Raw genomic sequence first — 452,102 nt, forward strand, 5'->3', positions numbered from 1 at the left:
GATTCCGTCGCCGAGATCGCGGAATGCATCGACGCCGACGATCAGGCAGATGCCGGCCATGCCGGCGATCACCCCGAACAGTTCGCGCGGGCTAGCCGTCTCATGGCGAGTGATCGCGGCGGTGAACAGGAAGGTGAAGATCGGCGAGGCCGAATTGAGGATGGTGGCGAGCCCGGCATCGACGTAGCGCTCGCCCCAGGCGATCAGCGTCCACGGGATCACGCTGTTGAGGCAGGCCTGGAAGATGAAGCGGCGCCAGCTCGCGCCGTCGGTCGGCATCGTCACGCCGCGTAGGCGCATGATGACGAACAGCAGCACGCCCGCGATCGCGGTGCGCGCCGCGATCAGCGTGATCGGCGGGATGGTCGCGACGCCAAGCTTGATGAAGGTGTAGGAGCCGCCCCAGAGCGTGGCGAGCGCGAGCAGCAAGGCCAGCTCGAAGGCCATGCCGGGTTGGCGGGGTGTGGTGGTGGTCATGTTGCAGATTCCGTCTCGATGTTGAGACGGAGCCTACGTCGGCGGGAGGCAATGATACTTCGCTACGGGCCGAAGTATGAAAAAGCGATTCTCTTTCCGATCGTCGTCCCGGCCTAGTGCGCAATTGCGCACGGGAGCCGGGACCCATTACCACGGGGTTGTATTGTTGGAAAAAGGTGTGGCCCCAGCGTCGCGCAACAATGAAGATCGGTGGCTATGGGTCCCGGCTCCCGTGCGCAATTGCGCACTAGGCCGGGACGACATCGAATGTGTTGCGCCGCTCCTTCGTTACAGATCGAAGTGTGAAGATGCCGAACCGTCATCCTGAGGAGCCGCGCAGCGGCGTCTCGAAGGATGCACGTCCACAGTCGGGCCGTCGACCCTTCGAGAGGCGCGCAAGAGCGCGCTCCTCCAGCGACAAAGGCGAAGCCTTTGCGCGGGGGTGACGGGACTACCCCAGCGCCCCGACCTCGAACACTTCGCCGTCGTAGCCCGCTTCCTTGGGGATGCGGAGCTGGCGGCCGGTGGCGGTCTTGGTCATCACGGGCATCACCGCGACGATCGACTTGTCCTTGCTGTCGGCGAGCGCGGCGCCGACACTCGGCTGCTTGCCGAGCTTGATCAGGTTGCGCGTGGTCGGGAACGGCAGCTTGAAGCGGCCGGTCTCGCCGCCCTCCAGCGCTTCGCGCGGCGATACCCAGATCGAGTCGGTGGATTCCTTGCCGTCATGGGCGCCGAGTTGCTCGGGCGGTGCAGCGGCGAGGAAGAACCAGGTGTCGAAACGCTTCGGCATGCCCTCCGGCGTGATCCAGTGCGCGTAAGGCACGAGCGCGTCGAGCGCCAGCACCATGCTGTTGTCGGTGAGCACCTTGTGGAAGGTGATCTTGCCTTCATTCAGGGCCGCGCGATGCGCGGTCGCGATCTCGCTCGCGCGCCCGGCATCGACCAGGTCCTTCGAGCCCTGCGGCCGCGCCAGCAGAATGCCGCTTTCCTCAAAAGTCTCGCGGATGCCCGCGATTCGGAAGCCGAGCGCGTCGGCGTCGAGCCCTTCCCCGCCCGAATAGAGCGCGGGGTTGGCCGCGATCTCCTTGTCGTTCTTGTCGACGCTGCCGCCCGGAAACACCAGCGCGCCCGAGTTGAACTCGATCTGGTGATGGCGGACCATCATGAAAATTTCAATTTCACGCGCCGACGTACCGTCACGCAGCAACAGCACGGTCGAGGCAAGGCGCGGAGCAACGATCTCGGTCATGATTAGCCTGCTGCAGTGGATTGCGGTTGCAGATTGGCGCGGCGGTCGACCCGCGCCACACGGGAGAGCAGATAGTCGACCTCCGCCCTCGCCTGCGGCGTGATCACCGCCCCCGGCTTGCGCTGGGCGCTGGACGAGATGATGCCGCGCTTCTGCAGCACGTATTTGCGCACGGTGAGGCCGACGCCGGGCTGCTGCTCGTAGCGGATCAGCGGCAGATGCGCGTCGAACAGGTCGTGCGCGGCATCGCGTTTGCCCGCCTTGGACAAATTGACGACGTCGATCAAGAGCTCAGGGAAGGCATAGCCCGTCATCGCGCCGTCGGCGCCGCGCTCCATCTCGAAATCGAGGAACAAGCCGCCATTGCCGACCAAAATAGACAGCGGCCGCAGCGAACCGTCCTTCTGGAAGTTGCGCAGCGTCGAGATCTTCTCCAGGCCCGGCCAATCCTCGTGCTTGAGCATTACGCAGGATGGCGAATCCATCACGATCTTGCGGATCACTGCGGGCGTGAACACGACGGTCAGCGTCAGCGGATAGTCCTGCAGCACCCAGGGAATATCGTCACCGATCGCTTCCTGCGCCTGCTTGAAATAGCCGATGATCTGGTCGTCAGTGCGTAGATGCGGCGGCGGCGCGATCATGACGCCGGCGGCGCCCGCATCCATCGACTTCTTCGCCAGCGAGCGCATCGTGGCAAAGCCCGGCGCCGAGACGCCGACGATCACCTGCAGCTTCCTGGCGCGCTTGACGAAGCGCAGCGCGACCTGCTCGGCCTCGGCGGCATCGAGCTTCGGCGCCTCGCCCAGGATGCCCAGCACCGTGACGCCGTCGCAACCGACCTCGGTATAGAAATCGGTCAGCCGGTCGATCGACGCCTCGTCGATGCGGCCGTCGTCAAGGAACGGGGTCGGCGCGATCGCAAAGGTTCCTGCGGCCTGGGCGGTGAGTTTGGTCATGGGCGGGTCTATCCTCTTATCCGTCATTCCGGGGCGATGCGTCAGCATCGAACCCGGAATCTCGAGGTTCTACAATGCGCGATTGCGCATTGGGGTTCGTCGTTCGGACGCCCTGACTGTATATATCAGAACCGCCGCGCGCCCATCTTGATCTGCTGCTCGGAGAAGAAGATCTCCCTGGCGTGGGTGGCGATATCCTCGGCCTTCCAGCCGGTGAATGGCGGCTTCCAGCCCTCCATTTCCATCATCCGCATCTCGCGGACGCCGCGCGGGCCGGAGACGCCGAGAACCTTGCCGGTCTGGTCGCCCGACAAGTCGCTGACCATGTACAGCACGGCCGGCGCGATGCCATCAGGCCCGAGCGCCGCGCCCGGGTTCTCCTTGTAGCGGGGCAGGTCTGCGGTCATGCGGGTCAGCGCGCCCGGCGCCAGCGTCCAGATCCGGATGTTGTACTTGCGGCCCTCGATCGCCAGCACGTTGGAGAGGCCCCAGATGCCGCCCTTGGCCGCGCCGTAATTGGTCTGGCCGAAATTGCCGATCAGGCCCGAGGTCGACGACGTGTTGACGATGACGCCGCCGCCATTGTCGCGCATCCATTTGAACACCGGCTGGGTGCAGCAGAAGGTGCCCTTCAGATGCACCTTCATCACCCTGTCCCAGTTGGCTTCCTTGGCCTTGTGGAAGGTCTCGTCGAGCAGGATGCCGGCGTTGTTGACCAGGATGTCGGCGCGGCCGAAATGCTTGATGGCGTCGTCGAACACCGACTGGCCGCCGGCCAGCGTCGAGATGTCGGCGCCGTTGGCGACCGCGCGGCCGCCCTCGGCCTTGATCGCATCGACCACCTTGTCGGCCATCGACTTGTCGGAGCCCGAGCCGTCGCGCGGGCCGCCGAGATCGTTGACCACGACAGCCGCGCCCTCGCGAGCGAACAGTTTTGCATAGGCTTCACCGAGCCCGCCGCCGGCGCCCGTGATCAGCGCCACCTTGCCGTCGAGCAATCCCATCGTTTCTTCTCCCTTGTTATCGTGTCCGGACGCGATGCTGCGTGAGACGCTGCTTCGCAGAGCCGGGACCCACACCCGGCGACTGGGCCCCGGCTCTGCATCACACCGCTTGCGCGCTGCGCTGCGTCCGGGGCACGAGAGCTACGCCAGCACCGTCTTGCCGCTCTTGATCACGGTGACGCCGCGCGATTTCACCTTGGCTTCGAACGATACGACGTTGCCGTCCTTCCACAGCTCCATGGTCACGGTCTCGCCGGGAAACACCGGCGAGGAGAACCGCGCCACGTGCTGTTTGAAGGCGGATGGATCGTAGTCGGCATAGGTCTGCAGCACGCCGCGGCAGGTGATGCCGTAGGTGCACATGCCGTGCAGGATCGGCCGCGGGAAGCCGGCCTTCTTAGCGAACTCCGGATCGGAGTGCAGCGGGTTGCGGTCGCCGCAGAGCCGGTAGACCAGCGCCTGGTCGGGCCGCGTGGTGATATCGACGACCTTGTCCGGCGCGCGCTCCGGCACTTTGTGCGGTTCGGGCTGGCCGTCCGACGGGCCGCCGAAGCCGCCATCGCCGCGGGCGAAGCGCGACGCGACCAGCGTTGCGAGCTTCTCGCCCTTCTCGTCCTTCAGCACGGTCTGGTGACGGATCACCGCACCCTTGTCCTTGCCCTTGTCGAACACGTCGAGCACGGTCGAGTCGGCCGTGATATGGGCCGCGGTCGCGAACGGCTTGTGGAACGTGATGTCGCGCTCGCCGTCGACCACCATCACGCGGTTCAGATTCATCTCGCCGGGGCCGGCGCCCCACGCGGCGACCGAAGCGAATGTCGGCACCACCTTGAGCGGGCGCGGCGTCAGCACGCCCTCATTGACGAAGGCGAGTTCCTTCTCGTCCATCGGATCGGCGCCGAGGCCGATGCCATAGGCGTACAGCATCACCTCGCGGTCGCTGTAGCTGTATTCCTGGCCGAGATTTTTCAGGGCCATCAGCTGTTCGTACACGATCGGCATTGTTGTTTTCTCCCCGAATTGTTGTCTCTCTTCGGCGCTACCCGTTATTGCGCCCTCCCCCCTTGCGGGAGAGGGCTGCACCGACATCAAACACGAACTCGCTTGGGAGAGGGGTTATCTCCACAAACACATCTCTCGCGGAGAGAAACCCCTCTTCCGACAGCTGCGCTGCCACCTTCCCCCGCAAGGGGGGAAGGTACTTTTGAGGCTAGGCCGGCGTGAAGAACGGCAGCGGGGCGCCGTCGGTCGGCTTCCACACCACCTTCACCTTCTGGCCGATCTTCACCTTCTCCAGATCGCAATCGACGATGTTGGTCTGCAGCGACGGACCTTCCTTCAGCGTCACATAGGCGATCGCATAGGGACCGGTCGGCGACTTCCGCATCAGGCTGTAGGTGTAGACCGTGGCCTCGCCGCTCGATTCTTCCCACACCGTCTTGTCGGAGAAGCAGAACGGGCAGATCGCGCGCGGGAAGTAATGCGCTTCGCCGCAGGTGGTGCAGCGCTTGATCATGAACTTGCCCACCTTCGCCGCCTCCCAGAACGGCGCGGTCTCCGGGTTGATCACCGGGGCATTGTACTTCTTGGCTTCAGACATCACGCACGCTCCAGAATGCAGGTTGAGGCGGCGTGGCGAACGCCGAGCAGACCGCCGGTGCCGTGGGCGATCGCGAGGTCGCAGTTCTTCACCTGCACCTTCGGATGCGCCTCGCCGCGCAACTGGCGCACAGCCTCGAGGATTTTCGTCATGCCGCCACGATTGACGGGATGGTTGCTGCACAGCCCGCCGCCGTCGGTGTTGAACGGCAACTTGCCGACGCCCGAGATCAGATTGCCGTCGGCGACGAACTTGCCGCCCTCGCCCTTCTTGCAGAAGCCGAGATCCTCGAGCTGCATCAGCACGGTGATGGTGAAGCTGTCATAGATCGAGGCGTATTTGATGTCATCAGGCGTCACGCCCGCTTCCTCGAAGGCGCGCGGGCCGGACCACACGCCGGCGGAATACGTCAGATCGAGATCCTTGCCGCCGCGCGGGCCCTTCGCCGCCTCGCCATGGCCGATCAGCCGCACCAGCGGCTTCTTCAGACTCTTGGCGATCTCCGGCGTGGTGACGATCATCGCGCCGCCGCCGTCGGTGACGACGCAGCAATCCATCCGATGCAGCGGATCGGAGATCATCGGCGAGTTTAGCACGTCCTCGACGGTGACGACCTCCTTCAGCATCGCATGCGGATTGTATTGCGCGTGATGCGAGGCCGCGACCTTGATCCAGGCGAGCTGTTCGGAGGTGGTGCCGTAGTCGTGCATATGGCGCATGGCACACATGCCGTAGGCATTGTGCGTGGTAGCCCCGTAGGCGGATTCGAAATCGGCCTCGGCACCCGAGGCGCGCGGCGGCATCGGGCCGGTGCGCGGCTTGCCCGCCAGCGTGACCAGCGCGACCGAGCATTTGCCCGCGGCAATCGCCTCGGCGGCGTGGCCGAGATGGATCAGATAGGAACAGCCGCCGGTCTCGGTGGAGTCGATGTGACGCAGCTTCCTGGTGTTGAGGCCGAGATAATCGACCATCGGCCACAGCCCGCCCGGCGCGTCGCCGGCGCAGAAATAACCGTCGATGTCGTCCTTGGTGAGCCCGGCATCCTCGATCGCACCCTTGGCGACCTCGGCGTGCAGCTGTGCTGTTGATTTATCGGGTGCATGCCGGGTGGGATGTTCGTAGATCCCGGCAATGTAGGCCTTGCCCTTGATGGTCAAATCGCTCTCCGCTGGCGTTTCCTGGCTCCAGCGTTTTTCTGAACCGCCGTAGCGGCCTTGGCAAGCGCGGAAATATTCCGTCAGGCGAGACTGCGATGAGCGCACAATATGCGCGCCCCAAAACACGTGTCGTCCCGGCGAAGGCCGGGACCCATAACCACCGCTATTCGTCGCTGCGCGACGCTGGGGCCGCAGCTCGCTCTAACAACACGACCCTGTGGTTATGGGTCCCGGGTCGCGCTTCGCTTGCCCGGGACGACATTGAATGTGTGGTTACGCCTACTCCGCCGCCAATTGCCGCGGCGCCGGCGGCGGGTTGGCGAGGTCGGCGGCGAGTTGCGCGTAGCGAACCTTCGCCTCGTTGATCGCCTTGTCCTTCACCGGACCGTAGCCGCGGATGCGCTCGGGCAGCGACAGCAGTTCGACCGCGATGTCGTGATTGAGCGGCGACAACAGGCCCAGCACCGTCGCGACGTCCTTCTCGTAGCCCGCGATCAGGTCGCGCTCGAGCTTGCGGTCGGCGTTGTAGCCGAAGATGTCGAGCGGCGTGCCACGCAGGAAGCGGAATCTCGCCATCACCCTGAAGGCCGACATCATCCACGAACCGAAGGCGCGTTTCTTTGGACGGCCCTGCGCGTCGAGCCCGCCGCCGAGGATCGGCGGCGCGAGATTGAAGTTGAACTTGAACTCGCCCTCGAACTGGTCGCGCAGCTGCTTCTCGAAGCGGCCGTCGCTGAACAGCCGCGCAACCTCATACTCATCCTTGTAGGCGAGCAGTTTGGCGTAGTTGATCGCGACCGCGCGCGGCAGCGCCTCGCCATAGCCGCCCTTGGTGGCGACGTCGCGCACCTGGTCGACCAGCTTGCGGTAGCGTTTTGCCAGACGCGCGTTCTGATAGTCGGTCAGCAATCCCATACGATGGGTGATGATCTCGTCGAGCGACATCGCATCCAGCGTCTTCGGCGGAGCGACCTCGTCCTCGGACTTCATCATCCCGTTCAGCCGTGCCGGATCGGCAGCGGCCAGACGGCCAAGCTGGAACGCCTGCGTGTTCATCTTGATCGAGACGCCGTTGACCTCGATCGCCTGCTGGATCGCTTCCGCCGACAGCGGCAGCAATCCGCGCTGATAGGCAAAGCCCATCATCATGATGTTGGTGGCGATGCTATCGCCGAGCAGCGCCTCGGCCGGCTTGGTGAAGTCGAAGAAAGCGGAGTCCTTGCGCAGCTCGGTCTCCAGCACGCTGTTGACCTTGCGGCTCTGGAAGTTGAAGTCGCGATTGAGGATGAAATCCGCGGTCGGGATCACGTGGCTGTTGATGATGCCGACGGTGCGGCTCGCATCGCACAGCGTGATGGTGTCCTTGGAGGCCGCCACGACCTCGTCGGCGGCAAGCACCAGATCGGCGGTGCCGGTCACGATGCGCGAACAGGTCACATCAGCGGTGTGCTCGGAGAGCCGGACATGGCTCAGCACCGCGCCCCCCTTCTGCGCAAGGCCGGACATGTCGAGGATCATCGAGGCCTTGCCCTCGATGTGAGCGGCCATGCCGAGCAGCGCGCCGATGGTCAGGACGCCGGTGCCGCCGACGCCGCCGACCGCGATGTTGTAGGGCCGGTCGAGCGCGGGCTTCGATGCCGGCTCCGGCAGATCGCCGATCGCTCCCAGATCGGGCGGCGCGCGCCGCCTGAGCTTGCCGCCGTCGACCGTGACGAAGGACGGGCAGAATCCCTTCACGCAGGAATAGTCCTTGTTGCAGGTCGACTGGTTGATGGTGCGCTTGCGCCCGAGCTCGGTCTCCAGCGGCTCGACCGAGATGCAGTTCGACTGCACCGAGCAGTCGCCGCAGCCTTCGCAGACCGCGGGATTGATCAGCACGCGGCGCTGCGGATCCTCCATCAGGCCACGCTTGCGGCGGCGGCGCTTTTCGGCGGCGCAGGTCTGCACGAACACGATCGCCGAGGTGCCCTTGGTATCGCGGCACATCTTCTGGACGTTTTCGAGCTCATCGCGATGGAACAGCTTGACGCCGGGCGCGATGGTATCGGCCGGATAGGCGTCGGGAGTTTCCGAGACCAGATAGATTTCGCGAATGCCTTCGGCGTGGAGCTGGAAGGTGATCTGCTGCGGCGAGAGATCGCCGTCATGGCGCTGGCCGCCGGTCATCGCGACCGCGTCGTTGTAGAGGATCTTGTAGGTGATGTTGGCCTTGGAGGCGATCGACTGGCGGATCGCCAGAATGCCGGAGTGGAAATAGGTGCCGTCGCCGAGATTGGCGAAGATGTGGTTCTCGTTGGTGAACGGCGCGATGCCGACCCACGGCACGCCCTCACCGCCCATATGGGTGAAGGTCTCGGTCGAGCGGTTCATCCATAGCGCCATGAAGTGGCAGCCGATGCCGGCCAGCGCGCGGCTGCCTTCCGGCACCTTGGTCGACGTGTTGTGCGGGCAGCCCGAGCAGAAATACGGCGTGCGGGTGACGGGCGCGGTCGCCTGCATCTGGGTCGACTGGCGGCCGTTGAACCAATCCGCCTTGGCGCGCAGCATCTCGGCGATTTCAGGATTGAGATTAAGTCGAAGCAGCCGTTCGGTGAGCGAGCTTGCAAGCGAGGCCACGCTGAGCTCGGCGGCGAAGGTCAGGAAGCGCTTGTCGTGATCGTCCATCTTGCCGACGATGCGTGGGCGGACATCGTCGCGCCAGTTGAACAGCTCCTGCTTGACCTGGTTCTCGACGATCTCGCGGCGTTCCTCGACGATGAAGATTTCCTCGAGGCCGACGGCGAAGTTGCGTACGCCTTCCGGCTCCAGCGGCCACGGCATGCCGATCTTGTAGAGACGGAGGCCGATCTTGGCGGCGATCTCAGGCGTGATGCCGAGTTCGCGCAGCGCCTGGCGGATATCCTCATAGCTCTTGCCCGAGGCCATGATGCCGTAGCGCGCGTTCGGCGAATCCATCGTGACGCGGTTGACCTTGTTGGCGCGGGCAAAGGCGATCGCGGCAAAGCCCTTGTAGTCCTGCAGCCTGCGGTCCTGCTCGAAACGGTCATCGGGCCAGCGGATGTTGAGCCCGCCCGGCGGCAGCTCGAAATCGGGGGGAATGATGAACGGCGTCATCTCGTCGGTCAGGTCGATCTCGGCGGTGGTCTCGACCGTCTCGGTGATCACCTTCATGCCGACCCAGCAGCCCGAGTAGCGCGACATCGCGATGCCCAGGAGGCCCATCTCGATCATTTCATGGATGCTGGAGGGGTAGAGGTAGGGCATCAGCGCGGAGATGAAGGCGTGGTCGGACTGATGCGGGACGGTGGAGGATTTTGCGCCGTGGTCGTCGCCGGCAAGACAAAGCACACCGCCATGTTTGGCGGAGCCGGCCGCATTGCCGTGGCGGAACACGTCGCCGCAGCGGTCGACGCCGGGGCCCTTGCCGTACCAGATGCCGACCGCGCCATCATATTTGGCGCCGGGCGACAGGGCGAGCTGCTGCGAACCCCAGATCGCGGTGGCCGCGAGATCCTCGTTCACGCCGGGCTGGAATTTGATGTTGTACTGCTCGAGATGCTTGCGGGCGGCGAACAGCTGCTGGTCGTAACCGCCGAGGGGGGAACCGCGATAGCCGGAGATGAAGCCCGCCGTGTTGAGGCCTGCAGCGCGGTCGCGTCTGATCTGCGCCATGGGCAGGCGGACCAGCGCCTGGATGCCGGTCATGAAGACGTGGCCGGTGCCCTGGGTGTATTTCTGGTCGAGGCTGATAGGCCCTTGGTTGATTCCCATTTAGCCCTCTTTGCGCTGGTCGCGACGACTGCTTTTTAGCTAGTCATCCGAACTTGTTAGAACCAGTCTATGTCGGATTTTCTCGCCTGCGCAGCACAATTCTGGGCGACCAAGCCGGTCGCCTAAAAATCGCAACTTAGTGCCGGGAATATCGGAGCGCCGTTTCGGTTTCTGTCGCAGGACAGGCCCGCGGCGAAATGGCGTAACGCGTCTTGCGGACCGGAAGGTGATTGGATGCGGCGACGACATCGAGCGACGGGTGCGATTCTGGCCGTTGTGCTGTTGTGCAGTGCGTTCGCGGCCCGCGAATGCGCGGCTCAAGCCACCGACGACGTCATCGCCCGCGGCAAGGCGCTCACCATCGCCGGCGACTGCGCGAGCTGCCACACCGCCGACCCGGCCAAGCCGTTCGCCGGCGGCAAGCGGATCGACACGCCATTCGGCGCGGTGTTCTCGCCGAACCTCACCCCCGACCGCGATACTGGCATCGGCGGCTGGAGCGACGACGATTTCCTTCGCGCGCTGCGCAGCGGCGTCTCGCCTGGCGGGACGCATTATTATCCCGCCTTCCCCTATCCCTCTTTCACCAAACTGATCCGCAACGACATAATCGCGATCCGCGCCTATCTCGCGACGCTCGCGCCGGTCAGCAACAAGGCGCCTCCGCCGGAGCTGCGCTGGCCGCTGAACTATCGCGGGCTGATGCGGGCGTGGAATTATCTGTTCTTCACACCCGGCATCATCCAGCCGGATCAGAGCAAGGGCACTGAATGGAATCGCGGCCGTTACCTCGTCGAGGGCCTCGCGCATTGCGGCGCCTGCCACACGCCGAAGAATGCGTTCGGCGCCGACAAGCGCGACCAGGCGTTCGGCGGCAGCACAGTCCAGGGCATGTTCGCGCCCAGGCTCGATGGCGCTGCGCGCAGCGGGCTGAAATCCTGGAGTGCTGGTGACATCGCCGAATATCTGCAGAGCGGCCGCAACGGACACAGCCACGCCGGCCCCCTGATGTCCGAGGTGGTAGTCAATTCGACCTCGAAGATGAGTGACGCCGATGTGCGCGCGATCGCGGTCTATCTGAAGAGCCTGCCGGCCGGCGCACCGGAGCCTGCGGTCACCCCGCCCTCGCCTGCGCAGATGAGCAATGGCGAGCGGATCTATCGCGGGGCCTGCATCGCCTGCCATGAGCTCGACGGCTCGGGCGCGCCGCGGATCTATCCGCCGCTGCCCGGCAACGCCAATCTGCAATCGGCCAATCCGGCGAGCACACTACGCATCATCCTCGACGGCGCCCAGACCGTGACCACGCCGCGCGCGCCGAACGCAGGCTCGATGCCGGCCTATCCGAAGCTCACCGACCAGGAGGTCGCAGACGTCGCGACCTACATCCGCAATGCCTGGGGCAATGCGGCACCGGCCGTCACCGCAGACGAGGTCGCCAAGATGCGGACGAAATAGGTATCGTGTCCCGGGCGCGGCGCGAAGCGCTGCTCCGCAGAACCGGGACCCACCTGGCTCATCGGCTGACATGGGCCCCGGACGCAGCGCACCGCGAGCGCGCTGCGCTGCGTCCGGGGCGCGAGTAGCCAATCACCGCTCCTCGCCGCTGAACACGAATTTCGGCATCTCCCATTTGTAGCGGATCGCCAGCATCCGGAAGGTCAGGCCGAGCACGAAGGTCAGCACGGTCCAGACCGGTGGGTTGAGGTTCAGACCGAACGCGGTGGCATAGAACAGCCCTGTGACCACGGAGACGCTGGCGTAAAGCTCGCTGCGAAACAGCAGCGGCACCTCGTTGCAGAGGATGTCGCGCAGCACGCCGCCGGCGCAGCCGGTGATCATGCCGGAGACGATCACGATCGGCAGCGAGGCGTCGACCTGCCAGGCGATATCGCAGCCGGCCATGGTGAACACCACGAGCCCGATCGCATCGAGCACCAGGAAGGCGAGATTGAGCCTGACCACCAGCCGCGCCAGCAGGATGGTGGCGAAGGCGCCCGCCGCCGCGATCGCGAGGTAGATCGGGTGCTTGACCCAGAGCAGCGGATAATGCCCGAGCAGCACGTCGCGGATGGTGCCGCCGCCGAGCGCGGTGATCGCACCCAGCATGCAGACGCCGGCCCAATCCATGCTGCGCCTGCCGGCCGCCAGCGCCGCCGTCATCGACTGCGCCGCAACCGCGATGAACGAGAGGATGTGCAGCACCGAATCGGTGGGCGGCATGGTCCACATCGGAGAGGCCTCATGGAACAGGTTCGGAACCGTGGAATCGGCGGTTCCATCATGAACGGGTTGCAACATTGGCGCGGAACATCCTCGCGCGCCAGCAATTGTCTCCCGCGTCTAGCCTTTGTTTCTAGCCTTTGGGGGGCAAACGGAGGAACTTTGAAATGGCTTACCAACCTGACGATCCGTATCGCGCCAACCTGACCGATGAGGAAATCCGCCGTCAGGCGCGCTTCAACAGCCTGGACAACGAGCTGCAGCCGGATCCGGAACTCCAGGACGGACCGGCCAGCAGCACCAAGGTCACGATGTTCGCAGTTGCGGTGGCCGTGGTGCTCGGCGCACTGTTCTACGGGTTGAACAACACGTCGGTGCACGAAGCCGGCACGACGCCGTCGACGCAGACCGCGCAGACCCAGCCGGTCAATCCGGCCGCGCCGCCTCCGGGCATGCGCGACGTGACGCCGAAGTCGAACAGCCAGCCCGGCATGACCACGGGCGCGGCGCCGGCCAGCCCCGCGGCACCAGCCAACCCGCCGTCTGACATGAACAATTCGGACATGAACAAGCCGGCCGCCCCGCCGGCCGAGAATGCGAAGTAACGAGCGCCGATACTCACCAGGCGCGAGCAGCGGGCCCCAGCGGCCCGCTGCTTTTTTGTGACGGCTACTTGAACATCTTGTTGAGCTCGCCGCCGGGATAGGCGTTGGCGAATTCGGTGAAGGTGCCCTTCTCGGCCATCTCCTTCGCCGCCTTCATCACGCCGGTCCAGGCCATCCGCGCCAGTGCGCCACCGACGCTGATGCGGCGCACACCGAGATCGGTCACCGCTTGCAGCGAAAGCTCGGATGGGCCGCCGATCAGGAGATTGACCGGCTTCGGCCCCACCGCCTTCACGACTGCGGAGATCTCCTCTCTGGTCTTGATGCCAGGCGCGTAGAGCACGTCGGCTCCGGCGTCGGAATAGGCCTGCAGCCGCTCGATCACCAGATCGAGGTCCTGCTTGCCCCACAGGAACGCCTCGCAGCGGCCGGTGAGCAGCACGCCGCTGTTGTCGGCATCGATGGCCTTGCGCGCCGCCTTGATGCGCTCGACCGCGAGCTTGTGCTCGAACAGCGGGTTGGCGGCGTCTCCCGTGGAATCCTCGATCGACAGCCCGGCGACGCCGGTCTTGACGCCGCGCGCGACGTTGACGGCGACCTTGTCGGGCTCGACCGCAAAGCCGCCCTCGAAATCCGCGTTGACCGGAATATCGACCGCCGCACACACCGCGGTCAGATGATCGCAGACATCATCGACGGTGACGCGGTTGTCGGCCTTGGCGATGGTCCAGGCAAAACCCGCGCTGGTCGAGGCCAGCGCCTTGAAGCCGAGATGTTGCAATGCGCGGGCGCTACCGACATCGAACGGGTTCGGGATGATGAAGCATCCGCTCTCGTGCAACTTCTTGAAGGCGGCGCGTTTGTCAGCAGTTGGCAGTGGCATGGGTCGCTCCCTGATATCGTTGGCCGCGCAGAGATAGGCACGCACAGGGCAACACGCCAGTGTGCTCGGCGAAGCGCAATGGCTAAGCCCCGACCTTGCGCAAAAATGTCCGCTCCTCCGCGAGGATGAACCGGTGTTCCTCCGCGAAGCGGAAGTTCGCCATGCCCTCGCTGTCCTGGCGCAGCCGCGCGCGATAGGCCTCGTAGGCGGCGAGGCTTTCGAACGAGATCAGCGCGAAGCCGATGTTGTTGGTGCCCTCATGCGGCATCCAGTAGCCGAGCAGGTCACCGCCGCAGCGCGGAATGATCGAGAGCCAGTTCTTCGAATATTCCTCGAACATCGCGCGCTTGAACGGATCGAGCTGGTAGCGGATGAAGACGGTGATGGTCATTGGCGGCCTCCTGATTTGTCCGTCATTGCGAGCGCAAATGACGAGCCTGCTTCCGACGCTGACACTACCCGCTTGTCCGACACCAATGCTTCGGCTATCATCGAACTATGAAAGCAGGACCCGACATCTCCCGGATCGCCGCTTTGGTCGGCGATCCCGCACGCTGCAACATGCTGACCGCGCTGATGACCGGCCGCGCGCTGACCGCGAGCGAGCTCGCGCAGGAAGCCGGCATCACGCCGCAGACCGCGAGCTCGCATCTCGCCAAGCTCGAGGCCGGCGGGCTGATCGAGCCCGAGAAGCAAGGGCGTCACCGCTACTATCGGCTCTCTGACCCCGACGTCGCCGACGTGCTCGAAGGCCTGCAGGGCATCGCCGCCCGCGCCGGCCACATGCGGGTGCGCACCGGGCCGAAGGATCCGGCGCTGCGCCGTGCCCGCATCTGCTACGACCACCTCGCCGGCGATCTCGGCGTGCAGATGCTCGACAGCATGAGACGGCAGAAGCTGGTGCGCCAGAGCAAGCAGGCGATCGAGCTCACCGGCGAAGGCAAGCGCTTCATGGCCGAGGAGTTGCAGATCGACGCGGATGCGCTGACGCATCCGCGCCGTCCGGTGTGCAAGGCCTGCCTCGACTGGAGCGAGCGGCGGCACCATCTCGCCGGCACGCTGGGCGCCGCGATGATGGACCGCTTCACTGAGCTGAAATGGGCCGCGCGCGATGCTGCGCCGGGCAGCCGCGTGGTCAATTTTTCGCGAAACGGCGAGAAGCGGTTCGCCGCGCTGTTCGGCGCGGGCGAGTAGCATCGCGCATTCCAGCGGGCATGCGCGCACCGCCTTCGCGCCTGTGAAATATTTCGAATTGATGCTGAACCTGCTTGCGGCGCGCTGACGCAGCCGTGAGCTGCAACATTCATGTCGCATTCAGCCCGCAACATTAAGGTCGGCGACATCGGGCACGGCTTCTGCAATGATCCGGCCGGGCGAATCGGTAAGTAAAAGTTTGTTGCGGTGCCGCAGCGCGGCCCAATTAAAAAGGAGAAGACATGAAGTATCTTTTTGCAGCAGCAGTTTTGGTGACGACCGCATTCGCCGGCATCAGCGCCGCTGATGCTGCCGGTGGCTGCGGCCCGGGCTGGCACCGCGGCCCCTATGGCGGCTGCGTCAGGAATCGTGGCCCCGTCGTCGTCGCTCCGGGCGCGGTCGTGGTTGAGCGCCCCATCGTCGTCGCACCCGGCCCGGTCGTGGTCGCGCCGCGCGTCCGCGCCTGCCCCTACGGCTTTGCCTGGCGCTACGGCCGCTGCCGCCCGATCTGATCGCGGCGCACCTGCGCAAACAAAACCCCGCCTCGCGCGGGGTTTTTCTTTGATATCAAGTCAATGTCACCAGCGGCGCCAGTGATGATGACGCCAGTGATGCCGGCGCCAATGGCGGCGGCGCCAGCCCCAATGCCTGTGGTGCCAGCGCCTGTGATGCCAACCCCAGTGGCGATGATGCCAGCGCACCTGCTCGGGCTTCAGGCGATCGACCTCCTCGCCGGTGGTGACGGCCGAATGCGCATCACCAGCCGCTGGCGCACGTGCATCCTGATTGAGCGGAAGCGGCGCGAGCGGCGCGGCCTGCGCGGTCGCTGCGAACGTCACCGCACCGGCGGCGACACCGAAGGCGATCTTCAGAAAATCCCGGCGTTCCATGAGTGTTTTCCTTTGCTGCTGCGTTGGACCAAGGCGTCAGCCAGTTTTTTCGCCACGGCCTGAACGCTCGCTGAACCGCGCGTTCAGCTTTCGCGGAACCCTATGCGTCGCGGCTGCGTTCGCGATGTTGTGACGTCACATAACCATCACGCCGTCATCTCCTCCGCGAGCACGAGGAGATCGCGCGCGTCACGCTATCGCGTCGTGCCCGTCATGCCCATTCGGCCGGTTTCGCGCTGCATCGAACAGGACTAGCATCGCGGCACAAGACCATCTCCGGGAGGCCGCCATGAAGCCAGGACAACCGATCACGGATGCCAGCCACCTCTACGAAGTCGAGCGCCGCGCCCAGCACGCCGCCCGCCCCGGCTTCCGCATCACCGAGCTGCAGCTCTCGCCGACCCAGAAGGTGCCGTGGCACACCCACAGCAACATCCCCGACACGTTCTACGTGCTGGAGGGACAGATGCGGCTGTTCCTGCAGGAGCCGAAGGAGGAAGTGAACCTGAAGGTAGGCGAGGTCTACGCCGTGAAACCGACCCGCCCTCACCTCGTCACCAACGCCGGCACGACGTCGCTGACGTTTTTGGTGCTGCAAGGCGTCGGCGACTACGATTACGTGCCGCTGGCGTCGCATTAGGGGGACGCAACTCCCTCCGCTGTCGTCCCGGCCTAGTGCGCAATTGCGCACGGGAGCCGGGACGACCCATAACCACAGCGCTGCGTTGTTGAAGCAAGCTGTGGCCCCAACATCGCGCAAACGGCGCGCGCCGCACCGATAGTCCGGCCCCCGGATATCGCTGCGCTCATCCGGGCTACGATCATCGCGTCACATCAACTTCAGCGGCGCATCATGAACCAGGCGCAGGTCGATGGCCCCGATCAGACGCGCACGACGCGCCTCGGCGGTGCTGATCGCGGCCTCGGTCTGCCGCAACGTGCTGACATTCGAGCCAAGCGACACGATGCCGCCGAGCACCAGCGCAATCGATCCGAGCGCCGCGGTCTGACCGGCCCCGAACAGGCCAAGCAGCGCGACGAACAGCAATGCGAAGCCACCCAATATCGCGACCTTCGACCCGAGAATGATCCGCCGCGATCGTTCGGCGCTCTCGGCAAGCTCCTCGATCCGCGCTTCGATCTCAGAAATATCGTCGGTCGGATCGTCTTCGGTCATCGGACAGCCCTCGTTGCGACGTCGGCTATAGCGTCGACCTAGCTATTTCGAGTTGCGATGGGTTGCACTTCGCCAGCTTCTACGCATCAAGCTTCGGCACTAGTCCAACAACATAATTGATCAGTTCATCAAGAAATCTGTGATCATGTTCGACCAACCACTTGGTAAGTGCAACAGAGTGCAACGGCTTTCGGTAAATCTCCTTCGCGCCGGAGATATCTTGGAAGAGCTGCTCCAGCAACCGAGGCGCGTCGACTCGCGCGAGCCATTCCGGAGACAAAACTTCATACTCTTGCGCCTTTAGTCTCTCATCCTTCCCGTTCTCAAGTATCCATTCGTGCACTTGGCTTGCTGTCAGCACTCCTCCGAATGTCTCGGTCGCGTTGAGTACACTGCAAATCGCGACCGGATGGATGAGGTAATTTTCATAGCAGCGACGATCCAAGAAATGCAGCACACTCCCAAATGCACGTTCGAGATTTTCTTGGTCCTTTATACTTCGCTGATCTCCGTCCAGCGAAACTGCGACAGTAGTTGGAAGGATGGAATGAGCCGAGCTAAGGTTTCGATAGATGTCCGCGACGATCGCTCCGTGTCGACTTTCCAAGTCCCCTGTATTTCGGAGAGGAGCGAAGGTCAGTCCTGAGCCTGGTACACGTCCTCCTGCGGCCAAAAGAAGTGGGAAGCACTGAACTTCAGTCGGCCCCTCGACCCAGAGCACGTTGTCGGCACCAAATACGTCTGAAAGCTGCGCGCCTAACTCACTCAGGACCTGCTTGATACTGGCAAAGTCTGACCTGGTGACTTCGGTGACAACTGTTTTTTCCTTAGCGAACTTAAGTGAATAGAAGCGGTCCGGCTCCGACGACGCCAAAATTTCCGGAGAGTGCGTCGATATGATGTATTGATTTGACCTGTCTTCCTTCAAAATGCCCATCAGTGATTTAGCTGCCCGCGGATGAAGAAAGCTATTTGGCTCGTCAATGACGATGACATTGCCACTTGATCTCATAACCACATACAGGATCGATAGAATTTGACCGACCCCCGTTCCACACTCGGCCAGCGGGATGGCTAAATCATCTCTCTTCGTAGAGTCTGGAACATTCCAAATTCGAACTTCGACTTGGTTTCCGTGCACACTTGAGGGCGTCACGCTGATCCATTTCACAGCCGGAATGACTCGAGCTACAGCGTCAACGTACTCGGCAAAGGCTGTTCGATTCGCCTGCAGTACATTCAGCACTTCGGCGAGATTATCTGCATTGGAATTGAGTTGTGTTGACGAGCCGAAAGCATACTGGTTCCGCGGCACACGTTGGGCGTCAAAAAAATATATTGATTGCTCCAGTCTCGGTGCAATGCTGGCGGCAAAACTGTCATTCTGTCCGGGAGCGAGTTGCGTGGCGAGAATGTCATTCTTCTCCTGTTGTGCCACGACATGTAGAAACGCTGCGGTTCCCGGACCATCTAGCTCGAAGAGGTTTGTTGAAGGGAAAGGAGATTGAGTCCAACCGGGGCCATTCTTATCTCCGGCGATTGACCTCGCCGATACTGTAAGTTCCTCCATATTCAGCAGTCGGTCTAACACCTCCTTCTGCGACGCACCTGAAGCCCACTCCAAAGGGATTGGTACATCTAAATTCAGGTTGTACGCCAGAATGACGTCGCGCACCTCCCGACCCGAAACACAAAACCGGAAATCTACAGACGAAGTGGGATTAGAAGGCTCGCTCTTTCGCAGGGCAGAGCTCCTATGCGGTGCTCCGCGATATTTATTTGCGAGCGCACTCAGGAGTGCCGATTTCCCTGAATGATTTGCACCCACCACAACGTTCATATGCCGATCGAAATTGAGCCGACCGCTTTGTTCAAACGATTTGTAGTTCCTTATCTCGACAGACTTAATCCACACGCGCCCAGCCTTTCGGATCGGATGTTAGCCTACGAGCGCATCCCCCTCACAACGGCAAATTGTCGTGCTTCTTCGCGGGGATCTCGACCTTCTTATCCCTGAGCATCGCCAGGGCCCGCGCGATCCGGCGGCGGGTCGAATGCGGCATGATGACGTCGTCGATGTAGCCGCGCTCGGCGGCGATGAAGGGGGACAGGAAGCGGTCTTCGTATTCCTTGGTTCGCGCGGCGATCTTGTCGGGATCGCCGATGTCACTGCGGAAGATGATCTCCACCGCGCCCTTGGCGCCCATCACCGCGATCTGGGCGGTCGGCCAGGCGTAGTTCATGTCGGCGCCGATTTCCTTCGAGGCCATGACGTCGAAGGCGCCGCCATAGGCCTTGCGGGTGATGATGGTGACGAGCGGCACCGTGCACTGCGAATAGGCGAACAGCAATTTCGCACCGTGCTTGATCAGGCCGCCATATTCCTGCGCGGTTCCGGGTAAGAAGCCCGGCACGTCGACGAAGGTGACGATCGGGATGTTGAAGGCGTCGCAGAACCGCACGAAGCGCGCGGCCTTGCGTGAGGCATCGCTGTCGAGCACGCCCGCCAGCACCATCGGCTGGTTGGCGACGAAGCCGACGGTGCGGCCGGCGATGCGGCCGAAGCCGGTGACGATGTTCCGGGCGAAGGTCTCCGATATCTCGAAGAAGTCGCCCTCGTCGACGACCTTGAGGATCAGTTCCTTCATGTCGTAGGGCTTGTTCGGATTGTCGGGGATCAGCGTGTCCAGGGACGTGTCGACCCGGCCGATATCGTCAAAGCTCGGCCATTCCGGCACGCCGTCGGTGTTGTTCGACGGCAGAAAGTCGATCAGCCGGCGCATCTGCAAGAGAGCATCGACGTCGTTCTCGAACGCGCCGTCGGCGATCGAGGAGCGCGTGGCGTGCACCGAGGCGCCGCCGAGCTCCTCGGCGGTGACCACCTCGTTGGTGACGGTCTTCACCACGTCGGGGCCGGTGACGAACATGTAGCTGGTGTTCTTCACCATGAAGATGAAGTCGGTCATCGCCGGCGAATAGACGTCGCCGCCGGCGCAGGGGCCCATGATGACGGAGATCTGCGGGATCACGCCGGAGGCGATGACGTTGCGGCGGAACACGTAGGAATAGCCCGCCAAGGCAGCGACGCCCTCCTGAATGCGCGCGCCGCCGGCGTCATAGAGGCCGATGATCGGCGCCCTCGCCTTCATCGCCATGTCCTGCAGCTTGGTGATTTTCAGCGCATGGGTTTCCGACAGCGAGCCGCCGAACACCGTAAAGTCCTTGGCGAACACAAAGGTCTTGCGGCCGTTGACCGTGCCCCAGCCGGTGACGACCCCGTCGCCGGGAACCTTGGTCTTCTCCATGCCGAACTCGGTCGAGCGGTGCTCGACGAACATGTCGAATTCCTCGAACGAGCCCTTGTCGAGCAGAAGCTCGATCCGCTCGCGGGCGGTCAGCTTGCCGCGGGCGTGCTGCGCCTCGATGCGCTTTTCGCCGCCGCCCAATTTGGCGCCGGCGCGCCGCTCTTCGAGGGTGTCGAGGATGTCTTTCATTTGTTTCCGCCCGTGTTAGCTACAGTCCGCGTCCCGGCGCCAGCCGGGGTCCCGCTTCGTTCGGAAATGGCTTTAGCACGGCAATTTCGGAACCGGAAAGCCGCTTGTGGGCGGTATCGGGCGCAAAAACGGTAGGATTTTCCGACATGTGGGGGAGACAGCGATGACCGAAACAACCGTGACGGAGACCGGCACGGCAACCGGCGGGGTGCGCACCCTGCTCCGGCTGGAGGGCCTGGTGCTGTTCGTCGGGATGACCGTGCTCTATTACAAATGGGATGGGTCCTGGCTGGTCTATGTCCTGCTGTTCCTGGTGCCGGACTTAAGCTTTGCCGCCTATCTCGCCGGCCCTCGCGTCGGCGCCATCGCCTACAACGCCGCCCACACCTATCTGGCGCCGGTGGCGCTGATGACGCTGGGCTTTGCCGGCGAAGGGCCGCTGGTGCTGTCGATCGCGATGATCTGGCTCGCCCATATCGGGATCGACCGCGCGCTCGGCTATGGGCTGAAATATTCGGTCGGGTTTAGCACCACCCACCTCGGCCGGATCGGCAAATCGCCATAGCCCGGTCTATCCGGGAGGAGCTTGAAGCGATGACGTCCCGGCGAGCGATTTTGCCTGAACCTTTGCTGGGGCAGGCAGACCTATAACTGCCAGGGATTTTGCAACACCCTTCCTGGGGCTAGGACCAACGCCGCCCGCGGATATTTCAAGCGGACGGCGTTGTGTTGTGGGGCTGCGATTTGGCTCGTGGCGCCTGGCCCCCCCGGGCCTCCTCCACCCCACTCAAGCAAACCGGCGCGCGAACACGACGCAGACCACGACCAGCATGGTCGCTGTTATCATCGACCAGGCGACCGGCTCGTGCAGCAACAGCCCGGCCAGCGCGAGGCCGAAGAACGGTTGCAGCAATTGCAGCTGGCCGACGCTGGCGATGCCGCCGATGGCGAGCCCGCGATACCAGAACACGAAGCCGACCAGCATGCTGAAGATCGAGACATAGGCGAGCCCGAGCCAGGCCGGCGCGCCGATGCCGTCCCAATTCGGCGGCAGCGTCATGATCGTCATCAGCAGTACCACCGGCGCCGAGAGCACCAGCGCCCAGGAGATCACCTGCCAGCCGCCGAGCCGGCGCGACAGCGCCGCACCTTCGGCATAGCCGAGGCCGCAGACGACGATCGCCGCAACCATCAGGAGATCGCCGGTCAGCGACGCCGATCCGTCGCCCGACAATGCGAAGGCTGCGACCGTCGCGCTGCCGATGCAGGAGAACAGCCAGAACAGCGGCTTCGGCCGCTCGCCGCCGCGCAGCACTGCGAATACGGCGGTCGACAGCGGCAGCAGCCCGATGAACACGATCGAATGCGCCGAGGTGATATGCTGCAGCGCCAGCGCGGTCAGCAGCGGAAAGCCGATCACGACGCCGAGCGCGACGATGACGAGCGAGACCAGGTCCTTGCGCTGCGGCCAGGGCTGCCGCAGCACCGCGAGCAGCGCGGCACCGAGCAGCGCCGCGATCGCGGCGCGCGCCGAGGTCAGGAACAGCGGCGAGAACCCGGCCACGGCGACGCGGGTGGCCGGCAGCGAGCCGCTGAAGATAATCACGCCGAGCAGGCCGCTGCCCCAGCCCTCGATCGAAGCCTTGTCCATCACACCTTGCCTTCCGACCGCCGAACATAGCGGTCGGGGGCTCGCCAAGGCAGCTACAGATCAGTACAATATCGCAAAACTGTATGGATGAAGGTAGGCATACACTTGCAACAGCCATCCGATGCGCCGCAATCCGATCCGCCGAAGGCGACGCGGACCACCGACGTGATGAACGCGATCCGCGCCAGGATGGCGAGCCGGGCGCTGGTGGCTGACGACCGCCTGCCCTCGATCCGCGGCCTTGCCGCCACCATGGGCGTCTCGCCCTCCACCGTGGTCGAGGCCTATGACCGACTGGTGGCCGAGGGCCTGATCCGGCCCCGGCCCGGCTCCGGCTTCTATGTCTCCTCAACCGCACTGCCCCCGCTCGCTCTCGCAAAAGACCAGCCGCAGCGCGACCGCGCCGTCGATCCGTTCTGGGTGTCGCGGCAATCGCTCGATGCCGAAGACGGCGCGCTGAAGCCGGGCTGCGGCTGGCTGCCGGCCGAGTGGATGCCGACCGAAGAGCTGCGGCGCGCGTTGCGCGGCCTGGCGCGCGCCGACGACGCCGTGCTTTCCGACTATGGCGCGACCCGCGGCTCGCTGGCGCTGCGCCGCATCCTCATGGCGCGGTTTGCCGACGAGGGCCTCGAGGTGCCGCCCGAGCAGCTCCTGCTCACCGCGTCCGGTACCCAGGCGATCGATTTGGTCTGCCGCTTCCTGCTGCGGCCCGGCGACACCGTGCTGGTCGACGATCCCTGCTACTTCAATTTCCGGGCGCTGCTGCGCGCACATCAAGTCAAGATCGTCAGCGTGCCCTACACCGCTGTTGGACCCGACGTCGCAAGCTTCGAGGCGGTGCTGGCCGCCGAGCGGCCACGGCTCTATGTCACCAACTCGGCGCTGCATAATCCGACCGGCGCGACGCTGTCGCCGCAAACTGCGCACCGCGTGCTGAATGCCGCGGCGGCCCATGATGTGACGATCGTCGAGGACGACATCTTCGCCGATTTCGAGCCGGAGCCATCGGCGCGGCTCGCGGCGCTCGACGGGCTCAACCGCGTGATCCGGATCGGCAGCTTCTCCAAGACGTTGTCGGCCTCGGTGCGCTGCGGCTTCATCGCCGCTCGAGCTGACTGGATCGAGGATCTCGTCGACCTCCAGGTCGCGACCGGTTTTGGCGGCCCGAGCGCGGTCGCAACCGAGATCATCGCAAGCGTGCTGTCGAGCGGCTTCTACCGCAAGCATGTCGAGGAGCTGCGCCGCCGCCTCGCCCGCGCCCGTCGCGACGTCGGCGACAAACTGCAGCGCATCGGCATCGAGCCCTGGCTGATGCCGCGCGGCGGCTTCTATCTGTGGTGCGAGTTGCCCGACGGCCGCGACTCCGCCGACGTGGCGCGCGCAGCGCTCGCCGACAATGTCGTGCTGGCGCCCGGCAACGTGTTCAGCGCCTCGCAGACGGCCGCCGCCTTCATGCGCTTCAACGTCGCGCAATGCCGCGACCCGAAGCTGATGCCGGCCTTGCTGCGGGCGATCGGGCGGTAGCACGCACCCGATCGCCGCGGCGTTCGCTACTTCTCGCCGACCTTGAACGGCTCCTCCTTGCCCGGCGGCACGGTCTCCTCGGCCATCGCCAGGATCATCGCGACCATCACGTAATTGCCGGCGAGCGCGGTGAGGTCGACGATCTGCTGATCGTTGAACAGCTTCTTGGCCCGCGCAAAGGTCTCGTCGGAGACCTTCTTGGTCGTGGTCAGCTCGGTGACGAAATCGTACACGACGGCCTCGTCCTCGGCCATTTTCGACGGCCGGTTGCCGGCCTTCAGCTCGGCGATCACGTCCGCCGACAGACCTGCCTTAGCCGCGAGCGGCGCATGCGCGAACCACTCGACCTGCGAGCGCCATTGCCGGCCGATGATCAGGATCGCGAACTCGTTCAGCCTGGTCGGCACCGAGGTCTGCCAGCGCAAATAGTAGAAGAGATCGTAGAGCCGCTGGCCGAGCACCGGACTCCGGATGATCGGATTGTAGGGGCCGCCGATGCCGACGCTCGACACCTTCATGATCTGCTCGCCGAGCGGCTTTTGCAGGTCGTTGAGCTGCTCCATGGTGAGCTGCGGGAAGCGCGGCTCCTTGCTGGTGGCCGGCACTGAGAACATCGTGGCCGCGAGCCAGCCGCCGGCCGCGGCCAGCGTGAGCGACGACAGCCAGACGGATGCTGATTGCATGATTTCCTCCGGTTCTTGCTTTTGTCGGAGGATGCTAGTCGAGGCGCGCGGCCACGACCAGCCGCGGCGCGCGCAGGTCAGCCCGTCACAACGCGACGATATCGGTGAGGCATTGCTGCGTGACGCTCATCCGCGCGTCGATCTGCGCCTGGGTCTTGCAGTCCATGTTCATCGCGAACACCGTGACGTCACCGCCCTTCTCGGCCCAGCCGACCAGCCAGCCGAGCGAGCCGTGCTCCTTGTCGGTCAATCCGGTCTTGGCGCGAATGACGGCGTCACCGACTTTCGTCACCGGAAGGATGTCGCACACCAGTTGCTGGCTGCGCTTGCCGACCGGCAACACGCCGCGGCGCAGCCGGTCGAGGAAATCGATCTGCTGCACCGGATCGATCCGCAAATTGCCGGTCACCCAGAACTGATCGATGCCGCCGCCGATGTCGCGGTTGCCGTAGTCGATGATGTCGATGTACTTCTTCATCCGTTCCTCGCCGATCCGGCGGGCGATCTCCTGAAACACCGGAAATGCCGATACCGCGAGCGCCGAGCGCAGCGTGTGATCCTTGTTCCAGGCCTCGATGCTGCGGGTTGTGCCGTCCCACTTGAAGACGTCCTTGTCGGGGTCCTGCACCACGCCGGTCTCGAGCGCGATCAGCGCGTTCGGGATCTTAAAAGTCGAGGCCGGTAACTTGCCCTCGCCCGAGCGAACCTTGTCGCTCGCGATAATCAGATAGTCGTCGATCTTGTAGCCGACGAAGGTGCCTTCGGTGCCGAGATCGAAGAAGCGCTTTGCCAGATCCTCGCGAAACTCGCTGCGCTGGTAGGACACGTTGGCGAAGCTGCGCGACGGCAAGATGCAGGCGGTAGCAAGCAGACCGAGCGCATGGCGACGATGGATCACGACAGGACCTGAAACGGTTCGGGTTGACGACGATGCTGATGCCATCGTGGTGAAAGGATGGCAATAAGGCTTGCTTGTTTGACGCGTTTTCTTCACGCGGGCCGGTGCCCACTTCGCTCGAAGCGGCTAGCGCACCCGGCCCGAGAGCCGCAGCACGAACACCAAGACTTCGGCGACGGCCTTGTAGAGCTCGGCCGGGATCTCGTCGCCGAGCTCGACATTGGAGAGCGCACCGGCCAGGACCTCGTTCTCCTCGATCGGGATATCGTTGGCTTTGGCGACCTCGATGATCTTGGCGCCGATCGCGCCCTTGCCTTTGGCCACCACGCGCGGCGCGCCGGCGTGGTCGTAATGCAGGGCGACGGCGAGCTGGTTCTTCGCGTCGCTCATGATGCGCGGTCCAGAAAATGGCCGGCGCGCGCGGGCGCGGGTTGCGGCGGGCTGCCGTCGCGGATCTCGATATCGCCGGGCGTGAGCTCGGCCCTGGTCAGCGCCTGGCTCAGCTCGGATGCGCCGGCGCGCAATTGCGCGGCGGTCGAGGGACGCTCGGCCCACATCCGCACTGAGGTGCGCTCGCTGTTCAGCGAGACCAGCGCATGCACCGGGCCGGCCGGCTCGACGTCGAGCGTGAAGCGCGCCCGCCATACCCGCTTGGCCGCGTCGACCTCGCTGCCGCCGCCGTCGCGGGAAATCTCGAACTGCGCCATCGCCGTGCCCTGCTGGGTCAGGAACGGGATCTCGAAATTCCAGCGCGGCACCATCGCGTCGAGCTGCGGACGCGATGCGTCGCCGCGATCCGGCAGCGAGGCGACCTGGAGCAGCGTCTGCCGCGCCAGTGCCGCGTCGGTGTTTTCCAACAGGCGATGCGCGGCGGCAGCAATCGGCGTGCCCGGCGCTATCGACGGCTCGGCCACGGCCTGCGCCGACGGCAGCGCGCCGTGAAACGGCGGTGGCGGCGTGTTGCTGCGTGCGGGCACCTCGCCCGGCAGCATCTCCCTTGGCGCGGCGCCTTGTCGTGCCGGGTTGCCGAGCTCGTGCAGCGCTTCCTGGATGAGATTGAGCGCGCCGCCCGACGACGGCCCGGCATCGAGCGCATCCGCGAGCGCCCCGGCGAGCCCGGTGGCGCCGCGGCCGAGATCGTCGGCGATCGGCACGCGGGCCTGCGGCAGCAGGATCTCCTGAACGTCGAGGTCGGGCGTTGCCGGCGGCACGAGGCTCGGCGTCGTGCCGGCATTGGCAAGCGTCGGCCGCTCGAGCGGCGTGGATGCAGGCCTGGCGGTGTCGCCGGCACCAACCGACGTCAGCGCCTGGCGCAGCACGATCAGCGCGGCCTTCAGATCGGGCGCGCTGCCGCTTGTGGGCGCAACGCCCGAAGCAAGCGTCGCCTCGAGCAGCAGGCCGGATTTCTGGAAGCCGGTCTTGACGGCATCGCCGCTCAGATTCTCGTCGAGGCCGGTCTGCTGCGCCAGCACCTGTGCGATCGCGGCCTGAAGCTTTGGCGGCAGATTGGCGGAGGCGACCGCCGCGAGATTGGCAAACAGCGGCGCCTGGCTGCCCTGCACCGCCGCCGCGTTCTGGGCCGTTGCGGTGATGGTGACGCGCTCGAGTGGCGTCAGCACCGCCTTCGGCGCCGTGGCGACGGGCTGCGACGCGGCGCTGACGTCGGCCGCCCCCTGGACGCGCGGCGACAGCTGCACCGCATCGCCGTTGTCGGCGCCCGGCCCGACCAGCTGCAGGCGAACGCTGCCGTCACTGGTCTGCGAGACCGCAAGCTGCAGGTTCTGGCCCTGCTGCAGCGGCACCTCGGTCTGGACGTCGATCGACAGGCTCGCGATCGCGATCCGCACCAGATCGGCCGACAGCACCTTCAAGACCTGCGCATTGACGACGCTGCCCGCCTCGAGCGTGAGGTCTGGCGCAACACTGCCCGCCTCGTTCGAGGCAAGCACCGGCAGCACGGGATTGATGGCAAGTGCCATGTCGGAGGTCTCGGCCAGGCGGCAGGATCAGCCCGCAGGCTAGCCCGGCGCCGTAAACCCCTCGTTAACCGGCAGCCGGCTTGAGCTCCCTCAGGACGCCGGCGGCGGCCTTGAAGTCGACCCGCCGGGCGGCGCGGCGGGCAGCGACCTCCTCGTCGACGCCCCATTTCTCGATGTTCCAGTCCTCGTCGACATGCGCAGCGGCCCAGATCTGGTCCTCGTCGCGGACACCGTGCATCAAGGCCAGCGCCAGCAGCGCCGAGCCGGTCAGCGTCGTCACCACATGGAGCGCCGCGACCGACCATGGATCGGCCGGGAACGCCGCGCGCGCCGCCCTGATCGCGGGCTCGGGCTGGCCGACATGCATGACCCCCTCGGCCATCACGAAGTGGGCGCCGAGCGCATCGGCGGCCCAGAACAGGATCGGGTCCCAATGCCGGGCCTCGCGCGCCACCAGGGAATCCGGATGGCCGGCGCGATAGAACAGCAGATCGCTGCCGAGGAATTTTGCGGCGTCTTCGGCGACCTCGTCGACGCGATCGATCACCCCCTCGATCACGCTGTTGGCAAGCCGCGTCAGCGGCATGGTCATGGGATCGATGGTCTCGCCCTGCGCATTCCATTCCGCCGCGACCGCGTCCGCAATGGCGCGCGTCGGCACCACGATCGGCTTGCCGGACGGCGAGCGGATCTGTTTGCCGTCGAGCGTGATCGCAAATCCGCCGTCTGCGTCAGTGACGCCGGCGCCGGTGTAGAAACGCTTGCGCCGGGGCGTGCGGATGTGGCGCCGCACCGCCTCCTGCGGATCGAGCGGGGATTGTTCTGCGGGTTCGTCAAACAGTTCGCGCATCGCGCCGGCCAGCTTTCGTTCAGATGGATTTGCCCGCAAGATATGTCAGGGACAGCGGCAAATAAAGCTGATGGACGGATCAATATCCTCGCGGGTTTTTCGCCCGCCTCGGCGGTTTTCGAAGCAGCCACCGCCGATCCCGGGTTCCGTTGACCGGCCCGTCCGATGACCCCGGATTGTCTGGCAGAAGCGGATGTGGCTAAAGCCAGCCATCACGCTTGAAACGCGCATAGAGCAGACCGCAGGTGCCGAGGATACCGGCCAGCACATAGTAGTAGCCGTACTCCAACTTCAGCTCCGGCATGTGCTCGAAGTTCATGCCGTAGATGCCGGCAATCGCCGTCGGCACGGCGAGGATCGCGGCCCATGCCGCCAGCCTGCGGGTGATCGCCGTCTGTTGCGCCTGTCCGGCCATCATGCTGGCTTCGAAGACGAAGGCCAGAATTTCGCGGAGCGAATCGATATCCTCTTCGGCCCGCTTGGCATGATCGAGGACGTCGCGGAACAGCGGCTTCATTTCCTTGTCCATCGCGATCAGATCGGCATGCTCAAGCCGTTTGCAGACGTTGACCACCGGACCGACCGCGCGCCGCAGACTAAGCAGATCCCGCCGCAACCTGTACAAGCGGTCGAATTCCCGCCGGACGAGCGACCTCTGCAGCACTTCCTTTTCGAGCTCGTCTGCCTCGATCTGCACGCTTTCGATAACGGGTCCGTAATTGTCGACGATGAAGTCCAGGATGGCGTAGAGGATGTAGTCCTCGCCCTGCGAAAGCGAAGCCGGACACGACTCGCAGCGAGCCCGAACAGCCTTGTAAGAGCTCGATGCGCCATGCCGCACCGAGACGACGTAGCCGGTTCCGACAAAGATATGCGTCTCGCCGAATGCGATCTCGTCATCGACGATTTGCGCGGTGCGCGCCACCACGAACAACGCGTCGTCGTACTGCTCGACCTTTGGCTGCTGATGTGCAGTCGAGGCGTCTTCGATCGCCAGGGGGTGCAGGTCCAGCTGCGCCGCAACGCGCTCGAGCAGTGCCTTGTCAGGCTCATGCAACCCGATCCAGACCACATGGCCGGATTTCTTCGACCACTCGCCGGCTTCCTCGATCGAAATATCGGAAACCCGTCGCCCGCTGACGTAGACGCTCGCTGCCACTACGCCAGGCTCGCTCGGCGAGGCGCGCTCCGGCGCGGAATTGATTTCGACAGGTCGTAGGCGAGCCCGCTGTCTCAAGACTGTCGCTCCCTGCACGATTGAACTGCTGCAGACAAACGTCCGCGCCGCAGGTCTCGTTCCAGATGCATCAGATATGATCGCCCCGCAACCTGAATTCTGCAGGCTCCTATGTCATGCCTATACGGACCCCGGCCGATTCATATCGATTTCCTATAAGCAGGCTCGATACGGTGCCGATGAGAGCATTCTCGGGGCCGATGACCGGATTTGTTGACATAGCCGCCGTGGCCTTCGTCGGCTTTGTCACGACATCATCGACGATGCTCGGCGCGCTTCTTGGTCTCTGGGTGCGGATTCCAAAGAGTGTGCTGGCGACGCTGCTGGCTTTCGCGGCGGGCTCGCTGATCTGTGCGCTCGCCATAGAGCTTGCTCTTGAAAGCGTCCATGCCCTCCAGCATCAGCAATTCGGCCGGACCGAGGCCTGGCAATTCGTCGGCGGCGGCTTCGCGCTCGGCGCGGTGATCTACTATTGCGGCGCGATGTTCCTCGAGCAGCGCGGCGCGGCGGTCCGCCTGCCGACCCGCTTCTACGAATTCGCCGTCAATCAGAAGCGCAAGAGCTCGCAAGAGTTGATCGGACTGCTCAGCAAATCCGATCTGATGCGCCATCTTCCGCCGGAGCGCATCGAAGCGTTGCTGCCGTACATTGAAGTACGGACCTTGAACGCAGGCGACGACCCGTTTCGCGCGGGCGACAAGGGCGATGCGCTCTACATCGTCAAGCATGGCAACGTCGCCGTGTTGCCGGATCGCGGTGAGAACACCTCGTCGGCGGAAAAGCCGATCGCGCAGCTTTCGGAGGGCCAGATCCTGGAGGAGATGGCGCTTCTGACCGGCAATCCACGCAGCGCGACGATTCGCGCCACGATAACGACCGAGTTGCTGCGGATCGGCAAGGACGATTACGAGCGGCTGATCCACGAAGATCGTGACCTGGGAGCCGCCGTCAGGCGCCTCAGTCACAAACGGGCCATCAGCAACCTCAGCTCCAGTGGGGTCAATCCCGCGACCTGGGCCGCGATCGCCGCCAGCAACGTCCATCACCTCACCCGGCGCGAGTCGGACACGTTGCGGGTCAAGACCGGCCATGGCGCGGGATTGGCGATCGTGCTGGGCAACATCCTGGACACGATCCCGGGTTGCCTTGTGATCGGGGCCAAGTTCGATGGAATGCAGACGCTGTCGCTCAGCCTCATCCTCGGCATGTTCATCGGCGGCATTCCGGAGGCGGCCGCAAGCGCCGCGATACTTCGCAAGGCAGGGTATAGCGCAGGGACGGTGCTGTTGCTGTGGTCGACCGTTGTGGTCGCCGGCATCGTCTCGGCGGTGGCGGGGCATGACCTGATCGGCAACTCCCCGTCGCTGGTTTCGACCTTCTTGCAGGCGGTCGCCGGCGGAGCGGTACTTGCCCTCGTCGCGCACGCCATGATCCCGGAAGCGATCCATCAGGGTGGATCGGTCATCGTGCTGCCGACGGTCGCAGGCTTCCTGTTTGCGTTGTATTTTGCGCTTTCGAGTGCGCCGCTGTAGCCAGCATTACGCCGGCAGGCTTTCGCTCAGAAGGATTTCCCTGCAAGATATGTCAGCAGCAACGGCAAATAAAGCTGATGGGACGGGTCAATATCCTCGCGGGTTTTTCACTCGTTGCGGTGGCCTTCGGAGCCGCCGGCGCCGAGGCCGGGTTCCGCACACCGGAATCGCTGATCCGCAACGTCTACGCCCATTACGGACAGGGCAGCGCGGCGTTTTCCAATGGCCTGCCGCGCGACGAGGAAACCGCCCGGCAATTCTTCGATTCCCCCCTGCGCGCGGCCTGGACCGCCCTGCACGACGCACCCTACGATTTCCTGGTGCAGAGCCCGAGCTGGCGGATCGGCCCGATCTCGATCGCGATCCTGCGCAGGCAGTTCGACCGGACCGATGCGACTGTCACGTTCGACAATGAGGGCCGCGCGGTCACGCTCAATTTCATCGTCGTCAACGGTCCCGACGGCTGGGTGATCTCTGATGTCGAGAGCCCACATGATTCGTTGCGACTGTTTCTGACCCAGTTCAGGCGCTAGGCAAGCGTCTGCGTTGCTGTAGAAGCTATAGGGCGGTATCGACGCAGAGGGATGGATCGTGGCCAACGAACCTGACAGTTCCAACGACGGGCCGCTGGATCGGGCCATCGCGATCCTGGTCTTCGTTGCCGAACAGAAGAAGGCGTTGTCGGCTGCCGAGATCGCCGCCGCGCTCTCCCTTCCACTTCCGACCGCGCATCGGCTGATCGGCAATCTCGAAACCCGAGGCCTTATCCAGAAGGCGCTCGGGACCAAGCGCTACGTGGTCGGAAGCAAGCTGGTGACGCTGGCCGCCAAGACGATCGGCGCAGCGTTCCGCACCGTGCGCCGCCACGCTGTGCTGAGCGCAGTGGCCGACCGCATCGGCGAACAATGCGAGATCGGCGTCGTCCGCGACAACGTCGTGGTCTATGTCGACAGCGTTCGTTCCAAGCAACAGCAGGCGTTGCAGTTCAATCCCGGCGAAGCGGCTCCGCTCCACTGTACGTCGACGGGCAAGATCTACATGAGCCGGCTGCCCGCGAAGGTCCGCGAGCGGCTGGTCAAATCGCTCCCCCTCGTCCGCTACACGCCGACGACGATTGCCGACCCCGACGCGTTGTTGGCTTTGCTTGACGAGACACGGCGCAGAGGCTGGGCGAAGACCAACGAGGAATTCGTGCAGGGTGTCGTGGGTTGCGCCGTGCCGATCGTCTCGCCGGCCGGCGATCTGATCGCATGCCTGGGCGTTTCAGTGCCTGCCGCGCGGGTCGGCTTCGCAGGGCTCGATGCCTTCATCGCTCCATTGCAGGAGGCGGCAGCGCTGCTGTCCGAAACCATCCTACAGGATTATGAAGAAGACCTGATAGATTCTCACTTTTCGGAATGAATACTCTCATTTTTTGAATTTGAACTCGATCTCGGGCAAATCCTGTGTATCCTCTGGGCAGTTGATTGAGCTGACCACGATTGAGGCAGCTCTCTCCAAGTCTGCATCAAGGCCACTTCGCCATCACCAGCACTGATCGCCGCCGCCGGCTATCCGGCGGAATGTTTTGCCGTGCCCAAAGCCCATGCCCGAGTCACCGGAGTGATCATGCGCCAGCACTACGACCTATCAGCCGTTCGCAAGGCCTTTCCAGCCGCCGAGCACGTGGTCTATCTCGACAGCGGCTTTCAGACGCCCCTGTCCCGTCCGGTGAAGGAGGCTTACGAACGCTTTCTCTGGGAAGGCTTCGAGAATGCGGGCCCCAAGCAGATCTGGCTCAATCGCCTGGAAGAGACCCGCGCGAAAGTTGCTGCTTTCCTCGGGGCCAAGCCGCATGAGATCGCCTTCACCAAGAACACCTCCGAGAGCATGAACATCGCCGCCAACGCGCTGCCGCTTCGGGCCGGCGACAAGGTTCTGATGATCCACGGCGATCATCCCAACAACGCCTACGCCTTCCTCAACCTGCGAAAGAAGGGCGTCGAGATCATCTTCATTCCGATGACTGAAATCATCGACGCGGAGAGCTTCCGGCCGCATATCGACGACAGGACGCGCGCGATCTCGATGTCGCACGTCACCTTTCACGCCGGTCATCGCTTCGATGTGGAGAGCGTCGGCCAACTCTGCGCGCAGCATTCGCTCTACTTTGTCGTGGACGTGATGCAGGGCATCGGCGTGGTGCCGATCGACGCCAAGGCCATGAAGGCCACGTTCATCGGCTCCGGCACGCACAAGGGCCTGCTCGTGCCGCAAGGGCTCGGCCTGCTCTACTGGGACGCGACGCGGACCGAGCTGGAGCCGGCCTATCTCGCGGCGGCAAGCCTCGCCGAACCGCCGCTCGACTTCATCGCCAGGCCGGACAACATGGCCCTGCCCGCGACTGCGGGCCGTTTCGAGCTCGGCAATTTCAACCTTCCGGCCATCCAGGCCCTGGGCGCAGCGATCGATCTCATCAACCAGGTCGGGATCGAGAAGATCCAGCAGCATTGCTTCGATCTCGGCGATTACCTGATCGAACGGCTCGATCGGCTCGATGTCGGTCTGGTCGGCCCGCGCGAGCGGCAGCACCGCGCGCCGCACATCTATGTCATCGCCTTGCCGGCTGCCGAATGGCTGGATTACTTCACGCAGAACGGCATCCGCGTCTCGCCCGAGCGCGACGGCATCCGCGTCTCGCTCGCCATGTTCAACACCACTGAAGATATCGACCGCCTCATCGAGGCGATCCGCGCCCGCAACGCGCCAGCAAGCCAGGCCCGTACGGCCGTTCTGTCAAAGCTCGGTTAGCCGGATCGGCTCTCCGTTCAATCTCCTTGTTTGAGCATGATCTTGTCGGAAAACCGGTTTCCACTTTCCCGGATCATGCTCTAGCGGCACTCCGAGACGCCGGAACGGCGCGCCACAGCTCGGATGCCGCTACTCTCCGGTGGCGAAGGATCACGTCATGCAGGCAGGCAGCAAAGTCCAGACCCCGAACAGGCTGACCACGTACATCATGGTGAGCCTGTTTCTCGGCATCGCCGTGGGTTACGCGTGCAACGTTCTCGCGAACCCGGAACAAGCCAAGGCGATCGCCGGCTATTTCGCGATTGTGTCGGACATCTTCCTGCGCATGATCAAGATGATCATCGCACCACTGGTGTTCGCCACCATCGTCTCCGGGATTTCCAGCCTCGGCGCCAGCGGCGGTGCGGTGGGACGCATCGCCGTCAAATCGCTGGCCTGGTTCATCACCGCCTCGTTGCTGTCGCTCTCGGTCGGGCTGGTGCTCGCGAACCTGCTCCAGCCGGGACACGGTCTCGGTCTTGCGCTGCCCGATGCGAATGCCACGGCCAATGTCCAGACCAGCGCCTTGAACGTCAAGGATTTCGCCGCCCACGTCTTCCCCATCAGCGTCGTCCAGGCGATGGCCGGCAACGAGGTGCTGCAGATCCTCGTTTTCTCGATGTTCTTCGGCTTTGCGCTGAGTGCGGTCAAAGGCACGCTTGCCCCTGATATCGCGCGGTCGATCGATCAGATCGTTCCGGTGATGCTGAAGTTCACCGACTACGTCATGCGCTTTGCGCCGCTCGGCGTGTTCGCAGCCATGGCCGCGGTCATCACCACGCAGGGGCTCGGCGTCCTCGTCACCTATGGAAAGTTCGTCAGCGCCTTCTACTTCGGACTGGTGGTGCTTTGGGCGATCATCATCGGTGCGGGCAGCGTCGTGCTCGGCGGGTCGATCAAGGAATTGCTCCGCCTGCTCCGGCAACCGATGATGATCGCGTTCTCGACGTCCAGCAGCGAGGCCGCCTTCCCGAAGATGATCGAGCAGTTGATGAAGTTCGGCGTCTCGGAGCGGATCACCGGCTTCGTCCTGCCGCTCGGCTATTCGTTCAATCTCGACGGCTCGATGATGTACCAGACCTTCGCCGCCCTGTTCGTCGCACAGGCCTTCAACATCGAGATGCCGCTCACCACCCAGATCGCGATGCTGCTGCTCCTGATGATCACCAGCAAGGGCATCGCCGGCGTGCCGCGCGCGTCGCTTGTCGTTGCCGCCGCCACCCTCCCCACCTTTGGCCTGCCGGCGGGCGGCCTGGTCCTGCTGATCGGGATCGACGCCTTCCTGGACATGGGACGGACGATGACCAACGTCATCGGAAACGGCGTTGCAACCGCCGTCGTTGCAAAATGGGAGAACGAACTGGGCGAGCCCGTCGAGCAAGACGCCAACTTCCTGTCGACGGCCGCCGCGGGGTAGCGCGAGATTGCGGCCTCGGCGGTTTGCTGGAACCAAACCGCCGTCGGCACGACGGCACATGACAGAATCGGCGACGACGAAAAAATATCCGACGGCTGCCGGCGCGTCGCGCCTTCTCCGCAATTGCGTCGGCGAATGGTCCATCCGATTGATCGCTCAGCAAGTTTGAACATCCTGCTCGCGTTCTGCGTCGAAGTGCCGCAAGAAGCTGTCATCTGCGTGTTAAAAACCTGCCAGATTTCGGCAACAACGCGCGGCTAGCCTTCCGATACCAAACAGAAGCATTTGTCGACCATTGCGGTCGCAAGACGTGGACTGACGTCACGCATGGCGTCGGTTGCGCGTTTGCGCGCCTATGTCGACGTATTGGCAGGGCGGCGTGGCACGACGACTTTCGACAGCTTGTTGTGTCATCGCTGCGGCTTGCCTCGGGCTTGCTGCGAGCGGCATGACCGCCTGGCTCGGCGCAACGGGTTTGCAGGACGCGCCGCGAACGCAACAGGACGTTTGTGCACGGCCGGAGCCCGGCAGCGCGCTCGAGGAACCCGCCGAATTGCGCAGCCGCGACGGCGTGCTCGAAACCGACCTCAGTATCCACGATCAGAAGCTGCCGGATGGAACGAGCCGCTATTGCTACCTGACACCGGACGGCAAGCCATCGCCGACGTTGCGCGTGAGGCCGGGCGATCAGCTGGTCATCCATTTCAAGAACGACCTGGTCGACCTCGACACGGCAACGCCTGCGATCGACCGCCCACTCGCCGGCGCACCGATCTGCACGACGAGACCGAAAGCCGACGTTTGCGCGAGCGGCGCGATGACGCCGATTTCGACCAATCTGCACTTCCACGGGCTGACCGTGCCGCCGGTCTGCCACCAGGATGACGTTCTGAAAACCTCGATCCAGCCCGACGATGCGCCGTTCGAGTATCGCCTGCGCATCCCGGACGACGCGCCGCCCGGCCTCTATTGGTATCACCCGCATCTGCACGGTTTCAGCAAGACCCAGGTGCTCGGCGGCGCCTCCGGCGCGCTGATCATCGAAGGCATCGAGCGCGCCGATCCGTCGCTGGCCGGCCTCCCCGAGCGCGTGCTCGTGATCCGCGACCAGGATCTGGTCAATCCGGATGCACCGCCGTCGAAATTCGAGCCGGTCATGACCAAGAGCCAGCTCGACAATGATGGCGACGTCGCCAATTCCGGCACCGGATTCGGCAAGCCGTCGAAGGATCTCTCCGTCAACTTCGTGCCGGTGCCCTATCCGAACTATCCGCCGGCCGGGCTCACGATGAAGCCGGGCGAGCGGCAGCTCTGGCGCGTGCTGAACGCGTCCGCGATCACCTATCTCAACCTGGCTTTGCTGGTCGGCCGCGCGCCGCAGCAGATCGGCATCGTCGGGCTCGATGGGGTGCCGTTGCAGTTCGAGGGCAGCCCGTCGCCCTCGGTGCAATGGGTCAACCATATCGGCCTGCCGCCGGGCGCGCGCGCCGAATTCATCGTCGAAGGACCGCCGGCCGGCGCGCAGGCCTTGCTGGTGACGCGCGCGGTCGACACCGGGCCCGCCGGCGAGAACGACCCCAACCGCGCGCTCGTGGCCATCACGACCTCAGTCAATGCGAGCGAACCGCAGGCCGCTCTGCCCGCGCACGCCGAGCCGCTGCGGAAACCGGACCGACCGTGGGTCGGCGACGTCGCACCAGTGCGCGTCAGAAAACTGTTCTTTTCCGAGCAGCCGGAGAACCCGAACGACCCGAACAGCCCGACCAAGTTCTTCATGACCCTCGACGGAGAGACGCCGAAGCCGTTCGATCCGCAATCTGATATTCCCGACGTCACCGTGCGGCAGGGCGACGTCGAGGACTGGATCATCGAGAACCGCTCGATGGAGCTGCATGATTTCCACATCCACCAGCTTCACTTCCAGCTGCTCGACTGGTCCGGCGTCGCCGTCAACGAGCCGTTCCTGCGCGATACCGTCAATGTGCCCTACTACAACGGCCGGATGCTGAAGTATCCGAGCGTGCGCCTGCGCATGGATTTTCGCGATCCCAGCATCGTTGGCACCTTTGTCTACCACTGTCACGTCCTCGAACATGAGGACGGCGGCATGATGGGACGGATCAAGGTCGTGCCGCGAGACACTGCAAGTTCCACCAAACCGCCTAATCTGCAAAAAGGAGAGCTTTAATGCGCGACAAGCACAGGTCACGTTGGCTGCAGGGATGCCGCCTTACCCTCAGCGCGCTTGCGCTAGGTCAGTTCACCGCCGGCCCGGTGCTGGCGGAGGACTGGAACCATCACGGTGGACACGAGACCCGGTCGCCGATCAAGCACGTGATCGTCATCATCGGCGAGAACCGCAGCTTCGACCACGTGTTCGCGACCTATGTGCCTGAGCGGCACGAGGAGAGCGTGTTCAACCTGCTCTCGCAGGGCATCGTCAAGCTCGATCACAACAAGAACGCGATCCCCGGGCCTAACTTCGAAAAGGCGCATCAGCAAGCCGCGACCGATACCGGCCTGAACGATGCGTTCTTGCTGAGCCCACCGAAGCAGACCTTCCCCAGGGATCAATTGCCGGCTCCGCTGGTCGGCGGCCCCAAGGTCTCCTACATCCCCAACAAATGCGGCAGCTCGCCGATCACCAGCTGCGAGGCGTCGCTTGCGCTGGCGCAGCAATCAGAATCCGGCCTGCCGTCCGAGTATTACCAATACCTGTTGACCGGCGGCACCGGTCAGACGTCGGCGACCCCCGACGCACGCATCACCAATGTGAGCGCGCTGCCGGCCGGTCCGTTCCAGCTCACCAACAGCGACACGATGCCCTACGACACCTATTCGGCAAGCCCGGTGCATCGCTTCTACCAGATGTGGCAGCAGCTGAACTGCAACCACTCGGCGGCCAGCCGCGACAATCCGTCGGGCTGCGGCGGCAATCTGTTCGCCTGGGTCGAGGTGACCGTCGGCGCCGGCGCAAACGGCGCGGCGCAGCCCTCCAACTTCTCGACGGACTATTCGCCGACGGCGACGACCACGGGCGAAGGTTCGACGGCGCTCGGCTTCTACAATGTGCAGAAGGGCGACGTGCCGTACTTCACGTCTCTCGCGCAGAAATACGCGATGAGCGACAACTTCCACCAGTCCGTCAACGGCGGCACCGGTGCCAACCACATCATGTTCGGTCATGCCGACATGCTTTATTTCAGCGACACCTATGGCAACGCCGCCGTGCCGCCGAATGGCACGCAGGTGTTCGGCGGCACGCCTGACGCCGGCATCGTGCATCAGATCGAGAACCCGAATCCGGCCTCGGGCACCAACAACTGGTACACCGAGGACGGCTACGGCGCCGGCGGCAATGGTGGCTTCCCGGCACCCTACCAGACGAGTCCGGTGTCCGGCGGCGGTTCCTACAGCGACTGCTCGGATCCGAGCCAGCCCGGCGTCAAGCCGATCCTGGACTATCTGAAGGGGCTCCGGATCAACGCGAATTGCGAACCGGGCCACTACTATCTCCTGAACAACTACAATCCGGGTTATTTCGGCAACGGCAAGAACGCCTACACCGACACCAATCCGTCCAACACGGCGTTCACGATCCCGCCGTCGACCCGCAAGAGCATCGGCGACAGCCTGAACGAGCGCAGCATCTCCTGGAAGTATTACGGGGACCAGTGGAACAACTACGTCAACGATCCCTACCAGCTCAACTGGGGCGTGGCCGGTCCGAACGCGGACGAGTATTGCAACATCTGCAACCCGTTCCAGTACGACACCTCGATCATGTCGCACCCGGACCAGGTCGCAGCCCATATCAAGGACTCGTCTGACCTGTACTCCGACCTCTCCAAGCATTCGCTGCCGGCGGTCTCGATCGTCAAGCCGAGCGGCTTCACCGACGGTCACCCGTCGTCGTCCAAGCTCAACCTGTTCGAGGGCTTCACGAAGAAGATCGTCGACCAGGTCGAGGCCTCCGACTATGCGAAGGATACCGCGATCTTCATCACCTTCGACGAGGGTGGCGGCTACTTCGACTCAGGCTATGTGCAGCCGCTCGATTACTTCGGCGACGGCACGCGGATTCCGCTGATCGTGGTGTCGCCGTTCGCGCGGCAGGGCCACATCTCGCATGAATATGCCGATCACGTCTCGATCGTCAAATTCATCGAGCGGAACTGGGACCTGCAGCCGATCACCCATCGCAGCCGCGACAACTTCCCGAACCCGGTTGCGGCGCCCAATAATCCCTATGTTCCGGTCAACAGCCCGGCGCTCAGCGATCTCTTCGACTTCTTCGACTTCGACGGCGGCGACCATCATCATGGCGGCGGCTGGGATCACGGCGGCGGCTGGGACCACTGACGACCGCACCTCGCGACACACCAATCCGCCGGCCCGAAAGGCCGGCGGATTTCATTTTCACCCAGCTGGATGTCCATAGCCTGCGCGAGCCTGTAAGGTGTCCGACTTCGTCTCTGTGGAAATCCTGCTCAATGACATCAATCGCTTTCCGCCAGGCTCGACGCGCCGACCTGCCGGCGATCATTGCGCTCCTCGCCGACGACGTCCTGGGGCAGCAGCGCGAGGATGCGAGCTCGCCGCCGAACCCAAGATATATCGATGCATTCGATACCATCCTCGCCGATCCCAACCAGCTGCTGGTCGTGGCGACCGCGGATGACGAGGTGATCGGCACGCTGCAACTCACCTTCATCCCCGGATTGGCGCGGCTGGGCGCCTGGCGCGGGCAGATCGAAGCGGTCCGGATTGCGGAGACGCACCGGAGTTCAGGCGTCGGCCAGCAGATGTTCGAATGGGCGATCGCGCAATGCAGGGCGAGAGGCTGCAACCTCGTGCAGCTCACGACCGACAAGGCGCGCCCCGATGCGCACCGCTTCTATGAGCGGCTGGGATTCACCGGCAGCCACATCGGCTACAAGCTGATGCTTTGACGCAAAGCCGGGCCTGCTCTGTCTATTTGCTCCGGTCACCACCAAGAAGATTCTTGTAGACCTTCCCATCCTTCATGATGACCAGGAAGTTCTTTGCCGGGTCTTCTATCAGCTTGATGTTGTCGATCGGGTCGCCGTTGACCAACAGAAGGTCGGCCAGCGCGCCTTCCTCCACCACGCCTAGCCTGCCTGGATACGGATTTCGAGGCCCGGACAGACCGAGCAATTCGGCATTCGTCGATGTCGCCATCGTGAGCGCTTCGGCCGGCGTATACCATCGCGTGAGCGTCGTCAGCATGGCGCCTTGCCGGTCAGCAAGCGCCTTCGAGAACAAGACGTCGGTGCCGAATGCCGTCTTCAATTTGTACTTCTTCGCAAAGCCGTAGACCCTGTCGGTGCCGGCAACGACCTGTCGCATCTTGTCCTGCTCCGCAGGCCCAAGGGCGCTGGCGCCCGACAGATCGACGAAGGGCTGGGTGCTCAGCCAAATTCCCTTCTCGGCCATCAGGCGGGCCGTCGCGTCGTCCATCAGGTGACCGTGCTCGACACATTTGGCTCCCGCCGCGATCGATCGCTGGATCGCGACCGATGTATAGGCGTGTACCGCTACATAGGTCCCCCAGTTCTCGGCAGCTTCGACCGCGGCGCGCAACTCCGGTTCAGTGAACGTGGACACATCGAGCGGACTGAATGGCGACGCGACCCCGCCGCCCGCGGTGAGCTTGACCTGCGTAGCCCCCTGCATGAGCTGCTCGCGCGCGCGCACACGTACCTCATCGGGGCTGTCCGCGACCATGGCGCCGCCTATCCTCTCCATGCGGCTGAGCATGCCGCCGATCGTTCTGGGCAGTTCGGACAGCTGCCGGAAGTCGCCATGGCCGCTGGTGATGGTGATCATGGCACCGGACGGGTAGATGCGCGGACCGGCGACGAGCCCCTCGTCGATCGCCCGCTTGAGGGAAAAGGCCGGCCCGCCCATGTCGCGAACGGTGGTAAAGCCGCGCATCAGCGTGGCCGTTGCTTCCGCGGCCGCAAGGAGATTGGTGTAGCCGACATCACCGGCTATCGCAGCCGCCGGCGTCGGGCGTACCAGCATCGCATGCCAATGCGCGTCGATCAGCCCGGGCATCAGCACCCGTCCGTCGCCGGCGATCACCTGCGCGTCGGCCGTGATCGCCGCAGTCGAAATCTTCTCGATCTTGCTGTTCCGGATCAGCACATTCGACGGCCCGGAGAGCGCGCCATTCTTGCCATCAAAGACGCGGACATTCTGGAACAGCACGCCAGTATCCTGCTGAGCTTGCGCAGGCAGCGAGCCAAGAAGGCTCAACCCAATCGAGGCGATCAGTGCAGGCACCCCGAAGCTTTTGCTCAAATCTGACATGTCCACGCTCCGCCTATGGCACATCGCTCGAGATTATCATTGATCTCGCTGTGTACGAGGGGCCGACCAGATTGCGGCTGGAAGGGATTGACGGCCTACCGGGCTGCTCTGGCAGCAGGCTGCAAAGCGTAGGTCAGCCATCCGACGCCATGAGACAGCAGATCGATCCCCAGCAGCAACCCGAGCACCCACAGCCCGGTTGCCGGAAACCCGGTCAGAATGACGAGGCCTGCCAGGACGCCAAACAGCCCGGAGGCCAGCATGATCCAGCCGGACTGCTGCCAATGGCCGATGCCGACCAGCATACGCACAACCCCGGAGACCAACAGCGAGAGACCGAGGACATAGGTCAGGATCAGCGCACTCGTCACCGGCTGGCTCAGCAGGACGATTCCACATGCAAGGTAGAGGACCCCGAGCAGAAGCTGCCACACGAATCCGCCCTAGCCCTTGGTCCAGAACGCGTGCAGGATTTCGAACGCGCCGGCGACGATGGCCGTCCAGCCGATGAAGATGGCGCTGATCACGGTGAAGAGCACGACATCGCCCAAGACCAGAAGGCCCGCGGCGATCATGACGAGCCCAAGCAGCACGCACACCCATAACGGCGGGCCAGGCAGGCCGCGGAGCATCGTGGAACTGTTCTCATAGGTAGCCATGTCATCCTCCTCGATCCCAGGCAGCTGCGGCGCATCCCAACTAGGCCGATCGCTCGCCCCCGCCTGTCGCTCCGTCGTCCGGTATTTCTCCCGGCCGGTAATCCGGCAGCCGGCCCGCGGGAATGACTGCGAGCAAGGCGAGGCCGGCCATGATCAACAATCCGATCTTCAACGCACGCAGACGCGCTTCGGTGTTGACCCGCACCGCTTCCTCGACCTGCTGCGGCGTACCGCTGGTGCCTTCGAGCACACTGCGCAGCCGGTCATTGCTGACGAAAGTGATGTTGCCGAGATCGACCTGACTCTGAAGCTCCTTGGTCAGCACCGGACTGGCCGCGATCCTGCCGAGCGCGATCGTACTCAACAGACCGACGAGAAGAGCTCCGGCAACCGCGGTGCCGACTGCAGCCGCCAGATTCTGTGTGGTGCCGCGCAGAGACCCGACGTCCCCGGCCAACGCCTTGGGTGAGGACGTGACCAGAACGTTGAACAGCAGCGTCACCAGGGAGCCCTGGCCAATGCCGAACAGCACGAGTCCAAAGAGAACGGGAAACTCGCTCCAGTCGTTGCGCACGACGAACGCGAGCCATAGCAACGCGACGGTGCAGAGGCCAAAGCCGAAGCGTCCGATCTGGCGAGGCGTCAGTTTCTCGTAGAGATTGACAATCAGCATCGCCGACAGAAAAACGGTCAGATTGAAGGGCATCATCGCGATCGCAGTCGCAATTGGCGAACGTCCCTGCACGATCTGGATGTAGAGCGGCACGGTAAAGTTCAGGGCAGCCTCGAGCGCCACGACTGCGAACAGCGCGTAGACGGCGCACCTTTCCTCTGCAGAGTCGATCACTTCCAACGCCAGCAGGGGCGTCTTCCCTGCGGCCTGCTGCCGATGCGTCCACATCAGGAATGCCTGCCCGAGTACAATGCCAAGCACGATCAGGACCGGTGCGGGCGAAACGCCCAGCAAGTCGAACGGCGCGTTAGGCGTCGCCAGGATCACCCCCCAACCGTTCAGATTATTGAACCCGAAACTGATGAAGATGATTGCGCTCGCGGCAAGGGCGACGCCGATCAGATCAATCTGAACATCCGGGCGACCGCGGTCGGGCCGCAGACGGAAACTCAGAGCGAAAGCGATCGCCGAAGCAGCAATGAGAATTCCGAACGCGGGGCGCCAGCCGATATAGGTGCCGAGCAACCCACCGACGACAAAAGCCAGCACGCCGGCGGCAGCCCGCGCCGAGCCAAGCGCACCAAGGGCCGTCGCTTGCTGGCGTCCGGCATAATTCTCGGCAATCAGCGCCACCAACGAAGGCACGATCACCGCGCCCGCAGCGCCGCAAAGCGCCTGAGCGGAGATCATCACCGACGCCGTGGGGCTGAACGTCATCGCGATCTGAGATATCATGAAGAGCACGACGGCAACGCGAAAGACCTGCACCGCCCCGAACCTTTGGGCGAGTTTCGCGCCGAGCATCACGAACCCGGCCACCAGCATCGAGTAGGCCACGATTCCGGTCGCGACCGTGGTCGGGGGCACGCCGAAGCTGGCCACCATTCCCCCCATGGCAACCGGCAACGACGCGACATTGAACGACATGATCATCTGACCGAACGCAATCGCGATCATGGGCACCCATGATGCACGCTCTTCCTGATGAACGTCGCCGATCGAGATAGCTTGCGTTGCCATCGCGTCCTCCAACCTGCCTGGCGTTGCGATCGATCGAGCCACGGCCCTACCGATCCTCAGAGCATCTTGTTTCACTCGTCCGGTTGGGACACGAACAGATCCATGCCCAGTCTTTGCGACAGGAACTTCGCGGCGAGCTGCCCTCGCACGCTGTTGCCGGCCGCATCCAGTGGCGGGGCGAAGGTGCCGAAACCACCTTTTCCCGGCGACACCGCAACGATACCGCCACCGATGCCGCTTTTGCCGGGCAGACCGATGTCGTACAGCCAGTCGCCCGACGTCTCATACAGCCCAGCCGTGACCATGACGGCCAACGCATAGTGGCACACGGCCGCATCGACCACCCGCTGCCGCGTGACTGGATTCACCCCGCCGTCAGCCAGCGTCGCGCCCATCACGGCGAGATCCCTGGCGCTCACATTGAGGGAGCACTGCCGGGTGTAGAGATCGGTCGCCTGTCGAGCGTCGCAGTAGATCCGGTCATAGCTCTCCAGCAGCCGTGCGATACTTCGATTGCGAAAATTCGTCTTTGAGGCCGACGCGTAGACTTCCTCGTTGAGCGGGAGCTTGCGACCGGCAAAGCGTGAAAGGCCGTCATGGATCAACCGCCATCGCTCTTCCGCGCTCGCACCCGGAACGAGGCTGGTGGTCGCGATCGCACCTGCGTTCACCATCGGGTTGGTGCGCCCGGCCCCGTGCTCGATTGCCGCCAGCGAATTGAACGGCAGCCCGGTCGCATTCGCGCCCAGTCTTGCGCGCGCCTCTTCAGGGCCGATGGCCTCGCACACCAGCGCGAACACGAATGGCTTCGACACACTCATGATCGAGAATTCGTATTCGATATCGCCGGCACCGTAGATGCGCCCGCTGGCACCGGCCACGCAGATGCCGAACAGTTCACTCGGCACCCTGGCCAGGGCCGGATAAACCTGCGAATTGGTGCCTTCGCTGTTCGACTTGAAGCGCAGATGAGCTTGGGAAACCAGCTCCTGCACCATCTCGGGATCGGGCAAGTGCCCCGTCGAGATGTAAGGCCGGTCCGCCTGTTCAGCGATCGAAGGTGGCCACATTGGCTTTCCTTCCCGATTTCGACCTTGTTGTTTCAGGTCCTCTAGTCGGCAACCAGAAGTAGGCGCTCAAAAAAACATGGTGTCAACGACCCGCTCTGACGGCGCTTGCAGTGTTTGTGCTGGTCCAGAACACTTTACGACAAATGTGCTGAATGCATTGCTTGTCGCGGAATTGCCGCGTTGCGAGATGCGCCGTTCAATCTGTCCCTGCGGTGCTCCGGCGCTATCAGGTAAGCAGCATTGCCCAATCAGATGCGCAATTGAATCAAAGAGAAGTCATCGGGCCATCAACGAGATTCCCATCGCTGGCGCTCGAGAGTACCATGGCCGCGTGCGGATGTGAGCCCGCCGCCTGTCCAAACAACACCGGCCCGCGGCGATGGCGGCAATGACCGCATCACTTGAATGGTGAGGTTGATCATGGTGGCGCGCGCAAGCGACGGACAGCTTCTGCTGGTAAAGAAGCTGGGTGGGCTCTTTGCTATCGTTCTTGGCTGCCTGCTGACAGCAGTGGGTGTGACATTCGAATCCACCAGCACAATTGTCGTCGGCCTGCTGTTTCTTGTGCTCGGGGCGGTCTTGCTCACGCTCAAGATCATGAGACGAAATCAAACTGGCCCGTTTGGATAGCCTTCCGGCGAAATAGACCGACCCAGCCGGGGCAATTTCAATTGTGGGGACTCGGCCGCAATCGCAACTGGCGAGCACGCCATTGCGGTCGAGGGGACGCTTGCGCAATTTCGGTATATTGGAAATTTATCCCTGATTTGCCCGACGTGTCAAGTTGCCTTGTCGAACGCCGGCAGCCGCCAGCTACTTTGCATGGGGTTGTTTTCGATATTTTGGCAGCGCGCACCTGCGGCGGGGAGTTCCTCCACCGTCACCCGCAGTTATGCCGGCAAGGCACGATGCGCATCGTAGCAGGTGCTCGCGTTGCACTGCAGTGCGTTCTGCGGCCAGCCATCACGGCTTCCGATAGATCACATGACCCGCGCGGATGGTGGTGCTCACCTTCGCGAGATTGCCGACGTCGCTGAGCGGATCGCCGTCGAGCACCACGAGATCGGCGTCAAAACCCTGCTCCACCCGGCCCTTCTTCGCGGCCTTGAAGAACGTGGCCGGATTTGTGGTCAGCGAGGCCAGCACCTGACGCTCCGACAGTGCGCGATGCATCAGCTCATATTCCTGCGTGGTGTCGTATTGCGTGGTGAAGCCGACATCGGTGCCGAACAGCACCGTGCCGCCATTCTCCGAAAACTGCTTGAGCTGGTTGACGGTCGCGGCCACCATACGGTTGGTGACGTTGGGATCGAGCACGACGGTGGTGAACAGCGCCAGCGTCGGGATCAGCGCAGTCCCCTGCGCCTTGAACCGCGCCAGCTGGTCCTCGCTATAGGCGCGCTCGCCCGGCGTGGTGTGCGCAAGCACATCGACGTCAGCTACGATCACCGTTTCGACGCCGATCTTGTTCTGCGGGTGGGCGAACACCCGCCTGCCCTGCGCGTGCGCCGCATCGACGGCCGCCTTGGCGATCGCCGGATCCATGTTCACGACCGGCTTGTCGCCCATGAACGCGCCGGTGAACAGCTTGATGCCGTCCTCGCCCATCGCGAGCCAGTCGCGCGCCCACTTCGCAGCCTCCTCCGGCGTCGCAGCTTCCGGAAGCTGCAGCTCGGGCGGCAGGTACACAGGATGACCGCCTTTGGGGAAGACATTGCCGGCCAGCAGAATGTTGGGACCGGCGACCTCGCCCGCCGCGATGCGCCGGCGCAGCGAGAGCGTGTTGCCCGGATCGGAGCCGAGATCCCAGACCGTGGTGAAGCCCCAACGCGTCAGCATCTCCTGCATGTGCTGCGTCAGCGCCGCAGCGGGCGCAGCACCGGCATTGCGCCAGGAGTTCTGCGTGAAATGCACATGGCTGTTCCAGAACCCGGCAACAATGGTCTTGCCGCTGCAATCGATCACGCGCGCATCCGCGGGCACCTGGACATCGCCTGATTTGCCGACCGCGCTGATGACGCCGTCGGTCGTCACGACCACCGCATCCGGCAGCGCGGCCACATCGGGCGAGGCGTAAACGCTGCCGCCGCGCAGCACGACGGTCTCGGCATGCACCGCCACTGCGGCGAGAACCGAGCCAACAACAACAAGCGCGACGCGTAGCCAGGTCCCGATCATGGACAGCCCCTTTCAAGATTGCACGCCGGCAACGGCCGGCGCGCGGCAAGATAGAGGCTGCGCGCGGCGCGGTTTGATCGTTCTTGCTGTCTGAAACGGATTTGCGGGCGCCCGCCCGTCACTCCTCGGGCGCGTTCTCGATCGGGTCGAAGCGGTCGGCCTCGAGCCCGAGCAGATTCCAGGATTGCAGCATGTGCGGCGGCAGCGGCGCGGTGGCATCGATCACGCCGCCGCGCGGATGCGGAATCACGATGCGGCGAGCCAGAAGATGCAGCCGGTTCTGCAGGCCGCCGGGCAGCTGCCAGTTCTCCTTGTTGAAGTATTTTGGATCGCCCACGATCGCGTGATCGATATGCGCCATGTGGGCGCGCAATTGATGGGTGCGGCCGGTCACCGGCTTGAGCGACACCCAGGCGAGCTTGGTCGCCGAGGTCTCGACCACGGCATAATAGGTCACGGCGTGGCTCGCGCCCTCGTCGCCATGCGCTGCGATCCGCATGATGCTGTCCTCCTCGCTCTCCTCCTTGGCGAGGTAGGTCGAGATGCGGCCCTGCTTCGGCTTCGGCACGCCGACGACCAGCGCCCAGTAGATCTTTCGCGCCGAGCGATGGCGGAACGAGCCGGTCAGAGCGGTCGCGGCAAAACGCGTCTTGGCGATCAGCAGGCAGCCCGAGGTCTCCCGGTCGAGCCGATGCACCAGCCGCGGCTTCTGCCCCTTGGCGTCGCGCATCACCTCCAGCATGTCGTCGACATTGCGCGTGATACCGGAGCCGCCCTGAACCGCCAGACCTGCAGGCTTGTTCAGCACCATCACGTCGGCGTCCTCGAACAGGGTCATGTCCTTGAGGTCTTGAAGGGTCTTCTTGGCGGCTTCGGAGAGGCTGGCCGCGGCCTTCGGCGTATCGAGCTTTAGCGGCGGAATGCGGACGCTCTGGCCTTCTTCCAGCCGGTCCTTGCTGTCGGCGCGCTTGCCGTTGACGCGCAACTCGCCCTTACGAACAATGCGCTGGATGTGGGAAAAGGACAGGCCGGGGAAACGCGCCTCGAGAAAGCGGTCGACCCGCATGTTGTTCTCGTCCGCCGTCACAACCACGGTCTGCACCTTGGTCGGTAGCGGCGGTGGCTCGGCGACATGCTTCTCGGGCTCAGGCACGAACGGCTTCGGCGCACGCTGCTTGTCGCCAAGCCGCACCGCTGGCTTGCCGCCCGGACGATGCGCCGGCCCCCGCTCGGCCGCCGAGCCGCGATGGGGACGCGCACCCTTGGGACGCGCGCCCTTGGCGCGGTCGGCAGCGGGGCGGAGGGGTCTCTTGACGCGGCGGCTCATGGGGTTGCAACTCCGAAGTTAAGCCGTTGGGTAGCGCAAATGCCGCGAATCGTCACGGCGAAATCGGTATAAATCCCGCGCAACACGGCCAGTTTCGGCCGCACGCGGCAAGCGACGGAGAGCCCTGGAATGAGACTGGCGGTATCGGCTTTGGCGGCGGCCCTGATGCTGTCAGGCCCGGCGCTGGCCCAGGAGAGCCCGATGCCGGAAGATCTGGCCTGGAAGCTCCTGGAACTCGGCCGCGTCGTCGAGATGCCCAAGACGGCCGCGCTCTACGCACCGCTGCAACAGAGGGAGCCCTATCAGCGCGTCAAGGTCGAGCGCGACGTCAAGTATGGCCTCGCCGATCGCCATCTGCTCGACGTCTTCACGCCGGACACAGCGTCGCCGCCACGCCCGGTGCTGATCTACATCCACGGCGGCGGCCTCATTGCCGGCAACAAGCGCACGCCCGGCAGTCCGTTCTACGACAACGTCATGTTGTGGGCCGCCAAGAACGGCTTTGTCGGCGTCAACGCCACCTATCGCCTGGCGCCGGCGTTTCCCTGGCCGGCCGGCACGGAAGACATCGGCGCGATCGTGCAATGGGTCGCGGAGAACATCGCGCCCCGCGGCGGCAAACCCGAACGCATCTTCCTGATGGGCCAGTCGGCCGGTGCCATCCATGTCGCAAGCTATGTCTCGCATGCCGAATTTCACAAGGTGAAGGGCGGCGGCCTCCCCGGCGCGATCATGGTGTCCGGCATCTACGATCTGACAGCCTCGCCGGCCGGCGACGCCGAGCTCGCCTATTACGGCTCCGACTCGTCGCGCTACGCCGAACGCTCCTCGCTGCAAGGCCTGGTTGCGAGCCCGATCCCGTTCCTGATCACCGCGGCCGAGCTCGATCCGCCGCGCTTCGTGGAGCAATTCGAACTCATGAAGCAGGCCAGCTGCAAGCGGCCGAGCGGCTGCGCCCGCAGCTTCATGCTGCCGCAGCACAGCCACATGTCGGAGGTCTATGCGATCAACACGTCAGACACACGGCTGACGGATGAGATCATGGAGTTCGTGAAGAGCGTCAAGTGAAGCGCTAGCCGCCCCGCTCCTTGCGCAGCCTGTCCCAGTAATCCAGCCGCTTGCGGATCTCGCGTTCGAAGCCTCGGTCGGGCGGATCGTAAAAAGTCTGGCGGCCCAGCGCTTCCGGGAAGTAGTCCTGGCCGGAGAACGCATCGGGCATGTCGTGATCATACTGATAGCCGGAGCCGTAGCCCTCCGACTTCATCAGCTTGGTCGGCGAATTCAGGATGTGCTTTGGCGGCAGCAGCGAGCCGCCCTGCTTCGCGGTCTGCATCGCCGAGCCGAACGCATTGTAGACCGCGTTCGATTTCGGCGCGGTGGCGAGATAGACCACGGCCTGCGCGATCGCGAGTTCGCCTTCAGGTGAGCCCAGGAAATCATAGGCATCCTTGGCGGCGTTACAGACCGCCAGCGCCTGCGGATCGGCAAGCCCGATGTCTTCGACCGCCATGCGCACCACGCGCCGGGCCAGGAACAGCGGATCCTCACCGGCATCGAGCATGCGCGCGAGATAATACAATGCCGCATCCGGATCGGAGCCGCGCACCGACTTGTGCAGCGCCGAGATCAGATTGTAGTGGCCGTCGGCCGACTTGTCGTAGATCGGCGCGCGGCGTTGCAGGATGTCCTGCAACTGCTCGGCGTTGAACACCTCGCCCTTGCGCGCGGCGCGCCAAACCTCCTCGGCGAGCGTCAGCGAGGCGCGGCCGTCGCCGTCGGCCATCCGCACCAGCACGGCGCGGGCTTCCGCATCGAGCGGCAGGCTCTTGCCCTCGACCTTCTCGGCATTGGCGAACAGCCGTTCGATCGCGGCGGTATCGAGCGAGTGAAACACCAGCACGCGGGCGCGCGACAAGAGCGCCGCGTTGAGCTCGAACGACGGATTTTCGGTGGTGGCGCCGACCAGCACCACGGTGCCGTCCTCCATCACCGGCAGGAAGGAATCCTGCTGCGCGCGGTTGAATCTGTGCACCTCGTCGACGAACAGCAGCGTGCCCTTGCCGGTCTCGCGGCGGGCGCGCGCGGCATCGAACGCCTTCTTCAGATCGGCGACACCGGAGAACACCGCGGATATCTGTTCGAAATGCAGCTCGGTGGCGTCGGCCAGAAGCCGCGCCACGGTGGTCTTGCCGGTGCCGGGCGGTCCCCAGAACACCAGCGAGCCCAGCGTGCGCGTCTCCAGCATGCGGGTCAGCGCACCGTCGGGCCCGAGGATGTGATCCTGGCCGACGACGTCGGCCAGCGTGCGCGGGCGCAACCGGTCCGGCAGCGGGTGCGGAGCGTCCTGCTCCATCCCCGCCGCAGCGAACAGGTTGCTGGCCTCGCGCGGTTGCTTTGGGCTCACTTGGGGTTCATCCGCCGAGCGTCACGTTGATCTGCTGGCCGCCGCGCACCAGCGTGATGCGCCAGACCCGCGTCCCCGTCTTCGATGCCTTCTCGAGGTCGCTGGTCCGCGCGATCTTCTCGTTGTTGACGGCGAGGATGATGTCGCCCTTCTGGAAGCCGACATTGGCGGCGGTGCCGTCATCGGCGAGCTCGGTCACCACGACGCCCTCGGCGCCTGCGTCGAGATGCAGCTCGTCGGCCAGCGCCGGCGAGATGTTGGCGACCCTTGCGCCCTGGAACGGCGAGCGCGCAGTCAGCACGATCTCGTCACGGTTGGTATCGGGTGCGGTCTCCAGCGGCACGGTGAGCTTCACCGGCTTGCCGGCGCGCTGCACCTCGATCTCCGCGCTGCCGCCGAGCGGGCGGGTCGCGAAGCGGTAGTCGAACGCGTTGGGATCGTCGATCGCCTGGCCGTCGATGCCCACGATCAGGTCGGAGAGCTTCAGCCCGGCTTTCGCCGCCGGGCCGTTCGGCGCGACATTGGCGACCAGCGCGCCGGTCGGCAGCTTCAGCCCGAGCGTCTCCGCGATCTCCGGTGTGACCGCCTGCAGTCGCGCGCCGAGCCATGGCCGCTTCACATTCTTGCCACCGCCCTTCGCGGAGGCCACCACCACGCGCACCATGTTGGCAGGGATCGCAAAGCCGATGCCCTGCGAGCCGCCCGAGCGCGAGAAGATCGCGGTGTTGATGCCGGCGAGCCGGCCGGTCATGTCGACCAGCGCGCCGCCGGAATTGCCGGGATTGATCGCGGCATCGGTCTGAATGAAGAATTGATAATCCGTGATCCCGACTTGAGTGCGCGCCAGGGCCGAGATGATGCCGTGCGTCACGGTCTGGCCGACGCCGAACGGATTGCCGATCGCGAGCACGACGTCGCCGACCTGCAGCTGGTCGGAGTTCGCGAAATCCAGCGTCGCGAACTTCTCCTTGTTGGTCCCCTTCAGCCGCAGCACCGCAAGGTCGGTGCGGCTGTCCTTCAGCACGATCTCAGCCTCATATTCGCGCTTGTCGGCGAGCGAGACCTTCACCTGGTCGGCGCCCTCGATCACGTGATTGTTTGTGACCACGAGGCCCGAGCCATCGACCATCACGCCGGAGCCAAGCGAACGCTGCATCTGCTCGGGCTGCTGCCCGGGCACGCCGAAAAATCGACGAAAAATAGGATCGTCCAGGAATGGATTGCGGTTTTGCACGGTCTTGGCGGCATAGACATTGACCACCGCCGGCTGCACCCGCTGCACGATTGGCGCATAGGACAGCTGCAGCTCAGCCTGCGAGGACGGCACGCGGCGGTCCTGGGCCGCGGCCGGGCCGAGATTCCCGATGAAAGCCAACGTGAAGAGAGCGGATAGGGCAGCAAAGCGGACGGGTCGGAGCATTCTCACCTCTCGTGGAAAACGCCGGAATATAGGCGTGTTCGCCTGGCAATTGAAGGGCGCCGGGCCCGATAACTGCCCCCCGCCGCCGCGGTGCAAAACCCGTGGCAGCCGCGTTGAAGCGCGCCGCCAAACTTCTATGATGATTGTAATCTCACTGCGCCGCTCCGCTTGTTGCCCGCGGACAACAAGCGGAACTGCGATGCTAGGCAGCACTGTCGTGTGTCAGTCACGATCAACTCCTAGGACGTTTCAGTGAGTGAGTGGGGACTTCAAACACAACAGGGGTGCACAATGAGTGCGACAAAAGTTGGTGCAATCGCCATAGGGCTGGCAGGGGCGCTCGCCGCCTCGCCGGCCTATTCACAATCGGCCGGAGGCGGCAGCGATGCGGAGATCGCGCTACTGAAGCAGCAGTTGAAGATGCTCGAGCAGAAGCTCGACAAACTGCAGAAGCAGACCAATGCCAACACCGCGACGGCGGCCAGCGCAAACGCCAACGCGAAGGCCGCGGACGCCAAGGCTGCGCGGGTCGTAACCGCCAATGCCGCCATCCCGGTCAAGGGTCCGGTCGCGCCGTCCGGCGTCGTGGTGACATTGCCGAACAACCGGCCGACGATCTGCACCGCGGACGAACAGAACTGCATCGCGATCACGAGCCGCATCCACTGGGATGTCGGCGGTTACGACTATCGTCCGAACACCGCGGGCACGTCGCCGCAGAAGCTTGACAGCGGCGAGAATCTCCGCCGCGCCCGCATCGGCGTGATCGGCAAATTCTTCGGCGACTGGAATTACGCGCTGATCTACGACTTCGGCGGCTCGTCCGACGGCTTCGGTGGCACGGCGGCGGGATCGCTGCCCGGCGGCGGCACCTCCGGCGTCGAGAATGCCTATCTCAGCTATACCGGCTTCAAGCCGTTCGGCGGCAAGATGGCGATCGAAGGCGGCATCATGGATCTGGCCTGGACGCTCGACGAGTCCACCAGCTCGAACGACATCCTGTTCATGGAGCGCGCCTCGGCCGGCATCATCGCGCAGAACGTCGCGGCAGGTGACTTCCGTTCGACCGTCGGCAGCCGCTGGTGGAATGACCAGCTCTGGGTCGGCGCCTATGCAACCGGACCGACCACCGGCCAGATTCACTCGGCGTCCAGCGTCACCCCGCCCGGATCATCGGAGCAGTATGGCGCGGTCGTCCGTGTCGCCGGCAATCCGATCAGCGGGAATAACTATTCGGTGCATATCGGTGCCGACGCGGAATGGCTGATCCAGCCGCCGCGCAATCTGGTGACGCAGGCGCAGACGCTCACGCTCAGCGACCGGCCCGAGCTGCGCATCGATCCGACGACGCTGATTTCTACCGGTGCGATCGCCAACGTCTCCGGGGCGCAGGTCTACGGCGTCGAGGCGGCGGCGACCTATGGCCCGTTGATCGCACAGGGCGAGTACTACTGGTTCAACGTCGATCGCACTGCGAATACCGGGCTGCCGCCGTTCGGTGCGTCGAGCCTGAAATTCGACGGCGGTTACGCGCAGGTCGGCTATGTGCTGACCGGCGAGAATCACGCCTACAACCCGGCAACGGCCTCCTATGGCGGTATCAAGCCGCATGATCCGCTCTCGCTCGCCAGCGGCGGCTGGGGCGCCTGGGAAATCGCCGGCCGCGTGAGCCAGATGAACCTCAACGATCAGATCGGCCAGGCGGTCGGCATCGCCGGTGGACGGCAGACCGTCTACACCGCGGCGCTGAACTGGTACGTCAACAACAACGTCCGCTTCATGCTGAACTACCTGCACGGCGACGTCGCCAAGCAGGCGTCGGCGACTTCGACTGCGGATGTCGGCTCGAAGTTTGATGCGGTCGCGCTGCGCACGCAGGTTGCGTTCTGAGACGATCCGATCTGTCGTCAATAAACAGACGGCCGGGGCATCGCTCCGGCCGTTTTCATTTCAACTGCTCTCACGGCGTGGGCGCGCTACGACTGCCGCTCCAGCGTCTACATATCTAGACCGGCCTTATCCAGTTCGCTCCTCATTCGACCGGAAAAATCGACGATCTGCTGCTTGTCGAATCCGCAATATGTCGGAAGCGATTTCTCAGGGACATTTTGCGCGAGAGCAGCCCCGCAGCGAATTATGTATCTCAGCTCTTCTGGTGTTACCTTGATTTGCATCTCGTAATTCCCGGACAAAGGCATGGCATTGCTCACGCAGGAGCACGCTTCTACGCCGCGCGCTTGGACTTCTTCACGACGACCTCCGGCGCCGGCGCGCAGGACTGCCGCTCCTGATGGCCCTCGCCCCACGCCTTCAAAATATCGATCACCGGGCGCAGGCTCTCGCCGAGTTCGGAGAGCGTGTATTCGACCCGCGGCGGCACCTCGGCATAGACCTTGCGGATCACGAGACCATCGTCCTCGAGCGCACGCAGCTGCTTGGTCAGCATGCGCTGGGTGATGCCGGGCATCCGCCGCCGCAACTCGCCGAAGCGCTGGGTGCCGGCCTGCAGATGATACAGGATCACGCCCTTCCATTTGCCGTCGATCAGGTCGAGCGCCGCCTCGACGGCGCAGCCCGGCCGGCGCGCAAAATTCTTCCGTTTCATCGGTATTTTCCCAATAGTATACAAACAGGGACTAGTTCCCTGATTTTACAGTACTTGCCAAATGGACGCCAGCGCGACAGGTATCACGGCAGGCAATCGCCCACCACGGAGACAAGGCATGAAGGCCGTCGGATACCAAAAATCGCTGCCGATCGAGGCGGCGGATTCGCTCGTCGATTTCGAGATCGCCAAGCCCGAGCCGAAGGGGCGCGACATCAGGGTCGCGGTGAAGGCCATCTCGGCCAACCCGGTCGACTACAAGGTGCGCAAGCGCGCGGCGCCGACCGACGGCAGCTACAAGATCCTCGGCTTTGACGCGGCCGGCGTGGTCGACGCGGTCGGGCCCGACGTCTCCCTCTTCAAGCCCGGCGACGAGGTGTTTTACGCAGGCTCGATCCTGCGCCAGGGCACCAATTCGGAATTTCATCTGGTCGACGAACGTATCGCCGGCAACAAGCCGGCATCGCTGTCCTTCGCGCAGGCCGCCGCCCTGCCCCTGACCTCGATCACCGCCTGGGAATTGCTGTTCGACCGGCTCGGCGCGGTGCCGGGCAAGAGCCTCGACCCGCGTACGCTGCTGATCACCGGTGGCGCCGGCGGAGTCGGCTCGATCCTGATCCAGCTTGCCCGCCGCCTCACCGGCCTCACCGTAGTTGCCACCGCGACGCGGCCGGAATCGCAAAAATGGTGCCTCGATCTCGGTGCGCACGCGGTGATCGACCACTCGCAGCCGATGAAGGAGCAGATCGAGAAGCTGAAGCTGCCGCCGGTCGGCCTCGTCGCCAGCCTCACCTTCACCGACCAGCACTACAAGTCGATCGCCGACTTCATTGCGCCGCAGGGCAAGTTCGGCCTGATCGACGATCCCTCGGAGTTCAACGTCGCCGCGTTCAAGGGCAAGGCGGTGTCGGTGCACTGGGAATCGATGTTCACGCGCTCGTCGTTCCAGACGCCTGACATGATCGCGCAGCACCATCTGCTCAACGATGTCGCCGACCTCCTCGACAAGGGCGTGCTGCGCACCACGCTCGATCAAACCTTCGGCACCATCAATGCCGCCAATCTCAAGCGCGCCCACGCGCTGCTAGAGAGTGGCAAGTCGCGCGGCAAGATCGTGCTGGAAGGCTGGTAGTAGGATCGGGACGAATGCGTAGGGTGGTGGGTTAGGCGAAGCCGTAACCCACCACCTCTCCAAGGGCGGCGGGTGACGCTGACGCCAACCCGCCCCACCCGACTTCCCCACAGGCCGGCGCGTCGCTTTTGCCAAAGACGCGACATCACCTGTATAGTTTGCGCAACGATCACCCCGTCCTCAATCCGGCCAACGCGAGACGCGGCTGGAACGGTGGTGACGCCCACGGGGATGGGAGGAAGCCGATGAATTTGCTCACGGCCGATCCGTCGCGGATCGATCCGGAGTGGATGACGCGGGCGCTGCGCGAAGCCGGTGTGATCGACCAGGTCAGGGTCACTGATCTCGCCTGCAAGCCGGTCGGTAATGGCCTCGTCGGCGACTCCTATCGATTTCGTCTCACTTATGACGGAGAGGCGCCGAACGCGCCCCTAAGCGTCATCGGCAAATTCCCTGCCGCAGATCCCGACAGCCGCCGCTCCGGTTCCGCGCACATGCTTTATGTTCGCGAGGTCGCGTTCTATCGCGAGCTGGCGGCGACCGTCGCCATCAACACGCCGCGGCCGATCCTCGCCGAAATCGATCCGGCGACCGACGACTTCACGCTGATTCTCGAAGATCTGGCGCCCGCACGCCAGGGCGACCAGCTCGCCGGATGCTCGATCGCGGACTGCCAGACAGCGATGGCCGAGGCCGCCGCCCTGCACGCGCCGCGATGGAACGATCCGACGCTGGACGCGGTGCACTGCTTCGTGGTGGCCGCAGGCCGGCGCAAGGATTTCCACGCGACGCTGCCCGCCATCATCGGTCACTACAAGGAGCGATATCGTGGCGTGATCGAGCCGGAATTCCTTGATCTGATCGACCGGCTTCCGGACGCGGTCCCGCGCTACCAGTCGGAGCAATCGACGCCGCGAACCCTGCAGCATGCGGACTTCAGGCTGGATAACATCCTGTTCGACGTCCGCGGCAATACCCGACCGATGGCGACGCTGGACTGGCAGACGCTGACGGTTGGCCCTGGAATCGTCGACGTCGCCTATTTCCTGTCGGCCGGCATCGAACCGTCGGAACGGCGGCTTCACGAAGCCGATCTGGTGCGATCATATCATTCGGAACTGATCCGTCGCGGCGTGCGGGACTATGGTTGGGATCAGTGCTGGCGGGATTACCGGCGCTACACCCTGCATGGCATCATGATGGGCGTCGTCTCCGCGCTGAGCGTCCAGCGCTCCGAGCGCGGCGACGCGCTGTTCCTGAAGATGACCCGTGGCGCCTGCGCGCAAGCGCTGGATCACGACGGTTTTGCATACTGGCAGGACTAGGGAGTACCGAAAGGGATCCGCGTGCTCAACAAACTCGACGACTTCCCGATCCACCAGACGCCGGAACCGATCGCGGTTCCCATCACCAGCGACCGCAATGTCTACGACCGCACCTGGTTCAACGGCTACACCGCCGACGGCGCGTATTATTTCGGCATTGGCATCGCGATCTACCCGCACCGCAAGGTCCTCGATTGCGCGTTCAGCGTCGTCGAGCGCGGCGGACGGCAGCACTGCTTCTACGGTTCGCGGCGGGCGCCGATCGAGCGTACCGAGATGCAGGTCGGTCCTTTCAGACTCGAGGTGCTCGAACCGATGCTGCGCACCCGGGTCCTGCTCGACGACAATGCGACGGGGCTGGCCTGCGACCTGACCTTTTCCGCGCGCACCGCTGCGATCCAGGAAGCGCGCCAGACGCTTTGGTCGGGCGACCGCCGCGCCATGGACTCGACCCGGTTCGACCAGTTCGGCCGCTGGCGCGGCGTCATCAGCCACCCCGATGGCGAGATCAAGGTCGACGATCGCTCATGCTACGGCACCAAGGATCGCTCCTGGGGCGTTCGCAATGTCGGCGAACGCGATGTCGGAGGCGCGCCGATGCCGCCGCCGAGCGTGTTCTTCCTGTGGGCGCCGCTGGTCTGGGACGACCACATCTCGCACGCCATCTTCTTCGATGGGACGCGCGGCGAGGCGCTGGTCCGCGAGGGCATCATCGCGCCGCTCTACCGGAGCGAGGCCGAGATCCCCGGCGTCGTCGACGGGCTCGACCGCCGCATGGCGACCGCGCGGCACCGCGTGACCTACGTGCCGAACACACGCTTGGCGCAGTCGGCTGAAATCGACCTGGTCGACGTCGACGGCCACACCAGCACGATCGCGCTCGATCCGATCCTCAAATTCCAGATGAAGGGCCTCGGCTACGGTCATCCGCAATGGGGCCAGGGCATGTGGAAGGGTGAGCTCGAGATCGGCGGCGAATCGTTCGATCCTTCGACGCTCGACCCGCTGGCGCGCGAGAACGTGCACGTGCAACAGGTGGTGCGCGCCCGCCAGGGCGACCGGACCGGAATCGGCGTTCTCGAGCAATTGTGCTTCGGCCCCTACCGCCCGTCAGGCTTCAGCGAGTTCCTCGACGGAGCGAAAGGTTAGCTCGGCGGCACGCCCTCGACGAAGATCAGCCTGCGGTCGAGCGCAGTGCGGCGATGCTTGAGCGCTTCAGCGTATTCCGCTGAGGCGTACCACTCGCGCAGACGCGCCATCGACGGGAATTCGACGACGATGATGTTGTTCGGCGGCGGTCCGCCCTCAACCACGTCAGCAGCACCGCCGCGCACCAGATAACGCCCGCCATACTGCGCGATCGCCTTGGCCGCGATCGTGCGATAGGCCTCGAAACCTGCGGCATCCTTCACGTCGACCTCGGAAATCACGTAAGCTGACATGGCCGGACCTCATGCAATGGTGTTGACGATGCCGCCCTCGGCGCGCAGCGCGGCGCCATTGGTGGCGGAGGCCTGCTTGGAGCAGACATAGACCACGAGGTTGGCGATCTCCTCGGTGCTGGCAAAGCGCTGCAGCAGCGAGGTCGGCCGGTGCTGCTTGACGAAGTTGGAGGCCGCCTCCTCGACCGACTGGCCGTTCTGCTTCGCCAGATCCTTGACGAAGGTCTCGACGCCCTCGGACATGGTCGGCCCGGGCAGCACCGAGTTGACGGTGATCGCGGTGCCGCGGGTCAGCTGCGCCAGCCCGCGCGCGATCGCAAGCTGCGCGGTCTTGGTCGTGCCGTAATGGATCATCTCGGTCGGGATGTTGAGGCCGGATTCCGAGGAGATGAAGACGATGCGGCCCCAGTTGCGCTTCAGCATGCCCTGCATGTAGCCGCGCGACAGCCGCACACCGGACATGACGTTGACCTCGAAGAAGCGGCTCCAGTCCTCGTCGGGAATGTCGAAGAACGCCTTCGGCTCGAAGATGCCGGCATTGTTGACGAGGATGTCGACCTCGGGCAGCGCCGCCAGCAGCGCCTTGCAACCTGCCGATGTCGAGACGTCGGCGGCAATGCCGCGGAGCTTGGCGCCCGGAACCGCCTTGGCGATCGCGGTAACGGCTGCATCGACCTTGGCCTGGCCGCGGCCGTTGATGACGACCTCGGCGCCGGTCCCGGCCAGCCCCCTGGCGATGGCGTTGCCAATGCCCGCGGTCGAGCCGGTCACCAGCGCAGTTTTTCCGGAAAGGTCGATTTTCATGGCTTCATCTCCATTGATGCTGACCGAGATATCGGGCGCGGCATGATGCACCGCAATTGCATCTCACCGACGCGTGAGGAAGTAGAACACACCTCGTCGTCCTGGCTAAAGCCAGGACCCATTACCCCAGATGCGAATTGTTACGCGATGCTGGGGCCACAGTCTCTCCAACCCCAAATGTCGGTGGTTATGGGTCCTGGCTTTCGCCAGGACGACAAGAGATAGAACGCAGCCACCAACAAAAAACGGCGCCCGAAGGCGCCGTTCTCAAAACCTTGGCTCGAGACTGGCTTACGCCGCCTCGGCTTCCTTGTCCTGGGTCGGACCGGAGTCCTGGCCCTTGGCGTCGACGTCGCGATCGACGAACTCGATCACGGCCATCGCCGCGTTGTCGCCGTAGCGGAAGCCGGCCTTGATGATGCGGGTGTAGCCGCCCTGGCGGTCCTTGTAGCGGGTCGCCAGCGTGTCGAACAGCTTCCTGACCTGGTCGACGTCGCGCAGCTCCGAGATCGCCTGACGGCGCAGGGCCAGCCCGCCCTTCTTGCCGAGGGTGACGAGCTTCTCGACGATCGGCCGCAGCTCCTTGGCCTTCGGCAGCGTGGTGACGATCTGCTCGTGCTTGATCAGCGCGGCCGCCATGTTGGCGAACATCGCACGCCGGTGCTCGGCGGTGCGGTTGAGCTTCCGATGAACCTTGCCGTGACGCATTGACTTCTTCCTTCTTCAATTCTGCCGCGGTGGTTCAGCGACAAGTCTTGCAGGTGGGCATCCTGCGTTCGCCCATTAAAAAATCGTGGCCGGAGGTTTTCCGGCCACGACGGTGAAAATGGATCAGTAGTGGTCCTCGAAGCGCTTGGCGAGCTCGTCGATGTTCTCCGGCGGCCAGCCCGGCACTTCCATGCCGAGATGCAGACCCATCTGGGCCAGCACTTCCTTGATCTCGTTCAGCGACTTGCGGCCGAAGTTCGGGGTGCGGAGCATTTCCGCTTCCGACTTCTGCACGAGGTCCCCGATGTAGACGATGTTGTCGTTCTTCAGGCAGTTTGCCGAACGCACCGACAGCTCGAGCTCGTCGACCTTCTTGAGGAACGCCGGGTTGAACGCGAGATCGGGGATGATCTCCTGCGTGACTTCCTTGCGCGGCTCTTCGAAGTTGACGAACACGTTGAGCTGATCCTGCAAGATGCGCGCAGCGTAGGCCACCGCGTCATCCGGCGTGATCGCGCCGTTGGTCTCGATCGTCATGGTCAGCTTGTCGTAGTCGAGGATCTGGCCCTCACGGGTGTTCTCGACCTTGTAGGAGACCTTGCGGACCGGCGAGAACAGGCTGTCGACCGGGATCAGGCCGATCGGGGCATCCTCGGGACGGTTGCGTTCGGCGGCGACATAGCCCTTGCCGGTCGCGACCGTGAATTCCATGCGGATCTCGGCGCCGTCGTCCAGCGTGCAGATCTGCAGGTCCGGATTGAGCACCACGACGTCGCCGACGGTCTGGATGTCGCCAGCGGTGACGGCGCCCGGGCCCTGCTTCTTGACGACCATGCGCTTCGGGCCTTCGCCCTGCATCTTGATCGCAATGTCCTTGATGTTGAGCACGATGTCGGTGACGTCTTCACGGACACCGGCGATCGAGGAGAACTCGTGCAGCACGCCGTCGATGTGCACCGACTGCACCGCAGCGCCCTGCAGCGAGGACAGCAGGATGCGGCGCAGCGCGTTGCCGAGCGTCTGGCCGAAGCCACGCTCGAGCGGTTCGGCGACGACGGTGGCGAACCGGCTCGCGTCCGAGCCCGGCGTCACCTGCAGCTTGTTCGGTCGAATGAGTTCTTGCCAATTTTTCTGGATCGTCACTTTTTTCACCCTTTGCCAGTCGCAGGGCCAGTCGAATGGCCGAACCTGGCGTTGGAGATCGCGGAACAGTCCGCGCGGTCAATTCCAAAAACCATCGCAGGGCGGCAGACCGCCGCCCGCGACTTACAGATCAAACGCGCCGACGCTTGCGCGGACGGCAGCCGTTGTGCGGGATGGTGGTCACGTCGCGGATCGAGGTGACGGTAAAGCCCGCAGCCTGCAGCGCGCGCAGCGCCGATTCACGGCCCGAACCCGGGCCGGCCACTTCAACCTCCAGCGTGCGCATGCCGTGTTCCTGCGCCTTCTTGGAGACGTCTTCGGCCGCGACCTGCGCGGCGTAGGGGGTCGACTTGCGCGAGCCCTTGAAGCCCATGGTGCCAGCCGACGACCAGGCGATGGTGTTGCCCTGCGCGTCGGTGATGGTGATGGTCGTGTTGTTGAACGACGAATTCACGTGCGCGATGCCGGAGGCGATGTTCTTGCGTTCGCGGCGGCGTACGCGGGTGGCTTCCTTGCCCATTTCAAACCTTTCCTGTGATCTCAAGCGCCGCCGTAGTGCCAGCGGCTACACCTCAAAACGCAAATGGCGAGTAGCGAATTTCAATTCGCTACTCCCCACCTGCAATTCGCAAAGCTTACTTCTTCTTGCCGGCGATTGCCTTGGCCGGCCCCTTGCGCGTGCGCGCATTGGTGTGGGTGCGCTGACCGCGCACCGGCAGACCGCGGCGATGACGCAGGCCGCGATAGCAGCCGAGGTCCATCAGCCGCTTGATGTTGATGCCGACCTCGCGACGGAGGTCGCCCTCGACCAGATAGTCGCGGTCGATGACTTCGCGGATCTGCAGGACCTCCTGGTCGGTCAACTGATTGACGCGACGGTCCACCGGAATCTTGGTCTTCTCCATGATGTCGGCCGCGTTCTTCTGGCCGATGCCATGGATGTACTGAAGCGCGATCAGGACGCGCTTGTTGGTCGGAATGTTGACGCCGGCAATACGGGCCACGGACTTCTCTCCTGTCGCCGATCCATCACGGATACGGGCTGCTCAAGTTCTTGTTCTCTCGGGCTTGTGTCCACAAACGCGAACACGACGCCCTCCCCTCGTGTCCTTCGGGGCCCGGCATCGTCATAAAACTATCCAACTTGGATGCGAGGCTTATTAAAGGATTCATGTCGGTTTCGTCAACCGCTCCTAACGTTTAGCTCGCTTTTTCGTGAGCTTTTTTGCCGCCTTTTTGGCGGCTTTTGCCCCCTTCCGGGCATTCGCGGCACGAGAGGCCTGCTTTGCAGCCTGCCTTGCCGTCTTCTTGGCCGGTTTCTTCGCAGCCTTTTTGGCACCCTTGTTGGTACCTTTGGCCTTGGCGACCGCCTTTGAGGTCCCCTTGGCGGCCTTCCGGGCCGGCTTGGCGGCCGTTTTGGCCGACTTAGTTGCCTTCTTGGCCGGCTTTTTGGTCGTCTTCTTGGCCGTCTTGGTGGCCTTCGAAGCGCTCTTGGCTAGCTCGTCGGCCTTCGATTCGACGGCGCCGATCGCCGCCAGGATCCGGTTGATGTCACGGGTGACGTGCTCGATGGTCATCATGCCGTCGACCGTCAGGAGCTTCCGCCGCTCGGAATAGTAGTGAATCAGCGGTTCCGTCATCGACCGGTACTGCGCCAAGCGCTTGGTCAGCACTTCCGGCGTGTCGTCGAGTCTCACTTCCTCGCCGCGCGCGCGGGTCTCTTCGGCGCGCTTCTCAACACGCGCGAGCAGCGCGCTTTCGTTGACGCGCAGCTCGACAACGGCGTCGAGCTTGAGATGTCTTTTCCTGAGGAGCTCGTCCAGGGCCTCCGCCTGCGGTACGGTGCGCGGGAAGCCGTCCAGGATGAAGCCCTTCTTGGCGTCGGGCTCCTCGATCCGGTCGGCGATGATTCCCACTACAACCTCGTCGGGAACCAGGCCGCCATTGGCCATGATCTCCTTGGCCTGCAAGCCCACCGGCGTGCCTGCGGCAGCCGCGGCGCGCAGCATCTCGCCGGTCGAGAGCTGAACGATGCCGTGCTTGTGCACCAGCCGCTGCGCCTGGGTTCCTTTGCCCGAGCCCGGCGGCCCCAAAAGGATCAATCTCATATCTGTTTCGCCCCCCGGCTAGGTGGGCGAGGTCCGCACACCTGAGTTTTGAGTTTGAAGCCGCGCCGTGATCAGCGGCGACGGCCTCCCCTGAGCTTCGATTTCCTGATCAGCCCTTCATACTGATGAGCGAGCAGATAGCCCTGCACCTGCGACACCGTATCCATCGTCACGCTAACGACGATCAGGAGCGAGGTGCCGCCAAAGTAGAACGGGACCGAGGCGTAGGAAATCAGAATTTCAGGAATCAGGCAGACGATCGCGAGATAGATCGCACCGAGCACCGTGATGCGCGACAGCACGTAGTCGATATATTCGGCGGTGCGCTCGCCGGGACGGATGCCCGGGATGAAGCCGCCATGCTTCTTCAGATTGTCCGCGGTCTCGGTCGGGTTGAACACGATCGCGGTGTAGAAGAACGCGAAGAACACGATCAGCGCGAGATACATGAACAGGAACAGCGGCCGGCCGTGGCTGAGCTGCGTGGTGATCCATTGGAACCACTCCGGGCCCTTGCCGGCGTTGAAGTTCGCAACCGTGGTCGGCAGCAGCAGCAGCGACGAGGCGAAGATCGGCGGAATCACGCCCGAGGTGTTGAGCTTGAGCGGCAGATGCGAGGACTGGCCCTCGAACATCTTGTTGCCGACCTGACGTTTCGGATACTGGATCAGCAGCCGGCGCTGCGCGCGCTCCATGAACACGATGAAGGCGATCACGGCGACCGCCATCACGATGACGATCAGGATCAGGCCGGTCGACATCGCGCCCTGGCGGCCGAGTTCCAGCATGTTGGCGAGCGCCGACGGCAGCTCGGCGACGATGCCGGACAGGATGATCAGCGAAATACCGTTGCCGATGCCGCGCGAGGTGATCTGCTCGCCGAGCCACATCAGGAACATGGTGCCGCCGGTCAGCGTGATCGCGGTCGACAGGCGGAAGAACATGCCGGGGTCGCTGACGACATTGCCGGCGCCTTCGAGGCCGATCGCGATACCGTAGGACTGGAACGCGGCCAGGATCACCGTCAGGTAGCGGGTGTACTGGTTCAGCGTCTTGCGGCCAGCCTCGCCTTCCTTCTTGAGCGCCTCGAGCTGCGGCGACACAGTGGTCAACAGCTGCACGATGATCGATGCCGAAATGTACGGCATGATGTTCAGCGCGAAGATCGCCATGCGGTGGATGCCGCCGCCGGCGAACATGTTGAACATGCCGAGGATGCCGCCGGACTGGCTGCGGAACACCTGCTCCCAGATGTTGGGATCGATGCCCGGCAGCGGGATGTAGGTGCCCAGCCGATAAACAAGCAGCGCACCCAGGGTGAACCAGATGCGCTTCTTCAGCTCGTCGGCTTTCGCCAGCTGTCCGAAATTGAGGTTGGCGGCAAGTTGTTCGGCTGCTGAGACCATTTTCGGCTTTCTCCCGGAGCCCCCTTCGCCGACGCCCCCTTTGGGGAGTCGGCAGACACCGGACATTATCTGGTGCTCGGCCTCGATAAGTCCAATCATTCGATCTGCAGATTGCCCGCGCAGATCGCGGGCAATGACGCAGATGTTACGCCGCCTCGCCTTCTTCCTTGGCGGGGGCCAGGATCTTGACCGAGCCGCCGGCCTTCTCGACCGCGGCAATGGCCGACTTGGAGGCGCCGTGCACCTCGATCGTCAGCTTGGTCTTGATCTCGCCGCGACCGAGCAGCCGCAGGCCGTCCTTGGCGCGGCGCAGCACGCCGGCCCTCACCAGCGATTCGACGTTCACCGTGGCGGACGCGTCCACCAGCTTGTTGTCGATCGCTTCCTGCAGACGGTCGAGATTGATCTCGGCAAAGTCGAGCCGGAAGATGTTGTTGAAGCCGCGCTTCGGCAGACGGCGATGCATCGGCATCTGGCCGCCTTCGAAACCCTTGATGCGGACGCCCGAACGCGCGGTCTGGCCCTTGCCGCCGCGGCCCGAGGTCTTGCCCTTGCCGGAACCGATGCCACGGCCGACACGCATGCGCTTCTTGCGCGAGCCGGCGTTGTCGGCGATATCGCTGAGCTTCATCGCCCTTCTCCTTATCTCTGCTTACTCGCCGACGACGCGGACGAGATGCTGGACTTTGCTGATCATGCCGCGAACTTCAGGGGTGTCCTGAAGCTCGGCGGTGCGGCCGATCTTGTTGAGCTTGAGGCCGATCAGCGTCGAACGCTGCGAGTGATGGCGGCGGATCGCGCTGCCGGTCTGCTCGACCTTGATCGTCTTGCTGGCCTTGGCCATCGTCTTGAACTCCAGAAAGCGCTGGTCGCGCGGGTTATTCCGCCACCGCTTCGGCATCGCCGCCGACGCGGCGCGACTGCAGGGTGGAGACCTTGATGTTGCGGCGGGCCGCCACCGAGCGCGGCGAATCCTGATGCTTCAGCGCGTCGAAGGTTGCGCGAACCATGTTGTAGGGATTCGACGAGCCGATCGACTTCGCCACCACGTCCTGGATGCCGAGCGTCTCGAACACCGCGCGCATCGGGCCGCCGGCGATGATGCCGGTACCGGCCGGAGCGGCACGCAGGTAGACGCGGCCGGCGCCGTGACGGCCGGCGATGTCGTGATGCAGCGTGCGGCCTTCCCGAAGCGCGACGCGCGTCAGATTGCGCTTCGCCGATTCGGTCGCCTTGCGGATCGCCTCCGGCACTTCGCGCGCCTTGCCGTGGCCGAACCCGACCCGGCCCTTCTGATCGCCGATCACGACCAGCGCCGCAAAGCCGAAGCGCTTGCCGCCCTTGACGACCTTCGCCACGCGATTGATGTGGACGAGCTTGTCGACGAACTCGCTGTCGCGCTCTTCGCGATCCCTGCTCCGTTCGCGTCCGCCGCGTTCGCGTTCACCTGCCATGGTGTTTTCCAATCTCTAGGAGGCCCAAGCCTCTTTCCTTGTAATCGTTCGATTCGCTTAGAAGCTCAATCCGCCTTCGCGCGCCGCATCCGCGAGCGCCTTGACGCGCCCGTGATAGATGTAGGCGCCGCGATCGAACACGACTTCCTTGACACCCTTCTGCGCCGCGCGCTCGGCGAGCAGCTTGCCGACCGCCTTCGCCGCATCGATGTCGGCGCCGGTCTTGCCGGCGTCGCGCAGGTTCTTCTCCAGCGACGAGGCGGACGCGAGCGTCTCGCCCTTCTGGTCGTCGATGACCTGGGCGTAGATGTGCTTGGACGAGCGGAACACCGACAGCCGCGGACGGCCGCCTGCCGAGCGGCGAAGCGCAAGGCGCACGCGCTGCTTGCGCCGGGCATTCGTAACCTTGAGTGACATGACCGGCTCCGTTACTTCTTCTTGCCTTCCTTGCGGAAGATGAATTCGTTGGCGTACTTCACGCCCTTACCCTTGTAGGGCTCCGGCGGACGGTAGGCGCGGATCTCAGCGGCGACCTGGCCGACGCGCTGCGGATCGTTGCCGGTGATCGTGATCTCGGTCGGCTTCGGCACCGCGATGGTGATGCCTTCCGGGATCGCGTAGACCACGTCGTGGCTGTAGCCGAGCGCGAGCTGCAGGTTCTTGCCCTGCATCGCCGCGCGGTAGCCGACGCCGGTGATCTCGAGCTTCCTCTCGAAGCCCTTGGTGACGCCCTCGACGAGGTTGGCGACCTGCGCGCGCGCGGTGCCGTACATCGCCTGGGCGCGGTTGGTCTTGACGCGCGGAGCGACCTTGACCTGGCCGTTCTCGAACTTCACCTCGACGTCGTCATGCACCACGAACTGAAGCTGGCCCTTCGGCCCCTTCACCTTGACGGTCTGGCCCTCGACGGTCGCCGTCACACCCGACGGGATCGCCACCGGCCTTTTGCCGATACGTGACATCGTAAAATCCTTCCTCAGAACACCGTGAAGAGAACTTCGCCGCCCACGTTGGCGTCGCGCGCCTCGTGGTCAGCCATGATTCCCTTCGGCGTCGACAACACCGAAATGCCGAGACCGTTGTTCACGCGCGGCAGGTTCTTCACCGAGGCGTAAACGCGGCGGCCCGGCTTCGACACCCGCTCGATCTCGCGGATGACGGGCTCGCCGTCGAAATACTTCAGCTCGATCTCGAGCTCGCTGCGGCCCGAGGCATGCTCGACGCTGGCGTAGCCGCGGATGTAACCCTCGGACTTCAGCACTTCGAGCACGTTGGCGCGCATCTTCGAGCCCGGGGTCGAAACCTTGGACTTGGAGCGCATCTGCGCGTTGCGGATGCGGGTGATGAGATCGCTGATCGGATCGTGCGTAGACATGGTTCCGACCCTCCTTACCAGCTCGACTTCACGAGCCCGGGAACCAGGCCCTTAGAGCCGAGTTCACGCAGCGCGATGCGCGAGAGCTTGTTCTTGCGATAGTTCGAGCGCGGACGCCCGGTCAGCTCGCAGCGGTTGCGGATGCGCGTCGGCGACGAGTTGCGCGGCATCTCGGCGAGCTTCAGCGTCGCCGCGAAGCGCTCTTCCATCGGCTTGGTCTTGTCGGCGATGATCGCCTTCAGCTTCTCACGCTGCGGGGCAGCATTCTTCGCCATCCGCTTGCGCCGGTTATTCTTCTCGATCGAACTCTTCTTTGCCATGCTTGGCTCCTGGGTATCCGCGTTTGAGTGGCTTTGGCTCAGCTACTCACTGCCGGAACGGGAAATTGAAAGCGGCCAACAAGGCACGTGCCTCGTCGTCGGTCTTGGCGGTGGTGCACACCGTGATGTCCATGCCACGCGCTTCCGAGACCTTGTCGAAGTCGATCTCGGGGAAAATGATGTGCTCCTTGATGCCGAGCGAATAATTGCCGCGGCCGTCGAAGCTCTTCGGGTTCAGGCCGCGGAAGTCGCGGACGCGGGGCAGCGCCACGTTCACCAGGCGGTCGATGAACTCGTACATATGGGTCTTGCGCAGCGTGACCTTGCAGCCGATCGGCTGGTTCTCGCGCAGCTTGAAGGTCGCGATCGCGATCCGCGAATAGGTCACGATCGCCTTCTGGCCGGCGATCAAGCTCAATTCGGCAGCGGCGGTCTCGGCCTTCTTGCGGTCGTTGACGGAATCGCCGACGCCCATGTTGAGCACGACCTTGTCGAGGCGCGGCACCTGCATCACGTTGGCATAGCCGAACTTCTCGGTCATCATGCCGCGGATCTTCTTGTCATACTCCGCGCGCAGACGCGGCGTGTAAGCTGCTGTATCAGCCATCGATCTCTGCTCCCGAGCTCTTGGCAACACGAACCTTCTTGCCATCGGCCTGAATCTTGAACCCAATGCGGGTCGGCTTGCCGTCCTTGCCGACATACGCAACGTTGGACAGGTGGATCGGCATCTCCTTGGAGATGATGCCGCCTTCCTGGGTCTGGCTCTGCTTCTGGTGACGCTTCACCATGTTGATGCCGCGCACGAGAGCCTTGTTCTCGTCCGGACGCACCTCGAACACCTCGCCGGTGCGACCCTTGTCGCGGCCGGTGAGCACCATGACCTTGTCGCCCTTGCGGATCTTGGCAGCCATCACAGCACCTCCGGCGCAAGCGAAATGATCTTCATGTGGTTCTTGGCGCGCAGCTCGCGCGGCACCGGCCCGAAGATACGGGTGCCGACCGGCTCGGACTGATTGTTGATCAGCACGGCGGCGTTGCGGTCGAAACGGATGACCGAACCGTCGGCGCGGCGGATGTCCTTGCGGACCCGGACCACGACGGCCTTCATCACGTCGCCCTTCTTCACCTTGCCACGCGGAATGGCTTCCTTGATCGACACAACGATAACGTCGCCCACGGTGGCATAGCGGCGCTTGGAACCTCCAAGAACCTTGATGCACATGACACGGCGTGCGCCTGAATTATCGGCCACGTCGAGGTTGGTCTGCATCTGAATCATTGATGCACCTCGTCCTCTTTCTGCGCTTTAGCGCGCCCAAAATTTTCCTGAATTCCCTCGGCCAGGCCGAAGTGATCAGGCCGTTTTCTTGTGTTCGCCCCGGACCACGGTCCAGCGCTTCAGCTTCGAGATCGGCTTCGATTCCTCGATCCAGACCATGTCGCCCGGCTTGAACTGGTCGTTCTCGTCGTGCGCGTGGTAGTTCTTGGAACGGCGGATCGTCTTCTTGTAGATCGGGTGGGTGAAGCGGCGATCGACGCGCACCACGATGGTCTTGGCTTGCTTGTCGCTGACGACCACGCCCTGCAGAGTACGTTTCGGCATAGGCTTCCCTTACTTCTTCTTCGCGCGCAGCTGCGCGGCGATGGTCTTGATACGAGCGATATCGCGGCGGGCTTCCCGCATCCGCGAGGTGTTCTCCAGCTGCCCGGTGGCGCGCTGGAAACGCAGGTTGAAGCGTTCCTTCTTCAGGTTAAGGACCGCGTCTTCCCGCTGGTCGTCGCTCATCGCGCGAATGTCTTCAACTTTCATATCGGCCATGGCGATTACTCCGCAATGCGCGCAACGAAGCGCGTCTTGATCGGCAGCTTGGCGGCGGCGAGCGACAGCGCCTCCTTGGCGGTCTGCGCCGGCACGCCGTCGATCTCAAACATCACGCGGCCCGGCTTGATCCGGACCACCCACAATTCCGGCGCACCCTTGCCCGAGCCCATGCGGACTTCGGCGGGCTTCTTCGACACCGGCACGTCCGGGAACACGCGGATCCAGACGCGGCCGGCGCGCTTCATGTGACGGGTCAGCGCGCGGCGAGCGGCTTCGATCTGACGGGCGGTGACGCGCTCAGGCTCCATCGCCTTCAGGCCGAACTGGCCGAACGCCAACGTCGCGCCAGAGGTCGCAACGCCGTGGATACGGCCCTTATGCGCCTTCCGGAACTTCGTTTTCTTAGGTTGCATCATGGCTTTAAGCCCTCAAATTCCTGCTTTGCCTCAAGCGGCGTCGCGGCGCGAACGCGGGGTATTGTCGCCCTCGGCCATCTTCTTGTCCTGGGCCATCGGATCGTGCTCGAGGATCTCGCCCTTGAAGATCCAGACCTTGACGCCGCAGGTGCCGAAGGTCGTGAACGCGGTGGCAACGCCGTAGTCGACGTCGGCGCGCAGCGTGTGCAGCGGCACGCGGCCTTCGCGGTACCACTCCATGCGCGCGATTTCGGCGCCGCCGAGACGGCCCGAGCAGTTGATGCGGATGCCCTCGGCGCCGAGACGCATCGCCGACTGCACGGCGCGCTTCATGGCGCGGCGGAACGCAACGCGGCGCTCGAGCTGCTGGGCGATCGATTCAGCGACCAGGGTCGCGTCGAGTTCCGGCTTGCGGATTTCGACGATGTTGATCACGACGTCCGACGAGGTGATGTCGGCAACCTTCTTGCGCAGCTTGTCGATGTCGGCGCCCTTCTTGCCGATCACGACGCCCGGACGGGCCGAGTGGATCGTCACGCGGCACTTCTTGTGCGGACGCTCGATCACGATGCGGGCGACGGCCGCCTGCTTGAGCTCCTTGTGCAGGATCTCGCGGATCTTGACGTCCTCGTGCAGGAGCTTGCCGTATTCCTGCTTGCCGGCGAACCAACGGGAGTCCCAGGTCCGGTTGATGCCGAGACGCAGCCCGATTGGATTGATCTTTTGACCCATCGTCTTCTCCTGCGCCCTTCTTAGGCGCTTGCCTCGGCCTCGACCTGACGAACCACGATGGTCAGGTGCGAGAACGGTTTGAACACACGGCCCGAACGGCCACGGCCGCGCGGAGCAAAACGCTTCATCACGATGCCGTTGCCGACATGCGCCTCGGCAACGACGAGAGCGTCGACATCGAGGTCATGATTGTTCTCGGCGTTGGCGATCGCCGATTCCAGGCACTTCTTGACGTCGACCGCGATCCGCTTGCGCGAGAACTGCAGGTCGGCGAGCGCAGCCGCAGCCTTGCGGCCGCGGATCAGTTGCGCCACCAGGTTCAGCTTCTGCGGGCTGACGCGCAGCATGCGGGCGACCGCCTTGGCCTCATTGTCCGCGAGGCTACGTTCGCGCTTTGGTTTGCTCATCGTCTATTCCTCAAGCCTTCTTGGCTTTCTTGTCGCCCGAGTGGCCGTGGAAGGTCCGGGTCGGCGAGAACTCGCCGAACTTGTGACCCACCATTTCCTCGTTGATCGCCACCGGCACATGCTTCTGGCCGTTGTAGACACCGAAGGTCAGGCCGACGAACTGCGGCAGGATGGTGGAGCGGCGGCTCCAGATCTTGATGACGTCGTGACGGCCGGACGCGCGCGCGGCATCTGCCTTCTTGAGCAGAGAACCCTCGACGAACGGGCCTTTCCAGACTGAACGAACCATGTCCGGCGTTCCTTACTTCTTCCGCTTGTGGCGGCTGAGGAGAATGAATTTGTTGGTCGACTTGTTGGTGCGGGTCTTCTTGCCCTTGGTCGGCTTGCCCCACGGAGTAACCGGGTGGCGACCGCCCGAGGTACGACCTTCACCACCGCCGTGCGGATGGTCGATCGGGTTCATGACGACGCCGCGGTTATGCGGACGCCAGCCGAGCCAGCGGGTACGACCGGCCTTGCCGATCGAGATGTTCATGTGATCGGGGTTCGAGACCGCGCCGATCGTGCCGCGGCAACGGCCGTGCACGAGACGCTGCTCGCCCGAGTTCAGGCGGACGATCACGTAGTCCTGGTCGCGGCCGACGATCTGGGCGTAGGTGCCGGCGGAGCGCGCCAGCTGGCCACCCTTGCCGATCTTCAGCTCGATGTTGTGCACGATCGTGCCGACCGGCATGTTGCCGAGCGGCATGACGTTGCCCGGCTTGACGTCGACATAGTTGCCGGCGACGACGGTGTCGCCCGCCGCCAGACGCTGCGGCGCCAGGATGTAGGCCAGCTCACCGTCCTGATACTTGATCAGCGCGATGAACGCGGTGCGGTTCGGATCGTACTCGAGCCGCTCCACGACCGCCGGCATGTCCACCTTGTCGCGGCGGAAGTCGACGGTGCGGTAGGCCTTCTTGTGGCCGCCGCCGCGGAAGCGCACGGTGATGCGGCCGGTGTTGTTGCGGCCGCCATTGCCGAGCTTGCCCTCGGTCAGCGCCTTCACCGGCTTGCCCTTGTAGAGCGCCGAACGATCGACCATGACCAGCTGGCGCTGGCCCGGCGTCGTGGGATTGTAGGTTTTCAATGCCATCGTCGTTGCGCCTTATAGTCCGGTAGTCACGTCGATGCGGTGGCCCTCTTCAAGGGTCACGATCGCGCGCTTGGAGTCCGACTGCGAGCCGAGATTGCCGCGGAACACCTTGGTCTTGCCCTTGCGGACGAGGGTGTTGACGCTCTTCACCTTGACGTCGAACAGCTTCTCGACCGCTTCCTTGATCTGCGGCTTGGTCGCCTTGCCGGCGACCTTGAACAGCACCTTGTTGTGCTCGGAGGCGAGCGTCGCCTTTTCCGTCACGACAGGCGAGATGATGACGTCGTAGTGGCGCGGATCGATGTTCTTCATTTGAAGCGCGCCTCCAGCGCATCAACCGCAGCCTTGGTCAGCACCAGCTTGTGGCGGCGGAGAATGTCGTAGACGTTGATGCCCTGGATCGGCAGCACGTCGATGTTCGGAATGTTGCGGGCCGCGATCGCGAAACCGTTGTTCAGCTCCGCGCCGTCGATGATCAGCGCATTGGTCAGGCCGAGACCCGAGAAGTGCCCGATCAGAGCCTTGGTCTTGGCGGCCTCGAGCTGCGCATTGTCGATCACGATCAGCCCGCCGTCCTTGGCCTTGGCCGACAGCGCATGCTTCAGCGCGAGCGCGCGCACCTTCTTCGGCAGGTCGGTCGCATGGGAGCGAACCACCGGACCGAACGCACGGCCACCGCCGCGGAACTGCGGCACGCGGGCCGAGCCGTGACGGGCGCCGCCGGTGCCCTTCTGCTTGTACATCTTCTTGCCGGTGCGCCAGACGTCGGCGCGGCCCTGGGTCTTGTGCGTGCCGGCCTGACGCTTGTTCAGCTGCCACTGCACGCAGCGCTGAATGATGTCCTTGCGCGGCTCGAGACCGAAGATCTCGTCCGACAGCTGAACCGAGCCAGCTTCCTTGCCTTCAAGGGTGGTGACTTTCAGTTCCATCTCACACGCCCTCCTTCTCGGCCACAGCCTCGGCAGCTTCGCCACCGGCAACCTTGAACTTGCCGGGCTTCGGAGCTTCCTTCGGCAGCGGCTTCTTCACCGCGTCGCGCACCGAGATCCAGCCGCCCTTGGAGCCGGGAACGGCGCCTTCGACGAGGATCAGGCCGCGCTCGACGTCGGTCGAAACCACGCGCAGGTTGAGCGTAGTGATGCGATCGACGCCCATGTGACCAGGCATCTTCTTGTTCTTGAAGGTCTTGCCGGGGTCCTGACGGCCACCGGTCGAACCGATCGAGCGGTGCGACACCGACACACCGTGGGTGGCGCGCAGACCGCCGAAATTCCAGCGCTTCATGCCGCCGGCGAAGCCCTTACCGATCGACGTACCGGTCACGTCGACGAACTGGCCGACCACGAAATGGTCCGCCTGGATTTCCGCGCCGACCGGGATCAGCGCGTCCTCGGACACGCGGAACTCGGCGACCTTGCGCTTCGGCTCGACCTTGGCGACCGCGAACTGGCCGCGTTCGGCCTTCGGCATGTACACCGTCTTGCGGGCACCGGAGCCGAGCTGAAGGGCGACATAGCCGTTCTTCTCGGTCGTGCGGTGGCCCAGCACCTGGCAGTTGCCCAACTTCAGCACGGTCACAGGGATATGCTCGCCGGTCTCCGTAAAGACCCGCGTCATCCCGACCTTCTGTGCGATCACTCCGGAGCGCATCGGCGTGCTTCCTGTCTTTCTGTCCGCAAGCGGCGGACGTAAAAATCCAAAACCTTAGAGCTTGATCTCGACGTCGACACCGGCGGCCAGGTCGAGCTTCATCAGCGCATCGACGGTCTGCGGGGTCGGGTCGACAATGTCGAGGAGGCGCTTGTGGGTGCGCATCTCGAATTGCTCGCGGCTCTTCTTGTCAACGTGCGGCGAACGGTTGACGGTGAACTTCTCGATGCGGGTCGGCAGCGGAATCGGTCCGCGAACCTGCGCACCGGTGCGCTTCGCCGTGTTCACGATCTCACGGGTCGACGTATCGAGGATTCGATGGTCGAACGCCTTGAGACGGATACGAATGTTTTGGCCGTTCATTGCCGTATTCTTTCTTTAGTGAGTGGCGAGTAGCGAACAGCGAATGGATCGATCCACTCGCTACTCGCCATTCCCTATTCGCGTACTTACTCGATGATGGCGGCGACGACGCCGGCGCCGACGGTGCGGCCGCCTTCGCGGATCGCGAAGCGCAGCTTCTCTTCCATCGCGATCGGCACGATCAGGTGCACTTCCATCGCGATGTTGTCGCCCGGCATCACCATCTCGGTGCCTTCCGGCAGATGCACGACACCGGTCACGTCGGTGGTGCGGAAGTAGAACTGCGGCCGGTAGTTGGTGAAGAACGGGGTGTGACGACCGCCCTCTTCCTTGGTGAGGATGTAGGCCTCAGCCTTGAACTTGGTGTGCGGCTTGACCGAACCGGGCTTGCACAGCACCTGGCCACGCTCGACTTCCTCGCGCTTGGTGCCGCGGAGCAGCGCACCGATGTTGTCGCCGGCCTGGCCCTGATCGAGCAGCTTGCGGAACATTTCGACGCCGGTGACGATGGTCTTCTGGGTGTCGCGGATCCCGACGATCTCGATTTCCTCGCCGACCTTGATGATGCCGCGCTCGACACGGCCGGTGACGACGGTGCCGCGGCCCGAGATCGAGAACACGTCTTCAACCGGCATCAGGAACGGCTGGTCGATCGGGCGCTCCGGCTGCGGGATGTACTCGTCGACACTCTTCATCAGCTCGAGGATGGCATCGTGGCCGAGCGTCTTGTCCTTGTCTTCGAGGGCGGCGAGCGCCGAGCCCTTGATGATCGGGATCTTGTCGCCCGGGAATTCGTACTTCGAGAGCAGCTCGCGGACCTCGAGTTCGACGAGCTCGAGCAGCTCCGGATCGTCGACCATGTCGCACTTGTTGAGGAACACGACGAGCGCGGGCACGCCGACCTGGCGGGCGAGCAGGATGTGCTCGCGGGTCTGCGGCATCGGGCCGTCAGCAGCCGACACGACCAGGATCGCGCCGTCCATCTGGGCGGCACCGGTGATCATGTTCTTGACGTAGTCGGCGTGGCCGGGGCAGTCGACGTGGGCATAGTGACGGTTCTTCGTCTCGTACTCGACGTGAGCGGTCGAGATCGTGATGCCGCGCGCCTTCTCTTCCGGCGCTTTGTCGATCTGGTCGTAGGCGGTGAACGTCGCGCCGCCGGTCTCTGCAAGCACCTTGGTGATCGCTGCGGTCAGCGAGGTCTTGCCATGGTCGACGTGACCGATGGTGCCGATGTTGCAGTGGGGCTTGTTACGCTCGAATTTTGCTTTGGCCATTTGACTCTCCGTTCAGTCGTTAGTTGCTAACCAACGACAATCAAGCAAACTTTTTCTGGACTTCAGCCGACACGTTCGCCGGTGCTTCGGCGTAGTGATCGAACTGCATGGTGAAGGTCGCGCGACCCTGGCTCATCGAGCGCAGGTTGTTCACGTAACCGAACATGTTCATGAGCGGCACCATCGCGTTGATGACGTTGGCGTTGCCGCGCATGTCTTGGCCCTGGATCTGGCCGCGCCGGGAATTCAGGTCGCCGATGACCGAACCGGTGTAGTCTTCCGGGGTCACCACCTCGACCTTCATGATCGGCTCGAGCAGGACGGACTTGCCCTTCGTCAGCGCCTCACGGAACGCGGCGCGAGATGCGATTTCGAACGCCAGCGCCGACGAGTCGACGTCGTGATACTTGCCGTCGACCAGCTGCACCTTGACGTCCACCACCGGGAAGCCGGCAACGACACCGGAGCCCATCACGCTGTTGAGGCCCTTTTCGACGCCGGGGATGTATTCCTTCGGCACCGCGCCGCCGACGATCTTCGATTCGAACTCGTAGCCCTTGCCGGGCTCGTTCGGCTCGACGACGATCGACACTTCGGCGAACTGACCGGTACCGCCGGTCTGCTTCTTGTGCGTGTACTTGACTTCGGCCTTCTTGGTCACGCGCTCACGGAACGCCACCTGCGGCGCGCCGATGTTGGCATCGACCTTGTAGGTGCGCTTGAGAATGTCGACCTTGATGTCGAGGTGCAGTTCGCCCATGCCCTTGAGAATGGTCTGGCCGGACTCCTGGTCGGTCGACACGCGGAACGACGGATCCTCCGCGGCGAGCTTGGCAAGCGCGACGCCCAGCTTTTCCTGGTCGGCCTTCGACTTCGGCTCGATCGCGATTTCGATCACCGGCTCCGGGAATTCCATCTTTTCGAGGATGACCGGCTTGTCGGGATCGCACAGCGTATCGCCGGTGCGCGCTTCCTTCAGGCCAGCCAGCGCGACGATGTCGCCGGCATAGGCTTCCTTGATGTCTTCGCGGTTGTTCGCATGCATCAACAGCATCCGCCCGATCCGCTCCTTCTTGTCGCGGGTCGAGTTCACCACGCCGGTGCCCGACTGCAGGACGCCGGAATAGATGCGGCAGAAGGTGATGGTGCCGACGAACGGGTCGTCCATGATCTTGAACGCAAGCAGCGCCAGGGGCTCCTTGTCGTCCGCCTTGCGCACGACTTCGTTGCCGTCGTCATCAATGCCCTTGATCGCGGGCACGTCGACCGGCGACGGCAGATAGTCGACGACGGCGTCGAGCAGCGGCTGAACGCCCTTGTTCTTGAACGCGGAGCCGCACAGCACCGGATAGAATGCACCGGTGAGCACCGCCTTGCGGATCAGACGCTTCAGTGTCGCCTCATCGGGCTCCTTGCCGTCGAGGAAGGCAGCCAGAGCGTCGTCGTCGAGCTCTACGGCGGCTTCCACCATCTTCTCGCGATATTCCTTGGCCTGCTCGATCATGTCTTCCGGAATGTCGACATAGTCGAACTTCGCGCCGAGCGATTCATCGTTCCAGATGATGCCCTTCATGACGACGAGGTCGACGAGACCTTTGAAATTGTTCTCGGCACCGATCGGCAGCTGGATCGCGATCGGCTTGGCGCCGAGGCGGTCGACGATGTCGGCCAGGCATTTGAAGAAGTCGGCACCGGTCTTGTCCATCTTGTTGGCGAAGACGATGCGCGGAACCTTGTACTTGTCGCCCTGGCGCCAGACGGTCTCGGTCTGCGGCTCGACGCCCTGGTTGGAGTCGAGCACGCAAACGGCGCCGTCGAGCACGCGCAGCGAACGTTCGACCTCAATGGTGAAGTCGACGTGGCCGGGGGTGTCGATGATGTTCAGACGCTTGCCGTTCCAGAACGCGGTGGTCGCAGCCGAGGTGATCGTGATGCCACGCTCCTGCTCCTGCTCCATCCAGTCCATCGTCGCGGCACCTTCGTGCACTTCGCCGATCTTGTGGCTCTTGCCGGTGTAATAGAGGATGCGCTCGGTGGTCGTGGTCTTACCGGCGTCGATATGCGCCATGATACCGAAGTTGCGGTAGTTCTCTATGGCATGAACGCGAGGCATAGGCTGTTCCTTAAATTCCGTGTTTCGCCGTTACCAGCGATAGTGCGAGAAGGCGCGGTTGGCTTCCGCCATCCGGTGCACGTCTTCGCGCTTCTTGACGGCGTTGCCGCGATTGTTCGACGCGTCGAGCAGTTCGGCCGAGAGGCGCTCCGTCATGGTCTTCTCGTTGCGCTCGCGGGCGGCCGAGATCAGCCAGCGGATGCCGAGCGCCTGACGGCGCACCGAACGGACTTCGACCGGGACCTGGTAGGTCGCGCCGCCGACGCGGCGGGAGCGGACTTCGATGGTCGGCATCACGTTCTCGAGCGCCTGCTCGAACACGCCGAGCGGGGGCTGCTTGGTCTTGGCCTCGATCATGCCGAGCGCACCGTAGACGATGTTTTCGGCAACCGACTTCTTCCCGGCGTACATCACCGAGTTCATGAACTTCGTAATGATGATGTTCCCGAACTTCGGGTCCGGAAGAACTTCACGCTTCTCAGCAGAATGGCGACGCGACATCTGATCGTTTCCCGCTTACTTAGGACGCTTCGCGCCGTACTTCGAACGACGCTGCTTACGGTTCTTGACGCCCTGGGTATCCAGCACGCCGCGGAGGATGTGGTAGCGCACGCCGGGCAAGTCCTTGACGCGACCGCCGCGGATCATGACCACCGAGTGCTCCTGCAGGTTATGGCCTTCACCCGGAATGTAGCCGATCACCTCGAAGCCGTTGGTCAGGCGCACCTTGGCGACCTTACGAAGCGCCGAGTTCGGCTTCTTCGGGGTCGTGGTGTAGACGCGCGTGCAAACGCCGCGCTTCTGCGGCGACTGCTGCAGCGCCGGCACCTTCTTGCGCGACTTCTGCACTTCACGTGGTTTTGCGATCAGCTGGTTGATCGTCGGCATGCAGCCTTCACCCTTTAGTTCGCGCGAAAGCCTTGAATGGCTCCGCAAATTTCTTCTCAGGACTAGCCGTCCCGTACGGCCCGCTCGACGCGGAACAAGCAACCGCGCAAAGCGAAATCGCGCCAACCACTCATCGCTGAGCGGAAAGCGCATCGACGCCACAGAGGACCGCGATCCCGGACCGTTCAGCGTTCGCTGTTCGGTCCGCCACCGAGGTCATGCATCCGAATTCACTCTCAAGAGGACGTGCTCAAGAGAACTAAAATCGTCCTGGCATTGCCTAGCTATCATCGACAGCGTTTGAGCGGCATTCGTCGAGGTTGGTGCCCGTCCGGCTCCTAAAAAAGGGCCTTCGGGTGTTCCGTTCCGACGCTGGCGTAGCTCACCGCCTGTCGTTAAGTGGCCGCCTTGTATAATCGAGAGATAGTGAAGTCAAGCAAAACGACAAGCAAAGAAACGCCTCTGGCGCTTGCAGATTTTGCATTTCGCCGCGGCACGGCGCGCGACGGAATAGGACAGCCTGCGCACCTCCCCTCGCCCTTTGACCGAGTCGCGGGCCACCCGGCAGAATCATATTATACCCGGATAAAACAAGAATAGAAACAACTCTCCCCAACTTAGACCTGAAGGCAAACTTCGAAACTAAGCCTTTATTTGCCATTCGCGGCGCAAAAATCGGGGTCTACGGCCACGGAACTCACTCATGCGGTACACCGACATCGCGATCATCGGCGGCGGCCTTGCGGGCTCGATCGCGGCCGCCATGCTCGGCCGTGCCGGGATACCGAGCATCCTGATCGACCCACATCAGGTCTACCCGTTCGATTTCCGCGTCGAAAAGATCGCCGGCGACCTCCAGCTCGAGCGATTCGCCAGGACCGGCCTTGCCGAATCCGTCCTCCGTTCGGCGACGCTGGACGGCGAGAACTGGATCGCGCGATTCGGCTATCTGCTCGACCGGCAGCCGAGCCGGCAATACGGCATCATGTACGACGCGCTGATCGCGGCGATCCGGAACGAAATCGCGGGGCCGGCGGAATTCATCAGCGACAAGGTCGCCAATGTCGCGACCAGCTCCGAGCGGCAGAAGGTCGTGCTCTCCGGTGGCGAGGAGATCTCGGCGCGGCTCGTGGTGCTCGCCAACGGCCTCAACGTCGGGCTGCGCCGGACCCTCGGCATCGAGCGGCTGGTCACGAGCCACAGCCACTCGATCTCGCTCGGCTTCGATTTCGTCCCCGTCGGCCGCCCCGCGTTCCCGTTCGCGGCGATGACCTATTTCTCGGAGCGGCCGAGCGACCGCATCCCCTACATCACGCTGTTTCCGGTCGTGAACCGGATGCGCGCCAACCTCTTCACCTACCGTCAGGCCGACGATCCCTGGCTGCGCGCGATGCGGCGCAATCCGGTCGAGACGCTGAACGCCGCGCTGCCGCGGTTGCGCCGGCTCACGGGCGAGTTCGACGTCGTCGGCGACGTCAAGATCAGGCCCGCCGATGTCTATGTCAGCACCGGCTATCGGCAGGCCGGCGTCGTGCTGGTCGGCGATGCCTTCGCCAGCACCTGCCCGGTCACCGGCACCGGGACCGACAAGGTGTTCACTGACGTGGCCCAGCTCTGCAACGTCCATATCCCGGCCTGGCTTGCGACCGACGGCATGGGCGAGGATAAGATCACCACGTTCTACGACGATCCGGTCAAGACGGAATGCGACGCTTGGTCGAACGGCAAGGCATTCAGCTTCCGCGAGGTCTCGATCGGTACCGGGCCCTACTGGCAAGCCCAGCGCTGGGCGCGCTTCTTCGGCTATATCGGCCGGAGCTGGCTGCGCCGGCTGCACGGCCCACTGGCGGCATCGTCAGCAGCCCGGCCGGCCAATCGCTTCCGGCAGCGTCCGCACGCAGCCGACAGGGCGTAAGGGCCGGATCGGCTGAAGAGCGCGCCCGGACATCAGCGGCAAGGCGGCGTGGGCGTCACGCCTCCTCGTCTTCGCCCTCATCCTCCTCGTCGTCATCGTCATCGTCGTCCGCGTCGTCGTCATCCTCGTCGTCTGTGCCGTGATGTCCCTGGTCGTCCCACAGCTTGCGGTAGACGCCGTTCCTGGCCAGCAGCTCCTCGTGCGAGCCGCGCTCGATCGCCCTGCCGCTTGATATCACGATGATCTCGTCCATCTCGACCACCGACGTCAGGCGGTGGGTCGACCAGATCATGGTGCGGCCCTCGGCGACCTTGAGCAGCGTGCGGTTGATCGCCGCTTCCGTGGTCTGGTCGAGCGCCGAGGTCGCCTCGTCGAGCAGCAACACGGACGGGTTGCGGATGATCGCGCGCGCGATCGCGATGCGCTGGCGCTGGCCGCCCGACAAGGTATCGCCGCGCTCGCCGACCGGCGTGTCGTAGCGCTGCGGCAGGCCCATGATGTAGCGATGGATCTCGGCCTTCCTGGCGGCGTCCTCGACCTCGGCATCGGTCGCGCCTTCCTTGCCGAGCCGGATGTTCTCGCGGATCGACATGTTGAACAGCATGTTCTCCTGGAACACGACCGCCATGCTCGCCCGCAGCGATTCGCGCGTCACCCGGCGGATGTCGACGCCGTCGATCGCGACACGGCCCTCGTCCGGCACGTAGAGCCGCAGGATCAGGTTAATCAGCGTGCTCTTGCCGGAGCCGCTGGGACCCACGATCGCTATGCTCTTGCCGGCATTGAGCTTGAGGCTGAGATTGTCGAGCACCGGCGTCTGCGCCCCCTCATACTGGAAGGTGACGCGGTCGAATGAGATGTCGTTGGTGATCCGCGGCAGATCCGGCGCGCCGGGACGATCGGCGCCGCGGGTCGGCTCGTCGAGCAGTTCCTGGATGTGCCGCACCGCCGCCGCCGACGAGATCGATACCGGAATGAAGTGCATCAGATGGGCGATGTTGTACGACACCTCCCAGAACGCGCTCTCGAAGGTCACGAAGGTGCCTACCGTGATCTGCCCCTTGGTCGCGAGATAGGCGCCGATCGCCAGCACCACGAGGTGAAGCAGCAGCACCGAGATGGTGACGGTGCGCTCCACCATGGTCGACAGGAACATCGCCGAGGCGGCCTTGGCGCGGACGTCGCGGTTGCGCATCGTGAACCAGCCGAGCGCCCGGCGCTGCAGGTTGAACGCTTTGACCACCGCCTGGGCGGCGACGTTCTCCTGCACCATTCCGAGCAGCGCCGCCTCGTTCTGCTTCTGCTCGTAATTGGCCTGCACCGCCTTCGGCGTCAGGATGCGCGGCCCGATCAGCGTGATCGGAAACACCAGCAAGGCGACCGCGGCGAGCTGCCAGTTCAGGAACAGCATCAGGATGATGCCGGCGACCAGCTCAAAGCCCGGCAGCGCCGCGCTGTTGGCGAAGGTCTTGATCGAGCCCTCGAAGGCCGACAGATCAATCGAGAAGCGCGACAGGATCTCGCCGCGCTTGGTGCGTGCGAAATAGGCCGACGGCAGGTTCTGGACGTGGTCGAAGATACGGGTCCGCACATCGGCAATGATGCCGGCGGCAAGCCGCGCATCCCAGCGCTCGTACCAGACCGCGATGATCGAGGTGACGATGCCGGCCACCGCGAGCACGCCGAGAATCTTGTAGAGGGCTCCGAAATCCTCCTCGCCGAGGGCGTCGTCGATCAGGAATTTGAGGCTGAGCGGCATGATGACGTTGAACAACGTCTCGACCAGCACGCCGATGGCGACGAAGGCGAAAGGCTTCTTGTAGTCCGCCAGGATCGGCCTGACGAAGCCGAAGATCGTAGAAAGCGCGCCGGCGGCTTCCTTGGCGGTGAAGACGACGAGGTCCTCGTCATCATCATCGTCATCGAGCTCAAGCTCGTCGTCCTCATCCTCCTCGTCATCATCATCCGGCGCCGCGGCCGCTTTCGCGGAAGCCGCCGCCGCAGGCAGACCGGTCACGATGACGGGCTTCTTCTTCAGCTCGGGATCGCCGGCATCGGCCCGACTTGGATCGTCTGATGCAGGAGGTTTAGGCGCCATGAAACCAACCGATGCTCCACGGCCGGCATGACCGCAAAATCGAAACCGCAGCGGCGACGCTGCGGCGGCGATCCTAAGCGATCAGGATGCATTCGGCAAAGCGTTTGCAACGATCGCTGCGTGTTCGCACCGCCCGTCGATTCGGGATCGGAGCCATGCCGCCGTTTGACAGTTGTCTGACGCAAGGTGGCCGCCTTGCGCCGAATGCCCGCTCGTCGCTGCCGCTAGTCGTCGAGGTCGGCCTCGACCTTGTCGAAGAACGAATAGCGCAGGCTGTCGGAGTCGGCGTACCACTGCCCCGGCCCCTTGTTGGCGCCCAGCGTCAGCGCCCACAGCTGGTCGGTGCAATCGCGGCGGTGCATCGACAGGTCGAAGCCGTTGCCGAAGAACAATTCAGACCACTCCCACCAGGTGCCGAGCTTCTTCACCCCGCGCAGCAGGTCGTAGCGATCGATCACCGCCGGCGCCATGTCCGAGGTCACCGACGCGAACACGAGGCCGGTCTTGACCACGCGGTTGAGCTCGCGCACCGCGCGCACCACCTGCTTCTCGCCGAGATGGCACAGCGAGGTCTCGAACACGAAGTCGAACTCATTGGCCTTGAACGGCAGGTCGGCGATCGAGCCGAGCTTGTTGTACTTCTTCAGCGCCTTTTGCGTCTTGCCGTGGATGTAGCGGTTGTTCTCGATGCCCCAGGCATCGATGCCGCGCTCGCGCAGCGCGCCGACCAGCTCGCCGCTGGCGGAGCCGGCGATCAGGAGCTTGTAGCCCTTCGCCCTGCCCCACACCGTCTTGATCAGGTCGGTCAGATAGGCCGGGTCGGTGAAGTTGCGCCAGGCTTCGCTGTAGGGGCCGGCGCCGCGATAATTGCCGAAATAGCCGCGGTCGATCTTGTCGGAGACCTCGGCGCTTTCCTGCGCGCGGGCGCGCCGCAATCGCATCATCTCGGTGACGACGATGTCGGTCGCCGCATCGGAGGAATCGAGCAGCCCGTTCAGCGTCGAATCGAACAGATAGTCGCCGACCACCACGATGCCGGGATGCTCCTTCGGCTCGGGACGGTGGTTGGTCATGACGTCGCGCACCGGCAGGCCGCCCGGCAGCGCGTTGACCGACGACAGCCAGCGATGGATCTTGCCTTCGAGGAAATGCGCGCGGGCATCGCCGAGCGAGGCCGGCAGCGACTTCAGCGCGGCATCGAACAGTTCCTGGTCGCTGAGATTGGCGAAGGCGAGCGCGTCGGAGCCCGCGATCAGCCAGTTCAGCACGCCGTGCTTGCCGACGTCGTGGCGCGCGCCCTCATTGTAGACGCAGCAGCCGCCGAACGCTTCCGACATGAACCAGGCGCCCGGGACCTTCTCGCCCCAGAACGGCTCGTCGAACAGGATCGAGACGCGCAGATAGTGCGCGGGCCGGTCGAAATAGGCGACGTGCTTGACCATCGACTTGCGCAGCTGCTCGCCGTCCCAGCGCATGGTCGCGAGCCAGGAGTGCGGCAGGCAGACCAGCACGAGGTCGAAGTCGCGCGTCTCCGGCCCCTTGCCGTTCATCATGTTGAGCTGGTAGCGGCCGCTTGCGGTCTTGCCGACCTTGAGAACGCGATGGTTGAGCTGGATGTCGGCGTTGACCTCCGAGCGCAGGCAATCGATCAGCTGCTCGTTGCCGTTCTGGATCGAATACAGGCCGATATAGCCGTCGACGTCCATCACGTAGTTCTTCAGCGCGTTGAGGCCGTTGGTGTTGTGGCTCTCGGTCGCGATGTCGGAGCGCGCCATCACCTTGAAGAAGCGCCTGGCGGTCGCGTCGTCGACCTCCTCGTCGAGGATCTGCTCGGCGGTCTTGTAGGCCCAGGGGTGCTCGTTGTCGTGGGCGCCGATCCCCTCGTAATATTCGTGCGGCGACACCATGTCGCTGCAGCGCTTGCGGAACGCCTCGATCGCGGCCGCGGTCTTCGCGCCGTATTTGCGGCGCATGCCCGGCACGTCGGCGAGCAGTTCGCCGTCGAGCTGGACCTGCTCGGCATCCATCGGGATCGTCTGCAGGCCGAAATGCTGGATCAACTCGCGCAGCGGGTCGGGTCCCGTCATCGAGTAATCGTAGATCTCGGCAACGCCGGCCTCGTACATCGCAGGCGCGGTGTCGAATTTGCGCGTGACGATCTTGCCGCCGAGTCGGTTCGACGCCTCGAAGATGGTGACGCGGCAGAGATCGCCGAGTTTGCGTTTCAGATACCAGGCGCTCATCAGCCCCCCGGGGCCGCCGCCTACGATAGCCAAGTCGAGCATATGGATTCCGTCGTCTCCGGCACGAGCCAAACAGCCGGTGTCTAAGTCACCTTAGCAAAAGCACTTTTTTGCCTGAAGGAAAGATGAACAAACTGCGTCCCTGCACCGCAGCAGGGAAAGAAAGCAGCAAAAAGGCCGGCAAAACGCCGGCCTTCTCGCCATTACCGTAGTCTTGCGGATGCCTATTCCGCGGGCGGCAGCGCCAGCGGCTCCGCTTCCGGAGCCGTCGGCACGATCGCCGCCTGCTGCTTCTCGCGCTCGTCGAGGATCAGCTTGTCGCGCTTGACCGCGACTTCGCGGATCCGCGCCATCGAGGCGCCGGTGCCGGCCGGGATCAGGCGGCCGACAATGACGTTCTCCTTGAGGCCTTCGAGCGGGTCCACCTTGCCGTTGACGGCAGCTTCGGTGAGCACGCGCGTGGTCTCCTGGAACGACGCCGCCGAGAAGAACGAGCGGGTCTGCAAGCTCGCCTTGGTGATGCCGAGCAGAACCGGCGTACCCGTGGCGGGCTTCTTGCCCTCCTCCTTGGCCTTGGTGTTGAGCGCGTCGAACTCGATCTTGTCGACCTGCTCGCCCGAGATCATGTCGGTGTCGCCCTGGTCGGTGACTTCGACCTTCTGCAGCATCTGACGGACAATCACCTCGATGTGCTTGTCGTTGATGAGCACGCCCTGCAACCGGTAGACCTCCTGGATTTCGTTGACCAGATAGGCAGCGAGTTCCTCGATGCCCTTGATCGCCAGGATGTCGTGCGGCGCCGGATTGCCTTCGACGATGAAATCGCCCTTTTCGACGATGTCGCCGTCCTGAAGGTGGATGTGCTTGCCCTTCGGGATCAGGTACTCGCGCGGCTCCTCGGTCTTGTCCATCGGCTCGATCGAGATGCGGCGCTTGTTCTTGTAGTCGCGGCCAAAGCGGATCGTTCCCGCCGTTTCCGCGATGATCGCCGCGTCCTTCGGCTTGCGAGCCTCGAACAGTTCCGCCACCCGCGGCAGACCGCCGGTGATGTCACGCGTCTTGGCGCTCTCGGTCGAGATACGCGCCAGGATGTCGCCGGGCATGATCTTCGCGCCGATGTCGACCGACAGAATGGCGTCGACCGACAGCATGTAGCGGGCATCGCCGCCACGCGCGAGCTTCAGCACCTTGCCGTCCTTGCCCTTGACCACGATGGCCGGGCGCAGGTCCGAACCGCCGCGCGTCGTGCGCCAGTCGATGACCACGCGCTTGGCGATACCGGTGGACTCGTCGAGCGTTTCCGAGATCGACTGGCCTTCGACCAGATCCTCGAAACCGATCGTACCCTCGACTTCGCTCAGCACCGGGCGGGTATAGGGGTCCCACTCGGCGATGCGCTGGCCGCGCTTGACCGTGTCGCCTTCGTCGACGTGCATCTTCGAACCGTACTGAATACGGTGGGTTGCACGCTCGGTGCCGTCGGCATCGACGATCGCAATGACCATGTTGCGCACCATCGCGACCAGATTGCCTTCGCTATTGCGGGCGATGGCCTTGTTCCGGATCACGATCTTGCCGTCAAAGTTCGATTCGACGAACGACTGCTCGTTGAGCTGCGCCGCGCCGCCGATGTGGAACGTGCGCATCGTCAGCTGCGTACCGGGCTCACCGATCGACTGCGCCGCGATGACGCCGACGGCCTCACCGTGGTTGACCGGGGTGCCGCGGGCCAGATCGCGGCCGTAGCACTTGGCGCAGATGCCGTTGATCAGCTCGCAGGTCAGCGCCGAGCGGATCTTCACTTCCTGGATGCCGGCCTGCTGGATCGCGTCGACATGGGTCTCCTCCATCAACGTGTCACGCTTGATGACAATCTCGTTGGTGGCGGGATCGCGCACGTCATCGCAGGCCGTGCGGCCCAGGATGCGCGAGCCGAGCGAGGCGACCACGGTGCCGGCATCGACGATGGCGCGCATCTTGATGCCGAGCTTGGTGCCGCAATCGGTCTGCGTGATGATGCAGTCCTGCGCGACGTCGACCAGACGGCGGGTCAAATAGCCCGAGTTCGCGGTCTTCAACGCGGTGTCCGCGAGACCCTTGCGGGCGCCGTGGGTCGAGTTGAAGTACTCGAGCACCGACAGACCTTCCTTGAAGTTGGAAATGATCGGCGTCTCGATGATCTCGCCCGACGGCTTGGCCATCAGGCCGCGCATGCCGGCGAGCTGGCGCATCTGCGCCGGCGAACCACGCGCACCGGAGTGCGCCATCATGTAGATCGAGTTGATGTCGGCATCCGCCCCCGCCGCCGTCTTCTTGGTGGAGGAGATCTCCTTCATCATCGCCTTGGCGACTTCTTCACCGGCCTTCGACCAGGCGTCGACGACCTTGTTGTACTTCTCGCCATGGGTGATCAGGCCGTCATTGTACTGCTGCTCGAAATCCTTCGCCAGCGTACGGGTCTGGTCCACGATCTTCCACTTCGACGCCGGCACGACCATGTCGTCCTTGCCGAACGAGATGCCCGCCTTGAAGGCGTTGTAGAAGCCGAGCGCCATGATCCGGTCGCAGAAGATCACGGTCTCCTTCTGACCGCAGTGACGGTAGACCTGGTCGATCACGCCGGAGATCTCGCGCTTGGTCATCAGCTTGTTGATGATGTCGTACGAGATCTTGGTGCTCTTCGGCAGCAGATTGCCGAGCATGACGCGGCCGGCGGTGGTCTCGATCCAGCGCTTGGACAGCTTGCCTTCCTCGTCGAGGCCTTCCCACCGGTACTTGATCTTGGTGTGGAGGTGGATGACCTTCGAATGCAGGGCGTGCTCGAGCTCGGCCATGTCGCCGAAGATCTTGCCCTCGCCGGGCAGGCCTTCGCGCATGATCGAGACGTAGTAGAGGCCGAGCACGATGTCCTGCGACGGCACGATGATCGGCTGGCCGTTCGCCGGATGCAGGATGTTGTTGGTCGACATCATCAGGACGCGCGCTTCCAGCTGCGCTTCGAGCGACAGCGGAACGTGCACGGCCATCTGGTCGCCGTCGAAGTCGGCGTTGAAGGCGGCGCAGACCAGCGGGTGCAGCTGGATCGCCTTGCCTTCGATCAGCACCGGCTCGAACGCCTGGATGCCCAGGCGATGCAGCGTCGGCGCGCGGTTGAGCAGCACCGGATGCTCGCGGATCACCTCATCGAGGATATCCCAGACCTCCGGACGCTCCTTCTCGACCAGCTTCTTGGCCTGCTTCACCGTGGTGGACAGGCCCTTGGCGTCGAGCCGCGAATAGATGAACGGCTTGAACAGCTCGAGCGCCATCTTCTTCGGCAGGCCGCACTGGTGCAGGCGCAGCTCGGGACCGACCACGATCACCGAACGGCCCGAATAGTCGACGCGCTTGCCGAGCAGGTTCTGGCGGAACCGGCCCTGCTTGCCCTTCAGCATGTCGGCGAGCGACTTCAGCGGGCGCTTGTTGGCGCCCGTGATGACGCGGCCGCGTCGGCCGTTGTCGAACAGCGCGTCGACGGCCTCCTGCAGCATGCGCTTTTCGTTGCGGATGATGATATCGGGCGCACGCAGCTCCATCAGCCGCTTCAAGCGGTTGTTGCGGTTGATGACGCGGCGATACAGGTCGTTGAGGTCGGAAGTCGCGAACCGGCCGCCGTCGAGCGGCACCAGCGGACGCAGGTCCGGCGGAATCACCGGCACGACCGTCATGATCATCCATTCCGGCTTGTTGCCGGAGACGCGGAAGGCCTCGACGATCTTCAGACGCTTGGCGAGCTTCTTGTGCTTGATGTCGGAGTCGGTCTCCGCCATGTCGGCGCGCAACGTCGCCTCGAGCTTCTCGAGCTCGAGACCCTTGAGCAGCTCGCGGATCGCCTCGGCGCCGATCATGGCGGTGAAGCTGTCCTGGCCGTACTCGTCCTGCGCCTTCAGATACTCGTCTTCCGACAGCAGCTGACGGTCCTTCAGCGCGGTGAGACCCGGCTCGAGAACGACGTAATATTCGAAGTAGAGGATCCGCTCGAGATCCTTCAGCGTCATGTCGAGCAAGAGGCCAATGCGCGACGGCAGCGACTTCAGGAACCAGATGTGGGCGACCGGCGCCGCCAGCTCGATATGGCCCATGCGCTCGCGGCGGACGCGCGACAGCGTCACCTCAACCGAGCACTTCTCGCAGATGATGCCCTTGTACTTCATCCGCTTGTACTTGCCGCACAGGCACTCGTAGTCCTTGATCGGCCCGAAGATGCGCGCGCAGAACAGGCCGTCACGCTCCGGCTTGAAGGTGCGGTAGTTGATGGTCTCCGGCTTCTTGATCTCGCCGTACGACCAGGACAGAATCTTCTCCGGAGACGCGATCGAAATCCGGATCTGGTCGAAGACCTGAGCCGGCGTCGTCGGATTGAAAAGATTCATAATCTCTTGATTCATGGTCTTCTCCTCGCGTGCCGATCGTCACCGGCAGCAAATTCGAAACTTTTATTCAGCGCGCGCCCCGTCCAACGTCCGAGCGGAGTGCGAAGGCCCGGCGCGTTTTGCGCCGGGCATGATCACTGCGTTACTCGGCCGCTTCCGACGTCGTTCCCGGTCCCACCTTGGAATTGTGCAGGTCGACGTTGAGGCCGAGCGAGCGCATTTCCTTGACCAGCACGTTGAACGATTCCGGAATACCGGCCTCGAAGGTGTCGTCGCCGCGCACGATCGCCTCGTACACCTTGGTACGGCCGGCGACGTCGTCCGACTTCACGGTCAGCATCTCCTGCAGCGTGTAGGCGGCGCCGTAGGCTTCCAGCGCCCAGACCTCCATTTCGCCGAAGCGCTGGCCGCCGAACTGCGCCTTGCCGCCCAGCGGCTGCTGGGTGACGAGCGAGTACGGACCGATCGAACGCGCGTGGATCTTGTCGTCCACGAGATGGTGCAGCTTGAGCATGTAGATGTAGCCCATCGTCACCTTGCGATCGAACTGATCGCCGGTGCGGCCGTCATAGACGGTCGACTGGCCGGAGGCGTCGAAGCCGGCAAGCTTCAGCATCTCCTCGATGTCGGCCTCCTTGGCGCCGTCGAACACCGGCGTTGCGATCGGCACGCCGTGGCTCAGATTGCGGCCGAGCTCGACCAGCTCGTTGTCGTTCAGCGACTTGATGGTTTCATCCTCGCCATAGATCTTCTTCAAGGTCTCGCGCAGCGGCTTGAGATCCTGCTTCTGATAGTAGGCGTCGATGGTCTGGCCGATGCGCTTGCCGAGGCCGGCGCAGGCCCAACCGAGATGGGTCTCAAGAATCTGACCGACGTTCATGCGCGAAGGCACGCCGAGCGGATTGAGCACGATGTCGGCATGCGTACCGTCCTCGAGGAACGGCATGTCCTCGATCGGCACGATCTTCGACACCACGCCCTTGTTGCCGTGACGGCCGGCCATCTTGTCGCCGGGCTGGATCTTGCGCTTCACCGCGACGAAGACCTTGACCATCTTCATCACGCCGGGCGGCAGCTCGTCGCCACGCTGCAGCTTCTCGACCTTGTCGAGGAAGCGCTGCTCGAGGCCCTTCTTCGACTCGTCGTACTGCTTCCGCATGGCCTCGATCTCGGCCATCAGCTTGTCGTTCGGCGAGGCGAACAGCCACCACTGCGACTTCGGATACTCGTCGAGCACCGCACGGGTGATCTTGGTATCCTTCTTGAAGCCCTTCGGGCCGGCGATGCCCTGGCGGTTCTCCAGCAGCTCGGCGAGGCGGTTGTAGACGTTGCGGTCCAGGATCGCCTGCTCGTCGTCGCGGTCCTTGGCAAGACGCTCGATCTCTTCCCGCTCGATCGCCAGCGCACGCTCGTCCTTGTCGACGCCGTGGCGGTTGAACACGCGGACTTCCACGATGGTGCCCTGCACGCCCGGAGGCACGCGCAGCGAGGTATCGCGGACGTCGGAGGCCTTCTCGCCGAAGATGGCGCGCAAGAGCTTCTCTTCGGGCGTCATCGGGCTCTCGCCCTTCGGCGTGATCTTGCCGACCAGGATGTCACCGGCGCGGACTTCCGCACCGATGTAGACGATACCGGCTTCGTCGAGGTTCTTCAGCGCTTCCTCCGAGACGTTCGGAATGTCGCGGGTGATTTCCTCAGGGCCGAGCTTGGTGTCGCGTGCCATCACCTCGAATTCTTCGATATGAATCGAGGTGAAGACGTCGTCCTTCACGATCCGCTCGGAGAGCAGGATCGAGTCTTCGAAGTTGTAGCCGTTCCACGGCATGAACGCGACCAGCACGTTGCGGCCGAGCGCGAGCTCGCCGAGATCGGTCGACGGACCGTCAGCGATGATGTCGCCCTTCTTGACGATGTCGCCGACCTTCACCAGCGGACGCTGGTTGATGCAGGTCGACTGGTTGGAGCGCTGGTACTTCATCAGCCGGTAGATATCGACGCCCGACTTGGTCGGATCGAGATCCTCGGTGGCGCGGATCACGACGCGGGTGGCGTCGATCTGGTCGATCACGCCCGAGCGGCGCGCGGCAATCGCCGCGCCCGAGTCACGGGCGACCACGCCTTCCATGCCGGTGCCGACGAACGGCGCCTCGGCGCGAACCAGCGGCACCGCCTGGCGCTGCATGTTCGAGCCCATCAGCGCGCGGTTGGCGTCGTCGTTCTCGAGGAACGGGATCAGCGCCGCGGCGACCGAAACCAGCTGCTTCGGCGACACGTCCATGTAGTCGACCTTGTCCGGCGTCACCGGCAGCACTTCGCCGGCATGACGGCAGACCACCAGATCGTCGGTGAAGCGGCCCTTGGCATCGAGCGGCACGTTGGCCTGCGCGACGCGGTAGCGGCCCTCTTCCATCGCCGACAGATAGACCACCTCGTCGGTGACCCGGCCGTCCTTAATCTTGCGGTACGGCGTCTCGACGAAGCCGTACTTGTTGACGCGCGCGAACGTCGCCAGCGAGTTGATCAGGCCGATGTTCGGACCTTCCGGCGTCTCGATCGGGCAGATACGGCCGTAATGGGTCGGATGCACGTCGCGGACTTCGAAGCCGGCACGCTCGCGGGTCAGACCGCCCGGGCCAAGCGCCGACAGGCGCCGCTTGTGGGTGATTTCCGACAGCGGGTTGGTCTGGTCCATGAACTGCGACAGCTGCGAGGAGCCGAAGAACTCACGCACCGCGGCAGCCGCCGGCTTGGCGTTGATCAGGTCCTGCGGCATCACGGTGTCGATATCGACGCTCGACATGCGCTCCTTGATCGCGCGCTCCATGCGGAGCAGGCCGATCCGGTACTGGTTCTCCATGAGCTCGCCGACCGAGCGCACCCGGCGGTTGCCGAGGTGGTCGATGTCGTCGATCTCGCCCTTGCCGTCACGCAGATCGACCAGCGTCTTGATGACAGCCAGGATGTCTTCCTTGCGCAGCGTGCGATGGGTGTCGGGCGCATCGAGCTCGAGGCGCATGTTCATCTTGACGCGGCCGACCGCGGACAGGTCATAACGCTCACTGTCGAAGAACAGCGACTGGAACATGGATTGCGCCGAATCCAGCGTCGGCGGCTCGCCCGGACGCATCACGCGGTAGATGTCGAACAGCGCGTCCTCACGCGTCAGGTTCTTGTCGGCCGACAGCGTGTTGCGGATATAGGCACCAACATTGACGTGGTCGATGTCGAGCAGCGGCAGGTCCTTGTAGCCTTGCTCGTTGAGCACCTTGAGCGACTTCTCGGTGATCTCCTCGCCGGCTTCGGCGTAGATTTCACCGGTCTTCGGGTTGACGAGATCCTCGGCGAGATAGTTGCCGACCAGTTCCGCGTCGGACATCCGCAGCGCCTTGAGGCCCTTTTCCTGCATCTGGCGCGCGCTGCGCACGGTCAGCTTCTTGCCGGCCTCGAGCACCACCTTGCCGGTGTCGGCGTCGATCAGGTCGTTGATCGTGCTGTAACCGCGGAAGCGGTTGGCGTCGAACGGCACGCGCCAGCCTTCCTTGGTCCGCTTGTAGGTGATCTTCTTGTAGAAGGTCGACAGGATCTGCTCGCCGTCGAGACCGAGCGCATACATCAGCGAGGTCACGGGCAGCTTGCGGCGGCGGTCGATGCGCGCGAACACGATGTCCTTGGCGTCGAACTCGATGTCGAGCCAGGAACCGCGATAGGGAATCACGCGCGCGGCAAACAACAGTTTGCCGGACGAATGGGTCTTGCCCTTGTCGTGGTCGAAGAACACGCCGGGCGAACGGTGCATCTGCGAGACGATCACGCGCTCGGTGCCGTTGACCACGAAGGTGCCGTTCATCGTCATGAGCGGGATATCGCCCATGTAGACGTCCTGCTCCTTGATGTCCTTGACCGACTTGGCGCCGGTTTCCTCGTCGATATCGAACACGATGAGGCGCAGCGTCACCTTGAGCGGCGCAGCGAAGGTCATGCCGCGCTGGCGGCACTCGTCGACGTCATATTTCGGCTGTTCGAACTCGTAGCGGACGAACTCGAGCATCGAGGTGCCCGAGAAGTCCGAGATCGGGAACACCGAGCGGAACACCGCCTGCAGGCCCTCATCGAGGCGACCGCCGGCCGGCTCGTCAACCATCAGGAACTGGTCATAGGACGCCTTCTGAACCTCGATGAGGTTCGGCATCTCGGCGACTTCCTTGATGTGACCGAAAAACTTGCGTACGCGTTTGCGACCGGTGAATGTCTGCTGCGCCATCGTGGCCTCTCATTTTCGTCGCCTTTGTGGGGCGAACCTTCCGGGAGCGACTGCCATCGGCCCCGGGTTGAATTTTCGAATCGTCCCGAAGGAACGAAGCGCAAGGTCAGGAATTAAATCCCCAGCCCGGCCCCTATTTCCTCCAAAACGCAAAACGACGCGCGGGGCGCATCACTGCACCCGCTCGTCCAAACGCTCCGCTTTACGGACTGAAAAAGCCCGAAATCTGACTGTCTCCCAACGGCTTACGCCGAGAACCCTGCCGTTCTCGCCGCCGACCGTGTTTTTTTGCTGCCAACCCGATATGGGAAGGCAATAAAGGAGATTCGAGGGTTAAGTCCACGGATCCCCACACTTTCTTGTGTCCGGCGCGTCCGCGACAAGCCGCCGCACGCCGTTTGCATGGCCCGGGAGCGCCCTGCGGCGCTCCCGGATCGTGCATTACTTGAGCTCGACCTTGGCGCCAGCCTTCTCGAGCTGGGCCTTGACCTTCTCGGCCTCGTCCTTGTTGACGCCTTCCTTGACGGGCTTCGGAGCGCCTTCGACGAGGTCCTTGGCTTCCTTCAGGCCCAGGCCGGTGATGGCGCGGACTTCCTTGATGACTTCGATCTTCTTGTCGCCGGCAGCAGCCAGCACGACAGTGAACTCGGTCTTCTCTTCAGCCGGAGCAGCGGCAGCACCGCCACCGGCCGGGCCGGCCACCGCAACGGCGGCAGCGGCGGAGACGCCCCACTTTTCCTCGAGGAGCTTGGCCAGTTCGGCCGCTTCGAGCACGGTGAGGCTCGAGAGGTCGTCGACGATTTTCTGCAAGTCAGCCATTGATCTGTTTCCTTAAACGTTTGGTTCGAACCAGGTTTTGAGATTAGCGAAGGGTCAGGCCGCTTCGCTCTTTGAGGCATGAGCCTGAATGACGCGTGCGAGCTTGGCCGCAGGCGCGTTCGAGAGCTGAGCGAGCTTGGTCGCCGGCGCTACGAGGAGGCCCACGATCTTGCTGCGCAGTTCGTCGAGTGACGGCAGTGAGGCAAGCGCCTTCACGCTGTCGACATTCAGGACGGTCTTACCCATCGAGCCGCCAAGGATGACGAACTTTTCGTTCGCCTTGGCGAATTCGACGGCAACCTTTGGCGCCGCGACCGGATCGTTTGAAGTAGCGATCACAGTCGGCCCCTTCAGCAGGGAACCGATGGCAGCGACGTCAGTGCCTTCAAGAGCAATTTTGGCGAGACGGTTCTTCGAGACCTTCACCGACGCACCCGCCTGCTTCATCTGCATGCGCAGCTTCTGCATCTGGGCCACGGTGAGGCCGGAATAGTGAGCGACGATCGCAACGCTCGTGGCCTTGAAGGCCTCGTTGAGCTGTCCGACCGCCTCTTTTTTTGCCGCTCGTTCCACAGCAAGCTCTTTCCGGTTGGCGGCCTTATCCGCGAAGGCAGGACCGCCGGGTTGCACCCATCGTCCCGCCCTAAACCTGATCCTGGGGGCGCAAGACCCTTCGGACATGCCGGGCAAGACGACATCTAGAAGCCTGCCCTCCCAAAGCCTTGCGGCCATGGGCTGTCGAGGTTCGAACCAAACCCAGCCTCCCAGCCGCGACCAGGCCGCGACGTGGAGCACAAAATCCGGTCTTCACCCGTCTATGCAGGCCATGCGATTAAGCCGTTGAAAACACGAAGTTCTCGCGGGCGCCTGCAGTCTTGGACAGGATCGGGCTATCGGCCGAGGCCGAACGCCCTGCTCTCATTCCGTTGGAGGCGACGGGTTTCCTTCCTTTCGAGCATCCTTGCGGGCATGCGGAAAGGAATGATCTCCTATCACCTCAGGTTTTCGGAATGCGAGCACGGACCTGCCAGCAAGTGCCAGCACGCCCGGAAGGCGCTATGTAGCTGGTCCTGCCTCACTTGCCAAGAGCAAAATTCAGACCAGTTCACCGATCTGTCCCGGCCCAGCGAAAATTTCTCCTACACAACGTCACATGACGGCGGTGTGGCTCGTCTGGGCGCTGGAGGCTCGCATGAAACGATGGATTGCAGGAATTCTCGCCCTCTTCAACCTCGGCAATGGGCTGGCGATGCTGTCAGCCGGTTCCATCTGGTGGTCGCTGGTTCCCGGCGCCGCCGATACCGGCCCCTTCAACCCCCATTTGGTTCAGGACGTCGGCATCGCTTTCCTGGCAGCCGGGCTCGGTCTCGCCGCACGAGCCTGGCGGCCGGCCTGGTGGCCCGCAGCGGTCGCGGGCGCCGCGTTCCTGGCGGGCCATGGCCTGCTGCATCTTGCGATGATCGCCGGCGGCCATGACCGCCATGCCGCGTCCGACCTGATCGCGGTGATCCTGCCCGCGGCCCTCGCACTCTATTCCGCCCTGCCAAGCCCGAGAGAACAATCAGGAGAACACCATGCGTAGTTTCATCGCGCGCCGTATGCTGCGCGCCTATTCCAAGCGCTACGGTTACGACACCAGCTATCTCGAGATGATGCTGAAGCAATCGCCGACGTCATTCTTCACGTTCGCCGGCGCGATGAAGGCCGCAGCCTGCCGCGAGGTTGCGCCCGTCGAAGCCTGCTTCGCCGCCAAGCTCACCGGCGCGCTGGCCGAAGATTGCGGTCCCTGCGCGCAGCTGGTCGCCGACATGGCGATCGAGGCCGGGATGGCGGAGCGGCAGATCACGGCCGTGCTCAGGCGCGACGTTGACGCGATGTCGGCGGACACCGCGCTCGGCTTCCGCTTCGCGGATGCGATCGTGCAGCGTTCCACGGAGGATGACGCCTGCCGCGACGCGGTTCGCGCGCGCTGGGGCGAAAAAGGCGTGATCGACCTCGCCATGGCCCTGCAAATCGGACGTATCTTCCCCATGATGAAGTTGGCGCTAGGCTATGCTAGGGAGTGTCGCCGCGTGACCGTGGCCGGCCATCAGATCGATGTCATCAAGCAGGCCGCCTGAATCCGACCCGCTCGGCCCGTATCGGGCGCGGCTGACCGGGCTCGCCTATCGCATGCTCGGCAGCCGCAGCGACGCCGACGACGTGGTGCAGGACGCCTGGCTGCGCTTCGCCGCGGCCGACGGCGTTCACAATCCCGAGGCGTTCCTCGTCACGGTGGTGACCCGGCTCTGCCTCGACCGGCTGAAGAGCGCCCGCGCCCAGCGCGAGGTCTATGTCGGCGCATGGCTGCCCGAGCCGGTGTTCGACGAGAGCCTGTCGGCTGAAGCAGCGACCGAACTTGCCGACGATCTCTCCTTCGCCCTGATGCTTGCGCTCGACACCTTGTCACCGCTCGAGCGCGCCGCGTTCCTGCTGCACGACGTGTTCGACCGGCCGTTTGCGGAAGTCGCGCGCACGCTCGAGCGCAGCGAGGTGGCTTGCCGGCAGCTCGCGGCGCGCGCCCGGCGGACCGTGCGCGACAGCCGCCCTGACCCGGCGGCTCCGCCCGAGGGCCACGCAAGATTGCTGACGGCATTCTGCCAGGCCGCAGCCAGCGGCGACGTCTCCGCTCTGGCCGATCTGCTGCGCGAGGATGCGATCGCGATCACCGATGGCGGCGGCCGCAAGCTGGCGGCGCTGAACCCGATCAAGGGAGCCGAGAAGATCGTCCGCTTCATCATCGGCATTGCCGGCAAGAATGCCGGCAGCGAGGTCCGTGTCGAGCCGATGGTGGTCAACGGCAGCGCAGGCGCGCTGGTCCTGCTCGATGGCGAGATCGACCACACGCTCAGCCTGGCGATCGACGCCGCAACCAACCGGATCGCGGCGATCTACGTCGTCCGCAACCCCGACAAGCTGCGCCACGCGCCGCGCCGGAATTGACCGCCGGTCAGGACGCCGACGGCACCGGATAAGCGAGCGGCGTGCCGGCGAAGAACGCCTCGAGATTGGCGAGCACGCAGTCCTGCATCGCCACGTGGGATTCCAGGGTGTGGCCGCCGATATGCGGGGACAGCACGACGTTCGGCAGCGCCGTCAGTTCGTCGGGCGCGTGCGGCTCCCTGGCAAACACATCGAGCCCGGCGCCCGCGATGGACTGATCGGCAAGGGCCGCAACCAGCGCCTTCTGGTCGACGACGGAGCCGCGCGAGATATTGACGACGATCCCGCTGCTGCCGAGCCGGCGCAGGATGTCGGCATTGATGGCATGGACCGTATCAGCACCGGCGCGCACCGCGATCATCAGCACGCTGCACCAGTCGGCGAGCGCCTCGAGGCTCGGAAAATGCTGATACGGCACGTCCTGCCGTGACCGGCTGAAATAGCCGACCTCGGTTTCGAACGCGGCAACCCGCGCCGCGATCTTGCGGCCGATCTCGCCGAGGCCGTAGACGCCGACCTTGCGGCCGCGCATGCCGGCCTGCGGCCGCATCATCGGCGACGGCTTGGCGCCGATCCAGTCGCCGCTGCGGACGTAGTTGTCGGCGACCGGCAGGCGGCGGGCCGCCGCCAGCATCAGCGTCACCGCGATATCGGCAACGGAGGCGGCATTGGCGCCGGGGCTGTGGCCGACCGCAATTCCGCGCCTGTCGGCGGCGGCAAGATCGATCCCCTCATATCCGGTGCCGTAGCAGATGATCGCGCCGAGCTTCGGCAGCAGGTCCATCGCCTCACCGCCGAGCGGGGTACCGCCCGCCGTGATCATCGCCCGGATATCGCCAAGCTCCGCCGCCGAAAACACCTCGGTCAGCCGCCTGCCCGCGGCATTCAAAAGCTCGTAGCGCTCACCGAAGCGCACCAGTTCGTTTCTGGGAAAGCGCGAATAGACCAGGACCTTATCGGGCATTGTTGTTGTTTCCTGCGAGAGGCCTCACCCGGAGTCTTTTCCGTTCCGGTTGAATCGGAACGGGCTCTGGATTTTTGTTTTGACGCGTTTTCTTCACGCGAACCGGTATCCACCTCGCTCGAAAACGCTCTGGCAAAACAAAGGGGCGGAACCGGTTGCCCGATCCCGCCCCTCTTTATCTCGTCACGGCCAAAGACCTCAGCCGAGGATCGTGCCCGGCTCGACCTTCACGCCCGGGCCCATGGTGGAGGAGACCGCCACGCGCTGGATGTAGGTGCCCTTGGAACCCGCCGGCTTCGCCTTGGAGACCGCATCCGCGAGCGCCTTGACGTTCTCGACCAGCTTGTCCTCGGAGAACGAGGCCTTGCCGATGCCGGCCTGCACGATGCCGGCCTTTTCGACGCGGAACTCGACCGAGCCGCCCTTGGCGCCCTTCACGGCGTTGGTGACGTCCATGGTCACGGTGCCGATCTTCGGGTTCGGCATCATGCCGCGCGGACCGAGCACCTTACCGAGGCGGCCGACCAGCGGCATCATGTCGGGGGTGGCGATACAGCGGTCGAAATCGATCGCACCGCCCTGCACCTTCTCGACCAGGTCCTCGGCACCGACGACGTCGGCACCGGCGGCCTTGGCTTCCTCAGCCTTGGCACCGCGCGCGAACACGCCGACGCGCAGCGTGCGGCCGGTGCCGTTCGGCAGGTTGACGACGCCGCGGACCATCTGGTCGGCGTGGCGCGGATCGACGCCGAGATTGATCGCGATCTCGATCGTCTCGTCGAATTTCGACTTGGCGCGCTCCTTGACCATCTTGATGGCATCCGCGAGCGGGTAGAGCTTCTCGCGATCGACGCCCTCGCGGGCCTTCTTCAAACGCTTTCCGATTGCCATGGCCCGTTACCCCGCAACTTCCAGACCCATCGAACGGGCAGAGCCCTCGACCATCTTCATGGCCGATTCGATGGTGTCGCAATTCAAGTCCTTCATCTTCTTCTCGGCGATCTCGCGCACCTGCGCCTTGGTCACCTTGCCGGCCTTGTCGCGGCCCGGAGCTTTCGAACCGGACTGGATCTTGGCAGCCTGCTTGAGGAAGAACGACATCGGGGGCGTCTTCATCTCGAAGGTGAACGAACGATCGGCGTAGATCGTGATCACCACCGGGATTGGGGTATTCTTCTCTTCCTTCTGGGTCTGCGCGTTGAACGCCTTGCAGAACTCCATGATGTTGAGACCGCGCTGACCAAGCGCGGGGCCGATCGGGGGCGAAGGATTCGCCGCACCGGCCGGGACCTGAAGCTTCAGGTATCCGGTCACTTTCTTTGCCATTTATCACTCCTGTTGTGCCGGACGGTGCCGGCGGTTTCAGGTTCCGTGGTTCGGTTGAAGGGGCTGGCGACCGCCTCCTCCCTCCCACGGCCTCTCACTTGACGGGGGGCATATACCCCACGCCGTCCGGTCAGACCACCTTTTCGACCTGACCGAATTCCAGTTCCACGGGGGTCGCGCGGCCGAAGATCGACACCGCGACCTTTACGCGCGAGCGCGCCTCGTCGATTTCTTCCACCACGCCGGAGAACGAGGCGAACGGGCCGTCGGCCACGCGCACATTCTCGCCGATTTCGAACGACACCGACGCCTTCGGACGCTCCACGCCCTCCTGCACCTGGTGCAGAATCCGCATCGCCTCGGCTTCCGAAATCGGCATCGGCTTGTTTTCCGCGCCGAGGAAGCCGGTCACCTTCGGGGTGTTCTTGATCAAATGGAACGCCTCGTCGGTCAGCTTCATCTTCACCAGCACATAGCCCGGGAAGAACTTGCGCTCGGCGTCGATCTTGCGGCCGCGGCGCACCTCGGTGACCTTCTCGGTCGGCACCAGAATCTGCTCGAAGAGCTCTTCCAGCCCGCGCTGCTTGGCCTGCTCGCGGATCGATTCCTGAACCTTCTTCTCGAAGTTCGAGTAGGCGTGAACGATGTACCAGCGCTTGTCCATCAATTGGGTTCCCATGCTCATCAGTGGATGCCCAGGATCAGCGTGATCAGATAGCGGATGATCTGATCCGCGGCGAAAAAGAAGACCGAGGCCAGCGCCACCATCACGAACACCATGATGGTGGTGATGGTCGTCTCGCGGCGCGTCGGCCAGGTGACCTTGGCGGTCTCCGAGCGCACTTCCTGCAGGAATTTGAACGGGCTGAAAGCCATCGTGGGATCCGCGTCCGTGACCGGACGATTGTAACGTTTCAAGGAATCCGAACAGCCGACCTTACGGACCCAGCCCTCGTTTGAAGGTTGAGCCGATAAACGAGCTCGAATGTTCGGGGAATTAGGCCGCGCCGGATATCCGCCATCAAAGCGGGCCGGCTGCGAGTGCCGCGTATCTACTGCGGGACCGGCCAAACGTCAAGGTCGGCGAGGTCGCGCCCCACGAGGGCCAAGCGCGGGCCGAGCGGGCATTGATCCCTTCAGTTCAACGGCTTAGCCGGGGCGCCGGGGCACCTCCGGGACTTCCCGCCGGGGATTGGCGCCAAGAAGGAGCCCCTGTCGCGTGCGATAACGCACACCGCCCCGCTTCGTCTAGGCCAGGAGGGACTTCAGCGGCAACAGCATCGATACCCGCAATCCGACCGGCTCCCGCGGCTTCAGTTCGATGCTGCCGCCATGGCGTTTGGCAATATCCTGGGCGATCGACAGTCCCAGCCCAAAGCCGCCGCTATCCTGCCGCGCGCTATCAGCCTTGAAGAAGGGTTCGAACACCTTGTCGCGCAGCGCCGGCGGGATGCCGGGCCCGTCGTCAACCACCTCGATCTCAATCTGGTTCGAGTCCTTGGGACGGAGCGCGACCGCGACCGTGCTGCCGTGCTTGACTGCGTTCTCCACGACATTGGTGACGGCGCGCGACAGGGCGCGAGGCCGACAGGCATAGGGAAGACGCGGAGGCCCGGCGTAGGACACCGCGTGGCCCAAATCGGCGAACTCGGAACAGATGGTCTGCAGAAAGCTCGGCAGATCGATGGGCGAGACTGCCTCCGAGCGCGCATCGTCGCGAAGATACTCCAGCGTCTCGTTGATCATGCGCGTGATCTTGGCGATATCGCCCAGCATGGCCGGGCGCAGAGTATCTTCTCCGACACGCTCGGCGCGCAACCTGAGCCGCGTCAGCGGCGTCCGCAGGTCATGACTGATGGCGGCCAGCATGCGGGTGCGGTCGTCGAGCAGCGCGCGGATCCGGGTGCGCATGTCGTTCAGAGCGTCGGCGACCTGGGCGATTTCAAGCGGACCGCGCCGGCGTAGCGCCTCGGGAGCCCGCGGCGAGCGGCCGAACGAGGTGGCGGCGCTCGCGACTTCGGCCAGCGGCGCGATCACCCAGCGCACGGCATAGACCGACAGCAGCAGCATGGATATCAGCAGGATGATTGCCCCTCCGGCCGCCGGGCGGAGCAGAATGGACCAAAAGCCGCCATTGACCGCGACGTCGGCCATCAACGCGTGGCCGTTGTCGAGCTTCACGACCACCTGTGACGACGAACCTGCCGGATGGCGCAGCTCCTCCAGCAACTCAATTCCAGACTCGGCCGCCAGTTGCCGAAATGCTCTTATGGAAAACGGCCGCGTCTCTCCGGCCGTCCGCGGCACGAGTTCGCTCAAGGCGACGCGCCTGACGTCGAGACCGCCGCGCCTGGCCGCGGCCAGCAGTTCATCCGCGTCGGTTGGTGTCTTCGTGGAACGCAGCAGCTGCGCGACCTCCGAGACCCGCCCCGCAAGAAACTTCTGCGTGTCGTTGATCGAGGGAGAATCGAACAGAAAAATCACGGTCACCGCTGCGAGCGTGATGCCGATCAGTTCCGAGAGCGCGACGAGGCTCATGAGTTGCGCAGCGATGCTGCGCGGCATCAGCCGCTGCGCCCATCCCATCAGATCTGCTCGACCGCAGGCGTGAAGAGGTAACCGCCGAGCCGCACGGTCTTGATCATCGAGCGGTCCTTCGGATCCGGCTCGATCTTCTGCCTGATGCGGCTGATATGAACGTCGACGCTGCGCTCGACCGAGGCGATCAGGCCGCCGAAGGCCTGCTCGATCAGTTGCTCGCGCGACAGCACCTGCCCCGGATTGCGGCAGAACGCCAGCAGCAGATCGAACTCGGCCCCGGTCAGCGTGATGCGGACACCGGCGGGGTCATGCAGTTCGCGGGTGGTGGGGTTGATGCGCCATCCGGCGAAGGTCAAGGGACGCGGCCGCGAGCGCGACGCAGTGCCGCTCTCGACCCGGCGCAACAGTGCGCGGATGCGGGCCACCAGCTCGCGCGAATTGAACGGCTTGGTGACATAGTCGTCGGCGCCGAGTTCGAGGCCGAGGATGCGGTCGATGTCCTCGCTCCGCGCCGTCACCATGATGATGGGAATCGAGGAAGACATGCGCAGGCGCCGGCAGATGCTCAGCCCGTCCTCGCCCGGCAGCATCACGTCGAGCACGATGAGATCGAAGCTCGCGCGCTTGAGCAGCGCATCCATCTCGATGGCCGAACCGACCAGCATCGCTCTGAAGCCGTTGTCCTGGAGGACCTCGGCCAGCATGCGCGCGATATCGGCGTCGTCCTCGACGCAGAGGATGCGCGCGTTGGTGACGGGGAAAGCCACGAGGTCGTATTCCAGGATTTGCATCACGGTATTTTAGAGGCGCCGGCCTCACATGCGCAGCGTGCAAATATAGCGTTTTGTTAAGCCTGCACGTCCAAATGTGGCTCAAATAGGTCGCGCGGTTTCACGGCCTACATCTGACTTAATATCTCTTAATCCCGACCCGGGCGGCCCTGTTCTATCGTGACGTGCGATCGTTCGTGGGGTGAGCGGTCGTTCGAGGGGTGACATGAGATTAGAATTTCAGCCGGGCGTTGCGGCTGATGCGCAGGGCACGGGCCGGGCGTCGCGCGATGGCTTGCGCAATCGGTCATCCTCACTTGCCGGCGCTGCGGTTGCGATGGTGTTGTTGTCGGGCTGCGCCAGCGCTCCTATGACCCGAGGCGGATCATTGGCATCCTACGACAACCTCGCGCAATCCGACGGGCTGCTGGCGAAGTCGCTGGTTCGCGTCAACAAGGACGACGTCCTTGCCGCAAAGACCATCCATATCGTTCCTGCGACCTTCTCACAGGGCGCGTCACCTACGCTGTCGCAAGAGCAGAGGAAGCTGGTGGCCAATGCCATCGATCGTTCGCTCTGCGTCGGCCTGAGCGAGCGGCTTCAGGTCGTTGCGCTCGATCAGCCTGCGGATCTCACCGCATACGCGCGCGTCACGCAGGCGGCGCCCACTGACGAAGTCGCCGCGGGCGCTTCCAAGGTGGTCGGCATCCTGCCGACCGCGCTCGGCGCAGGCGTCCCCGTGCCGGTGCCGCGGTTGCCGGTCGGGCTCGGCAGCCTGACGGTCGAAGCCGAGGTGCGGGATCCGGCCAGTCGCCAGCAGGCGGCGATGATCTGGGCTCGCGGCGCAAATTCATTCACCAGTTCGCCGATGGTCTCGAGTGCCGGTGACGCCTACGAACTCGCTTCCTCGTTCAGTGACGACTTCAGCAAGCTCGTCGTCACCGGAGCTACGCCGTTCGGAAAGCCGCCGGACCTGCCATCGTTCGACAAGATCGGCGCGTCGTTCGGCGGCAAGCCGAAATACGCGGCCTGCGAAGCGTTCGGGCGCAATCCCGGCCTGGTCGGGATGGCCGCCGGCAAGCTCGGATTGCCGCCGGAGTGGTCGGACAAGGGAGCGCCGACGGCTGGCCAGTGATTGCGTTTGCCCTGACGCGCGCCGAAGCTTCGGATCATCCCCCTGCCCGTGTCCTAGCCGGCAAAGCTCTTTTGGACCGCCTGGTCCAGCGTAGCCCCGCCGAGATAGCGCTGGCGCAGCTCGCGCTTGAGCAGCTTGCCGCTCGGGTTCTTCGGCAGGCTGTCGACGAAGATGACCTGCTTCGGCACCTTGAAGTGGGCCATCGACGCCGCGCAATGCTTGATGACGGCCTCGGCCTCGAGGCTCGCGCCGGCCTTGACCACCACGATCGCGGTCACCGCCTCGATCCAGCGCGGATCGGGCAGCCCGACCACCGCCACCTCCGACACCGCAGGCAGCCGGTAGATCATCTCCTCGACCTCGCGGCTCGCGACGTTCTCGCCGCCGCTCTTGATCATGTCCTTCACGCGATCGACGACGGTGATGTAGCCACTGGCATCGACGGTCGCGAGATCGCCGGAATGAAACCAGCCGCCGGCGAACGCCGCTGCGGTCTTGACCGGATCGTTGTAGTAGCCGGACAACAGATGCGGCGAGCGGTGCACGATCTCGCCGACCTCCCCGACCCCGACGTCGGTCATGTCGGAATTCACCACCCGCGTCTCGACATTGATCGCGGGCTTGCCGGCTGATCCCGCCTTCGGCAGCTGGTCCGCCGGCGCCAGCACGGTTGCGAGCGGCGCGATCTCGGTCTGGCCGTAGAAGTTCCAGAACTTCACATCGGGCAGCCGGCGCTGCAATTCGAGCAGCACCTCGACCGGCATGATCGAGGCGCCGTAATAGCCCTTGCGCAGGGTCGACAGATCGGTGCCATCGAACGAAGGCGAGCGCAGCATCGCGATCCAGATCGTCGGCGGCGCGAAGAACGCGTTGATCCTGTGGGCTGAGATCAGCGCCAGGACATTGTCGGGCACCGGCTTGCCGGTAATGAGACTGGTGGCGCCGAGATAGATCGCGGGGCCCAGGAAGACGTCGAGCTGCGCGCAGTGATAGAGCGGCAGCGCATGCAGCACGGTGTCGTCGGTCGTCATGCCGCCGTCGATGATGCAGCTGACATACTGCCACATGACAGCTTCATGGGTGAGGATCGCACCCTTCGGCAGCGACTCGGTGCCGCTGGTGTAGATGATCTGCGCGGGATCGCGGCTGTCGACCGACACGTCCGGTGCCGACGCGTCGCTGTGCAGCAGGCTGTCGAGGGTCGTGATGCCTTCGGGCGCGGTGGCCGGATCCTCCCCCGGCAGCCAGATCAGGGTCTCGACCGCCGAGCCCTTGGCGGCCGCAGCGTGCGCGGTCTCCACGAAATCCGGCCCGACCGCGAGCAGTTTTGCGCCGGAATTGGCGAGGATGAAATTGATCTCGTCCGGATTGAGCATGAAGTTGATCGGCACCAGGATCGCACCGATCCGCGCCACCGCGAAGCGCAGCGCGGCGAAGCCATGCGAGTTGCGCGACAGCACCGCGACCCGGTCGCCCTTCGCGACGCCAAGCGCGAGCAATCCGCGTCCGAGCCGGTTGCAGATCGCGTCCATCTCCGCAAATGTCCAGCTCACCGCGCCGCAGATCAGCGCGGTCTTGTTGGGGTAGCGCTTGGCCGACCGGCGCAGCAGATCGCCGATGCTGTGCTCGCGGGCGCGCTGGATGGTTGCTGCGATGTCTCCGCTCATATGTCCCTCCCGAATGTGCTTGTTGTCGTTGTCTTGGCTTGGCGCCGCTGTCGCTACTGCCGTGCGGCGTAGGCGTGCTCCATGTAGGTGTGCTCGACCGAGCGATCGAGCGAGGCGATCTTTTCGAAGCCGCGCCGCCAGTCCTGCAAATGCCGGCGCGTCCACAGCACGCCGGCCTCCTTGTCGTGCCGCCTGATCGCATCGAGGATGTGGCGATGCGCCTCGACGAGGCGCGCGCCGCCCTCGGGCACGCCGCCGACGATCATCTCGGTGGTCGGAAAGAACAGCTGCGCGGCGGGCTCGCGGGCGAGCTGCAGCACGCGGTTCTGCGAAGCCTTGGCCATCAGCAGGTGGAATTCGGCATCGAGCTCGGCAAGATCAACCGGATTGCCGACCACCGCCGCGCTGCGTTCGAGATTGCCGGCAAGCTCGGCGATGTTCTCGTCGGTCGCGCGCTCCACCGCGCCTTCCACGCTCGCGACCTCCAGCGTCATCGACGTCTCGAACAATTCGCGAAACGTCACCTCGTGCAAGATCAGCGCACGCGACAGCCGGGTGGCGAGCTTGTTGTAGCGCGGCAGGCAGGCCTGCAAGCGTCGGCTGGAATCGCGGCGGATCAGCCCGCCCTCCTCGAGCACGCGAATGCCTTCGCGCACCGTCGAGCGGTTGACGCCAAACTGCGCGACCAGCTGCTGCTCGGTGCCGATCGGCTCGCCCGGCTTGATCCGGCCGTTGATGATCTCGCGTTCGATCGCGTCCGCGACCTTCTGATAGGCCGGCGCGACATCGATGCGCCGGAACAGCGGCGTGGCGGCCATCCTTGGCTCCCTCGGGCTCCCGATTGTCGTTTGTCGGACAAAGGATAGGCGAAGGCATATGGAGCGTCAAATAGGCTTTTCTGCTGTCTGAATGTCGCACCCGGCCGGCAAGAATTGACAGCGGAACCGGGCAAATCTAGCTTTGTCGGACAAACTTATAAGAACACCGAGCCGCTAAGAAAATCTGGGAGGTCCATCATCATGAAATCCATCGTCACGAGTCTGTCTGCCGCCGGCCTGATCGCAGCAGTGCTGGCGGGGCCAGCGCTCGCGCAACAGGCGCCGCTCAAGATCGGCGTGCTCACGGATTTCCAGTCGGTCTATTCGGACATCGGCGGCGCCGGGAATGTCGAGGCCACCAAGATGGCGATCGAGGAGTTCGGCGGCTCGATGTTCGGCAAGCCGATCGAGCTCGTCACCGCCGACGCCCTCAACAAGGCCGACGTCGCCGCCACCATCACCCGCAAATGGTACGAGGCTGAGAATGTCGACATGATCATCGACATGCCGACCTCGGCGACGGCGCTCGCCGGCATGGAGATGTCGAAGCAGTTCGAGAAGATCATGATCGTGACGGACGCGGCGAGCTCCGATATCACCGGCAAGTCCTGCTCGCCCTACACGCTGCATTGGACCTACGACACCTATGCCAACGCCCACACCGTCGGCAGCGCGATCGTGAAGAATGGCGGCGACAGCTGGTTCTTCATCACCGCCGACTACGTCTTCGGCCATTCGATCGAGCGCGACACCGGCGACGTGGTCCGCGCGGCCGGCGGCAAGGTGATCGGAAGCGCCCGTCATCCGCTCAACACGCCGGACTTCTCCTCGTTCCTGCTGCAGGCGCAGTCGTCGAAGGCCAAGATCGTCGGCCTCGCCAATGGCGGCGGCGATACCATCAATGCGATCAAGCAGGCCGCCGAATTCGGCATCGTCGCGGGCGGGCAGAATCTGGCCGGCATCGTGATGTTCATTTCCGACATCCACAGCCTCGGGCTGAAGCTCGCGCAGGGCCTGATCATCACCGAGGCCTACTATTGGGATCTCAACGACCGCACCCGCGCCTTCGGCAAGCGCTTCTTCGAGCGCATGAAGCGGATGCCGACGATGAATCAGGCCGCGACCTACAGCGCCACCCTGCACTACCTCAACGCGGTGAAGGCCGCCGGCACCAAGGAGACCAAGCCGGTGCTGGCGAAGATGCGCGCGACCCCGGTCCGCGACGCCTTCACCGACAACGGCGTGGTGCGCGAGGACGGCCGCATGGTGCACTCGATGTTCCTGTTCGAGGTCAAGAAGCCGGAGGAATCGAAGGCGCCGTGGGATTACTACAAGGTGCTCGCCGAGGTGCCCGGCGACCAGGCGTTCCGGCCGCTGAAGGACGGCGGCTGCCCGCTCATCAAGTGAGTGAAGACAATCATGGCCGGGGTCCGGGACCTCGGCCAACACCTTCAAATGATTAGGGAAAATCTGGCAGGAGTGGCAGGGCTCGAACCTGCGACCCCCGGTTTTGGAGACCGGGGTCACACCATTACCTGGCACCACCTGGCCTAACAATACCCCGGTATTTATCTGCAGAAACCCCTCGGTTTGCTGCCCTTGTTACCCTATGTTAGCCACTACGGGTAACATGGCTTAACGGCCCGTTGGCGTTACCCCGACGTTACCCCAGAGAGTAGGCCGCCGCCTTGCCAGTGCTCACCGCCGCAAGTATCGCGAAGTACAAGCCGCACCCCACCAAACGCCGCGAGATTTCCGACAGCAAGGCGCAAGGGCTGTACCTTGTCATTCAACCCAAACCATCCGGCAGGAAAAGTTGGGCCGTGCGGCTTCGCAGAGTAGTAAATGGCAAAATCAAAACAGCCAAGATTACTTTGGGCAGAGTTGACGACCCCGAAGTCGAGCCAACCGACGACCCGGTGCAAGGCGCGGCGCTGACCTTGCTACAGGCCCGCGCGCTTGCCAATGAGATCGACCGTAAGCGCGCCCGGGGCATTGACGTGGTCGCTGAGACCAAGGCCGAAAAAAAGCGCAACCGTACCGCTGCTGCCGATCGTGCCGCCAATTCTTTCGGGGCCATCGTTCGCGAGTTCTTCGTCGACTACCGGACCAAGCGGGATACCCGCCCCCGCCGCTGGCGCGAAGATGCGGGCGCTTTGGGGCTGCGATATCCGCCCGACAGCGATCCCGCGAAGGTAACGCCGGAAGTCATCAAGGGCGGGCTCGCCGAGAAATGGGCCGATAAGCCGATTGCGGAAATCGACAAATACGCCGTGGATATCGAAGTTGATGAAGCTCGTAAGCACGGCAGCACCGGCAGGGCGCGCAAGATGTATTCGGCGTTGAGCGTCTTGTTCAATTGGCTGCCGCTGAAATACGGTGTCGATATCAACCCGATGATCGGCACCAAGAGCAAACCGAGGACACCCGACCGTCGTAAGCGCACGTTAGACAAGGCTGAGATCAAACTCTTCTGGCAAGCCTGCGATAAAATCGGCGGAGTCTTCGGCCCGCTGTACAAGACGCTGCTGCTGACCGGGTGCCGATTGCGCGAACCGGCTGGAATGACGCGCGTCGAACTTGGCGACGGTGATTGGGAAGTCCCCCCTTCCCGCACCAAGAATAATCTGCTGTTCCTAGTGCCGCTGCCGCAACAGGCGCTTGAGATCATCAACAGCGTGCCAGCGCCGCCAGTGACGAAGAATGACGAAGCCTCTGGACATAATTTCGGGCTGGTGTTCACCACCAACGGCCGGTCGCCAGTCAGCGGCTTTAGCAAAATGAAGGAGGCACTCGACGCCGAGATGGCGAAGATCGCGGGGCAGCCGATCAAGCCTTGGCGCGTGCACGATTTGCGCCGCACCTTTTCCACCTTCTTGAACGAATCCCCGGATGACGGCGGGCTTGGTATCGCGCCGCATATCGTGGAGGCTTGTCTCAATCATATCAGCGGAGAAGCAAAGAAAGGCGTGGCTGGCACCTACAACGCGGCGAAGTACTTGTCGGAAAAGCGGGTGGCGTTGCAGCGGTGGGCCTCGCACCTACGGGATATGGTGGGCGACAAACCAACCAATGTCGTGGATCTCCCGAGCAAACCGCGGGGACGGTGATGAGAAAGCAACCCATCAAAAGTGTGAGCAAACGACACATCAAGACTGACGGCCTGTCTTTGGCCGATGTAATCGAGTTGAAAAACATTGCGTTTGAATGGGAGCGGCAGGACGCAATGTGGGAAGCTGAAAACGATTTCGGCTATACCGTGCGCTGGCCCGTCATGCCTGCGCCGATCACCGCCGTCGGACCGGTTCTTACCGAGGCGGATAGAGAAACATTGATAAAAGAAATGATCCTCGACTCACCGGGGGCAACGGGAGGTTGGGAAGAAGTTATCATTGTGCCCGGCGCCACGGTGGAGGAAAAGGCGGCGCACCTTGCCGCCCGGAAGGCGCAGATTCCGTCGCACGTATGGCCCAAGCTATTGCTTGATCTGGTTGTTGATCTCATACCCCCGCTCGAGTCGCGGCCCAAGACGTTGATCGCGCTGCTGCAGGACGAACTCGGCCTACCGAAAAATCACGAAGTGGGCTTTTGGCCAATGACGGCCGGAATGCGTGACGACCGTGGCGGGCGAGATCACGAGGCGCGGAACTGTGCCTCGGACATTGACTTGAATCACCTCGATCCACTGCTCACGCACAAGGACATAACTATACGCAGTAACGCCGCGCCGATGACGCTCAATGAGTTGCAGCGTAAGGTGAAGGCAAAGTTGGGACGCGCACCCGACAGGAAGACCTTACGCGAATGGCGCGAGAATTTAGATTATTGGAACTTAACACAGCGTCACCGGCAGGCGCAGCTCCGGGCGCGGGGCAAATGAATTTTATGCCCCATGGGGCGCAATAAACATCTGCCCCCGCCTTTTAAGGCCGCCCTGCATGGGCAAGTTTGGTACCGTTAACCACGGGACCACACACCATGCCAAAAACATCGCCGACAATCCCCGCAGATCAGCTAGTTCCCGACCCTGCCGTTGCGAAGGAGTTTTCGAGGTGTCTTATGACCCTCCACCGCTGGACGAAAGATAAGAAGCTGGAATTTCCCTCGCCGGTTAAGATCCGCAACAAGAATTATAGGTCGCGCCGCGCTTTGGAGGAATTTAAGGAGCGGATGACGCGTGAGGCCATCACCAAGCGTGCGGATGCGAAGTGATGGCAAACAAGATGAACCATGACGCCATATGGAACGCCTGTCGCGAAGCGCGGGATGCCGATGCGTCGCGAAAGGCGCGCGATGCTGCCAGAGTAAGTGCAGCGGCCCTTGCACTCGGACACTTCAAGCAAAACGAAAGCGGGCAATGGGTGTACGAGTGTCCCGACAAGCAGACATTGGCGCTGCGCAGCACCGTGAACGGCGATGTCCGTGCGTCTAGTTCTGGCGTGACGACCTGCCCTCTTGTGCCGCGGATTCAGCAATGGCTGCGCGACAATGGATTCCAGTCATGAAGGGATCCATCGCACGCAAAACCCCCGCCGTTCAAATGATGCGGTTATTTCCCGCCAGTCAGCGGGCGCATGCCACCTACATTCTCGACAAGTCCACGCACCAACGACGCGACCGCGACGGCAAGTTAGAGGTGCATTACAAGACGGTGCGCAAACCGGTCACGCTCTATCTGTGGAAGCGGCACCTGGCCGGAAAATGTCCGCTCGTTCTCAGCTTGGCCTGCGACGATAGCACGAGCGGCGTGAGTGTGGTTGATGTCGACCAATACGACATCGACGTTACTGACATCGTCAGAGCGATCAAGGGGCGCAAGCTCCCGTTCTATGTTCGGCTCTCCAAATCCGGTGGCGCACACGTTTATGCCTTTCACGAAAAGCGAATCCCGGTGGCAGAGGCGACCGCGGTTGCGGAGGGAATGGCCCGAAGCCTCAATCTCGCCAAGGTCGAGTTTTTCCCGAAGCCGCAGAACCCCGACCCCACCGTGCTGCCGAAGTCGCTGAGCATGCCCTATTTCGGCGGCGCTGGTGGTTTTATTCGCCCCGGTTCCAAGGTGGCGGACCAGATGCACGTGGAAGAGTTTCTGCGCAACGTCGCTCGCCTGACCGCCGAGCAGCGCGCCGGGTTGACTCGACTCGCCACGCCTCCGAGAAAAACATTAGCCCGCAAAAACAAGAACCATCACGTCCACGATCCGGTGCTGGCGGCCGTGATTGAGGCCGATGCGGGGAAGGGTTTATCGACTGATCCCGCTGACACCTTCCCGGATGATCCTGACCCCGAGTTGAAGATCAGGGTCGCGCTGTCCGTCATCCCCAGCGACGACTACGAGGTTTGGTTTCGCATCGGCGCAGCAATTTACGCGGCGCTCGGCGACGCCGGGTATGCCGCGTTCGACGAGTGGTCAAGGGAGTCGTCTAAGTATGAGCGGCGCGCATGCGAGCGCAAGTGGCGCGAATGCGCAAAGATGGGCTCGATCGAAGCCAGGACGATATTCTGGCACGCCGATCAGCACGACCGCGGCTGGCGCACATTATATCGGCGGCTGCTCAACCGCGAGGTGGCGGCATGAGCAAGCCATCAATCAAGTCAATCAAGCAGGCCAATGGGAAGAGCTACGAGTTGGTTTGCGCGAAGGATGTTATCATCAGGGCAAAGCAATGGGTCTGGCCCGGCCATCTCCTTCGTGGTGCGCAGGAGCTTCTCACCGGCATTCCGGGCCTTGGGAAATCGCAGACCCAAATTCATTTCATCGGTTGCGTGAGTGCTGGTCTCGCGTGGCCGGATGGTGCCAAGGCGTTGCCCCCTGCGAACGTGATCATGCTTACAGCGGAGGATGTCCTTCAAGATGAGGTGGTGCCAAGGCTGCTGGCCGCCAATGCCAACGTTGAGCGAGTGCACATTCTTAAGAAAATCAGAAAGGACGGTCAGGATCGTCAGTTTCTGCTCGGCGAGGATCTGGACATGTTGGCGCGGGCCGTTGCCGAGATCGGAGAAGTCGGCCTCATCACCATCGATCCAATCACTGCGTACATGGGGGGCAAGGTAGACAGCCACAGGACGACTGAGGTGCGCAGCCAGTTGGGTCCGCTAAAGGATTTCGCCGAGGGTCATAACATCGCGATTTCAACTATCACCCATCCGCCGAAGAGCGCGGGGCAAAAGGCCATCGACCACTTCATCGGGAGCCAAGCATTCATTGCCGCCGGACGAATTGGCCACGTGTGCGTCGGCGAGGTAGAGGAGGAAGCAGATGGCACAAAAACTCCGACCGGGCGCTATCTTTTTGCCAACGCAAAGAACAATCCTCACACCAAGATGCCAACGCTCGCCTATCGCATCGCCGAAACCGTCGTCGGCCGCGACGCTGAGACGCACGACAACATCGCTGCGCCGCATGTGGTGTGGGAAGGTGCGGTGGACATCACCGCTGATCAAGCGGTTGGCGCTGCGTCGCAAGGCGAGGGCAAGAAGAAGCAGCGCGGACAGCAGGAAAAAGTTCAGGCGTTCCTGCAGTCCATCATGAACCGCGCACAGCCGGAGCTGCTGGGTGGCGGTCCGACCGTGGATGCAAGGGTCGCAATCGCTGAAGCCGCGAAGCAGGGCATAACAGAGGAGCAGCTCAAGACCGCGCGCCAAAAGATGGGCATCAGCTCAACACAAACGCCAAATGGGTGGGTGTGGCGGGAGGAGGACTTCTGAACCGGACGGTCTCTTTAATGCCCATAGCCTCTCTGCCCTTCTGGCGGCAAATACAAACACTTAGTCGCAGGGGGGATTACCTTTCTGCCCCAGAAGGTACCTTCTGCCTCAGAAGGGCTGTTAAGTGTTTGTTTTTGTTATCAGAAGGGCAGAGGGTCTCTAAATGCTAATATGCCCCCTGCCGGACTCTTACCCCACCCCTGCTGTCCAGCCCTAACGGAGCGCTGCCCAGCGTCTTTGGCTGCCTAGCTAGCCCCACAAGCCCTGCCAATCGCGATAACGCACCCGGCGACCGCGCTACCAAGGTGCCGCGCCTCCGCAGGGGGCCGTGTCCCTGGGCCTGGCCTCCACATTTTTTGCGCCTGCATTGGCTCATGGTTCTTGGAAAATCCGCAACAAACCCATGGTTTTAAGAATATAATCCTTGTATATTGCCGGCTGGTAGCGTGCGGAAAGGCAACTAATAGTTGGCGTCTAGTTCCTTAAAATCCCATGGTCGCTCGCGGATCAGCAATGGATCATCGATCCTGCCCGGCGTCGATGGTCGCTTGGCTTGGGTGCGGCGGTTGCGCGATCTCATCGACCTGCATCTGTCCGATCTCGGTGGCGACGCCGCCGTGTCAGAGGCCGAGCGCTCGATCGTCCGTCGCTGCGCGACCCTGACTGTTGAACTCGAACGGATGGAGGTAGGCTTCGCGATTGCGGGCGAGGCACAGCCGGACCAGCTGGAGCTCTACCAGCGGACAGCCAACAGCCTCCGGAGGCTCCTCGAAAGTGTCGGCCTTGGACGCCGACCTCGCGACGTAACGCCGAGCCTGCACGAGTACATTGCGGGCAGGTCAAATTCGCGGGACGACGAGACGCACCCATGACCCCGGTGCGTCCACCGCTGACGATTCTCGACGCTGGGGCGGACGAAAAGTTGTTCGCGCCGTGGTTCAGGGATCGCGCAACGTGGAACGCGTGGTTTGCCTTGCTTGCCGCACTGTTCGGACTGCCGCTGACCGAGGAGCAGCTCGCAATCTATCGGGAATGCACCGGGCGCGACTCTCCGCCAACCGAACCAGCCAGCGAGGCCTGGCTGATTTGCGGGCGACGGGCTGGCAAGAGCTTCGTGCTGGCGCTCATCGCGGTGTATCTGGCGGCGTTTCACGACTATCGCAGATACTTCGCCCCGGGTGAGCGCGGGACGGTTCTGATCATTGCCACGGATCGAAAGCAGGCACGAACAATTTTCCGCTACATCCGCGCGCTGCTGACGGAAGTCCCGATGCTCGCAAGGCTCATCGCTCGCGAGGATCGCGAGACCCTTGATCTGAGCAATTCAGTCACGATCGAGGTGGGCACGGCATCGTTCAGGTCTGTGCGCGGGTATACCATCGTCGCCGCCCTCTGCGACGAGATGGCCTTCTGGCCGACCGACGACAGCGCCCAGCCCGACTACGAAATTCTTGACGCCTTGCGCCCAGGCATGGCGACGATTCCAAACGCGATGCTGCTCTGTGCCAGTTCCCCGTACGCGCGGCGCGGCGCGCTGTGGGATGCCCACCGGCGGCACTTTGGCAAGGATGGCGATCCGACGCTGGTCTGGCAAGCGTCCACGCGCACCATGAACCCGACCGTACCGCAACGCGTGATCGACGATGCGACGGAACGCGATTCCGCCAGTGCTGCGGCCGAGTACGGCGCACAGTTCCGCGCCGACGTCGAGTCCTTTGTTAATCGAGAAGCCGTGGAGGCTTGCGTTTCGGTTGGCGTGCTTGAGCGCCCGCCGATATCCGGCGTCACCTATTCGGCGTTCGTCGATCCGAGCGGCGGTAGTGCCGACAGCATGACGCTGGCGATCGGCCACCGGCAGGATGACGTTATCGTACTTGACGCAATTCGCGAGCGTCGGCCGCCGTTCAATCCCGAAGACGTCGTGCTTGGGTTCTCCAAACTCCTAAAAAGTTACCGTGTTTCACACGTGACCGGCGATCGATACGCAGGCGAGTGGCCACGCGAACGCTTTCGCGAACATGGGATTCTTTACAAGTTGGCGGAGAAACCAAAGTCGGATCTCTATCGAAACCTCTTGCCTGGAATCAATTCGCGAATGGTCGATTTACTCGAAGATGGGCGACTGTTTGCGCAGATCGTTGGCCTTGAGCGTCGCACTGCACGAGGAGGTCGTGACAGCATTGATCACGCACCGGGCGTGCACGACGATGTCGCCAACGCCGTAGCCGGTGTTTTCGATATGCTGATAGCCCACAAATCTGGATACAGCTCGATGTCGTGGGTCAGTGGCCTTTACGACGAATACCATGACGACAAAGGTCGTCCAGTGATCCGAACCCCGCGCGGGACGGGACGCGCTGATCGTGTCGCCTAAACGCGCTCGCCGAACCTCGCGGACGCCGTGGTGATGGCCTACCGGCCGGTCGAGCTACGGCGGCCCCGCGTGGGGTGTCTCGATGGATGTGGGACGCTTTAGGGCAACCTTTGGATTCTTCGCACCAGGGGCGCCAGCAACCGGCCTCCTGGCCCAAGTCGGGCGCCCCGTGGTGGCCACCGCCAACAGAGGCCCTTGTCGGTGCGCCAGGGGCACTTGTGCGGGCTTTCGCTGAAAATCTCCCACCGCAGCCCAAGGGCATTCCAGCGGCTCGCCTGCCCCGCAGAAAATTTCCAAAAAATCATTCAATTACAGTATGTTAGTCCCATTGCCGTGAGTGCCTGTAACACGCCAACGCCGGTTGCAGTGTTGCACGTCTTAGGATTATAGTCTCATGACCAAGACCGCCATTGCATACATCCGCGTTTCGACCGTGCGGCAGGGAAAGTCAGGCCTTGGACTCGAGGCCCAGCAAGCGGCGCTGGCCAGATTCGCTGAAGCCGAGGGCTACGACCTAATCCAGACCTTCAAGGAGGTCGAAACCGGTAAAGGTGCGGATGCCCTCGATCGCCGACCGCAACTCGCGGCGGCGCTGAAGGCGGCAAAGAAAATCAAGGCTCCGATCGTCGTTGCCAAGCTGGATCGGCTGAGCCGTGACGTTCACTTCATTAGCGGGCTGATGTCGCACAAGACGCCGTTTATCGTCGCAGAGCTGGGCGCTGACGCCGACCCGTTCATGTTGCATCTCTACGCCGCGCTGGCTGAAAAAGAGCGGGCGATGATCTCCCGACGCACTCGGGACGCGCTCGCGGCTAAAAAGGCTCAGGGCGTTAAACTGGGCGGGCTCAACGCAAGGGGCATCGCGAACCGCAACGAGGCGATGGAACGCGCCGAGCAGTTGCGTCCGATCCTGACTGAACTCGCTGGCCGGTCCGCGCGGGCCACGGCCGCGGCGCTGAATGAGCGCAAGATAGCGACTCCCACCGGCGGGAGATGGCACGCCGCTACTGTAATCCGGGTTCAGAAGCGAATTGGAGAACGGCCCCCAGCCTGTTGCGGCGCAGTTTAGTTCGTTCGCCAGCATGATCTTTTGTTTCAGTTTCGCGGCGTTGGAGATACCGCACCCTGGAGCGAACGGCGGGTCCGCGGTGTGTCGAGGGAGTGCTGGAATGATATTGGCGAGATGAAAACTGAGGATTGGAAAGCAAACAAAGCTGCCGCCGGCAATCGAGATCGTCGTTCGGCCCTGCGGCGCTCGTATAAAAGGTCGGTGATCTGTATTCGGCGGACGGTTTCACCCCTATCGGCGCCGAAATGTTGGAAGCCGATGACCGAGGGTCAAAGTTCGGCGCTTATTCACAGCTCCGTTCCTTCTCGGCATCGCTGCCGTTACACCGACATTGGCTTTTCCGGTTCCGGCGCTTGGGTGATAAGATGACAGCCCGTGGCGAAGGAAGCGAGGAATGGCGCCGTGCGCGGCGATACGTCGAATACGAGCCCATAACGTGGTGCAATCGATGAGCACGCCAGATCTGCCAGAGACGCACTACACCCGAAGCGGTGACTTGAACATTGCCTACCAGGTAATGGGCGACGGGCCGATCGATCTGATCTTCGTCCCCGGAATGATCACGCATCTCGAATTCATGCATGAGCTTCCCGGCTACACCGATTTTCTCCGGCGCCTCGCCGCTTTCGCGCGAGTCATTACCTTCGACAAGAGCGGTCAAGGTCTGTCCGATCGGTATCTCGGCATGCCGTCCTTCGAGCAGCGCGTCGACGACCTACGCGCCGTCATGGAGGCAGTCGGATCGAGGCGGGCGGTCCTGCTAGGCTGCTCTGAGGGCGGGCCGATCTCCATGGTCTTTGCTGCAACCTTTCCCGAACGGGTCTCCCAGCTAGTTCTGTTCGGCAGCTTCGCGCGATTTAGCAGCGCCCCGGGCTACTCATTCAGACCCTCGGGAGATGAGATAGTGGGCCGCGTAGACGGCGTTTGGACAGCCGGCTGGGGCACCGGCGTAACCGTCCGCCACTTTCTTCCGAGCCATGCGGATGATCCCGATGTTGCCCGACAGTACGCCAAGCTGGAGCGCTTGGCCTTCAGCCCCGGTGCTCTCAAGATCGCGGCTCGGTACAACATTGAAATCGATGTGCGGACCATCCTTCCTGCGATCCGCGTGCCGACTCTGGTGCTGCACCGTCAAGCCGACGTCATGTCGATCGAGAACGGCAAGTTCTTGGCGTCACAGATTCCCGGCGCCAAATTCTTGGCTTATGCGGATTGTAGCGATCATCTCATCTTTCCAGGCGACCGACCGCGCCTGTGCGGCGACATCGAGGAGTTCGTCACCGGGCACCGAGAGGCGACCGCGCCGGATTTCGACCGGGTGCTGGCGACCGTCTTGTTTGCCGATATCGTCGATTCAACACGGCGGGCGGCGGAAATGGGCGATCACGCGTGGCGTCGGATGCTCGACGAACACGACGAAGCGGCCCAGCGCATCGTGGTCCAGCATCGGGGAAATCTCGTTAAGACGACCGGCGACGGAATCCTCGCTACCTTCGATGGCCCCGGACGCGCGATCCGTTGCGCGCTGGCATTCGAAGCTGCAACGAGGCGCTTGGGCTTGCCAGTGCGAGCTGGCCTTCACACCGGCGAAATCGAACTACGCGATGGCGATATCGGAGGCATCGCAGTCCATGCGGCCGCCCGAGTCATGGCACAAGCGGGGCCGGACGAAGTTCTTGTCTCGCGAGTGGTTACAGACCTCGTCGCGGGTGCCGGACTGAGATTCTCCGATCGCGGAGCTCACGAGCTCAAGGGCCTGCCCGGACGCTGGGACCTCTTCGCGGCGAGCGCATAGAAAAATATCACCTCTGAATTTATCCCCACCGAGGACAAGATACCGATAAGACATCATTTAGCGTATCCCCCGGCTCGTCGAACACTGTACCGACCAAGGCCCTGCCTGAGGTCGACGACCGGCATGGCCCTGATGGCCCAAGGCAGCGCGCGCGAGTAGCATGAGCCGCGATCGACACGGTGACCGATCCTGCAGCCAGCCCAGACGATCAAGCCAACCGCAAGCGCAAGCTCATCAAGGGGCCTGAGGAATTTCAGAAGGTGCGCCGTGATCGAAACCGGAAATGAGCAATGGACGCGGCCGGCTGGTCGATATTGGGCTGATGGCGAAGCACTCGATTCGAGGTCCGCTATGAACCGATCCTCGCCAAAAGGTGAACTGTAGACGCACTACCAGCGCCTTTGCCCGGTCGAATGAAAGGCGAGGACGGTGACAACGCCCAATAGCGCAGCCCCGACCCAAAAGTGCTCAGCGATCATAATATCCGCCCCTCTCTTTACCATTTGGGAAGGCACAACACGTGCCAAGGAGGGTTAGCCGGCATCCGGGTTTCATGACGGTCCAGCCGATTGACGCGGCGAGAGCCCATACCTGCGTCTGCATTGGATGGCCTCCTTCGCATGAAACGAAGAGGCCGCTGGCGCTGGACAGCGGTTTCCCGGCCCGGATTGAAGATTTCTTGGTGGCAAAATCCTGCCCCGGGTCTTGCGCTTATCAAGCGCTAGTGCGGCGCCGTTGTGGAGTCGAAATGCTGGTTGCACTTAAGGGAACAAGTGTGACGTTGCGAGAGCGACACACCCCAGTGCGTTCGTCACGGCTTCCGACCCTGCATAAGCCTCACCACGGCCGACGCTACCAAAGCAAAAACGACGACAACGGCAAGCGCTTCAACGGACCATGTGCTCAAAACCTCCAACATCGGGCTGAGTCTCTCATCTGGCTATGCCGCCCTCCGTCAATTTAACCCATCAAAACGACTGCCCTCTGCGACAAATCGCATCGAGCGTCGCACGGCCACTCGTACCGTGTGTTTTGCTCGGGCCGATCCCGACAGCAAGCCTATAGAGAGCGCGTGAGAGCCTTGGCGACGACGTTGCCGGACGACACCCGCGGTGCGCCTGGCGCCAGATCAGACGGCGGCTGCGCCGAGCCAGCCCGATCGTACGGGGGCGTCTCGTTGCTGAACACGCGCGTAGGAACGTTCTCGAGCGTCGTAATGGTCGCAGCGATAAGCGCAATCGCGAGCGCGACCACAAATACGATCAAAGCAGTTCGGCGATTGGCCAGTGCAATGCACTCCAACGCAGACCGATTCAACGCCATCAAGCGTAGGCCTTACTGCAACTTCTTTTCGATCTCGAAGGTGAACTTGAGCTGCATCACAGGGCCCTTGTCGTCTCGGACCTCTATCGCCATGCGGTGGTTGTGTACGCGCTGAGACTGATACACGACGTCCCGGACCATATCTGCCACCGACTTAGCAGCCTCCATTTGCGCCGCCTGCATGCTGTTGAGTTCCAAGCCCTCCTCATCGGGGGCCAACTCCTCACCGTCGCGCAGATCAAAATAATAGCGCGTCATGCTTCGCCTTCCTGCGTTACTTTGTCAAAGCAGGCAGGCAGAACAGGTTCCTGACGCGAGGCTAATGCCTTTTAGGGGCTGGAACCGTCTCTATCGCTATCATGTCAGCATCCCGAAGTGTCACGCGCCGCCCGGTTGCAGCGGCGATTTTTCGAGCCACCATTCTCGCGGTTTCATCGTCGGCAAGGTCGAGAGCGAACACTTCCCGAGTCTTAATGTCGGGACTTACAACGTCTCTGATGATGGGACGCTGGTTCGTCCGCTTCACTTCGGGCTCTGCAGGCCGGCGGAGGAAAGCCATTCGCCTATATGTGAGGCGGTCTCCATCTGCCGGGCCTTTTTGAGCGCCGCCTCCTTGGCCGCGCCAACGGGCAGTTCGGTGGCCATCGCCCGCAGGCGCTGTCCTTCGTCACACAGACGTTCTTGAAGGGGTTGGTCTTGTTTGAAACGCCGCCGCTTGATGACCATGGGACGCTCCTTTCCCGTTCGAGGAAGGCGGGAGCGCTAACCGGGCGGTCTCATCACCGATAAAAGCCACTGATCCGGGCGGTGATAAAGGCTAACGCCCGCCCCTTGGCTGCAGTTCCAAAGGAACTTCGTTCACGGCTACGTGTCCCCGCCGCGGTGTCGCGAGTTGCATGGGATCGATCCCTCGGACGTTCGGGATGGCTAGTCATTTGGTCTATTGTCTGTGGTGATTGCTGACACGTCGCACCGTTCGCAGAACAGATCGATGCTAGCGAGATTGCTAGGCTGATTCACGACTTTAAAGCCTCGTGGAAGCTGCTCCACCATGGTTGTCTGGCCCGGCTCATCAAGTTCGGCCAAGTTGGCGACGCCGGTAAGCCCACAACGCGGGCACTTTAAATAAGCCTTGAAGTGATCCCTCGAGGTCATCCGCCAAATATGCGGTTCGAGGCATAGATTTTCCAGCCCGGACCCGCCATCGCCTCATGCCGCGATTGCTAGCGACTCCCATTAACCGTGCCCATCTTGGGGGGCGCGTCTACCGATCGAATGATAGAGCCTCGCTTGCCACAGACCGTGCAAATGACCGCGGCTCGAGATCTGACAGCCGCATCTCGTCCGGCCATCTCGCCGCGTCCATCTGGATGTTATGCGAGCACCGATAGCCTTTGCAAAAGACGATGATGCGCGTGGCGCCCGTTTCGCGCATTCGCCGAACGTGATCTTGATGGGGTAGTCGCTCATGGGGCCGACCACAGCCGCTTCGCGTGCCGACGGCAATCCCACGAAGCCTAGCGGGCCGCTATCGGTCCATCCACCATCCTCGGTCAAGGCAATCCGCCCGCAGCTATATCGCGCTAAAAATAAAACCCATGAGCAACAGCGCCAGCAGAACAGTTGCTCCTGCTATCTTTAGCACTTTGCCTGGTACTCGCAGCTTTGCGGGCTGGTTCATAGCTTGTCAGCCCGGGAACTGCGGCTGAATAAGCGATGCGATCATCATGGCCGCGATCAGAAACGCTGGCCCGCAGCTGACCAAAGCAGCTAGCCAAAGCTCCGAATCGCGAAACATCTCGTAATCGTCTTGCATGGCTCGGTTCTCCAACAGGTCGAATTATCAACGGAGGGATCTGGAGGGCGTTCCGCGGCCCGTTGCTACAGTTTGACTTGAGTTGTTGGCGGAACCTGTAGCGAGCGAAAAAATTGACTCGTCAGGGAGATTCCTATGACACAAAAAAATCGGACGTCACCTCGGCACGCAAGCGATATCGAGAAAACGCCAGTATTTGATCGAGCTGGTGTTGCGCCGAAAATCTGAGCGACGGTTCAGATGAGGCACTCGTTCGGCATTCCGCCCGCTGGTGACGATCGCGTCAGGAGAAAAGCGCGATTACGGGTCCTTGAGAACGACTCCTGAGTTTGGGATTTTCAGAGCGTCGAAAACACTGGACTGAACGGGTAACCTCGCTTCAACAGCGTAGCCCGGTGCGTCAAGATGGCGCCTCACGGCCTCTTCCGCATCTTGCCTGCCTGACACTCGAGAATAATAGGTCCGCGACGCTTCGAGATCACCAAACGAGCGTGATCTCACGTTGACCGCCCAGCCACTCGACATAAAACCTCCTAGGTTGACCGCCTCAAGCCCTTTCTCGGGCTCAATTGCCACCTCTCTCACGCAGCGGTGACGGAGCAGCGCCGCGCCTCGAAGACCATGCTGGCCCGATCGGCTAAATTCTATTCCTCGTAAAGGGGTTTGTTCCTAGCGGCTGCGCTGCGCACTTCCGCCCCGTCAGGTCTGCAGAAGCGTTGAAATAGTCGAGTCGAGGCCGCCAATCTTGCGGCGATCTGAAGCCAGGCTGTTAAAACCGTGACCACCCGGAGCCTGCTGGGCACCTGGTCTGGAGGGCGCGGGAGCACCAGGAGCGCCCGATCAGAACGCCACAGGAACCCAATTTTCGCAGAATGGTTTGCTCCTCAAGTGAACCCCTACGGAGGAAGCTATGGGCTTTTTTACAAAAGACATCAAAACCCTTGATGATCTCTTCGTCCACACGCTGCGGGACATCTATTACGCGGAGCAGCAGATAGCCAAGAACCTCCCCGACATGCTCGAGAAGGCGACCGACCAGTCCCTGAAGAACGGTCTTGAAACTCACCTCGCCGAGACCAAGGGCCAGATCGCCCGGCTTGAAAAGGTCTTCCAGATGCATGGCGTCGAAGCCAAGGGCGTCAACTGCCCCGCCATCGACGGCATCCTGAAGGAAGCCAGCGAAGTTGCCGGCGACGTTGACGATAAGAGCGTGCTGGACGCCGCGCTAATCGCGGCCGCCCAGGCCGTCGAACACTATGAAATCACGCGTTACGGCACCCTGATCGCATGGGCGAACATGCTTGGCCGCAGCGACTGCGCCTCCGTCCTGCAGCAGAATCTCGACGAGGAAAAAGCAACGGACAGCAAGCTGAACACGATGGCGCTGAAGAGCGTGAACCGCAAGGCAGCGTAGTAAAGCGTGTGAGAGGGAGAGCAAGGGCTGCCCGGCCCGGTCGGGCAGCCCTTCGTTTTGTAAGTAACGAGCGTATTAAGAACTTTTGCAGCTTGTCGCGGCGGCGATGGTCGCGGCGAACGTGAATGCACGAGGCTTCGCAATATTTACCATCGCGTCCATTGCGTAGTGGGGAGACGGCGTGCTCGAAGGCAAGTCGTCTCTTGTGATCCAGAATGCGTTCCTTCTATTGGTCAACACTGGGAGTCTGGCGCTGGCTACCCCGGGCCGAGAAAGAGGCAAAATGCACCGGTCACAAACGGGCGCGCTCATTGGTAAAGATTGAGAGGGGGCATGCCGCCCGCATATCGGACCGATCTCCACCCGCGTGGGAGGCAAGGCGGAAGCTTCGCCGGCGAAAGCAGCGCCAAGCAAAAACGCCAGCGCGCTGCGGCGCATGTTGCGAAGCTTCGGGCCGCCAACCTCCGCGGCCTAACGCGTCGTTAGATGCTCCCGCACCACATTTGCCCCGGTCCGGCCAGTTTCTTGCAGCCGCTCAAGAGTTTCGGTGCCGATATCGTTAACTTCCGCCTTAAGCGTGTCGGAGGCTTCGCGCACGCTTTGGGTTACCGCTTCCGCACGCGCATTCAGGTCCTCTTTGACGCTGTCGCTGAGCTCTCCGGCCCATTTGTTTTCGAATTCTGACCCACTGAAGGCGCCGGCAACCGCCGCTCCGACCGTCAAACCTATTGCGCCGATCAGAAGCGGTTGTCGCTCGAGCAGCGCCGAGAAGGACGATTGGACCTGTGCGATCGTCTCCTTTCGCGGCAGCGCATCGCCGAGCTTGCCCAAGTTTTCCTGTGCAAAGGTAACGCCTTCATCTAACCCTTGCTTGACCGCATCCGCGGCGCTCGACATGGCAGCCGACGCCGTGCTTTTCGCATGGCGCACGGTGTCGCCCAAGTGTTGTGATAATCCATTTTCCGTTTCCGGAGCGGTCGGCGGACTGCTCGTGAATTTTGACGCGCTCGGCCGCAGATTGGCTCCAATATCGGCGAGCGGTGCTGTTGCCCCACTCACCGATTTTGCCGCGTTCTTCAGCGTCTCGTTACCCAACAAGAGCCATATCGCGCCTCCGCCGATCAGCGCGGCGGCAAGCGGATTTTCCCGAACCGCGTCCCTCAGATTGTCCAGAAAACCTGTTTGCGTGCCGCTCATCTCACCATTTCCTTCACACTAATCTTGTCCTTCTCTAGCTGACGCATCGTTTCGCGAGGCGCCAAGCTGCGGGCGTCCAGGCGGTTCATGCCGACGGCGAACAACACGCCGGCAACCGCTGCCGCAACGATCGTTGAGATAAGGTATGAACCCGGCTGCGACCAGCCGGCCGCGATCAAGGCCGCTGACAGCGCAAAAAGCGCCATGACGAGCGCGGGAATGACCAGAACGGCGCCCGCAGCAAAGAAGCCTAAAGCGCCGCCGATCTGCTGCACCTTCTCGCCGGCTTCGGCCTTGGCGAGATCAATCTCATTCTGGAAGAGCTTGGCGAACTGTGAAAGCGCGTCGCCGAGGAGGGTCGAAATCGCCCGAAGATCGGATTGAGTGTTCATGATGCATCCTCACCGCCCGATGATGTCTGGCTCCCTGACGCTTTGAAGAAGCGTATTGCGGCGAAGCCTGCGAGCACCGATAATCCGAGAAAGGCGGCTGGCTGCCGTTTCGCGAAGTCGGATGCCCCGTCCACGAGATCGCGAAAAGTTCCATTGCGGATTTTCTCGGCAGCGTCTTCGACGTAGTTGGCGGCGGAATTGATGCCGCGCGCGGCAAATGGCGCGTCGCTTTCGAAAGCATGACCGGCTTGCCGAATGTTTCCGACGAGCCGAGTCACGAAATCTGCTCCGGAGCGCTGCTGCTCCTCGGCTTTGTCCTGGAAGCGATCCGCGGCTCCCTCCGCCACGTCTTTTGCCGCATCAGCCGCCTCCTTGAACTTGTCACGCGCGGCCTCAGTTGAGGCCCGCAGCGCATCGCCCGCGCGTTGCTTGACGTCGGCGCCTGCTTCGGCGATCTGGTCCTTCAGAGTGTTTGAGGAGGCCGAGTCCTGCGTCTGAGAAGAAGCGGCTTGCCGAACATGGGTATCAAATTCGCTCATGACGATTTCTCTTCGGTTCGAGAGGGATTGAATGCCGCCGTCACCATGTCGTCGGCTGCTTCCTTCAGTCTTTCGGACAAATCCCGGGTCATCCGGCTGGCGTGTTTGCCGAGATCCGCATCCGAGACGCTCTTGGCAGCGGCATCGGCAGCCGACAGTACCGCGTCCTTGGCCGTCTCGAATCCCGACTGAGCTGCCTTGCCTGCCGCACGTTTGACACCATCGCTCGCCTCGCCGATTGCAGAGGCTTCAGCCCTTGTGTTGGGAAGAGAGGCCGCAACAAACGCTCCGATCGCGACCCCCAAACCGGCGATTAAGGCCGCGTTGTCGTGGAAGACCTGACGCACGGATTCCGGGCTAGCGGTCACCTTTTCGCGCGCTGCGGAACGGGCTCGATCGATGCTATCTTTTGCCGCGTCCGAGGCGGTATCGATGCCTGCCTTCACTCGATCGACAGTCTGGGCTACCCGGTCTTTCAGGTCGCCGGCAAGCCCGGTCGCCGTAGCTTGGGCTTCGCTCGCCAGGTCGGCGGCCTTTCGCCCCATCGCGGATATCCCATCCACCGTATCTCTCCCGACGGATTGAGCGCGTTCGGCGGCCTCATCTCCTAATTCCTTGGCCTTTTCGATCGTTGGCGTCGCGCTCTCAAGGGCTCGGATGCGAACGCTCTTCGACGTCAGCGCAAGGCCGGCACCGATCATCAGAAGGGGAAGTGGAAAGCCCCGAGCCAGCCGCAGGACAGGCACCGCAACCGCAGTCCCCGCGGCGATTGTCTGCATCGGGTTTTCCATGGCTTGCTGCTTCAGCAAGTCGAGCCAGCCTTGGGCTTTTCGGCCGACGAAATCGGAGACTTCTGACTTGATCCCCTCCGGAGAGACCTTGTAGCGCAAGTCTTCTGCTGTATCGGTGATCTGCTCTCTTAACCGATCGACGGTCGCCGAGAGCTGCGCGCGGCTCCGCTCGGACTCGCGCCTCAATTCCTCAACGGATCTTGTCATGGCTGTCACCGATCTATCGTTCTTGTTTAAAAGCGAACTCACGCTTTGTTGAATCGTTCCTGCGAGAGGCGGCAGTTTACTGGAGTGCGCTTGTCAGGCTTGGTCGCTCGGCGAAAAGACTTCTCGGAGCGGAGGCACCATCCGTCCCAGATAAATGGAAATGAGCGATAGAGAGCGCGTTGTGACAAAATGCGCTCGGCCCGAGTCTCGCGAAACGCTATCGCGTGAATATCAGCGTTGGTCTCGGCATTGCATTCGATTCCGCGCGTATTACCTGCGCTAAAGAAATTCTCTTCGAGGCAGTGATAGACGAACGACGCCGCTCTCTGGGAATTTCACGCTTCCAGCTTGCTGTACGGGGTCAATCCACTTGTGCCATTCGGCAAACGCCGACTTATGTGGCGAAAGCCCGCCGTTGTGCTGCCATCTTGGCGAACAGTTCTTCCTCGGTCTTATTGGTCGCCGGCTTGCTGATCAGCTCGCGCTCTTCGGCCTCGACACGAAGTGTTCTAAGCGTGCTTGCATGTCCTTCAGGGACCGCTTCGGTTTGTGGGATTACAGAGAGCTACGGATTCCAATAGCCCTATAACAAATGATTAGGGCATAGCGCCTCCTCTTCGGACGATGGGTTAAGTATCACCGTCGTCGCGGATCGCATCAGATGAGAGCAACCCATGTGAATCGAAGTGGTAATATTACCACTTTTTCTCAGCCTTGCGGCGAGAGATCCGGTTCTTGCTTGTCTCGTCTCCGGATTCGGTATGCGATTAGATTGACCAATCTCCGTGGTACTACGAGCTGAAATAGCAGGCACCACCATGACAGGACCAGGACCAGCCTATTCCGTCTTCGTCGTTGAAGACGAGACGATGATCAGGATACTGCTTGCAGAAATGCTCGAGGTGCTTGGTCACACCGTCGCCGCCGAGGCAGGCCATCTCGAACAGGCAATTGAGCTGGCGAACCGCACCGAGTTCGATTTTGCCGTCTTGGACATAAATCTTGACGGCAGATTAAGTACACCGGTGGCCGAGATCCTCAGATCGCGTAAGCTACCCTTCATCTTCTCGACCGGTTACGGCGCGAGCGGAATTCCACCCGACTTTGCCGACGTTCCTTCACTCCAGAAGCCCTTCACTATCGAGACGCTGGGCCGCACCATTCATGAGCTCATGGGTGACGAGAGCCAGCGCTAGGACCTTGGTAGGACTTCGGAGGTGTAACTTCCAGAGGAGAAGATACACCCACCAATCGCCGATCCAGGTGATCATTCGCCAATCGAAACTGCGCTAGCTGGCTCCCCCGGAAGCGTCCCTGCTCACCGCAGGCCGCAATGAAAAAGGCCGCCAACTGAGGCGGCCTCTGATTGAGTGGCCCCAGCAAACCTTGGGGGCCTGTGTAAAGGCTGGTTGCTGGGGCCATCTAGCGGCCCGCCCGATGCATACGGGCCGATCTAGCCGTCAGTCTGCGAAGAACGCAAACGCCATGATTGCTATAGGACTAAAACCCAGGGTCACAGCGCAGATTCGGAAAAATAGGTCATTAGGCATGACACAACCCCACGTAGAGGGTTAGCCTACGCCTGGAAGACTCGGCAACCTAGTGCAGTTTGTGCCAAGCCGGAAGTTGGTTCAGTGTCAGGCACTTCGTGCGCTCACCCCCCGGATAGCTTTTTCGGCTACATCCTAAAGAGGACAATCAGGATCAGCACGGAAAGTGCGATTGAGGCGCAACCGGCTATCATTATCCAGTCCAGCTTCATGCTGTGAGTGCTGAGACCATGGCGCACCGCGATGTTGATTTGGGTCAAGGCTTTTTAAATTTGGCCTCCCGGATCCTTCGTGGAGCCATAGGGCCTGGCCGCGCATAGGAACGCCGCGGCGCGCGATCCGTTATCGCTTCGAATTTCGATGGAGCGATCAATGAACACGACGCGACCCTGCGTCGGCGACAACGGCAAGGTCTCGATGTGATGCCGATCGAGCCTCCCGAGATCCCACCATCAACGCCGGGCACGCCGAGCGAACCGCCGCCGGGCATTCCGCCGGGAAATCCGCAGCCTGAGATTCCAGCGCCGGTGCGCGAACCCGGTGAACCGCCGCGACCGGACGAGTTGCCCGGCAACACGCCCGACGAATTACCGGTGCGTGGACCGCCGGGACCATCCGGTCCACCACCTGCGACAGATCGACTGCGATGCGGTCGATGGGCAACTAAAACGCAGCGCCTTCAGCTGTGCCGATTTGGCGGCGGAGGCGGATTTTCGTACTGGTCTAGTATCGACCGCGCGATTGCTACAGCCTCTTTCGCCACGATCGCGAGGACGATCGGTTCACGGTCACCCAACTCGATTGTGAGAACAGTTGGCTTGCGAGAGCCATCTGCAACGAGTCCCGGACAGGTCGGGCTACCTGTGACGAGCCCGACCGCCAGTGTCCTGACACCCAGATGGCGTTGGATTGCGTGACCACTGCCGCTCTTCCTCTTTCAACCACTTATAATGCCGGCCGAGAAGGATCCTCCGCCTCCACCTGTATCGAAGGCGCCAACCAGGAGACCGATGCCGAACCGATCTTTTTGAGAGATCTGTGCTGCAAATGCACCCGTGTTGCGATTGATGGCGTAGCTGTTGCTTCCACTTTCAGAGGACTGGTGAGACGCAGCCGCCGCGCCACGACGAACCCGGCCGTTCTTCGGCGCCCTCGTACTAGGACGTGGACTCATTAGCGCCGAGCCATAGCCTGATTGACGCGAGTTGGACGAAGGCGAGGCAATTGGCGGCAAGCGCGTCGCCACACGACGACATTGTTTGATCCTGTTGAAGAACCGTTCGACCTGGTTGCGAGCGCGGTAGAGATAGGGGCTGAAGCAGATCGGATCGCTGCGATTGCTTTTCGGCGGGATGTTGGCCCATGCGCCTTTCTTGATCGCAAGTTCTCTAATCCAATCGGCATCGTAGCCACGGTCCGCCAGCAGCATCGATCCAGGCGTCATGCGAGACAGGAGTTTTCCGGCAAGCCGATTGTCGTGGGCTTCACCAGGCGTCAGCGCAAGTGGCACAGCCCCCAGTTTGGGAGTTTGAATCACAATTCGCAGCGCTGGCTCAATGTGAGCTTCCCGCCCAGGGATTTGGACGCTATCCGCCTGGCAGCAGACCTAATATGCTCATATTGAGTTTTGTCGAGTTTGACCCATTCTCCGACATCACCCTTCCGGCACCCCGGCTATGCGCATGCCCTCACAGAGGCGCTCTTGTCCAGCGAGATAAATCGGATTGTCGCTTATTTTGGCGGCGCGCAAGCGGCGGATGGTAAAGCCTGGGTTGAGCGCAAATCCCGATTTCGCAGCGGTTCGCGCCTCATACAGCGCGCCGAGCAAGCCCAAGGCAGCGGCGAGCGAAAAATAGGCGAGAGGATGAGTGCGGTTGGCCTCAATGCTTCGTCGTAGCCAATCGACGGCTTCGGCATCCGCGCCGAGCTGTAACTTGGCCACGCCCACAAAACGCATCAACCGGTAGGCACCGATATCGCGAGGGGACAGACGGAAAGCTTCGAGCACATGGCCTTCGGTCTCGCTGGGGCGACCCATATAGAGTTTGGCTAAACCAATAGCGCCATGAGCATAGGCAAGATTGCGATTGAGCGTTAATGCTTGCTCACATTCGGCAATCCCTTGCGCAGCGCGGTTTGTTACAATGTAGATGAGAGCCAGGATCATGTGTGCCCCTGCAGCGTCGGGGGCAAGTGAAAGTGCTTTGATCGCGTTCGCTTCGGCTGCCGAAAGGAGCGCGGCTCGTTCGTCCGTTAACAGGTCGGCCCCCATTGTCAGATCGATGTTTGCCATGCCGATCATCGCTCCGATCGCTCCGATACCTCGGGGATCGATCGCCAAGGCACGTTCAAAAAAGCCACGCGCCTGGGTAAAGTGCTCACGGGTCGTCGGCCCCTTATAGAAGCAAGCAGTCCCCTGAAAGCACAGGTCTATCGCATCGGGATGCGCCGAACGCTCCGCTTGTCGTGCCTCGGCTACAACGAGTTGGGCACCTAACGAGTGGGCGATCCTCGATACGATTTCATCCTGCATATCGAAAAGATCGGCGACAGCCTTTTCGAAGCGATCGGCCCAAAGATGTTTGCGGCTTTCGGCATCGATGAGCTGCACGTTCACTCGAAGCCGCTTGCCGCTGCGCTGCATCGAACCTTCAAGCACGTAGCGGACGTTCAACTCGCGGCCGACTTGCCGTACGTCGATTGCTTTGCCCTTGTACGAGAACGCACTGTTTCGGGCGATTACGAACAAACCGCCGATGCGCGACAAGTCCGTTGTTAAGTTCTCGGTTACACCATCGACGAAATAGTCTTGTTCGGGATCGCTGCTGAGGTTGGCAAAGGGCAATACAACTATGGAGAAACGAGGTGGCGAAGGTGACGATTGCGCTGTTTCGCCGCTTTGCGCCGAGCCGGCTGACGCAAATACTGGCATTTGCGCTTCCCGCACTGTGCCAACGAAGCGGAAGCCCTTGCGCGGCAATGTTTTTATTAGACGCTGCTTCTCGCCCGTGTCGCCGATTGCGCTCCGAGCGGCATTCAGGCGGGTCGTCAGCGCAGCATCGGAAACCACGCGTCCATTCCAAACGGCGTTGATAAGCTCGTCCTTGGTAACGACGCGCTCCCTGTTGCGGATCAGGTAATCGAGCAGGTCAAAAACCTGTGGCGTGACGGAGACAACGTCGCCCCCCCGCTGCAGCTCGCGCAGGCTGATGTCGAATGTGTATTCCTCGAACAGATACCGCAAGCTGCCAATTCCTTGGGTGGCCGCCGATCGTCCAGCATTTGCAACATTCTAAATGATTGGGCGAAGTAAGGCGATGTCGCTTGTTGGCCCTTCAGCGACCTGGGGAGATGTCCGCTTTATCGCCGCTGTTGGGGGTAGAGCGGACATCGGGCGGCCAGCCGCTTTATGAGTACACGGCCTAGCGGTGCGAGAAGACCGCGCGTGGCGGTACATCGGGCACGTCGGCATTGGCCTCAGCCTACACGGCACGCGCTCTAGGTTGAAGACTGCGAAGTCGCCCTTCCCCGACAAGGTAAAGGAAGAGCACGCCACCACCTGGGTCCGGCCGTCTCTGGTCGCTGAAGTGAAATTCGCGGAATGGACGAAGAACAGCGAGCTTCGCCAGCCCGTCTATCTAGGTCTCCTTCCAAGGTCCAGCCCAACCGTCACCCGCGCTCGGCGACGCGCTCAATGCCGGTTACCGCTATCTCGAGGTGAAGTGCCTTGGCTGCGAGTCGCATCAGACCGTCGCGCTCGATATCGTCAGGCGACCTAAGTGGACGCCGATCCACGAGCTGGAGCGGTACATGCGATGCAAGGAATGCTCGCGCCAACAAGGTCCCCCCTACAAGCGCAGTCACCTGGTGGCATTGCGAACCAGCAAGATTTCCGCCATGCACCCACCGTCAACGTGGTGGCCGGAAGCGCGCTGACGATAGCGGCTTCGCGAAGTTAGTTGGGTCCGAAGATCATACCAGCATCGTGCCTACACAGCTGTCCAGCCCTATCGAGGTGGCAACGGCCACACCTGTACTGGCATCGAACGGTCCTTTAAAATCAATGAAGCAAAACGAAGAGGCCGCGGGCGCTGGACCGCGACCTCTTGGACCCGATCTCAAATGAACGTCTTGGAAATAAAATCGCCGCCGAAGGTCCACCGTTGTTAGACAACGAATTCGCAGCACAGTGAAGTCAAAACACTTTCCATACTTGTGGAACTATCGTGACGTGGCGAGGACGACACACTTTCTTTCTTCGAGCTTCTCAACAGCCATCATCACTGCGGGTGCTACCGCTCCGGCACGACGTTTGATAGCGAAAATCCTGCTGGCCTTCGATTTCCTCGCCATGGATGCCAACGACCTGAGGGATCTGCCGCTGTCGATGCGCAAGACGAACCTGCAGCGGCTCCTTGCGCGCCGGCCAGAGGGCATCTTCCTGTCGGACTATGAGCAAGGGGAAATCGGCCCGAAACTTTTCCGCAAGGCCTGCGAGTTCGGCTTTGAGGGGCTGGTATCCAAGCCATCGGATCGGCCCTATCGAGGCGGCCGGTGCACACACTGATGGATTAAGGCGAAGAACAGGACGCATCCGGCGATGCATCGTGTAGCTTTGGCGAAGGCCCGATAAGTGTTCAAGTTGGACACTAATCGTCCTCCTGCGGCCTTTCTAGGGATGGTTACTTTCCCCAAACCGGTTATATTGGATCACAGATTCAACCTTTAGCATCGTCGGTCCCATCCCCATGCTGACCGCTTTTGTCTTCCTCGTGCTGGTTGCGCTGGCCGCTCTCTCCGTGCGCTGGGCTTACCAGGCCGGTTATAGGGACGGCCGCGAGCAGGGTCTGACCGACTCCTACCGGCTATATGGGGTCAGAGGACCGGACCCGGTAGCGAAGCCTAGCAACCACGAGCCTGAAAAAGTTGGGGCGTAAGATATCTGCAAGCAATCGGGTCGTGATCGGATCGACGCTGTTCGCCTTGGCGTCGAGTAGCTTCCTTTACCTCATTCCTCCGACCCCGATCGAGCACCACCGCATCCGCGGCATGATGCGACACTATCAAGGCCATGCGTATTTGGTGCCCTTCAAACACTTCGACAGCCCCCTTAAGCATGCCCACCTCTATGAAGACGATCGGTTGCTCGGGCCGGCGAATACTCCTCAGCAAGAAATCATCGACAAAGGCGCTGGGCGCTTTTGGCTCTATCGAGACGAAGGCAACTATTTCGGATCAGTCTTGATGTTCTCGTCTAGCGACAATACCGACCCAAACACGAACGGCCGAAAGTACCGCATCGAATGACAAAAAGCCCGACGCCGGTTAAGGCGCCGGGCAAGTCTTGGGAGGAAACAGCCTGAAGGCTCAGGCCTAGCAACCGCCTGTCCAGACGATCAGGCGAATTCTTTCGCCACTCGCGCCACTCTTGAACCGCGACGCAGATGGTGAGGATTGCGAGAACGACCATGAAGGCGGCGAGCCAGTTGACCCACCAAAGATTGCTGCTCAGTGCAGCCCCTTGGTCTGGATCAGACCAGTCAACGTCTCGGACGCCTGACGCAGGAGCGTCGTCGCCTCTTCAAGCTTTGCCTGCACTTCATGCAGGCGCGTTTCTTGGCTCGAGAAACCCTATCCCCCCGCCCATCGTCGGACCAAACACGGCGGAACTGGTTGAGGACCTAGATCATTTCTTTGCTCTGATCTCGTTCACGAGGGCGATGAGCGCGGTAGCGTTGCCATGGATGGCTTCAGCGATACGGTCCGCCGCGGCGATGCGCTCGTCGTAGCTTTCGGTCAGCAGGTTCTTGGGCATCTGAATGCAGGTGTCTTTTTTCTCTTCTCGCTTCTCGGACTTCAACAAAGCATCACCCACATCACGATAGCGATGAGACCGGGAGGGTCCCTCGCTTTAAGGTCTTCCTGAGCTATTTCCATGCGACTTCCCTAGCTGTCCCGCCGAATTGCTAGGATCAGTCCCAGCTTTCCACGCTCCTACTTTCAGACTTGCGTGCGGTTGAAGAACATGTGCCGGACCGCCATGACACGCCCGGTGCCGAAGATGCCGCCAAGTATGAGACCGGCCCAATCGGCAACGAGGCCTTTGATCGTTGGAGTGCCCGGATCAAAAGCTGCCGGGCGATCCAGCGAAGCGAGCCCTTGGGCGCAGAAGACTCTTGCTCGCTTTCGACAAGCGCCGCTTCCATCGTACGCATACGACGAGGACCGCGTGATGGACGCATGCGCGCGGGTACGGCGAGCTCTATGATGGCGTTGCGTGAAGGTCAGGCGGCCTGCTGATCGGCGGGCTTGTCGGCTTGGCGCAGGAGCTTCCATTCCCAGGGCAGCAATTCGTGCAGACGCGATGCGGGAAGATCGGCGATACGGGCGAGGACGTCGGCGAGCCAGGCTTTCGGATCGACGTCGTTGAGACGACAGGTCGTGATCATCGTCAGCATGATGGCGGCACGGTCGGCACCACGCTGGCTGCCGGCGAAGGTCCAGTTGCGCCTTCCCAAGGCGATGCCTCTCAATGCGCGCTCAGCACAATTGTTGGTCAAGCAGATCCTGCCATCGTCGAGGAAGCGGGCGAAGTCGTCCCAGCGCCTGAGCATGTAATTCATAGGCTTCAGGACCTCGGAGGAGCGAGAGAGGGTTTCGCGCTCACGCAGCAACCAGGCGTGCATGTCCCCGAGGAGCGGCTTGCTCTTTTCCTGGCGCACGGCGCGCCGCTCTTCGGCGCCGCAGCCGTTAATGGCGCGCTCGATCTCGAACAACACATCCAGGTGCCTGACCGCCTCCAGCGCGATCGGAGAGACCGGTTTACCTCTCTTGCCTTCGCGGGCATTCTTCTCGATGTCAGCCAGCTCGAAGAAGCCCCGCCGCGCATGGGCGAAGCAAAACGCCGGCGTAATCGGCAGCACCTTCTTCTGCGGGTCGAACAGCGGCTCGAAGCCGTTGTAGCAATCGGCTTGCAAGATGCCGGCGAAGGCGGCCAGATGCTTCTGCGGATGCTCGCCTCGTCGGTCGCTCGAGGCGTAATAGACCGCCGCCGGCGGCGCAGGCCCGGCAAAGGGCCGGTCATCCCGCACATAAGTCCAGATCCGCCCGGTCGTGCACTTGCCCTTCGCCAGGATACGGATGGTGGTATCGTCGCCATGAAGGCGCTCGGCCGCGAGCACATGGCGTTCGATCAAGTGGAAGAGCGGCATGACGGCGAAGGTCACGTGGCCGACCTGGTCGGCCAGCGTCGACAGCGGCAAATCGATCCTCTCGGCCTTAAAGCGCGCACTCTGGCGGTTGAGCGGGATATGCATGCCGAACTTGTCGAACAGGATCGTCGCCAGCAATTGTGGGCCGATGAAGCCGCGCGGCGTGGCATGGAACGGCGCGGGCGGCTGGCTGATCTTCTCGCAATCGCGGCAGGTGAACTTCTCGCGTACCGTCTCGATCAGCTTGAAGTGGCGCGGGATCTCCTCCAGCGTCTTGGTCACATCCTCACCGATCTTCGCCAGCCGCGATCCACCGCAGCAGGCGCAGGTCGTTGGAGCCTCAATGACGACGCGCTCGCGTTCGATGTCATCCGGCCATGGCTTGCGCACCGGCCGCTTGCGCATGAAGGGGCGGACGTTCTGCGTCTTCGCCGCTGCGGCCTGCGCGGCAAGCTCATCCTCGCTCGCCGTGGTGACGAGTTCTTCGAGCTCCAACTCCAGCTGCTCGAGCAGCCGTGCCGCGCGCTCGGAGCGCTGCCCGTACAGTTCGCGTTTGAGCTTCTCGATCCGCAGTTCGAGATGCGCGATCAGCGCCTCGTTGTCCGACAGCTCCGCCCGCGCACTGGCAGCCACCGCCTCGGCTCGCAGCCGCGCCTCACGCTCGGCCTGCAGCGCCGCCAGGGCACTCGCAAGGTCCGATGGAAGATCGTCCGGCTTCGATATCATGAAGCCATTGAATCAGATCAAGCAGCAGATTCAAACCGTAAAACGGCTATCCGACCCGCGTCGGGCGCTGGGTTTCTTGAGGGTTGCGCCAATCGATCCCGGACAACAGATAGCTCAATTGCGCCGGAGAGATCGTTACCGATTCACCGGCAACCGATGGCCAGATGAACCTTCCTCTCTCGAGTCTTTTGGTAAACAAGCATGCTCCCTGGCCATCGTGCCAGATCATCTTCACAAGATCGCTGCGGCGACCGCGGAAGACGAACAGATGACCGCTGAGCGGGTCTTTGCGCAACACCTCCTGCACTTGGAGTGCCAACGACGGAAAGCCTCTGCGCATATCCGTGTAGCCTGTCGCGAGCCACACTCGCGCGCCTGTCGGAACCGGGATCATCGGCGCACCAGGGCATCGAGAACTCGCCGCAGCGCGTCTCCATCAACGTCACCGTCGACCCGGATGCGGTGTCCGCTACCGAGATCAATCTCGATGATGCCCTGGCTCCTCCGTCGACGCGCCGGCGCCGTCGTCAATGGCGCTTCGGCCACATCCCGCGGCGGCACAGACGGCACAATCTCGACCGGCACCAACGGCGCTACACTCGTTTCACCGTGCTTGCAAAGCTCTTTGCGCCACCTGAACAGCTGGCTCACATGAAGGCCGGCCATGCGAGCCACCTCGGAAACAGTGGCTCCGGGCTCGAACGATGCTGCAACTAGCCGTTCCTTCTCATCCTGTGACCACCGACGCCGCCGCTCGACCGATGTGATCACCTCTGCCCGCGAAATCGTCATAGCGCTTCTCCTAGGATTACCCCTAGGACCTGCAGCGCTCGCGTCCGTCAAACAAGGCGGCCCTCAATGGAGGGATACCTTCCATCTTCAACGCGTCTCGGAACGGCTTATCCTTGTTTGCGGACCCAGCGGGGCGACCGGCCATATTTTATTACTCAAGTCTTGAAAGATTTGCGGACACAAGCCGCCCGGCGGGTGAAAGCTGCGAACCGGCCGCGATAACTACATACTGATTTGTCCAAGCCTGTCATTTGAGTTGTTTAAAGAAACTCATGTCCCAACTGCGTAACAACCAAAGGTATAATAATATAGACTGTTGGCAGGTGTTTTGTGAGCGACTACAAGCGTGATTCACACAGCGGCCGCGCAGGGCAATGACTTTCACATCCTGGCAATTTGCGATCTTCGTTGGCGTCGTTTTCGTCGCCTACTACCTGCCGATCTTCAGGCGAACGCAGGTCTACCTGCTTATAGCAGCGAGCATCTTTTTCTACGGATACGGCCAGCCCGAGTTGCTGCCGTTGCTCGTGGTCGCGGTGGTCGGTACCTGGGCATTCTTAGTTCTATCCTTTCGGCGCAGCTCCTATACTGCGGTCGGCATCATTTTTAACCTCGGCCTACTGGCCTTCTTCAAGTACAAGTTTCTGTTTTTCGCGCCGCCGGTGGCGACCGGCCATCCCCTCGGTAACTTCCTACTAAACCTGCCTCTCCCCATCGGCATCTCGTTCTTCGTCTTCCACAACATCAGCCTTCTGGTCGACCTGCCGAAGCAGAAGCGCCCGGCGACTGTTTGGGAGATATTCCTCTATGTGATTTTCTTCCCCCAGCTGATCTCGGGGCCGATCACACAAGCTAGGAACTTCTTCCCTCAGATAAAGCCGAAGGAAATTGCCGCGGTCCCATTTGTCGAAGCGGTGCAGTGGCTCGTATTGGGCTATTTCTTTAAGCTATACGTAGCCAACAACCTCAACGAAATGACGTTGTACATGGCCTACCCGCTCTTTGAGACGGTCAAGACTGCCGACAAATGGCTACTGCTTTTCCTCTACAGCTTTCAGATCTACGCCGACTTTTTCGGTTACTCGTCGATCGCGCTAGGCCTCGGGCTATTGTTCGGGTACCGGCTGCCAGAGAATTTCAACCGCCCATACATTGCGAGCTCTATCGCCGATTTTTGGCGCCGATGGCATATTTCGCTCTCAAGCTGGCTTCGCACTTACCTCTACATTCCGCTCGGCGGCAGCCGTCACGGCCCTACACGCACCTATTTCAACCTCATCGCAACCATGGGCCTCGGCGGCCTCTGGCACGGCGCAGGACTGAGCTACCTGGTGTGGGGCCTAATGCACGGCGTTCTGCTAGCTGCCGAGCGCCCGTTCTTCGACAAACTGGACCGGCTCAAATCACCAACGCTGACTGCATTGCGCGCTCTGATCGTGTTCCTAGCGGTATCGATGCTGTGGATTTTCTTCAAGCTTCCTGACTTCACCCACGCGGCCAGCTACTTCTCGGCGCTCTTCACCGAAAGTCACATCCAAAATCCGCCTAGGATCTACCGAACCTTGGCATTGGCCTATTCGCTTCCAGTCATCGTTCAACACTTCATCCGTCCAGGGCGGCCCCAAAAGGGATGGACACGTGCTTTGGAGCCATTTGCCTACGGCGCGCTGGTTGCACTTGCGTTCTCCGAAGCCGGCCCAGAGTCGGCCTTCATCTACTTCCAATTCTAGGATGCGATTATGGTTTGGATGCTGAAATTCGCAATCGCGGTGGTCGCTGCGATCGGGATCCTGAAACTTGCCGGTGGCCACGAAAGCTCGCCTCTCGCTACGACAACTGACGCGCTCAACTACGCAACTGCGGCCCGATATGTGAACAATTCCTCTCATAAGGCAGTCATCGTAGGGAGCTCACTTTCGGTCAGGATGTCGGATGACTATCTTGCGTCAGCGAATATCGAGAACCTAGCGCTCTCGGGTGAGTCGGCTGTGACTGGACTAAAGATCGCAGCCGAGGCGACGCCAGCACCAAAGGTCGTCCTCATCGAGGCCAATATTTTGGTGCGGCGCGTCAACAAGGACCTGATCGATAAGTTGGCAGATCAGACATCCGTCTTTCGACCGGTACGCGCCGTTGCGCAGTACTATGAAACTCTAATGCACGCGCCGAAAAGCAAAGAGGACGCTAGGGTAAGAGTCGACCGTTTGATCGCCAGTCCGCCATCCAGCAGCTCGGGTACCGAGCTCGCCCCGCAGATTTTAGCCGAAGCGCAAGCTGTTCCTCAGCAGGAAGCGGTGCACCGTACGATCGCCGACATCAGGAAGTTCAAGGCTATCCTGGAGTCGAATGGGGCAATCGTCCTGCTCTTTCACATGCCATGTTCACCAGAATACGAAAACACGCCCCTTGCCACAAGAAGCACCGAGCTAGCCTCAGACGCATTTCCAAGCACATCGGACTGGCTGAATATCGCTGTCGATCAGTCTCAATTGCGCTGGACCGACGGAATCCACCTGGACCCCAGATCGGCTGCGTTGGTTGCTCGCTTCATCGGGCATGAGGTCGATAAGTTCATGGCTTCCAAGACCGGATCATAGCTGCTGCTGTCTGCCATGCCGTTCGGTAGGATACGTTGCCGCCGCGCGCCTCGATACGCTTAGCAGCCTCCTCGAGCGTCTGTCGCACGATCTCGTCCTGACGATCTCCGTAAAGCTCCGCGGCGGCGGCGCGATCGCCGGCATCGGTTCAATCCTAAGCGGCCTCATGCAGCCCTCACGTTGCTCTCGCGCGTGTAGACCAACTCACGCCTGCCACGTGGAAGAAACTGCAACTTTCCGTTCTTGCGCCCGCGGACCGTTGTGAGCAAATCGGCGAACTCGCCCTCCATGAACTTTACGCGAGCAATTACTGCTTGGCCGAGAAGCTGACGAAGGAACAAGCCGAGCAGATCAAGCAGCGGCTGGCGACTTGGAACTCTCAGCCCACTTGAACTAGTTGACCGACGTCTTGGGCCGGAAGCATCACCGATGCGCTAGTTCTCGTGGGTCCTCGAGGAAGCCAGTGACGTGGCCTGCGACGTCGACGACAGGACAGTTTTGGACGCGGCCCTCATCGCCGCCGCGCAGTCTGTCGAGCACTACGAGATCACTCGATACGGCTCGTTGATCGCTTGGGCGAAGAAGCTCGGCCGCGACGACTGTGCCTCCGTCCTTCAGGAGAACCTCGACGAGGAGAAGGCGACGGACAGGAAGCTAAACGACATGGCAGTGAACGGCGTGAACCAGCGCGCCGCATGATGTCTGCTGGCACGGACGCTGGTCGCCCGCGAGGGCGACCGGCCATACGCAGGACGGGTTTCGCGCGTGCAGGTTGCCGGCGAGAGACAGTGCTAAGCGCATCACACCGGGATCGCGGCCTTCCTAGCGTCGCTAGTCTACATCCCTCAGCAAAGAAGGCCTGACCGCGCGACCTTTCGCTCGGCATGCTCGCGGCTCTCACCTTTGGGCTTTCCGGCCTACTGCGCCGAGACTAGTTCGTTGCGCGAACGATAGCGCATTTTGTTTTAATCGTTTTGGAACGGGTGTGTTTGCCAGTATCGGACTCAGAGAGCCTTGCAGCCAGCTGGGCCGAGAGTTGGTCATCTCAGCCAACTACCGTTGGTCTGCATTAGGTTCCTCCACCGAGACGCAGCGCCGAGTCCGCTGTATGCACTCACCCTTTTTGTTTCTCTTTTGCGCTTCTTCCATCGGAGCTTTTAGAGCGTTCTTCGAAGCGATCGGCTCCCTTAGCTAGATCGTGTCCCATCTTGCTCTCGGTTTTCGCTTCTTCCTTAGCAGTCGCCTCGCGCAAGCCTTCAGCGGCCCGTTCCCCAGCTTGTGATGATTTTGGTTCGTCATCCATGTGAAGCACCTTCCCTGATAAAACACGCTTCTCCGGGAACACTCCGGTTTCTATCCCAGCTACGCCGTAACAAACTTCAATCAGATCGCTGGGACATTGTTCCAGTTCCGTTGAGGCTGTGCACTACTGGCCGCCTCAGACGAGCCGCGCAGTCCATGTCCGCTAAAAAACGTAAGCGTCCGGCGTGGGCGTCGCCTTCGACGCCATGGCCTTCGAGCAGCAAAGCGCCATCGGCGCCTTAATCGATGCGAGGCCGGTCCCCCCGCCAGCGCTTGCTCCGCGATCTCTCGATGGCGTCGCGATATCAAGAAGTAGATGAAAGCGATAAGGATAAAGGCGATTGCGCCCGCGGTAAAGGTGAGCGAAAACGCGTTCAGCTTGATGAAACTCCGTTTCTCTTCGCGCAGCGGGCGAACCGGCCGGCTGCGCGACCTTTTTCCGGCTTTCGATCAGCAGAACTGAGAGCGCTCTATTGCATGCCGCACGCGCGCAATAAAGTCGTCCGCGCGTAGTCATCTAAGATCCACTCGAAGCTTCTATCTTCTTTTTCTTCTCACGCTCCCGCAGATCATGGGCAATCTGGTCAACTGAAGTCTCACGCGCAAGCTCATCGGGAGTACAATCGTCCGCGTCGTCCACGTCTAGCCTTTTTGCAATCCGTTGCAAGATTTGCAATGACCGGGTTGCTTCTCTCTCGGCGAGCAAATTGATCTGCAGCTCCAGGTGATCGCGCCGCTCCAGCGTCTGGTCAATGGTGCTCTGGCGGATCAGAACGCAGGAAGTGAGAAGAACAGCCTCAAGCGCCAGGATCATCGCCAGCAAGGGAAACGGATATTCATCGAAGGCCTGGTGAACAAAATTTAAATTGAAGACGATCCAGCATAATACGAACGCACACTGAAGAACGATGAACTGAACGGTGCCAACGAACCATCCGATCCAATGAAAGATTCGGTGGTGAACTGCGATCGCCTCTTCGTCCTGCTTTTCAACCCGCAGGATCGCGTCAATGTTTTCGGCAGGCGACGTTTCAGTTTTGTCCCCTGCCGCGGCGCGCATCAATTTGCAATCCTGTCGGCCGCCCGCCGCGCCGACTCTTGCGTTTTATCGAGTGTCTCGTCGCCCGCCTTTTCGGCGATCGCCCTTGCCTCGCATTTGTTTCGGATGTCTTCCAGCTCCTCATCGGTAAGGTGCTCGATGCCGACCAGCGAATTCCGAGCCGCACCGACTCGGATAAGCTCGTCAAGCTTGACCTGAATGGCCGCGCTGTCGCGGTTTTGCGAGTTTTGGATCAAAAAGACCATCAGGAAGGTCACGATGGTCGTTCCGGTGTTGATCACCAGCTGCCAGGTGTCGGAGAAGCCGAAGAGCGGGCCGCTGACAGCCCACAAGATGACGACCCCCGCCGCTAGAATAAAGGTCGATGCACGGCCCGCAGCGAGCGACGTCCTGTTGGCGAGTTCGCCAAAAAACTTGGAAACGCTCGAGGCCTCTTTAGCCTGCTTCTTACCGCTCATGTTTGCCCTATAGCCGGCGGGTAAAGCGGTCGGGGCGCAGAAAGTTCCAATGCCTAGGAACCGTTGCTCAACCTGCACATTATTTCGTCAGATGGCGCGAGGCGCCTCGTTTTGAGATTGAAATAGATGATCGATACTGTCGTGGTTGCCCCGGGAGATGCGTCGGGCTCGTCGCTTGCGGGTGTGTCCTGGCCTTCCATTGTAGCCGGGGCGGTCGCTGCCTGTGCAATGACTCTTGTGCTGCTCTCGTTCGGCGCCGGCCTCGGTCTCAGCATGGTTTCACCATGGGCGGGTTCAGGCGTTTCTGCCACCACCTTCAAGATCACGACGGGTCTCTACCTCATCGTTATCGCCATGATCTCCTCTTCGATCGGTGGGTACCTTGCCGGAAGGTTGCGGTCAGGATGGGACGGCGTCCACGGCGACGAAGTCTATTTCCGCGACACGGCGCACGGTTTTATTGCCTGGGCACTGGCTTCCGTGCTGGGCGCCGCCGTGCTCGCCAGTCCGGCCACAAGCCTCATCGGCGGCACCCGCGGCCGGCGTGAGCCAGGGAGCAGTGACGAGCGCCGCCCAGCCGAGCGGGGGTCCTATGGACGGGTACGTCGACACGCTGCTGCGAGGCGACCCTGCCACGCAGTCCGCGAACAGCAGTCCCGCTGACGCTCGTGGCGAAGTAACGCGCCTCTTCGTGCAAAGCTTCCGCAACGGCGGTGACCTCAAGGCCGCCGACCGCGAATACGCCGCCAAGGTCGTGGCTGCCCGGACGGGGCTTAGTCAGCAGGATGCGGACAAGCGGGTTAACGACGTCGTCACTCAGATCAAGGCTGACGCGGAGGCAGTGCGCAAAGCGTCGGCCTCACTCGCGTTTTGGATAACCGCTTCCCTGCTCCTGGGAGCTTTCTGCGCAAGTCTTGCAGCCACCGAAGGCGGCGGCCTTCGCGACGGCACCTGGAAACGCCGCCGGTAAAATTGAAAGGAATTACCATGCCGATTTTACTCTGGCTTCTCGGAATACCGATTCCACTGATCATTCTGATCCTTCTTCTGCGATGACAGGTGGCCTCAGTGGCGCGTCTTGTCGCGCCACTGATCTGGCAAATGAACGTCGCGGTCGGGCAAAAAACCCGGGAAAAACAATGCCATTAATTCCTGGCTGGCGCTCCCTAGGGGAATCGAACCCCTGTTTCAGCCTTGAGAGGGGGCGTCCCTGAGCTACTCGATCTGGCCCGCGTCGGCGGGACATACCCCAGGCGGACTGCGATTCCGCCAGTTCGACCGTGGGTCGATTCGTATTGCCCGGGTTGCCCCCAGGGAGGCCCAACGCCCTGCTGCTTGCGGAGGCTTCAGCCGGGCTGCACTCCCAATATATCATGCTCGGTGGCCCGCGGGAGGCCGCCCAAGGCGAGTTTTCCAGTTGGGCTATCCCCTTAACGGTAGCTCAGATGGGGGTTATTCCGGGGGTCAATCCTACTAAGAATACGTCAATAAATTCAATTACATATGGCGGAGAGAGTGGGATTCGAACTGCTGGTTCGCCTGGTTGGGCCGCTACAGGCTGCTCGCCTACGGAGAGCCCTCCCTCTGTCAGGCAGAGTGGGCAAAGCGACAGCGATTTGACGCACGGGTGGCCCCGGCTGCGCGACACAGGGTACTCTACGCAACGGAGAGGTATTGCCTGTGCGGCCGACTGCAATCGCCATTTGTTACCCCAAGCGTTACCCCAAAGCGGGCCCTGCGTGGTCTTATTTGTCTAATTTATTGATTTAATTGGCAGGAGTGGCAGGGCTCGAACCTGCGACCCCCGGTTTTGGAGACCGGTGCTCTACCAATTGAGCTACACTCCTGCAGGGAACCTGCGTCGCCGCCGGTTCGCGCCGTTTCAAGCACAGGGCATGGCCGGTTTGCAAGGGCGAAGCGGTGAAGCTTCTGTTCATTGCAAAACTTCTGCGCCAGACTTAGGCGATCACCCCGCGTCGGCGCTCCGCCGCAAGAATCAAGAACCAGGGAGAGACTATGAACGTCCAGACCGCCACTAAGCACGCCGCCAGCCAAACCACCCCATCCCTCCCCCTCGCCAAGCCCGAATCGATCGGACTGTCGAGCGTGCGGCTGCAGGCGCTGTCCAACACCTTCAAGCGCGAGGTCGACAAGGGAACCGTGCCCGGCGTGACGGTGCTAGTGGCGCGGCGCGGCCAGATCGGCTGGTTCGACGCGATCGGCCGGCAGAGCCCGGCGGCCTCGGCGCCGATGACGCATGACACGATCTTCCGCATCTTCTCGATGACCAAGCCGATCGTCTCCATCGGCATCATGATGCTGCTGGAGGACGGCCACTTCCTGCTCAACGACCCCGTCGCGAAGTTCATCCCCGAATTCGCCGAGACCAAGGTCGGCGTCGAGCGTGACGGCAAGCTCGAGCTGGTGCCTGTGCAGCGACAGATGACGATCCAGGACCTGCTGCGCCACACCTCGGGCCTGACCTATGACCACACCGGCAACGGGCCGGTGCAGCAGCTCTACCAGCAGTCGCGGCTGCGCAGCCGCAAGATCACCAATGCCGAGCACGCCACCATGCTCGCCGGCATGCCGCTGGTCTGCCAGCCCGGCGCCGAGTGGAACTACAGCCGCTCCACCGACATCCTCGGCCGCATCATCGAGGTCGTCAGCGGCAAGACGCTCGGCGCGTTCCTGACCGAACGCATCCTCTCTCCCCTGCAGATGACCGAGACCGCCTTCCACACCGGGGAAGCCAATGCCGGCCGGCTCGCCGAGGCCTTTGCCAACGACCCCTGGACCAACGAGAAGGTGCAGCTGTTCAACATGCTGGAGAAGCCGGCGATGGAATCCGGCGGCGGCGGGCTGGTGTCGACCACGATGGACTATGCGCGCTTCGCGCAGATGCTGCTCAATGGCGGCTCGCTCGACGGCACCCGGATCATCGGCCGCAAGACGCTCGAATTCATGGCGTCCGATCACCTCGGCGCCGGCGTCAAGATCCAGGGCACGCTGGTGTCGCCCGGCCACAGTTTTGGCCTCGGCTTTGCCGTGCGGATGCAGCAGGGCATCGCGCCGTTCTCCGGCTCGGTCGGCCAGTATTTCTGGAGCGGCATGGCCGGCACGTTCTTCTGGATCGATCCGCGCGAAGAGCTGATCGCGGTCTTCATGATGCAGGGCCCCGGCCAGCGCGAATATACCCGCTCGCTGGTGCGCAACGGCGTGTATGCGGCGGTGGAGTAAGTCTCGTGCCCCGGACGCAACGCAGCGCGCAAGCGGTGCGTTGCTGAGCCGGGGCCACCTCATCCAATCGTGCAGGTCCTCCTGGGTCCCGGCGCTGCGGAGCGGCGCTCTGCGCCGCACCGCGTCCGGGACACGAGAACATCCTCAGCTGATCGTCGCGCCGCCGTCGATCACCACGGTCTGGCCGGTCATGAAGTCGCCGGCGCGCGAGCCCATGAACACCGCGGCGCCCGCGATCTCGTCAGGCACGCCGATGCGGAGCAGCGGCGAGCGCGCGGTCGAGGCCTTCAGGTTGTCCGGATTGTCCCACAGCGCCTTGGCGAAGTCGGTCTTGATCAGGCCCGGCGCGATGCAGTTCACGCGGATATTGTGCTTGCCGTATTCGCAGGCGAGGTTGCGCGCGAGCTGCATGTCGGCGGCCTTCGAGATCGCGTAGGCGCCGAGGATGGTCGAGCCCTTCAATCCGCCGATCGAGGAGACGATGATGATCGAGCCGTCCTTGCGCTCGATCATCTGCGGCACCACCATCGAGATCAGCCAGTTGTTGGCGACGATGTTGTTGTCGAGGATCTTGCGGAACTGATCGTCGGAGATGCCGGCGAGCGGACCGTAATACGGGTTCGATGCCGCGTTGCAGACCAGCACGTCGATCTTGCCGAAGGCGCGGTTGCTCTCGTCGATCAGGTTCTGCAGGTTTTCCTTCGACGAGATGTTCGCCGCGATCGCAACCGCGGTGCCCTTGCCGTAAGCGTCGTTGATTTCCTTCGCCACCTGCTCGCAGACATCGGCCTTGCGCGAGGAGATCACGACCTTGGCGCCGTGCTCGGCCATGCGCTCGGCGATCGCGCGCCCGATGCCGCGCGTCGAGCCGGTGATGACGGCGACTTTTCCCTTCATGTCGAACAAGGTCATGTTTCTCTCCCACGATGTTGAAGTCTTGAGTGTTTGAATTGCGTTGAGCTTAGGCAGCGTTCCGGTGTTGCGATAGCAGCAATCACGCAAGCTTGCTCGCCGGCCGGACCTCCGGCCCGGACGGCTGATGCATCGCGGCGTGGCGTGGATCGGCGATCCAGGGCTGCTGGTTCACCATCGGCAACCGCCACACGGAGACGTTGGGCGCCGCGATGTGATCGAGCCGCGTTACCGAGACGTTGTCGATGTCGAAGGACAGGCCCCTGTCAGGCTGGCCGCCAAGCGCAAGACCGACCGCAGCCCTGATCACGCCGCCATGGCCGACCGCGATGATGTCGTTACCCGCTTCCACAGCCGTGATCCGCACGATCGTGCGACAGACGCGGGTGTAGAGGTCCATGAAACTCTCGCCGCCGGGTGCCGGCTCGTTGACGTCGGCGAACCAGAGGTTGCCCGGCGGACGGCTGGCGAGAAACGCGGCGCGGTTCATGCCCTGCCACCGGCCAAGATGCAGCTCGGCGAAGTCGCGTTCCTGCGTCATGCTTTCAGGCTTCGGAAAACCTGCGGCCCAGATCGCTTCCGCGGTCTTGTGCGTGCGCTTCAGATTGCTCGAATACCACACGGCGTTGCGCGGCAGCATCTTTGCGACCGCCTCGAACACTTCGACATCGCCGGTGTCGCAGTCGATATCCTCCTGCCCGTAGATGTTGCCGCCGTCGCTGCGCACCGGCGCGTGGCGAACCCACCACCACCGCGTCACCGTCACGTTAGGCTTCTCTGGATTGGACATCGGATGAGCCCTTCAATAGTGTCCCCCGTCGCTGTACGTCACGCCGCACATCGTCTCAAGTGCTTCGGACGTTTGAAATTTTGTTTGAATTCCGTCGCGCGGCAGACGCGCCACGGACCATGTGAACAGGGAGAACCTCATGGGCCGCCTCGAAGGCAAATCCGTCATCATCACCGGCGCTGGAAGCGGTATCGGCCGTGCGGCCTCGCTGCTGTTCACCAAGGAAGGCGCCAAGCTGATCGCGGTCGATCGCACCGATGGCGTCAACGAGACCGCCAAGCTGGTGCGCGACGCCGGCGGCACCGTCGAAGCCGTCACCGCCGATGCCGGCTCGGAGAGCGACGTGAAGGCCTTCATCGACAAGGCTGTCGCCAAATACGGCAAGCTCGATGCGATCTGGGCCAATGCCGGCGTCAGCGGCGGACTGGTGCCGCTCGCCGACCAGACCGTCGAGCACTGGCAGGAAGTGCTGCGGATCAATCTGATTGGCCCGTTCCTCGCGATCAAGCATTCTATACCGTACATGACCAAGCAAGGCTCCGGTTCGATCGTCTGCACCGCGTCCGTCGCGGGCCTGAAGTCCGGCGCCAGCGGACATCCCTACGGCGCGAGCAAGGCCGGCGTCATCAGCCTGGTGCAGACCACCGCCTACTCGCTCTCCGGCACCGGCGTGCGCATCAATGCGGTGTGCCCGGGCCTGATCGAAACCGGCATGACGAAACCGGTGTTCGATCGCGCCAAGGAACGCGGCACCCAGGACAAGATCGGCCAGCTCAATCCGCTGAAGCGTCCCGGCCAGCCGCACGAGCTCGCCGCGATGGGATTGTTTTTGGCGAGCGACGAGGCGTCCTACGTCAATGGCCAGGCGATCCCGGTCGACGGCGGCCTCACCGCGTCGATGCCGTATACGGGCAAGCCGATTTAGCGACGGCTCTTTCAAGGCCGTCGTCCGCGATAGCGACGCATACACCACTGTCGTCCCTACGAAAGCAGGGACCCATAACCACGGGATTGAGTTGTTGAAGCGCGCTGTGGCCACAGTGTCGTGCGAATAACTAGCGTTGGTGGTTATTGGTCCCGGGTCGCGCTTCGCTTGCCCGGGACGACACTGAATTTGTTATAGGGCCTGTGAGTCAAACATCCGCATTCTCGCGACGTGAATCGCCCGAGCTTTGCTGTTCGTTCCGCCCCCTCTCGCAGAGGGCGCAGGGAAAGCCGGGTGCCGATCGCACCCATGGGCCCCGTGCAAAGGTAGAAAGCACGGGGGTAGGACCACAGGTGTAACCGGAAACACTCCGGCTTTCCCTGCGCGATGGCTTACGGCTTATACGTGCTCTCCCCGGCGAGACTAGGCTTGTTTGTCACCGCCTTCGTAAGAACGCTGCGCGTTCTACAAGGGGACACCGGCCACTACCTAGGGCGTCAGGACCACACGACTTCACCGTCCGCCTTGCGTGCTCTCGTCAGTCACACGCTCGGCGTCCACCGCATCTCACACGCGTTCGTGACGATCGCGAAGCGCCCCTCGATCGGGTGAGACGGGCGAACCATACACTAAGTTGTAATTCCGATAAACAGAAATATTTTTGCTGCGAGGGCTTGACGCGTTTTGCTGAGTTGCCCGTCGTGTCGAATGGGCAACACTGGTCGGCATCACGATGTGCATCGTAGGATGGGTAGAGCGCAGCGAAACCCATCATCTCACCGCGCGGATATGCTTGTTGGGTTTCGCTTCGCTCTACCCATCCTACGCGCTGGATCATGGCCATCTCCCCGGTCGTTCAAGAACATGGGGCGGCAGCAGTGGACCGCAATACCGTCATGCAACGGCCCGAATATTGCTTTGCCCCAGCAGGCAAACCAGCTGTTATGCTGGGCAAGCCAGATCACCGGCGCCCTCTCAATCCTCACAAACGAACAGGCAATGCAAAATCAACGTCCCGACCGTATACGCAAGCTATTGGCCGACCTCGTCGCGTTCGACACCGTGAGCGACCGTTCCAACCTGCCGCTGATCGATTACATCGAAAAATATCTCGCTTCGCAGGGCGTCGCCGGACAGCGCATTGTCGATGACACCGGGCAGAAGGCCTCGTTGTGGGTCACGGTCGGCCCGGAGGACAAGGCCGGGCTGGTTCTATCAGGGCATACCGACGTCGTGCCGGTCGCCGGACAGGAATGGACCCAGAACCCGTTCGAGCTGGTCGAGCGCGACGGCCGGCTCTACGGCCGCGGCACGACCGACATGAAGGGCTTTGTCGCGGTCTGCCTCGCGATGGTTCCCGAGATGGTTGCGGCCGATCTGAAGACACCGATCCATCTGGCGATCTCCTATGACGAGGAGATCGGTTGCGTCGGCGTGCGGCCGATGCTGCGCGAGGTCGCACGCAAGGTGGTGAAGCCGCTCGGCTGCTTTGTCGGCGAGCCCACGCAGATGCAGGTGATCATCGGGCACAAGGGCAAGCATGGCGTGCGCGCGACCTTCCGCGGGCTCGCCCGCCACTCCTCGATCGCGCCCGACGGCGTCAACGCGATCGAATACGCCGCCGACCTGATCACCGAAATCCGCCGCCGCGCCGCGCTGCTGACGGCCGACGCCGAACAGGGCAGCCTCTACGACGTCCCGCACTCGACCCTGCTCACCAGCATCGTCCACGGCGGCGCCGCGCTCAATATCGTGCCCGACCATTGCGCGGTGGAGTTCGAATGCCGCGGCATCGGGATCACCGAGTCCCGGGAGGTGACGGATGCGATCGTCGCCTGGGCCAAGGCCGAGATCGAGCCGGCGATGCGCAAGCGGCATCCGGACTGCGGCATCGAGTTCGAGGAGATCCTCGATTACCCCGCGCTCGACACCGGGGCGGACGCCGCCATCGTCACGCTCGCCAAGCAGCTGGCCGGCCGCAACGACCACGCCAAGGTCGCGTTCGGCACCGAGGCCAGCCTGTTCGTCAGCATGGCGGACGTTCCGTCGGTCGTGGTCGGCCCCGGCTCTATCGCGCAGGCGCATACGCCGGACGAGTTCGTCGAGATGTCGCAGCTCGCGGCCTGCGGAGATTTCGTCGCGCGGCTGATCACGCATTGCGCGAAGTGATGCTGCATCGCATCGATGCCTAGGGTGGATTAGCCGAAGGCGTAATCCACCGTTTCAGTTACGCTGAACGAGCGGCGGATTACGCTTCGCTAATCCGCCCTACAAAGCCGCGGCGCCAGTCGCGTTGCGCGAAGTGATACTTTGCTACGTAGGGCGTGCGGACCAGCCGGTGAAACAGGAGCCCGGGACCATGTCGACCGAGAACCAACGTCAGCACGGCGGATTAGCGGAAACTTTCCGCGTGGTCTTCCATGCGCTGATCATCGCGCTCGTCATCCGCACCTTCCTGTTCCAGTCCTTCAACATTCCGTCAGCGTCGATGGAATCGACATTGCTGGTCGGCGACTACCTTTTCCTCTCGAAGTACAGCTACGGATACACGCACTACTCCCTGCCCTTCTCGCCGCCGCTGTTCTCCGGCCGCATTTTCGGCTCGGAGCCCAAGCCCGGCGACGTCGTGGTGTTCCGGCTGCCGAGCGACGACTCGATCGATTTCATCAAGCGCGTGATCGGCCTGCCGGGCGATCGCATTCAGATGATCGACGGGTTGCTGTACATCAACGGCACCGCGGTCAAGCGCGAGCGCGCCGATGATTACGTCGATCGCGACGAGGGGCCGCGGCCGGTCCAAGTCAAGCGCTGGCGCGAGACGCTGCCGAATGGGGTCAGCTACTTCACGCTCGATCGCATCGAACGGTCCGAATATGACAACACGCAGGTCTATGTCGTGCCGCCCGGGCATTTTTTCGCGATGGGCGATAACCGCGACAACTCGGCCGACAGCCGCGTGCCGCCCTCGCGCGGCGGCGTCGGCTACGTGCCGTTCGAGAACCTGATCGGCCAAGCCAGGATGATCTTCTTCTCGATCGGCGACGAGGCGCCTGCATGGCAAGTGTGGCGTTGGCCCGCTTCGCTGCGCTGGAACCGGCTGTTCATGATCATCCGATGATGTTCAGTGTGTAGTCGTGTAGCCCGCATGAGCGGAGCGACATGCGGGAACAGTTTCCCCGGCTATCGCTTCCGCCTTCGCTCTACGAGCTACGGCGGACAAGCCGCTCACCCGAGCTACGCGCTCTGTTCCGGATACCCCAAGATCGTCTTGAGCAATTTGGGAAAGCGCGCATTGATATCGGCTTCGCGCACCACATTGCGATGCTCGACGCCTTTTTTCGAGGTTTGAATCAAACCGGCTTCGCGCAGGACGCGGAAATGGTTCGACAGAGTCGATTTGGCCATCTCAGGACACGGCGCCGCCGCCGTACACGACATGCAACCGTCCTGCTCGAGCAGGCTTTTGACAATCCTCAGCCGCATCGGGTCCGCGAGTGCTGCCAGCACTCCGGCCAATGTGATGTCCTCACGCGACGGGTGAACGAATTGCACCATGGCGAAATATATAGCGCTGCCCTTGAACAACTTCAATAGTTCATTATTACTGAACTATTGAACCACTCGCGCATCCGCGCGGGCAATGGAGAACAAGATGAGCAAAAGACTCGAGGGTAAAGTGGCGCTGGTAACCGGCGCGTCAAAGGGCATCGGCGCCGAGATCGCGATCCGCCTCGCCGCGGAGGGTGCCGCGGTTGCCGTCAACTACAGCGCCAGCAAACCGGCGGCCGAGCGCGTGGTGGCTGCGATCACCGGCAAAGGCGGCAAAGCCGTCGCTGTGCATGGCAATCTCACCGACGCCGGCCACGTCAAGTCGGTGGTGGCCGAGACCGTCAAGGCGTTCGGTCCGATCGATATCCTGGTCAACAATGCCGGCATCTACGAGTTCGCGCCGCTGGATGGCATCACTGCCGAGCACTTCCACAAACATTTCGATCTCAATGTGCTTGGCCTGCTGCTGGTGTCTCAGGAAGCCGCGCGGCACTTCAATACGGTCGGCGGCAGCATCATCAATATCAGCTCCGGCGTATCGACGATCGCGCCGCCGAACTCCGCTGTCTATACCGCGACCAAGGCCTCGGTGGACGCGATCTCCTCGGTGCTGTCAAAGGAATTGGCGCCGCGCAAGATCCGCGTCAATACCGTCAACCCCGGCATGATCGCGACCGAGGGTGTCGTGTCCGCCGGCCTTTCCGAGGGCGACATGCGCAAATGGATCGAGTCCATCACGCCGCTGGCGCGGATCGGCAAGGTCGAGGAGATCGCAGCGGCAGTGGCTTTCTTCGCCTCGAACGATGCCTCCTACGTCACCGGCGAAACGTTGCACGTGACGGGCGGTCTTCACTGAGGCGGTTGTTTTCGCCATGCCCGGACATCGGGCGGTGAATTTGTGACAGGCCACAGGGCGGATCACGCTACGCGAATCCGCCCTGCACGCCTTTCCAATTGCGGTAACCCGCATGAGCGAAGCGACATGCGGGAGCAGGTTCCCCGGGTATCGCTATCGCTCACCCGGGCTACGGACTGGAAGGAAACTTTGCAGTGCGGTCTCGGGTTAGATTCGTAGGATGGGTAGAGCGAAGCGAAACCCATCACCTTATCCGCGGCGCCATGATGGGTATCGCGGAGTTTATCATTGGGCCGCGCTTTGCGCGGACCCATTGGCTCCACCCATCCTACGGACGACTACGTCGTAACAAACGAAACGGTCAATCCGTCAACGACCGACGGATGTCATGTCCGTTGATTGCGTAAATCTCGAGTACCCGGTCAAAGGTGACTCCGAGCCTTTGCTCGACCGCCAATGGGTGTTCAGTCGGTTCCAACGCGATCTGTGGCCGTTGGCGACCGCTCTTGAGATGTACCCTGCATTTGAGATTCAGCGTCTCGGGATAGCCGTGCAGGCAGTTCGAGAACCACCCGAACCACGGCCCCATGCCGTCCTGCCCGCCACTGTCGAAGCTCGCGACATACCGCTCGAAATTCTCGCGCGACAGCGTCGTCCACACGCCGAAGCCGAACCGCTTGTCGTCACTGCCGATGATCGGCAGTTCCAGCACGGAGCGCACGAAGAAGTGCTCACCCTCGAGCACGCAGAAGTCCTCCGAGAGAAAATCACCGTCAAGATCGAGGGCGCTATTGGGGGCCAATTCCTCGGGTCCGGGAAATTGCGCCGGCTTTCCGCATGCGAGATCAAAGATCCCATGGTGCTCATCCCCGCATGAATTGCAGCGCCAGGGCCGTTCCCACAGGCGGCGCCAACGAGGGTCATTGGACAAATCAAGGTCTGGCATGGTGAAGTCCTACCTCTGGTAGAACGAGCACGCAAGTTGCCCATGATGGGTTGAGCTCTTGCGAAACCCACCCTGCGTCTACGGTTGGATCATAGCCCGTCCGGCGGCAGGCCTGGTCCGGTCGCGGCCGGGCGCAGCTTGTCGCGTTTGCGCTCGCGGTAGAAAGCATAGAGGCCGGACGCCACGATGATCGCGGCGCCGGCGAGCATCTGAACGTCGGGCTTGTGACCGAAGGCGAGATAGCCAAGCAGCATCGCCCACAGCAGCGCGGAGTAGCGGAACGGCGCCACCGCCGAGATGTCGCCCGTGCGCAGCGACACGATGATGCATTGATAGCCGATCAGGATCAGCGCCGCGGCGAACACCAGCAGGCCGAGCGCGTGGCCGGACGGCGGCCGCCAGCCGCCGAGCGGCACCAGCACGACGGCGCCCGCCGTCGTCACCGTCACGGTCGTGAGCAGCGTGATGAACACCGTCGGCAGCTGTTTCGGGATGCGGCGCGTGGCGAGATCGCGCACTGCGCAGAAGCCGACCGACGCCAATGCCAGCAGCGAGGCCTGGCTAAAGCCCTCCGCGCCGGGCCGGACGATCACCAGCACGCCGATGAAGCCGGCTGCGATCGCAAGCCAGCGCCGCCAGCCGACCGGCTCGCCGAACACCAGCGCCGCGCCAAGCGTGATAACCAGCGGCAGCGCCTGGAAGATCGCCGACGCGTTGGCGAGCGGGATCTGCGCGATCGCCGAGAGATAGGTCAGCGTGCCGCCGATCTCGCCCATGACGCGCAACCCGACCGGCCAGATCAACAGCGCGGCAAAACTGCGCAGCGCGTCGCGGTACCAGGCGAGCGCTGCGACCAGCACCATCGCGACCAGGCCGCGGACCAGCAGGATCTCCGCGATGTTGAGCTCGGCCGCCACCGCCTTGGTGATGGTGTCATTGGCGGTGAAGCTGGCCATGGCGGCCGCCATGAACAGGCTGCCGCGAAGATTCGGAGAAAGGGGCAAGATGAGGGTGTCCGATCAGGACAAAAGGCGGGAGCGTTGACCGGACTGACTTGCCAAAGCGGCGCGGTGAACTCAAGTCACAGATGGCTACAATGCGGAAACATGCCGCAGTTCGCAGAAGCGACGCGAGCCTTTAAGGATCGCGCCGCTTTCGTATCAGGTTGCGCCGGCCTTCTGCGCGTATTCCCATGACGCCTGCGACAGCGGCACGGTGCGCTTGGCCGACTCGAGGGCCTTGGCATTCGCAGCGGTGCCGTCGCGGACTCGCCCCGCGATACCCTGCGTGATGCCGGCGAGGCGGAACAGGTTGTAGGAGAAGTACCAGTTCAGATCCGGCACAGCCATGCCGGTGACGTCGCAGTAGATCTTGGCGGCCTCATCCTGGCTTGGAATGTTCAACGCCTTGAGGTCGGCATTGGCGAGGCCCGGCATGGTCCACTGCATCAACAGATAGGTGAAGTCGGCCATGGGATCGCCGAGCGTCGACAATTCCCAGTCGAGCACCGCCTGCACCCGCGGCTCGGTGGCGTGGAAGATCATGTTGTCGAGGCGATAGTCGCCATGCACGACCGAGACGCGCTTCTGCTCCGGCACCGTCTTCGGCAGCCACTCCGCGAGCTTCTCGAATTCGGGAATGTGCTGCGTCTCGGAGGCGCGATACTGCTTGGTCCAGCGGTCGACCTGGCGCGCAAAATAATTGCCGGGCTTGCCGAAATCGCCGAGGCCGATCTTTTCGGGATCGAGCATGTGCAGCTTCGCCAGCGTCTCGATCTTGCTGGCGAAGATCTTGCGGCGCGCATCAGGCTCCTGGCTCGGCAGCGTCGGATCCCAGAACACCCGCCCCTCCTCCATCGACATGATGTAGAAGGCCGAGCCGATCACCGCATCGTCGGCGCACAGCGCGTAGGCTTTCGCGACCGGGAAATTCTGCTTGCCGAGTGCGGCGATGACGCGGAACTCGCGATCCACCGCATGCGCCGACGGCAACAATTTACCGAACGGACGGCGACGCATCACGTAATTGCGGCCGGGGGTCTCCAGCTTGTAGGTCGGGTTGGACTGGCCACCCTTGAACTGCAGGACTGTCAAAGGTCCTTGAAAGCCCTCGACGTGCTCCTGCATCCAGGCCGCGAGGTTCGCCTCGTTGATGCGATGGCGTTCCTCGACTTCCCTTGTGCCGGAAAATTCTTCGTCTTTCCTGACGCCGTCCGCCACGATGACGCTCCCTCAACTTCGTTGTCGGGAGCGCCGTCGGGCGCTCCCTCGATCAGGCTGTACGCCAGCCTGATCGCTTTTTTCATTCTGAGCACGATGTCCGCGCGAACGCCGTGCGTTCCGCATCATGCTCAGTGCGACGTGTTTGCATACTTCCGAAGTTCAAGTCTGGCAATGGCGCGATTGTGCACCTCGTCCGGACCGTCGGCCAGCCGCAGCGTACGGATATGGGCATAGTCCTTGGCGAGCCCGGCTTCGTCGGAGACGCCGCCGCCGCCATAGGCCTGGATCGCGTTGTCGATGATCCTCAGTGCCATGTTCGGTGCGGTGACCTTGATCATCGCGATCTCGGCCTGCGCGGTCTTGTTGCCGACCTTGTCCATCATGTCGGCGGCCTTGAGGCACAGCAGGCGATTCATCTCGATGTCGGCGCGGGCCTCGCCGATGCGCTGCTCCCAGACCGAATGCTCGATGATCTTCTTGCCGAACGCGGTGCGCGAGGCGAGCCGCTTCACCATCTTCTCCAGCGCCTCCTCGGCCTTGCCGATGGTGCGCATGCAGTGATGGATGCGGCCGGGGCCGAGACGGCCCTGCGCGATCTCGAAGCCGCGGCCCTCGCCGAGCAGGATGTTTTCCTTCGGCACGCGGACGTTCTCGAGCAGCACCTGGGCGTGGCCGTGCGGTGCATCGTCGAAGCCGAACACCGGCAGCATCTTCTCGACCTTGATGCCGGGGGTGTCGAGCGGCACCAGGATCTGCGACTGCTGCTGATGCTTGGCGGCGTTGAAGTCGGTCTTGCCCATCAGGATCGCGACCTTGCAGCGGGGATCGCCGACGCCCGACGACCACCATTTGCGGCCGTTGATGACGTAGTGATCGCCGTCCTTCTCGATCCGGGTCTCGATGTTGGTAGCGTCAGACGAGGCAACCGCGGGCTCGGTCATCAGGAAGGCGGAGCGGATCTCGCCGTCCATCAGCGGGCGCAGCCATTTGCGCTTCTGCTCCTTGGTGCCGTAGCGGATGAACACTTCCATGTTACCGGTATCGGGGGCGGAGCAGTTGAACACTTCCGACGCCCAGGAAATGCGGCCCATCTCTTCCGACAGCAGCGCGTATTCGAGGTTGCTCAATCCCGCGCCGTGGAATTCGTCGTCCTCGTGCGAGGATGGCGGCATGAACATGTTCCAGAGGCCTTCGGCCTTCGCCTTCTTCTTCAGATCCTCGAGGATCGGGATCACCTTCCAGCGCGGGCCTTCGGCGTCCTGCTTGTCATAGATCGGCACCGCGGGCCGGACATGCGCCTTCATGAAAGCCTGAACGCGCTCGAGCCATTCCTTCTGCCTGGCCGACATCGTGAAATCCATGGGACGCTCCTCGTTTTTTCCTAGACTTTGGGCCGCACTGTCCACCCGGCATCCGCTGGCCGCAAGGGCATTCGCTGATACGGCGGTGGTGGTGTGCCAGAATGCCGCCCACATTGTTGCGGATTGACATTTCCGGCCGTTCAAACGATAGTTTCATACAAATGTTTGAAATGCAACTCCCTGTCGTCTTCGTCATTCCCCGGCGCACCGCGGAATAACGGAAAGGCTCAAGGCCATGGCCAGCGATCAGACCCGATCCGCCATTCTCGCCGCCGCCGAGCGGCTCTATGCCGACCGCGGCTTCGGCGACGTCACGCTGCGCGACATCGTCGCGGAGGCGAACGTCAACCTCGCGGCGGTGAACTATCATTTCGGTTCCAAGGACGAGTTGATCGCGGAGCTGTTCGTCACCCGCAGCATCCAGACCAACCGCGAACGCCTCAATGAATTGAAGGCCGCGGAGGAAAAAGGCGGCGGCCGCGCCTCGATCGAGGACATCATGCGCGCCCTGGTCGGCCCGCCCCTGCGCGGCTGTCTCGGACCGGATCGCGAAGGCTCGACCGCGGCGCGCTTCATGATCCGCGCCTCGATCGAATCCGTGCCGCCGATCCGCCGCATCAAGAATCGCGAGGTCGATCATTTGCGCAAGTTCGCCGCCGCGATGCGCCGCGCGATGCCCGGTCGCGACGACACCGAGCTCTATTGGGGCCTGCACTTCGCGCTCGCGATGGCACATCACACCATCCGCGAGAAGGAACGCCTGCTGCGGCTGTCGGAAGGCAAATGCGACCTCGACGACGTCCGCGCCATCATCGATCGCGTCGTCACGGTCTCGGTGATGGCACTGACAATGGGCGACATGCCGGCAAAGCCGGCGGCGCGGCCGGTCGTGGTGCACGGCCGGCTGACGCGGCAGGATCTGTGAACCGCGGCGCCCTCACAGCATCGCGATGCAGTCGACCTCGACGTCGAACGGCCCGGTCCATTCCGGGATGCAGACGAAGATCCGCGCCGGCGGTTCGTGCGGGAAATACTTTGCGTAGACCGCGTTGAACGTGGTGAAGTGCTTGGCCGACGTGCAGAACACGTTGCACTTCATCACATTGTCGAGCGTGGCGCCGGCAGCCTCGAGGCACTGCTTGAGCTGTGCCATGACCAGCTCGCTCTGCCGCTCGATCGAGGCGCCGGCGGCGAACTCGCCGGTTGCGGGATCGAACGGCGGCAGGCCGGACACGAAGATCATGTTGCCGGCCCGGGTGACCGGCGAGGCCGGCGCCTTCCAGCGCTCGAGCCAGCTCGAGATCGGTTCGACGCGAACGACTTCCCGTTTCATGTTTGATGCCTTCGACGGAGGATCGATGGCGCCAGACTAGCAGGCTCGTGTCAATGATGCTTCGATACATATCGAAGTGTACTAGGAGCCGACTCCCTCTCCGACCGTCATCCTGAGGAGGCCGCGCAGCGGCCGTCTCGAAGGGTCGACGGCCACCAGCCGGGCCGTTCATCCTTCGAGACGCGGCCAAGGGGCCGCTCCTCAGGATGACGGAAAAGCGGCCGCGCTTGCCTTCAATACTTGCGCCTACAATATCCCCTGTGCCTTCAGGCCTTCGACCCTGGCGTCGTCATAGCCGATGGTCGCCAGCACGTCCTTGGTGTCGGCCCCTAACAGCGGCGGGGCGCGGTATTCGGTGATCGGCGTGCCCGAGAAGGTCAGCGCATTGCGGATCAGCGACAGGTTCGGCTCGTAGGGATGGTCGACGTTGACCCGCATGCCGCGCGATTGCACGTGCGGATCGCTGAACACCTGCTCGAAATCGTTGATCGGGCCCGACGGCACACCGGCCTCCTCAAGCTTTTCGAGCCAGTACGCGACCGGCTTGCGCAAGAACAGGCCGGCGAAGATCGCCATGATCTCCTTGCCGTGCACGACGCGGTCGTTGTTCTTGACGAAGCGCTTGTCGTTGGCGAGCTCGGGCTCGCCGAGCACGGCGCAGGTGCGCTGGAACTGGCCGTCATTGCCGACCACCAGCATCAATTCGCCGTCGGTGCAGCGGAACACGCCGGCCGGCATGCCGCCATTGCCCCAGGTGCCGCGGCGCGGCGGCATCTTGCCGTTGACGAGGTAGATCTGCAGCCAGTGCGACAGCGATGCGATCACGGTGTCGAACAGGCAAACGTCGATGTGCTGCCCTTCGCCGTTGTTGGCGTCGCGATGGTAGAGCGCCGAGAGAATCCCGATCGAGGTATTCATGCCGGTCATGTAGTCGACGATCGAGGGGCCGACCTTCATCGGGCCCTCGCCGGGCTCGCCGTCGATATGGCCGGTGACGCTCATCAGCCCGCCCATCGCCTGCAGGATCGCGTCATAGCCGGCGCGCGGCGCGTAAGGTCCGGTCTGGCCGAAGCCGGTGACCGAGCAATAGATGATGCCGGGGTTGAGCTGCTTGATGGTCTCGTAGTCGAGGCCGTAGCGCTTGAGATCGCCGACCTTGTAGTTCTCCATCATCACGTCGGCCGTTTTGGCGAGCTCGCGGATGATCGCCTGGCCTTCAGGCTTGGCGATGTTGACCGTGACCGACTTCTTGTTGCGGTTGGCGCAGAGGTAGAACGAGTTGTTGTTGTTCTGCTTGCCTTCGGGATCGGCGAGATAGGGCGGGCCAAAGGCGCGGGCGTCGTCGCCGCCGCCGGGCCGCTCGATCTTGATCACTTCGGCGCCGAGATCCGCCAGCATCTGGGCCGACAGCGGGCCCGCGAGCACCCGCGTCAAATCGAGAATCTTGATGCCCGAGAGTGGCAAAGCCGACATGAAGCATTCCTCCGATATCTTGCAAAATCTTGATTATCTGGCGCCGCCGGATCATGTCCTGGGCATGCCAAGGCTTGCGGATACACCATTTTGGTGCGGCGAGCACTGCATTGTCGGCATGAAGCCATCCGCCTGCGGCCTATGTGCGGCAGCGGTATTCGGCCGGAACCGGCCGGCCCCTGCCCCGATTGCCGCCACGCGAAATTGTGAAAACGGCCGACACCGATTTGCCGCAGCGCCAGCGGTATTTTGCCGCGACGAGGAGGACACCATGCGGACGATCACGACGGCCGCGCTGCTCACCCTGCTTGCGATCGCAATTCCGCCGGCGGATGCGCGCGGCGGCCACGGCCATGGCGGCGGCTTGCACAGCATACATACCGGCGGCGCAAATCGCGGCGGCGGATTTGCCGAGGACAAGCGCCGTGGCAACGACCCCTACACCAAGGCGGCCTCCGACGAGGAGGACCGCCTGCTCAACAGCAAGCTGAAGAGCATCTGCCACGGCTGCTAGAGCGAGCAGTGACAAATTCGCGATGTCCGCTTCCCCCCCCCCGGCAGCGGCGCAGGAGCGGACATCGCATAAGGCCGAAATGGGCCAACAGGAGACACGCTGGCCATCGGTCTTTGTCTGCCGCCGACGTCAATGCTCACGGTCGTCTCGCCGCTCGCTATGAACACTCAAGCACCCGCGGGCACGAAACAGGCCGCGGCCGTCCCGCGACCGTTCGTTGCCCAGACTTCGGCGGCGCCGCTGGCGATCACCAGCGATAGCCATACCCGCGATAGCCATACCCGCGATAGTACCCAGGGCCGTAGGCGTATGCGGGGCGAATAACGCGCCGGTACGCGGGACGAGCATAGTAAGAGCTGTATCCGCCGTAGTATGCGGGGGCGTAGCCGTAGTTGTAGTATGCCGGGGCATAGCCGCCGTAATACGCGGGGGCGTAACCCCCGTAATAGCCATAACCCGGTCCGCCGTAGTAGCCGTAACCTGGGCCATAGGCGTAGGCGCTGGAGGCTATGCCGCCAACCACCGCCGCTCCGATTAGTCCGGCCGCGAGTCCAGCACCCCAGCCACCACCACGCCACGCTTGGGCTGGTGATGGGGCCACCAAGACAGAGACACCGATGGTGGCAGCGGTCACTAACGCCAATGCTGCTTTGTTCATTTCCGAAGCCTCCGTTGTTCCCGGAACCTCAACCGACAATCCAGCGATAGTTTCCTCCGACCGCCGTTGGCGGAACGGTTTCCGTGAAACTTAATACTGATGAACGGCTTGGGAAAGCAAAACCACGGTGCCCAATGTCCGTGCCGGGTCAAGACCGGAAGCACTCAAGGTGAGCATGACGAGCCCGCTTCTGGGGGATAGCGCCCCAATTTCAGTGTTTGCGTTTCGCCTTGGCGCGGCTGCGAGGCGCGGAAACTCAGGACGCGATCGCCTGCCGCGGCTGCGCGGTTGCGGCGATCAGCTTGCCGATCTCGGGCTTGCAGCCGCCGCAATTGGTGCCGGCCTTCAGGCTGCGACCGATTGCCTCGACGCTGTTGGCGCCCTCCTTGATCTCGGCGGTGATCTGGTGCCGACCGACGCTGAAGCTGGAGCGGACATCGCATAAGGCCGAAATTGGCCAGACGCGGACTCATGCATCGCAGCAAGCTTGGTTCACGTCCAGCGAAGCCGCGCCAGGATCGCGCGGCCCATGATCCAGTCCTTGTCGCTTTCGGTGAGGAACGGAAGCTCCTCTGTGAATTCCGTCACGCGCTGCCGGTAGGTGGCCCGGGCGAATGAATTGGTTACATCGGTTCCCCAGTGGCAGCGCTCCGGGCCGTAGGCGTCGAATAGGCGGTGGATATGCGGGGTCACGTCACGGAATGGATAAGGCTCAGTCGAAATCAGCGGTACCGACGACAACTTCACCGACACATTCGCATATCTTGCGAGCGCCACCGACTGTGCAATGGCTTCAGGGACCGTGTTGTTTCCCACGGATGCCAATGAATCAGGACGAGGGCGCAGGCCCGCGCCGACCCCCATGTGGTCGATGATGAGTGTAAGTTGGGGGTGTCGCTCAGCGATGCGGGCGAACAGCGATGTCTGGCCCGACGTGAGAAACATCACAGGCAGGCCGGCCTTCTCCGCCGCCGGCCAGAACCAATCCGCGGTTCCGTCCGTCAGCCACGCCGCTTCGCCGGGGCCGAAGTTCAACCTCACGCCCAGCACGCCGGGCTGGTCGCGCCAAGTCGCAAGCCGTGCCGCGCGGTCGGGCTTGTCGAGGGCTACACGCGCCATGATGGCGAAGCGGCTCGGGTACCGTTTGACCGCCTCTTGGGCATAGTCGATGCGCTCGCCTTCGAGCGACACCGGCGGAACGATGACGACGCGATCGACGCCAGCCTCGTCCATCAGTGGAATTATTCGCTCGATGGTGAAGGGCTCCGGAAGCTGCGGTTTGGCACCGGGGAGCCAGGGTCTTTCCGGGGTGCTCGCCGGCCACAGGTGAACCTGCGAATCGACGATCACTCGCTTTTGCTGCGCGACTGTTGCCGCGGCGTGCTGCATTGACAGCGCGACACCGGTCGCGACGGTGCCGGTCAGAAAACCACGGCGTGAAGGCATGTGATGTCCTTCCTGTCTTATTATTGTTGTCACGACATGATGCTGATCGACACCGCGCCATCTGAGCGAGAAGACAGCAAATTGGCCTGCAATACTGAAGATCACATCAGGAAATTGCGACCATAGAAATAGGGTTCAATGGTCAATTTGCGCCGCAACAATCTTGAGCCGCGCCATCTCTCAGTTGGGTCAAGACCCGAAGCACTCAAGGTGAGCATGACGAGTCCGCTTCTGGACGGATAGCGCCCCAATTTCAGTGTTTGCGTTTCGCCCTGGCGCGGCTGCGACGCGCGGAAACTTACGACGCGATCGCCTGCCGCGGCTGCGCGGTTGCGCCGATCAGCTTGCCGATTTCTGGCTTGCAGCCGCCGCAATTGGTGCCGGCCTTCAGGCAGCGGCCGATCGCCTCGACGCTGTTGGCGCCCTTCTTGATCTCGGCGGTGATCTGGTGCCGACCGACGCTGAAGCAGGAGCAGACGATCGGACCGACATCTTCGCCCGCGCCGAACGGCCGTCCTGCGAGCAGCGCCATCCGCGCGTTCGCCGAGAGCTGCTGTTCCGCAAACAACCCGGTCAGCCACGCCCGCGACGGCAGCGTGTGGTCGGGCGCGATGAACACGCAGCCATCGAGCCGGCCGTCGCGCACCGCCGCGTAGCGGAACCGTCCCACGGCAGGATCGCGATAGGCGACCCATTCGATCTCGACGCCGTCGAGGCCAAGTTGCACGCGCGCCCAGTCGCGCCAGCTCTCCGGGCGGGCGTCGAGCGCGAGTTCCAACCGCCAGCAGTCGCCCGCCTTGCCGTGAACCCAGTAGCCGGCTTGCGGACGCTTGATCGGATTGCGGCTCAGGATGAAGGCGTGCCATTTCGGTGCGTAGGGATCGGCCTTCACCGGCGTATGCTTGGATTCCGGCTGACCGGACAGCGGATCGACGGCCGGACTGACCAGCGCGTTGACGCGGCCCTCGCCGGCAAATTCCTCATTCCAGTGCATCGGCACGAACACGCAGCCGCGGCGCTGGTCGGCGCTGACCACGACGCGCGCGATCATCTCGCCCCAGCTGCTGGTCAGCCGCGTCAGCCCTTCGTTTTCCAAGCCGGCCAGCCGCGCATCCTCGGGATGGAATTCGGCATAGGGCTCGAAGATATGCGATAGCAGCCGCCCGGTTTTCCCGGTCCGGGTCATGGTGTGCCACTGGTCTCTGATACGACCGGTGTTGAGCACCAGCGGATAGTCGCGGCTGGTCGCATGGCGCGCTGCGCGGGGCGCAATCGGAATGAAGCGCGCCTTGCGGTCGGCTGTGAAGAAATTCGGCGTCTCGAACATCCGCGCCGTGCCGTCTGGACGATCTGATGTCACCGGCCATTGCACCGGCGCCAGCGCCTCATAGGCGTGGTCATCGAGCGTCGACAGCGCCGAGATGTCGAAATCACGCCGGCCGTCGTTCTCATAACCGGACAGTTCGGCATGCTCGCGGAACACGGCGGCAACGTCAGGATAATCGAAGCCGGAATATCCCATGCGTTGCGCAACGTCGCAGATGATGCGCCAGTCCGCACGCGCTTCCCCCGGCGCGGGCAAGAACGTCCGTTGCCGTGAAATCCGGCGCTCGGAATTGGTGACGGTGCCGTCCTTCTCGCCCCACGCCAGCGCCGGCAGCAGCACGTCGGCATGGCGCGTGGTGTCGGTATCGCGCATGCAGTCCGTGACCACGACGAGCTCGCAGGCATCGAGCGCAGCGCGCGCGCGGTCGGCGTCCGGCAGGCTCACCACCGGATTGGTCGACATGATCCACACCGCCTTGATGCGGCCGTCGGCGATGGCGTCAAACATGTCGACCGCCTTCAGCCCGCCCTTCTCCGCCATCACAGGCGCGCGCCAGAACCGCTGCACAAGATCTCGATGCGCCGGGTTCTCGAGCTCCATATGCGCGGCGAGCTGGTTGGCGAGCCCGCCGACTTCGCGACCGCCCATCGCGTTGGGCTGACCGGTGAGCGAGAACGGCCCCATGCCGGGACGGCCGATCCGGCCGGTCAGGAGATGGCAATTGATGATGGCATTGACCTTGTCGACGCCGGTCGACGACTGGTTGACGCCTTGCGAATAGAGCGTGACGACACGCTCGGTCTTCGTGAACCAGTCGAAGAACAGCCCGACCGCGCCTTCGCTCAGCCCGCAGGTTGCCGCGGTCTGCGCCACGGTCTGGCCGGCGACCTGCTTGAGGGCGTCGACCACGCCCGTGGTCGAACTGCCAACAAAGCTGCGATCGACCGCATTGCTGCCGGCGAGGAACGCAAACAGCCCGTTGAACAGCACGGAATCGCTGCCCGAGCGCAGCGGCAGGTGCAGATCGGCGCCCTCGCAGGTCGCGGTGCGGCGCGGATCGATCACGACGATCTTGCAGGCCGGGTTCTTCTCCTTCGCCGCCAGCATGCGCTGGTGCAGGATCGGATGGCACCAGGCGGCGTTGGAGCCGACCAGCACCAACAGATCCGCCTGCTCGAGATCCTCGTAGCAGCCCGGCACGGTGTCGCTGCCGAAGGCGCGCTTGTGCCCGGCCACGCTGGAGGCCATGCACAGCCGCGAATTGGTGTCGATATTGGCGGTGCCGACAAAGCCCTTGGCGAGCTTGTTGACGACGTAATAGTCCTCGGTCAGGAGCTGGCCGGAGACGTAGAACGCCACCGCGTCGGGCCCGTACTCCCTGATGATCCGGCCAAAGCCATCGGCGACGCGATCAAGCGCGTCGTCCCACGCAACGGGCGTGCCGTCGACGACAGGCGCGAGCAGACGCCCGTCGAGATCGATGGTCTCGGCGAGCGCCGAACCCTTGCTGCAGAGCCGGCCGAAATTGGCCGGATGCTGCTTGTCGCCTTCGACCTGGATGGTGCCCGCCGCGTCCTTGGACGCGACGACACCACAGCCGACACCGCAATAGGGACACGTGGTCTTGACGGGCATGCCTGGCCCCTCAGCCCACCGCCGCCGCCTGCCGCACCGACAGCCAGACAACGCCGTTCTCGACCTTGGCCGGATGTGTATGCGTGCAACCCTCGTCGGGCGCGACCGCCTGCCCGCTCGCCAACTCGATGACGAAGTTATGCAGCGGACAGGTCACGCGCTTGTTGTGCACGATGCCCTGCGACAGCGGCCCGCCCTTGTGCGGGCAGCGGTCGTCGAGCGCGAACACCTCGTCGCTCTCGGTGCGGAACACCGCGATGTTGCCATGGGGCGTGCGGACCACCCGCGAACCGAGACGCGGAATGTCGGTAAGCGCGCCGATTTCAATCCAGCTGGTCATGCGAGCTCCAATTCGGCAATCGGGGCGAACTCGTTGCGGTCGACGCCCTGGCTGGCGCGCTCCGCCCAAGGATCGCTCTGCGAGAACTGCTGCGAATAGGCAAAGCGGGCAAACAGCGCCTTGCGGTTGGTGACGTCGTCGACCACCCGCTTCCTGATCTGCTCGAGACTGACGCGGTCGCACCATTTGTACATGCGCTCGAGATACCAGCCCTCCTCGCGATAGAGCTGGGTCAGCGCCACGATCACCTCGAGCGCCTCATCCTCGGTCTCGACCTTGGTCAGGAACTCGGTGCCCTTGATGTGCAGTCCCGCGGCGCCGGCGAAATGGATCTCGTAGCCGGAATCGACGCAGACCACGCCGACGTCCTTGCAGGTCGCCTCCGCGCAATTACGCGGGCAGCCGGAAACGCCGAGCTTGACCTTGGCCGGCGTCCAGGAGCCCCACATGAACTTCTCGAGCTTGACGCCGAGACCGGTGGAATCCTGGGTGCCGAAGCGGCACCATTCCGAGCCGACGCAGGTCTTCACCGTGCGCAACCCCTTGGCGTAGGCGTGGCCCGACACCATGCCGGCGTCGTTCAGATCGGCCCACACCGCCGGGAGGTCTTCCTTCTTGACGCCGAGCAGGTCGATGCGCTGGCCGCCGGTGACCTTCACCGTCGGGATGTTGAACTTCTCGGCGACGTCGGCGATGGCGCGCAACTCGCTCGGCGTGGTGACGCCGCCCCACATCCGCGGCACCACCGAATAGGTGCCGTCCTTCTGGATGTTGGCGTGGACGCGCTCGTTGATGAAGCGCGACTGCTGGTCGTCGCGATATTCGCCGGGCCAGGTCGCGAGCAGATAATAGTTCAGCGCCGGGCGGCAGGAATGGCAGCCATTCTGCGTCTTCCACTCCATGAAGCGCATGACGGCCGGAATCGTCTTGAGCTGCTGCTCGACGATGACGCGGCGAACGTCGTCATGGCTGTGATCGGTGCATTTGCACAGCGGCTTGACCTTCGGCGCCGCCGAATAGTCGCCGCCAAGCGTGAAGGCGAGCACCTGCTCGACCAGACCGGTGCAGGAGCCGCAGGACGACGACGCCTTGGTATGGGCGCGGACGTCGTCGAGCGTGAACAGCTTCTTCTCGCTGATCGCCTTGACGATCGCGCCCTTGCAGACGCCATTGCAGCCGCAGATCTCGGTCTCGTCGCTCATCGCGGCGACCGAGCTCTGGCCGTTGACGCCGCCATCGCCGAGATTGGCGGCGCCGAACACCAGGCGCTCGCGCATATGCGAGACGTCGGTGCCGTCGCGCAGATGCTGGAAGTACCAGGGCCCGTCGATGGTGTCGCCATAGAGCACGGCGCCGACGATCTTCTTGTCCTTCAGGATGATGCGCTTGTAGACGCCGCGATTGGCGTCCTGCAGCACGATCTCCTCCTTGTCCGGGCCCGGCGCGAAGTCGCCGGCGGAGAACAGGTCGATGCCGGTGACCTTCAGCTTGGTCGAGGTGACCGAGCCGTCATAGGTGGCAAAGCCCTTCATCGCGAGGTGGTTGGCGCAGACCTTGGCCTGGTCGAACAGCGGCGCGACCAGGCCATAGGTCTGGCGGCGGTGCTGCACGCATTCGCCGACCGCGTAGATGCGGCCGTCATAGGTCTGCATGGTGTCGGAGACCACGATGCCGCGTTCGCAATAGAGCCCGGCCTTCTTCGCCAGCTCGAAGTTTGGACGGATGCCGACCGCCATCACGACCAGATCGGCCGGCAGCTCGGTGCCGTCGCCGAAGCGCACGCCGGTGACGCGGTCCTCGCCCAGGATCGCCTGGGTCTGCGCCGGCATCTTGAACACCATGCCGCGCTCTTCCAGCGACTTGCGCAACAGACCGCCGGCCACCGGATCGAGCTGGCGCTCCATCAGCGTGTCGAGCAGATGCACGACCGTGACGTTCATGCCGCGCTTCATCAGCCCGTTGGCGGCTTCGAGGCCCAACAGGCCGCCGCCGATCACGACCGCGTTGCGATAGTCGGTCGAGGCCTTGATCATGCGATCGACGTCGTAGATGTCGCGGAAGCCGATCACGCCGGGCAGCTCCTTGCCGGGCAGCGGCAACATGATCGGATTCGATCCGGTCGCGATCAGCAGACGGTCGTAAGGAACGCGCGCGCCGGCCTCGGTGACGACCTCACAGGTGCGGCGGTCGATCATGGTGACCGTCTCGCCCTTGCGCAGCGTGATGTTGTTGTCCTCGTACCAATCGACGGTGTTGAGCATGATGTCGTCGACGGTCTTCTCGCCGGCGAGCACCGGCGAGAGCAGGATGCGGTTGTAATTGCCGTAGGGCTCGGAGCCGAACACGGTGATGTCGTAGAGATCGGGCGCGCGTTCGAGCAGCGCCTCCACCGTGCGGATGCCGGCCATGCCGTTGCCGATCACCACGAGCTTTTGCTTTGTCACTTTGTCGAGCATGGTCTGCCTTTCAATTCCGACGATGCTGCTCAGCGACGCGGCGTGCGTCGTTGATGGACACCGATAAAGGTTTGGAGTTGTAGGAAGCCCAGCCGCGGGCGCAGACCGTCTTCGATGACGACCGATGTTCCGTTACCGACTGATATTCAAGACGCGTGCCAACTTCCCGCCGGGGAATTTTGAAGCAAAATCAAAGCCTTCCAGACCACCCCCGAATCACCAGCCGGCGCCTGGGGTGGATTTTCCGGCCACATTTTTAGCCACGCCGATGATCTCTTGTGCAGCACAGCATCACGCGCACCGCGCGTTATCATGCGCGCGGCATCGATGCGCCCTTGCAAGTGAGTACGCGCGCCGCTCAAAAAAGCACCAGCCTGCGCGTTTGCGCGGCGGCATCTGCCGCCAGCGGCAGCACGCTGAGCCTTCACACGCGTTCGCCGACACAGCGGCAACGCCTTGCGATCGCTGACGAAGCGTCCGCATGCGATTCGATGGCACGGTAATTGCTGAACATTCGTCAACCAGGCGCGTCTCAACGACGAGTGCGCTCGCCTTTTCATTCACATCATGACTGTTTGCGCCGGAACTGACCGCGAGAATGCGGCTGCTCCGGCCGCATCATTGCGAGGTCGTTGCCAATGAAGTTCGCTGAATTCAAGAAGGCAGGTCACTGGCCGACGCTGCTCGCTGCATTCCTGTACTTCGACATCAGTTTCATGGCGTGGGTCGCGCTCGGCCCGCTGATCGTCTACATCGCGCGCGACATGAATCTGGCGGTGAACGAGAAGTTCACCCTGGTCGCCATTCCCGTGCTCGCCGGAGCATTGTTGCGCGTGCCGATGGGCATTCTCGCCGACGTCATCGGCGCCAAGCGCACCGGCATCATTGCCCAGCTCGTCGTGATCGCCGCGACCGTGTCGGTCTGGCAGTTCGGACTGAACAGCAAGTCCGCGATCGAGCTGTTCGGCCTGGCGCTCGGCGTCGGCGGCGCCTCGTTCGCCGTGGCGCTGCCGCAGGCGAGCCGCTGGTATCCGCCGCAATATCAGGGCGTCGTGATGGGGATCGCCGGCGCCGGCAATATGGGCGTCGTGCTCGACACCCTGCTCGCGCCCACGATCGCAGAGCATTGGGGCTGGCAGGCCGTGTTCGGCTGCCTGTTGCTTCCGATGCTGATGGTGCTGGCCTATTACATCGTGGCGGCGAAGGACGCGCCGGGTGAGCGCAAGCCGATCTCGCTGAAGGCCTATGGCGCGCTGCTGAAGGATTCCGACAGCCGCTGGTTCATGTTCTTCTACTTCATCACCTTCGGCGGCTTCGTCGGCCTCGCCAACGCGTTGCCGCTGTATTTCACCGTGCAATATCATGTCTCGGGCGTTGCCGCCGGCATGCTGGTGGCGCTGATCGTCGCGTTCGGCTCCGGCTTCCGTCCGGTCGGCGGCATGATCGCCGACCGCATCGGCGGCATCCGCTCGCTGTCGATCCTGTTTGGGGTCGTGGTCGCGGCCTATCTCGTGATCGCGTTCATGCCGGAGGGGCCGACCGCGCCAACGCAGGCCGGCTGGTCGCTGACCGAGCTGCCGCGCATCGCCTGGACCTCGGTGCTGCTGTTCTCGATCGGCGTGCTGGCGCTCGGCATGGGCAACGGTGCGGTGTTCCAGTTGATCCCGCTGCGCTTCCGGCACGAGATCGGCCTGATGACCGGGCTCGTCGGCTGCGCCGGCGGCGTCGGCGGCTTCTTCCTGGCGCAAACGCTCGGCACCGCCAAGGGCATGACCGGCGGCTTCGGCGCGGGCTTCCTGTTCTTCGGCGTGCTGGCGTTGCTTGGCTTCATCGGACTTGCCATGGTCAAGGTCCGCTGGCGCACCACCTGGGGCGCGGCGTCGGGAGCGCGCGTCTGACCGCCCGCCCCCGCGAGACGACGGGGCACCGACGTGGCGAACGGCTCGCAACGGGAATTGGGAGTGCGGCTCGGCTTCGCCAGCGAGACCGGCAAGCGCGCCGCCAATGAGGACTATGTCGCGGCGTGCTTCGGCACGCCGGGCACGCTGCACCGCGACGTCGTCGCGGCGGTCGCCGACGGCGTCGGTGGCCACAAGGGCGGACGCGAGGCCGCGGAGGTTGCCGTCCGCAGCTTCATCGACGCCTATTATTGCCTGCCCGAGACGCTCGGCGTCCGCCGCCGCGCCGCGCGGGCGCTCGAAGCCACCAACAGCTGGATCTATGGTCAGGGGCGCGTCGATGCCGCACGCAGCGGCATGGCGTGCGCGTTTTCCTCCGTCATCCTGTCGCGGCGGCAGTGCCATGTGATCCATATCGGCGACACCCGCGTCTATCGCCTGAGCGATGGACGCCTGGAACGGCTGACGCAAGATCATATCGCCGGCCGCGGCGATCTCGCGCACCTGCTCAACCGCGCCATCGGGTTCGAGGAGTTCGCCCGCTTCGACTACACCTCGGTCGGGCTGCGGCAACATGACCGCCTTCTGATCTGCAGCGACGGGGTGCACGGCGCGCTCGGCGATTCCCGCCTGCTGCATTTGCTCGAGGAGCGCACGCCGCCGGAGGAGTCGGCCAAGAGCATCGTCGAGGCCGCACTCGCGGCCGGCAGCAGCGACAACACCACCGCGCTGGTGCTCGACGTCGTCGACCTGCCGCCGGCGGATCGTGACGAGCTCACCCACTCGATCGCAACGCTGCCGATCGGCGATCTGCCGGAAAGCGGCGACATCGTCGACGATTTCGCGCTCGGCGACGTGCTGTCCGACGGACGCTACAGCCGCCTGTTCAAGGCGGTCGACAAGCGCGCCGGCCGCGAGGTCGTGCTGAAATTCCCGCATCCGCGGGTCGCCAGCGAGGGCTCCTATCGTCTCGCCTTCGTCCGCGAGGCATGGGTCGCCGCGCGGGTACGCAGCCTGTGGATCGGCGAGATCATCGAGGTGCCGGCGGAACGGCGGACCAGGCTTTATTCGGCGATGCCGCTCTATGACGGCGAGACGCTGGAGCAGCGGCTCAATCGCGCGCCGCGGCTGTCGCTGACCGAAGGGATCGGGATTGCCACCAAGCTGGTGCGCGCGGTGACGGCGCTGCATCGCGCCGGCATCATCCATCGCGACATCAAGCCCGACAATGTGATCCTGCTGAAGGACGGCGGCTTGCGGCTGGTCGATCTCGGGGTCTCGCGCGTGCCGCTGCTGGAGGATTTTCCGGCCGAGGACATTCCGGGCACCGCGAGCTACATGGCGCCTGAGCTGTTCGGCGGCAAGGCGGGCGATGAGGCGTCCGACCTGTTCGCGCTCGGCGTCACCGTCTACCGGATGTTCACCGCGAATTATCCGTTCGGCGAGATCGAGCCGTTCTCGCGCCCGCGCTTCGGCAAGCCGGCGCCCCTGTCGCGCTACCGCCCCGATTTGCCGGCCTGGCTCGATGCGGTGATCGGCAAGGCGCTCAGCGTCGAGCCCGCGCAGCGCTTCGGCGACGCCATCGAGTTCGCGCACGAGCTGGAGAACGGCGCGACCTGGGCCGGCCCCGCCGTCACGACCCGGAAATCGCTGCACGACCGCGATCCCGTGACGTTCTGGAAAGTGCTGTGCGCCATCCTGGCCGTGATCGTCGTGGTGCTACTGGCGCGGCACTAATCCGGCAGGCTGAGCATCCGCACCAAGACCCGGCTTGTGTCGCGATCAGGCAACCAGCAACGCTGCCGCCCGCGCAAGCGGAACGGCGTCGTCGCCGAGCACCAGTGCGATGGCGTCGCGTTCCCACGCATCGTCGGCCGGCGCCAGCGGGTCCTTCGCGGTCAGGCGATGCTCCAGCACGAACCGCGACAGCAACAGCCGTCGTGCATCGACCTCCGCCTGGCAGCCTTCCCAGGCCAGAACGATCGCCGACGCCGCATGGTAGAGCGCACTGGCCGCAAGCCGCGCCGCATGTTCCGCCGCGCGATCGGCCGCCACCTGCTCGGCAAAGCCGATCGCGCGGTCGAGCGCTGTGCGGAGGCGGTTACGAAACGGCTCCGGCAAGGCCTTCGCCTCGTCAAGCCGCGCATGCAGGGCCACGGCCAGCGCCCGCTGCGCGCCGCTCTTGCCGACGGCGCGCGTGATGATGTCGAGCGCGTTGATGTTGCTGGTGCCTTCCCAGAGCACGCCGACGTGGGCGTCGCGCACCAGCCGCGGCTGCACCCACTCCTCGATGTAGCCGTTGCCGCCGCGCACCTCCATCGCACCGGTGGCGACCGGAATGTTGTCGCGGCAGGCGCGGTACTTCAAGAGCGGCGTCAGGATGCGCAGCAGGTCCCTCGCCTGCGCCGAACCGGCATTGGCTTCGTCCATCGCGCGCGCGGCCACCAGCATCATCGACAGCGCCTCCTCGGTCGGCACGATCAACTTCATCAGCTGCCGGCGCAGCAGCGGAAAATCGATCACGCGCTGGCCGAACGCCACCCGCGAGGAGGCGCTGACTTTGGCCTCGTTGAGGCAACGCCGCATCATGGCCGCGGCGCGCACGCCGTGCGACAGGCGCGAGAGGTTGACCTGCTCCATCATCTGCTTGAGGCCCTGCTCGGGATCACCGACCAGATAGGCCACCGCATTGTCGAGACGGATCTCGCCTGACGCCATCGATTTGGTGCCGAGCTTGTCCTTGAGGCGGACGATCCGGTAGCTGTTGCGCCTGCCGTCCTTCAGGCGGCGCGGCAGCGCGAACAGCGCCAGGCCCCTGGTGCCACCTGGCGCGCCTTCCGGCCGCGCCAGCATCAGCGCGACGTCGGCATCGGCGTGGGAGCAGAACCATTTGTCGCCGGTCAGGCGCCAGACCTCGCCGTCGCGGCGCGCGACGGTCTCGACCGCACCGACATCGGAGCCGCCGGCGCGCTCGGTCATGAACTGCGTGCCCTTCCACAAGGTCGCCATGTCGTCGGACAGCATCTTTGGCAGCAGATAGGCCTTGAGTTCGTCGGAGCCGAATTTGCGGATCAGATGCGTCGAGGTGTCGGTGACGCTGATCGGGCACATCAGCCCGAACTCGGATTGCACGAACAGATACTGAAACACGTACTTGGCCACGGCCGGCAGCGGCCGGTCCATGCCGAGCACGCCGGCGCGATGGCTCATGGCGTGAAACTGGAAATCGGCGAAGGCGATCGCCTCCATCTCGCGATACGTGGGGTGATAGTCGATCCAGTCCTCGTCGCGGCCGTAAGCGTCCCGCGGATTGAGCACCGGGCCGTGCTTGTCGGCGATCCGCGCCAGCTGGTCGAGCCTGCCTCCCGCCAGCTCGCCAAGGCGGTGGAAATGCGGCTCCAGTTTCTCGCGATCCTCGCGCGACAGATAGAGGTTGAGCAGGCCGCGCAGGCCACGGTCGAGATCGTAGAAATTGAGGCCTGCGCAATCATGCGAGATGTGACGGGCCGGATCGGCCGGATTGGCGGCAGCGTCGGGGCTACGAAGATCGAGCGCGCTCATCTGCATCGGGGCTCTCCTTGTTCGGGATGGCGTCGCACCAGCCTTGCCGGTGTGCGGGATGTCATCCCCGTCTGTCTGCAACATCGAGAACCGTGGTTGCGATGTCCACCTCCGGACCCCCATGCGAGAATAATTTCAGATACGTGGAAGAAATGCCGTCCGCGCGCGGCGCGCATGCGGTCGATGCTGCACCGCGCACTATTGACCTCCGCCGGTTTCGCTGCACATTCGACAGTAGAAGGCGACACCACGAATGTTGCAGCGCACCCGGTTGGCGCTGCGCGCGCAAGGACATGAGCGGCAGCAGATGAAGGGAGCGCGCTCCGACAGCCAGTCCCCGTCGCGGCGCGGCCGCAGGCGCATCGTCGCCGAGCGGGTGCGCGCGCAACTCGACGATCCCGCGGCGACGGTGATCGAGGCCAACCGGCATGACGAGTTATTTCGCGCCGCCGACGGCAGCGCGGATCCGTCCGTCGTCAAGTCGGCGCACCGTGTGCTCCGCATCTTCGAATATTTTGCCGAGATCGAGCGGCCGGCGGCGATGACCGAGATCGCGCGGCGGCTGAACTACCCGCCGTCGAGCACGTCGGCGCTGCTGAAGAGCCTGGTCGAGCTCGGCTATCTCGAGCATGACCGGCAGGCGCGCACCTACCGGCCGACGGTCCGCATCGCTCTGCTCGGCGGCTGGCTCACGAGCGAGCGGCTGCCGGGCGCAACGCTCGATGCCATCACGCGCGAGCTGCACGAGGCGACACGGCTGACGACGTTCGTCGTGGCGCGCAACCAGCTCTACAGCCAGTACATCCGCGTGCTGCAGGGAACGACGCCGGTGCGCTATTATCTCGAGCCCGGTGCGCGGCGGCTGTTGACCCATTCGACCCCGGGCCGGGTGTTTCTCAGCCTGATGAACGACGAGGATGCGCGGCGGATCGTGCAGCGGATCAACGCCGAGGAAGCGCCGTCATCTGCGGTCCGCTTTCCGGATATCCAGCATGCGCTGGCCGTGATCCGCCGCCAGGGTTTTGCCTATACGCGCGACATGGGCACGCCCGGTCTGAGCGCGATTGCGATGCGGCTGACCGATACCGACCGGACGCCTCCGCTTGTCATCACGGTCGCTGGCCCAAGCGCGATCGTCTCCGCGGACGCCAGGGCGATCATCGGCAAGATGCGCGAGCTGGTCGAGCGTCAGTCGCCCGGCCTGCTCCCGCAGATCGACGTCGACGCGCCACCGATCGAGACCTGAGATCAGGACCCCGCGCGGCGGATCGTGATCCGGGTCTCGTCGGTCATGTCCTTCAATTCCTTGTTCGGCTCGCGATAGAGATGACGCTCGATCACGACGGTGCGGCCATCGGTGGTCTTGCTGCAGGTCTCGTCGACGAAGACGCCACCGACCTCCTGCTTGCCGCCGGCCGGCTCCGCGTTCGAGCAGGTCCAGCCGTCTTCGCCGTAGCGCGACCTCGCCTGCAGGCCGAGCAGGAAGGCCTTCTTGCGCAGATAGAGCCGTGCTTTCGGATCGGTCTCGATCGTCAGCGCCGCGATCTTGGCGTCCTGATCGATCATGACGGTCAGGATCGCCGGATGGCCGGCGACCATGGTGCCTTCCCGCGCGGTCTCGCGATCATACTCGAAGCGGATGCCGCGGAGCTGGTCCGGCCCGGCCGGGCAATTCGACCACTGCGCCCATTCAGCCAATCTGTGCGTGGTCTTCTCCCCGGCGCAGGTCAGGTTGATGTAGCCGGCGTCGGGAACGCTGCTGATCGCCATTCCGACATTGATGTCGCGCAGGTCGCCCGCGGTCGCCATCGCCGGCACCGCTGCGGTGACGGTGGCGGCGAAGACGAGGCCACGGATTGCCGATCGGTGCTTGCTCATGGCTTTGCCTTCTCGCTCTGGTCGGACGGCGCGGCGGCGTGGCCGGCGTCCTTGTAGACGTTGCAGACGCGCGAGCCATCGCCGAAGAAGGTGATGCACTCGTCATAGCTCGGCTCGCCCTTGCCCTTGACGTGGGCGAGCACGTAATCGGCGACCGCCTCGATCTCGTTGGGCCGCAGGAACACATTTGCCTCGGGCGGCATGCGGTCCGCGACATCCTGCCGGGTCATCTCGTAGCATTTCGTGGTGTCATAGGAGCCGCGCACGAAGAACGGCATGCCGGTGCCCGGCCGCCCGCACGTCACGGTCTCGATGATCTGCTCGCGCGTCAGCTCGGTCTTGCGCAGCGACAGCGCGTCGCCGCCATAGCCGCCGCCGCCATTGCCGTGCCATTTGTGGCAGCCGATGCAATTGCCGCGCTTGAACACCGCCTTGCCGGCATCGGTCGGATCGCTCGCCGACTGTGCCTGCGCCGTACTCACAAATCCCGTCACGAGCGCGCAGCCAAGCCACGCGCCAATCAACCATCCTTGCTTCATTTGTTTTGTTTCTCTGGATCAAAAGTGACGCGGGAGGCCTCTCACCGAGGCCTCCCGCGCGTGCGACGTCAAAGGGCGAACACGTAGAGCATCGAGCCCGGCTGCATCTGCTTCAGCTCGGGCGTGGCGTCGATGAACCACTTGTCCCAGGCACCGCCGAGGCCGACCAGGATCGCGACATACTGCTTGCCGTCCACCGAGAACGTCATCGGGGGCGCGTTGACGCCACCGCCGGTGTTGAACTCCCAGAGCTTCTGCAGCGACTTTGCGTCATAGGCGATCACCTCGCCGGACGGCTGTCCGGAGAACACCAGGTCGGGCGTCGCCAGGATGCCGCCGAGGTTCGGGAATTCCGTCTCCGCCTTCCCTGCCAACTTGCCAGTGGTGACGTCGATCGCGGTCACGCTGCCCGTAATCTTGAACGGCTGGCTCGGCCCGCCGCCGGTGAAGAACTCGCGCGCCTTCACCTTGTCCGGCGTCATCTCCTCGACCTTGATCCGGTTGCAGCTCTCGATCACCGGGATGTACCAGAGCTTCAGGTTCGGATTATACGCGGTCGGCGGCCAGTTCTTGCCGCCCATGTTGCCGGGGCAGATGTCCGTTTCCTTGTTGGTGCGGCTCGGCGTGACCGACGCGTTATACTTCTGCACGCCCTGCTTCGGATCATACTCCACCGGCTTGCCGGACTCGGGATCGAGACCCTTGGTCCAGGTCACCTTCTTGACGAAGGGCAGACCCCAGACGAACTTGCCACTGTTGCGGTCGATCGCATAGGCAAAGCCGTTGCGGTCGGCCTCGAGCGCGAGCTTCAGCGTCGTGTTGTTCGGACCGAGGACGTCGACCAGCACGTTCTCCGCCACGCTGTCATAGTCGTAGGGATCGTTCGGCGTGTGCTGGTAGTGCCACTTGATCTTGCCGGTGTCGGCATCGAGACCAAGCGAAGAGTCGGTGTAGAGGTTGTCGCCGGGCCGATACTCGTTGTCCCAGTCCGGTCCGGGATTGCCGATGCCCCAGACGATGGTGTTGGTCGACGGGTCGAAGCTGCCGGTGACCCAGGTCGATCCGCCACCGCTCGCCTTGGCGTTCTTGTCGTCCTTCCAGGTCTCGTGACCGGGCTCGTCCTTGCCCGGGATGGTGTGGGTGCGCCAGACTTCCTTCTGGCTCTTCAGGTCGGTCGCGGCGATCCAGCCGCGAATACCGTATTCGGCGCCCGCGACGCCCGTGATCGCCATCCCCTTGACGATCAAGGGTGCGCCGGTGATGACTTCGCCCTTGTCGGGATCGGCGACCTGGCGCTGCCAGGCAACCTGTCCGGTCTCCTTGTTGGTCGCGATCAGGCGGCCGTCGAGCGTGTGCGAGACGACGAGGTTATCCCACAGCGCGACGCCACGATTGTCGACGCCGCAGCAGGCGACCGCGCCGGCCCAGTCGTGGTCGGTCTTGGGATCCATCTTCCAGACCAGCACGCCTTTGCCGCCGTGGGCATCGATCTTGTAGACCGAACCCCAGCCGTCGGTGACGTACATGAATCCGTTCTCGACGATCGGAGTTCCCTCCAGGCCGCCATGCGACCAGATTCCGCCGCCCTCGACGCCGCCGAGATGCATGGTCCAGGCGACCTTCAGGTTCTTGACGTTGTCCTTGTTGATATCCGCCAGCGACGAGAAGCGCGTCGCCGAGTAGTTCTTGTGGTGGTGCAGCCAGTTGCCGGCTTCCTTGTCGGCATTGAGCAGACGCTCCTGGTTGACATCATCGGCGAGCGCGAAAGAGCCCGCGAAGGTCGCAGCGGATGCTACTGCCGCCGCGAGCATGTGCGATTTAACCCAATTCAACCTTGTCATAAGTTCATTTCCTCCGGATCTAGCATTCTTCATTGATCGAACCGCCCGTCACATACGGGCGATCGCGCGAGAAGCCTTGAGTCCCGACAGGTGACAGTCTCACCCGCCGCCTTCCGGTGGTCACTTCTGGACCAGCACCTCCGTCTCGATTGTTCCAGCCTTCTGGAAAACGATCGCGCATTTGAACGTCTCGCCGGGCGTGAGCGCCTGGCGCAGCTGCAGCAGCATGACGTGATAGCCGTCGCGCTTCAGCTCGAGCGTCCCCTTGGCCGGGACTGGTATATTGGATATCGAGCGCATAGCCGGCGCGCCTTCGCCGCGATCGACGATGTGACGCTCGGAAAAATTCGCGACCGGGCAGCGGACACGCAGCAGCACATCGGCGCTGTCGGCCTCGTTCTTGATCGTCATCGTCAAGGGAAGGTCCCCACCTTCTTTGTCGGCCGCCGGTACGCGCGCGTCCAAAATCTGCAAGGATTCGCTAGCGGCGGCGCGATGCATCACTCCGAACGTGCTGATCAGGCAGAATAATGGCAACGCGATCCATGATCTGCACTTAACGGTCTTGCACGCAACGGCGCAATGCAACCCCCGCTCGAACGACATCAAGTTCTCTCCCGATATGATTTTTGCGGCACTGTTTCATGCTTCGTCGCGCGCTGCCAGCAATAGATCGAGAACGCTGCATCAATGCGATTCCGGCACGCACAGCCGTCATGCTAGTTCTTTGTGCATGAGTGATCTCGATACACTTCCGCCTGTGCAGCGCGAAGCGGCGCATGCCGCACTGCGTGAAGTGATCGGCACGGCAACGATCGACGCCGTGACATCTGTTTCGGGCGGCGCCACGTCAGCGCAATTGTTCCGGATCGATGCGCGCGGCGAGAATTATTTGCTACGGATCGAGGGCATACCGAGCCCGCTGCGCAATCCGCATCAGTATGTCTCGCTTCGGATTGCCGCCGAGGCGGGCATCGCGCCGCGCCTCTATTATATCGACGAGACGTCGCGCGTCGCGATGATGGATTTCGTGCAGCGGCAGCCGCTCGGCCGCTATCCCGGCGGCCTGCCGGCGCTGGCAAGGGCGCTCGGCGAATTGCTGGCGCGCCTGCAGGCGACGCCGACCTTTCCGTCCTTCGTGCGCTATCCCGACATCGTGGCCCGGCTCTGGGCCCATGTTGGCCGCACCGGCCTGTTCGCACCCGGCGTGCTCGACCTGTGTAACGAACATCTCGAACGCATCCACGCGGCCTATATGTGGGATGACACGAACTCGGTCTCGAGCCACAACGACCCGCTTCCCGCCAACATCCTGTTCGACGGCGTCAGGCTCTGGATGATCGACTGGGAGTCCGCCTACCGCACCGATCCGCTGATCGATCTGGCTGTTGTCGGCGACAGCCTCGCACGGACGCCGGAACTGCAAGACATTCTGCATCGTGCCTGGCGCGGCCATCCGCTGAACGACGCGCTGCGCGCCCGGCTCGCGCACGTCCGCGCCCTCACCCGTCTCTATTACGCCGGCGTGCTGCTCAGCGCATCCGCCACCGCCCCGCGCACCACACCCGACACGAGCCTTGCGGCGCCGACGCTGGCCGAGCTCGCAGAGGCCACAAGCACCGGCCGGATAAAGGCCGGCACGCCGGCGGCCAAGCACGTGCTCGGGAAGATGTTCCTTGCCTCGTTCTTGACTGACGTTGCGACGCCCGGCTTCGATCTTTCGGTGTGACTAGCTGCAATTCGTGCGCGAGCCGCTGATCGGCTTCATCTCCGGCTCCGCAAGCACGCAGGTTGCGCTCAGATCGCCGTCGGGCGGCGGCACCTGGGACGGCAAGGTAAAGGTTCCGCGCGCACCGGCGGGAAGCCTGAGCTTCTTGGAGATCCTGAACTTGTCCGGCACCGTGAACGGCTTGAAGTCGCCATCGTTGATCCGAACGCCGCGGCTCATCCCGGTGACCATGAGCGCGCCGGTGTCAACCAGCTCCGCCAGACCTGCACGGCCCGGCAGTACGGAATAGTGGTTGACCGGATGCGCCGAGATCACCGCCTCGACGTCGATCTGCGCGATTCCTGCCGGGTAGTCCACCCGCACGTCGCGCCACAACAATTCTCCAAGGCCTTCCGTCGGCAACAGGATCGCGTTTCGAACCGGCCGGTCAGGAAAATGCCGCGCCGCCGGGACACGGAAGGTCCCCGCGCTCTGCTCGCCGCCGGTCTCATCCACGGCGCGTCCGAATAGCAGCGCCGCGATCTCTTCGGCACGACCATCCTTCATCGTTGCGTCCGTCGCTGGCACTAGGCATCCACTGTGTGCGGTAAAGTGGACCTTTTCGCGCGGCACGCCCATGACGCCGACAAGCGGCTTGCCACTGTGCTGCGGTCCCACACCGTTGGCGGCCGCGAACCGCTGCAGACGCGCGTCGCCCGCCTTGTCGACGGTCACGTCGGCATCGGCCACGACGCCGGCAATGCGTTCGGTCGCCCCGACGATGTCCCAGATCATCGCACCGCCGCTCGCCAGCGCGAGATAGATCGGCTCGGGTCCGGGCGCGATCTCGACGGTCGTCACAAAGGTCACCCGGTCCTGGTTGCCGACCCAGGCGTTCGAGAGCGCCTTGCCCTCCTGCGCCCCCAGAAGAATCAGACGCACCTCGCGCGGGACGGCGGGCACATCACACCCCGCCACCGCGGCTTGCAGCTGCTGTTTCCGGAGCTGAATCTCCCGCGCACGCTGCGCCGCCTGTCGGGCCTCGTTCAGGCGCTTGCCGAAATCCGCGAATTCGCCGGCGGATATCCGGCCATCGCGATCCTGGTCGATCGCGGCAAATTGGTCGCGCACGGCCGCTTCATATTCGGCGAGAGAGACGGCGCCATCTCCGTTCGCATCGAGCGTCATCGGGACGTACTGGGTCATGTTTTGCTGCCAGCTGACGCTGGCCTGATCGGCCTGCCGCTGGCCTTCCTGCCGGATTTCTGCGGCGCTGATGACGCCATCCTGGTCGGCGTCCAGCTTGAGAGCTTCGCTGACAAGCCTGTCGAGCTGCAGACGAACCTGCTCAGGCGTTGGCTCGAGCTGCACCCCGTTGGCGTGGATCATTTGCCGCGCCCGCGGCTGCATCACCGCGATGATCTCTGCCTTCGTGACGGCTCCGTCACCATCGAGATCGTAAGCCAGGACCTGCGTAACGACCTGCAAGCGCCGCTGCGCGGCCGCTATCTTGCGCAGATCGTCGATGCCTTGCGCGGTGACCCCGCGCTCGTCCGGATTGCTCTGATAGAACGCAGCCAGCATCTGCGACCTGACCTGCTCCCAGGTCACGTCCGCACGCATCGCGCCGCCCATCCTGTTGATGATCCATTCCGAATTGGCGCTGGCCGGCGCAGAGAAAACGCCAAGACACATCGCCGAAGCGCCCAGAAGGCGAACCAACCGCAACCGCATTTCATACTCCACTATTCCAGGTTGAACGATGTGGCGCAGGCGCATTAAATTTGCCGTCCCGGATTGCTTCAAATTTGTCCGGGTTGCAGCGACCCTGCGGGTTGCAACGCAGGCAGAGCGTCGCGGAAGATCGTCACTCCGGTGGATTGAACGTCCGCGCGAAGAACACCGGGGCCTTGGCTTTCTTCAACCGGTAGAGCTGCGCCGGCCGGTTCGGGCCCTTGCGCATCTTCGCAACCGGCTCGATCAGGTCGGCGGCGAGCATGCGCGTGCGGAACGCGCTCTTCTCCAGCGGGCGATCGAGCACGATCTCAAAGGTCCGCTGCAATTCCGGCAGCGTGAATTCCGGCGGCATCAGATAGGCCGGCAGCGAGGTGTACTCGACCTTGCTGCGCAGGCGCTGGATCGCGGCCTGCAGGATCTCGGCATGGTCGAAGGCAAGCTTCGGCCGCACCTTCTCGCCCTCGACCGCGAACCACTGCGCATCCGCGGCCAGCGCCCCGCCCGCGGCGTGCTCGCCCAGCAATGCGAAATAGGCGTGCGTCGCAGACCAGCCGCGCGGATCCCGCGTGGCGCTGCCCCAGCTGCCGAGTTGCTCCAGATAGGGGCTGACCACGCCGGTCTTGTCCTTCAGCTTGCGCGCCGCGCAGGCTTCGAGGTCGCGATCGCCGGCGATGTCGACGAAGCCGCCGGGCAACGCCCAAGCCGCTGGAAACGGCTCGGTTTCCGCTCTTGGGCGTTGAACCAAGAGGACCTGAAGCGCGTCCGACCTGATGGCGAAGATGACGACGTCGACCGTCGTCAGCGGCCGCGGAAAGTCGAGATCCGGCTTCTCGGGCATGCTCTCCCCTGCTCCTCTAGAGCTTCTTGTCTTGACGCGTTTTCTTCACGCGAACCGGTGTCCACTTCGCTCGAAAACGCTCTGGTGGCGTGAACCGTTTCGCGCCCCGGCTTGACAATAACATACTTAGTTGTACAGTCCAACTAATTTAGTTGCTCAGACACACTTACTATAGGAGTGCACGCCATGTTCGGTCTCCGCTTCATCAAGGCCCAGCCGACCACCTACCTCATGAAATTCCGCCGCGGCGCGGTGACCCAGCAAGGCGCTGGCCTGTCCGGCTTCTACTATGGGCCGGTCACCTCGCTGGTCGCGGTCCCGATCGGCAGCCGCGACGCCGCCTTCATCTTCCAGCAGATCGCCCGCGACTTTCAGGCGCTGACCATTCAGGGCCATGTCACCTATCGGATCAGCGAGCCGCAAAAGGCCGCCGCGATGCTCAACTTCACCCTCAAGGCCGACGGCAAGACCTACGAGTCCGACGACCCGGAGAAGCTGCCGCAGCGGATCCTCGCCACCGTCGAGGTGCTGGCGCAGCAGGCAGTGAAGGAGCTGACCTTGAAGGAGGCCCTGCAGGCCGCCGACCGCATCGCCGGCTTGATCGAGACAGGCCTGCGCGGCCGCGCCGGTATCGCTTCGCTTGGCCTGGAAATCCTCGGCGTCTCGATCCGCGGCATCAAGCCGACGCCGGATACCGCCAAGGCGCTGGAGGCCGAGGCGCGCGAAGGGATCCTCAAGAGCGCGGACGAGGCGATCTTCGCGCGGCGCAATTTTGCCGTGGAACAGGAACGCGCCATCCGCGAGAGCGAGCTCGACACCGAGATCGCGGTCGAGCAGAAGAAGCGCTCGATCCGGGAGACCCAGATGGATGCCGAGGCGAGCGTCGCCGCCAAGCAGGCCGAGCTGCGCGAGGCCGGCATGGTCGCCGACATCACGCTGGAGAGCAAGCGCAAGGACTTCGTCGGCCTCAATGCCGAGAACACCCGCACGCTGGCGGATGCCGAGGCCTATCGGGTCGGGGCGCTGATGAAGATCTTCGAGGGCGTCGACACCCGCGTGATCCAGGCGCTCGCCTCAGCCGGCATGCAGCCGGGACAGCTGATCGCGCAGGCCTTCAGCGGCATCGCCGAAAAGGCCGAGAAGATCGGCCAGCTCAACGTCTCGCCCGATCTGCTGAACGCGCTCTTGGAGAAGCCCGCCGCTGTGGAGGTTGCCCGTGCCCGCCGACAATGACCGCAAGATCGTCCTCGTCACCCGCAAGACGCGGCTCGAGGAACTGATCGCAAAATACCTGACCGCGGCGCAGGCCCGCTTCTATGTCGAGCATCTCGGCGCCGACTTCTCCGACTACCAGCGCGAGCACGATGTCTACCAGGCCGAGCGCCACGTCACCGTGCGGGCGCTGGAGCAATGGGGCCGCTACCAGATCATCGACCGGAGTTTTTTGCCGAACTTCATCTTCGGCCCTGCCGACATCGTGGTGGCGCTCGGCCAGGATGGCGTCGTCGCCAACACGATGAAGTATCTCGACGGCCATCCGCTGATCGGGCTCAACCCCGATGCGAAGCGCTATGACGGCATCCTGCTGCCGTTCGTGCCACGCGATCTCCCTGCCCTGCTGCGCGAGGTCGCATCCGACAGACGCGGCCACAAGGCGGTGACCATGGCCAGGGCCGAGCTCACCAACGGCCAGGTGCTCTACGCCGTCAACGACCTCTTCGTCGGCGCGCGCACTCATACGTCAGCCGTCTACGAGATCGCGCTCGCCGGGCAGAAGGAACGGCAGTCGTCGAGCGGCCTGATCGTGGCGACCGGCCTCGGCTCGACCGCCTGGTTCAAGAGCATCGTCACCGGCTCGCTCGCGATCGCAGGCAGCTTCGGCAATGGCGGCAGCGCCCCGCCCTATCTGCCGCAGCCGTGGGACGCGGGCGTACTGCGCTTTGCGGTGCGCGAGCCGTTTCCAAGCCGCACCTCGCAGGTCACGCTGGTCTGCGGCAGCCTCGACCGCGCCGAGCGCCTCAGCCTGCGCTCGCTGATGCCCGAGAACGGCGTCATCTTCAGCGACGGCATCGAAGCCGACCGGCTCGATTTCAATTCGGGGACGGAAGCCCAGATCACAGTCGCCGAGCGCGAAGGACGGCTGGTGGTGTGAGGCCGCCGGCGTTCGCGCGGCTGGTTCACTGCGGCACCGGGTGCAATTTCGCGAGCTGGTCGATCGACAGTGTGGCCTCGCGCTCCGTCAGCGGAAAGCGCACAATGATGTCCTGGCGGCCAAGCTGCCCCCACAGCCCGTCCGACGACCATTTCTGCGGCTCAGGCCCGCGTGGGCCATCAAGCCAAACGAAATACCATTCCGTCATCGCAATGTATCCAGACGCGATCCCTGGAAATTTGGGCCTTTGGCGATCAATCCGCAATGCCCAACCGCTGCCGCGTCCGTTCGGCTATTCGTAGGGCCTGCCGTCCTTGTGCAGGAAGCGGCCGTCGGAGCTCGGGCTCATCATGTCGATGTCGGAGCAGGTGATGACGTCGGCGCGCGAGCGCGAGCCGACCTCAAGATAGGTCGCCGTCATCTGCGACCGGTTGATCAGATGGTGTCCGTTGCCGGAGTTTTTCGGAAACGCCGCGCAATCGCCGGCGCGCAGCACGGTCTCGCCGCCGTCTTCCACCAGCACCACCTCGCCCGCGAGCACATAGACGAACTCGTCCTCGTCCGAATGCCAATGGCGCTGGCTCGACCAGTTGCCCGGCGGCAACCGCATCAGATTGACGCCGAAGTCGGCGAGCCCGCCGGCGTCGCCGAGACGCTGCCGCACGCGCTCGGCGCATGGCGCGGCAAACTCGGCCGGATAACCCGTCCCCTTGCGTTCCGGCACTTTTGTCAGGTCGATCTTCGGCATGGCTGTTTCCCGGGCGATGGCGGCAAGCGAATGCGCGACCTATGCGTGGACGTGCATCGATCGCAACGGCCCGCCGCAACCGGGGCGCTGCATCGCGCGCAGTCAGCCGCGCGCGACGAGATCCTTCGCCATCAGGATGTCGTCATAATAGCGACCGTCGATCTTCAGCGCGCGCTGCTCCAGCCCGTACTCGACAAAGCCCGCGCTGCGGTAGAGCCGATGGGCCTGCTCGTTGTGCTTCACCACCGCGATCAGCACCAGCTCGACCGTTTCAGCGGCAAGATCGAGCACGGCATCGATCAGAACGCGGCCGACGCCGGCGCGCCGTGCCGCCGGCCGCACATACATGCCGACCAGTTCGCCCTTGTGCCGCTGCTTCGGCCCGACGCCAGCGACGAAGCCGACGATGCCTGCGAGTTCGCCGCCGCGAAACGCGCCAAGTATCACCGCGCCGCGCTCCAGCCGCTCCGCGAACCAGCCTGTGGGATGGACACTCTCCGTCTCATAGGCGCTGCCGAACGCCTCCGGGCTCAAGCGCAACGCCTCGAGGCGGATGTCGCGATAGATGGCAGCGTCCGCGGGCAAGAGCCGGCGAATCTCGATGGATGGCACGCTCATTCCGAGTCCCTGCGATCGGGTGGATGTCTCACACCAGCGAATAGCAGGTTCCCGCCCTTGCCGCGATATCGGCGCGAGCGATCCTGCCGCCGGGCGGCGGTCGCGGCGGATCAACTCACGATGTTGAAGTTGGCTGCCGTGACCCTGTCTACCGTCGCACCGTTCTACGCCAAGGATAAGGCGAGCGGCGTTCTCGGCTCCTACTGTTCGCTAAGCCCTTGTCCGGAATTCACGTTGGCCAGATCGGTGCCCCGAACGCAGGCAGGTCAGCCCGATCTCGATCAGCCTTCTCTGGCTGATCGACGCGTCGCTCGTAGTGAGCGGCCAGCTGCAACAGGCGCTTCCTGATGAACGGGTCAGCTTGCTCTGCAAGCGCCCGCACGGTCCGCGCCCTCTCTCTGCAAAAATCGTCGTCCATGGTGTCCCGCTGAAATCACAGCGGGATAGTGTCAGCTAAGCGTGTGATGGCATGTGAACTAGCTTACACTGTCGTGGCATTTCCCCTCAATTCGAGGTTATCAACCACCCGCCCCTGTCATCCAGCAACGAATGCGACGCCAACCCATGCGCCTTTTCGCCAAACGACGTTGCACGAGTAAGTCTTGTTCGGTGGAACAATAAGCGTGAATTGGTCGGGAAGGGGTGACGGCGGATCATCCGCCTCCAGCGCCGCGCCATTCTCTGTGATGTCGCCGACGACACAGCACAGTGACATGTCGCCGAACCTGATTAGCGCATTGTCCAGCGATGGATTACGCACAGACTTGCGTCTGTCGGGAAAAGCAACCATTTCCGAGCCCATCAATAACTAATGCAAATTAGATCGATGCTGCGCGTGAAAGATTGCGTTTCTACTAACGATCGGGGTACCGCGCGCGCCGCGACCAGCGCGAAGCCGGCGCCGCTGCGTCACGCTGTGCGCCGGTTGGATCGGCTTTTCCCGCGGCGGCGCCGCGGCTTCTGACGACGGTTTCTGGGTAGATCAAGTGATCTTGCCGCATCCGTTGCCGGCTGCGCAGCGGGCTCGCCAGGCGGCAGATCGGCGGTCGATCGAGGCGGCTCTCTCCGAACGGCGACAGCCGTTTCGAGCGCGGAGAGGAATTGCCGACCTTCTTCTGTGATCGACCAGCCTTCAACATCACGGAGCACGAACCTGGCCGAGAAGATATTCAGGTCAGGCGCATGCGCGAGCAGCCGCTTCATGCGATCGGTCCAGTCTTTGCCGCTATTCATCAGGATTTCGACGGCATGCCGTACTTCGGCAACAGACGCCCGCCCGGCGGGTTGGCCGGCCAGCACTTTCAGGACGGTCAACTGGAACGACACTCCCCCATCTCCAGTCACTGGGTGTGCAGTTTCCGGCGCAAGGAATCAGCCACAAATGTGTGACGTCAATAACATGGCGCGGTTAACCTCAACTAAATTGGGCTAACCCGAGCGCAGGAGTTCCAGATTTAACCTCGCCGCGCGACATCAAGCTTAACGCGCGAGTTCGTTTGCCTTGATGCTCAGAAGCCCTCAGACATCAGCGTACCGGATATTGCCCTCCATCCGGGTCCACCATGGCGAAGCCGTCGCGCCAGGATATTCGGCGTGGCGGCTTCGTACATACGAACCGATCAAATTGACTGAAGAAGCTGCATGACGAAGCCTGACTGGATGTCGCTTTGGCACGTGTGGACTGTGATTGTCCCACGGCGAACAATTACGAGCGAGTTGGCTTGGGGGCGCGTCTGGCGACGGTTTGACGGACGATCGTGGATATACAAGCGGTTCGCCGAACTTGAAATCGAAGTGGACCGCTGATCCAAAGCGCCCGCAGGACTGCCACGCCCGCGGCTGCTAGGCGGTTCGTAATGAGCGGGCAGCCCCTTGGAACGGAGGCGCCGTGGGGGCACGGTGCCAACCGCGCTCAGACGCTAGCACGAACGCCATTGCAGCTCTTGTTAGTTGGGTCACAGTCGCGGCGACGGCCCTTCACGTGCCCCCTTGACCGCCATCCTCAGTCGAACTGGATCGGCTCCGATCCCGGATAAGCGTGCGCGACAAACTCGCAGAAGGCGCGGGCCGCCGGAGAAAGCCGCGCCTTGCTTTTCCAGGCAAGGCCGACGTCCATCGTGTGCACGTCATCGTCCAGCACCTTGACGTCGATACGGTGGCCCTCGAGGGACCAGGGCCGATAAACCATGTCGGACAGGATTGTGATGCCCATTCCGGTCGCCACCATGCTTCGAACCGCTTCCACAGACAACGTTCGGAAGGTCACGTTGGGGACATGCGGGGTACGCTGCCAGTAACGCATCGCGGAACGTTCGGCTTCGTCGACCGTCAACATCAGATACGGCTCGCCGGCAAGGTCGGCCAGCGTGACCTTGTCCTTGCGCAACAGCGGATGATTGGCGCAGGTCCAGAGCCGGCGCGGAGACCGCAGCAAGAGCCGTGAATGGATGCTGCGCCGATCATGCAAATTCGAGACAAGCATGATCGCGGCATCGACGCTGCCCTTCACCAGGCTCTGCTCGATGGCGTCGCGCTGAAACTCATGAAGCCGCACGGTAATGCCCGGAAAGGATCGCCAGAAGCGCGACAGCAGCGGCGGCAGGAAATATCCGGCCACCGTGTAGCTGACCGCGACGTCGACGGTGCCGTCGACCTGGGTGCCCCAGCGGTGCGGCCCCCGCATCGCATCCGACACGCTGGCTTCGACGGCGCGGGCGCGCTGCAGGAACTGCTGACCATCGACGGTGAGCGTGACGCCGTTGGAATGCCGGTCGAACAGCTTGTGGCCGAGGTCGGCTTCAAGCGCCTTGATCGATGCCGTGACGGCCGATTGCGTCACGTTGAGCGCAGCCGCAGCCGCCGAAACCCTCCCGGATTCCGCGGTGGCAATGAAGTGGCGGACCTGACGGAAAGTCAGGGTCATCAATTTTTCCGATATCAGTGACTACTTTTTCGAATTTTACAATCGCCCCGCGCGTCTAAAAAATCAATCGTTGCTTCGCGTAGGGGACGGCAGCTCGATGACTTCCCAAGGCTTGGAGTTGGTCGCTCGCGACGTCAGCGTCCAATTCGATGGCCTGAAAGCGCTGTCGAACGTGACCTTGGCTGTCCCCCGCGGCCGCATCACCGGATTGATCGGGCCCAACGGCGCGGGAAAGACCACACTGATCAACGTCCTGACCGGATTCCAGCCGGTCGGCACGGGAACTGTGGAGCTGGAGGGTGCCGCGATCGGCGGCATTGCCGCGCACAAACTGCGGCGCATGGGCGTCGCGCGCACGTTTCAGTCCGGGCGGCTGTTCCGCGATCTCCCTGTTCTCGACAACCTCGAGGTGACCGGCGTCGGCCTCGGCCTGAGCCGGCGCGACGCGATTGCGGAAGCCAGGCGCGTCTTGACCTGGCTCGGCATTTCGCCGCTCGCAGCCACAATTGCCGGCGCCCTGCCCTATACCGACGAACGCCGCGTTGCGATCGGCCGCGCCATCATGTGCACGCCGCGCTATCTGCTGCTCGACGAGCCCGCAGCCGGCATGTCCGAGCATGAGAGCCACGATCTGGCCGTGGTCATCAAGCGGATCGCGGGCGAGCTCGGCATCGGCGTTCTCCTGATCGAGCATAACATCGGGCTCGTGCTCGAACTGTGCGAACGCATCTTCGTGCTGGATTCCGGCGAGATCATCGAGGTCGGTGCGCCCGACCAGATCCGCCGCAGCGACGCGGTTCGCCATGCCTATATGGGCACGCAGCAGGACGAGGTCGTTCCGGCGCTCGCGGAAGAGGCCGCGGCGTCATGACCTTGCTGGCGGTCAACGACATCACCGTGAGCTATGGGCGCCTCACTGCCCTGCGTGGCGTCACGCTGACCATCGCCGAGGGTGAGATCCTGTTCGTGACCGGCCCCAACGGCGCCGGGAAGTCGACCCTGCTGAATGCGATCGCCGGCGTCGTGCCGACAGGCTCGGGCAGCATTACGCTGGACGGCGGGCGCGTGACCGGCGCAGCACCGGAAGAGATCGCACGGCGCGGATTTTCGCTGGTGCCCGAAGGACGCAACGTGTTCGGCGGACTGACCGTCGAAGAGAACCTGAAGGTCGGCACCGGCATGCGCGCCGACCGGAGCAAAATTGCTGGCGATCTCGAGTCCGTCTACCGGGATTTTCCGATGCTGGCAGAGCGCCGCCACACCACGGCCGGGATGCTGTCGGGTGGTCAGCAACAGATGCTGGTGATCGGCCGCGCCTTGATGGCGGCGCCCCGCATCATGGCAATCGACGAACCGTCGCTCGGCCTTGCGCCCAAGATCATCGACCAAGTCTACGAGATCCTGATGCGGCTGCGCGCGCAGCGCAAGCTCACGCTGCTGATCGTCGAGCAAAGCTCGACCCGCGCCAAGATGACGGGCGGGCGAATGGTCCTGATCCGGGGCGGACGCATCGTGCTGGAGGGTGAGGCCGCCGACATGGTCAAGGACGCACGGCTGAAACAGGCCTATTTCGGCTTCGGGGACCATTAGACCATGACTGCCGCCCTGCAAATCGTGTTCGACGCGTTGAGCCTGGGCAGCCTTTATGCGCTCGGCGCCCTCGGTATAGCGGCGGTGTTCGGGGTCATGCGCCTGGTGAACTTTGCGCATGGCGACTTCATCGCCTTTTGCGTCTTCGCCATGTTGTTGCCGTCGGTGGATGCCGCCGCGATCGTATTTGCCGGCCGGCTGCCGTTCTACCTGCTGATCCCCCTGCTGCTGCTGGTCGGCGCCGGGCTGTCGATGCTGTCGGAAGTCGTGGTCTTCCGCCGCTTCCGCAACGCCAATCCGGCGACCATGATGATCGCGTCCTTTGCGCTCGGCTTCGTGATCCGGCACCTGTTATTGTTGCTCTATTCGAGCCGCCCGAAGTCGATCACGCTGTGGCCGGGCCTCGGCCTGCCGGTGGAGTTTCTCGGCGCCCATATTCCGATGCTGCAGGTCGTGACCATCATCATCACGCTGGTGGTGCTCGCCGCGCTGGTGCTGTTCCTGAAGCGCACGCGCTACGGCCTCGAGATGCGTGCCGCCGCCGAGAATTTCACCATGGCCCGCATGCTCGGCGTACGCGCCAACGGCGTCATCCTGCTGGCCTTTGCCATCAGCGGCATGCTGGCGGCGGCGATCGGCCTGATCCTCGCCACCAATTCCGGCACCGCCGATATCGGGATGGGCGCCAATGTCATGCTGATCGCCTTCATCGCGACCGTGATCGGCGGGCTCGGCAGTGTGCCCGGCGCGGTCGCCGCCGGCTTCCTGATCGGGGCTGCGAGCGTCGTGTTCCAGGCCACCCTGCCGCACGATGCCCGCGTGTTCCGCGACGCCTTCGTCTATGGCGCGGTGATCGTGGTCCTGCTGGTTCGTCCGCAGGGCCTGTTCGCCCCCAAATCCGCCAAGCAGCGAGTCTGATTCATGTCGCGGCCGCCATCCGTCATCCGGCAAACGATCATCACCCCGATCATCCTGATCGTGGTGCTGCTGGCCATGACGGCCTTGACTTATCAGTTCGGCAGCCGCGCCTTCAATCGCACCGCGATCGAAATGTTCATCAACATCATGGTGGTGGTCGGCCTGTACGCCTTCGTCGGCAATTCCGGCCTGCTGTCATTCGGGCATATCAGCTTCATGTGCCTCGGCGCCTACATGACGGCATGGCTGGCGATCCCGCCGGTCATGAAGTCGATCACGCTCAAGGGATTGCCGGCCTGGCTGCTGCACACGCAATTGCCGATGTGGATCGCGACGCCGATCTCCGGCCTGTTTGCGGCGCTGTTTGCGCTGATCGTCGGGCGCATCATCATGCGCCTCTCCGGGATTGCCGCCTCGATCGCCACCTTCGGCCTGCTCGGCGTCGTCAACAACGTCTATTCGAACTGGGACTCGGTCACCGGCGGACAGGGTTCGATCGTCGGAATTCCCCCGACCATGAACGTCTGGGTCGGGTGGCTCGGCGCCGCGGTCGCCATCGCGATCGCCTATCTCTACTCGGTGTCGCGCTCCGGGCTCGCGCTGCGCGCGGCGCGTGACGAGGCCGTCGCCGCCAGCGCTTCCGGGGTCGATATCGTGCGTGAGCGGCTGGTCGCCTTCGTGGTCAGCGCCTTCATCATCGGTCTGGCAGGCGCGCTCTATGCGCACTTCCTGAGCATCGTCAATCCCGGCTCGTTCTACCTGCGCACCACCTTCATCGCGCTGTCGATGCTGGTGGTCGGCGGCATGTACAGCCTCAGCGGGGCGGTGTCCGGCGTGGTCGCGATGTCGGTGCTGATCGAGCTGTTTCGCAACCTCGAAAAGGGCTTCAGCGTCGGCAGCCTGACCGTTGGGTTGCCGAACGGCGCCCAGGAGATCGCGATCGGCATCATCACCATCATCATCCTGATCTACCTGCCGAGCGGTCTGACCCGCAACCGCGAATTCACATGGCGCGGCTGGCCGCTGCAGCGGCGCCTTGCACAGCCAGTACAGACTGCGCTGAAGGAAACCAACTGAAGTTCGTTGCATCATTGGAGGAGTGGATCATGCGTTTTACCAAGATACTGGGGATACTGGCCGGCGTGTCCACATTGTGGCTCACACCGTCCCACGCCGCGAACGAGATCGTGGTCGGGTTCGCGACCGCCGCGTCGGGCTTCATGCAGGCTTATGACAAGCCGGCGCAGGATGCCGCCCTGATCCGCATCGACGAGATCAACAAGGCGGGCGGCCTGCTTGGCAAGAAGATCAAGCCGGTGTTCGCCGACACCAAGACCGACCAGGCCGAAGGTGCCAAGGCAGGACTTGCGGTGCTCGACCAGGGTGCCGACCTCGTCATCGTCTCCTGCGACTACGATTTCGGCGCGCCGGCCGCGCTGCAGGCGCAGGCGGCCGGCAAGGTCTCCTTCTTCCTGTGCGCCGAATCGATCAAGGCCGGCATCCCCGGCGTCGGGCCGTTCTCGTTCTCGGCCTCGGTGCTGGCGCCGGTGCAGGGCGCGACCATGTCGGAATGGGCCTATACCAAGAAGAATGTCCGCAGCTTTTACCGGCTGCTCGACAGCTGGACCGTCTACAACAAGGGCATCTGCGACGGCTTCGACTGGATGCTGCCTCGTCTGAAGGACGCCACCCTCGCCGGCAGCGACACCTTCAAGAACGACGACGCCTCGATCGCATCCCAGATCACGCGGATCAAGAGCCTGCCCAAGGAACCCGACGCCATCATGCTCTGCACCATGATGCCGGGCGCCGTCTCTGCCATCAAGCAGATCCGCGCCGCCGGCATCAAATCGATGATCCTCAACGGCTCGGGCGTCGACGGCAGCTATTGGCTGAACGCCGTGCCCGACCTGTCGAACTTCTACGTCCCGGTGCAAGGCTCGGTCTATGGCGACGATCCGAACCCGAAGGTCAACGAGTTCAACAAGAAGTACAAGGAAGTCACCGGCGGCGATCCGTCCAGCCAGTACGTCTATCCGGGCTACGTCCTGATCGACGTCTGGGCCAAGGCGGTCGAACGCGCCAAGACGACCGACGCTGCGGGCGTGGTGGCCGAGCTCGAGAAAATGAACAACGAGTCGACGCTGTTCGGGCCGCGCACTTTCACCAAGGACATCCACCACCAGAACCAGGGCCGTTATCTGATCGTCGACACCGAGGCCGGCAAACCGAAGGTGATCGATCAGTGGACGATCTCGGAAAAAATCCCGGTCGACTATTTGATCTCCAAATAGGCTCGCCGCGCGCCGCGTGCGGATGCCTCGTCGCATCCGCAAGCGGGCCGGCCGATCGGATCACACGCAACAACCCGGAACAGGACAACGGGAGGAAAGTGAAATATGGTCGTCATCAATTGCGACATGGGCGAAGCCTACGGACTCTACAGGATGGGCGATGACAAGGCCCTGATGCCTCATATCGACGTCGCGAACGTCGCCTGCGGCTTTCATGCCTCCGACTTCAACCACATGCGCAAGACCGTGCAACTGGCCAGGCAGCATGGCGTCAAAGTCGGCGCCCACCCGTCGCTGCCTGATCTGCAGGGCTTCGGGCGCAGGGAGATGAAGATCGATCGCGACGAGCTCGCGAACTGCCTGCTCTATCAGATCGGTGCGCTCAAGGCGTTCCTCGATGCCGAGGGCATGCCGCTCAATCACATTAAACCGCACGGCGCGCTGTACGGCATGGCATCCCGCAACGAGGACATCGCGGAGGCAGTCGCCGACGCCGCCGATGTCTACAAGGTGCCGTTGCTCGGCATGAAGGGCACGCTGCATCAGAAGGTCTACGAGCGCCGCGGCCACACCTTCGTCGCCGAATACTATGCCGATCTCGACTACAACGCCGACGGCAGCCTCATCATCACCCGCGAACACGACGCCAAGGATCCCGTCGATGCGGCCTCACGCTGCACGCGCGCGGTGAACGAGGGCAAGACCCGCACGGTGGCCGGAAACGACATCATTGTCGGGGCCGATTCCATCTGCATCCATTCCGACACACCCAATGCGGTTGCCATCGCGGAGGCGGTTCGCGAAGCGGTGCGTCCCTATCTGACGGCGCCCTGACGCATCGCGCCACGACGATCGAAGCGAACACACGAGGACATTCCATGGCCACTCAGCAGATACTCTCGCCGCTACCGGGCATCTTCTACCGCAAGCCCGCCCCCGACAAGCCGGACTACAAATCTGACGGCGACAGCATCACGGAAGACGACACGATCGGCCTCATCGAGGTGATGAAATCATTCAACGAGGTCAAGGCAGGCGCAGCGGGCAAGATCGTGCGCTTCCTGACGGAGAACGAAGAAGCCGTGATGGCCGGCCAGCCCATCGCCGAGATCGACGTTTGAGCCGACCAGCATCCATGACGATCAAGAAGCTCCTCATTGCCAACCGCGGCGAGATTGCCGTGCGGATCAACCGCGCGGCCCGCCAACTCGGCATTGCGACCGTGCAGGTCTACAGCAAGGCCGACAGGGACTCGCTCGCCGTCCGCCTCGCCGACGAGGCGGTCGACATCGGTCCGCCGCAGGCCTCGAAATCCTATCTCAACCAGGATGCGATCCTCGCCGCGGCCAAGGCCACCGGTGCCGACGCCATCCATCCCGGCTATGGTTTCCTTGCGGAGAACGCGAGCTTCGCCGCGGCGGTCGCAGCCGCCGGCCTTATTTTTGTCGGACCCACCGCAGAATCGATCCGCCTGATGGGCGACAAGGTTGCCGCCCGCGAAGCGGCGGCTGCCGCCGGCGTTCCGACGGTCCCGGGCAGCCGCGGACGGCTGGAGGCCGCCGAGGCCGCCTTCGCGCTGGTCGAAACGACCGGCTTCCCGGTGATGATCAAGGCCGCGGCCGGCGGCGGCGGGCGCGGCATCCGCATTGCGCGAACCGCGGAGGAATTTCATCATTTGATGCCGCAGGCGCAGGCCGAGGCACTGGCGGCGTTCGGCGATGGCGGCCTCTATGTCGAGAAGCTGGTCGAAGGCGCCCGGCATATCGAGGTGCAGGTGCTGGGCGACGGCAACGACGTCATTCACTGCTTCGAACGCGAATGCTCGTTGCAGCGCCGCCGTCAGAAGGTGTGGGAAGAAGCCCCCTCGCCGTCGCTGACCCCAGCGGTGCGTGGACTGCTCTGCGCGTCAGCGGTCGCGCTCGCCAAGGCGGTGAACTATCGCGGCGCCGGGACGATCGAGTATCTCTATGACGACCGCAGCCATGAATTCTACTTCCTCGAGATGAACACCCGCATCCAGGTCGAGCATCCGGTGACGGAGATGGTGACCGGGATCGACCTGGTGGTCGAGATGATCCGGATTGCGGGCGGCGAACCGCTCCGCATCCGTCAGGATCAGGTGCAGGTCGACGGCCATGCGATCGAGGTCCGCATCAATGCGGAGGATCCTGCAAAGGGCTTCCTGCCAAACCCCGGCACGGTGAGCGCGCTCCGCATTCCCGGCGGAGACGGGGTGCGCTTCGACAGCATGCTCTATGCCGGCTACACGGTGCCGCCCTTCTACGACAGCCTGCTCGGAAAGCTGATCGTTCACGATCGCGACCGTCCGCGCGCCATCGCGCGGCTCATCCGCGCGCTCGCCGAGCTCGAGGTCGAAGGGCTGGCGACGACCAAGCCGTTGCACCAGGCATTGGCAGGTGACCCCGACGTACAGGCCTCGCGTTTCCACACCGCCTGGCTCGAACCGTGGCTCGCGTCACATGCCGAGGCCCTTGCGGCGGCAACGACGCCGCCGTCCGCGACACTCACTCCGACAACCGCACGATAACCCGCCCCGTCAGCAACAGGAGGCCGCAGTTCCATGCAAACCAGATTTTCCTACGGCGGCGACGAGCACATCTTTGCCGAAGTCGACGAAGCGATGTCGCTGGAGGCCTTTTTCAAGAGCCTCTTCGTCACCAACGCCGTGCGCGACGCCAGGATCAGGGGCGTGACCGAGATCTGCCCGGCCAACGCGTCCTACCAGGTCAAGTTCGATCCGGATCAGATCAAGCCCGACGACCTCCTCGCCGAGCTGAAGCGGCTGGATTCGTCGACCGAGAAATCCGAGCCGGTCATCAAGACGCGGATCATCGAGATCCCGGTGCTCTACAACGATCCCTGGACGCACGAGACCTTGATGCGGTTTCGCGAGCGCCACCAGAATCCCGACGGCACCGATCTCGAATATGCGGCGCGCATCAACAACCTCGATAGCGTCGATTCGTTCGTCAAGGCGCATTCCAGCGCGCCCTGGTTCGTCTCGATGGTCGGATTCGTTGCCGGTCTGCCCTTCCTCTACCAGATGGTCGACCGCAAGCGGCAGCTTCAGGCCCCGAAATATCTGCGTCCACGTACCGACACGCCGAAGCTGACGGTCGGACATGGCGGCTGCTTCAGCTGCATCTACTCGGTGCGCGGCGCCGGCGGCTACCAGATGTTCGGCATCACGCCGATGCCGATCTACGATCCGAACCAGAAGATCAGCTATCTCCGGGATTTCATGTGCCTGTTCAGGCCGGGCGACATCGTGAAGTGGAAGCCGATCGACCGGCCGGCCTATGACGCCGCAGTCGCCGATGTCGATGCCGGCCGCTTCGCGCCCGTGATCCGCAACGTCTCGTTCTCGCTGACCGAATTCAACCGCGACATCGATGCCTATAATCGCAAGCTCGAGGGGGTGCTCCATGCCCATTAAGGTCTTGAAACCGGGACTTGCGACCACCGTCCAGGATCTCGGTCGTCCCGGCTATTATCACATCGGCATCCCGCTCTCCGGCGGCATGGACCGTCACGCGCTCGCGGCGGCCAATCTGCTGGTCGGCAATGAGGAAGGCGCCGCCGTGCTCGAAGCCGTCTTCATGGGGCCCGAGCTTGAGTTCACCGAAGATGCCGTCGTCGCGGTCACCGGAGCCGAGTTGCCGCCGAAGCTCGATGGCGCGCCGCGCGAGAGCTGGACCAGCTTCAAGGTGAAGCGCGGTGAGAGGCTTTCGTTCGATTTCCTCAAACAGGGCGCGCGCGCCTACATCGCGGTCGCCGGCGGCATCGACGTGCCGCTGGTGCTCGGCTCGCGCTCGACTTACGCGCTCGGCGCGCTCGGCGGCTTCAAGGGACGCAAGCTCGAGGCCGGCGATGAATTGCCGGTCGGCGCATCAGCGGCGCCGGCCGAGGAAGGCCGCACGATCGCCAAGGAGTTGCGCGGGCTGCCGGCAGGAATGCCGACGGAGCTGCGCGCCATGCCGGGACTTTATTGGCACCGCCTCACCGAGACCGCCGGCAGCGGCTTCTTCTCCGATACCTGGAAGGTCGCACCGGAAGCGGACCGGATCGGCTACCGCTTCAAGGGCGGCAAGCCGCTCGAATTCGTTCCGCGCGAGCCTCCGTTCGGGGCCGGCTCCGATCCCTCCAACATCACCGACGCCTGCTATCCCTACGGTTCGATCCAGGTGCCCGGCGGCACCGAGCCGATTGTGTTGCATCGCGATGCGGTTTCCGGCGGCGGCTATTTCATGGTCGGCACCGTCATTGCGGCTGACATGGACCTGATCGGCCAGCTTCAGCCCAACACGCCGGTGAGGTTCGTCAAGGTCGGGATGGATCAGGCGCTTGCCGCGCGCCATCATCGCGCCGGACTGCTGACGCGGCTGCGCAGTTCCCTGGCGTAACAGCGCCGGGGCGGCTTCGACAACACGCAGCGTGTCGACCGGGTCCGTTCGACACGCTTGTCTGTGCGGCAGATGTCGTCATTCTGTGCGTCCGGCGCGTGATCCGATCGCGCAATGCGCGGAACATGACAAGAACCTATCTCCCGCGTTCGGGCACGGGAGTTGCAGGGGAATAGCAAGAAGGAAAGTCGCAGGAGCTGCGACGGGCCGACGGCCAACGCCGGAACGGACCGTGTCAGCAGAGATAAAGACAAGACAGCAGTCGACGGCAGTGACGGAGCGCAAGATGCAGACCACTTACGCGACAAACGACATTCCCGCGCAGCAACGCCGGCAGTACTGGCAGCAAGTCGTTTCCGACATCTACTTCTCGCTCGACCTTCGCTTTCTCGGAGGCCACGACTTCAACGGCAGTTTGGGTGCCTGGTCGCTCGGGCCGCTTTCGGTCTCCCGCAACGTGTCGGACGGCCTGCTCTACAAGCGGCACGAGCGCCATCTGCTCAATGAACGGGAAGAGTGTTTCCTGATCACGGTGCCGGAGCTTGCGGAAATCCGCTTCGCGCAGGACGGCAAGGAGGTGCTGTGCCGTCCCGGCGCTTTCCTGATCGAACGCAGCCATTTGCCCTACGAGTTCAGCCACCGCGATCCGACGGCGCTCTGGGTGCTGAAGATCCCGAGTGCCGTGCTGAAGGCGCGGATCTCGCGCCCCGAACGGCTCGCAACCCTGCAATTCGACTGCACCCGCAGCGTCGGCGGACTGTTCGTCGATACGCTGCGCCTTGCCGGGGAACGCATCGAAGAGATGGACGAGCCGGCGCGAGCCATGATGGGCCGGCACCTGATCGATCTCTTGGCGATGGCGGTCGAGTCCGACGAGCGCGTGCTGGCCGGGCATTCGTCCACGATCCGCAATGCCCATCTGCATCGCTGCGAGCACTTTATCCGCACTCGCCTCGACGACATGCGGCTGACGCCGCAGATGGTGGCGGACGCGTGCGGCATCTCGCTCAGATATCTGCACCAGCTATTTGAAAGCGAAGGCATCACCGTCAGCACCTACGTTCGCACTCAGCGCCTGGCGATGTGCGATGCCATGCTGCGCGATCCGCAGTGCCGCAAGAGCATCTCGGAGATCGCCTATCACTGGGGATTCGGCGACCAGGCCCAGTTCAGCCGCAACTACCGCAGCCGCTTCGGCTGCACGCCGAGCGAGGCGCGGGCTGCATCGCGCACGGCGCGTCCCTGACGCGTCGCCGCCTTGCTCCCGCTCCGCTTTGATCGCGCGTTAGGCTAGGCAGCAATCCAACGCCTCGTGCTCTCCAGCGCAAATCTTCCTGCGCTGAGCGTCAAGAGCTGAGCCCGCGGCCTGCCTACAATCCTCGCGACATCTGCGGAAATCCGCCGGTCGAACCGATCGTCTGAGCCAACCGGATCGTCGATCCGGCGCGCGCAGTCGCGTCACGACCTCGTCCGGCCCGGGCTCGAAAGGAAGTCGTATCGTGCAGAACCTTCGCGTTGCCGTCGACGTCGGCGGCACCTTCACCGACATCTGCATCATGGACGAGGCAAGCGGCCTCATCCGCATCGAGAAGACGGCAACGACGCGCGATCCCATCGAGGGCATCATGGGCGGCGTCTCCAAGGCCGGTATCGACCTGTCCAAAGTCGCGCTGTTCTCGCACGGCACCACGGTCGCGACCAATGCGCTGATCACGCGCCGGCTGCCGCGCACCGCCGTCGTGACCACGCAGGGATTCCGCGACGTCATCGAAATCCGCCGCGCCAACAAGGAAGACCTCTGGGACACCTACAAGGACGTGGTCAAACCCTACGTGCCGCGGCGTGACCGGCTGACCGTACCCGAACGCATCGATGCGGCCGGCAAGGTGATCGAGCCGCTCGATGTCGACGCCGCGCGCGAGGTTGCGCGCATCCTCAAGCGCCGCGGCGTTGCCGCGATCGCGGTGTGTTTCATGAACGCCTATCTCAACGGCGCGAACGAGCGCGCGATGCGCGACATCCTGCTCAAGGAAATGCCCGATATTCCGGTATCGATCTCCTCGCAGGTGCTGCCGGAAATCTTCGAGCACGAACGGTTCTCGACCACGGTCGCCAATGCCGTCGTGAGCCCGGTGGTCGTCAGCTACACCACCAGGCTCGGCGACCGGCTCGCCGATGAAGGCTATACCCGCGATCTGCTGCTGCTGCACACCGGCGGCGGCGTCATGACGCCCGCGAGCGTCAAGGATTTCGCCGCACGTCTGGCCGGCTCCGGAATTGCCGCAGGCGCCATCGCCAGCCGCTACATCGCCGGTCTGTGCGGCTTTCCCAATTCCATCGGCCTCGACATGGGCGGCACCTCGACCGACGTGTCGCTGGCCTATGAAGGCCAGTCGCGCATCACCAAGGACTGGTACATCGAGTTCGGCTATCCGATCCGCTTTGCCTCGATCGAGGTGCTTACCATCGGCGCCGGCGGCGGATCGCTGGCCTGGACCGATCCGGCGGGCTCCCTGCGCAACGGGCCGCAATCGGCCGGCGCCCATCCGGGGCCGGCCTGCTACGGCAACGGCAATACGCAGCCAACCAACACCGACGCCAACGTTACGATGGGCCGGCTCGGCACCAGCCTCGCAGGCGGCAAGGTGACGCTCGATCCCGAGCTTGCCCACCAGGCGGTCGAGGATGGCGTTGCAAAACCGTTCGGCCTCGGCCTGCACGAGGCGGCGGACGCCATTCTCAAGGTCGCCAACGCCAACATGTCGGATGCGGTGCGCCTGATCTCGATCAGCCGTGGCTACGACCCGCGCGATTTCGCGCTGGTGGCGTTCGGCGGCGCCGGTGCCCTGCACGGCGTCGACGTCGCGCGCGAACTCGCGATCCCCGTCGTGATCGTGCCGCCGAACCCCGGCGTCACCTCGGCGCTCGGCTGTCTGTTGGTCGACATGCAGCACGACTTCTCGCAAAGCTGCATGGTCGGCGCCGATGAAGCCGATGCCGCCGACATCGAGGCGCAGTTCGCCGTGCTAGAAAAGGAAGCGCTCGCGCGGTTGACCCACGAGGGCGTCGCCGCCCAGGACATCGTGCTGCAGCGGTCGATCGACATGATGTATCGCGGCCAGTGGCGCTCGCTCGCGGTAAGCGCGCCGCGGCCGATCGGCCCGATCAGCGATCTCGTCCAGAGCTTCCACGCCGAGCACAAGCGTGAATACAATTTCCGCCGGGACGACTCGCCGGTCAGCTTCTTCCGCCTCAATTTGAAGGCCATCGGCGTCGTCCCCAAGGCCGAATTCGCCGTGCACAAGGCCACCGGGGCGATCCCGGAGCCGGTCGATCGGCGCCGGGTCTGGTTCGAGGGCAACGGGCTCTACACGCCGGTCTATCAGCGCGACGACCTGCCCTGCGGTTTCAGCTTCCAGGGCCCCGCGATCATCGAGCAAGTCGACGCCACCACGGTGGTGCCACCGGGCGCCAGCGCCGAGGTCGACAAATACCTCAACATCATCATTCGCGTGAAGGAGTGATCCGATGGCCGGAGAACTTGCGCTCGACCCCGTCACATTCGAAGTGCTGAAGAATTCCTTCATCACCAGCGTCGACCAGATGGGCGAGCAGGTGCTGCGCACCTGCTACTCCTTCGTGATCTACAACCGCGACTTCTCGAGCGCCCTGCACGATGCCAAAGGCGAGTGCGCTGCCCAGGGCAATCAGGACATCGCCGTCCATGTCGGCACGTTGCATTTCACCTGCAAGGACGTCATGCGTCACTTCGAGGGCGACATGCACGAAGGCGACGTGTTCGCAATCAACGACCCCTATGCCGGCGGCACGCATTTCTCCGACGTACGTCTGATCCGGCCGATCTTCGCCGACGGAAAGATCATCGCCTTCAGCCAGTCGAACGGGCATTGGTCCGACGTCGGCGGCAGCGTGCCGGGCTCGTTCGACGTCGCCGCTCGTGAGATGTTCCGCGAGGGGCTGCGCATCACGCCGATCCGCCTGTTCGACAAGGGACGCTTCTGCAAGGACGTCGCGCATCTGATCGCCTCCAACACCCGCGATCCGGCGTCGATCATCGGCGACATCCAGGCGCAGGCCGAGGCCACGGCAGTCTGCGAGCGCGAGATCCTGCGCCTGGTCAACAAATATGGCCGCGACACCGTCGAGACCGGGCTTGCCGCGGTGCAGGACTATGTCGAGCGCTCGGCACGCCAGCGGATCGCGGCGCTGCCCGACGGTGAATGGGAGACGGTCGACTTCATCGACCGCGACCCCGCCGGCGGCGAAGGCATGATCCCGATCAGGATCAAGATGACGATCAAGGGCGATCGCGCGATCTACGATTTCACTGGAAGCCATCCGACCATCGGCTCGATCTACAATTCGGCCTTCGGCGCCACCTTCTCGGCGGTGGCGGCCGGCATGAAGACCTTCTTCCCCGATCTGCCGCTCAACTCCGGTTTCTACCGCTGCTTCGACATCATCGCGCCGGAGGGCTCGATCGTCGATGCCAAATGGCCGATCGCGGTCACCGGCTTCCTGATGCCGTTCGAGAAGATCATGAACTCGATCTACGAGATGTGGTCGAAGCTGATGCCGGAGCGCGCGCTCGCCTGCGCCTTCAACCTGGAATATCTGCTGACCGGCGGCCTTGACGCCCGCAGCTCCGACAAGCCGATCTTCATGTTCTACGACTGGCTGCCCGGCGGCTGGGGCGGACGCAACGGCAAGGACGGCAGCAACGTCACCACCGCCTGCTTCGGAACCGGGCTGATGTCGCAGCCGGTCGAGGGCCAGGAGCGCGCCAACCCGATCCTGACCACGAAGTGCGAGATCCTCACCGACTCGCCCGGGCCCGGCAAATGGCGCGGCGGCGCCGGCGTCGAGAAGGTGTCGCGCATGTTGCAGGCGGAGAAGACCGTGATCTCCTACATCTGCGACCGCGAGCGCGCCGTCGTCTGGGGCATCGAGGGCGGCCTGCCGTCGATGCCGCACGGCCTGACCTTGCATCGTGCCGGCAGCAAGCCTGCGGAACGGCTCGGCTCGATCTTCTCCGACGTTCCGATCGGCGAAGGCGACGTGTTCGCGCGGCCGACCGCTGGCGGCGGCGGCTTCGGCGACCCGCTCGAACGCGATCCGCGCCTCGTGATCGAAGACATCAAGGACGACTACGTCTCGGTCGCGCGCGCCGCCAAGGACTATGGCGTGGTGGTGCAGATCGTCGACGCCGAGCTTTGCGAATACGAGGTCGACAAGGCCGCGACCGATGCGCTGCGCTCCCGGATCAGGCGCGAGCGCGTCGCCAATGTGCGGCTCGATCCGGAAATCGTGGCGCAGCGCTACCGCAGCGGCGCGCTCGACGTCCTCGACGTGATCCGCCAGCACGCGGTGATCCTCGATTGGGGCAGCGGCGCGCTGCTTCCCGAATCCACGCGTCAGTTCCGCGAAGTGTTCGAGCGGCGCTCGGTCGCCAACTGGGCCGCGGACTGATCCGACCAGATACCGCGCCGCCCGTCGGCGGCACGGCGCGTGCATGCCTCACCTTCAATTCGAACAACGAGGACAGACCATGACCAACCATCCCGCCAGTCGGATACGACCGATCCGCTCCACCCTCGGCATCATTGCAAGCCTCGCCCTTGCCTCCGCGATCACGCCGGCGTCGGCCGAGACGCCGTGGTTTCCGATGAAGGTCTATGACGCTTCGTCCGGCACCCCGAAGCCGGCGGAGTACACGCCGCTGCCGAAGGCCGAGAAGCCCTACAAGCTGTGCGTGCTGTTCCCGCACATGAAGGACAGCTTCTGGGTCGCTGTCGCCTACGGCATCGTGAAGCAGGCCGAGACCATGAACGTTAACATGACGCTGTATGAAGCAGGCGGCTACGAGAACCTTCCCAAGCAGCTGTCGCAATTCGACGACTGCATGGCGAGCGGACCGGACGCGATCATCGTCGGCGCCATCTCCGGCGCGGGCCTCAGCAAGAAATTCGAGGAAGCCAAGGCCAAGGGCGTGCCGGTCGTGGGGGTCACCAACCCGCTGCCGCCCAACGCCCTGCCCGCAGCCAACTATGTCGACTTTGTCGCCATGGGAGAGGTCACCGGCGAAGGCCTGCTGGCGCAGACCAAGCCCGGCGACAAGCTCAACATCGTCACGTTCCCCGGTCCGGCCGGCTCGGGCTGGGCGGAATCTTTCAACGAGGGCGTCAAGAAGGCGGTCGCCAAGAACGCGAACGCCAAGATCCTGGCCGAGAAGTTCGGCGACTCTGGCGTCGCGGTGCAACTTCAGCTCATCCAGGACGCGCTGCAGGCCTACCCCAGCATGAACGTGATCTGGGGCACCGCTCCCACCGCGGAAGCCGCGATCGGCGCAGTCGCCGAAGCCGGACGAAATGATCTGAAGATCGTGTCGTCCTATGAAAACCAGGCGATGCTGGACGCGCTCAACCGCGGCGACATCCTCGCCTTCGCAACCCAGTATCCAGTCGGCGAAGGCGCGATCGCAATCGACCAGGCTGTGCGTCTCATCGAGAAGAAGCCGGTGATGGCGCTTGTGCAGCCGATCGCCGCAGTGATCGACAAGACTACCGTCCCGAAATTGCAGATGGACCTCGTGCTGGCGCCGGCAAGCTGGACGCCGGTCTATTCGGTCAAGGCCAAGTAAGCAGCAAGTAAGCGCCAAGTAAGCCCCGGCAACGCATTGCGGGCGGGAGCAGGATGCTCTCGCCTGCTTGTCGGACCTGCACGGAGAAGCAGATGGATGCCGATATCGACTTGAACCGGACCGAGCCGCTGCTCGCCTTGCGGGGCATCTCGAAGCGATTTGCCGGCGTCCGGGCGCTTGATCGGGTCGATCTCGATGTCCGCGCCGGCGAACTGCACGTCTTGTTCGGCGAGAACGGCGCCGGCAAATCGACTTTGATAAACGTGGTGTCGGGCACCTTTGCCGCCGACGAAGGCACGTTCCATTTCGGCGGCGAGGAAATCCGCCATCTCTCGCCGCAGCGGGCGCGCGCGATCGGCATCAGTCCGGTGTTCCAGGAATTTTCACTGGTTCCGAGCCTGACGGTGGAAGAGAACCTGTTCCTCGGTCGCGAGGTCTCGAACGGCGGCGTTTTGCGTGCGCGGGAGATGCGCAAGCGCGCCACGGCGCTGATCGACGAGCTCGGCTTCGACCTCGATCCTTCGCAGCGCGTCGACGATCTGTCGCGCGCGCACCAGCAGATGGCGGAGATCGCCAAAGCGCTGCTTGGCCGGGTGCGGCTGTTGATCCTTGATGAGCCGACCGCCTCGCTGACCGAGCGGGAGACCGGACGGCTGTTCGAATTGATTGCCCGGCTGAAGCGCCAGAATGTCGGGCTGATCTACGTCTCGCACCGCATGCGCGAGATCCGCGCGCTCGCCGATCGTGTGACCGTGCTGCGCGATGGCCGCCATATCCGCACCCTCGAGGCCGCCTCTTCGACCGATGGCGAGCTGGTCGAGCTGATGACCGGCCGCAAGATCGACCTGCTGTTTCCGGCGATCACGCACCAACCGGACAAGGTGATGGTCGATGTCGAAAACCTGACGCTCACCGATGGCAGCGTTCGCGACGTGAACTTCTACGCCCAGGCCGGCGAGATCACCGGCATTGCGGGCCTCGTCGGCTGCGGCAAATCGGAGCTGATCCGGGCGATCTACGGACTTGCGCCGATTGCCTCCGGCGTGGTCCGCCTCGACGGCCTGCCCTACGAATTCCCGGCGCCGCGGCGCAGCCTGAAACATGGCGTTGCCTATTTCCCCGCCAACCGGATCGCCGAAGGGCTGGCGCTGTCGCGCCCGATCCGCGAGAACGCATCGATGACCGCGCTCGACCTGCCCGCCTTCGCCCGCTTCGGCATGCTGCGACAGGCCGCGGAGCGCGTCACGATCGCCGGCATCATGGAGCGGTTGCAGCTCAGGCCGCCCAACATCGAGCGCACCGCCGGTGCGCTGTCCGGCGGCAATCGTCAGAAAGTGATGCTCGGCCGCGCCCTGACGCGCGAACTGACCGTGTTCCTGTTCGACGAGCCGAGCGTCGGCATCGACGTCGGCGCCAAGCTCGAAGTCTACGAGTTCATGAAACGCCTGGTCGAGGCTGGTGCGGCGGTGATTGTGGTGTCGTCCGAACTGCCGGAAGTGTTGGCACTGTCGAACCGGCTTTATGTCATGCACAACGGCCGGATCGCTGCCGAGTTGAAGGGCGCCGAGAAGACCGAGCAGAACGTGCTTGCGAGCTTCTTCAGGGATCACCTCACGGCGGAGGTCGCATGAACACGACCCTCGCCGCTGCCCGACCGCAGACATCGATCGGCCTTCAATCGATCGTCGGGCGGATCGGCTTACTGCCGGCGCTTCTGGTGGCACTCGTTGCCGGCATGTCGGCGATTGATCCCCAGTTCTACGGCATCATCAATATCCTCAACATCCTGCGCAACGCGTCGTTTCTGGCCATCGTCGCCTGCGGCCAGGCGCTGGTGATCATCGCAGGCGGTTTCGATCTCTCGGTCGGCGCCGTCGTTGCTCTGGCGAGCGTGGTGACCGCCAAGACCATGGCGATCACGGCGGCGGCGTTTCCCGGCAACAACGCCCTCATCATCGCAAGCGGCGTCGCTGCCGGGCTCGGCTGCGGGCTGGTGGTCGGGCTGGTCAGCGGCTTCTGCGTCGCGAAGCTCAAGGTCTCCGGCTTCGTGGTCACCTTGGGCACGATGTCGGCGACCGCAGGCGTCGGCCTCATGATCACGAGCGGCATCCCGGTCTACGGCATGCCGGAAGTCTTCGTGAAGGGCTTTGGGCGCGCCCAGGTGTTCGGCCTGCCGACCGCGGTCTATATCGCGCTCGCCGTCATCGCCGTCATGGTGTTCGTGCAACGGCGCACGCTGTTCGGCCGCTACGTCTACGCGATCGGCGGCAATGTCGACGCGGCCGTGGTGTCGGGCGTCTCGGTCCAGCGCCATATCGTCGGTACCTACGTCGTGTCCAGCGTACTCGCCGCACTCGCCGGAATCCTGCTCACCGCGCAGGTCGGCTCCGGCCAGGCAAGCTTTGGCGGCGACCGCATGATGTTGCAGTCGATCGCCGCCGCCGTGATCGGCGGCGTTAGCCTGCGCGGCGGGGTCGGCCGGATCGAGATCGTCGCCATCAGCGCGCTGTTCCTGACCATCCTCGGCAACGCGCTCAATTTGCTGCACATCGATTCCCGCCTGCAGCCGGTGTTCCTCGGAATCATCATGGTCGCTGCCGTGGCGCTGGACGAACTCAGCCGACGGAGGAAATCCCGTGTCTGACGTCGAGCTGTCTGTCGCAGCCAAAGATACGGGACTTGCAAAGAGGCTGCCGGCCCAATTGCTCTGGCGCGCGATGCTGCCGATTGCGCTGGTCATCCTGCTGCTCGGCTTTGCCGCGGTCGACGGACGCGTGCTCTCGCCCGCCAATCTGCTCAATATCGCACAGCAGACCAGCTATCTCGCGCTGTTCGCCATGGCGCAGACCGTGGTGATCCTGACCCGCGGCTTCGACCTCGCCCTTGGCCCGACGGTGTCGATGGTCAGCGTCGGCACTGCGCTGGCGATGGCGGGCGCCACGGCATCGGGCCACGACACGACCGCGGTGCTGCTCGCCGGCCTCGCCGCCGGCTTCGGCCTCGGCATCGCCTGTGGCCTGTTCAATGGCGTGGTGGTCGCGCTGCTCGGCGTGAACCCCTTTGTTGCGACGCTCGGCAGCTACAACATCGCGATCGGTGTCGCAACGACGCTGTCGGCGGGACGGCCGGTACAAGGCGTACCAAGCCTGTTCTCGCAAATCTTCTATGGCGGCAACGTTCTCGGCGTCCCCGCCGCCATCGTAATCACGATTGCGGTCGGGATCGTGCTGCACCTGACCTTGGTGCGCACCGTCTTTGGCCGCTCGCTTTACATCATCGGCACCAACCCGCGCGCGGCGGCGGTGGCGGGCTTGCCGGTGAAGCGGATCCTGACCTTGACCTATGTGCTGTGCTCGGCACTCGCCGCGCTTGGCGCCATCATGATGACGGCGCGCACCGGCTCCGGCGAACCGAATCTCGGTGGCTCGCTGTCGCTGCAGGCGATCGCCGGCGCCGTGGTCGGCGGAACCAGCCTCGCAGGCGGCCGCGGCGGCGTCGGCACTGCGGTGCTCGGCGCCCTGTTCGTGACCATCCTGTCCAACGGCATGAACCTCACCCGCATCGATGGCTACGTCCAGATGGTCGTGCTCGGCGCGATCGTCATCATCGGCGTGCTGCTCGATCGCCTGCGACAGGAGCGAAGCCAATGACGGCCGGGTCTCACGTGCAAGACGATCGGACAGCATCGATCTACGTTGCCCCCTCATTGCCGGCGGCGCTCGATGCGCTGGCCGACTACGGCGCTGCCGGTGCCCCCTTTGCCGGCGGCACCTGGATCATGCGGTCACCGATCCGGCACGAACCGCTCAGGCCAAATTATGTCGCGATCGGCAAGATCGGCGAGCTCAGTGCGATCCGGATCGGCAAGGATGCCATCGAGATTGGCGCGGCGGTGACGCACGCGGCGCTGGCGGCAGCCTTGGCCGGCCTTCCGGAATTCGGCGTGCTCGCGGCAGCTGCCGGCAGCTCGGCCAACCCGGCCGTTCGCGCGCTGGCAACGGTCGGCGGCAATCTGTCGGCGCTGGGTTTTTACGCCGCCGATTGCGTGCCGGCGCTGCTCTGTCTCGATGCCGCGGTCGAGATTGCAAGCCGTGACGCCGGCGAGCGCATGAGCCTGGTCGACTTTCTCAAGCGGCGATCGACATTGTCGCCTGGCCGGTTGCTCACCAGGATCATCGTGCCCCGGACAGAACGCAGGACCGCGCATGCCCGCCTGCCGCTGCGCAAATCAGGCGACTATCCCGTCGCGATCGTCAGCCTCTCCGTGAATGTCGATACCGCCAGCCATGTCCAGGCGGTCCGGATCGCCGTCGGTTCCGTCGAACAGACCCCGCGCCGTTGGGCGCGGCTGGAAGATGCCTTGCTTGGCGCAGTGCTCGATCCCGCGCGGGTGGCCGATATGGCCGCAGAACTGGCCGCGGAGTTCACCGGCCGGGACAGCGTCGAGGTGCCGCCCTGGTATCGCGTGAGCGTGCTGCCGAGCCTGGTGCGCCGCGCGGCCGCCACGGCACTTGCCAACTGACGAGATAAGGGAGGCAGCAGGCATGGTCTTCACCCTGAGCGTCAACGGCGATCGCCTCGCCTCGACCGCCGATCCCGTCACGCCTCTCGTCGACGTCCTGCGCGAGGAGTTTCACCTGACCGGCGCCAAGCCGGTCTGCCGCGAAGGTTTCTGCGGCGCCTGCATGGTGTTGGTCGACGGCAAGCCCGCGCCCTCATGCCTGATGCCGGTGGCGCTCGCAGCGGATCGCGAGATCCGCACGGTCGAAGGCCTCGCCGGCGGTGGTGCGCTCAACCCGATCCAGCAGGCGCTCGAGACCTGCGATGCAGTTCAATGCGGCATGTGCTTTCCCGGCATGGTGGTGACCCTGACGCATCTTCTGACGACCACATCAGGCGCAACGCGCGACGACATCCGCGCGGCGCTGACCGGCAACATCTGCCGTTGTACCGGATATGAGCGGATTATCGACGCCGCCGTGCTGGCGCTCGCGGCGACTTGATGGGAGGCGCAGCGATGGCCGATGTTTCAGCGACCATGGATCTCCGGCGCCGCGATGCAAGCGACAAGCTGCGCGGCCGCACGCGCTATACCATCGATCGTTACTTGCCCGGCATGCTGCACGCGGCGGTGCTGCGCGCCAGCGTTCCGGCAGGAAGGATCGTTCGCCTCGACACCGCTAAAGCAGCGCGCATGCCCGGCGTGCGCGCCGTCGTGACGGCTGCCGACGCGCCCGGCAAGATCGGCATCGGCATCGCCGACCACCCATTATTCGCGCGCGAGGTGATCCGCTACGACGGCGAGCCGCTGGCCGCGGTTGCCGCCGGCACGCTTGCCCAGGCGCAGGCCGCGCTGGCTGCGATCGAGGTCGAGATCGCGCCGCTGCCGGCCGTGCTCAGCATGGCCGAGGCGCTCGCACCCGAAGCGGCGCTCGTTCACCCCGATTGGCACGAGCATGAGATCCTGCTCGAAGGCGGCGCACGCGCGGGCAACGTCGCCTGGGAGGCGACCGTGGTCCGCGGCGATGTCGATGGCGCCTTCGCTCGGCCGGACGTCGAGATCGTCGAAAGCACGTTCCGCGTCGGACGCCAGAACCACGTCGCCTTCGAGCCGCGCGCAGTCGTCGCCGACTATGAGGACGGCCGTTTCCACATCGAGACGTCGACCCAGGTCCCATGGACCGTCCGCAATGCAACCGCGCGATTGTTGGGTGTTGCTCCATCGCAGGTGCGGGTCACGGTGCCGCCGGTCGGTGGCGGCCTTCGACCTCGCGATCGAACCATTCGCCGCCCTGCTCGCCCGCGCCAGCGGACGGCCGGTACGTCTGGTCAATTCGCGCGAGGAGGAAATGCTGACCTGCTTGTTCCGCGAGAATGCCGAGATCCGCATCCGGTCGGCCGTGACGCGCGACGGCGAGATCGTCGGGCGCGAAGCCGTCGTGCTGATGGACTGCGGAGCATATGGCGGCGAACAAATCTTCCTCACCACCATGACCGCGCACACACTCGGCGGCAACTACCGGCTCGGTTCGGTGCGGCTGGTGTCGCGTGCGGTCTACACCAACACCGCGCCGAACGGCGCGTTCCGCTGCTGCAACGGTGTCTACAACACCTTCGCGCTGGAGCGGCACACCGACGAGATCGCGGCGCGGATCGGCATGGATCCCCTTGCTTTCCGCCGCCGCAACGTGCTCGGCGACGGCGATCTCGGCGCCACCGGTCAGGTGTTCGAGGGCAGCGTGCTCGGGCCGATGCTGCAGCGGATGGACACGCTGCGGGATGCGGCCGCAGCGCCGCGCACGCTTGCGGATGGCCGGCTGTTCGGCCGCGCCACCACGGTCGGCACCTGGTTCGTCTTTGTCGGCCCGTCGGCGGCGACCGTGAACATGAATGCCGATGGCACGGCGACGCTGGTGACGTCGGGCGTCGAGATCGGTTCGGGCTCGATGATGCAGAGCCTGCCCCAGATCGTTGCCAGCACCCTCGGCATTGCCCCCGAAACCGTGATCGTGCGCGCCGCCGACACCGACGCCGCCGGCTATGATGTCGGCGTGGGCGGCGGCCGCACCACGGTCTCGCTCGGCGCCGCGAGCCTGTCGGCCGCGCAGGAGGTTCGCACCAAGCTGCTCAAGGTCGCCTCCGACTTGATCGAGGCGGCGCCTGAAGACCTCGTGATACGCCAGGGACGGATCGAGATCGCCGGCGCGCCGGGGTCCGGCCGCACCATCGCCGAGGTCGCGGCGCGCGCCCAGGCGCAGATCGGTCCGATCTCCGGCACCGGCGCCTTCACCGGAGCCGGCGTGCAGGCGATGCCGGGATGCGTTGCCGGTCACTTCATCGGCGCGATCGATATCCCGATCTTCGCCGTCCATGACTGCGAGGTCGCGGTCGACCCGGAGACCGGCCATGTCGAGGTGCTCGCCTATCGCGTCGTCCAGGATGTCGGCCGCGCACTGAACCCGCGCGCGATCCACGGCCAGATCCAGGGCGGCGTCGTGCAGGGACTTGGCTACGCCCTGCACGAGGAGGTGACGATCGGCGCCAACGGCCGGGTCTGCCAGAACGGCTTCGAGACCTACCGCGTGCCGCTGGCGCAGGACGTCGTCCCGGTCGAGATCAGCCTCTACGAGGGCGCGCCGTCGATCGGGCCTCTCGGCACCAAGGGCGCGGGCGAGGTTCCGATCCTGAATGTCGGCGCGGCCGTGGCATGTGCGGTGGCAAACGCGACGGGAAAGCGCGTCCAGGAATTGCCGCTGACGCCGCCGCGCGTGCTCGAGCTGCTGCTCGACAGCAAACAGGACCTCGCATTGACGCACATCGCAGCGGCCTGGGCGGACAATCTCGTCCGCCCTCACAACCAATCGGATCGCTCGTGAAAACTGAGTGAGCTCCAACCCGCGCCGTCAGGTTCGACCCGACCAGCGGCATTACGGAGAGACTGTTTCGGCCGATGGCAGGCTGATGATCCGCAGCGCGCCCACCTCCCGGGGCAATGGCGCCCCGAGCACAAGCGAGAGCTGATGCGATGCGTCGGTGAGGCGGGACGCCAGCGCCTGCAGGTCGGTCCGGCGGATACGTTCGATGGGGCCGCTCACCGTCATCGCCCCCATCAGCGCGCCGTCGTGTCCGAAGACGGCGGTGGAGAGCGAGGCCGTCACGGCGTCGTAGACTCCCGAACTGACGAACACATGCACACCGCTATTCGTGCGATCCGCAAAACGGGCGGTCCGCAGCACCTGTCCCGTCGAGGTCAAATCGAGCGGCGCAAGATTTGTCGGCCGCGCGACGTCGCGCACGAGCTGGGGCGAATCCACCCGAAACAGGCAGAGCCGGCTATCGCGCTCGCGCACATGGAACGCAGTGCTCTCCAACGTCTCCTGGCTTAGCCGCTGCAGCACCGGCAGCACGTGCTGTTCGAGATTGAAATTGGCCCGATAGGTGGTGCCGAGCTGGAAAGTCTTTGCACCGAGCGCGTAGCGGCCGTCGCTGAGGCGAACGACGTAGCCGGCTTCATCCAGCGACACCAGCGAGCGCATTACGGTCGGCTTCGCCAGACCCGTGATCCTGGCGATGTCGGCCAGGCTGCGCGACCCGGCTCCAGCGAAGGTATCCAGGATCGCCAGCGCGCGTTGCACGGCGGCGACCCCCTGCGTCTTGGGCATCGAAATCCCCTGTCTCGCCGATTCCGGGTTGACCTCGGCGCGTTGCCATTACACTATGCGTAACGGCGTTCCATTTTCAATGGGGTTCAGCATGGCCGTAGGGTTCAGGATCCTTTCCCGCACGCGGGTCGTCGCGGGCGAATGGGTCGAGCGGGCACGTGTCCTTCCGGTCGCCAATATCAGTGATGTGATGTCACGCATGGCCTCGGGCGGCGCCTCGCTCCGGCCGATGCATGCGGCTGGCGGCATGGCCGGTCCCGCTCTGACCGTGAAGACCCGCCCCGGCGACAATCTGATGGTCCACAAGGCGCTCGACTTGGCGGTTACCGGCGACGTCATCGTGGTCGACGCGGGTGGCGACCTCAGCAACGCAATCTTCGGCGAGATGATGCTCGCGCAGGCGGCCCGGCGCGGCGTCGCCGGTATCGTTATCCATGGCGCGATCCGCGATGCCGGCGCGATCCGGGCAAACCCGCTTCCCGTGTTCGCGGCGGGCGTCACCCATCGCGGTCCGTACAAGGACGGTCCGGGCGAGATCAACGGACCGATCGCGATCGGCGGCATCGTCATCCAGTCCGGCGATTTGATGCTGGGCGACGATGATGGCGTGCTGGCCGTCGCCGTCGACGATTGCCGAGCGGTGATCGAGGCTGCTGAAGCCAAGCAGACTGCCGAGGCCAAGCAAATGGCGGCGATCGAAGCCGGTACGCTCGATCGTAGCTGGGTCGATGCCTCGCTCCGCCGTCTCGGCTGCGAGATGCCAGAGGTCTAGCGATGGCCGGGCGCACGATCTCCGAGAAGATCCTCGCTCGAAAATCCGGGCAGGATGCCCGCGCCGGGGACCTCGTCGTCTGCGAGGTCGATTGCGCGCTCGGCACCGACGGTTCGGTTCCGATGGCGCTCGACTATTTCAAGGCGATGGGCGGGGAGAGCGTGCGCGAACCCACCCGACTGGTGTTCGCACTCGACCATTACGTGCCGCCGACGAGTCCGCAGACGATCGAACTGCATCGCGTGATGCGAGACTTCGCCAAGCGGTTCGGCGTCACATTACATGAGGCCGGCGAAGGCATCGGCCACCAGCTCATCGTCGAGACGGGCCGCGCGCTGCCGGGCGGTCTGGTCGTTGGAGCCGACAGCCATGCCGTGACATACGGGGCGCTGAATTGCTTTGCGACCGGGATCGGCTCGTCCGATCTCGCCGCCATCATGCTGTGCGGCCGGATCTGGTTGCGCGTGCCGGCTTCGATCCGCGTCGTTCTGACCGGACAACTGCCGAGCGGCGTCTATGCGAAGGATATCGCACTGGCGCTCGCGGGCATGCTCGGCGCTGACGGTGCCGCCTATCAGGCACTCGAATTCGCGGGCCCAGGTATCGCCTCGCTCACGCTGGAGGACCGCCTCGTCTTGAGCAATCTGGCGGTCGAGATGGGAGCGAAGACCGGCATCTTCCCGGCCGATGCGGAAACCGTCGCCTATCTGCAGGGCCGCACCGGCCAGGCTTTCGAGCCGGTCGCAGCGGATCCGGATGCGCGCTACAGCCGAACCGTGGAGATCGCGCTCGACGCGCTCGCGCCACAGATTGCGTTGCCGCATCTGGTGGATCAGGTGGTGGCGCTCGAGGATGCGGCCGGCACGCCGGTGCAGATGGTCTATCTCGGCACCTGCACTGGCGGCAGGTTACGCGACTTCCATGAAGCTCTCGCGGTGCTCGAGGCGGGTGGAGGCGTAGCGCCCGGCGTGCAGCTCGTGGTCACGCCGGCATCGCGCGAGGTCCACGACGCCATGGCGGCCGATGGCACACTCGAAGCCCTGGTCGGCTTCGGCGCGACGTTGGTCGAGCCGGGTTGCGGCTCCTGCTGCGGGACCTGCGGGGTGATCCCCGGAGACGGAGTTTCGGTGATCTCGACCGCCAACCGCAACTTCAAGGGCCGCATGGGCAACGCTAAGGCATCGATCTACCTCGCCTCCCCGGCTGCCTGCGCAGCCGCCGCGACACGCGGTGTCGTGACCGATCCGCGCAAGGTGTCGCGATGACTGTTTTGCGAGGACGCGCGCGACTGGTTGGCGACGACGTCAACACCGACTCCATCATCAGCTCGACCCGCAAGCGGGAGAGCCTCGACCCCGCCGTTCTCAGGCAATTCCTGTTCGAGCATGTCGACCCCGCTTTCGCGGCCTCAGTGCAGCCCGGAGACATTCTGGTCGCCGGCAAGAATTTCGGTTGCGGCTCGGCGATGGAGGTCGCGGTCACGACGGTGCTCGGAGCCGGCATTCCAGCAGTGATGGCGCGAAGCTTCTCGCGCACCTACTACCGCAACGCGATCAACAACGGCCTGCTGCCGCTGGTCTGCGATACCGGCGGGATTCGCGAGGGCGACATCCTGGTCTCCGACGGCAGCGGCGCGATCCGCAACGAACGCAGCGGCGAAACGCTCAGCCCGGAGCCGCTGCCGCCGATCATGCTGGCGATCCTGCGCGCGGGCGGCCTCGTTCCCTACATGCGTCAGAACGGTGACTTCAAACTATGACCACCACAGATACTCGTTCCGCCATCGCCTCGACGGGCTACCGTCTCAGGCTTCCCGGTCCAACCGAAGTGCCCGAGAGGGTGCGGCAGGCGATGGCTCGGGTGATGGTCAACCATCGCGGGCCGGAATGCCGGACTGCGATTGGCGAGGCGGAGGAGATGATCCGACCGATTCTTGGCACGACCAACCACGTGCTGTTCTTTGCCAGCTCCGGAACAGGCGTCATGGAGGCCGCGCTCGTCAACGTGGCCGGACCGGGCAGCCGGATCCTCGTGATCGAGCATGGTCAATTCGGTGAGCGTTTCACCACGATCGCCAAGGCCATGAACATCACCGTCGACACGGTCGCGATCGAGTGGGGCCAGCCGATCGATGTCGCCGCGGTGGAAGCTCGGTTGCGCGAGCACACCTATCGCGCCGTCGTCGTCGTGCACAATGAGAGCTCGACCGGGATCGTGGCCGATCTCGCGGCGCTCGGCGCGCTTATGCGCGACCGGCCAACGCTGCTCATCGCAGATTCCGTCAGCGGTCTCGGCGGCATCGAGATTCGGCAGGACGAATGGGGCGTCGACATCGTGGTCTCGGCCTCGCAAAAGGCCTTGATGTGCCCACCCGGCCTCGCACTTGCCAGCGTCAGCGCCAAGGCGTGGCGCGTGATCGGGCAGGACGAAGGGCGATCCGTGTTCTATTGGGATTTCCGTCGCGCGCTGAAATCCGCGGAGCAGAACGAGACCCCGTTCACGGCGCCGGTCAGCCATATCTATGGCCTGCGTGAGGCCTTGACGATGATGCATGAGGAAGGCTTCCCCAATGTACTCGCGCGCCACAAGAAGCTTTCGGGCGCGCTGCGCGCCGGCGGCGCGGCGCTCGGGCTTGCAGATTTTTGCCGCGAAGAGCCGCGCTCGAGCACGGTCGTGGTCTTCAAGGTCCCCGACGGGCACGAAGGCGGAGCCATCGTGCGACAGCTCTACCAGGATCACCGCACGGTGATCGCAGGCGCCCGAAACCGTCTCTCCGGCCGCGTCATCCGGTTTGGCACGATGGGTGCTTTGAGCGCGGGGACCATCCTGACCGACCTTCTGCATCTCGAGGACGCGCTCACGAAGCTCGGCCTGCCGATCGAACACGGCGCCGGGCTCAAGGCGGCCACCGAGTACCTCGCCGCAACCACATGAGCAACCGCTGAACCTGCAAGGGCGAACCACGATGAGATCTCCTGCCTCCATCCTCGCCCGAGTCGTGACGCTCGCGGCATCGCTGTTCGCGGCCGGGCTGGCCTCGGCCCAGCAGAGCGTCGTGCTCTATTCGGCTAACGACGACACCGTGAACAAGCTTGTCGCCGAAGGCTTCGCCAAGGCGACAGGAATTAAAGTCGACGTGGTCTCGACCGGATCAGGTGTGCTGGTGCGCCGCGTCGCCTCCGAGGCCGCCAATCCGCAGGGCGACGTGATCTGGGGTGTCAGTGCGACGCTGCTGCGGCTGGCGAGCCCGCACCTTCAGGCTTACCCAGCCAAGGACCGCGACGCCGTTCCGGCCCAATTCCGTGACCCAAACGACCTTTGGCTCGGCACCAACATCCAGGTGGTTGTGATCGGCCAGAACACCAAGGCGATCGACAAGGCCAGCGGGCCCAAATCCTGGGCCGACCTCCTCGATCCGAAATGGAAGGGCAAGCTCGCCTTTACCGACCCGGCCAATTCCGGATTCTCATATGCGGCCGCGACCACGCTGCTCTCGCTGTGGGGCGATGATGACGCAGCCTGGACCAAGATGGACGGGCTGCTTGCCAATGCGAAGGTGCTCAACCGCTCGACCCAGCTGTTCGACGGGATTGGCAGCGGCGAATATCCGCTTGGCATCACCCTCGAATATGCCGGCTTCCTGTGGGCCCATAATGGTGCGCCAGTGAGCGTCGCCTATCCGGCCGAGGGCACATATGCGGGCGTCGAGGGCGCGGCCGTCCTGAAAGGCGGACCGAACCCCGAGCCTGCCAAACGGCTGGTCGACTATCTGGCCAGCAAGGACGTCCAGGAGATGTTGCTGAAGGCGACGTTCCGGCGCCCTGCCCGTCAGGATATCGAACTCGAGGCAGTCGCACCCGGGATGCTGCCCTTCTCGGCGATCAAGGTGCTGCCCTATGACGACGTCAAATGGGAAGCAGCCCGGCGCGATACGCTCGCGCGGCTGAAGACCACGATCCAGAACACGCGCTGATCCGATGACCAGGATCCGGATTGAAAACCTGACCCGCACCTTCGGCGCGGTGCGGGCCGTGGACGACATCTCGCTCGACATCAGGCATGGCGAGCTGTTCACGCTGCTTGGGCCTTCGGGCTGCGGGAAGACGACGCTGCTGCGCATGATCGCCGGCTTCATCGATGTCGAATCCGGCTCTATTTCGTTCGACGACCGGCGCATCGATGCCCTGCCCGCGCATCGCCGCGACACCGGCATGGTGTTTCAGAACTACGCGATCTTCCCGAACCACACTGTCGCCGAAAACGTGGCCTATGGGCTGAAGGCCAGGAAGGTCCCACCTGCCGAGATCGCATCGCGCGTCGACAAGGCGCTCGAGCGGGTGCGCCTTGCAGGTTACGGTCCCCGCTCGCCACACCAGCTCTCCGGTGGTCAGCTGCAACGCGTGGCAATCGCCCGCGCGCTCGTGATCGAACCCGCCGTGCTGCTGTTCGACGAGCCCCTGTCCAATCTCGACGCGCAGCTGCGCACCGAAATGCGGATCGAGGTCCGACAGCTGCAGCAGGCGCTCGGTCTGACTGCGATCTACGTGACGCATGATCAGGAGGAGGCACTCGCCATCTCCGACCGCATCGCCGTCTTGCGTCACGGCAAGATCGAGCAAGTGGACACGCCGGAGCGCATCTATCGGATGCCGCAGACCGCCTTCGTCGCCGAGTTCCTCGGCTCGACCAATATGGTGCCGGGCATCGCGGGAGCCTTCGACGGCCGCAACACCAATGTCGCGGCAGCCGGAACGGAGTTCTCAGTCAGAGGCGAAGTTGCAACGCCGGGTGTACCGGTGTTGCTGTCGGTCAGGCCGGAGGCCTTGCGGCTGGGCGACGGCTCCGATGGCCCGCGTGTGCAAGCGCGTCTGGCGCTGCGCGAATTTCTCGGTCCAATGCAGCGTCTCCACGCAACCCTGCCGGACGGTACCCAGATTCGGATCGCGGCGCTCGGCGGCCAGGCGCTCGATGTTGCGCCCGGTGCGACGCTTTGCCACCATCGTGACGCTGGCGGCCCTGGTGCTGCTCGCGGTTTTCCTGCTCTACCCGCTGGCGCTCGTTCTGGATGCCAGCATACGGGTCGACGGCACGGGTGGCCTGACACTTGGGAACTACGCGGCGATTGTGAAGAGCCGCTACTATCTCGGCAGCATCGGCAACAGTCTGTTCTGCGCCGCGCTCGCGACGGCTTTCGCATGCGCGATCGGCATCCCGCTCGCCTTCTGTCTTGCCCGGATCGACATTCCGGGCCGCGCGCTGTTGCTTACGCTTGCGTCCCTGCCGCTGGTCCTGCCCTCGTTCGTCAGCGCCTATGCTCTGGTGCTGCTGTTCGGCCATGCCGGCGTCGTCACCACCGCATTGCGCGGCATCGGCATCCCGATCGGCTCGATCTATGGTGTGCCCGGCATCGTCATCGTGTTCACGTTGACGCTCTATCCCTACGTCGTCATGCCCGTGCTGGCCGGTTTCCAGGCCGTCGACGCCTCGATGGAGGAGGCAGCGCGCAATCTCGGCGGTTCACGGCCCTATGTGATCCGCACCGTGCTGCTGCCGATCGTGATGCCGGCGATCCTTGCCGGCGGACTGTTGGTGTTCATTGAGGCGCTGGAGAATTTCGGCGTGCCGGCCGTGCTGGCGGAGGACCGGCCGTTCCTGGCCGTCAACATCTTCAAGCTCTTCGCCGGCGAATCCGACGCCAACCCGGCCGCGGCGGGCGCGCTCAGCGTGCTCCTGATCGCCTGCACGGCGCTCGCGCTTCTCGTGCAACGGCACTATCTCGGCAAGCGCCGTTTCTCGACCAATGCGCGCAGCGCGCCCGCGAAATTGCCGCTGACGCCGGGACTGCGGCTCGTGGCCACGGTCGTGAGTTGGGGCATCGTGATCGTCTCGCTGCTGCCTTTCGCGGCGGTACTGATGATCTCCCTCCTCCGCTTCCGCGGCCCCGTCCTGACCTGGGAGTTCGGATTGGGCAATTACGCGACCCTGCTGTCGGGCTCCTATCGGCCGCTGCTCAACACGCTGACGCTCGCCAGCATCGCGGCCGTCGCCACCATGCTGATCGGTGCTCCGATCGGCTATGTCGTGGCCCGGCACCGCTCCCGCCTGTCGGGGTTGCTCGACTTCGTCGGCATGGTGCCGTTCGCGGTCTCGGGCACGATCCTGGCGATCGGGCTCATCATCGCGTTCAACAGCGGTCCTTTGGTTCTGACGGGCGGCTGGCTGATCCTGGTCATCGCCTATGTCGTCCGCAAGCTGCCGTTCGCGATCCGCTCCTCCTCGGCAATCGTGCATCAGCTCGATCCCTCGCTCGAGGAAGCCTCGATCAATCTCGGGGTCTCGCCGGCCAAAACCTTCGCGACCCTGACAGTGCCGTTGATGGCGAGCGGCCTTGTCGGCGGGCTGGTACTGGTCTGGATCACCGCCGCATCCGAGTTGAGCGCGACCATTGTGCTCTATGCGAGCGGCTGGGTCACCACGACCGTCGTGATGTACCATGCGATCGAGGGCACCGGCGCGGGTCTGGCGGCCGCCGCGGCGGCGGTGCTCATCCTGGTCACCGCAATCCCGCTGCTTCTGATCAACCGGCGCATCAACAAGCAGGAAACGACGGTGATATGACGGCAGGACAGGACAGTATGAACGAAGCAGCCCCGACGCTCCCGAATTTCCGCAGCGACAATGTCGCGCCGGTCAGCCCCGAGATCCTGCGGGCGATCGCCGAGGCCAATCGCGGCCCGGCCGCCGCTTACGGCGATGACGATTATTCGAAGTTGTTGAATGCGCGTTTCTCGGAGCTGTTCGAGACCGAGGTCACCGTATTCCCGGTCTCGACCGGTACGGCGGCCAATGCGTTGTCGCTCGCGAGCTGCGTGCGCCCCTATGGCGCCATCTATTGTCACGAAGAAGCGCATATCCACACCGCGGAAGGCGGCGCGGCCGAAGCCTTCACCGGCGGCGCGAAGCTCGTCGCCATGTCCGGCCGGAACTTTCGGATCGAGCCGTCGAGCCTGCGCGAGGCGCTGGGCCGGGCGGCCTGGGGAGTCCGCAACCGCTCCCAGCCCGATGCGGTGTCGATCACCCAGGCCAGCGAGTATGGAACGATCTATCCCCTCGCCGAGATCGCCGAGATTGGAGCAATCGCCCACGACAGGAATCTGTCGCTGCACATGGATGGCGCCCGGTTCGCCAATGCGCTGGCGCGGCTCGGCTGCAGCCCGGCCGACATGACCTGGCGCGCCGGCGTCGACATTCTGTCGTTCGGGGCGACCAAGAACGGGGCGATGTCGGCGGATGCGATCGTGGTGTTCGACCAGGATCTCATCGAACCCCTGTCCTATCGGCTTCGCCGTGCCGGCCAGACCTTCTCAAAGATGCGCTTTGCGGCTGCGCAGCTGCTCGCTTACATCGAGGATCGCCTTTATCTGCGGCTCGCGGCCAAGGCCAATGCCGTAGCCACCCGCCTCGGAGCGGGTCTCGCCGCTCTGCCCGACGTGCGGCTGGTTGCCCCGGTGGAAGCCAATCTGGTTTTCGTCAACCTGCCCGCTTTGGCCATCGACCGGCTCGCGGCGAACGGGTTGCAATTCGCGCGACGCGGCCAGGACGTGATCCGGTTCGTCGCCCGCTTCGACAGCACCGAACAGGAGGCGGACGAGGTCATCGCACTCGTCCATCGCGCGATCTCGGAAAGCTGAGAGCGATTATTCCGTAATCGCTTATTCTGGAGACCGATGCGCAGCCCTAAGTCAGGACGAAGCTGGTCGAACCATCCTGGCATTTCCGAGCAGCACGGCTTCAAAGTCGTCGGCGTCGCCGCTGACATTCACCTGCTCGAAGTATTCGTACCAACCCGACGCGGCGACCTGCCGCTCAAACTCGCGCTGAAACTCGACGTTCGGTACACGATAGACGCAAAAGAAATCGTACGGAGCACGACGATCGGTCGCAGGAGAGTTCAAACCATAGGCGACGACGTCGACACCGGCGGACTTCAGACCTTTGACCGCCTCGGCCACTTTCGTCACGAAGTCGGTTCTCTCGCTTTCCGGGCATTTGGCCCAGGCGGGACGGTAGTTATAGAGCTCGATGAAGATTTGCTGCATGACGCGCATCCTTCTGAAGAACGACGGTTTACACCACAGAATATCCGCAAACTACGGCACCGGACGAGACGGCCCCTAGAGCCGTCCCATCGTCGAACAGCGGGCTCTCACACCCTCCAACTCTTGAACCGGCATCAGCTGCTTCACGATTTCCGTCGTGTGAGCCAATGTTGCAGGATCGGCCAGTTCGGGGCGCCCGGTTCCGAAAGGAGGTCGCGGCGCGTACTCAAATGACAACTCGGCGACGCGGCCGACGGCCTCTCCGGCGATTTGGCCGATCATCGCAAGGCCGAAATCGATCCCCGCGGTCATGCCGCCGCCCGTCGCACGGTTGCGGTCGATGACGTATCTGGCGTCGGTCGGAATTGCCCCGAACAGAGCGAGATGCTCCCGCGTGTACCAGTAGGAGGCCGCCTTGTATCCCTTCAGGAGTCCGGCCGCGCCGAGCAACAGCGAGCCGTTGCACACGCTTGTGATCCACGTGGCGCGACTACCGACACCGGCGATGAAGTCGAGGGTCCGGTCGTCCTGCAGCTGCTTGAAAAGAGAGCGTGTGTTGCCAGGGACGAACAGGATGTCCGGATCCTTCCAGCAACTTCCAAAATCCTCCGTCGCCTGCACGCTGACACCGGCGTCGGAATCGACGATGCCCTTGTCCTGCCACACGATCTGCGAGGAGAATCCCGGAAGCATCATGAAGGCCTGCATCGGACCGGCCAGGTCGATGAATGTGAAGCCAGGAAAAGCAAGCGCCAGTACCTTCATCGCTACCTCGTTCGCCTGAATTTGTGAATTCGCGTTGAAATCCGGCGCAAGCTAGCCGAGAATGCTCATGTCAGAAATGACATATAAACGGCAAATCCTGCCATCCTGACCAGGTGCCGGTTGTGAGCATGGTCCGCTACAAGGAATCTCATGTCCGCGGAGATCAACCGACGTGTTTCGGTCCTGGTGTTCCCGGGCTTCGAGTTGCTCGACCTCAGCGGTCCCCTATGCGCCTTCAATCTGGCGTCGGAGATTCATCGTGCTCCCTATCGGCTCGAGGTGATTTCCGTCCATGGCGGCACAATCGCGAGCGCTTCCGGCGTGCCGATCCATACCTTGAAGGCTTCGCGAGGCAGATCCGTTGACACACTCTTGATCGTGGGAGGCGCCCCCGACAGCGCCGTCGACGGTGATGCCGACACCGTCGCGCTGATCAGGAAGTTGGCGCCGCGGGCGAGGCGCGTGGCGAGCGTGTGCACGGGAGCCTTCCTGCTGGCCGCCGCCGGCCTGCTCGATGGGCGATCGGTTACGACGCATTGGAGATATGCCGCCGGGTTGCAAAGGCGGTTTCCGCGCGTGCGCGTCGATGCGGACAAGATATTCGTGAGGGATGGCAACGTCTGGACATCGGCGGGGATCACGTCAGGCATCGATTTGACGCTCGCGTTGATCGAGGACGATTTCGGGATCGAGGTATCGAAGGCCGTTGCAAGGGACATGGTGGTCTATCATCGCAGATCGGGTGGGCAATCGCAGTTCTCGACGTTGCTTGAACTGGAGCCCTCATCCGATCGCGTCAGGGATGCATTGAATTTTGCGCGCGAGCACCTGCACGAACCGCTTCCCGTCGACCGCATGGCCGCGGCGGCCCGGATCAGCGCACGGCAGTTTGCCCGCCTTTTTCTGAAGGAGACCGGAGATACGCCCGCCCGGGTCGTGGAGCGGCTGCGTGCCGAAGCGGCGCTTCCGCGCATTCAGGAGGGAACGGAGCCGATCGACATCGTTGCCCGCAAAGTCGGCTTTGGAGACAAGGACCGCATGCGGCGCGCCTTCCTGCGGATCTACGGCCAACCGCCTCGCGCGCTCAGGCGTGCGACGACCGTTTCGAAAGCCGCGTCCCTCCCCGACTCCCGTGATCCCTTTGGTTCTCAAGCACCAAGGCGAAGCGGCACCAAATAGGAGGCTGGAGCGGGTGAAGGGAATCGAACCCTCGTATTCAGCTTGGAAGGCTGGACGCTCCACAACGAAAACAAGGTAGTTAGCTGCAAAACCGTCGATAATGGCACTCAAGACAATCAAGGGCTTACAGAGGAAACGCAAAACGCGCTGTTGCTGGGAAACACAGCGGCGTTGGTGCTCTACAACGACATAAACGCCTGCCAAAGCCCGGCGCAGCTCGATGCAGTTGTGCGTCTGATTTATGAGAAGTACGGCGCGGGCCTGCTTAATGACGATCAGGCGAGCTACCTGCACTCGTGCGTGACCCGCCGCCGGCCAGTGAGCCAGCGCACAATCACCGGCAAATTCGCCAAGATTGGCACCTTGAATGGCCGGGTCAGCCGCTTCCTGCCGCGCCAGCGCCAGCGCTCTCCCGATCGGAAGGCGTCACGAGACCGCCGCAGGATGCTGGGCGGCTCCAGCGCGCTCCCTGACAACCTGAGACACTACTACACGGAAGGCCAACGGGCGGTGCTTTGCATCGTCGCTGGCGAAATTAAGCGGCAGGGGGTGTGCGATCTCCCTATCGACAAGATAGCCGCCCTAGCTGGCGTTTGTCGGACCACGGTGCAGACAGCCATGCATGAGGCTCGCCGGCTGAGCCACATCAAGATCACTGAGCGCCCGGTCCGTGGTCGCAAGCACCTCTCCAACCTCGTCGAGATCGTCTCGCCTGAGTGGCGGACCTGGATCAAGCGCGGTCCCTCCTCCGCCCGCGCCATAGGGTCCAAACCTGTGATTTTGGTGAGCACCACGAAGAACACAGTAAGAAAGAAAGAAGGGCTTGGCGATGAATTGGAACGCGGCAGGGGCAGCGGACCACCTCAAACACTGATGAGGAGGTCAGCCTGATGCGCAAGTCCAAGCCTACTCGCAAACTCGCAACGCAATCACTTGGCGGCTGGGTCTCTGTTGCACCAATCCGGGATTGGACCGACGGCTCGGAGGTCTACGTTTTGGCCTATCGATCTAAATCGGGTGAACTCTGGTGGCAGTCGGCCCATATCGCTGATCGTCAGAACGCAGATGTCGCGGCAGCGACATTGGGCGACTTCCTTGGCGCACGGGTGCTGTTTTGAGTGATCCGTATTACAAGACGGCTCATTGGCGCCGGCTGCGTAAAGCACGACTGATGGTGGATGGCTTCACCTGTGTAGTGCGCGGCTGCGGCCAGCCTGCAAAGGTCGTCGACCACATCATCACGCGGCGCAAAGGCGGACCGGATACGGTCGAAAACACGCGCTCCCTGTGTGATTGGCACGATAGGCAAATCAAAGAGATGGGCGATGGTCGACGCCGCAACGGTGGCCGCCTCGTTGTGAAGGGTTGCTTTGCAGACGGAACGCCGCGCGATCCCAACCATCCTTGGCACACGGGGGGCAAGTGATGCCGCTGTCTGGAGACAATGCCTTGCCGAGCTGCTGCGCAACTAAGTCTCAAAGCCTGCGAGACATAAGAAAGCCTGCCGTGATGACGCAGGCGTATGGGGGTTCGAACAATACGAACTTTGGGGGTCTGGGACCGCTGGGGGAGATCGGGACACACTTACTTTTCAGAGCAATATCATGGGATTAAGAGGCATCGGAGCAAAGCCGGTCAGGACGGCCAGCAAGCCCAAGGGAAAGAAAAAATCGGATTTGGAAGCGTGGCAGGCCGAAGGATTGACGCGCGCGCAGCGCGTCGTGCGCTTTGTCGAGGGCTTGCGTATTACATCCGGCGTCTTCGCCGGCCAACCGTTCAAACTGCGGCCGTGGCAAACCGAAATAATCGAGGCAATCTATGCGGTCGATGAAAACGGCCGGCGCATCAAGCGCCAAGTGCTGCTTACGATCCCGAGAAAAAATGGAAAAACGCAGCTCGCCGCAGCGCTCGCGCTCTGTCATCTCGTCGGGCCGGAAGCCGAACAGCGCGGCCAGGTCTATTCCGCCGCCGCCGATCGGAAGCAAGCGGCGCTGATCCTGAAGGAGTTAATTGCATTCGTCCGCGGCGACCAAAAGCTCATGGATCGAATCATCATCCGCGAACACTCGAAAACGCTCGAAGATGTCGAGACGGGAAGCACCTATGAGGCGCTTTCATCGGACGCGAAGAAAGCGCACGGTCTCAACGTCTCGTTTGCCGTGATGGATGAGCTGGCTCAATGGCCCAAACGCGATTTGTACGATGCCCTGACGACGGGCGGCGCGGCGCGCGCCGAGCCGTTGTTTATGACCATCTCGACGCAGAGTCACGACAAAAACAGTGTGATGTCGGAGCTGGTGCAGTACGGCCGGCGCGTGCTCGACGGCACGATCGTTGACGATACATTCCTGCCAGTAATTTTTGCGGCACCCGATGACGCTGATCCGTGGTCGCCGGAAACGTGGCGGGCCTGCAATCCCGCGCTCGGCGATTTCCGCTCAATGGAGGAAATGCAATCGGCTGCAGAGCAGGCCAAGTCGCTGCCGGCGCGCGAGCCATCGTTCCGTTTGCTGTATCTCAATCAGCCGGTCGATGCGTCGGCGCGATTCCTCAACGCGAAAGACTGGAACGCCTGCAAGGTCGATATGACGGCGGGATTGTTCGGTCAGATGCAGTGGTCGAAACAACGCTGCATCCTCGGGCTGGATCTCAGCTCAACAACCGATCTAACCGCCCTCGCCGCGTGGTTTCCTGCGACCAACGATCTCATGGCGTGGTTCTGGATGCCGGCTGACAATTTGGAGGAAGCGGAGCGCCGCGATCATGTTCCGTACCGCCTATGGGCGCGGCAAGGTCATATCGAGACGACACCCGGGCGCGCGATCGACAAAACCTTTGTGGTTCATCGGCTGGGCGAATTGACTAAGGAATTCGACGTGCAGTTTTGCGCGGCCGATCGCTGGCGCCTAGACGAAATTAAGCGGCTGATGGTCGAAGATGGAATCAAGATGGAGCTCGTGGAGCACGGCCAGGGCTGGCGCGACATGGGACCGGCGATCGATGCCGTTGAAACCGCCGTGTTGCGTCGGCAGCTACGCCACCCCGGTCATCCGGTTCTCGACATGTGCGTGTCGAATGCCGTTACTGTGTCTGACCCGACTGGTGCGCGGAAGCTGGTCAAAGAGCGCGCGACTGGCAGGATCGACGGTCTTATCGCTGCCACAATGGCAATCGGCGCGGCCGTGAAGACCGCGCCGAAAGCAAAGAGCGTTTATGCTACGCGAGGGTTGCTATCAGTGGTCGCCCGTTGACGCCTCATGGCCGGTAATTCCGCGCACGGAGAGCGATCGACCACATCTCCTTAACCGCGGCGGCGTGGGCGGCGGCTGCAAGTTCAATCACCTTGAGCATGGGGTAGGCGGCGACCAAGGTTTCGCCGTTCGGTCGCGCTGCCTTTTGAAGTGCTTCCGCCACATACATCTGATCATTGAGCCGACTATAGAGATCGTCGATTACTCTGCGGAGCTCAGCCGGCCGAACGGTCGGCTTAGAAGCTGATTTGGCGCGTCGCTTCGTCCTCACGGTAGTGGTCATGACAAACTATCCCTTCCTTTGCGTTGATCGCGCCTAGGCGGGCAGCCGAACAGAGTTGTGATATGGATTGAGTCGGTCATCGGTGGCCCGTCTACGGCTGTTGATGGCAAGTCGCGGCCGGGCGGTGCAAACGCTCGGTCGCGGCGCTATGCTGCGCCTCTCGGGACTCTTTGGTCAAGGGGCGAACGCTCTATGGGTGATCCTGATTTCCTGTTCTACGACGAAACACATTTTCACTTGGACCCGCGCGAGGGCCGGGTTTTGATCGGGCTCAGTCGCGCCGAGACAGACGAATTTGCTCAACTGAATAGGGCAGCGTTCGAATATCTAATCAACAAAGTCCGACAGGGCACTATCCGCGAAAAACATGCTGCTACACGGAGGCGCAACGAACTGCTGAACAAACATCTCCAAGCGATGTTCGCTCTGCAGGCGCTCAATAGCGACGTTAAACCCGTAAGACACTGAAAATTTGAAGCAAATACCGGCCGTCCACAAGAAGTACCCATAAGAGTAATTTTCTCTTGCAGAAACGTTCCCATAGGAGTACGTACTGAAACGTACTCGCTGGAGAACGTTTCAATGAACGCGACCTTGGCTCGGAAGCTCCGCTTCTCGGACGCTGCCTACGCCATCAACACGACGCCTAAGACGCTTCGCAATTGGCTCCAGCGCGGCGTCGTGAACATCCACACGCCGCAGCAGGAAGGCGGCTGGACCGAGTACAGCTTCATTGACATCGCGATCCTTGCTCTTGTCCGCTCACTCGTGAGTTGGGGCGTAAGCGTTCCGACCGCCAGCAACATCGCCAACAAGATCATGACCGATTTTTTCCCGGATTTGCTCCGCTTGAAAGATCCGGAGAACATGCCGGCAGGCGTGTTGGCATCCATTTGGAGCAATCAGCGGCTTCATCTCGTTCAGGAGGGTGACGACTGGCGGATACGTCATGTCGCTCTCTACGACAGCAAGATCGACTCGATTCGCAACAAGGGTTTCAACCCCGGTCTGCCGAGCGGCATTGCCGCGTTGCGCCGGGAGATTGAGCCCGCACCGGTCTTTCTGACGATAGACGTCGAAACCATTCTCCGCACCGCCTTTGAGCGCGCCAACGAGAGCGTTAACGAGGGTCAGGACGATCAGGAGTGAATTTCTCTCGGCAAAATCGCGAGGTCGCGCGGCGCGGCCAACTTTATTCGGAAGCCGGGAGGATCGACCCGCGTCTGGGTACCTCAATTCCGAACGAAGACGCCGCAGCTATTCCCCGTCGTGATGACGGCAAAGCTCAGTGCCGGTTCGCCGGTCCGATAGAACTTAATCCGCCCGTCGTGATGACGGCACAGCTCAGAAAGATAGAGAATGCTTAAGCTACATGAACTGCAAGAGGCTCGCACTACCGCCGTCACCAATATGCGCGCGTTGGCTGATCTCGCCGAAACTGAGAAGCGCGACCTGACGCCCGCCGAGGAAAAGACCTTTGGCGATCTCAAAACGTCAATCGCCGATCTCGACAAGAAAATCGGCCGCGCCCAGACCTTGGCCGACGCCGAGCGCAGCGCGCCCGCGATCATGCATGGTCGCCTCGGCGACGGTCAGTATGAGGAGCGCGCCCGCGACTTCTCGATCACCAAAGCTATTCGTGGCCTGCTGCCGGCCGATCTCGGCGGCGGTGGTGTTGATATCGGTTTCGAGCGCGAGATCAGCGCCGAAGTCGCCAAGCGCAGCGGCCGGAAGTTCGAAGGCCTCGCCGTTCCCGATCAGGTGTTCCTGCAGGAACAACGAACCTTGCTTGTCGGCTCCAGCGCCGCCGATCTCGTGCCGAATCCGCACCGCGCGGATTTGTTCATTGATCGCCTGCGCAATTCGCTGGTGGCGCAGCGGCTCGGCGCAACGTATTTGGACGGTCTCGTCGGTTCGCCGATCGATATCCCGCGCCAGACCGGCTCCAGCTCCGCGCAGTGGGTCGCCGAAGATGGCTCGCTTACCGAAACTGATGCGAGCTTCGACGACGTGAACCTGACGCCGAAAACGGTCGGCGCGATGACTTCGTATTCGCGCCGGACGCTGTTGAATGCCTCGCCCTCGATCGAGCAGATCGTTCGGAACGATCTTGCTCAGATCATCGCCCAGGCGATCGACCAGAAGGCAATGACCGGCGACGGCACCAGCAACACTCCGACCGGCATCTTGCACGCGACCGGCGTCAATGACATGGCGCAGGATGGCACGCCGACGTGGGAGGATATTCTAGCCTTCATCGCGGCAGTGGAAGGTGACAACGCGCTTGGCGGCTCTCTGGGCTGGGTGATGAACCCCTATGTCAAAAAGAAGCTGCGGAGCACGGCGAAGGTCGCCAGCACCGATAGCGTCATGCTGATGGAGGCCGTCAACGAATTGGCGGGCTATGCTGCGTATTCGACCAACGCCCTGCCCGGTTCGGTCCCCGGCGATTCGCCGGCAGTCGGCGGCACGATCATCTTTGGCGACTGGTCGCAGCTCCTGATCGCGTCATGGACCGGCGTCGACATTCTCCTCAATCCCTACGAGACCACGGCCTACGCCAAGGGTCGCGTGCTGGTGCGGGCAATGAAGGACGTTGATGTCGCGGTCCGCCACGGCGAAGCGTTCGCGTTCGAAGACGGTGTTACAACCTGATCGGAGCAATGACCATGACGACGTTTGAGCGTCGGGTCGCCCTTGAACTTCGGGCCGGCGGTGACAAAAAATCGCCCCGGCTCGTCGGTCACGCGGCCGTCTTTAATTCACCGTCTCAGGATTTGGGCGGCTTCACCGAAATCATTCGACCGGGCGCATTCGCCCGGTCCCTGGCATCGGTCGACTACGATCAACTCGCGCTTGTCCAGCACATGCCGCAGCTCGTGCTCGGCCGCCGATCGGCCGGAACGCTGCGCCTATCGGAAGATCAGCGCGGACTAGCATTCGAGATCGATGTTCCCGAAACTAGCGCAGCCCGCGACCTGCTTGTCAGCGTCCAGCGTGGTGACGTGCGCGGCGCGTCTTTCGCCTTCTCGACGCCGAAGAACGGCGATCGATGGGAAGTGCGCGGCGAAAAGGTCATTCGCGAATTACTCGACGTGAACCTGCACGAGGTCACGATCACGGCTCAACCGGCTTACGTCGATACGTCGGTCGCACTGCGGTCCCTTGAAAAATTCCAGCAACCCGCCCGCCGCCTCGCAGTCAAAGCATTGCGGCGATTCTTGGAGACCGTCTAATGGAAGCCGCCGTCATTTCAACGGAAAAGCGCTCCGCTCCTACAACATGGGATTTGCTGCGCACGGGTACTGACTACGGCGCAGATGCCGGCGTCGCGACGACCGTTCACCTTGCAGAAAATCTTTCCGTGGTGACCGCGTGCACCACCGCGATCTCGGAAACGGCCGGCATGTTGCCGCTGCACGTATATCAAAAACTCCCGGACGGCTCGCGCGTCGAAGCGCCGGACCATCCGGTTGCGCGTCTGTTCTCCGATGGTCCGAACGAGTGGCAAACGGCGCCGGAATTTATCGAGATGATGACGGCGCATTGCCTTTTGCGCGGCAACAGCTACGCCGGCATTCGCCGCAACAATCGCGGCGAGCCGATCGGCCTTGATCCTTTCCATCCCGACCTTGTGTCGCTTGTCGAGATCCCGCGAACCGGCCGATATGCCTACGACGTTTCGCTACGCCAGGGCGGGACTAGGCGCTTCCTACCCGAGGAAATGCTGCACCTAAAGGACCGCAGTGATGATGGTATTGTCGGCAAGTCCCGGCTGGCTCGCGCACGCGAGACGTTCGGCAGTGCGATTGCGACCGAACGCTACGCCGCGTCGACCTTCAAGAATGGCGCCGCGATGTCCGGCATTCTTAGCCATCCCGAGGCGATCGGCGCGGAAGCCGCTGACCGGCTGCAGAAAGATTTCAAGCAAACATACAGCGGCGCCGACAAGGCTGGTTCGGTTGCCGTGCTCGAGGAAGGGCTCAAGTGGCAGCAAATTTCGGTCTCGCCGGACGACGCGCAAATGCTCGAGAGCCGCAAGTTCTCTACTATGGCTCTAGCGCGGATTTATCGGGTCCCGCCGCCCGTAATCGGCGAATTCGAAGGCGGCAACTATTCGAGCATCTCCGAGGTCGGGCGATGGTTTTACTCGCACACGATGCAGCCATGGCTCAACAAGTGGGAAAAGCTGATCTGCCACTCACTGTTCACTGCGATCGGGCGGCGGACCTATGAAGTCGAATTTGACTGCGATCTGCTTTTGCGCGGGGACATGCTGACACGGTTCCAAGCATACCGCATTGCCCGTGAGACCGGAATCTACAACGCAAACGAGCTCCGCAAGTTTGAAAAGGCAAACCCGCGCAAGGATGCTGGCGGCGACGAATATTTCGCCCCGGCCAACATGCAACAGGAACAAACCGGCCAGCCCGTGGCCGATCGCGGAGTCGCGCAGCCATGATCACGGTCACCACGCCGGCCACAAAATTCAACCTGATTGACGTGTCGACGGCGCGAAGCGCGCTTAGCATCACAGATAACAGTGATGATGCCGCGCTGACTGCGTTCGTTAATCGAGCCTCCGACGTGATCGCGCGGCATTGCCGGCGGACATTTGCGCTGGAAACAGTGACCGAACAGTTCCGGCCGGATAAATATCTCGGCGAGCTGATATTGTCGCGTTATCCCGTGATCGAAATCACGTCGATCACCGAGGGCGCAGATGCGCTTGCGAATACCGATTATGAAGTCGCGAACGACAGCGGCATTGTCAGCCGGCTTTATGGTGACCGGCCCTGCCACTGGTCCCGACACAAAATCACCGTCGTCTACAGCGCCGGCTTTGATCTCCCGACTTCCGCGCCGGATGCGTTGCAACACGCCTGCGTCCAGCTCGTGAAATCCTACTATATGTCTGCCGATCGCGATCCAATGGTTCGCTCGGAAATGTCGGACAACATTTCCAGCGCGAGCTATTTCGGCGGCAGCGATCATCTGCCGCCCGATGTGCGAGGGCTCCTCGTGCAATTCCGCAATTTCAGAACGAGGTAAGCCCATGCTCAATCCCGGCAATCGCGCACTTGCGCAACGCGCCGTTACGACCGCAATCACTGGCGAAGCGCAAACGGCGTTCACTGATCTCGGCGGCATCCAAGCCGCAACGATTGAAGCACAATTTCAATATGGCAGCGGTGGCACCACCGCGAAGGTTTGGGTCCAAGTGTCGCTCGACCTGGGGCAGACTTGGATTGACGTTGCTTGCTTTGCCTTCACGACGGCGAGCGCAACCAAGGTGATCAACCTTTCGGGAATGACGCCGGTCACCACGGCGATCACGCCGAGCGACGGCGCTATGGCTGATAACACCTATCAGGACGGCATCATGGGCTCCTCGTGGCGCGCGAAGGTCACCACGACCGGCACCTACGCCAACACCAATGTTGTCGTGCGCTTGGAGGGCCGATGAAAAACGCGCACCTCGCGCGCCTTGACCGACAATTGCGGCTGCGCGGCGAGGCAGTGCAGTTGCAGCGCCAGGTCGGCACCACGACGCAGAGCCTTACCAAGGCGGACGTGCGCGGCGTGGTGAAGACGCTTGGAATTCAGCAACTCATCGGCGGTATCAGCCAAACGAATTACACAGTCATCATTTCACCGACTGACTTGCGTCGTGCGGGTTGGCCGGGCGCAATCACGGCGGCGATCCCCTCGGGCCTCGTTTCGAATAAGGATAACGCGATTCCGACGATCAGCGACAAGATGTGGTTTCGCGGTGCGATCAAGACGATCAGTCGCGCGGATGCAATTTACGACGGTGACGAATGTGTTCGCATCGAACTAACGTGCACGGGATGAGAATGGCGCGCGGACCTTGCACGTTCAAACAACGGGACGCGACCCGTGCAGCGAGGGCAGCGATAGCCGCTGGCCTTGTGGTTCAGCGCATCGAGATCGACAAGGATGGTAAGATAGTGGTTGTGACAGCCGGTCAGGCATCAGCCGCGCCGGATGATTTGGACAAAGAATTAGCAGAGTTCGAGGCACGCCATGGTCAAAGTTGATTTGAAGGGCATCGCTAAGGTCACGTCCAAGGGGCAGGTTTATTACTACGCTTGGCGGAAGGGTCCGCGCCTTCGCGGCGAACCCGGCTCGCCGGAGTTCATGGCCTCGTACAATGAGGCTATTGAAAATCGCCGCGCGCCTGACACGGATCGTTTTCGGTCTTTGGTAACGCTCTACAAAGGCAGCGACGACTATAAGAAGCTGGCGGATTCCACTAAGCGAAATTGGGCGCCATGGCTCGACAAGATCGGGCAGCACTTCGGCGAACTACGCATCGCGCAATTCGATCGGCCAGAAAAAATCCGACCGATTATCCGCCGCTGGCGCAACCAATGGGCGGACAAACCGCGCACGGCCGATTATGGACTGCAAGTCTTGTCCCGCGTTCTCTCATACGGCGTCGATCCGCTGGGCAAGATCGCGGGCAATCCCTGCGAGGGCATCAAACAGATTTACAGCACAAATCGGTCAGAGATCATCTGGACTGAAACCGACATCGCGCTGCTCAAGCAAACGTGCTCGGCCGACGTCGGACATGCGGTCGACCTGGCTGCGCATACTGGCCTTCGGCTCGGCGATCTGCTGCGGTTGTCATGGTCTCACGTTGGCGAAGACGCCATTACGATTACGACGGGCAAGAGCAAGCATCGTCGCACCGCAATCATTCCGCTTTACGACGATCTGCGGCGCGTGCTGGCGAGCATTCCGAAGCGATCGACAACCATCCTGACGAACGTTCGCCGGCGGCCGTGGACCACCAACGGTTTTGGCACCGCATTTGATCGCGCCAAGATCGTCGCGAAGATGAAAGGGCACGATTTGCACTTTCACGATTTGCGGGGAACCGCCGTCACCAAGCTCTACATCGCCGGCATTCCGGAACGTGTGATCGCCGAGGTCATGGCGTGGTCGGAAGATGAGGTTGCGAAGATCATCCGGCGCTATGTCGGCCGCACGGCGGCGACCCAAGCGCTGATCCAACAAATCAACAAAAAGGGAACGTAACTTGCAAAACCGGCAGCAAAACCCGACTGGTGAAAGCGGGCTAAGTATTGGAGCGGGTGAAGGGAATCGAACCCTCGTATTCAGCTTGGAAGGCTGCTGCTCTACCATTGAGCTACACCCGCGTCAGGCGATCACCTAACACGGCCGGACGGCCGCCTCAACTGGTTCGGTTCGCGTCCCAATTCCCCGGTCAACGGAGCATATTTCTATAAATCCGGTCGGTTTCTGGCGCGGATGGGCCGGACGGCGGCCTTAACAGCGGCGGATTCGCCGCCTATATTGTGAGTCCCATCAACAAAGAAAGGAGGTGATCTAGTGTCTTGTCTCAAGCGCTGTCACCTCGCTGGGATCGCCCGCTAGGCTTTGAGTAATCAGCCTGGCATCGGGGCGCTCTCAGCCCTGACCAGCGAGACAACAAAAACGGGGCGCGGCGGAAGCAATTCCGCCGCGCCTTTTTTGCGGTCCGGGCTGAGCGATTAGCGCCCCCTGCCCCAAACGCGGACATCGAATCAGAGGCCGAAAAAGCGGAGCCAGCGCGGCAGCCAGCGGCGCCTCGCGGGATACCTTGTCGCACCACAAAAACGATCCGGTCCGCTACAAGGTAAATGTCGGCGTGGGTTGCCGCGAGACGTCCTTCGGCCTGCCGCATCAGAAATGAGGAGCACATAGATGCTTTATGCCATCCTGGCCTATCACGTCGAAGCCGAGGTCAAATCGTGGACCGCCGAAGAGGACGCCGCCGTGATGACGGGCCTGCGCGAGGTCCATCAACGGCTGAAGGGCCGGCTCGGCCCGGCCGTACGGCTCGGCGATACCCGCAAGGCCAGCACGCTGCGCGGGCCGGGCCACGGCATGGTGATCGACGGCCCGTTCTCGGAGACCAAGGAACAGCTGCTCGGCTTCTATGTGATCGATTGCGCCGATGAAGCAGCGGCGATCGCAGCGGCGCGCGACCTACGCAGCGTCAACCCGTCGGCAGTCTACGAGATCCGCGCGCTCAAGGTTTACATCCCCGGCGCGCCGTTTCCGGAGACCGCAGGGCCCAGCGACGCGTAGAGGGGTGCTCGATTCTTTTTGACGCGTTTTCTTCACGCGAACCGGTAGCCACTTCGCTCGAAAACGCTTCGGCTCAGCGGCTGGAGCGTTTCGACAGCTTCGGAAGCCTGCTCGGATCGAACTTCGGCAGCGGCAGATCCGGCGGCGGCTCGGGCGTCACCTCCTGGCTCGGAATCAGCGTCACCTCGAAGGCGAGATCGGGGATGGCATCCGCCCTGCCCGTGCAGGTCGCGATCGCGCCGCTGAAGACACCCTCGAGCCGCACCACGAGATCGTCGGTGCCGAACACGGTCGCATGTCCATCGGAGTGCCGCCTTGTGGTCAGAACCGCGGAGAAGCGCTCGCCGTCGACCTCATAGGTGCCGCTGTAGAGCATGATGGCATCGCTGCCCCACAGCCGGCCATCGGCCACGTGGACGATGCCGGTGCCATCAGCAAGCGACGTTCGAAACCACGCCGCATAGGTGCCGTTCTTGAGCATGGAGCCTGTTTCCATTTGCTCCGTTTCACCGCAAACGATCTGGGCACCGTTGCGTTAACAGGGCGTGAAGGAACCTGGATGTGAAGAATTTGGGCCCTGCGCTTATTGGCCGTCGATCTGCCGCCCCATGATCGCGATCGCCTTCTGATAGACCCCTGCGGCGTTCCACGCCTCGATCGCGGCGAAGTTGGGTTCCCCCGGCTGATAGCCGGCGCCGGCGCGCCAGCCATGGGCCCGCAGGAAGTTCGCCGTCGAGTTCAGCGCGTTGGCGGCGACGTCGAGATTGCCGGTGCCATAGGCGAGAACGTTTTTCGGCATGAACTGGGTCTGGCCGATCTCACCATGCATCGAACCGCGCGTGCTTCCCGAGAGCGTGCCTCGGTCGATCAGTTTCAGCGCGGCATAGAGCTGGTCGGTGAAGAATTCCGGACGGCGGCAGTCATAGGCAAGGGTTGCGATCGACGACAGCATGTTCTGGTTGCCGCGCTGGCTGCCGAAGCCGCTTTCCATGCCCCAGATCGCAATCAGCGGTCCCGGCGGCACGCCATAGCGCTGCTGGATCGAGGCGAACAACGCCGCCTGCGATTGCTTGAGCGAACGGCCGCGCGCCACGATGGTCGCAGAGCCCCGCTTGGCCATGAACTGCTCGAGCGACAGGCCGAAGCTGCGCTGGCCGCGATCCGCGGCAATCGTCGCGCTGGCGTAATGCGACTGCATCAGCGCGTCGATCGCCGTGCCGCCGACGCCCTTGGCCCTTGCCTCGCCGGCGAATTGCTCCTTCCAGGATTCGAAGCCGCCAGGTCCGTTGCCGCACTGCGCCGCGTTCGCCTCAACGCCCAGCGTTGCAACCATCGCGACAGCAGCGAACGCCGATGCCGCAATCAGCCAGCCCCTCACCATCCGAAACCTCCTCCGCAAATGTGCCGCCGCCCTCCGGGCGCGGCGCTGACGATGGCCGGATTTATATGACCCGGCGATGAACAATCCGCCTCAGATTCGGCCGCGGATCGCCACGATATGTCGCGAGGACCGGATTGGCCATCCCGGCCGCCACCGCCAGGCCGGGACATTTGGCCCCTGCGGCCGCCACTGCGCTTGACATTGACATTAATGACAAGGTGCTAGGCCGACCCTCGACAGGAGATCGCGATGAGGATTCAGGAGGCGCCGCGCCATCTTGGCGTGAGTGCCCGGGTGCTTCGGCACTATGAGGCAGCGGGGCTGATCGTGCCGCAGCGGATTTCGAACGGCTACCGAATCTACTCCGCAGCGGAGATCGAACGGGCCGCGTGGGTGCGAGACCTGATCGCTTCGGGGTTCTCGACCCGCGAACTTCGCAATCTCTTGAGCGCGCTGGAAGGCGGCCGGCGCGGCGCTCGCGTGAACTGCTCCGCAGTGATGCAGCAGAAGCTCGACCAGATCGATCGAGCGATTGCGGTGCTGCGCCAGCGGCGGCGCGCCTTGTCGCGCCGGTTGACCGAGCCGGATCGCAGCCGCAGCAACGCATGAGATGAGGACCTGGCGATGAAGATACTCAATATCCTGGCGAGACGTTACCTGCCGCTTGACGGTCTGGATGAGGCCGTGGCCTTCCATGAAGCCCTGATCGGCCAGACGGCGCGCCTTCGTTTCGACTATCCGGAATATGATCTGAGGCTCGCGCAGGTCGCCTCGATCCTGTTCATTGCCGGGACCGAGCGGAGCCTGAAGCCGTTCACGGCCACGCACCTGACGTTTCTGGTCGATGACGTCGACGCGTTCGCCGCCCACCTCCCCCGCGTCGGCGCCACGGTGCTGGAGGCTCCCAAGCCGGTCCCGACCGGCCGCAACATGCTGGTGCTGCATCCGGACCAGACTCGCGTCGAATATGTCGAGCATCGCGACAAGCATCCGGCCGATGTGCTGCCCTGAGCATTGCCGCCACGAGATCATGACGGACGGCCGCTCGCTACTCAGAACTGTCGGTCGTGCGTGAGCGAGACGGATTGGTCGGTGGTCTGCTCGCGTCCCGTTCAGTCAGGAGGGCCCCGTATTGTCCCGGATTTCCAATTGCCGGTTTTTCCTAGCTACAACTGGCATTCACGATCAAAATGGGGTTCCTTCAATCGGGACGTCTTGGCTGATCGCGTAACATGCTTCATCGATCTTTCCGGGAATACGGGTATGCAGATCAAGCCGGCACAGTGGACCACGGAGGACGAGCACCGGCTGTTGCAGTTGCTCAGAGAGACGCTGCTGACGCAGCGGGAGATCGCCCAGGAGCTTGGACGCACGGAGGCCGCTGTGAACTGCCGGCTGTCGGTGATCCGGAAACGGCTCGCAGGCGGCAGGCCGGACGAGCCGTCTCCATCATTGATGCGTCCACACCTATAATTTCACGGTGTTTCAAGGCTGTTGGGTAATGACGTAACGTAGCCCCGTTGATCCGGTGCCTGCTTCATATTTCGAATTGATTGCACAAAGAGGGGCCGCGAAAACGCGGCCCTTTCTTCTCTCCCCTCTCGATTTTGCAACGCCGGGGTCCGTCTCCGAAACGAGAACGGCAATCGGCGAGCGAACCTGCCGAGCCCAGCGACGAACGACCGGCCCCGGCGCACAAGGCGTCGGGATTTCGTAGGCGAGCACAATCCACACCCGTAATACAGCGGGCATTCCAATTGCCATTTCTTCCCGACTATAATCCACGCTCTGGGAGAAAACACCAAGGACGGGGACGGCTCCGGCGATCACGACATCTCGCCGGGGCCGTTCAACCCTGCCCCACGCAATACTCGCAAGCAAGTCATCGGATGACATCAACTGCCTGGGCGGCGTGCTATGGCACATCGCCTCGCCTGCGCGGGCCGACGGTTTGCGGCCGGTTGAGGAAGAATTCGCGGTTGCCGAGCGCGGCCTCCGCATACTGATCGATCGCCACGATGATCGCCTGCACGTGGTGAAAGCACCAGCCTTCCCGCGTTGCCCGGTGCCGAACCTCGGCCAGCGCCTTGATCCAGGGCGCGTGATCATCGCTGTCGTGGAAATACCGAAGCGGCTCTCTCATCTTTCCTCCGGCAGATCACGTCTTCCAGCTCGGCGCGCTTGCGCGACAGCAGAAGCTGCGCCGACGCGCTGTCGCGCCCGGCCCGCCTGAGCCGGTTCACGGATGCGTCGAGCTCGCGCAACTCGGCGCGCAGCCGCAGCATCCTGAGCGCGTCATCACGCACGCGCTTCGCTGGCGACCAGCGCTGGCCTCCCCGGGCGAATGGAAACGGGTGCCGTCGTGCGGCGCCGCGGCGCCACGCTCGCATGCACGATAATCGGCTCGCGGTCGCCAAGGACGCCGCGCTCCTCGACCAGACGGCTCATGACGAGACGCATCTTCGGCAGGTCTCCGGCCACGAAGGCGCAATCCTCGTCCCGGTTGAGCTGCTCGCGCATGATGGCCTCGGCCTCCAGCATGCTGACGCGCAGCGCCCTGATCTGCCTGCGAATTTCACTGATACGGTTGTCCATGGCGGCCTCCTGTTCACGGTGGAGGCAATTAGAACAAAACAAGAACATTGAGTCAAGCGGTACACCCGCTTATCATGGGACACGGTTGCCGAACTCGATCCGGCGAGTTCCTTCTGCCGGAACCCCGAGGGTGACAGTTGTCACGACTTCAACGTGGGGCTGTTGGGGGATGAATACCCTGATCGACAGAGGACGCGCACCGTCGCAAGCTCCTCAATCGTCACGCCCGCGTCGTCGGCGAACAGCCAACAAAGGCAGTGGAACAATGCGCCATCGAACTTGTCTACTCAAATAGACAAATTAAAATGACGGCGATTCTGTTTCGATCATTGCACAGTACATGCCCAAGTCCTCCAAGCTGGTCGCCGCGAAGCGCGGCAAGGTTCTTCTGGTACGACGCCGATCCGACGGCCTGTGGATGTTCCCCGGCGGGCGGCGGCGACCGCGCGAGACCGGCAAGGATTGTCTACGGCGCGAGATCAAGGAAGAGCTGCCGAAGCTCAAGCTCGGCCGGCTCAGCCTGTGGAAGGAAGTCACGGCCAAGAACAAGCGTTCCGGCCGCCGGATGAGCGACGCGATCTTCATCGCCAAGTTTGCCAAGGGCAGGCTGGCGATCGGCGACAAGAAGGAGATCGACCGCGCCGCCTGGCAGAAGCCGCGGGGCCTCCGCCTGACGCCGACCTCGCGCTACATCCGCGATCGGCTGTTTCCCAGAAAGCAGCGGCCTCGGAGATAGGCGGCGGAAGATTCGCTGTAGCGGGAGCTGACGTCCACGCTACGGATTGGCCTCTCTCCGAACGTCCCGGCCCTCACCCTTGAAATGCAAACAGCTCGATCGGCTCGCTGAAGCCGCGCACCGCGTGTTCGCCGACGCGTTCGAGCCGGAAATCGCGTTCGACGAGGTCGGCGAACGCACGCGACAGCAGCACGTTTTTTCCCAATTGCTTGGTGAGCGCTTCGAGGCGCGACGCCATGTTCACCGCAGGTCCGATCACGGTGAAGTCGAGCCGGGTGCGCGATCCGATGTTGCCGTACATGACGTCGCCGACATGGACGCCGATGCCGTAATTCATCGGCGCCCGGCCCATCATGCTGTTCTTTTCGCTCAGCGCCGCCATCGCCAGCCGCGCCTCGGACACGGCGTGCAGCAGATTGGCGCAGGCTTTTGGGTCGCTGAGCGGGAAGATGGCGAGCAGTCCGTCGCCGATGAATTTCAGGATTTCCCCGCCATGCCGCGCAATCGGCTCCGACATCGCGTCGAAATAATCGTTCAGGAGATCGATCACGTCGTCGCGCGGCCAGCTGTCCGATATCCGGGTGAAGTCCCTGAGATCGCAGATCATGATCGCGGCGCGCACCGTCGTCCCGCTGCCCCGCCGCGTCGCACCCGCCAGGATCAGCTCGCCGGCATGCGACCCGACATAGGTCTCGAGCAGCGTCCGCGCCAGGCGGTTCTTCATCCGGATTTCGCTGACCAGCGCCAGCACCGGCAGCAGCTTCGAGAGGCTGGCGATTTGCGCATCGTCGAAACCTCCGGGCCGGTCGGTCGCAAACGTCACGACATGCCGCTTGCCAAGCGTATGAAGCAGCGGCCACGCCACATAGTCCGTCAATCCCTGCGCGCGCATCTCGTCATAGAGCGCGTGCTTGCGGCCCGGCTCGCGTTCGAGCCGTTCGCGCACTTCGGTCGCCCCTTCATGGATTTCATAGACCGGACTGCCGATATATTCCGAGCGCTCCCTGACCTCGTAGTCGACCCGCGTGATCTCGGCCTCGCGCTTGCCGTCGGCCCAGATGATCCGGGCGCCAAGCCATTGCGGATGCTGGATCAGGAGATTCATCGTCGCGCGCTTGAGGGGAATGCCCGCACGCTGCAGCCGCAGGCAGAGCTCGGCGAAGATGTTGTCGATGAAGCGCTGGTCGCGCGTCTCGTTGGTCAGCCAGCGCACAATGTCGCCGTCAGACTGCGGAGCGACGGAATCGATGTTGGGCGCGTTCATTTCTTGCTCCGGAGCGGCGAGTGGGATCAGGCAGGCGGTATGTCGTGTGTCCGCCCGGCCACGTCAACGTTGCCAGCGGTAATGTGATCGTGCGCGTCTAGCGGTCGAGGCACCGCATGCGGGCCTGCCCAAGCCCCCTCCATGCCGACGATCTGTTACCTGTCTCTCCGAACGGCGTTACCCCTGCGATTGCGACCTTGCCCGGCGGCCTCTGACATGTGCTTGCGCACGGTACCGTGCCCAACGCGACTCAACTGGTTAGCGATCGATTAATTGCAGCGCGCGGACGTTGCATCGCGAGCACACCGCGCTCCGCTTCGTTGCCCACGATACAACCTTCATTTGTCAGCTCACAGTGAGTCACATAGCGTAACACACATCCGCTGTCGGCGAATGTTTGCCGGAATGCAACCTGCCGGGCAGCGGCAAGAACAAGGGGCCAAAGCACCATGCGCGAATGCATCGGGGCTGCGACGAAACAGCGACAGACGGATGACAAGCTTCGCCTAAGTGCGCGACGAACTGCATCACCATCCCGCGGACGCGTGCATTTCCAACGCCTGCTGTTGATGAGCGCTTCGGTAGCCGCGCTCGCGGCGCTGTCGCCGCGATCCGCGGCGGCGCAGGCGTGGACCGGCGCCACCAGCAACGACTGGACGGTCGGCTCGAACTGGAGCACGGGAACGGCCCCGGTCGCTGGCGGAGCGGTTGCCATTGGTTCGGGTGCAAACGTCGTCCTCGGCGTAGCCCCCGGGGCGACCGGCACGACAGGCAATTTCAGTGTTCGCCCCATAGCTGGAGCGACGGCCAATCTCACAATTCAAAACGGCGCGATATTGACCACCACCGGCGCCTCCCTTTCGATCGGCACTACCACTGGCACGACATCCACCGTGACCGTGACCGGAGCCGGATCGCGATGGAACATCAACGGCATACTTAATATCACCGCTGTTGGCACAAACACCCTCAACATCGAGAACGGTGCGACTGTTGTCACCGGAGGCAGGATCGTGGTCACCAGCCCTGCCGGCACCGGCTCAGGCACCCTCAACATCAGCGGCGGCACGCTGGAGACAAGCAACATCGCTATCAGCAACGCCGGGGGCCAGGTAAATTACGACAACGCCCTCGTCCGCGCCGTCGGCAACAACGCCAACTTCTTCGGCGGAACGGCCGCCCAGAACAACATCGCCGCGGGCGGGCTGACCTTCGACACCAACGGGTTCACTGTCATCGCTTCAAGCGCCGGCGGCCTTAGCGGCGTCGGCGGATTGACCAAGACCGGCGCCGGAACCTTGTTCCTCCGGGGCGGCAGCACCTACACCGGCGAGACGGTGATCCAGCAGGGCACGCTCTCGATTGGCGTCATCGCCGGCGCCAGCGATGCCCTCGCCAACTCAAGCCGGGTCGTCGCGAATGCAACCTTCGACATTTCGCGCATCGCCGATGCCGCCTCGCACATCCAGAGCCTCGCGGGCAGCAGCGCCGGCAGCGTCACGCTGGGCACCAAGGACCTGATCATCACCAATGGGCACGATACGTTTGCAGGCTCGATCAGCGGCACCGGCGGATTGCAGCTCACCGGCGGCACGCAGGCGCTGTCGAGCGTCCAGGCCTATAGCGGCGCGACCACGATCGGGGGAGGCACGCTGTCACTGACCGGCGGTGGCGATATTGCCGCCTCCAGCCAGGTGATCGCGAACGGCACGTTCAGCATCGCAGGGCTCTCCGGCGCCGGCACCAGCATCCAGCGGCTGTCGGGCACCGGCGGCGTCGATCTCGGCGCCAAGACGCTGACGCTGACGGCCGCGAACGACACGTTCGCCGGCGTGATCGGCGGCAGCGGCGGCCTGACGCTCACGGGCGGCACCGAGACGCTGTCCGGCGTCAACGCCTATAGCGGCCTGACCACGATCTCCGGCGGCACGCTGGCGCTTGCAGGCACGGGATCGATCAGCAATTCGAGCCATGTGGTGGCGAATTCGGTCTTCGATATCTCCGGACTCACCGGCGCCGGCACCAGCATCCAGAGTCTGGCCGGCAGCGGCAATGTCGCGCTCGGCGCCAAGACGCTGACACTCACCAATGCCAGCGACACGTTTGCCGGTGCGATCAAGGGCACCGGCGGGCTTGCACTCACCGGCGGCACGCAAATCCTGTCCGGCATCAACAGCTACAGCGGTGCCACCACGGTCAGCGGCGGTACGCTGCGCGCCGGTGCGGCCGATGCCTTCAGCTCGGTATCTGCCGTCACGGCCGGCGCCGGCACCACGATCGACCTCAACGGCTTCAGCCAGGTCGTGGGCGGATTCAGCAATGCCGGCACGTTGCGGTTCGGCACGACGCCCGGGACCACGCTGACGGTCGCCGGCAATTACGCCGGCAATGGCGGAACGCTGCTGTTCAACACCGTGCTCGGCGGCGATAGCTCAGCCACCGACCGCCTCTTCGTGCTGGGAAGCACTTCGGGCACCTCGACCGTGAAGGTCACCAATTTCGGCGGCGGCGGCGTGCAGACGGTTGACGGCATCAGGCTGATCGACGTCGCCGGCGCCTCGAACGGCACCTTCGCGCTGGCCGGCGACTATGTGCTGAAGGGCGAGCAGGCGATCGTCGCCGGCGCCTATGGCTACACGCTGCAGAAGAACGGCATCTCGACGCCATCGGATGGCGACTGGTATCTGCGCTCCAGCCTCGCCAATCCCAGCGATCCGACGACACCGCCCGTGATCGCAGGTCCGCTCTATCAGCCCGGCGTGCCGCTTTACGAAAACTATGCCGGGGTGCTGCTCGGCATGAACGAACTGCCGTCGCTGCAGGAACGCGTCGGCAACCGCTATTGGGGTGGCGGCGCCGGAGAGGCGATGGCGCGGATGGGCGTCACGCCGGCGGCGCAGGCGGACAGTTCGTGGACGCAGTCGGCATTCTGGGGCCGCGTCGAGGGCGGTCAATCCAGCCTGCGGCCGTCGAACACCACGGGCTCGACCACCAACAGCGATCAGTTCAAGGCGCAGGCCGGGCTCGACGGCCTTGCGCTCGAGAACAGCTATGGGCGCCTGATCGTCGGGCTTACGCTGCAATACGGCCTGACCACGGCCTATGTGAATTCGCTGTTCGGCAACGGCCGCATCCGCGCCGAGGGCACCGGCGTCGGCGCCACCGCCACCTGGTATGGCGACAACGGCGTCTACGTCGACGGCCAGATGCAGACCATGTTCTACCGCGGCGATCTCACTTCCGATCTTGTCGGCAACATGGCTCACGGCAATGAAGGCCTCGGTTATGCCTTCAGTATCGAAGGCGGCAAGCGATTCGATGTCAGCAACGGGTTTTCGCTGACGCCGCAGGCGCAGCTCGCTTATTCGAAGGTCGACTTCGACGGCTTCACCGACCGCTTCGGCGCGCTGGTCTCGCTCACCAACGCCGACAGCCTGCTCGGCCGCGTCGGTCTTATGCTCAATCACCAGAAGAGCTGGTATGACGGGACGAGCATCGTCCGCTCGGACCTCTACGCGATCGGCAATCTGCACTACGAATTCCTCGACGGCAGCAATGTCGATGTCGCGGGCACCGGCTTTGCCAGTGCCAACGATCGCCTGTGGGGCAGCATCGGCGGCGGCGGCAGCTACAGCTGGGCCAACGGCCGCTACACTTTGTTCGGCGAAGCGACCTATCGCGCCAGCCTGCAGGATGCCGGCGACAACCACAGCTACAAGGGCACCGCCGGCTTCCGCGTGGTGTGGTGAGAACCGAAGACTAAAGCACACTGAAGTCAGACTGAACTGGCTGCACCTCTCCCGCTTGCGGGGTCGAGACGAGCGAAGCTGCACGATTTCTGTATAATCGAATAATGCCGCTGAGTTGCCCGACGAGTCAAGCTGCCGTGTCCGCCGGCAGCCGCCGGCTACTTTGCATGGGGTTGTTTTCGATATTTTGGCATTACCTCCCTGCGACGGCAGGCTATCGCATCCGGCTATCAGCCTCGTCCCATAGCCCGGCCATGACAACGTGGACACCTCAGTTGCAGAAGCCCGCAAGCGCCATATGCGATCGCCATGCCGCACGCGGGGCGAGGTGACAAGGAGGCCCTACCCGCCCAGCCGATCGACCTCGGCCTTGCCGGCCTTCATGACAAGCGGGATGTGCTCGCCCTGGCCGAGCAGGCACGCCACGTCGCGCAGCGGATTGCCTTCCACCACCAGGAGATCGGCGAAGGCCTCCGGCACGATGCGGCCGAGCTTGCCCGCCATGCCGAGCACTTCGGCGCCGACAATTGTCGCGCTTTCGATCACCGCCTGCGCACCCAGCACCTCGGCGCGGATCCGGAACTCGTCGCTCTGCAGCCGCTGCGACGGTCCGAGCAGATCGGACCCGTATCCCATCCTGACGCCGGCCTCGCGGTAGATCGCGAGCGAGCGCAGCCCCGCATCGCGCACGTCGGCGACCTTGGCGACGCTCGCCGCCGGCAGGCCGTATTTCGCGCCCTCGGTGGCCAGCGCCTCATAGGTGACGAGCGTCGGCACCGCATAGGCGCCCTGCTCGGCCATCAGCCGCGCGGTCGGCAGATCGACCAGATTGCCGTGCTCGATGGTTCGCACGCCGCAACGCACTGCACGCTCGATCGCCTCGGCGGTGTAGGCATGGGCCAGCACATAGGTGTGACGCGCCCGCGCCTCCGCGACGATGGCGCGGATCTCGTCCTCGCAATAGCCGAAGGCACCGATCGGATCGGTCGGCGACGCGACGCCGCCGGACGCCATGATCTTGATCTGGTCGGCGCCCATCTGCAGCTCTTCGCGCACCGCCTTGCGCACGGCATCGACGCCGTCGACGACGCGTGCGATCGCGCCAACCCGCACGCAGCAGGAGCATATCGGATCGTTCAGATAGTCCGAGCGGGCGCGCCCGTCGCCATGTCCGCCGGTCTGGCTGAGCGCGCGGCCGGAGACGAACAGCCTCGGACCATCGGTCAGCCCGGTGTCGATCGCCTGCTTCAGCGCATAGCCGGCGCCACCGGCATCGCGGACGGTGGTGAAGCCGCGCTTCAGCATGCCGCGCAGCAGCATGGTCGAGCGCAGCGTCACCAGCACATTCGCCATCCGCGCCTGCTGCGACAGGTCGAGCTCGACGGCAACCGCATGCACATGCAGGTCGATCAGACCGGGCATCAGGGTCTTGCCCTTGAGGTCGATGACCCGGTCCGCGGCGGCCTCGATCGGCCGATCGGACACTTCCTTGATCAGGCGATCCTCGACCAGCACGTGATGGCCTTCGAGGAGATCTGGCCGCAGCGGATCGAGCAGCGCAGCATTCTTGAAGAGGATGGTGGACATGATGGTCTCCTTGTCAGGACGCGGCCTGCGTGATCACGCAGCTTCGGTTGCGATGTCTTCGAGCGATCGACCGCGCGTCGGCACGCCCATCAGCACGACGGTGACGGCACCGATCACCAGCACGGACGTGGTGACGCCGAACACGCCGGCAAAGCCGAAATTGGGATAGAGATAGCCGACCAGGATCGGCGCGATGATCGCACCGATGCGGCCGATCGCGGATGCGAGCCCGGCGCCCGTGGTTCGGATCGCGGTCGGAAACACCTCGGCGGTGTAGGCATAGACACCTGCATAGGTGCCGTTCATGAAGAACGACAGCACCAGGCCGGCCAGCATGATCTCGCCGTCGCTTTTTGCAAATGCGAGTCCCATCGCGCCGACGCCACCGAGCAGCATGTAGGATGCGATCGTGGCCTGCCTTCCGATCCGCTCGTTGAACCAGGCGGCGGTGAAATAGCCGGGCACCTGCGCGCAATACATCGCGAGCGAGTAGCCAAAACTCTTGGTTATGCTCATGCCGTTCTGGACCAGCAGGCCGGGAATCCAGACGAAGAACGAATAGTAGCTGAACGTGATCGACAGCCACATGATCCAGGTCATGGTGGTGATCCGCGCCTGGCGGCCGGCCAGGAGCGCCGCAAAATTGCTGAGCAGCGTCCCCGACGATGCGGCCGGCGTAGCGGGCTCCGCGACCGCAGGCGGCAGCACGCGGCCTTCACGCGCGAAGCTGGCCTCGATCTTGTCGAGCACCGCCTCAGCTTCCTGCACCCTGCCCCGGCTTTCCAGCCAGCGCGGCGATTCCGGCAGCGAGCGGCGCCACCACAGCAGCATCACGACCGGCACGGCAGTGATGACCAGTACGATGCGCCAGCCGTTCTCATAGGCGGGCACGATGAAATAGCCGAGCAAGGCGGCGGCGACGAAGCCGAAGGAGAAGAAGCCGGCGAGCGCGCCGGTGAAGCTGCCGCGGTAACGCCGCGCCACGAACTCTGCGAGGTATGGCGCGATGATCGCGCTCTCCGCGCCGGTGCCCATGCCGGCGACGACGCGTGCGGCGAAGAACGACGGCCAGCTGTCCACCGCCGCGCTCGCCAGCGAGGCCGCGCTGTAAAGCGCCAGCGCCGACATCATCACCGCGCGGCGGCCGATCAGGTCACCCAGCATCCCTGCGAACAGCGCGCCGAACAGATAGCCGACGAAGGTGCTGCTGCCGAGCACGCCGGTCTCGACATTGGTGAGCCCCCACGCGGTGCGCAGCACCGGCAGGATGAACGCCAGCACCGCGGCATCCATCGCGTCGAACAGATAGCCCAGGCCGCCCATCAGCAGCAGGTGAACATGGAAACGCGCGAACGGCAGGCGCTCGATGCGCGCCGATATCATCGACATGAAACATCCCCCTCGGCGCCCCACGGTTCGGCACGCGCCGCGGGGTCAATCGGGGAATGATAGACAAATCGACATTATGGCAATAATTTATAATTATTATCTAGTACATCACCAACGTGAATATTGCCGATGGCCTTCCGCACGCTCGACCTCAACCTTCTGAAAGTCTTCGAGGCGCTGATGACCGAGGGCAGCGTCACGCGCGCCGCGAGCGCGCTGACCATGACCCAGCCCGCGGTCAGCAACGCGCTCGCCCGGTTGCGTGACGCGCTCGGCGACCCCCTGTTCGTCCGCACCGCCAGCGGGATCCGCCCGACGCAGCGCGCCGTGGCGCTGTGGGAGCCGATCGGCGACGCCCTGGAAAACGTCCGCCACGCGCTCGACGAGGATGCCTTCGATCCGCGGCGCACCCAGGCTGAATTCAGCCTGTCGATGTCGGATTACGTCTCCTCGCTTGTGATGCCGCGGCTGCTGAACCGCTTTAATGATGTGGCGCCGTCCGCGCGCATCCACACCATGCCCAACACCATCCTGGAGATCGGCGACCGGCTCGAGGACAACCGGGTCGATTGCGTGCTGAGCGTCTATGTCAACGAGGCGCAGCATCCGCCGGCCGTGATCCGCTCACGCTCGCTGTGGACCGTCGAGTATGCCTGCATGATGCGGCGGGATCATCCGCTCGCCAGGCAGAAGCGGCTCAGCACGCGCGGCTTCCTCGCCGCCAAGCATGTCGATGTCAGCCTCGCCGGCAGGACGCTGCCGACCTACGACCAGTTTCTCGCCTCGCGCGGGCTGTCGCGCAATCTGGTCGCCACTGTCAATCACTACAACGCCGCCTACGAAATCCTGCGGCAGTCCGATTTGATCGCCGTGCTGCCGCGCGATCTCAGCGCGCAGTCCCGCCAAGCACCCGATCTGCACGCGATGCCGGTGCCGCTGCCGGCCCCGCCGCGCGTTGTCAGCCTGTTCTGGCACCAGCGCAACGACACCGTCCCCGCGCAACGCTGGTTGCGCGAGACGCTGGTCGAGCTGTTTGCGCGGATGGCGTGAGCGGGCGGGACGTCGGACGCCGCCCGCCTTCGCCCTTTGGGCTTCGGCGCGGCAGCCCTCGCCCGACCCCGTGTGCCGGAACTGCATCGGGGCCCGGTGCATCACCCAATTGGGTCTTTCCAACCGCCCCGCAATGCGTAACCTAAGGTTTTAATGAGCGCCCTCGTTGGCGCCATATTGCCGGAGTTGAGCATGGCCGTTTATACGATCAATCCTCATCCCGAACCGTTCATGTTTGCGTCGTTTCCCAACGGCGATCCGATTTGGCAGATCGTCGAACCGCAAACCGATTTTATCGCGGAACCCTGGGGTTTGCAGTTCGGCTTTGATCCCATCTATCCGAGTGGACTGCCCAGCTCCACCTACGGTCTGATCAACATCATCGGGACTGGGCTGACCTATAGCGGAAGCAGTCTGACAGGCGGTGTCGTCACCGGGATTAGCTGGACGTCCAGCGACGGGGCGTCGCTTTGGGAATCGATCACCGGGGTCAGCTACACCATCACGTCGAGCCTCGATATTTCAGGGCTGTGGCGCGCAATCCTGGCCGGCAACGATACGGTTCTGGCGAACAACCCCGCCAACAATTTTCTCTCGGGTGAAGCCGGCAACGACACCGTCGTCGGTGGCGGCGCGTTCGATTATCTGAGCGGCGGCCCCGGGGACGACGTCGTCTACGGCGAAGATGGCAACGACTCGCTGAACGGCAATTCCGGGAACGACATTGTCTACGGCGGCAATGGCAACGACTCGGTGTCGGGAGGCGCCGGAGACGATATCCTGCTCGGCGAAGCGGGTGCGGATTACATCACCGGCGATGCCGGCAAGGACGTCATCTACGGTGGCGTCGGCGACGATCAGCTGTGGGGCGACACACCCGGCTGGAGCTTGTATGGCGGCGATGGCGGCGACGCGGATTTCATCCACGGTGATGCCGGAAACGATACGATCAACGGCGGCAGCGGGGCCGACCAGCTCTATGGCGACGATGGCAATGACCTCATCTATGCCACGTCGAGTCTTGCGTTCACGGCAAGCACCGACGCCGACTCGCTCTACGGCGGCAACGGCGACGATCGGCTGATCGGCAATGAAGGCGGCAATCTTCTCGACGGCGGTGACGGCAACGACCTGCTTTACGGCGGCGACGGCGACGACACGCTCGCTGGCGGCGCAGGCAACGACCGGCTCTACGGAGCTAACGGCAACGATGCACTCGCCGGCGGCGCCGGCAACGACGTGCTTTACGGGGGGAACGGCAACGATACGCTCGACGGCGGCGCAGGCAACGATCTGCTTTACGGCGGCTCGGGGACCAAGACGTTCATCTTGAGCGGCGGCAACGATACCGCCTACGGCGACCCGCTTGCCCAGAATACGGCCACCTTCGCTGCACCGCTCAGCGCCTTCCAGATATCGCGCGGCAGCGGCAACTCCTTCATCCTCACCGACACACGCCCGGGATCGCCGCTTGGCAGCGCCACTCTGATTGGCGTCAATACGCTGCAGTTTTCAGACCAGACCTTATCGCTGGTGACGCTTGGAACGTCGGCGGCCGAGACGCTCACCGCGCCATCCTACGGCGGCTGGCTCGAAGGGCTGGACGGAGACGACACGCTGAACGGCAGCGCGGAAGGCGATACGCTGAGCGGCGGACCTGGAAACGACACCCTCAACGGCGGTGGCGGACTTGATCTCGCGGACTTCTCGGGCGCGACGGGCAATCTTCTCATTTATCTCACCAACCCGGTCGTCACCGCGCCCGGACTGGGCACGGATCAGCTCAATTCGATCGAAGGATTGGTTGGCGGCGCCTACAACGACGTGCTTGTCGGCACGTCCGACGCGAACATCTTCTATCTCAACGCCGGCAACGACTACACCTATGCGCGCGCTGGCGATGACACCGTCTATGGTGGCGACGGCCTCGATGTGCTGCTCGGCGAAGACGGCAACGATGTCCTCTACGGCGGCGCCGGCTTCAATTACCTGTTCGGTGGCGCGGGCGATGATTTGCTCGATGGCACTGGTGGAGCGTCGGCATCGGACGTGAATGTGATGTACGGCGAAGCCGGAAACGATGTGCTCTACGGCGACATGGGCACCAACTACTTCTATGGCGGCGCAGGCATCGATACGATGTATGGCGGCGCAGGTCTCAACATCTTCATCTCCTCGGGTGAGACCGACGGCAACGTCATTTACGGCGGTTCAGGGCAGAATTACATCTACGGCTCCAATGGCGGCGATACAGTTACCGGCGGCAGTAGCGTCGACGTCTTTCTGATGGGCACCGGTGCCGATGTGATCAATGGCGGCGGTGGCGTCGACTACGCTTGGGGCGGTGGTGGCTCCGACATATTCACTATCGACGACACGACGTCGGAAGTCATGGTCATCCAGGATTTCAATGCAGGCGGTGTCAATGACATCCTGAACTTCGCGGGTACATCGCTGCATTCGTTTGCCGATGTGCAGGCCGCCGAGACCTACGCCGCTGGCATCGCCTCGACCATCATCACCGATGCCGCAGGCAACGCGGCCTGGCTGATCGGGATCACACCGGGACAGCTCGACGCGAGCATGTTCAGATTTTCCTGAGCAGTCGCGCCGCGATCCTTGTTCTGGGCCCACGGGTCTCAGCTTGAGCGGATTGGCGTTGCGTCCAGATGAGCGCAGTTCGCGGTCCCCTGGAACAGGCTCGCGGCTGCGACAAACAGTCGAGACCAGCCGGTTGAACCTTCGCCACAGGAACTAACAACGCGCCCGTCCCAACTTCACGATCTGACGAGCATCGCTTGCGCATCGGGCGATGCGCACTCAATTCCGAGTTCACTATCAGGATGGAACTTCGCCTGGCGAGCCTGGCCGGTTGCCGGCACTCCCAGCCGCCCTGCTCAAAAGACAAAAATACAACTATTTCAACATCTTACAAGCCACTCGATATCGTTCGGATGCTCGCCATGAACCCTACACTCTTCCGTGTGCGCTTGAACGTCCTCCCTGCCCCGAACGACAACATCAGGAATGGATTAGACTCAAGATTGTTACTGTACGGAGGTAGGCCGGCGCGCTCGTAACGCTTGACGCAGTGGAGTCTGTGCGCGGCCATCTTCGATAAAGCTGCCATTGTTTCGGGCCGAATTCGGACGTTCGCCATGCGCTTGTGCACACACCTCAGAGTTTTTGTCCTTCTTGCTGCTTCAGTTCTCCTGGCGTCCCAGCCAGCTTGGGCGACGAAGCGAGTGGCTCTGGTCGTCGGAAACTCCAATTATCAAAACGCGCCGCTGCTTCCGAATCCTGCCAATGATGCTGCCGCTATCGCCGCGACCCTGAAGGGCGCCGGGTTCGATGTGGTAGAGTCCCGGCTCAACCTGGCCTCGAGCGACATGCGGCGGGCACTGAGGGATTTCGCCGATCAAGCCCGCGATGCAGACGTTGCCGTGGTCTACTATGCAGGTCATGGCATCGAGATCGACGGGACGAATTATCTGATCCCGACAGATGCCAGACTTGAACGCGACACCGATATCTATGACGAGGCCTTCTCGCTTGATCGAATCCTGCTGGCGATCGAGCCCGCCAGGCAGCTGCGCGTCGTGATCGTTGACGCCTGTCGCAACAATCCATTTGCCGACACGATGAAACGAACCGTCGCTTCGCGCGCGATCAGCCGCGGGCTCGCCCGGGTGGAACCCGCCGTATCCAATACGCTGATCGCGTTTGCGGCAAAAGCCGGACTGACTGCGCTCGACGGCAACAGCACGAACAGTCCATACGCGACAGCACTGGTCAAGTATATCGCAAAGCCTGGACTCGATTTGCGCAGGGCTTTCGGCTTCGTCCGCGACGATGTCTTGCAAGCTACCGGCAATCGACAGGAGCCATACGTCTACGGCTCGTTGGGCGGCGACGACGTTGCGCTCGTGCCAAAGGCAGAGGAACCGGCGCCGTCGCCGGCTAACGCCTCGTCGGAGACTCGTCGTGACTACGAATTGGCCCTGCAGGTCGGCAACAAGGCCGCCATGAGCGCGTTCCTCGCCCAGCATCCCGACGGCTATTACTCAAATCTGGCCAAGCTTCAGCTCAATCAGATCGACGCCGAGGACGCACGCGTTACCGCGACCAAGAAAGCGCAGGAAGCGGAGCAGCAGCAAGCTCGGCTTGTGTCCGAAGGTGCCCAGCGGGCCGAGCAGGAAAAAGCCGCCGCAGATTTCAAGGCTGCGGAGGATGCCCGGATCGCGGCTGAAAGAACAAAGCAGGCAGCGCAGGAACAAGCAACCGAGGCCGAACGGAAGCGGACTGCATCCCAATCCTCAACGGTCGCCATGCTTTCCCCGAACGGACCTGCCCTCGACAGCGCCAGGCCGGATGATCTTGCACCGGCACCCCCCTCCCAGACTAGCGAGGGCACGAAGGTTGCCGCCTTGAACCCGGCGGCGCCGCAGGAGGATCTTGCCAAATCAGTACAGAGCGAATTGAGCCGGGTCGGCTGTTTCACGGGCTCCGTCGACGGTGAGTGGAACGCGGCATCGCGTCGTTCCCTGACCCTGTTCAACCGGCACGCCGGGACCAAATTTGACGTCAAGCTCGCAAGCCTCGATGCGCTCGATGCGATCAAGCTGAAACCGGCCCGAGTTTGCCCGCTGATCTGCGAGCAAGGCTACAGGGCGGACGGCGATCAGTGCCGCAAGATCACCTGCGCCGAGGGCTCGTTCCTGAACGAGGACAACGAATGCGAGAAGCGCCGCGGGAAAAAGCCGGTGGCGAAGCGCAACATGGATGAGCGCCCGTCGCGCGCGTCGCGCTCGGATCGTTCGCTACGCGATATCTCCGAGCCGCAAGCCGATATTCCTCGACGACGACAGGCGACTGCAAGGCCCTCGGGTGGCAGCGGTCAGATCATGTGTGATGCATATCTATGCCGCCCGGTCCGTCGCGGATGTCATCTCGATTACCGTGGCGGCGGAGGTCCCGGCGGCGGTACCGGCAACGTTGAGGTCTGCAACTAGGACGGCATGCACGGCGGCGCGCCCGAGATCGGGTCGCCGCCTCTTCCCGCAATCGGTAAAGCTGGAATCTGATGGGGCGTGGTTTGGCGACGCCTGATGGCAACGGAGCTCAACCGCAGAGCGCTGCGTTGAAGAAGCTGAACGTCAGCCTCACCACATGATCGCGCGGGGCGGTCCTTCAGCCGCCTGAGCAAGCTGCAGCAACGCGATCGCTTACCTACTTGATGGAGTATGATTTGATGTCGAACGACCAATTGTTCGGCACCAGTTTTCCGCTGCCGCTGTCCGGTACACGCAGCTGACTGGTCCAATCCGACAGATAGCTCAACGTATCGGCCGGCCCCTGAAGCTTGCGCTGAATGTCTGGCAAATCGAGCAATTGCGCACGCCGCTCGCTCAGGATCGCAACGATCACAGCGGACCCGGCCGGCGGCGCGACGACATACTCAAATCCGCGTTGCTGTGCCGCCGGGGTCGGAACAATGAATTGGACGCCAGGCTTGACAAGATTCATGTCGGCTCCGACCGACTGTGCCAATAGCTCGGCAGTCGGAAAGATCTGGGACATGCGCCCTTCCGCATCGACATCCACCAGCATGAGATACCCAGGCTTCCTGGCGGTGACGCCGAATGACACCTTGCTGCCAATGTTGACAGTTGGACCCGGCAGGATTTCAAGCGACACGCTGGCGGCATTTGCCGGGCTGCGCGGGGCCTGTACGCGCCGGACCGATTGAGCGTTCGTCGCACCTGCAGATGGAGATGCCGATGGCAGCGGCGCCGCGCACGCGACCTCGCTTCCCGCCAGCACCAGCACGATCGCAAGCCATGATTGCTTGCGGCAAACCAGTTCCGCTGGCGACATGACCTGCTTTCCCAAGTTTGTCAGGGAACGCTGAAAAAGCCGATCGACGCGATCCGCGCGTCCGCCGGCAGGTAGCGCTCCAGACTCTTGATGACCTGCCCCGAGGCGCGACGCCGGTTGAGCTGCATCAGGACCGTCTCCAGGTCAACCATCCGCTGCTGCGAGGTCACCGCAACGATCTGCTCGGCACCGAACGGCTCGCCTACCCGAAGAGGAAGCCGCAGATTTGCCGATCGCGCCAGCGCGGCATCAGAACCCACCGGATACAGCATTTGGATAGTTCCATCACCGGACACGTTGAACAGCAGCACCGCGCGTGAACCGACGTCGGACAATTCGACCTCAACGGTCTGGCCGCTACGCTGCTGTCGATCATCCGGCCAAATACGCATCACCTGCGGCGACCGCGTCGCCATGCGCTTAAGCTCCCGAATGGCTGCAGTTCGGTTGACCACTGTCGTCAAGTCGCCAACGTCAACACCATAAGCGACCACATCGCCCCAGGCGATGACGTCATGCGACACGGGGTCCCAGATCAGGTCGGGATTATCAGTTGGTTGAACGGCCTGCACGCTGGCATCCTGCGGCTTGACGCCGGCGAAATAGTTCATCTTGCCGTCAAGCGCCGCCAAACGGATCGGCGTGGTGAGACGGAAGGGCGGCAGTGCGGCACTGGGCGCGGCCGGGCCGGTCGCGGCGACGCCGGTTGGAGCGGTCTGTGACGTGGCCGTAACGGCCGGCGGCGTGGGGGTTTGTTTCTCGGCGGGCGTAACGGTAGCAGCCTGACCGGAGGCAGCTCTCGCGGCCGTCCCCTGGATCAGCACCACGCCGCGCGTCAATTCGAAGGCGACGTCGGTTTCCGGCCTCTGCGTCGGCGACGATACCGTCACGATGTTCTGGCGTTGGTCGGACAGTTGATAGACCACCTGCCGAACATTGCTGAAAAGCTCCTTCAGAGTCACTTTGCCATCATGATTGATGTCCGCGCTGCCCTCCACTGCCCGCGCGACGGCATAACTCAGTGCGCCGCGCAGGCCATCGATCCCGGGGATCCGCACTTCCGGCGCCTTGGTGTTTCGATCGACGGCGGCGATGAACGCAGTGTGGTCGAGATCGAGTTCTGACTTCGGGTCGTCGCTGCTCGACACCGGCTTCAATTCATCAACCAGCAGCGTGTAGCGCGGCACCTGTCGAAAACTCATCTCTGCCGCACGCGGATCGATATCGCGCACCATTCCACCGCCGTGGCAGGTATCCGCAACGAAGATCACTTTCGCGCCACGCAATTCGAACTGCCGGATGAAATGGTTGAATTCGCTTCCCAGAATGCGCTCGGCCGATCCGGCTGGCGTGGTAGCGAATTCGGGCAGCAGGAACACGTTCTCCATTCCGTCGGGTTCGGAGCCCTTGATGCGCTCCGGCTCCTGCGTGCCGTGGCCTGCGATCGACAGGAAGATGAGGTCGTTGCTCTTTGTCCGCTCCACCAGTGAGCTGATCTCACGCAGCACGCTTGCCCTATCGACCTGTGCATTGGTCAGTTCGACCACATCGCTGACGCCCATGGTCCTCAGGCTGGACACGATGTCATTGGCGTCGGCGACCGCGCCCTTCAATTTGCGTACATGCTGGTAGTCGTCGACGCCGATGACGAGCGCCCGGAGGGCCGCACCGTCCGGGTTACTTATCGACAGTTCTCCCGCCGCATGCGCGCGCTGGAGTGGCAGGCCGACCAACGTAGCGAGCAGGATGGCGCTACACAGCCAACCGGTCTTTTGATCAAAGCCCTTGAGCCTTCGCATCGTGATCCACCTCGATATCAAGCAGGTCTGCCCTGGAACCACACCGGTAAGGTAGAGCGGCAGGATGCCGTCCAGACCTCCAGAAACCAGCCCGCAGGCAGTGATCCATGTTCATCTGTAGCCCGAGCAAGTTCCCAGGTTCAGCGCCGCTTGTTCGCTGTCTTGCGGCCTGCCGGCGCCTCGCTCTCCTGATAGGCGTTCGCGGAAACAGTCGTCTGATCATCTGCGAAGGCGCGAAAGCGGACCGGAACGTAGCCGCGCGCCAGCAGGCTTGCCAACGGATAGACGTTGCGGCAGACGCGACCGTTGCAGCCGCCCGTCGAGGATTCCATGACCTCCGCCTTGCGATCCGGCGTGAACCGCAGGAACAACATCACGTGGGAACCCGGCTTGTTCAGGGCGTCACCAGGCTTGAGGTCCCAGGGGTTCGTCACGGGTGCAGCGATCGCGGGGATGGCGGCGGTCGTGTAGTGGACGGAAAGTCCCCACGCGGCGCTGACGAATGCCGAACAGTCGACGCCGGCCACATCCGGCCGTGGCTCGTTACGGGTGCAGACATTGCCTGCCAGCGTCCCGCTTTCGATCCGCTGCCGGAAGTTCGCGAGCGAACCGTGGCAACCCCAGCAATAGGGCACGCCGCGCACTTCCTGGTTTACCTTGCCCTGCAGATACCACGGCCGGCGAATACGGCTGAAACCGGAGCATTGGCTGTCGGGATCGCTACCGTAGTTCGCCTGTGTCAACTTCCACTGGACACCCTCAAAGGCGAAGGCCGTCTCGATCGCCTGCTGGCGATTGGACGGCCGCACGGCGGCGGTCGCATTGAACTTGATATCCGGCTGCGCCGCCGGTGCGGCCGGAGTGCGCGATGGCCTGACGTCAATGACGGATACCTTCCCCATGGGCCGGAAGCCGACACCAACCACCTCAACGCCCTCCGGCTTGGTACGCAGAAAATAGACATCGCCGTCGCCTGAGACAGTGACGAACCGCCGGGTCACGGGCGTGTTCTCCAAGGGCAACTCGTAGATGCCCTCCAGGCGTCCGTTCGAGGCATAGCGTGCGACGAATGTGGAGGCATTCTTGCCCGACGGCGGAATGTCCTCGGCCAGCACGTAGAAGCGATCACTGTTGTCGATCTCGAGAAACTCCACGGTGCCGAGCTGGTTGCGCACACGCAGGCCGAGCTGACCGATGGTCTCGTTGCTGACCATGGTCTGGATCTCGACCCGAACGCTGGCATTGCCCTTGTCGGGAATAATATCAGCGATCACCGATCCCTTGCTGCGCGAGGCGATATACTGCCGGTCGGGCTGTCGCGTCGTCCTTACGATGGCCGCGCGGGTATTCTGATCGAGCAAGTCGGTTGGACTGCTCAGCGCCTGCGAGCCCATTTGGGCGAAGGCCGAAACGGCGACCTGGTCGTCCGTGCCGCGGGACGAAACTTCCTCAAGCTGGATCACGTCTCCACCTACCCCGCGCGTGGACTGTCCCGGTGCCGCCTTCAGCATCCGTACGCCGCCGTCCCAGACCATGATGTCGTCGTTACGGACGACGAGGTCGGTGGGCTGGACATCGCCAGGCATCTTGAGGATGTCAGGCGCAGTGTTCGGTTGCTTGGGGTCGAACTGCAGAATGCGGCCGTTGACCTGATCAAGCACAAACAGGTTTCCCTGCCCGTCAGCGCTGAGCGCTTGCGGGCCCCCGAGTTCGACGTCCTGGCCGGCCGGGACGATCCCTACCATGGAGGCAGCCGAACCGCCGGCAAAGCTTCGCACGACGGCATCGTCGGCCTTTGCACCGGTTGCAGCGAAGGCCGCGCCGACGATAGGGAGCCAGATCCAGCTAGATCGACGAAACATATCCGCCTCAATGTAACCGAACCGAATGCGGCGTCAGTCCGACTAATCCAAGACTGCGCAAGCGCAGCGTCAATTAGTGGCGAGCAACCCCAATCCCGTTCAACTCTTTCACTGGACGGTGATAGTCCGAACTCCTTCAGCTTGCAGTGCAAAATCATGGCCAAAAACAGATTTGAGCAAGTCAGCGAAATCCAGCCCGACGCGATTACTCTGGTTTTGAGGCGCGACGATGGGGGCGCCTCCGGGTCGATCGTGTTGCCAGCCGCCGCAAGCGGGGGACGCCTGAGCAGCGACCAGGTCAGCGCCCATATGCCCGCCCAGGACGCCTTTCGCGGCGCAATCCGGCTCGCCAACGACATGAAGCTCGCGATCGTGGTTTGCGACCGGGATGGCGTCTGGAAGCCGGAATGGGGAGAGCTTTACCAGGCGATCGATTGACCCCACACGGGCAGACGCTGCGGCGCCGCATGGAGGCCGGCATGGCAAATGGAGCGTTAAGCGGGCCGTCCTTGAGATCGCGCGCCCTGATGATCGCCCTGTTGGCCGCAACCAGCTGGCCCGCGCGGGCAAACGATTCCGCCGCCGAATTGTCCATCGGCGGGCTGCAATTCGTTCGCACCAAGGATGTGACCATGGCGAGCGAGGAGCTTCGTATCGGGCTGGACAAGGTCAGCGTTCGCTACCAATTCGTCAACCAGACGAGCAAGCCGGTTGCGCTCACTGTCGCTTTTCCGCTGCCCGATATCGACCTGTCCGAGGCCGAGAACATTGCGCTTCCATCGAGCAATCCGGTCAACTTCGTTGAGTTCGAGACCAGGATCGACGGCAACCCGGTGCCGCTGACCATCGACCAGCGCGCCATGGTCGGCAATAAGGATGTCACCGCCCTTCTCCGTCAGTTCAAGCTGCCCCTGCTGCCGCTCGGTGATCGGGAGATCCGGGTGGCCGACCTGCCGGCGACAACCCGCACGAAGCTGATCGATGACGGCCTTCTCATGCCTGCCGGCATGAGCGACAACGGCCGCCAGCAATACACGCCCGGCTGGATAACCAAGACTTCCGCTGTTCGCGAGCAAGTATTTCCACCCGCGCGTACCGTCATCGTCGAACATCAGTATCGCCCGAGCGTCGGCTCCAGCCCTGACACGGTCCTGCGCTCGGGTCTGCGTCGCAGCGCAGCGCTAGGTCCGGAAGTCGAGCGGTACAGGAAAGAGTATTGCGTCACGGATGCGTTCCTTGCCGAATTGGACAAGCGCACCGGCAACAGCCAGGACAACGCGGCAAAGCTGCAGGAGCGGCGCATTTCCTACGTGCTCAAGACGGGTGCGAACTGGGCGGGTCCAATCCGGTCCTTCACGTTGACGATCGATCCGGGCGGCGACGACCGTCTGGTCAGTTTTTGTCCGGGTCAGCTCAAGCCGTCACCTGCCAGCAACGCGCGTCAATTCACGGCAAGCGAATTCAAGCCGGATGCCGACCTGAAGATCTTGATGATCGGCAAGTTCTGAAGAACAGCTCAATTCGTGAGCATCACATAGCGTGCAGCCGCCGTGAGGGTCACATTGCCGCGCTGAGCTTCGCTGATCGCTTGCAGGAAGAATGTGTCGGCCGCCATCGGTCGCGGCTGGCGCAGCGAGTCCAGAACACGTGGGGCCGCAACGACCAACAGGAGCTGCGGACCGGTTGAGCGTGCCATCGGCAGGGCAAAAGAAAGCGAGTCGATGCCCGGCTTCAGGAGATAGGACAGGCTTTGCACCTCGCCTCGATCCGAGACCATGAGCAGTTCCACCACCCGGTTGGCAAAATTCTCGATGGTCCCGTTCAGGGTTTCGCCGGCCTTCAGCTCCGTCGCTGACAGGTTGATGCGCGGCGCACGCGCTTGATCGCTTCCGACCTGACTCAAGAATTTGACGGCCGGACATTGTGCTGGATTCACCTGCCTGACGCCGACCGAAGCCTCAAATCCCTGCTCCTTTCGAAACGCCTTGTCGAAGGTATCGAACGGGGCGGTCGAGGCGCCGAATCCCTCAATGACAGCTGCGCTTGCGCTCACTGCAACAGGCAGGATGAAGAAGCAGTCGCCGCCCGCATATTGGGCGACATATCTCCGGATGCGCTCGGCTCGACCCGGCCCATCGGGCGACGAAGACGGCGTCACCGTCGGCTGAGACGGCAGCTTCACCGGCTCCTGACGTGCTGGCTGTGGCGGAGCAGGCTCGATCCTCGGCGGCGCGGGTGTCGCGGCGAGTTTCGGCGGTGGCGGCAAGGCCGCCAGACCTGATGACGACCAGACAAATTTATAGAAGCTGTACCCACCGCCCCCCAGCAGAAGCAGCAGCCCTGCGACGCAGGCGCCGAGCCAGATGCGGCGAGAGTTCCGCGTGGTCGATGGCACCCGCTCCTGCTGCGCAGACGTCCCGGCTTCCGGCTTCCCCAATGGATCGAAGCCGTGGAGCGGTACGGCAGACGGCTGAGCCGAAGCCGCCGGCGCCCAGTTGGCGACCTCCGCCATGGTCGGGCGCAAGGCCGGGTCCGGATGCAGCATCCTCTCGAGCAGGGGCCTGATACGCAGATCCACTGCGCCGAGATCGGGCACACGCCGACGTTTCTCGACCAGTTGAAACTGGCTTCCGCCCATATCGAGCTTCTGCCCGGTCAAGGCTTGGAACAGCACGAGACCAAAGCTGTAGACATCGGACTTCGCGGTGACATCATTGCCGTACAAGCCGACCTGTTCCGGCGACGCGTAATTATCCTTGCCGGCGAAGCCGGAGCCGATGATGGTCTTGTCACCCATCTGGGTCGACCGAGCGATACCAAAGTCGATGATCTTCGCCCGCCTTATATCATCGAGCGGCACGATGATGTTGTCGGGGGAGACATCGCGATGGATAATGCCGTGCTCGTGAGCGGCCTGCAGGCCCGATGCGACCCGCTGCATCAACTTGATCAGCGCTTCGAAGGTCAGCGGCCCATCGTCGAGCATGTTCGACAGCGAGCGCCCGTTCACGAATTCCATCGCGAGATACGGGCGCTGCAGCACGGGTTCGACCGTGAACAGGAAGTAGCGAACGATCGCTTCATGCGGAAGATTGTGAAGTGCCGCCGCCTCCCGGCGGAACAGCGCAAGTGCCGCCTCGTTATCGACCATGTCGGGCAGCAACATCTTGACCGCAACGGGCGATCCGGTCTGGATCTCGCGGCATCGGTAGACTTCCCCCATACCGCCTGCCCCGATCATCGCTTCGATCTCGTAAATGCCGTTGAGCCGGGTGCCGGCCGGCACACCGCGGTAGGATGATCGAAACGGATCGTTCGCGGTCATGCTCGCGGCTCCTGATCGAGCGGCGTCCTCGTGGGCTCTGAGGATCGTGGCGCGAGCAATCGCACGATCACGATCGTAACATTGTCGAGCCCGCCGCGATCGAGCGCGAGCGCAAGCATGTCGTCGCATGCTGTCTGGGCAAGGCGAGTGGCCGCGTGCTGCTGAATCTCGTCATCCTGCACGTGTCGGGTCAAGCCGTCGCTGCAAATCACGAAGATGTCTTCCGGTTCGGCCGGACCGGTCACCACCTCGAACTCGGGGTCGGCGACAACGCCGACAGCCCGGGTGATGGCATTGTTCGGCCAATCCTGGACCTCTTCGCGCGATAGCGCGCCGCCGGCGATCAGTTCCTCCAACTCGCTGTGATCGTGCGACACCTGGGTGATGCCATGGCGGTTGATCAGGTACACCCGGCTGTCTCCCGCCCATATGCAGGCATAATGGTCGTCGCGTACGAGCAGGACTGCCGTTGTGGTCCCGACAGTGGCACCCTGCCTTGCCTGGCTGAGTGCCAAAATCTGCTGGTTGGCGCTGAACAGGCGCGCCTCGCATTGCGCCAACAGGTCCGCCGCGGAGTCCGGCGCGGCGATCGCATCAAGCGACTGTACCACGATGCGGCTGGCAAGATCGCCTGCCTCATGACCGCCCATGCCGTCAGCGACCGCCCATAGGCCGACGTCGGTTCTGACCAGACACGAATCCTCGTTCCGCGCCCGCACCCGTCCGGCATGAGTGACGCTACCGACATCGAACAAGGACGGGACGTGTACCATCGCGCGTCATCCCGTCCCGGCTACCGCGCGGCTGACGTCGCCGGTCAGCAGCGTGGAATAGTGAAACGGATCCGGCAATCCGCGGCAACAGAGTGCGATCGGCGGGAACCCTTCGCCTCCGGCGGTCCACCAGAAACTAGCCGCGGCATAGATTTGAGGGTTCGCGCCGCAGAGCGTGCCGAACGACTCGGCAAACCCATCGGCCGACGAAACCATTCCCAGCGTCGTGTCACTCAGCGACACGATTGGCGCTCCATCAGTCCCTGACGCCCGCAGACGCGGAAGCGCGAGACGATCCAGCGCATCGGAGATCTGCTCGAACGTCGCCGCCCGGTCCAGGGTCGAGAGCAGGAATGTCTCCACTTGCGCAAACCATTCGTCCTGCGGATCGATGTTCGGCGGCGGCAGCGCGGCGTCACCATCCAGCACCGCATGCAACGTCAACGGATAGTATCGCCCCACCCCGTCAAGCGACGGCATGATCGCTCCTGCGACGGTGGTGCCGCAGATCGCGCCGCCAAGCCAGAACCGCCAAACCGGCGCGGTCAGGAATGCTTCCTGCCAGGCGGAGCCGAGTTGATGGCGGCTCGCGGAGATGGCAGCCTGCACCCACGGCTCCCAGACTTCCAGGAAGCTGCGCGGCGTCGCGATCGCGATGAAATCGCGCTTCGCGCCGATCTTGCCGAATAAGCCGCATCGCATGGTCATATTCCGGTCGGGCAACGAAACTCGCGGAGCACTGACAGGTTTAGCGGATTGCGCAACGATCCGGTGGAAATCTGATAGTTGAGCTCACGTCCGGCAACAATGAAGGTTGCGCTGGCGGTTTCCGCCTTGGCGACCAGCGAGCCGGCCTCCAGCATTCGGAACAATGACCAGGGGCCGATGCGCTCAAGTACGGATGGCGAGCCGGACTCGTTGCTGACCGAAATTGCCGTCCGCGGCGATGGGCCGGGCCAGAGGACCGTCGTCGGCGAATTGCTCTGCGGCGGCGACGGAGCGGCGGGTTGCGGCGCGCCAAACATGGAGGGAGCTGCGGCTGGTCCTGGTGTGGTGGGGCTGTTGATCGTCGTGCCACCGATCTCGGTCTTGACTGTGATGCCCGGTCCGGCCGCAGCCGGCGGTCGGATCGCAAAGGACACTGCCGGCACGCCGCCTCCGGTCTGGAAAAACGCATCGCGGATATAGGCGGCATTCTGGAACTGCTTCAACGTGTCGGGCGAGAACGATCGTCCGACGGGGCTCTCCTTCCGCCAGACCCAGTCCGAGCGCGAAGTATCGGCATAAGGCGCCAGGAATTGGGTGAAGAACTTGTCCATGATGCCGTTCGGGCTGAACAGCTTGGCGAAATCAGCGAGCGGGACTTCCTGACCACTGCTGCGTACAAACGGGTAGCGGTTGGTCACCGTCTGCTGACAGACCGGCGTGACCTGATCGCGCAGCGACTGCAATATTTGACCGGCCGTGGAGGCGGCGATGCTGCCTTCGAACTCCGCGGCTGCCGCCCGCAGCATATCTGAAAATGGCGGCGGCATACGCGAGGCATTGTTGCGCAGCGCAGCAACCTGGGTCTGAAGCCCCGCAGTTGCCTGCGCCGTCAGTTGCGGATTCTCGATCATCAGCGTCAGATTTTGCGCAATGTCGTTCAGGTTTGCGATCGTCGAGTCGATCGGCCGGCGGGTGCTCTCCCCCTCAAGCGCTGCATGGTAGGGCTTGAACTGCGACTCAATCGTCGCGCCCGGTGTACCATCCTGGGCATTGTTGAACAGCGCCGGCGTGGTCACCGCAGGCGGCACGGCCGGCGTTCCGGTGCTCGCCGGCTTCGGGCGTTCCTTGGTCAGCATGGTCTCATCGCGCACCGATTCCAGGATTTGCCGCATCGGCGAGGTCGGCGCCGAAAGCGCCCTCAGCACCTCGTATTTCGGCTTGTCGGCGAGCAATTTCTTCAGACGCAGGCTGCCGAGCGCAGTACGCCACGCCGTTACAAAATCATTGGAGTAGATGCTGAGCAGATCGCCAGCCAGGTTGTCATACTGCTGGTCAATTGCCGACTGCTGGCCGGCGTCACCCAAGACCCACCGCTCCCGCTTCATGCGCTCCGACAATCCGGGCAGTCGAGCGATAAACTTCTGATTGAAGCCGTTATAGGTGAAGAACTCGGGCACCCGCACGTTGTCCAAGGGCTGCCCGGTCGTGGTTTCGAACACGACTGCGACATCAGGTCCGCCTCGGCGGCTGGCGATCCAGTCGCCAGCGGCCGATCCACGAGCCTCCGACTTCAGGAACTCGTAGGCACGTTGCGATACGCTGAGGCGCGCCAATGAATTCTGGGCCTGCTTGATCAGCCGGCCATCAAGCTCGACCAGCGGCGGTTGTTCGGTTTCGAGGTCGAACATTGCCATGAGATTTTCATCCAGCAGACGCCGTCCTTCCGCGTTGGTCGCGCCAGGATAAAGGTTGTCCGCCCAGTCGCGCTGCATCCAGGAGCGGATGAGCTCGCGGTCCGGGGATTGCAGGCCGCCGAGCATCAGGTAGACCTTCAGCGCCTCATAGACGAAGGCAGGCTCGGCGATGCGCGCATTGAGCTGCTCCTCCAAACGGTACAACAGCCGAGGCCTGAACATGCGCTCAAGCGCGGTGTGATAGGCCGCCTTTGCAGGCGATAACAGGCGCGCGTGCTGACTGAGCCCGTAGCGCGCCGAGAGTGCTACCGGCTCATTCCGTGAGGCGTAGCCCGCGGGGGCGTTCCGCAGCCGATAGAGCAGCGGCAGCACCTTGTCGAGATCGTGATCGGCGATCAGCGTTTGCTTGATGAGCGGCGCGCCGGCGGCGGCATACTCGTTGTCCGCCTGCAAGCTCTGCTCGATCAGGTCGGAGTTGCGCTTGTAGCTGGTCAGCCACGCACCGATCAGTCCGATCGCCACCAAACCGATCACCGACAGCGCCGCGGTCTTGAGGATCAGGGCGCGGCGCACCGCAGCACGGTCGGTCGAGACCCAATCAGCCTCACCGATGATGACCTTCGAAATCAAATCGGCGAGGAAATAGCTCTTGCCGGTTCCGGAGTAGGCTCCTGCACCGACTTCCTCCGCGCCGAATGTACGCGCCAGCGATCCGATCAATTGATCGATCGGCGTACCCTGCTGAGTGCCCGATGTGAAATAGAACCCACGCAGATTGGCGTTCACGTGATATCGCGTCGGCTCAAAAATCTGGTTGAGGAAATCGTGGATCTGCGGCTTGAGCCGCGCCATTTGCGCCGGGAAGCCAAACAACTGCACCCGGTGCTGCGGCGTCGGCTCGTCCTGCAGACGGTCGAGCGTTTCCTCGCTCAGGCGCTCCAGCAGGCGATCGAACTCGACCGGGACCTGCCCCACCAGGTTCTGGGTCTTGTCGGCGGTCTGGAAAGTGGCGCCCCAGACCTGGCGCCGGCCGGCCTCGCCGAGATACGCGAAATATTCGGTGAAGCCGGCGACGAGATCGGCCTTGGTGAACAGCGCGTAGACCGGGAAGCTCACTTTCAGCCGCTGATGCAGCTCGAGGAGCCGCATCCTAATGGCATCGGCATGAAGCGCGAGTTCCTGCTTCGGCAGCGTCAGCACGTCTTCCAGACTGATTGCGACGAGAACGCCGTTGATCGGCTGGCGCGATCGAGTTTTCTTCAGGATATCCAGGAAGGAGATCCAGCTTTCCTTGTCGGCCTTGCTGTTTGAATCCTGGGTTGTGTAGCGACCGGCAGTATCGATCAGCACCGCTTCCTCGGTGAACCACCAATCACAGTAGCGAGTGCCGCCGACCCCGGCGATCGCCGCCGGCGTTGCCCCTCGCGCGAGCGGAAACTTGAGCCCCGAATTCACCAGCGCCGTGGTCTTTCCGGCGCCGGGCGGGCCGATGATCACATACCAGGGCAGATCGTAGAGATAACCGGACTTGTTGCCGCTCGCAGTCTTAAGTGTTGAGAGCGCATCCTTCATGCGCTCCTTGAGCACCGGCTCGTCGCTGACAGCCTGATCCGCACCGCTGACGCCGTCGGCGATTTCCTTGGCATTCTTGCGTCGCTTGAAGAAATGAAGACCGGTGACACCTGCTGCCGCGGCGCCGAGCAGCAGGATCGCGATCTGGCGAATGATGTGGTTTTCCAACGGATGCCAGTCGCCGAAAGCAATGAAGGGACCGGCAAGGTAGATCACCGCCCCAAGCGAGCTGAGCCCGACTCCGTAGAGAACGATGCGTAGAATGTCCTTGGCGAGCATATTTACCGGTACCTGTCGCTTATCGCGTGAGCTTGTGACGTCCGCCTATTCGCTACGTTCGATGAAGATTTCGACCCGACGGTTCTTGGCGCGCCCCTCGGGTGTCGAATTGCTGGCAATTGGTGAATCCGAGCCCTTGCCGTCGACGTCGACGCGCGAACCATCGGCCAGGCCGGGTTTCAGCGCGGCGGCAACCGCCTTGGCGCGTTCCACCGACAATTCGAAATTCGAGGGGAAACGCACGGTGCGGATCGGCGAGCTGTCGGTATGGCCAACCACCCGGATTCGGCCGGGCTCCTTGTCGAGCGTCGCCGCAACCCGGGTCGCGATCGGCTTGAAACCATCCAGGATGGTTGCCTGGCCCGAGGCAAACAATGCGAGGTCGCAGACCCTGATCACGATGAAGCTCGCCGTCTGATCCGCCGTCATGGCGCAAGCCGTCTTCTCCAGTGCAAGCGCGTTGCGAATCCGCTGCAGCTGGGTGATGCGGTCCGGGGGTGGCGGCGGAGGCGGAGGTGGCGGCGGCGCAACGACCCGGCGCTTCAGCTCGATCGGATCGCCGGGATGCAGTGCCAGCGCGACTTCCGCAGCATTCTCTGCACGACCAGCCAGCAACGTCCGCAGGACAAAATAGGATCCCGTTAGCAACGCGGCGACCACGGCCGCCACCAGCCAAACGGGAACACGCAGGTGCTTCCGCCGACCGGCCAAGGCCTGTCCGCGCCAGTGCGGCGACAAATCGTTGGTCGGCTTGGGCCGAACCCGGCGCAGCGTTTCGTAGAGGTTGCGCTGGATCACCTGGAGGTTCGCAAGCCCGCCCGGCGACGTCCGGTGAATGCCCTGGAACCCGAGCGCAAGGCAGGCGTGCTGGAGTTCGAGCACCGGATAGTTGACCAGCGGATCAGTCTTCAAATGGTCGAGGATCTCGAAGAAGCGTACGCCGCCCACGCGTTCGCCGAAGAACCGGCTGAGCATCGAATATTGGGCCCAGACGTGTCGGTCGTCGGTCGGAATGTGCTGCACAATATCGTCGGCGGTGGCGCACAGGATATACTTCGCCGTATTGGCCTGGTGCTCGGAAATGCCGGCCGAGCGGATATCCTTCTCGAAGAACTTGATGGCGTCGGCGACCTGCTCCATCAGGCTCGCGAATGACGCCCGCATCAACGCTACTCGCAGCCGGCCAAGCAACTGCAGCAAAGGGCCGCCGGCGCGCATCACCGGATTGGCATTTGGCGCAACCAGATCGTCGACCCGCAAGGGCGGTCCGGGCGGCAAGAGTTGCGGCGCCTGAGCCTGCGCCGGTGTCGAAATCCATTCCTCGGACGGTTGGCTGGTCGGCGGGGCGGCGTAGCTTGCGCCCTGCGGTACAGGAGAAAATGACGGCGACGAAGGGGCACCAGGCGAAGCCACGGGCGATGGCGAATACGCTGGACGGCTTGCAGGTCCCTCGCCCGCCGGAGATTGAGGAGCCGGAGCCGGCGGCATCTTCCCGCCGGGGTTCGGACGGATGATGGTCCGCTCACCCCGACCGAAAGGATTAACCGGCTTGTCCCTGTCGGTCATGGCCGCTCTTCCAGGATGGCCCAAAGGTACAACTCAAGCTCCGGCCAGTCGCCGGAAAAATGCATCCCGATCGAGGCCGCAGTGCTGAACTCGGGCCACAGCGGCGACTTGCGATCGAGGTAGAAATAAACGTGGTCTGTGATGGCTCGGATGTGCGGTGGCGGCGTCGGCAGATGCACCAAGGTCAAACCCGGCAGGTTTGCGTGCACGATCTCGGTCATTTTGGTATTGGGCCCGACCTTGAACAGGTGCGGGAATTCGTTCTGAATCTCCACCAGTGGCCGCCGCGCGGCGACCTCCAGCACGAGGGTCGCATTTCGGAACAACGCGCGATCGCGGATCGGCGATACGAATGCGTTCTGGGCGCGTTCGATGATCTCCAGACGGATCGCCCGCCTGCCCAGCCGCGCGCTCAGGAAATCCTGGATGTCGCGCACCAGCGGCGTGAAGACGTATTCGAGGTTGTCGTGATCATATGCCGGGTAGTCCCGCGCGCGTCGTTCGGTCGTCGCGAAGGTCGCAAGCTCACCAGCAAACCTCAGTAGCTCTTCGTACAGCCGCTCGGGATGTACGCTGCCGGACCGCTTGAAATGAGTCAGTACGGGAATGGTCCGGTTCAGAACCTGCAGCACCAGGTAATCGACGCTCTGCAAACCGCCGCCGGACGAAGGATCGACCGCGTAGCGTGCAAGCTCGTCGAGTTTGGTCTCAACCCAGCCAATGATGCGATTGAGCCAGCCATCGACGACCGGATGTGCGGCGCAGACCAGCATCGGCGGCACAAACTTGTCGTCGAACAGGATATTCTTGTCGCGTACCTCGAGGATGCGGGCGATCCCGAGACCCATGTATCCCGGCTTGCTGGTCTTGCGTAGCTCGAACGACAGCCGCGGATAAACAATGTCGATCTCTTCCTCGATGCGCAGCGCCGAGGTCGAATCGATAAACGTTTCGGAAGTCCGAACGTAACGACTGGCGCTGTCGGTGCGATCCTCATCCACCTCCCGCGTATTGGGCGCCGCGACCGGCATCATCAGCCAGACGATCTGGCCTGCGGCCGAATCCGGCACTTCGATGGCTTCCGGGATCGGACTGTCAGCAGGGATATCGAACGGCGTTCCATCAGGCATGACGCCGGTCGCACTGCGCACGGCGAATTTGCTCTGTTGAGTAAGGTCGTTGTCGATCTCGAGCTGGGCAAAGCCCCACGGGTACGGTGTTGTGTAACGAACGCGCTTTTCCAGCAGATGCTCGAGATAGCGATCGTTCTGCTGCAGATGATGCGGCCGCAGAAACAGACCTTCCGACCAGAAAACTTTGCTGTACCAGGACATTCCTGCATCCACTTGGCAATGATCGGCGACGGCATCGTCACCGACAGTTCACTTTGACCCCGACTTGTCTGCGCGGTCGTAATATTCAGAGAAATGCAGCATGAAGGTATCGATCGGCGCGCTTTCGTCGCGACCGAGATGCGCCTTCCAGCGCGTCAGGAATTCATCCCACAACTTACTCTTATTCGAGCCGAAAAAGGATCTTGCGCCGCGCTGAAGCTCGAGCTCGCGCACCATTAGCGTCGGATCGATACTGGCGATCAGCCCGCTGACGGCATGCTGCATTGCCGCATAGGTCTTCAATTGATGGGATTTGAGATCCTTGAAGCCCTGCGCGAAGGCATGCGGCGCATCGAGGTAACTGCGCGTCGGCGGCCCGAACAGGATACGCATCGCGTCTTCCGCGGTCGGCGAGAACTTCAACGGATTGTTCTCGATGGCCTGGATGGTGGTTTGACTGGTGCTGCGCGTCAGCTGCTTGGCCTGGGTCCGCGCCTGCAGCAGAGCCATCAAGTTTTCCACGGTCATGCGCAGGATGATGCCCAGCTGCTCCGCGAGTTCGGCCTCGGTCTTGTCGGCAAAGAAATTGTCCGGCAGTCCCGCAGCACGTGCCACCAGGCGCGCAAACTCGGGATTGCCGATCGACGCGGCCGTGGCCGGTGCCGGCTCGACCATCTGCGGCCGCGGCGCTCCCGCATGCCCTGCCGGTGGCGGCGCCGGCGGTGGCGAGGCAGCCGCTTCATCATCGGCCCAGACCGATGGTCGGCGCGGCGTCGGCATCGCGTGCAGCACGTCGACCGGCGGTTTGGGCATGGCGGCGGGACCGGCTGCCCAGCTCATGTCGTCGCGCAGGGGCGACTCCCGTGGAAGCATCTGCGGCGAATGCCGGACGGGGTCGACGCCCGCCGGCGGAACGCTCGCCGCCCAGTCCAGGAATTCCGCATTGACCGGCCGCGCTGCTTCGCGCGGCTTTCTCAACTGCTGGGGGTCGATTGGCGGCGGCACGTCGCGACCGGGAGCCCACAGTTCCTGGTAATCGGCGTGCTGCTGCGCGGGCGGAGCTTGCTGCTGCGCGCCATGGCTCGGAGTGCCCTCGGCACGCTCGTCCAGGTCCAGCGAAACGCCAATGACATAGTGGCCGATGACGAGCCGATCGCCATTGCGCAGCCGATGCGCTCCCCGTATGCGCTGGTCGGCCCCATTGAGAAACGTGCCGTTGGTCGAGACGTCGTGCAACCAATAGCCGCCGTCGCGAAAATGGACCTCGCAATGCTTCCCCGAAATCATCCGAGACGGATCGGGCAATGTCCAATCGAGATGACGATCGCGGCCTATATCGACCGAGCGCCTTCCGGTGACCGTAAATGACACAGGTCCGCCATCGGGGAGGTTGGGCTCGTTCTCGATGTTGAAGCGAAGCACCATCACATCGTCTCGTCAGCGCAGAGGGCGCGGTTCGCCGCGTGCCAACTGAATACCATCCTCCAGGCAGGCCGTCATTATCCGGTCCCTGGACTCGCGGGTGAGCCGGCAAAGTCCGATCAAAAGAGCTGCGCGAACCGCCCGCGCCGTCTGATCTGGCTTGGCTTCGACCGGGGCAAATTCCGCTGGGACCACGCTTCCGCCAGACCAGCCCGCCGCCAGCGCCAGCCAAGTCGCCGGCTGCTCGGGATCGTTGGCATTGCCGACCGCCAACGCCTTGTTACGCGATTGCTCGTCTGGCTGGCGGACCCAGGTCTCCGCAAAGCCGAGCGACCTGCCTTCGTTGCCGTCGAAATGGTCGAACATCTGGCGCAACGAGCGACATCCCCAAGCGACGGCCACGCGCCTGGCGAGCAGATACGCGCAGAAGGATACAGCCTGGTGCCAGTTGCCTGCATCAGCGGCCTCCTGCAGGAAATCCAGCGACAACTTGTCCGCGGAGGCTTTGCCGACGTCGTAGCGCGCCAGCGGATAGGCTTCGAACAGATCGCGGACTGTGCTGAACCGAACCTGACCCATGGCCGTCAGCCGACAATGGTTGGTGTGCCGTGGGCAACCAACGGGCCGCCGGCCGCGAGTGCCATGGCGGCCTGCGCGGTCATGGTGATGGTCGGGGCGTTGATGACGATTCCGGCGGGAGTCAGGATGATCTGGCTGGGACCAACCTGGAGGGTGATGTTGACATTGGCCATGAGCGTGATGCTCAGCCCTGCATTGACGGACTGATCCATCGCCAGCTTGATGTGCTGACCACCCAATTCGATATCAAGCTTGTCATTGCCGTTCTTGAGTGTGGTCTTGCGGGTATCGCCGCCGAACGCGGCTTCACCGATGGTCCTGGTCTCGGTGTCGCGGACCGTTACGTCGTGGTCCTTTTCGGCGTGCAGGGTGATCTTCTCGGACCCTTTCTTGTCCTCGAAGTTCCATTCGTTATAACCGCCTCCTCCCTTGGTCGAGTCGGACTTCAATCCCGCAATCGTCTTCTTGGACGGCAGATCGTAGGGCAGCTTGTATTCATCGTTATACACCGTGCCGATCACCAACGGCCGGTCGGGGTCTCCTTCCAGGAATTCCACGACGACTTCCTGCCCGACGCGCGGGATGATCTGACCGCCCCAGCGCTTGCCGGACCAGACTTGGGCCACGCGCAACCGGCACGACCGCTTCTTCTTTCGATCCCAGAAAAAGCGAACATAGATTTCGCCCAGCGACTCGACGTCGATTTCCTCGCTCGAATTGTCGTCCTTGGTGACGACCTTGGCCGTCTGGATACCATTGATCCTCGGCTTCGGCGTCATCATGGGGGATCGAAACGGCCGATCGCTTGGCAGAAATTCGAAGCTGCCGAAGTAGACGTGCTGTCCGCCGTCGCCGGGACCGCCAGTGCGATAGGACTCGATGGAAAACGAGTGAGCTGCTCGTACGACGAGATATTCAACGTTCTGCGAGTCTTTCGAGTGCTTCTCGAGCTTGGTTAGTCCGCCGGGGAACAGGCTGACGGCGTCGCCGTTGCCGCGGCGGCGCCGATCCATCGCCTGCTCGGCCTGGAGTTGAATCTTGGCGTATCGCTCGCCGTCGGATTTCTCCTTGAACTTGCCGGGATAGTCGTAGACCTCCATCTCGGATCGTGTGTAGTGCTCGGAGCCCTTGGCGTCGCTGATCATCTGCGCGTTGGGTTTCTGGTAGTTGTAGTCGTTAAGCTCGAACTTGCCGGTGCGAAACCGGCGCTCGGAAACCCACTCATAAATATGCTGCTCCTCGCGACGGTCGGATCCGGTCAGCGGGATATAGGGTATCTTTGCGAGACCGTTGATTGGGCTGTGCGAGGACTTGGAGTCAGCCAGCACCAGCGTGTGCTTGCCACCCTCATGCTTGAAGAAGTAGTAGATGCCGTGCTGTTCCATCAGCCGGCACACGAAATCCAGATCGGTCTCGCGATACTGAACGCAATACTCGAGCTTCGGACATGAGCCCTCTTCGGTAAGCTTGGACTCATAATCCGTGAAGCCGCGCTCGTTGAAGACGTCCTTGATGATGTCGGGCGCCTTCTTGTCCTGAAAAATCCTGCAATCGGTGGTGCGCGACAGCAGCCATAACCAGGGCCTCAGCACGATCCGGTAGCTGAAATAGTCGTTCTTGACCCCGAGCCATTGCGCTTCCGTGAGGATGCCGCTGAACTCGCGCTCCTTCCCGTGCAATTTGATGGTGAGCGTGCACTGCTGGCCGATTGCGCGATCGAAGTCGAGATCGGCGTCCTCGCTGAGGCACTCGATACGATATTCGAACAGTTCACTCAGACCTTCAGAGGCCTCGAACCTGACAAAAACCAGAACGTCCTTGCCAAGGGGGGTCTTGAGCTCGCAAAGGCGGGTATCCTGGGTAAGCTGGCCCATGTGGGCGTTAAACTCCTTCGTTGACCGCACGATCCGCGCAACCGGCGCATCAGGTCGTCAAGCACGAAACAACCGAATCCGAGCCAGCCATCGGTGGGATGACCGACAAGTCCGCCCGGTGTCGCCCTCTCCTGACGCGCCAAAGGACGCGCCCGATGGAACCATCCCGGCACTCTTGTAGTCGGCTCCAAGAGCTTGTTGGTTCACGCGAAACGGTCGTGGCCGCCGGGAATGAACCGAGGTCATCGTTGATCTGACCTAACAGACAATAGGATCATGATCCCCGCCTGATCCGCCACATGTGACGGACTTGGCAAAAGGGGGCCAGGGCCCCGCAGACGGACCATCTTTGCATGCTCGATGTCACATCCCTGACCCAGCCCATAGCCCCGGACGATCCCTGCGGGCCTGACCTCGATGCGACCGGGGATGTCCAGTACCTGAACTTCTTCGCAGGTGCGGAATCGCTGCTGCCGATGTCGTATTTCGAGGTCGTCAACGCCAACGGAGAGCGCGGACGCTTCGACCCGAAGGCCATCGATATTGCCGGCCAGTTCGCCGCCGCGCAGCCCCTCCTGGCACGCACCCGCGATCTGCGGCTGACCATGCTGCTCGCCAAATTCTCCATCCTGAACCGCGATCTCGACGGCTTTCTCAGCTGCCTGAAGGCGACCACCTTGCTGCTCCGCGAACAATGGGAAGCGGTTCACCCGAGGGGCGAGGACGGCGACTATGCCTTTCGCGCCGTCACCGTCGAGGCGATCGACGTGTTTCCGACGGTGATCAACCCGCTCCAATTCCTCCCCCTGATCGAAAATCGCAGGCATGGCAGCCTCAACTACCGTGCCTATCAGATTGCCAAGGGCGAAATTCCCGCCGCTGACGCTGACGTCGACGCGCCTGACCTCGGAACCATCGAGCGCATCATCGGCGAGACCGACCTCGACACCCTCAAATCGTTGAGCGCCCGCTGTTCCGCGGTCGCGGCCGAGATTGCCGGCATCAAATCGGCTTGGCACGAAAAGTTGAACTCGGGGCAACCCGTCAGTCTCGACAGGCTTGCGGGTGTCGCGAATGGCATGGCCAACTGGCTCGCGGGCCTGGTCACAGCACGCGATCCAACCGCAGTTGCTCCATCTCCGGACGAAACTGCTCAAGACAACCAGCAGCTTCCCATTGAAATGGCCGGCGCAGTGACCTCACCGGGCCGGGCATCCGCGGCGCTGGCGGCAGCCGCCGACTATTTCGCTCGGAAGGAACCGTCGAGCCCGGCGCTCTTGCTGGTGCGGCAGGCGCAGGACATGGTTGGCAAATCGTTTATCGAAGTGATGCGGATGCTGATGCCCGCTCACGTCGAGAGCGCTGCCATCAATATCGGACGTGACAAGGTTTTCGACCTGCCGATCGAGCGCATGGCGGAATTCGCCACATCGCTCCCAGCTGCGGAAGAAAATGACCCTCAAGATACTGTTTTTGCGGCAGAAAACAGAGCGCAGGCGTTGGATTTGCTGACCAAGGTTGCGTCTTTCTTCCGCGCCGCGGAGCCGTCCAGCCCGATCCCGTTTCTGGTCGATCGCGCGCGCGAACTCGCACAACGAGATTTCCTCAGCCTGCTGAGTGACGTCCTGCCCGAGGGCGCTCTGAAGGCGATCGATAAATCGAATTGAACCCGCCTTCCGTTCGACGGGACTAAGAGAAGGAAGCTCCGCTGACGAAAGACCGAGGCACTTCCCGAGCCTGCGTCGCGCAAGTCGGCTTCCGCACAGATTTTGTGAAGAGGGCAACCCAATGGCAACCGACAGCGGACAAAAGTTCATTCGCCGAAACCGCGCACCGCGCGTGCACATCACTTACGAAGATCCCTACGACGCCGAGCGGCTGATCGAGCTGCCGTTTGTCATGGGCGTCCTGTCCGATCTTTCCGGCAACAACCCCGGCGTCGAGAAGGCGAAGGTCGAGGAGCGCAAGTTCCTCGAGTTCGACATGGACAATTTCGATAACCGCATGGCGGCGATCCAGCCCGGCGTGACGGCACGTGTCGCCAATCGTCTTAGCGACGGGTCTGACGAAAAGATCTCCGTCAACCTGAGCTTCAACAAGATGTCCGACTTCACGCCGGTGGCGGTCGCCCGCCAGGTACCGGCTACGGCCAAGCTGCTCGAGGCGCGCGAACAACTCGCCAACCTGCTCCGCTACATGGATGGCAAGGTGGGCGCCGAGGATCAGCTGAAGAAACTCCTCGCCGATCCTCAACTGATGGCCGCACTGCGCGAGCGCGCGACCAGCCAGTCAACCGAAGCCGACACCAACAGCTAACGGAAGGGATGGGGACCATGGCAAAAGAAGCAACTCACAAAGAGACCACCACCCAGGTCAAGACCGTCGAAGCTGACGAGTTTGCTGCCCTGCTGAAGCAAAGCTTCAAGCCGCGCACCGAACGTGCGGCGACCGAAGTCGAGAACGCGGTGTCCACGCTCGTTCAAGAGGCGCTGAAGGACACCAGCGTCATCAAGTCGGACGTGCTCGACACCATCGAGGAGATGATCGCGCGGATCGATCAGAAGCTGACCGCGCAGATGAACGAGATCCTGCACGCACCCGAATTCCAGGCGATCGAGAGTGCCTGGCGCGGTCTCCACTACCTCGTCTTCAATTCCGAGACCGACGCCAACCTCAAGATCCGGGTGATGAACGTCTCCAAGACCGAGCTGTATCGGAACCTGCGGCTTTATCCCGATGCGCGCTGGGACCAGAGCCCGCTGTTCAAGCAGATCTATGAATACGAGTTCGGACAGTTGGGTGGCGAGCCATTCGGCTGCCTGATCGGCGACTACTATTTCAGCCACCTCCCCACCGACGTGCAGTTGATGCGCGATCTCAGCAAGATCGCCGGCGCAGCACACGCTCCGTTCTTCGCAGGCGCCGAGCCGACCCTGATGGGAATGGATTCATGGACTGAGCTGTCGAACCCTCGCGACATCGGCAAGGTTTTCGACACGCCGGAGTATGCGGCCTGGAAGGGACTGCGCGACCAGGACGACTCGCGCTATCTCGGCTTGTGCATGCCCCGAGTGCTGGGCCGCCTCCCTTACGGCGCGAAATCGGAGCCGGTGGAAGAATTCGCCTTCGAAGAGGAGACCGACGGGCATACCGGGGACAAATACGGCTGGATCAATGCGTCCTACGCGATGGCTGTCAACATCAATCGCGCTTTCAAGGAGTTCGGTTGGTGCACGCGCATTCGCGGCGTCCAGTCCGGCGGCGAGGTGATCAATCTGCCCACACACACCTTCCCGACTGACGACGGCGGGGTGGACCTGAAATGCCCGACCGAGATTGCCATCAGTGACCGTCGTGAACACGAACTTGCAAAATCGGGGCTGATTCCGCTGATCCATCGCAAGAACACCGACAAGGCAGCGTTCATCGGTGCCCAGTCGCTCTACAAGCCGAAGAAATACTTCGGCGAGAAGGGTGTGGACGCAACCGCATCCGACAACCTGTCGTCACGTCTACCTTACATGTTCGCCGTGTCCCGCTTTGCGCACTACCTGAAATGCATGGTTCGCGACAAGATCGGATCCATGAAGGAGAAGGATGAGCTGACGGTGTGGCTGCAGACCTGGATCAACGAGTACGTTGATGCCAACCCAGCCCTGTCGTCAGAGGCGCAGAAAGCGCGCAAGCCGCTGGCCGCTGCGAAAGTCGAGGTCATAGCAAACGAGGAGAACCCGGGATACTACAACGCACGCTTCTTCCTCCGTCCACATTTTCAATTGGAAGCGATGGACGTCGGTCTCAGCCTTGTTTCGCGCCTGCCAGGCCCGAGCTCCTGACGCCGCGTTATCGCAACCGTCACTCTTCCAAGGCTTTTTGAAAGGACTATTCTATGGCTGTCGACATCTTTCTGAAACTCGATCCGATCAAGGGCGAGTCGCTCGACGACAAACACAAGGACGAGATCGACATCTTGAGTTGGTCGTTTGGCGAGAGCCAAAGCGGCACCTTCCACAGCGGCTCGGGCGGCGGCGCCGGCAAGGTCAACATGCAGGATCTCCACTTCACGCACTTCGTTGACAAAGCGACGCCCGAACTCTTCAAGGTCTGCGCCAACGGCAAGCACATCGATACCGCGATCCTCACTGTCCGAAAGGCCGGTGAAAATCCGCTGGAATATCTCAAGATCGAGATGAAGCACGTCCTGGTCGCCAGCGTATCGACCGGCGGATCGCATGGCGAAGATCGTCTCACCGAAAACGTGAGCTTGAACTTCGCGAAGGTGAAGATGATCTACAAGACCCAGACGGAAAAGGGCGGCGCCGGCGCATCGCCGACCTTCGGCTGGGACGTTCCGGCCAACAAGGAATGGGCCTGATCGCAAGCTTCCTGCTCGGCGCCGGCTGCCAATAGTGGCAATCGGCGCCGGCGGTATGGGGACCGTCGATGACCGTTACGCCAAAGAAGGACCGGCTTTCTCCTCCGTTGATGCTGGCCTTTCGCGCGGCCCACGAGGCTCGTGATTCGCGCAGGAAGATCGAGCTGCGCGATCAGTTCGGCGAGCGCGTCATAGCGGGGCGGCGCAGTGTCGGCCGTTTCCCGATCTCCGAAACGTTGCTGAGGCGAGAGGTCTCGCATGATCTCGAAACTCTTCTCAATACAATTGCTCTCGAATCGACCCTGGACTTGACAGGCCGCGACTGTGTCCGGACCTCGATCCTGAACTACGGCTTTCCCGATATCGCAAACCGGTCGATCGACGATGTGACGGACGAAGAGCTCAGCGATGCCCTGCGCACGTCGCTCACGACCTATGAACCCAGGCTCGACCGCAAATCCATCCGGGTCCGGCGCGATACCTCGGTCGGCCCCGAGCAGCTCAAGCTTCGCTTCATCGTGCACACCGACCTGAAGTGCGAGCCGCTCAACGTGCCCGTGGAATTCGTCGCCGACGTCGATCTCGACAGCGGCGATATACAGATCAATCGAATGTAGCATGAATCGCGAGTTCCTCGACTTCTACAACCGTGAACTGTCGCTGCTGTACGAGCATGCGGAAGACTTTGCCGAGGAATATCCTGGCATCGCGGAGCGCCTCGGCGGCCTGATCCGCGATCGCTCAGATCCAATGATTTCGGGCCTGCTCGAAGGCGCCGCGTTCCTTGCTGCTCGCGTTCAGCTCAAGCTCAAGCACGAATTTCCGGAGTTCACGGCAAACCTGCTCGAACAGCTGGTTCCGAACTATCTCGCGCCAACTCCGTCCGCCATGCTGGTCAAGGCACAGCCGACCTATGCCGATCCGGCATTGCGCGACGGCAGGAAAATCGCGCGGGGCGCCTACTTCGATGCGAGCTACCGCGAAAGGGAACGGAGCCTTGCCTGCCGTTTCCGGCTCTGCCGCGATATCGTGCTTTGGCCGTTTGACGTCACTGGCGCCGAATATTTTGCGACCGCGGGCGCATTGCAGGCCCTCGGGATTCCAGTTGGCGGAGAGGTCATCGCTGGGCTCCGGCTCTCCTTGACCCACCGTACCGCCGCACGGCTCGACGAAGAGCCGGCGGACGCGGAAGCTCGCAGCAAACCAGAGACCTGGTTCGCCGGCTGCCGCGCCAGCGAGCTGCCCATCTATCTGACCGGCGCCGAGTCAGACGCTATCGCACTTTACGAACAATTGACCTCGAACTGCGTCGGCCTCTATTTTCGTTATCTCGACGATTTCGGCGATCCGGTCGTCATCCGGGCTCCGAACGACTGTGTGCAGCAAGTCGGCTTCAGCGAGAACGAATCCCTGTTTCCGAACGACAACCGGGTCTTTCGCGGCTCGGAGTTGTTGCGGGAGTATTTCGTATTTCCGCGCAAGTTCCTTGGTGTCAATCTGACGGGACTTCGCGCCGTGATGCCGCGGTTGCGCAGCAAGTCAATCGATATCGTCTTCGCGTTCGATGAGCACAACTCACGGCTTGCCGCCTCTGTCCGGGCGGAGACTTTCAGTCTCTACACCGCCCCGGCAATCAACCTGTTCGAGAAAACCAGCGATCGCATCCCGGTCAAATCGAATACCCACGAATACCACGTGGTGCCCGACCGAAGCCGCTATCTCGAATACGAGCCGCACCAGGTGCTGGAGGTTTACGCGCACTTTCCGGCAGAAAAGGACAAGCGGCACGTGCGTCCGCTGTACTCCGCCGCCGTCGATCGGACAGCCGGATCGGTCGAGGGACTTTATTTTACCGTTCGTCGGCTACCGCGGCGCCGCACCGTCGAAGAGAAGACCTATGGCGCGTCCTCCGACTACACCGGGACGGACATGTTCCTTTCGCTGCTCGAGCCCGGCGACCTGAGCGGCGACGGATCCGCCGCCGAGCTGAGCGTCCGGGCGTTGTGCTCCAACCGGCATCTCACGGAACATCTGCCGGTCGGCCAGGGCGGAGCCGACTTTCGCCTGTTGGATGACACCTCGCTCGAGCTGATGTGCATAGCCGGTCCCACCCGGCCACGCGAACCGGTGGTGGCGCAGTTGCGCAGTCGCAGTGAAATCGCCAATAGCGGCGTTGTCAGTTGGCGCCTGATCAACATGCTGAGTCTGAACTATCTCGGCCTCGTGGAACGCAGCGGCGGCAAGAACGCCGGAGCACTGCGGGAGATGCTGTCATTGTTCGCCGACCAGTTCGACGACGCTACGGAACGCAAGATTCGCGGCGTGCGCAGCGTCGAGAGCAGGCCCGTGGTGCGGCGGGTGCGTGAGCGTACCGGCAGTGGCGCAGCGCGCGGCCTGGAGATCACCGTCACGCTCGACGAGAAGGCATTCGAAGGCAGTGGCGTGTTCCTGCTCGGGGCTGTGCTGGAACGCTTCTTCGCCGAATATTCGGGCTTCAACACCTTCACCCAAACCGTCATCTCGACTTCGGAACGCGGCGAGATCATGCGCTGGCCGGCCCGCATGGGCACCCGGAGGCCGCTGTGACGCTGATCGACCAGATGAAGGCCGAGCCCTGGCGGTTCGATTTCTTCCAGACGCTCCGCCAGCTCGAGCGATCCAATCCGGATCGGCCGCGGATCGGTGACAGTGCCGCGCGTCGCGAGGAATTTGTTGACCTCGGTCAAACCCCCTATCTGGAATTTCCCGCTTCCAATCTGAGCTCGGTCGACGACCGCGATGGCAGGCTCAGGATCCTGGTCAAATTCCTCGGTCTGCTCGGACCGCAAGGCGCACTGCCGCTGGCCACCACCGATGAGAGCCTCGGCTGGCAGTTGATGCGAGACGACGCTTTTCCGCGCTTTCTCGACCTTCTCAATGGACGCTTTCTGCAATTGTTCTTTCGTGCCTGGGCGGACGCACGGCCGATCGCGCAGCATGACAGGCCATCGGATGACCGCTTCATCGCCTATGTCGGCTCCTTTGCCGGCCTCGGCTCCGATATCTTTGCCAATCGAGACACGGTACCGGACATGGCGAAGCTCAGCTTCGCTGGACTGGTCTCACCCAGGGCGAAATCCGCGTCACGACTGGCCCGGCTGCTGCAGGGGCTGTTCGATGTCAGGGTCGAGATCGACGAATTTGTTGGCACCTGGCTCCCATTCGATCCGAGCCATTGCAGCCGCCTCGGCGCGGCGCACGCCAAGCTCGGCCACGACGCGCTTCTGGGCTCGCGGGTGTTCAGTGTCGAAGACAAGATCAGGGTTCGCGTTTTCGTGAAGGATTTTGCTCAATACGAGCAGTTCCTGCCCACCGAAGTGCCTAACCTGTCCGAGCCGCTGGCTGACGCGGTCTACTTCTATATCGGCGACGAACTCGAGTGGGAGGTGGAACTCGCCATTCCGGCGGGAGCGGTCGTCCCGATGAAGCTGGGACAGAGCGGACGCCTCGGGTGGACCAGCTGGGTTTCACCCAACTGGGCCTCGACCGAGGAATATCGCCGCGATGCTCGCTTTCACCTTGCCGAGCGTCTGAGAGCCCGGCGAAGCGCCGCGACAGACGCCCCGCCGATTTGAACCAATGCACCGGTCCGATTGTCCTAACATCATGGAATGCGCGCTAATTTCCACGATGAGCCGGGACATCGCCGGGGGAATTGAGCAGGAGGCCCCACCGTGACCGACATCAGCCTTGAGGCCGTGACTGGAAAACTGAACCGCGCTGGCTACGATGCCTTCATACAAGCCCTGCGCCACGCAAAAAGCGCGAGCAACCGCAACATCGAGCTCGCACACTGGCTGTTTCACATCCTGCAGCAGGAAAGGACGGACCTCAGCCTCGCGGTGGATCACTACAAGCTCGACCGCGCGCGGCTTCTGTCGGACCTCGCAGGCGTCATCAACGGCTTCCGCAAGAACGAAACCGACATGCCCGGGGTCGCCAATTCGGTCATCGATATTCTCGACCGGGGCTGGCACTACGCCACGCTGTTCTTTGGCGAGACCCAGATCCGCACAGGCCATCTCCTGGTCGCCGGACTGAAATCGAATGAGATCCGTCGTGCGCTCAACAACATCTCGCAGGAATTCGCCAAGATAAACGTAGACGCATTGGCTGCGGAGCACCGCGCTGTCTGGGCAGGCTCCGAGGAAGAGACCATGCGTCCGATGGACGGCTCCGGATTGGCCGGTGCCGGCACTGACGGCGCGGACCGGGCAAGTCCCAAAGGAACAACACCACTCGACCGGTTCTCCCAGGATCTCACCGCCAAGGCCAAGTCGGGCCAGATGGACCCGATCCTCGGTCGAGACGACGAGATCCGCCAATTGATCGACGTGTTGATGCGCCGGCGGCAAAACAATCCAATTCTCACCGGCGAAGCCGGCGTCGGCAAGACCGCCGTGGTCGAGGGTTTTGCGCAGCGCATTGCCGCTGGCGAAGTGCCGCCGCCACTGCGCAACGTCAGGCTCTGCGCGCTCGACATCGGCCTGATGCAGGCCGGCGCCTCGATGAAGGGCGAGTTCGAGCAGCGCCTGCGCTCGGTGATCGACGAGGTACAGAATTCCCCTACCCCCATCATCCTGTTCATCGACGAAGCCCACACGCTGATCGGCGCTGGTGGCGCGGCCGGCACCGGTGACGCGGCCAATCTCCTTAAGCCTCCCCTCGCCCGCGGCACGCTGCGTACGATCGCCGCCACCACCTGGGCAGAGTATCGCCAGTACATCGAGAAGGACCCCGCACTCACACGGCGCTTCCAGCCGATCCAGGTCGATGAGCCGGATGTCGCGACCTGCTGCATCATGCTGCGCGGCCTCCTCGGCCCGATGGAGAAGCATCATGGCGTTCGCATTTCGGACGCCGCGATCGTGACCGCGGTCAACCTGTCGCATCGCTACATTCCATCCCGACAGCTGCCGGACAAGGCGGTCAGCCTGCTGGACACAGCCTCGGCACGGGTAGCCATCAGCCAGAGCGCAACGCCGGCCCTGATCGAGGACGCTCGCGTCGCAATAGCGGCGCGCGAGGCCGAACGATCGGCGCTGGTCAGCGACGACGATCTCGGGGACGAGAACAGCGAGCGCATTACGGCAATCGACGGCGACATAGCGGCGCTGAAGGACAAGCTGACCGGCCTGGAGGCCGATTGGGCCAAGGAACAGGAGCTCGTCAAGGACATCCGCAGCATCCGCGAAATCCTCTCCGGGAGCGGAGACGAAGATCGGGCCACGAAACGCGTGGAGTTACGCGGCAAGTTTGAGACCCTGGAGGGCATCAATCCGGAAAAGCGGATGATCTATGCCCATGTGGACCAGCAGTCGGTGGCCTCTGTCGTGTCTGACTGGACTGGTATCCCGACCGGCAGAATGATGCGCGACGAAATCGAGACCGTCCTGAAGCTGCCCGAAATCCTCAATCGCCGCGTGGTCGGCCAGTCCCATGGACTGACGATGATTGCCAAGAGAATCGAGACCAGCCGCGCCAAGTTGGACAACCCGTCCAAGCCGATTGGCGTTTTCATGCTGGCTGGACCGTCTGGGGTGGGCAAGACGGAAACTGCCCTTGCGCTTGCCGAAACCCTTTATGGCGGCGAGCAGAACATGATCACGATCAACATGTCGGAGTTCCAGGAAGCGCACACGGTCTCGACCTTGAAGGGAGCACCTCCGGGTTATGTCGGCTATGGTGAAGGCGGTCGGCTCACCGAAGCGGTCCGGCGCAAGCCCTACAGCGTTATCCTGCTCGACGAGGTGGAGAAGGCCCATCCCGACGTCCACGAGATTTTCTTCCAGGTGTTCGATAAGGGGGTCATGGAAGACGGTAACGGTCGGCGGATCGACTTCAAGAACACGTTGATCATTCTGACCACAAACGTCGGCACTGATCTCATCATGGGTCTGGCGCGCGATCCAAAGTATCGCAACGAGCCGGAAGAACTCGCCAGGCTGCTGCGGCCCGAATTACTGAAGGTGTTCCCTGCCGCGTTGCTTGGGCGCATTGTTTCGATCCCCTACTTTCCGCTTTCCGACGAGATGCTTGCCGGCATCGTCAGATTGCAGCTCGACCGGATCGGACAGCGCCTCCGCGATAATCACAAGGCTGCCTTCGGCTACGACGATGCAGTCGTCGAGCACATCGTATCCCGCTGCAACGATCCGGACTCCGGCGGGCGGATGATCGATAACATCATCACCAACACGCTGCTGCCCGAACTGTCGCGTGAGTTCCTCAGCAAGTCTCTCGCCAAGGAGGAAGTCAAGCAGACGCGGGTCTCGATCGTGAACGACAAGTTTGCATATTCGTGGAACTGACTGCGATGAACATCCAGACCGAGCACCGCCCGCCGACCACCGGTACGACGCCATACGATGAGGTGTATTATCCCGGGCATGTCTACGGACACACTCATCCGAACCATCTGGCGGCAATCGCAACGGTCTATGGCATGCAGCCGGCTCCAGTCGAGCGCTGCCGGGTTCTCGAACTCGGCTGCGGCGTTGGCGGCAACCTGTTGCCGATGGCCTTTCAATATCCGGACAGCGAGTTCATCGGTATCGACCTGAGCGGCGCCACCATCGAGCGCGGCCAACGAAATATCGCCGCATTAGGCTTGAGCAACATCAAGCTTCTGCATTGCGACATCATGGATGTCGACGCCGACTTCGGACAGTTCGACTACATCATCGCGCATGGCGTGTATTCATGGGTACCCCCGAACGTGCGCGAGAAGATGATGGCCATCTTCAAGCAGAACTTGGCACTCCAGGGGCTCTGCTACGTCAGCTATAACGCGCACCCGTTCTCGCATCTCCGCGACATGGTCCGCGACATGATGCGCTACCACACAAGGCACATCACCGGCATGAAGGAAAAAGTGGGACAAGCTCGCGCCATCGTGAAATTTCTCAGCGAAGGATCGAAGCCCAACTCGGTGCACGGTGCAGTCATGCGCGACCAGTGCAACCGCGTCCTCAAGGCTCCGGACGAACTGCTTTTTCACGACGATCTCGATCAGGGCGCGACGGCCTTCCTGTTGCACGAAGTCGTCGAAGACGCTGGACGGCACGGGCTGCAATATCTGAGCGACTCCGATTTCTCGCGACGCTATCTGGCCGGTTACAGCGAAGAGGTCCGCGCCACGCTGCAACGCTTTCCCGAAAGCGAATTCATGGCGCGCGATCAGTATCAGGACTTCATCGACGGCAACGGGTTTCGGCGTACGTTGCTCTGCCACGAGGGCATCTCCCTTGCCCGCAAGGTCGATCTCGACTTCATCACCCGGTTCTATCTGCTGAGTTCCACCAGCCCACGTCGCCCCGACGTCTGCCTGACCGACGAGTCCGAGATGGAATTTGAGACTCAGGACGGCAGCCGAATCACGGTGACCAAGCCGCTCCTGAAGGCTGCGCATCTTTGTCTCGGCCGGGCTTGGCCGCGCGCACTCTCATTCACTGAACTGCTCGATGGCGCCCGGACGCTGCTCGAGGGCCGGCAAACAGGCGATGACCAACTCATATTGACGGAAGCGCTATACATCCTGGCATGCAGCGGAGAGGTGTCCTTTCTGAAATCTCCACCCTTTCTCGTGAAGGAAGCCACAGAACGCCCGCAGGCGAGCCTGCTCGCCCGCAGACAAGCGCAGACCGGCCCGCTGGTCACCAATCTGCTCCACCAGACCGTACAGTTGGAGGACGACAAGACGCGCCAGTTCCTGCAGTTGCTCGACGGCTCTCGGACGATCGGGCAAATTGCGGCCGAAATGACTGAACTCTTCGGACCAACCATCCAGGTCAAACAACTGGATGACGCCGGGCAGCCCGCCGAGCCGTTGCTGCTCTCGACCCGAGACAGCGTTGACCGTTCACTGGCGACAGTCGGAAAGCTGGGTTTGCTGGTGGCCTGACGCTTTCACCGCGTCGACCTCGGTAAGGAACTGGCGGCAGCGGGCCGGCCCGCCAGTTTGTGGAGCGGACGCAGCCCCGTCCCCTCAGCCATCGTGGGTGTATTGTTGGCCGAGGAGCCATCCGGTGAGAATGCCGCCGGGTCCGCTGGCATAGACCGAATTAAAGCCCACACCGGCGCGCAGCATCCGCCATTCATGTTCGCCGACCCAGGGAATGCCGGGATCACCCTTCTGATATTGCGACAGCAGCGTTCGGGCGACCTCTGCGGCATTGGCGTAGATCGGGCCATTCGCCCAGCGGGGTCGCGGTAGGCCTGTCATGCGGCAATAAAGCGCAGTGCAGACATAGGCGGACGCCTCCTCCGCATTGGCGTCAAGGCCGGTGCGCAGCAGATCGTAAGCCGCATGCAAGGCCTCATGGACGATATAGGCTTCGTCCATCCGCCCCGTCGCCGACACGACCTCCAGCGTATTCGCCGCGACGACGGTACCATCCGCTCGTGTTCGCGCGACATCGTTATATTGTGCCGCAACACCTGCCGCGAGGTCCGTCGGAACTCCGACGCTGACCTGTCCCAACCGGATCGCGCGTGCGACATGATGGAACGTTTGCGGTGCAATCGTCACGTGGCTGCCACGGATCGGAAACCGGAAGCGCATGCGCGCGACCGCCGGGCCGTTGAGCACGTCTAGCACCCTGCTCCGAAGTGACATCAGATCGTCCTTGCTCTTTACATTGCTCCACGAATGGTGGTCGGCCTTTCCGGTTGGGAGGTTCAGTTGAACCCGGCTCCGTCCGGACCAGACCAATCAAAGACTGGCTTTGACTCGAAGGGCGGCCCCGTGACGACCACCGATCCGACCACGACCGACACGTACCGGAAGATCGCCGCGCGGCTAACCATGCTTCGGCCACAGATCGATCTGTCGAAATATTTCGCGGGGCCGAATCCCAATGTCCGCCTCTATGACGAAAAGGCCTATATCCGACGTCAATTGGAGAAGTATGGCGTGGCGGCCGCGACGAGCACGCTCGACGGCGTGACGTTCCTGCCGAAGGATTGGGAAGACCTGATCAAGGTGTTGCGGATTGCCAAGACGTCGGACGGATTCGACGCCTTCGCCGAAGGGAAAAGCCCGGAGAAACCGTCGCATTGGGCCCTCGATCTGTCGATGGCAGCGACAATCGGCACCGGATTTCGGGAGATCTGGCGCCCAAAGCTATCCGACCGGCCGCTCTCGACGCGAGACCTTCCGGGCCGGCACGGCTTCGGGCTTGGGCGCGGCCGAGGGCAATGGAGCGACGACTATAGTGCGCAGTTCGGCAAGGACCCGCAGCCGCAAGACATCACGTCGCTGCATTTCGCAGTAGCACCCGACCGGGTCAACGTTCACATCGACGAGACGGGCTTCGTGTTCGAGGGCGCAGACGGCGCCCTCACGGTCGGACCGAATTTCGGGCACCACGCCGTCAATGAACTGTTCTGGAAGAGCAACCCTCACCTGCCGCGTTGGGCGATCGATCACATCGACCTGATCCTGCCGAACAGCGCCAACGATTTTTCGCGATTTGGCGTTTCGCTCGACATATTTCAACGAAAGAACTTTCGCGTTACGGTCACCGGGTCCTGCGGAATTTTCGGCGGATTCGAATGCTCGGGAACGTTGAGCGTCAGTGGGACGCACGATCTGCTGGGCTCCAAGCCGAGAGGCGAGCGCTGACGTTCCGCCACTGATGACGACCACATTGCTGGTGATCAGTCATGCCGCAATTGAAAGACAAAGTCGGTCGGTTTGCCGCGACGGGTCGCAGCTGCCAGAACTGGAAGCAAGACCAGGAGCTGGTCATTTCGCTGCTCAACAAGATCGCCATTTCCGACGGAGGCGCCGAGACCACGCTCAAACCGCAAATTGTCGTGACCGGTCACGCCAGCGACAGCCTCTACAGCTCGATTCTGTATTTCCAGCAGAAAAACTTCCCGGGCACGCCCGACGGCTATATTCGGCCTGGCGGGCCAACGTTCAGCCGGCTCGTTGACCTCGCGACAAAGGCGGCCGCCAAGCCTTCCCCTCCAAAGGGTCAATGGGATGCGATTTCTACGCCATCCGTCGATGCCGCGCTTCGCAAGGGCTTGCTCGACGATTCCAAGCTGGATTACGCGGAAGTGGTCGATATCATCAGGGCGACCGTCGCGGACGGCACGGTCACTTCATTCGAGCTGGACGACCTGACCACCATTGCGAGCACCTCCAGAACGCTCTCTCCGACTTCGAAAAAGCTCATCACGCTCTTCGTCGGCGACGAAAAGAAGAAGTGGCTTGGAGTTGGACCGTATGACCTCAATTCGGATCAAAAGAAGCTCGCCGCGGAGATGGTCTGTGATTTCCTCAAGAATACGAGGACCACATTCTTTCCGAAGCTCGACCCGCACCGCGTCGGGATCGGGATTCTCAGGCGCATTGCGAAGCCGAGCCTGATCGATCAGGATCAGGCAAGCATGTGTGGTCCATCCGCGCTGATGTTCAGCTACGCGTCCGACAAGCCGGGGCAGTATGCGCGGTTCGCCATCGACCTGTATCAGAAGGGGCAGGCGAGCCTCGGCCGCCTGCTGATCAAGCCGGGAAAGGACGTGAAGAACTACACGCCGCCCTACTCGCTGGATCACGTCGATTGGCTGACATGCGCCTCCATCCGCGACTCCGAAAATTGGTTCCTCGATTTTGACGACACCGGCAGAATAAGCGATGTCGCGGGGATCACGCTGCCGAGTGAAATGGAGCAATGGTTCCGCAAGGCGGGATACCGGGACGTGCGCGAGGAGACCAATCTGAAATTCAGCAAGGGCATCGACAGCGTCAACGAAGCCAACGCCCTGCTCGCCGGCGGATATCGCGTATGCCTTTTCATAAGCGCCAACATGATCGAGTATGACGACCAGTCGGATGAAGGCTCCGTGTTGACGAGGCACTGGGTCGTCTTGCGTGACAGGATACAAGTGTCGAACGGAAACGTGACGACGACGATCTTCACATGGGGCAAGGGAGATTACGCGATCCCGCATCCGGGCAAGGGCGGCGCTCAGAAGCCCCTCTCCATTGGGGACTTTGTTATGAATTATTACGGGTACGTCGCTGCCAAACCGTAACTGGCCCTCGCCGGTATCCGCGGTCTGCCGAGACGAGTCCCTCGGTCGTCCCGGCTTCTACAGGTGACATCGGGATCGCCGCGCAGCGCGGCGTCAGGCTTGCGGATCGACGGCCTTGGTCGACAGCTTCCGGCCCGCGTGACCAGCCAATCGCCCCATGCAAGTGGGGATCAGTCTTGCCGGGATCAGGAAGGGCGTTCTCGCAGCGTAGGCGTCATATTCGGGGAAAGCCAGCCGGAGAATCCGCTCTTCGTTGATCATGCGCCGGCATTGAATCGTCACAACCACAATCGCGATGAGCGCGGCGAGCGGTGAAAGCACCTGGAGTGTCACGCCGATCAGGGCAACCATCTCACAGAGGTAGAGGGGATGGCGGACGATTCGGTAAGGCCCGTTCGTCACAAGGCGCCTTGCCTCGGCCAGAATGCTGAAGGATTTGCCCAACCAGCGAAGGACCACAATACACAGTGAGGTCGCCACCAGGATCAGTGCCGTGGACAGGATCGACCAGATTGGACCGAGCTCCGCCTTTGGAAGGAACGCGAGCGCGATGCTTAGGAAAGTGCCCAACAAGGCTGATATCCGCGTCTCAATGCCCTTCGACTTCATGATGGGGACCAGGCGGGTCATGGTCGTCACTGCCACCAGGCTGAGAAAGAGCACGTTTGCCATGTGGGCAGCGACCATCAGCAGTTCGGGAAAGCTGTCCAACGGGAACAAGTGAGGGATACCAGCGGCTCCGACAACAGCAGACCCGCCGTAGATGATGATCACTGCGGTTCTCGCGGTCCAGTCCAGCCAGGGGTTGACGCCCAAATTGGCGTTCCCGTTGCTGGCTGTCGCGGGGGCCGTCTGGCCGAGCTTTACGTCAGTCACAGCACTGATCTCGCCCGAAAATCGCGATTACTAAAGGCCACGCTCCTGCGAAGGTCAATCGGCCTGGCCAGGGCACGCCATCTTGCCGGCCCGGTTCCACTTTCCGCATATCCCTTGCGGATCATCGACATTTGATTGAACCGTTTCGGTCGTGACGGCACATATCTAGACATTCATTTGAACAGTGGCATTGCCATGCGTGCACGCTGCTTTGTAAAACTGCGACAAATTTGCTTCTTTCTTATCGTGCTGCTGTGCTGTCAGCCGGCATCGGCTGCAAACCGTGTCGCCCTCGTTATTGGCAATTCTTCATACAAGAACGCGGCGCCCCTTTCGAACCCAGTCAATGACGCCCAGATTGTCGAGGCGACACTGAAGAATGCGGGTTTTGACGTGGTTCAAACTCGCCTGGATCTTCAGGCGGCCGAGATGCGACGTACGCTGCGCGATTTTGCCGACCAGTCTCGCGACGCGGATGTTGCTGTCGTCTACTATGCTGGTCACGGCATCGAGATCGAAGGCACCAACTATCTCATCCCGGTCGATGCCACCCTCGAGCGCGATACGGACATCTATGACGAGGCGTTTTCGCTCGATCGGGTGCTGCTGGCCGTTGAACCGGCAAGGCAACTGCGGCTTGTGATTCTCGACGCTTGCCGCAACAATCCCTTCTCCGACAAAATGAAGCGAACGGTTGGCTCGCGCGCGATCAGCCGCGGCCTTGCCCGCATTGAGCCCGCGACATCGAATACGCTCGTGGCCTTCGCCGCCAAGGCTGGCTCGACGGCGTCGGACGGCAACAGCAAGAACAGTCCGTACGCATCCGCACTGGTGAAGTATATCGGAACTCCCGGCCTGGATTTGCGCAGGGTGTTCGGTTTCGTCCGCGACGACGTAATGAAAGCAACGGGCAATCGGCAGGAGCCGTATGTGTACGGCACCCTTGGCGGCGACGATGTGCCGCTGGTGCCGGCCAAGGAAGTTGCCAAGGAAGCCACCAAGGAAATTGCCCGGGAAGCCGTCCCAGCGCCAACGCCGCGGTCCGAAATGCGGTATGACTACGAGCTCGCGCTGCAGATCGGCAACAAGGATGCACTGAACTTTTTCATCGCCCAGTACCCCGACAGCTACTACACAAATCTGGCAAAGCTTCAGCTCGCCAAGATTGATGCGGAGGAGAAGCGTGCCGCGGCGGCCGAAAAAGCCCGTCAGGCCGAGCAGGAACAGGCCCGGCTCGTCAACCAGGGCGCGCAACAGACGCAGCTCGCCAAGGCGGCCTCGGACCTGAAGGCAGCGCAGGAAGCCCGCGCCGCCGCTGAGGCAGCCAAGGAAGTCGCGCAACAACAAGCGACTCAGGCTGAACAGAAGCGTCTCGCGGCTGAGAGCGCCGCGACCCCCGCTAAGAGCACCGCGCCGGCGGCTCCTTCCGCGCCAGAACAACCGCGAGAGCCGAACGCAAATGCGGGTCCCAAGGTGGCCGCGCTGCCCAGTCCGCAGGCGACCGTGCAGCCAACAGCACCAGCCGCGGTTGCCAAATTGCTACAGACCGAATTGCGCCGGGTTGGTTGCTTCACGGGATCGCCCAGCGGGGAATGGGACACGGAATCGCGGCGCTCGCTGGAGCTGTTCAACCGGAACGCCGGCACCAAGTTCGACGCAAAAGCCGCAAACGCCGACGCGCTTGACGCGATCAAGCTCAAAACGGCGCGAGTTTGTCCGTTGATTTGCGGATCCGGCCTTAGGCGAGACGGCGATCGCTGTGTCAAGATTGCCTGTGCCGCAGGTTACTTCCTCAATGACGACGACGAATGCGAGAGGCGCAAGGCACGTCATGCCCCGTCCGCCAGGCTCGAGCGCAGGAGCGGGGATCGCGAGGCGGAGGTTCTGGCAAGACCCGCAAGGCCGAAGGCCGAGGCCAACGCAGGCAGAAGGGGCGACGGCGGAATGCCCTTCATGCCCTTCTTCTTTCCCTGATCTGTTGCCGCAATTGGTTACACGTTCATCCGGCGGTCGATAGCACCCGGTCCCGAGTGCGAGGTTCGATCTGACGACACAATTCACATCCGACTGAAGGCGCCTCCCCTGGTGACAGCGCCAGAACTGTTGGACCCGTACGATGCCTGGAAACAAGAGCGTGAGGCGCAAAAAGCTGCTGCCTCGCGTCGCGCGCGCGACCAAGGTCTCCGACGGTACCAGGCAAAAGTACTTCTACACTTGGCGCGGCGGTCCGCTGTTCAAAGGCGAGAATAACGAGCCCCTGCGGCCAAACGATCCGCAGTTCGTCGTCGCATACTTATGAATTATTGCGGGTGCTTTGCTGCCAAACCGTAACTGGCCCTCGCCGGAATACGCCGGTATCGGGCGAAGTCGGCGTGGGAAACAGAAAGGATGCAACGAGCGCAGCAGCGGCGGCGATGAACCATACTCCCTGCCACGCGGAGACATCGAGAACGAGCGGTATCACCAGCGGCGTCAGGAAGTAGGTCGAAAAGGCAAAGGTATTGCCGAGGCCGAGGGCCGCGCCGACATGCTTCATGCCCGCGATCGTCGCCAATTCTGTATAGGCAATACCGTGCCAAGTGGATGCTGCAGTGCTTCCGATGATCATCAGCACGACGGCAACGGCGATCGCAGGCCCCGCATAGCCTGGCGCAACTGAGGCCAAGGCGACAAGGAGCGCGAGTGATCCAAAGATCGCCGCTGTCGCCCGCGCGCATGCCCTGAGAAAACTTCTTCTGTTCCGATGCCGATCGGTGAATCGTCCACTCCACACCCGCGTAAAGGCGGCACCAAGCTGAAAGGTAACGATGCTGGCGCTGATGGCAGCCGTTCCAAGATGCCCGATGTCGTTCAAGAAAACTGCGGCGAATGTGACGGCAACGACCTGCGGAACGCACAGTGCACCAAGGCCGCAGACCGTACGCCAGATCTGGCCGTTGCTCAGAACACCCCGCGCTGGATTCGGCTCGGGCTCCGATTGCCTTGAGGCAACTGCCGGCGGCATCGGAGGTTCATGCAGCCAAATCCAGGCAAAAGCCGCAACGGCAAAACAGAGGATGGCAAGAACGCCGTAGACTGCGCCGAAACCAAGATACCTTGCCAACGCAGGAAGAATGAGTGCACCGACCGCACCGCCGGCCGGCACCGACATCTGGCGCAGACTCATCGCGAATCCCCGCTCGCCCTCCTGGAACCAAGCCATCGGCGCGCGGATTACCGAGCGTCCGCGGCAACCCGATCGTGACGATTCGCTGCAGAACATATGGAAGAGCACCCAGCAAGGTGAGCAGGATGGTGGCGGCGAGCCATTGCAGGTCCGTCATACGCAGGTTTTCCCTTGTCTGATGTCTTGATTGATCTTCACCGACGGACTGGCCACGGCGCGGCAGTTTTGATCCATGCCGTGCAGCCGGCGGCGGTCACCTCACCGATGAACGGGATATCGGCAGGCACACGGAGCCAACTCCATGGCTTGAGACGCTCGCCGCAGGCGTAGATCTCACCTGCGAGTATCAGCAGCTCCAGCCCGCCATGCATCGCGAAGTCGATGCCGGCGCGTTCAAATCCTTTGATGACCACGTGCTCGTCTGGTCCGGCGAACAGGGGCCGCGGCACCATGGCCACGCCTCCGCCGTTCGATGAAGGCGGCAAGTCCACGACATGCTGCTCGTCGTCGTCACGAAACTGCCGCAGGCGCACGAAGATGGTGCAGCCTTCGCGCGAGCGCGGTGCGTGGGCCGAGCCGGGCGGGTTTCGGACGTAGCTGCCGCTCGGATATCGCCCGTGCTCGTCTTCGAAAACGCCATCGAGAACCAGGAACTCCTCGCCTTGGGGATGGCTGTGTGAAGAAAACGCCGAGCCCGATGCATAGCGGACGAGCGAGGTCGCGATCGCCTGCTCGCCGCCCACGCGGTACAGCATGCGTCGCTCGACGCCCACGGAAGGGCTGGGCAACCACGGCATACTGGAAGCATGCACCACGGCCAGATTTGAGAGATCAGCGTTTATTTCCATCATCGTAACTCCGAAAATCCACCATCGACGACGATTTCGGCGCCCACGACGTAGCGAGACAGATCGCTCGCCAGATAGAGTGCAGCATTGGCGATGTCTTCGGACTCGCCGAGACACTTGAGCGGGATTCGCGCGGCAAGCCTTTCGTTTGACGCACGCACCTCTTCCTCGGTCGAGCCGCCACGCCTGCGGATCGGCGTGTCGATCGCCCCCGGGCTGACTGCGTTCACCCGAATGCCTCTGGGCAGAAGTTCTGCCGACAGTGTGCGGGCAAAGGAGCGTACAGCCGCCTTGGAAGCCGAAAGCAGCGACAGGCCTGATGTGCCGACCTTGCTGAGCCACGACGTGTTGAGGACAATGACCCCGCCCTGCCCCATCAGCGGGAGGACCGCCTGCACTGTGAAAAATACGCCCTTGACGTTGACGTCCATCAGCGCGGCGTAACGCGCTTCATCGGTTGTCTCGATCGGTGTTGAAAGCGCGACGCCGGCATTGGCGAAAAGGATGTCGAGCCGACCGAAATCACGAGCAAGCATGTCGCGCAGCGCGTCAAGGTCGGCCAGCGAGCGCACGTCGGCGCGTATCGCAAGCGCATCGGCTCCAACTTGCGCTCCCGCCGCCTTGAGCCTGGCTTCGTCGAGACCGGTGATCGCAACGCGTGCGCCATGAGACGCGAACAGTTTGGCGGTCGCGAGCCCTATTCCGCTCGACCCGCCCGTGACCAACGCTGTCCGGCCTTCCAGGTACATTTCTCAGCTCCTTGAACGGCCTCACAATGGGTCTTTCGCCGAGATCGCACGAGGCGTAAGACAGAGAGTGCCGACGAAGAAAAACTGCGTCGGTGCCATGCTTGAGGGTCTATGAGATCGCTATCGCGCCTCCGCTCGCTCCAAGCTTTCGAGGCCGCCGCCCGTCACGGATCCTTCACCGGCGCGGCCTCCGAGCTCGGGATCACCGCCACCGCTGTCGGCCAGCTGGTACGCGGGCTCGAGGATTGGACCGGCCGCCCCGTCTTCCGTCGCTCGCGTTCGGGCAAGGAGCGGCTCTCGGTTACCGAGGAGGCGGACGCCGCGCTCAAGGAGATCACCCGCGGGCTCGACGCACTGGAGGAAGGTGTAAAGCGGCTGCGAGGCTCCAAGGCGCGGGCCACTGTTTTGGTCACCGCTTCCCAGGCACTCGTCGCGAATTGGCTGATTTTCCGCCTTGAACGCTTCAATCGGAGCCATCGTGGCATCGACGTCCGTCTGGATGTGTCGGACCGATTGCTCGATCTCACCAGCGGCGAGGCCGACGTTGGCCTGCGCTGCGGACCTGGGACCTGGAAAGGCGTGACCGCCACCAAACTTATGGATGAAGAGGTGATCGCGGTTGCGAGCCCGCTGATCGTGCCGCGAGACCGAAAGAGCATCGGAAAATGGCTTGCGAGCCAAACACTGATCGACGACGCGACGCCTCATCGCGGGGCCGGACTTCCAGGCTGGGAGAACTATTTTTCCTTTGTCGGCGCGTCCTCCCACGATGGCAGGCCATCGCTGCGGATAAATGCCACGGCGGCCGTCGTGCAAGCCGCGGTCGCCGGCCAAGGTGTTGCGCTGGTGCGCCGCGCGCTTGTCTCCAATGAACTCGCTACCCACCGCCTTTGCGAGCTTTTTCCCCACCGCGGATGGCCAATTCGCTGGGCTTATTATGTCGTCGCGGCTCCACAGGCGCTTCGGCGGCGTGAAGTGGCGTCATTCTACAAGTGGCTGGTCGAGGACGTATCGGCGACGACCGCGTAGACATCGCGAACCGATTTGTCGCGTTTGTTGCAGCTCAACCTTGGTGCTGAAGCTGTCGTCCGAACCCCGCGGGCGCCTCGACGCAAGCCGGAATTGCGCCGCCGCGCATTTCCGTTTTGCAGCTGCTCTGACCCATCTCGGCGTACTGAACCAAGCGCTGTACAGGCAGGACTTGCGCTCGACCCGATCTTCAACATCCGCCGCTCGGCCTTCGCCATGAGCGACCATCCGGCGCGCTGACCGTGGCCTCGACGTGATGCCGAGAACCTTGCGGGCGTGAACTTCGCGCTCGAGGCCGGCGCCGGCGCTTTCTATCGAGCGATCTGCGCGTTCACTGACAAACCAGCACGGGGGTCTTCGCCTGCGTCAGCACCTTGTTTGTCACGCTGCCGATCAGAACTGCGGAGAGTCCGCTGCGTCCATGCGATGACATGACAATAAGGTCGCAGCCTTTGTCCTTGGCCGCTGCGATGATGGCCTGATGCGGTTGCCCGCTCTCCGCTTGGATCGTCTCGCAGGACACACCGGCCTCCCTGGCCGCACGAGCCGCGCCATCCAGCGCGCTGGTGGCCTGTTCCTTGCGTATCGCAGCATATCCGGCGAGCACCTCACGGTACCGTGCCCCTAGCTCTGAAAGGGGCTCCAGGACAAAGATCACCGATACCTTGGCTCCGAGGGATTTCGCGAGCGCTACCCCGTGCGCGACTCCGTGCTCCGCCAGTTCCGACCCATCTGTCGGAATGAGAATATGCCGGTACATGCTTCACCTCCTGCATGATCGTCCACGACGACCGAGCTTCGGCAAAGCCGGCCATGTAGGCTCACCTGTCGGCCTGGCTCTAATCGTCCTCATCCTCGGGTTCGTCGTCATGCTCTATTGCGTCTCGCATGCCCCGCATGACAGCAAACGATACGAAGGCCATTCTCCTCTTCTGATCGTCGCTCAACGTCTTGTAGAGTGGCTCCCAGGCATCCGCGAGCTTCTTGAGATCAGTCCCGCGTTGAATGAGCCGGTCCGCCCGTCGCTGCATGAGTTCAACCGGACTGCCGTCGCCGAGGGCGCCCATCGGGCCTTTCTCGTGCAATTCGGCAATCCGCTCCAACCGGACTTGCCGATTCTTCGCTCGCGCGCGGATGGCATCCTCGATGGCCGGCCAGTATTTCTCCTGGTCGGGCGTCAGTTGCAAGGCGGCCTTGACGATGCCGACGCGCATATCCGTCAAGGCTTTCAGGTCGGCGGCGCTGGGCTGCGCTGCTCCGGCAGTCGGAGATGTCTCCGCTGCGCAGGTGAGAGACGACGTCGTGAGCAAAAGTGCAATCGCTGCGGCAGCTGTAATCCTTGTCATCACAAACTCCTGGGCTGCTTCTCATTGATGTCGCCGAGAAGAAGCGCACAACCGGATCGGCCGCGGGTTGATCTAGGTCAAATGGCACGGAATCGGAAATATGGACACGCGTCTGACCATTCAGGAAATGCCACGCGACTTCAGGTCAGTCCACCTCGGGCTATGACCAGCGTAACGGCGTGTTCATCCATGCGATTTTCGCCATGACGCTGCATAGTGCCGCCTGGATCGCACGGTCCGATTTAAGCAACAACGGAACGCCTAGTCGCGGTTACGTTTGGGCCGATCCAGGCGCAGCCTCTGCGCTCTCATGCGCTTTATTTCTTCGTCGAGCGCACTCATTTTCTCCTCGTGGCGCTCGTCCTTCGACTTTGGCTTATCGCTATTGCGTAACTTTTCGAGCGCTTTCTCGACCGAGAGCTTTGGGGTGTCGGCCATTGGTCCTCCGAATCGATCTAGTCGTCGTTCAATGTGGCTGGCAGCGGTGTTGCCGGGGCTGGAGCGAGCTCCCCGTTCCTCCGGCATTTGGACAACGATCTGAGTGCCGCGTTACGCCTCTCCTCTGCCATCGAGTGATCGGCAACGGCTTACGTCCCGCTAGCCTCGATACCTCGGCTTACTGGCAGAGGTGTTGGCGGCCATCCTCGCCACGAAAATACGTGCCGGGTGTGCAGACAAAACCCTGACCGCTGGAAGGATAGTTATAATAGCCATAAGCGCCGGCCGCAGCCGCAGCTCCCACAGCAGCGGTTCCGACCACTGCCCTTCGTGTCTGGCGACGGGCGACACCCGCGACGCTGACCGGCGTCAAAGGGCGACCGACGCGCGCGACCGCGCTTTGGACAGAGATCGAGACACCGCTCTGCTCCGACCAGTCAAAAGACAGCAGCATGGCACACGCGAAGATCGACGTCGCTAGCGTGATCGTCTTCGAATTTGTCGGCATGGCTCTTCCTCCAATCTGCGGTCCTACCCGGTCTGGTTTGAAAGCCACGAACCCGGGGAGCCGTTGATCTGGATCAAGCTTTTCCAGATGCGTTTGGTCGGTACGTGGACCCCGGCTTGCGAAAGACTGGCGGAATTCGGGTCTGCGTTCTCGCCGATCTTGAAGACCTTAAAGCGGGAGCTCGCCCTGGCCGTTCGTCCAATCGATGAGATCGATCCGGAGCCCTCGCCTCAGCATCTCGGTCTCAAGATTGCTCGCATGCAGCTTCCATTCGGCCGTCGACCGGACCCGGAATTTTGGATCTTCACCAATAGCCTCGAACTCATCGTCGGCTTCGAGCGCGCCGCGAACAGCCTCGTACATCATCTTGAGGCTCGCGTCGGTGAACGCGCCGTACTCCATCGATCCTCTCCTTAAAGACTCAAACAGAGGAGCTAGCCACGACGGCGATCGCGGCGACCTTTTGCGTGCAACACATCCAAACGCGGTCGTGCTGAAGTGCGACCGGTTCTGATCAACGAACGTTGCGGAGCGACGGCTGAACTATCCACCACCGCTCAGCCGGATCAGTATTGATACTGGGACTGCGGGCAGACCATTTGACCGTACTGATCGTAATAGCAGCCTCGGTTTCCGTAATAGCCGTAGCTGCCATAGTATGCGCCGGCAGCGGTCGCGGCGCCGACGGCAGCAGCACCATAACCCCAGCCAGGGCGATAGTAACCTCTGCCATATCCGGGATAGCCGGCGACCGGGCGGCCAGGGCGACCTGCAATCGGCCGGCCCGGATAGCCCGGACGGCCGGCGATCGGGTGCGATGGCCGCGGGCGGCCGGCAACGCGATATCCTCCACCATGAACCCTTCCGCCACCTACATGCACACCACCGCCACGCATCCCGCCACCGTGAAACCCACCTCCGCCGCCGCGGAATCCGCCGCCTCCTCCACGACGGGCATAGGCATCATCGGGAAACACGCAGACAGCAACGAGAAGCAGAACTGCCGAAGCGGCGAGGATCCAACGAAGCATGGCGCGCCCTTTCTCTAACGAACGATTTGGCGAACGACGAAGCTGCGACTCTTTGGCGCCGCGAGATTGACGTAGATCAACGGAATGCAATCGCGTCGGAATAAAACTCACCCCCGCTGTGGCGCTTTCGAACGTCAGGTGTTTCCCGGCTCTCCGAACTGCAAGCAATGTTCCTCTGGCACGATTTGCACTTTGGCGACGACATGCGGCAATGGGGACGGGTTCGGGGATAGTGACGTTCTGGCCGTGATTTCTCATCTGCCATGTACGGCCAGCGTGTGCGGGCGCCAAGTTGCTTTGAGGTCGTCCTGAACACCAATCATCATCTTTCCAAGCCCGCGATGATCGGCAAGCTCGATGCTTCCGGAAGCTTCGATGTGGTTTGGCGGTCGATCAGCCCGATCAAGGCTTCGGTCTGGAGCAGATATCTTCCCGAGAACGCCAAACGCACAGCCGACATTTCCCTGGGTCTGCGTCGGATGTACCGAGCCGACTTACAAGGATTGGTGATAGTGTCGTTTCGATCGGTATATACCGATGCACAAGCCCTGTCGGTCGTGACGCAGACACAGCTAGGCTGGAGAGGATGCCAAGATGATCACGATTCCTCAACTGACCGCGCAAGCCCTTGGCTCCTTTCTTGCCAAGGAAACTGAAGGCCGATTCCGCTCCTCACATTCCGATTTGACGAAGCTGCTGCCCTTTGCCGCCAGGCTGACACTGGAGTGCATCGGTAACAGCGATGCACTCTATCACGATATCGAACACACCATGCTGGTGACCCTGGTCGGGAACGATATCTTGGCCGGAAGGGCGCTGCAGCGAACCACCACGGCCGACGACTACGCGAACTTCATTCTGGCCTGCCTTGCCCACGACATCGGATACGTCCGCGGCATCGTCGAGGGCGACGAGGATGATGCGTATGTCGCGGACCTCAGCGGCCGCACCGTCCAGTTACCGGTTGGATCGTCCGACGCCGCGCTTGCGCCCTACCATGTCGACCGCTCAAAACTGTTTGTGATTGAGCGGTTCGATGCCGTGGAGGAAGTCGATGCGGCCCGAATTGCCCGGGCAATCGAGTACACCCGCTTCCCCTACGCGACGACACCAAACATCGACACGGACGATCTCAACGAGGAGGAAGGGTTACTGTTGCGCGCCGCCGATCTGATCGGCCAACTCGGTGACCCCCATTACATGCGAAAGTCAAATGCGCTTTTCCACGAGTTCGAGGAAATCGGGCTGAACAAGAAGCTCGGCTACGCGACACCCGCCGATATCGTCTATAAATTCCCGCAGTTTTACTGGACCAATGTCGCACCACAGATCCAGCTTGCGATCCGCTATCTTAATGTGACGTCCAGCGGTCGCCAATGGATCGCCAACCTTCACAGCAACGTCTTCCGGGCTGAACGCGAGGTCAATCTGTCCGGGCCCCAGAGATAATCCCCTTTCCTGGTAGACGATGACGTCTGAGCGCGATTTGTCGGGCTCGTCTGCTGCCCACATCGGACAACGCCACAGCTTCGCGGATACAGCCCGCCTTCGCCTTCCGGGCTTCGGCGCGGCAGCCTTCGCTCACTTCGCTACGATGCAGTTTTGCTGGCTTGCCCAGCCGTAGCTCGCGAAGCGAGCGAAGGCTGGTGGGGGAGGCAGGACTCGAACCTGCGAAGCCATGAGGCGGCTGATTTACAGTCAGCTCCCTTTGCCACTCGGGACACTCCCCCGTCCAACAGCATCAGAACCGGCCGCGCGAGTGGCGGCGGACCGGGTCATCGAAATGACGCTGATAACCGGCCGACCCGAAGCGGGTGCGCGGTCGGGCGCGTTTATGGGCGAAGGCGGTCCCCAAAGTCAACCAAGCCGGCCGTCTATTTGGCATACTTTTGCGGGCTGGCGCGATCTCTGTTCCAAACCGGCATATGGGGGGGCTAGATTCTTGTTTTTTGACGCGTTTTCTTCACGCGAACCGGTCCCCACTTCGCTCGAAAACGCTGTGTAAATTGCCAATATTCGGGAGCCGTGACACAAGCCTCACATGAGCGATCGCGACCGCAAACCCAATTTCCGAGGCAAGGGCGGTAAACCCTTCCAAAAAGGGCCAAAATTTGCCCGTCCGCCGGCCTGGCGGGACCGCGAATCCGGTTCCGACGGGCCGGTGATTCTGTATGGCTGGCACACGGTGGCGGCGGCCCTGGCCAACCCGGACCGCCAGATCCGCAAGCTTTACCTCACCGAGAACGCGGCCAAGCGGCTGGCGGACGAGAACATCGAAACCCGGGTCACCCCGGAGATCGTCCGTCCCGGCGACATCGACCGGCGCCTCACCCCGGATGCCGTGCATCAGGGCCTTTTGGCGGAGGCCGATCCCCTGCCCTCGCCCGATATCGACACGCTGGCGCTGGAAGGCATCGTGCTGGTGCTCGACCAGATCACCGATCCGCACAATGTCGGCGCCATCCTGCGCTCGGCTGCGGCATTCGCGGTCAGGGCGATCGTCACCACCGCCCGCCACAGCCCCGAGGCGACCGGCGTGCTGGCGAAATCCGCCTCCGGCGCGCTCGAGCTGGTTCCTGTTGTCACCGTGCAGAATCTGGCGCGCGCGCTGAACGAATTGAACGAGCGCGGCTTCCAGACCGTCGGCCTCGACAGCGAGGGCTCGGAGGATCTCGGCAAGGTTCAGCTGCAGGCGCCGCTCGCGCTGGTGCTCGGCGCCGAAGGCAAGGGCTTGCGGCAACTGACGCGCGAGACCTGCCGCGTCGTCGCCCGTCTCGACATGCCCGGCGAGATCAAGAGCCTCAACGTCTCGAACGCCGCCGTGCTCGCGCTCTATATCGGCGCCAGCCGGCTCAACCTGATGTAGCAGCAGCGCCCGCTCGCGAGACGCGAACGGGCGCTAATGTCTTGGATCGATCGCCGGATCAGTAGTAGCGGCGCAGCACCGGGTGGCCGTAGCGATAGCCGTAGTGCGGACGATAGCCATAGTGATGGCGATAGCCGTAGTGCCGGTATCCATAGCCATAGTGGCGGCGATAGCCATAGCCGTACGGGCGACCATAGCCCTCGCGATAATACGGACGCGGCGCCCAGTTGCCCGGACCGGTGTAGGTCGGGCCCTGGTTGACGTAATAATACTGCTGCGCCGCGCTGGGATAAGCGGCATCCGGGTCGGGCAGACGTTCGACCGCGCCGTAACCGCCATAGCCATAACCGCCGCAACCGCCGCAGCCGTAATTCACGACGGGCGCGGAATAGCCGCAAGGGTTGAAGCCGCACGCCATTGCGGGAGCGGACACCATGACGGCCACCGCCGCAATCAGTCCTTTGATCATTTGACGCATTACTCTCTCCTGTGGGTCTCGTTGTCGTCGCGTAGCTCTTGATGGCTATGAAGGATCCCCGTTTGCGGGGCTCCCGATTTAGGGGCCTCTCGGTCGCAGTGGCCGCGGCACCGGTCCCGGAAGCCGCTGAGGCCCGTTGAATTGCGGCGCGTAGATCACCGGCGGCGGATCGACCGGCACATTGGATTGCGCCGGCAGCGGCGCGGAATGCGCCGACCATGATTCATGATAGCTCTCGGCCGGCTGCGGCAGGCGCCGGTTGGCCGGCGGCTCGATCTCGAGCCGGCCGTAACCCGGCATGCGGCCGAGGCTCGGATAATAGTGGCCGACATTCGGCACCGGATCGATCGGGCGGCCGCCATAGACGGTCGGCACCATCGAGTCGTTGCGGGCAAGGCCCATCGCGCTTTCGATCACCGCGTAGGAGGCGTCGACACCGTTGATGATGATGGGCACGCCCGGGCGCACGGGCACGACGATGTCGAAGCCGCCCCCGGCCAGCGCCGTCGAGGTCATCGCAGCCAATATCGCCAGCGCAAGACTTACGCGCATGTCACCCAGCGTCCCGAATTGTTCCATCCGCAGCCTAATCCAAGCCCTTGGCGGAAGGGTTAAGGGCGCGGGCCAAACTTCCGGTAAGCCTAACGCGTAAGCATCGGCATCCGCTCAATGCGGCGATGCGGAATCAGAAATCGTTAACGGCCGCTGGCGGATCAGGTGAACGCGTTCTCGACGATCGAATGGATCCCGATCGCGATCGTGACCGCGCCGACCGCGATTTGCAGCCCGCGATTGGCCCAGGTCAGCCAGCGCGCCGAGGCCGCCAGCGGCACCGCGATCACACTCGACAGCACGCCCATGCCGATCATCGAGCCGATGCCGAACAGCGCGACATAGCCAAGCCCGATCACCGGGTTTGGGGCCTGCGACACCGTCAGCACCAGCAGCGCCGCGGACCCCGCCATGCCATGCATCAGGCCGACCAGCAGCGTGCGCCAGCGGAAACCGTGCGCGTGGCTGTGGGCGGCGCGGGCATGCGGCAAGATTTCGCCGGCGTGGCTGTGGGCGTGGAAATGCGCGGTGCCGTCGCCATGCGAATGGCTGTGAAAGTGCACGCGGTCGCGCCACAGCCGCCACCACAGATGCGTGCCGAGGCCGACCAGCATGACGCCGACCGCGGTCTCGATCGGCTGCGCGACCGTCTCGGGGATCGCCCGCCCGAGCAGGATCGCTGCACCGGCAAAGATGAACAGTGTCAACGTGTGGCCGAGGCCCCAGGTCAGGCCGTGCTTGACGATGTCGCCGACATGGGTCCGGCGTGCCGCAATGCTCGATACCGCCGCGATGTGATCGGGCTCCAGCGCGTGCTGCATGCCGAGCAGAAAGCCAAGACTCAAGATTCCAAACATCGATCCCCCGCGCCCGCGCCGTCACTGCAGATCAAACACCACATCGCTGATCTTGTCAGGCCAGCACCTCGTCAAACAAGCACGTCGTCAAACAGGCCTTGCATCGCCGCCCAGGAGCGGCGATCGGCCCGCGCATCGTAGAGCGCGGATTTCATGATCGAGCCATCGGCGGTCGGGTTGGTGAAGCCGTGCAGCGTGTGCCGTAGCTGATCACCTGCCAGTCGGCAACCTTGCCGGCGCGCATCTCGTTCTCGAAGGCCACCACCTGATCGGGCGGCGCCAGCGGATCGTCGGCCCCCGTCAGCACCAATGCCGTGAGTGTCGCGAGCGCCGCACGGGACCGCGCGCGAAGCATGGCGGGGTTTGTGCGCAGGCCGCCGATCAGCGTCATCGCCTGCTGCAGATCGGCGGCTTGCCGCCGCTCGCCGAACATGTCGGCCGCGAGCGCGACATAGCCGTGCTCGGCCAGCCTGCGCGTCCGCTCCATCGCGAAATCGCCAAGCCCAAGCCCTTCGTGGAACACCAGCACGCCGGGACGCTTTACGCCGGCGTCGTTGAAGGCGAGATAGCCGCGCAGAGTGGCGTCGCCGCCGGCATAATCGATGTCGCGTGTGTGCATGCAATTCTCGTCAAACCGAGCATGATCCGGAAAAGTGGGCACCGGTTTTCCCGCGACAAACGCGAAGCGTTTGCGCTGAGATCATGCTCGAACAAGTAAATCGAGCGTGATCCGGAACGCATCATGCGCGAGCGTTGCGGAACTTCACACTGGTTTGAACGCAGGGCAAGGCCGCGCCGGAACAGGCGCCGCGCAGCGAGATTAGCCCCTCACGACGACGAGAGGAGATTTCGCATGACACAACTCAGGATTCATGGACGCTTCCTTGGCGCTGCAGCCCTGCTCGCATCAACACTGGCCAGCCCCGCGATGGCGCAACAGACCGTCGGCACCGCCGCCCGTTGCTCGAATGCCTGGCCCGACGCCCGATGCGAGAGGATGGCGCCTGGCACCACCGCCACCACCACTCGCGACCGCACCTATCGGCGGGATCGCGACTGGCAGGGCAGCTACAACCGGTATGACCCCGGGCCTGCCGACGTCGCGGCCGGTGTGGTCGGCGGCGCGGTCGGCACGGCAGCTGCGATCGCCACCGCCCCGTTTGGCGGTCCGGAATACGCCCGCACCCCGATCGGCGGCGAGGAATATGCACGGCAGAACGGCTTCGTCTGCACCCCCGGCACCTGGTTCCGCGGCAGCGACGGCCTCCGGCATCCCTGCCAGTAGCTCACGCAAAGCGCTGACGGCGGAAAAGGCGGCCTTCGGGCCGCCTTTTCCGTGCCCGTCCGGTCGAAGCGAGGGGATCGGTCCGCGCATTCAGGTTCTGGACATCGGCTCTTCAGGTTCTGGCCCTGACGCACCAAGTCTGCTATGCGAGCGCGCAAATCATTTCGCCGGCTTAGCTCAGCGGTAGAGCAGCAGTTTTGTAAACTGAAGGTCGGGGGTTCAATCCCCTCAGCCGGCACCAGTTGGTTTGGCCGACATTCCGCTCTTGTCCATTGGGGTGGAGGTTACCCCCATGGATAAGAGCGCCCGTGCGGCCTTTGGCGGTTCTACCAGGACCGCCAATCAATCCGGCTAGCCGTCACACCGGGCTTCCAGCCGATAGGGCTCCCCGGCCTTCCTACGCATAACCACGACGCTATCGACAAGCTCTCGAAAGCTCGCGGCCAATTCGCAGGTTACCCGGCCGTTGGCACCGGAAATACGTTCTAGGTTCTGCTTAAAACGCACGATCGCGGTGGGGTGCGGGTCGACGGTAGCAACAAGTTCCTCAAAAAATGATGATGTTGAAATTCCCGCGATCGGCGGGTCGATAGCAGCACAAATGAGTCCCGTCGCTGCGGCGGGTCAGAGTCGTGGGCTGTTTGGCGCAGCCGCCGCTATCGGTGTTGCGAACCACAGGTGCGGGATAGTCGGGAAACACGCCGAGACGCCGCCAACTGAGGCGGCCCAGACAAAGTTACGCCGCCCGTTTGAAATAAATACGGACGGCGCTCCCCTAGCCCCGAGAGGGTACGAACAAAATCCCGGATATTGCACTTCTCGAGTGCGATGACCTCTTTACTTGCGGAGCCTGTCCTTCTCCTTCTGCATGGCGGCAGCACTTCTGTTGATCTGTTTGCTCCAGAAGTGGTTCAGGGCGGTTCTAATTACCGTGTCGCTCTTGTTTGCCCATCGTCTGCGGAAATTAACTATTCTCTTCACGCCGATATCTGCATGGGATGGGTGTCGACCCATCACGTCGGCGCTCGCAAACCCGGCGACCGCTGCCACTCGCTCAAGTGTGAGCCGGTTTCGGCCAGACGAGCCTTGCGGACCAGGCGCTGGCGCTCGATGCCTGGGGGAGTCCCCCGGGCCTCCTTGCGGAGCCGCTCTGCCTGGATGCCAAGACGCTGTTCAAGTGATTGAGTGTGTATGAGATGTCGCTTCATGGACATGGCGCGCTCCATTCCGTTAGAGGAAGGCGGGAGCGCGATCGAGCGTTCTCATCACCGATATAAGCCACGGGTTCGGGCGGTGATGGACCTACTGTGTGCCTGTCTGGAGCGAATAGCGAGCTATTTATTTCAGGCTTATTGTCGCAACTCGCGCAATGATTAGCGCCCAACGAATGATGGGGCCGGAACGTTTGCTGTGGCTCTACGGTAGGCCGCCAACTGACCCAGCCTTACCCCGAGCGATCTGCCATCGCCTTATCGATTTCCACAGCCAGATTCCTAAAGTGGGCAGCGAGGCGTTCGTACAGTTCTCGCTTCTTCTGGTCTGTAGCGCTTCTGGCAATCTGGTCGGCACAGTCGGCTTCGGCGCGTAGTTTCTTTGCGCTGGCCTTCATCGGGAAGTGACCTCAGCTGACCGAGATCGTCCGTCGTCCACAGCAACCCCGCCAACTCGCGGGAGAATATGGCAGCTCCGAGCCTTGAGAAGCGAGCCTTGTCGCTGCGGAACTGGCTGGAGGATGGCTCTTCGACGCCGCCGCCGATGCAGTCCGCTCCTGCAAGTCTCTTGATGACCCCGTGAATGCCGACCGTCCTGCCGCCGTTGTTGCCTTCAAACCGAAGTGCCTGGGCATCGAGTCCTCCATCCAGATAGACTCGGCTTAAGCCGAGTTGTGTTGGACCAAGCCGAGCATTTATTTGCGGCTCAATCAAAGCGCCTTGCGGCTTACCCACAACGTACACAGGAGGCCGTATTTTCCCGGTCGTCAGGCGGCGCTTCACATCACCGATCGCGCTGACGACCCCCCGCTGCATGCTACGCGCCGACCGACGCTGAGCCGTCATACGAAACAATTACCTTCCGGCGATCCGCCTCACCGCGGCCATCTCAAGATTCCCGATTGCTGAGAAGGAGAACGCGAGTGTGGAGATCAGCTTTTGCAATCATGGTCATCGCCTGCATGATGTCGCGTGTCGCATCGGCGCAGGACATCTTCCTGCCGGACCCCCAGAAGATCGATTCCATGACCAGGAATTGTGTCTACAACAACGCGTTTTATTCCCAGGGAGCCCTCATCTGCCTCGGCGGGGGGCGCGGCCTCCAGTGCAGCAGCGGGAGTTGGGTCCCCACGCAGGATCCCACTGCCTGCAAGGATCAAGTCCCCACGCCATCCCCGCGGTGACCTTTCGCCTTCCCGTCTCGCTAACCAGCCAGTTCGATTTCTCGCCCGCGTGCTGTGCATCGTCCTGAACGGGAGCGCCAAGGCGCGATGGACAACGGCCAGCGCCACGCTGAATTGCAGGCATGCACCGCCAGACAAAAGACGAAGCAAGCATCGCGGCCTGCTGGCGAAGCCGCTGCGGCTGGTCAGCTTGGCGCCGTCGAGCGTCAGTGCACGTCGGGCAAATGCACTTGCTCCTACATCGCGTCGACCTGCAAGAGCTGGAATCGCACCCATGGCGGCGATCTCGCCGTCTGCGACAGCTACCGTCAGAGCTGCCTGCAGGGCGGCCGGTGGGACGACAGAAACCGCCATATCGAAATGGCGGTGAAGCGTTAGGCTAACTCGCCCTCCAGACCGGCCTTTGCCGGAGGGCCGGTTCGGAAACACCCGCGACGCCCTGCGCCTTGGCAGGAATCGTGGGATCATTCCCGTAGGATCACCCATCCTCCGCCTTGTTTCTGTCCTTGCAGCCGAGAATGGGGTATGCAGAATGCGGGATGGGACTCAGCCAATGACCTATTTGATCCTTGCCCGTGATGGCACCAGCCAAATCGTGCTGAAGCGCGACAGCGAAGATGCGGCCGAGAAGAAGGCGCGCGAGCTGAAGGAGATGGGCTGGTTCGAGGTCGAGGTCCGCGAGGACAAGGCTGGGCACGCAGCGGCGGCCGCGCTGACCGATCGCTCACAGACCCTTCAATAGCGCCTTCCCTTGAAGGACGCCTTCCCATCAATGACGGCTTGATGAACCTTTGCCTGATGGCCCTTACACATATGTGAGGAGCCATCCGATGTCCGATACAGCACATTACCGCTTCCAGTCCGATCAGGCACGACGGCTGGCCCGCCAGGTCACCGACGCCACGGTCCGCCAGCAGCTGCTCGAAATGGCCGAAGAGTACGGCCGCTACGCCGACCTGATCGAGGCCCGCAGCACCGAACCAGCGCCGGCCGCGGCGGCCGCGCACCAGACCGAGCCCCACCCCGTCGCGATGCTGCGCCCGCTGGCCGGCTCGTCCCCCGATCAGCACGCCCAAGGCCTTCAGGTCCGCTCCTGACGCGCTTTCTGAGCGCTGCGCCAAATCCCCGCGAAATCGTCTGAGGATTTGTTCGGAACATTATGCCCGCTCACGCGATTTTCCTCGCATGAGGCTACGCGAAGCCAACCGACATATGCTCCTTCTGGGCGCCTTCACGCTGCTGAGCGTGGCTGCCGCCGGCGCCGTTGCGGCGCTGGATCCGGCGCCCCCGCCGGCCAACGCCGCGGTTAGGCCGGCCCCCAATCAAGCGCCGGCCCCTGACCTGACGCCGGTCCGGATCGTCGGCACCCCGTTCGTCCCGAACACCAATCCCCGCCAACGCTGACCCGCCTCGCACGCCGGGTACGTCACAATTTTGTCACCGCGCCTGCAAAACAGGCGTCTTCGTCAACCATCATGATGGCGAGTGCTTGATTCCGCGCGGTTGCTCTGCTGCAATCCGCCCGCTCAAGGTGCGCCATGAAGTGGATGAAAGAACGCGATCTCCTGATCGCGCAAACAATGGCTTTCGTGGAGTCGGTGAAGGGCAAGCAGCCCGACGCCGGAATGCCGACGCCTGCCCCGCCGACATCTGCCCCGCGAACGACAGCGCCACCGGCCGCCCAGCAGACCGCCGCGCCGCCTGCTATTGCGCCCGCACCCGCCACACCGGCACTCGCCGCCGCTGCCGAGGCCCTGGCCGAGGCCATCGCCACATTCGACATCAAGCCCAAGCCTGCGGCCGAGACGCGGCCCGCGGTCGTGCCGCCGCCGCTGCCGGTGCCGACCGTGATCGAGGGCCTGCCGCCGGCTCCGCCGCCTCTGGCAGTGACCGTCGTCGAGGTCCCGCCGCCACCGGCGCAGCCGCCGCAATTCGCAAAACTCGACATCAGCGGCGACTTCGGCTCCGAGGTGCGGGAGCGGGTTGCCAATTTCCGCGCCCAGCAGCAGCGCTTCCTCAGGGAGCGCGAGGAATACTGCACCACGACGATGGCCAAGGTGCGCGCCGCGATCCGCGACAACAGCGACCTGCCGCGCTCCGGCAAGTAACCAGCGACCTGTTCACCTGATGGCCTTGCCCCCCGCGCTTGTCCGCCGGGGTCGATTGGACTTCAGCGCAGCGCGCCCGATTTCACCGGATCGGTCAGGAAGCGTCCGCTCGATCGCGTCAGCGCCGGCTCCTCCACTGCGTCGGAAACGGGCTGCTTTCCTTCCAGCATCGATCGCAAGCCGGCGATCGCCCGGGTCATGCGCTCGGCGTATTTGGCCAAGGCGCCGTCGACGAACGCCCTGTCCTTCGGCTTCGGCTTGGCGAGCCGCAGCTCCAGATGCGTCGTTCCGTCTGGACCGTCCAGAACGGCGCGGGTCATCACGATCCGCGGCGCGTCGGGGACCGGAAGCGTGATGCCCACCGTGAAGTAATCGGCCGGGTGCCAATCGAGCAGCTCTTCGACGACGGTATGGTTGCCGTGCATGCAGTGATTTTTGGTGCCGACACCGCGCCGTCCCTTGCCGGATTCCTCGACAATGGTGTCGGCGTCCCACCATTGCTGCCACTGCCCGGGCACGGTTAGAAACTCCCACACCGTCTGCCGGGGCGCGGCGATATCGAACTCCAGCATGGCGTGGGCGTCGGCGCGCGTCACCTCCATCCGCCTTTGCGCGTCGTCCTGCTGCCAGGCCGCCTCGAGATCGCGCACCCACAGCGTCACGTCGCCGATGATGTCGATGGTTTCGCGATGCGCGATGAGACCTTGCGCCACCGGATCGACGCCCATGGCGCGGATCGCCGCGTCGCTGTAGAGCGCGTAGGCGCACCCGCCGACCTTTTCGCAAACCGTGTTCTTGAGCAGCCGGTGGACCAGAATGACGTCGCGCCCGGCGAGCTCTTCACGCCCGCCCATCTTCTGCTTCACCATCTCGCCATGATGGACGACGAATTTGAAATCGAGATCGCCCATCGCGACGCAGGCCCGGCACTCGCACGCCGAGGCCTGGCTAACGCTGCGCAGGCGCCGGCGGAACTTGAAATAGGCGCCCTCGATCGCGTCCTGCAGCAACGAGCCGTCGATTGTCTCGGCGGTGGTGTAGACGAACGCGGCGTCGCCCTCGAACTTGGCGAGGCGAAATGGCGGGCGCAGCGCTTTCACCACCGCGTCCATGAAATCGGCGATGATGTCCTGGGCATGGTCGAGCTCGACCGCCGCGAGGAAGTTCGTATAGCCGGAGATGTCGGCAATCGCGAAATAGGCTGCTTCAGCTTTCGGAAGCATCGAGACCTCTTACGCAACCGGTTCACGCCAATCGTGCGGACGCGCAGTCTGTCACCCGCGCCGCCGGCGGTCGAGGGGCACAGCAGCGGTTCTGACGTGTTTCTCAGCGCGAACCGGTGCTCTGGCGGCCGCCGATCTTCTCCAGCACCGGCAGCAGATACTTCAGGAATTCGCCCGGATTCTCGCTCATCGGGAAATGGCCGAGGCCTTTCATGATGGTGACCTCGCTGCCGGCAATGCTGTTCGCCACCGCGACCGTCTCCTCCGGCGTGCAGGAATAATCGTACTCGCCTGACAGCAGGAACAGCGGGCAGCGTTTGGTGTCGATCTCGGCGATGCGGGCGCGGATATCGCCGTCGATCTTGTAGAAATAGAGGTCGCCCTTGAACACGCCGGGCCCGCCTTGCATGTAGTGCCACAGCGTTTCCCACTTCTCCTTGTTGGGCGCGTCGGGCCCGACCAGCCCCGAGACGATGGCAGCCGCGACCTCGCCGCCATGCACGTCCGGCCGGTGCAGGAAATTCAGGTCGTAATAGGGATCGACATGCGCGCCGGCCTGCAGGCCGATGATGGCGCGGAAGCGTTCGGGATGCTCGAGCGCGAGATGCAGCGCGATCCGCCCGCCGATCGAGCAGCCGATCACGATCGGCTTCTCCAGTTCGAGCGCGTCCATCACCGCCAGGATCATCGTCGTGTATTGCGTTGATGAGAGCTGGTATTCCTCGTCGTGCCAGCCCTGCGGCGGCGACGACTTGCCGTGCCAGGGCATGTCGAAGGCGATGACGCGATGGTTGCGGGTGACGCGCTCCTCGTTCATCAGGCCGCGATATTGCCGCCCGTCGGCGCCTGCGGTGTGCAGGCAGAGCAGCGGCGTACCCCCGCCCGCCTCCTCGACATAGACGCGGTGCGCCCGGCCGAACAGCTCGAGCTGCATGTAGCGGCCAATGATCGGCTCGAATGTCGCGCTCATGCGGCGGCTCCCTCGCGGCGCAGCTTCGCGAGCGCCTCCTTGAAGTAGCGCAGGTTCGCCATGAAGATTTGCAGCTCGCCCTCGGCTTTCAGCACGCGGCGCTTGATCAGCGCCATCAGGTCGTTGGAGCCCGGCGGCGGCCGCCGCTCGCAGAAGCGGCCCCACTCGGCCTCCGAGGTGCGCAGCGCAAAGGACGACGAGGGCATCACGAACGGCCCCTTGGTCACCGACACGATCCGGCCCTCATGGATCGCAATCAGCCAGGCGGCCGCGCCGATCTCGAGCAGGAAAGTCGTGGTGAGATAGCGGCCGCGCCGCACCAGGCCGGCGTCGCAATTGACCCGTTCCTTCAGCGTTTCGATCAATGTTCGCTCCCCGATGCGGCCCGTCCGCGCTGGCCGCGGCGGGCATTCGTTCTGCTGGCAATGATGGAAGGAATGCTGGGGCCGTCAATCGCTACAGCCGTCGCGCCGCCACGGCGTTTTCGCGTGGGTCGCTAGAGCCAAATTTCGCTAAAGCCAGGACCAGACCAGCGCCACGTTCGCGGCGCAGGCCGCGAACAGCGCGAGCGCGAGCACGAAGTGCACGCGTTCATGGGGGGTCTGAAGGATCGCTCTCATGGGGAAAGCATCCGGCGATTCTACCCGTGGAGTCCCGGGGATTCTTTTTTCCGGGGTTTACCACCCGTTAAGGACTCAGGGCCCTCAGCGAAAGGGCCGAAATGACTCATATTTTCAGATGCTTGGCCCGGGATCCCGCTCACGGTTCCGTGATTGGAACGGTGATATTGCCTGAAACCCGGGACGGGTGCTGGCGTTGTCGGGGATCGGGGAAAACGACGAATGCCATACGCGCTGTTCTATCAAGACGCCAAGCTGAGCAAGGCTTATCCAACCGAGGCCGATGTCTGGAAGCTCGCCAGGAAATCGGGGCTGGTGGTCGATACCGTCTCCGGCGAGGAGAAGTCCTCGCCCCGCCCGCTGCTCGAGAACAACTATGAGATCCGGCCTTGCCAGGCGGAGCCCGACGAAGACCCGGTCAAGAACAAGGCCGACGCCGATCGCGAGGCGCGCCTGGAGCCGCGGTTGAATTAAAAAACAGCAGACCGGCCGGCACGCATCGCGGCCGGATGCAAAAGCGGTCGTCCCGCCCTTACGGCGTCGCCGTCGCCAGCGAGGCCTGTTCGGCCGCGAGCGACACGCAGATCTTCCGCCGATGCAGACCCCGGATCGACCCGGTCACCTTCAGTACCTTGCCCGCGGTGCAGGACGCGTCCTGCACGAACACGACTTCATACGGCGCAAGCACGAGGGGTTCGGATTTGAGGATCGTCTGGGCAAGGCACGGCACAGCGACCGCAGAGAGGATCAGCCCTAACGCAAAGCTACGCATGTTCGTTTGTCCACCAGCCCCGGCGATCGCATAATAACGCATCACGATGAAAGTTCCGTGCAATGCAGGAATTATTGTTTGCATTGCACGATCCGGCGTGAATATCCGCTGAATAAGCAAGCGTCGGGCCAACAAAAAAGGCCGACCCGAAGGTCGGCCTTTGATCTCGATGCGACGATGACGCGATCAGTAGCGGGAGCCCACCGGACCGCCCCAGCCGAAGCGGTAGTTGACCCCGACCTTGACGGTATGCTCGTCGTTCCGGAAGCTCGTGCCGACAATGTCGGCCGGACCGCTGGTGAAGGTGGTCTTGCCGAAATTGTAGTACTGGTACTCGGCCTTCGCCGACCAGTTCGGGGCGAACATGTATTCGAGGCCCGCGCCAACCGTGTAGCCGTCCTTGTGGCCGCCGTCGGTCGTGAACGCCGCCGGCACGCCGCCGACCGACGCCGTGATGTTGTTGTTGTCACGCCAGGCGTAACCGCCCTTGGCATAGAGCAGCGTCGGGCCCCAGGTGTAGCCGAGGCGGCCGGTCACCGAACCGAGCTGGTCGGTATTCCCGGTCACGACCGTTCCGGCGGGGAACACCAGACCATTGTTCGACGAGCTCGGCAGCCAAGAGTACTGCGCCTCGACACCCATCACCCAGTTGGGGGCGAACTGATAGTCGAAGCCGCCCTGCACGCCACCCATGAAGCGCGCGTCGCTGCCCATCAGGTTGTTGCCGTCGGTGAACGCGCCGCCGACATGGCCGCCGATATAGAAACCGGTCCAGTTGTAGATGAGCGCCGGAGCGGTAGGCGGCGGTGCCTTGGTATAGGTGCGGGCCGGGATGTCGGCCGCAAACGCCGGGCTCGCAAGAGCGGCCAGCGCGACGGTGCCGAGCAAAAACTTCTTCATCTCTGATCCCCGTGACTTACGCTGCGCTGTTAAGACAAACAACGTGACGCCAATTAGGTTGCTTTGGGGCAATGCCAGACCTGGGATGTTTCCGAGCTGTGACAGGGTCGCAACAACGCCCGTTTGTTCCTTGGCACAGAAGGTTTTTTCACCGGTTAAGCAGCCGCATTTCGGCTGTATGGATGTCGCAAATGCCTAAGCTGAGGTTCAGCGCTCCCCGAAAAGTGATCGGGGATTGCTAACGATCCGGTCAGCTCCGCGACAGAGGCCGCCGCGGTCAGCGCGCCATCTTCTCCAGATCCTGAAATGGCGCGTAGGACGCGCCGGCGCAAGGCTCGGCGGAATTATCCAGGATGCGGTCGAGCCGGCCGTCGACGAACAGCACGCCGCGCTCGCGCGCCGGCCGGTAATTGCCGTCGGTATCCTTCGCGCTGTAGCGCAGGCACACCACGTAGCGCAGCCTGCCCCCGACCGTGCGCTGCGCCGGATCGGCGATTGCCGCCTCGCGCACCCCGACCGGATTGTTGAGGTAGGTCCGCATGAAGGCGAGGATCTGGTCGCGGTACCGGTCCGGAAACGGCTGGTTAGCCACGCCGCGATCATCGGTGAAGGTGGTCGGCCCGCTCCCGCTGTCATCGCTGGTGAGGCAGCCGGCGAGCGGAATCGAGAGCAGCAGGATCGCCGCCAGTTTTGATGATATCCGCAAACGTCGCTGTCTCATGGGTCCCCGGTCGCGTCTCATAGACCGCCGGGCGGCGGAAGGGCAACTCGGTTGTTACCGCTCGTAACGCCCAGAGCGTCTTCTGAAGTCCAAACGCACTCCGGCCCGCCGCCATTGGGGAAGCAATGGAGGGACGGGCCGGTTCTGCATCCTGAGGGCGCAGTGGGGGCAATGTGGAGCGGACTGCGCCCCTCGGATCAGGATCAGCCGCGCTTGGCCGGCGCGACGTGCTTGATCGCGACCTTCGCGTGGACGTGCTTGGTCGCATGCTTCGGCGACTTCACCTTCAGCATGCCCATGTGCTTGTGGTGGCGGTGATGGCGATAGTGCTTGTGGTGGCCCATCTTGGCGTTGGCGTTGCGCACCTTCGACGGCAGCTGCTCGCTCTTGATCACCGGGGCGGCCTTGATCGCCGGGACAGTCGTGGTCGCCGGCGCGGGCGTTGCGACCTTGCCGGTTTCGGCGGCGAGCGCGGGCGCTGCGATCACGGAGATGGCGAGCAGCGCGGCGGAAATCGTCTTGAACATGGTGGTCCTCCTGTTCGGGATCGAGAGGTCTCCGGCCGGATGGTCGGCCTCACCGATCAATGCACGTGACCTTATGGGCCGCGCACTGAACCCGTTCTGAAGGGCGCTGATGGAATTCATTCATGTGAATGACTTCTTTGTCATGTTGCCCGTGCCGGCGCGAGATCACGTAATCGTTGAAACGGCCGGGAATGTTCCGCAGCCCTGGGTGTTCAAGTCAGCAGGCTTCGGTGTAAGATTACCGAGCACGATCAGGAACGATCAGGAGCAACCAGGAATGAGCAAGACGCCGCAGTTTCGTTGGAAGTTTTTGGGCCTCGCAGTGCTCTCGATGACACTCGCCGCCGGGCCGGTCATCTCGGCCTACGCCGCAGGCAGCGACAATCCCTCGCCGCCGGCCTCCGACAGCAGCGCCAGCAAGGGCAAGAAGGCCAAGAAGGACAAGAGCTCCGCGATCGACGATCAGAAGTTCCTCGCCAGCTACCGCGCCGCCTATACCACGATCTACGACCAGCACGACTATACCGCCGCGATCGAGCAGCTGAAGGCGCTCGGCCAGGACGACCGTGCCGACGTCGCCAATCTGATCGGCTACTCCTATCGCAAGCTCGGCGACTACAAGGTCTCGCAGGTCTGGTACGAGCGCGCGCTCAAGGCCGATCCGGCGCATGTGCGCACCTGGCAGTATTACGGCCTCTGGCAGGTCGAACAGGGCAACCGCGATCAGGCGCAATATCATCTGAACCGCATCGCCCAGCTCGCCGGCACCAACAGCGACGAATATCGCTCGCTCGCCGCCGCGCTGGAAAAGCCGCCCGGCACCGGCCTGGTTTACTGAGCGGCCGATCGTCCTGACATCAAGCCGGCGCCGTCACGAGGACCGCGCCGGCTTTTTGCTGCTCTGTAGGATCGGTGGAGCGCAGCGAAACCCATCGCTCGCATCGGCGGTGTCGATGATGGGTTTCGCGGAGTTTATCATTGGGCCGCGCTTTGCGCGAACCCGTTGGCTCTACCCATCCTTGGATCTTCGAAACCTTACGACGTCGCGGCGATCCCGACCTCGCGCCGGCGGCGGCCGAGAATGGCGAGCATCACAAGTGCTCCGATCGAGCAGGCGAGCGCGAGCTCCAGCACGGCATTGCTGCCGGACCGCGTCAGCAGCCAGGCCAGCAGCGGCGGCGACGCCGCCGAGATCAGGTTCAGCGGCAGCGCGATATGCGAGGTCGCCTTGGCGAATTCGCTCTTGTCGTAGAACACCAGCGGGATGGTCGCGCGCGCGACCGCAAGCGCGCCGCTGCCGAGGCCGTAGATCAGGATGAAAGCCGCGATCGCCCAGTAAGTGCCGTGACCGACGATCAGGATCAGCATCGCGACCGGCAGCAGCGTGCCGGCGACGAGCCCGGTCGTGATGCCGTCCCAGCGACCGCCGCCGAGGAAGTCGATCGCGCGCGCCGACACCTGCACGACGCCGAGCGTCGAGCCGAACGCGATCGCCTGGGCCGCCGGCAGCCCCTGCGCCTTCAGAAGCTCGACCAGCACCGCGCTGAAGCCGAAACTGACGAAGGCGTTGAGCCCGATCGCCGCGACCACCAGAAAAAACGTGCTCCTGCCGGCCGGCGGCGGCGCACCCGACCTCTCCGATGGCGATGCGGATGCCGCCTCGCCGACCGCCCGGCGCGGCAGCCCGAAGCTGTAGAGCGGCAGGCAGACGAGAGCCATCGCCGCGGCATAGGCCAGACAGGTGCCGCGCCAGCCCAAGGCCTCCGCGAGAAACGCTGTCGTCGGCCAGAAGATGCTGCTGGAAAGCCCGGTGACCAGCATGAGCGCGCCGATCGCGCCTTTCGCGTTCCGCCCGGCCACCTCGTTCAGCATGATGTAGGCGGCCGTGCTCAGCGCCGCGCTGCCGGCAGCACCGAGGATGGTCCAGGCGATGAAATACAACACCGGCTCGCGCGCGCAGGCCAGTGCCACGAAGCCGAGCGCGGCGATCACGCTGCCGGTCATCATGACGCGCCGCGCGCCTAAGCGCCGGAAAGGCTCCGCCAGCAGCGGGCCGCACAGGCCCATGGTCACGTAGAAGGTCGATGTCCCCGCAAACACCGTGGGAAGGGCGATCTCGAGGTCGGCCGCCATCCGGTGGCCGACGATGGCCGGCAGGCCGAGGGTCCCCCACCCGAACACTTGCGCAATAGCCAGCACGAGCAGGACGCCGGCGATGTCTCGATCCATTCCCGGGAACCGTGCCCGGCCCGCCTTCGCCATTCCCACCCGCCGCGCTTCAACCAAACGCCTTCGCTAACCGATGTGGCATGACGATATCATGACCGGCGCCGTCCGGACCGGTTCGGGCCCGGCGACATCCCCAAGGATTCACGGATCAAGCGATTACGGATCAAGGGATTACGGATAATGCTCGAGGCGCCGGTCGGGCTTTGGCGGGCGGTTGGCACCCACCGTGTTGCCCGCCGCGGCGCCATCCGGCTTCGCGGGATGCGTCGCCCTCTCGGTCGGCGGGCCGCTGTCGCCGGTCTTCGTGTTGCTGTTCAGCGCCTGGCCGATGGTGGTCAAATTGGCCGCCTGCCCGGCCCCCGCCGAGCCGGTCGAAGGGCCGGAGCTCTGTGCCAACACGGTTCCCGATAGCACCAAGGCCGCCATCAGTATTGCCGCGTTGACTGTCATGGAGGGGGCCTTCTGCACACGAATGATGCACAGCAACGCGCGGCTGCTCCGGACGTTCCCCCGGCGCCCTCATTTAAGGTAAATGCGAGGCGAATTCTGTACCCTGTCGCGGCCAATGGCAGGGAGCACAGGCATTCGCGGCTCGATCAGCCGTGCGCCGCCGTCGGACCGCGCAACGCCCCCTCGCGATACTCGGCCCAAGCCTGCCGCAGGATCTGCACCGACGAGGTCAGGAATATGGCCGCCATCACGGCGGCAACCGCGAGATCGGGCCATGGCGTGGCCGTTCCCCAAACCCCCAGAGCCGCCACCATCACGATGAGGTTTCCGATCGCATCGTTGCGCGAACAGAGCCAGACCGAGCGGACATTGGCATCGCCGTCCTTGTACGGTAGCAGCAGCAGAACCGACCCAACATTGGCCGCGAGTGCCAACGCACCGATTGCGCCCATCACCTCGGCTCTGGGCACGCCGAGCACGAACGTCTGATAGACGGTCGAGCCGAACACCCACAACGCCATCAGGCTCAGCGACGCGCCCTTCAGCAGCGCCGCGGAGGCACGCATCCGCAAGCTGGCGCCGATCACCGCAAGGCTCAGTCCGTAGGTGACCGTATCGGCGAGGAAGTCGAGCGCATCCGCCTTGAGCGCCTGCGAGCCGGCCAATTGACCTGCGATCATCTCGGTCAGGAACATCGCGCCATTGATGCCGATGACGGTCCAGAGAATGCGCTTGTAGCGCGGGTCAAGGCCGTCGAAGATCGGAACGCCGCCCGAGCAGCCGCACGCATCCGCCGCGCGATTGCGTTCCCCCGCTCGCACGCCAGCTTTCATCGGAAGCGTCAGTGGCGGTGGCGCACAGCATTGGGAGGTCTTCTGCTCGCAGCAGTCGCTCATTGATCTTCCTTTCGGAGAACAGGATAGGACCGCCGATGCCACGGATTCAACCCTGTCCGCGTGGAACAGCGCCAATCCGCGCGTCACTCACCACCGCAACAATCGCGGACCCAGCGCCGCGCCTGCGATCGTACAGAACAAAATCGTTCCGCCGTACCAGACCGCGACAAAAGGCAGCGAATCGTCGGTGCAGTGAAGCGCATAGGCCAATGCGCTGATGCCGCCGGCGAGCAGGCCGGCGAATGCGCCCGCCCGGCGCAGATCGGTCGGCGCCGCCTGTCGCACCGCCCACATCGCCAGTGCAAACGGCACAACCGCAATCACCGGGATCGACACCAGGCACTCCAGCCACGCGTCACCTGCGACCATCCGATTCCAGTGCGAGGCAGGCGCCGCGCCGAGGCTGACAACGGCCAGCGCAACGATCAGCAGGAACGGCAGGATGACGAGCAGCGCACCCGGCTTCGACCCGCCGCCGGGGCGCGACAGCCTGATCAGGTCAACTGCCGCCACGCCGGCGACGGCTGCGGCAAGGGCGATCTTCACACCCAGCAGTGCACACGCGCCGGCGATGGACAGACCCGTGCGCGGCCCAAATCCGATCAGGATGGCCGCCACGGAAATGGCTGCTCCGGCAGCGACGGCCAAAGCGATGCGGCGGCCAACCACCCTGAAATCCACCGGGCCGATACCTGCGCTCAGTGCCGCAACAAGATCGTCGGTTTTCATCGGCTGCTCTCCGCCGGCGCCGGCCGTTCTGACGAACGCTGCCTTCGTCAAGTTCAAGTTCCCGTCTCTATCACAAGAGGCGCCTTCCAGCGCCTCTTTCGGCCAGCGCAGCAGGTTGCGGTCGAGATTGGTCGTCCGACGCCCGTGCCGATCAGCCAAGGGCCCCGCACTAGAAGCCGTGCGACGGCGGAACGGAGGATTTCGGACCGCCGGAATAGCGCCACGCATTGACTTCCCCGGCATGTCCGGCGGCGGGCTCGGCCGTCCAGCCGATCGCAGCGTAGGCGTCACGCGGCGCATGTTGCGCGGTGATCGGGTGGTAAACGCTGCGGCTTGCCGCGGACGTCGACGCCCCGGCATGCGCGGTCGCGGACATCGCCACAAGCGACGTCAGGAGTGAGATGGTGAGAATGGGCTTGGTAAACTTCGTCGACATTGTCTGCTCCGTTTTCATTTTGAATCGCGCTCCATGCGCGCTTCTGCAAGGGAATACGGGGCCCTTCTCCGGCCGGTTACACGATCACGCCGAGGTGAGGATGGAGGATTTCGGCGGCAACGCGGCATCGAGCCACGCAGGAAATTGAAAGGCCGCCGTCAGGCGTCGCGGTCCCTGCGAATGAAGGACGCCAGCGCCTGCAGGCCGCGGTGGACGCTGATCTTCACGTTGGATTCCGACATGCCGTAGCGCGCCGCGGTTTCCGCGACGCTGTTTCCCTCCAGCTTGACCGCCTCGATCGCCTGGCGCGTCTTGCGCGGCAGCCGGCCGAGCAGCTTCGCCATGTCGTGCGTGCTCTCTGTCGAGCTGTGATCGTCCGCCGCCATCAGATCGTTACGGTCGTCGATCGGAACATTCATCCGCGACATCTTGTTGGCGCGGAGGTAGTCGATCAGCTTGTAGCGCGCGACCGCGTGCAGCCAGGGCGTGAACAGCGCCCCGGGGTCGTAGGTGTGGCGCTTGAGATGAACAGCCAGCAGGGACTCCTGGACCAGATCCTCCGCTTCTTCCGCGCTGCGCCCGGCTCCAATCAGCCTGCGCTTGTAGTAGCCGCGAAGACGCGGCGCGAGCTTCGCCAGCAGCGCGCCGTGGCTGGCCGCATCGCCGCGCTGGCTCGCCAGCATCAGCGTCTTGAGCTCGATCTCATCGCTGGTCATGTCGGCTGTCCTGCCTCGCAGTTCGGCTCACCTAGGCGATGGGCTCGAGCGTGCGCGCGCGTGCCTGCGTAGTCTCGACAGCGGTCTCCGGCTGCAGCTCGCCGCTGTCGCCGGCCAGCGGCAGCCGAAAGCCCTTCACCATGGCGAAGATCGCGGGAATCACGATCAGCGTCAGCAGGGTCGACGAGATCATGCCGCCGATCATCGGCACCGCGATGCGCTGCATGATCTCGGAGCCGGTGCCGGTGCTCCACATGATCGGCAACAGCCCGGCCATGATCGCGACCACCGTCATCATCTTCGGGCGGACGCGCTCGACCGCGCCCTCGATGATCGCACGGTGCAAATCGTCGCGACGAATCGTGCGTCCCTCGGCAGCGCGCCGCGCCGTGATCTCGGCCAGCGCATGGTTGAGGTAGATCAGCATCACCACACCGGTTTCGGCGGCGACGCCGGCGAGCGCGATGAAGCCCACCGCAACCGCAACCGACAGGTTGAAGCCGAGCGCCCACATCAGCCAGAGCCCGCCGACCAGCGCGAACGGCAGCGACAGCATCACGATCATGGTCTCCGCCACCGAGCGGAAGTTGAGGTAGAGCAGCAGGAAGATGATCGACAGCGTCACCGGCACCACGATCTTGAGCCGCGCGGTGGCGCGTTCGAGATATTCGTACTGTCCGCTCCAGACCACGTAAGTGCCCGGCGGAAACTGGACGGCGGCCTGCACCGCGCGCTGCGCATCCGCGACATAGCCGCCGAGATCGCGCTCGCGGATATCGACATAGATGTAGGTCGCGAGCTGCCCGTTCTCGGTCCGGATCGTGGTCGGCCCACGCGCCGGCTTGATATCGGCGACCTCGCCGAGCGGCACCGCCCCGCCCGCCGGCATCGCCACCAGGATGTCGCTCGCGATCGCACCGGGATTGTCGCGCAAGTCGCGCGGATAGCGCATGTTGACGGTGAAGCGCTGGCGTCCCTCGACCGTCGTGGTCACGCTTTGGCCGCCGAGCGCGGTCGCGATCGTGTCCTGCACGTCCTGCACGGCGATGCCGTAGCGCGACAACGCCTCGCGGTTCGGCGTGATCTCGAGGTAATAGCCGCCGAGACTGCGCTCGGCATAGGCCGACGAGGTGCCGGGTACGCCCTTCAAGACCCCCTCGACCTGGCGGGCGAGCTTGTCGATCACGGCGAGATCGGGACCGATCACCTTGACGCCGACCGGGGTGCGGATACCGGTCGAGAGCATATCGATCCGCGCCTTGATCGGCATCGTCCAGGCGTTGGAGACGCCGGGAAATTGCAGCGCCTTGTCCATCTCGGCGATCAGGCCGTCGAGCGTGACGCCCTTGCGCCATTGCTCCTTCGGCTTGAGGTTGACGATGGTCTCGAACATCTCCGACGGCGCCGGATCGGTCGCGGTCGCGGCGCGGCCGGCCTTGCCGTAGACCGAGGCGACTTCCGGAAAGCCGCGGATGATGCGGTCCTGGGTCTGCATCAGTTCGGCCGCCTTGGTCACCGAGATGCCTGGCAGCGTGGTCGGCATATAGAGCAGCGTGCCCTCATTGAGGTCGGGCATGAACTCGGTGCCGAGCTGCCGCGCCGGCCAGACCGTGACGGCGAGTGCTGCGAGCGCCAGCACGATCACCAGCGTCTTGGCCCGCAACACGCCGTTGATCACGGGACGGTAGATCCAGATCAGGAAGCGGTTGATCGGGTTCTTGCGCTCGGGGACGATCCTGCCGCGGACGAAGATCACCATCAGCGCCGGCACCAGCGTCACCGACAAGAGCGCCGCCGCCGCCATCGCAAACGTCTTGGTGAAGGCGAGCGGCGAGAACAGCCGCCCCTCCTGCGATTCCAGCGTGAAGATCGGCATGAAGGACACGGTGATGATCAGCAGGCTGAAGAACAACGCCGGTCCCACTTCTGCCGCCGCCTCGATCAGGATAGCGACCCGCGGCCGGCCGGGCTCGGCGCGCTCGAGGTGCTTGTGCGCGTTCTCGATCATCACGATCGCCGCGTCGATCATGGCGCCGATCGCAATCGCGATGCCGCCGAGACTCATGATGTTGGAGCCGATCCCGAGCAGCTTCATCGCGCCGAACGCCATCAGGACGCCGACCGGCAGCATCAGGATCGCCACCAGCGCGCTGCGGACATGCAGCAGGAACACGAAACAGACCAGCGCGACCACGACGCTCTCCTCGAAGAGCGTGCGTTTCAGCGTCTCGATCGCCGCATAGATCAGGTTGGAGCGGTCATAGACCGGCACGATCTCGACCGACTTCGGCAGGCTGGTCGCGATCTCCTTGAAGCGTTTCTTGACGTTTTCGATCACGTCGAGCGCGTTGACGCCGAAGCGCTGCAGCACGATGCCGCTCGCCACCTCGCCCTCGCCGTTCAGCTCGGCGATGCCGCGCCGCTCGTCGGGGCCGAGTTCGACGCGGGCGACGTCGCGCAGCAGCACCGGCGTGCCGTTGTCGGTCTTCAGCACGATGTTGCCGAGATCGTTGATGTCCTTCAGATAACCCTTGCCGCGGATGACATATTCGAACTCGGATAGCTCGACGGTGCGGCCGCCGACATCGGCATTGCTGGCGCGGATCGCGTCGCGCATCCGCTGCATGGTAATGCCGCGGTCGCGCATCCGCTGCGGATCGAGGATCACATTGTACTGCTTGACGAAGCCGCCGACGCTCGCGACCTCGGCCACGCCCTCGGCTCTGGCAAGGGCGAACTTCAGGTTCCAGTCCTGGATCGTGCGGGTGTCCGCCAGGTTCAGCTCTTTCGACATCACGGCATACTGGTACACCCAGCCGACCCCGGTCGCGTCGGGGCCGATGGTCGGCGACACACCGGCCGGCAGCCGCGACGCCGCGCCGTTGAGGAATTCGAGCACGCGCGAGCGCGCCCAGTAGATGTCGGTGCCGTCCTCGAAGATCACATAGACGAAGGAGACGCCGAAGAACGAGAAGCCGCGCACGACCTTCGACTTCGGCACCGTCAGCATCGCCGTGGTCAGGGGATAGGTGACCTGATCCTCGATCACCTGCGGCGCCTGGCCGGGATATTCGGTGTAGACGATGACCTGGGTGTCGGAGAGATCGGGGATCGCATCGAGCGGCAGATGGAGCAGCGCGTAGAGACCCGCGGTGGCCGCAAAGCCGGTGCCGAACAGCACCAGCAGCAGGTTGCGCGCCGACCACGCGATGACGCGAGCAATCATGGCTTGCCTCCGCCCGTCATCTCGCCGTCGCCCGCCGCCTGCGCTGCGCCGGCCCCGCCAAAGCCCTTGATCGCCGCCTTCAGATTGCTTTCGGCATCGATCAGGAATGTCGCTGACGTGACGACCGCATCGCCCTCGGCGATCCCGTCGCGGATTTCGACATAACCGTCGCCGCGCCGCCCGAGCTTGACCTCGCGCGGCTCGAACCGTCCGTTACCCCGGTCGAGCAGCACGGTCTGCCGGCTCCCGGTATCGAGGATGGAGTTGTCAGCCACCGTGAGCACCGGCGCCGGGCTGCCGGTATCGATCTCGGCATCGACATACATGTCCGGCAGCAGCGCGAGATCGGCGTTTTGCAGTTCGATCCGCACCCGCGCGGTGCGCGTCTCCTTGTTGACCTGCGGGTAGATCATGGCGATCTGGCCCGCGAACGCGCGGCCGGGATAGCTGCGCGCGCGCACCGTGACCTTCTGGCCGACCACGATGTTGCCGAGATCGCGCTCGGCGACATCGACCAGCGCCCACACCATTGAGACGTCGGCGATCCGGAACAGCACCTCACCGGGCTGGGCGCGCATGCCCTCGATCGCGGCACGCTGCAGCACGATGCCGTCGCGCGGCGACGACCACGGAATTGCGATCGGAACCGTGCGGCTCTGCTCCATCTCGGCGATCACGGCCTCGGGCACGTCGAGGTTCATCACCCGCTGCCGCGAGCCCCGCCCGTATGGATCGATCCCCGCAGCCGCTTTCGAGCCGATGGTCGCAACATACTCGGCGGCGGCCGACGACACCGCCGGGCTGTAGATCTCCATCAGCTTCTGTCCCTTGGTCACGCGGCTGCCGGTCGTGACATCGGCGACCTTCTGCACATAGCTCTCGGCACGCATCGCGATCACGGAGACGCGCCGTTCGTCGAGCTGGATCGTGCCGGGGGCGCGGACCAACGTGCGGATGCGGCGCATCTCCGCCGCTTCGGACTTGACGCCGGTGCGCTGGATCTTGCCGGGCGACAGCGTGATCGAACCGTCGTCGCTGTCGTCGCCGTCATAGACGGGGATGTAGTCCATCCCCATGGTATCCTTCTTCGGCGCCGGCGAGGTGTCGGGAAGCCCCATCGGGTTGCGGTAATATTTGATCTTGCGCTCGCCCTTCGCGGCCGCGGTCTTGATGTCCGCCGGCCGCTCAGGCGCCCCGGATTGCGCATCGGCATCCGGAAAAACCGGCAGATAGTCGCGCCCGTCCGCCGTCTGCTTCGGCGTCGCCGCGTAGAACGGCTTGCCGTCGGGATCGCGGTAATAGATCGGCGCTGCGCTCTCCGCAGCCTGCGCGGCAGAGACGATGGCGGTCGCCGGCCGCGGCGGCAGGCCGTGACCGGTCCATGCGGCGCCTGCCGCTGCGGCAATCGCAGTGGCAGCGCCGGCCCAAGTGAGGGCCCACGCGAGGCGGCTCATTGCTCGGCCGTGACGACGAGCTTGTTCTCGACCGAGCCGGTCTCGCCCTGCACCTTGGCGCCGAGCGACAATTGCCAGCGGCCGGCCATGCCGAAGGTTGCCTTGAACCGGTAGGTGCCGGGCTCGGTGCCCGGCATCGGCGTCACCTTGGTGGCCATCTCCTGCATGCCGTCGGGCGCCATGTCGAGCCGGGTCGAGAAGATCACCGCGTCGGGAACGGCCTTTCCGGTCGTCTTGTCGACCAGCCGCACCGTGACGATGCGATCGTCCCCGGCCTTGACCGTCGGCTGGATGAGCTGGAATTCGTAGTTCTTGATCTCGGCGTGGGCGGGCGCACCGGCCAGGGCAACGCCGATCAGCGCGGCCGCAGCGGCCCGCGCGAGGTGGAAAGTCTTCATGGTTAAGATCCTCGATACGTCTGATGCACCGCGTGAGCGGCACGCGACGACACGCGCGCCATCAGGCGCACGCGTCAGCGATCAGGCGCTTGCGCGCCCGTCAGACGTCGGTTCGAGGCGGATGATCCGGAGGTTTGGCGCCGAGGCCGTCAAGCAGGCGGTCGTCGCGCGCGGCGAATCCGCCTTGCGATGGTTCGCGTGCGATCAGCGATGCGGCACCGGCAGGAAGCGGCAGCGAGACGCTCAGCATGCAGAGCGCAAGGAACGGACAGTCGTCGCAGCCCTTGCTCTTGGTCTGGTCCGGGCAGCACGGCATGTCGTCGGCCATCGCCTGCCCCGACATGGCCTGGTCGGTCATTGCCTGGTCCGACATGACCTCGTGGCCGGACATCGCCTGCATGGCGGTGGCCGATGCATCCGGCATCATCCTGGCAAACGCCGGCGCCACGGGCGCGAGCAACAGCCCGGCCGCGACGAGCAGCAGAATCCAGAGATTGGCGAGCCGCTTCACATGCATACCTGCTTGTCGCATGGATCAATGCAACCTGCAAATTCACGATTCCGCCAGCTTGGCCTCGCCCAGCGGCGTATCGGGACGTCCCCGGCACGAAGGAAGCCCTGCGGCTGTCGATTCGAATGCGTCCAGTCAGCGGGACTGAGCGTAGGGTGCAGCATTCATCAGCAGCACCCCAAAAAGAAGGACCAGATAGAGCATCGAAAACACGAACAAGCGACGAGCTGGCCGCCATTCCTTGTCGTGGCTCCGACGTACCTGCCATGCGAGAACAATCATGATCGCTCCCAGCACCGCCCCGGCCGCGCCATAGATGGCTCCCGCGAACCCCAGTGCACAAGGCAGCAGTGAGGTCAGAACCAGAAGCACGCTATAGAGGAGAATCTGGCGCTTTGTTTCGGTCTTGCCGGCTACGACCGGCAACATCGGCACACCGGCGCGGGCATATTCTCCAGCAAGATTAAGCGACAGTGCCCAGAAGTGCGGTGGCGTCCAAAGGAAGATGATCAGAAACAGGATGAGCGGCTCGAGCCCGACATTTCCGGTGACCGCAACCCAGCCGATCACCGGAGGGAGTGCACCAGCGGCACCGCCAATGACGATGTTTTGCGGTGTTCGGCGTTTGAGCCACATCGTGTAGACGACGACGTAGAAGAAAATTGTGAAAGCAAGCAGTGCAGCAGCGGCCATGTTCAGCAAGGTGCCGAGGGTCAGGACGGCGCACGCTCCGAGCATCAATCCAAAAACCAATGCTTCCGAGCGCGATACGCGGCCGCTCGGAATTGGACGGATGGCGGTACGCGCCATCACCGCATCGATGTCGGCGTCGTACCACATATTGAGCGCAGCTGCGGCGCCGGCTCCCGCAGCAATGCAGACGAGAGCAGCGACGCCGGTGACGGGATCGATGCCGCCTGGTGCGACCATGAGACCGACCAGTGCGGTAAAGACGACCAGCGACATGACGCGCGGTTTCGTCAGTGCGACGTAGTCTCCGATGTTGGCATAGCTCCGGCGAAGAATTGAACGATTGATTTGCACGAGATTGATTCCTCGTCAGTTCGATACTCAAAAGGCCATCGGTTGAAGGCCTTGGTTGCAGCACAACCGTCCTGCTTCTAGCTCGCTGACGCGAAAAACATGACCCGAAGCAGATGCGTATAGTCGGATTCGAACACCATGATCGCTACAAAAACCAGCACCAGCACCGGCGGCAACAGGATGGCGTAGGCCAACGCCAACCGCTCCCAGGCCATGTGCATGAACACAGCGACGATCAGGCCGGCCTTCAGCACCATGAACAGCAGGATCAATGACCAACGGAGATGGCCATGGATGCCAAAGAAGTCGACAAGGTATGAGCAGGTACTGAGCACGAACAACCATCCCCAGACCACGAGATAGAGCTTGATCGGGTGCTGCTGGCCCTCGGCGTGCGTGGCTCCCGATGCGACTGCGTCATGCACATAAGTGTGGAGCGCATGTTGCGTTGCCTGCCCTTCCACATGTACCGCTGCGTTTGTCATGCGCTTACCTCACCAGAGATAGAAGAAGGCAAAGATGAACACCCACACGAGATCGACGAAGTGCCAGTACAGGCCCATGATCTCGACGATCTCGTAATGCCCCTTCCGGCTCGTGAAGAAGCCACGCCGCTCGACGTCGAAATCGCCCCGCCAGACCTTGCGCGCAATCGCGATCAGGAAGATCACGCCGATCGTCACGTGCGTGCCGTGGAAGCCGGTTATCATGAAGAAGCATGAACCAAACTGCGCCGCGCCCCACGGGTTGCCCCAGGGCCGCACGCCCTCCATGATCAGCTTGGTCCATTCGAACGCCTGCATTCCGACGAAGGTTGCGCCGAACGCCGCGGTGGCCACCATCAAGGCCGCCGTTTTGACGCGATCGCGGCGATAACCGAAATTGACGGCCATCGCCATCGTCCCGCTGCTCGAGATCAGGATGAAGGTCATGATGGCGATCAGGATCAGCGGGATGTGCTGGCCCGCGATATTGAGCGCGAAGACTTCGCTTGGGTTGGGCCACGGCACGGTCGTCGACATCCGCGCCGTCATGTACGACAGCAGGAAGCAGCTGAAGATGAAGGTGTCGCTCAAGAGGAAGATCCACATCATGGCCTTGCCCCAGGACACGTGCTTGAAGGCACGCTGGTCCGAGGCCCAGTCAGCGGCGATACCTCGCCATCCGGGTATCGTTCCGGGCGGCGCGTTGGGGGTTGCCAGTGTGGTTTCCGTCATTACTTCCTGCCCTCGCTAGCTGAGCAACTGGCGACAGATGTCGACGATATTGTCGGTCCAGCCCGTCAGCAGACCGAGCAAGACCAGCCAGACCAACAACAGGAAATGCCAATAGATCGCGCAGAGCTCCACACTCAGGCGCACCTGCATCATCGGCGCGCCGCGCCACACCTTTGCGGTGGTCCTGCCGAGCGCAACCAGTCCGCCCGTCAGATGCAGTCCGTGCACCGCGGTGATCAGGTAGAAGAAGGAATTGGCTGGATTGGACGCCACGAAATAGCCGGCGACGTTCAGTTGCTGCCACACCCATAGCTGCCCGGCCAGGAACGTCATGGCGGATGCTCCGCCGATCAGCAGGCCGACGATCAAGCCGTCAATGTCGTCGCGTCGCGCGGCGATCAGCGCCCATTGCAGCGCCACACTGCTCATGACCAGGACGCCGGTATTGAACCACAACAGTCTGGGCAGGGGCAGCTCCCGCCAGTCCACCATGCTGTTGCGCATGGAGTAGGCGCTGATCAGGAGCGCGAACAACGAGCCGACGACCGCGAGAAACACGCCCAGTCCGATCTTCGCCGTCGGCACCGACGAACCGCTCTCACCGCGAAGATCGACGTCCACGCCCTGCTCCAGCCAGGGTTTGGCCGCCAGCCGCTGCTGCGAGAGCCACCATCCCGCGATCGCTGCAATTGTAGCAATGAACAGGATGATGGCGCTCACGGATGGGCTCCCTGCGCCACCAATCCGGCCGGCGGTTCATTCTGCGGCACAAAGTCCCTGGGGGCACCGGGCACGCTGTAATCGTAGGCCCAGCGATAGACGATCGGGAGTTCCTTCCCCCAATTGCCATGCCCGGGCGGGGTTTCCGGTGTCTGCCACTCCAGCGAGGCGGCTCCCCAGGGATTGCCGCCAGCCTCTTTTCCTTTGAACAGGCTCCAGATCATATTGAACAGGAAGACAAGCTGGGCGAAGCCGACGATCAGCGCCGCCACGCTCATGAACGCATTGAGGTCATGGGCGGATGCCGGGACGAAGGTTGTCTCGCCGATGTCGTGATAGCGGCGGGGCATCCCGAGCAGGCCGAGATAGTGCATCGGGAAGAACACGGCATAGGCCCCGATGAACGTCACCCAGAAGTGGAATCGCCCAAGCGCCTCGTTGAGCATGCGTCCGGTGATTTTGGGATACCAGTGATAGATTCCGCCAAACACGGCCATGATCGGCGCGATCCCCATCACCATGTGGAAGTGCGCGACGACGAACATCGTGTCGGACAGCGGAACGTCCACGACCACGTTGCCGAGAAACAGCCCGGTGAGACCGCCATTGACGAATGTGATGATGAACGCGAGGGCGAACAGCATCGGCGTCGTGAGATGGATGTCGCCGCGCCACAACGTCAGCACCCAGTTGTAGACCTTGATGGCGGTGGGGACCGCGATGATGAGCGTCGTGGTGGCGAAGAAGAAGCCGAAATACGGGTTCATGCCGCTCACATACATGTGGTGCGCCCACACGACGAAGCTGAGCGCACCGATGGCCACGATCGCCCAAACCATCATGCGATAGCCGAAGATGTTTTTTCGCGCGTGGACGCTGATCAGATCGGAAATGATGCCGAAGGCCGGCAAGGCGACGATGTAGACTTCGGGGTGGCCGAAGAACCAGAACAGATGCTGGAACAGGATCGGGCTGCCGCCGCCATACTTCGTCAGCTGGCCCATCTCGACCAGCGTCGGCATGAAGAAGCTGGTTCCCAGCAGGCGGTCCAGCAACAGCATCACCGAGGCGACGAACAGCGCCGGGAACGCCAACAGCGCCATCACGGTGGCCGTGAAGATGCCCCACACCGTCAGGGGCATGCGCATCAACGTCATGCCGCGCGTACGCGCCTGCAGCACCGTCACGACGTAATTGAGCCCGCCCATCGTGAAACCGATGATGAACAGGATCAGCGAGGCCAGCATGAGAACGATGCCCCAGTCCTGCCCGGGGGTGCCGGAGAGAATCGCCTGCGGCGGATAGAGCGTCCAGCCGGCGCCGGTCGGCCCGCCCGGCACGAAGAACGTCGCGGCCAGCACCAGCACGGCGAGCAGGTAGACCCAGTAGCTCAGCATGTTCACGTAGGGGAAAACCATGTCCCGCGCGCCGACCATCAGCGGGATGAGGTAGTTGCCGAAGCCGCCAAGGAACAAGGCGGTGAGCAGGTAGATCACCATGATCATGCCGTGCATGGTGATGAACTGAAGGTACTCATTGGCATCGATAAAAGAGAATGTACCGGGAAATCCCAGTTGCAGGCGCATCATCCACGACAGCACCAGCGCCACCATTCCGATCGACATTGCCGTCATCGAATACTGGACGGCGATCACCTTGGCGTCCTGCGAAAAGACGTACCTCGTCCACCAGCTCTTCGGGTGATAGAGCTCGACCTCACTCACTTCGGCGGGCGGTATGCCTGCGACCTGATCAAACGGGATATCGACCATCGGAATTCCCTCCTTGGTCTTCTGTTCAGCGACGAGTTCGCTTCACAATATCCGGCGCATCCTCGTCGGCACCTTCATTCGCTACCGGTCTTGTACGCGGCCTTCGCGACGCCGCGCTGGCCTGACAATTCCGCAAACGTCCGCTGCTTCTCGAGCCACGCGTGATATTCCTTCTCTTCCTCCACGACGACCTTGCTCCGCATCTGCGCGTGCGCGGCGCCGCATAGCTCCGCACAGAGGACGTCGAATGTTCCGGTACGCGTGGGCGTGAGCCAGTAATACGTCACCGAGCCCGGGATCATGTCCATCTTCGCCCGGAACTCGGGCACGTAGAAATCATGCAGAACGTCGATCGAGCGGAGCAGCACCTTCACCGGCTTTCCAATCGGCAGATGCAGATCCTCGTTTTGAACGACGACGTCGTCCTGTCCGTTCGGATCATTGGGATTCAACCCGAGTGGATTGTCGGAACTGATCAGGCGCGCATCTGACGTGCCGAGCCGGCCGTCCTTTCCGGGAAGCCGATAACTCCACATCCACTGTTGTCCGACGACCTCGACGTCGGTCGCGTCGTCGGGAACGGTGACGAACTGGTGCCAGACGACCAGGCCGGGCGCCAACATGGCGGCGACGCCGACCGCCGTCACGATGCTGAGCCACCATTCGAGCTTCTTGTTTTCGGGATTGTAGGCGGCCCGCCGTCCCTCCTTGTGGTGGAAGCGGAACACGCAATAAGCCATGAACGCGATGACCGCGCAGAAAACCGCCCCGGTGATCCAGAATGTCAGATTGATCGTGTCGTCGATGTAGCGCCAGTTTGAGGCGATCGGCGTCCACCACCACGGGCTGTAGATGTGAAACAGCACCGAGGCGACTGCAACCAGGAGCAGCACGAGCGCGACAGCCATCCCTCATTCCTCCTTGCCATTGAAGGCTGCGGAGACGAACGAAAGGGCGGAGCTCACGTCAAAGGTATGGTGTCAAGGTATGGTGCCACGTACACCATCACCGTGCCTTTTGCCTCGCCCATTCTGCCGGTCGCGACGCTGGGACATCATGACAAAGGGTCAACGTCACGACCGCAATCTCATCGGAGCTTGGGGGCGTTCAGTGCATTCAAGATGGTACTCGTCGAGCCCGGCGTCAATAGAGGAGTATGTCCCGCCTTTGTCCGGCGCGAGTTGGCGCGAATGCATTGCATGCCGGCGAGCACCGATCGGGACCCACCATCAGATGGTGCATCGCAAAACCTGGCTTGTGCGATTGCACAATTCTCGCGACCGCGTTCGCCACCTTGCTTCTGCCGCGCATCGGACTAGTTTGACTGGACCGGTTGCGACAGATGTCGTCCGGCAAGCTCCTTCTGGTTGAATCTGATTTGCCGGACTCGGTCGCGATTTTCGCGCATGAGGCGGATGTGCGTGTTTTGAGGGCGCTCCGTTCCCCTGCGACCACCAGCAAGGAGGCCGGAACCATGACCACAGTATTCGCACGGCCCAAACTGCAATTGTTTGGCGTCTCGACCGCTTACGTCGTTCGCAAGATCAGCATTTCCGACTTGGGCAACGCGCTGCGCCTGGGCTGGGAAGACTTCAGCGCAATCCCGACCCACGCCATCGTCCTGTGCGTGATGTATCCCATCCTCGGACTTGCCCTGTTCAGGCTTGTGCTTGGCTATTCGGTGCTGCCTCTGCTGTTTCCGCTCGCCGCCGGCTTTACCCTGATCGGTCCTTTCGCCGCACTCGGCCTCTACGAACTGAGCCGCCGCCGCGAGCGCGGAGAGCAACCAGGTATCTGGGATGCAATGCAGGTGCTGCGCTCGCCGTCGTTCGGCGCCATGCTCGAACTTGGTGTCCTCCTGTTCGTTCTGTTCGGAGTCTGGATCGCCGCCGCGGACGCGATCTACATTGCGACTTTCGGCTATGCTCCGGCTGCGACCATCCCTGATTTCGCAGAGCGCGTGCTGACGACGCCCGAAGGCTGGTCGCTCATCATCATCGGATGCGGCGTCGGCTTCCTTTTCGCCCTGGTTGCCCTGTGCGTCAGCGTCGTCTCATTTCCACTGATGCTCGACCGCCATGCGACAGCGATCGATGCGATCCGCACCTCGATACGGGCCGTGATGATGAATCCAATTGAGATGGCCGCGTGGGGATTGATCGTCGCGGTATTGCTGGCCGTCGGCTCACTGCCATTCTTCGTCGGTCTCTGCGTCGTTCTGCCGGTACTTGGTCATGCGACCTGGCATCTTTACAGGAAGGTGATCGAGCCTGACCCGAATCCTCCGCAAGAAGAGCCCCGCCCGCCGATCGGTCACCGCTACGCGGCCGATTTCCCGGCCTCTCTCTTCCCGTGGAGCCGTGAGCGTTAGTGATACCGGCGCGAGCCAGAGATTGACGAACCGCCTCAGATGCATGCCCGCTTGTCGGATCAATGCGGGGCGCAAATCCGCTTGGCTTCACGATCGCGCCAGCATTCCGTCACGCCCGGGCATAGCCGTCCGAAGGACGGCGTCGCTTCCGCTCGCCTATGCCCGGACATGACGGCCGGTAGCTTACGTTTGCTTCAACAATGCCGGGTCGACCGGCATCTTTCGCAGCCGCTTGCCGGTCGCCGCGAAGATCGCATTGCTGATCGCAGGCACGATGCCCGATGTCCCGGTCTCACCCATGCCGCCGGGCGGCTCCGAACTCGGCACGATGTGGACCTCGATGGCCGGGGCCTGATCGATGCGCAACATCTGGTAGCTGTCGAAGTTGGTTTGCTCGATGCGCCCGTCCTTCAGCGTGATCTCGCCATAGAGCGCGGCAGTGACGCCGAAATTGATGCCGCTTTGAAGCTGCGCCTGCACCGTGTCGGGATTGACCACGGTGCCGCAATCCATCGCGCAGACGACGCGGTGGACGCGAACCGAACCGTCCTTGGCAACCTCAACCTCGGCAACCTGCGCAAGGTAGCTGCCGAACACGAATTGCAGCGACACGCCGCGTCCACGCCCGGCAGGCAGTTTGCCGCCCCAGCCGGCCTTGGCCGCCACAAGCTCCAGCGCCGCCTTGGCGCGCGGCGACTTGCCGAGCAGCGCCTTGCGATAGTCGACCGGATCCTGCTTGGCGGCCGCCGCCATCTCGTCAATCACGCTTTCGGTGACGAACACATTGTGCGAGGGACCGACGCTGCGCCAGAACGCGGTCGGAATGCCGGGCGGCTCGACCCGGACATACTCGACGTGGAAGTTCGGAATGTCGTAGACGAGATCAATCGCGCCCTCCGTCGTGTCGGGGTCGAGACCATTGCGGAACGCCGGCGGCGCCCATCGCGCCAGCACCGACGAGCCGGCGAAGCGGTTGTTCCAGGCGATCGGCTTGCCGGATGCATCGAGTCCGACCGCAATCCGGTCGCACCAGTAGGGACGATACATGTCGTGCTGAATGTCCTCCTCGCGGGTCCACACCAGCTTGACCGGCGCATCGACCTGGTTTGCGATTTGCACGGCGCGAATGACACCATCGACCTCGAGCCTGCGGCCAAAGCCGCCGCCGAGCAGGTGATTATGCACCACGACCTTCTCCGGCGGCAGGTTCAGCACCTTCGCGGCCACCGCCTGGGCACGCGAGAGCGCCTGGCTGCCGACCCAGATCTCGCAGCTGTCGGGGCGCACGTGCACGGTGCAGTTCATCGGTTCCATCGTCGCATGGGCGAGGAACGGCAGCTGATAGGTCGCCTCGACTTTCGTCGCAGCGCCCGCCATCGCCTTGTCGGTGTCGCCGATGTTTTGCGCGACCGTGCCCGGCTTGGTGGTGGCGGCTTCGAGCTCGCGCGCGATATCTGACGTGGCGAGCTTGGCGTGGGGCCCCTCGTCCCACTCGATCACGAGCGCCGCGAGACCTTTCTTCGCCGCTCCCATATGATCGGCCACCACGGCGACTGCGTCATCGAGCTTCACGATCTGGCGCACGCCGTTGACGGCTTTTGCCGCTGCGTCATCCACGCTCTTCACCCGCCCGCCGAACACCGGCGACTGCGCCAGCGTCGCGATCTTCACCCCGGGCGGCCGTGCGTCGATGCCGTAGACCGCCGAGCCGTTGATCTTGGAGGGTGTGTCGAGCCGCTTGGCCGGCGTGCCGATCAGCTTGAACTCGGCCGGGCTCTTCAGCGTCACATTCTCCGGCACAGGCATCTGCGCCGCGTCAGTTGCCAGCTCGCCGTAACCCAGCTTGCGTCCGGAGGCTGCATGATGCACCTCGCCGTTCTCGGCGCGACACGAAGCGGGCTCGACGTTCCAGCGTTTCGCCGCGGCTGCGACCAGCATCGCCTTCGCGGTGGCGCCGGCTTTCCGCATCGGCTGCCAGCCGCCGCGCATCGCGTTCGAATTGCCGGTGGCCTGCACGCCAAGCAGCGGGTTGGCATACAGCTTGTCGCTCGGCGGCGCGTGCTCGAGTTGCACCTGCTTCAGCCCGATCTCGAGCTCCTCGGCGATCAGCATCGGGATCGAGGTGTAGGTGCCCTGCCCCATCTCGACATAAGGCATGGTCAGCACGACCTTGCCGTCGCCGCCGATCCGGATGAAGGCATTCGGCGCGAAGCCATCGGCGGCCGCGGCTTCGCTCTCGCGGCCCGCGAACGGCAGACTCACACTGAGCAGCAGGCCTCCGCCTGCGATCGCGCTCGCGCGGAGGAAGTTGCGCCGCGACAGATCGGCGGAGCGCTCAGACACATTGTCCATCAGCGTCATGATCAACCTCCCGACTGCGCGGCTTGCTTGATGGCTTCGCGAATGCGGACATAGGTGCCGCAGCGGCAGATGTTGCCCGACATCGCGTCGTCGATATCCGCATCGGTCGGCTGCGGCTTGCTCGCAAGCAAGGCTGACGCCGACATGATCTGCCCGGACTGGCAGTAGCCGCATTGCGGCACCTCATGCGCAAGCCAGGCGTCCTGGATCTTCTTGCCGGCCGGCGTGGTGCCGACCGCCTCGATGGTCGTGATCTTGGAGTCCCCGACGCTGTCGATCGTCGTGATGCAGGAGCGCACCGCGGCGTCATCGAGATGCACCGTGCAGGCGCCGCACAGCGCCATGCCGCAGCCGAACTTGGTGCCGGTCATGCCGAGCACGTCGCGCAGCACCCACAGCAGCGGCGTATCGCCGTCGGCATCGACCGAATGACTGAGACCATTGATCGTGAGCTGGAAAGGCATCGTGACACTCCTGTCCTGGTTCGAGACCCGCGCGGTCCGCGCCCCTCCGGGCGCAACCGGCCACATTCCAAAGCAATCGTACGCGCATTCGCGCTGATTGCTCACTCGTGGTAATAAATACAAATGCTGCGCCCTATAAGCGGCGCTTTGATCCGCAATGAAATAACCATTGGTTTATAATCATGGACCGACTGACCAGCATGTCCGTGTTCGCCCGCGTTGCCGATCTCGGCTCCTTCACCGCGGCCAGCCAAGGAGTTGCGGATGTCGCCGACCATGATCGGCAAGCATATCCGGTTTCTCGAGGATCGGCTCGGCTCGCAATTGATCAACCGGTCGACGCGGCGGCAGGGCCTCACCGAGCTCGGCCGCAGCTATCTCGATCACTGCAAGCACTTGCTGGAACAGGCCGAGGCCGGCGACGCGCTGGTCGAGGAGGCCTTGAGCGCGCCGCGCGGCAAGCTCCGCATCGCGACCTCGGTCGCCTTCGGATCGTACAGCCTGGCGCCCACGCTCGTCCGCTTCATGAAGAGGTACGCGGAGGTATCGGTCGACCTCGTCCTCAGCGACAAGATGGTCGATCTGCTCGAGGAAGGGCTGGACGCGGCGATCCGTGTCGGCACGCTGACCGACTCCACCATGATGTCGCGCTCGCTGTCGCCCTATACCGGCGTGGTTTGCGCCGCGCCGGGCTATCTGGCCGAACACGGCACGCCGACCCATCCGGCGGATCTCGCCGGCCATGAATGCCTGCGTTATCCCGGCTGGTCGGACGGACAGCGATGGACCTTCTTCGGGCCGGAGGGCGAGGTGCATGTCGATGTCGAGAGCCGCCTGACCATCAACAGCGCATTCGGCATCCGCTATGCGGCGCTCGCCGGCGCTGGCATCGTGCTGATGCGCGACGAGTTGCTCGCCGACGATATCGCCGCGGGGCGGCTGCAACTGCTGCTGCCGAACTACACGACGCAAAGCCGCGCGCGCCAGATCCTGTGGCCGAAGAACCGCAAGATGACCCCGAAGCTGCGGGCGCTGATCGACTTCATCGTGGAGACGTATGGGTGACGGGGTACGGCATGCCGAGTGCGCCCCGCGAATTCAATCACTGAGTTGCCCGACGGCGCAAGCCCGCCTTACAAAATATTTCGACTTTTCGGAAGCGCAGTGTAGTGTATGGTTCGCTCGTCTCACCCGATCGAGGGGCGCTTCGCGATCGTCACGAACGCGGTGTGGGATGCGGTGGACGCTGAGATCACGACGGACGAAGCGTGATTGAGGCGGACGGTGAAGTCGTGTGGTCCTGACGCCCTAGTGGCCGGTGTCCCCTTGTAAGACGCAATTGCGTCTTGCGAAGGCGGTGACAAACAAGCCAAGTCTCGCCGGGGAGAGCACGAAGTAAGCCGTAACCCATCGCGCAGGGAAAGCCGGATTGCTCCGGTTACACCTGTGGTCCTACCCCCGTGCTTTCTACTTTTGCACGGGGCCCATGGGTGCGATCGGCACCCGGCTTTCCCTGCGCCCTCTGCTCAAGAGAGGCGGAACGAGATGCAAGACTCGGACGATTCATGTCGCGAGAATGTAGATGTGTGACTCACTGGTAGCGTAACAAATTCAGTGTCGTCCCGGCGCAGGCCGGGACCCATAACCACCGAAGGTGATTGTTGCACGACGCTAGGGCCACAGCTTTCCTCACCAACCCAATCCTGGGGTTATGGGTCCCGGCCTGCGCCGGGACGACGACAACATTTGCGGCGGACAGCGCAATCCACGCAGCCATCCCCCCTCACCTCATCAGCGCCTCGGCCTCCTTGCGGAACGCCTGGCGGGAGCCGTCGCGGGAGTAGAACATGTGGCCGCCGGGATAGACCACGAGCCTGGTGCGGCTCGGGCCGGCAAAAGCCGGCAGCTGGTCGAGGATAATCTTCGAGGCGAAGTATGGCGTGGCGAGATCGAACAGGCCGTGGCCGATCAGGAGCTTCAGCTTCGGGTCGAGCGCCAGCATCTGGCGCAGCTGCGTCACCGACTCCGCCGGGCTGATGCCGTGACCGAACTCCCAGGCCTTGTTCACGTTCTCGCTGAGCAGATGATAGGAGCCGTCCGGCCGCCAGTTCAGCTTGCGCGTGGTGAGGTCGACGGCAGCGCTGGTCAAGGGCGCCATCAAGGGATCGCCGGACGGATCGTTGAAATGGAAGTAGCTGGAATCCGGATAGGGATCGAAGCCCTCGACCGAGGCGTCGTAGCGGCCGGTCACCTTGCCGTTCTTGCGATCGAACTCGCGGCGGAATTCGCCGATGTCGAAACGGCCGGCCAGCCTGCGGCTCACCGCCTGATCGATGCCGGTCAGGCTCGCGACCCTGTCGGCGAGCCGCGTGGTGGCCTCGGCATCGGCCTGGCCCCTGACGAGGTCGAGCAGGAAATCGCTCTGCGCATAGCGCTCGACATCGGCAAGATCCTCGCGCGTCACCGCTCCCTTGGCCTGCCGCGCAACCGCCGTCATGGTCGGCAGGCTCGCGACATATTGCAGAAGGCTGGAGCCGGTATATTCGCGGAAATCGAGCACCGGCGAGATCAGGATCAGGCCGCGCGGGCCGACGCCCTGCTGCATTTGCAGGTTGCGCACCACCTTGGGCCCGCGAATGCCGCCATAGCTTTCGCCGACGACATATTTCGGCGAGGTCAGCCGGTCGTATTTCTCGAGCCAGCGGCGGATCACCAGCGCGACCGAATTGGCGTCGCCGTCGACCGTGAAGAAGCGCTTGCGCGCATCCTCGGATGTCGTGACGAAGCGGCTGTAGCCGGTGCCGACCGGATCGATGAAGACGAGATCGGTGAAATCGAGCCAGGTGTCGGCATTCGCCTGCAGCTCGGGCGAGGCCGAGGACACCGCGCCGTCGCCATCGAACGGCAGCCGCCACGGCCCGACATTGCCGAATTGCAGCCAGGCCGACGCCGAGCCCGGACCGCCATTGAACAGGAAGGTCACCGGACGGCTCGCCTTCTCGGCGCCGTCGAGCTGGTAGGAGGTGTAGGCGATGTCGGCGAGCGGCTCGCCCTTGTCGTCGAACACGCGGATCGAGCCCGCGGTCGCGCTGAAGGCGAGCGTGCGGCCGGGCAGCGCGACGGATTGCTTTGTGGTGGAGTCCGGCGGCAGGCGATGCTGCTCGGCGGCGGGCGTGCTGGCCGCGGCGTTGGCGCCGGAGCCGGCCTCACCGCGTCCTCCCCGTCCCTTCTGGCCGCTGGGAGCCTGCGCGCTCGGCGACGGCGAAGGCTGCGGGGTCTCGTCATCGGCCCGCGCCGCGGTCGCAAGACAGGCCACCAACAGCGCCGCAGCACACCGTGTCGCAAAACTGTTAGCCATGTCGTTCACTCCGTAGGCCGGCGTTTACGCATTCCACCTGGAAATTGCGCTAGCTTGGCGGCACCTGTAGGGCATGCGGTCCGTTCCCGGACCATCTCGACAACGCCGCCCGGGATGTATAGACGAGCGCGGCGTATTCCGTGCCAAACGAGTTCGTGAGCGATGGCCAGCCCCAAGCGGTATGACAAGATCGCCTTCGTCGCCAGCGCGAGCGCGGAAGCGCAGTCGGCGCTCGGCGAGCTTGCCGCGATGTACGGCAACCATCCACCCGCCGAGGCCGACGTCGTGGTTGCGCTCGGCGGCGACGGATTGATGCTGCAGACGCTGCACGCCAACATGCGCAGCGGCAAACCGATCTACGGCATGCATCGCGGCACCGTCGGCTTCCTGATGAACGAATACTCGACGCATGATCTGCGCACGCGGCTGGCGGCCTCGCGGGAGTCGCTGATCAATCCGCTCCTGATGCGCGCGACCGACATCCACGGCGCCGTGCATCTGCATCATGCCATCAACGAGGTCGCGCTGTTCCGGCAGACCTACCAGGTCGCCAAGTTGCGCATTCTGATCGACGAGCATGAGCGGATGGCGGAGTTGATGGCCGACGGCATTCTGGTGGCGACGCCGGCCGGATCGACCGCCTACAACCTCTCCGCCCAGGGTCCGATCCTGCCGATCAACGCGGCGCTGCTGGCGCTGACCCCGATCAGCGCGTTCCGGCCGCGGCGCTGGCGCGGCGCGCTGCTGCCGAATTCCGCCTTCGTGGTGATCGAGGTGATCGAGGGCGACAAGCGCCCGGTCGCGGCGGTGGCCGACCATGACGAGGTCCGCGACGTCCGCCGGGTCGAAGTCTTGTCCGACAAGACGATCGCGATGCGGATGCTGTTCGACCCCGGCCATTCGCTGGAAGAGCGCATCCTGCGCGAGCAGTTCGGCTACTGACGACGGCCGCCTTCCCCTGCTCCCCTTGCCCGGCAACCAATCATTAACCCCGGGCAGGATATGGTTAACGTCGGGTAATACCGCATTTGGCCCGGTATGCCCGTTCGGGACCGGACCATGTATCGCATCGATTTCAACAAGCTGCGATTTTTGATTTGCGACGACAATCCGCACATGCGCCGCATCCTGCGGACGCTTTTGCATTCGTTCGGCGCGCGCGAGGTGTATGAGGCCGAGGACGGCGCCACCGCGCTCGAGATGTACACCCATTACGTGCCCGACATCGTCATCACCGACTGGTCGATGCCGATCTTCGACGGGCTCGAGCTTGCGCAGATGATCCGGCAGCCGGAATCCAAGGGCAATCCCTACGCGCCGATCATCATGCTGACCGGGCATTCCGAGAAGCGCCGTGTCACGGTGGCGCGCGATGCCGGAGTCACCGAGTTTTTGGCCAAGCCGATCTCGGCCAAGGGCCTCTACCAGCGGATCATGAACGTGGTCGCCAACCCGCGCCCGTTCATCAAGACCAAGACCTATTTCGGCCCCGACCGCCGTCGCAACACCACCAACACCTATATCGGCCCCGAGCGCCGCGGCAGCGGCGAGGTCGAGATGCTGCAACAGCCGTCGCTGCTCGAAAAGGCGCGCTCGACCATCTAGGACACCGTCATGGCGAAAGACAAACCGGGGACGATCGAGGTCAAGAGCTTCGGCACGCACCATGTGATCACGCAGCCGAACCCGCTGCGCAAGATGCTGCTGCGCGTCCCCGAGAGCGATCTCGACGATCCGGTCGGCCGCGCCGAGAAGGCGCTCGCCGGGCTGTCGGGCGAATTCAAGGAATGGATGACGATCGAAGCCGATCGCCTCTCGGCTGCGCACGCCACGGTGCAGCGCGAGGGCTTCAACAAGAAGACCCGCGAAGAGCTGTTCCGGGCCGCCCACGACATCAAGGGCGATGCCGCAACATTCGGTTATCCGTCGGCGGCCGTAGCCGCCGAGAGCCTGTGCCGCATCATCGAGCACGCGCCCGACCTTAGCGCAGTGCCGCCGCAGCTGATTTCCCACCACATCAACGCGGTGCAGGCGATCGTGCGCGAGCGCACCAAGCTAGACACCGCGGTCGTTGCCGGCGTGCTGAGCAAGCAGCTCCGCGGCATCACCGATGAATTCCTGACCCACGCCAACCGCGACCGGCCCGAGCATCTCGAGGCGATCCTCGCGCCGAGCATCGCACCGAGCGAATAGCAGCGCGCCCGGCTGCCGCGCCGCGGCAGCCCTCAGCTATCCATGCATCGAAGAAACGCGGCCTAGGCCGCGACGAGATCGTCGTAAGGCAGCACCGCGACCGCGTCTTCCGCGGCGAGCTCCTCGCAGAACATCCGCGCATCCTCGCGGGCGGATTCGGTCGCAAAGCGGCGCAGCAGGATCAAGAGCGGCTCGGCCGCCGAATGGTCGGTCTCACAATGGGTCAGCACGCGCTCGACCATGCGGCGATGCAGCCGCGCTGCGCCGTCGCCGCTGTCGACATAGCCGACTTCGTGGCTGGCCTCGAGCGCGACGCGGAACGCGACATACGTCGACTCCGGCAACCCCGCGCGACGCAGCAGCGCCTGCAGGCCATTGCCGCCGCGGTCGTTCACCAGCGCGGAGACGCGGCCATAGGGCAGCCCGGACAGTTCGGCGAGCGCAGCCCCGAACAGATCGAGATTGCCCGACAGCAGCGCGCGCAGGATCAGCCCGGCGGTCAGTTGCCCGGTGGCGCGCAGATGCGTGATCAGGCCATGCATGTCGTCGCCGAAGGCGCGCGCGGCGATGTTCACCGTGGAGCGCTCGCGCGCCTCGCCGGCGATCCGGTCGGCGCGGTCGGCGCCGAGCCAGTTTCGCGCGACGACGAATTGCGCCAGCGTGTCGGAGAGCTTGGCGACCAGCGCCAGCCGCGTCGCGGACGGCAGGTCTTCGAGCTGCAGCATCGATTCCCGGATCGCCGCGAGATGGCCGTGGCGCTCGACGATGCGGTCCCAGGAGAACGGCGCGAGGCCCGCATACGGGTTCTCGATCAGCTCCAGCGCGGCCGCCGCCGAGCCGACCTCGGCGATCGCGGCGGCGACGGAGGCCGGCAGGTTGATGCGGCGCGCGATCGCGCACTGCATCTCGTCGGAGCCGGTCGCGACGATGTCGACCAGGTCGGCATCGATCAGAAGCGGTGAATGTTCCAACACCGGCAGCGCGATCACCGGCTGATCGGCCGACAGCGCCTGCACGATCGCAGCCGGCGCCTCCGCGCTGTGGGCGAACACCTCGGCCATCGCCTGGCGCACCAGCGGCGACGGGTCGTCGAGCAGCATCAGCAGCGCGCCTTCGGCGGCGATGCGATCCTCCTCGGCGAGATCCGAAATGAGCCAGGCCCGGGCCAACGCCCGCGTCGCCTCTGCTCGCTCGCCTGCCGGAGCGGTCCTAATCCAACTAATGAACTGCCGAACGATCATGGTCCTTCCGGCTTACGCAACGAAACGGCATCGACTTACGACGCCAACTACAAGGAAAAATAAACCATGACGCTTAACAAAGGGTTCACCATAAACGTTTGGGATTATTGACGTTTCGTTAAGACGGCCGAGGCGCCACGACTTCGCGCGCGCAGCAATGCAGCGCTAGCCGCTGCTGTAGGTGCCGTTGGGGTCGCTGAACAGATCAAGCCGCCCGGGCGCGCGGACCTTTGGCGTCGCCGAGCTGGTCAGCGCGGAGGAACTGCCCCACAGCTCCTGCACCGCCGGCGAGATCGGCTGTGAACGGTCGCCGCCCTGGTAGAGCGAGCGGAACGCCGGCGCCGGCTGCGCCGATGCGACGGTCGAGGTCGCACTGACCGCCGTGGCCGAACGGGCGTCCGGGAAGGTCGAGAGATAGGACGCGGTGTCCATGGTCAGCGCTGGTGTCGGCGCCGCGCTTGCGATCGCGTAAGGGCTCATCGTGTCGCCGCCCGCCGCGGCAAACGCGGTGCGCGTATCCGCCGCATTCGCGGCCGCGGCGTAGCGCGTGGTCAACACCGAATAGACCTGCGAGACGCTGCGCGCGCTGCCCGACTTGTCGTAGAAGATCGACTGGTTCGCCGCCGCCGCCTTTGGAAACATCGCAGCCGCACTGGCGCTCGGACTATCCTCGGCACTCGAGATCAGCTTGCCGGCGCCGCCCACGCCCATGAAGTGAGCCATGTAGAGTTCGGCATCGGTCGGGCGACGGCCGAGCTTGTCGGTGAGCTTGAAGCTGTTGGATTGCGCCAGCACCGCCGCCATCGACGACGACGCGTCAGGATCATCGCGCAGCTTCATGATCGCATTGCGCGCGGTGGGATCGCTGACCGAATAGCTGCCGTCGGAATTCTTGGTGATGGCGTCGGCATACTGGCCGTAGCCGAGCTGGCTTCCGGCCTCCTTGACGGTGCCGAGCCAGGTCTGGTCGATGAACTGATAAAGCCCATGCGCCGACGAGGTGGTGGCGCCGGCCCGCGGATTGAAGTTGGATTCCATCTTCGCGGTCGTGAGCAGATATTCGAAGCTCGTGCCGGTGGTCGCGGCCGCCTGCTTGATTGAGCTTGCAACTTTCAGGCGCGAGGAATCGACACCTGCCGCAGCCGTGGCATTGTAGAGGTCGACTGCCATCGATCCGGTGCCTTGCAGGGCGCCGGCAATCGGCACCCATGTCATGCCAACCTGCCGTAATTATGGTTAACGGCGCGTTAACATGCCGCTCAGGGCTGGGCCTCGTAGTAGTGCGCGACCTGGTCGATCTCCTCGGCCGTCATCTGGCGGGCGATGTTGCGCATCTGCTGGCTGATGTCGTTGCGCCGGGCGCCCGACGCGAAGGCGTCGAGCTGCGCCTTGATGTAGACCGCCGACTGGCCGCCGAGCCAAGGGCTTCCCGCCTTGTTGTCGATATCGCCGTGGCAGGAGCCGCAGGGCGGGATGTTGCGCATCGGGGCGCCCGTCACCACGATCGCCGGCGCGGCGCGCCCGGTATCCAGATTGTTCGAAGGCACCCGCGGCAGATAGGCGTAATAGGCTGCAACGTCCTTCATGTCCTGATCGCTCATGGCTGCCGCGAACGGGCTCATCACCACGCTGACCCGCGCGCCGGTCTTGAAGTCGGCGAGCTCTTTGTACGTCACCGCGGCAAACTGCCCGGCAAGGTTCGGTGAATGGGCGTCGCTGACGCCCTGCGGTCCGTGGCAGATCGCGCAGCGCTGAGCCAGCGTCGCACCCCGCCCGATCGAGACCTGATTCACCTTGGTCAGCATCTCCGACGTCATGACGACATTGGAGGTCTTGAAATCCGGCTTGACGCCAGCCTCCTGCACGGCGGCGCGCGGAACACCGGCCGCGCTGCAGATCGCGTCCCAGACGCCGGCAAGCTTGAGATCCGGTTGCGCCAGCGGCAACCAGATCAGGCCCGCGATGGCCGACAGCACGGCGATCGCGACCGTGATGCCGACGCTGGTGGCGAACCACGGGTTGCGAAGCGAGAACAGCGGCTGATCGCTCATCGGCCCGCTCCGACGTAGACCGCAGGCACGCTGGTCTCGTTCAGCGCCATCAGTTGCGCGATCGGGAAACCATAGTTCACCACGGTGAGACCGACCATCAATGCGAGCCACAGGCCGAACGAGTTGAGCGCGACCGGAATCCGCGCCGGCATGTGCAGCGGCACCGCGAAGCGGTACGCGCCGGCCTCGCCTCGCGCACCGAATTGCCCGCGGATCAGCACCAGCAGGAACAGAAGGCCCGAGATCAGCAGGATGAAGCCGCCGATCGCCGACATCGTGACCGACAAGGCCTGCGGTGAGATCGCCGGGTTGGCATAGTCATAATACGCCATGCGGCGCGGCATGCCGAGAATGCCGACATAGTGCCATGGGAAGGTGGTCACGATCATGCCGATGAACCACAGCCAGAGCTGCGTGCGCATCAGGCCAAAGCTGTCCAGCGCACGGCCAGTCAGATGCGGCCATAGATCATAGGCGATGGCAAAGTACATGATGACGATGGCGCCACCGAAGATCAGGTGGAAATGGCCGGTGATCCACTGCGTATTGTGCACGCTGGCGTCGAGCTGATAGCTCATGTTGATCAGGCCGCCGGCGCCGCCGAAGCCGAGCATGACCAGCGACAGCGCCGTCGCCAGCATGATCGGATTGGACCATGGCAGAGCGCCGATCCAGCCGAAGGCGCCGCGGCCGCCGCGCAGGCGGCTCGCAATCTCCGCCGACGCGCAGATCGTGAACACCGTAAGCAGCGTCGGCAGTGCGACGAGGCCGGTGAACACCGAGTGCATGAACTTGAATCCGGCGCCGACCTGCGGGTCGGCAAACAAATGATGCACGCCGATCGGCATCGCCACCACGACGAACAGGATGAACGAAATCCGCGCCATCGGATCGCTAAAGAGCCGGCCGCCGATCGCGCGCGGGAAGATCGTGTAGTAGGCGATGTAGGTCGGGATCAGCCAGAAATAGACAATGGCATGCAGGGTCCAGGAGAAGAAGACGCGCGCCAGCCCCGCATCGATCGTGGACTTGAGCCCGAGCGCCACGGGCAGGATCTGGAACAGGATTTCGAGCGCCGCACCGACCGCGGTCCAGCCCCAGAGCAATGAGCCCGCGACATTGGCATACATCGCAAGCGGCACCGGCTTGCCGGGGTTCTCGCGCTTCCAGATCACGAAGTTGATGACCATCAGCGCGACCCAGATCCATGAGCCGACCACGACCATGACGACGCCGATGTAGTAGAAGGGATTGCCGACCATCGGCGGATAGAAGGTGTAGAGCACCGAGGCGAGCCCGAGCGACACCGGGATCATCGCGACAACGGCGCCGACGGCGACCAGGAAGAAGCCGACCCAGGCCCAGCGTCGCCCAATCAGCGCCTTCTCCAGCGCCGCTTCGGTGATCGCATAGCCGAACCCCATCGCGATCAGCGTCGGGAATACGTATCCCATCGCCGAGCCATGGGCGGTGACCGAGCGATAGTAGAACTCCGGATTGAAATGCCAGGCATTCAACGGGCTGCGCACGAACATCTGCCAGGCACCGAGCACCAGCGCCGCGCCGAACACGATGAAGGCGAGCCAGAAATGCGCCGCTATCAGCCGCTTGTTAGTCAACACAGGTCAGCCTCCGCTTCGATGCCGTCATGTCGCGGAACGCGTTCTTGTCGACCACCTTGACCTTGCCCCACATGCCCTGGTGACCGATGCCGCAGAATTCCTGGCACGGCATCATATGATCGCCCGGCACCTTGAAGCGCACCGGCAGGTCCGTGACGTAGCCCGGCACCAACATCGTGTTGACGTTGGTGCCCTCGATCAGGAAGCCGTGGACGACATCCGCGCTGGTAGCGCGGAGGGTGATCGGCGTCTCCGCCGGCACCACGATGCATTGCGGCGTGAAGGAATATTGCTGGCCGATCGCACGCACCGTGACCGAGCCGTCGGCCTCCACGGCAGTGCCAAGATTGCTCTCGATGAACTCGCCGGACAGATGCAGCGTCTTGGGATCGGCGGTTTCGACCCGGCCCTGCGGCATCGTCGCCTGATGGATGCCGATATAGGCCGCCATGCCGACCAGAAGGCCGACAATGACGATCGATAGCGTCGCCCAGCGCCGCTCGATCCGCGCCGCAACGGCCTCGCCGGCGCTGTGCTCCGTCTCGGTCGCCATCAGGGAACGCTCCGCGGCAGGAAGACGAACAGGTAGAATGCAAACCACAATCCGACCACGACGGCCGTCGCAATGCCTGCGACCGCGATCGCGCCGCCCGGACCCGCGCGCACGATGGTCTCGACGGCCTCGTCTTCGGAGCCGGATGCCGGCGGTTGCGGCGAAGATGAGTTGATCATGATCGCGCCTCTAGTTCAGCGTTGCCGCACGCAGTTCGTTGGCCTGCCGCGCCGACACCGGCTCGCCGCGATTGCCCCAGGCCGTTCGAATGTAGGTCACGACGGCCGCGACTTCGTCGTCCGACAGCTTCTGCGCGAACGGCGGCATACCGTGGGGCATCGGATTGCCTGCTGTGCCCGGCGGATAGCCGCCATTGAGCACCATCCGGATCGCGTTGACCGCCGAGACCATCTGGATCGACTGGTTGCCGGCGAGCGGCGGATAGTCCGGCGGCATCCCCAGCCCGGTCGCGCCATGGCAGTTGGCGCATTCGCGGTCGTAGAGCTGCTTGCCGAAGGAGAGCAGCAGGCTGCTCTCGGCTGTCGGCAGCGGCGTGGACGCCTTCTCCGGCGACGTACCCTGCGCAAGGCCCTTCAGATAGATCGCCATCGCGCGCACGTCGTCGTCATTGAGATATTGCAGGCTGTTGTAGACGACCTCGGCCATCGGGCCGTACACCGCGCCCTTGGCGGAGACGCCCTTGCGCAGATAGTCGACGATCTCCTCGAGCGACCAGTCACCGAGTCCGGCCTCCTTGTTCGAGGTCAAGGATGGGGCGTACCAGTTCTGCATCGGGATCAGGCCGCCTTCGAAGGCCTGCGACTGCGAGCTGCCGCCGAGCGCATTGATCGCGGTGTGGCACATGCCGCAGTGGCCAAGGCCCTCGACCAGATAGGCGCCCCTGTTCCACTCCGCGGATTTGGTCGGATCCGGCTTGAACTCGCCTTCCCTGAAGTACAGCGTGCGCCAGCCGAGGATCAGCGAGCGGTTGTTGAACGGGAAGGTCAGGTCATGTGGCTTGTTGAGCTGCTTGACCGGCGGCACGGTGCGCAGATAGGCGTAAATCGCGTCGCTGTCCTCGCGCGTCACCTTGGTATAGGAGGCGAACGGCATCGCCGGATAGACCAGGCCGCCATCGGGGAAGCGGCCATTGTGCATCATCTGGTAGAACTGGTCGGACGTCCACGTGCCGATCCCGGTCTGCGGGTCGGGGGTGATGTTCGAGGTGTAGAGCGTGCCGAACGGCGTCTTCATCGGAAGGCCGCCGGCGAAGGTCTTGCCTTCGCGCGCGGTATGGCAGGCGATGCAATCGCCGGCACGCGCGAGATACTCGCCCTTGGCGATGACGGCCGGATCGGCTGCCTTCTGCTGCGCCAATGCCGCGATCGGCGACAGCGCCAGCATCAGCCCGACAAGCAGTCCTGTGGAGGTTCGCGACATCGGCACGATCCCTTCAGTGCGGTTCGCTGCCGCATTCGAGCGGCATCGGAAGGCTGCCTCGCGGCGCGAAGGACGGATCGGCTGGTGCCGGCCGCGATGACAAATAGGCGGCCACCGCCTTCACGTCGTCCTCGGTCAGGAGGCCTGCGACGATCTGCATGCAATCGGGAGCGAGCGCCGTCCGCGTGCCGTAACGCCAGCCGCCGAGCTGGCCGCTGATATAGGCCGCGCGCAGGCCCAACAGTCCGGGAATGCCGGGCTCCATCCCGCCCAACGTAGCACCATGACAGGCCGCACAGGGTGGAATGCCGTGCTGCGGATCGCCGTTCTTCACGATCGATTCGCCGCGCGCCAGAATCTCCTTGCTGTCGACCGGCGGGACCGGCGGCGGAAATGGCGGCCTGAGCGAGGCAAAATACTCGGCGATCTTCTTCAGGTAATCGTCGGTCTGAAATTCCAGCAGGTAGTTCATCGGCGGATATTTCCGCCGTCCATCCCTGAACGCGATCAGCTGATTGTAGAGATAGCCCGCCGGCTTGCCGGCCAGCCGCGGGAAATAAACGTCGCTGGTGCCCTCGCCTTCAGCGCCGTGACAGGGCGCGCAGGCGAGGACGCGCGCGGCCATCGTATCCGGCGCACGCTCCGCCGTTTGCGATTGCGCGATACCGATCGGCAACACAACCCAAGCGATAAACGCAAAAAACGGTATCGGACGGTGCGCCACAGTTCATCCCCCAGCGCGACGACGATGCGCAATTACTTGCACACGGCCGAGCAGGAGGCAACGAAGTGCACCACTTCGACGCATCGCATTTGATTTAGATCAACGCTCTATTTGCGATAGACCTGCGCCGGATCGAACAACCGCTCGGCATCGACAAAGGACAGGCTGACTTCGCCGCCCTCGCCCTTCACCGCGCGATAGAAGCAGGAGCGCCGTCCGGTGTGGCAGGCCGCGCCGATCTGCTCGACCTTGAGCCACACCGCGTCCTGATCGCAATCCATCCGGATCTCGACCACGCGCTGGGTCTGGCCCGAGCTCTCGCCCTTGCGCCACAGCGCATTGCGCGAGCGGCTGTAGTACCAGCCTTCGCCGGTCGCGATCGTCTTGCGCAGGGCTTCGTCGTTCATGTGCGCGACCATCAGCACATCACCGGTCGCGACATCGGTCGCGACGCAGGTCACGAGACCTGCCGCGTCGAATTTGGGCTGGAAGTCCAGCCCCTCTTCGCGGTCGTGATCGTGGCTCGATGCGGACACGGAAAACCTCGCTTAAGAAAACGCGAGGTTACCGGCTCGGTCCTCGCACCAGGGACAGGAAACGCTGCTGCTCGGCCGGATTGTCGCGGAACATGCCGGTGAAGCGGCTGGTGAAGGTCGATGCGCCGTGCTTGGCGACGCCGCGCACCGACATGCAGGTATGCTCCGCCTCGATCAGCACCGCAACGCCGCGCGGCTTCAGGACCTCGTCGATCGCAGCCGCGACCTGGGCGGTGAGATGCTCCTGGGTCTGCAGGCGGCGGGCGAAAATGTCGGTCAACCGCGCCAGCTTGGAGAGACCCACGACGCGCTCCACCGGCGTGTAGGCGATATGCGCCCTGCCGTAGAACGGCATCATGTGATGCTCGCACTGCGAGGTGAATTCGATGTCGCGGACGAGGACGAAATCGTCGTAACCCGCGGTCTCACCGAAGGTGCGGTTCAGCACTTCGGCCGGGCATTGATGATAGCCCTGATAGAGCTCGTCATAGGCCTCGACGACACGACGCGGCGTGTCGAGCAGGCCCTCGCGGCCCGTATTCTCGCCGATATAGCTGAGCAGCGTCTTCACGGCCTCCTCGGCCTCTGCCCGCGACGGGCGCAGCTGGTCGGCACGGACGGCCGCCGCCATGAATTCTGAGGGGTCGAGCTCGCTGGCTTTCGCGTCGGTCGGCTTGTTGGGGCGGATCGATTTGATCAAGGCGTCCATGTCTTCTCCGTTCGACCGGCCCTGGCATTTGCCCTCGGGGCCGGATGTGTCACCGGGCAGACGGGGCGGATCATCGAGCCGCCGGGCGCCTGAGTCCCATCGTTATAGCACCGCCGCGGCGGAGGTGGGCCGCGGCGGCCGCATGGCCGGGCTATGTTTCCGGCGCTGCCATCCATATATAGGACGGTGAAACCCAGCCGCCAAGAGCGCCCGGCGCCGCCGGAACCAGGCATCTGTCCCCATGCTGAACGACATTTACAACAAGCGGATCATCGAGTTGGCCGGCAATATTCCGCGCCTCGGACGGCTGGCCGAGCCGGACGCCAGCGCCACCGCCCACTCCAAATTGTGCGGTTCGACCGTCAAGGTCGACCTCAAGATGGACGGCCCGGTGGTGACGGACTTCGCCCATGACGTGAAAGCCTGCGCGCTCGGACAGGCCTCCTCCTCGATCATGGCGAGCCATGTGGTGGGCTCGACGGCGGACGAACTGCGCGAATTGCGCGAGACCGTCCGCAAGATGCTGAAGGAAAATGGTCAGCCCCCGCAGGGCGGCAAATGGGCCGACATCGCGCTGCTCGAGCCGGTGCGCGACTACAAGGCCCGCCACGCCTCGACGCTCCTGACCTTCGATGCCGTGGTCGATGCGATCGGCCAGATCGAGGCCAAGGCAAAGCAGCCGGCGTAGACCCTACTGCCAGTCTAAACCTTACTGCGACGGCTGGACCGGCGCCGGCGCGGCGGTGCCGCCGGTCGGCACCACGGCCTCGGCGGTCTTGGTCGCCTTCGCGACCTGCGGCGGCGCCTCACCTTCCATCGCGCTGCTCACGAAGCGATCGGCGTTCTTCGGCTTCGCTTCGGCGACAGGGATCGCACTGTCCTGCCGCGGCAGCACGTCGGCGACCGCATCCGTGGTGACGAGATTGGTCAGCCGCAATTCGGCCGCCGACAATTCATGCAGGTCTTCCCACGGCGGCACGCTGAGCGCGAGCGACAGCAGCTCACCGGCGCCACCCATATCGAAGGTGTACTTGGCAAGGCGGCCGATATCGCGCTCGACGATCATCAGGTCCTGGGCGGTGTAGCTCGCGGCCTTGGCATCGTCGGCGCGGTCGCCCATCCAGATCTGATGCACGCGGACATGGGCGGCCGGCGGAACGTAGCGCGTCTTGCCCGACAACAGCAGGAACGCGCACATCGATTCGCAATAGGCATCCGGCAGCACGCTCGCGCGGTCGCCCGCCGCCGCCTGATCGACGATGCTGGTGCCGACCGTGGTGAGCACGCCGAGACCGCGGAAGCGGCGGCCGAGCGCGATCGCGTCGTTGACCGAGCCGCCGCTGGAGTCGAGCACGATGGTGGCGCCGCTGAGCTGGCGCCCGCGCGCGAACTCGTCGAAATCCTTGGGGCTGTCGGCCGTGATGATGCCGACCGCCGACACCCAGCCCCGGCAATTCGGCTGGCATGCGATCCAGCTGAACTTCATCGGCAGCTTGCGTTCTTCGAGGGTCGAGCCAGCCTGCGCCGAATGACCCGGCGTCGTCACGGAACCGGTAGCTGCGAAGCAAAGGGCAACGGCGCCGATAAGCGCCCGACTGCGCGACGAAAGCGAGTTCACGAGCCTCAATTTGGTTCCTTCCCCCAAGCCCCTGGTGACGCGAGCGGCGGCAATGGCCCCATGGCAATGCGCCGCGATTCTGTCATCGGCGCGTTATGAGAACGGTAGCGTTGCTGACCCGGACCGTCCATAGAGCCCTTTGCTGCAGCGCGACCCGCGCTGTGCGATAATTGCGAACTGTGGCGTAAATATCTGCAACAGAACAGTTCCTTGGCTTGGAACCCCCGCAAGACTACGTACATACTTGCGTATGCCGCCGACAGATCATTCAACGTCACACCATCCGCGATGCATGGACTGTGCCACTTCCATGCGCCGCCTGCCGCGCAACTTCGGACGCGCCTTGATCTGGATCTACCGGCACACACTGTCGCCGCTGGTCGGCTACAACTGCCGGCATCTGCCGACCTGCTCGGTCTATGGCGATGAGGCGATCGAACGCTTCGGCTTGTGGGGCGGCGGGTGGATGACGCTGGCAAGACTGCTGCGCTGCCAGCCCTGGGGCACCTCCGGGATCGATAACGTCCCGCAGACGAGGCCCCCCGGGGCGCATTGGTATTTGCCCTGGCGCTATGGCCGCTGGCGCGGCGTCAACGAGGGTTGACGGGCGTCAACGAGAATTGAGGAGTTGCTGCGGCGCTCCTAAACGCGGCACGCATAGCTGTTCCGGCGGAACTGTGGCGAGACTTGCCGCATTGTTTCGTTGCCCCCTTGGGGAGGAAACAACAATGCGCTGGAAAATCAGCGACAACGGTCACGATCCCAGGCAGATCGATTTGCTGGCCGTGCTTGCCTTGCTGGTCGTGATCGTCGCGGCCTACGGCTACTTCACCCACAATCCGAACAAGCCGAGCACGACGGCGTTCATCGTGCCGAGCCAAAGCGTGAAGTGGTGACGCGCCGGCTCGGCCGAAGACATGCGTCGAAACAGCAAGCTCACTCGGCGGCAGCGCGCGCGGCCGACCGCGGCCGCGTGATGAGCACAACGGCAAGGGCTGCGGCGACGAATGCCGTGGCCACGTAGCCCGCACTGAGGAGCCATTCGCGCGCGAACAGCAATCCGCCGATCGCGGAGCCGATGGCCTGGCCGATATACAGCACCGAGGTATTGAGCGAGACCGACGCCGCGGCGAGCGCCGGCGCCGCACCGACCAGGCGCACCTGCTGCATCGAATTGGTCGACGCGAAACCGAGGCCCCACACCGCAACCGAGGCCGCCATCAATGCATAGGCGCCGGCGCTCAGCGCCCAGCCGGCCACGCCGGTGAGAAGCAGGCAGGTGAACAGCACCGAGGTCTTCCAGGCGCCCCAGGAATCCACGATGCGCGTTGCGATCGCGATGCCGACGAAGCCGAAGATGCCGTAGAGGCCGAACACGAAGCCGATAGCGTCGGCATTGGCGCCGGTCAATTTGGCGAGCAGCGGCCCCATGAAGGTGAACACCACGAACTGGCCGGACATCTGCAGTGTCGTGATCGACAGCAGCAGGATGACGGTCGGGTTGCGGCCGAGATCGGCCAAGGTCCTCAGGTCGACCGGCGCGCCGTGCAATCCGCCGGGCAACCGCCACCACAGCAGCAGGCAGCTTGCGAGCCCGGTCAGCGCGATCGCGCCGTAGGTCGCGCGAAAACCGTAACGGCTTGCGATGAAGGTGATCAACGGCAGCCCGATCGCAGCCGCAAGTGACCAGCCGAGGAAGATATAGGCGATCGTGCTGCCGCGCCTCTCCACCGGCACGATCAACGCCGCGGTGCCGGCCGCCTGCGGCGTGTAGAGCACGCCGACCGCGAGCATCACCATGCGGATGATCAGGAGACTGTTGTAATCCGGCGCGAAGGCGGATGCTGCATTGGTCAGCGTCAGCACCAGAAGCGTCGCCGTCAGCAGCGCGCGCCGTTCGACCCGGCTGGTCAGCCACGCCGTCACCGGCGAGCCCACGCACAGCACGATCGCGCCGAAGGTGATCAACAGACCCGCGGTGTGGATCGTGACGCCGAGCCCGCCGGACAGTTCCGCCAGCATGCCTGCCGGCGCCAGCACCGAGCAGCCGGTGACGATATTGCCGAGCATCAATGCGGTGGGAGCGAAGCGTTTCACGCCGCGTTGATAGCAGACCGCAAAATCAATGCAACTGCATCTAAATGCATGGCACTTGACCGATAAGCCACGTGATCGATCGCGCGCCTTGCACTCCCCCTTGCGCTCACGGCGACGGCGATGCCGCCGGCGTGGCGTTGACGCTCGGCGACACAGCGGCCGGGAACGCGCTCGCAGGCTTCGGGCCGGCAGTTGCCGCCGGGCACGACGCCAACAGCTGCGTCCATCCCTGCTCCAGCCCCGTGGTGTCGATGTCGAATGTCACCAAGCCGGGCTTAGGGTCAGACTTAGGATCGGATTTGGCATCGGATGACGGTGTGCTCTCGCCGACCTGCAGATGCGGCGCCGCCAGCATCGCCTTGACGGTGTCCGAGCTCACCGCGTTGCTCCAGACTTCGTATTTGCCGAACCGTGCCGGCAATCTGCCGAATGCGACCGTCTTGTCGGCGCCGGCCATCATCACCACCGTGCTCTTGCCGGCGGCGCCCTCGTCGAACTCGCGCACGAACATCAGCCGCCCGCGGTCCTTATTCTCGCAAAGCAGGCGCCACTCCATCATGCGGAACGCGCTGCCGTCGCCCTTCTTCTGCTGCGCGATCTTGCGCACATAGGGCCGTGTTTCCTTCTCCACCGCCCACAGGGTTTCCGGCGATGGCCGCGTATCGATGCCAAATCGATAGAGCTCCGGCCGCGTCAGCACATGCAGGTTCTCATATTTCACGGTCCGGATCAGCTCGCTGAGTTCGTGGCTGATCCCCATCGCGGCGAGGAATGCGTTGCGGTCGCGATCGGCGCTCACCATCTCGCGCCGCCTGAAGTCCGCGACGACCTGCGGCGGCGGATGCCCGTGAACCACGAACATCAGCTTGGAGTTATGCACCGCGACCACCGAATCGGGCGCCACCTCGCGGCTGGTCGCGCCCAGGAACAGATAGGCGCAGGCCGAAACGCACATCGCGTTGCGCGTGGTGAGTTCGGCCTCGACCTCCTCCTTCGCACTCTTGATCTTCAGGCAGGCGGCATCGACCTGCGTGCCGGTGGAACATGCCGGCACGCTGCTGCGGCCGACCCGGGCGACCGCCTTGCGGGCGCGCAGCAGCCGCGCGATCGCGTAGGACTGCTCGACGTTGCCGCCCGGCGAATGAAGGTAGATCGGAAGCTGGGTGTCCTTGACGCCGGCGAGGAAACGACGAATCCGCGCCGCGGCGTCCCGATCGATCTCGCCTTCGATGGCGATCCAGCGATCGCAGCCGGCGCCGCAGGCGTTAGCCGGTCCCCTGGCAAGATAGATCGTGAGCCGCTTCGCAAATCCGGCCTTCTCGACCGGTGTTTCTTCCGCCCGCAAAACGGCGGGGATCAGAAGCAACGCCACGAAAAACAGGAGACGGGAAAACATGAACCTTGCGGATCGCGCGATGGCGGAAAACGGGCTTTTCGACGTTAGACGATGATGGCCGCGGTCGCAATGTTGGGCGGCATCCGGCGCAGACAAGCGCCCCTCGATTCGGTGCGGCCAGAGGCCCATTTTCTTGATATTGCCGGATTGCAGGCGCCAAATCCCCTGCTATACCGCTGCTTTCCCGCTTACCTGCGCTCGTTCGCAGGAGTGAGCTCCAGGAGCCTTCGATGACTGATACGCCCAAATCCGAATCCGGATTCCAGTACAGCCTCTCCAACCTCAAGCCCGCAGAACCCTTGCACAAGATCGCCCTCACCTTTCCAGACGGGGCGACCCGCGAATTCGCCCGAGGCACCACCGGCCTCGACATCGCCAGGGGCATCTCGCCCTCGCTCGCCAAGCGCACCGTCGCGATGGCGCTCGACGGCACGCTTGCCGATCTCAACGATCCGATCGAAACCGACGCCAGGATCGAACTGGTCAACCGCGACGACCCGCGCGCGCTGGAACTGATCCGGCACGATGCCGCGCATGTGCTTGCCGAAGCCGTGCAGTCGCTGTGGCCGGGCACCCAGGTCACGATCGGCCCGGTGATCGAGAACGGCTTCTACTACGACTTCTTCCGCAACGAGCCGTTCACGCCGGAAGATTTTGCTGCCATCGAGAAGCGGATGCGCGAGATCATCGCCCGCGACAAGCCGTTTACCAAGGAAGTCTGGGATCGCGAGAAGACCAAGCAGGTGTTCCGCGACAAGGGCGAAGCCTTCAAGGTCGAGCTGGTTGACGCGATTCCCGGCAACGAGCCGATCAAGATCTATTTCCAGGGCGACTGGTTCGATCTCTGCCGCGGCCCGCACATGACCTCGACCGGCAAGATCGGCAACGCCTTCAAGCTGATGAAGGTGGCGGGCGCCTATTGGCGCGGCGATTCCAACAATCCGATGCTGACCCGGATCTACGGCACGGCCTTCGCCAAGCAGGAAGACCTCGACGCTTACCTCAAGCAGATCGAGGAAGCCGAGAAGCGCGACCATCGCAAGCTCGGCCGCGAACTCGACCTGTTCCACTTCCAGGAGGAAGGCCCCGGCGTGGTGTTCTGGCATCCGAAGGGCTGGACCATCTTCCAGCAGCTGATCGCCTATATGCGGCGCCGGCTGCTCGGCGACTACAACGAGGTCAACGCCCCGCAGATCCTCGACAAGGCGCTGTGGGAAACGTCTGGCCACTGGGACTGGTACCGCGAGAACATGTTCGCGGCGCAATCCGCCGGCGATGAAGCCGAGGACAAGCGCTGGTTCGCGCTGAAGCCGATGAACTGCCCGGGCCATGTGCAGATCTTCAAGCACGGGCTGAAGAGCTATCGCGACCTGCCGCTGCGGCTCGCCGAGTTCGGCGTGGTGCATCGCTACGAGCCGTCGGGCGCAATGCACGGCCTGATGCGGGTGCGCGGCTTCACCCAGGACGACGCCCATGTGTTCTGCACCGAGCAGCAGCTCGCCGAGGAATGCCTCAAGATCAACGACCTGATCCTGTCGACCTATGCCGATTTCGGCTTCGACGGCGAGCTCACGGTCAAGCTCTCGACCCGGCCGGAGAAGCGGGTCGGCACCGACGAGATGTGGGATCACGCCGAGCGCGTGATGGCGACCGTGCTGTCGGAGATCAAGGCCAAGGGCAGCAACCGGATCCGGACCGAGATCAATCCGGGCGAAGGCGCGTTTTACGGGCCGAAGTTCGAATATGTGCTGCGCGACGCCATCGGCCGCGACTGGCAGTGCGGCACGACCCAGGTCGACTTCAACCTGCCGGAGCGGTTCGGCGCGTTCTACATCGACCATGACGGCTCGAAGAAGGCGCCGGTGATGGTGCACCGCGCGATCTGCGGTTCGATGGAACGCTTCATCGGCATCCTGATCGAGCACTATGCCGGCAACTTCCCGCTCTGGCTGGCGCCGACGCAGCTTGTGGTCACGACCATCACCTCCGAAGGCGACGAGTACGCCAAGGTGGTGGCGGCAGCGGCGCGCCGCGCCGGCCTGCGGGTCGAGATCGACCTGCGCAACGAGAAGATCAACTACAAGGTCCGCGAGCATTCGCTGGCCAAGATCCCGGCCCTGCTCGTGGTCGGCAAGAAGGAAGCCGAGACGCATTCGGTCTCGGTCCGCCGGCTCGGCAGCGAGCGCCAGACCGTGATGCCGACCGACGAGGCGATCGCCGCGCTGGTCGACGAAGCGACGCCGCCGGACGTGAAACGGGCGCGATCCGTCGCCTGATCTTCACAATCGGTCTAAACTGGCTTTCGTTGGCCTGGTCGTGCCCCCATCTTGGGGGCACGACTCCCCTGAAGGACATTTCCGTGCCCGATGCCATTGAACTGTTGAAGACACGCCGCTCGATGAAACCGCGCGAGATGACCGGGCCCGGCCCGTCCGCGGCCGAGCTCGAGACCATTTTGACGATCGGCGCGCGCGTGCCCGACCACGGCAAGCTTGCGCCGTGGCGCTTCATCGTGTTCGAGGGCGATGCCCGCTCGCGCGCCGGCGACGTGATCGCAAAGGTGTTCGCCCGGAAGAATCCCGGCGCGCCGGCCGCCGACATCGAGGTCGAGAAGAAGCGTCTGACCGATGCGCCGCTGGTAATCGGCGTGGTCTCCTTCACCAAGCCGCATCCGAAGGTGCCGCCGTGGGAGCAGGAATTGTCGGCGGGCGCCAGCGCAATGAACATCGTGACTGCGGCGACCGCGCTCGGCTACGGCGCCTGCTGGCTGACCGGCTGGTTTGCCTTCGACCGCGACGTGCTCGACGGTCTCGGCCTGAAGCCGGACGAGAAGCTCGCCGGCCTGATCCACATCGGCACGCCGACCAGACCGAGCGAAGATCGCCCGCGCCCGGCGCTGTCGGATATCGTGACGCGGTTTTAAACGGCGCGCGGCCCTGTAGCCCGCATGAGCGCAGCGATATGCGGGAACACTCTTCCCGGGTGTCGCTTCGCTCACCCGGGCTACGAGGTCCCTCGTCATTGCTGGGTCGCGTCATTGCCGGGCTTGCCCCGGCAATCCATCAAGACGTGAAAGTTCTTTCGAAAGAGGATCGATGCCCGGGTCAAGCCCGGGCATGACGAGTTGAACGCAGCTACGCCGCCTTCGACGTGCGCGCCGCAAAGCCGCTCAGCAGCGCCGCGATCTCGCCCGCCGGCCTCGCCGCGCTGAACAGGAAACCCTGCACCTCGTTGCAGCCTTCGGCGCGCAGCTGGTTGAGCTGGTCCGTTGTCTCGACCCCTTCCGCCGTCGTCGTGATCTTGAGGCTGCGGCCGAGGCCGGAGATCGCGCGCACGATGGCGAGGCAGTCGGAGCGCCGCGCCAGATCCTTCACGAAGGAGCGGTCGATCTTGATCTTGTCGAACGGGAAGCTGCGCAGATAGCTCAGGCTGGAATAGCCGGTGCCGAAATCGTCCATCGAGATGCTGACGCCGAGCTCGCGCAGCTGGTGCAGGATCGCGAGGTTGGCTTCGGTCTCCGCCAGAAACACCGACTCGGTGATCTCGAGCTCGAGCCGCCGCGCCGGCAGGCCGGAATGCGCCAGCGCCGAGATCACGGCCTGGACCAGATGGCGGCTGCGGAACTGCACCGGCGACAGATTGACCGCGACCTTGACGTCGGAGGGCCACTTGATCGCCTCCGAGCAGGCTTCGCGCAGCACCCATTCGCCGAGCGCGACGATCAGGCCGATATCTTCCGCAACCGGGATGAACTCCGCGGGCGAGACCATGCCCTTTTGCGGGTGCTGCCAGCGCAACAGCGACTCGAAGCCGCTGATGCGGTCGGCCGCGATGTCGACCAGCGGCTGGTAGTGCAGCTCGAACTCGCCGTTGTTGAAGGCCGCGCGCAAATCGCGCTCCATGTCGCGGCGCTTCTGCGCCTGCTGGTCCATCTCGGGTTCGAAGAAATGGTGCACGCCGCCGCCCTCGGACTTGGCGCGGTACAACGCCATGTCGGCATTGCGAATCAACTCTTCGGAAGTCGTGCCGTCGCCCGGCGAAAGCGCGATACCGATGCTGGCGCCGACCACGACTTCGAGCCCGTCGATCCTGTAGGGCGCACTCAGCACGTCGATCAGTCGTTCGGCAAAGCCGCTCGCCTCGTTCGGCGACACGTCGGCGGCAAGCACGACCGCGAACTCGTCGCCGCCGAGACGGGCCGCCACATTGTCGTCGCGGACCACCTCGCGCAGCCGCTCCGCCACCAGCTTGAGCAGCCGGTCGCCCATCGGATGCCCGAAGGAATCGTTGACGTTCTTGAACAGGTCGAGATCGAGGCACATCACCGCAACGCGCTTGCTGCTGGGCCGGCCCCGCTCCAGCGCCTCGCGCAGCCGCTGCTGGTAGAAGTCGCGGTTCGGCAAATTGGTGAGCCCGTCATGGTGCGCCATGTGCGCGATCCGCGCTTCGGCGGCCCGGCGCTCGGTGATGTCGACCACCGCGACCAGATAGCCGTCGCGGCCCTCGAAGGTCACCTTGCGTCCGAAGGTCAGCACGTGGATCTCGGTGCCGTCGGCCCTGATATGCCGCCAGTCGCGGCTCGATTGATAGACGTCGCCGATCTCGCGCAGCGCCGCGCTGTGCACGCTCCACTCATCTTCCGGCCAGATCTCGCGCAGCGTCATGCCAAGAAATCGGTCGCGGCTGTAGCCATAGTGCTGAACGGCGGCGTCGTTAACGCTGAGGAATTCCATCGTGTCGGCGGCGAACACCCACATCGGCATCGGGTTGTTCTCGAACAGCAGACGGAACGACTCTTCGCGCCGCTTCAACGCGGTGACGTCGGAGACCGTCAGCGACAGCATGTCGCCGAACGCTGTGACGCCGAGCCGCAGACAGCGATCGCCGCTGTCGATCTCAAACTGGCCGCCAGGACCGCTTCCGACGAATCGACGCAGACGGTTCATCACCAATGGCGCCGCAAGCGGATTGCCGCCGGCGCTGAGCCGGCGCCACAGCAATTCGGTCGCGGGCTGCATCAGCAGCCTTGCTGCGCCCTGGTTGAGATGCACGATCTGGAAGTCGGCCGGCTCGCCCCGCGCGTCGCGGATCGCGGCAAGCGACAGCACGCCCTCGTCGGCGGTCGAGAAGATCGTATCGAGAAGATTGTACTGCGCATTGCGCTCGTTGACATAGACGCCGACCAGGATGCCGCCCCAGCGCGACCGCGTCGGCAGCGCCAGCACGTCGAAGGTCCGCACCAGGCCGTCGCGCACGCAATGCGCCGACGCGAGATGGGGCCTGCAGTTCTCGCGCGCGTTCGCGGCGGCTTCGGTCAACGCGGTCGCGCAGTCCGGCGGCAGCGCGCTGAGCGGAATGTCCCAGCGCTCATCGTTCAGCCAGGTCTGGACGTAGCGGCCGGTGTGAGACACGCTGAGCACGCCGTCAACGTTGCGCAGCAGCACGATGTGATCCGCGAGCCGGCCGAGGCTGCCGAGCATCACGTCCTCATAGTGCGGCAGCTTTTCGCCGGGACAGACCGCGGCCTGCCACTTGCGCTGCAGAACCGGAACGTCGGCGAACATCTCCGAATTGAACTTGGCCGATGTCGTTGCTGATTTCTTGTTGGCCATGATCATGGCACGCCCCGCTCACGCAAACGCTAGTCCCCGTGGCATCCAAGTCATGCCGCGGCTTAACGTCATGTAAAAATAGCGAGGCCGCGCGTCGCGGCGAGCGATTGTGACGGCTCAAATTCGTGCGATGGTTAGTTCGGATTAGAGACTATGACAGCTGCATGAAATACAGCCCCGTCAGGCGTCAACGCGCCACGACCTCGACTTCGCCATCGACGCCGTTGACGACGTTGAAGGGACGTTCGAACACCTTGCCCTCGTTCTTGGCGATCGCGCGATACTCGCCTTCGGACAGCACGACACGCGGGAACGCGCCGATCGATTCCTTGATCACGTCGCCACCCGGCGTGATCACCGACCATGCGGTGTTGGCGAGCGCCTCGCCGCCCTTCTCGCTGACCAGCTTGAGCGTGATGACGGCCGCGCGATGGGTGACGGTGACATCGGTCAGCTTGCCGGCCGCGACACGGATGTCGGAACGCACCACCGAGTTGGCGTCACCATAGTTGGAGATGATGTAGTAGGTGCCCTCGGGCAGCAGCGCGACGTCGCCGGCGGCGACGTTGGGCACCAGCGCACCGCGATCCGAGCCGTCGAACTGGCTGCCCTTGTAGATCGCGAACGAAATCTGGTTGGCCGGGATCTTGCTGCTGCCGACCCGGCCTTCGATCCGCAGGCCCCCGGCCGGGAGCACGAAGGACTCGCGGTCGGTCTCCGACTTCAGGCTGACTGCGCGCACCGCGCTGACGAGACCGAGCGCGACATGGACGACGTAATTGCCGGGCGGCAACACGAGGTTGGGCGTCGCCCCCCGTTCCTCGCGGATCAGCTTGTAGGTGCCGTTGTCGTCGGGCTTGTCGGCGAACACCCGCCACACCAGCCCGGCATTGATCACCGGCAGGTCCTTGCCGTAGCGCGCCATCAGCGACAGCACCGCCTGCCCCGCAGTCGGCGCGGCGCCGGCCGGAGGCGCCGCCGCCGGCGGCGTGGTCGCAATCGAGGGCTGGACGATGGTCGGCTGGGTCAGCGGACCGGGCAGAACGGGCCCCGAGCCGGCCCCGGAGGGCGGCGCCAGATTCAGCGCGGGGCCGGACGGCGCCACCTCGGGCACTGAGGCCGGCGGAATCGGCGGCGGCCGGTCGCTGAAGAATTGCGCCGAGACGGAAGCGGGGATCAGGGCGAGCAAAAATGCCGCAAGCGCCAGCAGCGGAAGGAGCCGCGCGCCCCGCCCGCATCCGCCGATGCCGTTGCCCCTCGAAGTCATCACCATGCTTTTCAACGAAAACGCGGCAAATTCAAGCCTTCGTCCAAGGGGCGTCCAAGGCTTTGTCACAGTCCCGGGGCCGCCGTCCCCCATTTGGAACCGGCCGATCAAGCCGATGTTAGCCGTAAGGTCGCGGTCCAGTCACAATCCCTGCCTACCGCGATCGGGCCGGGCATGAATTATGCCTGCGGGGAATAACCATGAAAATGGACGACGCTGGCGCAGCCCTGCTGCGCGGCCTAGTCTTGCGCTGGCAGGAGATTTGTCGTGTTGGATAGCTGGATGGGCCGAGGCCACAAGAGCTCCGACGGCCCCGACAAGGTAGGACTGGGAACGGTTCGCCGGCCGGTGATCGGGCTTGCGCTCGGCGGCGGCGCCGCACGCGGCTTTGCCCATATCGGCATCATCAAGACCCTGCTCGCCCATGGCATCGTCCCCAACGTCGTGGTCGGCACCTCGATCGGCTCGGTGGTCGGCGGCGCCTATGCGGCCGGCCATATTGACACTTTGGAGAAATGGGCCCGCAGCCTGCAGCCGCGCAGCGTGCTCGGCTACCTCGACATCCGCCTCAACGGCTCCGGCCTGATCGGCGGCGCCAAACTGGCCGCCGAGATCGAGGGCGCCCTCGGAAAATCCATGATCGAGGACCTCGCCGTCAAGTTCGCAAGCGTCGCGACCGAGGTCCGCACCGGCCACGAGATCTGGCTGACCCAGGGGCCCCTGGTCGACGCCATGCGCGCCTCCTACGCCCTGCCCGGCATCTTCGCACCGGTCCTGATCGGCGACCGCTGGCTGGTGGACGGCGCGCTGGTCAACCCGGTGCCGGTCTCGGCCGCGCGTGCGCTCGGCGCCGAGATCGTGATCGCGGCGAACCTTTCCAGCGACGTGTTCGCGCACTCGACCACGATCTACAATCACGGCGCGACGGCCCCGGCCCCCGAAGTGACGGTCGCGGTGACCGCCGAGGCAGAAATCGAACCGGAGCCGCCGAAGCGGCGCTTCGGCCGCTTCTTCTCGGCCGAACGCACTGTGAAACGGGAGTTTTTCGGCAGCGCCAGCCGGCCCGGGATCTCCAGCGTGATGGTCGACGCCTTCAACATCATGCAGGACCGCATCACCCGCGCGCGCCTCGCCGGCGATCCGCCCGACATGCTGATCTCGCCGCGGGTCGGCCAGATCGGCTGGTTCGACTTCCACCGCGCCGACGACCTGATCGCCCACGGCATCCGCGCCGCCGAGCGCGCCATCGGCGCGATCGAGGAAGCGATCGAGATCTTGGCGCCGCCGTCGACCGGCGCCGGCACGTCAGGGAAATAGCACTCAGGCGGTCTTGATGTAGTCGCGCAGTGCTTCCTGCTCGTGCTCGTATTCCTGCACGCGGCGCTTGACGACGTCGCCGATCGAGATCAGCCCGACCACCTTGCCGTCCTCGACCACAGGGAGATGGCGGAACTTGCCGGTGGTCATCACCTCCATGAGGCCGCTGACAGTGTCAGACTCGCGGCAGCTCACGACCTTCCTGGTCATCACCGCGCTCACCGGCTCGTCCAGCGCACCCGCGCCGCGCTCGCTGAGAACGCGGACGATGTCGCGCTCGGACAGGATACCCTCCATGCGGCCCTGCTCAATCACCAGTACCGCACCGATCTTGCGCTCGCCGAGCAGCTTGACCGCGGCCGAAAGCTTCGCGCCGGGCGCGACGCTCATCACCTGATGGCCCTTTGCATCGAGAATGGAACGTACCGTCATTGTCGTCTCCCTGAATCCGTCGGCGGCCCTCTCGAGGAGGTCGCGCCTGTTCGCCAGAGTCTTCAATCAACAGTTCCGCGCCGATTTCGGTTCCGGGGCGCGGTCAGTAGCAGGGCTCTATCTGTCGGCCCGCTTTGTTTCTGCGTCGCAAAGATGATGGAGGAATTCGATCCGAGCCGCAAGCGGCGATCAGACGCGCCCCGACTGATCCAACGACGACGCATCTGCAGCATCGTCCCGCGCGCGCGGGACCGGATCGAACAGCGAGAACAGCAATAGCCCGGCGAGGAAGCCGCCGATATGGGCCTGCCAGGCGACGCTCGCGCCCTCACCGCCGAGCGACAGCGAGGTGGCGCCGAACAGGATGTTGACGCCGAACCAGATCGCCAGGAACGCGAGCACCCGTCCGTTGCGCAGCGCCCGCCACAGCGACAGCGCAGGCACTTTGGCGGCCGCCTCGGCGTCGCCCCGGTTGAACGACAGGAAGCTGCCCTTCACGAAGGCGAAGCGGATCGCCGCCGCCATCGTGCCCGACACCGACGCCGATGCACCGATCATCGGCGCGATCGCGTGCTCATGGGTCAGCAGGTGCGCGAGCGCGCCCGCGGCCGCCGTCACCGCCATGAAGACGAAGAAGCGCAACGCGCCGAAGCGCCGCGCCAGCGCGCTGCCGAACGGCAGCAGCCACAGCACGTTGAAGGCGATGTGGGTGAGGTTGGCATGCAGCAGCGAATAGGTGACGAAGGTCCAGACCTTGGCGCCGTCGCCGCCCGGGAAGGTGATGTCGAGCAGCGTCGAATCGTAGCGCTTCGGGATGAAGCCGAAGACGTCGATGGTCCAGTTTTCCATCTCCGGCGGCAGCAGCACCCGCAGATGGATCACCGCGATCAGGAGGATGTAGGCGGTGAGCGCCGGCGGCAAGGTCAGGATCGGCTCGCGCGGCGCCTCCGGCGGCGGCGCGAGCGGGGATTCGGGATGGGAGTCCAAGGGGTCGGCGACCTCGCATGCGGCGGTGAATCAGAGATAGGCGGCTTTGACACCACTGTGCAAGTGCACAATCCCGAAATCGGACACCCGCTGTCGCGCGGCGCGAAAATTGAGGCAAAAGAGCTCGAGACAAAAGAAAAGGGAGGACGCTGAGAACGTCCTCCCTGATCGGCTGATCTTCTCGTGTCCCAGAGGGATCGGGAGGACATCCCCACCCCTCCCCGCACGATGACCAAGCTGTTTGACGCCACCTGTGTACCAACCACGCCGGCGCTTGGGGCAGCCGGCGAACGGGAACGCGCGGACCCTACTCGGAGGTTCCACGGGCGCCAAGGACATAGTTAAATTTACGTTAACAACACAAAGCTGCCGATAAGCCGCCCGAAGCACGGCCGCGGCATGGACGCTGCACAGCCTTCCCTGCACAACAGAGAAGGGAAGGCGCCTGAGCAAAACCGGGACAGATGTGTCCCGCCGAGACAGGCGCCGGGCAAGGTTCTTTAGATGAAACACAGCTCCAGCCGCGAGTACTTCGCTTATTGGAATGCGAAGCGCGGCACCGCCCGTGCACCTGACCGGAGTGAGTTTGAGCCGTCCGCGGTGCGCGAGCTGCTGTCCGACATCTTCGTGCTGGCCTATGACGGCGAAACCCGCTTTCCGTTCCGCGTCGCCGGCACACGCACCTCCGCCCTGCTCGGCTGCGACCTCAAGAACCGCAGTTTTTCCGCCCTGTTCACCGATACCAGCCGCGGCGAGATCGAAGACATCATCACCTGCGTCGTTGAAGAGACCCTGCCGGCCATCGCCGGCGTCACCGCCACGACCGAGACCGGGTCCAAGGCGCATCTTGAGTTGCTGCTGCTCCCCTTCACCGCCCGCGTCCATACGCCGGCGAGCCTGACCGGCCTGCTCGCCCCGTTCGAGGACGATGTCACCCGGCTGCGCGACCTGGTGCTGACCTCGTGGCGTTACCTGCATCCCCAGGAACGGTTTGTGCCACGGGCCCTGCGCAAGCTCGCGATCGCCCGCGGCCTGATGGTCTACGAAGGCCTGCGCTAGCCCCGCGCCCCGAACCGGGCCCGGGGACAAGAACGGGATAGCGGGTGCCGGTCGCTTGCACCGCAGCCCGCGGAACTCTATTAGCTGTTTCGCCGCCACGGCGGGATACACCCGCTTGTTACAGCTGCGGCCGGGCCGGGCATGTTTCGAAATTCGATCAGGCAGAAGATCGTCGGCATCGCCACGGGGCTCATCATCCTCGCGGTGATCACCTCGCTGCTGTCGATGGTGATGGCGGGTCAGGTCGGCCATCTCCTCGACGAGCTCACCAACCGCTACATCCCCGCCTACGGCCATCTCGCCCGCGTCAACATCCGCGCGCTGGAGCGGTCTTTGGCGATGCGACGCATGATGATGGCGAAGATGCAGGCGCCCGGCGAAGAGAGCGGCTACGACAGCGCGCGCAAGACCTTCGACGAGATCGAGCCGCTGATCAAGCGCGAGGCGGATGCCGCGCGGGTGCTGATCGACGCGATCATCGCCGATCCCTCGACCCCCTCCGACAATGCCGCGCTCGGACGTCTCGATGACCGCATCGACAATGCCGTCAACGACCTCCTGATGCGCTTGAACGCGGAGAACAAGACGCTGCTCGAGCAGCTCGACGCCAAGGACTTTACGGCCGCGCGCCAGACCACGCTCCGCGCCGACGCCCTGCGCGACGAGTTCAACAGCCGGATCGAGGGCATCCGAGCCGACATGCTGGCGCAGGTTGGCTCGGCGGCGGCCAAGGTGATGTCCGCCCAGCAACGGGCGATCATCATCTCCGGCGTCGTCACCGCGATTGCCGCGATCCTCGGCTTCGTGTTCGCAATGCTGGTCGGCAGCGGCATCACACGCCCGGTGATGCGCCTGCTGGAGGGCACCCGCGAGGTCGAGGCCGGCCGCCTCGACGGCGCCATCGCCATCACGACCCAGGACGAGATCGGCCAGCTCTCCGCCGCCTTCAACCGCATGATCGAGACGCTGCGCCACAACCAGCGCATCCGCGAGACCTTTGGCCGCTACATCAATCCGCGGATCGCGGAGGGTCTGCTCGAACAGCCGGCGATCGCCGCCACCGAAGGACAGCGCCGCATCATGACGGTGATGTTCTGCGACATGAAGGGCTTCACCAGCCTGAGCGAAGGCGTGACGCCAAGCGGCCTCGTCAAGATCATGAACCTCTATCTGTCGACGATGTCCGCGCCGGTCCATGCGCATCGCGGCATCATCGACAAGTATATCGGCGACGCCATCATGGCTTATTGGGGAGCCCCCTTCGTCGAGGAGGCCGAGCAGACCCATCTGGCCGCGCTTGCCGCCATCGACATGATCGGCCAGGTCAGCCAGCTGCGCAAGGATCTGCCCGAACTGCTCGGCGTGCGCGCGATCCCGACCGACTGCGATATCCGGATCGGGATCGCCACCGGCGAGGCGCTGGTCGGCAGCATCGGCTCCGAGTTCATGATGAGCTACACGGTGCTCGGCGATACCGTGAACCTCGCCTCGCGGCTCGAAGGCGCCAACAAGTTCTACGGCAGTCGCAGCCTGATCTCGGAGGCCACCGCCACAGCCTGCGCCGCGACTATCGAGCTGCGCGAGATCGACCGTCTCGTCGTGATGGGCCAGAGCCAGCCGGTCGCAGTGTTCGAGATCATCGGCAAGAAGGACGAGCTGACGCCGGCGCAGACCGAGTTGCGACAGCACTACGCGGATGGTCTTGCCGCCTATCGCGAGCGGCGCTGGGATGACGCCGAGCAAGCTTTCACTGCCGCGCTGGCTGCGGTGCCGGGCGATGGGCCGTCGATCGCCATGAAGACGCGTGTCGCAGGCTTCATGCAAAATCCGCCGGCCGCGGATTGGGACGGCGCCTGGCATATGGAGCAGAAGTAGCGACGGTTGTCGCCCGCATGAGCCGACGGGTCGCGCGAATGCGCACCCGATCACAGGCTCCGCGATATGCGGCGAAGAGAGACCCCGGATATCGCTACGCTCATCCGGGCTACACGCGTTGACGCTGGCTCGCCCTTCGCACAGACCTCGCACGACCGGCGCAATTCTAACACCGATGTTAGTTTCGACTCCGCCGTTCGATGGTGCGAACAACACACTCGGCCGGCACCCACGTGCGGGCGCGACGTCCTGAAGCGACAGTGCGATTGCCGCATCGGCTGTCACGGACAATCTTTCAGAACGAGCGGAATGTCTCCCGCGATCGGGAGTTAGTGCTTCTGAACAACGACTGTCCACGTCGAATCGGGAGGTGTGCATGATCAAGTCACCGATGAAGCTCGCAATGCTTGCGGCATTTCTGACAGCGCCGATCATCCTGTTTCCGCCGCAGACTGCCGTCGCGGCCGGCGGAGGTGGTGGAGGCGGAGGCGGCGGCGGAAATCCCTACGGATCGAGCTACGACACGCCGGCGCCGTCCTATCCTCAGGATAAAGGCCGGAAGAACACGCACCGGGCCAAGAAGCCGACCAAGCAATCCGGCTTCGACGATCCGGCATTCCGCGACGCCTATCGCGCGGCCTATGCGACGATCTACGAACGCAACGACTACGCCGCCGCGATTGATCAGCTGCACGCGCTCGGCCGCGACGATCATCCGAACGTCGCCAATCTGATCGGCTATTCCTATCGCAAGCTCGGCGACTACAAGCAGTCGCAAGTCTGGTACGAGCGCGCGCTGAAGGCCGATCCGAACCACGTGCTGACGTGGAACTATTACGGCCTCTGGCAGATCGAACAGGGCAACCGCGATCAGGCGCAATACCACCTGAGCCGCATCGCCGAGATCTGTGGCACCGGCTGCGAGGAGTATCGCACGCTGGCGGCGGCGCTGGAGAAGCCGCCGGGCACGAATCTGGTCTACTGAGCGCGCCGGCGTGTAGCATGTAGCCCGCATGAGCCAACGGGTCGCGCGAAGTGCGCGCCCGATGACAGGCTGCACGACATGCGGGGAAGGACCGCCCCGGATGTCGCTGGCGCTCATCCGGGCTACCAGTTGCGGCGGACACGCCGCTTGTGCGCGGACATCCGCGTGTCCGGTTTTGCGGAATTGCGCCATTTCGATTGATGTCTTCGCCGGCTAGCTTCCGCGCGATCCAACGGATACGTCGAGACACTGACACGCCCGCCGAGCGCGATTCGCCTCGCCGCACACCATCCGCTATCGTGGCCCGCGAACCACACGCGAGGACACCATGCCCGAACTGATCGATATTGGCGCGCTGCGGCTCAAATTCCTTGAGAGCAAGGACACGACCGGCGGCAGCATTGACCTGTTCGAGATGACGCTGGCGCCGAATGCACGAATGCCGATCCCGCATTATCACGAGAGCTGGGACGAGACGATCTACGGCCTGTCCGGCGTCTCGACCTGGCGGGTCGACGGCAAGGACATCGACCTCGCTCCCGGCGAGACCGTCTTCATCAGGCGCGGCGTCGTGCACGGTTTCACCAACCGCTCGAACGGACCTGCGACCTGCCTGTGCCTGCTGAGCCCCGGTGCGCTGGGCCCACAATACTTCAAGGAGATGGCCGCGCTGATGGCCGGCGGCGCCCCCGATCCGGCGAAGATGAAGGAAACGATGCTGCGCTACGGCCTGGTGCCCGTGGCCGGGTAACATGTGGATTATTCGCTTCGCTGGGGCCACCCCACCCTCTGTCATCTGATTGTCATGAATTGTGCCGACAGGTTCGGCTGACGAGTTTCGGGGACACGCATGGACTATTTCAAACGCTTCAACTTCCTGTTCGCCGCGCCGGTGTTCGAGGCCGACGACCTCGAGGGCATCCGCTTCAACCAGATCATCGCCGAGATCGAGCGCTCCGGCTTCGAGGTGGTGCGCGCCCGCAAGCTGGAAGACGCCGAGATCGCGGTGCAGACCGATGCCGCGATCGGCTGCATGGTGGTCGACTGGGGCAAGAAGGGACTTGAAGGCAAGACCGCGGCGCTGATCAACCTGATGCGCCGGCGCGGCCTCGACTTCCCGATCATCCTGCTGATCCGCCGCAAGCGGTTCGAGGATCTGCCGGTCGAGGTGCTCGACTTCATCGACGGCTATGTGTTCCTGTCCGAGGAAACCCCGCCCTTCATCGCCAAGAACCTGATCTCCAGGCTCAAGCAGTATGCCGAGAACCTGAAGACGCCGTTCTTTGGCGCCCTGGTCGACTATGCCGAGGAAGGCAACCAACTCTGGACCTGCCCGGGCCATAATGGGGGCGTGTTCTACAGCCGCAGCCCGATCGGCCGCGTGTTCGTCGAACATCTCGGCGAAGCCGTGTTCCGCGACGACCTCGACAATTCCGTGCTCGACCTTGGCGACCTGCTCACCCATGAGGGGCCGGCGCTGAAGGCGCAGAAGGAGGCGGCGCGGATCTTCGGCGCCGAGAAGACCTATTTCGTGCTCAACGGCACCTCGACCTCCAACAAGGTCGCGCTGGGATCGCTGGTCACCGACGGCGACCTCGTGCTGTTCGACCGCAACAACCACAAGGCCGCGCATCACGGCGCGCTTTTGATCGGCGGCGGCATCCCGGTCTATGTGCCGACGGTGCGCAACGCCTGGGGCCTGATCGGCCCGATGCGCTGGGACCTGCTCGACGAGGGGAGCTTGCGCGACCACATCCGCAAGCACCCGCTGGTCAAGGACGAGGACGCCTGGAAGAAGGAACGCCCGTTCCGCGTCGCCGTGGTCGAGCAGTGCACCTATGACGGCACCATCCACTCTGCGGAGATGATCCTGAAGCGGATCGGCCATCTCTGCGACTACATCCTGTTCGACGAGGCCTGGGCCGGCTTCATGAAATTCCACCCGATCTATTCCGGGCGCTTCGCGATGGGGCTGTCGGATCTCGGCCCCGAGGCACCCGGCATCATCGCCACCCAATCGACCCACAAGCAGCTCGCGAGCTTCTCGCAGGCCTCGCAGATCCACATCCGCGACCGCCACATCAAGGGCCAGAAGCGCCGCGTCGAGCATCGCCGCTTCAACGAAAGCTTCATGCAGCACGCCTCGACCTCGCCGTTCTATCCCATCTTCGCCTCGCTCGACGTCGGCGCGCAGATGATGAAGGGCCGCTCCGGCGAAGTGTTGTGGGACGATACGATCCGGCTCGGCATCGAGCTGCGCAAGAAGATCCGTGCCGTCAAGCGCGAGTTCGAGGAGAAGGAGACGCGCGCGGAGCGGCGCTGGTTCTTCGAACCTTTCGTGCCCGATCGCGTCATGATCCCGGACGTCGCGCGCGAGAACGGCGTGCACAATGTCGCCTGGGAGACGATCTCGACCGATCAGCTTGCGACCAATCCGTCCTACTGGCAGCTCAACCCCGGCGAGGCGTGGCACGGCTTCCCCGAGCTGACGGCGGGCTTTGCCATGACCGACCCCAACAAGCTCACATTGCTGACGCCCGGCTTTGACCATGCCACCGGTGCCTATGCCGACCACGGCATCCCTGCCCCCGTGGTGGCGCAATATCTCCGCGAGAACCGCATCGTTGCCGAGAAGAACGACCTCAACTCGCTGCTCTTCCTGCTCACGCCTGGTGTCGAGGCCAGCAAGGCCGGCACGCTGGTGTCCGGGCTCGTCGCCTTCAAGAAGCTGCACGACGACAACGCGCTGGTCGAGGACGTCATCCCCGAATTTTTCCGTCGCCGCCCCCAACGCTACACCGGGGTTCGGCTGCGCGACCTCTGCGGCGACATGCACCGTTTCTTCCGGGACGGCGGCGTCAGCACGCTGCAGGCCAAGCAATTCCTGCCCGAACATCTCCCCGAGATCGCGATGTCGCCGCGCGAGGCGGCGCAATATCTGATCCGCAACGACGTCGACTACCTGCCGATCGACCAGATTTTCGGCCGCATCGCCGCGACGCCGTTCGTGGTCTACCCGCCCGGCATTGCCACCATCGTGCCCGGCGAGCGGCTGTCGGAACGCAGCAAGCCGATGATCGATTACTTGCGGATGTTCGAGGCGAGCTTCAACGCGTTTCCGGGCTTCGAGGTCGAGGTCCAGGGCATCTACAAGGAGATCGACGATTCCGGCCGCGTCCGCTTCTACACCTATGTCGTGTCCGAATAGGCGAACGGACGCAGCGCAATGGAGAATGATCACAAGATCACCGTCCGTCCCTCGCGCGACAGCGACGTCGACGCGATGCTGTCGATCTATCGGCACCATATCCGCCATGGCATCGACGAGAGCGTCGACGATACCGGCACGCCCGAGCCCGACGATCTGCGCGACCGCCGCAAGAATCTGCGCAACACCCGCCTGCCGCATCTGGTCGCCGTGTGCGACGGCGAGGTGGTCGGCTACGCCTATGTCGTGCAGTTCCGCAAGCGCCCGGCCTATCGCTACACGGTGAAGCATTCGATCTATGTGCATCATCGATTCACCGGCAAGGGCGTCGGCGGGCGGCTGCTGCAGGAATTGGTCGACACCTGTGCCGCGGCCGGCTTCCGCCAGATGATCGGCTACATCGACGCTGACAACGCCGCTTCGCTGGCACTGCACGACCGCTTCGGCTTCGTCCGCGTCGGGCACTTGCCGGGTGTCGCCTATCGCTACGGCCGCTGGTCCGACACCGTGATGGTGCAGCGCTCGCTCGCCGCCGGCGCCACCGCACCGCCCCCGCCCGCACCGCTGTCGCGAAGGTGATGGGGACAAGGCTTTATCAGCGTCATTGCGAGCGAAGCGAAGCAATCCATTCTTCGGCATATGCGGGGCGATGGATTGCTTCGTCGCTTTCGCTCCTCGCAGTGACGGGGATGGCTCGGTTTACATTTCAAACAGCGATGTCATCACCCGCGCATGCGGGTGATCCAGTATTCCAGAGAGGTCCGTGCTTGAGCCGAGAGGCCGCGGCGTACTGGATCGCCCGGTCGAGCCGGGCGATGACAGCGTGGGTGGCGATACAGCTTCGCGTTCTCGCGACATGATTTGCCCGAGCTTTGCTCTTCGTTTCGCCTCCTCTTGAACAGAGGGAAAGCCGGGTGCCGATCGCACCCATGGGCTCTGTGCGCGTGAGGGAGGCACTAACGGAAGGGTTCCCTCTCCCCTTGCGGGAGAGGGTTAGGGAGAGGGGTGCCACTTGCCCCGTTGCCGATGGTGGACGAAGACAACACGCGACCCGCCCAGCGCGATGGCTGAAGGAACGCCACTCAATCTCTAACACCGCATTCGGGCCCCCCTCTCCCCACCCTCTCCCGCAAGGGGAGAGGGAGCCCGAGATGCGTGCTCACCTCACCTTCATGGCAAAGCGATACAGTTCAGCGGTCCACGCTTTGCGTGGACCGCTAGCCACGGACTGCATGCGAACAAGCCGCCTATTCCAGCGTGAAGCCGACCCGCAGCGTCACCTGATAGTGCCGGACCTTGTTGTCTTCGATATGGCCGCGCGTCTGCACCACCTCGAACCATTTCATCTCGCGGATCGTCTTCGACGCGCGGGTGACGGCGTTCTCGATCGCTGCCTCGATGCTCTTGTCCGATGATCCGACCAGTTCCAGGATTTTGTAGGTGTGATCCATGTCGTGCGTGGTGGGCATGTCGACCTCCTTGGGTGGATGCGCGATCCGGACAATCTGCTCTCCGATCCGGACAGTCCGTTGTCCGATGCGGACCTCTCGTCGTCAAACCGACGAATGCTGCGCGGCAACACATCGATTGATTTGAATCAACGTCTCCGGTCGGCTTTGGTGCCACCATGCATTTCGTGCCACCCCGGGCACCTGACCTTGTCCGCGCCTTCACCTATGGTAGCATGGTTTTGGTTCAGCATTCGGGAGCGATACGATGTCCACCGCCTCCAGCTCACCCGCTACACCTCCTCACAGCCTCGGATCCGGGCTTGCCAACCTTCGCGCGAAGTGGGGCTGGATCGTCGCCCTCGGCGTGATCTATCTGATCGCAGGCGTGCTCGCCTTCGGCAGCGTATTCTTCGCCACCGTCGTCAGCGTGCTGTTCGTCGGCATCATGATGATCGTCGCGGGCGCCACCGAGATCGTCAACGCGTTCCAGTTCAAATCGTGGGGCAAGTTCCTGTTCTGGCTGCTGCTCGGCGCGCTCTATGTCGTGGCGGGCTTCATCACCTTCGAGAACCCCCTGCTCGCCGCGGCGACGCTGACGCTGTTCCTCGGCATCGCGCTGGTCGTCTCCGGCATCGTCCGCATCTTCCTCGCCTTCGGCATGAACTCGGCGGCGCCGTGGGGAATGGTCGCGATCTCCGGCCTGATCACGCTGGTGCTCGGCGCCATGATCCTGGCGCGCTGGCCGGTGTCGAGCCTTTACGTGCTCGGCATCTTCCTCAGCGTCGATTTGATCTGCGCCGGCGTCAGCTGGATCAGCATGGGCATGGCGCTGAAGAGCAGGACGTAGGCACCCTCTTCGCGTCAGATCTTAGGACGGGTTGGCGATAGCGTAACCCGCCACAAAATCTCACGCGCGGAGAGAGGGCGGGTTACGCTTGCGCTAACCCGCCCGACGAACCTGCAAAAATCCTCAGGGCTGCGCGAGGTGCCAGGCGCCGTTGAGAAAGCCGTCGCCGGTGATGTCGCCGGCCTTCTGGTCCTTGGCGAAGGTATAGAGCGGCTTGCCCTTGTAGGCCCACTGCTTGGAGCCGTCGTCACGCGAGATGATGGTGTAGCCACCTTCGGCCTTGTCGCTGGCTTCCGCCTTCAGCACCGGCCAATTGGCCGCGCACGGGCCGTTGCAGGCCGACTTGCCGTCAGCGTCCTTGTCGAAGGTGTAGAGCGTCATCCCCTTGGCGTCGGTCAGCACCGAGCCCTTTGCCGTCGTGCCGGTCTTGGTCGGCGGCGCGGCAAAGGCGGCGGACGCGAGCGCGAACGACATGGCGGTGGCGAGTGCGAGCGAGATCGATGTCTTCATGATGTCTCCTTTTCGAATGCAAATGGCTTGCATGCGTAAGGACGCCCGACGCCGCACCATATTCCGCTTGCGGTGCGCGAAGAATTTTCGGCCGCGCGAAGGACGTGAGCGGAATAAAGCCGAGAGCGCGTGCCGATACCGCTAGCTTCCTGTTTGACGCGTTTTCTTCACGCGAACCGGTATCCACTTCGCTCGAAAACGCTCTACCGCCTGATCTCCTCGGCGGCGCGCACCAGCGGGCGGTCGGAGAGCTGGATCGGGCCGGAGAACGGCGTGCTCATTTCGAGGATCAGGTAGATCGCGGCCGAGATCAGCGCCGCGGCGGCGATGTAGGTCGCGATCACCACAGCGTTGCGCGGCGCGCGGAAGCCGAGCGTCGCGAACATCAGTGTCAGCCACCCGACCAGGATGCAGATCAGCGGCGACGGGAACGAACCGTCGGACTGCTCGACGAAGGTCCAGCGCTGCTGCACCGCCTGCCGGTAGACCGACCTTGCGTCGTTCCACAGCGCGACCTTCTGCTCGTCGTCGAAGCGCAGCTCGCGGAGGCTGGTGCCGACCTCGTCGAGCAGATGTTCGGACACCTCGCTCGCCCGCGAGATCGGCACGTCCTTGAGCACCTGCTCGACATAGGCGAGCAGCCGGCGGCGCGGCTCGTCGGCGCTGGGGCCGAGCGGCCGCAGGCCACGGTCGAGCAGGATGATGTCGGTGGCGAACACATGCAGGTTGCGGTCGACCGCCACATAGGTGTTGGCGGCGCTGTTCATCATCAGCCCGAGCAGCAGCGACGGCATGGTGACGAACAGCGTCGCGACCAGACGCACCGAGGTGTTGGTCTCGTCGCTGCGATGATGGTCCTTGAGCCGGGCATGGATCGCCATGGTCCCAAGCGCGGCGCCGCTCAACAGCATGAAAATCAGGATAGCGACGACGACTGCAACCACGGCTTGCAAAGACCTGCGAGAGAATCAGTCAGCAGGATAGCAAGTGACGGGCGGCGGCGCATGTCCGGTTGACTGGCCTTGTTGACTAACCTTGCCCACACGCTATCCAGTCCAGACCGGTTTTTGGCGCGCCGGTCGCGCCTGGGCGGAGCGCAAGGGCGCCCTGGGAGAGCAACACGTGCATATTGTCGACGACAACGAGGTCAACCGCGTCCTGACCTTTCCGATCCTGATCGAGGCGATCGAGGCCGCGCACCGGCGGCCGAAGATAGCGGTAAGGGACGGCTATCTCGGCGACGACAAGGGCCAGCAGCTGGTCACCCGCAGCGCGGTCGATGCCGGCCGCTTCATGATGACCAAGCTGTACACCAGCTTTCCGGGCAACCTCGCGCATGGCAAACTGCCGACCGTGCAGGCGGTCTGCGTGCTGTTCGACGGCGATGACGGGCGGCCGCTCGCGGTGATGGACGCCGCCGAGATCACCCATTGGAAGACCGCCGCGGATTCCGCGCTGGGGGCCAAACATCTCGCCCGGCCCGATGCCGAGACGCTGCTGGTTGTCGGCGCCGGCGAGATGGCGCACTGGCTGGTGCGCGGGCACCGCACGGTGCGGCCGCAGCTGAAGCGGGTGCGGATCTGGAACCGGACCGTGGAGCGCGCGCAAGAGCTGGCGACGCTGCTGGAGGCCGACGGCATCGCCGCCGATGTTGTCACCGACCTCGACGCCGCAACTCGCGAGGCCGACATCATCACCACCTGCACCCGTTCGCGCGAGCCGCTGGTCAAGGGCGCCAATTTGCGGCCCGGCACCCATCTCGATCTGGTCGGCGGCTTTACCCCGGAGACCCGGGAATCCGACGACGAGGCGGCGCGCCGTTCACGCGTGTTCGTCGACCGTCGGGAGTCCGCCTTCGACGGCGTCGGCGACATCCTGCAGCCGATCAAGAGCGGCGCGATCAAGGAGAGCGACGTGCTCGGCGACCACTACGACCTCGCGAGCGGTGCGGTCAAAGGCCGGCTCTTAGCCGACGACATCACCTTCTTCAAGAACGCCGGCGGCGGGCATCTGGATTTGATGACCTGCGAGACGGTGTTTCGTCAGTTGGGGAAGGAGTTGCGGTAAGCATCGCTGCCGTAGGGCAGGTTAGCGAAGCGTAACCCGCCGCAACTCGACGTAACGGAGCAATGGCGGGTTATGGCTTCGCCTAACCCGCCCTACACTCCTACGTCTCCCGCAACCAGATCTCACCGATCGAATGGTCGGCGCGCTTGCGCAGCACGACATCGGCGCGGGTCCGCGTCGGGTGGATGTTCTCGCGCAGATTGGCGCGGTGATGCTCGCGCCACAGCCGCTCCGCGACCTCGCGCGCGTCGCCGGGCGGCAGGTCCCGGTAATGGTGGAAATAGGAGGCGGGGTTCCGGAACGCCGTCGGCTGCAATCTGAGGAAGCGCTCGACATACCAGGTCTGGATGTCGGCCTCGTCGGCATCGAGGTAGATCGAGAAGTCGAAGAAATCCGACACCACCACCGGCGCCGTACCGCGCGCCAGCAGCACATTGAGGCCCTCGAACACCAGGATGTCCGGCTGCTGGATGACCTGACGTTCCGACGGCACGATATCGCCGATCAGATGCGAGTAGAGGGGCAGCTCGAGCTCGCGTTCGCCCGCTTTGACGGCAGCGAGAAACCGCAGCATCCGCGGCAGGTCGTAACTCTCGGGAAAGCCCTTGCGCCGCATCAGGCCGCGTTCCTCCAGCACGGCGTTGGCATGCAGGAAGCCGTCGGTGGTCACCAGCTCGACCCGCGGATGATCCGCCCAGCGCGCCAGCAGCGCGCACAGCACGCGGGCAAAGGTGCTCTTGCCGACGCCGACGCTGCCGGCCAGCGCGACAATGTAGGGCGAAGCGCGCGCCGGCCGGCCGAGAAACTCCGCCTTGACCTGCGCGAGGTTGCGCGCCGCCGCGAAATGCAGGTTCAAGAGGCGGGTGAGCGGCAGATAGACATCGGCAACTTCGGCAGCATTGATCGGCTCGTTCAAGCCGCGCAGCGCCGCGAGATCAGCGTCCGACAGCGTCAGCGACGTGCTGGCGCGCAAGGCCGCCCAATCGCCGCGGCCGAACACCATATAGGCGGAGAGCTCGTCGGGGTGGGCCATTCTCATCCGTTCAGGGTGAGCTTGATGCATCCCGGCGATCTTGCCGAGGCGAAGCCGGAGACGTCAATGGCCGTTGTTCGGAACGGAATCGTAGGGCGGGTTACGGTTAGCGTAACCCGCCCTACGCTCCCTACTCCGCGGCCTGCTGCGTCGGCGCATCGAGTGCCGCCGAGACTTTCGGTGGCGACATCGGCAGGCTGTAGAAGCGTTTGCCCAGCGCGTTGTGCACGGCGTTGGCGACGGCGGCCATCACCGGCACCAGCGGCACTTCGCCGACGCCCTTGACGCCCTGCGGATGCTTCGGGTTCGGCACCTCGACGAGTGCGCAATCGAGCATCGGCAAGTCGGAGCAGACGGGCATGCGATAATCGAGGAAGCCCGGATTATCGACCTTGCCGTCCTTGTTGTAGATGTACTCCTCGTTCAGCGCCCAGCCGATGCCCTGCGCGACGCCGCCTTGCAGCTGGCCCTCGACATAGCTCGGATGCACGGCGCGGCCGACATCCTGCACGGCGGTGTAGCGGATCACCCTGACGATGCCGAGATCGACATCGACCTCGACGTCGCAGATATGCGTGCCGAAGCCGCCTTCGGCTCCTTGCGTGTTGAGCTGCACGCTGGCGCCGATCGGGCCGCCCTGCGACGGCGCCTTCTCGGCAAGATCCGCGAGCGTCAACGGCTCGAACTGGCCGGCATTCGGGCTCACCGGATGCGCGGCGCCGTTCTCCCACTTCACGGCTTCAGGATCGATCTCCCAGATTTTTGCCGCGCGCTCGCGCAAGGTCGCGATCACCTTGTCGGCTGCCTGCGTCACCACCATTGCGGAGGCAAACAGCACGCGGCTGCCGCCGGTGAGGTTGGAGAAGCCGACCGTCTGGGTGTCGCCGATGATGACGGAGATCCGCTTGTAGTCGATGCCGAGCAGCTCGGCGCAGATGTTGGCGATACCGGCGCGCGAGCCGCCGATATCGGGATGCCCCGTCGTGACGACGACGTTGCCGTCCTCGGTGATGTTGACCTGCGCGGAGGACTCGCCGCCGGCATTAAACCAGAAGCCGCTCGCGACACCCCTGCCCTGATATTTGCCGAGCGGCGCGGCGTAATGCGGATGGTTCCTGGCGGCTTCCAGCGTCTCGATATAGCCGATGCGCGGGAACACCGGGCCGTGCGCCGCCTTGGTGCCTTCCTTCGCCGCGTTCTTCAGCCGCAGCTCCAGCGGATCCATCTTCAGCGCCTCGGCAAGCTCGTCGAGCACGCATTCCACCGCATAGGCGCCGATCGGCGCGCCTGGCGCGCGATAGGCCGCGACCTTGGAGCGGTTGGAGCAGACGTCAAACCCTTCCGACAGCACATGCGGAATTTCGTAGGGCGCAAAGCTGCAACCGACCGCGCCGCGGATCGGCGAGCCCGGGAAGGCGCCGGCCTGCAGGTAGAAGCTGCCGTGGGCGGCGACGATGGTGCCATCCTTGTTCGCGCCGATCCTGACCGTGCTCTTGGAGCCCGAGGTCGGTCCGGTGGCGCGCATCACCTCCTCGCGCGTCATCACCATCTTGACCGGGCGGCCGGACTTCTTGGCAAGCATTGTCGCGAGCGGCTCGAGATAGACGATGGTCTTGCCGCCAAAACCGCCGCCGATCTCGGCGGGGATGGCGCGGATATCGTTCTGCGGGATGCCGGTCAGCATCGAGGTCATCGCACGCACCATGAACTGGCCCTGGCTCGACGACCAGATCGTGGTCTTGCCGTCGGCGGCAACCGAGATCAGGCAGGCATGGGGCTCGATATAGCCCTGGTGCACCGGGCGCGTGGTGAAGGAGCGCTCGATCACAACATCGGCGTCCTTGAAGCCTTGCGCGATATCGCCCTTTTTGGATTCGATCCGGCCCATGATGTTCGAGGGCTTGCCGTCGAATTTGTTGAACTCGTGCAGGATCGGCGCATCAGGCTTCATCGCGTCGTCGATCTCGATCGCCCAGGGCAACACCTCGTAATCGACCTCGATCAGCTGGCAGGCTTCGGCTGCGATCGCTTCCGTGGTCGCGGCGACGGCGGCGACGGGATGGCCGGGGAACAGCGCCTTGTCGCGCGCCATCACGTTGCGGCACATCCAGCGCATGTCCTGGATGCCGAGCATCACGGCGCCCTTCTCGATTCCGAAGTCGACGATGTCGCGCGAGGTGACGACCGCCTTGACGCCGGGTAGCCGCTCCGCCTTCGCGGTGTTGATCGACCTGATCCGGGCATGCGGATGCGGGCTGCGCAGCACCTTGCCCCAGATCATGCCGGGCATGGTGGTGTCGGCCGCAAACGCCGCGCGGCCCGTCACCTTGTCGACGCCATCGGGCCTGATGGTGCGCTGGCCGATCCATTTGTTGTTGACGACGTTCATCGAGCAGTCTCCCGCATTTCAGCCGCGGTCTCCATCACCGCGCGGACGATCTTGTCGTAACCGGTGCACCGGCAGAGATTGCCGGCAAGCCAGAAGCGGACTTCGTCTTCGGTTGGATTGGAATTCCTGGCGAGCAGCGCCTCGGAGGCGACCAGCATCCCCGAGGTGCAGATGCCGCACTGGAGCGCGGCATGCTCGAGGAATTTCTGCTGCAGGGGATGCAGCTCGCCGCCCTTGGCCATGCCCTCGATGGTCCTGATTTCATGGCCCTCGGCCTCGGCCGCGAGCATCAGGCAGGAGCAGACCAGGCGGCCGTCGAGCGTAATCGAGCAGGCGCCGCAATCGCCGGAGGCGCAGCCCTCCTTGGAGCCGGTCAGCGCCAATTGCCCGCGCAAGGCGTCGAGCATGGTCTCATAGGGCTCGCACAGGAATTCGACCGGCTCGCCGTTGACCGAGGTGGTGACGTGCAGTTTCGCCATGGTGCTAGTGTCCTCCGGCGCGCTGGGCGGCGATCGCGGCGGTGCGCTTGAGCAGCACGCCGGCGGTCTTGATGCGATAGGCGATGGTGCCGCGCTTGTCGTCGATCGGACGGCAGGCGGCACGGCATGCAGCGGCGGCGGCCTCCAGCGCTGTAGCGTCGAGTTTCGAGCCGATCAGCGCCTTTGCTGCCGGTTCAACCAGCAGCACAGTCGGCGCCACCGCGCCGAGGCCGATGCGGGCCGCAGTGCAAACGCCGTCCTTCAAGGTCAGGCTGACGCCGATGCCGACCACCGCGATATCCATCTCGGTGCGCGGGATCATCCGCAGGTAAGCGTCGCCGGAGCCCGCAGGCCGCGGCGGCAGCGCAAAACTGACGAGGATCTCGCCCGGCTTGAGGTTGGTCCGTCCCGGCCCGGCCGGCACGTCCTCGACCTTGATCTCGCGGCGGCCATTCGGGCCCTGCACCGTGACGATTGCGCCCGCCGCGATCATCGCCGGCACGCTGTCGCCGGCCGGCGAGCCGTTGCAGAGATTGCCGCCGGCGGATGCGCGGCCCTGCACCTGCTTGGAGCCGATCAGGTTCACGGCCTCGAGCACGCCGGGCCAGACCTTGCCGAAGCGTGCGTGCTCGGCGAGCTCCATGCCGGAGACGGCAGCACCCACGCGGAAACCGCCATCGGCGGCCTCAGTAATCTCGGTCATCTCGCCGATCTTCTTGATGTCGACGATCAATCCCGGCCGCACCAGGCCGGCGCGCATTTGCACCAATAAGTCGGTACCGCCTGCCATAATGCGGGCGGCACTCCCGGCGGCAGCAAATGCGCCAATCGCTTCATCAAGCGTGCGCGGTGCTACGTATCGGATATCGGTCATGTGGCTTTTCTGGACTCCCTCGGCTGCTTGTTCCCATAATTCGCGGGCGTGTGGCCTTATTGCTGGCCAGCAGATCGCAAGCCTACACGGCAGAGCACGCTCCGAACAGCCGTCGAGGTGCGGTGGAAAGCGCAGGCTCCTATGCAGGATGCGCGCTTGCGCGGCCCCGGCGCAGCCCGCGCCGAAGCGGCGGTCATGGAACGTTCACGTCCAAAGCCCCGGCGAACCCGGCTTGTGCGCATCCGAGACGGGCGGCATGGGGCTTGCTTGCGTTGAGCAGCGGATTGGTGAAGCATGCCGGCCGCTGTGGCATGCGTGCCGGCGCAACGACAAATCGGGAGACGGCGAATGGTCGATGTTTCGCGCAGAACGCTCCTCAAGCTCGCGGCCAGCGTGCCGCCGGCAATCGCGGTCCCGGCCATCCTCCCATCGCGCGCGATCGCCGCGGCCAAGGGCAAGACCATCACCGCGGTGATGCATTCGGACCTGCGCATCATCGATCCCGGCTTCACCACCGCCTACATCACCCGCGACCATGGCTACATGGTCTACGACACGCTGCTCGGCATCGATGCGAGCTTCAAGGTCCGGCCGCAGATGGCGGAGTGGACGATCTCCGACGACAGGCTCACCTACACCTTTACGCTGCGCGACGGACTGAAATGGCACGACGGCGCGCCTGTCACGGCGGAGGACTGCATCGCCTCGCTGAAGCGCTGGGCCACCAATGACGGCACGGGACAGAAGCTGATGGACTTCACGGCGGCGCTCGAGGCTGCCGGACCCAGGACCATCGTGCTCAAGCTGAAGGAGCCGTATGGCCTGGTGCTGGAGAGCATCGCAAAGCCTTCCTCCTATGTCGCGTTCATGATGCCGAAGCGGCTCGCCGAAACGCAGCCGGGCAACCAGATCGCCGAACAGATCGGCTCCGGCCCGTTCAAGTTCTTGACCGCCGAATTCCAGCCGGGCGTCAAGGCGGTCTACGAGCGCAACGCCGATTACGTGCCGCGCAAGGAGAAGCCGGAATGGACCTCCGGCGGCAAGGTGGCGAAGGTCGATCGCGTCGACTGGATCACGATGCCCGACGCACAGACCGCGATCAACGCGCTGCAATCCGGCGACATCGATTTCCTGGAGCAGCCGTCGATCGACATGGTGCCGGTGCTCGAGACCAATCCCGACCTGACCGTGGCCGTGCTGAACAAGTTCGGCTTCCAGATCGAAGGCCGGATGAATTTCCTGCACCCGCCGTTCGACAACCCCAAGATCCGCCGCGCCGCGTTCCTGGCGATGAACCAGAAGGACGTGCTCGACGCCACCGTCGGCAATTCCAAATATTACGAGATCTGCGGGGCCTTTTTTGCCTGCGACACGCCGCTCGCTAGCGACGCCGGCGCGGAGACGCTGATCAAGGGCAACGGCATGGCCGAGGCCAAAAAGGCGCTCGCCGCCTCGGGCTATGACGGCACGCCGGTCGTGATCATGATCCCCGGCGACGTGCAGACGCTGAAGGGACCGCCGACCGTCGCGGCGCAGCTGTTGCGCGCGGCCGGCTTCAACGTCGACGCGCAGGTGACGGACTGGCAGACCGTGGTCAGCCGCCGCGCCAGCCAGAAGCCGCCGAAGGAAGGCGGCTGGAACATGTTCTTCACCTTCACGGGCGCCACCGAAACGATGAACCCGATCGTCAACAACCAGATTGCCGCGAACGGCAAGCGCGCCTGGTTCGGCTGGCCGGAGAACGCCAAGATCGAGCAGATGCGCGACGCCTTCGCGCGCGCGACCGCCCCTGAAGCCCAGAAGCAGCTCGCAGTCGACATCCAGACGGAGGCCTATGAGCAGGTGATCTATATCCCGCTCGGCCAGTTCCGGATGCCGAGCGCCTGGCGCAAATCACTGACCGGCGTGCTGGACGGTCCGGCGCCGCCGGTCTTCTGGAACGTCGACAAGACCGAATAGAACCGGCGGCGCGATTTTTCGCGCCGCCCCACCTCTCCCCGACGGGGAGAGGTACCTGCGCGTCACTGGCCGTTGGTCCGGCGCGCGGCCTTTGGCGCCTCGTCCTTCAGCTTCTCCAGCGCGCCGGGCATCATCTGCCCGAACATCGAGCTCAGCATCGCGGTCGGAATCAACCCTGCATTGCTGTTCTCCTGCGCGGCGCCGCCCGACATCAGGAACTGCGGCACCAGCGGCTGGTTGATCCGGGTCAGCGCGTCGGCGAACTTCGCGAAGTTCTGCTCGGCCAGCCGGTACTCCGGCCCGCCATAGGCATCGACCGACAGCTTGGTCGCCTGCGCGTTGGCGGTGCCGACCGCAAGCACCCGGTCAGCCTCGCCCTGGCCTTCGAGCCGCGACTGCTCGCCGACCGCGGCCGCCGTCACCTTCCTCGTTTCGGCATCCTTCTGCGCACGGGCGAGCGCGGCCGCGCCCTCGTTCTCGTTGACCTTGACCTGGATCAGCGATTGCGTCAGCGCCGACTGCGCCGCCGCCGTCGCCTTGGCCTCGTTGAGCGTGCGCTCCTGCACCGCGGCCTTCTCCTGCTCCTGATAGGTCTCGATCTGCTCGCGCGCGATCTGGCGCGAGCGCAGCTGGATCAGGATGTTCTCGATGGTGTGGTCGCCGGCGGCGGCGCGCGGCGTGCCAATCAGGACCTCCTGGAGGTCGAGCGAATAGCCCTCGAACTTCGCCTTCATCAGCCGCGCCGATTCCTCCTGGATCGCGGCGCGGTTCTGCAGCAGTTCGATCAGCGTCATCTTCTGCGCGATGTTCTTGAAGAACGCGCTGACCATCGGGTCGAGCGTCTGCTCGACCAGCTTCTTCACGTCGCCGAAGCGCTGGATGATCATCGGCGCCTTCTTGTAGTCGATATGCATCACCACCGAGAGCGGCAGCGTCGGCTCGAACGCGTCCTTGGTGATCAGCGATATCTCCGACAGGTTCTAGTCGAGCTTCATCGAACCGACCTCGCCGCGCACCCATTTCAGGATGAAGTTGACGGTCGGGATGATCTCGATCTTGCCGGCATAGGTGTTGAAGGCGTATTTGCCCGGCAACAGCGGGTCCTTCCAGACGCCACGGCCGCCGTTGAGCACCAGCTCGCCGTGGCGATACTGCTCGCCCGAAACGTCGTCGGTGCGCGGGCCGGTATAGAAGATCACGACGCCGACATTGCCGACCGGGATCACCGTCTTCGGCACCGCCTCGACGGTCGCGAACAGGCGGTTGATGTACCAGGTGCCCTCGACGATCACCTGCAGCTGCCGGCCGCGATAGCCGCCGCCGCGCAGGAATTTCTCGGGCTCCTGGAAGTTGTTGTGGAACGTCTCACCGTCGCGCAGCTCGGTGCCGACCTCCGGCGCGATGATCTCGCCCGGAGGCAGCGACGGGCCGTCATGCACGGTGACGATGCCGACCAGATCGTGATCGGCCGCCAGCACCACCGGCGCAAAGCCCCAGCGCTCGGTGATCGTGAGCTGCATACCCTCGAGCACGCCGCGTTCACGCTCGCTCAGCGCGTGGCCGTAGACGCGCTCGTCGGTAATGATCGCGAACTGGGTGGTGTTGATCGCATAGGTGCCCTCGCGCAGCACCTTGCGCTGCGGGCCCTTCTGGCCGTCGCCGAGCAGGAAGCGGCGCACGTCCTGGAAGTCCGATTTGTCCTCGGTATCGTTGGCACCGAGCACCTGCGACGACTCCAGCGCCGCGCCGTCGCGCGCGAACACATAGGCGATCTTGCCCTGGCCGACGGTCACGAGATCCGAGCGGTGAATCCGGTACATGAAGGGAAACAGCACATGCAGGCCGCCGCGCAGCACTTCGGGCTCGTAGCCGGCCTCGCCGTTCAGCGCGATGAAGCCGTCGTCGATCGAGCCCTTCAGCGACCACAGCTTTTCGACGATACCGACCTGATTGTTGGGAATGTAGCGAAACACGTTTGATACGCGCAGCAGGATCACACATGCGACCGCTGCAGCGATCCAAATGGCAGGCTGGGTTAAACCTGAACCATTAAGAAAACCGAGGAAGTCCATAGTCCATCTCCACAATTCGCAACTGGGCGGTTTGGGAGCCCAAACCTGCACCCAAGAATTGCGGTGCGGAAATGTGGTGCGCGGCTTTATCCGCGCAAGGCGGTGAATATTGTTCGCTCGGCCAATCTTTTTTTGATGACGGGATGAACCGCCGATCGAGTCGCGTGACATCGATTGGCGCGATCAATTTGCTGCGATTGCATATCGTTCGCAGCGCGCCGGCGCGCCGCGCTTGACACGGCGATGGCGCGCAAAGGGCTCGCTTTCCCGGACGATGAGCTCACCCCTTTACAGGAACGTGGTTCGTTGATCAGCCGGGAATATTTCCACGCCGCTTCGGGCAAAACGCCCAACGACATCGCGGGACCGCCTGCGCGTGCCAATGCTATGGAGTCTGTTCGCTGAACCGGCGCGTCGCGAGAGCCGGCATGGAAGCACGCAGATTCTACCACGAGGAAATGCTTGCGCGGCAGCAGGCTGCCGAGAGCCGGCGCCTAGGTGGTGTGGACTCTAGGGATTCCTTTTTAGGAGCAAATCAGATTCAAAGCTGCTTTTGGGAGGCAGTCTTGGGTGTGATGGAGCGGTTGGTTTTGAGCGATGCGGCGTGGGAGCGGATGGCGCCGCTGATCATCGGTCGGCCTGACCAGAAGGGCTCAACGGGACGCGACAACCGGATGTTTGTGGAGGGCGTACTTTGGATCGTGCGTACAGGCTCTCCCTGGCGTGACCTTCCGGAGGCGTTCGGCGACTGGCGTGTTCCGGCGCTTTAGCCGGTGGAGCATCAAGGGAGTTTGGGCACGGATTTTCGAGGCGATGTCGGACGATCCGGACTTCGAATATCTGATCGTCGACTCCACCATCGTCCGGGCGCATCAGCACGCCGCCGGAGCGAAAAAAGGGGGTCTGAAGATCAAGCGCTCGGCCGCTCGCGCGGCGGTCTGAGCACCAAGATACATCTGGCCGTCCGAGGCCTGGGATGCCCGGTGCGGTTCACGCTGACCGCAGGCCAGAAGGGCGACGCGCCGCAAGCTGCCGAACTGATCGAGGGATTGCCTGCCGAGGTCGTTATGGCTGATACGGCCTACGACGCCGATCATTTGCGCCAAGCCATCGCAGCCAAAGGGGCACTCGCCGTCATCCCCAACAACCCGTCGCGGGCACTCAAACATCCGCTCGACAAGCATCTCCATGCCCAGCGCCATCTCGTGGAATGCTGCTTCAGCAAACTCAAGCAGTCCGTCGCGTCGCAACCCGCTTCGAAAAAACCGCCCGAAATTACCTTGCCGTCGTCACTCTCGCAGCCATCGTTCTATGGATGCGATAAGTGTCCACGCCACCTAGAGCATGATCCGGAAAAGTGTGTAGCGGTTTTCCGAAAAGATCATGCTCAAATCAAAGAGCTAGAGCGGGATGACGGTTCGAAGAAAAGTCATTCCGCTCTGGTCGACGGTCGTACCACGCCTGCCACAACCCGGTGCGCTTGCTGACTCGTCTTCATGACCGCCGACCCTGGAGCCACGCGATGCCTAAGAACCGGTGGAGACCGGCAATCGGAGTTGCGGTCATCGGCCTCGCTCTGTTCGCTGCGGCCGACGTATACGCCGAAGGCCGCAAATACGACCCCGGCGCCGGCGATGCCGAGATCAAGATCGGACAGACGATGCCCTATAGCGGCCCGGTGTCGGCCTTCTCCGTCATCGGCAAGGTGCAGGCCGCCTACTTCCGGATGATCAACGACGGCGGCGGCATCAACGGCCGCCGGATCAACCTGATCTCCTATGACGATGCGGCAACGCCGGCCAAGACGGTCGAGCAGGTTCGCAAACTGGTCGAGCGCGACGAGGTCCTGTTCACGTTCCAGGGCGTCGGTAACGCCTCGAACATCGCGGTGCAGAAGTATCTCAACGACCGCCATATCCCGCAGCTGTTCGCGGGTGGGCGCGCCACGCGGTTCGAGGATCCGGTCGGCTTTCCCTGGACCATGGGATTCGCGCCGAACCTGCGGACCGAAATCCGCATCTATGCGCGGTTCATTCTCGACAATTATCCGAACGCCAGGATCGGCCTGCTCTACCAAAATGACGAGAGCGGAAAGGAATATCTCGCGGGGCTCAAGGACGCGCTCGGCGCGCGGGCGCCGGACATGCTTGCGTCCGAAGCCCCGTATGATGCGACGGACCCGACCATCGACTCGCAGGTGGTCCGGCTCAAGGCCCCAGCGGTCGACGTGCTGATCGACATGGCCTCGCCGAAATTCGCCGCCCAGGCCATCCGCAAAACGGCCGAGCTCGGCTGGCAACCGCTACATTTGCTCGGCGTCGGTTCGTCCTCGATCGACGCGGTGCTGGTGCCGGCTGGAATAGAGCATGCCAAAGGGCTGATCTCGGCGAGCTCGTTCAAGGAGGCTGCCGACCCGACCTGGGCTGACGATGCGGGCATGAAGAACTGGCGCGCATTCATGGACTCCTATTATCCGGACGGCGACAGGAAGAGCCTCTTCACGGTCTACGGCTATAGCGCCGCCGAGCTGCTGGTGCATGTGCTGCAGCAATGCGGCGACGACGTCTCGCGCGACAACATCATGCGCCAGGCCGCCAGCCTGAAGAATGTGAAGCTCGATCTGCTGCTGCCGGGTCTTGCCATCAATACCAGCCGCACCGACTATCGCGTGATCAAGGAGTTCCGGATGATGCGCTTCACCGGCGAACGATGGGAGCCGTTCGGGCCGATCGTCGCCGACTAGAGTATCGGTTCTGATTGAATCAGAGCCAATACTCCAGCTTGTTGTTTTGACGCGTTTTCTTCACGCGAGCCGGTGTCCACTCCGCTCGAAAACGCCTTAAAGCGCGATGAGATTGGGTTGAATCGTCATCGCGCTTTAGCTCTTTGTTCAAGCATGATCTCCGCGCAAACGCGTTCCGCGTTTGTCGCGAGGGAAAACCGCTTCGCGCTTTTCCGGATCATGCTTTAGCGCGAATGTCTTGGTCGCTTGAGTTCGGCGACTCGAAACTTCCCGGCGGCGTCCAGGCTGCTGCAAACCCAGTAGGCTCTATTTCGGTAATCGCCCAAGAACACTTTGGTCTCGACGCAGTCTACGTAGGATTTGTAGGTGAGGTTGTCTCTGCACGTTGACGAGAAAGGCCCATGTGCTTGTCCGCCCGCCGACTCGCTACATCCAACCCAAGGGTCTTTGCCGTGTGGGAGGCTTGATTCACAACCACCGTTGCAATTGCTGGCGACTTTCTCCAGCCTGGCAATCCTCCCCAATATTGAATCTGGCGCTGGCGATGGCGTTCGAGCGGTTGACGGTTGAGCGGTTGCCGATGGCGCTTGACGGGTTGACGATGTCCGGCGAGATGCCACTGTGTGTTCCGCCTGCTTCGGCCTATTTGGCCTTGCTGCCTCCTTCGGCGCATCGACCGTGATGCCGGGAAGCGGGTTGGCGGAGCCTGTTGGTGTTTGCGACGCTGCCGGGCCACACAGCAAGACAGTTGAGAAGAAAGCGACAGCGGAGGGCGCGACAAGCCTCGACGACAATCTCATGACCATGTCCTCTGGAGGACGGACATCCCGTCCCAATTGCGTTACCACGCATACTCAACTAGCCGAAATATCCGAACCTGGCCACTGAGGGTCAAAGGGATTTCTACCGATGGCCGCCATTGACATGGTTGCCGAGGATCATGCGGACACCTGGCCCAAAGCCGTTGCCGTGTCTGATCTTGGCCCACAACCGACCGGCTTCGATGTCGCCATTTTGACGACAGCGGACTCGGGTTTTATGAGTACGCGCCCTATCTCGGATGCCACCAGCGTCCGCCGATCACGACGCCTTCGGATGCGATCTTGCGATCGCCCGTCAGGTGCTCGCCGACGACGTCGACATAGTCGAACTGCCCTTCCCTGATCGAGATCAGCGTGGCGTCGCCGACGCTGCCCGGCTTGAGGCTGCCGAGCTCCGGACGCCGCAATGCCATCGCGGCATCGACTGTGGACGCAGCGATCACGTCCGGCAGCGGCATCCCCATGCAGAGGAACTTCGACATCGTCGTCACCTGGTCGAACGCCGGGCCGTCGATGCAGAGCTGATGGATGTCGGAGGAGATGGTGTCGGGGTAAAAGCCGTTGGCGAGCATCGCGCGCGCGGTCTTGAAGGCGAACGAGCCCTTGCCGTGGCCGATGTCGAACAGCACGCCGCGCTCGCGCGCCTCCAGCACCACCTTCTTCACCGTGCCTTGCGCGGTCGCGGGCGTGTTGGGGAACGGACGGAACGCATGGGTCAGCACATCGCCAGGGCGCAGGCGCGCCAGCACCTCCTCATAGCTCGGCGGCGGGTGGTCGATATGCGCCATCAGCGGCATGCCGACCTGTTCCGCAACCTCCAGCGCGATCTCGAGCGGCACCAGCCCCGAAGTGCCCGAGGCGAACAGACCGACCCGCACCTTGATGCCGACGATCAGGTCGCGGTTCTCATCGGCGACGCGGGCGGCGTCGACCGGGTTCATCAGCCGCAACTCCTCGCTCTCGCCGACCATCACCCGGTCCGAGAAGCCGAAGATGCCGGCATGCGAAACATGCAGATAGGCGAGGATGCGGACCTGGCTCGGCTCGATGACATGCTTGCGGAAGCCGGCAAAATTTCCGGGGCCGGCGCTGCCGGTATCGACCGAGGTGGTGACGCCGCAGTTGCGGCAGAATTCCTCCGCGTCGATGCCGAGCGAGGTGCCGCCCCAATAGACATGGGTGTGCAGGTCGATGATCCCGGGCGTCACGATCAAGCCGGAGACATCACGCACGTCGGTTGCGGGATCGGCGACAAGCCGCTGTCCAACCGCAGCAACCTTGCCGCCCGAGAACGCCACGTCAGTCACGGCATCGAGCTTTTGCGACGGATCGATCACGCGTCCGCCGCGCAGAATCAAATCGAAAGGCATCGTCATCTCCGGATTCCAGTCCGGCACGATGGTCGAGATCGCCGGTGCCTGCAAGCGGCTCAGCCGGCGCGGGCCTCATGGGAAACCGGCGCGGTCACCGTCGCCTCATCCGCGCTGTTGTCCGCCCCCTCATCCGCCGCCTTGGCCGACGCGACGATCGCCGCAATCGCCGGGTTCTGCGCCGCCTCCGAGGCAGCAATGGTCTCGCGGGCCCAATGGTAGGAGGATTGGAAGATCTCCTGATGGCGGTCGAAATCGGTCACGTCGATGCCATCGGGCGTCGGTGGGCGCATCACCATGTCGAGCGGCGTGGTCGGCAACGTATCGTAGCGTTGATGGGCGACGAGGCTCCGCCACAGCACGTTGACGGCGCTCGGCGCGGCCGGGAGCGATTTCCTCCGGAACGGCGTCAGCAGGGACGCAAGCAGTTCAAGACGTCCCGGCAGCTTGGCATAGTCGACGTCGAACAATTCACTGGCCGGCTCGCCGAAATGGACCACCAGATTCGGGCCGCTCTTCAACTGATGCATTTGCGCCAGCGGCACGTTGTCGACGAGACATCCATCGACCAGCATCAAGCCGTCCCTTGTGTAAAACGGCGGCAGCAGACCGGGGATGGCGCTCGATGCGCGCACCGCCTGCCAGAGCAGGCCGGTCCGGATCAATTCGAGACTGTGCGTCGAAAGATTGGTCGCAACCGCCGCGAACGGCCGCCAGCAGTCCTCGATCCGGCAGTGATGGCCGTACTGATCGGCAAGCGCGGAATCGAAGGCCTTGTGATCCAGCAGTGCGTAGCGCGGCCAGGTCGGACGACGGAAGCTGCGGCTGGAGACGAAGATCTCATGCGTGCCGCGCTCGAGATGCTCGGCGTCGTAGTTCTTGGCAAAGCCCGCCGCCATCGCCGAACCGACGCTGGTGCCGACGAAGATGTCGAACATCACGCCGCGCTCACGAAACGCCTTGTAGATTCCGACATGCGCCGTGCCGAGGCTGCCGCCGCCACCGGCGACAAATCCGACGGCGCGCCCGCAGAGAAAGCGGACCAGGCTGTCGATATCGATCATGTCCTCGAGCGCGACTTGGTGGTGCATGAAGCAGGGCAGTCGCATCAGCCAGGCCGCGGTGCCGCTGACCTCGTTGCGCCTGATATCATGAACACGGACGAGGCGTCGCGTTGACGCCGGATGCACCCCGCAGGCGAACCTTTCGATCTCCGTCAGATCAGGCGCAGGCGCATGGCCACGGCAGGCGAATACGACGAGGTCAGCCTGGCGGATGGTTTTTCGCGCCCACTCCGATGCGTCAGCTCCACCGAAATAGGCCACCAGCGGCGCGTCATACTCGATCCTGTTGAGCCAATCGGCCACTTCGGATGCATCCAGCGGGCGGCCGGGAAACATGGCCTGAACTCGCGCGAGGTCGACGATCTCGGCACCGGCGGCGGCAAGGCTCTGACGCATGCGCTGTTCAAAGGCCGCAGGCACCGGCTCCCGTCCGCCGGAGATCAGCGCGACGGTGCGTGCCTTCGGCGACGCCCGGGCGGGCAACAGGCGCGCGGTCTGGATGGCAAACCGCTGAGCAAGAGCGGCAAGCAGCGCCTCGACGATCTCAGGCGTTTCCTGCACAAGCGTCGCATAGGCCGCACGTGTCAACACCAGCACGCTGCTATCGCGGATCGCGATCACATTGGCCGTGCGCGGGATGTTGGCGAAGAATCCGATCTCGCCGACCAGTTCGCCGGCGCGGAGCTCCGCAATCGGTTCAGGATGATCGGTCCGGTACACCGCGAGCGCGCCGTGCAGCACCAGAAACAATGCGTCCGAGGGGCCGCCCTGCTCGACCAGCAACTGGCCACGCACGAGGTCTTGCCGGGTCATTGCGCCGATGGCGATCAGCCGCTGCTCCGCGCTGAGCGTTCTGAACAGCGGGAAGTCCTCGGACACGTTTCCCCACGCAGACGTTGCACTCGGCGGCACACGGTTCGATTGCATGCGCCGATGTTAGCCCCGGGCCGCCGTCCCGGCGAGCGATATCAGGGCCATACCGGCCTCACCCTCGCCACTATTGTTGGGAGCACTGCAACAGGATTTGCAGCACCGCATTCGCCGGGCTCACTCCACCAATTCCGGCCACGGCACGATGGTCGACTTCACCGTCTTCATGGCCATCGCGTCCGCGACCGCCTGCGCGACGCCCTCCTCGGTGAACGGATAGATCGTCTGCATATCGAGCCAGGGATATTTGTTGCGGGTGCGATAGAGCATGTCGACGCCGAGCGGCAGGTCGTTGCCGGTAAAGCCCCAGGAGCCGAGCACGTTGAGGTCCTTGGTGCAGATGCGGTGCCACGACGTGTTGATGGAGCCGGCATCGGTGAACTGGCCCATCTCGACATAGGTGCCGCCGTCGCGCAGCATCTCGATGCCTTCGGGGCCGGCGGTCGGATGGCCCGAGCAATCCATCACGAGGTCGGCGCCGAAACCGCCGACGATATCGCGCACCGCCTTGATCCTCTCCTCCGGCGTCCTGAGCGCTTCGATATCGACGGTCGCCTCGGCGCCGAACTTGCGCGCCAGCGCCAGCCGCGGCGTCTCCGGCGCACCGACGCAGATCACGCGCCCTGCCCCCATCTCCTGCGCGGCGGCGACCGCGAGGATGCCGATCGGGCCCGAGCCCTGGATCACCACCGTATCGCCCCAGCTGAAGCCGCCGGCGCGGGTGGCGCGGTTGAAGGCGCGGATGCAGGAGGTCAAGGGCTCCGAGAGCGCGCCCAGCCGCAGCGACATGTCGTCGGGCAATTTGTAGATCTTGGTGCCCGGCAGCATGTCGAGATCGACATAGACATATTCGGCCCAGCCGCCCCACATATGCGGCGGCTTGTCGAAGCCGAGATAGCGGCCGTAATACACCGGCGTCAGGCACTTGTTGGCGCTTTGCGGGTAGTGAATGCAGTAATAGCAACGGCCGCACGGCATCAAGGGCGGGATCATCACCTTTGATCCCACCTGCAGCGGCTTGCTCATGAAATCTTCTGAAAACTCCGGGCCGCATTCGACGATCACGCCGCCGAGCTCATGGCCGAGCGTGAACGGCCATGGCAGCGGCTTCGGCCAGTGCCCCTTCAGGATATGCAGGTCGGTGCCGCAGACGCCGCAGGCGCCGACCTTGATCAGAGCCGCCTTTTTGCTGACATCAGGCCATGGCACGGTGCGGATCACCGGCTTGGCGCCCGGCCCCTCATGCGTGCAGACGCGGATCTGCTCCATCGGTTCGTCCTCCCTGTCCTTGTCGTTGGGCCGGGTTCGGCCGTGCCGACTTTAGGTCAGGACGATCGGGATGTCATGAAGGCAGCTTAAAGCGGCAGCCTTAAGCGGATAGGCTTGTAGCATCGCGGGGAAAGGCACGATGAATCCAGGTATCGAAGGTATCGTTGGCATGTACGTCAAGCTGGGCGAACTGGACACGCTCGAACGGATGAAGGAGCATCGGCAGGGCTTGCTGGAGCAATGCGTCGATACCGAGCATTTCAGCTTCGATGTGACGCGGTCGATCTACCGGAGCGACCTCGACGTGATCGAGGCCGGCATCGAGAGCCTCTCGGGCGAGATCACCGGCCATGTCGACGCCTTCAACGAAAACAGGATCGCCGGCTGGGCGCTCTACGACCAGCACCCCGACAAGCGGGTGAAGATCGATATCTACTTCAACGGCGACCACGTTGCCGAAGTCGTGGCCGATCAGTTCCGCAATGATCTTCTCAAGCTCAACAAGGGTGACGGGCACCATGCCTTTGTGTTCGTGCCGCCAAGCGGGTCGTTTCAGCCGCCCCTGCAGCTCGAGGTCCGCGCAGCGAACAGGAAAGTCCTGAAAGCGGTGACTGTTGAATAGGCAGTGAACGCCGCGATCAATCGGCGCCGAGATCAGATGACGGTGCGGCCCGACAAGCTATCGAGCCGCTCTGTCAGACACAACCCAGTCATCATTCCCAAATAACCTGGGCGAGCTTGTTTGCGCTTTTGGGCGTCCAACGCGTCATGTGCCCATTTGCCGGGCGCCTCGACCTGTAAGTGAAGAGGTCATAGCCCCTCTCCACGATGATTTCCGAGACCTCGACGAAGCCCAGATCGTCTTCCGGCGTCTTGACGCTGTGAAAGGTCGTGTCGCTTTCAATTGGGGCGCCATCGGCAACCGTCAACGCAATTGCTCCCTCTCCATCCCGGAGCGGCTTGCAGATCGGAACCAAGCGCGCCTCAAAATTCGTTGGATGGTAAGCCCGCAGCCGCAGGTTCTTGTAGAATTTCCTGTCGCCCTCGATTTCAAGAACGCCCTTGCACGCCGCGGAATTGAGCAGCATGCCACTTAATGCACTGATGCTTCCGACCTTCAGCTCATAGGTCTTTCCCCGTTCAAGACGCACCCCTCTGAATTCGATCAGGGATGTCTTGTAATTTGCCGGGGCAGCCGCAAGCCGATCCTGCAGGTTGATCACCTCGAACCGGGTGATCGGGAACATCCGGTCCACCTCGATCATCGGCATCGCACGAATTGCGCTGATCAGCTCCTTCATGCTGTCGGCGATGAGTTCCGAGAGTTCCACGCCAGGATGGCTCGGATCCTTGTAGAGGCTTTCCGGACGTCTGGTTCCATCTTCGAGAAGGTGGGTGATGCAATCGCGCACATCCAGATAGAACCATTCGTTTCGTTCAAACACCGAGATGCAGTTCGAGATCAAATGCTTGGAGAGCTCCACGGTGCTGACCGGGATGCAGACGAAGATCGGCTCGCATCCATTCTTCTTGGCGCTGTGCCCGATCCACTCGATCCATTTCACCACGTCGTAAAGCCCGATCGCACCGGCCGATAGCAGCGAGTAATCGATCGCGCACATGTCAATGATGCAAAATTCCGCGTTCCGAAAGAACGAGCGACTAGCAAAATAGGGGCCAAGCAGCGATGGGCTCGCGCCGACGCGTCCCATCGACACCACTTCAACCGGCTGATGACGATCTAAAAATTTGTTGAAGAAACCTTCCTTGAGAATGCTGTTGGATTGACCCAAAATCGCGATCCTAGTCGTCATTCCACTCCCCAACGGCTGTCAGCATATGCTCAGACTTCGACTTCGAACCATCCCGCTTGCATTGTCAATCGTTGCAATGGCCACGATCTCATCAGCGAGTGCCGCGCCATTGAGCGGACCCGCATGCGATGAGGCGGACCAGCAGATCGCGTCAACGCCGACGATCCCCGACTCCGCAAATGCGCTTCGGCGCGATCTGAAGAACGTCAGCTCGCTGCCTGCCCAGGCCTCGATCGTGATGCTTGGCGACTCGCTGGTCGAAGCCTGGCCGGAAGACCTCACATCCTCGCTCGCTGCGGGACGTCCCGTCCTGAATCTCGGGGTCGGTCGCGATCGCATCCAGAATACGCTGTGGCTGCTGACCTCGTTCGAACAGCAGCTCAAGCGCATCCAACCTCAGTCCGTGATCCTGCTGCTTGGCACGAACAACATCTACCTGGACAAGCCGTGCGGCGTCCGGCTTGCCTTTGACCACCTATTTGACCGCATCAGCCGGATCTGGCCAAAGGCTCGTCTGGTCCAGATTCTCATCTTGCCGCGCGGCCCAAATATGACGGGCGCAAAGGAAAACATTTCAGCGGTCAACGCATCGCTCTCGTCGCGAGAGAAGTCGGTGCAGAAGTACCGCGTCCTCGATGCATCGGCGATCGCCTGCCAGAACAGCACGCCCTGCGCCAACTACCGCGAAGACCTGCTTCACCTGACAAGGACAGGATATGAGCAGTTGACGCAGATCGTCAGGACAAACCTCAGCAGCAACTGAGCCGTTTCACGGTCCCCGGAGTCACGACAGGCCAGGTCAAGCCGCCGGAGATGCCAATGTCGGCTGCGACATGACGGACGTTCGCGGCCAATTGACAGCGACGAGCGCTTCACCGCAACCTGCGACACAACCTCAGGTGATGGAATGAAGCTGCAGCCCGGCTCCGAACGAATTCTCGCGGATAGCAGCACCGACCCGCTGGACGGACAGGTGCGATGGGCACCCGCGAAATCGCTGTGGCTCGGCACCATGACCGCGGTCGCGATAATGTTTGGACCAGTGACGTTCTCGTGGAGCGCATTCGCGCTGTTCATCGCGACCAGCGCGATCACGCTGTGCTTCGGGCATTCGGTCGGCATGCACCGCCGCCTGATCCATGCAAGCTTCGACTGCCCGCTGTGGCTCGAACGGCTCTGCGTCTATCTCGGCACGCTGGTCGGCATGGCCGGCCCCTACGGCATGGTACGGCTGCATGATTTCCGCGACTGGGCGCAACGCCAGGCCGCGTGTCACGACTACTCCTGCCACCGCGCCGGCTTCTGGCGCGATGCCTGGTGGCAATTGCATTGCACGCTGGTGTTGAAACACCCGCCGGTCTTCCGGCTCGAGCCACGGCTCGCCGATGACCGCTTCTACGCCTTCGTCGAGCGAACCTGGATGTGGCAGCAATTGCCCTGGGCGCTGCTGTTCGTTGCGATCGGCTCATGGGGCTGGCTGGTCTGGGGCATCTGCGCCCGCGTTGCCGTCTGCGTCGCCGGTCATTGGTTGATCGGTCATTACTCGCATCGCAAGGGCGGACAGACCTGGATCATCGAGGGAGTCGCGGCCCAGGGCTACAATGTCGGCATCGCCGGGCTGATCAGCATGGGCGAGAGCTGGCACAACAATCACCATGCCTATCCAAGCTCCGCGAAGCTCGGGCTGCTGCCGGGTCAGATCGATCTCGGCTGGTGGCTGATCAAGACGTTCGAGGCCGCAGGACTCGCGAGCAACATCAAGACGCCGGACAATCTTGCGCCGCGCCCGGGCGCGCGTCGGGTCGACAGCGCGGGCAGCGCGGATGCAGTCGCCGGGACATAGCGGCCGCGTATTGGTCCGCACGCCAGTTGCGGATCGATCGCCATCCCGTTATATAGCCCGCGTTGGAAAAGGCAGACTTGGTTTGGTAAGCCCAAGTCCTTTCGGAAACGAAAGCTCTGATCTTCTGCCTCGTGCATGAGATCCCCACGACGAACACCGGACGCCATCGAAGCGTCCATTGTTCGTCCGTGTGGTTCTCAACCCGACGAACCGCTCCGGTCGAACATCGACACAGGAACAGTTCATGCACAACCGCGCCCCCCTTCCCCATGACGTCGTGATTTCCGGTGCGGGCCCCGTTGGCCTGCTGCTTGCCTGTCAGCTGCGGCTCGCGGAGCTCTCGGTGCTGGTGCTGGAGCAGGCCTCAGAGGCGCGCTCGCCGTTGAAGCGGCTGCCGTTCGGCATGCGCGGCCTGTCGGCGCCCACCATCGAGGCGTTCTACCGCCGCGGGATGCTGGACGACATCGCGGTGGCGCAGCGCGCGAACGATGGCTCGGGACACGGCGCATCGAACGCCGCGCATTGGCTGCAACAGCCGCGCCGCCCGGCCGGCCATTTCGCGGGCATCCAGTTTTATCACGACAAGATCGACAGCTCGGCGTGGCCGTTTCGCCTGCCGGGTCCGGCCGGCACCAGCATGGCGATCGATATGGAGTCGCTCGAATCCGCGTTGGCTGCGCGCGCAACCGCGATGGGGATAGAGATCAGGCACGGGCTGGCCGTCGAGGATTTCGAACAGTCGCAGGACGGCGTGACCATTCGCGCAAGTGGCGCTTCCACGGACGCTGGCTGGTCGGGTGTGACGGCGGACGCAGCGCAGTGCGCAAGGCCGGCGGCTACGCATTCGTCGGCACCGATCCCGAATTCACCGGCTATTCGGTCGAGGTCGCGATCGCCGATCCGGACCAGCTCCGCGCGGGCCGCCACTACACGCCGACGGGCATGTACACCTACGCTCCGCCCGGCACCATCGCGATGGTCGAATTCGACGGCGGCGCCTTCCACCGCACCCAGGAGATCACGCTTGAGCATGTGCAGGCGGTGCTGCGCCGTGTCTCCGGCACCGACGTCACCTTGACTGCGCTCCAGCTTGCCACCACCTGGACCGATCGCGCCTGTCAGGCGACGGCTTACCGAAACGGGCGCGTGCTGCTCGCCGGCGACGCCGCGCACATCCATTCGCCGCTCGGCGGCCAGGGCCTCAACCTCGGGCTTGGCGATGCGATGAATCTCGGCTGGAAGCTCGCCGCCACGATCCGCGGCGACGCGCCGGCCAGGCTGCTCGACAGCTATTTCAGCGAGCGGCATCCGGTGGGCGCGCAGATTCTCGACTGGTCGCGCGCCCAGGTCGCGCTGATGCGGCCGCGCCGGAGTTCGCGCGCGCTCGAAGCCATCATCCGCGATCTGATCGAGACGCCCGACGGCGCGACCTACTTTGCCGAGCGTGTGTGGGGTGTTTCGCTCCGCTACGACCTTGGCGGCAGCCATCCGCTGGTCGGCCGCAGCGCACCCGACTTCGAGCTCGCCTGCGGGAGCAGGCTCGGCGAGCGGCTCAGGAATGGGCGCGGACTGCTGCTCGACTTTGACGCGTGCGCTTCCCTGCAAGCCGTTGCAGCTCGCTGGAGCAAGCGGATCACCTATGTCGCAAGCGACGCCCGCGATCGGCTGGGCTTGCGCGGGGTGCTGGTGCGCCCCGATGGCTTCGTCGCCTGGGCCATCGACGCTGCCCCTGACCTCGAGGACGCCGCTCAAGCCATGGCACGATGGTTCGGCGAGGCTGACGCGGCGCATGAACGCGCCTAAGTCCTCGGGCACGGCGCGCGTGAAACTCTCTCGCTCCGTGTCCGGGTTCCCGGCCACAACCGTAACGCCCCGTTAACCCTATCAGCCTTAGGGTCATCGGGGCTCCGAATGGACGGCGGCCGGGTTTGTTGTGATGTCGTTTGCACAGAAGAAAACTACCGTCGTCCCCGTAGCCGAGGAGCGACGGCGCTTCCAGCGCGTCAAGGTGCACCTGCTCGGCCGCTACATGCTGCCCGACCGGCGCGAGTTTCCCTGCCAGATTATCAACATGTCCCCGGGCGGCCTCGCGCTGCTGGCGCCGGGCATCGGCAATGTCGGCGACCGCGTGATCGCCTATCTCGACCATATCGGCCGGGTCGAAGGCCGCATCACCCGGATCATCGACAACGGCTTTGCGATGACGATCGGCGCCACCGCGCGCAAGCGCGACAAGCTCGCCGCCCAGCTCACCTGGCTCGCCAACCGCGACATCCTCAATCTGCCCGAGGATCGCCGCCACGACCGTATCGTGCCGCGCAACCCGATCGCCCTGCTCACCCAGGAGGACGGCACGCGGATGACCTGCCGCATCATCGACCTTTCATTGTCCGGTGCCGCGATTGCCGCGGAGAACCGTCCGCCGCTGAAGTCGCTCGTGATGCTCGGCAAGGTGCAGTCCCGCGTGGTGCGAAACCTCGAGGAAGGTTTCGCCCTCGAGTTCGTCCACGAGCAGTCCGCGGAAACGCTCGAAGAGAGCGTTACCGCGAGGTAAAGCGAAAAGCCGCTCACGCCCCCTTTTTTCAGCCCGCGAAGGCGGCCACCGGTGCACCGGTGGCCGCCTTCGCCGCGTTTGGCCTGGTGAAATCGGCGGTTAACGGCCGGCGCGTTTGGCGCAACAAACCGCACAGGCGCAGCGCGCGCCGAGTTAATGCATAAAATTTGAATCAATTGCAGTTGTTTCAAATTTTATGCGAATTCGATTCAAGTATAGATCGAATTCGCCGCAGGTTTTACGAGTATTCGCGTCAAATCTACTTTGCGTACTTAGCGGCGGCGAAAAAGCTTTGTGCGACACGTGGTCCCAACAAGAAGAACGGGGGCCACAATGTTTGGGTTCAGGGGACAGGGGAAAAGTTTGGCGGTTGCCGCCATCCTGTTTGCGACGTGCGTGTCGGCCAAGGCCGGCGACGTGGTCTACGCCAGCCTGGGTGACGTCGCGCGTTCGCCGATCGGCTGGGTCGAATTCTGCGCCGACAATCCGGGCGAATGCCGCGGCGGCGCGACGCAACCACGCGACATCGTGTTGTCGCAGACCGCCTGGCGCGACCTGGTGCGGGTCAACAAGTGGGTCAACGAGTCCATCAAGCCGATGACCGACATGGATCATTGGGGCGTGATCGAGAAATGGTCGTTGCCATCCGACGGTTACGGCGACTGCGAGGACTACGTGCTCCTGAAGCGCAAGATGCTGATGGACGCCGGCTGGCCCCGCGAGGCGCTGTTGATCACGGTGGTCCGCGACAAGAAGGGCGAAGGCCACGCAGTGCTGACGGTGAAGACCGACAAGGGCGAGTTCGTGCTCGATAACCAGAACGAGAGCATCGTCGCCTGGACAGACACCGGCTACCGCTTCGTCAAGCGGCAATCGCAGAGCGATCCCAATGTGTGGGTCTCGCTCGGCGACAACCGCCCGGCAGTTTCAACGGCAAGCTCGCGCTGAGCAAGAGTTAGGATTTTCGAGTTCGCGACCCGGTCACATCCCCACCCCTCCCCGTCCCAGACCGGTTCGCGCGCGGCCAGGCTTCCCCCAAAGCCTGGCCGCAACCTTTTTGGGGGCGGGAAAGCCTTGACGGATGAAGGTGATCGAGGCTTGCAATGCAGGCCGGCGCGCGTCGCTACGCGAATTGCGTAACCAGCCAGGTCACATAGACGAAGTTCAGCGGTGGAAAGAACATCGCGGTGCTCTTCAAAAGCACTCCGCTGCAGGCAACAGCGCCGCCGCAATCGCCCCAACTGCTCGACAGGCAGTGACCGGCAGCAAAGAGTCCCAGCGCAAACGAAATGCTCTTCCGCCCATCCGTCGCCGTCACGGCATTATCGATGGCATCGAGCATCGGCCCGAAACCGTTCGCGACCGGCCACCAGATCGGCCAGATGAGGGTGCATATGATCTGCTTGACGCCGATCGCGTGCTCGCGATCGCGGTAAAAGGCGCCGATCGTGAAGATGCAGCCCAATGCGTAGACAACGAAAATTGGCAACAGAACCTTGTCGGCACCCATCGCTTCCCCCAGCGTGCTAACAGAACGTAGCAGGGCCTGCTTTGCAGAAGGCCTGCTTAAAAACCTGATCGAAAAAGGTACTAACTGGCCAATATTCTAACTCCGGGCGGGGCCTCCTGCAATCAGTAGGACTTCGGGTGAGGCCCGGTTCCCGACCGCAGGCCTCAGAAGAAACGATCGAGAAAGGACGCAGCCCCGTCCGTGATGCCGACGATCTTGTTGGTGGCCTGGCGATAGAATCTAAAGTTGAGCTCGCGTCCGCCCTCATTCTCGCTGGCAAACAGGACCACGATGTCATCGGCGGCGACGTGCCCGCCGCTATGCATGGTTTTCCGGGCGGTGAAGTTGAACGCCTTCGCCGGTGGATCGGGGATCCCGGTCTTGATCGCAAACGCCATCGCAGGCCCTCCACCGGTTCACTGCGCCATCCGGCATCGGAGACTTGACATGCTGGCCGCAGCGATATTGAATTGAATTCAATTCGGCGGATTGCCAGGCGATGAGCAACCAATGAGCGCGGCGAGCAGCGCGACGAGTCCTGGGACAAGGGAACGGCTGCTCGCGGCGGCGCAAGAGGAGCTCATCGAGGGCCACGGGCAGCTGGAGATGCAGGCCGTCGCCAGGCGGGCGCAGGTGTCGGTGGGGCTCGCCTATCATCACTTCGGCTCCAAGGCGGGCCTGATCGCCGCCGTGGTCGAGGAGTTCTACGGCCGGCTCGATCAAGCGGCATTCGCCGGCGCAAGGCTGTCAGCCGAGAGCTGGGCGGACCGGGAAAGGCAGCGAATCGGGGCCTACGTCGCCTTTCACTACGATCATCCGTTTGCGCCGCTGGTCATCGGACCGCTGAGCCGCGCGTCCGAGGTCCTCGATGTCGAGACCGCCTTCACCAGCCGCCAGCTTGCAGCCGGTGCCCGGATGCTTGAAGCCGCCCGGCGCGACGGGATCGTGTCCAGCGACATCGACCCTCACCTCACCATTGCGCTGATGATCGGCGGCATCCGCCAGGCGCTGATCGGCGCACTGACCGGCGAGCGGCGGCCTGATCCGGCACAGCTGACCGACGATATCTGGGCCTTCATGGCGGCCGCGCTGCGGCTGCCTGCCGAGGCTCAATCCGGGCCGTCAAAGACCATCCGGCGAAGCCGCCCTAACGTTCAACAATAACCGCAATTTCAATGGCCAGCTTGTTCAACCCGCACGATTTTCACCTACCGCAATCGTCCTACACAAGGCCGGATCTGCTGCGATCGAGCGAGGGCGGCTATTTCGGCCCCGGCAACGCCCAGCTGCCGGCGCCACCGATGCTGATGATGGACCGCATCACTGAAATCAGCCTCGACGGCGGCGCCTTCGGCAAGGGCCATGTCGCCGGCGAGCTTGACATTGCGCCCGGCCACTGGTTCTTCACCTGCCACTTTGCCGGCGACCCCGTGATGCCGGGATGCCTCGGTCTCGATGCGATGTGGCAAATCATCGGCTTCTGGCTCGGATGGTCGGGCTCGCCGGGCAAAGGCCGGGCGCTTGGGGTCGGCGAGGTCAAGTTCAGGGGCCACATCACCCCGGACGTCCGGCTGGTCCGCTATGAGGTCGACATCCGCAAGGTCAGGCGCGGCCGGCTGGTGCTCGGCATCGCCGATGGCCGCGTGCTCGCCGACGGCAGCTGCGTCTATGTCGCGAAGGACATGCGGGTTGGCCTCGTCGCGCCCGCGACTTGACCTGCGGCGGCAGGCCCGTCGGCTGGTCGGAAGCCGTCCCGTTTTGGGGCAGCGCGTGCAGTTTTCGGCAAATTTCGCTGTTGCCGCATGGGCCTAGCGGGACCCGGGTTTTGCCCGCGCCGCGGTTGTGCTAATCAAAATCTTTCAATTGATGTCCGGTTCTGGTCGCATGGTCGAACTTGCCCCCCGGAATTCACCAGTCGGCAGCCTGATTGGCGTGCAGCCGATCGCGATCGGCGCCGTGGCGCTGGTGCTCGTGCTGTTCGGGATTGGCTCGATCGCGCTGTGGCGCAGCTTCACCGGCAACGTGCCCGAGACCGACCGCATGGTCGCCGCCCGTCAGTTGCAGGCTAGGACCGCACAGGTCTCCGAGGCCCTGGTGGAGAAAACCAAGGGAATCGAGGAGACCCAGCAGGAAGCGATCGACCAGTTGCAGCTGGTCCAGGACGAGCTGCAGACCATGCGTAAGCAGTTCACGGCGCAGCAGGCCGACGCCAAGAAGCTGTCCGATCAGGTCGCCCAATTGACCGAACAGGTCGAGGGCCTGCGCCAGTCACTGGCGAGCGCACAGGCCAACGAGCCGGCCGCCGAGGCCTCCCCGCGCAAGCGCTCGAAGGCCAGCCGCAGCGCCAGCCGGAAGCGCCACAGATCGCGCGGTTGATCCCTCGCGAGGTCTCCACCGCGCTCCCCAATCGGTCGGCCCCGTAAAATTCCGTAAAACCGACCAAGTGCCCGTTAGCGGGAATTAATCCTGACTTTGTGAACTGGTTCACATATCGGACTTCGAATCCGAGTCATCTTCAAATCACCGGATGGCGTGAGCCGATTTCAATATCCGGGGCTGGCAAGGTCGTTGACGGTATACTACGTCGACGGCCTTGTTCTTTTGAGGGCCCTGGAATGCGGCCCGCCCTTCCCGACTATCATTGGCGCGCTCGGGACAGGTGCACCAGCGCAGCGATGCCCACGGCGGGCTCGAGCTGATCGAACCCCCGCGTGCAGTATTGCGGATTTACCTGATGCGTTCGCCTCTGGCGCGATCAACTCGCAGCCTCAGCCGGGCAAGCTTCGGCTCGAGCTGATGGAGCATGTAGATCAACGCAACGGCGAGACTCGACACAACGACCATGAACAGCAATGTCAGATCAGGAATGGTGAGCATCTCTGATATCCTCTGAGGCCCGGCTCAAATCGCAGCCGGGCCCTTTGTTTTCGCGACGCGTTCACGCATCAACTGCCGCAATGCGAAGCAAGCCGCATACCAGTGCACGACAGCCAACGTCGCCCCAGCATCGCAACACCGAGGCCGCGCCAACCATTCCAGGACCATCACCATGGCAATCGAATGGACCCGCCATGCGTCAGTGGATGGCTCAGTTGCAAACCTGCACGGGGCGGATCTGCCAGCCATACGACGTCAGCATGCGACGGCGAACGACGTAGCAGCCGCCATCACTATAGCCGTTGCCATAACCGTAGCCGTCGTCGTAGCCGTAACCGGCGTAATACGGATTGCCATAGTAGCCGTCATAGTAATCGTAGGCGCCGTATCCGAGTCCGAAGCCAACCGCTGCAGCAGCGAACGGATAGCCCCAGCCGCGCCGGAAGCCGCCGCCGTGCCAACCGCGGCCGGCCCAACCGCGGCCAGCCCAACCGCGGCCGGCCCAACCGCCGCCGCCGATCGCAGCCGAGCGGAAGCCGCCGCCTCCGCCCATGGCGCGGAAAGCGCCGCCATGGAAGCCGCCGAAACCGCCGCCGCCGCGGAAGCCGCCACCACCACCATGGAAACCGCCGCCGCCAAAACCGCCGCGCGCCGACGCGGCGTCGACCGTGAACAGGCCGACCGAAGCCACAGCCAGCAAGGCAATCATCGTTTTACGCAACATCACCCGTTACTCCTTCTTTCCAAGGCTTTTCTTTTCAAGCCTCCTCCGCCGCGTCCCGCGCATGCTAACTCAATGTAGGACCGCAGCTTCCGCCGCGCGCCTTTGTCGCACTCACTTCTACGCGACCGTCGTTCATCGAAAACGCAGCCGGCGAAAAGCTAACAGCCGCGGCAGATGCCGTTCATCCGGCGATCGACCATCCTGTTCTCGTCGGCGATTGCCTTGTCGATGCTTTCGGTCGACGCCGATCCGGTGGTGACGCCTTCACCGCTGTTCAGCCGGCCGGAGGATTGCGCCGTGCCGGCGCTGTTGGTGCCGGGTGGCGGCGACGTGACCTGCGCCGAGGCGGGGCTGGCTGATGAAGGGCTGCCGCTCCCATTGCTTGGGCGACGGTAACCGCAGGCGCCAGCAGAATGGCGATTGTCGCTGACGCGACGGTGGCGGATAGTTTGCGCATGGAATTCTCCCTTGCGGACATCAACGAGTCCGCAAAACGGAGGTTCCGGCAGGCGTTGGAGCAATACAGTTTGGGAGTAATGCAATTTGCGCAAGCTGATCGAGTTTGACGACGACACGTTCGACAAGCTGAAGCAGCTTGGCCGCGACCGGATGGCGACCCTGCAGGAGCTCGCCGACGAGGCCTTCGCCGACCTCTTCAAGAAGCACGGCATCCCGATCGACCTGAAGGATGCGCTGCGCAAGAGCGCACGGCTTCAGGGGGCGGCAAGACTGCAGAAGACAGCAAAGCCAGGCACCGCAGCACCGAAGGGCCTACGCAAGCGCGGCGGGAAGCGCTGAAGGGTCAGCCGATCTTCTTCAGCCCGGCTTTGTACTGCGGGCCCCTGATCGCGTAGGACTTCGCCGGCCGCGACAACGCCTCGATCTGGGCGGCGTCGAGCGTGCGCACCACGCGTGCGGGCGCACCGATGATCAGGGAATATTCCGGAAATTCCTTGCCCTCGGTGATGACGGAGCCGGCGCCGACGACACTGCCGCGCCGGATACGCGCGCCGTTCATCACGATCGATCCCATCCCGATCAGCACGCCGTCTTCCAGCGTGCAGCCATGCACGATCGCGTTGTGGCCGATGGTGACGTGGTTACCGATGGTCAGGGGAAAGCCGGGATCGACATGCAGGGTCGAATTGTCCTGGACGTTGGAGCCCTCGCCGATCTCGATCCACTCGTTGTCGCCGCGCAGCACGGCGCCGAACCAGACGCTCGCCGCGGACTTGAGGCGCACCTTGCCGATCACAACGGCATTGTCGGCGATGAAATAGCTGCCGTCAGCGGGAAGATCGGGCCCCTGCCCGTCGAGTTCGTAGATCGCCATGAAGGTCTCCCTGGAGCGTTTTCAAGCGAAGTGGACACCGGTTCGCGTGAAGAAAACGCGTCAAAACGACAATCCCGCGCTTTCGGTTCTGATTAATCAGAACCGAAGCTCTGGTCAGGACGACCTTGGCACAGCGACTGATGTGGTTTCAAGCAACCGCAGCCATTGATCCGGCGCGGATCGCGACCGGATCAGGCGAGCACGCCGGCAGCGCGCAGCGTCATCATGAAGAAGGTGCCCGACATCAGGCTCCAGAAGCCGGAGATCACGGTTGCCATCATCACGAATTCGAAGCGGCGGCGCTCGATGCGGGCGCCGCGCAGCGTGTTGCGCATGATGATGAACGGTGCGGCGAAGACGAGGAACGGGACCGCGGCAAAGGTCTTCGGCGCCACGCCCTCCTGCAGCAGGCCGAAGCCGGCCGGGCGCTCCGCCATTGCCTGATAGCCGCTGGCCAGCGCGCCGGCGAGCGCGAAGCCAATGAAGAGCGTGAACAGGGAATTCAGGGTATCGGGCGACATCGGCACTTCCGCTACGCAACAGGCCACTCACCCTGCTTCGCAGAATTGGCGGCTGGCCGCCACATCATCCTTAAGGAAAGGTTAACCGGACTGCTCCGGCGCGGCGTTTGCGCATGGCCAATCAATTTGGGATTCCATTGGAATCGTACGGAAATTCCTCGCCTCGTGGCATATTCGGCAGGTGATTCGGCCACTCCCGGCCTGCTCTCAGCTTCGCCCATGACGCTTCTTTCGACGGCCCAGCATCTCGCCCGCGACACCCGCCGCAACCCGCGCGCGCATCTCGCTCCGGTCATCGCCTCGGCAGTGATCGCAGCCGGCGCGATCACGCTCGTCGCCTATCTGTTGTGGCCGACCTACACCACCGCTCCGCCGAGCGATCCGTCGCGGTTGCCGGTGAGCGTCGGCGGCACGCTGTTCAACGTGCCGACCATGGCCGTGCGCATGAAGATTCAGCGCCATTCCGGGCCGCAGGAGCGTGTCGATCTGAGCTTCCTCTATCCGTCGCTGGAGGCGCCTGCCGCGCCGAAGCACTACAGTGCCGACACCGTCGAGGACAAGGTGCAGCCGATCGACCGGATCTTCGTGTCGATCGCGGCGCACCACGATTCACTCGCACCCGAGATGCGGCTGCGCACGATCTATCCGCGCTATCTGGACGAGCGCGCGACGACCGATGACAGCTTGACGACGCGCGCATTCCGCGACGGCACGCCCTATGGCGGCGAGGACCTGTTCACCGCGAGCGAGCCGCAGCTGACCGCGCGCTGCACGCGCGATAGCTCGACGCCCGGCATGTGCCTGAGTGAGCAGCGCATCGAGGGCGCCGATCTGACCTTCCGCTTTCCGCGCGGCTGGCTCGCGCAATGGCGCGACATCGCCACCGCGATGAACCGCCTCTCCGCGCAGATGCACAGCGCGAAGGGTTGAGCCCCGCCCGTCATTGCGAGCCACCCGGTCGGCGCGAAGCCGCGGTATCACCGGCTGCGCGAAGCAATCCGCGGCGGCGCGGGTCGAGGCCGTATTGCCTTTGTCGCTTCGCTGGACTAAGACGTCTTCAGGGGAAGTACGGTCTCCCCTTGAGGCTTCGGTCCAAGAACTGTGCAACGCTCGACTTGTCGAGGTCATGCGCACATGGACGAAAGCAAGCCTCCAACTCCTCCCAGCCAATTTACCTTACGGTCTGCCCCTGCGCGGACCCCGGCGGATATCGATCCTCCCCCCGCAAGGTCAGACGGACTCGTCGCCGGCGAGTGGCAAGATTGGTCTGGGCCAACTCAGCCTGGCCGGGACGATTGCTCCGATGAATCTCCGGTCACCGTCTATCACCGGAGCGGAGAGGAAGTCCGGGAAGGATTCCTCATAGCGCTGCGCGCAATGGGGATCGCAGGATTCGAACAACTTCCCGACCCGGTGGAGCCTCCCGTTCAAGGGTCCGGGCTTTTCGAATGATCAGCGCCCGGTCAGTTCGCATTTCACGACGGCGTCCGCATAGTTCGCGATCTCACGGGAGCCTGGAAATGCCCCATCCCCAACGACGCATGGCCATTGCCGCAGCAACGCTGCTTCTCTCGGGAGTGAATGACATGTCAAATTACGCAATCGGCTTTGAGGGTACCCAGATCGGTGTTGCGCCTGACGGCTGGACCGCCACCGTCACGGGGTCAGGCGATTCAAGATGGACGGTCGAAAGCGATGCGACGGCGCCGTCGAAATCGAAGGTGCTCAAGCAATCCGGCCAAGCGACCTACCCGCTGCTGTTGAAGGACGACACCAGCATCAAGGACGGCTTTGTCGAGGTCATGTTCAAGGCTGTCGCGGGATCTCAGGACCGCGCCGCCGGCATTGTTTGGCGGGCGAAGGACGCGAACAACTACTACGTGACCCGCGCCAACGCACTTGAGGACAACGTCGTCCTCTACAAGACCGTGAACGGCGTCCGAAGCCCGCTCGACATTGTCGGCCGCAAGGGCGGCTACGGAACCGATATCAAGGTGCCGTCCAACACCTGGCACACCCTGCGTATCGACTTCAAGGCCTCGCGCTTCGTTGTATCTTTCAACGGCAAGCAATTGTTCGAGGTGGAGGATTCCACGTTCGGCGATGCGGGCAAGGTCGGGCTTTGGACCAAGGCCGACAGTGTGACGCTATTCGATCAAATCACCTATGGAGAAGCGAAATAGGCAAGCTGGCGACCAGTTGGTAACTGCCAAATCGGCAAGCTCGGGGATTCGCATCCTCCCCATCAGATGGACCTCCATCCAAGCGTGCGTCACCTCGCTTTTGGGGGAACGACCGATGGATGGAATGGGTCTTGTTCTTTTTGTTGTTGCCGCTCTTGCCGGCGGGTTCGTCAGCGGCTTTTCGGGGTTTGCGATGGGACTCGTGGTGTCGGGTGTGTGGCTGCACATCATCACGCCGGTCCAGACCGCGGCGCTGATCGCGGGCTACGGCCTGATGACGCAGGGTTACGGCATCCTGAAATTGCGTCAGGCGCTGAACTGGCACGCTATCTGGCCGTTGTCGCTTGGCACGATGATCGGCATCCCGACCGGGGTGGTCCTGCTCAGCTATCTCAGCCCCGTCTATTTGCGATTTGGTGTCGGTACACTGCTGGCAATTTATGCGATCTACAGTCTGGCGCGGCCGGCGTTCAGCCCGATGAAGATCGGGGTCGCGCCGGACGTCGCCATCGGCCTCGTCAACGGGCTGGTCGGCGGACTCACCGGACTTGGTGGCGTCGTCTCGACCATCTCCTGCCAATGGCGCGGCTGGACGAAGGACGCGCAGCGCGCGGTATTCCAGCCGGTCCTGTTCACCGCCTTTGTGGTGATCTCGCTTTCGATGGGCGTCACCGGCGCCTTCACGACGGAAACCCTCAAATTGTATGGGCTGGGTCTGCCATTTCTGCTCGCCGGCCTCTGGAGCGGCTTCAGGCTGTACGGAAAGATCGATGACGAGATATTCCGCAGGGTGGTGTTGGTACTATTGCTGCTCGCCGGCCTGTCGCTGATCGTGCCAACCTTGCTCTCGCACGGCGCCTGAGTCACGATTCTTGGACCCGGCGACCGGTCGGTCGCCGGCGCGAAGCCTAGGCTTTTCGGATTCATTGATTCCGCGCAGCGGGCGCAGCACGCCAATGCTTATCAGCACCGACGCTCATATACGACGGCGCTGGTGGCAGCGAGGCTGTTCGGCCTTACTCGCTCAGATCTTCTTCCAGGATGGCCATCTGGAACTGGAACGAGCGATCATCGTCCTCGTCGTCGACGAACAGCACACCGATGAACTCCTCGCCGATATAGACCTCGGCCGAGTCGTCCTTCTTGGGCCGCGGCACCACGCGGATCTTGGGATTGCTGAACACGCGTTTGAGATACGCGTCGAGCTTCCTGACTTCCTGAACGTCCACGGCCGTCTCCAATCGGGTCGATGATTTTCGGGGGAGTTTTAGGACGAGACGGCAAAGATCGCCAGAGCCTTTTCGGCCTTTGGCGACGTGATGTTGCGCACACGATTCTTGTTTTGGCGCGTTTCCTGACGCGAACCGGCGCCCACTTCGCTGAAAAGCGCGCCGCGGTCAGAAAACGAGTGAAATCAAAGACCGATCGCGTTGAGCATCTGGTCCATGGTGCGTGACGGCTCCGCACATCCGGCTTCGCCGACGATTTTCGCCGGCACACCCGCAACCGTGACGTTGTGCGGCACAGGCTTGACCACAACCGAGCCTGCCGCGATGCGCGCGCAATGACCGATCTCGATATTGCCGAGGATCTTGGCGCCGGCACCGATCAGCACGCCGTGGCGGATCTTCGGATGGCGATCCTCGTTCTCCTTGCCGGTGCCGCCGAGCGTGACGCCATGCAGGATCGACACATCGTCCTCGATGACGGCCGTCTCGCCGCAGACGAAACCGGTGGCGTGATCGAGGAAGATGCCGCGGCCGATCCTGGCGGCCGGGTTGATGTCGGTCTGGAACACCGCCGACGAGCGGCTCTGCAGGTAGAACGCGAAATCCTTGCGGCCCTTCTGATGCAGCCAGTGCGCGAGACGATGGGTCTGCAGCGCGTGAAAGCCCTTGAAGTAGAGCAAGGGGTCGATGAAGCGCGAGGTCGCGGGATCGCGATCATAGACGGCGACGAGGTCGGCGCGGAAGGCGTTGCCGATATCGGGCGCATCGCGCAACGCCTCGTCATAGGTCTGGCGGATCAGGTCGCCCGACAGCGCGGCGTGATCGAGCCGCTCGGCGATGCGATGGACCACCGAATCTTCCAGGCGCTCATGATGCAGCACGGTCGCATAGATGAAGGATGCGAGTTCCGGCTCGCGCCGCAGGATGTCTTCCGCCTCGCCGCGGATTCGATCCCAGATCGGATCGAGCGCCGCCAGCTTTCCCCCCTGCGGATTGACCTGATGAACTGCCATGGCTGCTCTCGCAATTCGTTTGTTCTGATGTGCGTTATAGCACGATGGACCCAGCGCGTCCCGGGATGGCTCGGTACGGTAAACCTCGGCCGAACACCCCCGGGGCCGGCGTCTAAGGGAGTTGGTCGGGATTTTGCCGAAATCAAGCCGTGCGTCTGCAACTATTGACGGATTTCGTCGCGAGTGTGGTTTTGGGCATGGTCGGCCCCAATAAAAAGGGGGGAAACAACATCAATACCCGGAGTTTACGCGCCCGCCTGACCGACGCGCGGTCGGTCTGGATCGCCACCATCGCCATCCCCCTGCTCCTACTCGCCCCTGCCTTCTGGAACGGCTATCCGCTGCTCCAATGGGATACCGGCGGCTACCTGGCGCGCTGGTACGAGGGCTATCTGGTGCCGAGCCGGTCTACGGTGTTCGGCATCTACCTCCATGCCGGCGAGGCATCGGGCTTCTGGCTCAACCTCGGCATCCAGACCCTGGCGACGCTGTGGATCCTGCAGCTGACGCTGCGCGTGCTCGACCTCGCCCAGCCGGTCCGGCTGATTGCGATCAGCCTCGCGCTGGTCGCAACCACCGCCCTGCCCTGGCTCGCCAGCATGCTGCTGACCGACATCTTTGCCGGCCTTGCGGTCCTCGCGCTCTTCATCCTGATCCTGCATGGCGAACGGATTTCGGCGCTGGAGAAGGCGGTGCTGTTTGCGTTCACGGCGTTCTCGGCCGCAACGCACAGCGCGACGCTCGCCGTGCTGCTCGGCCTGTGCTGCGTCGGCTGGATGCTGCGTCCGTGGCTCGGCCGGCGCATCCCGATCGCGGGCGTCGTGCAAGGCAGCCTGACCGCCGTCGCCGGCGCGGCGATGCTGCTGGCGGCGAACTTCGCGCTGTCAGGGCAGCTTGCCTGGACGCCCGGCGGAGTAGGCGTCGCCTTCGGCCGCATGCTGCAGGATGGCATCGTGGCGCAATATCTGCGCGATCATTGCGCCAACGAAAATCTGAAGCTCTGTCCCTATCGCAACGAGCTGCCGCCGACCGCCGACGACTTCCTGTGGGGCCACAGCATGTTCAACACGCTCGGCCGCTTCCAGGGACTGAATGACGAGATGGGCTACATCGTGGAACGTTCGCTGGCCGAATATCCGGGATGGCAGGCCAAGGCGGCGCTGGAAGCCACCGTCGACCAGCTGATGCATGTCGCAACCGGCGAAGGCTCCTCGGGCTGGATCCCGCACACCTACGGCATCATCGAGCGCTACATTCCCAAACAGGTCGCGCCGATGCGCGCAGCGCGGCAGCAGCGCTGGCGCCTCGACTTCACGGCCATCAACCGCATCCACGTGCCGGTCGCACTGGCCTCGATGCTAGTGGTCGTGATCCTGTTCGGCCGCGGGCTGTGGCAGCGGCGGCTCGACGACCTCACGCTGCTGGCGGGCACCGTCACGCTCGCGCTGCTCGGCAATGCCGTGATCTGTGGCGTGATCTCGGGTCCGCACGACCGCTACGGCGCGCGCATGGTGTGGGTTGCGACCTTCGTGGTGCTGATCGCGGCGGCGCGCGCCTTCGCCAAGGACGATGCGGAGAACGAAGCCGACGAGCTATTTTCGCCGCGACAGGAAGTCGATGACGCCGGTCTTGTAGACCTTGTCGCCGACCGCCCGCATATGATCGCGGTTCGGGATGTCGAGCACCTCCGAACCCGGAATGATCCTGCCGAGCGCCGCCGCTGAGCCGGCGATCTCGTCCTTGCTGCCGACTGCGATCAGAACCGGCACGCGGATGCCGGCCGCCTCCTCGCGCGTCATCAGCCGGCGCGAGCCGCGCAGGCAGGCGGCGAGTGCGCGGCGGTCGGAGCGGGTCTGGTCGGCAAAGGCGCGGAAGGTGCGGCCGACCGGATCGGTGACATCGTCGAGCGACGGTGCCTCCAGCGCGAGGGCTACGGTCTCGCCGGGGCCGCCGCCCTCGATCAGCCCGATGCCGATGCCCCCCAGGATCGCCGAGCGCACCCGATCGGAATTCTCAAGCGCCAGGATCGCTGTCATCCGCGAGCCCAGCGAATAGCCCATGATGTCGGCGCGCGCGATCCCGAGATGATCCATCAGCGCGATCACGTCGCTCGCCATGATCGCGATCTCGTACTGCGCGGCATCGTAGAGCTTGGCGGATTCGCCGTGGCCGCGATTGTCGAGCGCGATGACGCGCCGGCCAGCCTTGACGAGATCCGACACCCAGGTCGGATAGATCCAGTTGACGTTCTTGCTCGAGGCAAAGCCGTGCACGAGCACGATCGGCTCGCCCTCGCCTTCGTCGATATAGGCAATTTCAACGTCGCCGTGATGGAAACTCGGCATCATCCATTCCGTTGTTTTTTGGGATTGAGTTTGGCGATCGAAAAGCCGACCGCGAGCTTAGCCCTGGGCGGCAGAACCCGCCAGCGCAACCTGAGCGGACATCTGCCGCTGCAGGCGACGCGCCTTGCTCCGCCTGAGCCACCACCCGGTAGCCCGTTCGGTGGTCGCCTTGATCGAGGACAGGAAGCCGAACAGCGCGAGCAGCGCGCCGAACAGCCACATGGTGAGATTGAACGTGCCGGCCGCAAGCAGCAGCGCGCCGCGGCCGAGCAGCTTCAGGATCGCGCGGGTTTGGCCGCCCTTTGCCTCCGCGATGCGGGCCGCGCGCGCGATCTCCTGCGGGTTCTCCGCGACCTTCAGCGTGTCCCGTGCGGCACGAATCCCGGCGGCCTCGCCGACGCGTCCGACGTCCTTGGCGACGCGCACCAGCGCCCCGGCCTTCTCGGCGCGGAACGCCGCGCGGATCGCGGTTGCGGTCTCTGCCGGGCGAAGCACCGAGCCGGAGGCGACCGCCTCGCGCAGCGCCGGCTGGTCAACGACCTCGCGGGTCGAACGCCCGGCCGATTCGATCAGCCCTTCGCTCAGCCGTCCCGCCTTGCGCGTATCCTTGACCAGCGTCAGCCCGGCGCGCAGCGGCCCGGCGCCGCCGACCGACACATAGGTCGCCGCCGTCACGGCGAGCCCGGCGGCCGCAAGCCCAAGCACCAGCTGGTCGGTGTCCTCACCCATCACGAGATGCTTGCCCTCGCGCACGACGTCCCTGACATCGCCGAACACGAACAGGTCGCCCGCGACCGTGCCGGACAGGCTTGCGACATCGTCGGCGTTGCCGGTCACGAGGCCGGTGGCGAACCCCTTGGCGAAATGCGTGGTGGACGACTGCTCGGCGCGCGCCTCGTCGACCCGCCGTGTGAGCTCGTCGCTGAGCGCGATGTCCTTCTCGGCGGCGAGCGCGACAAAGCTCGTCGCAAGGTCGGCATCCCCCGCGGCCAGTGCCGCCTCGATATTGTCCGAAATCAACGCCGGGTTGTTGCGCAGCACGGAATTGATCCTGAGGTCGGCGAGCTCGGCGGGATTGTCCCGCGCGGCGAGGATCGTGCCGGCGTCATGGGCATGCGGCCAAATGACCGCGCCGATGGCAGCGCTCGCTGCCAGGCCGGCCACCGCAAGACTGAGGCGAACCCCGTTCATTCCGCTTGAAACCTCAAGTTTAATTCGCCTTGGAAATAGTGTGCCGTTTTTGCGACACAACGGCTCCGACCAAAGAAGGGCTTCTCTGGGACGACAAGATTGTGTCGAATTTGCATGAGCAAATGAGCCGTCGGGGCTCTAGGAATCAACTGTTCCCGCCAGTATGGTGCGCGGCATTTCGCGATGCCGCATGCTGTCGATTGCGTCTGCCCATCGTTGCCACCAAGGTGAGAATATGTCCGACCACGTCGTCCCGCACTTCCATAACGATGCCGGTGTCTCGGTGATCGAAATCGGATCGCAGGAGTTCATGTGCGTGGGCGCCAACCCGCCGTTCGATCACCCGCACGTGTTCCTCGACCTCGGTAACGACAGCGAGATCATCTGCCCGTACTGCTCGACGCTCTATCGCTTCGCGCCCGACCTGGCTGCCGGCGAGGCGCGGCCGCCGGAATGCGTGCTGAAAGACAAGGTCGCCTGACCGCTCCGTGGCCCTGACGCGAACCGTCATCGTTGCAGGCGCCGGGATCGGAGGACTGACGGCGTCGCTGACACTGGCGGCACAAGGCTTTCGCGTCGTCGTGCTGGAGAAGGCCGAGCGGCTCGAGGAAGCCGGCGCCGGCATCCAGCTCTCTCCCAATGCCAGCCGCATCCTGGTCGGGCTCGGGCTCAAGGAACCGCTTGCGCGGCGGGCGGTTACGCCTGAATCCGTCAACATCCTGAGCGCGCGGGCCGGCGGCGAGATCGCGCGGATGCCGCTTGGTCAAGCGGCCGAGTTCCGCGCCGGCGCACCCTATTGGGTGATCCACCGCGCCGACCTGCAGGCCGCACTGCAGGCCGCGGTCAACGACCACCCCGATATCGACCTGCGGCTCGGCTGCCAGTTCGAGGATGTGACAAAGCACGCCAAAGGGCTGACGGTGGTGCAGCGCCGCGGCAACGCACGGCGGGAGGAATTGGCCGTCGCGCTGATCGGCGCCGACGGCATCTGGTCCGCCGTGCGCGGGCATTTGTTTCCGGATGTACAGCCGAAATTCTCCGGCCTGATCGCCTGGCGCGGCACGCTGGACGCAACCGCCCTGCCGTGTGAATACACCGCACCGCGCGTCCAGCTCTGGATGGGGCCGGACGCCCATCTTGTGGCCTATCCGATCTCGGGTGGGCGCCAGATCAACGTGGTCGCGATCGTCGCAGGCACCTGGAACCGGCCGGGCTGGAGCGCACCCGGCGACATCAACGAGATCAAGGGCGCGTTCGCCACGGCGCGCTGGCCCGCAACCGCGCGGATGCTGATCGGCGCCGTCGACAGCTGGCGCAAATGGGCGCTGTTCACCCTGCCCGACATCGGCCGCTGGAGCGAAGGCGCGGTGACGCTGCTCGGCGATGCCGCGCATGCGATGTTGCCGTTCGCCGCGCAGGGCGCCGGCATGGCAATCGAGGATGCCGCCGTGCTCGCCAAGGCGCTCGGCGACTGCACCGGGGAAAACACCTCAGCCATTCCCGCCGCGCTGAAGCGCTACGCCGAGATGCGGCGCAGGCGCATACTGAAGGTCCAGCGCCTGGCCCGGCAGCAGGGCCGCATCTATCACTTGCGCGGGCCGCTCGCGATCGCGCGCGATCTCGCGATCCGCGCCATCGGTCCGCAGCGCATGCTGGCGCGGCAGGACTGGATCTACGACTGGCGCGTCTGAGCCATCAGCTGAGCGCACGCGAACAGCGATCGGCTTCGCTCGAAAGCGCTGAGTTTAGTGGACGACGCCCCGCGGGACGCGTGCCCCCTTCGCGGCAGGCGCCGGCGCGGCGGGCGCTGCGGCCGCAGCGGTCTCGTCCGGCGGGCTCTCGTGGCACTTGTTGCTGCGCCAGGCCTGATCCGCAAGTTTCTGCCGGGCGCGAATCGAGATCAGTTCGTTGCGATAGACCATCTCGGAGATCACGGTACCACCGACGCCGGTCTCCGCCTTGGCCATCAGCTTTTCCTGATCCGCAGCGCTGGTCGCGAGGTTCTTGCGCTCGGTCTCGAGTTGCTTGCAATCATAGAGGTCGTATTTGGCGGGATCGGCGAACGCCGGCGACATGGTATCGCCGATCTGCGCGCAGCCGGAAACGCCCGCGGCCGAGGCGAGCAGCACAATGACGGCCGCCGCGCGCGACAGCTTTGAGCGGCGTGGGAAACGAACAGGCATTCGGCTTTCTTAATCAGACAGTGTTGAGATTGCCTAAAGCAGCCGCCGGTGTCCGGATTGAGGCTCAATCGCGGCGGCGCGCCGCTTATCCCAATGCGAGGCGGCCGAAGCAAATGGAATTGCAGGCCACTGTTTAAGTCTTTGAAACCGCACCTGTTAGCAGCGGATAATGACAATTCCACTTCGCGCCCAAACGCGCTAGAAATCGGCGCGCCTGGCGCAATGCGGACGTGGCGGAACTGGTAGACGCAAGGGACTTAAAATCCCTCGATGGCAACGTCGTGTGGGTTCGACTCCCACCGCCCGCACCAGGCCTCTCGCTCGCGAAATGAGTAGCGTTGGCGCCACGGCCGGCCAGGCGAAGGCGATGCGGCTGCCGCGAGCTACGGCTCGGCCAAGCCGTTCGTCAGTCAAACCCCAGACCGATCCGCCGCTCCTTCTTCCAGATCACCCGGCAGGTGTGCCGCTGGCCGTCGACGGCGAGCACGAAGCGGTCGGGAAACCACAGCGGCGAATTGACTTCGATGCAGGCCCCCTGCGGAGAAAGATTTCGGACCGTGCAGGGTATCGCTTCATTGCCGAACTCGATCGCCCCCGATTTGAGGACGCGGCGACGGGAGCCGGCACGCCGCTCGTCGGTCGGCATTGGCTGTTGCCCGCTGGCTGGTGCGGGCCTGCTTTTGTCGTCGGCCATGAACCCGTCGCGGTCGGTACACAAGCTGGCGGCCAGATTACGACGCGATTCTGACGGGAACCTTAAGACATCGCCAAACGCGTTGGCATGCCACGCGCGCCCACGGCCTCGGCGGGCACGCGCGGTATCACGACGCTCGCATCACCTGATCGTGTTTCCGGGCTGTGGCACGGTTCACAAGCCGGGATCGCCGCGTCTCGTAATCTTCGCGCATTGGAAAATTCCGGCCGCACATTTCGCGGCCGTCGCATTTCGAAATCAATGGTCGGAGATCGGTGATGGAGATTGCAAACTGCAATCGGATTGCTGGCGACAGGGCGTGCGAACAAAGCGCCTCCATTCTCGAGCATGGCGACGACGCGGCCCATTGCAGCAACGGGCTCAATGCCCAGAAATTCCGGGACGCGACGCCCGACGAGCGCGTGATCTACCGGCGATGGATTCGTGGCGCGATCATGCTGTACGGACTGCTGGCACTCGCCGCGGGAACGGCCGTCTGGATTAACGGCGCGGCCGTCGGGCCGACACAGCTCTCCAGCCTGTCGAGCGCGAACGCCGCGAAATCGGGTCACTGACATTAGAGCGTTTTCGAGCGAAGTGGGCACCGGTTCGCGTGAAGAAAACGCGTCAAACAAGAAACTAGAGCTTCGGTTCTGATTCAATCAGAACCGAAGCTTTAGAAGCGACAGTTCGAAACGAAAAATGGCCGGGACAACGCCCGGCCATTCGTCGTGAGCAAAATCGCAAGCTTACTCGGACTTGTCGATATTCCAGAAGATCGGTGTCGCCGGACCGTCGAGCACGCCGGTCAACGACTTCCGCCAGGCGCTCGGAACCGTGTACTGGCCGAGCGGGATGTAGATCACCTGATCGTAGGCCTCGGTCTGGATGTCAGCGGCGATCTTCTTCTTTTCCTCGGCCGAGCCGGCGCGCGCGAACTTGTCGCGCAGCTCCTCGATCTTCGGGTCCTCGGCCCACCCGAACCAGCCGCCGTTCTTGCCACGGCCGGTGATCGACGCGTTGACGATCGGATCGGCGACGTCAGCTGCGACCCAGTTGGTGAAGAACATATTCCAGCCGCCTTCCTTCGGCGACTTCTGGCTGGCGCGGCGGGTCACGACGGTCTGCCAGTCGGTGGCCTGGAAATCCACCTTGAAGCCGGCATCGCGCAACTGCTGCGCCACGACGATCGGCTGGGCCTTCAGCGTGGTGACATCGCCCGGCCCCATGATCACGACGGGCGTGCCGTCATAGCCGGACGCGGCAAGCGCCTTCTTGGCCTCCGCCATGCCGCTGCCCTTCACTAAGGTCTCGGCACCGACGTCGGTCTCCAGCGGCGTGCCGCAGACGAAGAAGGCGCCGCAAATCTTCTGGTACTTGGCATTGCCGACCAGCGCGTCGAGCACGTCCTTCTGGTTCATCGCCAGGAATGCGGCGCGGCGCACCTTCGGATTGTCGAACGGCGGATAGAGGAAGTTCATGCGACCAAGGGTCTGGAAGCCGAACTTGTTCAGCACGTCGATCTTGAGATCCGGATTGGCTTCGAGCACCGGCAGCATGTCAAACGGAAGCTGTTCCATGAAATCGATGTCGCCGGACTGCAGCGCGTTCACCGCGGTCTGCGCATCAGCCATCGTGATCCACTCGACGCGGTCGACCTTGACGACCTTGCCGCCCGCGGTCCAGCTCGCCGGCTCCTTGCGCGGCACGTAGTCCTTGTTCTTCTCGTAGACCGCCTTCACGCCCGGCTGGAATTCCGCCTGCACGAACTTGAACGGCCCGGAGCCGATCTGTTCCGGGATCGGCTTGTCCGGCGGCGTCTCGGCGAGACGCTTCGGCATCATGAACGGCACGCGCGACGACGGCTTGCCGATCGATTCGAGCACGAGGCCGTAGGGCTCCTTCAGCTTCAACGTGATGGTCTTGGCGTCGGTCGCCTCCAGGCTCGCGACGAAGTCCATCAGCTTCTGGCCCATGCCGTCGACCTTGCCCCAGCGCTGCAGCGAGGCGACGCAGTCTTCCGCGGTGACCGGCGCGCCGTCGTGCCACTTCAGGCCGTCGCGCAGCGTGAACGTATAGGTCAACTTGTCGTCGGACACCTTCCAGTCCGCCATCTGCGGCTGGATCTTGAAGTTGGAATCCGTCGCCAGCAACGTGTCATAGATCATGTAGCCATGATCGCGGGTGATGTAGGCGGTGGTCATGATCGGATCGATGACGCGCAGATCCGAGTGCATCACCGCGGTGATGGTCTTGCCCGCAGCCATCGCCTGCGGTGCCAAAGACAATTCCTGCGGCGCGAACGACAGTGCAAGCGCCGTCAACGCAGCCGCAAGCGTGCGGTGCTTCCAACGCGAGATAGGGAACATGCAATTTCTCCTGACGTGAAACTGGTCAAAGCCGGCTTATTCGTTATGCATGCGGTTCGTTATTTAGGCGAACTAACATGCTGTACGGCTTGTGAAATCGAGACTTGCACCAAGCGCAATGCGCGTCAATCGGTTTCGGGCGGGATCGGACGTACACAAACGAATGAGGCCGCGCGCCAGATTTTGGCTTTACAAATTCGTCGGCTGAGATTTTCGTAACGCGCGCGCGATGCCGGCGCGATCAAAACAACAAGAGAGAAAAACGATGAACCCAGCCAATCTTCCCTTTGATTCCGAAGCGATGCTGCAAGGGCTACGTAGCTGGGTGGAATGCGAGAGCCCGACCTGGGATTCGGCGGCGGTCGAACGCATGCTCGACCTTGCCGCGCGCGAGATGGCGATCATGGGTGCGACGATCGAACGCATCGCCGGACGCCAGGGCTTTGCCGGCTGCGTCCGCGCCCGTTTTCCTCATCCCAAGCAAGGCCAGCCCGGCATCCTGATCGCCGGTCACCTGGACACCGTGCACCCGGTTGGCACCATCGAGAAGCTGAAGTGGCGGCGCGAAGGCAACAAGTGCTTCGGGCCCGGCATCTTCGACATGAAGGGCGGCAACTATCTGTCGGTCGAGGCGATCAGACAATTGGCGCGCGCCGCATTCACGACGCCGCTGCCGATCACGGTGCTGTTCACCCCCGATGAAGAGGTCGGCACGCCGTCGACGCGCGACATCATCGAGGCGGAAGCCGCACGCAACAAATATGTGCTGGTGCCGGAGCCAGGCCGGCCGAACAACGGCGTCGTCACCGGTCGCTACGCGATCGCGCGCTTCAATCTGGAAGCAACAGGCAAGCCGAGCCATGCCGGCGCGACGCTGTCGTCCGGCCGCTCCGCGATCCGCGAGATGGCGCGGCAGATCATCGCCATCGACGGCATGACCACCGAGGACTGCACGTTCTCGGTCGGCATCGTGCATGGCGGCCAATGGGTCAATTGCGTCGCGACGACCTGCACCGGCGAAGCGCTCAGCATGGCCAAGCGCCAGGCCGATCTCGACCGCGGCGTCGAGCGCATGCTGGCGCTGTCGGGCACCGCCAACGACGTGACCTTCAAGGTGACGCGCGGCGTCACCCGCCCGGTGTGGGAGCCGGATGCCGGCACCATGGTGCTCTATGAAAAGGCAAAGAGCCTCGCGGCGGCGATGGGCCTCGATCTGCCGCACGGCAGCGCCGGCGGCGGATCGGACGGCAACTTTACCGGCGCGATGGGCATCCCCACGCTCGACGGCCTCGGCGTTCGCGGCGCCGATGCGCATACGCTCAACGAACATATCGAGGTCGACAGCCTCGCCGAGCGCGGCCGCCTGATGGCGGCGCTGCTGGCGACGCTGGACTGACGTCGATTTGCACTGCACAACACGTTGGCACTGCCGGATCGAAATTTAGCCTTGTCCAATTTTCAGGCTTCGCCTACGGTCCGGCCGTCCAACACGACGATGCGGGAGAGATCGGAGCGACAACATGCGTGTTGTTGGCTTCGGCGCCGACGGAGCAACCGCCCCGGAAACTCTCAGGCAAAAGGACTGTATCGTCAGGACGATCTGGAGAGAGACGAACATGGCCACACATCAAGGGCCATGACGTCCACCGAAGGGGATAGTTCGCTATTGGGCCTCGGCCCGATGCGGATCAAGCTCTCAGGTACCGTGACAGATGGGGCGCCGACGCCGGTTTCACCGGTGGTTCGGCGACTCTAACCCACGGGAGCCTGAAGACCACCATGCCTCACATTGCGATCATTGGCGCCGGCATCACCGGCGTGACGACGGCCTATGCCCTGCTCGAACGCGGCTACCGGGTGACTGTCCTCGACAGGCATCGCTACGCCGCGATGGAAACCTCGTTCGCCAATGGCGGACAGCTTTCCGCCAGCAACGCCGAAGTCTGGAACAGCGCCGCGACCATCCTCAAGGGTTTGCGCTGGATGCTCAGGAGCGACGCGCCGCTGCTGATGAATCCGAAGCCGAGCTGGCACAAATATTCCTGGATCGGCGAGTTCGTCGGCCACATCGGCCGCTATCGCAGCAACACCATCGAGACCACGCGGCTCGCCATCGAGGCGCGCAAACATCTGTTCTCGATCGCACAGCGCGAGAACATCGCCTTCGATCTCGAACGCCGCGGCATCCTGCACGTCTATCACGACAAGGCCGGCTTCGAAGCGGGCCTGCGGGTCAACACGCTGCTGCAGCAAGGCGGGCTCGACCGCCGGCCGGTAACGGCGGACGAAATCCGCGCCATCGAGCCCGCGCTGCAGACGGCCTGCTATGGCGGCTTCTTCACACCGTCGGATGCAACCGGCGATATCCACAAGTTCACCCGCGGGCTCGCCGACGCCTGCATCCGCCGCGGCGCGGCCTTCATCCACGAAGCCGATGTCGATGCGATCGCGCGCGGCGATGACGGCTTCCGCATCAGCTGGAACGAAGCCGCTTCGCACGACGCTGACGTCGCGACGCGGCATGAGTTGCAGGCGGACGGTGTAGTCATCTGCGCCGGGGTGGCGAGCCGCTACTTCGCTGGCATGCTCAACGACCGCGTCAATGTCTATCCGGTGAAGGGCTATTCGATCACCGTGCAACTCGATGCGCCGCAGAGCCGGGACGCTGCGCCGACCGTCAGCCTGCTCGATGAAGCTGCGAAAATCGTCACCAGCCGGCTCGGCGCCGACCGCTTCCGCGTCGCCGGCACCGCTGAGTTCAACGGCTTCAACCGCGACATTCGCGCCGACCGGATCCAGCCGCTGGTGGACTGGGTGCGACATCATTTCCCAGGGATCGACACGTCGACGATCGTGCCATGGGCGGGCCTGCGACCGATGATGCCGAACATGATGCCGGTGGTTCGCGCCGGACGGATTCCGGGCGTGTTCTACAATACGGGCCACGGTCATCTCGGCTGGACGCTGTCTGCCGCGACGGCGCAGATGGTCGCAGGGGCGATCGATGATTGCAGCGACCTCGACACGCCTTCAATGGTGCCGTCGCAGGTCGATACGACCGAGACCACTCACGCAGCTTTCCCCTAATTGTCCGGCCGAAGAGGAAGAATATGAGCGTATTTGCCTATGGCCAAGTCGGAATTCGCTGAGAAACGCCGCGTGATAGGAACTAGCGTCACAATGGGAAAAAGCGCTTCATCGCGGGAGGGGACAATGCGCATTGGGGTGGCGGGCACGCATGACATTGCGCCGACTCCGTGCCGTCTTTCCAAAACAGTCAAAGCTCAGCCTTCTGCACAGGGCTCCACGAAAGGCGCGACATGACAATTGAGACGTTGACCAAGCCGGATCAGATTGCCGCAGAGCTGTGCGCGGCCGTCGACCGAAACTTCGACGATCAGATCGCGTTCCTGTCACGCATGGTGCAGTTCCGCAGCTTGCGCGGACAGGAAGCGCCGCAACAAGTTTGGCTGGCCGAGCAGTTCGCAAAACGCCGCTACGACGTCGATGTGTTCAGCCTTGCGGACGTCAACCTGATGAGCCATCCGAAGGCTGCGCCAATGGACGGCATCGATCTTGCCGGATCGCAGCAGGTTGTTGCGACGAAGAACAGCAAAGGCAGCGGGCGCAGCCTGATCCTGCAAGGTCATATCGACGTGGTGCCGGAGGGGCCCGCTGACCTTTGGGATCAGCCGCCGTTCGCAGCCGCCGTGCGCGACGGCTGGATGTTCGGGCGTGGTGCGCAAGACATGAAGGCCGGTGTCTCGGCAATGATCTTCGCGCTCGATGCGATCCGCGACGCCGGATATGCCCCGGGCGGGCGCATCCATCTGCAGACCGTGGCCGAGGAAGAGAGCACCGGCAACGGCGCATTGTCCACTCTGATGCGCGGCTATCGCGCCGACGCCTGTCTCATTCCCGAACCAACCGGACACACGCTCACGCGCGCCCAGGTCGGCGCCATCTGGTTTCGCCTGCGCGTCCGCGGCACGCCGGTGCATGTCGCCTATTCCGAGGCCGGTACCAGCGCCATCCTGTCGGCGATGCATCTGGTGCGCGCGTTCCAGGATTACACCAAAACGCTCAATGCCCGGGCGCTCGACAACAGCTGGTTCCGCAGCGTCAAGAATCCGATCAAGTTCAACGTCGGGATCATCAAAGGCGGCGACTGGGCCAGTTCGACCGCGGCCTGGTGCGAGCTGGATTGCCGGCTCGGTCTGCTGCCGGGCGAGACACCGCGAGAGGCGATGCGTGGCATCGAGGAATGCCTGGCCGATGCGCACAAGGCCGACGACTTCCTGTCCGACAATCCGGCTGAGCTTGTGTGGAGTGGTTTTCAGGCAGACCCAGCGGTGTGCGAGCCTGGCAGCGAAGCGGAAGCAGCTCTGTCGGCCGCCCATCACTCCGTGTTCCAGGCTTCAATGCAGGAGCGCCTGTCTACCGCCGTCAACGACACCCGCTACTATTGCGTCGACTACGGCATCCCTGCCCTTTGCTATGGTCCTTACGGTATCGGCCCACATGCGTTCAACGAGCGCGTCGAGCTCGACAGCCTTCGCAAGACAACGCAGAGCATCGCATTGTTCGTCGCTAACTGGTGCGGCGTGATGAGAGCGTGAATGGACTTGTCGTTTCAGGTCGGTGGCGCATGACGAAATGTGCAATTCGAAATAGCAGCTTCGGATGGAGCAGCTTCAGACCAAGGGAGGCTTCCAACGGCCTGAACCGCGCCTTGATATAGCGTCGCCATTGGCACAGTATTTGCCTGCAAATTCATCACTTTCGCGCTAGCTTTGAGAGAAGACGCAGAAGCGCATGAGACACATCACGGGGACACCATGAGTATGATGCGGCCCAGCCTTCGCTTCGCACCGCCTGACGACGGGAGATAGCAACGATGATCGGCTATCTCATCCGCCGCATCCTCGCTGCCGTTCCCGTGATGGGCGTGGTGGCTCTGTTCGTGTTCCTGTTGCTGCGGCTGACGCCGGGCGACCCCGCCGCCATTCTCGCCGGCGACAATGCGACGCCGGAGCAGCTCGAACGCATCAGGACCTCGCTTGGTCTCAACGAGCCGATCTACATACAGTTCTACACCTGGGTCGCCAGACTGCTGCATGGCGACCTCGGCGTCTCCTTGATCTCGAACAAGCCGATCCTCGAGATGATCGGCCCGCGCCTCGAACCGTCGATCTCGGTCGCGCTCGCCACCATCATCCTCTCGATCCTGGTGGCGGTGCCGCTCGGCGTGATCGCGGCGTGGAAGCACGGCACATGGATCGATCGCTTCGTGATGGGGCTCTCGGTGCTCGGCTTCTCGGTGCCGGTGTTCGTGATCGGCTATGTGCTGATCCAGATCTTTGCGATCGATCTGCGCTGGGTGCCGGTGCAGGGCTTCAAGAGCATCTCGGCCGGCTTCGGTCCATTCTTCGAGCGCATCATCCTGCCGACTTGCACGCTCTCCTTCATCTATGTCGCGCTGATCGCGCGCATGACACGGGCCTCGATGCTCGATGTGCTGGGTGAGGATTACGTGCGCACCGCGCGCGCCAAGGGCATCGGCGAGACCGGCGTGCTGCTGCGCCATGCGCTGCGCAACGCCGCGGTGCCGGTCATCACCGTGATCGGTTCCGGCTTCGCGCTCCTGATCTCCGGCGTCGTTGTCACCGAGAGCGTGTTCAACCTGCCCGGCATCGGCCGCCTCACCGTCGATGCGGTGCTGGCGCGCGACTATCCGGTGATCCAGGCCATGATCCTTCTTACGTCGGGTATCTATGTCGCGGTCAATCTGTTGATCGACCTCGCCTACACCCTGCTCGATCCTCGTATCCGGTACTGAGCAATGGCGATCGAAACCCTTCCCGAATCCTCTATCCCCGTCACCCGGCCGTTCCGCGTCAAGCTCGGCTTCCTCACCTCGACGCCGATCATCGCGGTTGCGACGATCTGTCTCGCCCTCATCATCCTGATGGCGATCTTCGCGCCGCTGCTCGCGCCGCACGATCCGCTGCTGCTGACGCCGTCGCAGCGGCTGAAGCCGTCGAGCGCGCAGTACCTGCTCGGCACCGACGCCTATGGACGCGACCTGTTGTCGCGCGTCATCTACGGCGCGCGGATCTCGCTGGTGATCGGGCTCGGTGCCGCCGTCTGCTCAATTGCTATCGGGCTGCTGATCGGCCTCGTCGCCGGCTTCTTCCGCTGGGTCGATGCGGTGATGATGCGTGTGATGGACGGCTTGATGGCGATCCCCGCTATCCTGCTCGCGATCGCCGTGGTGTCGCTGTCGGGCGCCAGCATCTGGACCGTGATGATCGCGATCACCATCCCCGAGATCCCGCGCGTGGCGCGGCTGGTGCGCGCGGTGGTGCTGACCGCACGCGAGGAGCCCTATGTCGAGGCCGCGATCTCGCTCGGCTCCAGCCTGCCCAAGATCATGTGGCGGCATTTGATGCCGAACACGATCGCGCCCCTGATCGTGCAAGGCACCTATGTCTGCGCATCCGCGATCCTGACCGAGGCGATCCTGTCGTTCCTCGGCGCCGGCATCTCGCCGGAAACACCGACCTGGGGCAACATCATGGCCGAGGGCCGCGCCTATTTTCAGGTCAAGCCCTCGCTGATCTTCTGGCCGGGGCTCCTGCTCTCGATCGCCATTCTCAGCATCAATCTGATCGGCGACGCCGCGCGCGACGCGCTCGATCCCCGTATGAAGCAGCGTGAGGGCAAGTGACCGCAACCAGCTCGACCAACGTCGTCCTCGACATCAACAATCTCGTCGTCGGCCTCGGCCGCAAGCAGGATGCGCACCGCATCATCGACGACCTCTCGCTGCAGGTGCGCGAAGGCGAGACGCTCTGCCTGGTCGGCGAAAGCGGCTCCGGCAAATCGGTGACCTCGCTCACCGTGATGGGCCTGCTGCAGAAGGGCACGCTGGTGCCCTCGGGCGGCAGCGTCAAACTGGTCGGCGAGGAGCTGCTCACCGCCAGCGACCGGCGGCTGCGCCAGCTCCGCGCCACGCGGATGGCGATGATCTTCCAGGAGCCGATGACTGCGCTCAACCCGGTGGTGCCGGTCGGCCGCCAGATCGACGAGGTGCTGCGCGCCCATACCGATCTCGACGCCCGCGCGCGGCGCCAGAAGATCCTGGCGATGATGGAGCATGTGCGGCTGCCGGATGTGGAGCGCATCTTCTCCTCCTACCCACACCGCCTGTCGGGCGGACAGCGCCAGCGCATCATGATCGCGATGGCGCTGGTGCTGGAACCGAAGCTCCTGATCGCGGACGAGCCGACCACCGCGCTCGACGTCACCACGCAGAAGCAGATCCTCACCCTGATCCGCGACCTGCAACGCGATCACGGCACCGCGGTGCTGTTCATCACCCACGACATGGGCGTCGTGGCCGAGATCGCCGACCGCGTCTCGGTGATGCGGCACGGCCGGCTGGTCGAGACCGGCCCGCTGCAGGACGTGCTGCGCAATCCGAAGATGGAGTACACCCGCAATCTGCTGTCCTCGGTGCCGAGCCTGGTGCCGCGCCCGCCACGCGCGGAGACGCAGGAGCCGGTGGTGCTGGAGGCCAACGAGCTCTGCAAGGTCTACCGGGAGCGGTCGCTGTACGGCAAAGCCCGTGAAGTCGCGGCCGCCAGCAACGTCACGCTCACTCTGCGCAAGGGCCGCACCCTTGGCATCGTCGGCGAAAGCGGCTCCGGCAAATCGACGGTCGCGCGCTGCATCGTCCGCCTGATCGATCCGACCTCGGGCGGCGTGCGCCTCGCCGGCCGCGAGATCTCAGATCTGTCGCGGCGACTGTTGCAGCCGCATCGCCAGAAGATCCAGATCATCTTCCAGGACCCCTACCGCTCGCTCAATCCGCGCGTCACCGTCGGCGAAAGCATCGCGGAGGGCCCGATCAATTACGGCATGCCGCGCAAGGACGCGCTGGCGCGGGCCCGCGAACTGCTCGAGCTGGTCCATTTGCCGCCCGACGCGATCGCGCGCTACCCGCACCAGTTCTCCGGCGGCCAGCGCCAGCGCATCGCGATCGCGCGCGCACTGGCGCTCGACCCCGACGTTCTGGTGGCGGATGAAGCCGTGTCCGCGCTCGACGTCTCGGTGCAGGCGCAGGTTCTGAACCTGCTTGACGAAATCCAGCAGCGTCTGGGCATCGCACTGTTGTTCATCACGCATGATCTGCGCGTCGCCGCACAAATCTGCGACGACGTCGCCGTGATGCAGCGCGGCCGCGTCGTGGAACAGGGACCGGCGGCCGAGGTGCTGACCAATCCGCAGCAGGCCTATACCCGCGCGCTACTCAATGCCGCACCCGGCCGCGGCTGGGATTTTGCGAACTTCCGCCCGGTTTCGGAAGGCATTGTAGCGACGGCCTAAGTCTTTAGCAGCAGCAGCCTTACGACCTAGCCTTGCTGACATGGCTTTATGACCTGGCCTTGGGCCTTTACGCCCATAGGGCATGCAAATCCGGTAGTGCTCCCCGGCTTGCGCTGGGCGCGACGACACGCTTAACGTCGCGCCCTAGAGTGTGAGCCGGAAGGTGGACACCGGTTTCTCCGAAAGATCGCGCTCCAACCAACGAGACGAGATCGTGGCGCGGGCCGTTCCATTCGCATCATGATCGAAGAAACGTATCGAGACCAACTTGATGACCCGCATTGCCGTTGGCGGCTTCCTGCACGAGACCAACACCTTCGCACCGACGAAGGCAACCTATGACGACTTCGTGCACGGCGGCGGCTGGCCGTCGATGACGCATGGGGCCGATGTGCTCAAAGTCATGCGCAAGATCAATGTCGGCCTCGCCGGTTTTGTCGAGGCGGCGGAAGCCAATGGCTGGGAGCTGGTGCCGACGATTTTCGCGGCGGCAAGCCCGTCGGCGCATGTGAGCAAGGATGCGTATCAGCGGATCGTGACCGAAATGGTCGACGGCATTGCCGCGGCCGGGCCGATCGATGCGGTCTATCTCGACCTGCACGGCGCCATGGTCGCCGAGCACTATGACGACGGTGAAGGCGAGGTCCTCGCCCGCGTGCGCAAGGTGATCGGTAACGACCTCCGCCTGGTCGTAAGCCTCGATCTGCATGCGAACGTCTCGCCCAAGATGATCGAGCATGCCGATGCGCTGATCGCCTACCGCACCTACCCGCATGTCGATATGGCCGACACCGGCCGCGCCTGCGCCAGGCATCTGGCGCTGCTGCTGAAAACAAAACAACGCTTCGCAAAGGCGTTCCGGCAATTGCCGTTCCTGATTCCGATCAGCTGGCAATGCACCAACGACCAGCCGACCAAGGGCATCTATCAAAAGCTCGCCGCGCTCGAGAGCGACGCGGTGCCGACGCTGTCGTTTGCGCCGGGCTTCCCGGCGGCCGATTTCAGGGATTGCGGGCCGAGCGTGTTCGCCTATGGCCGGACCCAGGCCGATGCGGATGCCGCCGCAGACAAGATTGTCGCCCTGGTCGAAAGCCACGAAGACGATTTCGACGGCCGGATCTATTCGCCCGACGAAGGCGTCCAGCTTGCGATGGAGCTGGCGAAATCGGCGAGCAAGCCGATCATCATCGCCGACACCCAGGACAATCCCGGCGCCGGCGGCGATTCTGACACGACCGGCATGCTGCGCGCGCTGGTGCGCAACAAGGCAAGTGCCGCGACCGGTGTGATCTACGATCCGCAATCGGCGAAAGCCGCGCACACCGCCGGGATCGGCGCGACGGTCACGCTCGAACTCGGCGGCAAGTCCGGCATTCCCGGTGACGCGCCATACCGCGAGACTTTCGTCGTCGAAAAGCTGTCGGACGGCAAGTTCGTCGCACCGGGCCCCTATTTCGGCGGCCGCGACATGGATATGGGTCCTTCCGCCTGCCTGCGCATCGGCGACGTCCGCGTCGTGGTCGGCTCCTACAAGGCCCAGCTTGCCGACCAGTCGATGTATCGCTATGTCGGCATCGAGCCGACGGCGCAGAAGATCCTGGTGAACAAGAGCTCGGTACATTTCCGCGCCGATTTCGAGCCGATCGCCGAAAAGCTGCTGATCTGCGCCGCGCCGGGCGCGATGCCGGCCGATACCGCCACCCTGCCGTGGAAACATTTGCGTCCCGGTATCCGTATCAAGCCCAACGGCCCGACTTTCGCACCCACCTCCCCATCACGTACAAACGGATAGAAACCATGCCGACCATTGAGCGCATCGACAGTTTTGCCGACGAACTCACTGCCATCAGACGGGATCTGCATGCGCATCCCGAGATCGGCTTCGAAGAGGTTCGCACCTCCGGCATCGTCGCCGACAAGCTGACGAGCTGGGGCATCGAGGTGCATCGCGGCCTCGGCGGCACCGGCGTGGTCGGCGTGCTCAAGGGCAAGGGCAGCGGCACCAAAAAGATCGGCCTGCGCGCCGACATGGACGCGCTGCCGATGGAGGAGAACACCAATCTGAAGTGGCGTTCGACCATTCCCGGCCGCTTCCACGGCTGCGGCCATGACGGCCACACCACGATGCTGCTCGGCTCGGCGCGCTATCTCGCCGAGACCCGCAATTTCGACGGCACCGTGCATTTCATCTTCCAGCCGGCCGAGGAAGGCCTCGGCGGCGCCCGCGCCATGATCAAGGACGGCCTGTTCAAGCAGTTCCCCTGCGACGAGGTCTACGGCCTGCACAACGCGCCCGACCTGAACCATGGCGAGATCGCGATCCTGCCGGGACCGGCGATGGCCGGCGCCGACTTCTTCGACATCAAAATCCACGGCTACGGCGCCCATGGCGCGATGCCGGAGCGCTCCAAGGATGCGGTCGTGATCGCGATGACGCTCGGACAGGCGATCCAGTCGATCGTCAGCCGCAATGTCGATCCGCTGCAGCCGGCGGTGGTCTCGATCACCCAGATTCACTCCGGCTCCGCCTACAACGTCATTCCGGGCGAAGCCTGGCTGTGCGGCACCGTGCGCGCCTTCGACGACGACACCCGTGCCCTGATCCGCAAGCGCATGCGCGCGATCTGCGCCGGCATGGCCGCGGCCTATGACGTCGAGATCGAGGCCGATATCCGCGACACGTTCAGCGTGCTGGTGAACCAGGAAGAACAGTCCCGCGTGGTCGAGGAAGTCGCGCGCACCGTCGTCGATCCGGCCAAGGTGCTGACCCGCTCGACGCCCAAGATGGGCAGCGAGGATTTCGCCGAGATGATGCAGGCCATTCCCGGCGCGTATTTCTGGATCGGCCATGACGGTTCAGTGCCAGTGCACAATCCCGGTTACGTTCTCGACGACAAGATCCTGCCGATCGGCGCCAGCATGTTTGCCCGCATCATCGAGAAACGCATGCCGGCAGGTGCCCATGCATAAGCCGAAACCGGACGCCATCACATCGCTGCACGATCTCACGGCCGTCGACCTGCTCGCCGGCTACCGTGCCAAGCAGTTCTCGCCCTCCGAGGTGCTCGAGGAAATCATCTCCCAGGTCGCGACCTGGGAGCCGCACATCAAGGCGCTGTATCTGTACGACCCTGACGGGGCGCGGAAGGTCGCCAAGACCGCGACCGAGCGCTGGCAGCAAGGCGAGCCGGTCGGCACGCTCGATGGCGTGCCCGTCACCATCAAGGACAACGTCGCGACCAAGGGCCAGCCGGTGCCGCTGGGTGCCGCGAGCGTCAAGCTCGCGCCGGCGGAAAAGGATGCGCCGCCTGCCGCGCGGCTGCGCGAGGCCGGCTGCGTGATCTTCTCCAAGACCACGATGCCGGATTACGGCATGCTGTCGTCGGGACTGTCGTCGTTTCATCCCCTCACCCGCAATCCCTGGGATGTCAGCAAGAACCCGGGCGGCTCGAGCGCCGGCGCGGGCGCCGCCGGTGCCGCCGGCTATGGTCCCTTGCATCTCGGCACCGATATCGGCGGCTCGGTGCGGCTGCCGGCCTCCTGGTGCGGCCTCGTCGCCCTGAAGCCGAGCCTCGGCCGCGTGCCGATCGATCCGCCCTATGTCGGCCGCGTTGCCGGTCCGATGACCCGCACCGTCGACGACGCCGCGCTGATGATGAGCGTGCTGTCGCGCCCCGACCGCCGCGACGGCATGAGCCTGCCGGCGCTCGAGGTGAACTGGAAGGCGATCGAGAAGTCGCCGCGCAAGCTGCGCATTGGGCTGATGCTCGACGCCGGATCCGGCCAGAAGGTCGAGAAGGAGGTTCGCGAAATCGTCGTCAAGGCAGCGAAGGCGTTCGAATCCGCCGGCGCCGTCATCACCGAGATCGACGGCATCCTGACCCCCGAGATGCTCGAGGGACTCGACAATTTCTGGCGGGCGCGGACCTGGGACGAGCTGTCGAAATTGTCGCAGGCCGACCGCGGCAAGACCCTGCCCTATATCCTCAACTGGGCCGAGGCCGGCGCAAAGCTCTCCGGCGTCGATGTGATGCGCGGCTTCAACATGACGATGGCGATCCGCGCGGCCGCCGCAAAACTGTTCTGCGAGTTCGACTATGTGATCTCGCCGGTGTCGCCGGCGGTGAACTTCCCGGCGGAGTTCGCAGCCCCACTCAACGACCCCGCAAAGCCGTTCGAGCACATCTGCTTTACCGTGCCGTGGAATATGTCTGAGAACCCGGCGCTGTCGATCAACGGCGGCTACGACAAGAAGGGCTTTCCGATCGGCGTCCAGATCATCGGCCGCCGCTTCGACGACATCGGCGTGCTTGGCATGGGCAAGGCTTTCGAAGGCCTGCGCGGCCCGCAGAAGCCGTGGCCGACGCCGCCGAAGAAGTAGCGCCTCAACGCAAGTCGCGATGCGCGGCACGGGGCACGCCGCGCATCCGACTTCTTCACAAGGGATGATTGCCGGGTTAACTGGATGGAGACGCGCGTAGCGCCGCCCATTCAAGAAAACCGAGAGGAAATCATCCCCATGGCGTATGAGACGATCAAGTACGAGGTCGCCGAGCAAATCCTGACCATCACGCTGAACCGGCCCGACAAGCTCAACGCCTTCAACGCCACAATGCAGCAGGAGCTGATCGACGCGTTCGACAAAGCCGACAAGGACGACGACGTCAGGGCCATCATCGTCACCGGTGCCGGCCGCGGCTTCTGCGCCGGCGCCGATCTGTCGTCCGGCGCCAACACCTTCGACCGCGATGCGCGGCGCGGCCCGGTCAAGCGGCATGCCGACGGCAGCGTCGACTACAGTGATCCGCAGGTGCGTGACGGCGGCGGCCAGGTGACGCTGCGCATCTTCAAGTGCCTGAAGCCGGTGATCGCCGCGGTGAACGGTCCGGCGGTCGGCATCGGCGTCACCATGCAGCTTGCGATGGATATCCGCATTGCGTCGGACGCGGCGCGCTTCGGCTTCGTGTTCTCCCAGCGCGGCATCGTGCCGGAGGCCGCTTCGAGCTGGTTCCTGCCGCGCATCGTCGGCATCTCGCAGGCGCTGGAGTGGTGCTATTCCGGCCGCGTCTTCCCGGCGCAGGAAGCGCTCGCCGGCCGCCTCGTCAGCAAGGTGGTACCGCCGGACGACCTGCTGCCGACCGCGCGCGCGCTCGCCATGGAGTTCGCGGCCAAGACCGCGCCGGTGTCGGTGGCGCTGATCCGCCAGATGATGTGGCGGATGATGGGCGCCGACGATCCGATGGAGGCGCACAAGGTCGACAGCCGCGGCATCTATGCCCGCGGCCGCTCCGACGACGTCAAGGAAGGCGTGGTGTCGTTCCTGGAAAAGCGCCCCGCGCAGTTCAAGAACAAGGTGTCGTCTGATATGCCCGACTATTTCCCATGGTGGCAAGAGCGCGACTATAAGTGAGCGAACGGCGTCCCGCGGCGTCTCCATCCGACGGCGTCGTCCTGCTGCATGGCATCGGCAGGACGGCGCGCTCGTTTCGCCGGATGGAGCTGGCGCTTGATGATGCCGGCTTTGCTACCCTCAATCTCGACTATGACAGTCGGCGTAAGCCGCTCGATGCGCTGGCCGAAGACATCCATCCTGCGCTCGACCGGTTCGCGCACAGCCTCGATGGCGCCGTGCATTTCGTCTGCCATTCGATGGGCGGGCTCCTGGCTCGCGTCTATCTGGCACAACATCGCCCGGCCCGGCTCGGCCGCGTCGTGATGCTGGGCACGCCGAACGGCGGCAGCGAGATCGCCGACCGCCTGAAAAACCTCGCCGCCTATCGCGCCTTCTTCGGTCCGGCCGGCCAGCAGCTCGTCACCCGCCGCGATGCCGCGACCAGTGCGCTGCTGCCGGCGATCGATTACCCGACCGGCATCATCGCCGGCAACCGCTCGGTCTATCCGATCACATCCATCGGCCTGCCGCGACCGCATGACGGACGGGTGTCGGTCGCCAACACCCGGCTCGACGGCATGGCCGATCACATCGTGATCCGCACCTCGCATCCCTGGCTGGTGCGCAACGCGGACGCGATCGCGCAGACGGTTGCGTTTTTGCGGGAGGGGAAGTTCGAAAAAGCGTAGGGTGGATTAGCGAAGCGTAATCCACCGCTTCTCGGCAAAGCGCGGCGGGTTATGCTTTGCGGCTAACCCGCCCTACTTCATCTGGTCATCAGCGCCACACGCCCGATGGCCCTGCGCTCAATCAGCAGCCGCATCGCCTTCGCATAGTCCTCCAGCGGCAGCCGGTGTGAGATGTTTGGCCGCACCCGGCCGGCCTCGGCCCATTCGCTCAATGCCTTGAACCTGACCTCGCCGAGCGCGGGGTTCTTCCGCACCGCCTCACCGGCGCGGACGCCGAGCACGCTCGCGCCCTTGATCATCAACAGATTGGTGCGGGCAAGCCCGATGCCGCCGGTGAAGCCGACCACGAGAATCCGCGCCCCCCAGTTGATGCAGCGCATCGAGTTCTCGAACACCTCGCCGCCGACGGGATCGAACACGACGTCGGCGCCGCGGCCATCGGTGAGGCGCTTGACCGCGTCGCGGAACGGCTCGCGCGCATAGAGCACGAGATGATCCGCGCCGCGCGCCTTAGCGATCGCAAGCTTCTCCTCGCTGGAGGCTGCCGCGATCACGGTGGCGCCGAGCAGCTTGCCGATCTCGACCGCGGCAAGCCCGACGCCTCCGCCGGCACCGTGCACCAGCAGCACCTCGCCGGGCTGGATCTGCCCGCGATCGATCAGCGCGTGATACGCGGTGCCGTGCGCGGCAAGGAAGGTCGCGCCTTCGGCATAGTCGAAGGTCGACGGCACCGGCACGAGCTGCGACGGCACAGCAACCGTCTCATCGCAATAGGCGCCGAAGCGCATCTTGACGATCACCTTGTCGCCGACGGCGACGCCAGCGGCATCGTTGACCTCGACGACATCGCCGGCGGCTTCCGAGCCCGGCGTGAACGGCAGCGGCGGCTTGAGCTGGTACTCGCCGGCGGCCATCAGGATGTCGGGGAAATTGATCCCGGCGGCGCGGATCGCAACACGCACCTCGCCCGGCTTCAGCGGCACCGAGGCGAAGTTTTCCAGCTGCAGGCGCTCGGGCGGCCCGAGCTCGCGGCAAACAACGGCTTTCGGCATCAGGCAGCTCTCGCCTTGAGACGTGCCAGCGCCTCGCGGATCAGCGGCAGGCGGTCGTTGCCGAAATACATGTCGGTCTTGTCGAGATAGATCGTGGGCGAGCCGAAGCCGCCGCGCGCCATCACCTCCTCGGTGTTGGCCTTGAGCTGGTCCTTGATCGCCTGATCGCCGATGCCGGCAAGGAACTTTGCGGGATCGATCCCGACCTTGGTGCAGATCTCGGCCAACACCGCGTCCTGCGAGATGTCCTTGTCGTCGCCCCAATAGGCCTCGAACACGGCGCGCGCGAACGGCACCATCTTCTCGTTGCCGAGAAGGATGCAGCCGCGCATTGCCTTCACGCTGTTCACCGGGAATACGGTCGGCGGCATCTTGATCGCAAGGCCCACCGAGCGCGCCCAGTCGGCGAGATCCTTCTTCATGTAGCGCGCCTTCAGCGGCACCGGCGTCTCGCGCTGCGCGTAGACCGACGGATTGACGGTATTGAAGATGCCGCCGACCAGGATCGGCCGCCAGCTGATCGGAGCGTCGAACTCCTTCGCAAGCGGCTGGATGTTGTGCCAGGCCAGATAGGTCCACGGGCTGGAACAGTCGAAGAAGAATTCGATCATGGCGTTTTCCCTCAGAGTTTCATTCTTTCATTCTCGTCATTCCGGGGCGCGCCCCTTGGCGCGAGCCCGGAATCCATATTCACGATGGTGGTTATGGATTCCGGGCTCGCGACTACGTCGCGCCCCGGAATGACGACAATCATTTCCTCTCGACCAGCTCCTTCGCACGCTGGCCGAACATGTTCTTGCGTGATTCCTCGTCAAACGGTTCCTTGACGAATTTTCCGATCGCCAGCCCCGCCTGCAGCTGCGGGCGGGCGCGCACGGCCGCGTACCAGCGCTTGATGTTCGGGTAATCGTCGAGGGTAAAGCCCTGCGCCTTGTGGGTCATGGTCCAGGGGAAGCAGGCGATGTCGGCGATCGAATAGTCGTCGCCGGCGATGTAGGCACCGGTCTTGCCGAGCTGGCGATCGAGCACGCCGTAGAGCCGCGCCGTCTCGTCGCGGTAGCGCTGGATCCCATAGGGAATCTTCTCGGCCGCATAAAGCGCGAAATGGCCGTGCTGGCCGAGCATCGGCCCAAGGCCGCCCACCTGCCACATCACCCATTGGATGACATTCGACCGCGCACGCAGCTCCCGGGACAGGAAGCGGCCGGTCTTGTCGGCGAGATAGATCAGGATCGCGCCGGTCTCGAACACCGGGAACGGCCCGCCGCCATCGGCAGGCGCATGGTCGACGATCGCGGGGATGCGGTTGTTCGGGCTGATCGCCAGGAACTCGGGCCGAAACTGCTCGCCGGCGCGGATGTTCACCGGGATCACCTGATAGGGCAGCCCCAGTTCCTCCAGCATGATCGAGATCTTCCAGCCGTTCGGCGTCGGCGCGTAGTGCAGGTCGATCATCGGCGTCCTATTCCCCATCACAAAGACTTTTGTTGTTCTGTACCTCCACCTTAGGACATGGCACACAGGCGCTCAATCAGAACCCATCGGGAGGCACCCATGCTGTTTCCAACCACGATCGCAGGCTCCCTGCCGAAGCCGGAATGGCTCGCCGAACCGAACATGCTGTGGGCGCCCTGGAAGTCGGACGGCGCCGAGCTCGCCCGCGCCAAGCGCGATGCCACGGTGCTTGCGGTCAAGCTGCAGGAGGATGCCGGCGTCGACATCGTCACCGAGGGCGAGCAGGCGCGCCAGCACTTCGTGCACGGTTTTCTGGAGCGGATCGAGGGCATCGATTTTGCCCACAAGGTCGAGATGGGCATCCGCAAGGACCGCTACAAGGCGATGGTGCCGCAGGTGGTCGCGCCGCTGCAACTCAAGGGCCGTGTCCACGAAAGCGAGGCGCGCGCGGCACGCGCCCACACCAAAAACAGGCTGAAGTTCACCCTGCCCGGCCCGATGACGATCATCGATACCATCGCCGACCAATACTATGGCGACCGCGTGAAGATGGCCTTCGCCTTCGCCGAGCTATTGAACCAGGAAGCCAGGGCGTTGCAGGCCGACGGCGTTGACATGATCCAGTTCGATGAGCCCGCGTTCAATGTCTACATGGATGAGGTCCGCGACTGGGGCATCAAGGCGCTGGAGCGCGCCGCCGAGGGCCTGACCTGCGCCACGGCGGTTCACATCTGCTACGGCTACGGCATCAAGGCCAACACCGACTGGAAGCAGACGCTCGGCGGCGAGTGGCGGCAATATGAAGAGACTTTCCCGGTGATCGACAAGAGCACGATCCAGCAGGTCGCGATCGAATGTCGCAACTCGAAGGTGCCGATCGAGCTGCTCGCGGCGCTGCCCGGCAAGATCGTGCAGGCCGGCGTGATCGACGTCGCCAGCGACGAGGTCGAGACCGCCGAGGATGTCGTCAAGGTGATCGAGGCGGTCGCGAAATTCGTGCCGAAGGGCAACATCATCGCGACCACCAATTGCGGCATGGCCCCGATGCGGCGGGACATCGCCGAAGCCAAGCTGATTGCGCTCGGTGCGGGTGCAAAGCTGGCGCGACAACGGTTGGCGTAAGGGCAGCAGCGGCGGCTCAGCCCAAAGCAGTCGCCGCGCTCGGATGCAACACCGGCCAATAGCCGGCCTGAAACGCGCGGACAGTCGACGGCGGCGTCAGCAGCATCGCGGGACCGGTCACATCAGCCCGGTCGTAACCGGCGAACGACCAGCGCAACGTCTTGCCATTGGCGACAAGATAGCTTTCCCCGTTCGCCTGCACCATCGTGCCGTCGGGCAGTTCGTGCAGCTTGAGCGGCAACGGATGCAGCCGCTTCCTGCCGCGAGCGAGCCGCTCGGCATGCAGCATCGCATCCATCGCCTTGGCACTGAGATCGTTGACGCCGTTGCCGCTCTCCCAGGCCGTGCGAAACCGCTTGGCGTCATCGCGGCGGCAGTAGAAGCACGGCCGGTGCCCGGCTGCGAAGGCGGTCGCTTCATCAAGGAAGAACAGTTCGGTCCAGCTCTGCCGGCTCATCACCTTGCGCCGCCGTCCCCTGAACTCGCAGACACAGGTGAGCCACGCCGGCGACGACCAGCGCTTGTTCAAGAGCGTCCGCGTCGCCGGATCGTGGATGATGCCGCGATTGCCGGTGAAGGTGCCGCGATGTTCTGACGCGACGATGTCTCCGGTCGGGGTGACGCGGTTTTGCAGGGGCATGGCGAACCTTTAGCCACAACCGTCATTGCGAGGAGCGTCAGCGACGAAGCAATCCATGCATCCACGGGTGCGGCGCGATAGATTGCTTCGCTTCGCTCGCAATGACGGTCAAGTTACGCCGCCCCGTCGCGGATCGGCGGCTGGAACGACAGCGCGGTATCCCAGGGAAAGAAGATCCAGGTGTCCTGCGACACCTCGGTGATGTAGGTGTCGACCAGCGGCCGTCCCTTCGGCTTGGCGTAGACGGTTGCGAAATGCGCGTCGGGCAGCAGCTCGCGCACCAGCTTGCCGGTCTTGCCGGTATCGACGAGGTCGTCGACGATCAGAAGCCCCTTGCCGGTGCCGCCGCCGAGCTTGGCGGTTTGCTCCGAAATGCCCTTGAGCACTTTCAGATCGCCCTGCTTGTCATGGTCGTAGCTCGCGACGCAGACCGTATCGATGATCCGCAGCCCGAGTTCGCGCGCCACGATCGCGGCCGGCACCAGTCCGCCGCGGGTGATGGCGATCACCGCATGGAACGGGCCGACCTCGTTGAGCCGCCAGGTCAGCGCCCGGCAATCCCGGTGGAATTGATCCCACGAGACCGGGAACGGCCTGCCGGCCCGCTCCTGCGCACTCGGTTCAGAACTTCTCTCGACCATATCGTCTCAACCCGCTGCCGGCTTTTTCTGCGCGGCCTGCACCTGCTTCAGCATGTCCTTCACCGCGGCCATCGCAGCCGCGAGCTTCTCCGAATCGCGCGAGCGCACCACCAGATTGGTGTTCGGCTTCTGGTTCTCATCCTGGAACGGATAGCTGCCGATGATGGTGTCGGGATGGGCCTCCGCGATCGCCCGCAGCGGACCACCGATATCGCCTTCCCGCGCGTCAGCGCGGACAGAATCCGACAGCATCCGCTGGCCGGATTTCAAGGTCGGCGCCACGATGTCCATCATCGCCTGCATGATGGTGGGGATACCGGCCATCACGATGACATTGCCGAGCTTGAAGCCCGGCGCCAAGATGGTCGCGCTCTGGATCAGCTCGGCGCCGTCGGGCACCCGGGCCATCCGGAGCCGCGCCTCGTTGAGGTCCTGCTCGCTCCAGCGCTCCCTGAACCGCGCCACCACGTCAGGATGATGGTGGATCTCGACCCCGAATGCCTTCGCGACGCTGTCGGCGGTGATGTCGTCATGGGTCGGCCCGATGCCGCCGGTGGTGAACACGTAGTTGTATCTATGCCGCAGCGCATCAAGGGCGGCGATGATGTCGGCCTCGTCGTCGGCGACGACGCGGACCTCATTGAGGTCGATGCCGATATTGGTCAGGTATTCGGCGATGAAGCCGATGTTCTTGTCCTTGGTCCGGCCGGACAGGATCTCGTCGCCGATCACCAATATCCCCGCCGTGACAATCTCGCTCATGGTCTCATTCCCTAACTTGATCCCCTGACATTGCCGACCCAATGCCTTGATGTCACGAGGTTTTGCCGCCGAATTAAGCAGACCTCAGCCGGTTTTTCGGGCAGGCCTTCCGTCTCACCCTTAGCAAATGCCATAAGCCAATGCATATCGCGCTGGCCCGCCCCTTGCTACCATCCCATCAAGTCATGCACTGTGTCACATGGCTTGGGAGGGCAGTCAGGATATATGGCAGTCGCGTTCGATGAGATGAACGGCCTTGGCGAGGACCTTCGCCCGGCCTACCAGGAGCTTTCCCGCTGGCTCAAAGAGACGCCGCCGGATGCGCTCGAATATCGACGCCAGGAAGCGGAGCTCTTGTTCCGCCGGATCGGCATCACCTTCGCGGTCTATGGCGATACCGAAGCCCAGGAGCGGCTGATCCCGTTCGACGTCATTCCGCGCATCATGTCGGCGAACGAATGGACGCTGCTGGAGAAAGGCCTCAAGCAGCGCGTGCTCGCGCTCAACATGTTCCTCAAGGACATCTATCACGGCCGCGACATTCTGCGCGCCAACGTCATCCCCGAGGATTTGATCTTCCAGAACCCGGTGTTCCGTCCGGAGATGAACGGCCAGGACGTGCCGCACGACATCTACGTGCACATCGCCGGCATCGACATCATCCGCACCGATCCCGACAACTTCATCGTGCTGGAGGACAATGCACGGACGCCGTCCGGCGTCTCCTACATGCTGGAAAACCGCGAGATCATGATGCGGCTGTTTCCGGACCTGTTCGCGCGGCACCGCGTCGCGCCGGTCGAGCGCTATCCTGACGAGCTGTTGTCGGCGCTGCGCTCGGTGGCGCCGCACAGCGCCTCCGCCGAGCCGACGGTGGCGCTGATGACGCCCGGCGTCTACAACTCCGCCTATTACGAGCACTCGTTCCTGGCCGACAAGCTCGGCATCGAGCTGGTCGAGGGGCGCGACCTCATCGTCAAGAACGACGAGGTGTTCATGCGCACCACCGAGGGGCTGAAGCGGGTCGACGTGATCTACCGTCGCGTCGACGACGATTTCCTCGACCCTCTCACCTTCCGCCCGGATTCCGCGCTCGGCGTTCCCGGGCTGATGTCGGCCTATGCGGCCGGCAACATCACGCTTGCCAACGCGGTCGGCACCGGCATCGCCGACGACAAGGCGATCTATTCCTACATGCCCGACATCGTGAAGTTCTACCTCAGCGAGGAGCCGATCCTGAAGAACGTGCAGACCTGGCGCTGCCGCGAAGCGCAGGATCTGTCCTACGTGCTCGACAACCTCGCCGACCTCGTCGTCAAGGAGGTGCACGGCTCGGGCGGCTACGGCATGCTGATCGGCCCGGCCGCCACCAAGGCCACCATCGAGGCGTTCCGCGACAAGCTCAAGCGCGAGCCCGAAGGCTTCATTGCCCAGCCGACGCTGGCGCTGTCGACCTGCCCGACCTGCACCGACAAGGGTCTGGCGCCGCGCCATGTCGACCTTCGCCCGTTCGTGCTGACCGGCAGCAGCCAGACCACCATCGTGCCCGGCGGGCTGACCCGCGTCGCGCTGAAGGAAGGCTCGCTCGTGGTCAATTCGAGCCAGGGCGGCGGCACCAAGGACACCTGGATTCTAAGCGAGTAGTTGAAGCATGCTGTCGCGCACCGCCGAAAATCTGTTCTGGCTCGCCCGTTACGTCGAACGTGCCGAATATCTGGCGCGCACGATCGACGCCACGCTGCGCGTCACCGCGCTGCCCGCGGCCTATATCGGCAAGACCAATGAGTGGGATTCCGCGCTGCTCACCGCCGGCGTCGGCGCGAGCTTCTACGATCACTACCCGGAAGCCAACCAGCAGAACGTCGTCGAATATCTCTCCTTCTCGTCGGAGAACCCCTCCTCGATCAAGAACTGCATCGAGGCAGCCCGGCTCAATTCACGCTCGGTGCGCACCGCGCTGACCTCGGAAATGTGGGACACGATCAATTCGGCCTGGATTGAGTTGCAGGCGGTGTGGGGCAAGGGCGGGACCGGCAGCCGCGAGGAATTGGCCAAATTCCTGCGCTTCGTGCAGGAGACCTCGCTGCGCTTCGACGGCTCAGCCTACCGCACCATGCTGCGCAACGACGCCTATTGGTTCTCGCGGCTCGGGGTGCATCTCGAGCGCGCCGACAACACCGCGCGCATTCTCGACGTGAAGTATCACATGCTGCTGCCCGAAGAGGAGCATGTCGGCGGCCCGCTGGATTACTACCAGTGGACCTCGATCCTGCGCTCGGTGTCGGCAACGACCGCCTATCACTGGGTCTACCGGGAAACCCTGAAGCCCTGGCTGATCGCCGACCTGCTGATCCTCAACGACACGCTGCCGCGGTCGCTCGCCAGCTGCTACAGCAACCTCGTGCGCAATCTGGACCAGATCGGCGTCGCCTATGGCCGCCAGGGCGCCGCCCAGCGCCACGCCCGCGGCATCAGGAACCGGCTCGAGCACAGCCATATGGACGACATCTTCCAGCACGGCGTGCACGAGTTCATCCAGGAATTCATCGCGGACAACTCACGGCTCGGTGAGATCGTCACCAAGCAGTACCTGATTTGACCGGTTTTGACGCAAAATCCCGTCATGACCGGGCTTGACCCGGCCATCCACGTCTTGCTTTGAAGGACGATAAGGGCGAAAGACGAACGCTAGGAGCATCTGGCGAGGACGCGCTTCGCGCTTTTGCTCTGATATAACGATCCCGACTGTGTTGGTCGACCATGCGCCTGCGGATAGCCCACACCACCACCTATCGCTACGAGCCGGCGGCCTCGGGCGTGATCCAGATCCTGCGGATGACGCCGGGCAGCCATGACGGCCAGTACGTCGCGGATTGGCAGATCGACGTCTCGACCGATTCCCGGCTCGACACCCATGAGGACGCTTTCGGCAACGTCACCCACGTGCTGACCCACGGCGCGATCAGCGACCTCACCATCCATTGCGAAGGCCTGGTCGAGACTCAGGACACCGGCGGCGTGCTGCGCGGTAGCGACGAGCGGTTTCCGCCGAGCCTGTTCCTGCGGCCCACACCGCTGACCGACCTCAACCCGGCCATGACCGCCTCCGTGCGCGAGCTGCGGGCGGCGGCCGGCGCGGACGTGCTCGGCTTCTTGCACGCGCAGATGGCGCAGATTTACGAGCACATGACGTTTGACGAGGATCCAACCAACAGCGCCACCTCGGCCTCCGAGGCGTTCGCGCTGAAGCGCGGCGTCTGCCAGGATTACGCGCATATCCTGATCGCGTGCGCGCGCGCCGGCGGCGTGCCGGCGCGGTTCGTCTCCGGCCACTTCCTGCGCTCCGACGGCATGGTCAACCAGCAGGCCGGTCATGCCTGGGCCGAGGCGTTCGTGCCCAATCTCGGCTGGGTCGGCTTCGACGCCGCCAACGGCATTTGCACCACCGACGCTCATGCCCGCGTCGCGATCGGCCTCGACTATCTCGGCGCCGCCCCGGTCCGCGGCACCCGCTATGGCGGCGGCAGCGAGACGCTGTCGGTCGCGGTCAAGGTCGATCAGGCCGGGCGCCCCGGACAATGGCAGAGCCAGACGCAGTCGTAGCTGCTAGTCCGATTAGCGAGACACACCATGGCCACCGTAAAACTGCTGTCCGACGATGAACTCTCGCCGGAGGCGCGCGCCGTCTTCGATGACATCCGCACGACGCGAAAGTCGGACTTCGTCAACAATTTCTGGCGCGCGCTGGCGCATGATCCGAAGACCTTGCGGCGAACCTGGGAGAGCATCAAGGAGGTGATGGCGCCGGGAGCGCTGGATCCGAAGGTCAAGGAAATGCTCTACGTTGCGGTCTCGGTGGCCCATGGCTGCAGCTACTGCATTCATTCGCACACCGCGAGCGCCCGCGCCAAGGGCATGACCGAGGCCGAATATCTGGAAATGCTGGCGATCGTCGGCATGGCCGCCGAGACCAACCGGCTGGTCACGGCGCTCGGCGTGCCGGTGGACGAGGCGTTCCTCGTCGATGCACCGGATGCGTAGGCTGGACGCTTTGCTTTGCCTGCCCTCATCCTGTCATTCCGGGGCGCCACTGCGTTTGCGATCACAACGCGGGGAGCCCTCTTTCTCCAGCAAATGACATGGCGTAATCTGCACCGAGCTGCCCTTTGAGACGGGACGGGCCGACGTCGCCGTTTGACGGAACAGGCAGCGGTCAGGCCGTCGGCAGGCATCGCAGTCTGAAAGCAGCGCCTGCCTTATGGGGCGCTCCCTCAATTTCAACATGAAGCACGTTGGCCTGCCGCGCGCGCGGCAGACAAGGGCAGTGCGTAACCCTTGGAGGACGACATGGCGACATTCATAGTGAGGATCGACTGGACCGACCAGGGAATTCGTAATGTCAAGGAAGCTCCCAAGCGCAGCCGAGCGGCGAAAGAACTCGCCAAGACGCTCGGTGTCGAAATCAAGGAGGTCTATCTCACCTCCGGCGAGCATGACATCCTTCTCCTCGCCGAAGCGCCTCTCGGCGACAACATCACGAAACTCGCGCTCGCGCTCAGTTCTCAGGGAAACATACGGACCTGCACCTCACGGGCCTGGCCCGAGGCCGAGTGGACCAAGCTGATATCCGAGCTTCCGTAGCGGCTTCGGATGTCCCGATGCATCCCTGCGCGGCCTTGACCGACGGGTGCCGTCGCGATCGTGACACCCGACGGTCGGCGCGGGTACTCCGCGCGCGCAGGAATAACGACTGAGCTACGAAGCGCACGAGGACGACGGCGGACGTCGTCGCCAAGCGGGCCAACTTGATTCATTTATCCAGCCAGACATCCTCAAACCGCAGATTGTTGTACTGGCTGTTGTCGTGCGGATGAAAATTCCTCACGTAAGGCTGCCAGCAATTGCCGGCCGATGAGTGCAGAATGACCGGCCGCGCCGCGTCTTCGACCAGCACGCGCTCGATGTCGAACACGATGCTCCGCCGCTTGTCCTTGTCGACCTCGCGCGATTGCGCGGCGAGCAACTTGTCGACCTCGGCATTGCAATACTGGGTGTAGTTGCGCTCCGAGTTGCAGGAATAATTCTCGACGACGTTGCCATCGGGATCGTCGACGCTGACGCCAGTGACATTGAGACCGATCGTGTAATCCTTGCGCTGCAGCCGCGAGTACCAGCGCGGCGTATCAAGGATATCGAGCTCGGCGACGATGTAGATGTTCTTGAGCTGGTCGGCGAGGATCACCGCCGGGTCGCGATAGGTCGGCAAATTGCGGGTCTGGATCTTGATCGACAACGGCTTGGCGTCGCTGTAGCCGAGCTTCTGCATGATCGCCTGCGCGTCCGCGAGGTTCTTCTCGGTGTCGGGACCGTAGCCCATCAGCGTCGACAGCACGTCTGCCGGCATGCCCCACTCGCCTTCGGGCTTGGCCTGCATCGCGCCGCCGAGCCGACCGGTGCCCTCGAACAGAATGCTGTTGAACGCCTTGCGGTCGAGCGCCAGCGACATCGCCTTGCGGATCTCGGAATTGTCGAACGGCGGATTGACGCGGTTGACCAAGAGATTGATCTGCAGATTGGTCGAGGTCATCTCGCAGATTGCGTTCGGTGCCCGCGCCTTGACGTCCTTCATCAGGGGAATGCTGACGTCGGACGGAAAGGTGATGTCATAGTCCCCGGTCGCGAACGCCAGCATCCGCGTGGCCCGGCTGTCGATCGAGCGCACCGTAATCTCGTCGAGATACGGCCGGTCCTTCTTGAAGTAATCGGGGTTGCGGACGAGACGGATTGAATCTCCGCGCCGGAATTCGACGAACTTGAACGGCCCGGTGCCGACCGGCTTGGTGCGCATCACCTGCTGCGGCACATGGCAGGGATAGACCACCGAGAAAGCACTGGCGAGCAGCGCCAGCAGGCCGGGTTGTGGCTCGGTCAGCTCGAAAGTCGCTTCATCGTCGCCATTGACGCTGATGTCCTTGAGCTTCGTGTACCAGACCTTGCGCGGATTGCGCTTGAAGTCCTGGGTCTCGCTCTTGCCGATCAGCATCCGCCAAGTGCATTGCACGTCCTTGGCGGTGAAAGGCTGGCCGTCGTGCCACTTCACGCCGTGATGCAGTTTGAAAGTCAGCCTTGTGTTGGTCGAATCCCACGACCAGCTGTCGGCGAGATCCGGGATCACGGTGTCGATCGATTCGTGCACCTTGGCGGGATCGAACACCACGAGGTTGTTGAAGACCGCCGCGAACGGCATCACCGAGGCGATGGTCGACTCTTCAAGCAGCGAGGTCGAGGGCGGATTGTCGTTGTGATAGAGCCGCAGCGTGCCGCCCTTCTTCTGCGCCGATGCTGGGCTCGCAGCCATTGTCACGATGCCGAAGGCCACGATGCATGCGGCCAGTTTGAACGACATTCTCGTCTCCCGGAATTTCTTGTTGTTGTCGGTTGCAGGCAGTCGAGCACAACGCCAGGAGCCTCGCAATGACAGGGGATGCCGATCATTGCCGGCTGCGCGCGGCGCAGAACGAGGTTGGCGCCCGGGCATCTCCGAACGGCCTGCGGGCGGAACAGTCCCATACGGCCATTCGCCGCGGCAGGCCACCCGCCCCTTTTTGACCGGTCGCCGCATGTCCCGCGGCAGGGAATTGGGGTTGGATGACACCCTGAAATTGGCTACTAGTTCTGCGCCGAGAATTTCGGACCGTTTGGGGACTGGAAATGACCTATTGTTGCGGAATTCTGGTGCGAGACGGCCTCGTCATGATCGCCGACACCCGCACCAATGCCGGCCTCGACAATGTCTCGACCTTCCGCAAGCTGCACATCTTCTCAAAACCCGGCGAGCGCATCATGGCGATCGCCAGCGCCGGCAATCTGGCGATCAGCCAGTCGGTGCTGTCGACCCTGACCGAGGGCATGGAAGATCCGCACACCGGCGAGCTCGAGACGCTGATGAACGCGCCGACCATGTTCCAGGCTGCGCAGCGGATCGGCCGCGCCATCCGCTCGGTGCACGCCACCGAGGGCGACGCGCTGCGCTCCGAGGACATCTCGTTCGACGTGTCGTTCCTGTTCGGCGGCCAGATCAAGGGCTCGCGGATGCGCCTGTTCATGGTCTACACCGCCGGCAACTTCATCGAATGCACCACCGACACGCCCTATTTGCAGATCGGCGAGCACAAATACGGCAAGCCGGTGCTCGACCGCGCCATGCATTACGATGTCGAGCTCTACGAGGCGCTCAAAACGGGCCTGATCTCGATGGATTCGACGATGCGCTCCAACCTCGGCGTCGGCCTGCCGATCGACGTGTTGGTGGTGCGCACGGACGCCTGCGATGCCGACCTCAACCACCGCATCGAGGCCGGCGAGCCCTATTTCCACGATCTGCGCTCGCGCTGGTCGGCGGCGCTGCGCGCGGCGCACCAGAACATTCCACGCCCACCCTACAAGAACGAAACCGAAGCAAAAACCAAGTAAGAGGAAACTCGGATGACTGAGGCAACCAGCAAGATCGCACTCGTCACCGGCGCCGGCACCGGCGTTGGACGCGCGGCATCGCTCGCCTTGATGAACGCAGGCTATACCGTGGTGCTCGTCGGGCGCCGCATCGAGATGCTGGAAGAGACCAGCAAGCTCGGCCCTGCCGGCAAGAGCCTGTGCGTGTCGGCCGACATGGCCAACCCGGCCGCGATCACGGCGCTGTTCGACAAGGTGAAGGCGACCTATGGCCGGCTCGACGTGCTGTTCAACAACGCCGGCATGGGCGCGCCGCCGGTGAATTTCGAGGATCTGACGCTCGAGCAGTGGCAGGCGGTGGTCAACACCAACCTCACCGCGCCGTTCCTGTGCACCCAGCACGCCTTCCGCATCATGAAGGACCAGAAGCCGCGCGGCGGCCGCATCATCAACAACGGCTCGATCTCGGCGCATGCGCCACGGCCGTTCTCGGCGGCCTACACCTCGACCAAGCACGCCATCACCGGGCTCACCAAGGCTTCCAATCTCGACGGCCGGATGTATGACATCGCGGTCGGCCAGGTCGACATAGGCAATGCCGCGACCCCGATGACCGACCGCATGGTCAACGGCCCCGGCGTGCTGCAGCCGGACGGCACCACCAAGCACGAGCCGCGCATGGACGCCAAGGCGGTCGGCGATGCCGTCGCCTACATGGCCGGCCTGCCGCTCGACGCCAACGTGCTGTTCATGACGGTCATGGCGACCAAGATGCCGTTCGTGGGCCGGGGCTGATCTTCTCCTTCTCCCCGCTTGCGGCAGGACTATCACGTCGTCATGGCCGGACTTGTCCCGGCCATGCCGTCGCGGGGGCGCGCTGCCAAAATATCGAGAACAACCCCATGCAAAGTAGCCGTCGGCTGCCGACCTTCGACACGGCAACTTGACACGTCGGGCAAATCAGCGGCACTCTTCCATTATTCCGAAATCGTGCAGGGAGTCTCCACGAGGACGGTGAGGGACGGCTCTCGGAGAGTCCCCCTCACTCGAATCGCATTTCGCTTCGCTGCATGCGATTCAACCTCTCCCGCAAGCGGGGCGAGGTAAGAAGGCCCCTACTCCAGCTTCTCCACGTCCCGCAGCGTCGGGAACAGCTTCATCCAGAGCAGCGCGACTGCAACGGTGGCGACGCCGCCGAGCACGGCGGACGGCACGGCGCCGAGCAGCGCCGCGGTGACGCCGCTCTCGAACTGGCCGAGCTGGTTCGACGCATTGATGAACAGGAAATTGACCGCGCCAACCCGGCCGCGCATCTCGTCGGGGGTCGCAAGCTGCACCAGCGAGAAGCGGATCACGACGCTGATCGTGTCGGCGGCGCCGAGCACTGCGAGCGACAGCGCTGACAACCACATCCAGTGCGACAACGCGAACACCACCGTCGCCACGCCGAACACGATCACCGCCTGGAACATGCGCATGCCGACGCGGCGGTTGATGGTGTGCCGTGCTAGCACAATCGTCATCAATAGCGCACCGACCGCGGGCGCGGCGCGCAGGATGCCGAGGCCGAGCGGGCCGGTCTGCAGGATGTCGCGTGCGTAGATCGGCAGCAGCGCAGTGACGCCGCCGAACAGCACCGCGAACAGGTCGAGCGAGATGGTGCCGAGGATCGCCGGATTGCTGCGCACGAAGGTGACGCCGGCAAACAGATCATCCGACACCTGCCCGTTCTTCGGCGCCGCCTGCTGCAGCCGGCCGATGCCGCCGGTCAAGAGCGCGCCGAACAGCCAGAACACCATCATCACCGCATAGGGCGCACTCGGCATCAGCGCATAGGCGAAGCCGCCGAGCGCGGGTCCGGTGATGGTCGCGACCTGGGCCGCGCCGCTCGAGATCGCGGTCGCCCGCTGCAGCGAGCCCTGCGGCGCGATCAGCGGCAGCAACGCGGCGGTCGCCGGGCTCTCGAACGCGCCGGCAATGCCGAGCACGAAGGTCGCAGCGAAGATCTGGATCTCGGAGATGGTGCCGGCGAACGTGCTTCCGGCGAGAAACAGTGCGGTCAGCGCTTCCGCGATCTGGCAGGCCTGCACCACGCGCTTGCGCTCGAAGCGGTCGGCGGCGTGGCCCGCGACGAACACCAGCAGTGCCGTCGGCAGGAACTGCACCAGTCCGACCATGCCGAGGTCGAACGCGCTGCCGGTCAGCTCATAGATCTGCCAGCCGATCGCGACCGCGCCGATCTGGCTGGAGAAGCGCGACAGGCTGCGCGACGACAAAAAGAACAGGAACGGTCTGTGGCCGAGCAGATCGCGGGCGCCGGCCGGCGTGGCGGTGAGCATGGATGATTGCGTGGCTGAGCCCCTGCAACTTGTCAATGGAGACGAGGTAAGAGCTATTCCGTTCCGATAAGATCGGAACGAGCTCTAGATTCTTGTTTTGACGCGTTTTCTTCATGCGAACCGGTGTCCACTTCGCTTGAAAACGCTCTTAGAGCGCCGAGCGCGAGGGGCCGTAGCGGGGTCAGATCCTCTCCGCTGGCGGCCCTTCACGTCTGGTGAAGCCGAGTTCGCGAGGCGGCCCCCCTGTCAATAGAACGCGCGCGGGAAAGTACCCAAGATCATATAAATGCGAGCGGCGGCCGCACGTGTGGCTGATGTCTCTTCTAGCCGGAGGAATAGAGCGCGTCCCGGGTTAGTAGGTCATGTTTACCACAGCGGAAACGTGAACATCACCCGCGACGCTCCGCTCACAGCCGAGGGCGCGGCGCAGGCGCGGGGATAGGTGGGCCGGCGCGTCGCGGACCGCTAAAACGCCAACCGCTGTAGCACGGAAGCCACGAAAAGGATGCCACCTTCGTTCGGCTGTCCCTGAGCGGCGCCGTTGACGGGCGCCAAGGAATTGATGTTTTTGTCCGCGTCGGAGACAGCCAGTGTGCCGGTGAGAACCTCAGCGCGGTCGCCAGGCTTGAGCGCCACACCGGCGAGGCAGCCGAGAATATCGTCGAGGGAAACCTCGTTCGAGAACTTCATGGTTCCGACCTGGATGCAGTTGACTGGCGTACCCAAGGTATTCGCAAACTTCACAGGTTTAGAAGTGAGAAAGTTTTCGCTGTTGCCGTCGGGATCGGTCAGCTCTAGCCTGAAGCTAAATATGCTATCCGCATTCGTCTGTAGTTTGAGGCTGAACTTCCAGACGCGGTCCGTCGGTTTGGGCGCGGGCGGCGGAGGCGTCGGACGGGGAGGCGTCGGAGGCGGAGGCGTCGGAGGCGGAGGCGTCGGAGGGGGAGGCGTCGGACCGGGAGGCGTCGGACCGGGATTCGGGCCTTTTCCGGCCATTGCCTTGTCGAGTGCAGCGACGGTCTGGATGCCGACGACACGGTCCGGAACTGTCTGGCCAGGGCCGAGGATCGGCTTGGGACGATGAGCGCTCTTGAAAGCGAACACCGCCTTCGCCGTCGACTCTCCGTAAACGCCGGCCGCATCGGAGATGGTGAAACCCAGCGACCGCAGCGCGGTCTGGATTCGCCCGACCGCGTCCTCCGTGCCGGGAAAATTCGGCGTCTTGTCCTTAAAGATATTAAACTGATGATTGACGGCGCAGTCGGCTAGACGC

Annotated in this window: 431 protein-coding genes, 5 tRNA genes, 12 pseudogenes and 2 riboswitches (2 of these 450 only partly in view); of the genes and pseudogenes, 203 read left to right on the forward strand and 245 right to left on the reverse strand. The window is 63.5% G+C overall.

The features are described from left to right. From G6P99_RS27610 to G6P99_RS27645, 8 genes are all read right to left on the reverse strand, one after another. Positions 1–477 carry the 5' portion of a DMT family transporter gene (locus G6P99_RS27610; protein ID WP_029081703.1) on the reverse strand. It extends 435 nt beyond the left edge of the window, so 477 of the gene's 912 nt are visible here — the first part of the coding sequence; the start codon lies at positions 475–477; the stop codon falls past the left edge of the window. A gap of 451 nt (positions 478–928) precedes the next feature. After that, the gene (locus tag G6P99_RS27615) at positions 929–1,729 is read right to left on the reverse strand and encodes an NUDIX hydrolase (protein ID WP_029081704.1); all 801 of its coding nucleotides are present in this window, start codon (positions 1,727–1,729) and stop codon (positions 929–931) included. Positions 1,730–1,731: 2 nt separating this feature from the next. Then, positions 1,732–2,688 (reverse strand): dihydrodipicolinate synthase family protein, encoded by a 957-nt coding sequence (locus G6P99_RS27620; RefSeq protein WP_029081705.1) that lies wholly within the window; start codon positions 2,686–2,688, stop codon positions 1,732–1,734. Positions 2,689–2,813: 125 nt separating this feature from the next. Next, positions 2,814–3,692, reverse strand: a complete 879-nt coding sequence (locus tag G6P99_RS27625; protein ID WP_029081706.1) for an SDR family oxidoreductase — start codon at positions 3,690–3,692, stop codon at positions 2,814–2,816. 141 nt (positions 3,693–3,833) lie between these two features. After that, positions 3,834–4,694 carry a MaoC family dehydratase gene (locus G6P99_RS27630; RefSeq protein ID WP_165124051.1) on the reverse strand — a complete coding sequence of 287 codons (861 nt, stop codon included), beginning with the start codon at positions 4,692–4,694 and terminating at the stop codon, positions 3,834–3,836. A 208-nt stretch (positions 4,695–4,902) separates the two neighbouring features. Next, positions 4,903–5,292 (reverse strand): Zn-ribbon domain-containing OB-fold protein, encoded by a 390-nt coding sequence (locus G6P99_RS27635; RefSeq protein ID WP_029081708.1) that lies wholly within the window; start codon positions 5,290–5,292, stop codon positions 4,903–4,905. Further along, positions 5,292–6,449, reverse strand: coding sequence for a thiolase domain-containing protein (locus tag G6P99_RS27640; protein ID WP_029081709.1), 1,158 nt, complete (start codon positions 6,447–6,449; stop codon positions 5,292–5,294). Before G6P99_RS27640 ends, G6P99_RS27635 begins: the two co-directional genes overlap by 1 nt. A gap of 279 nt (positions 6,450–6,728) precedes the next feature. After that, positions 6,729–10,220, reverse strand: coding sequence for an indolepyruvate ferredoxin oxidoreductase family protein (locus G6P99_RS27645; protein WP_029081710.1), 3,492 nt, complete (start codon positions 10,218–10,220; stop codon positions 6,729–6,731). Between the two features lie 234 nt (positions 10,221–10,454). On the opposite strand from G6P99_RS27645, the gene G6P99_RS27650 reads away from it, so the two are divergent. Then, positions 10,455–11,678: a c-type cytochrome gene (locus G6P99_RS27650; protein ID WP_029081711.1), complete on the forward strand. Its 1,224-nt coding sequence runs from the start codon at positions 10,455–10,457 to the stop codon at positions 11,676–11,678. A 132-nt stretch (positions 11,679–11,810) separates the two neighbouring features. Here G6P99_RS27650 and G6P99_RS27655 read toward each other — a convergent pair whose 3' ends face one another. Then, a complete protein-coding gene (locus tag G6P99_RS27655) occupies positions 11,811–12,452 on the reverse strand; it encodes a trimeric intracellular cation channel family protein (RefSeq protein ID WP_165128999.1) in 642 nt (213 codons plus the stop codon). A 158-nt stretch (positions 12,453–12,610) separates the two neighbouring features. Between G6P99_RS27655 and G6P99_RS27660 the strand changes: the two genes are divergently transcribed. Then, the gene (locus tag G6P99_RS27660; protein ID WP_051346350.1) at positions 12,611–13,048 is read left to right on the forward strand and encodes a hypothetical protein; all 438 of its coding nucleotides are present in this window, start codon (positions 12,611–12,613) and stop codon (positions 13,046–13,048) included. 64 nt (positions 13,049–13,112) lie between these two features. Here the strand turns inward: G6P99_RS27660 and G6P99_RS27665 are convergent, their stop codons facing one another. After that, entirely contained in the window at positions 13,113–13,931 is an 819-nt protein-coding gene (locus G6P99_RS27665) for an isocitrate lyase/PEP mutase family protein (RefSeq protein WP_165124053.1), read from the reverse strand. Between the two features lie 82 nt (positions 13,932–14,013). After that, positions 14,014–14,322 (reverse strand): NIPSNAP family protein, encoded by a 309-nt coding sequence (locus tag G6P99_RS27670; protein WP_029081713.1) that lies wholly within the window; start codon positions 14,320–14,322, stop codon positions 14,014–14,016. A 107-nt stretch (positions 14,323–14,429) separates the two neighbouring features. Between G6P99_RS27670 and G6P99_RS27675 the strand changes: the two genes are divergently transcribed. Together G6P99_RS27675 and G6P99_RS27680 are read left to right on the forward strand one after the other, a co-directional pair. Continuing rightward, entirely contained in the window at positions 14,430–15,125 is a 696-nt protein-coding gene (locus G6P99_RS27675) for an ArsR/SmtB family transcription factor (RefSeq protein ID WP_050402286.1), read from the forward strand. A gap of 242 nt (positions 15,126–15,367) precedes the next feature. Continuing rightward, positions 15,368–15,637, forward strand: coding sequence for a GCG_CRPN prefix-to-repeats domain-containing protein (locus tag G6P99_RS27680; protein ID WP_029081715.1), 270 nt, complete (start codon positions 15,368–15,370; stop codon positions 15,635–15,637). Between the two features lie 66 nt (positions 15,638–15,703). On the opposite strand, the gene G6P99_RS27685 is transcribed toward G6P99_RS27680, so the two are convergent. Then, entirely contained in the window at positions 15,704–16,015 is a 312-nt protein-coding gene (locus tag G6P99_RS27685) for a twin-arginine translocation signal domain-containing protein (RefSeq protein ID WP_029081716.1), read from the reverse strand. 289 nt (positions 16,016–16,304) lie between these two features. On the opposite strand from G6P99_RS27685, the gene G6P99_RS27690 reads away from it, so the two are divergent. Continuing rightward, the gene (locus tag G6P99_RS27690; protein WP_165124055.1) at positions 16,305–16,655 is read left to right on the forward strand and encodes a cupin domain-containing protein; all 351 of its coding nucleotides are present in this window, start codon (positions 16,305–16,307) and stop codon (positions 16,653–16,655) included. 189 nt (positions 16,656–16,844) lie between these two features. Here the strand turns inward: G6P99_RS27690 and G6P99_RS27695 are convergent, their stop codons facing one another. The 4 genes and pseudogenes from G6P99_RS27695 to G6P99_RS27705 form a co-directional block, all read right to left on the reverse strand. Continuing rightward, complete coding sequence (locus G6P99_RS27695) at positions 16,845–17,192, reverse strand: hypothetical protein (protein ID WP_029081718.1); 348 nt, start codon at positions 17,190–17,192, stop codon at positions 16,845–16,847. Positions 17,193–17,271: 79 nt separating this feature from the next. Next, positions 17,272–18,867 (reverse strand): AAA family ATPase, encoded by a 1,596-nt coding sequence (locus tag G6P99_RS27700; protein WP_029081719.1) that lies wholly within the window; start codon positions 18,865–18,867, stop codon positions 17,272–17,274. Between the two features lie 162 nt (positions 18,868–19,029). Beyond that, positions 19,030–19,107: pseudogene (locus tag G6P99_RS47730) on the reverse strand (hypothetical protein); the annotation flags it as partial. 46 nt (positions 19,108–19,153) lie between these two features. Continuing rightward, positions 19,154–20,686 (reverse strand): acyl-CoA carboxylase subunit beta, encoded by a 1,533-nt coding sequence (locus G6P99_RS27705; RefSeq protein ID WP_029081720.1) that lies wholly within the window; start codon positions 20,684–20,686, stop codon positions 19,154–19,156. A gap of 163 nt (positions 20,687–20,849) precedes the next feature. Between G6P99_RS27705 and G6P99_RS27710 the strand changes: the two genes are divergently transcribed. After that, positions 20,850–21,251, forward strand: a complete 402-nt coding sequence (locus G6P99_RS27710) for a DUF4260 domain-containing protein (RefSeq protein WP_029081721.1) — start codon at positions 20,850–20,852, stop codon at positions 21,249–21,251. 222 nt (positions 21,252–21,473) lie between these two features. On the opposite strand, the gene G6P99_RS27715 is transcribed toward G6P99_RS27710, so the two are convergent. Then, positions 21,474–22,337, reverse strand: a complete 864-nt coding sequence (locus G6P99_RS27715; RefSeq protein ID WP_029081722.1) for a DMT family transporter — start codon at positions 22,335–22,337, stop codon at positions 21,474–21,476. A gap of 168 nt (positions 22,338–22,505) precedes the next feature. Here G6P99_RS27715 and G6P99_RS27720 point away from each other — a divergent pair, with 168 nt between their 5' ends. Further along, a complete protein-coding gene (locus G6P99_RS27720) occupies positions 22,506–23,861 on the forward strand; it encodes a PLP-dependent aminotransferase family protein (protein ID WP_165129001.1) in 1,356 nt (451 codons plus the stop codon). 26 nt (positions 23,862–23,887) lie between these two features. On the opposite strand, the gene G6P99_RS27725 is transcribed toward G6P99_RS27720, so the two are convergent. The 6 genes from G6P99_RS27725 to G6P99_RS27750 form a co-directional block, all read right to left on the reverse strand. After that, positions 23,888–24,544, reverse strand: a complete 657-nt coding sequence (locus G6P99_RS27725) for a carboxymuconolactone decarboxylase family protein (RefSeq protein ID WP_029081723.1) — start codon at positions 24,542–24,544, stop codon at positions 23,888–23,890. Positions 24,545–24,629: 85 nt separating this feature from the next. Continuing rightward, positions 24,630–25,442 carry a class D beta-lactamase gene (gene blaOXA, locus G6P99_RS27730; protein WP_029081724.1) on the reverse strand — a complete coding sequence of 271 codons (813 nt, stop codon included), beginning with the start codon at positions 25,440–25,442 and terminating at the stop codon, positions 24,630–24,632. Positions 25,443–25,568: 126 nt separating this feature from the next. Continuing rightward, the gene (locus tag G6P99_RS27735; protein WP_029081725.1) at positions 25,569–25,832 is read right to left on the reverse strand and encodes an EscU/YscU/HrcU family type III secretion system export apparatus switch protein; all 264 of its coding nucleotides are present in this window, start codon (positions 25,830–25,832) and stop codon (positions 25,569–25,571) included. Then, positions 25,829–27,421, reverse strand: a complete 1,593-nt coding sequence (locus G6P99_RS27740; protein WP_029081726.1) for a flagellar hook-length control protein FliK — start codon at positions 27,419–27,421, stop codon at positions 25,829–25,831. The genes G6P99_RS27735 and G6P99_RS27740 overlap by 4 nt, the downstream gene beginning before the upstream one ends. A 64-nt stretch (positions 27,422–27,485) precedes the next feature. After that, the gene (locus G6P99_RS27745; protein WP_029081727.1) at positions 27,486–28,271 is read right to left on the reverse strand and encodes an ATP12 family chaperone protein; all 786 of its coding nucleotides are present in this window, start codon (positions 28,269–28,271) and stop codon (positions 27,486–27,488) included. Positions 28,272–28,470: 199 nt separating this feature from the next. Continuing rightward, entirely contained in the window at positions 28,471–29,508 is a 1,038-nt protein-coding gene (locus G6P99_RS27750; RefSeq protein WP_035977005.1) for a magnesium and cobalt transport protein CorA, read from the reverse strand. Between the two features lie 200 nt (positions 29,509–29,708). Here G6P99_RS27750 and G6P99_RS27755 point away from each other — a divergent pair, with 200 nt between their 5' ends. The 8 genes from G6P99_RS27755 (at position 29,709) to G6P99_RS27790 (ending at position 40,238) form a co-directional block, all read left to right on the forward strand. Further along, positions 29,709–31,040 carry a cyclic nucleotide-binding domain-containing protein gene (locus G6P99_RS27755; protein WP_165124059.1) on the forward strand — a complete coding sequence of 444 codons (1,332 nt, stop codon included), beginning with the start codon at positions 29,709–29,711 and terminating at the stop codon, positions 31,038–31,040. A 77-nt stretch (positions 31,041–31,117) separates the two neighbouring features. Continuing rightward, positions 31,118–31,573, forward strand: a complete 456-nt coding sequence (locus tag G6P99_RS27760; protein WP_051346352.1) for a hypothetical protein — start codon at positions 31,118–31,120, stop codon at positions 31,571–31,573. A gap of 58 nt (positions 31,574–31,631) precedes the next feature. Next, complete coding sequence (locus G6P99_RS27765) at positions 31,632–32,441, forward strand: IclR family transcriptional regulator (RefSeq protein WP_029081731.1); 810 nt, start codon at positions 31,632–31,634, stop codon at positions 32,439–32,441. 207 nt (positions 32,442–32,648) lie between these two features. Continuing rightward, positions 32,649–33,830, forward strand: a complete 1,182-nt coding sequence (locus G6P99_RS27770) for an aminotransferase class V-fold PLP-dependent enzyme (protein ID WP_084518499.1) — start codon at positions 32,649–32,651, stop codon at positions 33,828–33,830. A 157-nt stretch (positions 33,831–33,987) separates the two neighbouring features. Next, the gene (locus G6P99_RS27775; RefSeq protein WP_029081733.1) at positions 33,988–35,286 is read left to right on the forward strand and encodes a dicarboxylate/amino acid:cation symporter; all 1,299 of its coding nucleotides are present in this window, start codon (positions 33,988–33,990) and stop codon (positions 35,284–35,286) included. A gap of 448 nt (positions 35,287–35,734) precedes the next feature. Continuing rightward, positions 35,735–37,474 carry a multicopper oxidase family protein gene (locus G6P99_RS27780; protein ID WP_051346353.1) on the forward strand — a complete coding sequence of 580 codons (1,740 nt, stop codon included), beginning with the start codon at positions 35,735–35,737 and terminating at the stop codon, positions 37,472–37,474. Beyond that, positions 37,474–39,648, forward strand: coding sequence for an alkaline phosphatase family protein (locus tag G6P99_RS27785; protein WP_165124066.1), 2,175 nt, complete (start codon positions 37,474–37,476; stop codon positions 39,646–39,648). Before G6P99_RS27780 ends, G6P99_RS27785 begins: the two co-directional genes overlap by 1 nt. A gap of 131 nt (positions 39,649–39,779) precedes the next feature. Next, positions 39,780–40,238 carry a GNAT family N-acetyltransferase gene (locus G6P99_RS27790; RefSeq protein WP_029081734.1) on the forward strand — a complete coding sequence of 153 codons (459 nt, stop codon included), beginning with the start codon at positions 39,780–39,782 and terminating at the stop codon, positions 40,236–40,238. 22 nt (positions 40,239–40,260) lie between these two features. Here G6P99_RS27790 and G6P99_RS27795 read toward each other — a convergent pair whose 3' ends face one another. The 5 genes from G6P99_RS27795 to glsA form a co-directional block, all read right to left on the reverse strand. Next, positions 40,261–41,622 carry a metal-dependent hydrolase family protein gene (locus G6P99_RS27795; protein WP_035977008.1) on the reverse strand — a complete coding sequence of 454 codons (1,362 nt, stop codon included), beginning with the start codon at positions 41,620–41,622 and terminating at the stop codon, positions 40,261–40,263. Between the two features lie 95 nt (positions 41,623–41,717). Beyond that, positions 41,718–42,056 (reverse strand): DUF308 domain-containing protein, encoded by a 339-nt coding sequence (locus G6P99_RS27800; RefSeq protein WP_334261690.1) that lies wholly within the window; start codon positions 42,054–42,056, stop codon positions 41,718–41,720. A gap of 9 nt (positions 42,057–42,065) precedes the next feature. Next, positions 42,066–42,281: a DUF308 domain-containing protein gene (locus G6P99_RS27805; protein ID WP_334261691.1), complete on the reverse strand. Its 216-nt coding sequence runs from the start codon at positions 42,279–42,281 to the stop codon at positions 42,066–42,068. A gap of 40 nt (positions 42,282–42,321) precedes the next feature. After that, positions 42,322–43,974, reverse strand: coding sequence for an MFS transporter (locus tag G6P99_RS27810; RefSeq protein ID WP_029081737.1), 1,653 nt, complete (start codon positions 43,972–43,974; stop codon positions 42,322–42,324). A gap of 71 nt (positions 43,975–44,045) precedes the next feature. Further along, a complete protein-coding gene (glsA, locus tag G6P99_RS27815; RefSeq protein ID WP_051346357.1) occupies positions 44,046–45,044 on the reverse strand; it encodes a glutaminase A in 999 nt (332 codons plus the stop codon). 420 nt (positions 45,045–45,464) lie between these two features. On the opposite strand from glsA, the gene G6P99_RS27820 reads away from it, so the two are divergent. Then, positions 45,465–45,674 carry a hypothetical protein gene (locus G6P99_RS27820; protein ID WP_029081739.1) on the forward strand — a complete coding sequence of 70 codons (210 nt, stop codon included), beginning with the start codon at positions 45,465–45,467 and terminating at the stop codon, positions 45,672–45,674. Positions 45,675–46,007: 333 nt separating this feature from the next. Here G6P99_RS27820 and G6P99_RS27825 read toward each other — a convergent pair whose 3' ends face one another. Continuing rightward, positions 46,008–47,222, reverse strand: a complete 1,215-nt coding sequence (locus G6P99_RS27825) for an amidohydrolase family protein (RefSeq protein ID WP_165124092.1) — start codon at positions 47,220–47,222, stop codon at positions 46,008–46,010. A gap of 118 nt (positions 47,223–47,340) precedes the next feature. Further along, complete coding sequence (locus tag G6P99_RS27830; protein WP_165124097.1) at positions 47,341–48,549, reverse strand: RluA family pseudouridine synthase; 1,209 nt, start codon at positions 48,547–48,549, stop codon at positions 47,341–47,343. 129 nt (positions 48,550–48,678) lie between these two features. On the opposite strand from G6P99_RS27830, the gene G6P99_RS27835 reads away from it, so the two are divergent. Beyond that, a complete protein-coding gene (locus tag G6P99_RS27835; protein WP_029081742.1) occupies positions 48,679–49,617 on the forward strand; it encodes an alpha/beta hydrolase in 939 nt (312 codons plus the stop codon). 4 nt (positions 49,618–49,621) lie between these two features. Here G6P99_RS27835 and G6P99_RS27840 read toward each other — a convergent pair whose 3' ends face one another. Next, positions 49,622–50,953 carry a replication-associated recombination protein A gene (locus G6P99_RS27840; protein WP_165124101.1) on the reverse strand — a complete coding sequence of 444 codons (1,332 nt, stop codon included), beginning with the start codon at positions 50,951–50,953 and terminating at the stop codon, positions 49,622–49,624. 7 nt (positions 50,954–50,960) lie between these two features. After that, complete coding sequence (locus G6P99_RS27845; RefSeq protein ID WP_029081744.1) at positions 50,961–52,373, reverse strand: DegQ family serine endoprotease; 1,413 nt, start codon at positions 52,371–52,373, stop codon at positions 50,961–50,963. Between the two features lie 291 nt (positions 52,374–52,664). Between G6P99_RS27845 and G6P99_RS27850 the strand changes: the two genes are divergently transcribed. Then, positions 52,665–54,263 (forward strand): OprO/OprP family phosphate-selective porin, encoded by a 1,599-nt coding sequence (locus tag G6P99_RS27850; protein WP_165124105.1) that lies wholly within the window; start codon positions 52,665–52,667, stop codon positions 54,261–54,263. Positions 54,264–54,370: 107 nt separating this feature from the next. Here G6P99_RS27850 and G6P99_RS27855 read toward each other — a convergent pair whose 3' ends face one another. Then, complete coding sequence (locus G6P99_RS27855; protein ID WP_156928647.1) at positions 54,371–54,547, reverse strand: hypothetical protein; 177 nt, start codon at positions 54,545–54,547, stop codon at positions 54,371–54,373. 50 nt (positions 54,548–54,597) lie between these two features. Continuing rightward, entirely contained in the window at positions 54,598–54,978 is a 381-nt protein-coding gene (locus G6P99_RS27860) for a winged helix-turn-helix transcriptional regulator (protein ID WP_029081747.1), read from the reverse strand. Positions 54,979–55,096: 118 nt separating this feature from the next. Here G6P99_RS27860 and G6P99_RS27865 point away from each other — a divergent pair, with 118 nt between their 5' ends. The 3 genes from G6P99_RS27865 (at position 55,097) to G6P99_RS27875 (ending at position 58,584) form a co-directional block, all read left to right on the forward strand. Continuing rightward, positions 55,097–56,110, forward strand: coding sequence for a zinc-binding alcohol dehydrogenase family protein (locus G6P99_RS27865; RefSeq protein ID WP_029081748.1), 1,014 nt, complete (start codon positions 55,097–55,099; stop codon positions 56,108–56,110). A gap of 245 nt (positions 56,111–56,355) precedes the next feature. Further along, the gene (locus tag G6P99_RS27870; RefSeq protein WP_165124110.1) at positions 56,356–57,435 is read left to right on the forward strand and encodes a phosphotransferase family protein; all 1,080 of its coding nucleotides are present in this window, start codon (positions 56,356–56,358) and stop codon (positions 57,433–57,435) included. Between the two features lie 21 nt (positions 57,436–57,456). Next, on the forward strand, positions 57,457–58,584 hold the full coding sequence (locus G6P99_RS27875; RefSeq protein ID WP_165124115.1) for a hypothetical protein: 1,128 nt from the start codon (positions 57,457–57,459) through the stop codon (positions 58,582–58,584). Here G6P99_RS27875 and G6P99_RS27880 read toward each other — a convergent pair. The 33 genes from G6P99_RS27880 to rpsL form a co-directional block, all read right to left on the reverse strand. Further along, the gene (locus G6P99_RS27880; RefSeq protein ID WP_029081751.1) at positions 58,581–58,877 is read right to left on the reverse strand and encodes a DUF1330 domain-containing protein; all 297 of its coding nucleotides are present in this window, start codon (positions 58,875–58,877) and stop codon (positions 58,581–58,583) included. The genes G6P99_RS27875 and G6P99_RS27880 overlap by 4 nt on opposite strands. A 9-nt stretch (positions 58,878–58,886) precedes the next feature. Next, positions 58,887–59,681, reverse strand: coding sequence for an SDR family NAD(P)-dependent oxidoreductase (locus G6P99_RS27885; protein ID WP_029081752.1), 795 nt, complete (start codon positions 59,679–59,681; stop codon positions 58,887–58,889). Positions 59,682–59,972: 291 nt separating this feature from the next. Beyond that, positions 59,973–60,389, reverse strand: coding sequence for a 50S ribosomal protein L17 (rplQ, locus tag G6P99_RS27890; RefSeq protein WP_028335465.1), 417 nt, complete (start codon positions 60,387–60,389; stop codon positions 59,973–59,975). Positions 60,390–60,512: 123 nt separating this feature from the next. Then, positions 60,513–61,532, reverse strand: coding sequence for a DNA-directed RNA polymerase subunit alpha (locus G6P99_RS27895; protein ID WP_029081753.1), 1,020 nt, complete (start codon positions 61,530–61,532; stop codon positions 60,513–60,515). A 130-nt stretch (positions 61,533–61,662) separates the two neighbouring features. Further along, positions 61,663–62,052: a 30S ribosomal protein S11 gene (gene rpsK / locus G6P99_RS27900; RefSeq protein WP_006021048.1), complete on the reverse strand. Its 390-nt coding sequence runs from the start codon at positions 62,050–62,052 to the stop codon at positions 61,663–61,665. A 115-nt stretch (positions 62,053–62,167) separates the two neighbouring features. Next, positions 62,168–62,536 carry a 30S ribosomal protein S13 gene (rpsM, locus tag G6P99_RS27905; protein ID WP_029081754.1) on the reverse strand — a complete coding sequence of 123 codons (369 nt, stop codon included), beginning with the start codon at positions 62,534–62,536 and terminating at the stop codon, positions 62,168–62,170. 189 nt (positions 62,537–62,725) lie between these two features. Beyond that, positions 62,726–63,640 (reverse strand): adenylate kinase, encoded by a 915-nt coding sequence (locus G6P99_RS27910; RefSeq protein ID WP_029081755.1) that lies wholly within the window; start codon positions 63,638–63,640, stop codon positions 62,726–62,728. A 71-nt stretch (positions 63,641–63,711) separates the two neighbouring features. Continuing rightward, on the reverse strand, positions 63,712–65,046 hold the full coding sequence (gene secY, locus G6P99_RS27915) for a preprotein translocase subunit SecY (protein WP_029081756.1): 1,335 nt from the start codon (positions 65,044–65,046) through the stop codon (positions 63,712–63,714). A gap of 145 nt (positions 65,047–65,191) precedes the next feature. Beyond that, on the reverse strand, positions 65,192–65,677 hold the full coding sequence (gene rplO, locus G6P99_RS27920) for a 50S ribosomal protein L15 (RefSeq protein WP_029081757.1): 486 nt from the start codon (positions 65,675–65,677) through the stop codon (positions 65,192–65,194). Between the two features lie 21 nt (positions 65,678–65,698). Further along, positions 65,699–65,890: a 50S ribosomal protein L30 gene (rpmD, locus tag G6P99_RS27925; RefSeq protein ID WP_029081758.1), complete on the reverse strand. Its 192-nt coding sequence runs from the start codon at positions 65,888–65,890 to the stop codon at positions 65,699–65,701. Between the two features lie 34 nt (positions 65,891–65,924). After that, a complete protein-coding gene (gene rpsE, locus G6P99_RS27930) occupies positions 65,925–66,500 on the reverse strand; it encodes a 30S ribosomal protein S5 (RefSeq protein ID WP_029081759.1) in 576 nt (191 codons plus the stop codon). Positions 66,501–66,557: 57 nt separating this feature from the next. After that, a complete protein-coding gene (rplR, locus tag G6P99_RS27935) occupies positions 66,558–66,917 on the reverse strand; it encodes a 50S ribosomal protein L18 (protein ID WP_029081760.1) in 360 nt (119 codons plus the stop codon). 11 nt (positions 66,918–66,928) lie between these two features. Beyond that, entirely contained in the window at positions 66,929–67,462 is a 534-nt protein-coding gene (gene rplF / locus G6P99_RS27940; RefSeq protein ID WP_016843759.1) for a 50S ribosomal protein L6, read from the reverse strand. Positions 67,463–67,476: 14 nt separating this feature from the next. Beyond that, complete coding sequence (rpsH, locus tag G6P99_RS27945; protein WP_029081761.1) at positions 67,477–67,875, reverse strand: 30S ribosomal protein S8; 399 nt, start codon at positions 67,873–67,875, stop codon at positions 67,477–67,479. A 14-nt stretch (positions 67,876–67,889) separates the two neighbouring features. Next, positions 67,890–68,195 (reverse strand): 30S ribosomal protein S14, encoded by a 306-nt coding sequence (rpsN, locus tag G6P99_RS27950; protein WP_029081762.1) that lies wholly within the window; start codon positions 68,193–68,195, stop codon positions 67,890–67,892. Between the two features lie 46 nt (positions 68,196–68,241). Continuing rightward, on the reverse strand, positions 68,242–68,802 hold the full coding sequence (gene rplE / locus G6P99_RS27955; RefSeq protein ID WP_035977013.1) for a 50S ribosomal protein L5: 561 nt from the start codon (positions 68,800–68,802) through the stop codon (positions 68,242–68,244). Then, on the reverse strand, positions 68,795–69,109 hold the full coding sequence (rplX, locus tag G6P99_RS27960; protein ID WP_029081764.1) for a 50S ribosomal protein L24: 315 nt from the start codon (positions 69,107–69,109) through the stop codon (positions 68,795–68,797). The genes rplE and rplX overlap by 8 nt, the downstream gene beginning before the upstream one ends. Further along, positions 69,109–69,477, reverse strand: coding sequence for a 50S ribosomal protein L14 (gene rplN / locus G6P99_RS27965; RefSeq protein ID WP_011473865.1), 369 nt, complete (start codon positions 69,475–69,477; stop codon positions 69,109–69,111). The genes rplX and rplN overlap by 1 nt, the downstream gene beginning before the upstream one ends. A gap of 75 nt (positions 69,478–69,552) precedes the next feature. Continuing rightward, positions 69,553–69,801, reverse strand: a complete 249-nt coding sequence (gene rpsQ, locus G6P99_RS27970; RefSeq protein WP_029081765.1) for a 30S ribosomal protein S17 — start codon at positions 69,799–69,801, stop codon at positions 69,553–69,555. A 9-nt stretch (positions 69,802–69,810) separates the two neighbouring features. After that, a complete protein-coding gene (rpmC, locus tag G6P99_RS27975; RefSeq protein WP_029081766.1) occupies positions 69,811–70,017 on the reverse strand; it encodes a 50S ribosomal protein L29 in 207 nt (68 codons plus the stop codon). Positions 70,018–70,022: 5 nt separating this feature from the next. Continuing rightward, positions 70,023–70,436, reverse strand: coding sequence for a 50S ribosomal protein L16 (rplP, locus tag G6P99_RS27980; RefSeq protein WP_029081767.1), 414 nt, complete (start codon positions 70,434–70,436; stop codon positions 70,023–70,025). A 30-nt stretch (positions 70,437–70,466) separates the two neighbouring features. Further along, positions 70,467–71,168: a 30S ribosomal protein S3 gene (gene rpsC, locus G6P99_RS27985; RefSeq protein ID WP_018272135.1), complete on the reverse strand. Its 702-nt coding sequence runs from the start codon at positions 71,166–71,168 to the stop codon at positions 70,467–70,469. 20 nt (positions 71,169–71,188) lie between these two features. Continuing rightward, positions 71,189–71,575, reverse strand: a complete 387-nt coding sequence (rplV, locus tag G6P99_RS27990; RefSeq protein WP_165124120.1) for a 50S ribosomal protein L22 — start codon at positions 71,573–71,575, stop codon at positions 71,189–71,191. A 10-nt stretch (positions 71,576–71,585) separates the two neighbouring features. Then, the gene (rpsS, locus tag G6P99_RS27995) at positions 71,586–71,864 is read right to left on the reverse strand and encodes a 30S ribosomal protein S19 (RefSeq protein WP_018272137.1); all 279 of its coding nucleotides are present in this window, start codon (positions 71,862–71,864) and stop codon (positions 71,586–71,588) included. Positions 71,865–71,876: 12 nt separating this feature from the next. Next, positions 71,877–72,710: a 50S ribosomal protein L2 gene (gene rplB, locus G6P99_RS28000; protein ID WP_029081769.1), complete on the reverse strand. Its 834-nt coding sequence runs from the start codon at positions 72,708–72,710 to the stop codon at positions 71,877–71,879. Positions 72,711–72,722: 12 nt separating this feature from the next. Next, on the reverse strand, positions 72,723–73,022 hold the full coding sequence (locus G6P99_RS28005) for a 50S ribosomal protein L23 (RefSeq protein ID WP_029081770.1): 300 nt from the start codon (positions 73,020–73,022) through the stop codon (positions 72,723–72,725). Further along, positions 73,019–73,639, reverse strand: coding sequence for a 50S ribosomal protein L4 (rplD, locus tag G6P99_RS28010; RefSeq protein WP_029081771.1), 621 nt, complete (start codon positions 73,637–73,639; stop codon positions 73,019–73,021). The genes G6P99_RS28005 and rplD overlap by 4 nt, the downstream gene beginning before the upstream one ends. Before the next feature lies 1 nt (position 73,640). Further along, positions 73,641–74,360, reverse strand: coding sequence for a 50S ribosomal protein L3 (rplC, locus tag G6P99_RS28015; protein WP_029081772.1), 720 nt, complete (start codon positions 74,358–74,360; stop codon positions 73,641–73,643). A 54-nt stretch (positions 74,361–74,414) separates the two neighbouring features. Further along, positions 74,415–74,723 carry a 30S ribosomal protein S10 gene (gene rpsJ / locus G6P99_RS28020; RefSeq protein ID WP_002712302.1) on the reverse strand — a complete coding sequence of 103 codons (309 nt, stop codon included), beginning with the start codon at positions 74,721–74,723 and terminating at the stop codon, positions 74,415–74,417. A gap of 86 nt (positions 74,724–74,809) precedes the next feature. Continuing rightward, the gene (gene tuf / locus G6P99_RS28025; protein WP_029081773.1) at positions 74,810–76,000 is read right to left on the reverse strand and encodes an elongation factor Tu; all 1,191 of its coding nucleotides are present in this window, start codon (positions 75,998–76,000) and stop codon (positions 74,810–74,812) included. Positions 76,001–76,040: 40 nt separating this feature from the next. Next, the gene (gene fusA, locus G6P99_RS28030) at positions 76,041–78,113 is read right to left on the reverse strand and encodes an elongation factor G (protein ID WP_165124123.1); all 2,073 of its coding nucleotides are present in this window, start codon (positions 78,111–78,113) and stop codon (positions 76,041–76,043) included. Between the two features lie 30 nt (positions 78,114–78,143). Continuing rightward, positions 78,144–78,614 (reverse strand): 30S ribosomal protein S7, encoded by a 471-nt coding sequence (rpsG, locus tag G6P99_RS28035; protein WP_021081660.1) that lies wholly within the window; start codon positions 78,612–78,614, stop codon positions 78,144–78,146. A 15-nt stretch (positions 78,615–78,629) separates the two neighbouring features. Beyond that, positions 78,630–79,001 carry a 30S ribosomal protein S12 gene (rpsL, locus tag G6P99_RS28040; RefSeq protein WP_028168167.1) on the reverse strand — a complete coding sequence of 124 codons (372 nt, stop codon included), beginning with the start codon at positions 78,999–79,001 and terminating at the stop codon, positions 78,630–78,632. A gap of 703 nt (positions 79,002–79,704) precedes the next feature. Between rpsL and G6P99_RS28045 the strand changes: the two genes are divergently transcribed. After that, positions 79,705–80,916, forward strand: coding sequence for an FAD-dependent oxidoreductase (locus tag G6P99_RS28045; protein WP_035977020.1), 1,212 nt, complete (start codon positions 79,705–79,707; stop codon positions 80,914–80,916). Between the two features lie 55 nt (positions 80,917–80,971). On the opposite strand, the gene G6P99_RS28050 is transcribed toward G6P99_RS28045, so the two are convergent. The 6 genes from G6P99_RS28050 to rplJ all read right to left on the reverse strand — a co-directional run bounded on the left by G6P99_RS28050 (position 80,972) and on the right by rplJ (position 95,322). Next, positions 80,972–83,014 (reverse strand): ABC transporter ATP-binding protein, encoded by a 2,043-nt coding sequence (locus tag G6P99_RS28050; protein ID WP_029081775.1) that lies wholly within the window; start codon positions 83,012–83,014, stop codon positions 80,972–80,974. Between the two features lie 224 nt (positions 83,015–83,238). Continuing rightward, positions 83,239–85,299, reverse strand: coding sequence for an FAD-dependent oxidoreductase (locus tag G6P99_RS28055; protein WP_165124126.1), 2,061 nt, complete (start codon positions 85,297–85,299; stop codon positions 83,239–83,241). Positions 85,300–85,481: 182 nt separating this feature from the next. Continuing rightward, positions 85,482–89,684 (reverse strand): DNA-directed RNA polymerase subunit beta', encoded by a 4,203-nt coding sequence (rpoC, locus tag G6P99_RS28060; protein WP_165124129.1) that lies wholly within the window; start codon positions 89,682–89,684, stop codon positions 85,482–85,484. A gap of 127 nt (positions 89,685–89,811) precedes the next feature. Beyond that, positions 89,812–93,930 (reverse strand): DNA-directed RNA polymerase subunit beta, encoded by a 4,119-nt coding sequence (rpoB, locus tag G6P99_RS28065; protein WP_029081778.1) that lies wholly within the window; start codon positions 93,928–93,930, stop codon positions 89,812–89,814. A 441-nt stretch (positions 93,931–94,371) separates the two neighbouring features. Continuing rightward, positions 94,372–94,749: a 50S ribosomal protein L7/L12 gene (gene rplL / locus G6P99_RS28070; protein ID WP_029081779.1), complete on the reverse strand. Its 378-nt coding sequence runs from the start codon at positions 94,747–94,749 to the stop codon at positions 94,372–94,374. A 54-nt stretch (positions 94,750–94,803) separates the two neighbouring features. Then, positions 94,804–95,322, reverse strand: a complete 519-nt coding sequence (gene rplJ / locus G6P99_RS28075) for a 50S ribosomal protein L10 (RefSeq protein ID WP_029081780.1) — start codon at positions 95,320–95,322, stop codon at positions 94,804–94,806. Positions 95,323–95,941: 619 nt separating this feature from the next. Here rplJ and G6P99_RS28080 point away from each other — a divergent pair. From G6P99_RS28080 to sigJ, 3 genes are read left to right on the forward strand one after another with little or no spacing between them, the layout of a single operon-like run. Next, entirely contained in the window at positions 95,942–96,331 is a 390-nt protein-coding gene (locus G6P99_RS28080; RefSeq protein ID WP_063618950.1) for a hypothetical protein, read from the forward strand. After that, complete coding sequence (locus G6P99_RS28085; protein WP_029081781.1) at positions 96,324–96,869, forward strand: hypothetical protein; 546 nt, start codon at positions 96,324–96,326, stop codon at positions 96,867–96,869. The genes G6P99_RS28080 and G6P99_RS28085 overlap by 8 nt, the downstream gene beginning before the upstream one ends. Beyond that, positions 96,847–97,731, forward strand: a complete 885-nt coding sequence (gene sigJ / locus G6P99_RS28090) for an RNA polymerase sigma factor SigJ (protein ID WP_165124132.1) — start codon at positions 96,847–96,849, stop codon at positions 97,729–97,731. The genes G6P99_RS28085 and sigJ overlap by 23 nt, the downstream gene beginning before the upstream one ends. A 7-nt stretch (positions 97,732–97,738) precedes the next feature. Here the strand turns inward: sigJ and G6P99_RS28095 are convergent, their stop codons facing one another. From G6P99_RS28095 to G6P99_RS28125, 7 genes are all read right to left on the reverse strand, one after another. Further along, the gene (locus tag G6P99_RS28095) at positions 97,739–98,695 is read right to left on the reverse strand and encodes a 2-hydroxyacid dehydrogenase (RefSeq protein ID WP_029081783.1); all 957 of its coding nucleotides are present in this window, start codon (positions 98,693–98,695) and stop codon (positions 97,739–97,741) included. A 198-nt stretch (positions 98,696–98,893) separates the two neighbouring features. Beyond that, positions 98,894–99,586: a 50S ribosomal protein L1 gene (rplA, locus tag G6P99_RS28100; protein ID WP_029081784.1), complete on the reverse strand. Its 693-nt coding sequence runs from the start codon at positions 99,584–99,586 to the stop codon at positions 98,894–98,896. Between the two features lie 6 nt (positions 99,587–99,592). Further along, positions 99,593–100,021 (reverse strand): 50S ribosomal protein L11, encoded by a 429-nt coding sequence (gene rplK, locus G6P99_RS28105; RefSeq protein ID WP_008136439.1) that lies wholly within the window; start codon positions 100,019–100,021, stop codon positions 99,593–99,595. A gap of 130 nt (positions 100,022–100,151) precedes the next feature. Beyond that, positions 100,152–100,685, reverse strand: a complete 534-nt coding sequence (gene nusG / locus G6P99_RS28110) for a transcription termination/antitermination protein NusG (protein ID WP_021081670.1) — start codon at positions 100,683–100,685, stop codon at positions 100,152–100,154. 20 nt (positions 100,686–100,705) lie between these two features. Beyond that, a complete protein-coding gene (secE, locus tag G6P99_RS28115; protein WP_028335448.1) occupies positions 100,706–100,897 on the reverse strand; it encodes a preprotein translocase subunit SecE in 192 nt (63 codons plus the stop codon). A gap of 372 nt (positions 100,898–101,269) precedes the next feature. Continuing rightward, entirely contained in the window at positions 101,270–102,607 is a 1,338-nt protein-coding gene (locus G6P99_RS28120) for an ATP-binding protein (RefSeq protein WP_165124135.1), read from the reverse strand. Continuing rightward, the gene (locus tag G6P99_RS28125; RefSeq protein ID WP_051346365.1) at positions 102,607–103,353 is read right to left on the reverse strand and encodes a response regulator; all 747 of its coding nucleotides are present in this window, start codon (positions 103,351–103,353) and stop codon (positions 102,607–102,609) included. The genes G6P99_RS28120 and G6P99_RS28125 overlap by 1 nt, the downstream gene beginning before the upstream one ends. A 205-nt stretch (positions 103,354–103,558) precedes the next feature. On the opposite strand from G6P99_RS28125, the gene G6P99_RS28130 reads away from it, so the two are divergent. After that, complete coding sequence (locus tag G6P99_RS28130; RefSeq protein ID WP_029081787.1) at positions 103,559–104,467, forward strand: DUF3313 domain-containing protein; 909 nt, start codon at positions 103,559–103,561, stop codon at positions 104,465–104,467. Positions 104,468–104,520: 53 nt separating this feature from the next. Here G6P99_RS28130 and G6P99_RS28135 read toward each other — a convergent pair whose 3' ends face one another. Beyond that, on the reverse strand, positions 104,521–106,134 hold the full coding sequence (locus G6P99_RS28135) for an acyl-CoA synthetase (protein ID WP_029081788.1): 1,614 nt from the start codon (positions 106,132–106,134) through the stop codon (positions 104,521–104,523). Positions 106,135–106,187: 53 nt separating this feature from the next. Continuing rightward, positions 106,188–106,952, reverse strand: coding sequence for a FadR/GntR family transcriptional regulator (locus G6P99_RS28140; protein WP_029081789.1), 765 nt, complete (start codon positions 106,950–106,952; stop codon positions 106,188–106,190). 201 nt (positions 106,953–107,153) lie between these two features. Here G6P99_RS28140 and G6P99_RS28145 point away from each other — a divergent pair, with 201 nt between their 5' ends. From G6P99_RS28145 to G6P99_RS28195, 11 genes are all read left to right on the forward strand, one after another. Beyond that, positions 107,154–108,359 carry an ABC transporter substrate-binding protein gene (locus G6P99_RS28145; RefSeq protein ID WP_029081790.1) on the forward strand — a complete coding sequence of 402 codons (1,206 nt, stop codon included), beginning with the start codon at positions 107,154–107,156 and terminating at the stop codon, positions 108,357–108,359. A 287-nt stretch (positions 108,360–108,646) separates the two neighbouring features. Beyond that, the gene (locus G6P99_RS28150) at positions 108,647–110,062 is read left to right on the forward strand and encodes a tyrosine-type recombinase/integrase (RefSeq protein ID WP_246709797.1); all 1,416 of its coding nucleotides are present in this window, start codon (positions 108,647–108,649) and stop codon (positions 110,060–110,062) included. Further along, positions 110,062–110,832 carry a hypothetical protein gene (locus G6P99_RS28155; protein ID WP_165124141.1) on the forward strand — a complete coding sequence of 257 codons (771 nt, stop codon included), beginning with the start codon at positions 110,062–110,064 and terminating at the stop codon, positions 110,830–110,832. Before G6P99_RS28150 ends, G6P99_RS28155 begins: the two co-directional genes overlap by 1 nt. A 179-nt stretch (positions 110,833–111,011) precedes the next feature. Then, entirely contained in the window at positions 111,012–111,164 is a 153-nt protein-coding gene (locus tag G6P99_RS28160) for a hypothetical protein (protein WP_165124144.1), read from the forward strand. Next, on the forward strand, positions 111,164–111,457 hold the full coding sequence (locus tag G6P99_RS28165) for a VCBS domain-containing protein (protein ID WP_165124147.1): 294 nt from the start codon (positions 111,164–111,166) through the stop codon (positions 111,455–111,457). The genes G6P99_RS28160 and G6P99_RS28165 overlap by 1 nt, the downstream gene beginning before the upstream one ends. After that, entirely contained in the window at positions 111,454–112,527 is a 1,074-nt protein-coding gene (locus G6P99_RS28170; protein WP_165124150.1) for a PriCT-2 domain-containing protein, read from the forward strand. The genes G6P99_RS28165 and G6P99_RS28170 overlap by 4 nt, the downstream gene beginning before the upstream one ends. Then, positions 112,524–113,657 (forward strand): AAA family ATPase, encoded by a 1,134-nt coding sequence (locus tag G6P99_RS28175; protein WP_165124153.1) that lies wholly within the window; start codon positions 112,524–112,526, stop codon positions 113,655–113,657. The genes G6P99_RS28170 and G6P99_RS28175 overlap by 4 nt, the downstream gene beginning before the upstream one ends. Before the next feature lie 566 nt (positions 113,658–114,223). Next, a complete protein-coding gene (locus G6P99_RS28180) occupies positions 114,224–114,529 on the forward strand; it encodes a hypothetical protein (RefSeq protein WP_246709638.1) in 306 nt (101 codons plus the stop codon). Beyond that, entirely contained in the window at positions 114,526–116,031 is a 1,506-nt protein-coding gene (locus G6P99_RS28185; RefSeq protein ID WP_246709640.1) for a terminase large subunit domain-containing protein, read from the forward strand. The genes G6P99_RS28180 and G6P99_RS28185 overlap by 4 nt, the downstream gene beginning before the upstream one ends. Before the next feature lie 394 nt (positions 116,032–116,425). Continuing rightward, the gene (locus G6P99_RS28190; RefSeq protein ID WP_165124159.1) at positions 116,426–117,100 is read left to right on the forward strand and encodes a recombinase family protein; all 675 of its coding nucleotides are present in this window, start codon (positions 116,426–116,428) and stop codon (positions 117,098–117,100) included. Between the two features lie 448 nt (positions 117,101–117,548). Then, the gene (locus G6P99_RS28195; protein ID WP_165124162.1) at positions 117,549–118,895 is read left to right on the forward strand and encodes an adenylate/guanylate cyclase domain-containing protein; all 1,347 of its coding nucleotides are present in this window, start codon (positions 117,549–117,551) and stop codon (positions 118,893–118,895) included. 1,335 nt (positions 118,896–120,230) lie between these two features. On the opposite strand, the gene G6P99_RS28200 is transcribed toward G6P99_RS28195, so the two are convergent. The 3 genes from G6P99_RS28200 to G6P99_RS28210 form a co-directional block, all read right to left on the reverse strand. Continuing rightward, positions 120,231–120,476, reverse strand: coding sequence for a DUF6894 family protein (locus G6P99_RS28200; RefSeq protein ID WP_165124165.1), 246 nt, complete (start codon positions 120,474–120,476; stop codon positions 120,231–120,233). A 264-nt stretch (positions 120,477–120,740) separates the two neighbouring features. Further along, on the reverse strand, positions 120,741–120,944 hold the full coding sequence (locus tag G6P99_RS28205; protein ID WP_165124168.1) for a hypothetical protein: 204 nt from the start codon (positions 120,942–120,944) through the stop codon (positions 120,741–120,743). A 961-nt stretch (positions 120,945–121,905) separates the two neighbouring features. Then, positions 121,906–122,034 (reverse strand): hypothetical protein, encoded by a 129-nt coding sequence (locus G6P99_RS28210; RefSeq protein ID WP_256434685.1) that lies wholly within the window; start codon positions 122,032–122,034, stop codon positions 121,906–121,908. A gap of 910 nt (positions 122,035–122,944) precedes the next feature. On the opposite strand from G6P99_RS28210, the gene G6P99_RS28215 reads away from it, so the two are divergent. Then, on the forward strand, positions 122,945–123,448 hold the full coding sequence (locus G6P99_RS28215; protein WP_165124171.1) for a ferritin-like domain-containing protein: 504 nt from the start codon (positions 122,945–122,947) through the stop codon (positions 123,446–123,448). 471 nt (positions 123,449–123,919) lie between these two features. Here G6P99_RS28215 and G6P99_RS28220 read toward each other — a convergent pair whose 3' ends face one another. The 4 genes from G6P99_RS28220 to G6P99_RS28235 are packed head-to-tail and all read right to left on the reverse strand — an operon-like array spanning position 123,920 to position 126,574. Next, a complete protein-coding gene (locus tag G6P99_RS28220; protein WP_165124174.1) occupies positions 123,920–124,645 on the reverse strand; it encodes a hypothetical protein in 726 nt (241 codons plus the stop codon). Continuing rightward, on the reverse strand, positions 124,642–125,037 hold the full coding sequence (locus G6P99_RS28225) for a phage holin family protein (RefSeq protein WP_165124177.1): 396 nt from the start codon (positions 125,035–125,037) through the stop codon (positions 124,642–124,644). The genes G6P99_RS28220 and G6P99_RS28225 overlap by 4 nt, the downstream gene beginning before the upstream one ends. Then, the gene (locus tag G6P99_RS28230) at positions 125,034–125,576 is read right to left on the reverse strand and encodes a hypothetical protein (RefSeq protein ID WP_165124180.1); all 543 of its coding nucleotides are present in this window, start codon (positions 125,574–125,576) and stop codon (positions 125,034–125,036) included. Before G6P99_RS28230 ends, G6P99_RS28225 begins: the two co-directional genes overlap by 4 nt. Further along, positions 125,573–126,574 (reverse strand): DUF3618 domain-containing protein, encoded by a 1,002-nt coding sequence (locus G6P99_RS28235; protein ID WP_165124183.1) that lies wholly within the window; start codon positions 126,572–126,574, stop codon positions 125,573–125,575. Before G6P99_RS28235 ends, G6P99_RS28230 begins: the two co-directional genes overlap by 4 nt. An 818-nt stretch (positions 126,575–127,392) precedes the next feature. On the opposite strand from G6P99_RS28235, the gene G6P99_RS28240 reads away from it, so the two are divergent. Together G6P99_RS28240 and G6P99_RS28245 are read left to right on the forward strand one after the other, a co-directional pair. Further along, the gene (locus G6P99_RS28240) at positions 127,393–127,770 is read left to right on the forward strand and encodes a response regulator (RefSeq protein WP_165124186.1); all 378 of its coding nucleotides are present in this window, start codon (positions 127,393–127,395) and stop codon (positions 127,768–127,770) included. A 776-nt stretch (positions 127,771–128,546) separates the two neighbouring features. Beyond that, a pseudogene (locus G6P99_RS28245) lies at positions 128,547–128,762 on the forward strand (hypothetical protein); the annotation flags it as partial. Between the two features lie 519 nt (positions 128,763–129,281). On the opposite strand, the pseudogene G6P99_RS28250 reads toward G6P99_RS28245, so the two are convergent. Together G6P99_RS28250 and G6P99_RS28255 are read right to left on the reverse strand one after the other, a co-directional pair. Then, positions 129,282–129,634: pseudogene (locus G6P99_RS28250) on the reverse strand (transposase); the annotation flags it as partial. Between the two features lie 144 nt (positions 129,635–129,778). After that, positions 129,779–131,368, reverse strand: coding sequence for a winged helix-turn-helix domain-containing tetratricopeptide repeat protein (locus tag G6P99_RS28255; RefSeq protein ID WP_165124189.1), 1,590 nt, complete (start codon positions 131,366–131,368; stop codon positions 129,779–129,781). Positions 131,369–131,546: 178 nt separating this feature from the next. Between G6P99_RS28255 and G6P99_RS28260 the strand changes: the two are divergent. The 4 genes and pseudogenes from G6P99_RS28260 to G6P99_RS28275 all read left to right on the forward strand — a co-directional run. Then, positions 131,547–131,771, forward strand: a pseudogene (locus G6P99_RS28260) (DNA ligase); the annotation flags it as partial. Then, positions 131,767–132,060 (forward strand): annotated as a pseudogene (locus G6P99_RS28265) (hypothetical protein); the annotation flags it as partial. The pseudogenes G6P99_RS28260 and G6P99_RS28265, both read left to right, overlap by 5 nt. Before the next feature lie 295 nt (positions 132,061–132,355). Then, positions 132,356–132,691 (forward strand): hypothetical protein, encoded by a 336-nt coding sequence (locus G6P99_RS28270; protein WP_165124192.1) that lies wholly within the window; start codon positions 132,356–132,358, stop codon positions 132,689–132,691. Between the two features lie 392 nt (positions 132,692–133,083). After that, positions 133,084–133,431, forward strand: a complete 348-nt coding sequence (locus G6P99_RS28275) for a hypothetical protein (protein WP_165124195.1) — start codon at positions 133,084–133,086, stop codon at positions 133,429–133,431. 379 nt (positions 133,432–133,810) lie between these two features. On the opposite strand, the gene G6P99_RS28280 is transcribed toward G6P99_RS28275, so the two are convergent. The 4 genes from G6P99_RS28280 to tnpA form a co-directional block, all read right to left on the reverse strand. Beyond that, positions 133,811–133,984, reverse strand: a complete 174-nt coding sequence (locus G6P99_RS28280) for a hypothetical protein (RefSeq protein WP_165124198.1) — start codon at positions 133,982–133,984, stop codon at positions 133,811–133,813. A gap of 424 nt (positions 133,985–134,408) precedes the next feature. After that, complete coding sequence (gene tnpC / locus G6P99_RS28285) at positions 134,409–136,061, reverse strand: IS66 family transposase (protein ID WP_165124201.1); 1,653 nt, start codon at positions 136,059–136,061, stop codon at positions 134,409–134,411. Positions 136,062–136,107: 46 nt separating this feature from the next. Further along, positions 136,108–136,455: an IS66 family insertion sequence element accessory protein TnpB gene (gene tnpB / locus G6P99_RS28290; RefSeq protein WP_165124204.1), complete on the reverse strand. Its 348-nt coding sequence runs from the start codon at positions 136,453–136,455 to the stop codon at positions 136,108–136,110. After that, positions 136,452–136,853 (reverse strand): IS66-like element accessory protein TnpA, encoded by a 402-nt coding sequence (tnpA, locus tag G6P99_RS28295; RefSeq protein ID WP_165124207.1) that lies wholly within the window; start codon positions 136,851–136,853, stop codon positions 136,452–136,454. The genes tnpB and tnpA overlap by 4 nt, the downstream gene beginning before the upstream one ends. 374 nt (positions 136,854–137,227) lie before the next feature. On the opposite strand from tnpA, the gene G6P99_RS28300 reads away from it, so the two are divergent. The 3 genes and pseudogenes from G6P99_RS28300 to G6P99_RS28310 all read left to right on the forward strand — a co-directional run. Next, a complete protein-coding gene (locus G6P99_RS28300; protein ID WP_165124210.1) occupies positions 137,228–138,583 on the forward strand; it encodes an MBOAT family O-acyltransferase in 1,356 nt (451 codons plus the stop codon). Positions 138,584–138,592: 9 nt separating this feature from the next. Beyond that, entirely contained in the window at positions 138,593–139,450 is an 858-nt protein-coding gene (locus G6P99_RS28305) for a hypothetical protein (protein WP_165124213.1), read from the forward strand. Between the two features lie 447 nt (positions 139,451–139,897). Then, positions 139,898–140,149, forward strand: a pseudogene (locus tag G6P99_RS28310) (ferritin-like domain-containing protein); the annotation flags it as partial. Between the two features lie 415 nt (positions 140,150–140,564). Here the strand turns inward: G6P99_RS28310 and G6P99_RS28315 are convergent. The 3 genes from G6P99_RS28315 to G6P99_RS28325 all read right to left on the reverse strand — a co-directional run bounded on the left by G6P99_RS28315 (position 140,565) and on the right by G6P99_RS28325 (position 142,270). Next, positions 140,565–140,753 (reverse strand): hypothetical protein, encoded by a 189-nt coding sequence (locus G6P99_RS28315; protein WP_165124219.1) that lies wholly within the window; start codon positions 140,751–140,753, stop codon positions 140,565–140,567. Positions 140,754–141,269: 516 nt separating this feature from the next. Further along, a complete protein-coding gene (locus tag G6P99_RS28320; RefSeq protein ID WP_165124222.1) occupies positions 141,270–141,812 on the reverse strand; it encodes a DUF1003 domain-containing protein in 543 nt (180 codons plus the stop codon). Then, positions 141,812–142,270, reverse strand: coding sequence for a low affinity iron permease family protein (locus G6P99_RS28325; RefSeq protein WP_165124225.1), 459 nt, complete (start codon positions 142,268–142,270; stop codon positions 141,812–141,814). The genes G6P99_RS28320 and G6P99_RS28325 overlap by 1 nt, the downstream gene beginning before the upstream one ends. Before the next feature lie 592 nt (positions 142,271–142,862). Between G6P99_RS28325 and G6P99_RS28330 the strand changes: the two genes are divergently transcribed. Further along, complete coding sequence (locus G6P99_RS28330) at positions 142,863–143,240, forward strand: hypothetical protein (RefSeq protein WP_334261698.1); 378 nt, start codon at positions 142,863–142,865, stop codon at positions 143,238–143,240. Between the two features lie 801 nt (positions 143,241–144,041). On the opposite strand, the gene G6P99_RS28335 is transcribed toward G6P99_RS28330, so the two are convergent. Beyond that, a tRNA-Trp gene (locus G6P99_RS28335) sits at positions 144,042–144,117 on the reverse strand. A gap of 169 nt (positions 144,118–144,286) precedes the next feature. On the opposite strand from G6P99_RS28335, the gene G6P99_RS28340 reads away from it, so the two are divergent. Beyond that, positions 144,287–145,510 carry a serine hydrolase domain-containing protein gene (locus G6P99_RS28340; RefSeq protein ID WP_029084014.1) on the forward strand — a complete coding sequence of 408 codons (1,224 nt, stop codon included), beginning with the start codon at positions 144,287–144,289 and terminating at the stop codon, positions 145,508–145,510. A 144-nt stretch (positions 145,511–145,654) separates the two neighbouring features. Here the strand turns inward: G6P99_RS28340 and G6P99_RS28345 are convergent, their stop codons facing one another. Together G6P99_RS28345 and G6P99_RS28350 are read right to left on the reverse strand one after the other, a co-directional pair. Further along, on the reverse strand, positions 145,655–146,422 hold the full coding sequence (locus tag G6P99_RS28345; RefSeq protein ID WP_029084013.1) for an SDR family NAD(P)-dependent oxidoreductase: 768 nt from the start codon (positions 146,420–146,422) through the stop codon (positions 145,655–145,657). Positions 146,423–146,504: 82 nt separating this feature from the next. Then, positions 146,505–147,212, reverse strand: a complete 708-nt coding sequence (locus G6P99_RS28350; RefSeq protein WP_029084012.1) for a histidine phosphatase family protein — start codon at positions 147,210–147,212, stop codon at positions 146,505–146,507. A 139-nt stretch (positions 147,213–147,351) separates the two neighbouring features. On the opposite strand from G6P99_RS28350, the gene G6P99_RS28355 reads away from it, so the two are divergent. From G6P99_RS28355 to lepB, 3 genes are all read left to right on the forward strand, one after another. Continuing rightward, complete coding sequence (locus G6P99_RS28355; RefSeq protein ID WP_029084011.1) at positions 147,352–148,137, forward strand: SDR family NAD(P)-dependent oxidoreductase; 786 nt, start codon at positions 147,352–147,354, stop codon at positions 148,135–148,137. Between the two features lie 999 nt (positions 148,138–149,136). Further along, positions 149,137–150,306: an acetylornithine deacetylase gene (gene argE, locus G6P99_RS28360; protein WP_029084010.1), complete on the forward strand. Its 1,170-nt coding sequence runs from the start codon at positions 149,137–149,139 to the stop codon at positions 150,304–150,306. A 190-nt stretch (positions 150,307–150,496) separates the two neighbouring features. Next, positions 150,497–151,255, forward strand: coding sequence for a signal peptidase I (gene lepB / locus G6P99_RS28365; protein WP_029084009.1), 759 nt, complete (start codon positions 150,497–150,499; stop codon positions 151,253–151,255). A gap of 116 nt (positions 151,256–151,371) precedes the next feature. Here the strand turns inward: lepB and G6P99_RS28370 are convergent, their stop codons facing one another. After that, complete coding sequence (locus tag G6P99_RS28370; RefSeq protein WP_029084008.1) at positions 151,372–151,692, reverse strand: ArsR/SmtB family transcription factor; 321 nt, start codon at positions 151,690–151,692, stop codon at positions 151,372–151,374. Positions 151,693–151,789: 97 nt separating this feature from the next. On the opposite strand from G6P99_RS28370, the gene G6P99_RS28375 reads away from it, so the two are divergent. Then, on the forward strand, positions 151,790–152,542 hold the full coding sequence (locus tag G6P99_RS28375) for an SDR family NAD(P)-dependent oxidoreductase (protein ID WP_165124228.1): 753 nt from the start codon (positions 151,790–151,792) through the stop codon (positions 152,540–152,542). A 361-nt stretch (positions 152,543–152,903) separates the two neighbouring features. Here the strand turns inward: G6P99_RS28375 and G6P99_RS28380 are convergent, their stop codons facing one another. The 4 genes from G6P99_RS28380 to G6P99_RS28395 all read right to left on the reverse strand — a co-directional run bounded on the left by G6P99_RS28380 (position 152,904) and on the right by G6P99_RS28395 (position 157,071). Beyond that, complete coding sequence (locus G6P99_RS28380; protein ID WP_084518654.1) at positions 152,904–153,488, reverse strand: DUF2199 domain-containing protein; 585 nt, start codon at positions 153,486–153,488, stop codon at positions 152,904–152,906. 89 nt (positions 153,489–153,577) lie between these two features. Continuing rightward, a complete protein-coding gene (locus G6P99_RS28385) occupies positions 153,578–154,492 on the reverse strand; it encodes a DMT family transporter (protein WP_029084006.1) in 915 nt (304 codons plus the stop codon). Between the two features lie 156 nt (positions 154,493–154,648). Then, a complete protein-coding gene (locus G6P99_RS28390; RefSeq protein WP_029084005.1) occupies positions 154,649–155,707 on the reverse strand; it encodes a phosphotransferase family protein in 1,059 nt (352 codons plus the stop codon). A 131-nt stretch (positions 155,708–155,838) separates the two neighbouring features. Continuing rightward, entirely contained in the window at positions 155,839–157,071 is a 1,233-nt protein-coding gene (locus G6P99_RS28395) for an acyl-CoA dehydrogenase family protein (RefSeq protein ID WP_029084004.1), read from the reverse strand. Between the two features lie 235 nt (positions 157,072–157,306). Here G6P99_RS28395 and G6P99_RS28400 point away from each other — a divergent pair, with 235 nt between their 5' ends. After that, positions 157,307–157,996, forward strand: coding sequence for a TetR/AcrR family transcriptional regulator (locus tag G6P99_RS28400; protein WP_029084003.1), 690 nt, complete (start codon positions 157,307–157,309; stop codon positions 157,994–157,996). A gap of 12 nt (positions 157,997–158,008) precedes the next feature. On the opposite strand, the gene G6P99_RS28405 is transcribed toward G6P99_RS28400, so the two are convergent. Further along, on the reverse strand, positions 158,009–158,404 hold the full coding sequence (locus G6P99_RS28405; protein ID WP_029084002.1) for a RidA family protein: 396 nt from the start codon (positions 158,402–158,404) through the stop codon (positions 158,009–158,011). 246 nt (positions 158,405–158,650) lie between these two features. Next, positions 158,651–159,877: a CaiB/BaiF CoA transferase family protein gene (locus G6P99_RS28410; protein ID WP_029084001.1), complete on the reverse strand. Its 1,227-nt coding sequence runs from the start codon at positions 159,875–159,877 to the stop codon at positions 158,651–158,653. 271 nt (positions 159,878–160,148) lie between these two features. On the opposite strand from G6P99_RS28410, the gene G6P99_RS28415 reads away from it, so the two are divergent. Then, on the forward strand, positions 160,149–160,391 hold the full coding sequence (locus G6P99_RS28415) for a hypothetical protein (RefSeq protein ID WP_029084000.1): 243 nt from the start codon (positions 160,149–160,151) through the stop codon (positions 160,389–160,391). Between the two features lie 914 nt (positions 160,392–161,305). On the opposite strand, the gene G6P99_RS28420 is transcribed toward G6P99_RS28415, so the two are convergent. The 5 genes from G6P99_RS28420 to nirB all read right to left on the reverse strand — a co-directional run bounded on the left by G6P99_RS28420 (position 161,306) and on the right by nirB (position 168,253). After that, positions 161,306–161,503 (reverse strand): (2Fe-2S)-binding protein, encoded by a 198-nt coding sequence (locus G6P99_RS28420; protein ID WP_084518656.1) that lies wholly within the window; start codon positions 161,501–161,503, stop codon positions 161,306–161,308. 38 nt (positions 161,504–161,541) lie between these two features. Next, the gene (locus tag G6P99_RS28425) at positions 161,542–162,495 is read right to left on the reverse strand and encodes an amidohydrolase family protein (protein ID WP_165124231.1); all 954 of its coding nucleotides are present in this window, start codon (positions 162,493–162,495) and stop codon (positions 161,542–161,544) included. 298 nt (positions 162,496–162,793) lie between these two features. Then, entirely contained in the window at positions 162,794–165,457 is a 2,664-nt protein-coding gene (locus G6P99_RS28430) for a nitrate reductase (RefSeq protein ID WP_029083996.1), read from the reverse strand. Between the two features lie 10 nt (positions 165,458–165,467). Continuing rightward, complete coding sequence (gene nirD, locus G6P99_RS28435; protein WP_029083995.1) at positions 165,468–165,797, reverse strand: nitrite reductase small subunit NirD; 330 nt, start codon at positions 165,795–165,797, stop codon at positions 165,468–165,470. Then, the gene (nirB, locus tag G6P99_RS28440) at positions 165,794–168,253 is read right to left on the reverse strand and encodes a nitrite reductase large subunit NirB (protein WP_165124234.1); all 2,460 of its coding nucleotides are present in this window, start codon (positions 168,251–168,253) and stop codon (positions 165,794–165,796) included. The genes nirD and nirB overlap by 4 nt, the downstream gene beginning before the upstream one ends. Positions 168,254–168,891: 638 nt before the next feature. Here nirB and G6P99_RS28445 point away from each other — a divergent pair. Further along, a complete protein-coding gene (locus tag G6P99_RS28445) occupies positions 168,892–170,151 on the forward strand; it encodes an MFS transporter (RefSeq protein ID WP_029083992.1) in 1,260 nt (419 codons plus the stop codon). Positions 170,152–170,214: 63 nt separating this feature from the next. Continuing rightward, positions 170,215–171,888, forward strand: coding sequence for a bifunctional protein-serine/threonine kinase/phosphatase (locus G6P99_RS28450; RefSeq protein ID WP_029083991.1), 1,674 nt, complete (start codon positions 170,215–170,217; stop codon positions 171,886–171,888). A 45-nt stretch (positions 171,889–171,933) separates the two neighbouring features. Here G6P99_RS28450 and G6P99_RS28455 read toward each other — a convergent pair whose 3' ends face one another. After that, the gene (locus tag G6P99_RS28455; RefSeq protein WP_156928891.1) at positions 171,934–173,718 is read right to left on the reverse strand and encodes an acyl-CoA dehydrogenase family protein; all 1,785 of its coding nucleotides are present in this window, start codon (positions 173,716–173,718) and stop codon (positions 171,934–171,936) included. Between the two features lie 247 nt (positions 173,719–173,965). On the opposite strand from G6P99_RS28455, the gene G6P99_RS28460 reads away from it, so the two are divergent. Then, complete coding sequence (locus G6P99_RS28460; RefSeq protein ID WP_165124237.1) at positions 173,966–174,958, forward strand: IclR family transcriptional regulator; 993 nt, start codon at positions 173,966–173,968, stop codon at positions 174,956–174,958. Between the two features lie 2 nt (positions 174,959–174,960). Here G6P99_RS28460 and G6P99_RS28465 read toward each other — a convergent pair whose 3' ends face one another. The 4 genes from G6P99_RS28465 to G6P99_RS28480 form a co-directional block, all read right to left on the reverse strand. After that, entirely contained in the window at positions 174,961–175,590 is a 630-nt protein-coding gene (locus G6P99_RS28465; RefSeq protein ID WP_051346154.1) for a hypothetical protein, read from the reverse strand. Further along, positions 175,587–176,129: a c-type cytochrome gene (locus tag G6P99_RS28470; protein WP_051346153.1), complete on the reverse strand. Its 543-nt coding sequence runs from the start codon at positions 176,127–176,129 to the stop codon at positions 175,587–175,589. The genes G6P99_RS28465 and G6P99_RS28470 overlap by 4 nt, the downstream gene beginning before the upstream one ends. A 68-nt stretch (positions 176,130–176,197) precedes the next feature. After that, positions 176,198–177,970, reverse strand: coding sequence for a PQQ-dependent dehydrogenase, methanol/ethanol family (locus tag G6P99_RS28475; protein ID WP_246709643.1), 1,773 nt, complete (start codon positions 177,968–177,970; stop codon positions 176,198–176,200). 120 nt (positions 177,971–178,090) lie between these two features. Continuing rightward, the gene (locus G6P99_RS28480; protein ID WP_245284626.1) at positions 178,091–178,381 is read right to left on the reverse strand and encodes a copper chaperone PCu(A)C; all 291 of its coding nucleotides are present in this window, start codon (positions 178,379–178,381) and stop codon (positions 178,091–178,093) included. Positions 178,382–178,703: 322 nt separating this feature from the next. Here G6P99_RS28480 and G6P99_RS28485 point away from each other — a divergent pair, with 322 nt between their 5' ends. Next, on the forward strand, positions 178,704–179,699 hold the full coding sequence (locus tag G6P99_RS28485) for a phosphotransferase (protein ID WP_029080268.1): 996 nt from the start codon (positions 178,704–178,706) through the stop codon (positions 179,697–179,699). Here the strand turns inward: G6P99_RS28485 and G6P99_RS28490 are convergent, their stop codons facing one another. Together G6P99_RS28490 and G6P99_RS28495 are read right to left on the reverse strand one after the other, a co-directional pair. Beyond that, the gene (locus tag G6P99_RS28490; protein WP_084518408.1) at positions 179,700–181,457 is read right to left on the reverse strand and encodes an EF-hand domain-containing protein; all 1,758 of its coding nucleotides are present in this window, start codon (positions 181,455–181,457) and stop codon (positions 179,700–179,702) included. Positions 181,458–181,545: 88 nt separating this feature from the next. Beyond that, positions 181,546–182,253: an NUDIX hydrolase gene (locus tag G6P99_RS28495; RefSeq protein WP_029080266.1), complete on the reverse strand. Its 708-nt coding sequence runs from the start codon at positions 182,251–182,253 to the stop codon at positions 181,546–181,548. Between the two features lie 186 nt (positions 182,254–182,439). Between G6P99_RS28495 and G6P99_RS28500 the strand changes: the two genes are divergently transcribed. Then, entirely contained in the window at positions 182,440–183,486 is a 1,047-nt protein-coding gene (locus G6P99_RS28500; RefSeq protein WP_029080265.1) for an SPFH domain-containing protein, read from the forward strand. Next, positions 183,470–184,405 carry a sugar kinase gene (locus tag G6P99_RS28505; protein ID WP_029080264.1) on the forward strand — a complete coding sequence of 312 codons (936 nt, stop codon included), beginning with the start codon at positions 183,470–183,472 and terminating at the stop codon, positions 184,403–184,405. Before G6P99_RS28500 ends, G6P99_RS28505 begins: the two co-directional genes overlap by 17 nt. Positions 184,406–184,430: 25 nt before the next feature. On the opposite strand, the gene G6P99_RS28510 is transcribed toward G6P99_RS28505, so the two are convergent. From G6P99_RS28510 to G6P99_RS28530, 6 genes are all read right to left on the reverse strand, one after another. Continuing rightward, entirely contained in the window at positions 184,431–184,613 is a 183-nt protein-coding gene (locus tag G6P99_RS28510) for a hypothetical protein (protein WP_035976650.1), read from the reverse strand. Between the two features lie 84 nt (positions 184,614–184,697). After that, on the reverse strand, positions 184,698–185,153 hold the full coding sequence (locus G6P99_RS28515; RefSeq protein ID WP_029080262.1) for a cupin domain-containing protein: 456 nt from the start codon (positions 185,151–185,153) through the stop codon (positions 184,698–184,700). 102 nt (positions 185,154–185,255) lie between these two features. Beyond that, positions 185,256–185,771 (reverse strand): GNAT family N-acetyltransferase, encoded by a 516-nt coding sequence (locus tag G6P99_RS28520; RefSeq protein WP_165124240.1) that lies wholly within the window; start codon positions 185,769–185,771, stop codon positions 185,256–185,258. A gap of 535 nt (positions 185,772–186,306) precedes the next feature. Beyond that, entirely contained in the window at positions 186,307–186,573 is a 267-nt protein-coding gene (locus tag G6P99_RS47735) for a PilZ domain-containing protein (RefSeq protein ID WP_156928516.1), read from the reverse strand. Positions 186,574–186,680: 107 nt separating this feature from the next. Beyond that, positions 186,681–187,097: a hypothetical protein gene (locus G6P99_RS28525; RefSeq protein WP_156928515.1), complete on the reverse strand. Its 417-nt coding sequence runs from the start codon at positions 187,095–187,097 to the stop codon at positions 186,681–186,683. Between the two features lie 676 nt (positions 187,098–187,773). Beyond that, positions 187,774–188,694, reverse strand: a complete 921-nt coding sequence (locus G6P99_RS28530) for a LysR substrate-binding domain-containing protein (protein WP_029080259.1) — start codon at positions 188,692–188,694, stop codon at positions 187,774–187,776. Positions 188,695–188,791: 97 nt separating this feature from the next. Between G6P99_RS28530 and G6P99_RS28535 the strand changes: the two genes are divergently transcribed. The 21 genes and pseudogenes from G6P99_RS28535 (at position 188,792) to G6P99_RS28635 (ending at position 211,957) form a co-directional block, all read left to right on the forward strand. Beyond that, positions 188,792–189,565, forward strand: coding sequence for an ABC transporter ATP-binding protein (locus tag G6P99_RS28535; RefSeq protein WP_035976647.1), 774 nt, complete (start codon positions 188,792–188,794; stop codon positions 189,563–189,565). Next, positions 189,562–190,284, forward strand: coding sequence for an ABC transporter ATP-binding protein (locus G6P99_RS28540; RefSeq protein ID WP_029080257.1), 723 nt, complete (start codon positions 189,562–189,564; stop codon positions 190,282–190,284). The genes G6P99_RS28535 and G6P99_RS28540 overlap by 4 nt, the downstream gene beginning before the upstream one ends. A 3-nt stretch (positions 190,285–190,287) precedes the next feature. Next, the gene (locus tag G6P99_RS28545; protein WP_029080256.1) at positions 190,288–191,202 is read left to right on the forward strand and encodes a branched-chain amino acid ABC transporter permease; all 915 of its coding nucleotides are present in this window, start codon (positions 190,288–190,290) and stop codon (positions 191,200–191,202) included. A gap of 3 nt (positions 191,203–191,205) precedes the next feature. Then, positions 191,206–192,279 (forward strand): branched-chain amino acid ABC transporter permease, encoded by a 1,074-nt coding sequence (locus tag G6P99_RS28550; protein ID WP_029080255.1) that lies wholly within the window; start codon positions 191,206–191,208, stop codon positions 192,277–192,279. 29 nt (positions 192,280–192,308) lie between these two features. Next, positions 192,309–193,496, forward strand: coding sequence for an ABC transporter substrate-binding protein (locus tag G6P99_RS28555; RefSeq protein WP_084518407.1), 1,188 nt, complete (start codon positions 192,309–192,311; stop codon positions 193,494–193,496). Positions 193,497–193,601: 105 nt separating this feature from the next. Then, entirely contained in the window at positions 193,602–194,330 is a 729-nt protein-coding gene (locus G6P99_RS28560; RefSeq protein WP_029080253.1) for a LamB/YcsF family protein, read from the forward strand. Between the two features lie 44 nt (positions 194,331–194,374). After that, a complete protein-coding gene (locus tag G6P99_RS28565) occupies positions 194,375–194,617 on the forward strand; it encodes an acetyl-CoA carboxylase (RefSeq protein ID WP_029080252.1) in 243 nt (80 codons plus the stop codon). Positions 194,618–194,631: 14 nt separating this feature from the next. Beyond that, positions 194,632–196,044 (forward strand): acetyl-CoA carboxylase biotin carboxylase subunit, encoded by a 1,413-nt coding sequence (locus G6P99_RS28570; RefSeq protein WP_029080251.1) that lies wholly within the window; start codon positions 194,632–194,634, stop codon positions 196,042–196,044. 33 nt (positions 196,045–196,077) lie between these two features. Then, the gene (locus G6P99_RS28575; protein ID WP_029080250.1) at positions 196,078–196,953 is read left to right on the forward strand and encodes a 5-oxoprolinase subunit B family protein; all 876 of its coding nucleotides are present in this window, start codon (positions 196,078–196,080) and stop codon (positions 196,951–196,953) included. After that, complete coding sequence (locus G6P99_RS28580) at positions 196,943–197,920, forward strand: biotin-dependent carboxyltransferase family protein (RefSeq protein WP_029080249.1); 978 nt, start codon at positions 196,943–196,945, stop codon at positions 197,918–197,920. Before G6P99_RS28575 ends, G6P99_RS28580 begins: the two co-directional genes overlap by 11 nt. Before the next feature lie 286 nt (positions 197,921–198,206). Further along, entirely contained in the window at positions 198,207–199,166 is a 960-nt protein-coding gene (locus G6P99_RS28585; protein ID WP_029080248.1) for a helix-turn-helix domain-containing protein, read from the forward strand. A gap of 253 nt (positions 199,167–199,419) precedes the next feature. Continuing rightward, complete coding sequence (locus tag G6P99_RS28590) at positions 199,420–201,444, forward strand: hydantoinase/oxoprolinase family protein (protein WP_165124243.1); 2,025 nt, start codon at positions 199,420–199,422, stop codon at positions 201,442–201,444. 4 nt (positions 201,445–201,448) lie between these two features. Then, on the forward strand, positions 201,449–203,410 hold the full coding sequence (locus G6P99_RS28595) for a hydantoinase B/oxoprolinase family protein (protein ID WP_029080246.1): 1,962 nt from the start codon (positions 201,449–201,451) through the stop codon (positions 203,408–203,410). Positions 203,411–203,489: 79 nt separating this feature from the next. Next, a complete protein-coding gene (torT, locus tag G6P99_RS28600; RefSeq protein WP_051346151.1) occupies positions 203,490–204,581 on the forward strand; it encodes a TMAO reductase system periplasmic protein TorT in 1,092 nt (363 codons plus the stop codon). A 92-nt stretch (positions 204,582–204,673) separates the two neighbouring features. Beyond that, the gene (locus G6P99_RS28605; RefSeq protein ID WP_029080244.1) at positions 204,674–206,212 is read left to right on the forward strand and encodes a sugar ABC transporter ATP-binding protein; all 1,539 of its coding nucleotides are present in this window, start codon (positions 204,674–204,676) and stop codon (positions 206,210–206,212) included. After that, positions 206,209–207,225, forward strand: coding sequence for an ABC transporter permease (locus G6P99_RS28610; RefSeq protein WP_029080243.1), 1,017 nt, complete (start codon positions 206,209–206,211; stop codon positions 207,223–207,225). The genes G6P99_RS28605 and G6P99_RS28610 overlap by 4 nt, the downstream gene beginning before the upstream one ends. Next, the gene (locus G6P99_RS28615; RefSeq protein WP_029080242.1) at positions 207,218–208,231 is read left to right on the forward strand and encodes an ABC transporter permease; all 1,014 of its coding nucleotides are present in this window, start codon (positions 207,218–207,220) and stop codon (positions 208,229–208,231) included. The genes G6P99_RS28610 and G6P99_RS28615 overlap by 8 nt, the downstream gene beginning before the upstream one ends. Further along, on the forward strand, positions 208,228–209,103 hold the full coding sequence (locus tag G6P99_RS28620) for an FAD binding domain-containing protein (RefSeq protein ID WP_084518406.1): 876 nt from the start codon (positions 208,228–208,230) through the stop codon (positions 209,101–209,103). The genes G6P99_RS28615 and G6P99_RS28620 overlap by 4 nt, the downstream gene beginning before the upstream one ends. Before the next feature lie 22 nt (positions 209,104–209,125). After that, positions 209,126–209,584, forward strand: a complete 459-nt coding sequence (locus G6P99_RS28625; protein ID WP_029080240.1) for a (2Fe-2S)-binding protein — start codon at positions 209,126–209,128, stop codon at positions 209,582–209,584. A 113-nt stretch (positions 209,585–209,697) separates the two neighbouring features. Further along, positions 209,698–210,282: pseudogene (locus G6P99_RS28630) on the forward strand (molybdopterin cofactor-binding domain-containing protein); the annotation flags it as partial. Positions 210,283–210,334: 52 nt separating this feature from the next. Continuing rightward, positions 210,335–211,957 (forward strand): xanthine dehydrogenase family protein molybdopterin-binding subunit, encoded by a 1,623-nt coding sequence (locus G6P99_RS28635; RefSeq protein WP_256434686.1) that lies wholly within the window; start codon positions 210,335–210,337, stop codon positions 211,955–211,957. A gap of 51 nt (positions 211,958–212,008) precedes the next feature. On the opposite strand, the gene G6P99_RS28640 is transcribed toward G6P99_RS28635, so the two are convergent. Beyond that, positions 212,009–212,743: an IclR family transcriptional regulator gene (locus G6P99_RS28640; protein WP_051346150.1), complete on the reverse strand. Its 735-nt coding sequence runs from the start codon at positions 212,741–212,743 to the stop codon at positions 212,009–212,011. A 91-nt stretch (positions 212,744–212,834) separates the two neighbouring features. Between G6P99_RS28640 and G6P99_RS28645 the strand changes: the two genes are divergently transcribed. The 8 genes and pseudogenes from G6P99_RS28645 to G6P99_RS28680 all read left to right on the forward strand — a co-directional run bounded on the left by G6P99_RS28645 (position 212,835) and on the right by G6P99_RS28680 (position 221,206). Further along, entirely contained in the window at positions 212,835–213,515 is a 681-nt protein-coding gene (locus G6P99_RS28645) for an RraA family protein (RefSeq protein ID WP_029080238.1), read from the forward strand. A 2-nt stretch (positions 213,516–213,517) separates the two neighbouring features. Further along, complete coding sequence (locus G6P99_RS28650; RefSeq protein ID WP_165124246.1) at positions 213,518–214,780, forward strand: 3-isopropylmalate dehydratase large subunit; 1,263 nt, start codon at positions 213,518–213,520, stop codon at positions 214,778–214,780. Further along, entirely contained in the window at positions 214,777–215,274 is a 498-nt protein-coding gene (locus G6P99_RS28655; protein ID WP_029080236.1) for an alpha-IPM isomerase, read from the forward strand. The genes G6P99_RS28650 and G6P99_RS28655 overlap by 4 nt, the downstream gene beginning before the upstream one ends. Next, positions 215,271–216,449, forward strand: coding sequence for a pyridoxal-phosphate-dependent aminotransferase family protein (locus G6P99_RS28660; RefSeq protein WP_063618932.1), 1,179 nt, complete (start codon positions 215,271–215,273; stop codon positions 216,447–216,449). Before G6P99_RS28655 ends, G6P99_RS28660 begins: the two co-directional genes overlap by 4 nt. A 31-nt stretch (positions 216,450–216,480) precedes the next feature. Then, positions 216,481–217,488, forward strand: a complete 1,008-nt coding sequence (locus G6P99_RS28665; protein ID WP_084518405.1) for an extracellular solute-binding protein — start codon at positions 216,481–216,483, stop codon at positions 217,486–217,488. A 4-nt stretch (positions 217,489–217,492) separates the two neighbouring features. Then, positions 217,493–218,443 (forward strand): annotated as a pseudogene (locus G6P99_RS28670) (ABC transporter ATP-binding protein); the annotation flags it as partial. Between the two features lie 40 nt (positions 218,444–218,483). Next, complete coding sequence (locus G6P99_RS28675; protein ID WP_246709646.1) at positions 218,484–220,133, forward strand: ABC transporter permease; 1,650 nt, start codon at positions 218,484–218,486, stop codon at positions 220,131–220,133. A gap of 17 nt (positions 220,134–220,150) precedes the next feature. Then, positions 220,151–221,206 carry a threonine aldolase family protein gene (locus G6P99_RS28680; RefSeq protein ID WP_029080232.1) on the forward strand — a complete coding sequence of 352 codons (1,056 nt, stop codon included), beginning with the start codon at positions 220,151–220,153 and terminating at the stop codon, positions 221,204–221,206. A gap of 51 nt (positions 221,207–221,257) precedes the next feature. Here G6P99_RS28680 and G6P99_RS28685 read toward each other — a convergent pair whose 3' ends face one another. Both G6P99_RS28685 and G6P99_RS28690 read right to left on the reverse strand, forming a co-directional pair. Then, positions 221,258–221,614, reverse strand: coding sequence for a DUF6616 family protein (locus tag G6P99_RS28685; protein ID WP_156928514.1), 357 nt, complete (start codon positions 221,612–221,614; stop codon positions 221,258–221,260). A 75-nt stretch (positions 221,615–221,689) separates the two neighbouring features. Then, positions 221,690–222,379, reverse strand: coding sequence for a DJ-1/PfpI family protein (locus G6P99_RS28690; protein ID WP_035976644.1), 690 nt, complete (start codon positions 222,377–222,379; stop codon positions 221,690–221,692). 150 nt (positions 222,380–222,529) lie between these two features. Between G6P99_RS28690 and G6P99_RS28695 the strand changes: the two genes are divergently transcribed. The 5 genes from G6P99_RS28695 (at position 222,530) to G6P99_RS28715 (ending at position 226,809) form a co-directional block, all read left to right on the forward strand. Next, positions 222,530–223,558 carry a GlxA family transcriptional regulator gene (locus tag G6P99_RS28695; RefSeq protein WP_165124252.1) on the forward strand — a complete coding sequence of 343 codons (1,029 nt, stop codon included), beginning with the start codon at positions 222,530–222,532 and terminating at the stop codon, positions 223,556–223,558. 42 nt (positions 223,559–223,600) lie between these two features. Beyond that, complete coding sequence (locus G6P99_RS28700) at positions 223,601–224,449, forward strand: hypothetical protein (RefSeq protein WP_165124255.1); 849 nt, start codon at positions 223,601–223,603, stop codon at positions 224,447–224,449. Further along, a complete protein-coding gene (locus G6P99_RS28705) occupies positions 224,449–224,676 on the forward strand; it encodes a hypothetical protein (protein WP_165124258.1) in 228 nt (75 codons plus the stop codon). The genes G6P99_RS28700 and G6P99_RS28705 overlap by 1 nt, the downstream gene beginning before the upstream one ends. After that, entirely contained in the window at positions 224,673–224,984 is a 312-nt protein-coding gene (locus G6P99_RS28710) for an HNH endonuclease (protein WP_205751517.1), read from the forward strand. Before G6P99_RS28705 ends, G6P99_RS28710 begins: the two co-directional genes overlap by 4 nt. 178 nt (positions 224,985–225,162) lie before the next feature. Next, positions 225,163–226,809: a terminase large subunit gene (locus tag G6P99_RS28715; protein WP_165124263.1), complete on the forward strand. Its 1,647-nt coding sequence runs from the start codon at positions 225,163–225,165 to the stop codon at positions 226,807–226,809. A 4-nt stretch (positions 226,810–226,813) separates the two neighbouring features. Here the strand turns inward: G6P99_RS28715 and G6P99_RS28720 are convergent, their stop codons facing one another. Beyond that, positions 226,814–227,092, reverse strand: a complete 279-nt coding sequence (locus G6P99_RS28720) for a hypothetical protein (RefSeq protein WP_165124268.1) — start codon at positions 227,090–227,092, stop codon at positions 226,814–226,816. Between the two features lie 192 nt (positions 227,093–227,284). Between G6P99_RS28720 and G6P99_RS28725 the strand changes: the two genes are divergently transcribed. The 9 genes from G6P99_RS28725 (at position 227,285) to G6P99_RS28765 (ending at position 234,160) form a co-directional block, all read left to right on the forward strand. Then, positions 227,285–227,560, forward strand: coding sequence for a hypothetical protein (locus G6P99_RS28725; RefSeq protein ID WP_165124272.1), 276 nt, complete (start codon positions 227,285–227,287; stop codon positions 227,558–227,560). Positions 227,561–227,674: 114 nt separating this feature from the next. Then, a complete protein-coding gene (locus G6P99_RS28730; RefSeq protein WP_165124275.1) occupies positions 227,675–228,241 on the forward strand; it encodes a MerR family transcriptional regulator in 567 nt (188 codons plus the stop codon). 261 nt (positions 228,242–228,502) lie between these two features. Continuing rightward, the gene (locus G6P99_RS28735; RefSeq protein WP_246709799.1) at positions 228,503–229,747 is read left to right on the forward strand and encodes a phage major capsid protein; all 1,245 of its coding nucleotides are present in this window, start codon (positions 228,503–228,505) and stop codon (positions 229,745–229,747) included. A 14-nt stretch (positions 229,748–229,761) separates the two neighbouring features. After that, positions 229,762–230,328 carry an HK97 family phage prohead protease gene (locus G6P99_RS28740; protein WP_165124281.1) on the forward strand — a complete coding sequence of 189 codons (567 nt, stop codon included), beginning with the start codon at positions 229,762–229,764 and terminating at the stop codon, positions 230,326–230,328. After that, positions 230,328–231,554 carry a phage portal protein gene (locus G6P99_RS28745; RefSeq protein ID WP_165124285.1) on the forward strand — a complete coding sequence of 409 codons (1,227 nt, stop codon included), beginning with the start codon at positions 230,328–230,330 and terminating at the stop codon, positions 231,552–231,554. Before G6P99_RS28740 ends, G6P99_RS28745 begins: the two co-directional genes overlap by 1 nt. Then, on the forward strand, positions 231,551–232,144 hold the full coding sequence (locus tag G6P99_RS28750) for a phage head-tail connector protein (RefSeq protein WP_165124289.1): 594 nt from the start codon (positions 231,551–231,553) through the stop codon (positions 232,142–232,144). Before G6P99_RS28745 ends, G6P99_RS28750 begins: the two co-directional genes overlap by 4 nt. A 4-nt stretch (positions 232,145–232,148) precedes the next feature. Further along, positions 232,149–232,559, forward strand: coding sequence for a hypothetical protein (locus tag G6P99_RS28755; protein WP_165124292.1), 411 nt, complete (start codon positions 232,149–232,151; stop codon positions 232,557–232,559). Continuing rightward, positions 232,556–232,948 carry a hypothetical protein gene (locus G6P99_RS28760; RefSeq protein WP_165124295.1) on the forward strand — a complete coding sequence of 131 codons (393 nt, stop codon included), beginning with the start codon at positions 232,556–232,558 and terminating at the stop codon, positions 232,946–232,948. The genes G6P99_RS28755 and G6P99_RS28760 overlap by 4 nt, the downstream gene beginning before the upstream one ends. Positions 232,949–233,140: 192 nt before the next feature. After that, positions 233,141–234,160 (forward strand): tyrosine-type recombinase/integrase, encoded by a 1,020-nt coding sequence (locus G6P99_RS28765; RefSeq protein WP_165124298.1) that lies wholly within the window; start codon positions 233,141–233,143, stop codon positions 234,158–234,160. Between the two features lie 48 nt (positions 234,161–234,208). On the opposite strand, the gene G6P99_RS28770 is transcribed toward G6P99_RS28765, so the two are convergent. Next, positions 234,209–234,282 (reverse strand) — tRNA-Gly (locus G6P99_RS28770). A gap of 547 nt (positions 234,283–234,829) precedes the next feature. Between G6P99_RS28770 and G6P99_RS28775 the strand changes: the two genes are divergently transcribed. Next, entirely contained in the window at positions 234,830–235,216 is a 387-nt protein-coding gene (locus tag G6P99_RS28775; protein ID WP_029080230.1) for a YciI family protein, read from the forward strand. A gap of 73 nt (positions 235,217–235,289) precedes the next feature. Here G6P99_RS28775 and G6P99_RS28780 read toward each other — a convergent pair whose 3' ends face one another. Next, positions 235,290–235,712: a hypothetical protein gene (locus G6P99_RS28780; RefSeq protein WP_084518404.1), complete on the reverse strand. Its 423-nt coding sequence runs from the start codon at positions 235,710–235,712 to the stop codon at positions 235,290–235,292. 87 nt (positions 235,713–235,799) lie between these two features. After that, positions 235,800–236,597: a lytic murein transglycosylase gene (locus G6P99_RS28785; protein WP_165124303.1), complete on the reverse strand. Its 798-nt coding sequence runs from the start codon at positions 236,595–236,597 to the stop codon at positions 235,800–235,802. Positions 236,598–236,846: 249 nt separating this feature from the next. Here G6P99_RS28785 and G6P99_RS28790 point away from each other — a divergent pair, with 249 nt between their 5' ends. From G6P99_RS28790 to G6P99_RS28800, 3 genes are all read left to right on the forward strand, one after another. Beyond that, entirely contained in the window at positions 236,847–237,206 is a 360-nt protein-coding gene (locus tag G6P99_RS28790; RefSeq protein WP_035976643.1) for a MerR family transcriptional regulator, read from the forward strand. Between the two features lie 15 nt (positions 237,207–237,221). Further along, a complete protein-coding gene (locus tag G6P99_RS28795; protein ID WP_029080227.1) occupies positions 237,222–237,608 on the forward strand; it encodes a VOC family protein in 387 nt (128 codons plus the stop codon). Between the two features lie 252 nt (positions 237,609–237,860). Further along, positions 237,861–238,070 (forward strand): hypothetical protein, encoded by a 210-nt coding sequence (locus tag G6P99_RS28800; RefSeq protein ID WP_165124306.1) that lies wholly within the window; start codon positions 237,861–237,863, stop codon positions 238,068–238,070. A 442-nt stretch (positions 238,071–238,512) separates the two neighbouring features. Here G6P99_RS28800 and G6P99_RS28805 read toward each other — a convergent pair whose 3' ends face one another. The 3 genes from G6P99_RS28805 to G6P99_RS28815 are packed head-to-tail and all read right to left on the reverse strand — an operon-like array spanning position 238,513 to position 239,192. Continuing rightward, positions 238,513–238,740 carry a hypothetical protein gene (locus G6P99_RS28805; RefSeq protein ID WP_029080225.1) on the reverse strand — a complete coding sequence of 76 codons (228 nt, stop codon included), beginning with the start codon at positions 238,738–238,740 and terminating at the stop codon, positions 238,513–238,515. After that, complete coding sequence (locus tag G6P99_RS28810; protein WP_084518414.1) at positions 238,703–238,882, reverse strand: hypothetical protein; 180 nt, start codon at positions 238,880–238,882, stop codon at positions 238,703–238,705. The genes G6P99_RS28805 and G6P99_RS28810 overlap by 38 nt, the downstream gene beginning before the upstream one ends. 13 nt (positions 238,883–238,895) lie before the next feature. Then, a complete protein-coding gene (locus tag G6P99_RS28815; protein ID WP_246709648.1) occupies positions 238,896–239,192 on the reverse strand; it encodes a hypothetical protein in 297 nt (98 codons plus the stop codon). A gap of 340 nt (positions 239,193–239,532) precedes the next feature. On the opposite strand from G6P99_RS28815, the gene G6P99_RS28820 reads away from it, so the two are divergent. Further along, on the forward strand, positions 239,533–239,928 hold the full coding sequence (locus tag G6P99_RS28820; protein ID WP_029080223.1) for an NUDIX hydrolase: 396 nt from the start codon (positions 239,533–239,535) through the stop codon (positions 239,926–239,928). Positions 239,929–240,001: 73 nt separating this feature from the next. Here the strand turns inward: G6P99_RS28820 and G6P99_RS28825 are convergent, their stop codons facing one another. Beyond that, the gene (locus G6P99_RS28825; RefSeq protein WP_029080222.1) at positions 240,002–241,192 is read right to left on the reverse strand and encodes an adenylate/guanylate cyclase domain-containing protein; all 1,191 of its coding nucleotides are present in this window, start codon (positions 241,190–241,192) and stop codon (positions 240,002–240,004) included. Positions 241,193–241,761: 569 nt separating this feature from the next. Here G6P99_RS28825 and G6P99_RS28830 point away from each other — a divergent pair. Then, on the forward strand, positions 241,762–244,941 hold the full coding sequence (locus G6P99_RS28830; RefSeq protein ID WP_165124310.1) for an autotransporter outer membrane beta-barrel domain-containing protein: 3,180 nt from the start codon (positions 241,762–241,764) through the stop codon (positions 244,939–244,941). A gap of 342 nt (positions 244,942–245,283) precedes the next feature. Here G6P99_RS28830 and G6P99_RS28835 read toward each other — a convergent pair whose 3' ends face one another. Together G6P99_RS28835 and G6P99_RS28840 are read right to left on the reverse strand one after the other, a co-directional pair. Then, positions 245,284–246,528, reverse strand: coding sequence for a metal-dependent hydrolase family protein (locus G6P99_RS28835; protein ID WP_029080221.1), 1,245 nt, complete (start codon positions 246,526–246,528; stop codon positions 245,284–245,286). A 33-nt stretch (positions 246,529–246,561) separates the two neighbouring features. After that, positions 246,562–247,917, reverse strand: coding sequence for an MFS transporter (locus G6P99_RS28840; protein ID WP_029080220.1), 1,356 nt, complete (start codon positions 247,915–247,917; stop codon positions 246,562–246,564). Between the two features lie 129 nt (positions 247,918–248,046). Here G6P99_RS28840 and G6P99_RS28845 point away from each other — a divergent pair, with 129 nt between their 5' ends. From G6P99_RS28845 to G6P99_RS28855, 3 genes are all read left to right on the forward strand, one after another. Then, positions 248,047–248,967 (forward strand): LysR family transcriptional regulator, encoded by a 921-nt coding sequence (locus G6P99_RS28845; protein ID WP_246709651.1) that lies wholly within the window; start codon positions 248,047–248,049, stop codon positions 248,965–248,967. Between the two features lie 192 nt (positions 248,968–249,159). Continuing rightward, positions 249,160–251,568: a calcium-binding protein gene (locus G6P99_RS28850; RefSeq protein WP_029080218.1), complete on the forward strand. Its 2,409-nt coding sequence runs from the start codon at positions 249,160–249,162 to the stop codon at positions 251,566–251,568. A gap of 644 nt (positions 251,569–252,212) precedes the next feature. Continuing rightward, positions 252,213–253,979, forward strand: a complete 1,767-nt coding sequence (locus tag G6P99_RS28855; RefSeq protein WP_029080217.1) for a caspase family protein — start codon at positions 252,213–252,215, stop codon at positions 253,977–253,979. Between the two features lie 217 nt (positions 253,980–254,196). Here G6P99_RS28855 and G6P99_RS28860 read toward each other — a convergent pair whose 3' ends face one another. The 3 genes from G6P99_RS28860 to G6P99_RS28870 form a co-directional block, all read right to left on the reverse strand. Next, on the reverse strand, positions 254,197–254,859 hold the full coding sequence (locus tag G6P99_RS28860; RefSeq protein WP_245284623.1) for a DUF4384 domain-containing protein: 663 nt from the start codon (positions 254,857–254,859) through the stop codon (positions 254,197–254,199). 5 nt (positions 254,860–254,864) lie between these two features. After that, on the reverse strand, positions 254,865–256,643 hold the full coding sequence (locus G6P99_RS28865) for a caspase family protein (protein WP_035976638.1): 1,779 nt from the start codon (positions 256,641–256,643) through the stop codon (positions 254,865–254,867). A 140-nt stretch (positions 256,644–256,783) separates the two neighbouring features. Then, entirely contained in the window at positions 256,784–258,505 is a 1,722-nt protein-coding gene (locus tag G6P99_RS28870) for a hypothetical protein (protein ID WP_029080214.1), read from the reverse strand. Between the two features lie 156 nt (positions 258,506–258,661). On the opposite strand from G6P99_RS28870, the gene G6P99_RS28875 reads away from it, so the two are divergent. Together G6P99_RS28875 and G6P99_RS28880 are read left to right on the forward strand one after the other, a co-directional pair. Continuing rightward, positions 258,662–258,943: a hypothetical protein gene (locus tag G6P99_RS28875; RefSeq protein ID WP_029080213.1), complete on the forward strand. Its 282-nt coding sequence runs from the start codon at positions 258,662–258,664 to the stop codon at positions 258,941–258,943. Between the two features lie 89 nt (positions 258,944–259,032). Beyond that, a complete protein-coding gene (locus tag G6P99_RS28880; RefSeq protein WP_029080212.1) occupies positions 259,033–260,013 on the forward strand; it encodes a DUF4424 domain-containing protein in 981 nt (326 codons plus the stop codon). An 8-nt stretch (positions 260,014–260,021) separates the two neighbouring features. Here G6P99_RS28880 and G6P99_RS28885 read toward each other — a convergent pair whose 3' ends face one another. From G6P99_RS28885 to G6P99_RS28925, 9 genes are all read right to left on the reverse strand, one after another. Beyond that, the gene (locus tag G6P99_RS28885; RefSeq protein WP_165124317.1) at positions 260,022–261,830 is read right to left on the reverse strand and encodes a serine/threonine-protein kinase; all 1,809 of its coding nucleotides are present in this window, start codon (positions 261,828–261,830) and stop codon (positions 260,022–260,024) included. After that, positions 261,827–262,603: a PP2C family protein-serine/threonine phosphatase gene (locus tag G6P99_RS28890; protein ID WP_029080210.1), complete on the reverse strand. Its 777-nt coding sequence runs from the start codon at positions 262,601–262,603 to the stop codon at positions 261,827–261,829. Before G6P99_RS28890 ends, G6P99_RS28885 begins: the two co-directional genes overlap by 4 nt. 6 nt (positions 262,604–262,609) lie before the next feature. Beyond that, positions 262,610–263,311, reverse strand: a complete 702-nt coding sequence (tagF, locus tag G6P99_RS28895; RefSeq protein ID WP_029080209.1) for a type VI secretion system-associated protein TagF — start codon at positions 263,309–263,311, stop codon at positions 262,610–262,612. Then, positions 263,308–266,856, reverse strand: a complete 3,549-nt coding sequence (tssM, locus tag G6P99_RS28900) for a type VI secretion system membrane subunit TssM (protein WP_165124320.1) — start codon at positions 266,854–266,856, stop codon at positions 263,308–263,310. The genes tagF and tssM overlap by 4 nt, the downstream gene beginning before the upstream one ends. A 45-nt stretch (positions 266,857–266,901) precedes the next feature. Next, positions 266,902–268,134, reverse strand: a complete 1,233-nt coding sequence (gene tssL, locus G6P99_RS28905) for a type VI secretion system protein TssL, long form (protein ID WP_256434687.1) — start codon at positions 268,132–268,134, stop codon at positions 266,902–266,904. A gap of 284 nt (positions 268,135–268,418) precedes the next feature. Beyond that, the gene (gene tssK, locus G6P99_RS28910; RefSeq protein WP_029080206.1) at positions 268,419–269,756 is read right to left on the reverse strand and encodes a type VI secretion system baseplate subunit TssK; all 1,338 of its coding nucleotides are present in this window, start codon (positions 269,754–269,756) and stop codon (positions 268,419–268,421) included. A gap of 48 nt (positions 269,757–269,804) precedes the next feature. After that, positions 269,805–271,181 carry a type VI secretion system-associated FHA domain protein TagH gene (tagH, locus tag G6P99_RS28915; RefSeq protein WP_029080205.1) on the reverse strand — a complete coding sequence of 459 codons (1,377 nt, stop codon included), beginning with the start codon at positions 271,179–271,181 and terminating at the stop codon, positions 269,805–269,807. 12 nt (positions 271,182–271,193) lie between these two features. Beyond that, positions 271,194–271,757, reverse strand: a complete 564-nt coding sequence (locus tag G6P99_RS28920; RefSeq protein ID WP_165124344.1) for a DUF6931 family protein — start codon at positions 271,755–271,757, stop codon at positions 271,194–271,196. Positions 271,758–271,762: 5 nt separating this feature from the next. Continuing rightward, positions 271,763–273,631, reverse strand: a complete 1,869-nt coding sequence (locus tag G6P99_RS28925; protein WP_029080203.1) for a type VI secretion system Vgr family protein — start codon at positions 273,629–273,631, stop codon at positions 271,763–271,765. A gap of 353 nt (positions 273,632–273,984) precedes the next feature. On the opposite strand from G6P99_RS28925, the gene G6P99_RS28930 reads away from it, so the two are divergent. From G6P99_RS28930 to G6P99_RS28970, 9 genes are all read left to right on the forward strand, one after another. Then, the gene (locus tag G6P99_RS28930) at positions 273,985–275,298 is read left to right on the forward strand and encodes an ImpA family type VI secretion system protein (protein ID WP_029080202.1); all 1,314 of its coding nucleotides are present in this window, start codon (positions 273,985–273,987) and stop codon (positions 275,296–275,298) included. A gap of 121 nt (positions 275,299–275,419) precedes the next feature. After that, positions 275,420–275,947, forward strand: a complete 528-nt coding sequence (gene tssB / locus G6P99_RS28935; protein WP_029080201.1) for a type VI secretion system contractile sheath small subunit — start codon at positions 275,420–275,422, stop codon at positions 275,945–275,947. Positions 275,948–275,964: 17 nt separating this feature from the next. Then, positions 275,965–277,467, forward strand: a complete 1,503-nt coding sequence (gene tssC / locus G6P99_RS28940) for a type VI secretion system contractile sheath large subunit (protein WP_029080200.1) — start codon at positions 275,965–275,967, stop codon at positions 277,465–277,467. 53 nt (positions 277,468–277,520) lie between these two features. After that, positions 277,521–278,006 carry an Hcp family type VI secretion system effector gene (locus G6P99_RS28945; RefSeq protein ID WP_029080199.1) on the forward strand — a complete coding sequence of 162 codons (486 nt, stop codon included), beginning with the start codon at positions 277,521–277,523 and terminating at the stop codon, positions 278,004–278,006. A gap of 68 nt (positions 278,007–278,074) precedes the next feature. Beyond that, a complete protein-coding gene (tssE, locus tag G6P99_RS28950; RefSeq protein ID WP_205751518.1) occupies positions 278,075–278,623 on the forward strand; it encodes a type VI secretion system baseplate subunit TssE in 549 nt (182 codons plus the stop codon). 1 nt (position 278,624) lies between these two features. Beyond that, a complete protein-coding gene (tssF, locus tag G6P99_RS28955; RefSeq protein WP_029080197.1) occupies positions 278,625–280,592 on the forward strand; it encodes a type VI secretion system baseplate subunit TssF in 1,968 nt (655 codons plus the stop codon). Next, positions 280,556–281,620 carry a type VI secretion system baseplate subunit TssG gene (gene tssG, locus G6P99_RS28960; protein ID WP_029080196.1) on the forward strand — a complete coding sequence of 355 codons (1,065 nt, stop codon included), beginning with the start codon at positions 280,556–280,558 and terminating at the stop codon, positions 281,618–281,620. Before tssF ends, tssG begins: the two co-directional genes overlap by 37 nt. Before the next feature lie 99 nt (positions 281,621–281,719). Continuing rightward, a complete protein-coding gene (tssH, locus tag G6P99_RS28965; protein WP_029080195.1) occupies positions 281,720–284,356 on the forward strand; it encodes a type VI secretion system ATPase TssH in 2,637 nt (878 codons plus the stop codon). Positions 284,357–284,361: 5 nt separating this feature from the next. Then, positions 284,362–285,948 (forward strand): methyltransferase regulatory domain-containing protein, encoded by a 1,587-nt coding sequence (locus G6P99_RS28970; RefSeq protein ID WP_035976660.1) that lies wholly within the window; start codon positions 284,362–284,364, stop codon positions 285,946–285,948. 84 nt (positions 285,949–286,032) lie between these two features. Here the strand turns inward: G6P99_RS28970 and G6P99_RS28975 are convergent, their stop codons facing one another. Beyond that, on the reverse strand, positions 286,033–286,662 hold the full coding sequence (locus G6P99_RS28975) for a hypothetical protein (protein ID WP_029080193.1): 630 nt from the start codon (positions 286,660–286,662) through the stop codon (positions 286,033–286,035). Positions 286,663–286,791: 129 nt separating this feature from the next. Here G6P99_RS28975 and G6P99_RS28980 point away from each other — a divergent pair, with 129 nt between their 5' ends. Further along, entirely contained in the window at positions 286,792–287,670 is an 879-nt protein-coding gene (locus G6P99_RS28980) for a hypothetical protein (protein WP_029080192.1), read from the forward strand. Positions 287,671–287,711: 41 nt separating this feature from the next. Continuing rightward, positions 287,712–289,094: a hypothetical protein gene (locus tag G6P99_RS28985; RefSeq protein ID WP_029080191.1), complete on the forward strand. Its 1,383-nt coding sequence runs from the start codon at positions 287,712–287,714 to the stop codon at positions 289,092–289,094. Positions 289,095–289,187: 93 nt separating this feature from the next. Here the strand turns inward: G6P99_RS28985 and G6P99_RS28990 are convergent, their stop codons facing one another. Next, positions 289,188–289,970, reverse strand: coding sequence for a methyltransferase family protein (locus G6P99_RS28990; RefSeq protein ID WP_029080190.1), 783 nt, complete (start codon positions 289,968–289,970; stop codon positions 289,188–289,190). Between the two features lie 195 nt (positions 289,971–290,165). On the opposite strand from G6P99_RS28990, the gene G6P99_RS28995 reads away from it, so the two are divergent. Further along, entirely contained in the window at positions 290,166–291,944 is a 1,779-nt protein-coding gene (locus G6P99_RS28995; protein ID WP_029080189.1) for a caspase family protein, read from the forward strand. Between the two features lie 160 nt (positions 291,945–292,104). Then, positions 292,105–292,269, forward strand: a complete 165-nt coding sequence (locus G6P99_RS29000; RefSeq protein WP_156928505.1) for a hypothetical protein — start codon at positions 292,105–292,107, stop codon at positions 292,267–292,269. Here G6P99_RS29000 and G6P99_RS29005 read toward each other — a convergent pair. From G6P99_RS29005 to G6P99_RS29015, 3 genes are all read right to left on the reverse strand, one after another. Further along, the gene (locus G6P99_RS29005; protein ID WP_165124347.1) at positions 292,264–293,136 is read right to left on the reverse strand and encodes an MFS transporter; all 873 of its coding nucleotides are present in this window, start codon (positions 293,134–293,136) and stop codon (positions 292,264–292,266) included. The genes G6P99_RS29000 and G6P99_RS29005 overlap by 6 nt on opposite strands. Positions 293,137–293,330: 194 nt before the next feature. Then, complete coding sequence (locus G6P99_RS29010; RefSeq protein WP_084518403.1) at positions 293,331–293,987, reverse strand: cupin domain-containing protein; 657 nt, start codon at positions 293,985–293,987, stop codon at positions 293,331–293,333. Continuing rightward, positions 293,984–294,733 carry an SDR family oxidoreductase gene (locus G6P99_RS29015; RefSeq protein ID WP_029080186.1) on the reverse strand — a complete coding sequence of 250 codons (750 nt, stop codon included), beginning with the start codon at positions 294,731–294,733 and terminating at the stop codon, positions 293,984–293,986. Before G6P99_RS29015 ends, G6P99_RS29010 begins: the two co-directional genes overlap by 4 nt. A gap of 111 nt (positions 294,734–294,844) precedes the next feature. Here G6P99_RS29015 and G6P99_RS29020 point away from each other — a divergent pair, with 111 nt between their 5' ends. Beyond that, positions 294,845–295,762, forward strand: a complete 918-nt coding sequence (locus tag G6P99_RS29020) for a LysR substrate-binding domain-containing protein (protein WP_029080185.1) — start codon at positions 294,845–294,847, stop codon at positions 295,760–295,762. A gap of 331 nt (positions 295,763–296,093) precedes the next feature. Here the strand turns inward: G6P99_RS29020 and G6P99_RS29025 are convergent, their stop codons facing one another. The 6 genes from G6P99_RS29025 to G6P99_RS29050 form a co-directional block, all read right to left on the reverse strand. Beyond that, positions 296,094–296,522, reverse strand: a complete 429-nt coding sequence (locus G6P99_RS29025; protein ID WP_029080184.1) for a universal stress protein — start codon at positions 296,520–296,522, stop codon at positions 296,094–296,096. A gap of 79 nt (positions 296,523–296,601) precedes the next feature. Beyond that, the gene (locus G6P99_RS29030; RefSeq protein ID WP_029080183.1) at positions 296,602–297,108 is read right to left on the reverse strand and encodes a Spy/CpxP family protein refolding chaperone; all 507 of its coding nucleotides are present in this window, start codon (positions 297,106–297,108) and stop codon (positions 296,602–296,604) included. Between the two features lie 261 nt (positions 297,109–297,369). After that, the gene (locus G6P99_RS29035; protein WP_165124350.1) at positions 297,370–297,546 is read right to left on the reverse strand and encodes a hypothetical protein; all 177 of its coding nucleotides are present in this window, start codon (positions 297,544–297,546) and stop codon (positions 297,370–297,372) included. A gap of 178 nt (positions 297,547–297,724) precedes the next feature. Further along, on the reverse strand, positions 297,725–298,054 hold the full coding sequence (locus G6P99_RS29040; protein WP_063618930.1) for a hypothetical protein: 330 nt from the start codon (positions 298,052–298,054) through the stop codon (positions 297,725–297,727). Between the two features lie 168 nt (positions 298,055–298,222). Further along, entirely contained in the window at positions 298,223–298,456 is a 234-nt protein-coding gene (locus G6P99_RS29045; RefSeq protein WP_029080182.1) for a hypothetical protein, read from the reverse strand. Positions 298,457–298,620: 164 nt separating this feature from the next. Then, positions 298,621–299,085, reverse strand: coding sequence for a hypothetical protein (locus G6P99_RS29050; RefSeq protein ID WP_084518402.1), 465 nt, complete (start codon positions 299,083–299,085; stop codon positions 298,621–298,623). A gap of 263 nt (positions 299,086–299,348) precedes the next feature. Between G6P99_RS29050 and G6P99_RS47740 the strand changes: the two genes are divergently transcribed. Both G6P99_RS47740 and G6P99_RS29055 read left to right on the forward strand, forming a co-directional pair. Then, the gene (locus G6P99_RS47740; RefSeq protein WP_165124353.1) at positions 299,349–299,741 is read left to right on the forward strand and encodes a transporter substrate-binding protein; all 393 of its coding nucleotides are present in this window, start codon (positions 299,349–299,351) and stop codon (positions 299,739–299,741) included. Continuing rightward, positions 299,680–300,534: a hypothetical protein gene (locus tag G6P99_RS29055; protein ID WP_029080180.1), complete on the forward strand. Its 855-nt coding sequence runs from the start codon at positions 299,680–299,682 to the stop codon at positions 300,532–300,534. Before G6P99_RS47740 ends, G6P99_RS29055 begins: the two co-directional genes overlap by 62 nt. 195 nt (positions 300,535–300,729) lie before the next feature. On the opposite strand, the gene G6P99_RS29060 is transcribed toward G6P99_RS29055, so the two are convergent. Continuing rightward, positions 300,730–300,815: transfer RNA gene (locus G6P99_RS29060), tRNA-Tyr, on the reverse strand. Between the two features lie 311 nt (positions 300,816–301,126). Between G6P99_RS29060 and rlmB the strand changes: the two genes are divergently transcribed. Next, positions 301,127–301,951 carry a 23S rRNA (guanosine(2251)-2'-O)-methyltransferase RlmB gene (gene rlmB / locus G6P99_RS29065; RefSeq protein ID WP_029080179.1) on the forward strand — a complete coding sequence of 275 codons (825 nt, stop codon included), beginning with the start codon at positions 301,127–301,129 and terminating at the stop codon, positions 301,949–301,951. Between the two features lie 58 nt (positions 301,952–302,009). On the opposite strand, the gene G6P99_RS29070 is transcribed toward rlmB, so the two are convergent. From G6P99_RS29070 to G6P99_RS29085, 4 genes are all read right to left on the reverse strand, one after another. Then, the gene (locus G6P99_RS29070) at positions 302,010–302,429 is read right to left on the reverse strand and encodes a hypothetical protein (protein WP_029080178.1); all 420 of its coding nucleotides are present in this window, start codon (positions 302,427–302,429) and stop codon (positions 302,010–302,012) included. A 78-nt stretch (positions 302,430–302,507) separates the two neighbouring features. After that, positions 302,508–302,981: a hypothetical protein gene (locus tag G6P99_RS29075; protein ID WP_029080177.1), complete on the reverse strand. Its 474-nt coding sequence runs from the start codon at positions 302,979–302,981 to the stop codon at positions 302,508–302,510. Positions 302,982–303,142: 161 nt separating this feature from the next. Further along, a complete protein-coding gene (locus G6P99_RS29080) occupies positions 303,143–303,838 on the reverse strand; it encodes an urease accessory protein (protein ID WP_165124356.1) in 696 nt (231 codons plus the stop codon). A 151-nt stretch (positions 303,839–303,989) separates the two neighbouring features. After that, the gene (locus G6P99_RS29085; RefSeq protein ID WP_029080175.1) at positions 303,990–304,457 is read right to left on the reverse strand and encodes a dienelactone hydrolase family protein; all 468 of its coding nucleotides are present in this window, start codon (positions 304,455–304,457) and stop codon (positions 303,990–303,992) included. A gap of 234 nt (positions 304,458–304,691) precedes the next feature. On the opposite strand from G6P99_RS29085, the gene G6P99_RS29090 reads away from it, so the two are divergent. From G6P99_RS29090 to G6P99_RS29120, 7 genes are all read left to right on the forward strand, one after another. Beyond that, positions 304,692–305,123, forward strand: coding sequence for a hypothetical protein (locus tag G6P99_RS29090; RefSeq protein ID WP_029080174.1), 432 nt, complete (start codon positions 304,692–304,694; stop codon positions 305,121–305,123). Between the two features lie 166 nt (positions 305,124–305,289). Then, a tRNA-Thr gene (locus G6P99_RS29095) sits at positions 305,290–305,364 on the forward strand. Between the two features lie 2,241 nt (positions 305,365–307,605). Beyond that, entirely contained in the window at positions 307,606–307,896 is a 291-nt protein-coding gene (locus G6P99_RS29100; protein ID WP_029080171.1) for a hypothetical protein, read from the forward strand. 175 nt (positions 307,897–308,071) lie between these two features. Beyond that, entirely contained in the window at positions 308,072–308,260 is a 189-nt protein-coding gene (locus tag G6P99_RS29105) for a hypothetical protein (RefSeq protein ID WP_029080170.1), read from the forward strand. Positions 308,261–308,348: 88 nt separating this feature from the next. After that, on the forward strand, positions 308,349–308,615 hold the full coding sequence (locus tag G6P99_RS29110; protein ID WP_035976629.1) for a hypothetical protein: 267 nt from the start codon (positions 308,349–308,351) through the stop codon (positions 308,613–308,615). Between the two features lie 115 nt (positions 308,616–308,730). Continuing rightward, positions 308,731–308,922 carry a hypothetical protein gene (locus tag G6P99_RS29115; protein ID WP_245284620.1) on the forward strand — a complete coding sequence of 64 codons (192 nt, stop codon included), beginning with the start codon at positions 308,731–308,733 and terminating at the stop codon, positions 308,920–308,922. Positions 308,923–309,056: 134 nt separating this feature from the next. Further along, positions 309,057–309,626 (forward strand): hypothetical protein, encoded by a 570-nt coding sequence (locus G6P99_RS29120; RefSeq protein WP_051346143.1) that lies wholly within the window; start codon positions 309,057–309,059, stop codon positions 309,624–309,626. Positions 309,627–309,688: 62 nt separating this feature from the next. Here the strand turns inward: G6P99_RS29120 and G6P99_RS29125 are convergent, their stop codons facing one another. From G6P99_RS29125 to G6P99_RS29135, 3 genes are all read right to left on the reverse strand, one after another. Further along, complete coding sequence (locus G6P99_RS29125; RefSeq protein ID WP_165124359.1) at positions 309,689–310,849, reverse strand: DUF2652 domain-containing protein; 1,161 nt, start codon at positions 310,847–310,849, stop codon at positions 309,689–309,691. 103 nt (positions 310,850–310,952) lie between these two features. Next, on the reverse strand, positions 310,953–311,819 hold the full coding sequence (locus G6P99_RS29130) for an alpha/beta fold hydrolase (protein WP_029080168.1): 867 nt from the start codon (positions 311,817–311,819) through the stop codon (positions 310,953–310,955). Next, positions 311,816–312,184 carry a hypothetical protein gene (locus tag G6P99_RS29135; RefSeq protein WP_029080167.1) on the reverse strand — a complete coding sequence of 123 codons (369 nt, stop codon included), beginning with the start codon at positions 312,182–312,184 and terminating at the stop codon, positions 311,816–311,818. Before G6P99_RS29135 ends, G6P99_RS29130 begins: the two co-directional genes overlap by 4 nt. Before the next feature lie 477 nt (positions 312,185–312,661). On the opposite strand from G6P99_RS29135, the gene G6P99_RS29140 reads away from it, so the two are divergent. After that, the gene (locus G6P99_RS29140) at positions 312,662–312,913 is read left to right on the forward strand and encodes a hypothetical protein (RefSeq protein ID WP_029080166.1); all 252 of its coding nucleotides are present in this window, start codon (positions 312,662–312,664) and stop codon (positions 312,911–312,913) included. Positions 312,914–312,971: 58 nt separating this feature from the next. On the opposite strand, the gene G6P99_RS29145 is transcribed toward G6P99_RS29140, so the two are convergent. The 4 genes from G6P99_RS29145 to G6P99_RS29160 form a co-directional block, all read right to left on the reverse strand. Continuing rightward, entirely contained in the window at positions 312,972–313,211 is a 240-nt protein-coding gene (locus G6P99_RS29145; RefSeq protein WP_029080165.1) for a DUF6719 family protein, read from the reverse strand. A gap of 186 nt (positions 313,212–313,397) precedes the next feature. Continuing rightward, the gene (locus tag G6P99_RS29150) at positions 313,398–314,111 is read right to left on the reverse strand and encodes an outer membrane protein (protein WP_029080164.1); all 714 of its coding nucleotides are present in this window, start codon (positions 314,109–314,111) and stop codon (positions 313,398–313,400) included. A gap of 277 nt (positions 314,112–314,388) precedes the next feature. Beyond that, positions 314,389–314,832 (reverse strand): hypothetical protein, encoded by a 444-nt coding sequence (locus G6P99_RS29155; RefSeq protein ID WP_245284618.1) that lies wholly within the window; start codon positions 314,830–314,832, stop codon positions 314,389–314,391. A gap of 203 nt (positions 314,833–315,035) precedes the next feature. Further along, positions 315,036–315,359, reverse strand: coding sequence for a His-rich protein BRANT (locus G6P99_RS29160; RefSeq protein ID WP_035976653.1), 324 nt, complete (start codon positions 315,357–315,359; stop codon positions 315,036–315,038). A 277-nt stretch (positions 315,360–315,636) separates the two neighbouring features. Here G6P99_RS29160 and G6P99_RS29165 point away from each other — a divergent pair, with 277 nt between their 5' ends. Further along, the gene (locus tag G6P99_RS29165) at positions 315,637–316,197 is read left to right on the forward strand and encodes a tetratricopeptide repeat protein (protein ID WP_029080161.1); all 561 of its coding nucleotides are present in this window, start codon (positions 315,637–315,639) and stop codon (positions 316,195–316,197) included. Between the two features lie 197 nt (positions 316,198–316,394). Here the strand turns inward: G6P99_RS29165 and G6P99_RS29170 are convergent, their stop codons facing one another. The 16 genes from G6P99_RS29170 to coxB all read right to left on the reverse strand — a co-directional run bounded on the left by G6P99_RS29170 (position 316,395) and on the right by coxB (position 332,065). Further along, complete coding sequence (locus tag G6P99_RS29170) at positions 316,395–317,588, reverse strand: MFS transporter (protein WP_029080160.1); 1,194 nt, start codon at positions 317,586–317,588, stop codon at positions 316,395–316,397. A 171-nt stretch (positions 317,589–317,759) separates the two neighbouring features. Next, a complete protein-coding gene (locus tag G6P99_RS29175; protein ID WP_029080159.1) occupies positions 317,760–318,038 on the reverse strand; it encodes a hypothetical protein in 279 nt (92 codons plus the stop codon). 146 nt (positions 318,039–318,184) lie between these two features. After that, the gene (locus G6P99_RS29180) at positions 318,185–318,934 is read right to left on the reverse strand and encodes a cation transporter (RefSeq protein ID WP_029080158.1); all 750 of its coding nucleotides are present in this window, start codon (positions 318,932–318,934) and stop codon (positions 318,185–318,187) included. 87 nt (positions 318,935–319,021) lie between these two features. Further along, a complete protein-coding gene (locus tag G6P99_RS29185; protein ID WP_165124362.1) occupies positions 319,022–319,663 on the reverse strand; it encodes a DUF1109 domain-containing protein in 642 nt (213 codons plus the stop codon). A gap of 169 nt (positions 319,664–319,832) precedes the next feature. After that, the gene (locus G6P99_RS29190; RefSeq protein ID WP_035976627.1) at positions 319,833–320,099 is read right to left on the reverse strand and encodes a hypothetical protein; all 267 of its coding nucleotides are present in this window, start codon (positions 320,097–320,099) and stop codon (positions 319,833–319,835) included. Between the two features lie 158 nt (positions 320,100–320,257). Then, positions 320,258–320,815 carry a sigma-70 family RNA polymerase sigma factor gene (locus G6P99_RS29195; RefSeq protein ID WP_165124365.1) on the reverse strand — a complete coding sequence of 186 codons (558 nt, stop codon included), beginning with the start codon at positions 320,813–320,815 and terminating at the stop codon, positions 320,258–320,260. A gap of 31 nt (positions 320,816–320,846) precedes the next feature. After that, positions 320,847–324,041, reverse strand: coding sequence for an efflux RND transporter permease subunit (locus G6P99_RS29200; protein ID WP_029080154.1), 3,195 nt, complete (start codon positions 324,039–324,041; stop codon positions 320,847–320,849). Next, on the reverse strand, positions 324,038–325,495 hold the full coding sequence (locus G6P99_RS29205) for an efflux RND transporter periplasmic adaptor subunit (RefSeq protein WP_051346142.1): 1,458 nt from the start codon (positions 325,493–325,495) through the stop codon (positions 324,038–324,040). The genes G6P99_RS29200 and G6P99_RS29205 overlap by 4 nt, the downstream gene beginning before the upstream one ends. After that, positions 325,492–325,893, reverse strand: a complete 402-nt coding sequence (locus tag G6P99_RS29210; RefSeq protein ID WP_029080153.1) for a FixH family protein — start codon at positions 325,891–325,893, stop codon at positions 325,492–325,494. Before G6P99_RS29210 ends, G6P99_RS29205 begins: the two co-directional genes overlap by 4 nt. A gap of 100 nt (positions 325,894–325,993) precedes the next feature. Then, a complete protein-coding gene (locus G6P99_RS29215) occupies positions 325,994–326,425 on the reverse strand; it encodes a DUF2946 domain-containing protein (RefSeq protein WP_029080152.1) in 432 nt (143 codons plus the stop codon). Between the two features lie 114 nt (positions 326,426–326,539). Beyond that, positions 326,540–327,448 (reverse strand): heme o synthase, encoded by a 909-nt coding sequence (locus G6P99_RS29220; protein ID WP_029080151.1) that lies wholly within the window; start codon positions 327,446–327,448, stop codon positions 326,540–326,542. 77 nt (positions 327,449–327,525) lie between these two features. Beyond that, positions 327,526–327,933, reverse strand: coding sequence for a cytochrome C oxidase subunit IV family protein (locus tag G6P99_RS29225; RefSeq protein ID WP_029080150.1), 408 nt, complete (start codon positions 327,931–327,933; stop codon positions 327,526–327,528). 9 nt (positions 327,934–327,942) lie between these two features. Beyond that, entirely contained in the window at positions 327,943–328,665 is a 723-nt protein-coding gene (locus G6P99_RS29230; protein WP_029080149.1) for a heme-copper oxidase subunit III family protein, read from the reverse strand. Positions 328,666–328,680: 15 nt separating this feature from the next. Next, a complete protein-coding gene (locus G6P99_RS29235) occupies positions 328,681–329,385 on the reverse strand; it encodes a cytochrome c oxidase subunit 3 (protein ID WP_029080148.1) in 705 nt (234 codons plus the stop codon). After that, on the reverse strand, positions 329,382–331,157 hold the full coding sequence (gene ctaD / locus G6P99_RS29240) for a cytochrome c oxidase subunit I (RefSeq protein WP_029080147.1): 1,776 nt from the start codon (positions 331,155–331,157) through the stop codon (positions 329,382–329,384). Before ctaD ends, G6P99_RS29235 begins: the two co-directional genes overlap by 4 nt. Before the next feature lie 74 nt (positions 331,158–331,231). Beyond that, positions 331,232–332,065 (reverse strand): cytochrome c oxidase subunit II, encoded by an 834-nt coding sequence (gene coxB, locus G6P99_RS29245; protein ID WP_029080146.1) that lies wholly within the window; start codon positions 332,063–332,065, stop codon positions 331,232–331,234. 566 nt (positions 332,066–332,631) lie between these two features. Here coxB and G6P99_RS29250 point away from each other — a divergent pair. Then, complete coding sequence (locus tag G6P99_RS29250) at positions 332,632–333,528, forward strand: DUF2189 domain-containing protein (protein ID WP_029080145.1); 897 nt, start codon at positions 332,632–332,634, stop codon at positions 333,526–333,528. Positions 333,529–333,711: 183 nt separating this feature from the next. Here the strand turns inward: G6P99_RS29250 and G6P99_RS29255 are convergent, their stop codons facing one another. The 3 genes from G6P99_RS29255 to G6P99_RS29265 form a co-directional block, all read right to left on the reverse strand. After that, complete coding sequence (locus tag G6P99_RS29255) at positions 333,712–335,889, reverse strand: xanthine dehydrogenase family protein molybdopterin-binding subunit (RefSeq protein ID WP_051346141.1); 2,178 nt, start codon at positions 335,887–335,889, stop codon at positions 333,712–333,714. A gap of 2 nt (positions 335,890–335,891) precedes the next feature. Continuing rightward, positions 335,892–336,353 (reverse strand): (2Fe-2S)-binding protein, encoded by a 462-nt coding sequence (locus G6P99_RS29260; RefSeq protein WP_029080143.1) that lies wholly within the window; start codon positions 336,351–336,353, stop codon positions 335,892–335,894. A gap of 101 nt (positions 336,354–336,454) precedes the next feature. After that, the gene (locus G6P99_RS29265) at positions 336,455–336,631 is read right to left on the reverse strand and encodes a hypothetical protein (protein WP_246709654.1); all 177 of its coding nucleotides are present in this window, start codon (positions 336,629–336,631) and stop codon (positions 336,455–336,457) included. Between G6P99_RS29265 and G6P99_RS29270 the strand changes: the two genes are divergently transcribed. Further along, positions 336,618–337,418 (forward strand): LysR substrate-binding domain-containing protein, encoded by an 801-nt coding sequence (locus tag G6P99_RS29270; RefSeq protein ID WP_245284617.1) that lies wholly within the window; start codon positions 336,618–336,620, stop codon positions 337,416–337,418. The genes G6P99_RS29265 and G6P99_RS29270 overlap by 14 nt on opposite strands. Before the next feature lie 718 nt (positions 337,419–338,136). On the opposite strand, the gene G6P99_RS29275 is transcribed toward G6P99_RS29270, so the two are convergent. Continuing rightward, complete coding sequence (locus tag G6P99_RS29275; protein ID WP_029080142.1) at positions 338,137–339,711, reverse strand: S10 family peptidase; 1,575 nt, start codon at positions 339,709–339,711, stop codon at positions 338,137–338,139. 162 nt (positions 339,712–339,873) lie between these two features. On the opposite strand from G6P99_RS29275, the gene G6P99_RS29280 reads away from it, so the two are divergent. From G6P99_RS29280 to G6P99_RS29290, 3 genes are all read left to right on the forward strand, one after another. Continuing rightward, entirely contained in the window at positions 339,874–340,653 is a 780-nt protein-coding gene (locus G6P99_RS29280; protein ID WP_029080141.1) for an NAD kinase, read from the forward strand. Between the two features lie 117 nt (positions 340,654–340,770). After that, positions 340,771–341,316, forward strand: a complete 546-nt coding sequence (locus tag G6P99_RS29285) for a response regulator (protein WP_029080140.1) — start codon at positions 340,771–340,773, stop codon at positions 341,314–341,316. Positions 341,317–341,325: 9 nt separating this feature from the next. After that, positions 341,326–341,904: an Hpt domain-containing protein gene (locus G6P99_RS29290; protein ID WP_029080139.1), complete on the forward strand. Its 579-nt coding sequence runs from the start codon at positions 341,326–341,328 to the stop codon at positions 341,902–341,904. Between the two features lie 62 nt (positions 341,905–341,966). Here the strand turns inward: G6P99_RS29290 and G6P99_RS29295 are convergent, their stop codons facing one another. From G6P99_RS29295 to folE, 10 genes are all read right to left on the reverse strand, one after another. Next, positions 341,967–343,145: a DUF2336 domain-containing protein gene (locus tag G6P99_RS29295; protein ID WP_029080138.1), complete on the reverse strand. Its 1,179-nt coding sequence runs from the start codon at positions 343,143–343,145 to the stop codon at positions 341,967–341,969. A 165-nt stretch (positions 343,146–343,310) separates the two neighbouring features. Further along, on the reverse strand, positions 343,311–344,315 hold the full coding sequence (locus G6P99_RS29300; protein WP_165129025.1) for a transglycosylase SLT domain-containing protein: 1,005 nt from the start codon (positions 344,313–344,315) through the stop codon (positions 343,311–343,313). 89 nt (positions 344,316–344,404) lie between these two features. After that, the gene (locus G6P99_RS29305; RefSeq protein ID WP_029080136.1) at positions 344,405–345,196 is read right to left on the reverse strand and encodes a c-type cytochrome; all 792 of its coding nucleotides are present in this window, start codon (positions 345,194–345,196) and stop codon (positions 344,405–344,407) included. Then, the gene (locus tag G6P99_RS29310; protein ID WP_029080135.1) at positions 345,193–346,818 is read right to left on the reverse strand and encodes a b(o/a)3-type cytochrome-c oxidase subunit 1; all 1,626 of its coding nucleotides are present in this window, start codon (positions 346,816–346,818) and stop codon (positions 345,193–345,195) included. The genes G6P99_RS29305 and G6P99_RS29310 overlap by 4 nt, the downstream gene beginning before the upstream one ends. Beyond that, positions 346,808–347,371, reverse strand: coding sequence for a cytochrome c oxidase subunit II (locus G6P99_RS29315; protein WP_029080275.1), 564 nt, complete (start codon positions 347,369–347,371; stop codon positions 346,808–346,810). Before G6P99_RS29315 ends, G6P99_RS29310 begins: the two co-directional genes overlap by 11 nt. Next, positions 347,371–347,550 carry a membrane protein gene (locus G6P99_RS29320; protein WP_029080134.1) on the reverse strand — a complete coding sequence of 60 codons (180 nt, stop codon included), beginning with the start codon at positions 347,548–347,550 and terminating at the stop codon, positions 347,371–347,373. Before G6P99_RS29320 ends, G6P99_RS29315 begins: the two co-directional genes overlap by 1 nt. Positions 347,551–347,560: 10 nt before the next feature. Continuing rightward, entirely contained in the window at positions 347,561–348,775 is a 1,215-nt protein-coding gene (locus G6P99_RS29325; RefSeq protein ID WP_084518410.1) for a c-type cytochrome, read from the reverse strand. Between the two features lie 49 nt (positions 348,776–348,824). Then, positions 348,825–349,436, reverse strand: a complete 612-nt coding sequence (locus G6P99_RS29330) for a c-type cytochrome (RefSeq protein ID WP_084518411.1) — start codon at positions 349,434–349,436, stop codon at positions 348,825–348,827. A 206-nt stretch (positions 349,437–349,642) separates the two neighbouring features. Then, on the reverse strand, positions 349,643–350,071 hold the full coding sequence (hisI, locus tag G6P99_RS29335; protein ID WP_029080131.1) for a phosphoribosyl-AMP cyclohydrolase: 429 nt from the start codon (positions 350,069–350,071) through the stop codon (positions 349,643–349,645). Positions 350,072–350,099: 28 nt separating this feature from the next. After that, positions 350,100–350,780 carry a GTP cyclohydrolase I FolE gene (gene folE, locus G6P99_RS29340; RefSeq protein WP_029080130.1) on the reverse strand — a complete coding sequence of 227 codons (681 nt, stop codon included), beginning with the start codon at positions 350,778–350,780 and terminating at the stop codon, positions 350,100–350,102. A 241-nt stretch (positions 350,781–351,021) separates the two neighbouring features. On the opposite strand from folE, the gene G6P99_RS29345 reads away from it, so the two are divergent. Further along, complete coding sequence (locus G6P99_RS29345) at positions 351,022–351,468, forward strand: iron-sulfur cluster assembly scaffold protein (RefSeq protein ID WP_029080129.1); 447 nt, start codon at positions 351,022–351,024, stop codon at positions 351,466–351,468. Positions 351,469–351,489: 21 nt separating this feature from the next. Here the strand turns inward: G6P99_RS29345 and G6P99_RS29350 are convergent, their stop codons facing one another. Further along, a complete protein-coding gene (locus G6P99_RS29350) occupies positions 351,490–352,407 on the reverse strand; it encodes a hypothetical protein (protein ID WP_029080128.1) in 918 nt (305 codons plus the stop codon). Positions 352,408–352,690: 283 nt separating this feature from the next. Here G6P99_RS29350 and yidD point away from each other — a divergent pair, with 283 nt between their 5' ends. Together yidD and G6P99_RS29360 are read left to right on the forward strand one after the other, a co-directional pair. After that, on the forward strand, positions 352,691–353,002 hold the full coding sequence (gene yidD, locus G6P99_RS29355; protein ID WP_029080127.1) for a membrane protein insertion efficiency factor YidD: 312 nt from the start codon (positions 352,691–352,693) through the stop codon (positions 353,000–353,002). 124 nt (positions 353,003–353,126) lie between these two features. Continuing rightward, positions 353,127–353,294, forward strand: a complete 168-nt coding sequence (locus tag G6P99_RS29360; RefSeq protein WP_165124368.1) for a hypothetical protein — start codon at positions 353,127–353,129, stop codon at positions 353,292–353,294. 40 nt (positions 353,295–353,334) lie between these two features. On the opposite strand, the gene G6P99_RS29365 is transcribed toward G6P99_RS29360, so the two are convergent. Further along, positions 353,335–354,468 (reverse strand): MFS transporter, encoded by a 1,134-nt coding sequence (locus G6P99_RS29365; protein ID WP_051346155.1) that lies wholly within the window; start codon positions 354,466–354,468, stop codon positions 353,335–353,337. 133 nt (positions 354,469–354,601) lie between these two features. Next, a complete protein-coding gene (locus G6P99_RS29370; protein ID WP_165124371.1) occupies positions 354,602–355,891 on the reverse strand; it encodes a hypothetical protein in 1,290 nt (429 codons plus the stop codon). Positions 355,892–356,121: 230 nt separating this feature from the next. Here G6P99_RS29370 and thrS point away from each other — a divergent pair, with 230 nt between their 5' ends. Both thrS and G6P99_RS29380 read left to right on the forward strand, forming a co-directional pair. Then, positions 356,122–358,167, forward strand: a complete 2,046-nt coding sequence (gene thrS, locus G6P99_RS29375) for a threonine--tRNA ligase (protein ID WP_029080124.1) — start codon at positions 356,122–356,124, stop codon at positions 358,165–358,167. 83 nt (positions 358,168–358,250) lie between these two features. Next, positions 358,251–358,814 (forward strand): nitroreductase family protein, encoded by a 564-nt coding sequence (locus G6P99_RS29380; RefSeq protein ID WP_029080123.1) that lies wholly within the window; start codon positions 358,251–358,253, stop codon positions 358,812–358,814. Positions 358,815–359,025: 211 nt separating this feature from the next. Here the strand turns inward: G6P99_RS29380 and G6P99_RS29385 are convergent, their stop codons facing one another. Next, positions 359,026–361,509 carry a putative bifunctional diguanylate cyclase/phosphodiesterase gene (locus tag G6P99_RS29385; protein ID WP_051346140.1) on the reverse strand — a complete coding sequence of 828 codons (2,484 nt, stop codon included), beginning with the start codon at positions 361,507–361,509 and terminating at the stop codon, positions 359,026–359,028. A gap of 181 nt (positions 361,510–361,690) precedes the next feature. Then, the gene (locus G6P99_RS29390) at positions 361,691–362,770 is read right to left on the reverse strand and encodes a hypothetical protein (protein WP_029080121.1); all 1,080 of its coding nucleotides are present in this window, start codon (positions 362,768–362,770) and stop codon (positions 361,691–361,693) included. A gap of 267 nt (positions 362,771–363,037) precedes the next feature. Here G6P99_RS29390 and G6P99_RS29395 point away from each other — a divergent pair, with 267 nt between their 5' ends. Then, entirely contained in the window at positions 363,038–364,087 is a 1,050-nt protein-coding gene (locus tag G6P99_RS29395) for a patatin-like phospholipase family protein (RefSeq protein ID WP_035976625.1), read from the forward strand. A gap of 3 nt (positions 364,088–364,090) precedes the next feature. Here G6P99_RS29395 and G6P99_RS29400 read toward each other — a convergent pair whose 3' ends face one another. Beyond that, entirely contained in the window at positions 364,091–364,519 is a 429-nt protein-coding gene (locus G6P99_RS29400) for a CBS domain-containing protein (RefSeq protein ID WP_029080119.1), read from the reverse strand. A 189-nt stretch (positions 364,520–364,708) separates the two neighbouring features. Next, a complete protein-coding gene (locus G6P99_RS29405; protein WP_029080118.1) occupies positions 364,709–365,506 on the reverse strand; it encodes a rhomboid family intramembrane serine protease in 798 nt (265 codons plus the stop codon). Positions 365,507–366,010: 504 nt separating this feature from the next. On the opposite strand from G6P99_RS29405, the gene G6P99_RS29410 reads away from it, so the two are divergent. The 6 genes from G6P99_RS29410 (at position 366,011) to G6P99_RS29435 (ending at position 373,212) form a co-directional block, all read left to right on the forward strand. Further along, positions 366,011–366,565 carry a PAS domain-containing protein gene (locus G6P99_RS29410; RefSeq protein ID WP_029080117.1) on the forward strand — a complete coding sequence of 185 codons (555 nt, stop codon included), beginning with the start codon at positions 366,011–366,013 and terminating at the stop codon, positions 366,563–366,565. A gap of 141 nt (positions 366,566–366,706) precedes the next feature. Next, entirely contained in the window at positions 366,707–368,440 is a 1,734-nt protein-coding gene (locus tag G6P99_RS29415) for an adenylate/guanylate cyclase domain-containing protein (protein WP_165124374.1), read from the forward strand. Between the two features lie 376 nt (positions 368,441–368,816). Beyond that, the gene (locus G6P99_RS29420) at positions 368,817–369,425 is read left to right on the forward strand and encodes a tetratricopeptide repeat protein (RefSeq protein WP_029080116.1); all 609 of its coding nucleotides are present in this window, start codon (positions 368,817–368,819) and stop codon (positions 369,423–369,425) included. Positions 369,426–369,753: 328 nt separating this feature from the next. Continuing rightward, positions 369,754–370,176 carry a cupin domain-containing protein gene (locus tag G6P99_RS29425; protein WP_029080115.1) on the forward strand — a complete coding sequence of 141 codons (423 nt, stop codon included), beginning with the start codon at positions 369,754–369,756 and terminating at the stop codon, positions 370,174–370,176. Between the two features lie 99 nt (positions 370,177–370,275). Continuing rightward, positions 370,276–372,633, forward strand: coding sequence for an Orn/Lys/Arg decarboxylase N-terminal domain-containing protein (locus tag G6P99_RS29430; RefSeq protein ID WP_029080114.1), 2,358 nt, complete (start codon positions 370,276–370,278; stop codon positions 372,631–372,633). A gap of 18 nt (positions 372,634–372,651) precedes the next feature. After that, the gene (locus tag G6P99_RS29435; protein WP_029080113.1) at positions 372,652–373,212 is read left to right on the forward strand and encodes a GNAT family N-acetyltransferase; all 561 of its coding nucleotides are present in this window, start codon (positions 372,652–372,654) and stop codon (positions 373,210–373,212) included. Between the two features lie 668 nt (positions 373,213–373,880). Here the strand turns inward: G6P99_RS29435 and G6P99_RS29440 are convergent. Continuing rightward, positions 373,881–374,102: a dodecin gene (locus G6P99_RS29440; protein WP_029080112.1), complete on the reverse strand. Its 222-nt coding sequence runs from the start codon at positions 374,100–374,102 to the stop codon at positions 373,881–373,883. A 247-nt stretch (positions 374,103–374,349) separates the two neighbouring features. Between G6P99_RS29440 and G6P99_RS29445 the strand changes: the two genes are divergently transcribed. Further along, a complete protein-coding gene (locus G6P99_RS29445) occupies positions 374,350–374,931 on the forward strand; it encodes an HdeD family acid-resistance protein (protein WP_029080111.1) in 582 nt (193 codons plus the stop codon). A gap of 123 nt (positions 374,932–375,054) precedes the next feature. Here the strand turns inward: G6P99_RS29445 and G6P99_RS29450 are convergent, their stop codons facing one another. Together G6P99_RS29450 and G6P99_RS29455 are read right to left on the reverse strand one after the other, a co-directional pair. After that, complete coding sequence (locus G6P99_RS29450) at positions 375,055–375,441, reverse strand: hypothetical protein (protein ID WP_029080110.1); 387 nt, start codon at positions 375,439–375,441, stop codon at positions 375,055–375,057. A 203-nt stretch (positions 375,442–375,644) separates the two neighbouring features. Further along, positions 375,645–376,385: a DUF4239 domain-containing protein gene (locus tag G6P99_RS29455; protein WP_029080109.1), complete on the reverse strand. Its 741-nt coding sequence runs from the start codon at positions 376,383–376,385 to the stop codon at positions 375,645–375,647. Positions 376,386–376,563: 178 nt separating this feature from the next. Here G6P99_RS29455 and G6P99_RS29460 point away from each other — a divergent pair, with 178 nt between their 5' ends. Beyond that, positions 376,564–377,508, forward strand: coding sequence for an ornithine cyclodeaminase family protein (locus tag G6P99_RS29460; RefSeq protein ID WP_029080108.1), 945 nt, complete (start codon positions 376,564–376,566; stop codon positions 377,506–377,508). Between the two features lie 100 nt (positions 377,509–377,608). Here the strand turns inward: G6P99_RS29460 and coaA are convergent, their stop codons facing one another. The 4 genes from coaA to G6P99_RS29480 form a co-directional block, all read right to left on the reverse strand. Then, a complete protein-coding gene (gene coaA, locus G6P99_RS29465; RefSeq protein WP_029080107.1) occupies positions 377,609–378,541 on the reverse strand; it encodes a type I pantothenate kinase in 933 nt (310 codons plus the stop codon). 130 nt (positions 378,542–378,671) lie between these two features. Next, positions 378,672–380,930 carry a xanthine dehydrogenase family protein molybdopterin-binding subunit gene (locus G6P99_RS29470; RefSeq protein ID WP_029080106.1) on the reverse strand — a complete coding sequence of 753 codons (2,259 nt, stop codon included), beginning with the start codon at positions 380,928–380,930 and terminating at the stop codon, positions 378,672–378,674. Beyond that, entirely contained in the window at positions 380,927–381,409 is a 483-nt protein-coding gene (locus tag G6P99_RS29475; protein ID WP_029080105.1) for a (2Fe-2S)-binding protein, read from the reverse strand. Before G6P99_RS29475 ends, G6P99_RS29470 begins: the two co-directional genes overlap by 4 nt. A 4-nt stretch (positions 381,410–381,413) precedes the next feature. Further along, positions 381,414–382,274: an FAD binding domain-containing protein gene (locus G6P99_RS29480; RefSeq protein ID WP_029080104.1), complete on the reverse strand. Its 861-nt coding sequence runs from the start codon at positions 382,272–382,274 to the stop codon at positions 381,414–381,416. Between the two features lie 357 nt (positions 382,275–382,631). On the opposite strand from G6P99_RS29480, the gene G6P99_RS29485 reads away from it, so the two are divergent. Further along, positions 382,632–384,242, forward strand: a complete 1,611-nt coding sequence (locus G6P99_RS29485) for an ABC transporter substrate-binding protein (protein WP_029080103.1) — start codon at positions 382,632–382,634, stop codon at positions 384,240–384,242. A 62-nt stretch (positions 384,243–384,304) separates the two neighbouring features. Here G6P99_RS29485 and G6P99_RS29490 read toward each other — a convergent pair. Next, positions 384,305–386,314, reverse strand: a pseudogene (locus G6P99_RS29490) (SPFH domain-containing protein). Between the two features lie 566 nt (positions 386,315–386,880). Between G6P99_RS29490 and G6P99_RS29495 the strand changes: the two are divergent. Together G6P99_RS29495 and G6P99_RS29500 are read left to right on the forward strand one after the other, a co-directional pair. Then, positions 386,881–387,638, forward strand: a pseudogene (locus G6P99_RS29495) (IS5 family transposase). 198 nt (positions 387,639–387,836) lie between these two features. Next, positions 387,837–389,057 (forward strand): ABC transporter substrate-binding protein, encoded by a 1,221-nt coding sequence (locus tag G6P99_RS29500; protein ID WP_165124380.1) that lies wholly within the window; start codon positions 387,837–387,839, stop codon positions 389,055–389,057. Between the two features lie 1,051 nt (positions 389,058–390,108). On the opposite strand, the gene G6P99_RS29505 is transcribed toward G6P99_RS29500, so the two are convergent. The 3 genes from G6P99_RS29505 to G6P99_RS29515 all read right to left on the reverse strand — a co-directional run bounded on the left by G6P99_RS29505 (position 390,109) and on the right by G6P99_RS29515 (position 394,511). Further along, positions 390,109–391,248 carry an amidohydrolase/deacetylase family metallohydrolase gene (locus G6P99_RS29505; RefSeq protein WP_029081509.1) on the reverse strand — a complete coding sequence of 380 codons (1,140 nt, stop codon included), beginning with the start codon at positions 391,246–391,248 and terminating at the stop codon, positions 390,109–390,111. 59 nt (positions 391,249–391,307) lie between these two features. Next, on the reverse strand, positions 391,308–393,191 hold the full coding sequence (locus G6P99_RS29510) for a cyclic nucleotide-binding and patatin-like phospholipase domain-containing protein (protein ID WP_245284701.1): 1,884 nt from the start codon (positions 393,189–393,191) through the stop codon (positions 391,308–391,310). A 168-nt stretch (positions 393,192–393,359) separates the two neighbouring features. Then, positions 393,360–394,511, reverse strand: coding sequence for a zinc-binding dehydrogenase (locus G6P99_RS29515; RefSeq protein WP_029081511.1), 1,152 nt, complete (start codon positions 394,509–394,511; stop codon positions 393,360–393,362). Positions 394,512–394,650: 139 nt separating this feature from the next. Between G6P99_RS29515 and G6P99_RS29520 the strand changes: the two genes are divergently transcribed. Beyond that, positions 394,651–395,133 carry a hypothetical protein gene (locus G6P99_RS29520; RefSeq protein ID WP_029081512.1) on the forward strand — a complete coding sequence of 161 codons (483 nt, stop codon included), beginning with the start codon at positions 394,651–394,653 and terminating at the stop codon, positions 395,131–395,133. Between the two features lie 91 nt (positions 395,134–395,224). Here the strand turns inward: G6P99_RS29520 and G6P99_RS29525 are convergent, their stop codons facing one another. Then, complete coding sequence (locus G6P99_RS29525) at positions 395,225–396,325, reverse strand: hypothetical protein (protein ID WP_156928633.1); 1,101 nt, start codon at positions 396,323–396,325, stop codon at positions 395,225–395,227. Between the two features lie 76 nt (positions 396,326–396,401). Here G6P99_RS29525 and G6P99_RS29530 point away from each other — a divergent pair, with 76 nt between their 5' ends. From G6P99_RS29530 to G6P99_RS29555, 6 genes and pseudogenes are all read left to right on the forward strand, one after another. After that, a complete protein-coding gene (locus tag G6P99_RS29530) occupies positions 396,402–397,088 on the forward strand; it encodes a GDSL-type esterase/lipase family protein (RefSeq protein WP_029081514.1) in 687 nt (228 codons plus the stop codon). Between the two features lie 144 nt (positions 397,089–397,232). Further along, on the forward strand, positions 397,233–398,168 hold the full coding sequence (locus tag G6P99_RS29535; protein WP_029081515.1) for an acyl-CoA desaturase: 936 nt from the start codon (positions 397,233–397,235) through the stop codon (positions 398,166–398,168). Positions 398,169–398,412: 244 nt separating this feature from the next. Beyond that, positions 398,413–399,446: pseudogene (locus G6P99_RS29540) on the forward strand (FAD-dependent monooxygenase); the annotation flags it as partial. Positions 399,447–399,524: 78 nt separating this feature from the next. Then, positions 399,525–399,971, forward strand: a complete 447-nt coding sequence (locus G6P99_RS29545; RefSeq protein ID WP_334262147.1) for a hypothetical protein — start codon at positions 399,525–399,527, stop codon at positions 399,969–399,971. Between the two features lie 133 nt (positions 399,972–400,104). Continuing rightward, on the forward strand, positions 400,105–400,722 hold the full coding sequence (locus G6P99_RS29550; RefSeq protein ID WP_029081516.1) for a PilZ domain-containing protein: 618 nt from the start codon (positions 400,105–400,107) through the stop codon (positions 400,720–400,722). A gap of 333 nt (positions 400,723–401,055) precedes the next feature. After that, positions 401,056–401,670, forward strand: coding sequence for a transglutaminase-like cysteine peptidase (locus tag G6P99_RS29555; RefSeq protein WP_029081517.1), 615 nt, complete (start codon positions 401,056–401,058; stop codon positions 401,668–401,670). A gap of 175 nt (positions 401,671–401,845) precedes the next feature. Here the strand turns inward: G6P99_RS29555 and G6P99_RS29560 are convergent, their stop codons facing one another. Then, entirely contained in the window at positions 401,846–402,232 is a 387-nt protein-coding gene (locus G6P99_RS29560) for a hypothetical protein (RefSeq protein WP_029081518.1), read from the reverse strand. A 164-nt stretch (positions 402,233–402,396) separates the two neighbouring features. Next, entirely contained in the window at positions 402,397–402,630 is a 234-nt protein-coding gene (locus G6P99_RS29565; protein ID WP_029081519.1) for a hypothetical protein, read from the reverse strand. Between the two features lie 112 nt (positions 402,631–402,742). Between G6P99_RS29565 and G6P99_RS29570 the strand changes: the two genes are divergently transcribed. From G6P99_RS29570 to G6P99_RS29580, 3 genes are all read left to right on the forward strand, one after another. Then, positions 402,743–403,396 carry a TetR/AcrR family transcriptional regulator gene (locus G6P99_RS29570; protein WP_051346321.1) on the forward strand — a complete coding sequence of 218 codons (654 nt, stop codon included), beginning with the start codon at positions 402,743–402,745 and terminating at the stop codon, positions 403,394–403,396. An 11-nt stretch (positions 403,397–403,407) separates the two neighbouring features. Further along, on the forward strand, positions 403,408–403,947 hold the full coding sequence (gene fabA, locus G6P99_RS29575) for a bifunctional 3-hydroxydecanoyl-ACP dehydratase/trans-2-decenoyl-ACP isomerase (protein WP_414645437.1): 540 nt from the start codon (positions 403,408–403,410) through the stop codon (positions 403,945–403,947). Between the two features lie 169 nt (positions 403,948–404,116). Then, entirely contained in the window at positions 404,117–404,608 is a 492-nt protein-coding gene (locus tag G6P99_RS29580; protein ID WP_029081520.1) for a hypothetical protein, read from the forward strand. 351 nt (positions 404,609–404,959) lie between these two features. Here the strand turns inward: G6P99_RS29580 and G6P99_RS29585 are convergent, their stop codons facing one another. Together G6P99_RS29585 and G6P99_RS29590 are read right to left on the reverse strand one after the other, a co-directional pair. Then, positions 404,960–405,109, reverse strand: coding sequence for a hypothetical protein (locus tag G6P99_RS29585; RefSeq protein WP_165124383.1), 150 nt, complete (start codon positions 405,107–405,109; stop codon positions 404,960–404,962). 211 nt (positions 405,110–405,320) lie between these two features. Then, positions 405,321–405,833: a hypothetical protein gene (locus G6P99_RS29590; RefSeq protein WP_165124386.1), complete on the reverse strand. Its 513-nt coding sequence runs from the start codon at positions 405,831–405,833 to the stop codon at positions 405,321–405,323. Positions 405,834–406,007: 174 nt separating this feature from the next. Between G6P99_RS29590 and G6P99_RS29595 the strand changes: the two genes are divergently transcribed. Both G6P99_RS29595 and G6P99_RS29600 read left to right on the forward strand, forming a co-directional pair. Beyond that, on the forward strand, positions 406,008–406,229 hold the full coding sequence (locus G6P99_RS29595; protein WP_029081522.1) for a hypothetical protein: 222 nt from the start codon (positions 406,008–406,010) through the stop codon (positions 406,227–406,229). Positions 406,230–406,376: 147 nt separating this feature from the next. After that, positions 406,377–406,631 carry a hypothetical protein gene (locus G6P99_RS29600; RefSeq protein ID WP_029081523.1) on the forward strand — a complete coding sequence of 85 codons (255 nt, stop codon included), beginning with the start codon at positions 406,377–406,379 and terminating at the stop codon, positions 406,629–406,631. Between the two features lie 4 nt (positions 406,632–406,635). Here G6P99_RS29600 and G6P99_RS29605 read toward each other — a convergent pair whose 3' ends face one another. Continuing rightward, positions 406,636–407,166, reverse strand: a complete 531-nt coding sequence (locus tag G6P99_RS29605) for a gamma carbonic anhydrase family protein (protein ID WP_029081524.1) — start codon at positions 407,164–407,166, stop codon at positions 406,636–406,638. On the opposite strand from G6P99_RS29605, the gene G6P99_RS29610 reads away from it, so the two are divergent. Further along, positions 407,165–407,335 carry a hypothetical protein gene (locus G6P99_RS29610; protein ID WP_156928634.1) on the forward strand — a complete coding sequence of 57 codons (171 nt, stop codon included), beginning with the start codon at positions 407,165–407,167 and terminating at the stop codon, positions 407,333–407,335. The two genes, G6P99_RS29605 and G6P99_RS29610, sit on opposite strands and share 2 nt — an antisense overlap. Before the next feature lie 22 nt (positions 407,336–407,357). Here the strand turns inward: G6P99_RS29610 and G6P99_RS29615 are convergent, their stop codons facing one another. After that, entirely contained in the window at positions 407,358–407,687 is a 330-nt protein-coding gene (locus G6P99_RS29615; RefSeq protein ID WP_029081525.1) for a DUF6949 family protein, read from the reverse strand. A gap of 219 nt (positions 407,688–407,906) precedes the next feature. On the opposite strand from G6P99_RS29615, the gene G6P99_RS29620 reads away from it, so the two are divergent. The 3 genes from G6P99_RS29620 (at position 407,907) to G6P99_RS29630 (ending at position 410,732) form a co-directional block, all read left to right on the forward strand. Continuing rightward, the gene (locus tag G6P99_RS29620; protein ID WP_029081526.1) at positions 407,907–408,617 is read left to right on the forward strand and encodes a hypothetical protein; all 711 of its coding nucleotides are present in this window, start codon (positions 407,907–407,909) and stop codon (positions 408,615–408,617) included. Positions 408,618–409,273: 656 nt separating this feature from the next. Continuing rightward, entirely contained in the window at positions 409,274–409,870 is a 597-nt protein-coding gene (locus tag G6P99_RS29625) for a family 16 glycoside hydrolase (RefSeq protein WP_165124389.1), read from the forward strand. A gap of 124 nt (positions 409,871–409,994) precedes the next feature. Further along, positions 409,995–410,732 (forward strand): sulfite exporter TauE/SafE family protein, encoded by a 738-nt coding sequence (locus G6P99_RS29630; RefSeq protein ID WP_245284702.1) that lies wholly within the window; start codon positions 409,995–409,997, stop codon positions 410,730–410,732. Positions 410,733–410,886: 154 nt separating this feature from the next. Here the strand turns inward: G6P99_RS29630 and G6P99_RS29635 are convergent, their stop codons facing one another. Both G6P99_RS29635 and cysE read right to left on the reverse strand, forming a co-directional pair. Continuing rightward, positions 410,887–411,099, reverse strand: coding sequence for a DUF3126 family protein (locus tag G6P99_RS29635; protein WP_024582483.1), 213 nt, complete (start codon positions 411,097–411,099; stop codon positions 410,887–410,889). Between the two features lie 185 nt (positions 411,100–411,284). Next, positions 411,285–412,112, reverse strand: coding sequence for a serine O-acetyltransferase (cysE, locus tag G6P99_RS29640; RefSeq protein WP_029081529.1), 828 nt, complete (start codon positions 412,110–412,112; stop codon positions 411,285–411,287). Positions 412,113–412,309: 197 nt separating this feature from the next. Between cysE and G6P99_RS29645 the strand changes: the two are divergent. Next, positions 412,310–413,689, forward strand: a pseudogene (locus G6P99_RS29645) (hypothetical protein); the annotation flags it as partial. 15 nt (positions 413,690–413,704) lie between these two features. Here the strand turns inward: G6P99_RS29645 and G6P99_RS29650 are convergent. Both G6P99_RS29650 and G6P99_RS29655 read right to left on the reverse strand, forming a co-directional pair. Then, complete coding sequence (locus G6P99_RS29650) at positions 413,705–414,457, reverse strand: alpha/beta fold hydrolase (protein WP_084518491.1); 753 nt, start codon at positions 414,455–414,457, stop codon at positions 413,705–413,707. Positions 414,458–414,514: 57 nt separating this feature from the next. Then, entirely contained in the window at positions 414,515–415,648 is a 1,134-nt protein-coding gene (locus G6P99_RS29655; protein WP_029081531.1) for a hypothetical protein, read from the reverse strand. 235 nt (positions 415,649–415,883) lie between these two features. Between G6P99_RS29655 and G6P99_RS29660 the strand changes: the two genes are divergently transcribed. After that, entirely contained in the window at positions 415,884–416,129 is a 246-nt protein-coding gene (locus G6P99_RS29660; RefSeq protein ID WP_029081532.1) for a zinc-finger domain-containing protein, read from the forward strand. Positions 416,130–416,136: 7 nt separating this feature from the next. Beyond that, entirely contained in the window at positions 416,137–417,339 is a 1,203-nt protein-coding gene (locus G6P99_RS29665) for an FAD-dependent monooxygenase (RefSeq protein ID WP_029081533.1), read from the forward strand. A 54-nt stretch (positions 417,340–417,393) separates the two neighbouring features. Here G6P99_RS29665 and G6P99_RS29670 read toward each other — a convergent pair whose 3' ends face one another. Further along, on the reverse strand, positions 417,394–417,831 hold the full coding sequence (locus G6P99_RS29670; protein ID WP_029081534.1) for a hypothetical protein: 438 nt from the start codon (positions 417,829–417,831) through the stop codon (positions 417,394–417,396). A 224-nt stretch (positions 417,832–418,055) separates the two neighbouring features. Here G6P99_RS29670 and G6P99_RS29675 point away from each other — a divergent pair. Continuing rightward, positions 418,056–418,142 (forward strand) — tRNA-Leu (locus G6P99_RS29675). Positions 418,143–418,237: 95 nt separating this feature from the next. Here G6P99_RS29675 and G6P99_RS29680 read toward each other — a convergent pair. Beyond that, on the reverse strand, positions 418,238–418,525 hold the full coding sequence (locus G6P99_RS29680) for a PilZ domain-containing protein (RefSeq protein WP_245284703.1): 288 nt from the start codon (positions 418,523–418,525) through the stop codon (positions 418,238–418,240). A 278-nt stretch (positions 418,526–418,803) separates the two neighbouring features. Here G6P99_RS29680 and G6P99_RS29685 point away from each other — a divergent pair, with 278 nt between their 5' ends. After that, complete coding sequence (locus tag G6P99_RS29685) at positions 418,804–419,100, forward strand: hypothetical protein (RefSeq protein ID WP_029081536.1); 297 nt, start codon at positions 418,804–418,806, stop codon at positions 419,098–419,100. Positions 419,101–419,274: 174 nt separating this feature from the next. Here G6P99_RS29685 and G6P99_RS29690 read toward each other — a convergent pair whose 3' ends face one another. Beyond that, positions 419,275–420,894: an ABC transporter substrate-binding protein gene (locus tag G6P99_RS29690; RefSeq protein WP_029081537.1), complete on the reverse strand. Its 1,620-nt coding sequence runs from the start codon at positions 420,892–420,894 to the stop codon at positions 419,275–419,277. 265 nt (positions 420,895–421,159) lie between these two features. Here G6P99_RS29690 and G6P99_RS29695 point away from each other — a divergent pair, with 265 nt between their 5' ends. The 11 genes from G6P99_RS29695 (at position 421,160) to G6P99_RS29745 (ending at position 435,366) form a co-directional block, all read left to right on the forward strand. Then, positions 421,160–422,290, forward strand: coding sequence for a M20/M25/M40 family metallo-hydrolase (locus tag G6P99_RS29695; protein WP_029081538.1), 1,131 nt, complete (start codon positions 421,160–421,162; stop codon positions 422,288–422,290). A gap of 92 nt (positions 422,291–422,382) precedes the next feature. Then, positions 422,383–422,489, forward strand: a riboswitch (glycine riboswitch). Positions 422,490–422,492: 3 nt separating this feature from the next. Continuing rightward, positions 422,493–422,608: riboswitch (glycine riboswitch) on the forward strand. A gap of 65 nt (positions 422,609–422,673) precedes the next feature. Then, positions 422,674–423,981: a D-amino acid dehydrogenase gene (locus G6P99_RS29700; protein WP_165124392.1), complete on the forward strand. Its 1,308-nt coding sequence runs from the start codon at positions 422,674–422,676 to the stop codon at positions 423,979–423,981. 233 nt (positions 423,982–424,214) lie between these two features. After that, the gene (locus G6P99_RS29705; RefSeq protein ID WP_029081539.1) at positions 424,215–425,513 is read left to right on the forward strand and encodes an ArgE/DapE family deacylase; all 1,299 of its coding nucleotides are present in this window, start codon (positions 424,215–424,217) and stop codon (positions 425,511–425,513) included. A 278-nt stretch (positions 425,514–425,791) separates the two neighbouring features. After that, entirely contained in the window at positions 425,792–426,733 is a 942-nt protein-coding gene (locus G6P99_RS29710) for an ABC transporter permease (RefSeq protein ID WP_029081540.1), read from the forward strand. A gap of 3 nt (positions 426,734–426,736) precedes the next feature. Further along, positions 426,737–427,624, forward strand: coding sequence for an ABC transporter permease (locus G6P99_RS29715; RefSeq protein ID WP_029081541.1), 888 nt, complete (start codon positions 426,737–426,739; stop codon positions 427,622–427,624). After that, positions 427,621–429,285, forward strand: coding sequence for an ABC transporter ATP-binding protein (locus G6P99_RS29720; protein WP_165124395.1), 1,665 nt, complete (start codon positions 427,621–427,623; stop codon positions 429,283–429,285). The genes G6P99_RS29715 and G6P99_RS29720 overlap by 4 nt, the downstream gene beginning before the upstream one ends. 271 nt (positions 429,286–429,556) lie before the next feature. Next, complete coding sequence (locus tag G6P99_RS29725) at positions 429,557–431,077, forward strand: M81 family metallopeptidase (protein ID WP_029081543.1); 1,521 nt, start codon at positions 429,557–429,559, stop codon at positions 431,075–431,077. 5 nt (positions 431,078–431,082) lie between these two features. After that, positions 431,083–432,255, forward strand: coding sequence for a M20 aminoacylase family protein (locus G6P99_RS29730; protein ID WP_029081544.1), 1,173 nt, complete (start codon positions 431,083–431,085; stop codon positions 432,253–432,255). Further along, a complete protein-coding gene (locus G6P99_RS29735; RefSeq protein ID WP_165124398.1) occupies positions 432,248–433,666 on the forward strand; it encodes an amidase in 1,419 nt (472 codons plus the stop codon). Before G6P99_RS29730 ends, G6P99_RS29735 begins: the two co-directional genes overlap by 8 nt. Before the next feature lie 138 nt (positions 433,667–433,804). Beyond that, positions 433,805–434,695, forward strand: a complete 891-nt coding sequence (locus G6P99_RS29740) for a crotonase/enoyl-CoA hydratase family protein (protein WP_029081546.1) — start codon at positions 433,805–433,807, stop codon at positions 434,693–434,695. Then, the gene (locus tag G6P99_RS29745; RefSeq protein WP_029081547.1) at positions 434,692–435,366 is read left to right on the forward strand and encodes an esterase/lipase family protein; all 675 of its coding nucleotides are present in this window, start codon (positions 434,692–434,694) and stop codon (positions 435,364–435,366) included. The genes G6P99_RS29740 and G6P99_RS29745 overlap by 4 nt, the downstream gene beginning before the upstream one ends. Before the next feature lie 77 nt (positions 435,367–435,443). Here G6P99_RS29745 and G6P99_RS29750 read toward each other — a convergent pair whose 3' ends face one another. The 3 genes from G6P99_RS29750 to G6P99_RS29760 all read right to left on the reverse strand — a co-directional run bounded on the left by G6P99_RS29750 (position 435,444) and on the right by G6P99_RS29760 (position 437,873). Next, positions 435,444–436,418: an NADPH:quinone oxidoreductase family protein gene (locus G6P99_RS29750; protein ID WP_165124400.1), complete on the reverse strand. Its 975-nt coding sequence runs from the start codon at positions 436,416–436,418 to the stop codon at positions 435,444–435,446. After that, entirely contained in the window at positions 436,418–437,029 is a 612-nt protein-coding gene (locus tag G6P99_RS29755; RefSeq protein WP_029081549.1) for a 2-hydroxychromene-2-carboxylate isomerase, read from the reverse strand. Before G6P99_RS29755 ends, G6P99_RS29750 begins: the two co-directional genes overlap by 1 nt. A gap of 139 nt (positions 437,030–437,168) precedes the next feature. Next, entirely contained in the window at positions 437,169–437,873 is a 705-nt protein-coding gene (locus G6P99_RS29760) for a glutathione binding-like protein (protein WP_029081550.1), read from the reverse strand. A gap of 99 nt (positions 437,874–437,972) precedes the next feature. On the opposite strand from G6P99_RS29760, the gene G6P99_RS29765 reads away from it, so the two are divergent. Continuing rightward, positions 437,973–438,995: a methionine synthase gene (locus tag G6P99_RS29765; protein ID WP_035976962.1), complete on the forward strand. Its 1,023-nt coding sequence runs from the start codon at positions 437,973–437,975 to the stop codon at positions 438,993–438,995. 16 nt (positions 438,996–439,011) lie between these two features. On the opposite strand, the gene G6P99_RS29770 is transcribed toward G6P99_RS29765, so the two are convergent. The 3 genes from G6P99_RS29770 to G6P99_RS29780 form a co-directional block, all read right to left on the reverse strand. Continuing rightward, entirely contained in the window at positions 439,012–439,635 is a 624-nt protein-coding gene (locus tag G6P99_RS29770) for a hypothetical protein (protein WP_029081552.1), read from the reverse strand. Between the two features lie 113 nt (positions 439,636–439,748). After that, positions 439,749–440,276 carry a xanthine phosphoribosyltransferase gene (gene gpt / locus G6P99_RS29775; RefSeq protein ID WP_029081553.1) on the reverse strand — a complete coding sequence of 176 codons (528 nt, stop codon included), beginning with the start codon at positions 440,274–440,276 and terminating at the stop codon, positions 439,749–439,751. Between the two features lie 6 nt (positions 440,277–440,282). Then, positions 440,283–441,038, reverse strand: coding sequence for a competence/damage-inducible protein A (locus G6P99_RS29780; protein ID WP_165124403.1), 756 nt, complete (start codon positions 441,036–441,038; stop codon positions 440,283–440,285). 225 nt (positions 441,039–441,263) lie between these two features. On the opposite strand from G6P99_RS29780, the gene G6P99_RS29785 reads away from it, so the two are divergent. From G6P99_RS29785 to G6P99_RS29805, 5 genes are all read left to right on the forward strand, one after another. Beyond that, a complete protein-coding gene (locus G6P99_RS29785) occupies positions 441,264–442,682 on the forward strand; it encodes a circularly permuted type 2 ATP-grasp protein (protein ID WP_029081555.1) in 1,419 nt (472 codons plus the stop codon). Positions 442,683–442,689: 7 nt separating this feature from the next. Continuing rightward, on the forward strand, positions 442,690–443,637 hold the full coding sequence (locus G6P99_RS29790; RefSeq protein ID WP_029081556.1) for an alpha-E domain-containing protein: 948 nt from the start codon (positions 442,690–442,692) through the stop codon (positions 443,635–443,637). A gap of 161 nt (positions 443,638–443,798) precedes the next feature. Then, the gene (locus G6P99_RS29795) at positions 443,799–444,641 is read left to right on the forward strand and encodes a transglutaminase family protein (protein WP_029081557.1); all 843 of its coding nucleotides are present in this window, start codon (positions 443,799–443,801) and stop codon (positions 444,639–444,641) included. Positions 444,642–444,668: 27 nt separating this feature from the next. After that, positions 444,669–445,079 (forward strand): carboxymuconolactone decarboxylase family protein, encoded by a 411-nt coding sequence (locus tag G6P99_RS29800; protein WP_029081558.1) that lies wholly within the window; start codon positions 444,669–444,671, stop codon positions 445,077–445,079. Positions 445,080–445,385: 306 nt separating this feature from the next. Beyond that, positions 445,386–445,679, forward strand: coding sequence for a GYD domain-containing protein (locus tag G6P99_RS29805; RefSeq protein ID WP_029081559.1), 294 nt, complete (start codon positions 445,386–445,388; stop codon positions 445,677–445,679). 169 nt (positions 445,680–445,848) lie between these two features. Here the strand turns inward: G6P99_RS29805 and G6P99_RS29810 are convergent, their stop codons facing one another. Next, positions 445,849–447,444, reverse strand: a complete 1,596-nt coding sequence (locus tag G6P99_RS29810; RefSeq protein ID WP_165124406.1) for an ABC transporter substrate-binding protein — start codon at positions 447,442–447,444, stop codon at positions 445,849–445,851. A 305-nt stretch (positions 447,445–447,749) separates the two neighbouring features. Between G6P99_RS29810 and G6P99_RS29815 the strand changes: the two genes are divergently transcribed. Next, positions 447,750–448,511: a proteasome-type protease gene (locus G6P99_RS29815; protein WP_029081561.1), complete on the forward strand. Its 762-nt coding sequence runs from the start codon at positions 447,750–447,752 to the stop codon at positions 448,509–448,511. A 12-nt stretch (positions 448,512–448,523) separates the two neighbouring features. After that, a complete protein-coding gene (locus tag G6P99_RS29820; RefSeq protein ID WP_165124409.1) occupies positions 448,524–449,285 on the forward strand; it encodes an SDR family oxidoreductase in 762 nt (253 codons plus the stop codon). Positions 449,286–449,605: 320 nt separating this feature from the next. Here G6P99_RS29820 and G6P99_RS29825 read toward each other — a convergent pair whose 3' ends face one another. Together G6P99_RS29825 and G6P99_RS29830 are read right to left on the reverse strand one after the other, a co-directional pair. Further along, positions 449,606–450,829, reverse strand: a complete 1,224-nt coding sequence (locus tag G6P99_RS29825; RefSeq protein ID WP_029081563.1) for an MFS transporter — start codon at positions 450,827–450,829, stop codon at positions 449,606–449,608. 465 nt (positions 450,830–451,294) lie between these two features. After that, positions 451,295–452,102, reverse strand: partial view of a peptidoglycan-binding domain-containing protein gene (locus G6P99_RS29830; protein ID WP_165124412.1) — the 3' portion only. The gene runs 80 nt beyond the window's last position; only the last 808 of its 888 coding nucleotides appear in the window; its start codon lies beyond the right edge, outside the window — the gene reads right to left on this strand; its stop codon occupies positions 451,295–451,297.

This window comes from Bradyrhizobium sp. 6(2017) (assembly GCF_011058295.2).
Lineage (GTDB): Bacteria > Pseudomonadota > Alphaproteobacteria > Rhizobiales > Xanthobacteraceae > Bradyrhizobium > Bradyrhizobium septentrionale.

Coding starts and splice junctions, on each gene's coding strand:
- G6P99_RS29560 (WP_029081518.1), bottom strand. CDS start 402,232: ATGGGTGCCGACAAGGTTCTGTTGCCAATTTTCGTTGTCTACGCATTG.
- G6P99_RS29820 (WP_165124409.1), top strand. CDS start 448,524: ATGACTGAGGCAACCAGCAAGATCGCACTCGTCACCGGCGCCGGCACC.
- G6P99_RS28470 (WP_051346153.1), bottom strand. CDS start 176,129: ATGAAGCAAGGATGGTTGATTGGCGCGTGGCTTGGCTGCGCGCTCGTG.
- ctaD (WP_029080147.1), bottom strand. CDS start 331,157: ATGGTCGATATCCCGTTTGATCAGGTCGCAGGCATACCGCCCGCCGAA.
- tnpB (WP_165124204.1), bottom strand. CDS start 136,455: ATGATCCCGGTTCCGACAGGCGCGCGAGTGTGGCTCGCGACAGGCTAC.
- tuf (WP_029081773.1), bottom strand. CDS start 76,000: ATGGCCAAAGCAAAATTCGAGCGTAACAAGCCCCACTGCAACATCGGC.
- G6P99_RS29295 (WP_029080138.1), bottom strand. CDS start 343,145: ATGATCGTTCGGCAGTTCATTAGTTGGATTAGGACCGCTCCGGCAGGC.
- G6P99_RS27715 (WP_029081722.1), bottom strand. CDS start 22,337: ATGGACAAGGCTTCGATCGAGGGCTGGGGCAGCGGCCTGCTCGGCGTG.
- G6P99_RS29020 (WP_029080185.1), top strand. CDS start 294,845: ATGAGATCGCTATCGCGCCTCCGCTCGCTCCAAGCTTTCGAGGCCGCC.
- G6P99_RS28695 (WP_165124252.1), top strand. CDS start 222,530: ATGTCCGCGGAGATCAACCGACGTGTTTCGGTCCTGGTGTTCCCGGGC.
- G6P99_RS27745 (WP_029081727.1), bottom strand. CDS start 28,271: ATGCGCGAACTGTTTGACGAACCCGCAGAACAATCCCCGCTCGATCCG.
- G6P99_RS29730 (WP_029081544.1), top strand. CDS start 431,083: ATGCCGACCATTGAGCGCATCGACAGTTTTGCCGACGAACTCACTGCC.
- rplP (WP_029081767.1), bottom strand. CDS start 70,436: ATGATGCAACCTAAGAAAACGAAGTTCCGGAAGGCGCATAAGGGCCGT.
- rplR (WP_029081760.1), bottom strand. CDS start 66,917: ATGTCACTCAAGGTTACGAATGCCCGGCGCAAGCAGCGCGTGCGCCTT.
- G6P99_RS28520 (WP_165124240.1), bottom strand. CDS start 185,771: ATGAGCGTGCCATCCATCGAGATTCGCCGGCTCTTGCCCGCGGACGCT.
- G6P99_RS28885 (WP_165124317.1), bottom strand. CDS start 261,830: ATGACCGCGAACGATCCGTTTCGATCATCCTACCGCGGTGTGCCGGCC.
- G6P99_RS28230 (WP_165124180.1), bottom strand. CDS start 125,576: ATGAGCGAATTTGATACCCATGTTCGGCAAGCCGCTTCTTCTCAGACG.
- G6P99_RS29325 (WP_084518410.1), bottom strand. CDS start 348,775: ATGCTGGCGCTGTCGCCGATCGCGGCATTGGCGCAGCAGAAGGCAGCC.
- rpmC (WP_029081766.1), bottom strand. CDS start 70,017: ATGGCCGATATGAAAGTTGAAGACATTCGCGCGATGAGCGACGACCAG.
- tagH (WP_029080205.1), bottom strand. CDS start 271,181: ATGGTGCTTCGCTTCAACATCGAGAACGAGCCCAACCTCCCCGATGGC.
- G6P99_RS28345 (WP_029084013.1), bottom strand. CDS start 146,422: ATGACCTTGTTCGACATGAAGGGAAAAGTCGCCGTCATCACCGGCTCG.
- G6P99_RS29415 (WP_165124374.1), top strand. CDS start 366,707: ATGTTTCGAAATTCGATCAGGCAGAAGATCGTCGGCATCGCCACGGGG.
- G6P99_RS29725 (WP_029081543.1), top strand. CDS start 429,557: ATGACCCGCATTGCCGTTGGCGGCTTCCTGCACGAGACCAACACCTTC.
- rpsC (WP_018272135.1), bottom strand. CDS start 71,168: ATGGGTCAAAAGATCAATCCAATCGGGCTGCGTCTCGGCATCAACCGG.
- G6P99_RS29365 (WP_051346155.1), bottom strand. CDS start 354,468: ATGCTCGGCAATATCGTCACCGGCTGCTCGGTGCTGGCGCCGGCAGGC.
- rpsQ (WP_029081765.1), bottom strand. CDS start 69,801: ATGCCGAAACGTACTCTGCAGGGCGTGGTCGTCAGCGACAAGCAAGCC.
- G6P99_RS29765 (WP_035976962.1), top strand. CDS start 437,973: ATGCTGTTTCCAACCACGATCGCAGGCTCCCTGCCGAAGCCGGAATGG.
- G6P99_RS29360 (WP_165124368.1), top strand. CDS start 353,127: ATGCGCTGGAAAATCAGCGACAACGGTCACGATCCCAGGCAGATCGAT.
- nusG (WP_021081670.1), bottom strand. CDS start 100,685: ATGGACAAGCGCTGGTACATCGTTCACGCCTACTCGAACTTCGAGAAG.
- G6P99_RS27755 (WP_165124059.1), top strand. CDS start 29,709: ATGACCGGATTTGTTGACATAGCCGCCGTGGCCTTCGTCGGCTTTGTC.
- G6P99_RS28200 (WP_165124165.1), bottom strand. CDS start 120,476: ATGACGCGCTATTATTTTGATCTGCGCGACGGTGAGGAGTTGGCCCCC.
- G6P99_RS28400 (WP_029084003.1), top strand. CDS start 157,307: ATGGCCAGCGATCAGACCCGATCCGCCATTCTCGCCGCCGCCGAGCGG.
- G6P99_RS28625 (WP_029080240.1), top strand. CDS start 209,126: ATGGTCTTCACCCTGAGCGTCAACGGCGATCGCCTCGCCTCGACCGCC.
- G6P99_RS29625 (WP_165124389.1), top strand. CDS start 409,274: ATGTCAAATTACGCAATCGGCTTTGAGGGTACCCAGATCGGTGTTGCG.
- G6P99_RS28720 (WP_165124268.1), bottom strand. CDS start 227,092: ATGACCACTACCGTGAGGACGAAGCGACGCGCCAAATCAGCTTCTAAG.
- G6P99_RS28490 (WP_084518408.1), bottom strand. CDS start 181,457: ATGCGCCTGCGCCACATCGTTCAACCTGGAATAGTGGAGTATGAAATG.
- folE (WP_029080130.1), bottom strand. CDS start 350,780: ATGGACGCCTTGATCAAATCGATCCGCCCCAACAAGCCGACCGACGCG.
- G6P99_RS29075 (WP_029080177.1), bottom strand. CDS start 302,981: ATGCGCGTAAGTCTTGCGCTGGCGATATTGGCTGCGATGACCTCGACG.
- G6P99_RS28725 (WP_165124272.1), top strand. CDS start 227,285: ATGGGTGATCCTGATTTCCTGTTCTACGACGAAACACATTTTCACTTG.
- G6P99_RS29260 (WP_029080143.1), bottom strand. CDS start 336,353: ATGCCTTTCCAGCTCACGATCAATGGTCTCAGTCATTCGGTCGATGCC.
- G6P99_RS29005 (WP_165124347.1), bottom strand. CDS start 293,136: ATGAGTCTGCGCCAGATGTCGGTGCCGGCCGGCGGTGCGGTCGGTGCA.
- G6P99_RS28840 (WP_029080220.1), bottom strand. CDS start 247,917: ATGTCGATGATATCGGCGCGCATCGAGCGCCTGCCGTTCGCGCGTTTC.
- G6P99_RS29525 (WP_156928633.1), bottom strand. CDS start 396,325: ATGACGACTAGGATCGCGATTTTGGGTCAATCCAACAGCATTCTCAAG.
- G6P99_RS28305 (WP_165124213.1), top strand. CDS start 138,593: ATGGTTTGGATGCTGAAATTCGCAATCGCGGTGGTCGCTGCGATCGGG.
- G6P99_RS28380 (WP_084518654.1), bottom strand. CDS start 153,488: ATGCCAGACCTTGATTTGTCCAATGACCCTCGTTGGCGCCGCCTGTGG.
- G6P99_RS28195 (WP_165124162.1), top strand. CDS start 117,549: ATGAGCACGCCAGATCTGCCAGAGACGCACTACACCCGAAGCGGTGAC.
- G6P99_RS29520 (WP_029081512.1), top strand. CDS start 394,651: ATGAATCCAGGTATCGAAGGTATCGTTGGCATGTACGTCAAGCTGGGC.
- G6P99_RS28330 (WP_334261698.1), top strand. CDS start 142,863: ATGGACGGGTACGTCGACACGCTGCTGCGAGGCGACCCTGCCACGCAG.
- rpsN (WP_029081762.1), bottom strand. CDS start 68,195: ATGGCAAAGAAGAGTTCGATCGAGAAGAATAACCGGCGCAAGCGGATG.
- G6P99_RS28425 (WP_165124231.1), bottom strand. CDS start 162,495: ATGCCTTCACGCCGTGGTTTTCTGACCGGCACCGTCGCGACCGGTGTC.
- G6P99_RS29655 (WP_029081531.1), bottom strand. CDS start 415,648: ATGAACGGGGTTCGCCTCAGTCTTGCGGTGGCCGGCCTGGCAGCGAGC.
- G6P99_RS29225 (WP_029080150.1), bottom strand. CDS start 327,933: ATGACAAACGCAGCGGTACATGTGGAAGGGCAGGCAACGCAACATGCG.
- rpsS (WP_018272137.1), bottom strand. CDS start 71,864: ATGGTTCGTTCAGTCTGGAAAGGCCCGTTCGTCGAGGGTTCTCTGCTC.
- G6P99_RS29145 (WP_029080165.1), bottom strand. CDS start 313,211: ATGCGTAGCTTTGCGTTAGGGCTGATCCTCTCTGCGGTCGCTGTGCCG.
- G6P99_RS28580 (WP_029080249.1), top strand. CDS start 196,943: ATGCCCATTAAGGTCTTGAAACCGGGACTTGCGACCACCGTCCAGGAT.
- G6P99_RS28500 (WP_029080265.1), top strand. CDS start 182,440: ATGTTCGGTCTCCGCTTCATCAAGGCCCAGCCGACCACCTACCTCATG.
- G6P99_RS29275 (WP_029080142.1), bottom strand. CDS start 339,711: ATGGCTAACAGTTTTGCGACACGGTGTGCTGCGGCGCTGTTGGTGGCC.
- tssK (WP_029080206.1), bottom strand. CDS start 269,756: ATGTCCTGGTACAGCAAAGTTTTCTGGTCGGAAGGTCTGTTTCTGCGG.
- G6P99_RS28785 (WP_165124303.1), bottom strand. CDS start 236,597: ATGGTGAGGGGCTGGCTGATTGCGGCATCGGCGTTCGCTGCTGTCGCG.
- G6P99_RS27770 (WP_084518499.1), top strand. CDS start 32,649: ATGCGCCAGCACTACGACCTATCAGCCGTTCGCAAGGCCTTTCCAGCC.
- G6P99_RS28605 (WP_029080244.1), top strand. CDS start 204,674: ATGGATGCCGATATCGACTTGAACCGGACCGAGCCGCTGCTCGCCTTG.
- G6P99_RS28745 (WP_165124285.1), top strand. CDS start 230,328: ATGGAAGCCGCCGTCATTTCAACGGAAAAGCGCTCCGCTCCTACAACA.
- G6P99_RS28825 (WP_029080222.1), bottom strand. CDS start 241,192: ATGAACGCGCCCAACATCGATTCCGTCGCTCCGCAGTCTGACGGCGAC.
- G6P99_RS28560 (WP_029080253.1), top strand. CDS start 193,602: ATGGTCGTCATCAATTGCGACATGGGCGAAGCCTACGGACTCTACAGG.
- G6P99_RS29035 (WP_165124350.1), bottom strand. CDS start 297,546: ATGGCCGACACCCCAAAGCTCTCGGTCGAGAAAGCGCTCGAAAAGTTA.
- G6P99_RS28655 (WP_029080236.1), top strand. CDS start 214,777: ATGACTGTTTTGCGAGGACGCGCGCGACTGGTTGGCGACGACGTCAAC.
- G6P99_RS28845 (WP_246709651.1), top strand. CDS start 248,047: ATGGCCTTCCGCACGCTCGACCTCAACCTTCTGAAAGTCTTCGAGGCG.
- G6P99_RS28375 (WP_165124228.1), top strand. CDS start 151,790: ATGAGCAAAAGACTCGAGGGTAAAGTGGCGCTGGTAACCGGCGCGTCA.
- G6P99_RS29815 (WP_029081561.1), top strand. CDS start 447,750: ATGACCTATTGTTGCGGAATTCTGGTGCGAGACGGCCTCGTCATGATC.
- secY (WP_029081756.1), bottom strand. CDS start 65,046: ATGGTCTCAGCAGCCGAACAACTTGCCGCCAACCTCAATTTCGGACAG.
- G6P99_RS28510 (WP_035976650.1), bottom strand. CDS start 184,613: ATGACGGAATGGTATTTCGTTTGGCTTGATGGCCCACGCGGGCCTGAG.
- G6P99_RS28125 (WP_051346365.1), bottom strand. CDS start 103,353: ATGCAAATCCTGGAATACGACCTCGTGGCTTTCCCCGTCACCAACGCG.
- G6P99_RS28975 (WP_029080193.1), bottom strand. CDS start 286,662: ATGTCACTTCGGAGCAGGGTGCTAGACGTGCTCAACGGCCCGGCGGTC.
- rlmB (WP_029080179.1), top strand. CDS start 301,127: ATGAGCGATCGCGACCGCAAACCCAATTTCCGAGGCAAGGGCGGTAAA.
- G6P99_RS29795 (WP_029081557.1), top strand. CDS start 443,799: ATGCGCCTGCGGATAGCCCACACCACCACCTATCGCTACGAGCCGGCG.
- G6P99_RS27775 (WP_029081733.1), top strand. CDS start 33,988: ATGCAGGCAGGCAGCAAAGTCCAGACCCCGAACAGGCTGACCACGTAC.
- G6P99_RS28370 (WP_029084008.1), bottom strand. CDS start 151,692: ATGGTGCAATTCGTTCACCCGTCGCGTGAGGACATCACATTGGCCGGA.
- nirB (WP_165124234.1), bottom strand. CDS start 168,253: ATGCTCGACAAAGTGACAAAGCAAAAGCTCGTGGTGATCGGCAACGGC.
- coaA (WP_029080107.1), bottom strand. CDS start 378,541: ATGGCCCACCCCGACGAGCTCTCCGCCTATATGGTGTTCGGCCGCGGC.
- G6P99_RS28715 (WP_165124263.1), top strand. CDS start 225,163: ATGGGATTAAGAGGCATCGGAGCAAAGCCGGTCAGGACGGCCAGCAAG.
- G6P99_RS27885 (WP_029081752.1), bottom strand. CDS start 59,681: ATGAAAATCGACCTTTCCGGAAAAACTGCGCTGGTGACCGGCTCGACC.
- lepB (WP_029084009.1), top strand. CDS start 150,497: ATGTCGACCGAGAACCAACGTCAGCACGGCGGATTAGCGGAAACTTTC.
- G6P99_RS29085 (WP_029080175.1), bottom strand. CDS start 304,457: ATGCACACACGCGACATCGATTATGCCGGCGGCGACGCCACTCTGCGC.
- G6P99_RS28610 (WP_029080243.1), top strand. CDS start 206,209: ATGAACACGACCCTCGCCGCTGCCCGACCGCAGACATCGATCGGCCTT.
- G6P99_RS28680 (WP_029080232.1), top strand. CDS start 220,151: ATGAACGAAGCAGCCCCGACGCTCCCGAATTTCCGCAGCGACAATGTC.
- G6P99_RS28475 (WP_246709643.1), bottom strand. CDS start 177,970: ATGACAAGGTTGAATTGGGTTAAATCGCACATGCTCGCGGCGGCAGTA.
- G6P99_RS29210 (WP_029080153.1), bottom strand. CDS start 325,893: ATGAAGACTTTCCACCTCGCGCGGGCCGCTGCGGCCGCGCTGATCGGC.
- G6P99_RS27790 (WP_029081734.1), top strand. CDS start 39,780: ATGACATCAATCGCTTTCCGCCAGGCTCGACGCGCCGACCTGCCGGCG.
- yidD (WP_029080127.1), top strand. CDS start 352,691: ATGGACTGTGCCACTTCCATGCGCCGCCTGCCGCGCAACTTCGGACGC.
- G6P99_RS28185 (WP_246709640.1), top strand. CDS start 114,526: ATGACCCCGGTGCGTCCACCGCTGACGATTCTCGACGCTGGGGCGGAC.
- G6P99_RS29450 (WP_029080110.1), bottom strand. CDS start 375,441: ATGAAGACATCGATCTCGCTCGCACTCGCCACCGCCATGTCGTTCGCG.
- G6P99_RS47740 (WP_165124353.1), top strand. CDS start 299,349: ATGTACGGCCAGCGTGTGCGGGCGCCAAGTTGCTTTGAGGTCGTCCTG.
- G6P99_RS29030 (WP_029080183.1), bottom strand. CDS start 297,108: ATGACAAGGATTACAGCTGCCGCAGCGATTGCACTTTTGCTCACGACG.
- G6P99_RS27820 (WP_029081739.1), top strand. CDS start 45,465: ATGGTGGCGCGCGCAAGCGACGGACAGCTTCTGCTGGTAAAGAAGCTG.
- G6P99_RS28515 (WP_029080262.1), bottom strand. CDS start 185,153: ATGCCGAAGATCGACCTGACAAAAGTGCCGGAACGCAAGGGGACGGGT.
- G6P99_RS28755 (WP_165124292.1), top strand. CDS start 232,149: ATGCTCAATCCCGGCAATCGCGCACTTGCGCAACGCGCCGTTACGACC.
- G6P99_RS27810 (WP_029081737.1), bottom strand. CDS start 43,974: ATGGCAACGCAAGCTATCTCGATCGGCGACGTTCATCAGGAAGAGCGT.
- G6P99_RS29385 (WP_051346140.1), bottom strand. CDS start 361,509: ATGATCATGGCCAACAAGAAATCAGCAACGACATCGGCCAAGTTCAAT.
- rplL (WP_029081779.1), bottom strand. CDS start 94,749: ATGGCTGACTTGCAGAAAATCGTCGACGACCTCTCGAGCCTCACCGTG.
- G6P99_RS27735 (WP_029081725.1), bottom strand. CDS start 25,832: ATGAGCGACGCGAAGAACCAGCTCGCCGTCGCCCTGCATTACGACCAC.
- sigJ (WP_165124132.1), top strand. CDS start 96,847: ATGTCATCAAGCAGGCCGCCTGAATCCGACCCGCTCGGCCCGTATCGG.
- G6P99_RS27650 (WP_029081711.1), top strand. CDS start 10,455: ATGCGGCGACGACATCGAGCGACGGGTGCGATTCTGGCCGTTGTGCTG.
- G6P99_RS29680 (WP_245284703.1), bottom strand. CDS start 418,525: ATGGCCGACGACAAAAGCAGGCCCGCACCAGCCAGCGGGCAACAGCCA.
- rplD (WP_029081771.1), bottom strand. CDS start 73,639: ATGGAACTGAAAGTCACCACCCTTGAAGGCAAGGAAGCTGGCTCGGTT.
- G6P99_RS27620 (WP_029081705.1), bottom strand. CDS start 2,688: ATGACCAAACTCACCGCCCAGGCCGCAGGAACCTTTGCGATCGCGCCG.
- G6P99_RS27910 (WP_029081755.1), bottom strand. CDS start 63,640: ATGAGATTGATCCTTTTGGGGCCGCCGGGCTCGGGCAAAGGAACCCAG.
- G6P99_RS28535 (WP_035976647.1), top strand. CDS start 188,792: ATGACTTCCCAAGGCTTGGAGTTGGTCGCTCGCGACGTCAGCGTCCAA.
- G6P99_RS29715 (WP_029081541.1), top strand. CDS start 426,737: ATGGCGATCGAAACCCTTCCCGAATCCTCTATCCCCGTCACCCGGCCG.
- tssE (WP_205751518.1), top strand. CDS start 278,075: ATGACCGTTACGCCAAAGAAGGACCGGCTTTCTCCTCCGTTGATGCTG.
- G6P99_RS29100 (WP_029080171.1), top strand. CDS start 307,606: ATGGACAACGGCCAGCGCCACGCTGAATTGCAGGCATGCACCGCCAGA.
- G6P99_RS29810 (WP_165124406.1), bottom strand. CDS start 447,444: ATGTCGTTCAAACTGGCCGCATGCATCGTGGCCTTCGGCATCGTGACA.
- G6P99_RS29305 (WP_029080136.1), bottom strand. CDS start 345,196: ATGAGCGATCAGCCGCTGTTCTCGCTTCGCAACCCGTGGTTCGCCACC.
- rplB (WP_029081769.1), bottom strand. CDS start 72,710: ATGGCATTGAAAACCTACAATCCCACGACGCCGGGCCAGCGCCAGCTG.
- G6P99_RS29175 (WP_029080159.1), bottom strand. CDS start 318,038: ATGACAGTCAACGCGGCAATACTGATGGCGGCCTTGGTGCTATCGGGA.
- G6P99_RS29105 (WP_029080170.1), top strand. CDS start 308,072: ATGACCTATTTGATCCTTGCCCGTGATGGCACCAGCCAAATCGTGCTG.
- G6P99_RS29010 (WP_084518403.1), bottom strand. CDS start 293,987: ATGATGGAAATAAACGCTGATCTCTCAAATCTGGCCGTGGTGCATGCT.
- G6P99_RS27630 (WP_165124051.1), bottom strand. CDS start 4,694: ATGCCGATCGTGTACGAACAGCTGATGGCCCTGAAAAATCTCGGCCAG.
- G6P99_RS28780 (WP_084518404.1), bottom strand. CDS start 235,712: ATGGAAACAGGCTCCATGCTCAAGAACGGCACCTATGCGGCGTGGTTT.
- G6P99_RS29790 (WP_029081556.1), top strand. CDS start 442,690: ATGCTGTCGCGCACCGCCGAAAATCTGTTCTGGCTCGCCCGTTACGTC.
- G6P99_RS29285 (WP_029080140.1), top strand. CDS start 340,771: ATGTATCGCATCGATTTCAACAAGCTGCGATTTTTGATTTGCGACGAC.
- G6P99_RS28995 (WP_029080189.1), top strand. CDS start 290,166: ATGCGTGCACGCTGCTTTGTAAAACTGCGACAAATTTGCTTCTTTCTT.
- G6P99_RS29620 (WP_029081526.1), top strand. CDS start 407,907: ATGACGCTTCTTTCGACGGCCCAGCATCTCGCCCGCGACACCCGCCGC.
- G6P99_RS28805 (WP_029080225.1), bottom strand. CDS start 238,740: ATGAGAGAGCCGCTTCGGTATTTCCACGACAGCGATGATCACGCGCCC.
- G6P99_RS29160 (WP_035976653.1), bottom strand. CDS start 315,359: ATGTTCAAGACGATTTCCGCCGCGCTGCTCGCCATCTCCGTGATCGCA.
- G6P99_RS28165 (WP_165124147.1), top strand. CDS start 111,164: ATGGCAAACAAGATGAACCATGACGCCATATGGAACGCCTGTCGCGAA.
- G6P99_RS29605 (WP_029081524.1), bottom strand. CDS start 407,166: ATGGCGATCTACGAACTCGACGGGCAGGGGCCCGATCTTCCCGCTGAC.
- G6P99_RS28640 (WP_051346150.1), bottom strand. CDS start 212,743: ATGCCCAAGACGCAGGGGGTCGCCGCCGTGCAACGCGCGCTGGCGATC.
- G6P99_RS28620 (WP_084518406.1), top strand. CDS start 208,228: ATGACGGCCGGGTCTCACGTGCAAGACGATCGGACAGCATCGATCTAC.
- G6P99_RS27680 (WP_029081715.1), top strand. CDS start 15,368: ATGAAGTATCTTTTTGCAGCAGCAGTTTTGGTGACGACCGCATTCGCC.
- G6P99_RS28215 (WP_165124171.1), top strand. CDS start 122,945: ATGGGCTTTTTTACAAAAGACATCAAAACCCTTGATGATCTCTTCGTC.
- argE (WP_029084010.1), top strand. CDS start 149,137: ATGCAAAATCAACGTCCCGACCGTATACGCAAGCTATTGGCCGACCTC.
- G6P99_RS28970 (WP_035976660.1), top strand. CDS start 284,362: ATGAACATCCAGACCGAGCACCGCCCGCCGACCACCGGTACGACGCCA.
- G6P99_RS28660 (WP_063618932.1), top strand. CDS start 215,271: ATGACCACCACAGATACTCGTTCCGCCATCGCCTCGACGGGCTACCGT.
- G6P99_RS29115 (WP_245284620.1), top strand. CDS start 308,731: ATGCTCCTTCTGGGCGCCTTCACGCTGCTGAGCGTGGCTGCCGCCGGC.
- rplX (WP_029081764.1), bottom strand. CDS start 69,109: ATGGCTGCCAAGATCCGCAAGGGCGACAAGGTCATGGTGCTCACCGGC.
- G6P99_RS28350 (WP_029084012.1), bottom strand. CDS start 147,212: ATGTCCAATCCAGAGAAGCCTAACGTGACGGTGACGCGGTGGTGGTGG.
- G6P99_RS27660 (WP_051346350.1), top strand. CDS start 12,611: ATGGCTTACCAACCTGACGATCCGTATCGCGCCAACCTGACCGATGAG.
- G6P99_RS27835 (WP_029081742.1), top strand. CDS start 48,679: ATGAGACTGGCGGTATCGGCTTTGGCGGCGGCCCTGATGCTGTCAGGC.
- G6P99_RS29550 (WP_029081516.1), top strand. CDS start 400,105: ATGTCGTTTGCACAGAAGAAAACTACCGTCGTCCCCGTAGCCGAGGAG.
- G6P99_RS29670 (WP_029081534.1), bottom strand. CDS start 417,831: ATGCCTGTTCGTTTCCCACGCCGCTCAAAGCTGTCGCGCGCGGCGGCC.
- G6P99_RS27645 (WP_029081710.1), bottom strand. CDS start 10,220: ATGGGAATCAACCAAGGGCCTATCAGCCTCGACCAGAAATACACCCAG.
- G6P99_RS29615 (WP_029081525.1), bottom strand. CDS start 407,687: ATGTCGCCCGATACCCTGAATTCCCTGTTCACGCTCTTCATTGGCTTC.
- G6P99_RS29695 (WP_029081538.1), top strand. CDS start 421,160: ATGAACCCAGCCAATCTTCCCTTTGATTCCGAAGCGATGCTGCAAGGG.
- G6P99_RS29800 (WP_029081558.1), top strand. CDS start 444,669: ATGGCCACCGTAAAACTGCTGTCCGACGATGAACTCTCGCCGGAGGCG.
- G6P99_RS27705 (WP_029081720.1), bottom strand. CDS start 20,686: ATGAAAGACATCCTCGACACCCTCGAAGAGCGGCGCGCCGGCGCCAAA.
- G6P99_RS29735 (WP_165124398.1), top strand. CDS start 432,248: ATGCATAAGCCGAAACCGGACGCCATCACATCGCTGCACGATCTCACG.
- G6P99_RS28530 (WP_029080259.1), bottom strand. CDS start 188,694: ATGACCCTGACTTTCCGTCAGGTCCGCCACTTCATTGCCACCGCGGAA.
- G6P99_RS27665 (WP_165124053.1), bottom strand. CDS start 13,931: ATGCCACTGCCAACTGCTGACAAACGCGCCGCCTTCAAGAAGTTGCAC.
- G6P99_RS29760 (WP_029081550.1), bottom strand. CDS start 437,873: ATGATCGACCTGCACTACGCGCCGACGCCGAACGGCTGGAAGATCTCG.
- G6P99_RS28190 (WP_165124159.1), top strand. CDS start 116,426: ATGACCAAGACCGCCATTGCATACATCCGCGTTTCGACCGTGCGGCAG.
- G6P99_RS28155 (WP_165124141.1), top strand. CDS start 110,062: ATGAGAAAGCAACCCATCAAAAGTGTGAGCAAACGACACATCAAGACT.
- G6P99_RS29090 (WP_029080174.1), top strand. CDS start 304,692: ATGACACAACTCAGGATTCATGGACGCTTCCTTGGCGCTGCAGCCCTG.
- G6P99_RS27870 (WP_165124110.1), top strand. CDS start 56,356: ATGAATTTGCTCACGGCCGATCCGTCGCGGATCGATCCGGAGTGGATG.
- G6P99_RS29440 (WP_029080112.1), bottom strand. CDS start 374,102: ATGCCCACCACGCACGACATGGATCACACCTACAAAATCCTGGAACTG.
- rpsK (WP_006021048.1), bottom strand. CDS start 62,052: ATGGGCAAGGAAGCCACCCGCGTACGCCGCCGCGAACGCAAGAACATC.
- G6P99_RS29300 (WP_165129025.1), bottom strand. CDS start 344,315: ATGGCAGTCGACCTCTACAATGCCACGGCTGCGGCAGGTGTCGATTCC.
- coxB (WP_029080146.1), bottom strand. CDS start 332,065: ATGGCTGTCGCGCTCGTGCTGCTCCTGGTTGCAGTCGCCTCGGTGCTG.
- G6P99_RS28730 (WP_165124275.1), top strand. CDS start 227,675: ATGAACGCGACCTTGGCTCGGAAGCTCCGCTTCTCGGACGCTGCCTAC.
- G6P99_RS29470 (WP_029080106.1), bottom strand. CDS start 380,930: ATGAACGTCGTCAACAACAAATGGATCGGCCAGCGCACCATCAGGCCC.
- G6P99_RS29215 (WP_029080152.1), bottom strand. CDS start 326,425: ATGCGACAAGCAGGTATGCATGTGAAGCGGCTCGCCAATCTCTGGATT.
- tssM (WP_165124320.1), bottom strand. CDS start 266,856: ATGCTCGCCAAGGACATTCTACGCATCGTTCTCTACGGAGTCGGGCTC.
- G6P99_RS29080 (WP_165124356.1), bottom strand. CDS start 303,838: ATGTTTGGAATCTTGAGTCTTGGCTTTCTGCTCGGCATGCAGCACGCG.
- G6P99_RS28235 (WP_165124183.1), bottom strand. CDS start 126,574: ATGACAAGATCCGTTGAGGAATTGAGGCGCGAGTCCGAGCGGAGCCGC.
- G6P99_RS29740 (WP_029081546.1), top strand. CDS start 433,805: ATGGCGTATGAGACGATCAAGTACGAGGTCGCCGAGCAAATCCTGACC.
- G6P99_RS29165 (WP_029080161.1), top strand. CDS start 315,637: ATGAGCAAGACGCCGCAGTTTCGTTGGAAGTTTTTGGGCCTCGCAGTG.
- rplQ (WP_028335465.1), bottom strand. CDS start 60,389: ATGCGTCACGGCAAGGTTCATCGGAAGCTCAACCGCACCGCCGAGCAC.
- G6P99_RS28220 (WP_165124174.1), bottom strand. CDS start 124,645: ATGAGCGGCACGCAAACAGGTTTTCTGGACAATCTGAGGGACGCGGTT.
- G6P99_RS27880 (WP_029081751.1), bottom strand. CDS start 58,877: ATGTCAGCTTACGTGATTTCCGAGGTCGACGTGAAGGATGCCGCAGGT.
- G6P99_RS29555 (WP_029081517.1), top strand. CDS start 401,056: ATGTTTGGGTTCAGGGGACAGGGGAAAAGTTTGGCGGTTGCCGCCATC.
- G6P99_RS27655 (WP_165128999.1), bottom strand. CDS start 12,452: ATGTGGACCATGCCGCCCACCGATTCGGTGCTGCACATCCTCTCGTTC.
- G6P99_RS29565 (WP_029081519.1), bottom strand. CDS start 402,630: ATGGCGTTTGCGATCAAGACCGGGATCCCCGATCCACCGGCGAAGGCG.
- rplF (WP_016843759.1), bottom strand. CDS start 67,462: ATGTCACGTATCGGCAAAAGGCCGGTGGCGATCCCGTCGGGTGTGACG.
- G6P99_RS27725 (WP_029081723.1), bottom strand. CDS start 24,544: ATGCAATCAGCATCCGTCTGGCTGTCGTCGCTCACGCTGGCCGCGGCC.
- G6P99_RS27780 (WP_051346353.1), top strand. CDS start 35,735: ATGACCGCCTGGCTCGGCGCAACGGGTTTGCAGGACGCGCCGCGAACG.
- G6P99_RS29650 (WP_084518491.1), bottom strand. CDS start 414,457: ATGCCGAGTTTCCATCACGGCGACGTTGAAATTGCCTATATCGACGAA.
- G6P99_RS28850 (WP_029080218.1), top strand. CDS start 249,160: ATGGCCGTTTATACGATCAATCCTCATCCCGAACCGTTCATGTTTGCG.
- G6P99_RS28925 (WP_029080203.1), bottom strand. CDS start 273,631: ATGGGCCAGCTTACCCAGGATACCCGCCTTTGCGAGCTCAAGACCCCC.
- gpt (WP_029081553.1), bottom strand. CDS start 440,276: ATGGTCGAGAGAAGTTCTGAACCGAGTGCGCAGGAGCGGGCCGGCAGG.
- G6P99_RS28675 (WP_246709646.1), top strand. CDS start 218,484: ATGTTGCGCCCGGTGCGACGCTTTGCCACCATCGTGACGCTGGCGGCC.
- rplO (WP_029081757.1), bottom strand. CDS start 65,677: ATGAAGCTCAGCGATATCGCCGACAACGCCGGCTCGCGCAAGAAGCGC.
- G6P99_RS28480 (WP_245284626.1), bottom strand. CDS start 178,381: ATGACGATCAAGAACGAGGCCGACAGCGCCGATGTGCTGCTGCGTGTC.
- tssB (WP_029080201.1), top strand. CDS start 275,420: ATGGCAACCGACAGCGGACAAAAGTTCATTCGCCGAAACCGCGCACCG.
- tssF (WP_029080197.1), top strand. CDS start 278,625: ATGAATCGCGAGTTCCTCGACTTCTACAACCGTGAACTGTCGCTGCTG.
- G6P99_RS29805 (WP_029081559.1), top strand. CDS start 445,386: ATGGCGACATTCATAGTGAGGATCGACTGGACCGACCAGGGAATTCGT.
- G6P99_RS29630 (WP_245284702.1), top strand. CDS start 409,995: ATGGGTCTTGTTCTTTTTGTTGTTGCCGCTCTTGCCGGCGGGTTCGTC.
- G6P99_RS28945 (WP_029080199.1), top strand. CDS start 277,521: ATGGCTGTCGACATCTTTCTGAAACTCGATCCGATCAAGGGCGAGTCG.
- G6P99_RS28405 (WP_029084002.1), bottom strand. CDS start 158,404: ATGAAACGGGAAGTCGTTCGCGTCGAACCGATCTCGAGCTGGCTCGAG.
- secE (WP_028335448.1), bottom strand. CDS start 100,897: ATGGCTTTCAGCCCGTTCAAATTCCTGCAGGAAGTGCGCTCGGAGACC.
- G6P99_RS29140 (WP_029080166.1), top strand. CDS start 312,662: ATGCCATACGCGCTGTTCTATCAAGACGCCAAGCTGAGCAAGGCTTAT.
- G6P99_RS29270 (WP_245284617.1), top strand. CDS start 336,618: ATGTCGCCGACCATGATCGGCAAGCATATCCGGTTTCTCGAGGATCGG.
- G6P99_RS27860 (WP_029081747.1), bottom strand. CDS start 54,978: ATGAAACGGAAGAATTTTGCGCGCCGGCCGGGCTGCGCCGTCGAGGCG.
- G6P99_RS29040 (WP_063618930.1), bottom strand. CDS start 298,054: ATGCCGACAAATTCGAAGACGATCACGCTAGCGACGTCGATCTTCGCG.
- G6P99_RS29420 (WP_029080116.1), top strand. CDS start 368,817: ATGATCAAGTCACCGATGAAGCTCGCAATGCTTGCGGCATTTCTGACA.
- G6P99_RS29125 (WP_165124359.1), bottom strand. CDS start 310,849: ATGCTTCCGAAAGCTGAAGCAGCCTATTTCGCGATTGCCGACATCTCC.
- G6P99_RS29570 (WP_051346321.1), top strand. CDS start 402,743: ATGAGCGCGGCGAGCAGCGCGACGAGTCCTGGGACAAGGGAACGGCTG.
- tnpA (WP_165124207.1), bottom strand. CDS start 136,853: ATGACGATTTCGCGGGCAGAGGTGATCACATCGGTCGAGCGGCGGCGT.
- G6P99_RS29505 (WP_029081509.1), bottom strand. CDS start 391,248: ATGCCTTTCGATTTGATTCTGCGCGGCGGACGCGTGATCGATCCGTCG.
- G6P99_RS29535 (WP_029081515.1), top strand. CDS start 397,233: ATGAAGCTGCAGCCCGGCTCCGAACGAATTCTCGCGGATAGCAGCACC.
- G6P99_RS29770 (WP_029081552.1), bottom strand. CDS start 439,635: ATGCCCCTGCAAAACCGCGTCACCCCGACCGGAGACATCGTCGCGTCA.
- G6P99_RS29400 (WP_029080119.1), bottom strand. CDS start 364,519: ATGACGGTACGTTCCATTCTCGATGCAAAGGGCCATCAGGTGATGAGC.
- G6P99_RS28135 (WP_029081788.1), bottom strand. CDS start 106,134: ATGAGCGGAGACATCGCAGCAACCATCCAGCGCGCCCGCGAGCACAGC.
- G6P99_RS28005 (WP_029081770.1), bottom strand. CDS start 73,022: ATGAAGAACATCGATCCGCGCCACTACGACGTCATCATCTCGCCTGTC.
- G6P99_RS29170 (WP_029080160.1), bottom strand. CDS start 317,588: ATGGATCGAGACATCGCCGGCGTCCTGCTCGTGCTGGCTATTGCGCAA.
- G6P99_RS28240 (WP_165124186.1), top strand. CDS start 127,393: ATGACAGGACCAGGACCAGCCTATTCCGTCTTCGTCGTTGAAGACGAG.
- G6P99_RS29320 (WP_029080134.1), bottom strand. CDS start 347,550: ATGATCAACTCATCTTCGCCGCAACCGCCGGCATCCGGCTCCGAAGAC.
- thrS (WP_029080124.1), top strand. CDS start 356,122: ATGACTGATACGCCCAAATCCGAATCCGGATTCCAGTACAGCCTCTCC.
- G6P99_RS29755 (WP_029081549.1), bottom strand. CDS start 437,029: ATGATCGAATTCTTCTTCGACTGTTCCAGCCCGTGGACCTATCTGGCC.
- G6P99_RS28645 (WP_029080238.1), top strand. CDS start 212,835: ATGGCCGTAGGGTTCAGGATCCTTTCCCGCACGCGGGTCGTCGCGGGC.
- G6P99_RS28865 (WP_035976638.1), bottom strand. CDS start 256,643: ATGCGAAGGCTCAAGGGCTTTGATCAAAAGACCGGTTGGCTGTGTAGC.
- G6P99_RS28585 (WP_029080248.1), top strand. CDS start 198,207: ATGCAGACCACTTACGCGACAAACGACATTCCCGCGCAGCAACGCCGG.
- rpsG (WP_021081660.1), bottom strand. CDS start 78,614: ATGTCGCGTCGCCATTCTGCTGAGAAGCGTGAAGTTCTTCCGGACCCG.
- G6P99_RS29660 (WP_029081532.1), top strand. CDS start 415,884: ATGTCCGACCACGTCGTCCCGCACTTCCATAACGATGCCGGTGTCTCG.
- G6P99_RS28555 (WP_084518407.1), top strand. CDS start 192,309: ATGCGTTTTACCAAGATACTGGGGATACTGGCCGGCGTGTCCACATTG.
- G6P99_RS27685 (WP_029081716.1), bottom strand. CDS start 16,015: ATGGAACGCCGGGATTTTCTGAAGATCGCCTTCGGTGTCGCCGCCGGT.
- G6P99_RS29585 (WP_165124383.1), bottom strand. CDS start 405,109: ATGCTCACCATTCCTGATCTGACATTGCTGTTCATGGTCGTTGTGTCG.
- G6P99_RS28835 (WP_029080221.1), bottom strand. CDS start 246,528: ATGTCCACCATCCTCTTCAAGAATGCTGCGCTGCTCGATCCGCTGCGG.
- rpsH (WP_029081761.1), bottom strand. CDS start 67,875: ATGTCTACGCACGATCCGATCAGCGATCTCATCACCCGCATCCGCAAC.
- G6P99_RS28920 (WP_165124344.1), bottom strand. CDS start 271,757: ATGGGTCAGGTTCGGTTCAGCACAGTCCGCGATCTGTTCGAAGCCTAT.
- G6P99_RS29205 (WP_051346142.1), bottom strand. CDS start 325,495: ATGAGCCGCCTCGCGTGGGCCCTCACTTGGGCCGGCGCTGCCACTGCG.
- G6P99_RS29180 (WP_029080158.1), bottom strand. CDS start 318,934: ATGAGCGACTGCTGCGAGCAGAAGACCTCCCAATGCTGTGCGCCACCG.
- G6P99_RS29250 (WP_029080145.1), top strand. CDS start 332,632: ATGACCACAGTATTCGCACGGCCCAAACTGCAATTGTTTGGCGTCTCG.
- G6P99_RS27795 (WP_035977008.1), bottom strand. CDS start 41,622: ATGTCAGATTTGAGCAAAAGCTTCGGGGTGCCTGCACTGATCGCCTCG.
- G6P99_RS28415 (WP_029084000.1), top strand. CDS start 160,149: ATGCGGACGATCACGACGGCCGCGCTGCTCACCCTGCTTGCGATCGCA.
- G6P99_RS27675 (WP_050402286.1), top strand. CDS start 14,430: ATGAAAGCAGGACCCGACATCTCCCGGATCGCCGCTTTGGTCGGCGAT.
- G6P99_RS29530 (WP_029081514.1), top strand. CDS start 396,402: ATGGCCACGATCTCATCAGCGAGTGCCGCGCCATTGAGCGGACCCGCA.
- G6P99_RS47735 (WP_156928516.1), bottom strand. CDS start 186,573: ATGGGCTCGGAAATGGTTGCTTTTCCCGACAGACGCAAGTCTGTGCGT.
- G6P99_RS28430 (WP_029083996.1), bottom strand. CDS start 165,457: ATGCCCGTCAAGACCACGTGTCCCTATTGCGGTGTCGGCTGTGGTGTC.
- G6P99_RS28790 (WP_035976643.1), top strand. CDS start 236,847: ATGAGGATTCAGGAGGCGCCGCGCCATCTTGGCGTGAGTGCCCGGGTG.
- G6P99_RS29130 (WP_029080168.1), bottom strand. CDS start 311,819: ATGAGCGCGACATTCGAGCCGATCATTGGCCGCTACATGCAGCTCGAG.
- G6P99_RS29685 (WP_029081536.1), top strand. CDS start 418,804: ATGGAGATTGCAAACTGCAATCGGATTGCTGGCGACAGGGCGTGCGAA.
- G6P99_RS29055 (WP_029080180.1), top strand. CDS start 299,680: ATGATCACGATTCCTCAACTGACCGCGCAAGCCCTTGGCTCCTTTCTT.
- G6P99_RS29345 (WP_029080129.1), top strand. CDS start 351,022: ATGCTGAACGACATTTACAACAAGCGGATCATCGAGTTGGCCGGCAAT.
- G6P99_RS29485 (WP_029080103.1), top strand. CDS start 382,632: ATGGTCGATGTTTCGCGCAGAACGCTCCTCAAGCTCGCGGCCAGCGTG.
- G6P99_RS28735 (WP_246709799.1), top strand. CDS start 228,503: ATGCGCGCGTTGGCTGATCTCGCCGAAACTGAGAAGCGCGACCTGACG.
- G6P99_RS29690 (WP_029081537.1), bottom strand. CDS start 420,894: ATGTTCCCTATCTCGCGTTGGAAGCACCGCACGCTTGCGGCTGCGTTG.
- G6P99_RS28765 (WP_165124298.1), top strand. CDS start 233,141: ATGGTCAAAGTTGATTTGAAGGGCATCGCTAAGGTCACGTCCAAGGGG.
- G6P99_RS27760 (WP_051346352.1), top strand. CDS start 31,118: ATGGGACGGGTCAATATCCTCGCGGGTTTTTCACTCGTTGCGGTGGCC.
- G6P99_RS29545 (WP_334262147.1), top strand. CDS start 399,525: ATGCGGCCGCGCCGGAGTTCGCGCGCGCTCGAAGCCATCATCCGCGAT.
- G6P99_RS29435 (WP_029080113.1), top strand. CDS start 372,652: ATGGAGAATGATCACAAGATCACCGTCCGTCCCTCGCGCGACAGCGAC.
- G6P99_RS29255 (WP_051346141.1), bottom strand. CDS start 335,889: ATGACGCTGATGGACAATGTGTCTGAGCGCTCCGCCGATCTGTCGCGG.
- G6P99_RS28225 (WP_165124177.1), bottom strand. CDS start 125,037: ATGAACACTCAATCCGATCTTCGGGCGATTTCGACCCTCCTCGGCGAC.
- G6P99_RS28495 (WP_029080266.1), bottom strand. CDS start 182,253: ATGCCCGAGAAGCCGGATCTCGACTTTCCGCGGCCGCTGACGACGGTC.
- G6P99_RS28570 (WP_029080251.1), top strand. CDS start 194,632: ATGACGATCAAGAAGCTCCTCATTGCCAACCGCGGCGAGATTGCCGTG.
- G6P99_RS28445 (WP_029083992.1), top strand. CDS start 168,892: ATGAAGTTCGCTGAATTCAAGAAGGCAGGTCACTGGCCGACGCTGCTC.
- G6P99_RS28160 (WP_165124144.1), top strand. CDS start 111,012: ATGACCCTCCACCGCTGGACGAAAGATAAGAAGCTGGAATTTCCCTCG.
- tagF (WP_029080209.1), bottom strand. CDS start 263,311: ATGACCATGCGATGCGGCTTATTCGGCAAGATCGGCGCGAAGCGCGAT.
- G6P99_RS28550 (WP_029080255.1), top strand. CDS start 191,206: ATGTCGCGGCCGCCATCCGTCATCCGGCAAACGATCATCACCCCGATC.
- G6P99_RS29580 (WP_029081520.1), top strand. CDS start 404,117: ATGGTCGAACTTGCCCCCCGGAATTCACCAGTCGGCAGCCTGATTGGC.
- G6P99_RS29700 (WP_165124392.1), top strand. CDS start 422,674: ATGCCTCACATTGCGATCATTGGCGCCGGCATCACCGGCGTGACGACG.
- G6P99_RS29825 (WP_029081563.1), bottom strand. CDS start 450,829: ATGCTCACCGCCACGCCGGCCGGCGCCCGCGATCTGCTCGGCCACAGA.
- rpsE (WP_029081759.1), bottom strand. CDS start 66,500: ATGGCAGGTGAACGCGAACGCGGCGGACGCGAACGGAGCAGGGATCGC.
- rpoB (WP_029081778.1), bottom strand. CDS start 93,930: ATGGCGCAGCAGACATTCACCGGTCGCAAACGCGTACGCAAGTTTTTC.
- G6P99_RS29190 (WP_035976627.1), bottom strand. CDS start 320,099: ATGTCGACGAAGTTTACCAAGCCCATTCTCACCATCTCACTCCTGACG.
- G6P99_RS29430 (WP_029080114.1), top strand. CDS start 370,276: ATGGACTATTTCAAACGCTTCAACTTCCTGTTCGCCGCGCCGGTGTTC.
- G6P99_RS27855 (WP_156928647.1), bottom strand. CDS start 54,547: ATGCAAATCAAGGTAACACCAGAAGAGCTGAGATACATAATTCGCTGC.
- G6P99_RS28085 (WP_029081781.1), top strand. CDS start 96,324: ATGCGTAGTTTCATCGCGCGCCGTATGCTGCGCGCCTATTCCAAGCGC.
- G6P99_RS27720 (WP_165129001.1), top strand. CDS start 22,506: ATGAACGCGATCCGCGCCAGGATGGCGAGCCGGGCGCTGGTGGCTGAC.
- G6P99_RS28340 (WP_029084014.1), top strand. CDS start 144,287: ATGAACGTCCAGACCGCCACTAAGCACGCCGCCAGCCAAACCACCCCA.
- rplN (WP_011473865.1), bottom strand. CDS start 69,477: ATGATTCAGATGCAGACCAACCTCGACGTGGCCGATAATTCAGGCGCA.
- G6P99_RS29410 (WP_029080117.1), top strand. CDS start 366,011: ATGAAACACAGCTCCAGCCGCGAGTACTTCGCTTATTGGAATGCGAAG.
- G6P99_RS28320 (WP_165124222.1), bottom strand. CDS start 141,812: ATGCGCGCCGCGGCAGGGGACAAAACTGAAACGTCGCCTGCCGAAAAC.
- G6P99_RS28410 (WP_029084001.1), bottom strand. CDS start 159,877: ATGTCGGCTTTGCCACTCTCGGGCATCAAGATTCTCGATTTGACGCGG.
- G6P99_RS28045 (WP_035977020.1), top strand. CDS start 79,705: ATGCGGTACACCGACATCGCGATCATCGGCGGCGGCCTTGCGGGCTCG.
- G6P99_RS29370 (WP_165124371.1), bottom strand. CDS start 355,891: ATGTTTTCCCGTCTCCTGTTTTTCGTGGCGTTGCTTCTGATCCCCGCC.
- G6P99_RS28875 (WP_029080213.1), top strand. CDS start 258,662: ATGGCCAAAAACAGATTTGAGCAAGTCAGCGAAATCCAGCCCGACGCG.
- G6P99_RS28145 (WP_029081790.1), top strand. CDS start 107,154: ATGAAATCCATCGTCACGAGTCTGTCTGCCGCCGGCCTGATCGCAGCA.
- G6P99_RS27785 (WP_165124066.1), top strand. CDS start 37,474: ATGCGCGACAAGCACAGGTCACGTTGGCTGCAGGGATGCCGCCTTACC.
- G6P99_RS29595 (WP_029081522.1), top strand. CDS start 406,008: ATGCCGTTCATCCGGCGATCGACCATCCTGTTCTCGTCGGCGATTGCC.
- G6P99_RS28325 (WP_165124225.1), bottom strand. CDS start 142,270: ATGAGCGGTAAGAAGCAGGCTAAAGAGGCCTCGAGCGTTTCCAAGTTT.
- G6P99_RS28830 (WP_165124310.1), top strand. CDS start 241,762: ATGAGCGCTTCGGTAGCCGCGCTCGCGGCGCTGTCGCCGCGATCCGCG.
- G6P99_RS28870 (WP_029080214.1), bottom strand. CDS start 258,505: ATGTTTCGTCGATCTAGCTGGATCTGGCTCCCTATCGTCGGCGCGGCC.
- G6P99_RS29120 (WP_051346143.1), top strand. CDS start 309,057: ATGAAGTGGATGAAAGAACGCGATCTCCTGATCGCGCAAACAATGGCT.
- rplE (WP_035977013.1), bottom strand. CDS start 68,802: ATGGCTGATACAGCAGCTTACACGCCGCGTCTGCGCGCGGAGTATGAC.
- G6P99_RS29750 (WP_165124400.1), bottom strand. CDS start 436,418: ATGCCGAAAGCCGTTGTTTGCCGCGAGCTCGGGCCGCCCGAGCGCCTG.
- G6P99_RS29785 (WP_029081555.1), top strand. CDS start 441,264: ATGGCAGTCGCGTTCGATGAGATGAACGGCCTTGGCGAGGACCTTCGC.
- G6P99_RS28315 (WP_165124219.1), bottom strand. CDS start 140,753: ATGGATGACGAACCAAAATCATCACAAGCTGGGGAACGGGCCGCTGAA.
- G6P99_RS28545 (WP_029080256.1), top strand. CDS start 190,288: ATGACTGCCGCCCTGCAAATCGTGTTCGACGCGTTGAGCCTGGGCAGC.
- G6P99_RS29280 (WP_029080141.1), top strand. CDS start 339,874: ATGGCCAGCCCCAAGCGGTATGACAAGATCGCCTTCGTCGCCAGCGCG.
- G6P99_RS27865 (WP_029081748.1), top strand. CDS start 55,097: ATGAAGGCCGTCGGATACCAAAAATCGCTGCCGATCGAGGCGGCGGAT.
- G6P99_RS28690 (WP_035976644.1), bottom strand. CDS start 222,379: ATGAAGGTACTGGCGCTTGCTTTTCCTGGCTTCACATTCATCGACCTG.
- cysE (WP_029081529.1), bottom strand. CDS start 412,112: ATGGCAGTTCATCAGGTCAATCCGCAGGGGGGAAAGCTGGCGGCGCTC.
- G6P99_RS27740 (WP_029081726.1), bottom strand. CDS start 27,421: ATGGCACTTGCCATCAATCCCGTGCTGCCGGTGCTTGCCTCGAACGAG.
- torT (WP_051346151.1), top strand. CDS start 203,490: ATGACCAACCATCCCGCCAGTCGGATACGACCGATCCGCTCCACCCTC.
- rpmD (WP_029081758.1), bottom strand. CDS start 65,890: ATGGCCAAGGCCAGCAAGACGATCAAGGTCGAGCAGACCGGCAGCGCG.
- G6P99_RS28930 (WP_029080202.1), top strand. CDS start 273,985: ATGCTCGATGTCACATCCCTGACCCAGCCCATAGCCCCGGACGATCCC.
- rpsL (WP_028168167.1), bottom strand. CDS start 79,001: ATGCCGACGATCAACCAGCTGATCGCAAAACCACGTGAAGTGCAGAAG.
- G6P99_RS28985 (WP_029080191.1), top strand. CDS start 287,712: ATGCCGCAATTGAAAGACAAAGTCGGTCGGTTTGCCGCGACGGGTCGC.
- G6P99_RS27850 (WP_165124105.1), top strand. CDS start 52,665: ATGAGTGCGACAAAAGTTGGTGCAATCGCCATAGGGCTGGCAGGGGCG.
- G6P99_RS28395 (WP_029084004.1), bottom strand. CDS start 157,071: ATGGATTTCACGATGTCGGCCAGGCAGAAGGAATGGCTCGAGCGCGTT.
- G6P99_RS27625 (WP_029081706.1), bottom strand. CDS start 3,692: ATGGGATTGCTCGACGGCAAGGTGGCGCTGATCACGGGCGCCGGCGGC.
- G6P99_RS29445 (WP_029080111.1), top strand. CDS start 374,350: ATGTCCACCGCCTCCAGCTCACCCGCTACACCTCCTCACAGCCTCGGA.
- G6P99_RS28210 (WP_256434685.1), bottom strand. CDS start 122,034: ATGCAAGACGATTACGAGATGTTTCGCGATTCGGAGCTTTGGCTAGCT.
- G6P99_RS28175 (WP_165124153.1), top strand. CDS start 112,524: ATGAGCAAGCCATCAATCAAGTCAATCAAGCAGGCCAATGGGAAGAGC.
- G6P99_RS28205 (WP_165124168.1), bottom strand. CDS start 120,944: ATGGTCATCAAGCGGCGGCGTTTCAAACAAGACCAACCCCTTCAAGAA.
- G6P99_RS28575 (WP_029080250.1), top strand. CDS start 196,078: ATGCAAACCAGATTTTCCTACGGCGGCGACGAGCACATCTTTGCCGAA.
- G6P99_RS29425 (WP_029080115.1), top strand. CDS start 369,754: ATGCCCGAACTGATCGATATTGGCGCGCTGCGGCTCAAATTCCTTGAG.
- G6P99_RS27825 (WP_165124092.1), bottom strand. CDS start 47,222: ATGATCGGGACCTGGCTACGCGTCGCGCTTGTTGTTGTTGGCTCGGTT.
- G6P99_RS29315 (WP_029080275.1), bottom strand. CDS start 347,371: ATGGCGACCGAGACGGAGCACAGCGCCGGCGAGGCCGTTGCGGCGCGG.
- G6P99_RS28140 (WP_029081789.1), bottom strand. CDS start 106,952: ATGGCCGCCACGCCGCTGTTCCGGCGCATCGATGTCGCGCCGGCCTAT.
- tssC (WP_029080200.1), top strand. CDS start 275,965: ATGGCAAAAGAAGCAACTCACAAAGAGACCACCACCCAGGTCAAGACC.
- G6P99_RS27830 (WP_165124097.1), bottom strand. CDS start 48,549: ATGAGCCGCCGCGTCAAGAGACCCCTCCGCCCCGCTGCCGACCGCGCC.
- G6P99_RS28810 (WP_084518414.1), bottom strand. CDS start 238,882: ATGCTGCGGCTGCGCGCCGAGTTGCGCGAGCTCGACGCATCCGTGAAC.
- G6P99_RS27635 (WP_029081708.1), bottom strand. CDS start 5,292: ATGTCTGAAGCCAAGAAGTACAATGCCCCGGTGATCAACCCGGAGACC.
- rpoC (WP_165124129.1), bottom strand. CDS start 89,684: ATGAATCAAGAGATTATGAATCTTTTCAATCCGACGACGCCGGCTCAG.
- G6P99_RS28750 (WP_165124289.1), top strand. CDS start 231,551: ATGATCACGGTCACCACGCCGGCCACAAAATTCAACCTGATTGACGTG.
- G6P99_RS29265 (WP_246709654.1), bottom strand. CDS start 336,631: ATGGTCGGCGACATCCGCAACTCCTTGGCTGGCCGCGGTGAAGGAGCC.
- G6P99_RS29705 (WP_029081539.1), top strand. CDS start 424,215: ATGACAATTGAGACGTTGACCAAGCCGGATCAGATTGCCGCAGAGCTG.
- G6P99_RS27690 (WP_165124055.1), top strand. CDS start 16,305: ATGAAGCCAGGACAACCGATCACGGATGCCAGCCACCTCTACGAAGTC.
- G6P99_RS27845 (WP_029081744.1), bottom strand. CDS start 52,373: ATGCTCCGACCCGTCCGCTTTGCTGCCCTATCCGCTCTCTTCACGTTG.
- fusA (WP_165124123.1), bottom strand. CDS start 78,113: ATGCCTCGCGTTCATGCCATAGAGAACTACCGCAACTTCGGTATCATG.
- G6P99_RS28760 (WP_165124295.1), top strand. CDS start 232,556: ATGAAAAACGCGCACCTCGCGCGCCTTGACCGACAATTGCGGCTGCGC.
- G6P99_RS29015 (WP_029080186.1), bottom strand. CDS start 294,733: ATGTACCTGGAAGGCCGGACAGCGTTGGTCACGGGCGGGTCGAGCGGA.
- G6P99_RS29045 (WP_029080182.1), bottom strand. CDS start 298,456: ATGGAGTACGGCGCGTTCACCGACGCGAGCCTCAAGATGATGTACGAG.
- G6P99_RS28880 (WP_029080212.1), top strand. CDS start 259,033: ATGATCGCCCTGTTGGCCGCAACCAGCTGGCCCGCGCGGGCAAACGAT.
- G6P99_RS29475 (WP_029080105.1), bottom strand. CDS start 381,409: ATGGCGAAACTGCACGTCACCACCTCGGTCAACGGCGAGCCGGTCGAA.
- G6P99_RS29050 (WP_084518402.1), bottom strand. CDS start 299,085: ATGCTTCGTTGGATCCTCGCCGCTTCGGCAGTTCTGCTTCTCGTTGCT.
- G6P99_RS29200 (WP_029080154.1), bottom strand. CDS start 324,041: ATGATTGCTCGCGTCATCGCGTGGTCGGCGCGCAACCTGCTGCTGGTG.
- G6P99_RS28800 (WP_165124306.1), top strand. CDS start 237,861: ATGCAGATCAAGCCGGCACAGTGGACCACGGAGGACGAGCACCGGCTG.
- G6P99_RS28300 (WP_165124210.1), top strand. CDS start 137,228: ATGACTTTCACATCCTGGCAATTTGCGATCTTCGTTGGCGTCGTTTTC.
- G6P99_RS28095 (WP_029081783.1), bottom strand. CDS start 98,695: ATGCCCGATAAGGTCCTGGTCTATTCGCGCTTTCCCAGAAACGAACTG.
- rplC (WP_029081772.1), bottom strand. CDS start 74,360: ATGCGCTCCGGAGTGATCGCACAGAAGGTCGGGATGACGCGGGTCTTT.
- G6P99_RS28665 (WP_084518405.1), top strand. CDS start 216,481: ATGAGATCTCCTGCCTCCATCCTCGCCCGAGTCGTGACGCTCGCGGCA.
- nirD (WP_029083995.1), bottom strand. CDS start 165,797: ATGACCAGCTGGATTGAAATCGGCGCGCTTACCGACATTCCGCGTCTC.
- G6P99_RS27695 (WP_029081718.1), bottom strand. CDS start 17,192: ATGACCGAAGACGATCCGACCGACGATATTTCTGAGATCGAAGCGCGG.
- G6P99_RS28540 (WP_029080257.1), top strand. CDS start 189,562: ATGACCTTGCTGGCGGTCAACGACATCACCGTGAGCTATGGGCGCCTC.
- G6P99_RS29110 (WP_035976629.1), top strand. CDS start 308,349: ATGTCCGATACAGCACATTACCGCTTCCAGTCCGATCAGGCACGACGG.
- G6P99_RS28355 (WP_029084011.1), top strand. CDS start 147,352: ATGGGCCGCCTCGAAGGCAAATCCGTCATCATCACCGGCGCTGGAAGC.
- G6P99_RS28685 (WP_156928514.1), bottom strand. CDS start 221,614: ATGCAGCAAATCTTCATCGAGCTCTATAACTACCGTCCCGCCTGGGCC.
- G6P99_RS28565 (WP_029080252.1), top strand. CDS start 194,375: ATGGCCACTCAGCAGATACTCTCGCCGCTACCGGGCATCTTCTACCGC.
- rplK (WP_008136439.1), bottom strand. CDS start 100,021: ATGGCAAAGAAAGTGACCGGATACCTGAAGCTTCAGGTCCCGGCCGGT.
- G6P99_RS27710 (WP_029081721.1), top strand. CDS start 20,850: ATGACCGAAACAACCGTGACGGAGACCGGCACGGCAACCGGCGGGGTG.
- G6P99_RS28050 (WP_029081775.1), bottom strand. CDS start 83,014: ATGGCGCCTAAACCTCCTGCATCAGACGATCCAAGTCGGGCCGATGCC.
- G6P99_RS27805 (WP_334261691.1), bottom strand. CDS start 42,281: ATGGCTACCTATGAGAACAGTTCCACGATGCTCCGCGGCCTGCCTGGC.
- G6P99_RS28890 (WP_029080210.1), bottom strand. CDS start 262,603: ATGGTACACGTCCCGTCCTTGTTCGATGTCGGTAGCGTCACTCATGCC.
- G6P99_RS28820 (WP_029080223.1), top strand. CDS start 239,533: ATGCCCAAGTCCTCCAAGCTGGTCGCCGCGAAGCGCGGCAAGGTTCTT.
- G6P99_RS29185 (WP_165124362.1), bottom strand. CDS start 319,663: ATGAAAACCGACGATCTTGTTGCGGCACTGAGCGCAGGTATCGGCCCG.
- G6P99_RS28740 (WP_165124281.1), top strand. CDS start 229,762: ATGACGACGTTTGAGCGTCGGGTCGCCCTTGAACTTCGGGCCGGCGGT.
- G6P99_RS28795 (WP_029080227.1), top strand. CDS start 237,222: ATGAAGATACTCAATATCCTGGCGAGACGTTACCTGCCGCTTGACGGT.
- G6P99_RS28130 (WP_029081787.1), top strand. CDS start 103,559: ATGAGATTAGAATTTCAGCCGGGCGTTGCGGCTGATGCGCAGGGCACG.
- G6P99_RS29500 (WP_165124380.1), top strand. CDS start 387,837: ATGCCTAAGAACCGGTGGAGACCGGCAATCGGAGTTGCGGTCATCGGC.
- tnpC (WP_165124201.1), bottom strand. CDS start 136,061: ATGATATCGAAGCCGGACGATCTTCCATCGGACCTTGCGAGTGCCCTG.
- fabA (WP_414645437.1), top strand. CDS start 403,408: ATGGCCAGCTTGTTCAACCCGCACGATTTTCACCTACCGCAATCGTCC.
- G6P99_RS27670 (WP_029081713.1), bottom strand. CDS start 14,322: ATGACCATCACCGTCTTCATCCGCTACCAGCTCGATCCGTTCAAGCGC.
- rplV (WP_165124120.1), bottom strand. CDS start 71,575: ATGAGCAAACCAAAGCGCGAACGTAGCCTCGCGGACAATGAGGCCAAG.
- G6P99_RS29025 (WP_029080184.1), bottom strand. CDS start 296,522: ATGTACCGGCATATTCTCATTCCGACAGATGGGTCGGAACTGGCGGAG.
- G6P99_RS28650 (WP_165124246.1), top strand. CDS start 213,518: ATGGCCGGGCGCACGATCTCCGAGAAGATCCTCGCTCGAAAATCCGGG.
- G6P99_RS28815 (WP_246709648.1), bottom strand. CDS start 239,192: ATGGACAACCGTATCAGTGAAATTCGCAGGCAGATCAGGGCGCTGCGC.
- G6P99_RS27615 (WP_029081704.1), bottom strand. CDS start 1,729: ATGACCGAGATCGTTGCTCCGCGCCTTGCCTCGACCGTGCTGTTGCTG.
- rpsJ (WP_002712302.1), bottom strand. CDS start 74,723: ATGAACGGCCAAAACATTCGTATCCGTCTCAAGGCGTTCGACCATCGA.
- G6P99_RS29330 (WP_084518411.1), bottom strand. CDS start 349,436: ATGGCCGCGCGCGTCCTCGCCTGCGCGCCCTGTCACGGCGCTGAAGGC.
- G6P99_RS28465 (WP_051346154.1), bottom strand. CDS start 175,590: ATGAGCAAGCACCGATCGGCAATCCGTGGCCTCGTCTTCGCCGCCACC.
- rplA (WP_029081784.1), bottom strand. CDS start 99,586: ATGGCAATCGGAAAGCGTTTGAAGAAGGCCCGCGAGGGCGTCGATCGC.
- G6P99_RS28170 (WP_165124150.1), top strand. CDS start 111,454: ATGAAGGGATCCATCGCACGCAAAACCCCCGCCGTTCAAATGATGCGG.
- G6P99_RS28595 (WP_029080246.1), top strand. CDS start 201,449: ATGGCCGGAGAACTTGCGCTCGACCCCGTCACATTCGAAGTGCTGAAG.
- G6P99_RS29155 (WP_245284618.1), bottom strand. CDS start 314,832: ATGAGACAGCGACGTTTGCGGATATCATCAAAACTGGCGGCGATCCTG.
- G6P99_RS29780 (WP_165124403.1), bottom strand. CDS start 441,038: ATGAGCGAGATTGTCACGGCGGGGATATTGGTGATCGGCGACGAGATC.
- G6P99_RS29590 (WP_165124386.1), bottom strand. CDS start 405,833: ATGTTGCGTAAAACGATGATTGCCTTGCTGGCTGTGGCTTCGGTCGGC.
- G6P99_RS29390 (WP_029080121.1), bottom strand. CDS start 362,770: ATGACTTCGAGGGGCAACGGCATCGGCGGATGCGGGCGGGGCGCGCGG.
- G6P99_RS29150 (WP_029080164.1), bottom strand. CDS start 314,111: ATGAAGAAGTTTTTGCTCGGCACCGTCGCGCTGGCCGCTCTTGCGAGC.
- G6P99_RS28460 (WP_165124237.1), top strand. CDS start 173,966: ATGTTGCAGCGCACCCGGTTGGCGCTGCGCGCGCAAGGACATGAGCGG.
- glsA (WP_051346357.1), bottom strand. CDS start 45,044: ATGTGGCCACCTTCGATCGCTGAACAGGCGGACCGGCCTTACATCTCG.
- G6P99_RS29515 (WP_029081511.1), bottom strand. CDS start 394,511: ATGGAGCAGATCCGCGTCTGCACGCATGAGGGGCCGGGCGCCAAGCCG.
- G6P99_RS28775 (WP_029080230.1), top strand. CDS start 234,830: ATGCTTTATGCCATCCTGGCCTATCACGTCGAAGCCGAGGTCAAATCG.
- G6P99_RS28055 (WP_165124126.1), bottom strand. CDS start 85,299: ATGCTCGACTTGGCTATCGTAGGCGGCGGCCCCGGGGGGCTGATGAGC.
- G6P99_RS28080 (WP_063618950.1), top strand. CDS start 95,942: ATGAAACGATGGATTGCAGGAATTCTCGCCCTCTTCAACCTCGGCAAT.
- G6P99_RS29195 (WP_165124365.1), bottom strand. CDS start 320,815: ATGACCAGCGATGAGATCGAGCTCAAGACGCTGATGCTGGCGAGCCAG.
- G6P99_RS29230 (WP_029080149.1), bottom strand. CDS start 328,665: ATGACGGAAACCACACTGGCAACCCCCAACGCGCCGCCCGGAACGATA.
- G6P99_RS29610 (WP_156928634.1), top strand. CDS start 407,165: ATGAAGGTCTCCCTGGAGCGTTTTCAAGCGAAGTGGACACCGGTTCGC.
- G6P99_RS28455 (WP_156928891.1), bottom strand. CDS start 173,718: ATGCAGATGAGCGCGCTCGATCTTCGTAGCCCCGACGCTGCCGCCAAT.
- G6P99_RS28485 (WP_029080268.1), top strand. CDS start 178,704: ATGAGTGATCTCGATACACTTCCGCCTGTGCAGCGCGAAGCGGCGCAT.
- G6P99_RS29070 (WP_029080178.1), bottom strand. CDS start 302,429: ATGCGTCAAATGATCAAAGGACTGATTGCGGCGGTGGCCGTCATGGTG.
- G6P99_RS29290 (WP_029080139.1), top strand. CDS start 341,326: ATGGCGAAAGACAAACCGGGGACGATCGAGGTCAAGAGCTTCGGCACG.
- G6P99_RS29710 (WP_029081540.1), top strand. CDS start 425,792: ATGATCGGCTATCTCATCCGCCGCATCCTCGCTGCCGTTCCCGTGATG.
- G6P99_RS28120 (WP_165124135.1), bottom strand. CDS start 102,607: ATGGGATGGGCGCAGCGGCTGATGCCGCGCAGCATCGCTGCGCAACTC.
- G6P99_RS28705 (WP_165124258.1), top strand. CDS start 224,449: ATGCGCAAGTCCAAGCCTACTCGCAAACTCGCAACGCAATCACTTGGC.